Source organism: Stenotrophomonas sp. GL_111, from assembly GCF_057835245.1.
Window position 1 is genome coordinate 2000506 of the sequence record NZ_CM174421.1, and the last position, 461373, is coordinate 2461878.

At 66.4% G+C, this 461373-nt stretch carries 356 protein-coding genes (2 of these 356 cut by a window edge); 130 read left to right on the forward strand and 226 right to left on the reverse strand.

Annotated features, from left to right (window positions below; all coding sequences use genetic code 11):
* Together acnA and bamE are read right to left on the reverse strand one after the other, a co-directional pair.
* Window positions 1–658, reverse strand: partial view of an aconitate hydratase AcnA gene (acnA, locus tag AC3IPM_RS09195; protein ID WP_489303679.1) — the start only. 2096 nt of this gene lie to the left of the window's left edge; 658 of the gene's 2754 nt are visible here — the first part of the coding sequence; its start codon is at window positions 656–658; its stop codon lies off the left edge, out of view.
* A 269-nt stretch (window positions 659–927) separates the two neighbouring features.
* The gene (bamE, locus tag AC3IPM_RS09200) at window positions 928–1308 is read right to left on the reverse strand and encodes an outer membrane protein assembly factor BamE domain-containing protein (RefSeq protein ID WP_489303681.1); all 381 of its coding nucleotides are present in this window, start codon (window positions 1306–1308) and stop codon (window positions 928–930) included.
* A 196-nt stretch (window positions 1309–1504) separates the two neighbouring features.
* Between bamE and AC3IPM_RS09205 the strand changes: the two genes are divergently transcribed.
* The 4 genes from AC3IPM_RS09205 to AC3IPM_RS09220 all read left to right on the forward strand — a co-directional run bounded on the left by AC3IPM_RS09205 (window position 1505) and on the right by AC3IPM_RS09220 (window position 5547).
* The gene (locus AC3IPM_RS09205) at window positions 1505–1729 is read left to right on the forward strand and encodes an AbrB/MazE/SpoVT family DNA-binding domain-containing protein (protein ID WP_079221776.1); all 225 of its coding nucleotides are present in this window, start codon (window positions 1505–1507) and stop codon (window positions 1727–1729) included.
* A 7-nt stretch (window positions 1730–1736) separates the two neighbouring features.
* The gene (locus tag AC3IPM_RS09210) at window positions 1737–2135 is read left to right on the forward strand and encodes a type II toxin-antitoxin system VapC family toxin (protein ID WP_489303683.1); all 399 of its coding nucleotides are present in this window, start codon (window positions 1737–1739) and stop codon (window positions 2133–2135) included.
* A gap of 47 nt (window positions 2136–2182) precedes the next feature.
* Window positions 2183–4768 carry a bifunctional aconitate hydratase 2/2-methylisocitrate dehydratase gene (gene acnB / locus AC3IPM_RS09215; protein ID WP_489303685.1) on the forward strand — a complete coding sequence of 862 codons (2586 nt, stop codon included), beginning with the start codon at window positions 2183–2185 and terminating at the stop codon, window positions 4766–4768.
* Window positions 4769–4983: 215 nt separating this feature from the next.
* Window positions 4984–5547, forward strand: a complete 564-nt coding sequence (locus AC3IPM_RS09220) for a TonB family protein (RefSeq protein WP_489303687.1) — start codon at window positions 4984–4986, stop codon at window positions 5545–5547.
* Here AC3IPM_RS09220 and AC3IPM_RS09225 read toward each other — a convergent pair.
* The 67 genes from AC3IPM_RS09225 to AC3IPM_RS09555 form a co-directional block, all read right to left on the reverse strand.
* Window positions 5469–6539: a protein-glutamate methylesterase/protein-glutamine glutaminase gene (locus tag AC3IPM_RS09225; protein WP_489303689.1), complete on the reverse strand. Its 1071-nt coding sequence runs from the start codon at window positions 6537–6539 to the stop codon at window positions 5469–5471. The two genes, AC3IPM_RS09220 and AC3IPM_RS09225, sit on opposite strands and share 79 nt — an antisense overlap.
* Window positions 6536–7132 (reverse strand): chemoreceptor glutamine deamidase CheD, encoded by a 597-nt coding sequence (cheD, locus tag AC3IPM_RS09230; protein ID WP_489303691.1) that lies wholly within the window; start codon window positions 7130–7132, stop codon window positions 6536–6538. The genes AC3IPM_RS09225 and cheD overlap by 4 nt, the downstream gene beginning before the upstream one ends.
* Window positions 7129–7995, reverse strand: coding sequence for a CheR family methyltransferase (locus tag AC3IPM_RS09235; protein WP_489303693.1), 867 nt, complete (start codon window positions 7993–7995; stop codon window positions 7129–7131). The genes cheD and AC3IPM_RS09235 overlap by 4 nt, the downstream gene beginning before the upstream one ends.
* 53 nt (window positions 7996–8048) lie before the next feature.
* Complete coding sequence (locus AC3IPM_RS09240) at window positions 8049–10331, reverse strand: methyl-accepting chemotaxis protein (RefSeq protein WP_489303695.1); 2283 nt, start codon at window positions 10329–10331, stop codon at window positions 8049–8051.
* A gap of 193 nt (window positions 10332–10524) precedes the next feature.
* Window positions 10525–12900, reverse strand: a complete 2376-nt coding sequence (locus AC3IPM_RS09245; protein WP_489303697.1) for a methyl-accepting chemotaxis protein — start codon at window positions 12898–12900, stop codon at window positions 10525–10527.
* A gap of 96 nt (window positions 12901–12996) precedes the next feature.
* Entirely contained in the window at window positions 12997–13380 is a 384-nt protein-coding gene (locus tag AC3IPM_RS09250) for a hypothetical protein (RefSeq protein ID WP_489303699.1), read from the reverse strand.
* Between the two features lie 147 nt (window positions 13381–13527).
* Window positions 13528–14016 (reverse strand): chemotaxis protein CheW, encoded by a 489-nt coding sequence (locus tag AC3IPM_RS09255; protein ID WP_489303701.1) that lies wholly within the window; start codon window positions 14014–14016, stop codon window positions 13528–13530.
* A 624-nt stretch (window positions 14017–14640) separates the two neighbouring features.
* Complete coding sequence (locus tag AC3IPM_RS09260) at window positions 14641–15423, reverse strand: flagellar brake protein (RefSeq protein WP_489303703.1); 783 nt, start codon at window positions 15421–15423, stop codon at window positions 14641–14643.
* Window positions 15424–15596: 173 nt separating this feature from the next.
* Window positions 15597–17837 (reverse strand): methyl-accepting chemotaxis protein, encoded by a 2241-nt coding sequence (locus AC3IPM_RS09265; RefSeq protein ID WP_489303705.1) that lies wholly within the window; start codon window positions 17835–17837, stop codon window positions 15597–15599.
* A 558-nt stretch (window positions 17838–18395) separates the two neighbouring features.
* A complete protein-coding gene (locus tag AC3IPM_RS09270) occupies window positions 18396–20369 on the reverse strand; it encodes a chemotaxis protein CheA (protein ID WP_489303707.1) in 1974 nt (657 codons plus the stop codon).
* Window positions 20370–20434: 65 nt separating this feature from the next.
* Entirely contained in the window at window positions 20435–20800 is a 366-nt protein-coding gene (locus tag AC3IPM_RS09275) for a response regulator (protein ID WP_489303709.1), read from the reverse strand.
* Entirely contained in the window at window positions 20797–21105 is a 309-nt protein-coding gene (locus tag AC3IPM_RS09280) for an STAS domain-containing protein (protein ID WP_489303711.1), read from the reverse strand. Before AC3IPM_RS09280 ends, AC3IPM_RS09275 begins: the two co-directional genes overlap by 4 nt.
* A 70-nt stretch (window positions 21106–21175) precedes the next feature.
* Window positions 21176–22450 carry a chemotaxis protein CheW gene (locus tag AC3IPM_RS09285; protein ID WP_489303713.1) on the reverse strand — a complete coding sequence of 425 codons (1275 nt, stop codon included), beginning with the start codon at window positions 22448–22450 and terminating at the stop codon, window positions 21176–21178.
* Complete coding sequence (locus AC3IPM_RS09290) at window positions 22447–23229, reverse strand: ParA family protein (protein WP_489303715.1); 783 nt, start codon at window positions 23227–23229, stop codon at window positions 22447–22449. Before AC3IPM_RS09290 ends, AC3IPM_RS09285 begins: the two co-directional genes overlap by 4 nt.
* Before the next feature lie 4 nt (window positions 23230–23233).
* Window positions 23234–24229: a flagellar motor protein MotD gene (gene motD, locus AC3IPM_RS09295; RefSeq protein ID WP_489303717.1), complete on the reverse strand. Its 996-nt coding sequence runs from the start codon at window positions 24227–24229 to the stop codon at window positions 23234–23236.
* Between the two features lies 1 nt (window position 24230).
* Window positions 24231–24971 carry a flagellar motor protein gene (locus AC3IPM_RS09300; RefSeq protein ID WP_489303719.1) on the reverse strand — a complete coding sequence of 247 codons (741 nt, stop codon included), beginning with the start codon at window positions 24969–24971 and terminating at the stop codon, window positions 24231–24233.
* Between the two features lie 143 nt (window positions 24972–25114).
* Window positions 25115–26938, reverse strand: a complete 1824-nt coding sequence (locus AC3IPM_RS09305) for a chemotaxis protein CheA (protein ID WP_489303721.1) — start codon at window positions 26936–26938, stop codon at window positions 25115–25117.
* A gap of 4 nt (window positions 26939–26942) precedes the next feature.
* Complete coding sequence (locus AC3IPM_RS09310) at window positions 26943–27557, reverse strand: protein phosphatase CheZ (RefSeq protein ID WP_489303723.1); 615 nt, start codon at window positions 27555–27557, stop codon at window positions 26943–26945.
* Window positions 27557–27949, reverse strand: coding sequence for a chemotaxis response regulator CheY (gene cheY, locus AC3IPM_RS09315; protein ID WP_017357461.1), 393 nt, complete (start codon window positions 27947–27949; stop codon window positions 27557–27559). Before cheY ends, AC3IPM_RS09310 begins: the two co-directional genes overlap by 1 nt.
* Window positions 27950–27965: 16 nt before the next feature.
* Entirely contained in the window at window positions 27966–28712 is a 747-nt protein-coding gene (locus AC3IPM_RS09320; protein ID WP_489303725.1) for an RNA polymerase sigma factor FliA, read from the reverse strand.
* Window positions 28709–29596 (reverse strand): MinD/ParA family ATP-binding protein, encoded by an 888-nt coding sequence (locus AC3IPM_RS09325; RefSeq protein WP_489303727.1) that lies wholly within the window; start codon window positions 29594–29596, stop codon window positions 28709–28711. Before AC3IPM_RS09325 ends, AC3IPM_RS09320 begins: the two co-directional genes overlap by 4 nt.
* Window positions 29583–31259 carry an AAA family ATPase gene (locus AC3IPM_RS09330; protein ID WP_489303729.1) on the reverse strand — a complete coding sequence of 559 codons (1677 nt, stop codon included), beginning with the start codon at window positions 31257–31259 and terminating at the stop codon, window positions 29583–29585. The genes AC3IPM_RS09325 and AC3IPM_RS09330 overlap by 14 nt, the downstream gene beginning before the upstream one ends.
* Window positions 31260–31409: 150 nt before the next feature.
* The gene (flhA, locus tag AC3IPM_RS09335; RefSeq protein ID WP_489303731.1) at window positions 31410–33518 is read right to left on the reverse strand and encodes a flagellar biosynthesis protein FlhA; all 2109 of its coding nucleotides are present in this window, start codon (window positions 33516–33518) and stop codon (window positions 31410–31412) included.
* Window positions 33515–34645, reverse strand: coding sequence for a flagellar biosynthesis protein FlhB (gene flhB, locus AC3IPM_RS09340; RefSeq protein WP_489303733.1), 1131 nt, complete (start codon window positions 34643–34645; stop codon window positions 33515–33517). Before flhB ends, flhA begins: the two co-directional genes overlap by 4 nt.
* A 55-nt stretch (window positions 34646–34700) precedes the next feature.
* The gene (locus tag AC3IPM_RS09345) at window positions 34701–37151 is read right to left on the reverse strand and encodes an XVIPCD domain-containing protein (RefSeq protein ID WP_489303735.1); all 2451 of its coding nucleotides are present in this window, start codon (window positions 37149–37151) and stop codon (window positions 34701–34703) included.
* Between the two features lie 179 nt (window positions 37152–37330).
* Window positions 37331–37771 (reverse strand): hypothetical protein, encoded by a 441-nt coding sequence (locus tag AC3IPM_RS09350; RefSeq protein WP_489303737.1) that lies wholly within the window; start codon window positions 37769–37771, stop codon window positions 37331–37333.
* Window positions 37772–37785: 14 nt separating this feature from the next.
* On the reverse strand, window positions 37786–38112 hold the full coding sequence (locus tag AC3IPM_RS09355) for a hypothetical protein (RefSeq protein ID WP_489303739.1): 327 nt from the start codon (window positions 38110–38112) through the stop codon (window positions 37786–37788).
* Window positions 38113–38553, reverse strand: coding sequence for a hypothetical protein (locus tag AC3IPM_RS09360; protein ID WP_489303741.1), 441 nt, complete (start codon window positions 38551–38553; stop codon window positions 38113–38115).
* A gap of 271 nt (window positions 38554–38824) precedes the next feature.
* Window positions 38825–40963 (reverse strand): putative bifunctional diguanylate cyclase/phosphodiesterase, encoded by a 2139-nt coding sequence (locus tag AC3IPM_RS09365; RefSeq protein ID WP_489303743.1) that lies wholly within the window; start codon window positions 40961–40963, stop codon window positions 38825–38827.
* 187 nt (window positions 40964–41150) lie between these two features.
* Window positions 41151–41942: a flagellar biosynthetic protein FliR gene (gene fliR / locus AC3IPM_RS09370; RefSeq protein ID WP_489303745.1), complete on the reverse strand. Its 792-nt coding sequence runs from the start codon at window positions 41940–41942 to the stop codon at window positions 41151–41153.
* A gap of 13 nt (window positions 41943–41955) precedes the next feature.
* Window positions 41956–42225, reverse strand: a complete 270-nt coding sequence (locus tag AC3IPM_RS09375; RefSeq protein ID WP_259202533.1) for a flagellar biosynthetic protein FliQ — start codon at window positions 42223–42225, stop codon at window positions 41956–41958.
* Window position 42226: 1 nt separating this feature from the next.
* Window positions 42227–43012 (reverse strand): flagellar type III secretion system pore protein FliP, encoded by a 786-nt coding sequence (gene fliP, locus AC3IPM_RS09380; RefSeq protein WP_489303748.1) that lies wholly within the window; start codon window positions 43010–43012, stop codon window positions 42227–42229.
* Window positions 43013–43014: 2 nt separating this feature from the next.
* On the reverse strand, window positions 43015–43416 hold the full coding sequence (gene fliO / locus AC3IPM_RS09385; protein WP_489303750.1) for a flagellar biosynthetic protein FliO: 402 nt from the start codon (window positions 43414–43416) through the stop codon (window positions 43015–43017).
* Window positions 43413–43751 carry a flagellar motor switch protein FliN gene (fliN, locus tag AC3IPM_RS09390; protein ID WP_489303752.1) on the reverse strand — a complete coding sequence of 113 codons (339 nt, stop codon included), beginning with the start codon at window positions 43749–43751 and terminating at the stop codon, window positions 43413–43415. Before fliN ends, fliO begins: the two co-directional genes overlap by 4 nt.
* Complete coding sequence (gene fliM / locus AC3IPM_RS09395; RefSeq protein WP_489303754.1) at window positions 43748–44755, reverse strand: flagellar motor switch protein FliM; 1008 nt, start codon at window positions 44753–44755, stop codon at window positions 43748–43750. Before fliM ends, fliN begins: the two co-directional genes overlap by 4 nt.
* Before the next feature lie 9 nt (window positions 44756–44764).
* The gene (locus tag AC3IPM_RS09400) at window positions 44765–45283 is read right to left on the reverse strand and encodes a flagellar basal body-associated FliL family protein (protein WP_489304070.1); all 519 of its coding nucleotides are present in this window, start codon (window positions 45281–45283) and stop codon (window positions 44765–44767) included.
* 209 nt (window positions 45284–45492) lie between these two features.
* A complete protein-coding gene (locus tag AC3IPM_RS09405) occupies window positions 45493–46656 on the reverse strand; it encodes a flagellar hook-length control protein FliK (RefSeq protein ID WP_489304072.1) in 1164 nt (387 codons plus the stop codon).
* Entirely contained in the window at window positions 46656–47129 is a 474-nt protein-coding gene (gene fliJ / locus AC3IPM_RS09410; RefSeq protein ID WP_489303756.1) for a flagellar export protein FliJ, read from the reverse strand. The genes AC3IPM_RS09405 and fliJ overlap by 1 nt, the downstream gene beginning before the upstream one ends.
* Window positions 47130–47132: 3 nt before the next feature.
* Window positions 47133–48515 (reverse strand): FliI/YscN family ATPase, encoded by a 1383-nt coding sequence (locus tag AC3IPM_RS09415; RefSeq protein WP_489303758.1) that lies wholly within the window; start codon window positions 48513–48515, stop codon window positions 47133–47135.
* Window positions 48512–49147, reverse strand: a complete 636-nt coding sequence (locus tag AC3IPM_RS09420) for a FliH/SctL family protein (RefSeq protein ID WP_489303760.1) — start codon at window positions 49145–49147, stop codon at window positions 48512–48514. The genes AC3IPM_RS09415 and AC3IPM_RS09420 overlap by 4 nt, the downstream gene beginning before the upstream one ends.
* The gene (fliG, locus tag AC3IPM_RS09425) at window positions 49144–50130 is read right to left on the reverse strand and encodes a flagellar motor switch protein FliG (RefSeq protein WP_489304074.1); all 987 of its coding nucleotides are present in this window, start codon (window positions 50128–50130) and stop codon (window positions 49144–49146) included. The genes AC3IPM_RS09420 and fliG overlap by 4 nt, the downstream gene beginning before the upstream one ends.
* 13 nt (window positions 50131–50143) lie before the next feature.
* On the reverse strand, window positions 50144–51790 hold the full coding sequence (fliF, locus tag AC3IPM_RS09430) for a flagellar basal-body MS-ring/collar protein FliF (protein WP_489303762.1): 1647 nt from the start codon (window positions 51788–51790) through the stop codon (window positions 50144–50146).
* 12 nt (window positions 51791–51802) lie between these two features.
* A complete protein-coding gene (fliE, locus tag AC3IPM_RS09435; protein WP_489304075.1) occupies window positions 51803–52165 on the reverse strand; it encodes a flagellar hook-basal body complex protein FliE in 363 nt (120 codons plus the stop codon).
* Between the two features lie 542 nt (window positions 52166–52707).
* Window positions 52708–53130, reverse strand: coding sequence for a hypothetical protein (locus AC3IPM_RS09440; RefSeq protein WP_489303764.1), 423 nt, complete (start codon window positions 53128–53130; stop codon window positions 52708–52710).
* A gap of 159 nt (window positions 53131–53289) precedes the next feature.
* Window positions 53290–54786 carry a sigma-54 dependent transcriptional regulator gene (locus tag AC3IPM_RS09445; RefSeq protein WP_489303766.1) on the reverse strand — a complete coding sequence of 499 codons (1497 nt, stop codon included), beginning with the start codon at window positions 54784–54786 and terminating at the stop codon, window positions 53290–53292.
* Window positions 54783–55160 (reverse strand): response regulator, encoded by a 378-nt coding sequence (locus tag AC3IPM_RS09450; RefSeq protein WP_489303768.1) that lies wholly within the window; start codon window positions 55158–55160, stop codon window positions 54783–54785. Before AC3IPM_RS09450 ends, AC3IPM_RS09445 begins: the two co-directional genes overlap by 4 nt.
* A 14-nt stretch (window positions 55161–55174) precedes the next feature.
* On the reverse strand, window positions 55175–56584 hold the full coding sequence (gene rpoN / locus AC3IPM_RS09455) for an RNA polymerase factor sigma-54 (RefSeq protein WP_489303770.1): 1410 nt from the start codon (window positions 56582–56584) through the stop codon (window positions 55175–55177).
* Window positions 56585–56857: 273 nt separating this feature from the next.
* Window positions 56858–57490 (reverse strand): response regulator, encoded by a 633-nt coding sequence (locus tag AC3IPM_RS09460; protein ID WP_489303772.1) that lies wholly within the window; start codon window positions 57488–57490, stop codon window positions 56858–56860.
* A 105-nt stretch (window positions 57491–57595) separates the two neighbouring features.
* Complete coding sequence (locus AC3IPM_RS09465; protein ID WP_489303774.1) at window positions 57596–58177, reverse strand: PilZ domain-containing protein; 582 nt, start codon at window positions 58175–58177, stop codon at window positions 57596–57598.
* A complete protein-coding gene (locus AC3IPM_RS09470) occupies window positions 58174–58479 on the reverse strand; it encodes a hypothetical protein (RefSeq protein ID WP_489303776.1) in 306 nt (101 codons plus the stop codon). Before AC3IPM_RS09470 ends, AC3IPM_RS09465 begins: the two co-directional genes overlap by 4 nt.
* A complete protein-coding gene (gene fliS, locus AC3IPM_RS09475) occupies window positions 58479–58895 on the reverse strand; it encodes a flagellar export chaperone FliS (protein WP_489303778.1) in 417 nt (138 codons plus the stop codon). Before fliS ends, AC3IPM_RS09470 begins: the two co-directional genes overlap by 1 nt.
* Window positions 58896–59024: 129 nt before the next feature.
* Complete coding sequence (fliD, locus tag AC3IPM_RS09480; protein ID WP_489303780.1) at window positions 59025–60407, reverse strand: flagellar filament capping protein FliD; 1383 nt, start codon at window positions 60405–60407, stop codon at window positions 59025–59027.
* Between the two features lie 432 nt (window positions 60408–60839).
* Window positions 60840–62057 (reverse strand): flagellin, encoded by a 1218-nt coding sequence (locus AC3IPM_RS09485; protein WP_489303782.1) that lies wholly within the window; start codon window positions 62055–62057, stop codon window positions 60840–60842.
* An 81-nt stretch (window positions 62058–62138) separates the two neighbouring features.
* Window positions 62139–63335 (reverse strand): flagellin, encoded by a 1197-nt coding sequence (locus AC3IPM_RS09490; RefSeq protein ID WP_489303784.1) that lies wholly within the window; start codon window positions 63333–63335, stop codon window positions 62139–62141.
* 71 nt (window positions 63336–63406) lie between these two features.
* Window positions 63407–64579 (reverse strand): flagellin, encoded by a 1173-nt coding sequence (locus AC3IPM_RS09495; RefSeq protein WP_489303786.1) that lies wholly within the window; start codon window positions 64577–64579, stop codon window positions 63407–63409.
* A gap of 411 nt (window positions 64580–64990) precedes the next feature.
* A complete protein-coding gene (flgL, locus tag AC3IPM_RS09500) occupies window positions 64991–66193 on the reverse strand; it encodes a flagellar hook-associated protein FlgL (RefSeq protein WP_489303788.1) in 1203 nt (400 codons plus the stop codon).
* Window positions 66190–68070 carry a flagellar hook-associated protein FlgK gene (flgK, locus tag AC3IPM_RS09505; RefSeq protein WP_489303790.1) on the reverse strand — a complete coding sequence of 627 codons (1881 nt, stop codon included), beginning with the start codon at window positions 68068–68070 and terminating at the stop codon, window positions 66190–66192. The genes flgL and flgK overlap by 4 nt, the downstream gene beginning before the upstream one ends.
* Before the next feature lie 8 nt (window positions 68071–68078).
* Complete coding sequence (gene flgJ, locus AC3IPM_RS09510) at window positions 68079–69305, reverse strand: flagellar assembly peptidoglycan hydrolase FlgJ (protein ID WP_489303792.1); 1227 nt, start codon at window positions 69303–69305, stop codon at window positions 68079–68081.
* A 1-nt stretch (window position 69306) separates the two neighbouring features.
* Complete coding sequence (locus tag AC3IPM_RS09515) at window positions 69307–70422, reverse strand: flagellar basal body P-ring protein FlgI (RefSeq protein WP_489303794.1); 1116 nt, start codon at window positions 70420–70422, stop codon at window positions 69307–69309.
* Window positions 70423–70465: 43 nt separating this feature from the next.
* Complete coding sequence (flgH, locus tag AC3IPM_RS09520) at window positions 70466–71158, reverse strand: flagellar basal body L-ring protein FlgH (protein ID WP_489303796.1); 693 nt, start codon at window positions 71156–71158, stop codon at window positions 70466–70468.
* A gap of 22 nt (window positions 71159–71180) precedes the next feature.
* A complete protein-coding gene (flgG, locus tag AC3IPM_RS09525; RefSeq protein WP_489303798.1) occupies window positions 71181–71966 on the reverse strand; it encodes a flagellar basal-body rod protein FlgG in 786 nt (261 codons plus the stop codon).
* A gap of 106 nt (window positions 71967–72072) precedes the next feature.
* Window positions 72073–72825, reverse strand: a complete 753-nt coding sequence (locus tag AC3IPM_RS09530) for a flagellar basal body rod protein FlgF (protein WP_489303800.1) — start codon at window positions 72823–72825, stop codon at window positions 72073–72075.
* 32 nt (window positions 72826–72857) lie between these two features.
* Entirely contained in the window at window positions 72858–74081 is a 1224-nt protein-coding gene (flgE, locus tag AC3IPM_RS09535) for a flagellar hook protein FlgE (RefSeq protein ID WP_489303802.1), read from the reverse strand.
* 32 nt (window positions 74082–74113) lie between these two features.
* Window positions 74114–74800: a flagellar hook assembly protein FlgD gene (locus AC3IPM_RS09540; RefSeq protein WP_489303804.1), complete on the reverse strand. Its 687-nt coding sequence runs from the start codon at window positions 74798–74800 to the stop codon at window positions 74114–74116.
* A 26-nt stretch (window positions 74801–74826) separates the two neighbouring features.
* Window positions 74827–75234: a flagellar basal body rod protein FlgC gene (gene flgC, locus AC3IPM_RS09545; RefSeq protein ID WP_489303806.1), complete on the reverse strand. Its 408-nt coding sequence runs from the start codon at window positions 75232–75234 to the stop codon at window positions 74827–74829.
* Between the two features lie 3 nt (window positions 75235–75237).
* Entirely contained in the window at window positions 75238–75633 is a 396-nt protein-coding gene (gene flgB, locus AC3IPM_RS09550) for a flagellar basal body rod protein FlgB (protein ID WP_228886938.1), read from the reverse strand.
* A 304-nt stretch (window positions 75634–75937) separates the two neighbouring features.
* On the reverse strand, window positions 75938–76882 hold the full coding sequence (locus tag AC3IPM_RS09555) for a chemotaxis protein (RefSeq protein ID WP_489303808.1): 945 nt from the start codon (window positions 76880–76882) through the stop codon (window positions 75938–75940).
* Window positions 76883–76987: 105 nt separating this feature from the next.
* Here AC3IPM_RS09555 and flgA point away from each other — a divergent pair, with 105 nt between their 5' ends.
* From flgA to AC3IPM_RS09575, 4 genes are all read left to right on the forward strand, one after another.
* Window positions 76988–77638 (forward strand): flagellar basal body P-ring formation chaperone FlgA, encoded by a 651-nt coding sequence (flgA, locus tag AC3IPM_RS09560; protein WP_489303810.1) that lies wholly within the window; start codon window positions 76988–76990, stop codon window positions 77636–77638.
* A gap of 109 nt (window positions 77639–77747) precedes the next feature.
* Window positions 77748–78050, forward strand: a complete 303-nt coding sequence (gene flgM / locus AC3IPM_RS09565; RefSeq protein WP_489303812.1) for a flagellar biosynthesis anti-sigma factor FlgM — start codon at window positions 77748–77750, stop codon at window positions 78048–78050.
* A gap of 2 nt (window positions 78051–78052) precedes the next feature.
* Entirely contained in the window at window positions 78053–78385 is a 333-nt protein-coding gene (locus AC3IPM_RS09570) for a flagellar protein FlgN (RefSeq protein WP_489304077.1), read from the forward strand.
* Between the two features lie 88 nt (window positions 78386–78473).
* Window positions 78474–79703, forward strand: coding sequence for an ATP-binding protein (locus tag AC3IPM_RS09575; protein WP_489303814.1), 1230 nt, complete (start codon window positions 78474–78476; stop codon window positions 79701–79703).
* Here the strand turns inward: AC3IPM_RS09575 and AC3IPM_RS09580 are convergent, their stop codons facing one another.
* Both AC3IPM_RS09580 and AC3IPM_RS09585 read right to left on the reverse strand, forming a co-directional pair.
* On the reverse strand, window positions 79704–81461 hold the full coding sequence (locus AC3IPM_RS09580) for an EAL domain-containing protein (protein WP_489303816.1): 1758 nt from the start codon (window positions 81459–81461) through the stop codon (window positions 79704–79706).
* Window positions 81462–81466: 5 nt separating this feature from the next.
* Window positions 81467–83572, reverse strand: coding sequence for a sensor histidine kinase (locus tag AC3IPM_RS09585; RefSeq protein ID WP_489303818.1), 2106 nt, complete (start codon window positions 83570–83572; stop codon window positions 81467–81469).
* Window positions 83573–83734: 162 nt separating this feature from the next.
* On the opposite strand from AC3IPM_RS09585, the gene AC3IPM_RS09590 reads away from it, so the two are divergent.
* On the forward strand, window positions 83735–86542 hold the full coding sequence (locus tag AC3IPM_RS09590; RefSeq protein ID WP_489303820.1) for an EAL domain-containing protein: 2808 nt from the start codon (window positions 83735–83737) through the stop codon (window positions 86540–86542).
* Window positions 86543–86689: 147 nt separating this feature from the next.
* Here the strand turns inward: AC3IPM_RS09590 and AC3IPM_RS09595 are convergent, their stop codons facing one another.
* The 7 genes from AC3IPM_RS09595 to AC3IPM_RS09625 all read right to left on the reverse strand — a co-directional run bounded on the left by AC3IPM_RS09595 (window position 86690) and on the right by AC3IPM_RS09625 (window position 92301).
* A complete protein-coding gene (locus tag AC3IPM_RS09595; protein WP_489303822.1) occupies window positions 86690–87871 on the reverse strand; it encodes a winged helix-turn-helix domain-containing protein in 1182 nt (393 codons plus the stop codon).
* Window positions 87872–87940: 69 nt separating this feature from the next.
* Window positions 87941–88165: a hypothetical protein gene (locus tag AC3IPM_RS09600; protein WP_489303824.1), complete on the reverse strand. Its 225-nt coding sequence runs from the start codon at window positions 88163–88165 to the stop codon at window positions 87941–87943.
* 170 nt (window positions 88166–88335) lie between these two features.
* Window positions 88336–89526: a methyl-accepting chemotaxis protein gene (locus tag AC3IPM_RS09605; protein WP_489303826.1), complete on the reverse strand. Its 1191-nt coding sequence runs from the start codon at window positions 89524–89526 to the stop codon at window positions 88336–88338.
* A gap of 100 nt (window positions 89527–89626) precedes the next feature.
* A complete protein-coding gene (gene hflD, locus AC3IPM_RS09610; RefSeq protein ID WP_489303828.1) occupies window positions 89627–90241 on the reverse strand; it encodes a high frequency lysogenization protein HflD in 615 nt (204 codons plus the stop codon).
* On the reverse strand, window positions 90238–91377 hold the full coding sequence (mnmA, locus tag AC3IPM_RS09615) for a tRNA 2-thiouridine(34) synthase MnmA (protein ID WP_489303830.1): 1140 nt from the start codon (window positions 91375–91377) through the stop codon (window positions 90238–90240). Before mnmA ends, hflD begins: the two co-directional genes overlap by 4 nt.
* On the reverse strand, window positions 91374–91835 hold the full coding sequence (locus AC3IPM_RS09620) for an NUDIX hydrolase (protein ID WP_489303832.1): 462 nt from the start codon (window positions 91833–91835) through the stop codon (window positions 91374–91376). Before AC3IPM_RS09620 ends, mnmA begins: the two co-directional genes overlap by 4 nt.
* A gap of 1 nt (window position 91836) precedes the next feature.
* Window positions 91837–92301, reverse strand: coding sequence for a hypothetical protein (locus AC3IPM_RS09625; RefSeq protein ID WP_489303834.1), 465 nt, complete (start codon window positions 92299–92301; stop codon window positions 91837–91839).
* A gap of 93 nt (window positions 92302–92394) precedes the next feature.
* Between AC3IPM_RS09625 and clpS the strand changes: the two genes are divergently transcribed.
* A complete protein-coding gene (clpS, locus tag AC3IPM_RS09630; protein WP_489303836.1) occupies window positions 92395–92727 on the forward strand; it encodes an ATP-dependent Clp protease adapter ClpS in 333 nt (110 codons plus the stop codon).
* A gap of 35 nt (window positions 92728–92762) precedes the next feature.
* On the opposite strand, the gene AC3IPM_RS09635 is transcribed toward clpS, so the two are convergent.
* On the reverse strand, window positions 92763–93572 hold the full coding sequence (locus tag AC3IPM_RS09635) for an aminoglycoside phosphotransferase family protein (protein ID WP_489303838.1): 810 nt from the start codon (window positions 93570–93572) through the stop codon (window positions 92763–92765).
* Between the two features lie 129 nt (window positions 93573–93701).
* Between AC3IPM_RS09635 and clpA the strand changes: the two genes are divergently transcribed.
* Complete coding sequence (gene clpA / locus AC3IPM_RS09640; RefSeq protein WP_489303840.1) at window positions 93702–95984, forward strand: ATP-dependent Clp protease ATP-binding subunit ClpA; 2283 nt, start codon at window positions 93702–93704, stop codon at window positions 95982–95984.
* A gap of 83 nt (window positions 95985–96067) precedes the next feature.
* Here clpA and AC3IPM_RS09645 read toward each other — a convergent pair whose 3' ends face one another.
* From AC3IPM_RS09645 to AC3IPM_RS09665, 5 genes are all read right to left on the reverse strand, one after another.
* Entirely contained in the window at window positions 96068–96946 is an 879-nt protein-coding gene (locus AC3IPM_RS09645; protein ID WP_489303842.1) for a hypothetical protein, read from the reverse strand.
* Window positions 96947–97171: 225 nt separating this feature from the next.
* Window positions 97172–97543, reverse strand: coding sequence for a hypothetical protein (locus AC3IPM_RS09650; protein ID WP_489303844.1), 372 nt, complete (start codon window positions 97541–97543; stop codon window positions 97172–97174).
* Between the two features lie 216 nt (window positions 97544–97759).
* Window positions 97760–97978 carry a translation initiation factor IF-1 gene (infA, locus tag AC3IPM_RS09655; protein ID WP_005409596.1) on the reverse strand — a complete coding sequence of 73 codons (219 nt, stop codon included), beginning with the start codon at window positions 97976–97978 and terminating at the stop codon, window positions 97760–97762.
* 111 nt (window positions 97979–98089) lie between these two features.
* Entirely contained in the window at window positions 98090–98836 is a 747-nt protein-coding gene (aat, locus tag AC3IPM_RS09660) for a leucyl/phenylalanyl-tRNA--protein transferase (protein ID WP_489303846.1), read from the reverse strand.
* Complete coding sequence (locus tag AC3IPM_RS09665) at window positions 98833–99963, reverse strand: GNAT family N-acetyltransferase (RefSeq protein WP_489303848.1); 1131 nt, start codon at window positions 99961–99963, stop codon at window positions 98833–98835. The genes aat and AC3IPM_RS09665 overlap by 4 nt, the downstream gene beginning before the upstream one ends.
* Before the next feature lie 209 nt (window positions 99964–100172).
* Here AC3IPM_RS09665 and AC3IPM_RS09670 point away from each other — a divergent pair, with 209 nt between their 5' ends.
* Window positions 100173–101681, forward strand: a complete 1509-nt coding sequence (locus tag AC3IPM_RS09670) for an N-acetylmuramoyl-L-alanine amidase (protein ID WP_489303850.1) — start codon at window positions 100173–100175, stop codon at window positions 101679–101681.
* An 81-nt stretch (window positions 101682–101762) separates the two neighbouring features.
* On the opposite strand, the gene trxB is transcribed toward AC3IPM_RS09670, so the two are convergent.
* Complete coding sequence (trxB, locus tag AC3IPM_RS09675; RefSeq protein WP_489303852.1) at window positions 101763–102734, reverse strand: thioredoxin-disulfide reductase; 972 nt, start codon at window positions 102732–102734, stop codon at window positions 101763–101765.
* 255 nt (window positions 102735–102989) lie between these two features.
* Here trxB and AC3IPM_RS09680 point away from each other — a divergent pair, with 255 nt between their 5' ends.
* Together AC3IPM_RS09680 and AC3IPM_RS09685 are read left to right on the forward strand one after the other, a co-directional pair.
* Complete coding sequence (locus tag AC3IPM_RS09680) at window positions 102990–105356, forward strand: DNA translocase FtsK (protein ID WP_489303854.1); 2367 nt, start codon at window positions 102990–102992, stop codon at window positions 105354–105356.
* Between the two features lie 60 nt (window positions 105357–105416).
* Window positions 105417–107360: a DUF3857 domain-containing transglutaminase family protein gene (locus AC3IPM_RS09685; RefSeq protein ID WP_489304079.1), complete on the forward strand. Its 1944-nt coding sequence runs from the start codon at window positions 105417–105419 to the stop codon at window positions 107358–107360.
* A gap of 9 nt (window positions 107361–107369) precedes the next feature.
* Here the strand turns inward: AC3IPM_RS09685 and AC3IPM_RS09690 are convergent, their stop codons facing one another.
* Window positions 107370–109307, reverse strand: coding sequence for a DUF3857 domain-containing protein (locus AC3IPM_RS09690; protein WP_489303856.1), 1938 nt, complete (start codon window positions 109305–109307; stop codon window positions 107370–107372).
* 213 nt (window positions 109308–109520) lie between these two features.
* On the opposite strand from AC3IPM_RS09690, the gene lolA reads away from it, so the two are divergent.
* The 4 genes from lolA (at window position 109521) to AC3IPM_RS09710 (ending at window position 112356) form a co-directional block, all read left to right on the forward strand.
* Window positions 109521–110159 (forward strand): outer membrane lipoprotein periplasmic chaperone LolA, encoded by a 639-nt coding sequence (gene lolA, locus AC3IPM_RS09695; protein WP_489303858.1) that lies wholly within the window; start codon window positions 109521–109523, stop codon window positions 110157–110159.
* Window positions 110160–110249: 90 nt separating this feature from the next.
* On the forward strand, window positions 110250–111551 hold the full coding sequence (locus AC3IPM_RS09700) for a replication-associated recombination protein A (RefSeq protein ID WP_489303860.1): 1302 nt from the start codon (window positions 110250–110252) through the stop codon (window positions 111549–111551).
* On the forward strand, window positions 111551–111949 hold the full coding sequence (gene crcB, locus AC3IPM_RS09705; protein WP_489303862.1) for a fluoride efflux transporter CrcB: 399 nt from the start codon (window positions 111551–111553) through the stop codon (window positions 111947–111949). The genes AC3IPM_RS09700 and crcB overlap by 1 nt, the downstream gene beginning before the upstream one ends.
* 134 nt (window positions 111950–112083) lie before the next feature.
* Window positions 112084–112356 carry a hypothetical protein gene (locus tag AC3IPM_RS09710; RefSeq protein WP_489303864.1) on the forward strand — a complete coding sequence of 91 codons (273 nt, stop codon included), beginning with the start codon at window positions 112084–112086 and terminating at the stop codon, window positions 112354–112356.
* Here the strand turns inward: AC3IPM_RS09710 and AC3IPM_RS09715 are convergent.
* From AC3IPM_RS09715 to AC3IPM_RS09730, 4 genes are all read right to left on the reverse strand, one after another.
* On the reverse strand, window positions 112280–114661 hold the full coding sequence (locus tag AC3IPM_RS09715; protein WP_489303866.1) for an ATP-binding protein: 2382 nt from the start codon (window positions 114659–114661) through the stop codon (window positions 112280–112282). The two genes, AC3IPM_RS09710 and AC3IPM_RS09715, sit on opposite strands and share 77 nt — an antisense overlap.
* Window positions 114658–115284 (reverse strand): response regulator, encoded by a 627-nt coding sequence (locus tag AC3IPM_RS09720; protein ID WP_489303868.1) that lies wholly within the window; start codon window positions 115282–115284, stop codon window positions 114658–114660. Before AC3IPM_RS09720 ends, AC3IPM_RS09715 begins: the two co-directional genes overlap by 4 nt.
* A gap of 346 nt (window positions 115285–115630) precedes the next feature.
* A complete protein-coding gene (locus AC3IPM_RS09725) occupies window positions 115631–116512 on the reverse strand; it encodes a LysR family transcriptional regulator (RefSeq protein WP_489303870.1) in 882 nt (293 codons plus the stop codon).
* 62 nt (window positions 116513–116574) lie between these two features.
* Entirely contained in the window at window positions 116575–117555 is a 981-nt protein-coding gene (locus AC3IPM_RS09730) for a helix-turn-helix transcriptional regulator (RefSeq protein ID WP_489303871.1), read from the reverse strand.
* 116 nt (window positions 117556–117671) lie between these two features.
* Between AC3IPM_RS09730 and AC3IPM_RS09735 the strand changes: the two genes are divergently transcribed.
* The 4 genes from AC3IPM_RS09735 to AC3IPM_RS09750 all read left to right on the forward strand — a co-directional run bounded on the left by AC3IPM_RS09735 (window position 117672) and on the right by AC3IPM_RS09750 (window position 120873).
* On the forward strand, window positions 117672–118277 hold the full coding sequence (locus tag AC3IPM_RS09735; protein WP_489303873.1) for a glutathione S-transferase family protein: 606 nt from the start codon (window positions 117672–117674) through the stop codon (window positions 118275–118277).
* A 139-nt stretch (window positions 118278–118416) separates the two neighbouring features.
* On the forward strand, window positions 118417–119865 hold the full coding sequence (locus AC3IPM_RS09740) for an amidohydrolase family protein (protein ID WP_489303875.1): 1449 nt from the start codon (window positions 118417–118419) through the stop codon (window positions 119863–119865).
* 110 nt (window positions 119866–119975) lie between these two features.
* Window positions 119976–120347, forward strand: coding sequence for a DUF805 domain-containing protein (locus AC3IPM_RS09745; RefSeq protein WP_489303877.1), 372 nt, complete (start codon window positions 119976–119978; stop codon window positions 120345–120347).
* A 148-nt stretch (window positions 120348–120495) separates the two neighbouring features.
* Window positions 120496–120873 (forward strand): DUF805 domain-containing protein, encoded by a 378-nt coding sequence (locus AC3IPM_RS09750; protein ID WP_489303879.1) that lies wholly within the window; start codon window positions 120496–120498, stop codon window positions 120871–120873.
* A gap of 56 nt (window positions 120874–120929) precedes the next feature.
* Here AC3IPM_RS09750 and AC3IPM_RS09755 read toward each other — a convergent pair whose 3' ends face one another.
* Complete coding sequence (locus AC3IPM_RS09755; RefSeq protein WP_489303881.1) at window positions 120930–121541, reverse strand: NAD(P)H-dependent oxidoreductase; 612 nt, start codon at window positions 121539–121541, stop codon at window positions 120930–120932.
* Between the two features lie 74 nt (window positions 121542–121615).
* Between AC3IPM_RS09755 and AC3IPM_RS09760 the strand changes: the two genes are divergently transcribed.
* From AC3IPM_RS09760 to AC3IPM_RS09795, 8 genes are all read left to right on the forward strand, one after another.
* Window positions 121616–122224, forward strand: a complete 609-nt coding sequence (locus AC3IPM_RS09760) for a TetR/AcrR family transcriptional regulator (RefSeq protein WP_489303883.1) — start codon at window positions 121616–121618, stop codon at window positions 122222–122224.
* A gap of 173 nt (window positions 122225–122397) precedes the next feature.
* The gene (locus AC3IPM_RS09765) at window positions 122398–122577 is read left to right on the forward strand and encodes a hypothetical protein (protein WP_489303885.1); all 180 of its coding nucleotides are present in this window, start codon (window positions 122398–122400) and stop codon (window positions 122575–122577) included.
* Window positions 122578–122839: 262 nt separating this feature from the next.
* Window positions 122840–123820 (forward strand): alpha/beta hydrolase, encoded by a 981-nt coding sequence (locus AC3IPM_RS09770; protein WP_489304081.1) that lies wholly within the window; start codon window positions 122840–122842, stop codon window positions 123818–123820.
* Window positions 123821–123950: 130 nt separating this feature from the next.
* The gene (locus AC3IPM_RS09775) at window positions 123951–125333 is read left to right on the forward strand and encodes a YncE family protein (protein ID WP_489303887.1); all 1383 of its coding nucleotides are present in this window, start codon (window positions 123951–123953) and stop codon (window positions 125331–125333) included.
* A gap of 54 nt (window positions 125334–125387) precedes the next feature.
* Window positions 125388–126440: a heme/hemin ABC transporter substrate-binding protein gene (locus AC3IPM_RS09780; protein ID WP_489303889.1), complete on the forward strand. Its 1053-nt coding sequence runs from the start codon at window positions 125388–125390 to the stop codon at window positions 126438–126440.
* Between the two features lie 16 nt (window positions 126441–126456).
* A complete protein-coding gene (locus AC3IPM_RS09785; protein WP_489303891.1) occupies window positions 126457–127494 on the forward strand; it encodes a FecCD family ABC transporter permease in 1038 nt (345 codons plus the stop codon).
* Window positions 127491–128282 carry a heme ABC transporter ATP-binding protein gene (locus AC3IPM_RS09790; RefSeq protein ID WP_489303893.1) on the forward strand — a complete coding sequence of 264 codons (792 nt, stop codon included), beginning with the start codon at window positions 127491–127493 and terminating at the stop codon, window positions 128280–128282. The genes AC3IPM_RS09785 and AC3IPM_RS09790 overlap by 4 nt, the downstream gene beginning before the upstream one ends.
* Window positions 128283–128500: 218 nt before the next feature.
* A complete protein-coding gene (locus AC3IPM_RS09795; RefSeq protein WP_489303895.1) occupies window positions 128501–131725 on the forward strand; it encodes an autotransporter family protein in 3225 nt (1074 codons plus the stop codon).
* A 56-nt stretch (window positions 131726–131781) separates the two neighbouring features.
* Here the strand turns inward: AC3IPM_RS09795 and AC3IPM_RS09800 are convergent, their stop codons facing one another.
* Entirely contained in the window at window positions 131782–133986 is a 2205-nt protein-coding gene (locus AC3IPM_RS09800) for a TonB-dependent siderophore receptor (RefSeq protein ID WP_489303896.1), read from the reverse strand.
* A gap of 133 nt (window positions 133987–134119) precedes the next feature.
* Between AC3IPM_RS09800 and AC3IPM_RS09805 the strand changes: the two genes are divergently transcribed.
* The 4 genes from AC3IPM_RS09805 to AC3IPM_RS09820 all read left to right on the forward strand — a co-directional run bounded on the left by AC3IPM_RS09805 (window position 134120) and on the right by AC3IPM_RS09820 (window position 139266).
* Window positions 134120–134998, forward strand: a complete 879-nt coding sequence (locus AC3IPM_RS09805; protein WP_489303898.1) for a hypothetical protein — start codon at window positions 134120–134122, stop codon at window positions 134996–134998.
* Window positions 134999–135416: 418 nt separating this feature from the next.
* On the forward strand, window positions 135417–137459 hold the full coding sequence (gene fusA, locus AC3IPM_RS09810; RefSeq protein WP_489303900.1) for an elongation factor G: 2043 nt from the start codon (window positions 135417–135419) through the stop codon (window positions 137457–137459).
* Between the two features lie 118 nt (window positions 137460–137577).
* A complete protein-coding gene (locus AC3IPM_RS09815) occupies window positions 137578–138498 on the forward strand; it encodes a M14 family metallopeptidase (RefSeq protein WP_489303902.1) in 921 nt (306 codons plus the stop codon).
* Window positions 138499–138504: 6 nt separating this feature from the next.
* On the forward strand, window positions 138505–139266 hold the full coding sequence (locus AC3IPM_RS09820) for a helix-turn-helix domain-containing protein (RefSeq protein ID WP_489303904.1): 762 nt from the start codon (window positions 138505–138507) through the stop codon (window positions 139264–139266).
* A gap of 16 nt (window positions 139267–139282) precedes the next feature.
* Here AC3IPM_RS09820 and AC3IPM_RS09825 read toward each other — a convergent pair whose 3' ends face one another.
* Both AC3IPM_RS09825 and AC3IPM_RS09830 read right to left on the reverse strand, forming a co-directional pair.
* Complete coding sequence (locus AC3IPM_RS09825) at window positions 139283–140833, reverse strand: flavodoxin domain-containing protein (protein ID WP_489303906.1); 1551 nt, start codon at window positions 140831–140833, stop codon at window positions 139283–139285.
* Window positions 140830–141258, reverse strand: coding sequence for a PAS domain-containing protein (locus AC3IPM_RS09830; protein WP_489303908.1), 429 nt, complete (start codon window positions 141256–141258; stop codon window positions 140830–140832). The genes AC3IPM_RS09825 and AC3IPM_RS09830 overlap by 4 nt, the downstream gene beginning before the upstream one ends.
* A 241-nt stretch (window positions 141259–141499) precedes the next feature.
* On the opposite strand from AC3IPM_RS09830, the gene AC3IPM_RS09835 reads away from it, so the two are divergent.
* Both AC3IPM_RS09835 and AC3IPM_RS09840 read left to right on the forward strand, forming a co-directional pair.
* Window positions 141500–143647: a protein kinase domain-containing protein gene (locus AC3IPM_RS09835; RefSeq protein WP_489303910.1), complete on the forward strand. Its 2148-nt coding sequence runs from the start codon at window positions 141500–141502 to the stop codon at window positions 143645–143647.
* Entirely contained in the window at window positions 143644–144204 is a 561-nt protein-coding gene (locus tag AC3IPM_RS09840) for a hypothetical protein (protein ID WP_489303912.1), read from the forward strand. Before AC3IPM_RS09835 ends, AC3IPM_RS09840 begins: the two co-directional genes overlap by 4 nt.
* 17 nt (window positions 144205–144221) lie before the next feature.
* On the opposite strand, the gene AC3IPM_RS09845 is transcribed toward AC3IPM_RS09840, so the two are convergent.
* From AC3IPM_RS09845 to AC3IPM_RS09860, 4 genes are read right to left on the reverse strand one after another with little or no spacing between them, the layout of a single operon-like run.
* The gene (locus AC3IPM_RS09845; RefSeq protein WP_489303913.1) at window positions 144222–144806 is read right to left on the reverse strand and encodes a phage tail protein; all 585 of its coding nucleotides are present in this window, start codon (window positions 144804–144806) and stop codon (window positions 144222–144224) included.
* Entirely contained in the window at window positions 144803–147607 is a 2805-nt protein-coding gene (locus tag AC3IPM_RS09850; protein ID WP_489303915.1) for a hypothetical protein, read from the reverse strand. Before AC3IPM_RS09850 ends, AC3IPM_RS09845 begins: the two co-directional genes overlap by 4 nt.
* On the reverse strand, window positions 147588–147995 hold the full coding sequence (locus AC3IPM_RS09855; protein WP_489303917.1) for a hypothetical protein: 408 nt from the start codon (window positions 147993–147995) through the stop codon (window positions 147588–147590). The genes AC3IPM_RS09850 and AC3IPM_RS09855 overlap by 20 nt, the downstream gene beginning before the upstream one ends.
* 53 nt (window positions 147996–148048) lie before the next feature.
* The gene (locus tag AC3IPM_RS09860) at window positions 148049–148657 is read right to left on the reverse strand and encodes a hypothetical protein (protein WP_489303919.1); all 609 of its coding nucleotides are present in this window, start codon (window positions 148655–148657) and stop codon (window positions 148049–148051) included.
* Window positions 148658–148700: 43 nt separating this feature from the next.
* Here AC3IPM_RS09860 and AC3IPM_RS09865 point away from each other — a divergent pair, with 43 nt between their 5' ends.
* Window positions 148701–150443, forward strand: coding sequence for a sigma 54-interacting transcriptional regulator (locus AC3IPM_RS09865; RefSeq protein WP_489303921.1), 1743 nt, complete (start codon window positions 148701–148703; stop codon window positions 150441–150443).
* A 119-nt stretch (window positions 150444–150562) separates the two neighbouring features.
* Window positions 150563–151606 (forward strand): ComEC/Rec2 family competence protein, encoded by a 1044-nt coding sequence (locus tag AC3IPM_RS09870; RefSeq protein WP_489303923.1) that lies wholly within the window; start codon window positions 150563–150565, stop codon window positions 151604–151606.
* Window positions 151607–151663: 57 nt separating this feature from the next.
* Here AC3IPM_RS09870 and AC3IPM_RS09875 read toward each other — a convergent pair whose 3' ends face one another.
* Window positions 151664–152188, reverse strand: coding sequence for a hypothetical protein (locus AC3IPM_RS09875; protein WP_489303925.1), 525 nt, complete (start codon window positions 152186–152188; stop codon window positions 151664–151666).
* Window positions 152189–152364: 176 nt separating this feature from the next.
* Between AC3IPM_RS09875 and AC3IPM_RS09880 the strand changes: the two genes are divergently transcribed.
* Both AC3IPM_RS09880 and AC3IPM_RS09885 read left to right on the forward strand, forming a co-directional pair.
* A complete protein-coding gene (locus AC3IPM_RS09880; RefSeq protein WP_489303927.1) occupies window positions 152365–152745 on the forward strand; it encodes a hypothetical protein in 381 nt (126 codons plus the stop codon).
* Between the two features lie 522 nt (window positions 152746–153267).
* Window positions 153268–153441 carry a hypothetical protein gene (locus AC3IPM_RS09885; protein WP_489303929.1) on the forward strand — a complete coding sequence of 58 codons (174 nt, stop codon included), beginning with the start codon at window positions 153268–153270 and terminating at the stop codon, window positions 153439–153441.
* Between the two features lie 171 nt (window positions 153442–153612).
* On the opposite strand, the gene AC3IPM_RS09890 is transcribed toward AC3IPM_RS09885, so the two are convergent.
* Entirely contained in the window at window positions 153613–154548 is a 936-nt protein-coding gene (locus AC3IPM_RS09890; RefSeq protein ID WP_489303931.1) for a DNA-binding protein, read from the reverse strand.
* 104 nt (window positions 154549–154652) lie between these two features.
* Here AC3IPM_RS09890 and AC3IPM_RS09895 point away from each other — a divergent pair, with 104 nt between their 5' ends.
* The gene (locus AC3IPM_RS09895; protein ID WP_489303933.1) at window positions 154653–155732 is read left to right on the forward strand and encodes a site-specific integrase; all 1080 of its coding nucleotides are present in this window, start codon (window positions 154653–154655) and stop codon (window positions 155730–155732) included.
* A gap of 289 nt (window positions 155733–156021) precedes the next feature.
* Here the strand turns inward: AC3IPM_RS09895 and AC3IPM_RS09900 are convergent, their stop codons facing one another.
* The 3 genes from AC3IPM_RS09900 to AC3IPM_RS09910 all read right to left on the reverse strand — a co-directional run bounded on the left by AC3IPM_RS09900 (window position 156022) and on the right by AC3IPM_RS09910 (window position 160511).
* Window positions 156022–158616, reverse strand: coding sequence for an AAA family ATPase (locus AC3IPM_RS09900; protein WP_489303935.1), 2595 nt, complete (start codon window positions 158614–158616; stop codon window positions 156022–156024).
* 73 nt (window positions 158617–158689) lie between these two features.
* A complete protein-coding gene (locus AC3IPM_RS09905) occupies window positions 158690–159859 on the reverse strand; it encodes a helix-turn-helix domain-containing protein (protein WP_489304083.1) in 1170 nt (389 codons plus the stop codon).
* A gap of 10 nt (window positions 159860–159869) precedes the next feature.
* Window positions 159870–160511: a hypothetical protein gene (locus AC3IPM_RS09910; RefSeq protein WP_489303937.1), complete on the reverse strand. Its 642-nt coding sequence runs from the start codon at window positions 160509–160511 to the stop codon at window positions 159870–159872.
* 347 nt (window positions 160512–160858) lie between these two features.
* Here AC3IPM_RS09910 and AC3IPM_RS09915 point away from each other — a divergent pair, with 347 nt between their 5' ends.
* From AC3IPM_RS09915 to AC3IPM_RS09935, 5 genes are all read left to right on the forward strand, one after another.
* Window positions 160859–161248, forward strand: a complete 390-nt coding sequence (locus AC3IPM_RS09915; RefSeq protein WP_489303939.1) for a hypothetical protein — start codon at window positions 160859–160861, stop codon at window positions 161246–161248.
* Window positions 161245–161718, forward strand: coding sequence for a hypothetical protein (locus AC3IPM_RS09920; RefSeq protein ID WP_489303941.1), 474 nt, complete (start codon window positions 161245–161247; stop codon window positions 161716–161718). The genes AC3IPM_RS09915 and AC3IPM_RS09920 overlap by 4 nt, the downstream gene beginning before the upstream one ends.
* Window positions 161718–162467 (forward strand): hypothetical protein, encoded by a 750-nt coding sequence (locus AC3IPM_RS09925; protein ID WP_489303943.1) that lies wholly within the window; start codon window positions 161718–161720, stop codon window positions 162465–162467. Before AC3IPM_RS09920 ends, AC3IPM_RS09925 begins: the two co-directional genes overlap by 1 nt.
* Window positions 162468–162795: 328 nt before the next feature.
* Window positions 162796–163623 (forward strand): PD-(D/E)XK nuclease domain-containing protein, encoded by an 828-nt coding sequence (locus AC3IPM_RS09930; protein ID WP_489303945.1) that lies wholly within the window; start codon window positions 162796–162798, stop codon window positions 163621–163623.
* A 447-nt stretch (window positions 163624–164070) separates the two neighbouring features.
* A complete protein-coding gene (locus AC3IPM_RS09935) occupies window positions 164071–165435 on the forward strand; it encodes an AlbA family DNA-binding domain-containing protein (RefSeq protein WP_489303946.1) in 1365 nt (454 codons plus the stop codon).
* A 515-nt stretch (window positions 165436–165950) separates the two neighbouring features.
* Here AC3IPM_RS09935 and AC3IPM_RS09940 read toward each other — a convergent pair.
* The 6 genes from AC3IPM_RS09940 to AC3IPM_RS09965 form a co-directional block, all read right to left on the reverse strand.
* Window positions 165951–166805: a hypothetical protein gene (locus AC3IPM_RS09940; RefSeq protein ID WP_489303948.1), complete on the reverse strand. Its 855-nt coding sequence runs from the start codon at window positions 166803–166805 to the stop codon at window positions 165951–165953.
* A gap of 641 nt (window positions 166806–167446) precedes the next feature.
* Window positions 167447–167878: a hypothetical protein gene (locus tag AC3IPM_RS09945; protein WP_489303950.1), complete on the reverse strand. Its 432-nt coding sequence runs from the start codon at window positions 167876–167878 to the stop codon at window positions 167447–167449.
* Window positions 167875–168300, reverse strand: coding sequence for a hypothetical protein (locus AC3IPM_RS09950; RefSeq protein WP_236613614.1), 426 nt, complete (start codon window positions 168298–168300; stop codon window positions 167875–167877). Before AC3IPM_RS09950 ends, AC3IPM_RS09945 begins: the two co-directional genes overlap by 4 nt.
* Window positions 168297–168536, reverse strand: a complete 240-nt coding sequence (locus AC3IPM_RS09955; protein ID WP_489303952.1) for an RHS repeat-associated core domain-containing protein — start codon at window positions 168534–168536, stop codon at window positions 168297–168299. Before AC3IPM_RS09955 ends, AC3IPM_RS09950 begins: the two co-directional genes overlap by 4 nt.
* Before the next feature lie 267 nt (window positions 168537–168803).
* Window positions 168804–169643 (reverse strand): cadherin repeat domain-containing protein, encoded by an 840-nt coding sequence (locus AC3IPM_RS09960; protein WP_050570491.1) that lies wholly within the window; start codon window positions 169641–169643, stop codon window positions 168804–168806.
* 183 nt (window positions 169644–169826) lie between these two features.
* Entirely contained in the window at window positions 169827–170969 is a 1143-nt protein-coding gene (locus tag AC3IPM_RS09965) for a class I SAM-dependent methyltransferase (RefSeq protein WP_489303954.1), read from the reverse strand.
* 79 nt (window positions 170970–171048) lie between these two features.
* Here AC3IPM_RS09965 and AC3IPM_RS09970 point away from each other — a divergent pair, with 79 nt between their 5' ends.
* Entirely contained in the window at window positions 171049–171891 is an 843-nt protein-coding gene (locus tag AC3IPM_RS09970) for a thioesterase II family protein (protein ID WP_489304085.1), read from the forward strand.
* 196 nt (window positions 171892–172087) lie between these two features.
* On the opposite strand, the gene AC3IPM_RS09975 is transcribed toward AC3IPM_RS09970, so the two are convergent.
* From AC3IPM_RS09975 to AC3IPM_RS10070, 20 genes are all read right to left on the reverse strand, one after another.
* The gene (locus AC3IPM_RS09975) at window positions 172088–173437 is read right to left on the reverse strand and encodes a hypothetical protein (protein WP_489303956.1); all 1350 of its coding nucleotides are present in this window, start codon (window positions 173435–173437) and stop codon (window positions 172088–172090) included.
* Window positions 173437–175209 (reverse strand): cyclic peptide export ABC transporter, encoded by a 1773-nt coding sequence (locus AC3IPM_RS09980; RefSeq protein WP_489303958.1) that lies wholly within the window; start codon window positions 175207–175209, stop codon window positions 173437–173439. Before AC3IPM_RS09980 ends, AC3IPM_RS09975 begins: the two co-directional genes overlap by 1 nt.
* Window positions 175206–177656, reverse strand: a complete 2451-nt coding sequence (locus AC3IPM_RS09985) for a penicillin acylase family protein (protein WP_489303960.1) — start codon at window positions 177654–177656, stop codon at window positions 175206–175208. The genes AC3IPM_RS09980 and AC3IPM_RS09985 overlap by 4 nt, the downstream gene beginning before the upstream one ends.
* Window positions 177657–177729: 73 nt before the next feature.
* A complete protein-coding gene (locus AC3IPM_RS09990) occupies window positions 177730–178974 on the reverse strand; it encodes an LLM class flavin-dependent oxidoreductase (protein ID WP_172641759.1) in 1245 nt (414 codons plus the stop codon).
* 28 nt (window positions 178975–179002) lie between these two features.
* Window positions 179003–181834 (reverse strand): non-ribosomal peptide synthetase, encoded by a 2832-nt coding sequence (locus AC3IPM_RS09995; protein ID WP_489303963.1) that lies wholly within the window; start codon window positions 181832–181834, stop codon window positions 179003–179005.
* Between the two features lie 232 nt (window positions 181835–182066).
* Window positions 182067–182891 (reverse strand): SDR family oxidoreductase, encoded by an 825-nt coding sequence (locus tag AC3IPM_RS10000; protein ID WP_489303965.1) that lies wholly within the window; start codon window positions 182889–182891, stop codon window positions 182067–182069.
* Window positions 182888–183658, reverse strand: coding sequence for a thioesterase II family protein (locus AC3IPM_RS10005; RefSeq protein WP_489303967.1), 771 nt, complete (start codon window positions 183656–183658; stop codon window positions 182888–182890). The genes AC3IPM_RS10000 and AC3IPM_RS10005 overlap by 4 nt, the downstream gene beginning before the upstream one ends.
* A 17-nt stretch (window positions 183659–183675) precedes the next feature.
* A complete protein-coding gene (locus AC3IPM_RS10010) occupies window positions 183676–186114 on the reverse strand; it encodes an ABC transporter permease (protein ID WP_489303969.1) in 2439 nt (812 codons plus the stop codon).
* Complete coding sequence (locus AC3IPM_RS10015; protein ID WP_039815255.1) at window positions 186114–186836, reverse strand: ABC transporter ATP-binding protein; 723 nt, start codon at window positions 186834–186836, stop codon at window positions 186114–186116. The genes AC3IPM_RS10010 and AC3IPM_RS10015 overlap by 1 nt, the downstream gene beginning before the upstream one ends.
* Before the next feature lie 103 nt (window positions 186837–186939).
* Window positions 186940–188139, reverse strand: a complete 1200-nt coding sequence (locus tag AC3IPM_RS10020; RefSeq protein WP_489303971.1) for an HlyD family secretion protein — start codon at window positions 188137–188139, stop codon at window positions 186940–186942.
* Window positions 188140–188493: 354 nt separating this feature from the next.
* The gene (locus AC3IPM_RS10025) at window positions 188494–189495 is read right to left on the reverse strand and encodes a TauD/TfdA family dioxygenase (protein WP_489303973.1); all 1002 of its coding nucleotides are present in this window, start codon (window positions 189493–189495) and stop codon (window positions 188494–188496) included.
* A gap of 33 nt (window positions 189496–189528) precedes the next feature.
* Complete coding sequence (locus AC3IPM_RS10030) at window positions 189529–191634, reverse strand: SGNH/GDSL hydrolase family protein (RefSeq protein WP_489303975.1); 2106 nt, start codon at window positions 191632–191634, stop codon at window positions 189529–189531.
* Between the two features lie 12 nt (window positions 191635–191646).
* Window positions 191647–193455 carry a carbamoyltransferase family protein gene (locus tag AC3IPM_RS10035; protein ID WP_201765569.1) on the reverse strand — a complete coding sequence of 603 codons (1809 nt, stop codon included), beginning with the start codon at window positions 193453–193455 and terminating at the stop codon, window positions 191647–191649.
* Between the two features lie 15 nt (window positions 193456–193470).
* Window positions 193471–202980, reverse strand: a complete 9510-nt coding sequence (locus AC3IPM_RS10040) for an amino acid adenylation domain-containing protein (RefSeq protein ID WP_489303978.1) — start codon at window positions 202978–202980, stop codon at window positions 193471–193473.
* A gap of 1 nt (window position 202981) precedes the next feature.
* Window positions 202982–208345, reverse strand: a complete 5364-nt coding sequence (locus tag AC3IPM_RS10045) for an amino acid adenylation domain-containing protein (RefSeq protein WP_489303980.1) — start codon at window positions 208343–208345, stop codon at window positions 202982–202984.
* 85 nt (window positions 208346–208430) lie between these two features.
* Window positions 208431–216296 (reverse strand): amino acid adenylation domain-containing protein, encoded by a 7866-nt coding sequence (locus AC3IPM_RS10050; RefSeq protein WP_489304087.1) that lies wholly within the window; start codon window positions 216294–216296, stop codon window positions 208431–208433.
* On the reverse strand, window positions 216247–229239 hold the full coding sequence (locus AC3IPM_RS10055) for an amino acid adenylation domain-containing protein (RefSeq protein WP_489299710.1): 12993 nt from the start codon (window positions 229237–229239) through the stop codon (window positions 216247–216249). Before AC3IPM_RS10055 ends, AC3IPM_RS10050 begins: the two co-directional genes overlap by 50 nt.
* Window positions 229239–235865, reverse strand: coding sequence for an amino acid adenylation domain-containing protein (locus tag AC3IPM_RS10060; RefSeq protein WP_489299711.1), 6627 nt, complete (start codon window positions 235863–235865; stop codon window positions 229239–229241). Before AC3IPM_RS10060 ends, AC3IPM_RS10055 begins: the two co-directional genes overlap by 1 nt.
* Window positions 235865–245470, reverse strand: coding sequence for a non-ribosomal peptide synthetase (locus tag AC3IPM_RS10065; protein ID WP_489304089.1), 9606 nt, complete (start codon window positions 245468–245470; stop codon window positions 235865–235867). The genes AC3IPM_RS10060 and AC3IPM_RS10065 overlap by 1 nt, the downstream gene beginning before the upstream one ends.
* 195 nt (window positions 245471–245665) lie before the next feature.
* Window positions 245666–246574 carry a 4'-phosphopantetheinyl transferase family protein gene (locus tag AC3IPM_RS10070; protein WP_289883766.1) on the reverse strand — a complete coding sequence of 303 codons (909 nt, stop codon included), beginning with the start codon at window positions 246572–246574 and terminating at the stop codon, window positions 245666–245668.
* Between the two features lie 126 nt (window positions 246575–246700).
* Here AC3IPM_RS10070 and AC3IPM_RS10075 point away from each other — a divergent pair, with 126 nt between their 5' ends.
* Window positions 246701–248158, forward strand: a complete 1458-nt coding sequence (locus AC3IPM_RS10075) for a serine hydrolase domain-containing protein (RefSeq protein WP_489299712.1) — start codon at window positions 246701–246703, stop codon at window positions 248156–248158.
* 406 nt (window positions 248159–248564) lie between these two features.
* Here AC3IPM_RS10075 and AC3IPM_RS10080 read toward each other — a convergent pair whose 3' ends face one another.
* From AC3IPM_RS10080 to AC3IPM_RS10100, 5 genes are all read right to left on the reverse strand, one after another.
* Window positions 248565–248939 carry a hypothetical protein gene (locus tag AC3IPM_RS10080; protein ID WP_489299713.1) on the reverse strand — a complete coding sequence of 125 codons (375 nt, stop codon included), beginning with the start codon at window positions 248937–248939 and terminating at the stop codon, window positions 248565–248567.
* Between the two features lie 117 nt (window positions 248940–249056).
* Entirely contained in the window at window positions 249057–249611 is a 555-nt protein-coding gene (locus tag AC3IPM_RS10085) for a hypothetical protein (protein WP_489299714.1), read from the reverse strand.
* Between the two features lie 255 nt (window positions 249612–249866).
* Entirely contained in the window at window positions 249867–250235 is a 369-nt protein-coding gene (locus AC3IPM_RS10090; protein ID WP_489299715.1) for a nuclear transport factor 2 family protein, read from the reverse strand.
* Between the two features lie 165 nt (window positions 250236–250400).
* The gene (locus tag AC3IPM_RS10095) at window positions 250401–251255 is read right to left on the reverse strand and encodes an MBL fold metallo-hydrolase (protein WP_489299716.1); all 855 of its coding nucleotides are present in this window, start codon (window positions 251253–251255) and stop codon (window positions 250401–250403) included.
* A complete protein-coding gene (locus AC3IPM_RS10100) occupies window positions 251252–252073 on the reverse strand; it encodes an MBL fold metallo-hydrolase (protein ID WP_489299717.1) in 822 nt (273 codons plus the stop codon). Before AC3IPM_RS10100 ends, AC3IPM_RS10095 begins: the two co-directional genes overlap by 4 nt.
* A 131-nt stretch (window positions 252074–252204) precedes the next feature.
* Here AC3IPM_RS10100 and gcvA point away from each other — a divergent pair, with 131 nt between their 5' ends.
* On the forward strand, window positions 252205–253107 hold the full coding sequence (gene gcvA / locus AC3IPM_RS10105; protein ID WP_489299718.1) for a transcriptional regulator GcvA: 903 nt from the start codon (window positions 252205–252207) through the stop codon (window positions 253105–253107).
* A 27-nt stretch (window positions 253108–253134) separates the two neighbouring features.
* Here the strand turns inward: gcvA and AC3IPM_RS10110 are convergent, their stop codons facing one another.
* Window positions 253135–253737: a DUF998 domain-containing protein gene (locus tag AC3IPM_RS10110; protein WP_489299719.1), complete on the reverse strand. Its 603-nt coding sequence runs from the start codon at window positions 253735–253737 to the stop codon at window positions 253135–253137.
* Between the two features lie 174 nt (window positions 253738–253911).
* On the opposite strand from AC3IPM_RS10110, the gene AC3IPM_RS10115 reads away from it, so the two are divergent.
* Both AC3IPM_RS10115 and AC3IPM_RS10120 read left to right on the forward strand, forming a co-directional pair.
* Window positions 253912–254460, forward strand: a complete 549-nt coding sequence (locus AC3IPM_RS10115) for a hypothetical protein (protein ID WP_489299720.1) — start codon at window positions 253912–253914, stop codon at window positions 254458–254460.
* 64 nt (window positions 254461–254524) lie between these two features.
* Window positions 254525–255265, forward strand: a complete 741-nt coding sequence (locus AC3IPM_RS10120) for a hypothetical protein (protein WP_489299721.1) — start codon at window positions 254525–254527, stop codon at window positions 255263–255265.
* 318 nt (window positions 255266–255583) lie between these two features.
* Here the strand turns inward: AC3IPM_RS10120 and AC3IPM_RS10125 are convergent, their stop codons facing one another.
* The 9 genes from AC3IPM_RS10125 to AC3IPM_RS10165 all read right to left on the reverse strand — a co-directional run bounded on the left by AC3IPM_RS10125 (window position 255584) and on the right by AC3IPM_RS10165 (window position 267959).
* Complete coding sequence (locus AC3IPM_RS10125; protein WP_489299722.1) at window positions 255584–256702, reverse strand: serine hydrolase domain-containing protein; 1119 nt, start codon at window positions 256700–256702, stop codon at window positions 255584–255586.
* An 89-nt stretch (window positions 256703–256791) separates the two neighbouring features.
* Window positions 256792–258174 carry an aldehyde dehydrogenase family protein gene (locus tag AC3IPM_RS10130; protein ID WP_489299723.1) on the reverse strand — a complete coding sequence of 461 codons (1383 nt, stop codon included), beginning with the start codon at window positions 258172–258174 and terminating at the stop codon, window positions 256792–256794.
* 31 nt (window positions 258175–258205) lie between these two features.
* Entirely contained in the window at window positions 258206–259861 is a 1656-nt protein-coding gene (locus AC3IPM_RS10135) for an acetolactate synthase large subunit (protein ID WP_489299724.1), read from the reverse strand.
* A 132-nt stretch (window positions 259862–259993) separates the two neighbouring features.
* Window positions 259994–260275, reverse strand: a complete 282-nt coding sequence (locus AC3IPM_RS10140; protein WP_489299725.1) for a hypothetical protein — start codon at window positions 260273–260275, stop codon at window positions 259994–259996.
* A gap of 85 nt (window positions 260276–260360) precedes the next feature.
* A complete protein-coding gene (locus AC3IPM_RS10145; RefSeq protein WP_489299726.1) occupies window positions 260361–260672 on the reverse strand; it encodes a hypothetical protein in 312 nt (103 codons plus the stop codon).
* Window positions 260673–260776: 104 nt separating this feature from the next.
* Complete coding sequence (locus AC3IPM_RS10150) at window positions 260777–264457, reverse strand: hypothetical protein (RefSeq protein WP_489299727.1); 3681 nt, start codon at window positions 264455–264457, stop codon at window positions 260777–260779.
* Window positions 264458–264487: 30 nt separating this feature from the next.
* On the reverse strand, window positions 264488–265300 hold the full coding sequence (locus AC3IPM_RS10155) for a hypothetical protein (protein ID WP_489299728.1): 813 nt from the start codon (window positions 265298–265300) through the stop codon (window positions 264488–264490).
* Between the two features lie 111 nt (window positions 265301–265411).
* Entirely contained in the window at window positions 265412–265822 is a 411-nt protein-coding gene (locus AC3IPM_RS10160; RefSeq protein ID WP_489299729.1) for a hypothetical protein, read from the reverse strand.
* Window positions 265823–266267: 445 nt separating this feature from the next.
* Window positions 266268–267959, reverse strand: a complete 1692-nt coding sequence (locus AC3IPM_RS10165; protein ID WP_489299730.1) for a serine hydrolase domain-containing protein — start codon at window positions 267957–267959, stop codon at window positions 266268–266270.
* A gap of 97 nt (window positions 267960–268056) precedes the next feature.
* On the opposite strand from AC3IPM_RS10165, the gene AC3IPM_RS10170 reads away from it, so the two are divergent.
* The 11 genes from AC3IPM_RS10170 (at window position 268057) to AC3IPM_RS10220 (ending at window position 280075) form a co-directional block, all read left to right on the forward strand.
* Window positions 268057–269004 (forward strand): TIGR03571 family LLM class oxidoreductase, encoded by a 948-nt coding sequence (locus tag AC3IPM_RS10170; protein WP_489299731.1) that lies wholly within the window; start codon window positions 268057–268059, stop codon window positions 269002–269004.
* Between the two features lie 96 nt (window positions 269005–269100).
* On the forward strand, window positions 269101–269892 hold the full coding sequence (locus AC3IPM_RS10175) for a MipA/OmpV family protein (protein WP_489299732.1): 792 nt from the start codon (window positions 269101–269103) through the stop codon (window positions 269890–269892).
* A 25-nt stretch (window positions 269893–269917) separates the two neighbouring features.
* Window positions 269918–270607, forward strand: a complete 690-nt coding sequence (locus AC3IPM_RS10180) for a response regulator transcription factor (protein ID WP_489299733.1) — start codon at window positions 269918–269920, stop codon at window positions 270605–270607.
* Complete coding sequence (locus tag AC3IPM_RS10185) at window positions 270604–271965, forward strand: sensor histidine kinase (protein WP_489299734.1); 1362 nt, start codon at window positions 270604–270606, stop codon at window positions 271963–271965. Before AC3IPM_RS10180 ends, AC3IPM_RS10185 begins: the two co-directional genes overlap by 4 nt.
* Before the next feature lie 110 nt (window positions 271966–272075).
* Window positions 272076–273659: an SDR family NAD(P)-dependent oxidoreductase gene (locus AC3IPM_RS10190; protein WP_489299735.1), complete on the forward strand. Its 1584-nt coding sequence runs from the start codon at window positions 272076–272078 to the stop codon at window positions 273657–273659.
* Window positions 273660–273743: 84 nt separating this feature from the next.
* A complete protein-coding gene (locus AC3IPM_RS10195) occupies window positions 273744–274022 on the forward strand; it encodes a hypothetical protein (protein WP_489299736.1) in 279 nt (92 codons plus the stop codon).
* Window positions 274023–274127: 105 nt separating this feature from the next.
* Entirely contained in the window at window positions 274128–275276 is a 1149-nt protein-coding gene (locus AC3IPM_RS10200) for an SPFH domain-containing protein (RefSeq protein WP_489299737.1), read from the forward strand.
* A gap of 21 nt (window positions 275277–275297) precedes the next feature.
* Window positions 275298–276638: a TFIIB-type zinc ribbon-containing protein gene (locus AC3IPM_RS10205; protein WP_489299738.1), complete on the forward strand. Its 1341-nt coding sequence runs from the start codon at window positions 275298–275300 to the stop codon at window positions 276636–276638.
* A complete protein-coding gene (locus AC3IPM_RS10210) occupies window positions 276635–276886 on the forward strand; it encodes a hypothetical protein (RefSeq protein WP_489299739.1) in 252 nt (83 codons plus the stop codon). Before AC3IPM_RS10205 ends, AC3IPM_RS10210 begins: the two co-directional genes overlap by 4 nt.
* A gap of 53 nt (window positions 276887–276939) precedes the next feature.
* Window positions 276940–278106 (forward strand): M23 family metallopeptidase, encoded by a 1167-nt coding sequence (locus AC3IPM_RS10215; protein WP_489299740.1) that lies wholly within the window; start codon window positions 276940–276942, stop codon window positions 278104–278106.
* A 307-nt stretch (window positions 278107–278413) separates the two neighbouring features.
* A complete protein-coding gene (locus tag AC3IPM_RS10220; protein ID WP_489299741.1) occupies window positions 278414–280075 on the forward strand; it encodes a tyrosinase family protein in 1662 nt (553 codons plus the stop codon).
* A gap of 107 nt (window positions 280076–280182) precedes the next feature.
* Here the strand turns inward: AC3IPM_RS10220 and AC3IPM_RS10225 are convergent, their stop codons facing one another.
* The 3 genes from AC3IPM_RS10225 to AC3IPM_RS10235 all read right to left on the reverse strand — a co-directional run bounded on the left by AC3IPM_RS10225 (window position 280183) and on the right by AC3IPM_RS10235 (window position 282646).
* Window positions 280183–281505: a PQQ-dependent sugar dehydrogenase gene (locus tag AC3IPM_RS10225; protein ID WP_489299742.1), complete on the reverse strand. Its 1323-nt coding sequence runs from the start codon at window positions 281503–281505 to the stop codon at window positions 280183–280185.
* On the reverse strand, window positions 281502–281918 hold the full coding sequence (locus tag AC3IPM_RS10230; RefSeq protein ID WP_489299743.1) for a DUF2231 domain-containing protein: 417 nt from the start codon (window positions 281916–281918) through the stop codon (window positions 281502–281504). Before AC3IPM_RS10230 ends, AC3IPM_RS10225 begins: the two co-directional genes overlap by 4 nt.
* A gap of 95 nt (window positions 281919–282013) precedes the next feature.
* The gene (locus tag AC3IPM_RS10235; RefSeq protein WP_489299744.1) at window positions 282014–282646 is read right to left on the reverse strand and encodes a TetR/AcrR family transcriptional regulator; all 633 of its coding nucleotides are present in this window, start codon (window positions 282644–282646) and stop codon (window positions 282014–282016) included.
* Between the two features lie 316 nt (window positions 282647–282962).
* Here AC3IPM_RS10235 and AC3IPM_RS10240 point away from each other — a divergent pair, with 316 nt between their 5' ends.
* The 5 genes from AC3IPM_RS10240 (at window position 282963) to AC3IPM_RS10260 (ending at window position 290460) form a co-directional block, all read left to right on the forward strand.
* Window positions 282963–285110 carry a TonB-dependent receptor gene (locus tag AC3IPM_RS10240; protein WP_489304091.1) on the forward strand — a complete coding sequence of 716 codons (2148 nt, stop codon included), beginning with the start codon at window positions 282963–282965 and terminating at the stop codon, window positions 285108–285110.
* Between the two features lie 37 nt (window positions 285111–285147).
* Window positions 285148–286116, forward strand: a complete 969-nt coding sequence (pip, locus tag AC3IPM_RS10245) for a prolyl aminopeptidase (RefSeq protein ID WP_489299745.1) — start codon at window positions 285148–285150, stop codon at window positions 286114–286116.
* Between the two features lie 145 nt (window positions 286117–286261).
* Window positions 286262–286645 (forward strand): DUF2946 family protein, encoded by a 384-nt coding sequence (locus tag AC3IPM_RS10250; RefSeq protein WP_489304093.1) that lies wholly within the window; start codon window positions 286262–286264, stop codon window positions 286643–286645.
* Between the two features lie 179 nt (window positions 286646–286824).
* On the forward strand, window positions 286825–288921 hold the full coding sequence (locus AC3IPM_RS10255; RefSeq protein ID WP_489299746.1) for a TonB-dependent receptor: 2097 nt from the start codon (window positions 286825–286827) through the stop codon (window positions 288919–288921).
* Window positions 288922–288930: 9 nt separating this feature from the next.
* Window positions 288931–290460, forward strand: a complete 1530-nt coding sequence (locus AC3IPM_RS10260) for a PepSY domain-containing protein (RefSeq protein ID WP_489299747.1) — start codon at window positions 288931–288933, stop codon at window positions 290458–290460.
* 28 nt (window positions 290461–290488) lie between these two features.
* Here the strand turns inward: AC3IPM_RS10260 and AC3IPM_RS10265 are convergent, their stop codons facing one another.
* Complete coding sequence (locus AC3IPM_RS10265; protein WP_489299748.1) at window positions 290489–291892, reverse strand: XAC2610-related protein; 1404 nt, start codon at window positions 291890–291892, stop codon at window positions 290489–290491.
* Window positions 291889–293775, reverse strand: coding sequence for an XVIPCD domain-containing protein (locus AC3IPM_RS10270; protein ID WP_489299749.1), 1887 nt, complete (start codon window positions 293773–293775; stop codon window positions 291889–291891). Before AC3IPM_RS10270 ends, AC3IPM_RS10265 begins: the two co-directional genes overlap by 4 nt.
* A gap of 149 nt (window positions 293776–293924) precedes the next feature.
* Here AC3IPM_RS10270 and AC3IPM_RS10275 point away from each other — a divergent pair, with 149 nt between their 5' ends.
* Entirely contained in the window at window positions 293925–295121 is a 1197-nt protein-coding gene (locus AC3IPM_RS10275; protein ID WP_489299750.1) for an MFS transporter, read from the forward strand.
* Between the two features lie 6 nt (window positions 295122–295127).
* Here AC3IPM_RS10275 and AC3IPM_RS10280 read toward each other — a convergent pair whose 3' ends face one another.
* Entirely contained in the window at window positions 295128–295925 is a 798-nt protein-coding gene (locus tag AC3IPM_RS10280; RefSeq protein WP_489299751.1) for an AraC family transcriptional regulator, read from the reverse strand.
* 297 nt (window positions 295926–296222) lie between these two features.
* On the opposite strand from AC3IPM_RS10280, the gene AC3IPM_RS10285 reads away from it, so the two are divergent.
* Together AC3IPM_RS10285 and AC3IPM_RS10290 are read left to right on the forward strand one after the other, a co-directional pair.
* Window positions 296223–299600: a GH92 family glycosyl hydrolase gene (locus AC3IPM_RS10285; protein ID WP_489299752.1), complete on the forward strand. Its 3378-nt coding sequence runs from the start codon at window positions 296223–296225 to the stop codon at window positions 299598–299600.
* A gap of 14 nt (window positions 299601–299614) precedes the next feature.
* Entirely contained in the window at window positions 299615–300289 is a 675-nt protein-coding gene (locus AC3IPM_RS10290; RefSeq protein ID WP_489299753.1) for a basic secretory protein-like protein, read from the forward strand.
* Window positions 300290–300307: 18 nt separating this feature from the next.
* On the opposite strand, the gene AC3IPM_RS10295 is transcribed toward AC3IPM_RS10290, so the two are convergent.
* Together AC3IPM_RS10295 and AC3IPM_RS10300 are read right to left on the reverse strand one after the other, a co-directional pair.
* Window positions 300308–300736 carry a host attachment family protein gene (locus tag AC3IPM_RS10295; RefSeq protein ID WP_489299754.1) on the reverse strand — a complete coding sequence of 143 codons (429 nt, stop codon included), beginning with the start codon at window positions 300734–300736 and terminating at the stop codon, window positions 300308–300310.
* A 102-nt stretch (window positions 300737–300838) separates the two neighbouring features.
* The gene (locus AC3IPM_RS10300; RefSeq protein ID WP_489299755.1) at window positions 300839–303166 is read right to left on the reverse strand and encodes a GH92 family glycosyl hydrolase; all 2328 of its coding nucleotides are present in this window, start codon (window positions 303164–303166) and stop codon (window positions 300839–300841) included.
* 181 nt (window positions 303167–303347) lie between these two features.
* On the opposite strand from AC3IPM_RS10300, the gene AC3IPM_RS10305 reads away from it, so the two are divergent.
* The 4 genes from AC3IPM_RS10305 to AC3IPM_RS10320 are packed head-to-tail and all read left to right on the forward strand — an operon-like array spanning window position 303348 to window position 307719.
* Window positions 303348–304037 carry a DUF3348 domain-containing protein gene (locus AC3IPM_RS10305; protein WP_489299756.1) on the forward strand — a complete coding sequence of 230 codons (690 nt, stop codon included), beginning with the start codon at window positions 303348–303350 and terminating at the stop codon, window positions 304035–304037.
* Between the two features lie 10 nt (window positions 304038–304047).
* Window positions 304048–306483, forward strand: a complete 2436-nt coding sequence (locus tag AC3IPM_RS10310; RefSeq protein ID WP_489299757.1) for a DUF802 domain-containing protein — start codon at window positions 304048–304050, stop codon at window positions 306481–306483.
* Complete coding sequence (locus AC3IPM_RS10315; protein ID WP_489299758.1) at window positions 306480–307127, forward strand: OmpA family protein; 648 nt, start codon at window positions 306480–306482, stop codon at window positions 307125–307127. Before AC3IPM_RS10310 ends, AC3IPM_RS10315 begins: the two co-directional genes overlap by 4 nt.
* Window positions 307117–307719, forward strand: coding sequence for a DUF2894 domain-containing protein (locus tag AC3IPM_RS10320; RefSeq protein ID WP_489299759.1), 603 nt, complete (start codon window positions 307117–307119; stop codon window positions 307717–307719). The genes AC3IPM_RS10315 and AC3IPM_RS10320 overlap by 11 nt, the downstream gene beginning before the upstream one ends.
* A 22-nt stretch (window positions 307720–307741) precedes the next feature.
* On the opposite strand, the gene AC3IPM_RS10325 is transcribed toward AC3IPM_RS10320, so the two are convergent.
* Genes AC3IPM_RS10325 through AC3IPM_RS10350 form a run of 6 tightly spaced genes read right to left on the reverse strand, consistent with a single transcriptional unit; the run spans window position 307742 to window position 314747 of the window.
* Window positions 307742–308410, reverse strand: a complete 669-nt coding sequence (locus tag AC3IPM_RS10325; protein ID WP_489299760.1) for a hypothetical protein — start codon at window positions 308408–308410, stop codon at window positions 307742–307744.
* An 11-nt stretch (window positions 308411–308421) separates the two neighbouring features.
* The gene (locus AC3IPM_RS10330; RefSeq protein WP_489299761.1) at window positions 308422–310167 is read right to left on the reverse strand and encodes a putative porin; all 1746 of its coding nucleotides are present in this window, start codon (window positions 310165–310167) and stop codon (window positions 308422–308424) included.
* 36 nt (window positions 310168–310203) lie between these two features.
* Window positions 310204–310884, reverse strand: coding sequence for a TonB family protein (locus tag AC3IPM_RS10335; RefSeq protein WP_489299762.1), 681 nt, complete (start codon window positions 310882–310884; stop codon window positions 310204–310206).
* Window positions 310885–310889: 5 nt separating this feature from the next.
* Complete coding sequence (locus AC3IPM_RS10340) at window positions 310890–311300, reverse strand: ExbD/TolR family protein (protein ID WP_489299763.1); 411 nt, start codon at window positions 311298–311300, stop codon at window positions 310890–310892.
* Window positions 311301–311303: 3 nt separating this feature from the next.
* Window positions 311304–313085, reverse strand: coding sequence for a DUF2341 domain-containing protein (locus AC3IPM_RS10345; RefSeq protein ID WP_489299764.1), 1782 nt, complete (start codon window positions 313083–313085; stop codon window positions 311304–311306).
* Between the two features lie 33 nt (window positions 313086–313118).
* Window positions 313119–314747 carry a ShlB/FhaC/HecB family hemolysin secretion/activation protein gene (locus AC3IPM_RS10350; protein WP_489299765.1) on the reverse strand — a complete coding sequence of 543 codons (1629 nt, stop codon included), beginning with the start codon at window positions 314745–314747 and terminating at the stop codon, window positions 313119–313121.
* A 184-nt stretch (window positions 314748–314931) separates the two neighbouring features.
* On the opposite strand from AC3IPM_RS10350, the gene AC3IPM_RS10355 reads away from it, so the two are divergent.
* Entirely contained in the window at window positions 314932–315243 is a 312-nt protein-coding gene (locus tag AC3IPM_RS10355) for a hypothetical protein (protein ID WP_489299766.1), read from the forward strand.
* 5 nt (window positions 315244–315248) lie between these two features.
* Here the strand turns inward: AC3IPM_RS10355 and AC3IPM_RS10360 are convergent, their stop codons facing one another.
* Window positions 315249–315695 carry a hypothetical protein gene (locus tag AC3IPM_RS10360; RefSeq protein ID WP_489299767.1) on the reverse strand — a complete coding sequence of 149 codons (447 nt, stop codon included), beginning with the start codon at window positions 315693–315695 and terminating at the stop codon, window positions 315249–315251.
* A 114-nt stretch (window positions 315696–315809) separates the two neighbouring features.
* Between AC3IPM_RS10360 and gspH the strand changes: the two genes are divergently transcribed.
* The 3 genes from gspH to AC3IPM_RS10375 are packed head-to-tail and all read left to right on the forward strand — an operon-like array spanning window position 315810 to window position 317208.
* Window positions 315810–316256 (forward strand): type II secretion system minor pseudopilin GspH, encoded by a 447-nt coding sequence (gspH, locus tag AC3IPM_RS10365; protein ID WP_489299768.1) that lies wholly within the window; start codon window positions 315810–315812, stop codon window positions 316254–316256.
* Window positions 316253–316606: a type II secretion system minor pseudopilin GspI gene (gene gspI, locus AC3IPM_RS10370; RefSeq protein ID WP_489299769.1), complete on the forward strand. Its 354-nt coding sequence runs from the start codon at window positions 316253–316255 to the stop codon at window positions 316604–316606. Before gspH ends, gspI begins: the two co-directional genes overlap by 4 nt.
* A complete protein-coding gene (locus AC3IPM_RS10375) occupies window positions 316603–317208 on the forward strand; it encodes a PulJ/GspJ family protein (RefSeq protein ID WP_489299770.1) in 606 nt (201 codons plus the stop codon). The genes gspI and AC3IPM_RS10375 overlap by 4 nt, the downstream gene beginning before the upstream one ends.
* A gap of 186 nt (window positions 317209–317394) precedes the next feature.
* Here the strand turns inward: AC3IPM_RS10375 and AC3IPM_RS10380 are convergent, their stop codons facing one another.
* From AC3IPM_RS10380 to AC3IPM_RS10445, 14 genes are all read right to left on the reverse strand, one after another.
* On the reverse strand, window positions 317395–329826 hold the full coding sequence (locus AC3IPM_RS10380; RefSeq protein WP_489299771.1) for a filamentous hemagglutinin family protein: 12432 nt from the start codon (window positions 329824–329826) through the stop codon (window positions 317395–317397).
* Between the two features lie 165 nt (window positions 329827–329991).
* Window positions 329992–331164: a substrate-binding domain-containing protein gene (locus AC3IPM_RS10385; RefSeq protein ID WP_489299772.1), complete on the reverse strand. Its 1173-nt coding sequence runs from the start codon at window positions 331162–331164 to the stop codon at window positions 329992–329994.
* 193 nt (window positions 331165–331357) lie between these two features.
* Window positions 331358–332557 carry a type II secretion system inner membrane protein GspF gene (gspF, locus tag AC3IPM_RS10390; protein WP_489299773.1) on the reverse strand — a complete coding sequence of 400 codons (1200 nt, stop codon included), beginning with the start codon at window positions 332555–332557 and terminating at the stop codon, window positions 331358–331360.
* A gap of 10 nt (window positions 332558–332567) precedes the next feature.
* The gene (gspE, locus tag AC3IPM_RS10395; RefSeq protein ID WP_489299774.1) at window positions 332568–334001 is read right to left on the reverse strand and encodes a type II secretion system ATPase GspE; all 1434 of its coding nucleotides are present in this window, start codon (window positions 333999–334001) and stop codon (window positions 332568–332570) included.
* The gene (gspD, locus tag AC3IPM_RS10400; protein WP_489304094.1) at window positions 333998–336316 is read right to left on the reverse strand and encodes a type II secretion system secretin GspD; all 2319 of its coding nucleotides are present in this window, start codon (window positions 336314–336316) and stop codon (window positions 333998–334000) included. The genes gspE and gspD overlap by 4 nt, the downstream gene beginning before the upstream one ends.
* A 29-nt stretch (window positions 336317–336345) precedes the next feature.
* The gene (locus tag AC3IPM_RS10405; RefSeq protein ID WP_489299775.1) at window positions 336346–336852 is read right to left on the reverse strand and encodes a type II secretion system protein M; all 507 of its coding nucleotides are present in this window, start codon (window positions 336850–336852) and stop codon (window positions 336346–336348) included.
* Window positions 336849–338024, reverse strand: a complete 1176-nt coding sequence (gspL, locus tag AC3IPM_RS10410) for a type II secretion system protein GspL (RefSeq protein WP_489299776.1) — start codon at window positions 338022–338024, stop codon at window positions 336849–336851. Before gspL ends, AC3IPM_RS10405 begins: the two co-directional genes overlap by 4 nt.
* The gene (gspK, locus tag AC3IPM_RS10415; protein WP_489299777.1) at window positions 338021–338956 is read right to left on the reverse strand and encodes a type II secretion system minor pseudopilin GspK; all 936 of its coding nucleotides are present in this window, start codon (window positions 338954–338956) and stop codon (window positions 338021–338023) included. The genes gspL and gspK overlap by 4 nt, the downstream gene beginning before the upstream one ends.
* Window positions 338956–339396, reverse strand: a complete 441-nt coding sequence (gene gspG / locus AC3IPM_RS10420) for a type II secretion system major pseudopilin GspG (RefSeq protein WP_489299778.1) — start codon at window positions 339394–339396, stop codon at window positions 338956–338958. Before gspG ends, gspK begins: the two co-directional genes overlap by 1 nt.
* Window positions 339397–339455: 59 nt before the next feature.
* Window positions 339456–340043: a hypothetical protein gene (locus tag AC3IPM_RS10425; protein ID WP_489299779.1), complete on the reverse strand. Its 588-nt coding sequence runs from the start codon at window positions 340041–340043 to the stop codon at window positions 339456–339458.
* A gap of 126 nt (window positions 340044–340169) precedes the next feature.
* On the reverse strand, window positions 340170–340739 hold the full coding sequence (locus AC3IPM_RS10430) for a hypothetical protein (RefSeq protein WP_489299780.1): 570 nt from the start codon (window positions 340737–340739) through the stop codon (window positions 340170–340172).
* Window positions 340739–341716, reverse strand: a complete 978-nt coding sequence (locus AC3IPM_RS10435) for a FecR family protein (RefSeq protein WP_489299781.1) — start codon at window positions 341714–341716, stop codon at window positions 340739–340741. The genes AC3IPM_RS10430 and AC3IPM_RS10435 overlap by 1 nt, the downstream gene beginning before the upstream one ends.
* A gap of 70 nt (window positions 341717–341786) precedes the next feature.
* Window positions 341787–342311: an RNA polymerase sigma factor gene (locus AC3IPM_RS10440; protein ID WP_489304096.1), complete on the reverse strand. Its 525-nt coding sequence runs from the start codon at window positions 342309–342311 to the stop codon at window positions 341787–341789.
* A 27-nt stretch (window positions 342312–342338) separates the two neighbouring features.
* Entirely contained in the window at window positions 342339–342944 is a 606-nt protein-coding gene (locus AC3IPM_RS10445; protein WP_489299782.1) for an STN domain-containing protein, read from the reverse strand.
* 382 nt (window positions 342945–343326) lie between these two features.
* Between AC3IPM_RS10445 and AC3IPM_RS10450 the strand changes: the two genes are divergently transcribed.
* From AC3IPM_RS10450 to AC3IPM_RS10495, 10 genes are all read left to right on the forward strand, one after another.
* Window positions 343327–344427, forward strand: a complete 1101-nt coding sequence (locus AC3IPM_RS10450; protein ID WP_489299783.1) for an efflux RND transporter periplasmic adaptor subunit — start codon at window positions 343327–343329, stop codon at window positions 344425–344427.
* Window positions 344420–347527, forward strand: a complete 3108-nt coding sequence (locus tag AC3IPM_RS10455) for an efflux RND transporter permease subunit (RefSeq protein WP_489299784.1) — start codon at window positions 344420–344422, stop codon at window positions 347525–347527. Before AC3IPM_RS10450 ends, AC3IPM_RS10455 begins: the two co-directional genes overlap by 8 nt.
* Before the next feature lie 17 nt (window positions 347528–347544).
* Window positions 347545–348840 (forward strand): TolC family protein, encoded by a 1296-nt coding sequence (locus tag AC3IPM_RS10460; RefSeq protein WP_489299785.1) that lies wholly within the window; start codon window positions 347545–347547, stop codon window positions 348838–348840.
* A 262-nt stretch (window positions 348841–349102) separates the two neighbouring features.
* On the forward strand, window positions 349103–349402 hold the full coding sequence (locus tag AC3IPM_RS10465; RefSeq protein WP_489299786.1) for a hypothetical protein: 300 nt from the start codon (window positions 349103–349105) through the stop codon (window positions 349400–349402).
* A complete protein-coding gene (locus AC3IPM_RS10470) occupies window positions 349399–349671 on the forward strand; it encodes a hypothetical protein (protein WP_489299787.1) in 273 nt (90 codons plus the stop codon). Before AC3IPM_RS10465 ends, AC3IPM_RS10470 begins: the two co-directional genes overlap by 4 nt.
* A 30-nt stretch (window positions 349672–349701) precedes the next feature.
* Complete coding sequence (gene mgtA / locus AC3IPM_RS10475) at window positions 349702–352461, forward strand: magnesium-translocating P-type ATPase (protein ID WP_489299788.1); 2760 nt, start codon at window positions 349702–349704, stop codon at window positions 352459–352461.
* Window positions 352461–353198, forward strand: coding sequence for an MgtC/SapB family protein (locus AC3IPM_RS10480; protein ID WP_489299789.1), 738 nt, complete (start codon window positions 352461–352463; stop codon window positions 353196–353198). Before mgtA ends, AC3IPM_RS10480 begins: the two co-directional genes overlap by 1 nt.
* 85 nt (window positions 353199–353283) lie before the next feature.
* Window positions 353284–354342 (forward strand): sensor histidine kinase, encoded by a 1059-nt coding sequence (locus AC3IPM_RS10485; RefSeq protein WP_489299790.1) that lies wholly within the window; start codon window positions 353284–353286, stop codon window positions 354340–354342.
* Window positions 354335–354976 (forward strand): response regulator transcription factor, encoded by a 642-nt coding sequence (locus AC3IPM_RS10490; protein WP_489299791.1) that lies wholly within the window; start codon window positions 354335–354337, stop codon window positions 354974–354976. The genes AC3IPM_RS10485 and AC3IPM_RS10490 overlap by 8 nt, the downstream gene beginning before the upstream one ends.
* A gap of 130 nt (window positions 354977–355106) precedes the next feature.
* Window positions 355107–356660 (forward strand): thioredoxin family protein, encoded by a 1554-nt coding sequence (locus AC3IPM_RS10495; protein WP_489299792.1) that lies wholly within the window; start codon window positions 355107–355109, stop codon window positions 356658–356660.
* 42 nt (window positions 356661–356702) lie between these two features.
* Here the strand turns inward: AC3IPM_RS10495 and AC3IPM_RS10500 are convergent, their stop codons facing one another.
* From AC3IPM_RS10500 to AC3IPM_RS10530, 7 genes are read right to left on the reverse strand one after another with little or no spacing between them, the layout of a single operon-like run.
* Complete coding sequence (locus tag AC3IPM_RS10500) at window positions 356703–357464, reverse strand: 2,3-dihydro-2,3-dihydroxybenzoate dehydrogenase (protein ID WP_489299793.1); 762 nt, start codon at window positions 357462–357464, stop codon at window positions 356703–356705.
* Window positions 357461–361399: an amino acid adenylation domain-containing protein gene (locus AC3IPM_RS10505; RefSeq protein WP_489299794.1), complete on the reverse strand. Its 3939-nt coding sequence runs from the start codon at window positions 361397–361399 to the stop codon at window positions 357461–357463. The genes AC3IPM_RS10500 and AC3IPM_RS10505 overlap by 4 nt, the downstream gene beginning before the upstream one ends.
* Window positions 361396–361665, reverse strand: coding sequence for a phosphopantetheine-binding protein (locus AC3IPM_RS10510; protein ID WP_489299795.1), 270 nt, complete (start codon window positions 361663–361665; stop codon window positions 361396–361398). Before AC3IPM_RS10510 ends, AC3IPM_RS10505 begins: the two co-directional genes overlap by 4 nt.
* Window positions 361662–362297: an isochorismatase family protein gene (locus AC3IPM_RS10515; RefSeq protein ID WP_489299796.1), complete on the reverse strand. Its 636-nt coding sequence runs from the start codon at window positions 362295–362297 to the stop codon at window positions 361662–361664. The genes AC3IPM_RS10510 and AC3IPM_RS10515 overlap by 4 nt, the downstream gene beginning before the upstream one ends.
* Entirely contained in the window at window positions 362297–363949 is a 1653-nt protein-coding gene (locus AC3IPM_RS10520; protein ID WP_489299797.1) for a (2,3-dihydroxybenzoyl)adenylate synthase, read from the reverse strand. Before AC3IPM_RS10520 ends, AC3IPM_RS10515 begins: the two co-directional genes overlap by 1 nt.
* The gene (locus tag AC3IPM_RS10525; protein WP_489299798.1) at window positions 363949–365157 is read right to left on the reverse strand and encodes an isochorismate synthase; all 1209 of its coding nucleotides are present in this window, start codon (window positions 365155–365157) and stop codon (window positions 363949–363951) included. Before AC3IPM_RS10525 ends, AC3IPM_RS10520 begins: the two co-directional genes overlap by 1 nt.
* Entirely contained in the window at window positions 365154–366353 is a 1200-nt protein-coding gene (locus AC3IPM_RS10530; RefSeq protein WP_489299799.1) for an MFS transporter, read from the reverse strand. Before AC3IPM_RS10530 ends, AC3IPM_RS10525 begins: the two co-directional genes overlap by 4 nt.
* Before the next feature lie 251 nt (window positions 366354–366604).
* Between AC3IPM_RS10530 and atpC the strand changes: the two genes are divergently transcribed.
* From atpC to AC3IPM_RS10555, 5 genes are all read left to right on the forward strand, one after another.
* Window positions 366605–367060: an ATP synthase F1 subunit epsilon gene (atpC, locus tag AC3IPM_RS10535; protein WP_489299800.1), complete on the forward strand. Its 456-nt coding sequence runs from the start codon at window positions 366605–366607 to the stop codon at window positions 367058–367060.
* 352 nt (window positions 367061–367412) lie between these two features.
* Window positions 367413–369788, forward strand: a complete 2376-nt coding sequence (locus AC3IPM_RS10540; protein ID WP_489299801.1) for a ribonucleoside-diphosphate reductase subunit alpha — start codon at window positions 367413–367415, stop codon at window positions 369786–369788.
* A gap of 22 nt (window positions 369789–369810) precedes the next feature.
* A complete protein-coding gene (locus AC3IPM_RS10545; RefSeq protein WP_489299802.1) occupies window positions 369811–370851 on the forward strand; it encodes a ribonucleotide-diphosphate reductase subunit beta in 1041 nt (346 codons plus the stop codon).
* Between the two features lie 11 nt (window positions 370852–370862).
* Window positions 370863–371342 carry a flavodoxin gene (locus AC3IPM_RS10550; protein ID WP_489299803.1) on the forward strand — a complete coding sequence of 160 codons (480 nt, stop codon included), beginning with the start codon at window positions 370863–370865 and terminating at the stop codon, window positions 371340–371342.
* Entirely contained in the window at window positions 371314–371643 is a 330-nt protein-coding gene (locus AC3IPM_RS10555; protein WP_489299804.1) for a thioredoxin family protein, read from the forward strand. The genes AC3IPM_RS10550 and AC3IPM_RS10555 overlap by 29 nt, the downstream gene beginning before the upstream one ends.
* Window positions 371644–371650: 7 nt before the next feature.
* Here the strand turns inward: AC3IPM_RS10555 and AC3IPM_RS10560 are convergent, their stop codons facing one another.
* On the reverse strand, window positions 371651–371980 hold the full coding sequence (locus tag AC3IPM_RS10560; RefSeq protein WP_489304098.1) for a DUF3817 domain-containing protein: 330 nt from the start codon (window positions 371978–371980) through the stop codon (window positions 371651–371653).
* Window positions 371981–372122: 142 nt separating this feature from the next.
* On the reverse strand, window positions 372123–372884 hold the full coding sequence (locus AC3IPM_RS10565) for an SDR family NAD(P)-dependent oxidoreductase (protein WP_489299805.1): 762 nt from the start codon (window positions 372882–372884) through the stop codon (window positions 372123–372125).
* 100 nt (window positions 372885–372984) lie between these two features.
* On the opposite strand from AC3IPM_RS10565, the gene AC3IPM_RS10570 reads away from it, so the two are divergent.
* The 3 genes from AC3IPM_RS10570 to AC3IPM_RS10580 all read left to right on the forward strand — a co-directional run bounded on the left by AC3IPM_RS10570 (window position 372985) and on the right by AC3IPM_RS10580 (window position 376004).
* On the forward strand, window positions 372985–373893 hold the full coding sequence (locus tag AC3IPM_RS10570; protein ID WP_489299806.1) for a LysR family transcriptional regulator: 909 nt from the start codon (window positions 372985–372987) through the stop codon (window positions 373891–373893).
* A 171-nt stretch (window positions 373894–374064) separates the two neighbouring features.
* Window positions 374065–374844 carry a DeoR/GlpR family DNA-binding transcription regulator gene (locus tag AC3IPM_RS10575; protein WP_489299807.1) on the forward strand — a complete coding sequence of 260 codons (780 nt, stop codon included), beginning with the start codon at window positions 374065–374067 and terminating at the stop codon, window positions 374842–374844.
* Window positions 374841–376004, forward strand: coding sequence for an MFS transporter (locus tag AC3IPM_RS10580; protein WP_489299808.1), 1164 nt, complete (start codon window positions 374841–374843; stop codon window positions 376002–376004). Before AC3IPM_RS10575 ends, AC3IPM_RS10580 begins: the two co-directional genes overlap by 4 nt.
* 24 nt (window positions 376005–376028) lie before the next feature.
* On the opposite strand, the gene AC3IPM_RS10585 is transcribed toward AC3IPM_RS10580, so the two are convergent.
* Window positions 376029–376307 (reverse strand): EF-hand domain-containing protein, encoded by a 279-nt coding sequence (locus tag AC3IPM_RS10585; protein WP_489299809.1) that lies wholly within the window; start codon window positions 376305–376307, stop codon window positions 376029–376031.
* A 302-nt stretch (window positions 376308–376609) separates the two neighbouring features.
* Here AC3IPM_RS10585 and AC3IPM_RS10590 point away from each other — a divergent pair, with 302 nt between their 5' ends.
* Window positions 376610–378787 (forward strand): TonB-dependent receptor family protein, encoded by a 2178-nt coding sequence (locus AC3IPM_RS10590; protein ID WP_489299810.1) that lies wholly within the window; start codon window positions 376610–376612, stop codon window positions 378785–378787.
* Window positions 378788–378840: 53 nt separating this feature from the next.
* Window positions 378841–379668: an isocitrate lyase/PEP mutase family protein gene (locus AC3IPM_RS10595; protein WP_489299811.1), complete on the forward strand. Its 828-nt coding sequence runs from the start codon at window positions 378841–378843 to the stop codon at window positions 379666–379668.
* 19 nt (window positions 379669–379687) lie between these two features.
* Here AC3IPM_RS10595 and AC3IPM_RS10600 read toward each other — a convergent pair whose 3' ends face one another.
* Together AC3IPM_RS10600 and AC3IPM_RS10605 are read right to left on the reverse strand one after the other, a co-directional pair.
* Entirely contained in the window at window positions 379688–380008 is a 321-nt protein-coding gene (locus tag AC3IPM_RS10600) for an SMR family transporter (protein ID WP_489299812.1), read from the reverse strand.
* The gene (locus AC3IPM_RS10605) at window positions 380005–380376 is read right to left on the reverse strand and encodes an SMR family transporter (RefSeq protein WP_489299813.1); all 372 of its coding nucleotides are present in this window, start codon (window positions 380374–380376) and stop codon (window positions 380005–380007) included. The genes AC3IPM_RS10600 and AC3IPM_RS10605 overlap by 4 nt, the downstream gene beginning before the upstream one ends.
* Window positions 380377–380551: 175 nt before the next feature.
* Between AC3IPM_RS10605 and AC3IPM_RS10610 the strand changes: the two genes are divergently transcribed.
* Window positions 380552–381403: a LysR family transcriptional regulator gene (locus tag AC3IPM_RS10610; RefSeq protein WP_489299814.1), complete on the forward strand. Its 852-nt coding sequence runs from the start codon at window positions 380552–380554 to the stop codon at window positions 381401–381403.
* 12 nt (window positions 381404–381415) lie between these two features.
* Here the strand turns inward: AC3IPM_RS10610 and AC3IPM_RS10615 are convergent, their stop codons facing one another.
* Genes AC3IPM_RS10615 through AC3IPM_RS10635 form a run of 5 tightly spaced genes read right to left on the reverse strand, consistent with a single transcriptional unit; the run spans window position 381416 to window position 385269 of the window.
* Window positions 381416–382339, reverse strand: coding sequence for a M14 family metallopeptidase (locus AC3IPM_RS10615; RefSeq protein WP_489299815.1), 924 nt, complete (start codon window positions 382337–382339; stop codon window positions 381416–381418).
* A gap of 40 nt (window positions 382340–382379) precedes the next feature.
* Window positions 382380–382778 (reverse strand): (R)-mandelonitrile lyase, encoded by a 399-nt coding sequence (locus tag AC3IPM_RS10620; protein ID WP_489299816.1) that lies wholly within the window; start codon window positions 382776–382778, stop codon window positions 382380–382382.
* Entirely contained in the window at window positions 382775–383752 is a 978-nt protein-coding gene (locus tag AC3IPM_RS10625; protein WP_489304100.1) for a zinc-binding dehydrogenase, read from the reverse strand. The genes AC3IPM_RS10620 and AC3IPM_RS10625 overlap by 4 nt, the downstream gene beginning before the upstream one ends.
* A 20-nt stretch (window positions 383753–383772) precedes the next feature.
* Complete coding sequence (locus tag AC3IPM_RS10630) at window positions 383773–384450, reverse strand: type 1 glutamine amidotransferase domain-containing protein (RefSeq protein ID WP_489299817.1); 678 nt, start codon at window positions 384448–384450, stop codon at window positions 383773–383775.
* 45 nt (window positions 384451–384495) lie between these two features.
* A complete protein-coding gene (locus AC3IPM_RS10635; protein WP_489299818.1) occupies window positions 384496–385269 on the reverse strand; it encodes a hypothetical protein in 774 nt (257 codons plus the stop codon).
* 152 nt (window positions 385270–385421) lie between these two features.
* Between AC3IPM_RS10635 and AC3IPM_RS10640 the strand changes: the two genes are divergently transcribed.
* Window positions 385422–386771 (forward strand): Nramp family divalent metal transporter, encoded by a 1350-nt coding sequence (locus tag AC3IPM_RS10640; RefSeq protein ID WP_489304102.1) that lies wholly within the window; start codon window positions 385422–385424, stop codon window positions 386769–386771.
* Window positions 386772–386892: 121 nt separating this feature from the next.
* Window positions 386893–389505 (forward strand): TonB-dependent receptor plug domain-containing protein, encoded by a 2613-nt coding sequence (locus AC3IPM_RS10645; protein ID WP_489299819.1) that lies wholly within the window; start codon window positions 386893–386895, stop codon window positions 389503–389505.
* Between the two features lie 67 nt (window positions 389506–389572).
* On the opposite strand, the gene AC3IPM_RS10650 is transcribed toward AC3IPM_RS10645, so the two are convergent.
* From AC3IPM_RS10650 to AC3IPM_RS10675, 6 genes are all read right to left on the reverse strand, one after another.
* Window positions 389573–391060: a surface lipoprotein assembly modifier gene (locus AC3IPM_RS10650; protein ID WP_489299820.1), complete on the reverse strand. Its 1488-nt coding sequence runs from the start codon at window positions 391058–391060 to the stop codon at window positions 389573–389575.
* Window positions 391061–391162: 102 nt separating this feature from the next.
* Window positions 391163–391924: a Slam-dependent surface lipoprotein gene (locus AC3IPM_RS10655; protein ID WP_489299821.1), complete on the reverse strand. Its 762-nt coding sequence runs from the start codon at window positions 391922–391924 to the stop codon at window positions 391163–391165.
* A 105-nt stretch (window positions 391925–392029) separates the two neighbouring features.
* Window positions 392030–395125 carry a TonB-dependent receptor gene (locus AC3IPM_RS10660; protein WP_489304104.1) on the reverse strand — a complete coding sequence of 1032 codons (3096 nt, stop codon included), beginning with the start codon at window positions 395123–395125 and terminating at the stop codon, window positions 392030–392032.
* A 176-nt stretch (window positions 395126–395301) separates the two neighbouring features.
* Window positions 395302–396264 (reverse strand): FecR family protein, encoded by a 963-nt coding sequence (locus AC3IPM_RS10665; RefSeq protein ID WP_489299822.1) that lies wholly within the window; start codon window positions 396262–396264, stop codon window positions 395302–395304.
* An 88-nt stretch (window positions 396265–396352) separates the two neighbouring features.
* Window positions 396353–396847 (reverse strand): RNA polymerase sigma factor, encoded by a 495-nt coding sequence (locus AC3IPM_RS10670; RefSeq protein ID WP_489299823.1) that lies wholly within the window; start codon window positions 396845–396847, stop codon window positions 396353–396355.
* 120 nt (window positions 396848–396967) lie between these two features.
* A complete protein-coding gene (locus AC3IPM_RS10675; RefSeq protein ID WP_489299824.1) occupies window positions 396968–397366 on the reverse strand; it encodes a helix-turn-helix domain-containing protein in 399 nt (132 codons plus the stop codon).
* Between the two features lie 76 nt (window positions 397367–397442).
* Here AC3IPM_RS10675 and AC3IPM_RS10680 point away from each other — a divergent pair, with 76 nt between their 5' ends.
* Window positions 397443–398312 carry a class I SAM-dependent methyltransferase gene (locus AC3IPM_RS10680; RefSeq protein WP_489299825.1) on the forward strand — a complete coding sequence of 290 codons (870 nt, stop codon included), beginning with the start codon at window positions 397443–397445 and terminating at the stop codon, window positions 398310–398312.
* A gap of 176 nt (window positions 398313–398488) precedes the next feature.
* Here AC3IPM_RS10680 and AC3IPM_RS10685 read toward each other — a convergent pair whose 3' ends face one another.
* The 7 genes from AC3IPM_RS10685 to cyoA are packed head-to-tail and all read right to left on the reverse strand — an operon-like array spanning window position 398489 to window position 404986.
* Complete coding sequence (locus tag AC3IPM_RS10685) at window positions 398489–399991, reverse strand: MFS transporter (protein ID WP_489299826.1); 1503 nt, start codon at window positions 399989–399991, stop codon at window positions 398489–398491.
* A complete protein-coding gene (locus AC3IPM_RS10690) occupies window positions 399988–400557 on the reverse strand; it encodes an SCO family protein (RefSeq protein WP_489299827.1) in 570 nt (189 codons plus the stop codon). Before AC3IPM_RS10690 ends, AC3IPM_RS10685 begins: the two co-directional genes overlap by 4 nt.
* Complete coding sequence (locus tag AC3IPM_RS10695; protein WP_489299828.1) at window positions 400554–401066, reverse strand: copper chaperone PCu(A)C; 513 nt, start codon at window positions 401064–401066, stop codon at window positions 400554–400556. Before AC3IPM_RS10695 ends, AC3IPM_RS10690 begins: the two co-directional genes overlap by 4 nt.
* Window positions 401063–401404 carry a cytochrome o ubiquinol oxidase subunit IV gene (cyoD, locus tag AC3IPM_RS10700; protein ID WP_489299829.1) on the reverse strand — a complete coding sequence of 114 codons (342 nt, stop codon included), beginning with the start codon at window positions 401402–401404 and terminating at the stop codon, window positions 401063–401065. Before cyoD ends, AC3IPM_RS10695 begins: the two co-directional genes overlap by 4 nt.
* On the reverse strand, window positions 401401–402033 hold the full coding sequence (gene cyoC, locus AC3IPM_RS10705) for a cytochrome o ubiquinol oxidase subunit III (RefSeq protein WP_489299830.1): 633 nt from the start codon (window positions 402031–402033) through the stop codon (window positions 401401–401403). Before cyoC ends, cyoD begins: the two co-directional genes overlap by 4 nt.
* A complete protein-coding gene (gene cyoB / locus AC3IPM_RS10710; RefSeq protein WP_489299831.1) occupies window positions 402030–404009 on the reverse strand; it encodes a cytochrome o ubiquinol oxidase subunit I in 1980 nt (659 codons plus the stop codon). The genes cyoC and cyoB overlap by 4 nt, the downstream gene beginning before the upstream one ends.
* A 2-nt stretch (window positions 404010–404011) precedes the next feature.
* A complete protein-coding gene (cyoA, locus tag AC3IPM_RS10715; protein WP_489299832.1) occupies window positions 404012–404986 on the reverse strand; it encodes a ubiquinol oxidase subunit II in 975 nt (324 codons plus the stop codon).
* Window positions 404987–405175: 189 nt separating this feature from the next.
* Between cyoA and AC3IPM_RS10720 the strand changes: the two genes are divergently transcribed.
* Window positions 405176–406543, forward strand: coding sequence for an aminotransferase-like domain-containing protein (locus AC3IPM_RS10720; protein ID WP_489299833.1), 1368 nt, complete (start codon window positions 405176–405178; stop codon window positions 406541–406543).
* 502 nt (window positions 406544–407045) lie between these two features.
* Here AC3IPM_RS10720 and AC3IPM_RS10725 read toward each other — a convergent pair.
* Window positions 407046–408515 carry a serine hydrolase domain-containing protein gene (locus AC3IPM_RS10725; protein ID WP_489299834.1) on the reverse strand — a complete coding sequence of 490 codons (1470 nt, stop codon included), beginning with the start codon at window positions 408513–408515 and terminating at the stop codon, window positions 407046–407048.
* Window positions 408516–408641: 126 nt separating this feature from the next.
* Window positions 408642–408917, reverse strand: a complete 276-nt coding sequence (locus AC3IPM_RS10730; RefSeq protein WP_489299835.1) for a hypothetical protein — start codon at window positions 408915–408917, stop codon at window positions 408642–408644.
* A gap of 211 nt (window positions 408918–409128) precedes the next feature.
* On the opposite strand from AC3IPM_RS10730, the gene AC3IPM_RS10735 reads away from it, so the two are divergent.
* The 3 genes from AC3IPM_RS10735 to AC3IPM_RS10745 all read left to right on the forward strand — a co-directional run bounded on the left by AC3IPM_RS10735 (window position 409129) and on the right by AC3IPM_RS10745 (window position 412077).
* Window positions 409129–410916, forward strand: coding sequence for an FAD-binding oxidoreductase (locus tag AC3IPM_RS10735; protein ID WP_489299836.1), 1788 nt, complete (start codon window positions 409129–409131; stop codon window positions 410914–410916).
* Between the two features lie 57 nt (window positions 410917–410973).
* On the forward strand, window positions 410974–411369 hold the full coding sequence (locus AC3IPM_RS10740) for an OsmC family protein (protein WP_489299837.1): 396 nt from the start codon (window positions 410974–410976) through the stop codon (window positions 411367–411369).
* Between the two features lie 120 nt (window positions 411370–411489).
* Entirely contained in the window at window positions 411490–412077 is a 588-nt protein-coding gene (locus AC3IPM_RS10745; RefSeq protein WP_489299838.1) for a fasciclin domain-containing protein, read from the forward strand.
* Window positions 412078–412297: 220 nt separating this feature from the next.
* Here the strand turns inward: AC3IPM_RS10745 and AC3IPM_RS10750 are convergent, their stop codons facing one another.
* From AC3IPM_RS10750 to AC3IPM_RS10760, 3 genes are all read right to left on the reverse strand, one after another.
* Window positions 412298–413158 carry an outer membrane protein assembly factor BamE gene (locus tag AC3IPM_RS10750; RefSeq protein WP_489299839.1) on the reverse strand — a complete coding sequence of 287 codons (861 nt, stop codon included), beginning with the start codon at window positions 413156–413158 and terminating at the stop codon, window positions 412298–412300.
* A 73-nt stretch (window positions 413159–413231) separates the two neighbouring features.
* The gene (locus tag AC3IPM_RS10755) at window positions 413232–417725 is read right to left on the reverse strand and encodes a YadA-like family protein (protein ID WP_489299840.1); all 4494 of its coding nucleotides are present in this window, start codon (window positions 417723–417725) and stop codon (window positions 413232–413234) included.
* A 225-nt stretch (window positions 417726–417950) separates the two neighbouring features.
* A complete protein-coding gene (locus AC3IPM_RS10760) occupies window positions 417951–418943 on the reverse strand; it encodes an AraC family transcriptional regulator (protein WP_489299841.1) in 993 nt (330 codons plus the stop codon).
* A 780-nt stretch (window positions 418944–419723) separates the two neighbouring features.
* Between AC3IPM_RS10760 and AC3IPM_RS10765 the strand changes: the two genes are divergently transcribed.
* From AC3IPM_RS10765 to AC3IPM_RS10855, 19 genes are all read left to right on the forward strand, one after another.
* Window positions 419724–419933 (forward strand): Flp family type IVb pilin, encoded by a 210-nt coding sequence (locus AC3IPM_RS10765; protein ID WP_489299842.1) that lies wholly within the window; start codon window positions 419724–419726, stop codon window positions 419931–419933.
* Between the two features lie 129 nt (window positions 419934–420062).
* The gene (locus AC3IPM_RS10770; protein WP_489299843.1) at window positions 420063–420608 is read left to right on the forward strand and encodes an A24 family peptidase; all 546 of its coding nucleotides are present in this window, start codon (window positions 420063–420065) and stop codon (window positions 420606–420608) included.
* On the forward strand, window positions 420605–421087 hold the full coding sequence (locus AC3IPM_RS10775) for a pilus assembly protein (protein ID WP_489299844.1): 483 nt from the start codon (window positions 420605–420607) through the stop codon (window positions 421085–421087). The genes AC3IPM_RS10770 and AC3IPM_RS10775 overlap by 4 nt, the downstream gene beginning before the upstream one ends.
* A gap of 31 nt (window positions 421088–421118) precedes the next feature.
* A complete protein-coding gene (gene cpaB, locus AC3IPM_RS10780; RefSeq protein ID WP_489299845.1) occupies window positions 421119–422147 on the forward strand; it encodes a Flp pilus assembly protein CpaB in 1029 nt (342 codons plus the stop codon).
* 19 nt (window positions 422148–422166) lie between these two features.
* Window positions 422167–423552 carry a type II and III secretion system protein family protein gene (locus AC3IPM_RS10785; RefSeq protein ID WP_489299846.1) on the forward strand — a complete coding sequence of 462 codons (1386 nt, stop codon included), beginning with the start codon at window positions 422167–422169 and terminating at the stop codon, window positions 423550–423552.
* Between the two features lie 24 nt (window positions 423553–423576).
* Window positions 423577–424863 (forward strand): fimbrial protein, encoded by a 1287-nt coding sequence (locus AC3IPM_RS10790; protein WP_489299847.1) that lies wholly within the window; start codon window positions 423577–423579, stop codon window positions 424861–424863.
* Window positions 424848–426200, forward strand: coding sequence for a TadA family conjugal transfer-associated ATPase (locus AC3IPM_RS10795; RefSeq protein ID WP_489299848.1), 1353 nt, complete (start codon window positions 424848–424850; stop codon window positions 426198–426200). Before AC3IPM_RS10790 ends, AC3IPM_RS10795 begins: the two co-directional genes overlap by 16 nt.
* A gap of 2 nt (window positions 426201–426202) precedes the next feature.
* The gene (locus tag AC3IPM_RS10800; protein WP_489299849.1) at window positions 426203–427144 is read left to right on the forward strand and encodes a type II secretion system F family protein; all 942 of its coding nucleotides are present in this window, start codon (window positions 426203–426205) and stop codon (window positions 427142–427144) included.
* Entirely contained in the window at window positions 427141–428088 is a 948-nt protein-coding gene (locus tag AC3IPM_RS10805; RefSeq protein WP_489299850.1) for a type II secretion system F family protein, read from the forward strand. The genes AC3IPM_RS10800 and AC3IPM_RS10805 overlap by 4 nt, the downstream gene beginning before the upstream one ends.
* Window positions 428089–428093: 5 nt before the next feature.
* Window positions 428094–429041: a tetratricopeptide repeat protein gene (locus AC3IPM_RS10810; protein ID WP_489299851.1), complete on the forward strand. Its 948-nt coding sequence runs from the start codon at window positions 428094–428096 to the stop codon at window positions 429039–429041.
* Complete coding sequence (locus AC3IPM_RS10815) at window positions 429038–429514, forward strand: DUF3613 domain-containing protein (protein WP_489299852.1); 477 nt, start codon at window positions 429038–429040, stop codon at window positions 429512–429514. Before AC3IPM_RS10810 ends, AC3IPM_RS10815 begins: the two co-directional genes overlap by 4 nt.
* A gap of 19 nt (window positions 429515–429533) precedes the next feature.
* On the forward strand, window positions 429534–431699 hold the full coding sequence (locus AC3IPM_RS10820; protein WP_489299853.1) for a TadG family pilus assembly protein: 2166 nt from the start codon (window positions 429534–429536) through the stop codon (window positions 431697–431699).
* A 142-nt stretch (window positions 431700–431841) separates the two neighbouring features.
* Window positions 431842–432498 carry a DUF2968 domain-containing protein gene (locus tag AC3IPM_RS10825; RefSeq protein ID WP_489299854.1) on the forward strand — a complete coding sequence of 219 codons (657 nt, stop codon included), beginning with the start codon at window positions 431842–431844 and terminating at the stop codon, window positions 432496–432498.
* A 141-nt stretch (window positions 432499–432639) separates the two neighbouring features.
* Complete coding sequence (locus AC3IPM_RS10830; protein ID WP_489299855.1) at window positions 432640–434007, forward strand: serine hydrolase domain-containing protein; 1368 nt, start codon at window positions 432640–432642, stop codon at window positions 434005–434007.
* A 66-nt stretch (window positions 434008–434073) separates the two neighbouring features.
* A complete protein-coding gene (locus AC3IPM_RS10835; RefSeq protein WP_489299856.1) occupies window positions 434074–434595 on the forward strand; it encodes a sigma-70 family RNA polymerase sigma factor in 522 nt (173 codons plus the stop codon).
* The gene (locus tag AC3IPM_RS10840) at window positions 434592–435539 is read left to right on the forward strand and encodes a FecR domain-containing protein (RefSeq protein WP_489299857.1); all 948 of its coding nucleotides are present in this window, start codon (window positions 434592–434594) and stop codon (window positions 435537–435539) included. Before AC3IPM_RS10835 ends, AC3IPM_RS10840 begins: the two co-directional genes overlap by 4 nt.
* A gap of 105 nt (window positions 435540–435644) precedes the next feature.
* Window positions 435645–438614, forward strand: a complete 2970-nt coding sequence (locus AC3IPM_RS10845; RefSeq protein ID WP_489299858.1) for a TonB-dependent receptor — start codon at window positions 435645–435647, stop codon at window positions 438612–438614.
* Between the two features lie 179 nt (window positions 438615–438793).
* Complete coding sequence (locus tag AC3IPM_RS10850) at window positions 438794–439675, forward strand: pirin family protein (RefSeq protein ID WP_489299859.1); 882 nt, start codon at window positions 438794–438796, stop codon at window positions 439673–439675.
* Window positions 439665–440306, forward strand: a complete 642-nt coding sequence (locus tag AC3IPM_RS10855; RefSeq protein ID WP_489299860.1) for a hydrolase — start codon at window positions 439665–439667, stop codon at window positions 440304–440306. The genes AC3IPM_RS10850 and AC3IPM_RS10855 overlap by 11 nt, the downstream gene beginning before the upstream one ends.
* Window positions 440307–440371: 65 nt before the next feature.
* On the opposite strand, the gene AC3IPM_RS10860 is transcribed toward AC3IPM_RS10855, so the two are convergent.
* From AC3IPM_RS10860 to AC3IPM_RS10870, 3 genes are all read right to left on the reverse strand, one after another.
* Complete coding sequence (locus AC3IPM_RS10860; RefSeq protein WP_489299861.1) at window positions 440372–440842, reverse strand: hypothetical protein; 471 nt, start codon at window positions 440840–440842, stop codon at window positions 440372–440374.
* Between the two features lie 182 nt (window positions 440843–441024).
* On the reverse strand, window positions 441025–441480 hold the full coding sequence (locus AC3IPM_RS10865) for a GNAT family N-acetyltransferase (RefSeq protein ID WP_489299862.1): 456 nt from the start codon (window positions 441478–441480) through the stop codon (window positions 441025–441027).
* Window positions 441481–441639: 159 nt separating this feature from the next.
* A complete protein-coding gene (locus AC3IPM_RS10870; protein ID WP_489299863.1) occupies window positions 441640–444369 on the reverse strand; it encodes a TonB-dependent receptor in 2730 nt (909 codons plus the stop codon).
* A 205-nt stretch (window positions 444370–444574) separates the two neighbouring features.
* Here AC3IPM_RS10870 and AC3IPM_RS10875 point away from each other — a divergent pair, with 205 nt between their 5' ends.
* Complete coding sequence (locus AC3IPM_RS10875; RefSeq protein WP_489299864.1) at window positions 444575–444898, forward strand: putative quinol monooxygenase; 324 nt, start codon at window positions 444575–444577, stop codon at window positions 444896–444898.
* Window positions 444899–444962: 64 nt separating this feature from the next.
* Here the strand turns inward: AC3IPM_RS10875 and AC3IPM_RS10880 are convergent, their stop codons facing one another.
* The 5 genes from AC3IPM_RS10880 to AC3IPM_RS10900 all read right to left on the reverse strand — a co-directional run bounded on the left by AC3IPM_RS10880 (window position 444963) and on the right by AC3IPM_RS10900 (window position 448786).
* Window positions 444963–445730, reverse strand: coding sequence for a SapC family protein (locus AC3IPM_RS10880; RefSeq protein WP_489299865.1), 768 nt, complete (start codon window positions 445728–445730; stop codon window positions 444963–444965).
* 135 nt (window positions 445731–445865) lie between these two features.
* On the reverse strand, window positions 445866–446720 hold the full coding sequence (locus AC3IPM_RS10885) for a hypothetical protein (protein WP_489299866.1): 855 nt from the start codon (window positions 446718–446720) through the stop codon (window positions 445866–445868).
* A gap of 17 nt (window positions 446721–446737) precedes the next feature.
* On the reverse strand, window positions 446738–447550 hold the full coding sequence (locus AC3IPM_RS10890) for a CDP-diacylglycerol diphosphatase (RefSeq protein ID WP_489299867.1): 813 nt from the start codon (window positions 447548–447550) through the stop codon (window positions 446738–446740).
* Between the two features lie 5 nt (window positions 447551–447555).
* The gene (locus AC3IPM_RS10895; protein ID WP_489299868.1) at window positions 447556–448179 is read right to left on the reverse strand and encodes a decarboxylase; all 624 of its coding nucleotides are present in this window, start codon (window positions 448177–448179) and stop codon (window positions 447556–447558) included.
* Window positions 448180–448291: 112 nt separating this feature from the next.
* Complete coding sequence (locus AC3IPM_RS10900) at window positions 448292–448786, reverse strand: DUF1543 domain-containing protein (protein ID WP_489299869.1); 495 nt, start codon at window positions 448784–448786, stop codon at window positions 448292–448294.
* Between the two features lie 105 nt (window positions 448787–448891).
* Here AC3IPM_RS10900 and AC3IPM_RS10905 point away from each other — a divergent pair, with 105 nt between their 5' ends.
* Window positions 448892–449212: an I78 family peptidase inhibitor gene (locus tag AC3IPM_RS10905; RefSeq protein WP_489299870.1), complete on the forward strand. Its 321-nt coding sequence runs from the start codon at window positions 448892–448894 to the stop codon at window positions 449210–449212.
* 8 nt (window positions 449213–449220) lie between these two features.
* Here AC3IPM_RS10905 and dld read toward each other — a convergent pair whose 3' ends face one another.
* From dld to AC3IPM_RS10940, 7 genes are all read right to left on the reverse strand, one after another.
* Window positions 449221–450933: a D-lactate dehydrogenase gene (gene dld, locus AC3IPM_RS10910; protein ID WP_489299871.1), complete on the reverse strand. Its 1713-nt coding sequence runs from the start codon at window positions 450931–450933 to the stop codon at window positions 449221–449223.
* The gene (gene lldD, locus AC3IPM_RS10915) at window positions 450930–452081 is read right to left on the reverse strand and encodes an FMN-dependent L-lactate dehydrogenase LldD (protein WP_489299872.1); all 1152 of its coding nucleotides are present in this window, start codon (window positions 452079–452081) and stop codon (window positions 450930–450932) included. Before lldD ends, dld begins: the two co-directional genes overlap by 4 nt.
* A gap of 3 nt (window positions 452082–452084) precedes the next feature.
* Window positions 452085–452849: a transcriptional regulator LldR gene (gene lldR, locus AC3IPM_RS10920; RefSeq protein ID WP_489304106.1), complete on the reverse strand. Its 765-nt coding sequence runs from the start codon at window positions 452847–452849 to the stop codon at window positions 452085–452087.
* Window positions 452850–452916: 67 nt separating this feature from the next.
* A complete protein-coding gene (gene lldP, locus AC3IPM_RS10925) occupies window positions 452917–454575 on the reverse strand; it encodes an L-lactate permease (RefSeq protein ID WP_489299873.1) in 1659 nt (552 codons plus the stop codon).
* Between the two features lie 201 nt (window positions 454576–454776).
* Window positions 454777–455208 (reverse strand): VOC family protein, encoded by a 432-nt coding sequence (locus tag AC3IPM_RS10930; RefSeq protein WP_489299874.1) that lies wholly within the window; start codon window positions 455206–455208, stop codon window positions 454777–454779.
* Window positions 455205–455663, reverse strand: coding sequence for an MgtC/SapB family protein (locus AC3IPM_RS10935; RefSeq protein WP_489299875.1), 459 nt, complete (start codon window positions 455661–455663; stop codon window positions 455205–455207). The genes AC3IPM_RS10930 and AC3IPM_RS10935 overlap by 4 nt, the downstream gene beginning before the upstream one ends.
* Before the next feature lie 77 nt (window positions 455664–455740).
* Window positions 455741–456499, reverse strand: coding sequence for an SDR family NAD(P)-dependent oxidoreductase (locus tag AC3IPM_RS10940; RefSeq protein ID WP_489299876.1), 759 nt, complete (start codon window positions 456497–456499; stop codon window positions 455741–455743).
* Window positions 456500–456638: 139 nt separating this feature from the next.
* Here AC3IPM_RS10940 and AC3IPM_RS10945 point away from each other — a divergent pair, with 139 nt between their 5' ends.
* From AC3IPM_RS10945 to AC3IPM_RS10955, 3 genes are all read left to right on the forward strand, one after another.
* Window positions 456639–456971 carry a hypothetical protein gene (locus AC3IPM_RS10945; RefSeq protein WP_489299877.1) on the forward strand — a complete coding sequence of 111 codons (333 nt, stop codon included), beginning with the start codon at window positions 456639–456641 and terminating at the stop codon, window positions 456969–456971.
* 117 nt (window positions 456972–457088) lie between these two features.
* Complete coding sequence (locus AC3IPM_RS10950) at window positions 457089–458183, forward strand: alkene reductase (RefSeq protein WP_489299878.1); 1095 nt, start codon at window positions 457089–457091, stop codon at window positions 458181–458183.
* A gap of 55 nt (window positions 458184–458238) precedes the next feature.
* Window positions 458239–458625, forward strand: coding sequence for a GFA family protein (locus tag AC3IPM_RS10955; protein ID WP_489299879.1), 387 nt, complete (start codon window positions 458239–458241; stop codon window positions 458623–458625).
* 249 nt (window positions 458626–458874) lie between these two features.
* On the opposite strand, the gene AC3IPM_RS10960 is transcribed toward AC3IPM_RS10955, so the two are convergent.
* From AC3IPM_RS10960 to AC3IPM_RS10970, 3 genes are all read right to left on the reverse strand, one after another.
* Window positions 458875–460770: a CocE/NonD family hydrolase gene (locus AC3IPM_RS10960; RefSeq protein ID WP_489299880.1), complete on the reverse strand. Its 1896-nt coding sequence runs from the start codon at window positions 460768–460770 to the stop codon at window positions 458875–458877.
* Between the two features lie 104 nt (window positions 460771–460874).
* On the reverse strand, window positions 460875–461345 hold the full coding sequence (locus AC3IPM_RS10965; RefSeq protein ID WP_489299881.1) for a hypothetical protein: 471 nt from the start codon (window positions 461343–461345) through the stop codon (window positions 460875–460877).
* Window positions 461300–461373 carry the 3' end of an MFS transporter gene (locus AC3IPM_RS10970; RefSeq protein ID WP_489299882.1) on the reverse strand. The gene runs 1282 nt beyond the window's last position, so only the last 74 of its 1356 coding nucleotides appear in the window; its start codon lies beyond the right edge, outside the window; it ends in the stop codon at window positions 461300–461302. The genes AC3IPM_RS10965 and AC3IPM_RS10970 overlap by 46 nt, the downstream gene beginning before the upstream one ends.

The window sequence follows — 461373 nt, forward strand, 5'->3', positions numbered from 1 at the left end:
CGATGCCATTGATCATGGTGGTGTGGCTGTCGGTGCCGAACACGGTGTCCGGATAGGCCACGGCCGTACCATTCTTGTCAGCGGTCATCACCACCCGCGCCAGGTTCTCCAGGTTCACCTGGTGCACGATGCCGGTGTTGGGCGGCACCACCTTGAAGTTGTCGAAGGCCTTCTGGCCCCAGCGCAGGAAACCGTAGCGTTCCTGGTTGCGCTGGAATTCGATCTTGCCGTTGAGGTCCAGCGCATCCGGGGTGCCGAACACGTCGACCTGCACCGAGTGGTCGATCACCAGTTCGGAGGGGATCTGCGGGTTGATCTGTTCCGGGCGGCCGCCGAGTTTGACCACCGCATCGCGCATCGCGGCCAGGTCGACCACGCAGGGCACGCCGGTGAAGTCCTGCAGCACCACGCGGGCCGGCATGAAGGCGATCTCGATGTCCGGTTCGGCCTTCGGGTCCCACTTGGCCACCGCTTCGATGTGGTCCTTGCCGACCGTGATGCCGCCATCCTCATGCCGGAGCAGGTTCTCCAGCAGGATCTTCATCGAATAGGGCAGGTGGGAGATGTCGAACTGCTGTCCGAGCTTGGGCAGGCTGAAGTAGTCGTAGGCCTTGCCGCCGACGTCCAGCTGGCTGCGGGTGGAGAACGAATCGCTCATGCGGGGTGACTCCTCTTGCGGATGGCTTGCGTTGGCCCGCCCGAAGCAGGCCTGCTTGCGTTTGCCGGTGGCCCTGGGGCACCGGATCGGCTCAAGTATGCGCGATCCGGCGCCGCTCCAAGACCGGCCTGGCGCAGGACGCAAGGTTACACAGGCGTATGTAGCGTGGATGTCATCGCTGTGTTTCCGGGGGCCGGTACGCAAACGGGGCGCCCTGAGGCGCCCCGTGGTGGTGCATTGCGGCGGCGGCGGTGCGCGCCGCGCAGGGGTTACTTGCCGTTGGCGGCATCGATGAGCGGGTTGCCGGTCTTGGCACCGCCGCCACCGTTGCTCTTGGACTTGGCGGTGAGCACGCCGTTCTTGCCGAACTCGAACACGGTGGACTCGTTGATGTTCTTGCCGAAGCTCTTGATCTTGGTGAAGTCGTAGTACCAGACCTGGGTATCGCCCAGCTGTTCGCGGCGGTTCGGCGCGCCGAAGGCCTCGCTGACCTGCTGCTGGGTGGTCTTGCCGATCACCGCCGCATCCATCTGCTTCTGGGTGATCTCGGTGCCGGTGACATAGGCGCCGAACGGGTTGAAGGCGTGCGCGGCCGGTGCGGACAGGGCGAGCGGGGCGGCGAGAAGCAGGGCGAGGGCGTAGCGGCGCATCGGGAGAGTTCCTTTTCTGGTCGATGAGTCGGGAGGACGGCCATCGGGGCGTCCTGCTCCGGGCGACAGCGGTTGCCGCTCATTCAGTCTAGCCCGTGGGAGGGCGGGGCAGGGGCGCGGCCGGTCACAGAATCCGCGATTTGCCCGGCCGGGCGGAAGTACGTACAATTCATGCATACTTTTTGAGGCGTACCCCATGGAAGCCACCGTTGCTGAACGCGGGCAGATCACCCTGCCCAAGGCCGTCCGGGATGCGCTCGGCCTGACCAAGGGCACCCAGCTGAAGGTTGAGCTCGACGGCAGCCGCATCATCCTGCGCAAGAGCGTGGACGATGCGATCTCGCGCGCCCGCGGCAAGTTCGCGCTGGACGGTTTCGATTCGGCCGAGGCCGCGGTCCGCGCGGTCCGCGACGAGGAATGAGCGCGACATGATCGCCGTCGATTCCCCGGTCCTGATCGAACTGCTCAGCAACGGCCCCCAGGCCGACGCGGTAGAAGCCTGCCTGCGCCAAAGCCTGGTAGGGGGCCGCGTGGTGATCTGTGGGGTGACCCTGGCCGAAATCTGCGCCTCGTTGCGCGGCGGTGCCGAAGTGCAGGAAGCGCTGGAGGAAATGGGCATCCATTTCAGCCCGCTGGAAGCCAAGTCGGCACTGCGGGCCGGTGAGATGCACCGCCGTCATCGCCAGCGCGGCAACGACCGCCGCGGCCTGGATGATTTCATGGTCGGCTCGCACGCACTGCTGCAATGCGATGGGCTGATCACCTGGAACGACAAGTTTTACCGCGACTACTTCAAGGGCCTGAAGCTGATCGTGCCGCACGCCTGAGCCCACTCTTTAAACCGCATTCTTCAAAGAATTACCCGGGAGTTGTCATGTTGGAAGCCTACCGCCACCACGTAGCCGAGCGCGCCGCGCTTGGCATCCCGCCGCTGCCGCTGAGCGCCCAGCAGACGGCCGACGTCATCGAACTGCTGAAGAACCCGCCCGCCGGCGAAGCCGAGTTCCTGCTCGAGCTGCTGACCCATCGCGTGCCGGCCGGCGTGGATGACGCCGCCAAGGTCAAGGCCTCCTACCTGGCCGCGATCGCCTTCGGCAGCGAAACCAATGTGCTGATCAGCCGTGAGCGCGCCACCGAATTGCTGGGCACCATGCTCGGTGGTTACAACGTGGCCCCGCTGGTGCAGCTGCTGGACGACGCGGCCGTGGGCGCGATCGCCGCCGATGCGCTGAAGAAGACCCTGCTGGTGTTCGACGCCTTCCACGATGTGCAGGAAAAGGCCAAGGCCGGCAATGCCAACGCCCAGGGCGTGCTGCAGAGCTGGGCCGATGCCGAATGGTTCACCAGCCGTCCGGAAGTGCCGGAAAGCCTGACCATCACCGTGCTCAAGGTGACCGGCGAAACCAACACCGACGACCTGTCGCCGGCCCCGGACGCCACCACCCGCCCGGACATCCCGCTGCACGCCCTGGCGATGCTGAAGAACAAGCGTGATGGCATCGAGCCGGAAGAAGACGGCAAGCGCGGCCCGATCAAGTTCCTCGAATCGCTGAAGGACAAGGGCCATCTGGTCGCCTACGTTGGCGATGTGGTCGGTACCGGTTCCAGCCGCAAGTCGGCCACCAACTCGGTGCTGTGGTTCACCGGCGAAGACATTCCGTTCATTCCGAACAAGCGCTTCGGCGGCGTGTGCCTGGGTTCGAAGATCGCCCCGATCTTCTACAACACCATGGAAGACGCCGGCGCGCTGCCGATCGAACTCGACGTGACCCAGATGAACATGGGCGACGTGGTCGAGCTGCGTCCGTACGACGGCAAGGCCCTGAAGGACGGCGCGGTGATTGCCGAGTTCAAGGTGAAGTCCGACGTGCTGTTCGACGAAGTGCGTGCCGGTGGCCGCATTCCGCTGATCATCGGCCGTGGCCTGACCGCCAAGGCGCGCGAAGCGCTGGGCCTGGCCCCGACCGATCTGTTCCGCCTGCCGATGGACCCGCCGGACACCGGCAAGGGCTTCTCGCTGGCGCAGAAGATGGTCGGCCGCGCCTGTGGCCTGGCCGAAGGCCAGGGCATGCGCCCGGGCACCTACTGCGAACCGAAGATGACCTCGGTGGGCTCGCAGGACACCACCGGCCCGATGACCCGTGACGAGCTGAAGGACCTGGCCTGCCTGGGCTTCTCGGCCGACCTGGTGATGCAGTCGTTCTGCCACACCGCCGCGTACCCGAAGCCGGTGGACGTCAAGACCCACCACACCCTGCCGGAATTCATCTCCACCCGCGGCGGCATCTCGCTGCGCCCGGGCGACGGCGTGATCCACAGCTGGCTCAACCGCATGCTGCTGCCCGACACCGTCGGCACCGGCGGCGACTCGCACACCCGTTTCCCGGTGGGCATTTCGTTCCCGGCCGGTTCGGGCCTGGTCGCCTTCGCGGCCGCCACCGGCGTGATGCCGCTGGACATGCCCGAATCGGTGCTGGTCCGCTTCAAGGGCAAGATGCAGCCGGGCGTGACCCTGCGTGACCTGGTCAACGCGATCCCGCTGTATGCGATCAAGTCCGGTCTGCTGACCGTGGCCAAGGCGGGCAAGAAGAACATCTTCTCCGGTCGCATCCTGGAAATCGAAGGCTTGCCGGACCTCAAGGTCGAACAGGCTTTCGAGCTGTCCGATGCCTCGGCCGAGCGTTCGGCGGCCGGTTGCTCGGTGCACCTCAACAAGGAACCGATCATTGAGTACCTCACCAGCAACATCACGCTGCTGAAGTGGATGATCGCCGAGGGCTACCAGGACGCACGTTCGCTGGCACGCCGCATCGAGAAGATGGAAGCGTGGCTGGCCAACCCGGAACTGCTGGAAGGCGATGCCGATGCCGAGTACGCCGCGGTGATCGAGATCGACCTGGCCGACATCCACGAGCCGATCGTGGCGTGCCCGAACGACCCGGACGACGTCAAGACGCTGTCCGACGTGGCCGGTGCGGCCATCGATGAAGTGTTCATCGGTTCGTGCATGACCAACATCGGTCACTTCCGTGCGGCGGCCAAGCTGCTGGAAGGCAAGCGCGACATTCCGACCAAGCTGTGGGTCGCCCCGCCGACCAAGATGGATGCCTCCGAGCTGACCAAGGAAGGCCACTACGGCACCTTCGGCACCGCTGGCGCACGCATGGAAATGCCGGGCTGCTCGCTGTGCATGGGCAACCAGGCACAGGTGCGCGAGGGCGCGACGGTGTTCTCCACCTCGACCCGCAACTTCCCGAACCGTCTGGGCCGCAACTCCAACGTGTACCTGGGTTCGGCCGAACTGGCCGCGATCTGCTCGCGTCTGGGTCGCATCCCGACCAAGGAAGAGTACATGGCCGACATCGGCGTGCTCGATGCCAGCAGCAAGGAGATCTACCGTTACATGAACTTCGACCAGATCGAGGACTACCAGGACGTGGCCAAGACGGTCGCCGCCTGATGCGGTAGTGCCGGCCGCTGGCCGGCACCTCGTTGCAACAGGAAACCCCCGGTGAAAGCCGGGGGTTTTTGTTTGAGGGTAGTGCCACGCCATGCGTGGCAACGTTTGACGCAGATCGAACGTGGAGGGTTGCTGCCACGCATGGCGTGGCACTACCTGGTGGCAAATGTCGTTGTTGCATGTTCTGCTATTGCCGTACTGATCTGGATCGTCCCATGCATTTCACCGCTGTATCTTTCACACCCGACGGCGTTAGCCGTCGTTCGATTCGCCCGTTCGCGACGTTGCTGATGGCCATGGCGGGACTGTGCGCTGCTTTCGCTGCATCTGCCTACGAAGAGCCGCCGGCCGTGGGTATCAGTTCGATGGCGAACAATCCGCCGCGCTTCGCCGCGGCGGTGTACAAGACGGTGCCACCGGGCACCAAATCGCTGACGCTGGAAATCCACGTGGATGCGCAGGGCAAGTGGACGTCGGCGGCGATCATCCGCAGCAGCGGCTGGGCCGCCATCGATGCCGCCTACCTCAAGGTAAGCGAGCGCTGGGAGTATCGGGTGGCCGTGCGTGACGGCGAGCGCGTGGCCGGCATCGTGCGTCTGCCGGTGTCGTTCTGTCTGGTGACCTGCGATCCGGAGCCGGCGGCGACGCAGGAAGAACCGGCCGAACCCACGCCGGTTGCTGCGGCGAACGCCGCATCCGATTACCCCCGCGCCATCGCCATCAGCCGTTCGGCAATACGTTCCAGTGGCACCATTTCTTCGGTGGCGCCCAGCTTGTAGGCGGCGCCGGGCATGCCCCAGACCACGCTGGTGGCTTCATCCTGCACCAGGGTGGGGGCACCGGCGTTGCGCAGCTCAAGCAGGCCACGCGCGCCGTCATCGCCCATGCCGGTGAGGATGGCGCCGATGGCATTGCTGCCGGCGCATTCGGCGACCGAGCGGAACAGTACGTCCACGGCCGGTTTGTGCCGGTTCACGGCCGGACCATCGTCGACCCGGCAGCGCCAGCGCGCACCGTCGCGGATGATCCGCAGGTGCTTGCCGCCGGGTGGCAGGTAGGCGTGGCCGGGCAGCACGGCTTCGCCGTCGCTGGCCTCGCGCACGGACATGGCCGAGTGGCGGTCCAGGCGTTCGGCGAACGGGGTGCTGAAGCTGGCGGGCAAGTGCTGGGTCATCACCACGGCGGGGGCGTCGGCGGGCATGCCCTCGAGCACCACGCGCAGGGCTTCGGTGCCACCGGCCGAGGCGCCGATGGCGATCAGGCGGTCGGTGGTGCGGAACTGGATGGTGCGTGGCGTGGCACGCGGGGCCAGGGTGTCCAGGGTGACCCGCGGGGTGATCGGGCGAGCCAGGGTGCGCACGCGCGAGCGCGCGGCCATCTTGACCTTGCCGATGATTTCCTCGGCATAGCCCTGCAGGCCACGGGACACGTCGAATTTCGGCTTGGACACGAAATCCACCGCGCCCAGTGCCAGTGCCTGCAGGGTGGTGTCGGCACCGCGCTCGGTCAGCGAGGAGATCATCACCACCGGCAGCGGATGCAGGCGCATCAGGTTTTCCAGGAACGCCAGCCCGTCCATGCGCGGCATTTCCACGTCCAGGGTGATCACGTCCGGGGCCAGGCGCTTGATCTTCTCGCGTGCCAGCAGCGGGTCGGCGGCGGTGCCAACGACCTCGATGCCGGGGTCGCTGGCGAGGATCTCGCTGAGCATCTGCCGCACCACGGCGGAGTCGTCGACGATCAGCACGCGGCAAGGGCCGTTCTGGGTCATTCGAACAGCTCCACGCCACCGGTGACCGGGGCCTTGGACAGGCGCGCACGCACCGCCGATTCGGTGGCGGCCACTTCGGCTTCGTGGGCATGCGGCAGGCGCTGCACCACGACGCGGCCGGTGGTGGCGAAGAACCACACCTTGCGCGGATGGATGCCGCACAGGTCCTCGGCCAATACCGGAATGTGCTCGGCCTGCAGGTACTGGCGCACGAACTCGGCGTTGCGGGTGCCCACCGGGTTGCTGGTGAAGCCCTTGAGCACGTTGGCGCCACCGAAGACCTTGGCTTCCAGGCGCTTGCGGTGCGCGCCGCGCTTGAGCAGATCGTTGATCAGCAGTTCCATCGCATAGCTGCCGTAGCGCGCGGGCGCGCCATCGCCGACGTTGCCCTCGGGCAGCAGGAAGTGGTTCATGCCGCCGATCTTCAGCACCGGGTCGCGCAGGCAGGCGGCCACGCATGAGCCCAGCGTGGTTGTGAGCGCGGTGTCGTCGTCGACCACCAGGTACTGGGTCGGCAGCAGCTTGGCCGCGGTGACCTTGAAGCGGCTGTCGAAGTAACGCATGACATCGTCGTTGCGGACCGCCAGATTCATGCCGGGGCCCCCGGCGCACGTTTGTACAGGGTGCGCCCGCAGGGCTGGATCAGGTCGGCGGCGTGCAGGTAGTTTTCCGAATGGCCGGTGTAGAGCAGGCCATCGTCGCCCATGTGCTGGATCAGCCGCGAGAGGATGCCGCGCTGGGTGGGTTTGTCGAAATAGATCATCACGTTGCGGCAGAACAGGGCGTCGAAGGGGCCGCCGACGTCGTAGCGGTTGGCGAGCAGGTTGAGCGGGCGGAAGTCGATGAGGTCGCGCAGCGCGGGATTGACCCGGCACTGGCCGTCGTTGGGGCCGCTGCCACGCTGGAAATAGCGTTTCTTGATCGCCGGGTCCAGCCCGGCGACACGGTCGATGGCGTACACGCCACGGCTGGCGGTGGCCAGTACCTGGGTGTCGACGTCGGTGGCGAGGATGCGTACCGGGGGCTTGAGCGTGCCGAAGGTCTCGCAGGCGGTGATCGCCATCGAGTAGGGCTCTTCGCCGGTGGAGGCCGCGCACGACCACAGCTGCAGCGTGCCGTGGCCACCTCGCGTGCGCAGCTCCTCGGTGAGCTTCTCGAAGTGGTGCGGTTCGCGGAAGAACGCGGTGAGGTTGGTGGTCAGCGCATTGGTGAATGCCTGCCACTCCTCGCCGCCGTGCGCTTCAAGCTGGTCCAGGTAGTCCTGGAAGTTGCGCAGGCCCAGCGCGCGCAGCCGGCGCGACAGCCGGCCATAGACCATGTCGCGCTTGGCCGGGGCCAGCGAGATGCCGACACGCTGGTAGATCAGGTCGCAGACGCGGCGGAAATCACGGTCGGCGAACTCGAATTCGCGACCGTTCTGGGAGGTGGCAGCAGCAGGTGCAGAAGGCGTGGACACGGGCGCACTCGAAAGGGGAGGGAAGGCGGCGGCCGGTGGCCGCCGCGGCACGATCAGAACTCTTGCCAGTCGCCTTCATCGGCGACCGGTGCGCGCGCCACGCGCGGGGCCGGCTGGGCGCGCGCAGCGGGGCTGGCAGCCGCGCGCCGCGCCGGTGGCGCTGCACGGACGGCGGCAGGTGCGCCGATACGTGCGGTCACGGCGCTGACCGCTGCGGCCACGTGGTTGTCGAGGCGGAAGATGGCCACGGCATCGGCCAGCTGGGTGGCCTGTTCTTCCATCGCGCGGGCGGCGGCGGTGGCTTCTTCCACCAGCGCGGCATTCTGCTGGGTGGTTTCGTCCATCTGCACCACGGTCTGGTTGACCTGGTCGATGCCGGCCGACTGTTCCTGCGAGGCGGCCGAAATCTCGGCCATGATGTCGGTGACGCGCTGCACCGAGGCGACGATCTCGCCCATGGTCGCACCGGCCTTGCGCACCAGCGCGGAGCCGTCGCTGACGCTGGCCACGGATTCGTCGATGAGGCCCTTGATCTCCTTGGCCGCACCGGCCGAACGCTGGGCCAGGGTGCGCACTTCGGAGGCGACCACGGCAAAGCCGCGACCCTGCTCACCGGCACGCGCCGCTTCCACCGCGGCGTTGAGCGCCAGGATATTGGTCTGGAAGGCGATGCCGTCGATCACCGAAATGATCTCGGCGATGCGCTTGGAGCTGGCTTCGATCGCGCTCATGGTGGTGACCACCTGGCCGACCACGTCGCCGCCCTGGGTGGCAACGCCATGCGCACCGATGGCGAGCTGGTTGGCCTGGCGCGCATGCTCGGCGTTCTGGCGCACGGTGGAGGTGAGTTCCTCCATCGAGGCGGCGGTTTCTTCCAGGTTGGCGGCCTGCTGCTCGGTACGGCGCGAGAGGTCGCTGTTGCCGCTGGCGATCTCGCCGGCCGCCTGGTTGATGCTGCCGGCGGCGGTCTGGATCTGGCCGACGATCTGGGTCAGCTGGGCGACGGTGGCATTGGCATCGTCGCGCATGCGCGCAAACACGCCCTGGAAATCGCCCTGCATGCGCACGCTGAGGTCGCCTTCGGCAATGGCCGAGAGCAGCTGCGAGAGCTTGCCCAGGTTGTCGTCGCTGACCTGCATCATCGCGTTGAGGTTGGCGATCATCAGGCGGAAGTCGTGGTCGAAACGGGCGGTATCGCCGCGCTGGCTGAAGTCACCGGCGGCGGCGGCCGCGCCGAGACGCTTGATCTCGCTGTTGATGCTGGCCAGGTTGTGCTTGACCGTATCCACGGTGGCGGTGATGGCGGCCTTCTCGCCCGGGTAGCGGGCGATGTCGGCGGCCAGGTCGCCCACGGCGTAGCGCTGCACGACCTGCAGCACCGCGTCCATGGTCTGCACGTGTGCGCCGACCAGGGTGTTGGTTTCATGCACCATCAGGCCGTACTCGCCGGGGAAGGCCGACTCATCCATGCGGAAGCTGGTCTGGCCGGCGTCGTGCTGCTGGGCCATTTCGCGCTGGCCGCTGATCACGGCGTGCAGCTGCTGCTGCATGCGCGCCATGCTCTCGAGCAGGCGGCCGGGTTCGTCGTGCGCCTGCTCGCCAATGCGGCTGTCCAGTTTGCCGCGGGCGATGCTCTCGGCCACGCTGGTGGCCTGGCGCAGCGGCAGGGTGATGCGGTTGCCGATCAGCCAGCTCAGCGCCAGCACGATCAGCACCAGCGCACCGCCGCTGGCAGCCATGATCGCGGTGAACACCAGGGCCTGCTGCTGCACGTCGTCCATGTAGACGCCGCTGCTGATCACCCACTGCCACGGCTTGTACAGGCCCGCGTAGGACGATTTGTCATACAGGCCTTCGGCACCGGCCTTGGCCCACTTGTAGGAGACCACGCCGCCGCCCTGGCCGGCGACCTCGACCATGTCGTGGAACAACCGCACGCCGTCTTCGGAGCGGAAGTCCTTCATGTCCTTGCCGATCAGGTCCTTGCGGAACGGGTGCATCAGCACGCGGTAGCCGGTGTCGTAGACGCTGTAGTAATAGGCATCGTTGTCGGCGCGCATACGCTGCAGCGCCATCAGTGCCGCGTCTTTGGCCGCCGCTTCGCTCAGCTCGCCGCTCTTGGCCAGGCCGTGGTAGTGGTCGAGGATGCCGTAGGTCAGCTCGACCTGGATCTTGAGACTGTCCTTGCGGGTGTCGGTAAGGTCCAGGTACTGCATGCGCGCGGCGATCACGGCCAGCGCGATCACGCCGACGGCGATCAAGGCGGTGAGCAGGTTGAGCTTGCGCCTGACGGACAGGTTGGAGAAGTACTGGTTCCAGCGGCTGATCAGATTCATGGGCAGGGCGTCTTGGGTCGACAAACGTGTCGAGGCAATGCAGTTATCGGCCGCAGGCCGCCACGGTTGAGGTGCGGTGGCTGAGCGTATTCAGCTTTGGCCGGGGCAAGCGCGGCGCGCTACAACCAAAAGGCCCCGATGCGGGTGCATCGGGGCCTGGGGAAACATCCGTGACGCGCCAGTGCGCGGCGGCTTAGAACTCCTGCCAGTCGCCGTCAGCCAGCTCGGTGGCCATCGGGCGTGCCGGCGCGCGGCGGACCGGCGCGGCGGCAGCGGCCGGGCGTGCGGCACGCGGGGCCGGGGTGCTGGCGGCGGCGTAGGCAGTCTGCGCGACGACCGCATCATGCTCGTCGAGCTTGAAGATCGACACCGCATCGCTGAGGTGGCCGGCCTGTTCTTCCATGGAGCGCGCGGCGGCGGTGGCTTCTTCCACCAGCGCGGCATTCTGCTGGGTGGTTTCGTCCATCTGCACCACGGTCTGGTTGACCTGCTCGATGCCGGCCGACTGCTCCTGCGAGGCCGCGGAAATCTCGGCCATGATGTCGGTCACGCGCTGCACCGAGGCAACGATTTCGCCCATGGTGGCGCCAGCCTTGTGGACCAGGGCCGAGCCTTCGTTGACCTTGCCGACCGAGTCGTCGATCAGGCCCTTGATCTCCTTGGCGGCACCGGCCGAACGCTGGGCCAGGGTGCGCACTTCGGAGGCGACCACGGCGAAGCCGCGGCCCTGCTCACCGGCACGGGCTGCTTCCACGGCGGCGTTCAAGGCCAGGATGTTGGTCTGGAAGGCGATGCCGTCGATGACCGAGATGATTTCGGCGATCTTCTTGGACGAGGTCTGGATCGCGCTCATGGTGCTGACCACCTGGCCGACCACTTCACCGCCCTGCGAAGCGACGGTGTGCGCACCGATGGCCAGCTGGTTGGCCTGGCGTGCATGTTCGGCGTTCTGACGCACGGTGGAGGTGAGTTCCTCCATCGAGGCGGCGGTTTCTTCCAGGTTGGCGGCCTGCTGCTCGGTGCGGTGCGAGAGATCGCTGTTGCCGGTGGCGATTTCACTGGCGGCCGAGCTGATGGCCTGGCTGGAGTGCTTGATGCGGGTGACGATGCCGCTGAGCTGTTCGGCGGTGGCGTTGGCATCATCGCGCATCCGGGCGAACACGCCCTGGAAGTCGCCATGCATGCGTGCGCTCAGGTCGCCCTGAGACAGCGCGGCGAGCAGGTTGGAGATCTGTTCGATGCTGACCGCGTTGGCGTCGAGCAGGCCGTTGATCTGCTGGGCCAGCTGCAGGAAGAAGCCATCCTTGCCTTCGGCATCGATGCGGCCGGACAGGTCGCCGGCGGCGGCCTGGGCGATGACGCGGGCGACTTCGGCTTCGACCAGGGCTTCGGGAGTGCGGTCACGCCATTCCACGACATGGCCGACGGTCTGGCCGTCTTCGTTGGCGATGGAGGACACGACCTGGGCGAACTGGGCATCGCCGAACTGCATCGGGCGACGGCTGACGCCGTGCTGCTTGAGCTGGGCGAGGGTCTTCTGATCCATTTCGCCGCCGTGCTCGAGCACGCTGACCTTGCTGCCGATCAGCGAAGCGCTGGCGTCGAAGTCGGGCAGGTCCTTGCGGATCTCCGCTTCGTACTGGGTCAGGGTGTGCTGCAGGGCGCGGTTGCTGTAGACGATGTTGAGGCTGTCGTCGGTGAGGTAGACGCCGGTGGAGCTGTAGTCCAGCGCGGTGCGGATGCGCAGGTTCTCGCGGGCGATGGCCTGGTCGGTCTCGGTGCGCTCGCGCAGGTCGCGCTGCATGCGCTGCATCGCCTGCAGCAGGTCGCCCACTTCGTCCTTGCGGCTGAGGTCGATGTGGCCATCGAGCTTGCCGCCGGCCACGTCATTGGCCACTGAAACGGCGCCACGCACGCTGCCCACCAGCGAACGGGCAAACAGCCACACCAGCACCAGGCCGAGCGCGGCACCGCCGAGCAGGGCGATGACGGTCAGGGTGGCGGAGGCGGCATAGGTGGATTCGGCTTCGTCGCGCGAGGCGCGGGCGAGCCGGTTGTCTTCGGCGATCAGCGCTTCAAGAGCCGCGGAGGCCTGGAGATGCTTGGCGCGGGTTTCACCCACGAAGGTGTCCACGGCATCGTCGGGCAGGTCCAGTTCCAGCATTTCGCTGACCGAATCGTAGGACGCCAGCGAGGCGGCCCAATCCTTGGCGAAGGTGTCGAACAGCTTCTTCTGCTGGGGATTGTCGATCAGTTCGGGGTATTTCTTGACGGCCACGTCGATCTGGCCGCGCAGTTCGGCAGCACGCTTCTTGGCGTCGGCCTTGACGTCGTCGCTGGCGCGGATCAGGCCCTGATAGGCCGAGTTGCGATATTCGCCGACCATGCCGCGCAGTTCGCCGGCCAGGCGGATGCTTTCCATCCGGTGCCCGGCCAATTCGGTGGTGACGTTGTTCAATGAGTACAGGCCGCGATAGGCCACGATGCCCTGCAGCAGCATCACCAGCAGGATGACGCCGAAAGTCAGCATCAACTTGGGCATCAGTTTGAGGTTGTTGATCCAGGGCATGGGCAATGCAGTCTCCAGTGGCAAACGCGTCCGGGCGTCGTGCCCGGTTGCAGCGACCACGCCGGCCAATGCCGGCGTGGCAGGGCGTACGACGGATTACTTGATGTTGGCGAGCTTGAGGCCGGCCGGCGAGCTGACTTCGATTTCAGCGCGCGATGCGTCGCGGGCGATCTTGCCGATCACGCAGACGGTCTTGCCTTCCAGCGATTCGAGCGGGAAGCTGAACTTGCCGCGGTTGGCGCCGGCGATGCGGGCCGAGAAGGTGTGGCGCGGGAAGGCGCCGCCCATGTACAGGAAGGTGGGCTGGCCTTCGGAGCCTTCGGCGTAGCGGGCCTTTTCGACCTTGCCGCAGACCATGCCATCCTTGCCGACGGAGCGTGCTGCCATCTCCGGCGGAATCATGTCGGCCGACTGGGCGAAAGCGGACGAGGCAGAGGTGGCGAGCACGGCAACCGAGAACAACGCAAGCAGGGACTTCATCGGGGAATTTCTCCGGGGAGTTGGACAAGTTGGCCCGGCCTTGGGCAGCCCTGGACGGCCGGGTTCTGAACCAGCTATCGGCCGTGCTGAGCGGAACTGAAGAACTTTTTTCACATGGCCCACACGCGAGCGTGGGGTGGCATGGGGTCAGGCGGCGTCTTCGACGAGGTTGGGCTGGCCCATGTCGGCGCTGTCGAGGAGGGTTTCGATGTCGAGGAGGATCAGCATGCGATCGTCCTGGGTGCCGATGCCGGAGATGAAGCGGGTGTCGACGGCGGCGCCGAATTCGGGAGTGGGGCGGATCTGTTCGGCGCTGAGCGGGATGACGTCGGAAACGCTGTCGACGACGATGCCGACGACGCGGTCTTCGACGTTGAGGACGATCATGACGGTGAAGGCGTCGTAGGTGGCATTTTCCAGGCGCAGTTTGAGGCGCAGGTCGATGACGGGGACGATGGTGCCGCGCAGGTTGATGACGCCCTTGATGTAATCCGGTGCGTCGGGTACGCGGGTGACGGAGTCGTAGCCGCGGATTTCCTGGACTTTGAGGATGTCCACGCCGTAGTGCTCGGCGCCGAGGGTGAAGCTGAGGTACTCGCCACCGCTGCTGGCGGCGTTGGGATTGTGGTCGTTCATCGAGGGGATCCTGGGTCGGGCGTGGCGGTCGAAAAACCGGGCGTCACGCTGGATATCGGCCTGGATCGGGGCGACTTTAGTTGTTGAGCTGATGCTGGAGCTGGAGCTGGAGCTGGAGCCGGAGCAACTGCAACAGCCACAGCCACAGCCGGTGGGCGTTGCTTGGTCGCGGGCTGGGCTGGCGTGTGCGGGTTGCCGGGACACGCCGCAAGTACGTCCGTGTAGGCTCAGGCGGCGCATCCATGCGCCTCATGGTCCCAACAACCCGCACACGCCAGCCCCTCGACCGGTGGCTGGTGCCCATGGAAAGGCGAAGGCTAAAGCTAAGCCAGAGCCAGAGCCGGAGCCGGAGCACAATGCGTCGCCTGCCTGGGTTTTGTGGGTAGTGCCGAGCCATGCTCGGCACCTCAACCCCACCGCTGCGGGCTGTTGCTCTCAACAAGGCGCCGGGAATCTGTCAGCGGGTCGGTGTGGTTGGGTAGAGGGGGCCCTGAGGCGCATGGATGCGCCGACGGAGCTTACATGGACGTACTTGCAGCGTGCCCCGTCTACCCAGCCACACCGACCCAGCCCCGCAGCACCCAACCGCCGCTTTTGACGTAAAAAGTCAGCCCAAAATCGAAATCAACTTTCCCCATTCTTGCGAGCGCTGCGCTGGCGGTCGATGCGGAAGATGTAGCGCTGGATCGCGCTGTCCGCGCCGCGCGGCAGGGTGTCGAAGCGCAGGCCGACGCGCTTCATTTCCACTCCGTTGGGCAGCTTCTGCGCGCGCATGTTGCAGGCCACCAGCGACAGCGTGATCGGGCTGTTGTCGGGCAGCTCCAGCCGGCACAGGTCGTAGCGCTTCTGCAGGCCAAAGACGTTGCAGTCCACTGGCACCGTCACGGCCAGGCCGCCGCCGCTGATGTCCACCACGCGCAGCGAAAGCGGTTCGCGGCGGTCTTCGTTGATCGGCAGGATCAGCTGCGGGGAGTCGGTGATCGGGGTTTCCAGGCGGTACAGCTCGCGCCGCTGCAGGTGCACCATCTCGGCCGGGAAGGGGGCGCGGAAGCCGATGTGGCCCTCGTTGCGCACCCGTTCCAGCCCATCCAGGCGGAAGCGCACCATCACCCGTTCCAGCTGCCCGAAACAGAGCAGGTGGTCGGCCTGTTCGGCGGCACGGTTGGAGGTTTCCGCGGGGCTGCCGTCGAGCAGCAGCACGTCCTCGTCTTCGTCCAGCTCCAGGATGGCGGTGGGGAAAGACTGGTCGCGCCCATCGATATGCGCGTTGATCAACGAACGCTGGTCGATCAGCGCCTGCAGCAACTGCCGGATCTGGCGGGGGTTGCGGACCAGGAACCGGTCGTCCGTGCCGTCGTCATGCGCGGCGTGGGTTCCGTCGTGTTCGGGAAGGCTGCCTTCGGACATGGAATCTGCTGGGTTGGGCGGGTGCCGGCATCACAGGACGCCGGGGCTCTGTCCGTTTATCGGCACTCCATCACAATTATGTAGGGTGAATGCAGGAATTGCATCGCCGCTGAAACGACGACACCCCGCCGAAGCGGGGTGTCGTGGATCAAGCGTGGCTCGGCGGGGACGGCTTAGAACTCCTGCCAGTCGCCATCGTGGGCCATGGCCGGCTCACGTGCCGGCAGGCGCCGGGCCGGGGTGGGGGCCGCCGGGCGGCGTGCCGCTGCCGGAGCGGTGTGCCGCACCGGGGCAGCAGCAGCGACCACGACCGGGGCGGCCTGTCCGTCCAGCTTGAAGATCGACACCGCATCGGTGAGATCGCCGGCCTGTTCTTCCATGGAGCGTGCGGCGGCGGTGGCTTCTTCCACCAGCGCGGCATTCTGCTGGGTGGTTTCATCCATCTGCACCACGGTCTGGTTGACCTGCTCGATGCCGGCCGACTGCTCCTGCGAGGCCGCGGAAATTTCGGCCATGATGTCGGTAACGCGCTGCACCGAGGCGACGATCTCGCCCATGGTGGCGCCGGCCTGGTTGACCAGCTGCGAGCCTTCGGCGACCTTGCCGACGGATTCATCGATCAGGCCCTTGATCTCCTTGGCGGCACTGGCCGAACGCTGGGCCAGGGTGCGCACTTCGGAGGCGACCACGGCGAAGCCGCGGCCCTGCTCGCCGGCACGCGCCGCTTCCACGGCCGCGTTCAAGGCCAGGATGTTGGTCTGGAAGGCGATGCCGTCGATGACGGTGATGATGTCGGCGATGCGGCGCGAGGATTCGTCGATCTCGTGCATGGTGCTGACCACGCGGCCCACCACGTCGCCACCCTGCGAGGCCACCGATGCCGCACCGATCGCCAGCTGGTTGGCCTGGCGGGCGTGCTCGGCGTTCTGGCGCACGGTGGAGGTGAGTTCCTCCATCGAGGCGGCGGTCTCTTCCAGGTTGGCGGCCTGCTGCTCGGTACGGCGCGAGAGATCGTTGTTGCCCGAGGCGATTTCACCGGCCGCGGTGCTGATGCTGCTGGAGGCCTGCTGGATGCGGCCGACGATCTGGGTCAGCTGGGCGACGGTGCTGTTGGCATCGTCACGCATGCTGGCGAACACGCCGTGGAACTGGCCGTGCATGCGGGCGGTGAGGTCACCGTTGGCGATGGACTGCAGCAGGTGCGAGAGCTGGGACAGGTTGCCGTCGGCGACCTGCATCATGGTGTTGAGGTGCTCGATCATCGTGCGGAAATCGTGATCGAAGCGCTGCGCATCGCCACGCTGGCTGAAATCACCGGCCGCGGCGGCCTGGGCCAGCGACTGGATCTGGGTGTTGATCGCCAGCAGGCTGGCCTTGGCCGCATCCATCGACTCGTGCAGGATCGCGCGGCTGCCGGGCAGGCGGCGCGCGTTCTGCGACAGGTCGCCGGCGGCGTACTGGTTGAGCACCGTGATGGCGTCCTTGATCGCGTCCAGGTGGTCGAACACCACCGTGTTGGTGCCCACGGCCAGCTCGCCGTACACGCCCGGGAAGTCCACCGGCATGCGGTGGGAGATGTCGGGGCCGGCGTGCATCGCGGCCATCTGACGGGTCTCCTCGGAGTAGCGGCGCAGCATGCTGGTCATTTCACCGGTGGCGGCCAGCATCTGGCCGGCTTCATCGGCACTGGTGGCGCGGATGTTGACGCTGAGGTCGCCGCGGGCCACCGACTTGATCGCATGCACGGCCTGGCCGAGCGGACGGGTGATGACGCGCGAGATCACCACGGCCAGCGCGGCGGCCACCAGCGACAGCAGCACCATGCAGGCCACGATGGCGATCACACTGGTGCGATGGGTGGCGTTGGCGGCCTCGATCTTGCTGTCCATCAGGCTGTTGCTGAAGGCGCCCAGCTCCTTGAGGTGGTCGAACAGCTGGCGTCGTGCCGGGCGCGACTTCTCGTCGGAGATCTGGCGCGCCAGGGCGCCGTCACCGGCGGCAACGGCGGCGCGCAGCTCCTTGTTGGCACCGAAGTAGGCCTCAAGATCGGCGGCTACCTTGGCGTACAGGGCGCGCTCGCGATCACCGGCCGGCAGCGCCGCGTAGGCGCTCAGTTCGTCGCGGACCAGCTTGGCGGTGTTGTCCATGCGGGTGTGGTAGTCGGCGACCTTTTCGGGCTGGTCGAACATGCTCACCTGCGCCATTTCGTAGGTGCGGAATTCGCCGAGCTGCGAGCGCACCTCGCCCAGGTGCTGGACCGAGGGAATATCGTTGCTGGCCATCGCGCCCAGTTCGGCATTGGCGCCATTGAGGCGGACCAGGGCGAACGCGCCCAGCACGACGGTCATCAGGGTGGTGAGGGTGAAGCCAACTGCCAGCTTGCGGGCGATGGGCAGATCGTGGAACCACTTCATGGTTGGAACTCCGGGCAGGGCGGTGGCGCGCAGCCGTGGGGTGCTGGGCGAAGGAGATCGGATCGGAAGGCGAGGAGCAGGCGCGCGATGTTGGCGTCATCGCTATTGCGGATAACGGCGCTGTCCGGGTGCAACTTGAGTGTTCGAGTTCACATTTTTTCAGCGGATCGGCCGAACCGCCGCCGCGCCGTGTTGGTTGCATAAGCAAGCAACGCCGGGGCTTTCGCTTTATGCGAGCAGAAAGCGATTCAATACGCGCGCGTATCGGCGGCGTCGGACATCACATTTCTGAGCGCCAGGCGCGAAACAGCAGCGGCGGTAGTGCCGGCCGCTGGCCGGCTTCACGGAACAAAGAGCAGCAAAGCAGGTAATGCCGGCCGCTGGCCGGCTCCACGGAAAATGAGCAGCCGGCCAGCGGCCGGCACTACCTACACCGCAGACCAGGAAGCCCCCGCTAGTAGCGGGGGCGCGCCGACAGGCGCGGGGTGTTGGAAGGTTGTGAGGTGGCGCCCAAGCTTTGCTGAGCAAACCTTGGGGATATTTCGCGATTGCGAAATATCAAGCCGCCAGCGGCAGCCGCAGCGAGCGCACCAGGCCGCCGATATCCACGATCAGCGACACGCGCCCATCGCCCAGGATGGTGGCGCCGGACACACCGCTGATGCGCCGGTAGTTGTTCTCGATGTTCTTGACCACCACCTGCTGCTGGCCAACCAGTTCGTCCACTTCCAGTGCGATCTTCTGGCCATCGCCTTCGACCACCACCACCAGTGAATCGTCCTTGGTGCGCCCACCGAAGCCGTAGTACTCGCTGAGCGAGAGGATCGGCAGGTACTCGCCACGGACGCGCAGCACGCGGCCTTCGCCGGCCATGGTGCGTACGTCCTCGGGCTGCGGCTGCAATGCTTCCAGCACATAGGCCAGCGGCAGGATCACGGTTTCACCGGCGACAGAGACGGTCATGCCGTCGAGGATGGCCAGGGTCAGCGGCAGCCGGATCAGCACACGGGTGCCATTGCCGGCCTTGCTTTCCAGCTGTACTTCGCCACCCAGCGCCTGGATGTTGCGGCGGACCACGTCCATGCCCACGCCACGCCCGGACAGGTCGGTGACGGCATCGGCGGTGGAGAAGCCGGGCTGGAAGATCAGGTCCCAGACCTGCGCGTCGGTGGGGTTGTCGGGCACGCTCAGGCCACGCTCGAGCGCCTTGGACAGGATCTTGTCGCGGTTCAGGCCGCGGCCGTCATCGCTGACTTCGATCACGATGTGGCCGCCCTGATGGGACGCCGCCAGGGTGATCGTGCCGGTTTCGTCCTTGCCGGCATCGCGACGGATGTCGGGCATTTCCAGGCCGTGGTCGATCGAGTTGCGCACCAGGTGCACGAGCGGATCGGCGATTTTTTCGATCAGGCCCTTGTCCAGCTCGGTGCCTTCGCCAATCGTGCGCAGGCGGACCTGCTTGCCCAGGCGCGAGGAGAGGTCGCGGACCAGGCGTGGGAAGCGGCGGAACACTGCGTCCACCGGCAGCATGCGCACGCCGATGACGGCTTCCTGCAGGTCACGGGTATTGCGTTCGAGCAGGTCCAGGCCGGCAAACAGCTGCTCGGCGTGGACCGGGTCCAGTGCATGCGAGACCTGCTTGAGCATGGCCTGGGTGATGACCAGTTCGCCGACCAGGTTGATCAGCGCATCGACCTTCTCCACCGCCACGCGGATCGAGGTTTCCGCTTCATGTGCGGCGGCAGCGGCCGGTGCGGCGGCGGGCGCTGCGGCAACGGCCACCGGTGCCGGGGTGGCCGGGGCGTTGGTCGCCAGGCTCGGCGGTGCGGCCGGACGGATGTCCAGTTCGCAGTCGTCCACGACCCAGGCGAAGGTGTCTTCGATCTTGCTGCGCGGCACCTTGCCAACCAGGCCAAGGTCCCACGCCAGGTGGGCCTCGAGCGGATCGAGCTGGTCGAAACCGGGCAGGCGTTCCAGCCGTGCGGCGACCTGCAGCGAGCCCAGGTGTTCGAGCTCGCGGATGATGCGCAGCGGGTCGTTGCCGCTCATGAACAGCGACGGCGAGGGCACGAAGCCGATCTGCCACGCTTCGGGGATGTCATCGGCCTTGGCCGCGACCGGGGCAGCAGTGGCGCTGGCGGCCTGGCCGGACAGCACCGCTTCCAGGCGTGCCTTGATACTGGCTACCGCCTGCGGATCGGCCGGCTGGCCGTGTTCGGCTTCGCGCAGCAGGGCGCGCAGCACGTCCACCGAGGACAGCATGGCGTCCACGGCGGTGGCTTCCAGTGCGCGCTTGCCGGCGCGCAGTTCGTCCAGCAGCGTTTCCAGCACGTGGGTGAGCGCGGCGATCGCATCGAAGCCGAAGGTACCCGCGCCGCCCTTGATGGAGTGCGCGGCGCGGAACACCGAGTTGATGATCTCAGGATCCTGCTGGCCCGATTCGAGCGCCAACAGGCCCGCTTCCATTGCGTCCAGCCCCTCGCGGCTTTCTTCAAAGAACGTGGCGTGGAAACGTTGCAGATCCATGCTCATGGTGCGTCGGGTCCGGTTGCGGGAGGGGAAGGGGTGAAACGGAAAACGGGGAAGCGGTGTTGGGCTCAGCCCAGCACTTTCTGCACGGTGGCGACCAGCTGTTCGGGGTTGAACGGCTTGACCAGCCAGCCGGTGGCACCGGCGGCCTTGCCTTCGGACTTCTTGTCGGCGGCCGATTCGGTGGTCAGCATCAGCATCGGCACGAACTTGTAGTCGGCCAGCTGGCGCAGCTCACGAATCAGCGAGATGCCATCCATGTTGGGCATGTTGACGTCGGTGACCACCGCGTTGAACCGCTGGCCCTTGGCGCGACCGAGCGCGACCGCGCCGTCTTCGGCTTCTTCGACGGTGAAGCCGGCCGAGGTGAGGGCGAAAGAGACCATCTGGCGCATCGACGCCGAATCGTCCACCACCAAGATACGTGCGCTCATGCAGCGTTCTCCACAGATTTCAGGTTGTCATGGGTTGCGTCCAGGCCCAGGGCCTGGGTGACACCGAGCAGGCGCGCGGCATCACGGAAGGTGGCAGTGCAACCGTCGAATCCGGTCGGGTGGCCTGCCTTGCGGCGGGCGTCGACGAATGCGCACAGGACCTGCATTGCTGCGGTATGGATACGGCTTACTTCGCTGGCATCCAGCGTCAGTTCGCCGGCCTGGTCCACAAGGGGGGCCAGGCGGGTTTTGAGCTCGGTGCTGGTCTCGATACCGAGATCAGTCCCCAGGGCCACAGTGCTCATCGTTGCTCCGGACAAACGGTTCCATGGTCTATAACGGCCTGAACCGGGGAAGCTTTAGGGAAAGGAGCGGTCAGCTCAGCAGCTGGGTGGCATCGAGCAGGATCATCGGCTGCGCGGTGACGCGCGCCACGCCGCGGAACAGGTCGTTGGAGATCTGGCAGATGCGCGCGGTGTCGGGCGGTTCAATCTGCGAATCGGTGAGGTTGGCGACATCCTCCACCGCCGAGACACGCAGGCCCATGGTTTCGCCTTCCTCTTCGAGCACCACGATGCGGGTGTTGGCGTCTTCCTGGGCCGGGCCGGCGCCCAGGTGGACGCCCAGGTCCATGACCGGGACCACCTGGCCACGCAGGTTCATGATGCCCAGCATTGCCGGGGCGGTGCCGCGCAACGGCAGCAGGGGCACCGGCAACACCACTTCCTGCACCTTCAGCAGTTCCAGCGCATAGGCCTGGGCGCCACAGCGCAGGCGCAGCCAGCGCGAGGTGCGCTCGCTGGCACGACGGTTCTCGCGCGGGCTGGAGGCCGGGTTGCGGGCCTGGGCCTGCAGCTCCTGCCAACTGCCCGGGCGGCTGTGGGCCGAAGGCGCGGTGAAGGTGGGAATAGGCAGCGCGGCTGGCGCGGCGCGCGTCATTGGTGCAGGTGCAGGCGCAGGCGCAGGCGCGGGTGCGGGAGCTGGGGCGGGTGGCGCTGGCGGTGTTGCGACCGTTGCGGCGACCGGTGCGGCGACCGGCGCAGGCGCGCTGTCGTGCAGCACCTCTTCGGGCAGGTCGCCCCAGTCGGGTCGCGCATCGCTGGCGGCGGCCATGATCGGACCCAGCGCGGGGTCGTTCATCAGTTCGTCGAGCAGGTCCAGGTTCCCGGGGGAGCCGGGCGACGTCGGCGTTTCGTGCGCGGCGGCCACGGTCTCGACCGGCGGCCCCAACGCGGGGTCGTTCATGAGTTCGTCGAGCAGATCCAACATGCCCGGCGAGCCGGGCGACGTCGGGGTGTCGTGCACGGCGGCCGCAGGCTCCACCGGCGGACCCAATGGGGGGTCGTTCATCAGTTCGTCGAGCAGGTCGAGCATGCCCGGTGAACCGGCGGCGGTCGGGGTATCGAAGGCGGGCGCGGCGTCGGGCGCGTGCTCGGGCGCCAGCGCGTCGACGTCAGCGGGGGTGTCGAGCACGCTGAATTCGGCGCGGATGGCCTGTGCGACTTCTTCGGCGTCGGCTTCAAGGGGTTCGGCAGGTACGGCGGTCGGCACGGGCGCTGCATCGGCCACGGTGGGTGCCGCAGTCACTGCCGGCACGGCGTCGCCGAGCAACTGCTCCAGGTAGTCGTCCAGGACGCCGGCGGTATTCATGCCGCGCGCTCCATCTGCAGCGCGTCATCGGCCAGGATCCATTCCAATGCGCGCCGGTAGGCGGCCAGGCCGCGGCCGGGGTAATCCTCGGACTGCGGCGGCACGGTCAGGCTGGCGGCGTTGCAGATGCGCGTATCGACCGGAATCGCGTCTTCCCAGACGCGCAGGCCGTGCTTGTCCTGCATCTGCTTGACGGTTTCGTTGCCGGCACGGGTGCGGCGGTCGAACAGGGTCGGCAGGATCGACATCGGCAGGGTGCGACGGCGCGAACGCTCGACCATCTCGCCGGTGCGCACCATGCCGTCCAGCCCGTGCAGGGCCAGCGGCTCGGCCTGGGTGGGAATGATCAGGCGGTCGGCCGCGGCCAGCGCGTTGATCATCAGCAGGCCCAGCGTGGGCGCGCAGTCGAGCAGGATGTAGTCGTGCTGGCCCTGGTGCCGGGCCAGTGCGTTCTGCAGGGCCAGGCCCAGGCCCGGCTGGTTGGCGCTGCGCCGTTCCAGGGTGGCCAGTGCCGCCTGCGCGCAGACGTAGTCCAGGCCGGGGATGTCACTGTGGTGGCTGAGCGTGGACAGCTCGGCCGGGGGCGCGGCGAACAGTTCCAGCACGCCCGGCGGCGGCGGATCCAGCGGCACGCCGAAGGCGCGGGTCAGCGACGAATGCGGATCCAGGTCGATCAGCAGTACGCGATGGCCGAGCGTGGCCAGGCCGCGGCCGAGCGCGAGCGAGGTGGTGGTCTTGCCGACGCCACCTTTCTGATTGGCGATTGCCCAGATACGCATCGGTTCACTCCTTCATTGCAGGGGGAACGGCGGCGCCAACACGGCTGCCGGCCGGCACCGGTGGCAGACGCACCGGTGTGATGGGGGAAGCAGCAGGGGCGGCGGTCTTGCCCGTTCCTGCGGCGGCGGTCTCGGCGGTCAACTGCGTGCCGATCGGGTCCACGCCCTGCGCGGTATCGGCCAGGATGATCACCATGACGCGGCGGTTGCGGTTGCGGCCTTCGGCACTGGCGTTGTCTTCGCGCGGGCGGAACTGGCCGTAGCCCACCATCGCCAGCCGCGACGGCTGCAGGCCCTGGTCGGCGAACAGGTGCACCACGCTGGCCGCACGGGCGGCGGAGAGTTCCCAGTTGGACGGGAACAGCGCGGTGGCAATCGGGATGTTGTCGGTGTGGCCTTCCACGCGCACGCCGTTGGGGGCGTCGTGCAGGACCTGGGCCAGCTTGGCCAGGGTGTCGCGCGCGTGGATGTCCAGCGAGGCCGAACCGGTGGGGAACAGGATGTCGCTGTTGATCTCCACTTCGATCCACAGCTCGGTGCGGCGCACGGTGATCATGCCGCGCTCGATCAGCGGGGCGAGCGTGGCGGTGAGGCGGTCGGCAATCGTGTTGAGCTGGCGCTCGGCACGTTGCAGCTGTTCCTGGTTGCGCACCGACACCGGCATGCGCATCTGCGAGGCCATCGCCGGCAGCAGGGTGGGATCGTTGGAGGGCGCCGGCGCGGACGGGCCGACCCGGTTGCCGGCCTTGATCACCGAGGGGCTGTCCCAGCCGCCCCCCTGGACCTGCTGGTTGCCCACCTGCACCGGATTGATGGTGCGCGGGGCGCCACCGAAGGCGGTGGTCAACGCGTCGGCCATGACCCGGTACTTGCCCTCGTTGAGCGAGGAGATGGCATACATGACCACGAAGAAGGCAAGAAGCAGCGTCATGAGGTCGGCATAGGGGATCGCCCAGGCCTCATGGTTGGCATGCTCTTCGTGATGCTTGCGACGGGCCATGTCAGTGCAGGAACCCGGACAGATTGGTTTCGATGTTGCGCGGGTTCTCACCCTGGGCGATGGAGATCAGCCCTTCGATGATCATTTCGCGGTCGCGGCTGTTGTGGTGGATCACGCTTTTGAGCTTGGCCGAGACCGGCAGGAACAGCAGGTTGGCCGAGGCGATGCCATAGATGGTGGCGGTGAACGCCGCGGCGATGCCGTGGCCGAGCTTGCTCGGGTCGGCCAGGTTCTTCATCACCGCGATCAGGCCCAGCACCGCGCCGATGATGCCCAGCGTGGGCGCGTAGATGCCCATGCCCTCGAACACCTTGGAGGCGGCCAGGTCCTGGTGTTCCTGGCTGCTCAGCTCGATTTCCATCATGTGCCGGATGGTTTCCGGCTCCACGCCGTCCACCAGCAGCTGCAGGCCCTTGCGCAGGAACGGATCGTGCTGCGCATCGACCTGTGCTTCCAGGCCGAGCAGGCCCTGGCGACGGGCGATGTTGCTCCACTCCACGATCTTCTGGATCAGCTCGCGGCGGTCGCTGCTCGGCGGCAGGATGACCCAGCGCACGATTTTGAAGGCGTGTTTGAACACCGCCGGCGAGGTGTGCAGCAGGATCGAGGCGATGGTGCCGACGATGACGATCACGAAAGCCGCCGGCGACCACAGCGATGCCAGACCGGCGCCCTTGAGGATGCTGCCGCCGACCAGTGAGGCCAGGGCGAGGAAAAGTCCAATGAGGCTGAGTCTGTCCATGGGTCCGTTATCGGCTTGTGTGAATGGGACTTGAGACGCCGACGGGGTCAGGTGCTACGGCGGTCACACTTTGTTGGGGCAGCCGGGCATGGCCCGGCTCTACCTTTTCTCAGCCGGGCATGGCCCGGCGCTACCTTTCTCAGTCAACGCAGGCCGTCGACGTCGAGGATCAGTGACATGCGGCCGTCGCCGATCAGGGTTGCGCCGGCGTAACCGCGCAGCCCGCGCAGGGCCTTGGGGAGCGGCTTGATCACCACTTCCTCGCGCCCGCGTACCTGGTCCACCACCAGCCCGAAGCGTGCCTCGCCGGCCTGCAGCACCACGATGGTGAGCAGCGGCGATGCGGCCGGTTCCACCGCCAGCCAGTGGCGCAGGTCGACCAGCGGCAGGGTGTGAGATTTGCGGTCGAGCACAGCACGGCCGTCGAACCAGCCCAGCGAGGTGTTGGGGGCATGCAGCACCTCCATCACGCGGGCCAGGGGCAGGGCGTAGACGTCCTCACCGGCCTGCACCAGCAGGGTCGGCAGGATCGCCAGCGTCAGCGGGACGCGGATCATGAAGCGGCTGCCACGGCCCAGCTCGGACTGGATCTGGATCTGCCCGCTGAGCTCGCGGATGCGCGACTGCACCACGTCCATGCCGACGCCGCGGCCGGAGATGTCGGTCACTTCCTGCTTGGTCGAAAAACCGGGCAGGAACACCAGGTGCAGGCATTCCTCGCTGGTCAGGCGGGCGGCGGCTTCCGGGTCGATCAGGCCCTTCTCGCGCGCTTTCTGGCGCAGGCGCTCCGGGTCGATGCCGGCGCCGTCGTCCTGCACCTCGATACTGACGTAGTCACCTTCCTGCTGGGCCGACAGGCGGACATGGCCGTTGCGCGGCTTGCCCTGGGCTTCGCGCAGCTCGGGGGTTTCCACGCCATGGTCGATCGCGTTGCGCACCAGGTGCACCAGCGGATCGGCCAGGGCCTCGACCAGGTTGCGGTCCAGCTCGGTTTCGGCGCCGACCAGCTCCAGCTCCACTTCCTTCTTCAGGTTGCGGGCAACGTCGCGGGCTACCTTGGGGAAGCGCGAGAACACCTTGCCGACCGGCTGCATGCGGGTGCGCATCACCGCCGACTGCAGGCGCGCGGTGGCGATGTCCAGGGTGGACACCGCACGGTCGAGCTCTTCGTCATGCAGGCGCGCACGCAGGGTCTTGAGCCGATTGCGTGACAGCACCAGTTCGCCGATCAGATTGACGATCGCATCCAGCCGCTTGGTATCCACGCGCACGGTGTGTTCGGCCTCGGCCACCGGCTTGTTCGCGGCCGGTTTGCCTGCAGGCGGTGCAGCGATGGCGGCGCGCGGGGCAGCGGCGGGCGCGGCGGCCACCGCTTTGGCGCCGGGGACCGCGCCGCCGTGCAGCTGGTCCAGCAGGGCTTCGAATTCGTCTTCGCCGATCAGGCCGTCGTCGGCTTTTTTTTCAGCGGCCACCGCGGTCGGTGCGGCGCCGCCGTGCAGCTGGTCGAGCAGGGCTTCGAACTCGTCATCGGTGATCAGCTCGCCGCTGAGGGGGGCAGCCACGGCGGCGGCCGGGGCCGGGGTAGCCGGGCCGTTGACGTCGAACTGGGCGATCAGCTCCGGCGGTGCGTAGCCAGGCTCGGTACCGGCCGACACCGAATCGAGCATCGACTGCAGGTAGTCCAGCGACTGCTGGGCGGCATCGAAGTGATGCGCCTGCAGGGTGGCCTTGCCCGAGCGCGCCATGCCGAGGGTTTCCTCGGCGGCATGGCACAGTTCGACCATGGCCTGGATGCCGAGGAAGCCGGCACCGCCCTTGAGCGTGTGGAAGCCGCGGAACACCGCATTGAGCTGGTCGCTGTCCTGGGGCGACTGCTCCAGCGACACCAGCTGTTCGCCGAGGCGATCCAGGATCTCCTGGGCCTCGAGGATGAAGTCGGCAGCAATATCGTCTGGAACAGCACTCATAGGATTACAGCCCCAGATCCGAAAGCAGGTCGTCGGCGTCCACCTGCGACACCTGATGGCGGTCCAGCCCGGACACGGCCGGGCCGGCCAGGCCGTTGTCGCGCTTGTGCGCGGTGTCATCCTGCGGCGGCAGGCCGAGCGCACCAAAACCTTCGTGGACCCGGCGCACGATGCCGACCACACGGCGGATGATCTGCCCGGTCAGGTCCTGGTAGCTCTGGGTCAGGGCGATTTCGGTGAGGTTGTGGCGGATCCGGTCCAGCTGCTGGTCCTGGTCGGGGGTGAGCCCGTTGGCGCGCAGCTGTTCGGTCAGCGCCCGGCATTCCTCGGCCAGGTCCAGGGTGCGGTGGGTGGCCTGTTCGGTCATCGCCACCACGTGGTCCAGACGCGCGCAGGCATCGTCCAGCTCGCCGGCTTCACTGGGCAGGCTGGGCAGTTCGCCCAGCGCCTGGCCCAGCTCGCGGGCAAGCCGGTTCAGCCCGGCCATCATCGGCTGGGTACGCAGTGCGGCCAGCGCGTCGATCTCCTGGCGCCAGCCGGCCTCGTCACCGCTTTCCAGCGCGGCCAGGGCGTCCTGCAGGCGCTGCACCAGCGCGGATTTGTCGCTGAGGGTTTCCATCAGGCGCTCGCCGCCAGACGTTCGAAGATCTTGCCGAGCTTTTCTTCCAGGGTCTGCGCGGTGAACGGCTTGATGATGTAGCCGTTGACGCCGGACTGGGCTGCTTCGATGATCTGTTCGCGCTTGGCTTCAGCGGTAACCATCAACACCGGCAGGGTCTTGAGCTTGGCATCGGCGCGGATCGCCTTGAGCAGGTCGATACCGGTCATCACCGGCATGTTCCAGTCGGTGACCACGAAATCGAACGGCTGGCTCTGCAACAGCGCCAGCGCGGCATGCCCGTCCTCGGCTTCGGCCGTATTGGTGAAGCCCAGATCGCCCAGCAGGTTCTTGACGATACGACGCATGGTCGAAAAATCGTCGACGATCAGGATACGCATGTTCTTGTTCAAAGCACTTTCCTCGGTCTTAATTGTTTTCGAGGCCGGCGTCGGCCGCCTCGAAGATCTTCAGTCGGCCACGCAGGCGCAATACCGCCTGGCCATGGATCTGGCAGACGCGCGACTCGCTGACACCGAGTACCGCGCCGATCTCCTTCAGATTCAGTTCCTGCTCGTAGTACAGCGACAGCACCAGCTGTTCGCGCTCCGGCAACAGCCCGATCGCGTTGCCCAGCTCGCGGCCGAATTCGCCGCGCTCCAGCACCTGCTGCGGGGTCGGGCCACCCTGGGCGACGGTATCCAGTTCGCCCTGGTCTTCAATCCGTGATTCCAGGCTGAGTACCTGGCCGCGTGCGGCGTCTTCCATCAGGCGCAGGTAGTCGGGCAGGGGCATCTCCATCGCCGCGGCCACTTCGGTGGCGCTGGCGGCGCGGCCGGTGCTCTGCTCCAGCCGACGGATGGTGGAGGCAGCGTCGCGGGCACGCCGGTGTACCGAGCGCGGCACCCAGTCGCCACGGCGGATCTCGTCGATCATCGAACCGCGGATGCGGATCGAGGCATAGGTTTCAAACGAGGCGCCCTGGTCGGCGTCGTAGCTGCGCGAGGCCTCGATCAGGCCCATCATGCCGGCCTGGATCAGGTCATCGACCTCGACACTGGCCGGCAGGCGCGCGGCCAGGTGGTGGGCGATGCGCCGGACCAGGTCGGAGTGCTGGGCAATGCACTCGTTGGCGGCGGTGCGTTGCACCTCTTTGTATTGTGCGGCGCCTTTCATGCGGTCACCCCGCGTTGCTTGAGGATGCGTTCCAGGAAGAATTCAACGCCACCGCGCGGCTCGGTCGGGGCCTGCCAGCGGGCGGTACGGCGGGCGATCTCGATGATCGCCTGTGCGGCCGGGCTGGACGGGTAGGCCTTCACCACCGGCTGCTGGCGTTGCACCGACAGGCGCAGCCAGTCGTCCTGCGGCACGCAGCCCAGGTAGTTCAGCGAGACATCGGCGAGGAACTTCTCGCAGACCCGGCTCAGCTTCTCGTACAGCACGCGGCCCTCGTTGGGGTCGCGCACCATGTTGGCCACCACCTGGATGCGGTCCACCCCGCGCTCGCGCGAGAGCACCTTGATCAGGGCGTAGGCATCGGTGATCGAGGCCGGCTCGTCGCAGACCACCACCACGGTGTCCTGGGCGGCCTGGCAGAAGGTCAGCACGCCGTCATTGATGCCCGCCGCGGTGTCCACCACCATGATGTCCAGCTCGCGCTCCAGTTCGGAGAACACGTTGACCAGGCCCACGTGCTCGGCCGGGGCCAGCTCGGCCATGTGGCGGCGACCGGACGCGGCCGGCACCACCAGCACGCCACCGGGGCCTTCGATGATGACCTCCTCCAGCGTGCAGCGCCCGGCGACCAGGTCGGCCAGGGTCACCTTGGGCTGCAGGCCCAGGATCACATCGATGTTGGCCAGGCCCAGGTCGGCATCCAGCAGCAGGGTGCGTTTGCCCATGTCGGCGAGCGCCACGGCCAGATTGGCCGAAACGTTGGTTTTGCCCACGCCGCCCTTGCCGCCGGTGACGGCGATGGTGCGGACCGGGCCCAGCGGCTGGCTACGGGTAGCCGACAGCGGGAAGGTCTTGGTCAGCTTGGCGTACTCACGCGACGGCATGGTTCAACTCCGGGTTGCAGGGCATATCGGCCGCGCGGCGCAAATCTTCAAGGCGAAGTACAAGATTGGCCGCACTGGCCCGGTGCAGGTCTTCAGGAACGTCCTGGCCATCGGTGACCCAGGTGATCGGCAGGCGGTGGTCCACGGCCACCGACAGTGCGCTGCCGAAGCGGCCGGTTTCATCCAGCTTGCTCAGCACCACACCCTGCGGGTTGGCGGCGCTGAAGCGGCGGACCACCTCGTCCATGTCGCCGAAACTGGTGTTGGCCGGCAGCACCAGCAGGGTGCGGATCTGCTCGGCGGCGCGCAGCCACTGCAGCTGGGCGGCCAGGGCACGGTCGCGCGGGCCCAGCCCGGCGGTGTCGATCAGCACCAGCTTGTAGTCCTTCAGACGTTCCAGCAGCTGGTTCAGGTCGCTGCCGCTGCTGGCCTCGTGCACCGCGATGCCGAGCTGGCGGCCGAAGCCGTACAGCTGCTCGCGGGCGCCGATGCGGCCGGTATCGGTGGTGACCAGGGCGACATCGCGGGCGGCGTGCTTCTCGGCGAAGCGCGAGGCCAGCTTTGCAATCGTGGTGGTCTTGCCGGCACCGGTCGGGCCGACCAGGGCGATGACACCACCCGCCTCGAGCGGGTCGACCGGGGCGATGGGCAGCTTCTTGGACAGCAGCCCCAGCATCAGCCCGCGGCCGCGGTGGGCTTCGGTGTCCAGCGGAATCTGCATGGCCACGTCGCGGCTGATGCCGGCGTCGAAGCCGTATTCGTCCATCAGGTCCAGCGCGGCGGCGCGCACCGGCGAACCGCGCAGGCGCTCGTCGGTGAAGCGGTGCATCTCGCGCTCGATGACCTGGCGCATGCCGGCCACTTCGTGACGCAGCTGGCGGATCTCTTCGTCATCGCGCGGCACCACCACCAGTTCGGGGGCGATGGCCGGCTGGGCAACGACGGGGAGGGCGGGTGGGGTGGTGGCGACCGGTTCGGCGGCCATGACCGGTGCAGCTTCCTGCGGGGCGGCGGCCTCGGTGATGGTCACCGGCAGCGGCGGCATCGCCACGCTGGCGGCCGGCGGTGCATGCATCTGGAAGTGCGGCACGTCATCGGCCAGCCCGTCCAGCGGCGGGTCGATGATGAAGCGGGCGCGGTTGATCGGCGCGGCGTTGGCGGCCGGGGCAGCTGCAGCGGCCTGCTCGACATTGAACGGGGCGAAGATCTGTTCCGGCAGCGACGTTTCGTTGACGCTGGGGCTGACGCCGGCGCGGGCCAGGGTCGCGGCAAAGCCGCTGCTGCCCGGCGGCGGCACGATTTCATTGGCCGAATCCAGCGTGCGCCCGGTGGCACCGACGGCGGCGCGGGCCAGCGCGGCCACGGCCGAAGTGGTGGCCGCGACCGGTTCCGGTGCGGCGACCGGTACCTTGCGCCGGGTCACGGCGGCGATCACTGCATCGGCGGCATTGCGCGGGCGCGGTGCCGGCGGCGGGGCGACGTCCTTGCGCGCCGCTTCCAGTGCGCGCTGCACGGCGCCTTCGTCGTAGTTGGCCGCCGCCACGATTTCGACGCCTTCCTCGATCCGGCGGTTGGACAGAATCACCGCGTCCGGACCGTGTTCCTTGCGCACCAGGTTCATGGCCGAGCGCATATCGGAGGCGACGAAACGTTTGATTTTCATGCTGTGGTACCGGGACTGGGGCGGCGGAGTAGTGGAAGGGAAGCGCTGGTTGTCGGTGGTCTGCACGGTCCGGGTTTCCCTTTATTTCCTGCTGCGGTGATATCGAATGGGGGTGTCTGTTTTCTGGCGCGTTGCTGTCGGCGTTCCGACTCAGCTGATCGTGCCGACCAGCTTCAGTCGTTTGTCCTCAGGCACCTCGCTGTAGGCCAGCACCGACAGCGAGGGGACGCTGTGGCGCACCAGCCGTGCCAGCGCGGCACGCACGGGGCCTGGTACCAGCACGACCGCCGGCTCGTTCTTCGCTTCCTGCTTGCCGACACATTCGGCCAGGCTTTGATGCAGTCGCTCAGCGAGTCCGGGTTCCAGCGCGGCGCCGTTGCCCTGTGTGGACTCCTGCAAGACGCGTTCCAGTTGTGGGTTGAGCGTGAAAACCGGCAGCTCCGCCGACATGCCGGCGATCTCCTGCACGATGAAGCGGCCCAGCGCATTGCGCACGGCGGCGGTCAGGGCGGCGGGGTCCTGGCTGACCGGTGCGTTTTCCACCAGCGATTCGACGATCTTGCGCAGCTGGCGGATCGGAATGCGCTCGATCAGCAGGTTCTGCAGTACCCGCACCACCGCCGACAACGGCAGCGACTTGGGGGTGAGGTCTTCCACCAGCTTCGGCGCACTCTTGGCCAGGTTGGCCAGCAGCTGCTGCACTTCCTCGTGGCCGAGCAGTTCCGGTGCGTGCTCGCGGATCAGGTGGGAGAGATGGGTGGCGACCACCGTGGCCGGGTCGACCACGGTGTAGCCCATGGATTCGGCATGGGCACGCTGGTGTGGCTGGATCCAGGTGGCATCCAGGCCGAACGCGGGGTCCTTGCCGGCAATGCCTTCCAGGGTGCCCAGCGCGCTGCCCGGGTCCAGCGCCAGTTCGCGGTCGGGGTGGATCTCAGCGGTGGCCACCGGCACGCCGTGGATCAGCAGGCGGTAGGCGGTAGCCGGCAGTTCGAGGTTGTCGCGGATGTGCACCGAGGGAATCAGGAAACCGATGTCGTGGGTGAGCTTGCGGCGCACGCCCTTGATGCGCGCCATCAACTCGCCGCCTTGAGTCTTGTCCACCAGCGGAATCAGCCGGTAGCCGACCTCCAGGCCCAGCGGATCGACCGGGCGCAGTTCGTCCCAAGTCAGCTCGGCGCTCGGGGCCGCGGCGGCACCGGGCAGGCCCAGGCCCTCGCTGCGGCCAGGCGTGCTGGTTTCGGCGGCACGGGCGGCCACCACGCTTTTCTTCCACAGTTTGTAGGCGATGAAGCCCAGGATCGCCGCCAGCGTCAAGAAGGCGACGTTCGGCATGCCCGGCACCATGCCGACCACGCCCAGGATCGCCGCGGCGATGGTCAGCGCACGGTGCTGGCCGAACACCTGGCCCATCATGGCCTGGGCCATGTCCTGGGAACGCGAGGCGCGGGTGACCAGCATCGCCACCGCCGAGGACACCAGCAGCGCCGGCAGCTGCGCCACCAGACCGTCACCGATGGAGAGCAGGGTATAGGTCGCCGCGGCGTCGCCGAACGGCATGCCGTGCTGGAGCACGCCCACGGCCAGGCCGCCGAGCAGGTTGATGAACAGGATCAGGATGCCGGCGATGGCGTCGCCGCGGATGAACTTGCTGGCGCCGTCCATCGCACCGTAGAAGTCGGCTTCCTCGCGGACTTCCTCACGCCGGGCCTTGGCCTCTTCACGCGTCAGCAAACCGGCGTTGAGGTCGGCATCGATCGCCATCTGCTTGCCGGGCATGGCATCCAGGATGAAGCGGGCGGTCACTTCCGACACGCGCCCGGCACCCTTGGTGATCACCACGAAATTGATGATGGTCAGGATCGCGAACACCACGATACCGACCGCATAGTTGCCGCCGATCACAAACTCGCCGAACGCGGCGATGACCTTGCCGGCCGCGTCGTGGCCGTTCTGGCCGTTGAGCAGGATCACGCGGGTGGAGGCCACGTTCAGCGCCAGCCGCAGCATGGTGGTGATCAGCAGCACGATCGGGAAGATGGTGAAGTCCAGCGGGCGCTTCACGTAGACCACCGCCAGCAGCACCATCAGCGAGATGGCGATGTTGAAGGTGAACAGCGCATCGAGCACCGGTGCGGCCAGGGGCACCACCACCATGGCCAGCAGCGCCAGCACGATCAGCGGGGCGCCAATGCCATGCCGGATCATGTCCAGCGCCTTGCGCACGTTCATGCCACTGCCTGCGGGTTGGGCGCTCATGCGCGGCCTCCCTTGCCGAATTCATCCACATCGATGCTCGGTGCAGCGGGCATGGGGCCGCCGCGCCAGGTGCGCAGCTGGTAGACGTAGGACAGGACCTGGGCAACAGCCGAATACAGTCTCACGGGAATTTCCTTGCCAAGTTGACCTTCCCGATACAAGGCGCGTGCCAAAGGCGGGGCAGACACGATCGCGACCTTGTTGCCGTCGGCGACGTCACGGATGCGCAGGGCGGTTTCATCCACGCCCAGGGCAACCACGGTGGGGGCGTTCATCTTTCCGCCTTCGTACTTCAGAGCGACCGCGTAATGGGTCGGGTTGACCACGACGACGTCGGCGGTGGGCACCGCCTCCATCATCCGGCGGTTGGACATCTGCTGCTGCAGCTGGCGGATGCGGCCCTTCACCTCGGGGCTGCCCTCGCTTTCCTTCATTTCCCGGCGCAGCTCTTCACGGGTCATCTTCAGCTTGCGCATCCAGTTCCAGCGCTGGTACGGGGCATCGATGGCGGCCAGCAGCAGCATCGCCCCGCCGGTAGCCAGCATCAGCTTCAGGGTGAAGCCCAGCCCATGCACCATGGCCATTTCCAGTGGCTGGTTGATCAGGTCGCGCAGCGGCCGGATGCCGTGCCAGACCACCAGCCCGGCGGCGGTGCCGACGAAGGCGATGCGCAGCAGCGACTTGGTGAACTCGGCAATGGCCTCGGGGCCATACAGGCGCTTCATCCCGGCCATCGGGCTGAGCCGTTTGAAATCGGGCATCAGCGACTTGTTGGACCAGCGCAGCCCGCCCATCGCCACCGGTGACAGGAAACTGGCGAGCAGGCACACCAGCACCAGCGGCCACATCGCCACCAGCAGCTGCAGCAGGATCTCGCCGAAATGGCCGAACAGGGCCTGCGGATGCATGCGCAGGCTGGGCTCGGGGCTGAGCGCCTGCTTCATCCAGGCCTGGGCGCTGCGTACCATGCCGCCGGAGAAGGCCATCATCGCCAGCACGGCCGCGCCGAACACCGCCGCCGTCGCCAGCTCACGCGAACGCGGGATGTTGCCCTGTTCACGGGCATCGCGCAGGCGTTTTTCGGTGGGTTGTTCGGTTTTTTCGCCGGCTTGTTCGTTTTCGGACATCGGGGGCAGGGCACGGGGGTGTGGTTACCCGGTGTCGTGCAAGAACCGTTCCGTCTTATTCGCCGCCCATCATCGGTACCTGCATTTCCTGCTGTACGCGCTCGTCCTCGCGCTGCTGCTCGGCCTGGACCGCCCGTTGGCGCAGTTGCTGTTCGTGGTCTACACCTTCGAGCTGCTGCAGGGCATCGTCCACCGGCGTCTGAACCGCGGCCTCGGTCGGCATGGCTGCGCGGCGTTGGGCCGGGTCCGCGGGATCGCCCTGGATCAGGAACAGACGCTGGCCGGCCGGCGCGTCGGCCGTTGCCTCACTGAGCAGGACATGGTCGACCCGCTGCATATCGTGCTGCTTGGCCAACACCAGCAGACTGGCGCTGATGCGTTCGCTGGTCGCATCGAAGCTGCGCCCGTGCTGGGCGTCCAGCGTGCTGACGCCTTGGCGGATCTGCCGGTAGAGCGCCTGGTCGGCGGCGGGGAGGTCATCGAGTGCGCTGCGGGCAGGTGCCGGGGCCGGAGCCGGAGCCGGAGCGTCGGTGTGCGTGGCCACCCGCTGCGGCGCGGAGGTTTCAGTGACTGCGGCCACCCGGATAATGCCGTCGACGCGCTGCAGGTGCAGAATCGGGCTGTCCACATCCCAGCGGCCGTCCGGCCCGGGTTGCAGTGCCAGTGCGGTAGTGGCTCCCTCCAGGTGATGGGCCTCGCGCGTCCTGGCGACGGCCTCAAGTGCAGCCTCGAGGCGTTCCGGTCGGGGCGCCACGCCGTGTGCCGCATAGGTGCTGGCCAGATCCAGGCGATCCTGTTCCTGCGCCGAGCGCGCTACGGGCAGGGGCGGGTCGGTTATCCGTGCGACGTGCTCGGCCAGGGCCGGCTCGAGCAGGGAATGGGTGGCCTGGAGTTCACGCGCGGTGCCGGCATCGGCTGGCCTGCCGTCGGAGTGCCATTGCCCATGGGAGTCCAGGCGGTACTGACGGCCGTCGGAGGCGACCATGGCCCTCGGGTCGAGCGCGGCCTGTATCGCCTCGGGGACGGGGCCATGGCGTTGCCACTGCTGCGCCGCATGCACGGCCTCGTAGCGCGCGGCAATCGCGGCGCTGCCGTGCGCCACATTTGATTCCAGGATGCGCTGGGCGTGCTGGTCGAGTTCGGCGGTGCGCTGCGTGCTGGCCAGCTCGCGTTCGTAGTAGGGAATTCCTTTCTCCATCACACCGGCGGCAACCAGACGTGACCATTGGCTATTGTGTGGATCCTGTTGCCAGTCGGCCGGGCGCAGGCTGGGGCGATCCGAATCAGCGGCTGGGATGCGATAGGGATCCAGGGGCCGCAGCACCTGTGCCATCGCCAGGGCCGCTGCGGTGCTGCTGGCCAGATAGTTGAGCTCTGACGCTTTCTCCGGCAGCGCGGAGAAGCGTTGCGGGCGAGGATCAGAGGCGGTGCCGTTGGCATCGGAACCGGAGCCGCCACTACCGGACAGATCGGCGGGCTCCTCACGGATCCACTGCTGGCCATTGAACGCCCACTCGACCTGCGCGCGGTCCGTTTGATTGAAGATTTGCCGCATATCCCAACGTTCGGCCAACTGATCACCGACCGTTCCCCCGACAACGGCCCCGTAGGCAATGAAGGCCGACACCCCCGGCCCGGTCGCGCTGCCCGCTGCAGCCCCGGCTGCCGCGCCACCCGACCAGCCCCCCAGGCCACGACCTGCGTAGTGGCTCAGTTCGGACTGGGCTGCATCGGGGTTGCTCTGGCCGTACAGGAGCCCAACCCGGTTCGCGGTGTGGGTGGCATCGACGAGGCTGGCGGCTGCGCCGGCGAGAGCGGCCGCGCGTAGGGCGGGGTTGGGGTGGCTATGGGGCGGCGGGACTGGGTGCGTGTTGCTCAGGCGCTCCAATCGAGCCAGCCCGGCCTCTATCTGCTCGCTGGGTCGTCCTGCCAGCATCCCCAAAGGACGAGTGGTTCCAACCAGCTCCTGTGGGTTCTGCTTCAACCGAACGTTCATGCTTCTAAAGTAGAGTCGGCTGTCAAGCATCAGGCGATGCTCTTCATCGAGCAGGGGTACCCCCGCATAGTTGGTGACGACGCCGATGTCGGAGGCATGCAGGTAAGAGCGGGCCGAGATGATCTCAAATACTGCCTGGGTGCCTTGCTGGGCTTGAACCCTCAACAATACGCCACGAGAAACTCCATCAATGGATTGGATGTTCTCGTTACGCAGCGCGCCAGGGAGTTCTACTGCTGAGAACGTTCGAGTCGGGTCCGCACCGCTGCTTAGCGAGAACGCATTGCCGCGGGTAAGTGCGATGAAACGGCCAGAAAGATCGGCCCAGGGGCCGTCATCAGCGTGGTAGAGCCATTGGGTGGCAGGCCCCCTATAACCATTTGAGATCAGTTGAGAGAGTGTGATCTCATGTGCTTCTGCAACTGCATTGAGGAATTCGCGTGATTCGAGCAGCCTTGCAGCATCACTATTGTTGATGATGCGCAACCCGATGGCCGATTGATCGAGCATTGTCGCGGCATCATTCGCAGATAGGCCGCCCGTCAACCTCCCGCTGTAGAGAAGTGTTACCTCTCCGGGACTTTCTGCATCTACCAATGCTGCCAACGCTCGAAGAGCCTGTGGCGTTCGGTACGCAGCAGGGTTGTCCTGCAGCAGGCTGATCGCCTCATCATGGGTGAGTGGTCTGCTCAGAGGATGAGCCCAGGATCGAAATCAAGGTTGACTTGGTAGGTCGTATTTGCAGCAAAGATGCCACCGTCCTTGTAGGCATGCAGAGCCTCTTGCAGGTCGGCGATGATCTCCGCCTGGTGGACTTTCAACGGGGGAGGAAGGCCAAAACTTCCGTTGACATTCACCAGCCGCCAATGCGACCAACCCGGCTCACCTCGTGCCCCCCCTGCATCAAGAAGGTCAAGGCGAATCGCTAGTTGGGATCCTTTCCAATAGAACGTCCAGATCGTCTGATGTACAAACTCTTCACGCCCATTCCGAATATTTCTTAGATAAATATCCCGCTCGCGATCAATAGTCCAATCTCGTGCACGGGTGCCACGAAAGATCTCATCGATCTCCTTCAGTCCGAAGGACTCGACATCTTTGACTGGAATTCGCTCGTTGACAAATGGCATGGGATGTTCCGTGACTACTTGATGAGGGGCACGAGCCGGACATGCCAGCAACTTTGCTCAATTAAGGCCTCGAGAGCCAGGAAGTCTTCGGAGGTGAGAAAGGCCGCTGCCTCGCTCTTGTTGATGATACGAAATCCGTCGACTGCTTGGTCGAGCGCCACGGCCACCTGGTTGCTGCTGAGACCAGAGGCGGTGGGTCCGCTGTAGAACAGCGTGATGCGTCCAGGACTATCCGCATCCACCTGTGCCGCGAGCATACGCAGTGCATCGGGTGTCCGGTAGGCCTGTGGATCCTGCAACAGCCGGTCAATGGCCTGCTCGGCGCTTAATGGTGCTACCACTTAGAGCGCACCGGGAATAACATCCAACGTAACCGTGAAGTCGGTGGTTGTCGCGTGGATACCCCCATCCTTGTAGGCGGTAAGTGCATCCTTCAAATCATCGATGATCTCGCGTTGGTGCGTCATGAGTGCACTCGGTAGGCCGTAGCTACCATTCACATCCACAAGCTTCCAATGGGCCCAGCCTGGTCCGCCTCTTTGTTCGCTGCCATCGACAAAGTCGAGTCGAAGAGTGAGCGGCGCTCCCTTCCACGAGAAGGTCCAGATGGTCTGGTTGCGAAACTCTTCCCGGCCTGTGTCGACCTTCCGCAGATAGATGTCCTGATCGCGATCTATACACCATTGGCGGGATCTTGTGCCTCCTGGCCACCTGGCATCAATCTCCGAAATTCTGCAGGTTTCGCGATCCTCTTCGGAAATACGTTCGTTGATGAATGGCATGGCGCTCTTCAGTGTTGGAGTGTTCTGGCGGCTACGCCATGAGTTTGGCACAACCATAGTCCGCGACATCCAGAAGCGATATGTGCGCGCGGATGTACGGCATGGTTGGAAAGACACTTCTGCGTTGAATGGCTTGGGCGGGTAGCAGGCGTCTTTCGCTGTATGGGCCGACTGTAGCAACACGTCATGGTGGCCCGGACGGATTGAAATCACATTCTTCTGCTTGTGCGCCAATTGCGTCACGCAATAGCGCCGCGGGTACTCGTCCTACTCAACCCGCCCGCGATCCATCCTCGGACTTGAACCCGTCCGCCACCTCCACCCGTGGCCGCTTGTGGTCGTGCAGCTGCATGAACCGCTGCGGGTCCACCGGACGGCCGAGCAGGTAGCCCTGCAGGTAATCACAGCCCAGCCGCTCCAGGTACGCGCGCTGGCCGGCGGTTTCCACGCCTTCGGCGACGATGTCCATGTCCAGTGCGTGGCCGAGGGCGACGATGGCCGAGACGATCACCACGTCTTCGGAGCTGTTTTCCAGGTCGCGGACGAAGGCATGGTCGATCTTGATCTCGGTGGCGGGCAGGCGCTTGAGGTAGAGCAGGCTTGAATAGCCGGTGCCGAAGTCGTCGATGGAGATGCCGACGCCCAGGCTGGCCATTGCCTGCAGCAGCTTGAGGCTGGCATCGGTGTCGCGCATGACCGTGCTTTCGGTGATTTCCAGCACCAGCCGGCGCGGTTCGAGGCGATGGGTGCGCAGCGCGTCGCGCACTTCCTGCAGCAGGTGCGGGGCGCTGAACTGGATGGGCGACAGGTTCACCGAGACCGTCCAGCTGTCGTGGCCGGCATCCTGCCACAGGCGCAGCTGGCGGCAGGCTTCATTGAGTGCCCAGTGGCCGATGTCGTTGATGACGCCGCTGCGTTCGGCCAGGCGGATGAACCGGTCCGGTGGAATCAGGCCCTGTTGCGGGTGGCGCCAGCGGATCAACGCTTCGGCACCGCTGACGCCCTGGCCCGCAACACGGATCTTGGGTTGGTAGTGCATGAACAGCTGGTCGGTGCCGATGGCGCGGCGCAGGTCGGCCAGCAGCTGGAACTGCTGCTCGGCACTGTCGTTCATCCAGTCGGCGAACACCGCGTAGGCATTGCGCCCGGATTCCTTGGCCTGGTACATCGCCGCGTCGGCGAAGGCCATCAGCTGGCGTTCGCTGGCGGCGTGATCGGGGCAGATTGCGATGCCGATGCTGGCGGTGACCTGTAGATCGTGATCGGGCAGCAGCGGCCCGCCGCCGACGGAGTGGATGATGCGGCTGGCCAGGGTGGCGACATCCTCATCGTTGTCGATGCGTACCACCAGCACGAACTCATCACCGCCCAGCCGCGCCAGTACATCGGCCGGGCGCAGCAGCTGCCGGGTACGCTCGGCCACGGCGACCAGCAGGGCATCGCCGGTCTGGTGACCGTAGGCATCGTTGACCTGTTTGAAACCATCCAGGTCCATGAACATCACCGCGAAGCGATTGCCGCGCAGTTCGGCTTCGGCCAGGGCCTGCTCGATCCGTTGCTGCAGCAGCAAGCGGTTGGGCAGGCGGGTCAGCGGATCGTGCAGGGCCGCCTGGGTGAGTTCGGCCTGGGCATCATCCAGCGAGGTGCGCAGGTGCTGGTTGCGCAACCGCAGCAGTTGCGCCTGCATGCGCTGGTCCAGCCACGACACGATCAGCACCACGGCGAGGATCGAGATCGTCAGGATCAATACGACGATGGCCAGCCACTGGGTCTGCAACCCATCGCCCGCGGCGGCGCCGCAGATGCTGTCGGCCGGGAAGCGGGCGGCAGCCATACCGGTGTAGTGCATGCCGACAATGGCCAGGCCGAGCAGGATGGCCGGCAATACGCGATGGCGCAGGCGGCGCTCGCTGTGGCGCAGCCGGAAGGCCAGATACAGCGCGGTCCACGAGGCGGCCACCGCGATCACCAGCGACAGGGTAAGCCAGCCGGGCTGGTAGTCGATGCCCGGCTGCATGCGCAGCGCCGCCATGCCCAGGTAGTGCATCGAGGCGATGCCGATGCCCATCAGCAATGCACCCAGTGCCAACCGCGAATGCGGCAGGGTGGGGCGTGACACCAGCCACAAGGCGAACACCGAGGACGCGATCGCCGCCAGCAGCGAAATCGCGGTCCAGGCCAGGTCGTACCCCAGCGGAATCGGCAGGCGGAAGGCGAGCATGCCGATGAAGTGCATGGACCAGATGCCCAGGCCCATCGCGAACCCCCCGCCCCACAGCCACAACGTGCTGAGCCGCGCGCTGGCGGCGGTGGTGACTTTGTTGGCCATGTCCAGCGCGGTGAACGAGGCCAGCATGGCGACCAGCAGCGAAACCACGACCAACGACGGTGTGTAGCTGCCGATGAGCATCAATGACTCTCCATGTTCAGCACATCTGCGATACGTCTGGAAGACATCTCTACACGTGCCTGGCCGACGGCATGCCACCACCCGGGGCGGTTTAGCCGATGCGGCCTGCCCAGCCTACCGCCAGCCCCGGGGGGTCTGGCAAGAGGCAATGTGATGATTTTTGTGCTGCGTCGTGAAGCGGGCGTGATCAGTGGGTGACGCCGTCCGCGGCCTGGAAGGCGGCGTCGAACAGGCGTTGCACCGGCGGGCCCATTTCACCAGCCAGTACGGTGAGCAGGAACAGGCCCAGCAGCAACGCTACCGGCAACCCGAGCTGGATCGGATTCAGTGCCGGCGCCGCGCGCGCGAGCACGCCGAAGGCGAGGTTGATCGCCAGCATCGCCACGGTCAGCGGCAGCGCGAGGCTGAGTGCACCGCGGAACACCTGCAGGGCGAAGGTCGGCGCGGCACTGAGGAAGGCGTCAATGTTGGGCAGCTCGCTGCCGATCGGGACCGCCTTGTAGCTGTCCATCAACAGTGAGATCAGCGCGAGATGGCCATTGGAAGTGAAGAACAGCAGGCCGAACAGCAGGTAGAACCACTGCCCGATCACGCCCGAGCTGCCGCCACGCAGCGGGTCGCTCATCTGCGCGAAAGCCAGGCCAGTGCCCTGTGCGACCAGTTCGCCAGCCATCGCGCCGGCTTCGAACACCAGCCGCAGCAGGAAGCCGATCGACACGCCGATGGCCAGCTCGCGGGCGATGCTCAGTACGGTGACCGCGTCGAACCCGGTCCAGGCCGGGACCGGTGGCAACATCGGCGACAGCGCCACGGCCAGCGCACCGGCCAGTACCACGCGGACCCGCGAGGGCACGGCACGGGTACCGATCAGCGGCATGGCCATGATCATCGCGCCGATGCGCAGCATGGTCCACAGGATGGTGCCGATCATGCCGAAGGCCTGCAGGCCGTCGGCTGCCATCTGGGTAGCGGAATCCATCAGTACGCCTCCGCTACCCGATCAGGTGCGGAATTCGCTGGAACAGCAGCGTGGTGTATTCGACCAGGTGGCCGATCAGCAGGCTGCCAAGCGCGAACAACACCGCCGTGAGCGCGGCGGCCTTGGCAACGAAGGCGATGGTGGGTTCGTTGAGCTGGGTGGCTGCCTGCACCACGCCGACCACCACGCCGACGATCAGCACGGTGAGCAGCAGCGGGCCGGCCACCCACAACACCACGATCAGGCCGCCGCGCAGTTCGGTCAAGGCGAGTTCGGGGGTCATGTCACTGCACCGCGTTGAAGCTGGCGGCAAGCGTGCCCACCACCAGTACCCAGCCATCGACCAGCACGAACAGCAGGATCTTGAACGGTGCCGAGACCAGCATCGGCGAGAGCATCATCATGCCCATCGACATCAGTACGCTGGCCACGACCAGGTCGATGATCACGAACGGGATGAAGATCAGGAAGCCGATCTCGAAGGCGGTCTTCAGTTCACTGGTGACGAACGACGCAACCAGCACCGGGAACGGGATGGCATCGGGGCTGGCATAGGTGCCGTGGCCGGCCATACCGGCGAAGGTCATCAGGTCGGTTTCGCGGATCTGCGCCAGCATGAAGGCACGCAATGGCTGGGTGGTCAGTGTCCAGGCGGTCTGGAAATCGATCTCGCCGTTGAGGTACGGCGCCATGCCGCTGCCCCACGCTTTCTGCCAGACCGGCAGCATCACCATCGCGGTAAGGAACAGGGCCAGGCCGAGCAGCACCTGGTTGGACGGCGTCTGCCCGGTGCCCAGTGCCTGACGCAGCAGGCCCAGCACGATGATGATGCGGGTGAAGGCGGTGAGCACCAGCAGCATCGACGGGATCAGGGTGATCGCGGTCATCAGCAGCAGGGTCTGCAGCGGCAGGCTGACCGGCTGGCCGCCGATCTTGCCGACATTCACGTCCGGCAGGGTGGGGCTGCCGGGCAAGCCCGGGGCGGCCATCGCCAGCGCCGGCAGGGCGCACAGCAGCAGGGTCAACAACAGGGGCAGGTAACGGGTCCAGGACGCTCTAGGGCCACGCATGATCAGGTTTCCTTGCGCAGCCGCTGTTGTAGCAGCTGGGCGAAATTCGGCAGGTGTTTGAAGTCCGGCAGCTTGGCCGGCGCAGGGGTGGGCAGCGGTTCGGGCAGGCGGTGCAGGGTGTTGATGCCGCCGGCGGTGACGCCCAGCAGCAGCTGCTCGCCGTTGACCTCGATCACCACCACGCGTTCCTTGGCGCCCACGTTGAGGCTGGCCACCAGGCGCATGCCTTCGGCCGGGCGGAAGCCGCTGCCAGGCATGCGCTTGAGCAGCCAGCCCAGCCCGACGATCAGCGCCAGGACCGCCAGCAGCGCCAGCACCGCACCGAACATGCTCGGTGCGGCGGCGGCATGCTGGCCTACCTTGACGGTGCCGGCGCCGGCGGCGATGAGAGCCGATGCGATCAACGCAGTCTCCGGATCCGTTCGCTCGGGCTGACCACATCGGTCAGGCGCACGCCGAAGCGGTCATTGATCACCACCACTTCGCCGTGGGCGATCAGGGTGCCGTTGACGAACACGTCCAGCGATTCGCCGGCGCCGCGTTCCAGTTCCACCACCGAGCCCTGGTTGAGCTGCAGCAGGTTGCGGATCGGCAGACGTGCGCGGCCGACTTCCAGCGACAGCGTCACCGGCACGTCCAGGATCACGTCCAGGTTCAGCTCGTCGCCGACGGCGGTGTTCTCGGACTGCAGCTGGGTGAACTGCGCCGGTGCCGGTTCGTTGGTTTCGATATCGTTCATTGCGGGTCTTCCTGCAGTACGGGAGCACGCGGGCGGGTGCCCGGGGGATGGGTGGCGGTGATCTTCACCGCGTTGAAACCGTTGGCGACGCCGAACTCACCGGTGAATACCGGAACGTTCTCCACGCACACCGGCACCTGCTTGGGCAGCTCGATCGGCAGCACATCGCCGATTTTCAGCTTGGTCAGCTCGCGCAGGCTCATGCGCTTGGTGGCCAGCACGCTGGACAGGGTGACTTCGGCGATGTTGAGCTGTTCGCGCAGCATCACGCCCCAGCTGGCATCGCGGTCGTTGCGGTCGCTCTGGATGCCGGCGTCGAGCAGCTCGCGGATCGGTTCGAGCATCGAGTAGGGCAGGGTGACGTGGATGTCGCCGCCGCCGCCGTCGAGTTCGACATGCAGCCTGCACACCACAACGTACTCGCGCGGGGTGACGATGTTGGCGAAGTGCGGGTTGATCTCGGAGTTGATGTACTCCAGTTCCACGTCCATCACCGGCGCCCAGGCTTCCTGCAGGTCGGCGAAGGTCTGCTTGAGCAGCAGGTGGATCACCCGCATTTCGGTAGCGGTGAACTCGCGGCCTTCGATGCGCGTCGGGTAGCGCCCGTCACCGCCGAAGAAGTTGTCCACGATGGCGAACACCAGGGTCGGCTCGAACACGATCAGGCCGGTGCCGCGCAGCGGCTTGAAGCGGATCAGGTTGAGGTTGGTGGGCACGTAGAGCGAGTGCATGTAGTCGTTGAACTTGATCAGCTCGATGCCACGCACGGACAGCTCGGCCGAACGCCGGATCAGGTTGAACAGGCCGATCCGCCACAGGCGGGCGAAACGCTCATTGACCATTTCCAGGGTCGGCATGCGTCCGCGGATGATGCGGTCCTGGCTGGCGAAGTCATAGTTGCGCGCCTCGCCGGGCGGGGTGGCGTCATCCTCGGTTTCGACCGCACCCGAATCCACGCCATGCAACAGCGCATCGATCTCGTCCTGGGAAAGCAGGTCATTCATGGTTGGCCCTTACTGGGTGACGAAACTGGTGAAAAGCAGTTCGTCGGCGCCCTTGTTGCCGGTTTCGGCCTTGAGCAGCTTCTGCACTTCGGCCAGCGAGTCGGCCTGCAGGCGTTCCTTGCCGGCGCGGTCGGCGATCTGTGCCGGTTCCACCTGCGAGAACAGCATCAGCAGCTTGGCGCGGATGGCCGGGGCATGCAGCTTGATGGCTTCCAGAGCGGCCGGGTCACGGGTCATCAGCTGCACTTCGACCTGCAGGTAGCGCGGGCCGTCGAAGCTGCTGTTGAGGTTGACCACGAACGGCGGCTCCAACCCGAAGTACTGCGCCGGGGCCGGGACGGCCTTGGTCGCGGTGGACGGCTTGGCCGGTTTGTCGTCGTGCGAGGACTGGGTGAAATACCACACACCGCCACCGGCGGCGCCGGCGGCCAGCACGGCGACCAGGGCGGTGATCAACAACGGACTACGCGGCTTGGCGGCCTTGTCCTTGTCGGCGGATTTCTTGGTTTTGTCGGCGGCTGCGGCCACAGGGGGAAGCTCCATTGGATTGCTTCCTGCCTACATGCAAAGCGTGTGCCTGAATGGCCGCGGCGGCGGTTGCCGGAAAATTGACGGGGTCGAAGCGAAGCGCAGCCACGCATGGCGTGGCTCTACCCGCCAGCCGTCCAGGTAGTGCCACGCCATGCGTGGCAAGCGACCCACAACCCGGGTAGTGCCATGCCATGCATGGCAATCACTTAGGCGTAAGCGTCAACCAGGCCGCGTTGGCGCATCAACTGGGCGGGCGACAGGGTGACGTCGACCAGCGCCGGTTCGCCGTCGTCGCCACCGCGCGCCGCTTGGCCGCCGTTGGCGTTGCCGTCCTGGGCGGTGTGCTGCTGGCCCACATCCGCATTGCCAAGCTGGAAGCCCTGCTCGTTGAGCATTTCACGCAGGCGCGGAATGCTGCTCTCCAGCGCATGCCGCACCTCGGCATGGGCGCTGCTGAAGCTGGCATGGACCTTGTCGCCGTCCATCTGCAGACGCACTTCAATCTGGCCCAGGTCGTGCGGGGTGACCTTGATCACCGCGTGGCCGATCTTCTGGTCGGCCAGCCAGCCGATGCGGGCGCCGATGGCGTCATCGAAATCCTCGCCGCCCACATGCGGGGGGACGGTCGGGCTACCGGTGAGCGCGCTGGTAGCAACACCACTCTTGAGCTCGGCCACCGCATGCAGGGCGTGCAGCAGCGGGGTGGCCGGGGCGTCGCCGCCGTCGTCGTTTGCGGCCGATATGGCCTCGGTGACGGTCTTCAGCAACAGGCTGTCATCGCTGGTCTCGGCGATGTCCTGCGGCAGGGCGATCGGGCCCGGTGCGGCGGCGCCATCGGTGGCCGGCGCGGAGCCTGCCGTGCCAGGCAAGGCGGGCGCGGCGACCGGCGTGGCAGTCGCGGCGGCACCCAGCAGAGGGTCGGTGGCGACCGGCGTAGCGGTGGCCGGCAGCGTCGGGGTGGCGACGGCGGCCTGCGGGTCGAGCCCGCTCAGCGCCAGCCCGGCCAGGCCCAGTGGCGGCCATGGGGCGGCGTCGGTGGGATCGGCCGGTTCGCTGCTGTCGGCTTTGCTGGTCGGGGCGGTGGCTGGCGTGCTGCTTTCGGTACTGGTGTCGCTGCCATCGGCCGGGCTGGTCGGCGCGGCGGACTTGTCGCCCGGCGCATTCTGGCCTGCATCGGGATGGGGCGCGGTGTTGGCCGATGCCGGGGTCTTCGCCGACGGCTTGCGGCTGGGTTCGGCGGTGCTGCCGGCGTCGGCCTTGAGCAGGGCGTCAAAGTCCCGGCGGCTGCCGGAGGCACTGTCAGCGCGTGGGGTGCTGCTGCCGGCGTTGGCCGGGGTCGGCGCGGTGCTGCCGAGCAGGGCGGGGGGCATCACGGGTTGCCTCCGTTGTCGTTGTCTTCCTGGCGGGCCTGGCGGCTGCGGCGCGCGCCAAGGTCATCCATCTCGCGCTGGTCGCGGCGGTCGGTGACGACCTTCTCCTGCGCGCGGTAGCTGGCCGCCAGCTGTTCCAGCACCTGTTTGTCGCGGCTGGCTAGCAGCAGCCGTGCGCGTTCGGCGTCGACCTTTTCGCGGTTGTGGTCCACGGTCTGGCGCTGTTGCGCCACCGCGCTGTCGAGGCGGTCCAGGAAGGCACGCCGGTTCAGCAGCTGGGCCGGGCTGGTGGCCGCCATCTGTGCGTTCGCCATCTGCTCGTTGGAATACTCCTCGGCGTAGCGGCGCAGTTCGTCCAGCCGCGACAGGTGGGTATCCAGTGCACGCTGGCGCTCGGCCAGGTCACGGGCAACCTCATCCTCGTGGTCCTGGGCGCGCTTGAGCAGGGGATCGAATCGCTTGGACTGCATCATGGCTTAAACCTCTGGTTCCACCAGCCGCTTGAGTGCGGCCTGGCTGTGCGGCAGGTCGGCGGCCTTGCCGACGTCCTGGCCGAGGAATTCAACAATGTCCGACCAGCGCTCCAGCGCCTCGTCGGTGGCCGGATCGTTGCCACGCTGGTAGGCGCCGATCGCGATCAGGTCGCGGTTGCTGGAGTACGCCGATACCAGCCGCTTGAGCTTGCGGATGCGCAGCCGCCACGGTTCATCGGCGATTTCCGTGACCACGCGGCTGACCGAGGACTCTACGTCGATGGCCGGGTACAGGCCGCTGTCGGCGACCCGGCGCGAGAGCAGGATGTGGCCGTCCAGGATGGCGCGTGCGGCATCGGCGATCGGGTCCTGCGGATCGTCGCCTTCGGTGAGCACGGTGTAGAAGGCGGTGATCGAACCGCGGCCCTTGGCGCCGTTGCCGGCGCGTTCGACCAGTGCCGGCAGCTTGGCGAACACCGACGGTGGGTAGCCGCGGGTAGTGGGCGGTTCGCCGACGGACAAGCCGATCTCACGCTGGGCCTGGGCGAAACGGGTCAGCGAGTCCATCAGCAGCAACACGTTCAGGCCCTGGTCGCGGAACCATTCGGCAATCGCGGTGGCGCGGTAGGCGCCGTGCAGGCGCGCCAGCGGCGGGCGGTCGGCCGGGCTGGCTACGACCACCGCGCGGCGCAGGCCTTCCTCGCCCAGCGTGCTTTCGACGAAGTCGCGCACTTCTCGGCCACGTTCGCCGATCAGCCCAACCACGATCACATCGGCCGCGGTGTAGCGGGTCATCATGCCGAGCAGGGTGGATTTGCCCACGCCGGAGCCGGCGAACAGGCCGACACGCTGGCCACGGCCGATCGGCAGCAGCGCGTTGATCGCGCGCACACCGACGTCCAGCGGCTGGGTGATCGGCTCACGCGCGAGCGGGTTGATCGACACACCGGCCATGCCGACGGTGCCTTCGGCACGGATCGGGCCCTTGCCATCCAGCGGAATGCCGTCGCTGTCGATGACCCGACCGAGCAGGCCTTCGCCGACTTCCACACCGCCGCGGCCCAGCGCAGGCACCACGCGCGCATTGGGCAGCAGGCCATGCAGTTCGGCGCTGGGCATCAGGTAGGTGCGTTCACCGGCGAAGCCGACCACTTCGGCATCGACCCAGCCGCCGTCGGCCACTTCCACCTTGCAGCTGGCACCCATCGGCGATTCGCAGCCAACCGCTTCCAGAGTCAGGCCGACCGCGCGGCGCAGGACGCCTTCGCGGATCAGGCCACGGCCATGCGCACCGTCGGGCTGGATGCCGTCCAGGCGCGCGGCCAGGCGCAGGTTGCGCGCGGCGGCCCAGTCGGCGGCGGGTGGGGTATGGGTATCGGTGTTCATGCGCCGGCTCCGGACTTGCGCAGCACCGCATCCAGCGCGCCACGCAGGCGGGCTTCCAGGGTACCGTCGATACGCACGGTCTCGGCGTGCACGCGCAGGTCGCCGCGGCTCAGGCTGAGATCGGGGCTCAGGCGCTGGTTCGGCGACAGCTGCAGCAACGGGGCCAGGGCGGCGATGTCATCGGGATGCAGGCGCACCTCGACCTCGCGGTTGGCACCGCCGACCGCATCCACGGCCTCGCCGACCAGCTGTGCGAGCAGGGCCGGGTCGGCCTCGTAGGCACGCCCGACCAGGGTGCCGGCGATGCGCACGGCCAGTTCGCCGAGCGCGGCCACCACTTCGTTCTCCAGCCGCACCAGCGGCCGGCTGAAGTTGTCCAGGATGCCTTCGATCTGCGCGATCAGGCGGCGCACTTCGGCCTGGCCCTGTGCATGGCCCTCGGCATGGCCGTGCTCGAAGCCTTCCTTCTCCGCGTCGTCCTGGATCTGCTGGATCTCTTCCAGGGTGGGCGGCTGCAGCACCGGTTCGGGTTCATGCTCCGGATCGGGTTCGGTGAGCTCGAAGGTGTCGTCCAACGGTGCTTCGGGCACCGCCAGCAGGTCCGGGGCAAGCCAGCGCACGGCGTTGTTCACAGCATGGCCTCCGCGTTGCCGCCGATGGTGACGGTGCCTTCATCGGCCATGCGCTTGACGATCGCCAGGATCTCGCGCTGCGCCACTTCCACATCCGACAGGCGCACCGGGCCACGGGCCTCCATGTCTTCGAGCAGGATCTCGGCGGCACGCTGGGACATGTTGCGGGTGATCTTGTCGCGCACCTTGATGTCGGCACCGCGCAGGGCCAGGCCCAGACGCTCGCCACTGACTTCACGCAGCACCAGCTGCAGCTCGCGGTCGTCGAGGTCGACCAGATCGTCGAACACGAACATCAGGTCCTGGATGCGGCCGCTGAGCGGCGCATCGATGCGCGCGATCTCGCCCAGGATGGCCTGGTCCTGGCCGCTGTCCATGAAGTTGAGGATGTTGGCCGCGCACTGCACGCCGCCGATGTTGGACGACTTCAGGTTCTGGTTGCCTGCGAACTGGCGCTCCATGATTTCATTGAGCTCGTTCAGCGCGTTCGGCGGGATGCCGTCCAGGGTGGCGATGCGCAGCAGCACGTCCACGCGGGTGCGCTCGGGCAGCAGCTTGAGCGCTTCGGCGGCCTGGTCGGTTTCCAGGTGGGCCATCACAATGGCGATGATCTGCGGATGCTCGTTGCGGACCAGGTCGGCCACCGCACGCGGGTCCATCCACTTCAGTGCGTCCAGGCCGGTGGTGTTGCGGCCGAGCAGGATGCGATCGATCAGGCTGCCGGCTTTCTCGCTGCCCAGTGCCTGCACCAGCATGTTGCGGATGTAGTCGTCCGAGCCCACGCCGAGCGAAGTCTTGGAGCCCAGTTCGCTGCTGAACTGGTCCATGACCCGTTCGACCTGGTCGCGGGTGATGTCGGTCATGGTGGCCATGGCGATGCCGATCTTCTGCACTTCCTTGGGTTCCATGTGACGCAGCACTTCGGCCGCGTCCAGTTCGCCCAACGAAAGCAGCAGCACGGCGGCGCGTTGTACGCCGGTCAGTGGCGGGGCGGCATCAATCATTGGCCACCCAGCCCTTGACCACCTGGGCCACGCGCTTGGAGTCGGTCTTTACAGCTTCACGCGCCATGCGCAGTCGTTCCTCGTAGGAGTCCACCGGCAACGCCAGCGTTTCGTGTCCGGCCGCATGCAGGCGCTCGCTGCCCAAGGCGGGCAGGCCTTCGCCATCGTCCACCAGCTGTACATCGGCGCTGTGCGGTTCCAGTGCATCGTCGGTGTTCTTCTTGTTCTGGCCGGTGATCGAGCGCAGCGCCGGGCGCAGCACGCCGAACACCAGCGCCAGCACCACGATCGCACCGAGCAGCAGGCGCAGCCCGTCCTGGACCTGCGGCAGTTCCCACCACTTGGGGCCTTCCACCGGGGTCACTTCACGCACGAACGGGGCATTCATCACCGACACCGTGTCACCACGTTCGGCACTGAAGCCAACGGCCTGCTTGACCAATGCTTCGACGCGGGTCAGTTCGGCTGCCGACAGCGGCTGTTCGGTGGTCTTGCCGTTGGCGCCGGGGCGCGGCACGTTGTCCACCAGTACCGCCACAGACACCCGCTTGATCCGGCCGGCCGGCTGGCGGGTGTGCTGCAGGGTGCGGTCCAGCTCGTAGTTGCGGGTGGCGTTCTTGGAGGTCTCGGTCGGCGCGGCGGCCACCGGCGGCGGTGCGGCGGCGGGGCCGGGCGGGGTATTGCTGGTGGCACCGGGCACGCCCTGCGGGCCGGGGGTGCTGCTGCTGTTCTCGCTCATCTGCTCGCTGCGCAGCTTCTGGGGCTCGCCGTTGTACAGCTCGCGGGCTTCTTCGATCACCGAGAAGTCCATGTCCACGCTGACTTCCGGATTGACGCGGCCGGGGCCGGTCATCGGCTCGAGCAGTTCGCGGATGCGCTGGTTGAACGAGGTTTCCTGGCGGCGCACCTGCTCGAACTGCGCGGCATTCATCGCCGCATCGCTGTTCGGGTCGGACACGCTGAGCATGCGCCCGCTCTGGTCGACCACGGTGACACGCTCGGGGGTGAGGTCAGGAATGCTGGCGGCGACCATGTGCACGATCGCATCGACCTGGCCGCGCTCGAGCTGCTGGCCACCACGCAGTTCCAGCACGACCGAGGCGCTGGCAACATCACGCTGGCGGGTGAACGCGCTGGGCTTGGGAATGGCCAGGTGCACGCGCGAATCGCGGACCGGGCGCAGGGTGTTGATGGTGCGCGACAGTTCGGTTTCCAGCGAGTGCTGGTAGCGGGCGTTTTCGACGAACTGGCTGACGCCGAAGCCGGGGTCGCGCTCCATCAGTTCAAAGCCGAGCCGGCCGCTGTCGGTGAGGCCCGAGCCAGCCAGCTTCAGGCGGGCGTCGTGCAGGTTCTTCTCGGGTACGACGATGCCGCCGGTGGCCGGGTCCAGTTCGAAGGGAATCTGGGCGGTGCGCAGCAGATCGGTGGCCTCGGCCGTGGCCTTCTGGTCCAGCCCGGTGTACAGCGGCACCATGCCGGGCTTCTGCGACCAGAAGAACACGAACAGGCCTGCCGCCACGGCCACGGCGATCATCGCCATCAGTCCGAGCCGACGGGTGATCTGCAGGCTTTGCAGCCGGTCGAACCACTGGCCCGCCTTTTCGGCGTTCAGGGATTCCTTGGTAAGCGACAGGGCCATGCGTTTCTATCCTTACAGCGGCATGTTCATCACGTCCTGATAAGCCTGGACGAGACGGTTACGGACTTCCACGGTGGCGCGGAAGGCGATCTGGGACTGCTGCGAGGCGACCATCACTTTGGCAAGGTCGGCACCGGGCTCACCCAGTTCGAACGCCTTGGCCAACGCGCCGGATTTCTGCTGCGCTTCGTTGACGCCGGCGATGGCGCCGCGCAGGGTTTCGGTGAAGCTCGGGCCCTGGACGTCCTGGGGGGTAACCAGGCCCTGGATGGCATTGCTGCGCGGCAGCTCGGTCAGCGGGCTGGCAGCAGGTTGCCCCATCTGGGTCTGGAAGGAGCGGATCTGGGAAAGGACGGAGGTGACGGAGTGCGACATCTGGAACGTTCCGAAGCTGGGATGGGGTTTCAGGTGAATACGTTGCAAGTGGCGTGCCGAAACCGCTGCATGGTTCAGTTTTGTGGGGATGCGGGCTGGCGGCGGCGTTGTCGCGCGGTAGTGCCCGGTTGCCGACGCGGGTGTCGGATAGCCGACGCCGGAAAACCGGCGATGGCGCTGTTTTTCCTTGTAAGGCCTCGCGGTGCAGGTGACTGGCGCGCGGGCCCTGATGCCCATGCGCGCGAATGTCCCCCAACGCGCGCCTCAGTTCCTGAAGAAGACGGCAGTACCTTGAGGACCTCCATTGTCAGATCAGGCCCGTCCAGCCGCCTGCCCGCGGCTGTTGCCCTTGGCGTGAGACGCCCCCCTGAAAATGGGAGAACAACCCAAAAAAGAACCAGGCAGCACCCGGACTTTCAGATCAACCGGCCAGTTCAGCCTGGTCGCGTTCGATGCCGTACTTGCGTTCGGATGCAGTGGCGCGCGCGCAGGTAGCCATCCTCGTGTAGCCACGCTTTGGAGGCCGCATTTCGCTCTGGCAGCTAGGGCTTCAGCGTCCAACGGCCGCTGTTCTGGCGGTGGGCCGGGGCGATCGGGCCGGACTGCTGCGTGAAGACGAACATCCCTTCACCATTGCTCAGGCAGGTGAGCAGCAGGGTGTATGCGGCGGTACCGCCCGGGAAATCTTCACGCATCTGGATTTCTCCGATATGCGGGGCGTGGCGCCGGTAATGGTAGGTGCCCTGTACGCTGACCGGGGTGCCGAGGATGTCCAGCACGTACTGGCTGGCAGCGAAGTTCACCTGCACCATGCGCCCGGCGTTGGGGTTGTCCGGTCGATAGAGCGGGTCGCTGACGTTGGTGAACTGACGTGCATCGAGTGTGTCCGGCAAGGTGCAGGCCGGAGTTGCCAGGGCGGTGGCTGGAAGCAGGGCCAGGCTGAGCAGAACAGAGGGCAGGTTCATCGGACCACCTCGAACAGGACGGGCCTTTGATGCTAGTCAGCGGGTGGCGCGTGTCTGTAGGAAATGTTGCAATCGGGCTACAGGCCGTTGCCTTGAATGCCCCAACGAAAAAGCCCGGGACATGCCCGGGCTTCAGCGTTGGCACCCTATGGGTAGCGCTCAGCCGGCCAGCTCGGCCTGGTCACGCTCGATGCCGTACTTGCGCAGCTTTTCCACCAGCGTGGTGCGGCGCAGGCCGAGCAGTTGGGCGGCGTGGGCCACCACGCCCTGGGTGCGCTCGAGGGCCTCGTTGATCAGGTTGAGCTCGATGTTGGCCATGTGGTTGCGCAGGTCCAGGCCGGCGTCGGGCAGGGCGGCGGTGCGGGTGACCGGGCCGATGCCGTTTTCCAGCGGGGCGCTGCCGGCCGGGGCCGGGGTGTGGAACGAGAAACTGCGCAGGTCCAGACGTTCGTCGCTGCTCGGCGGTGGCACGACCGGCGCCACGGCGGCAGCTACGGTGAAGTCGCCGCGGTAACGGGCCGGCAGGTCCTGCACGCGCACATTGCCCGAGGGATGCAGCACGGCCAGGCGCTCGACCAGGTTGGTCAGCTCGCGCACGTTGCCCGGCCATTCGTAGCTGGCCAACGCCTGCAGGGCTTCGGCAGTGAAACGCACTTCGCCGCGACCGGTACGGGCCAGCTGGCCGGCGATGGTGGTGACCAGTGCCGGCAGATCTTCGCTGCGCTCACGCAGTGCCGGAACATCGATCGGGAACACGTTGAGGCGATAGAACAGATCCTCGCGGAACTTGCCATCGGCGATGCGCGATTCGAGGTCGCGATGGGTGGCAGCGATCACCCGCACATTGCAGCGGATGGTCTGGTTGCCGCCCACGCGCTCGAAGCTGCGCTCCTGCAGCACGCGCAGCAGCTTGACCTGCATCGGCAGACTCATGTCGCCGATTTCATCGAGCAGCAGAGTGCCGCCTTCGGCCATTTCGAAACGGCCCTTGCGGGCACTCAGCGCGCCGGTGAAGGCGCCTTTTTCGTGACCAAACAGTTCGCTCTCGAGCAGTTCAGCCGGGATCGCGCCGCAGTTGATCGCCACGAACGGCCCATCGCGACGCGGCGAGCGCTGGTGAATCGAACGCGACACGACTTCCTTGCCGGTACCCGATTCGCCCAGCACCAGCACGGTGGTATCGAACGCGGCCACCTGGTCGATCATCAGGCGCAGCGCGCTGACGGCGGCGCCGTCACCGGTGGGGCCCTGTTCCTGCACGGCACCGGCCTGGTGCTCGGCATCGAGCCGCTTGAGGCTGGCCCGGCGCAGCAGCGCTTCCATCTGCGCATGGCGCAGCGGTGCTTCCAGCGGCCAGACATTGGCTTCGTGCAGGCCATGTTGCTGGGCGAAGCGGGTGGCATCACCGTCGATCAGCATCACCGGCGGCGGCAGGGCGCCCTGGCCGGCCCAGGCGAACAGCGCATCGCTGCGCGCGCCGGGTTCCAGGCTGCCGATGATCACGGCCATCCAGTCGGTGGGGCGGTGGCGGGTGGTGTCGATGTCGGCCGCGTCGGAGACCCAGCGCGGGTTGAAGTCCATGAATTCGAGCAGGGCAACAGTGCGCTCGGCACGCACGGCGTCGTTGTCCAGCACCAGAATGCGCGACTCACTCATGATCCATTCCCCTTCAGGCCTTCCAGGATCGGCATGACTTCCTGGATGTACGACAGCTTGCTGACGAAGTTGTCGGCACCGGCACGCAGGGCGTGCTCGCGGTGCTCGGCGTCATCGAAGTGGCTGGCGATGACGATGTACGGCGCGTCGTCCTGCGACTTGATCAGGCGGGTGGCCTGCAGGCCGCCCATCTCCGGCATGGCCAGGTCCATCAGCACCACGCGCGGGCGCAGCGACTCGGAGCGTTCAATCGCTTCCAGGCCATTGGCGGCGCTGCCGATCACGTCCAGCCAGTCCACCTTGCGGAAGTGGCGCATGGCGGCGTTGATGAAGCCTTCGTGGTCGTCGACCAGCAGGACGGTGAGCTTGTTCATGCGTTCCATTTCCTTCAGCCCACCCGGGCCAATAGCGGGGTGCGGGCATTGTGCCTGCGGCGCTCGCGCGCCGGGGCGATATCGAGTTGTTCACGGTACTTGGCAACGGTGCGGCGGGCGATGTTGACGCCCTGGCGCGAGAGCAGGCCGGCAATGGCTTCATCGGCCAGCGGACGGCCGGCCGGTTCGGCATCGATCAGGCGGCGGACCATGGCCTTGACCGCCTGGCCGGAGACGCTGGCGCCTTCCAGTCGCACCGCGAAGAAGTGCTTGAGTTCCAGCGTGCCGCGCGGGGTCTGCAGGTACTTGCCGGTGGTGATGCGCGAGACGGTGGACTCGTGCATGCCGATCGCATCGGCCACTTCCTTCAGGGTCAGCGGTGCCATCGCCTCTTCGCCGCGGGTCAGGAACCCGGCCTGGCGTTCGATGATGACGCGGGTGGTACGCAGCAGGGTGTCATAGCGCATCGACAGCCCACGGGTCAGCCAGCGGGCTTCCTGCAACATGTCGCGCAGGGGCTGGCCAGCTTCGCCTGCCTCGCCAACGGCCTGTTCGTAGCTGGGGTTGATGCTGAGCCGGCGGCTGGTGGCCGGGTTCAACGCGACCTTCCACTGGCCATCGGCGTGCCAGGCGATCACGTCCGGAATCACCGCGGCGTTGTGCTCGGGCAGCAGGCTGTCGCCCGGGCGCGGCTGCAGCGACAGGATCAGCCGCACCGCTTCATGGATGTCGGCCACTTCAGCGTCCAGCTGCCGGGCCAGCGCGAGGTAGTCGTGCGCGGCCAGGCTGGCCAGGCCTTCATCCAGCACGCGCTGGGCCAGGTGCCGTGCCGGCACGCGGCCGGGCAGGGCGCGCAGCTGCACGCTCAGGCATTCGTGCAGGTCCTGGGCGGCCAGGCCGGCCGGGTCACCGTGCAGGATCTGCTGGCGCACCGCTTCCACCCCGGCCGCATCCACGTCGCAGCGGGCGCTGGCCAGCAGCTGCAGCTGCGCCAGCGGCGCTTCCAGGTAACCGGCTTCGTCGCAATGCTCCAGCCAGAAGCTGGCCACGGCCAGCTCGCGCGCATCCAGGTCCAGCGACAGGCGCTGCAGGGCACGCAGCTGCGGGTCGCTGGATTCGTCGGCGGCGATGCGCTGCAGGCGATCGTCGTCGCCGTCGTGCCAGCTGGCCCCGGCCACATCCCACAGGTTGGATTCGGGCAGCTCATCGAAGGCGGCCACTTCCAGCGTGGTGGTGGCGTCGCTGGTGTCGGCGGCGACCGGCTCGGGCGCTTCCTCGATTTCCAGCAGCGGGTTGGTCTCCAGCGCGCGGCGGATTTCCAGCTCCAGCTGCATGCCGTCCAGCTGCAGCAGCCGGATCGACTGCAGCAGTTGTGGCGTGAGGTGCAGTTGCTGACCCAGCTGGGTCGACATCGTCGGTTTCATGCGTGTTCCCCGTCGCGCCGACTCCCCGGCGCGGTATGGAACACATCTTGCTTGTGTTCCCGCGTGGGCGGAATCAGGGGGTTCCTGAGTCGGGTCGTCAAATACCTGACAGTGAGTAGGGGTTTCCCCTACACCAATTCGGTTATTTGACGCCTTGCGCCGCTGGGATCTTGTATTTCCGTGGCCGAGGCGGCGTGATGCTGTTCAAATTCCTGACAGTGCCGCCTTGAGGGTGGCCGGGGTGTCGGGGAATCGGCGCGAAGGCGCGCGCGGTTACTCCAGCTCGTGCTGGTGGCGGGCGGCCAGCAGCAACAGATCATTGGCGCGACGGCAGCCCAGCGATTCCATCATGCGTGCGCGGTGGGTCTCCACGGTCTTGACGCTGATGCCCAGGTCCGCCGCGATTTCCTTGTTGCTTTCGCCCTTGCCGATCTGGCGCAGGATCTCGCGCTGGCGCGGCGACAGGGCGGCAATGCCGACCGGCTTTTCCCTGCCCAGCATCGGCGCCAGCATCTTGGCCGAGATCTGCGGGCTCAGGAACACCTGGCCGGCATGGGCGGCACGCAGCGCCAGCTCCAGCTCCTGCGGGGCGGCATCCTTGACCACGAAGCCGACCGCACCGCGGTCCAGGGCATCGCGCACGTGCACGGCATCGTCGTGCATGGTCATCATCACCACGCGGGTGCCGGGTGCACGCAGCAGGATGTCGCTCAGCGCTTCCAGGCCGGTACGGCCAGGCAGCGAGAGGTCCATCAGGATCACGTCAGGGCTGTGCTGGATGGCCAGTTGCAGCGACTGTTCGGCATTGCTGGCCTCGGCCACGACGTCCACGTCGGCAAAGCCCTGGAGCAGCCGGCTGAGGCCGGCGCGGACCAGGGTGTGATCGTCAACGATGAGAACGCGCACAGGCAGAGTGTGAACAGGCAGCGGGGAGGTCGTCACCTTAACGGAGTGGCGGGCTACCGCCAAGCCGAATGCGTCACAGTCGGGGGCGTATGGAGCCCAATCCGCTCAGCGCAGGCGCCGCGCGTCGGCGATCTGGCGCCGGTGCAGGCGGAATAGATGCCGCTCCAGCGCCATTTCCAGCGCATCGCTCATCGGCTCGAAGCGCAGCCACAGGAACACACTGCCGGCACCGCTGGCCGCTTCGGCCAGTACCGCCACGGGCAGGTCGATATGGTCGGGCAGCCAGTCGCAGGGCTGCAGCCGGATCACGCCCAGGCTGCCGGCGCTGGCACCGCTGCGGGTGCCCAGCTCGAGCCGGATGCCGCGCCGCGACCAGCGCAGCGGGCGCAGGTCCAGGTCCTGGGTGCTCTGCCGGACCAGTCGGCCCAGCAACACCATGGTCAGGTCCAGCTTGGCCTCCAGCCGTTGCAGCTGGGCGGTGGCTTCGCCGCGCTCGTCATGGCCGTCGTCGCCGCGCGAATCCTCCACCAGGGCCACGCTGCGCAGCAGGGTCTCGGCGCTGCCGGGGCGGATCACCGCGCTGCCGAGGCGGAATTCGGCCGGCAACGCGACCTCGCAGCTCAGCGTTTCATCGAACAGCTCGCTCTCGGCCGGGTGATGGATGTCGCTGGTGCGCCGTTCGGTCATGTCAGGGATTCTGCAGTGAGGTAGGCACGGGCGGCGCGGCCGGCGACAACGCCCTGGCGCAGATGCTGGGCGGCGTCGTCGCGCTGGCTCATCATCATCACCATGATGCGCTGCTGGCGGCCTTCCAGCGCGCTCAACCCAGGCACATCGGTGAGCGCCTCGGGCTGTGCCAGCCACGCCTGCTGATGGTCATGCAGCGCGTCCAGGCAGTGCGCGGCATGGTCATGGTCTTCGGCCAGCAACGCGCGTTCGAGCGCGTCGAGGTCGGCATTGAGGGTGTCCAGCGACAGGGCCGCCTCCATCACAAGGCTGCCGCGGTCGGCTGGCGCTGCTCGCGTGGAATCGCGTTCCAGGCGGCGTCGATCTCGCCCAGCAGATCCAGCGACTCCTGCAATGCGGCCGGGTCGTTGTGCAGGTTGGCTTCGGTCAGCCGGTGCATCACGTAGTCGTACAGCGAGGACAGATTGCCGGCGATCTCACCGCCGGCCTCATGGTCCAGCGAGCCGTTGAGGTGGCCCACGATCGCGCAGACTTCGCCGATCGCCTTGCCCTTGCGTGCCTGGTCGCCGCGTTCCAGGCAGGCCTGGGCCAGCCGTACGCGTTCCAGTGCACCCGACAGCAGCAGCGCCACCAGCTTGTGCGGGTCGGCGTCGGTGATCGCGCTCTGCACGCCAACCTGTCGGTACTGCTCGGTGAATTGACGGTTCGAACCGTACATCAATCATGTCTCCTTCATGCGGGGCCGCGTGCCTCGCGGTCTGCGGCACCGGGGTGGAGCCTGCGTGGGTCCTGCGTCGATACCGATATCGGCCGTGGGCGCCCTCAACTTGAGTGCGCCACAGCGGTATTACTTGGCGAGCTGGTTGAGCTGGGAGGTGAGCGAGGAGGTCACCTGGCTCATCTTGCCCATCAACGCATCCAGGGCGAGGAACTGCTTCTTGTAGCGCGCCTCGACACCGGTCATGCGCACGTCCAGCGCCTTGCGACGCTTGTCGATGTCGGTCAGGGTGGTGTCGATGCTCTTGGTGCGCGATACGAACGCGCCTTCCTTGCCAACGGTGGTGCTGACATAGCCGTCGATCAGGTTGAACAGCTTGGCGGCCTGGCCGTCATCGCCGGTGATGGCGGTGCGCACCGCACCGGCCTGGTTGACCAGTGCCGCTTCGAACTTGGTGGCATCCAGTACCAGGCTGCCGTCCGCATTGGGATAGGCGCGGGTCTGCAGGCCCAGGGTCTTGGGGTCCAGGCCGGCCGCGGCCAGGTCCTTGAGCACGCCACCCATCACCGCGCGCAGCTGGCTGGAGGCGCCACGCATCTGTGCATCGCCGGTGAGCGAGGACGGTTCCTTGGTCTTGATGTCGTACTTGGTGGCCGTGTTGATCGCCGCGATCGCGCCGTTGTAGGCGGTCACGAATTCCTGCATGACCTTGCGCGCGGCGGCCACGTCGGTACTGATGGTGACGGTGCTTTCGCCGGGCTTCTTGAGGTTGAGGGTCAGGCCGGGGACCACGTCGGTGACGGTATTCTCGCTGCTGACCACTGCGACGCCATCGATGGTCAGCTTGGCATCGGCCGCCGCGGTGCGCTCGCTCATGCTGGCGGCCAGTGCGGTCAGGTCGGCATTGCCGGTGCCAGCGCGCAGCTTGATCGCGTTGGCGGTGCCGGACTTTTCCTGCGACAGCGACAGGAACTGGTCATCGCCGGAAGCAATCAAGGTGGTCTGCACGCCCAGGCTGCGCCCGGCTTTGTCGATCTTGGTGCGGATCGAAGACAGGGTGTCATCGGCCTCGACCTGGATCTCCAGCGACTTCATCTTGTCGCCCACACCCACATCCAGCGTCAGCGTTCCGACGCCGAAGGTCTTGGTCTTGGGCACAGCGGTGTCGGCGATCCACTTGTTGGCCGCGGCCAGCTGGGTCACGTTGACTTTGTGGCTGCCGGTGGCCGCCAGATTGGTGCTGGTCGCGGTCAGGAAGTCTTCGGTGCCGGTCTTGGTGACGCTGACCAGGCGCGCGTCGAACGCGGTGGACGCCTTGAGCCCCTTCAGCGAGGTGCTGAGCAGGTCGAACGCGGACTTGACCGTGCCCACCGCCGAGAGCTGCATCTTGGCCTTGGACTGCTGCAGGTTCAGTGCGTTGTCCGCCGGCTTGCGGTCAGCCGCCACCAGGTTGTTCACGATGGCGGAAATGTCCAGTCCAGAACCGATGCCGCCGTAACCGAAGTCAGCCACGTTGTTTCTCCTGTCTGTATGCCGCTGCGGCGATGCCGCGCGGTCATGCTGTCAACGAAATTAGCGGCCGGAGCCGCCAGGTCTTTAGAACCACGTTGATGCAGGAGTTGTGCCAGAAGCACCTGGCGGGTGGCGCATCGTGAAAATGGCACGCGCTTTGCAGGTGTTCCAGGGCAGGGCCGCGGTAAGAGGCCGGGCCGGTGGTCTGTAAAAAACCCTCCTCCAATGCAGAGGAGGGGTCAGGCTTACTGAAAAGCGGGGGGAGACGAAGCCACCCGGGGAGTTCAGTCAAAAAGACAGCGCTGATAACAGTAATACCGCAGGGGCGGGCCATGGCCACGGTGCCGACCATGGACATGGCCCGTTCCTGCGCAGCGGATGATGCGGGGTTGCTTTCGCCGCCGGCCGAAGCCGGCGGCGAAGGCGCGTGGATCAGCGCAGCAGGCTGAGCACGTTCTGCGGCACCTGGTTGGCCTGGGCCAGCATGGCCGTACCGGCCTGCTGCAGGATCTGGGTGCGGGTCAGCTCTGCGGTTTCCTTGGCGAAATCGGTGTCCTTGATGCGGCTACGCGACGCGGACAGGTTTTCCGAGGAGGTCTGCAGGTTGGCAACGACCGAGGTGAAGCGGTTCTGGATCGCACCCAGGTCAGCACGGGTGTTGTTGATGGCGCTCAGGGCCTTGTCAACCACTTCCATCGCCTGCTGTGCACCCTTGACGGTGGACACGTCGATCTTGTCGGCGAACGACTTGGCCACTGCCGTGGTGCTGGCGGCGACGTCGGCCGGGCCGGTGGCGCCGGTCCAGGTGCCGGTTTCCAGGGCGATGCCCAGGAAAGCGCCATTCTTGTCGACGCTGTCCTTGACCGAGGACAGGTTGATCTTGCCGCCGCCGGCCGCATCGGCCTCGGCGAGCACGCCGGTTTCACCGAGCTTGGCGTTGATCGCGCTGACCAGGGCCTTGGTGGCCGCATCCTGGGTCTTGGTGCCGTCGGCACCGCCCTGGGCGGCAACGTCGACGGTGTCGATGGCCACGGCAGCACCGGAGGCGTTGGTGATGGTCATGCCCGCGATCTTCACCGCGGTGGCACCGTCAGCCGGTGCGGCAGCGACGAAGCTGATGCTGTCGAAGCTGGCGCCGCCCAGGGCGTTGGCCTTGGCGTCCACGACCTTGTCGATGGCGATGGCCTGACCGGCATTGGCGCCGACCTGGAACAGCTGGCTGGAGAACGAACCGTCCAGCAGCTTGGTGCCGTTGAAGTCGGACTGCTTGGCAACGCGGTCGATTTCGCTGACCAGCTGGGTCACTTCGGCCTGCAGCGCCTTGCGGTCGCTGGCGGAGTTGGTGGCGTTGGAGGCCTGCACCGACAGCTCGCGGACGCGCTGCAGGTTGTTGCCGATTTCGGTCAGCGAACCTTCGGCGACCTGGGCCAGCGAAATGCCGTCGTTGGCATTGCGGATGGCGACGTCGGTGCCGCGGATCTGGGTACCAAAGCGCTCGGAGATGGCCAGACCGGCCGCATCGTCCTTGGCGCTGTTGATGCGCGAACCCGAGGACAGGCGCTGGATGGTGGTGGCCAGGGAGCTGCCGCTGGTGCTCAGATTGCGCTGGGCATTCAACGACATGGTGTTGGTGTTGATGACTTGTGCCATGGGAGTTCCTTCAGGCTTGGGTGGTGCGTGAGACGGTGGAGACGGCGCCGGTCAGGCCGGCGCCGTCGGATGCGGCGGCGATCAGCGCAGCAGGCTGAGCACGTTCTGCGGCACCTGGTTGGCCTGGGCCAGCATGGCCGTACCGGCCTGCTGCAGGATCTGGGTGCGGGTCAGCTCTGCGGTTTCCTTGGCGAAATCCGTGTCCTTGATGCGGCTACGCGACGCGGACAGGTTCTCCGAGGAGGTCTGCAGGTTGGCAACGACCGAGGTGAAGCGGTTCTGGATGGCACCCAGGTCAGCACGGGTGTTGTTGATGGCGCTCAGGGCCTTGTCAACCACTTCCATCGCCTGCTGTGCACCCTTGACGGTGGACACGTCGATCTTGTCGGCGAACTGCTTGGCCGGGACGGCCGGTGCGGTGGAGGCATCGGTGTAGGTGGCGCCGGTAGCGGCGACAGTGAAGCCCTTGTAGGCGCCGGTCTTGTCGATGCTGTCCTTGACCGAGGTCAGGGTCAGGCCGGTGCCGGCAGCGTCGACTTCAGCAAAGACGCCGGTTTCGCCGATCTTGGCATTGATGTGCGAGGCCAGCGCAGTGGCGGCGGCGGTACCGGTGGCGGCAACGCTGCCCGCGCTCTTGACGGTCAGGTCGGCAAAATCAACCTTGGCGCCCTTGCTGTCGGTGATGCTCAGGCCGGTCAGGGCGATGTCGGCGGTGGCGCTGCCGGCAGCGGCGATGGCAACCGCACCGGTGGCGAACTGGGCGCCGCCCAGGGCGTTGGCCTTGGCGTCCACGACCTTGTCGATGGCGATGGCCTGACCGGCATTGGCGCCGACCTGGAACAGCTGGCTGGTGAAGCTGCCGTCCAGCAGCTTGGTGCCGTTGAAATCGGACTGCTTGGCAACGCGGTCGATTTCGCTGACCAGCTGGGTCACTTCGGCCTGCAGCGCCTTGCGGTCACTGGCGGAGTTGGTGGCGTTGGAGGCCTGCACCGACAGCTCGCGGACGCGCTGCAGGTTGTTGCCGATTTCGGTCAGCGAGCCTTCGGCGACCTGGGCCAGCGAAATGCCGTCATTGGCATTGCGGATGGCGACGTCGGTACCGCGGATCTGGGTACCAAAGCGCTCGGAGATGGCCAGACCGGCCGCATCGTCCTTGGCGCTGTTGATGCGCGAACCCGAGGACAGGCGCTGGATGGTGGTGGCCAGGGAGCTGCCGCTGGTGCTCAGGTTGCGCTGAGCATTCAACGACATCGTGTTGGTGTTGATGACTTGTGCCATGAGGAGAGGTCCTTGAGCAGTGCACGTACGATGGGTTAGACGCCCCTGACGTGCTTCAGGGGCGGCTCATGTCAGCGCTGCAACAGGCTGAGCACGTTCTGTGGAACCTGGTTGGCCTGGGCCAGCATGGCGGTGCCGGCCTGTTGCAGGATCTGGGTGCGGGTCAGTTCGGCCGTTTCCTTGGCGAAGTCGGTGTCGCGGATGCGGCTGCGCGATGCCGACAGGTTTTCCGAGGAGGTCTGCAGGTTGGCGACGACGGAGGTGAAGCGGTTCTGGATGGCGCCGAGGTCGGCACGCACGCTGTTGACCGATTCCAGCGCCTTGTCGACAATTTCCAGTGCCTTCTGTGCGCCGACGTAGGACGACACGTCGAGGTCCTGGACGAAGCCGGGCGTTGCGGTGGCAGCGACGGACGTCGGGGCGGCGGCGGTGGAGTTGACCAGGCCCAGGGCGGTGCCGCCGGTGATGACCAGGTCCTGGTCGGCCTTGACCGTGGTCATCTTCAACGCATAGGTGTCGGGGGTACCGGTGGTGGTGATCACTTCGGCATACACGCCGGCTTCGCCGATGCGGGAATTGATCTGGGCGGCGGCCGAGGCGGCCAGTTCGCTGGTGGTCTTGCCGCTGATGGTGCCGATGGTGGTGCCATTGATGGTCAGGCCGGTGATGTCGGTCTGCGCGGTGATGGCGGTGACAGCGGTGCCGGTGGCGGCTGGGGCGAACTTGGCGTTGCCCAGCGAGCTGGCCTTGGCATCGACGACGTTGTTGATGGCGATGGCCTGGCCGGCATTGGCGCCGACCTGGAACAGCTGGCTGGTGAAGCTGCCGTCGAGCAGTTTGGTGCCGTTGAAGTCGGACTGCTTGGCGACGCGGTCGATTTCGCTGACCAGCTGGGTCACTTCGGCCTGCAGCGCCTTGCGGTCGCTGGCGGAGTTGGTGGCGTTGGACGCCTGCACGGCCAGTTCGCGGACGCGCTGCAGGTTGTTGCCGATTTCGCTGAGGGAACCTTCGGCGACCTGGGCCAGCGAAATGCCGTCATTGGCATTGCGGATGGCGACGTCGGTGCCGCGGATCTGGGTGCCGAAGCGCTCGGAAATTGCCAAGCCGGCGGCGTCGTCTTTTGCGCTGTTGATGCGCAGGCCCGACGACAGGCGCTGGATGGTGGTAGCGAGCGAGCTGCCGCTGGTGCTCAGGTTGCGCTGAGCGTTAAGCGACATCGTATTGGTGTTGATTACCTGTGCCATGGGTCGTCTCCCTTATTGGAATCCCGGTGGTGAATGAAACGAAGCGCCGCCGATTTTTTTGTTTGGCTGTGTGCTTCGCTGTTGCCAAATGAATAACGGCGCTTTGTCAACAACCTTTAGGCAGAAATGTCGCCGGGGTTGTCTGAACCGCTGTCCGGGGCCATGGCGTGGCTGCCGGACATAAGGGTTAACGGCCGGCGGAGCGGGAATTCAAGGGTTTTTTTGCGAATGCCCGGTGCAGGGGCGGCGCCTGCCCGCCACCAACGGGGCCCAACGCTCGCCTCACACCCAGAACGAAGCCGCGGCTGTTGATCCGGGCGTGAGACACCCCTCCAAGGGGAGAAGAACAAAAAAAAGGCCGCGATGCTGTGCGCATCGCGGCCCTGGGGCGAACCAGGACGTCGGTTCAGCTCATCGAATCATGTTGAACAACGACATCGACTGCATCTGCGAGAACAGGGTCTGCGCGGCCTGCAGGGCGGTCTTTTCGAGCTGGTACTGGCTGATCGCGTCGGCGTAGTCGAGGTCGCGCATCTGCGAGAGAGTGCCCTTGAGCGTGACCGCGTTGGCTTCACGCATGTCCGAGGCATTGTCCAGCGCCTTGAGCTGGGCACCGCCGGCGGCGCGGGAGTCGATCATGCGCTCGGAGGCGCGGGCGACGTCGCGCAGGCCACTTTGCAGGAGGTTCTGCTGGGCGGCGGCCTTGGCGGGAGTACCGGTGTCCATCGACAGCGAGCCGATCAGGCTGTCCAGGGTGCTGAAGATGTCGCGGCTGGTCGAGGCGGTGACCTCGAAGCGATCCCCGGCGGCGGGCTTGCCTTCGATGTGCAGGCGCACGCCGTTGACCACCACGTCATCGCCCGGCTTCATGCTGCCGGTGGAGACCACCGTACCGCCGGCATCGAGCACTTCGTACTGGTCCGCGGCGGTGAAGCGCAGGCTGAAGGCCTGGCCGTTCCAGCTGTCGGTGCCGTCGCGGGTTACGTTGGTGAGCACGCCGGTGCCGGTGTTACCGGTGGCGGCGCCACCGTCGACCTGGCCGTCGCCGGTGACGATGCGCAGGAAGATCTCGCTGCCGGGCAGGGCATCGCGCACGTAGGTATCCGGGCCGACTTCGACCTCGCGCTGGGTCTGGTCGCCGTTGTAGACCACCTTGCCGTCGACCTGGCTGAACGGCGGGCTGCCGTCGGCGGTGCCGCCGAACAGGTAGCGGCCGGTGCCATCGGTGCTGTTGGCGAGCGCCAGCAGATTGCCGCGGATCGCTTCGATTTCCGTGACCATGGACTTCTTGTCGGCCGGGGCCAGCGCCGGGTTGTTGGCGTAGATGGTCAGTTCGGTGATGCGGCCCATCATGTCGCCGACCTGGGCCAGCGCGTTTTCCTGCTGGCCGAGGCGGTTCTGCACGTTGCCGGCATTGAGCTGCATGCGCTCCAGCGCGGCCAGGGTCCGGTCCAGGCCGACCGCGCTGCCGGAGGCGACCGGGTCGTCCTTGGCGGTCACCAGTTTGCGGCCGGTGGCGATCTGCTGTTCCAGGTGGCTCATCTTGGCCTGCTTGGCCATCATCAGCGACACCGACTGGTTGAACATCATCCCGGTGGAAATGCGGTTGTTCATCGCGAGACGGCCCCCAGGATGGTCTGGAACATGTTGTCGGCGGTGGAAATCAGCTGCGAGGCGGCCTGGTAGGCCTGTTGCAGGCGCAGCATGTCCGAGGCTTCCTCGTCCAGGTTGACGCCGGAGACGCCATCGCGCGCGGCCTGGGCCTGGTCGGTGATGACCTGCTGGGCCTGCAGCGAATAGTCGGCGGCGCGGGCGGCGGCGCCGACCTGGGTGGTCAGCCCACCGAGCGCACCGGTGAGGGTCACGGTGCCGGCGTTGAAGGCCTTGGCATTTTCGACCTTGGCCAGCAGCAGGGCGTTGCTGTTGTCCGAGGAGCCGGCCGGGGTGGGGCCGATGCTGAACGTGTCGCCGGTCTTGGGCGCACCGTCGAGCACGAAGCTCCAGCCGTTGGCGCTGATGGTCTGGCCGGCGGTGTAGGTGAACGGACCGGTACCGTCGATGGTGTACTGGGTACCGCTGGTGAACACGATGGCGGCCGGATTGCGCAGGTTGGCATTGGCGTGGTCGGTGACCTTGACCCCGGTGAGCTTGCCGGTGCCGGTGTTGCTCAGCCCGGCGCTGCCCTTGATCGGGGCGGCAGCAGCGATGCGCGAGGTATCGGTGATGGCCACCGACATGTTGCCGGCGACACCGGCCGTGGGCTGCAGCAGCATGCGGTCGTTGGCGGCCGGGGTGCCGCTCATGACCAGTTCGACGCCGTTGATCTTCAGCGGGTCGGTGGCGCTGCCGGTGCCGGTCATGGGGATCGACGCACCGGTGTCGGCGCGGCTGGCCTGCCACTGGGTGCCATCGAACTTCAGCACGATGTTCTGCCCATCCAGCTTGGACAGATCGCCAAAGCTGGCGGCCATCGTCGCGCTACCGGTGTTGTTGGCGTTGCTGGTGATGCGCGGGTTGCCGATGTTGAAGAAATCACCGCCCAGGTTGCCGTACAGGTCCGCACCCTGGTGATGCACGTCGTTGAAGCTGCTGGCCAGGCCGATCGCCAGCTTGCCAAGTTCGGCCTGGGTGGGCGTGAGCACGGTGTCGCGGAATTCCAGCAGGCCACCGATCTGCCCGCCGATGGTCTTCGGCTCGATGGTGATCTTCTGGCCCTGGCTTTCCAGCGCCAACTGCAGGCGCTCGGGCATGTACGGGTCGGTGACGGTGGTGACCTTGGAGGCGGTGGTACCCACCACCAGTGCCTGGCCGCCAGCGGTGTAGACGTTCATGATGCCGCCGTCCTGCATCACCGCGTTGCCGCCGGTGTAGCCGACCAGGTTGGCGATCAGCTGGTCGCGGCGGTCGAGCAGGTCCGGCGCGGCGTTGGCGGCGTTGCCACCGATCACACCGTTGAGCTGGGCGATTTCCTTGGCCAGCCGGTTGATCTCGCTGGCACCGGCGATCAGGCCGTTGTTGACCTCGCCGTTGAGGTTGTCGAGCTGGGCATTGAGCTGCTGGAAGCGTCCGACCAGGCTCTTGCCGCTGTCGAGCATGCTCTGCCGGTCGGCCGTGCCCGAGGCGTTGGAGGACAGCCCGCTGACCGAGTCGAAGAAGTTCGACCAGACCCCGGCCACGTTGGTCGCGGTATCGGAAAACATCGCATCGACGCGGTCGGCCATGGTGGACAGCTGCTTGAGCCGGGCCAGTTCGCCACTGCCATCGAGCAGGCGCGAGATCGCCAGCTGGTCGGCGACGCGGCGGATATCGGTGATCCGGGTGCCGTTGCCCACATCGCCATACCCGTAGTTCTGCGGGTTGGCGGTGGCGAAGTCGACCTTCTGCCGGCTGTAGCCGGGCGTGTTGATGTTGGCGACGTTATGGCTGGTGGTCGCCAGTGCGCGCTGGAAGGCGAGCAGGGCGCTGGTGCCGGTGGAAAGTACGCTGGACATGGGTTACCTCAACGACGGATGACACCCAGCCCGGTCGGGCTGGCGGTGCTGGCAAAGGTGCGGCCCAGGCGCTGGCTGGCATCGCCCACGGCGGCAACGGCGCGCTCGATGGTCGGGCCGCCGGCGATCGCGGCGATCTTGGCCGCGTAGGCCGGGTCGGTGGCATAGCCGGCCTTCTGCAGGCCCTGGGCGAAGCTGCGGACATCGCCGCCGGCCTGCAGCGCGTTCTGGTAGCGCGGGCTGTTCTTGAGCAGCTTGACGTAGTCGGCGAAGCTGTCGGCGACCGAGCCATAGGCACGGAAGCTGGCGGTTTCGTTGCGGCGCACGCCATCGACATATTCATGGGTGCCGGTGGTGGCGCGCTCGCCGCTCCAGCCACTGGCCTTGATTCCGAACAGGTTGTGCGAGCTGCCACCGCCATTGCGCTGGATCAGCTTGCGGCCCCAACCGGTTTCCAGCGCGGCCTGGGCGACCAGCGCCTTGGCATCCACGCCGAGTTCGCGCGCGGCCTGCTGGGCATGACCCCAGATGCTGGCGACGAAGCCTTCCGGGGTGTGCGCGCCGAGCTGCGCGGCCGCGGTGCTGCCGGCCAGCGTGTCCACCGCGCCGGGGGCGCGGCTGCCGTTGCCGTTGAGGTCGCGCCAGCGGTCATCGGACATCGCCGCCCAGTTCTCCTGGGTGGGTTCCTGCACGCCAGCGGCGGCGCTGTACGGATCACTGCGGCCGATCGCCTCGTGCATCTGGCTGCTTTCGCGGCCGGCGATCAGGTCCAGCGCACGCTCCATCGGCTGCAGCACCGCCGAAGGCTCACCGCCATTGAGCTGCTGCAACAGGTCCACTTCGCGTGGCGCCGTCGCCGGGGCGTTGGCCGCGGGCAGCGGCATCGCGGCAGCGGCGGGTGCGTTGAGCCGGTACGCGCGCAGCGCCGCCGCCGGATTCAACGTGGTATCGGTCGGCTTGGTCGCCTCGCCCTCGGCCGCGCCGAGCTGGCGGGCGATCATCGTCGACAGCCCCAGGCCACGGCCACGGGTCATGGTTTCGGCGATCTTCTTGTCGTACATCTCGCGGAACATGGTGTTTTCGGCGGGGAACAGCGAATCGCCGAAACTGGCATCGCGCATGCTTTTGACCAGCATCTGCGCGAACTGGCCTTCCAGCTGGCGCGCGACCTTGTCGATCTTGGCCGGGCTGTTGGGCTGGGCCGGGTTGAGCTCCAGTGCGGGTTGAATGCGCATGTCAGATCACCTCGAGTTCGGCGCTCAGCGCGCCGGCCTGCTTGAGGGCTTCCAGGATGGCGATCAGGTCGCCGGGGGCGGCGCCGACCGCGTTGACCGCGTGCACGATTTCGTCCAGCGTGGTGCCGCCGGTGAACTTGAACATGCGGCTGCCATCGTTGGTGGCGGTGATGGTGGACTGCGGGCTGGCCACCGTCTGGCCGTTGCTGAAGGGGCCGGGCTGGCTGACGTTGGTGTTCTCGTTGATGGTCACAGTCAGCGAGCCATGCGAAATCGCTGCGGCGCCCACGCGCACCTGCGAGCCGATCACCACGGTGCCGGTACGGGCATTGACCACCACCTTGGCCGGCGCGCTGCCGGGGGTGAGTTCCAGGTTCTCGATACGGGCCAGCAGGCCGATCCGCGCGCCCGGGTCGGCCGGCGACTGCACCGACACGGTGACGCCATCGACGGCGCGCGCGGCGCCTTCGCCGAAGGCGCTGTTCAAGGCCGTGACCATGCGCGAGACGGTGGTGAAGTCGTTCTTGTGCAGGTTCAAGGTGATGTCACCGCCGGCGCTGAACACGTCGGGCAGGGCACGCTCGACCGTGGCACCGTTGGGAATGCGGCCCACGCTGGGCACATTGACCGAGACGCGCGAACCGTCCTTGCCCTGCACGCCGAAGCCACCGACCACCAGATTGCCCTGGGCGATCGCATACACCTGGCCGTCGGCGCCCCGCAGCGGCGCCATCAGCAGCGAGCCACCACGCAGCGACACCGCGTTGCCGATCGAAGACACGGTGATGTCGATCGGTTGGCCGGGCTTGGCGAACGGCGGCAGCTCGGCATGGATCGCCACGGCGGCCACGTTCTTCAACTGCGGGTTGACGTTGGCCGGCACGTTGACGCCGAGTTCGCCGAGCAGGTTTTTCAGGCTCTGCACGGTGAAGGGCGCCTGGCTGGTGCGGTCGCCGCTGCCATCCAGGCCCACCACCAGGCCGTAGCCGACCAGCGCATTGCTGCGCACGCCGCCGACCTGGGCCAGGTCCTTGATGCGTTCGGCAGAGGCGGGGGCTACGACCACCAGCATCGCCAGCGCGCCAACCAGGGCGCGCATCACGTAGAGCGACGCCATGCGTCGCTGCCCCAACAGAGAGAAGAAAGAAGTCATGTCAGGCTCAGAACGGCGTCAACGCCGAGTTGAAGAAGCGGCTCAGCCAGCCCATCGCATTGGACTGGGCCACCGGGCCGCGGCCGCCGTACACGATGCGGGCATCGGCGACACGGCTGGACGGAATGGTGTTGTCGGGGAAGATGTCCGCGGCGCGCACGATGCCCTGCACCTGCACCAGCTCATCACCCTGGTTCAAACGCAGGTTCTTGGCGCCCTGGATCACCAGGTTGCCGTTGGGCAGGCGCTGGATCACCGTGACCGTCACGCTGCCGAGCAGGCGGTTGCTCTGCGCGGTGGTGCCCTTGCCGGCGAAATCGCGCGATCCCTTGGCGCTGGCACTGAGGATGTCCCTGCCGCCCAGCGTCACCGGTGCGCCGAAGATGGTCGGGGTGCCGATGCTCAGGTCCGATTCCTTGGCGGTGGTGGTGTTGGCGGTGGTCTGCGCGGTGGTGTTCTCGGTCAGGGTGATGGTCAGCAGGTCGCCGACATCCCGCGCGCGACGGTCCGAGTACAGCTGCAGGCCGGGACCAGCGGCGTAGATCGCGCCGGCGGTGGCTTCGGCCACCGGTGCCACCACCGGGACGACCGGCGCCATCGCCGGGTAGGGCCGGACATCGCCGGCAATCACGCAGCCGCCGAGCAGGGCGGTCACGGCGCTGGCAAGCAGCAGGCGAAGGGTAGGGCGCAGGGGCGACATGGCAGTTTTCCGGTGGGGCCGATCAGACGTTCTGGTTGAGGTAACCGAGCATCGCGTCGGTGGTGGAGATCGCCTTGGCGTTCATTTCGTAGGCGCGCTGGGTCTCGATCATCGACACCAGTTCTTCGACCACGTTGACGTTGCTGCCTTCCAGCGCGCCCTGCACCACGGTGCCCAGGCCATTCAGGCCGGGGGTGCCGTTCTGTGCCGGGCCGGAGGCGGTGGTTTCCAGGAACAGGTTTTCACCGCGGGCCTGCAGGCCGGCCGGATTGACGAAGTCGGTCAGGGTCAGCGAGCCGATCTCCACCGAGGCGGCGTCGTCGGCCATCTTCACGCTGATGGTGCCGTCGGTACCCACGGTGAGCGACTGCGCGCCTTCCGGAATCTGGATGCCCGGCTGCACCGGGTAGCCGCTGTTGGTGACCAGTTCGCCCTGCTGGTTGCGCTGGAACGAACCATCGCGGGTATAGGCCGAGGAGCCATCGGGCATCTGCACTTCAAAGAAGCCGCGGCCGTTGACCATCACATCCAACGCGCGGCCGGTCTGCTGCTGGCTGCCCTGTTCGAAATTCTTGGAGGTGGCCACCACGCGCACGCCGGTACCGATCTGCAGGCCGGTGGGCAGCTGGGTCTGCGCCGAAGACGCGCCGCCAGGCTGGCGGACCTGCTGGTACAGCAGGTCTTCGAAGCTGGCGCGGTCCTGCTTGAAGCCGGTGGTGTTGGTGTTGGCGAGGTTGTTGGAAACCACCGACATGCGCGTCTGCTGCGCATCCAGTCCGGTCTTGGCGATCCACAATGCCTGGTTCATGGCGATGTTCCTGTATTGGTACGGGTTGCCCCATGGGGGCCGTCACTAGGGCAATGCATGGCGCGTGCCAGAACCGCGCCGGATTTACGTCGTTGCGGTGCGCGCATCAGCCGCCCAGGCGCAGCAGGCTGTTGGCACTGCGCGCGTTCTCGTCGCCGTGCTTGATCACCTTCACCTGCATTTCGTACTGGCGCTGCAGCTGGATCATCTGCACCAGCGCACCGGCGGCGTCGACGTTGCTGCCTTCCAGCTGGCCGCTTTCCAGCGACTTGCCCTGGGCCTGCGCGAACGGCTGCTGCGGGTCGGTGTTGCGCATCAACCCGTCCAGGCCGCGTTCGAGCTTGTCATCGGCGGCCTGCACTACGCGGATCCGGCCGATGTTGGCCATGGTCTGCGGACCTTCGCCGAGCGGGATGATCGAGATCGTGCCGTCGTTGCCGATATCCATCGCCTGGTGCGGCGGAATGGCGATCGGCGCGCCGTTCTCATCCAGCACCGGATGGCCGCCGGCGGTCACCAGCTGGCCATTCGGGGTGATCGACAGCGCCGCACCCCGGGTATAGGCCTCACCGCCGCCCGCCGGGGCCTGCACCGCCAGCCAGTTGCCCGACTGCAGCGACAGGTCCAGCGGGTTGCCGGTGATCTGCTGTGCGCCCATGCGCCTGTTGAAACCGGCGTCGACGTGCAGGGCGTCCACGCGCGAGGCGTAGCCGCTGCCCTTGACCGGGAAGGCCTCGGTGTTGGCGAGGGCCTCCTTGAAGCCAGGGGTATCGGTGTTGGCCAGGTTGTGCGAGAGCGTGCCCTGTGCCTGCAGCGAGGCACGTGCACCGGTCATCGCCACGTAGAGCGCCTTGTCCATCGTTGTAATCCCGTGATGCGGTCAGTGGCTCATCAACGGATGTTGATGATGGTCTGGGTGATCTGGTCCTGCGTGGAGACCATCTGCGCGTTGGCCTGGAAGTTGCGCTGGGCGGTGATCATGTTGACCAGCTGCTCGGTCAGGTCGACCGTGGAGGCTTCCAGCGAACCGGCCTGGATCTTGCCCAGGTTGGAGCTGTCCGGAGCGCCGGTACGCGGCGTGCCGGAGTTGAAGGTTTCCACCCACAGGTTGTTGCCCTTGGCTTCCAGGCCCTGCGGATTGTTGAAGGTGGTCAGCGCCACCTGGCCCAGCGCCTTGTCGTCGCCGTTGGAGTAGCGCGCGTAGACCACGCCTTCTTCGGACACGGTGATTTCGTTGAGCTTGCCCGCCGCATAGCCGTCCTGCTGGGTGTTGCGCAGCGCGAACTTCTCGCCGTACTGGGTGGACCCGGTGACATCCAGGGTCAGCGCCAGCTGGCCGGCGCCGGTGCTCGGGGTGAACGGGGTCAGGGTGATCTTGCCGTTGGCGGGCGCAGTGAGCGCGCCGGCGTTGTCGAACGTCAACGTGGTCGGCGCACCGGCAGCCTGGCCGTCGACATAGTTGTAGACCTGCCACTGGTTGGCGGTGGCGGTCTTGACAAAGTACGAGGTCTGCACATGGCCTACGCCCAGCGAGTCGTACACGGTGACGCCACCGGTGGAATGGTTGTAGCTGTTGGAATCCTTCGGGTCGAACGTGGTGACCGTGGGCACCTTGGCGTTGGCCGGCAGGGTGAAGCTGACATTGACGCCGCTGGTCTGCTTGGGCGGGCTGTCGGTGGTCAGCAGCTGCAGGTCGACCATGCGGCCGCTGTCGAAGTTGGTGCCGTCCGCGTTCGGTGCGAACACCTGCAGGCGTGCACCCTGCGGGTTGGTCACAAAGCCGGCCTGGTCGGTCTGGAAGTTGCCGGCACGCGAATACACGCGGGCACCGTTCATGGACATGGTGAAGAAGCCTTCACCGGAAATGGCCATGTCCAGGCTGCGCCCGGTCTGTTCATTGTTGCCCTGCGAGAACTGCTGGGCCACGTTGGTCAGGCGCACGCCGGAGCCGATCGCATTCTTGGACAGGCCATAGCTGGTGGCCGAGAACAGGTCGGCGAACTCGGCGCGCGATTCCTTGAAGCCGGTGGTGTTGACGTTGGCGATGTTGTTCGCGGTGACGTTCAGATCGGCATTGGCAGCGTTGATGCCGGACAACGAGACATTGAAGCCCATGGGAGTTCTCCTGGTATGCGGGTGGGGTTGGCTCAGCTGATGCGGAGCACGTAGTCGATCGGGGCCGTGCCCAGGCCCTTGAGATTCAGGTACAGACCGTCCGAGCCGACGGTGACGCTCTCCACCGGGGCCTGCACGTAGGTGTTGACCTTGGTCTTGGTGCCGGCGGCATCGACGTGGTTGGCGGCGATGGTGTAGCTGCCCGCCTCCATGCGCTTGCCGCTGGCATCCTTGCCGTCCCACTCGAAGGTCACTTCACCGGCGGCCTTGGCCTCGACGCTGATCGAGTTCACCTTGACCCCGTTGGCATCGGTGATGTCCACGGTGACGAAACCCGCACCCGGTGCGGCAACCATGCCGCTGGTCTTGCCTTCGGCTTCCAGCGACCACTTGGGCGAGGGCACCAGTACCTTGTGGCCCACCAGTGCCGCGCCGCGCAGGATCTGGTCGCTGGACATCGCGCTCTGGAAGCCCTTGACCGTGTTGTTGAGGTCGGTGATGCCCTGGACCTGCGAGAACTGCGCCATCTGCGCCACCATCTGGGTGTTGTCCATCGGCTTGAGCGGATCCTGGTGCTGCAGCTGCTCGGTCATCAGGCGCAGGAAATCGGCCTGGTCCAGCGTGCTTTTCTTCTTGTTCTTGTCGCTGTTGGGCGCGTTCAGGCCCAGCGCGGAATAGATGTCGCTGTTGTTCTGGCCAACGCCGCTGGTGCTGCTCATGACGGTATGTCCTGCAAAGGGGAGGGTCAGCGACCCATGGTCAAGGTGGCCAGCGCCAGTTCCTTGGCGGTACTCAGCATTTCCACGCCGGCCTGGTAATTGCGCGAGGTCGAGATCAGGTTGACCATCTGCGCCACCGGGTCCACGTCGGGCTGGTAGATGTAGCCGTCGGCATCGGCAAGTGGATGGCCAGGCTCATAGCGCTTGATCGGCGCCGCCTCGCTCTTGCTGATTTCCTTGACCTGCACCGTGGTGATGTTCGGGTCGGTGCGGCTAGTCACCGACTGGAACACCGGCTCCAGCGGCTTGTAGACCGCCTCGGCGCTGCCGGCGACGGTGTCGGCGTTGGACAGGTTCGAGGCAATGGTGCTCATGCGCACCGACTGCGCCTGCAGTGCCGAACCGGCGATATCGAAAATAGGCAGGTTGCTCATGGCTTATTGCCCCGTGATCGCGGTGAGCATCGAGCGCACCTTGGATTCAACGAAACTCAGCGACGCGCGGTACTCCAGCGCGGCGCGGCCGTAGGCGGCACGCTCGGCATCCGGGTCCACCGTATTGCCGTCGATGCTCGGCTGCACACCTTCCTTGGTGACCTGGAAGGGATTGAGCCCGCCGCCGATGGCGTAGTGCTGCTCGTTGGTGGTCTTCATCAGACCATTGCTGTCCAGCCCCTGGGCGTTGCGCAGGGCGGCATCGAAGTCCAGGTCCTGGGCCTTGTAGCCGGGGGTGTCGGCATTGCTCAGGTTGCTGGCAATCAGCTTCATCCGCTGCTCGCGCAACGGCATGGCCTGGGCATGGACCCCCAGATAGTCGGAAATCAGATTGGGCATGACGCACTCCCACGGGACGATGTGGGGAGTGGTGCAAGGCGCGTGCCAGAAGGGGGAGGGCAGTCGCCGCCACGGGCGGCAGCCACGCATGGCGTGGCTCTACCTGTTCTTCAGGTCACAAGGCGCCGACCCGCTGTCAGCGGGTCGGGGTGGGTGGGGTTGCGGGGCCCTGAGCGCCATGGATGGCGCGACGGAGCCTACAGGGACGTACTTGCGGCGTGCCCCGCAATCCCACCCACCCCGGCCCAGCCGGCAGCAGACCCACCGCCGCCGTTGATCTTGATCTTGGTCCTGATCCTGGGCCTCAAGCCGCAGCAGCCACCTTGCGCAACCGGTCCAGCAGGAAGTCGGCCAGCTCGTGCGGCGAATACTTGGCCACGAAGGCATTGGCGCCCACGCGCTCCACCATCGCGTTATTGAAAACGCCCGACAGCGAGGTGTGCAGCAGCACGTACAGCCCGGCCAGGCCCGGATGGCGCCGGATTTCCGTCGTCAGCGTATAGCCGTCCATTGCCGGCATCTCGATGTCTGAAATCACCATCGCATAGCGCTCGGCCGGGTTCTCGCCGGCTGCGTGGATCTGCAGCAGGTGGTCCAGCGCCTGCTTGCCGTCCGAGAGCAGGGTCGCCCCGACCCCCAACTGGTCCAGCACGCTGCGGATCTGCTGGCGTGCCACCCGCGAATCATCCACCACCAATACCTGCAGCTGCGGGCCATCGGCCGGCAGCGCCAGCGACGGGTCCAGCACCGCCTCGCCGCGGATCTGGGCGATATCGGCCAGCACGCTTTCCACGTCGATCACCTGGATCAGCTCGCCCTGGAACCGCGTCACCGCCGTCAGATAGCTCGACTCCGCACCCAGTTCCGGCGGCGGATGGATGTCCTCCACCGCGATGTTGACGATCCGTTCCACCCCGCTGACCAGGAAACCCTGGATCGAACGGTTGAACTCGGTCACCACCAGGTAGCCCGGTGCCTTGTCCGCGTCCGGCTCGCGTTCGGGGTGTCCGATCGCCAGCCCCAGGTCCAGCACCGGCACCGAGCGGCCACGGACATCGGCCACACCGGCGAACTGGCTGGGCAGCCCGGGTACCTGGAACAGGTCCGGACGGCGCAGGACTTCCTGCACCTTGAACACGTTGACGCCAAAAAGCTGACGTCCGCCGAGCCGGAACAGCAGCAGGGCCAGACGATTGTGGCCGGCCAGGCGCGTACGCTGGTCGATGCGGTTGAGCAGGTCATGTGACATGGGGGTGGTATCGGCGCTACCGCGCCCGACTTGAGCCCGGCCGTGCACCGGCTCCGGCACGCCGCTTGCAGGACGCTGCGCATGTGCCTTGCCCGTGGAGCCACCATGCGTACCTTCCTTCTTGTTGTGTTGGCCCTGGCCGCCTGGCCTGCGCTGGCCGCTGGCGGCTGGCAGCCCGTGGACAGCATCCGCAACGCCGCCTTGTCGACCCTGCCCAGCGGCAGCGAAGGCGACACCACCCTGGACTCGGCCCTGCGCCTGCCGGCCTGTAGCCAGGCCCTGCGTGCGCAGCCCACCGGCACCAGTACCGTGGAAGTCAGCTGCCCCGATGCCGGGGGTTGGCGCCTGTTCGTGCCGGTCAAGATCCGCCGCAACCAGACCGTGCTGATCCTCAATCGCGGCATTGCCGCTGGAGAAGTGATCGCCGTGGCCGATATCACTACTGCACAGCGTGATGTCGCCCGCATCGCCGGGGCGGCACTGGCCGATCCAGCGGCTGCGGTCGGCCGCGTCGCCCGACGCACGCTGGCGGCCGGCAGCCTGCTGGCCGCCAATGATCTGGTCGCCCAGCGGTTGATCCGCCGCGGTGACAGCGTCGCCCTGGTCTCGCGCCGGGGCGGGGTGGAAGTCCGGGTCGCCGGCAAGGCGCTGGCCGATGCGGGTGAAAATGAACGGGTTTCGGTGGAGAATCTGTCGTCCCGCAAGGTCGTACAGGGTACCGTGGCCGCCAGTGGCGACGTTTTTGTGACGCGTTGAACACAATGCTGAATCGACGACGGAATCCGGATAAAAAACTGCAAAACCCCCTAAAGATGGCGGCCCCGATGCCGTTATCCCTTGTGAACCGCACTCCCAGGACAACCCCATGAGCCAGAAAATCGACGGCAACCTGCAGGCCAACGCCCATCTGCGCAGCGTCGCTGCCGGCAGCAAGCCCAGTGTCAGCGCCGATTCCCCGGCGCGCCCGGTCGAAGCCGTCGACAGCCTGCGCCTCACCGGCGAGGCCACCACGCTGCAGGCCATGCAGCGCGAACTGAGCACCGCCCCGGCCATTGATGCCCAGCGCGTCCAGGCCGTGCGCGAGTCGCTGCAGAACGGTACCTACAAGATCAACCCCGATGCCATTGCCTCGCGCATGCTCGAGCTGGACCAGCAGCTGCAGGGATGAAGCTGGCGATGAGCGAGCCATTGCAGCGCCTCAGCGATGCCTTGGACGTCGAGCGCCAGGCGTTGGTCGAACATGATGTGCAGGCCCTGATCCGCGCCACCGGTGCCAAACTCGATGCCCTGCGGGCACTCGAGGCGGCGCTGCCGGTGGGCCAGGCCGAGCGCCTGCAGGAGCTGGCCGAGCGCAACCGCGCCAACGGCGTGCTGCTGTCGCGCCGGCGCCGCGAGGTCAACTGGGCGCTGCGCCAGCTCGGCCGGAGCGAAGAGTCCTCGGCGTACGACGCCAAGGGCCAGGCGCACACCCTGCACACGCGGCGGCCGCTGGCCGTCGCCTGATCTCTCCGCGGTGGCCGGCGCCTGGCGCGCTGGGCTGCCGTCTTTTTGGGTGGACGCGTATATTGGGCGCCTGTTTCGACTGCCCGATGTGACCGTGACCGCCACTTCTCCTCTTGTCACCGCGCCGCTGCCCTCACCGGCGGTCCTGCTTGCCCTGTTCGAGCGGATCAACGAAGGCGTGCTGCTGTTCCGCGAAGATGGCAGCGTCTCGCTGGCCAACGCCGCGGTCAGTGAAATGCTCGGCCAATCCGAGCGTGACGCCGGCCAGGGCCCGGCCCAATGGCTGCGCCAACTGCTGCCGCCGGATGCGCTGGAACACGCGCGCCTGCACGGCCACTGGAACGGCAGCCTGCCGGTGGGCGAGCGCATGGTCATCGCGCATGTCTACCAGCATGACGATGCCGGTCAGCGGCATTACCTGGCCCTGTTCCGCCGCATTGAAGGCCAGGAAGACTATGAGCGCGAGTTGCAGCAGCGTCACGCCGAGCTTCGCCAGGCCTACCTGCGCCTCAACGGTACCCAGGAGAAGCTGCTGCAGTCGGAGAAGATGGCCTCCATCGGCCAGCTTGCTGCCGGTGTGGCGCACGAGATCAACAACCCGATCGGTTACGTGCACTCCAACCTGGGCAGCCTGCAGGAATACCTGCGCAGCCTGTTCACCGTGATCGAGGCCTACGAGCGTGCGTTGCGTGCGCCGGACCCGAAGGCGCTGATCCCGGAAATCGACGACATCCGCAACCGCTTCGATATCGACTTCATCAGCCGCGACCTGCCGCAGCTGATGGCCGAATCGCGCGAGGGCATCGAGCGGGTGACCCGGATCGTGCGCGACCTGAAGGACTTCTCCTATTCCGGCCGGGACGAGTCCTGGAAGCTGGTCGACCTGCATGCGGGTCTGGAATCGACCATCAACATCATCTGGAACGAGCTCAAGTACAAGGTGACCCTGCACCGTGAGTTCGGCCAGCTGCCGCTGGTGGAGTGCCTGCCGTCCGAGCTCAACCAGGTCTACATGAACCTGCTGCTCAACGCAGGCCATGCCATCGCCGAGCGCGGCACCATCACGGTCAGCACCGGGGTGGACGGGGACCATGTCTGGGTGGAGTTCGAAGACACCGGTGGCGGTATCTCGCCGGAGCTGCGCCAGCGCATCTTCGACCCGTTCTTCACCACCAAGCCGGTGGGCAGCGGCACCGGGCTGGGGCTGTCGATTTCCTACAGCATCATCAACAAGCACCACGGCCGCATCGACCTGGACAGCACCCCGGGCGTGGGCTCGAAGTTCCGCCTGGTGCTGCCGATCAAACAGCCGCGCTGATCACTCCTCGTCCGGGGCCGCGATCGCCGCCGGTGGCGCGGTATTCGCCCGGCGCTGCTCCTCGTGCGTGCGGAACGCCTGGTGGATGTGCTTGCGCAGCTCGTCGTCGTTCCACGGCTTGGTCAGGAACCGGTAGATCGCGCCGCGGTTGATCGCGTCCGTCACCGTGTTCAGATCGGTGTAGCCGGACAGCACCAGGCGGATCGTGTCGGGGTAGAGCATCTTCACCCGGCCCAGGAATTCGGTGCCGCTCATGTCGCTCATGCGCTGGTCGGACAGGATCACCTGCACGTCGTTGATCGCCAGCAGGTCGAAGGCATCGCGGACGTTGCCCGCGGCGAGAATGCGGTAGCCGTCGCGGCGGAACAGGCGCACCAGCGAGCGCAGCACATTCTCCTCATCGTCGAGCAGCAGCAGGGTGCGGTCCGGGCGGGTTTCGGCGAAGGCTTCAGGGCGCAGGTAGCGGCGGCGCAGGGTCATGCCGGCGGCATCGGCGGACATCGGCTCGCCGAACAGATAGCCCTGGAACACATCGCAGTCATTGCGGCGCAGGAAGCCGAGCTGGGCCTGCGACTCCACGCCGTTGGCAATCACCGTCATGCCCAGCTGGTGGCCCATGGCGATGATCGCGCGCGCGATGGCCGCCTCGCGGTTGCCAGCCGGGGCGCTCTTGATGAAGCTGCGGTCGATCTTCAGCTTGTCCACCGGGTAGCGCACCAGCGCACTCAGGCTGGAGTCGCCGGTGCCGAAGTTGTCCAGGCTCAGGCTGATGCCTTCGTTGCGCAGGTTGACCAGGGTTTCGTGGACGAAATTGACGTTGTTGGTCAGCGCGCTTTCGTTGATCTCCAGGGTCAGCATGTGCGCCGGCACCCCGGCGGCCTGCATCAGCGACATCACTTCGGCGAAGAAGTTCGGGCGCAGCAGCTGCAGGGTGGAGACATTCACCGCGATGGTGAAATCATCAAACCCCTGGTCGCGCCACAGCCGCGCCTGCTTCAGCGCCCCCTCCAGCACCCAGGTGCCGATCTGCACGATGATGCCCAGCCGCTCGGCGGTGCGCATGAAGCGCTCGGGCACCAGCATGCCCAAGGTCGGCGATTGCCAGCGCAGCAGCGCTTCCATGCCCACCACGTGGCCATCGCGGGCGCTGACCAGCGGCTGGTAGCGCAGCTTGAGTTCGCCATTGGGAATGGCATCCACGATCTGCCGCGCGATGATGCTCTCGCTGTGCGCGCTGGACGGCGTGTCCACCGCATGGATGCGCACCGCATTGCCGCCTTCGCGCGCGGCCTGGTGCAGCGCATCCTCGGCATGGTCGAGCAGCCGCGAGGTGCCTGTGGCGTGCTCCGGGCACAGGCTCACGCCCAGCTTGCCGGTCATGAACAGCGTGTACGGCAGCACCGACAGCGGCAGCTCGAGCTGCTGGCGGATCTCCTCGGCCAGGTCTTCGGGCAGCGGCACGTCAGCGCCGCGTGGGACCGCGATCAGGAACTCATCGCTGCCATGCCGCCACAGCTTGCCGCGCCCGCGCAGGTGGTGCTGCAGGCGCTGGGCCACCAGCACCAGCGCCTGGTCACCGACTTCGGCGCTCATGTTCTCGTTGACCGAGGCGAAGTGGTCGATGTCCACATGCATCAGCATCAGCGGGGTGCCGCCGGAAGCGGCTTCGGTCACCATCGCCTGCAGTTCGGGATTGCCCGCGCCCAGGCGCGGCGGCGCATCCTCGATACTGACCAGGGGCAGGGAAGGGTTCCACATAAGGCTTAGTGTTCCAGGGTATCGGTGGTGGTCGAATCGCTGCTGCGGTAAGGCAGGTACAGGTCGACCAGGGTGCCGGCGCCATGCGCCGATTCAATTCTCAAAGTGCCGCCCACGCTCTGCGCGCGTTCGCGCATCACGATCAGGCCCAGCCCGCGCGGGCCATCCGGGTCGAAGCCTTCGCCATCGTCGCGCACCTGCAGGTGCAGCCCGTGGTCGCCTACGTCGTGCAGTTGCAGGCTGACCTGGCTGGCGCGGGCATGCCGCAGCACATTGGTCAGGCTCTCCTGCGCGATCCGGAAGCAGGCCTGCTCGATGTCGCCCTGCGGGCGCCGCGGCAGCGGCTGGATATCGGGCACCAGCTCGATCGCCGCCGAGCGGAACAGCACGCTGGCCTGCCAACGCAGTGCGGCCTCCAGCCCCAACGCGTCCAGCTGCGGCGGGCGCAGCAGGGTGGAAATATCGCGCAGCTTGCCCACCGTGGCATCGGCGAGCTGGATGATCTGCGCCAGGTCTTCTTCACGGCGCTCGGCGTCGGCCTCGTCCTGCGCGGCATAGGCGGACAGCTTCATCGCGGTGATCGCCTGGCCGATATCGTCGTGCAGGTCGCGCGAGATCGCCCGGCGCTCGTCCTCCTGCAGCGAGAACAGCCGCCCGGCCATCGCCTGCAGCTCACGGTTGCTGGTTTCCAGCGCCTCGCGGATACGCTCGGGCTCGCTGAGGTCGCGCACGATCAGCAGCTTGCAGTTGCGCCCGCCGTAGCGCACATCGCCCACCGCCAGCCCGGCCTGGAAGCGCTCGCCATCCAGCCGGCGCATGCAGATCACTTCACCTGCGCCGGTAGCGGGCAGCGGGAGCGGGGCGAACAGTTGGGCGCGCACGCGACCCAGGTCCTGGCTCGCCACCAGTTCGGCCAGCGGCTCGCCGAGCAGGGTGTGCTGGCCATAGCCGAACTGCGCCGATGCGCAGGCATTGGCGTACAGCACGTGCTCATCGGACAGGATCACCACGCCATCGGGCAGCACCCGCACCAGCTCGCGGAACTGCTCCTCGCGCTCGCGCAGCAACCGCCGCGATTGCTCGCGCTCGGTCACGTCCTGCAGGGTGCCCAGCACGCGCGGGCGGCCGGCATCGTCGTGGCCACTCTCGGCGCGCAGGTGCACCATCAAGGCGCGCCCGTCCATCGCCAGCAGCGGCAGCAGCACGTCGATCTGCACCCGCTCGCCGGCCACATCCTGCAGCAGCTGCTCGGTAAGCGCGGCGGTGGCCGGATCGGCCGGAATCAGCAGTTCCTCGAAGCGGTGCCAGCGGCGTGCTTCCGGCGGGCGCCGGCCGAGCAGGTGGTAGACCTGGTTGGAGTAGCGGCCCAGCCCGGTGCCCGGGTCCACTTCCCAGGCGCCGATCCGGGCCATTTCATGCGCTTCCTCAACCCGCGCCAGCGCCACGTCACGGCGGCGCAGGGCCTGGTCCTCGCTGGTACGGTCGATGGCAATCAGCAGCCGCGCCTCGTGGCCGTCGTAGTCGATGGCGCTGCTGCGCATCTCCATCCGCCGATGGCTGCCGTCCTTGAGCACCAGGTCGGCGGTGATCACGCACAGCTGCTCGGGCTGCTCGCGGATCTGTTCGAGCTTGGCTGCCAGTGTCTGGGCATCGCCGCTGGGCCACAGCGCGGTGATCGGCATCGCCATGAATTCGTCGCGGTTCCAGCCGAACAGGCTGCTCGCGGCCGGATTGACGTCCAGGATCGCCAGCGAGTGCAGGTCGTAGACCAGGATCGGCCCCGGATTACCCTGGAACATCTGCCGGTGGCGGCTGTCCGAACGTTCCAGCTGCGCATGGGTCTGCAGCACATGCTGGGCCAGCGGGCGCAGCAGCAGGTAGATCAGTGCGGCACTGGCGATGACGAAGAAGGCGCCCTTGGCGGTCTGCCAGTGCGCGGCCGACTGCATGTCGTCGGTCAGCAGCTGTACCGCCGCGTCGCTGCACAGGATCCACACCAGCGCCAGCACCAGGTAGGCCAGCACCACCCGCCAGCGGTCGCGGCGCAGGCCTTGGGCGAGCGGACGGTCGGGGGTGGGCAGGGACGGCGGGCCGGACGGGTCGACAGGCATGGGGCGGGGCAGGGACCGGAATCAGGGCGGGCGATATGCATCTTAGTGGCTGCGGTGTGCTTTGGGGGTGGGCAGCGGTCCGCGCGCGGCTCAATTATCGGCAGGAGTGGCCGCTAACGTTTTCGTTCCCGGTTGTCGGGTGCGTTATCGGAGTCTTACCGCGTGGACCAAGGGATTATCGCGAGTCTGCTGCAGCACCCATTGGCGTCGGCCCTGGTCATCCTCGACCGTGCCGGGCGCCCGCTGGCGGCCAACCCGGCGGCGCGCGAGCATGGGCTGCCGGCAACCGTGGCGGCCTATGGCGAGCTGCTGGAGGACCTGCGCCTGCTGGCGGCCGACGGCGGTCTGGTGGCGTGCCAGCTGCCCGGCGGGCCGCGTGGCCGCTTCGATGGCTGGATGCGCGCCGTGCACGATCCGGAAGGCAACCTGCTGGCCTTCACCCTGAGTGTGCCCGAGCCGGTGGCCAACTATGCCGGCAGCCGCTGGGAGCTGGCCCTGGACCATGCCGGCCACGGCCTGTGGGACTGGGACCTGCCCAGCGATGCGGTGACCCGTTCGCGGCGTTGGGACGGCGTGCCGGGTGCAGCGGGGCCGAGTACTGCCGAGGAGCGCACCGCCGGCGACGCCGGTGCGGCCTTGCTGGCACCCATCCACGGCGATGACCAGGCCAGCGTAAGAGCGGCCCTGGATGCACATCTGCGCGGTGAAGGCGAGGTCTACACGGCGCAGTACCGCGTCCGTCATCCCGATGGCGACTGGCGCTGGGTGCTGGATCGCGGCCGGGTGGTGGCACGCACCGCCGATGGCCAGCCGCTGCGCATGGTCGGCACCCACACCGACATCCAGGCCCAGAAAGAGCTGGAAGCACAGCTGCGCGAGCAGCAGGTGCATCTGCGTGAAGCGCAGCGGATCGCCAGCATGGGCAGCTGGTCGTGGGACCCGGACAGCCGCCAGTTCTGGTGGTCGGCGGAGTTCCGGGCGCTGCTTGGCGTCGGCGATGACCCCCTGATCGGCCGCCGTCGCTGGTTGCGCCAGCTCGGGCCGCGCTCGCGCAGCCTGCTGCGCCATGCCTGGCGGCGCATGCTGCGCGATGGCAAGACAGCCACGCTGGAGCTGGAGCTGCCGCGTGAAGGCGAGGGCGTGCTGCACCTGCGGCTGTGGATGCAGCCCCTGGCCGGCCCGGACGGGCGCATCCAGCGCTTGCTCGGCCAGGTCCAGAACATCACCGAACAACACCAGACCGACGCACTGATCCGCTGGCGCACCGAACTGCTCAACCGGGTCTCCGCGCTCGGCCGGATCGGCGGCTGCGAGATCGAAGTGGCCACCCGCCATATGCAGTGGACCGAGGAGTGTTACCGCATCCACGGCCTGCGCAAGGAGCCGATCACCCTGGACCAGGCGCTGGCGCTGTACACCCAGGATTCGCGCGATGCCTTCGAGGCGGCGCTGGCCCGGATCGCCGAGGGTGGCCTGCCCGAACAGCTCGACCTGTGCTTCTACCGGCAGTCCGGGCTGCGCATCTGGGTGCAGGTGCTGGTCGAACTGGACCACCGCGATGGCCTGCCCACCCGCTTCGTGGTGCTGTTCCGTGACATCACCCGCGAACGCGAGGCCAATGAACGCATCGAGCTGCTGGCCCACTACGACCTGCTGACCGGCCTGCCCAACCGCATGCTGTTGCGCGAACAGACCGCCGAGGCGATCGAGGAAGCGCGCGACCGCGGAAGTTCGCTGGCGATGCTGTTCATCGACCTGGATGGCTTCAAGACCATCAATGACACCTTCGGTCACGCCACCGGCGATGCGCTGCTCAAGGCCGCCGCCTCACGCCTGCACCAGAACCTGCGCAACGCCGACCTGTTCGGACGCTTCAGTGGCGATGAGTTCATCGTGGTGCTGCGTGACCTGGCCGATCCGGAAGACGCCGGTCACGTCGCCCGCAAACTGATCGCCTCGCTGGCCGAGCCGCTGCACCGGGGCGAGACCACCTTGAAAGTCGGTGCCAGCGTCGGCATCGCGATGCTCGATGAGGGCCGTAACGATTTCGAATCGCTGCTGCGTGCCGCCGATGCCGCGATGTATGCGGCCAAGGAAGCCGGGCGCAACACCTACCAGTACTACAGCCAGGACGCGCTGCTGCGGATCCAGCGCAAGCTCGAGATCGAGCATGCGCTGCTCGGTGCCATCGAGCGCGAAGAGTTCAGCCTGGCCTACCAGCCGTTGCTGCATGCCGACCACGGCCAGCCGCCGGCGATTGAAGCCTTGCTGCGCTGGCACCGTCCCGGCATCGGCTATTGCAGCCCGGCCGAGTTCATCCCGATCGCGGAAAAATGCGGGGAAATCGTCCGTATCGGCGACTGGGTATTGAACGAAGCCTGTCGCCAGGCGGCGGTCTGGGAGAAGGCCGGCCTGCAGTTCGACCGCGTCGCGGTCAATGTCTCGGCGGTCCAGTTGCGTGATCGCGGTTTTGCCGAGCGCGTGATCGAAATCTGCAACGCGCATGACTGGCCGCCGCAGCGGCTGGAGCTGGAACTGACCGAGTCGGCGTTGATCCGTGATACCGACGTGCTGCGCCATTGCTTCGACGTGCTCGAACGCCACGGTGTGCCGCTGGCGGTGGACGACTTCGGCACCGGTTTCTCCAACCTGCATTACCTCAACCGCTTCCCGGTCGGACGCCTGAAGATCGACCGCAGCTTCGTGCAGGGCATGCTGCACGACGCCGGCACCGCCGAAGTCACCCAGGCCATCGTGCACCTGGGCCATGCGCTGGGCATGAAGGTGGTCGCCGAGGGCGTGGAAACCGAGCAGGAAGAAGCCATGCTGCGCCGGCAGGGCTGCGACGAGATCCAGGGCTATCTGTATTCGCGCCCGCTGACCCCGCGCGACCTGGCGCAATGGCTGAAAGCCGGCGGTGCCCAGATGGCCCCGCGCCAGGCCCTCACCGCCGTCTCCCACGCCGTGTAACACCAAGACAGCGCGCCGCCACCGCGCATGGCCGGGGGTAGTGCCGAGCCATGCTCGGCAACCGCGCGCAGCGCGGCACAAGTCCCGAAGCCATTCCCAAACGGCCCACGCTGCATTACCGACGTTGAGCCCGGCCGGCGCCGGCAATCATGACCGTTGCCGGGTCTTGCGGCGCTTGCCTGCGATGACCCGATCATCCAGCACCGTGCAGTTGTTGAATGCGGCAAAGCGCTGCAGTTCCTCGCGCAATGCTGGAAGGAACGCATCCCGGTCCACGGTCGCGTCCTCCCAGTGAAAACTGAGCACCTCAAGCCGCTGTTCCGCGCGGTGGGCCTTGCAGTCCATCCGCCCAACCAGGGTGTCGCCGAACAGCACCGGCAGGCAGAAGTAGCCGAACACCCGCTTGGAGGCCGCCACGTAGCACTCGATCCGGTAGTCGAACCCGAACAGCGCACTCAGGCGATCGCGGTGGATCACCAGGTTGTCGAACGGGGAGAGGATTCTCACGCCGGGCGTGATCCGATCCAACTGCTCCAGCGCGGCGACGTCGACGTATCCGCTCACCCTTTCGCCAGCGTCCAGCACGGCCACCGCACCGGCTTCAACCTGTGCCTCCACCACCTCGCGCATGGCATCGCGCAGGGCGCTGCCCGGCTGCAGGTGCAGCAGCTGTTTCGAGGTAAACACGCCATGCGCGCGCAGGGTGGTCTGGAACAGGTGCGCGGCATGCTCGCGGAGCGTCGGAACGCGCAGGTCGATATCATCAGGCAGGCAGCGTGAGGTGAGGTCGTAGGTTTTCTCCATGCCATTGCGCTCGCAGACCATCAGATCGCCGCGCATGAACAGCGTTTCGAAGGCCTGTCGCCCCGGCCCCTGGTTCCACCAGGCGCCTTTTTCCCTGCTGCCCTGATCCAGATGACGCATCCGCATGGGGCCATCGGCCGTGATCCGGGCCAGGATCTCCTTCATCAGGCGCTTGTCGCCATTGCGGAAATAGCGGCTTTCGCCCTTGCGGATGGACACCATCCGCGGCAGCGCGAAACGGTAGTCGCGCATCGGCAGATAGGACGCGGCGTGGTGCCAGTATTCGAAGATCTTCCGTTCGCCGATCAGCGCGTTCAGATGCGCCGGGTCGTAGCTCGGGACGCGGTTCCAGAGTACGTGGTGATGGGCGCGTTCCACCACGGACAGGGTGTCGATCTGTACATAGCCCAGATGGCAGATCGCACGGTGGGTGGCCGCCTGACCGTCACCAAACGGCTGCTGCGTTGCCAACCCCTGCGTGTGCAACGCCAGATGCCGCAGTTGTGAATTCAGTGCAGGACGCATGCAGGACACATCGGGAAGGGCCGAAGGGATCGCTGGATGGTAGCGATCCGGACCCGCGCCCGAAAGGCGTCAGGGAGGGGTGGTTGCCGCCAGTGCGTCGCCACTCAGGCCCAGGTCCCACGCCAGGCCGGCCAGCGCAGGATCGGCGTGGGTGGCCGCCGCAATGGCCGAAGCCTCCGCGCGCTGCAGCATCCGCACCAGCTCGGCCTGGCCCAGCTGTTCCAGCTGCGCGAGCAACGCGCGGCCCTGCAGTGGCGCCGTCCCGCCCGCCACGGGCGAGGTCGCCTCAGCCATCATCGACGCCAAGGCGTCGGGCGCGCTCACGGGGGAGGGGGCAACAGCAGAGGGGGCGGTGTTCAACAGCATCAGGTCATCTTCTGCAGCAAAGGCGGAAAGCGCAAGCACAACGGCCCCGGGATCACCGGGGCCGTGGGCGGTGCCGGAACCGGCACGCGACATCTGGATCAGAACAGTTCGACCGCGCCGGCGGCCATGCTCTGCTGGGCCACGGCCTTGTGCGGCGGACGTTCCCATTCGCTGCGCATTTCGCGCAGGCGGCTGCCGGTACGCTGCAGGGCGGTGGCGATTTCTTCGTCGAACACGCCGCCATTGCGATGCAGCAGTTCCTGCAGGGCCACCGCTTCGCGGTTGATCGCAGTCAGGCGGTCCAGGTGGGTATGTACGCCGCCCAGGGCCTGGGTGGCGATGTCCTCGAACTGCAGGGCACGCACCGCTTCGGCCACGGAGCTGTCGATGGCGCGGCCACACTCGGAAATCTCGCGCATGCCATCGCCAAGCGAGGCATTGATCTGGGCCACGTTGTCCAGCATCTGCGCCGCTTCGTGGCGGGCTTCGCGGGAGCGGTCCATATCGCGGGAGGCCATGTGCGAGACCGTCTCGCGGACCTTGGCGATGGCATCCTTGGAGCTGTGCGCCAGCTTGCGGATCTGCTCGTTGAAGGTGGTCGAGCGCTCGGACAGGTTGCGCACCTCATCGGCCACCACCGCAAAGCCACGACCGGCTTCACCGGCACGCGCAGCTTCGATGGCGGCGTTCAGGGCAAGCAGGTTGGTCTGGTCGGCAATCGACTTGACGTCTTCCAGCAGCGCGAAGATGCCATCCAGGTGCTGCGCCATCTGGTCGATGTGCTGCACGGTATTGCTGCTTTGGCCGCTGACCTGCTCCAGCGCCTCCACCAGCTGCTCCATGCGATGGCTGGCATGCTGGGCGAAGCGGGCCACGTCGACACCGGCGCCACCGTCTTCACCGGCACGGTCGACGATCCGGGCCAGGGCCTGGCTCTGTTGGCGCGACTTGCGGTTCATGGCGTCGAAGCTGCCACCCAGGCCACCGACCGCATGGCGGATCAGGTCGCGGGCACGTTCGACTTCGCCGCGCGAGCCATCGACTTCGTTGGCCACGAACGAACGCAGTTCGGTGAGCAGTTGGTCCTGCTCCCGCAGCATGCGGGCATGTTCAGGCGAGCGCTGGGTCTGCGCGCGGGCAGTCCACCAGGCAAAGCCCAGCCAACTGAGCGTCATCGTGGTCAGGATCGCCCAACGCAGGGCGGCTGGCCACTCGAAGCCGATGGCGAACGGAAGCAGGAGGGTCAAGGCCAGGGGGGCGGCCAGACGGATGAAGATGCGTGAGTACATGGACGTTCTCGGGAAGTGCACGGTTGAGGTATCGGCCGTACCCCCATTTGCTTTAGTGCTGCACTGCACATTGGCGCAAAAACCGTGACCCCCTCCCGGATCAGCGCAGCTGCCGGTCCACCGCTTCGATCATCGCCTTGCGTGAGATCAGGAAGTCCCAGTACTGGCCGCCGGTCTGGCGCCACAGCACCGCCGAGCGCACCGCGGCCAGCAGCAGTGCCCGGATTTCGGCCACCACCCCGGCCTGGGCCAGGTAGTGCGGGTTGCCCTGGACCATCACCCGCGGCTTGAGGTGGCTGATGGTGTCGGCATACAGCCCGCCCAGCGCGGCCAGCACGTCCGGGTGGGCGCTGTCGCCCAGCTCGGTGGCCTGGCGCTGGGCCTGTTCGATGCCCTGGCTGACCTTCTCGACCACGCCATGCTCACGCACGAAGCGGCGCTCCAGCTGCAGCACCGCCAGTGCCAGCCGCGGCAATGCCTCGTCCTGGCCCTGGTTGCGGAAATAGTTGTGCAGCAGGCGCAGCCCCGGGGCCACGTTGCTGGCGCTGCCGAAGATGGCCTGCGGGCTGTCCGCATCGATGCGGAACACGCTGTCGATCGCGGTGCGCACTACCGACGCTTCGGAATGGCCGGTTTCGGCGATGCGGCGCACCTGCTGCAGGGCCTGGGCGATGCCGGCCAGAGCAAGAACGCGGTCGTCGACGGAAAAACTCATGCAGCAGATACCTCAAAGGGGGAAGGGACGGTCCGCAGCCGCTGTTCCAGCGGCGCATCGGTGGCGGCGATCACCGCGCCGCCCAGGCAGACCTCATCGTCATACAACACCAGCGATTGACCCGGAGTGACGGCGCGCTGCGGCTGGGCGAAACGGACCAGCAGGCTGCCATCCTCCTGGACCTCCACCTCGCAGGCCTCGTCGGGCTGGCGGTAGCGGGTCTGCGCGGTGCACTGGAAGCGGCGCGATGGTGGCGCCCCGGCAATCCAGTGCGCGGTTTCCGAGTGCAACCGGGTCGAGAGCAGCCAGGGGCTGTCACGGTCCTGGTCGACGTAGAGCACATTGCTGGCCACGTCCTTGCCCACCACATACCACGGCGCGGCCGGGCGGCCACGCACGCCGCCGATGTTCAGGCCCTCGCGCTGGCCCAGGGTGAAGAAGAACACGCCGGGATGTTCGGCGATCAGGGCGCCGTCGGGGTCACGGATCTGGCCGGTTTTGGCCGGCAGGTAACGGCCCAGGAACTCGCGGAAGTCGCGCTCGCCGATGAAGCAGATGCCAGTGGAGTCTTTCTTGGCATGGGTCGGCAGCCGCGCGTCGCGGGCGATCCGGCGCAGGTCGTTCTTCTGCAGGTCGCCGATCGGGAACAGGGTGGCGGCCAGCTGGGCCTGGCCCAACTGGTGCAGGAAATAGCTCTGGTCCTTGCTGCGGTCGGCGCCGCGCAGCAGCGCCCAGCGCCCGCCCACCTGGGCTACGCGGGCGTAATGACCGGTGGCGATACGCTCGGCGCCCAGTTCGCGCGCTGCATCCAGGAAGTGCTTGAACTTCACTTCGCGGTTGCACAGCACGTCCGGGTTCGGGGTACGGCCGGCCGCGTACTCGGCCAGGAAGTGCTCGAACACCCCCTGCCAGTACTCGCCGGAAAAATCGCGGAAATGGAACGGAATGCCAAGCAGGCCGCAGACCGCCACCGCATCGCGGCGGTCGTCTTCGGCGCGGCAGTCGCCGCTGCCGTCATCGGCCCAGTTCTGCATGAACAGCCCGGCCACCGGCTCGCCCTGCTGGACCAGCCGCCAGGCGGCGACCGAGGAGTCCACGCCGCCGGACACGCCGACCATGATCCGCGGGGTACTCATACGGTCTCCCTCACGATCGACAGCGGATGGCGTTGGCCGGCGAGGTAATCGGCGACCACCTCCCAGACCAGCGGGCTGCGCAGGCGCGATGGATCGGCCTGCAGTTCGGCCGGGCTCAGCCACAGCGCGCGCTCGATGCCGGCATCCAGCGCGCGGTGGGGGTCATGGGCGACCGGTTCGGCGGCGTAGGCGAAGCGCAGGAAGGCGGTGCCATCGGGGGCGGTCCACTGGTAGGTGCCGATGAAGGCGCTCAGGCGCACCGTCCAGCCGGTTTCTTCCAGGGTTTCACGTACCGCGGCGGCGGCCAGCGACTCCTCCGGCTCCAGATGGCCGGCCGGCTGGTTGAGCACGCTGCGCCCGTCGATGGACTCCTCCACCAGCAACAGGCGCCCGTCCTTCACCACCACAGTGGCAACGGTGACGTGGGGCGCCCAGCGGGAGTCCTGCACTGCACTCACTTCAGTACTCGTCGGTCTTGGTCAGTTCGTTTTCCATGTCATCGGCGGTGCGCATGGCCGCATCGATGGCATCGCTGAGCACGTCGGAGCTGGCGTTGGCATCGATCTTGACCACGAACATGGCCAGCTGATCCTGCTTCACCCAGGCACCCAGCTTGGCGTCCTGGGAATCTTCCAGCAGGCGGTTGGCCACCGCCGCGGGGAACTGCTTGCCCGGCGAGGTGTAGCCCGGCGACCAGATCTCGCGGATCTTGTGGCTGCCGTATTCTTCAACCGAGGAGCGCACGAAGACCAGCTGGCTGCGGTCATCGCCCGCATCGAAAACCAGCTTGTAGTCGCCGTCTTCGTCGATTTCGTAGGGGTAGCCCAGCTTGTCCAGCACACGGCCGACAGCCTTGTCGGGCGTCGCGGCCTGGGCCCCGAACACGGTAGCGGTCAGCAACAACGCGGTGACGATCCTTTTCATGAAATCCCTGTGAAAGTGTGGGTGGATGTGTGGATTGTGAAGGGCGGTGGGGGGCGACGTCCAATCCGGCGAGCTCGGCCCTATAATGGGCGGATGCCTCGCGAGCCCTCCCTAGAACCCCACCACGACCACGGCGTCCTGCTTGAGCCGGCCCGTCCGGAGGTGGTGCCGCCGCCGTTCTACCAGGTCATGCTGTTGAACGACGACTACACCCCGATGGATTTCGTGGTGACCGTGCTGCAGCACTTCTTTGCCATGGACCTGGACAAGGCCACCCAGGTGATGCTGCATGTCCATACCCGTGGCCGTGGCGTCTGCGGGGTGTTCACCCGTGAAGTGGCCGAGTCCAAGGTGGCCCAGGTCAACGAATTCTCGCGCATGAACCAGCATCCGCTGCTGTGCACGATGGAAAAGGCCGGCCCCTGAGGGGTAGCGCCACGCCATGCGTGGCTGCCTCGGCTTCACTCCAACCGCGCCAACGCCATGGCTGCCACCTGCAGATCCACGGTCGCGTCGTCGCCATCGGCCAGGAACCACACGGCCGACAGCCCCGCGCTGGCCGCGATCCAGCGTAGCAGTCGACTGCGCTCCAGCCCGCCCAGCGCGGCCACCTGTTCCAGCCGCGCCGCGAAGATGGCCTCGCGGGTCGCCACATGGATGCCCGGCCCGCACAGGTCCGGGTTGGTGAACAGCACCGTGTAATCGAAGGCGCGGTCGCCGAACAGGCGTTTGGGGTCGATCGCCAGCCAGCCGCGCGCGCCGAAATCCAGCACGTTGTCGTGGTGCAGGTCGCCATGCAGCGGGCGCTGTTCGATCTGCCCGGCCAGCACTGCCAGCGCCAGTGATCTGCACTGTTCCAGCAATGGCGACAGCGCGACCGGTGGCGCCAGCAGGTCGGCGAACCAGTCGTCCAGCCTGACCAGCCCTTCAGGCGCCGGGCCACGCGGCCGGTGCAGCCGCTGTAGGACGTCGCACAACCGTGCAGTGGCCGCAGGATCCTCGCCGCGGATCGACATCGGGCGCAGCGAATCCCCCGGCACCGCACGCTCGATCAGCACGGCGGTGTCTTCGTGGGCCAGCAGCCGGGCCGCGCCGTCGCCGCCCCACCAGCGCAGCAGGCGGTGGCCGTTCTGCTCTTCGGTCTCCGTGCTCATCTTCAACATTGCCGGGGAGCCGTCGGGGAGGCGGACCGGCCACAGCCGGGCATGCGGGGTGGTGATGACATCGCCATCACGTTCAAGCTGCCATTTCGTGAGCTGTAGTTCGGGCATGATGGAGTCGCTGGGAATCTGGACGCGGGAATCGGAGTGCTAACGCCGTCTGAACGCACCGATCCGCTAGGGTGATGGAAATTGCGCAGCAAGGCCGCATATTGTCCCTAACTGCCGCCGGAGTAGAACATGTTCAGTAAAGACCTCGAACACACCATCGGTCAGTGCTACAAGCGCGCCCGTGAGGCCCGACATGAGTTCATGACGGTGGAACACCTGCTGCTGGCACTGCTCGACAACCCGTCCGCCCAAGCCGTCCTGAAGGCCTGTGGTGCGGACGCCGAACGCCTGCGCCAGGAGCTGGAGCAGGCCATCGAGGCGTCCGTCTCGCGCCTGGCCGAAGACGATGGGCGCGACACCCAGCCCACCCTGGGTTTCCAGCGCGTGCTGCAGCGGGCCGTTTACCACGTGCAGTCCTCGGGCAAGAAGGAGGTCACCGGCGCCAATGTGCTGGTGGCCATCTTCGGCGAAAAGGACTCCCACGCTGTCTATTACCTCAACCAGCAGGACGTGACCCGGCTGGATATCGTCAATTACCTCTCCCACGGCATCGCCAAGCTGGGCGAGGAGGGCGAGGTGCCGCCGGCCGCCGATGGCGAAGGGCGGGCCGAAGGGGCCGAGGGCGAGGGCAAGGGTGACGCCCTGGCCGAGTTCGCCAGCAACCTCAACGACGCCGCCCGCGCCGGGCGCATCGACCCGCTGGTGGGCCGCCGCGACGAAATCGAGCGCACCATCCAGGTGCTGTGCCGCCGCCGCAAGAACAACCCGCTCTACGTGGGCGAGGCCGGCGTGGGCAAGACCGCCATCGCTGAAGGCCTGGCCAAGCGCATCGTCGAAGGCTCGGTGCCGGACGTGCTGGCCGATGCGGTGATCTATTCGCTGGACCTGGGCGCGCTGGTTGCTGGCACCAAGTACCGCGGTGATTTCGAGAAGCGCCTCAAAGGCGTGCTGACCGCGCTGAAGAAGATGCCCAACGCGGTGCTGTTCATCGATGAGATCCACACCATCATCGGCGCCGGTTCGGCCTCGGGTGGCACCATGGACGCCTCCAACCTGATCAAGCCGGCACTGGCCTCGGGTGAGCTGCGCTGCATCGGCTCCACCACGTTCCAGGAGTACCGCGGCATCTTCGAGAAGGACCGTGCTCTGGCGCGGCGCTTCCAGAAGATCGACATCGTCGAGCCGACCGTGGGCGAAACCTACGAAATCCTGCAGGGCCTCAAGCCCCGTTATGAAGCGCACCACGGCGTGACCTACGCCGATGACGCGCTGCAGGCGGCGGTGGACCTGTCGGTCAAGCACATCGGCGACCGTCTGTTGCCGGACAAGGCGATCGACGTGATCGACGAGGCCGGTGCCCGCCAGCGTCTACTGCCGGAAGGCGAGCGCAAGGAATTGATCGACATCGAGGAGATCGAGACCATCGTGGCCAAGATGGCGCGCATTCCGGCCAAGCAGGTCAGCGCCACCGACAAGGATGTGCTGCAGCACCTGGAGCGCAACCTGAAGATGGTGATCTTCGGCCAGGATCCGGCGATTGAAACCCTGGCCTCGGCGATCAAGCTGGCCCGCTCGGGCCTGGCCAATCCGGAAAAGCCGATCGGCAACTTCCTGTTCGCCGGCCCCACCGGTGTCGGCAAGACCGAGGTGACCAAGCAGCTTGCGCTGCAACTGGGCATCGAGCTGGTCCGCTTCGACATGAGCGAGTACATGGAGCCGCATTCGATCAGCCGTCTGATCGGTGCGCCCCCGGGCTATGTCGGCTTCGACCAGGGCGGCCTGCTCACCGAGAAGATCGTCAAGACCCCGCACTGCGTGCTGTTGCTGGACGAGGTGGAAAAGGCCCACCCGGACATCTTCAACATCCTGCTGCAGGTCATGGACCGCGGCGTGCTCACCGACACCAACGGGCGCGAAGCCAACTTCAAGAACGTGGTGCTGGTGATGACCACCAATGCCGGCGCGGCCCAGGCCTCGCGACGTTCGATCGGCTTCACCCGCCAGGACCATGCCACCGATGCGATGGAGATCCTGCGCAAGAGCTTCACGCCGGAATTCCGCAACCGCCTCGATGCGGTGGTGCAGTTCCAGCCGCTGGGCTTCGAGCACATCCTGCGCGTGGTCGACAAGTTCCTGATCGAGCTGGAAATGCTGTTGCAGGAGAAGCACGTCAGCCTGTCGGCCACCCCGACCGCGCGCGACTGGCTGGCCCGCCACGGCTTCGACCCGCTGATGGGCGCCCGCCCGATGGCGCGGGTGATCCAGGACAAGGTCAAGCGTCCGCTGGCCGACGAACTGCTGTTCGGCAAACTGGTCAACGGCGGCCGGGTCAACATCGACGTCCGCGACGACGAGTTGTTCGTGGAAACCCAGGCCGAGCCGGAGCGCCGCCTGCCGGCTACGGTGGAGTAAACAGCGTTCACGGCCGATGGCCGTGACAGCCACCCGCCCGGCTCACGACCATGGGTTGTGGGCCGGGTGCGTTGGGCGTCGGCTCATTCCAGAGCCGGCGAAACAAACTGCAACTGACAGAAGCCTGCAGAGGGCGCGAACGTCGATTCCCAGTCGTCGCCAGGTGCCAGTTGGTCGAGCGCGGCAATGGCGGTAGCGGGCATGTCGCAGCTGGGCCAGAGCCAGGTCAGCAGGGCGCGCTGCGCGCCATCGGCGTCGCTCAGAAAGATCCCGGCCTGGGCGAGTGGGAGGGGTACGCCGGCTGCGCGGAGCGTGTTGCGGTCATGGTCATCGTTGAACAGATGGCGATCGGCCCCGAACCGAACGGCGATGTGATAGGGGACTTCGGTTGGATCGATCACGGCAGCGACGCCCGAAAGCATGGCGCGCATCAGTGCGGCGGCCGAGTTTTCGGGTGCGGGCGTAGTCGATGGCGCTTGTCGTGCCACTTCGGGGGACGACAGCAGGATGAAGGGAGGTGCAATGTCTGCGCGCCACCGTGTGGTGCCATCTCGATGCATGGTCGGCAGCTCCACCCTCCAATGCAATCGACCTTCTGAATCCTGGCTGCGCTCGGCGCCATCGCTTGCCCAGGCGCTGGTCAGTGCGGTCATCTCCCCGGATAGTTCCAGGCTCATATACGCGTCTGGACGCTCCCGCATTTCAAGGTAGGCCATGCGTTCGGCAGCGTTGGGCAGGTCGTGCCCATCACCTGCAATCCAGCGCGGCAGATGGGCAGCCCTGTTGGGCCCGGCGACAGACCCGTACATCAGGTCGTCGTACGCGTGTGGTGGTTGCGAAAGAGGTAGCAGGTCCATCACTGCCTGTACACGTTCAATAGCCGGCTGCCTCGCAACGGCTGGGAACACGCTGATGAGCAGCATGCCAGCCAAGAGCGTTGGGCCGTGCCAGCGATGACGCATTCCTTGTCCTGATCTGGCTGGGAATGTGCAATGGCGGTCGGGTGTCATCGAATTTGGCATTGGAACCGGACATCAGGGCGGGTTGGCAGCGTAAAAGGGTCCGCGGGCCCTGAACATGCAAGAGATTGCGTTTTCATTGCTGATGCAACCCAGCCATGGGTCGTGATTCGATTGAAGTCATGAAAAAGCCCCGCAAGGGGCTTTTTCATGCCACCCCGGGATCACTCAGCGGCGCGCCTTGGCGCGCGTGGCGAACTCCTGCGGGCTGATCGATTCCACTTCGCTGATCGCACACTTCTGCGATTTGGTGCGCAGGCTGCTGGCCCCGCCACCACACAGCTCGCCTTCGCGGCCAGGGGTGAGGAAGGCCAGTTTCGGCGACATCGCCGCGCTGCTGCAGCTGCTTTCGAAGCGCACGACATAGTGCTTGTCGGCATTGCGCAGCAGCACGTCCTGGTTGGCGTTGGCGCGCACGATCTGCTGGTCCGCGGAGAGCGTGATGCACTCGGCCGCAGCGGCGGGAGTGGTTTCGGCAGCGTGGGCGGCGGTGGTGAAGCCGGCGACAGCCAGCAGGCTCAGCAGGGACAGGGTCTTCATGGCGGGGGCCGTTTCACGATCCGGATTGGATCGACGACCAGATTGACCGCTGCCTGGCCAGTGCGAATCTGCAGCAAGGCAGGCTGACCGACGTCAGGGTGCACACGGTCAGGGTGCCGGCTGGCAGGGGGTGGGGGCTGAATTGCGCCCACGCAAAAAGGCCAGCTCCTGGCTGGCCTTCTGGCGGGGCTTCTGTTGGGAAGCCGCCCGAACCGCTTATTTCATGCGGTACGTGATACGACCCTTGGTCAGGTCGTAGGGCGTCATTTCGACCTTGACGCGGTCGCCCGTCAGGATGCGGATGTAGTTCTTGCGCATGCGGCCGGAGATGTGGGCGATGATTTCATGCCCATTTTCCAGTCGGACGCGGAAAGTGGTGTTCGGCAGCGTCTCGCTGACGGTGCCTTCGAACTCGATGGAGTCGTCTTTCGACATGTAGTCCTGTGCAGTTCTGCAATCGGCCTGGCTGGCCATAAGAGCGGGCATTTTACGCGCGTTCGCCGCTTCATGCAAAGTTTGCGTTAAGCGCCCGGGTTTACTGGGCATTCACCCCTGAAAGCCGGCCAATGCACCCGCGCCCAACACCCCAAACCGTTCCGTCCAGCGCCCGGCCGGTGCATCCCGTCGTACCTGCTCGCGCACCAGGGCCAGGAACCGGTCCCGATCCCAATGTTCAGCCCCCATGCGCAGCAGGTGGTCGTTCTCCACCTGGGCATCGATCAGCGGCCAGCCCCACTGCGCCAGCCGGTGCGCCAACGCGGCCAGTGCCACCTTGGAGCCGCCACTGGCCGCACTGAACATGCTTTCGCCGAAGAACATCTGCCCGATCGCCACCCCGTAGATGCCGCCGACCAGCTGCTCGCCGTCGAAGACCTCCACCGAGTGCGCGTGACCCAGCTGGTGCAGCTGCACATAGGCATCGCGCATTCCGCGGGTGATCCAGGTGCCATCCTGGCCCGGGCGCGGGATGGCGGCGCAGGCGTCGATCACCGCGTCGAAACAGGTATCGGCGCGTACCGTCCAGGCACTCCCGCGCAGCTCGCGGCGGAAGCGTGCGGACAGGTGCAGCCCATCGGTACGGAACACCATGCGCGGGTCCGGCGACCACCACAGCAAGGGTTGACCTTCGGAGAACCACGGAAAGATGCCGCCGGCGTAGGCATTGAGCAGCCGCACCGGGTGCAGGTCGCCGCCGACGGCCAGCAGTCCGTCCGGATCGCGCAGCGCGGTTTCGGCGGGCGGGAAGGGGGCGTCCGGGCGGTCATCGAGACGCCAGGGCAGGCGGTTCTTCATGCCGGGTCTGCCGCCTTGAAGGGGCTGTGCGCCTGCAGCGACTGTGCATAGCGCGCCACGTCATCACGTTCGTGCGCGCACCAGCTGGCCAGCGCGCCGGCGAAGGCGGGCTCGGCCACCCAGTGGCGGCTGCGCACGGTATGCGGCAGGAAGCCGCGCGCGAGCTTGTGCTCACCCTGCGCTCCGGGCTCGAAGCGGGTCAGCCCCTCGCGCAGGCAGTACTCGATGCCCTGGTAGTAGCAGGTCTCGAAATGCAGGCCGGGCAGGGTGGCGCCGCCCCAATAGCGGCCGTACAGCGTGTCCGCACCGCGCAGGCACAGCGCGCCGGCAACGGGCGCACCCTCGTGCATCGCCAGGAAGATCACCAGCTGGCGCGGCATCGTGGCAGCAAGGTGGCGCAGGAAGGGCAGCGTCAATGCCGGGGCGTTGCCGTACTCGGCGAAGGTCTGCAGGTAGAAACCATGCATCGCCAGCAGATCCTCCGGCGTGGCCTCATCGCCATGCACGATGCGATACGTGACGCCGCTGCGGGTCAGTTTGGCGCGCTCCTGGCGGATGTTCTTGCGGTGCTTGTGGTCCATCGCCGCGAGGAAATCGCCGAAGGACTGCCACGTGCCGGGGTTGTGCCACTGGAACTGGATATCCTCGCGCAGCATCCAGTCGGCCCCGAAGACGCTGTCTTCGTCGGCGCGATGGAAGTTGATGTGCGCCGAGGACCAGCCCATCCGTTCGACCTCCGACCTCAGGGCGGCCAGCAGCGCGGCGCGGTCGGCGTCGTTACGGGCCAGCAGGCGCGGCCCGGTCACGGGCGAGTACGGCGCCGCGCCGAGCCATTTGGGGAAATAGTCCAGCCCGTGCCGCGCGTAGGCATCGGCCCAGGCGTGGTCGAACACGAACTCGCCATGCGAGTTGTCCTTCAGATAGCCCGGTGCCGCCGCGATCAGCGTCTCCCCGTCCCAGAGGGTGAAGTGCCGCGGACGCCAGCCCCATTCGGGGCGCAGGCAGCCGTGCTCTTCCAGCCCGGCCAGGAAGGCGTGGCTGACGAAGGGGTTGTGGCTGTTGTGCAGGGCGTCCCAGGTGGTGGCCGGGACGTCGGACAGGCGGTGGAGGAAGCGTGGATCGGGCATGGGGACAGGATAGGGCAGGGCAATGGTTGGCGGGGGTTTTGGCGGTGGATCAATGTCTTTTGGCTGAGTGATTGAAAGGTTGTTCGGGTGGTGGCGACAAGTGTGTGATGGCGCAATGCCTGATGGAGGGGTGAGCGGCAAGGTGTCCATGCGCACTCATTCGAGGAAGGGGTGCGTTCCGACCATCTATCAACGTTGAAGGAATCATCATGAAAACGACCAGTCCATGGCGACCGGCTGCACTCGCGTTGTTCGTCGTGTGCGGCAGTGCTGCCGGTGCTGCCGGTGCTGCCGGTGCAGCGTCAGCGCAGCATGTATCTGCAAGAGTTGCCATGGAGACCGATGCGGGTCTCGATGCTCTGCTGACCCGTGAGGCGCAGCGACTTCTGGATGCAGGTCGAATCAAACAGTCCCGGGCGGCCAACGTGACGGTGACGGCCTGGCTGGACATTCCAGGCAATCGGTTGTTCATCGATTTTGGGCGGGGATTCCGGCCCAATGAAGATGATGGCTCTACAGAAGAAGTTGAGCAGTACATCGGCAACACGCTGGGGGTATATGCAGATCGCGCCGGTCTTCAGGAGGTGCAGGTGCAGATTCTGTATGAGGGGCGGCCGTTCGAATACTACTTTCCTGAGCCTCATGCTGCGAAAGCGGTGGAGGGATCAAATCGCGCTATCCCCGGGGTCGTACTCGTGTCTGCGGGGCATGGACTGGTTCGTGTCCATCCCGGTGGAGAGTGGGAATTTCAGCGGCCGATGTTTCATGGTCTGCGAGAGGGCCTGATAACGCCCGGGTATGCGGATGAGCTCCAGCGATTTCTCCAGGACAGAAGTCTGGCGACCGTGTTTCGCGCGCGGAGCGCAAGTTTGGAGCCTCATCCCGAATCGATGCGGGCATGGGGGCAGATGTCGGCGCGCTACCATCTCAGCGCGTTGCTGCCAGGGCGTGCAGATATCTGGAACCACTTTGCGGAAAGCAATGACAGGGATCGCGAGGTAAAAGACGACATTCGGGCGCGCCCGTACTATGCGAATCACCTTGACGCTGAGGGCATGATCAGCATCCATACCAACGCAGAGGACACTCAGGTTGCACGTGGCACCAGAGTCTATTTCCATCCGAGGAAGCCTGGCGACCGCGCGCTTGCGGAGATGGCGCTGTGCTACATGAAGGAGGTGATCACGGCTCAGGCGGGATATGAGGACTTCCCCGTTTCAACGTCGCCTTCAACGCATCCGCATGGTGAAAATGGCTTTGCCGCCATGCCGTCAGTCGTAGTGGAGGTCGCATTTCACACGAACGCGACAGATGCCATCGCGCTGCAGGACGCGACCTTTCGAGAGGCGTCGATGAAGGGGCTGGAGAAAGGCTATCGCCTCCATCGAGAAGGGCGGGGCTGCAAACCGCTCAAGGGCGAGCCTATCGAGGGTGTCACCATGTCCCAAGGCACCACCCGCGAGATCGAAGTGCCCTTCGAAGGCTATCCCCAATACCCCTTGCGCGTCATCACCCGCAATGTGGGCTGTCCGCCGGGTTGGACCTGCCGTGATAACGAGGTCATCCTGGAGGCGGCCCAGGAGGCGCCCTTCCAGATTGCGCTGACCTGCAACAACAGCGGCTCGGCACCATTGCTCTGGGAAACGTCGTTGATCGATGACGATGGGGTGAAGTCCGAGCCGGTTCGGCACGTGCAGCAGTGTGTTCGCGCGTCCTGACGGTTGGCGTCCTGCCTGGGTGGCATGAAAAAGGCCGGCGCCAGGCGCCGGCCTTCGGAATGATCATCCGGGCAACAGGCCTCAGCCCAGGTCGCCCTTCGCATCCAGGTAACGCTCCGCGTCCAGTGCGGCCATGCAGCCGAAGCCGGCCGAGGTGATCGCCTGCCGGTAATGCTGGTCGGCCACGTCGCCGGCGGCGAACACGCCTTCCACCGAGGTCTGGGTGGCGTTGCCGCCGAGGCCCGAGCGGATGTCCAGGTAGCCGTTGTTCATGGTCAGCTGGCCATCGAACAGGCTGGTGTTGGGGTGGTGGCCGATTGCCACGAAGAAGCCGTGGGCCTCGATGTCGCGGGTGCTGCCGTCCTGGGTGGACTTCACCCGCACGCCGGTCACGCCGGCGTCGTTGCCCAGCACTTCGTCGATCTGGTGGTGCCAGACGGTCTCGATCTTGCCGGCGGCAACCTTGGCGAACAGCTTGTCCTGCATGATCTTTTCCGCCTTGAGGGTGTCGCGGCGGTGGACCAGGTAGACCTTGCGGGCGATGTTGGACAGGTACAGCGCCTCTTCCACAGCGGTGTTGCCGCCGCCGACCACGACCACGTCCTGGTCACGGTAGAAGAAGCCGTCGCAGGTGGCGCAGGCCGACACACCGCGGCCCTTGAAGGCCTCTTCCGACGGGATGCCCAGGTACTTGGCGGTCGCGCCGGTGGCGATGATCAGCGCGTCACAGGTGTACTCGGCGCTGTCGCCGATCAGCTTGAACGGGCGCTGGGACAGGTCGGCGGTGTGGATATGGTCGAAGATCACCTCGGTCTCGAAGCGCTCGGCGTGGGCCTGCATGCGCGCCATCAGGTCCGGGCCCATCAGGCCATGCGCGTCCCCCGGCCAGTTGTCCACTTCAGTGGTGGTCATCAGCTGGCCACCCTGCTGCAGCCCGGTGATGACTACCGGCTTGAGGTTGGCACGCGCGGCATAGACGGCGGCGGTCCAGCCAGCGGGGCCGGAGCCGAGGATGACGAGCTTCTGGTGGCGGGAGGGCGTGGAATTGCTCATGTAGACTCGCGTTGAGGTAATGGGGCGGGGCGCGGGCGGTGATTGCACGGCGTCCAAGCGAACCCATAGAGTGGCGGCAGGGGCGGGGCGATTCAAGGCGACCGGTAGAGCGGCGCAGCCCAGAGGGCGGATTGCCCGGCGCCGCGCCGGGGTTTTGACGGTGGCAGCTGAATTGTCCAGCCGCAGGAACTGAAAAGCGCGGCTCAGTCGTTTATTATCAAGCACTAACAGTGCATTCCCAAGGTCTGGTCTAAGGTGGCGAAACAGGTCCCGGAACGATCCAAGTCTCCCGACAGCAAGGCGTCGTCGCGCAAGCCGGCGGCCGCGCCTGCGCCTGCCGACAATCCAGGCCGGCAACGGCTGTGGCGCGACCTGGGGTTGATCGCGATAGCGCCGGCGCTGCTGTATCTGGTCGCCAGTCTGTTCACTTATTCGGCAACGGACCCGGGCTGGTCGCATACCGGCAGCGTGGTCGCACCGATCCACAACATGGGCGGGCGGGTCGGCGCGTGGGTGGCCGATGTGCTGCTGCAGCTGTTCGGCTACATGGCCTTCCTGTTGCCGGTCGTGCTGGGCGCGCTGGCCTGGATTGCCATGTTCGGGCTCAAGCGTGAAAGCAAGGGCGAGCACGATCTGGACCCGGCGCTGCGGCTGGTCGGGCTGGTCGGCTTCCTGATCGCCGGCACCGGCTTCCTGCACGTGCGCCTGTTCACCGGCGACGTCGGCCATGCCGGCGGCATTCTGGGTCGGCTGGTCGGCAACTCGCTCAGTGCCGGTTTCGGCGCGCTGGGCGCCAACATGTTCGTGCTGGTCCTGCTGCTGGCCTCGATCACCCTGGCGACCGGCATCTCCTGGTTCGTGGTGATGGAGAAGATCGGGCGCTGGGTGCTGGCCTTGCCGCCGCTGCTCAACAAGAAGAAGGAGCAGGCCACCGAGTGGCAGCAGACCCGCGCGCTGCGCGAGGAGCGCCAGGAAGTGCGCAAGGTCGACGCCGAGGTGCGCGCCAAGCGCGAGCCGGTCAAGATCGAGCCGCGCCCCGAGCCGGTGCTGGAGAAGAGCGACCGCGCCAAGCGCGAGACCCAGATTCCGATGTTCCGCGGCGTCAATGGCGATGGCTCGGACGTGCCGCCGCTGGCGCTGCTGGACGATCCCAAGCCGCAGCCCAAGGGCTACGACGAGGAGACCCTGGAAACGCTGTCGCGCCAGATCGAGTTCAAGCTCAAGGACTTCCGTATCGACGCGCAGGTGGTGGGCGCCTATCCGGGCCCGGTGATCACCCGCTTCGAGATCGAGCCGGCGCCGGGCATCAAGGTCAGCCAGATCAGCTCGCTGGACAAGGACATCGCCCGCGGCCTGTCGGTCAAGTCGGTGCGCGTGGTCGATGTGATTCCGGGCAAGTCGGTGGTGGGTCTGGAGATCCCCAACGTCACCCGCGAGATGATCTACCTGTCCGAACTGCTGCGCTCCAAGGAGTACGACAAGTCGGCCAGCGTGCTGACCCTGGCGCTGGGCAAGGACATCGCCGGGCGGCCGACCGTGGCCGATCTGGCGCGCATGCCGCACCTGCTGGTGGCCGGTACCACCGGCTCGGGCAAGTCGGTGGCGGTCAATGCGATGGTGCTCAGCCTGCTGTACAAGGCCTCGCCGAAAGACCTGCGGATGCTGATGATCGACCCGAAGATGCTCGAACTGAGTGTCTACCAGGGCATTCCGCACCTGTTGGCGCCGGTGGTGACCGACATGAAGGAGGCCGCCAACGGCCTGCGCTGGTGCGTGGCCGAGATGGAGCGCCGCTACAAGCTGATGAGCGCGGTGGGCGTGCGCAACCTGGCCGGCTTCAACAAGAAGGTCAAGGATGCCGAGGACGCCGGGCAGCCGATGATGGACCCGCTGTTCAAACCGAACCCGGAGCTGGGCGAAGCCCCGCGGCCGCTGGAGACGCTGCCGTTCATCGTGATCTTCATCGACGAATTCGCCGACATGATGATGATCGTCGGCAAGAAGGTTGAAGAGCTGATCGCGCGCCTTGCACAGAAGGCGCGTGCGGCCGGCATCCATCTGATCCTGGCCACCCAGCGCCCGTCGGTGGATGTGATCACCGGCCTGATCAAGGCCAACATCCCGACCCGTATCGGCTTCCAGGTCAGTTCCAAGATCGATTCGCGCACCATCCTGGACCAGTCCGGTGCGGAAACCCTACTGGGCCATGGCGACATGCTGTACCTGCCGCCGGGCACCGCGCTGCCGGACCGCGTGCATGGCGCCTTCGTCTCCGATGAGGAAGTGCATCGCGTGGTCGAGCACCTCAAGGCCAGTGGCCCGACCGACTACATCACCGGCGTGCTGGACGAAGTGCAGATGATGGGCGATGGCGTGGTGGTGGGGGCCGGTGGCCTGCCCGAAACCAGCAGCAGCGGCGACGAGTCCGATCCGCTCTACGACGAGGCCCTGCGCATCGTCACCGAGACCCGGCGTGCCTCGATCTCCGGCGTGCAGCGCCGGCTCAAGATCGGCTACAACCGTGCCGCGCGCCTGATCGAAGCGATGGAAGCGGCCGGGGTGGTCAGCCCGCCCGAACACAATGGCGACCGCAGCGTGCTGGCGCCGCCGCCCCCCAAGTAAGCCCGCGCACGCCGTCCAGGCGTGCTGCAAAAGGAAGCTGCAATGAAGCCGATGGTCTGGATGATGGTGGGCGGATTGGCATGGCTGCCAGCGCTGGCGCACGCGGATGCTGCGCCAGCCCCAGCGCCGCCATCGGCGGTGGCGCCCGCCGCCACGCCTGCCGAAGCGGGCAGCGATACGCAGGCCAGCAACAACTACAGCTTCGTGCGCTACCGCGCCGACTACGTGGTGCGCCCGGATGCGGGCAATGTGCAGACCGAAGAATACGAGATCCTGCTCAAGACCAAGTCCGCGGTCGAGCAGTTCAGCCAGGTGCGGCTGAGCTACAGCGAGAAGATGGAAACCCTGAAGGTGCTGGCGGCCTATACGCTCACCGCCGATGGCCAGCGCCGCGATGTGCCGGCCGACCGCATCTATACCCAGGAAAGCTATTCCAGCGCGGCGGCGGCGATGTATGCCGACCGCAAGGTGAGGGTGGTGGTGTTTCCCAACCTGGCCCCGGGCACGCGGCTGGTCTACCAGACCCGGCGCACCCAGAACACGCCGTATTTCCCCGGCTATTTCGGGCTGTGGGAAACCTTCAGCGTGTTCAACCAGTACGACGACGCGCAGGTGACCCTCAGCGCACCGGCGAACCTGCCGATGCAGGTCCAGCAGCGTGGCGTGCAGGGTAGCGAGAAGCCTGTCGTGCGCGGCGGCCAGGCACAGTGGGCATGGCGCTACCGGCGCAGCGATCCGCTGCAGGTGCAGAACTGGTCGGCGGCGGCCTGGGAGTTCAGTCCGTCCATCATGGCCAGCACCTATCGCGACTGGCCGCAATTGGCCCGTGCCTACCAGCTCAAGGGCGGCGAGGCGGCCAAGGTCACCCCGGGCATCCAGGCGCTGGCCGACCAGCTCACTGCCGGCATCACCGACCGCCGCGAGCAGGCGGCGGTACTGTACCGCTGGGTGGCGCAGAACATCCGCTATGTCGCGGTGTACCTGGGCAACGGCGGGCTGGAGCCGAACCCGGCGCAGAGCATCTTGGACAACCACTACGGCGACTGCAAGGACCACGTGGTGATCCTGGAGGCGCTGCTGGCCGCGCGCGGCATCGGCAGCACCGCGGTGCTGATCGGCGCTGGGGGTGGCCCGACGTTGCCGGCGATTCCGATGCTGGGGCGCTTCAACCATGCCATCACCTACATCCCCGAGTTCGACCTGTACCTGGACTCGACCACGTCCTATGCCCGCTTCGGCCAGCTGCCCGACGGTGACCTCGGCGCGCCGGTGCTGCACACCCGCCAGGCGACGCTGGCGCGCACGCCGGACAACGATGCAACGCGCAATGGCAGCGGGCTGGAGGTCGATTTCCAGTTCGATCCTTCCGGCAATCTCAGCGGCCAGACCCGCCAGCAACCGCGCGAAGTCAGCGAGATCGGCATGCGGGGGTCGTTCGCAAGGCTCAATGCGCAGAACCGCACCCGGGTGGAGGAGTCGATCATGGCGTCGTCCGGTTTCGACGGCAGCGGGTCGTTGACCCTGCTCGGCGATCCGCAGGACCTGACCCGGCCGTTCAACTACCGCTACGACTTCCACGCCAGCGACTACGTGGACTTCGGTGTGGTCGGCGGCATGATTCTGCCCGACGCCCCGGGCGGCGAGTCGTTCCGTGACATCTACGCCACCACCTCGGCGCCGGACAACGCCACCCCGTTCTACTGCAACGACAGCCTGCGCGAGGAAACCTATCGGCTGGTGTTCCCGGCCAAGGTGCCGATCGTCGCGATCCCGCGCAGCCAGCAGTTCAACAATGCGGCCGGTGAGTACCAGCTGGACTGGAGCCGGCAGGGCCAGACCATCATCGCCCGCCATCGCCTGCACCAGCGCGCGGCACGCGGTGATCAGGCGCTGTGCCAGCCCGCCGACTACGCCGCGTTCCGCGAGCTGTACCAGCAGGTGCGGCGCGGTTTCCGCGGACAGGTGCTGTACGGCGACTGGAAGACCGTGCAGGCCAATCCGTAAGGGCCCAGGTCAGGGCGCGCCGTCGGTTGCCTCGAGAATGGCCAATCCCGAGAAGCCGTGGTGGACCTGCCGATACAGCTCGCGGTAGCCGGCATAGTCCTGCGGCTGGCAGAACGCCTGATCACCGCGTGCCGCGGCCTGCCGCAGGCGATGGGTTGCCATCAGTTTCTGGCCGTCTTTGCGCCAGGTCAGCGAGTAGCTGCCTGCTGGATTCTCGAAATCCACGTCAGCCGGCAATCGACGCGCAACGATGCCATCCGGCAGGGTCAGCGCATACACCTCGGTGCGATCGGTGGCCGTGCAGTGAAAAGGTACGCGCATTTCCGAATCCGGATTCGTACTCAGGATGTGCCGGAAGGATTCCAGGCCGGGGAGGGGCGGTGCGCCCAGCACCAGGTTGCCGCTGAAGTCGGCATGGTGCTTTGCCTCCACCGTGGCCGTGACGCCGAAGGGCTGGCCGAGGTCGGCGGGATCGCCTGAAAAAGCGAATCGCGCATGCCCATCCAGTCCCGCGCTGGCCATGATGCTGCGCGCCACCTGCTCTTCATTCTGCGGGGTGATCTGTGCGGCGTGATGGCGGAAGGTGATCTCCATTTCATGGCCCATCGTGTAGTCCAGGCGGGCCGTGAAGCTGCCGCTGCGGTCGAACACGGCATCCATGTGTACCTTGCCGCCGGCGCGCACCGCATCCGGGACAGGCGTCCGTGAGATCGTGCCATCGCCCGTATGCACGGCCGGCAGCCCGAGCACGGCTGCGGGCAGTTGTCCGAATCGGGCGCGGCTATCGGTGGGATCCAGGTACGTGTCGAATTCGGCGACATACACCACCGCATGATTGAACTGGGCCAGTTGCGGGACGCTCATCAACTCCGGCCCGCCACCGGCGCTGACCAGAGCAGGGGTGCTGTGAATGCCCTTGGCGGCGAGCAGTGCCTGCAGCAATGCGACCTGGTCCTTGCAGTCGCCATAGCCGTGCTCGATCACGGTGGCGGCCGGATTGGGTTCCAGTGCGCCATTGCCCAGGTAGACCGCGACATAGCGGATCTCGCCAGCCACCCATTGATGGAGGGCGGCAGCCTGCTCACGACGGTCGTGGATGCCGGCCGTCAGCCTGTCGGCCGTGGCCTGGATGGCTGGGGTGACGGCGGCTGCCGGTGCGGCTTTTGCGTGATACGCCGTGCCTACGTCCGCCCACTGTTTGAAGGTGCTGGCCATGATGCTGGGGCTGAATCGCCAGGTCGGCGCGCTGTGGGCCTGGAGAGGCTGAGCGGGGCGGTATGGCAGCCTCCATTGCCAGTTCGCCTTGCCCTGCGACCGCACGGGGGTGTCGCTGCCTTGCAGGTCCGTGCTCTTGACCTGAAGGGCCAGGCCTGCTGGCGCGGTCAGTGTCACTACCGCGTCGGCAATCTCAACGAACGGGCTGAAGATCTCCGCCACCTCGGCGTGGCCCTTGAAGTAGGGGGTGATCTGGTCGCGTCGATAGCGATAGACCACCTTCGCTCCGGGGCTGAGGCCGGAAAACACGATCAACTTGACCTTGTGGTCGGCGAAGACAGGCGCATCGGCAGTGGCCGGGCTCAGTTGGGTGTAAATCCGCTCCGTCGGCACATCGATGCGCGTGCCCTGTGGGTCGATCGCGTAGGCCTCCAGCACCTCCAGTCGCTGCATCTTCTCGCTGAAAGGCAGGTATACGGTACCGAACTCTTCCACGCCCTGCCGGGTATGCAGGACGATCTCCTGGGAGATGATGTGGGTGCTGCTGGCATCGGCGTGGATCTGGTGATCGGCACGATAGCGGGCGACGGTAATGTTGGTGGTTGCCGGTGCAGGAGCGGGTTCATCGTGGGAGACAGTAGTGACGCCCGCTGCTGGCGATGCGGTCGATGCGACGGCAGAAGTGGTGATCGTGGCAAGACCGGCAGCTGCCAGCAACAGCGTCTTCTTCATGCGTGTTCATCCATGTGATGTCGAACATCCATCATCCCCAACGGAGTGGAGGCAGCCAGAGCGGTTTGCGCGGCTGTGTGTCGCATCGGGAGCGGTGGTCACGGGCGTTAAGGGGCGGTTTCGTCTGGCCGGCGATGAACGGGCGGATTCGCCCCATTCAGCTTATGATGCCCACACTGTTTCCCATCCATCTCCCATCGCCCGGATACCCACATGCACACTCCTTTCCGCCGCTATCTGGTTGCCGCCACCCTGGTCATCGCCAGCGTCGGTTCGGCCTCTGCCTGGGCTGGCGCCCGCGACGAACTCAATCGTTTCACCCAGGGCTTGAAGGGCCTGGACGGTCAGTTCAGCCAGCAGGTGTTCGACAGCAAGGGCAAGGTCAAGGAGAACACCAGTGGCCGCGTCGCGCTGTCCGCGCCGCGCCTGTTCCGCTGGGAATACATCAAGCCGCATGAGCAGCTGATCGTGGCCGACGGCAAGAAGGTCTGGGTCTACGAGCCGGACCTGGAGCAGGCCACGGTGCGTCCGCAGGGTGCGCAGGAGCAGAACAGCCCGCTGACGGCGCTGATCAACCCGGCGCTGCTGGACAAGCAGTACGACGTCAGCGAAGAAGCCGCCGCCCGCGACGGTCTGCAGTGGCTGTCGCTGTCGCCCAAGCGTGAAACCGACACCGCCTTCCAGTACGCCGCATTGGGCTTCAATGCCCAGGGCTTGGCGCGGATGGAAGTGGTGGATGCGGTCGGCCAGCGCACGGTGATCAATTTCACCGGCTGGAAGCGCAACCCGGGCTTCGCCGCCGGCACCTTCAGCTTCGCACCGCCCAAGGGCACCGACGTCATCGGCGAGTAAGCGGGCGCGCGCCCGCGATAGAATGGGCGCGTGGCCAGAAACCGAACGACATTCAATGGGCCCGATCTGCTGACCGTGGATCGGGACAACATGCGCCCGCTCGCCGAGCGGATGCGCCCGCAGACGCTGGACGAGATGGTGGGCCAGAAGCGCCTGCTCGCACCGGGCAGCGCGCTGCGTCGGGCGGTCGAATCCGGGCACGTGCATTCGATGATCCTGTGGGGGCCGCCGGGCTGCGGCAAGACCACGCTGTCGCTGTTGCTGGCGCACTATGCCGATGCGGAGTTCCGCGCCATCTCGGCGGTCCTGTCGGGCCTGCCGGAGGTGCGCCAGGTGCTGGCCGAGGCCGCACAGCGGTTCGCCGAAGGACGGCGCACGGTGCTGTTCGTTGATGAGGTGCACCGCTTCAACAAGGCGCAGCAGGATGCGTTCCTGCCGCATATCGAGCGCGGCACCATCGTGTTCGTCGGCGCGACCACCGAGAACCCTTCGTTCGAACTGAACTCGGCACTGCTGTCGCGCTGCCGCGTGCACGTGCTTGAGTCGGTGTCGCCGGCCGATATCGTGGAGGCGCTGGAGCGCGCGCTGCAGGACCGCGAGCGCGGCCTGGGCGCGGAGGAGCTGCAGGTCACTCCGGAAGCCTTGCTCGAAATCGCCACGGCCGCCGACGGTGACGTGCGCCGCGGCCTGACCCTTTTGGAAATCGCGGCCGAACTGGCCAGCGGTGACGGTGGCCGGATCAGCCCGGAAATGCTGATGCAGGTACTGGCCGACCGCACCCGTCGTTTCGACAAGGGCGGCGAGCAGTTCTACGACCAGATCTCGGCGTTGCACAAGTCGGTGCGCAGCTCCAATCCGGATGCGGCGTTGTACTGGCTCACGCGCATGCTCGATGGGGGCTGCGACCCGTCCTATCTGGCGCGTCGACTGACCCGCATGGCGATCGAGGATATCGGCCTGGCCGATCCGCGCGCCCAGTCGATGGCACTGGAAGCCTGGGACATCTACGAGCGCCTGGGCAGCCCGGAGGGCGAGTTGGCCTTTGCCCAGCTGGTGCTGTACCTGGCCAGTACCGCCAAGTCGAATGCCGGCTATGCGGCCTTCAACCTGGCCAAGCAGGAAGTCCGCGAGACCGGCACCCAGGAGGTGCCGCTGCACCTGCGCAACGCGCCGACCAAGCTGATGAAGGAGCTGGGCTACGGCAAGACCTACCAGTACGACCATGATGCCGACGGTGGCATCGCGCTGGATCAGACCGGCTTCCCGGATGCGATGGGTGAGCGGGTGTATTACCAGCCGGTCGAGCGCGGGCTGGAGATCAAACTGAAGGACAAGCTCGACCGCCTGCGCGCTGCGCGTGCGCAGGCCCGCGCCGCCAAGGGCGCGGACTGATGGGCGGCGTGGGCGTGTGGTGGCAGCAGCTGGGCCTGGTGATGGCCGGTGGCGCATTGGGCGCGGCACTGCGTTTCATGCTCGGCGATGCGCTGCTGCGCCAGTTCGGCCACGGGTTTCCCTGGGGCACGTTGACCGCGAACCTGGTCGGCGCCTTCGCGGCCGGCTACCTGATGATGTGGCTGCAGAGCCGCGGCAGCCAGGCGCCGTACTGGCGTGCCTTCCTGATCGTGGGCCTGCTGGGTGGGTTGACCACGTTTTCGGCATTGATGATGGAAACGCTGGTGTTCGCCCGCACCGGGCGCGGGGTGATGGTGCCGCTCTACCTCGGTGTGACCCTGGTGGGCGGAATGCTGCTGGTCTGGGCGGGTGCACGTCTGGCCGAGCACTGGCGCTAGCAACACCTGGGGGTGCGCATCGCTTGCCCGGGTGTGGCCAAAACGTTGCGGTTGCCACGACAGGTGCTGAAAACGCTGGATTAAAGTGATGTCTCACGATATCGTGCGCGCCCCCGTTCGCATCCTCGTCCGTCATGCGCGATGAACAAGACCCCGGCACTCTGGAACTGACGCTGCCGCGCAAGCGCGGCCGTCCGCCCACGTTCGGCTACGCGATGACCGATGCGCAGCGTGCTGCGCGCTACCGTGCGCGCCGCGCCGGGCAGGCCGATGACGCCGACGTGCGCAGCTGCAGCGACATGGTGCTGCTGGACAAGATCCGCGGCGCGATCAGTGGCAAGGATCCGGAGTTGACCGGGTTCCTGGTGCATGTGCTGTGGCAGCGCTACCCGCTGCAGCTGAAGTAAGCGCCGCCAGCGCAGGCGCCAGGTAGCCGAGCAGCCGTTCGGCTTCGCTCCAGTCCGGCAGGCCTTCCAGTTCCAGTTCGTGCAGATCGCTGGCGATCTCCGCCAGGGCAGGCTGCCCCAGCATGCGCAGGACGCCGGCCAGCCGATGCGCGTGATAGGTCAGCGCGGTACGTTGCTGGCGCTCCAGCGCCTGCGTCAGGGCCTGCAGCTCGTCCTCCAGTGCGCGCAGGAAGTGCGACCACAGTGGGTCATCGGCGGGCACGGCGGTGGCGGCTGGCGGTGGCGCGGCAGTGACCGGTGGGCGCTCGGACAGCTCCAGTGCGACCAGCAATGCGTCGGTATCCAGTGGTTTGCACAGCACCGCGTCCATGCCACTGGTGCGGCAGCGCTGCTGGTGGGCGGTCGAGTGTGCAGCGGAAATGGCCACCAGTCGTGCCGGCGGTCGCGACAGCTGCTGCTCCATGGCGCGCAGTGCTTCGGCCAGCGCATAGCCACTCATGTCCGACAACCCGCAGTCAAGCAGGACGATCGCGCAGGGGGCCGCGCGTTGCAGGCGCAAGGCGCTGGTGGCATCGCAACAGGCGGTGACGCTGGCCCCCAGTGCTTTCAGCTGGCGTGTGGCGAAAGCACGGTTGAGCGCATGGTCCTCGACCAGCAGCAGGGTGTGCCCGGACAACGGCAGTCCGGACGGGCCGTCGCCATCGCTGTGGCGCCGCACCGGCAGGGTGACCTCGAACGCGCTGCCCTGACCGGGTTCACTGCACAGGCGGATGTGACCGCCCAGGGCCTGGGCCACGTCGTGGCAGATCGACAGGCCCAGGCCGGCGCCGCCGAGCTGCCGGGAGTGCTGGTCGTGCGCCTGCGAGAACGGCTTGAAGACATCGGCCTGCTGCTCGGCGGCAATGCCGATGCCCGTGTCCGCCACGACCAGGCGCAGTTGGGTGCCGTCGTTGACGGGCAGCAGCGCCAGGCGCACTTCGATCCTGCCGTGCGCGGTGAACTTCAGTGCATTGCCGAGCAGGTTGGTCAGGATCTGGCGCAGAGCATCACCATCCAGCCACAGCGGCGGCCACGGCAGCGGCGCCACCTGCAGGGCGAGCTGCAGGCCTTTTGCTTCAGCGGTCGGGCGGATCACGCTGAGGCAGTCGGCGGCCAGCTGATGGATATCGTGCCAGGCCGGGGTGGGCTGGAACTGGCCGGCGGCCAGTCGTGAATAGTCCAGCGCATGGCCGAGCAGCTGGCGCAGGCCGGCACCCGCCGCACGTGCGGCGTTGACCAGTTGACGCTGGCCCTGGTCCAGCCCGGACTGGCTGAGCAGATCCACCGAGGCCACCAGGGCCTGTGCGGCGTTGCGCACCTCATGGCTCATCAGGCCGATGAAGCGGGCCTGGCGGCGTTCGTTGCGCTGGGCATGGCGTTGGGCGCGCAGCAGCCAACCGGTGATGGCCAGCAGCGACAGCAGGCCCAGCCCGGTGGCGAGCAGCTCCCAACGGAAGTGGCGCGACAGTGCGCCCAGCGTGGGGGCGCCGAAATAGTTGACCTGCGCCCATTGCTGCAGCAGCTGCGCGTGCTGGGTCGGGGTGATCGCGTCCATCGCCTGCTGGATCTGCGCCAGCAGTGCGCGGTCCTCTTCGCGCGTGACCAGGTGCATCTGGCCGGGCAGGTCGCCGGGTGCATTGTGCAGGGCCAGGCTGTCGGCGTAGTCGCGACGCACCATCGGGCGCATCACCACGTCCAGGCCGATCGCCACGTCGGCGATTCCGGTTTCCACCGCCGACAGTGCGCCATGCAGGTCCGGCATGCCGATCACCTGCAGGTGCGGGTAGTGCGCCTGCAGCCAGCTGTTGTAGCGGCCGCCCTGGATGACGGCCACGCGGCGATGCCCGGCGCTGCCGAACGGAGGCGGGGTGTCAGGACCAAGGCGGCTGGCCATCAAGGTCTGGCCCCGGTAGTACGCCGACGAAGCGGTGAGGTTGGTGCACGGGGCGTCGTCCAGCGGGCCGAGCAGCAGCATGATGTCGGCACGTCCCTCGCACAGTGCGCGCAGCGCCTCGTGGGTGCTCGGGTGCTGCTGCTCGCGCAGGCGCAGGCCGGTGCTTTCGCTGACCAAACGTGCATAGCCGTTGATCAGGCTGGCATGGCGCGAGGTCACCGGGGTTGCCGACAGCACCCGGTGCTGGGCCGGATCCACCGCTACCTGCACGGTGCGTGGGGTGCTGAAGGGCGGTTGCGCCGCACACGGCAGTGCGCTGCCCAGCAGCAGCAACGTGCCCAGGCCCAAGGAGTACCACCTGGGCGGACTCATAACGCGGCCAGTTGATGACGCAATGTGTAGAGGTCGCGATCGGTGCGCAGCCCCAGCTTGCGGTAGGCCGCATGCTTCTGGGTGCTGATGGTCTTGATGCTGCGATGGCGACGGCTGGCGATCTCGCTGACCGACAAGCCGGACAGGCAGAGCTGCAGTACCTCGCGTTCGTTCGGCGAGAGACGGCGCTCGTCGGGATCCTGGCGATACTCCGCCGGCAGGTGCAGGTGGCCTTCGGCGACCCGGCCCACCGCCAGAGCCAGCTCATCCAGACGTTCGCTCTTGGCCACCAGACCACGCGCCCCGGCATCGGTGACCGCCGAACTCATGATCCGGTTGATGTGTGCGGAAAACACCAGCAGCCGCACGCGAGGGAAGCGACCATGCAGCAACTGCAACAGTTCCAGCCCCTGCAGGTCATCGCTGGACAAGGTGTAGTCGATCACCGCCACATCCACCGGCTGCGCGGACAAGGTGGCAATCAGGGCATCGCTGTGGGCATGGCTGCCCACCACCTGGAAACGCGGGTCGGCGGAGAGGTGGACGAGGGTGCCGTGCCGGACAACATCATGGTCGTCGAGCAGGGCGATCTTCAGGACAAAGGGGATGGCCTGTCCGTTCATATGATCTGAGTGCTGTTGGACAATGGAGACCCGCCGTGGAGGGGATAGGTACATTCTCCCTGCATCGGTGTGCGGCATGATCGATTCAGCGCGAGTTTAGGATGATTCCTATGACCAGTACGCGAGCGCCGTCACTTTCCGGGCAGATCGTTGGGTGCGTTGGCGTAGCGCGCGCGGAAGTTGTGGCTGATCACGACGTGGCGACGCGGCGAATGGCGTTTTATCCCTATCCCCACGTCGCGACCTGCTCCACTGGGATTCGGATGCCGGACGGTGATCGTGATCGTCGTGGGTGATCGTTATTCGCAATTCAATTGATCGTGCGTGAGTAGGGCCGACGTCGGATTCATCGTTGCTCGCGATCCAGCAGGCGCCGGAATCGCGCGGCCAGCTCCAGCACCATCGGTTCGGCAGTGGCACGGTGCAGCATCGCAATCTCGAAGCTGTCCACGGGGCGCAGGCCATGGCGGTGGGTGAGGGCGCGATGGTCGCGGGTCACGGCACGTGCGGGCAGCAGGCTGATGCCCATGCCATCGGCGACCGCGCCCTGGATGCCGCTCAGGCTGGAGCTGGTGAAGCTGATCCGCCAGCGTCGGCCAAGCCCTTCGACCGCGGCAATCAGGTCGTCGCGGTACAACCCGCGCGGCGGGAACGTGACCAGCGGCACCGGGTCCTGTTGGATGCACGGGCTGTGCGCACTGTCGACCCAACGCATGGTTTCCGGCCAGCAGGCGACGGCTTCGCGGCTGTTGCGGCGCTGTTTGACCAGCACCAGGTCCAGCTCGCCGTGGTCGTAGCCGCTGGCCAGGTCGCGGCTGAGTCCGCTGGTGACTTCCAGCTTCACCTGCGGGAAGCGCCGGTTGAAGGTGCCCAGCAACTGGGTGGTGCGTGCGCTGACGAAATCCTCCGGTACGCCCAGGCGCACCGTGACCGCGACAGTCGCGCCGGCCAGCGCCTCGAACATCTGGTCGTTCAAGGCGAGCATCTGCCGGGCATGCCCGAGCAGCGTCTGCCCGGCATCGGTGGGGTGGACGTCGCGGTTGCCGCGTACCAGCAGCGGGTGCCCGGCCATGTCCTCCAGACGGCGGATCTTCTGGCTGATCGTGGACTGGGTGGAGTGCAGCCGGGCGGCGGCCGTGGTGAAGCTGCCGCAATCGGCGACCATCACGATCGCGCGCAGCAGGTCCAGGTCGAACAGGCTTCGAGTGGGTTTTGCACTGGCAGCCATCGGGGTATCCAGCTTGTGAATGGATGTGGTTCTAGCACGCGGGCCGGGCCACGGCCATAGGCTCAGTCGGTGTTGGAAGTCGTGGCGCGGCCCAGGCTGCGCGTCACCCGCGTGCCGGCCTCCTGCAATCGTTCGATCAAGGCGGGCGGCCCCAGCACCTCGAACTCCATCTCCATGGCCAACAGCCAGTACACCACCGAGCCCAGTGGGTTGGCGGCGCAGCACAGCAGGCAGCGCTGCGCATCCAGCGCCTCGAGCGTGCCGGCCGAGGCGGGAATGCGTGCCTGCATCTGTGCCAGGGGCGCATGCAGGATCACCCGTGCCTGTCCGGCATGCGGCTCCGGCGACAGCCGCTGCGCCACCCACTGGCGCAGGTCGCCATTGCCGGGCGTGGGGCGGGGACGGAAGTGCGCGCCCAGGTGTGCGTCGCCGGTGATGCGGTCGATGCGGAAGGTGCGCCAATCGGCACGGGTGGTGTCCCAGGCCGCCAGATACCAGCGCCGATCGGTGTGCACCACGCCCTGCGGCTCGACCTGGCGGCTGCTGGCGACACCGTCGCGGTCGGCGTAGTTGAAGCGCAGTTGCAGCTGGTCGCGGCAGGCGCAGGCCAGCGTGCTGAGCAGGCCGGCATCCACCACCGGACCGACCTGGTCCAGCGGCAGGATCGCCGAGCGCAGTGCATCCAACCGACGCCGCAGGCGCGGTGGCATCACCTGTTCCAGTTTGACCAGGGCGGTGATCGCGGTCTGCTCGATGCCGCTGACCGTGCCGGTCACCGCCGTGCGCAATGCCACGGCGGCGGCCATCGCCTCCTCGTCATCCAGCAACAGTGGCGGGAGCGCGCGCCCGGCGCGGAATGCATAGCCGCCGGCGACGCCGCTGCTGGCCTGGATCGGGTAGCCCAGGGCGCGCAGGCGGTCGATGTCGCGGCGCAGCGTGCGTGGGTGCACCTCCATGCGCGCGGCCAGCTCCGGGCCGGCCCAGTGCGGGCGCGACTGCAGCAGTGAGAGCAGGGACAGCAGGCGGGCGGAGGAGGTCAGCATGGCAGGCAGGGTGGCAATGATTGCGGACAGGTACTGTCCGCAATGGTGACTAGGCTGTGTCCACGGTGCAAGGCCGGGTTGGCCGCACCTTTCCGCCCATCCACAAGGAGTTTCCCATGTCCCTGGTTTTCTACTGGCACCCGATGTCCAGCGCCTCTCCGGTAGCCGCTGCCCTGGCCGAACTGGCCGTGCCGCACGAAGCGGTGCGGATCGATATCCGCAGCGGCGAGCAGCGCAGCCCCGAGTACCTGGCGATCAACCCGAACGGCAAGGTGCCGTGCCTGGTGGTGGACGGCACGCCGATGTTCGAGGGGCTGGCAATCCTGCAGTGGCTGGGTGCCCAGTACGGGGTGGCGCAGGGGTTGTGGCCGCAGGACGGCACGCCCGAACGGCTGCAGGCACTGTCCTGGACCACCTGGGCCTACGTGACCTACAACCCGCTCTTGATCCAGCTGTGGACCGCAAGCCAGGACGGCGCGCTGCGCAGTGCCGAGCATGCCACCGCCGCGCTGGACGGGCTTCGCCACCTGCAGGATCTGCTTGAAGCGCGCCTGGCCGCCCAGGACTGGATGGTGGGCCAGGATTACTCGCTGGTGGATCTGGTGCTGGGCTCGGTGCTGGGCTACGGCACCTTCTTCGGGGCCACCCTGGACGGGCATCCGCACGTGCAGGCATGGCTGGCACGGGTCAAGGTGCGGCCGTCGATGCAGGGCGACGGCTGAGCCATTCCGGTGATGCCACTTCGCCGTGATCCGACGGAGTGGTATTTGGATTGCACATGTCCCGCATGTGGAAATTTAACTGGTGGATGCCGGGTGCCGGTTCTATGGTGCTCGCATCCTTCATTTCGCCAGATGCCCGATGACCGTCTCCCGTAGCGCTGTGCTTCCGTTGTTGCTGATGCTGTCGGTACCTGCTTTCAGTGCCGAACGCGCCGACCTGCTGATCCAGCACGCCACGGTGATCGACGTCGAGCACGCGCGCAGCCTGCCCAACCTGACGGTGGTGGTGCGCGGCGATGACATCGTGGCCGTCGGCGAAGACAAGGCAATGGCCAAGGCCTGGCAGGCGACGCGTAGCATCGACGCCACGGGGCGCTTCCTGATTCCGGGCTTGTGGGACATGCATGTGCATTTCGGCGGCGGTCCGGCACTGATCGAAGAGAACAAGGCACTGCTGCCGCTGTACATCGCCCATGGCATCACCACCATCCGCGATGCCTCCGGCGATCTGCCCGAGCAGGTACTGCAGTGGCGCGAACAGATCCGCGACGGCCAGCTCGCCGGGCCGCAGCTGTTCACCTCCGGCGCCAAGATCGAAGGCATCAAGCCTGTCTGGAAGGGCACCCTCGAGGTGGGCAGCCAGGCCGACCTCGATGCGGCCTTCGTGCGGTTGAAGCGCGATCAGGTCGACTTCGTCAAGATCACCGACAGCACCCTGACCCCGGAACTGTTCCTGGCCGCGGTCAGTGAGGCGCGCGCCAACGGCCTGCGCGCTTCGGGACATATTCCGATGGCGCTGACCGTGCAGCAGGCGGTCGACGCGGGGATCAGCTCGATCGAGCACCTGGATTACGCCTACAAGGCTGGCGTCAAGGATGAAGCGGCGATCGCTGCCGACTTCGCGGCCAAGCGCATCGATCGCGCCGAAGCCAACCGTCGCCTCGACGCCGGCTTCGATCGTGATACGGCAATGACGGCCTACCGTGGCTTCGCCGCCAAGGGGGTTTCGGTGACGCCGACCCTCAACGGTGGCCGCATCCTGGATTTCCTCGACCAGGACAATCACGCCAATGACCCGTACCTGACCTATATCGGACCGAAGCTGCAGGCCACCTACCAGTGGCGCGTGGAGCGTGCGGCCAAGGCCAGCCCGGAGCAGATTGCCGCCCGTCACCGTGAGTACCACCAGGTGGCCGCGGTGCTGCCGATGTTGCAGCAGGCCGGGGTGACGATCATGGCCGGCACCGACGCGGGCTTTCTCAATTCGTTCAACTACCCGGGCATTGGCTTGCATGACGAGCTGAGCCTGTTCGTCAAGGAAGGATTGACGCCCGCACAGGCGCTGTCGGCCGCTACCCGCGCCGGCCCGGCCTGGTTTGGCACGTTGGACCGCTATGGCGGCATCAGTGCGGGCAAGGCCGCCGACCTGGTGCTGCTTGAGCACAATCCGCTGGAGGACATCAACGCCACCCGCGCGATTCATACGGTGGTGCTGCGTGGCCATGTGTACGACCGCAAAGCGCTGGATGCACTGTTGGTGCAGACCCGGGCCAAGGTGGCGGCATGGAAGGCCGAAGGCGAGGGCTGAGCACACCACGCCAGCGGCGGCTGGCATTGCAATAGATTGCATGGTGGTGCACTGGCGGGGGCGCCAAGATGGTGCCTTCTTCCTGCGTGCCCCAAGGATCCGTGCTGCCGATGCGTTCCATGCTGCTGGCGTTCCACCGCTACGCCGAATTTTCCGGGCGCTCCAGTCGCCGTGAGTACTGGATGTTCCAGTTGTTGCTGGTGCTGTGCGTTCTGGTGCTGCAGGGCTTCATCGCACTGGCACGGGTGATGGCCAATGCGACCTTGGTGGCGGTGGCCGAACTGCTGGTCGGGCTGTTGATCGTGGGCACGCTGCTGCCCGGTCTTTCGGTCACGGTGCGGCGACTGCACGATTTCGATCGGTCCGGCTGGTATGTGCTGGTGGCGTTGATCCCGTTCCTGGGGCCGCCAATGCTGTTGCTGTCGATGCTGGCGCGGGGCGATGCACAGCCGAACCGATTCGGGGCTGTGCCACAGGCGTGAGCGCCGCCGCAGATCGTGCGTTTTGCAACAAGTTGTAGGGCCTTGCCCGTGCATCACTTCCTATCATGCGCGCCCCTCTGCGGAAGGCGGCACGCAACGACATGTGCAGCCGACGCGGAGCTTCTTTCATTCAAGGCTGCTGCACACCATGAGTTTCATCACTACCGCCATGCTTCCCCTCAATCGCTATGCGCAGTTCTCCGGGCGCTCCAGCCGTCGCGAGTACTGGACATTTACGCTCTGCGTGTTCGCCTGCAATCTGGTGGCCTACACCATCTTCAGTATCGGCCTTGCGATGGATATCGGGATTCTGGCTGGGATTGGCGGCATTGTGTACTTGGCGATCAGCTTGGCGTCATTGATTCCCAGCCTCGCCGTCACCGTACGTCGCCTGCACGACACCGACCGGTCGGGCTGGGCCATGCTGATCAGCATCGTGCCATTTGGTGCCATTTTCCTGCTGATCTGGCTGCTCACGGCCGGTGCACCGGCCGCCAATCGCTTCGGCCCGCCGCCGAGCGTCTGATCCCGTTCGCCTGATCCAGTACAGCGCCCCGCAATGCGGGGCGTTGTGCGTTTGGATCAGACGGAGGCGACTTCATTCGTGCGCGTGAGGTGCAGCGAGCGACCGATCTGCGCGGCCTGATCCAGCAAGGGTGCGGCCTGGCCGGATTCCACATCCATCAGCACGGTGGAGGACAGCACCGGCGCGCCGCAGTAGTCGAAGATGCCGGTGTCGATCTGGGTTTTCATGGCATCCGTGTAGTGACGTCGCTGCCAGGTGCGTTCGTCGGCCCCGCCCAGTGCAACCAGATGCACCTTCAGGTGCTGCAGCTTCTTGGCGACCTTGCCGTCTGCGCCCTGGGCATACGCCCAGCCATTGCTGAAGACGCGATCGATCCAGCCTTTGAGCTGCGCCGGCATCGACCACCAGTACACCGGGAACACCAGCACCAGGGTGTCGGCGCGGTCCAGCCGTGCCTGCTCGGCGAGCACGTCGGCGGGGACGGCGGCGTTGCCTTTGTAGGCGCTGACGTCGCCCGCGTTGTAGCGCGGGTCGAAGCCTTCCGCGGCGAGGTCGGCGAGCTCGACGCTGTCGCCGCTGGCCGCGCCTGCGTGGTGGGCGATCTGGTGGGCGATGGCGTGGGTGAGTGAGGCGGAGTCGGGGTGGGTGTGAACGATGAGGGTGTGCATGGGGTGTCCAGGGTGGGGAGGGCGTGTATACTTTTAGTAAGTTACGATTCGTAAGTTACCTTTGGTATATAGCCATGTCAAGCGATCCGGATGGATTTCAGGCGCCCGCGCCCCGACGTCGGATGAGCCGCGAGGAGCGCTTGCGGCAACTGCTGGAGCACGCCTGGCGCCTGGTCCGCGAGGAGGGCACCGAGGCGCTGTCGTTGGGGCGCCTTGCTGAACTGGCTGGTGTCACCAAGCCGGTGGTGTATGACCATTTCGGCACGCGCGCTGGCTTGCTGGCGGCGCTGTATCGGGACTTCGATGCGCGTCAGAGCGTGGTGATGGATGCGGCGCTGGCCGCGAGTGGCCCGACGCTGCAGGACAAGGCGCAGGTGATTGCCGCGTCCTATGTGGCGTGCGTGCTCACTCAAGGTCGCGAAATTCCCGGCGTGATCGCCGCGCTGGCCGGGTCGCCGGAACTGGCCAAGGTGAAGCGCGAGTACGAGGCGGTGTTCCTGGAACAGTGCCGCGGCCTGCTCGCGCCGTTCGCAGCAGGCGGGACGCTTCCGGTTGCGGGGTTGTGGGGCATGCTCGGCGCTGCGGAGGGGCTCTCGTATGCGGCGGCGACTGGCGATATCACTGCCGACCAGGCGCAGGCAGAGTTGTCGGCCTCGATCATCGCGATGGTGAAGCGTGGTTGAACGTGGCGCGAAAATGACGGTCGCGTGGCGTGTTGTCGCGATGTTCTGAATTGTTTAGTGACATGCGCAGCGCGTCCACGCGCAGCCCTGCAGAACGCACGGGCGGGTAACACCGCGGCGCCTACGGTGGATTCACCGGCATCATCATGTTGCCGCTCACCGGAGATGCACAGATGGGTACCAACCAGAACCCGCAGCAGAACCAACCAGGCCAGAAGCAGCAGGATCAGAAGCAGCAGGGCCAGCAGGAGCCGCAGCGCGATCCGCAGCGGCAGGGGCAGCAGCAACAGCAGGATCCGGACCAGAAGCGTGAGCGCACTGGCCAGCAGGGCGGGCAGGACGAAGAAGAGTAAGCCTGCAGCACCCGCGTGATTGATTGATCGAATCAGGGCAATGGCCCGGCCGATGGTCGGGCCATTGCGGTGTGTCGGCGCAGCGATACCGACACATTGTGATGTCAGTGATACCCATTCGCATTTAGGCTACACTGGGCCGATAGCGATGACCCCTCGCCGTCGCCCGCGAAGGGCCGGTCGGGCCGGGCATCGCGCCTTGTCCCGAGTCGTGAGCCGCCCATCCGTGTTGACCTGTCTGTTCGCCTCGTTTTCCCCCTGGTTGCGCACTGTGGGTGTCGCCGCCGCATTGGGTGCCGTCGTGGTCGCACCGGCCGCCGCGCAACAGCGCAATCCGCAGCAGAAGGTTGGCCAGACCGTGCTCGACGAGCCGGCGCAAAGCTATCGCTTCGAGCATTTCGTGATCGACAGCCCCGACCACATGCGGCGCTGGCGCATCAACCTGGGCGTGCCGACCAAGGCCGCCCGTGCACCGGTACCGGTGCTGTACATGCTCGACGGCAATGCCGCAGCGATGGTGCTCGACCAGGCCCTGCTCAGCGACCTGGCCGCGCACGCCGCGCCGGTGCTGGTGATGATCGGTTACGACAACGACCTGCGCATCGATTCGCCGGCACGCACGCGTGACTACACCGCGTGGATCGACACCGCCGACGATGAGAACGGCACGCCGCAATCCAGTGGGGGAGGTGCGTTCGCGTTCATGGATCTGATCGAGCGCCGGATCAAGCCGGAAGTGCAGCGCCGGGCTCGCGTGGACCTGCAGCAGCAGTCGCTGTGGGGGCATTCGCTGGGCGGGCTGTTCGTGCTCAGCACGCTGTATACGCGCCCGGCCGCATTCCAGCATTACGTGTCGGCCAGTCCGTCGCTGTGGTGGAGCCAGGGCGCGCCGCAGCGCGACATGGAGCAGCAGTTCAGCGCCAACAACCAGGGCCAACCGGCGCGGGTGACGCTGATGCTGGGCGGCGATGAGCGCGTCGGCAATCGGGGCGCGCGGGACATGAACAATCCGCGGGTGGTCGCACACCTGCGCCGGATCGGTGGTGCCACCCCGGATGCGGCCTTCCAGCTCAGCGAGCGCCTGGCCAAGGTGCCCGGCCTGAAGGTCGACTACCGCGAGTTCCCCGCGCTCGGCCACGGCCCGATGCTGCCGGCCTCCCTGAAAGCCACGCTGAGCGCGTTGTACGGCATCGCCGACCGCAGCGCGCAGCCGTCCGCACCGACCGCCGGCACCGACGACTGAGGTCCGCGGCCCATACCCCACCCAGGCAGCCCGTGGCCCTGCGCCACCGTCGCAGTGCATCGCGGCCACGCCAAGGCAACCACTGTGACAACGCGCCCGATGGCGCGCCCCCTACAGAAGGAGTCTGCTCATGTATTCCCTGAAAAAACTGCCGCGTCTGGCCACCCTTGCCCTGGCGCTGTCGATGGCCACCAGCGGTGCGTTCGCGCAGCCGGTGTTCGATGCGCCGGCCAATGGCTTCCGCGGTGAAGTGATCAGCCGTGGCGAAAACGTGGTGCCGGGCAGCAAGGCCGAGGTGATCGGCCGCCAGTTCGTGCCGGGCCAGCAGGTGACCCTGTTGCGCGGTGAGACCGCGCTCAACGACACGCCGTACGTGGTTGATGCCGATGGCAACTTCAAGGCCAACATCAGCATCCCGGCCGACGCCGTGCCGGGCCAGCACCCGGTGGTGGTGCGTGCCAGCCAGCCGGCCGCCGCGGCGGTGTTGTCACTGCGGGTGTCGCCGAACATTCCGCTGAGCGGCCAGCAGGCCTTCGCGCAGGTCTCGGCCAAGCTGGTCCAGGGTTTGTACCAGTCGGCCTACAGCGCCAAGAGTGATGCGGTGTTCGTGACCGCCGCGGTTGGCCGCCCACCGGTCAAGCAGTCCGAGCTGCTCAAGCTGGACCCGAAGACGCTCAAGGTCACCGCCCGGGTCACCCCGGCCGCCGTGCCGGGCAGCAAGGACGGTGCGGTGTTCGCGGTGTACGGCGTGGGCGTGGACGATGCCAATGGCAATATCTGGGTGACCAATACCCGCCAGGACACCGTGGCGGTGTATCGCCAGAAGGATCTGTCGCTGGTGCGCCAGTTCGACATCGGCACCGTGCCGCATGCGCGCGACGTGGTGGTGGACAGCCGTGCGGGCAAGGTGTTCGCCTCGGCGGCCGGCGAAGACCATCTGTCGGTGTTCGATGCCAAGACCCTGCAGCCGCTGGCGCCGATCAGCCTGGCCTCGGGCGTGGACGACAAAGAGTTCACCCCGATGAGCCTGGTGCTGGATGAAGCCAGCGGCAAGCTGTTCACCGTCAGCATCGGCACCCCCGAAGCGGCCGTGATCGATACCGCCAGCGGCAAGGTGGAGAAGGTCATCGACCTGGGCAACGCGATCAGCGCCTCGGGTGTGGCCTTCGATGCGGCGCAGAAGCGCCTGTACGTGGCGTCGCAGGGCACTGACAACCTGCTGATCGTGGATGTGGCCAGCGGCAAAGTGCTGCACGACGTGGCCGTCGGCGCCGGGGCGCTGAATGTTGCCTTCGATCCGGTCGCCAAGCTGGCCTACGTGACCAGCCGTGGTGCTGGCACCGTGACCGTGGTGAACGGGGACGGCAAGATCGTTGCCAATCTGGATGGCGGCACGTTCCCCAACCACGTGCGTGCCGATGGCAAGGGCAGCGTGTTTGCGGTGAACAAATCGCGCAATGCCGAAGACCCGAAGGGCGATCGCATCACCCGCATCGCACCCACCCGTCGTTGATGTCCTGAGCGCGCGCGGGGCAGGGGCCCTGCGCGCGCATGACCGGAGAATTCCATGTTGAACACCTTGCAGGCACGCCAGGGCGTGCTGGCCCTGGCCTTGATCGCAGCGCTGAGCGCCTGTGGTGGCAAACCTGCCGAAAGTGCGTCCAGTGCAGGCTCGCCTGCTGAGGCCGCAACGCCGGCTGCCTCTGCCGTTGCGGCGTTGCCGAGCGGTTGGCAGCACCTGGTCGGCACCGATGTGCCGTCAATGCACGACCTGAAGCCCGTACTTCCGGTGACGGTGACCTCGGACGATGGCGCCCCGGTGACCATCGATGACACCGCGAAGATCGTGGCCGGTGGCGATGATGTGATCGCCGTGATCGAGGCATTGGGCATGGGCGCGCAGGTGTACGCAGCACCGCTGCGCTCGGCCACGGAAGCCGGCCGCAATGCGCCGAAGCAGTTCCTGTTCAATCGCACCACCGGCGTGGAGGGCGTGCTGAGTCTGGAAGGTTCGTTGTTCATCGGCAACAGCCTGCGTCGCCATACCGAACTGGCCAGGAAGCTGCGCGGCGCCGGTGAACCGGCCGTGGTCATCGATGACCTGCAGCCGGCCCCGGACAAGGTACGCAAGGTAGCGGCCGCACTCGGCGTAGCCGAAGCGGGCAACACGTTGGCGGCCCAGGTACAGGCGCAGCTGGATGCCGCAGCCAAGGTGGCGGCGGGTGCGACGCATCATCCTCGCGTGATTCATCTTTCCGCCACCGGTGCCGGTGGCGCACCGACTGTGGCCGGGGCCGACAGCGCATCGGGCAAGCTGATCGCACTGGCCGGGGGTATCAACATCGGTACCGAGGCCGGCGTTGCCAACTACTCGGCGCTGAGCAATGAAGGCGTGGTCGCTGCGGCACCGGAGGTGATTGTGGTGACCGAGCATGACCTGGAACTGTTCGGCGGCGAAGCCGGGCTGTGGAAGGCCTACCCGACCTTGAAGCAGACCCCGGCCGGTGCAGCCAACCGGGTCTGGGTGATGCCGGATGTACAGCTGAAGTCGGCCAGTGTCGGCTCCGGTGCCGGTGCGCTGGCGTTGGCCAATGCGCTGGCGGCAGTGCCATCGCCGTGAGCAGGGATTGACGATGATGCGCGGAGCGCGCCGGCGAGGCGGTGGCATGGTGCTGGCGGTGATGGGGCTGGCGTTGCTGGGGGCGGTCCTGGCCTCGTTCGCGGTGGGTCCGCTGCGGTTGCCGCCGCAGGAAGTGCTGCAGGCGGTGGCGGTCAAGCTGGGGTTGCTGGACCCCTCGCACGTCAGCACGCGTGACCTGGCGGTGGTATGGAACCTGCGCATTCCGCGCGCCCTGCTCGGCGCGCTGGTGGGCGCGTCGCTGGCCATGGCCGGGGCCAGCCTGCAGGGACTGTTCGGCAACCCGCTGGCCGACCCGGGCATCGTGGGCGTTACCCAGGGCGCCGCGCTGGGCGCGGTGTCGGCCATCGTGCTGGGCGCCGGCAGCGTCGGCGGCTGGACCTTGCCGTTGGCGGCATTCGCCGGTGGCGCCGCCGCGATCAGTTTGACCTACGTATTGGCTCGACCGGGCCGCAACAGCGGCACCGCGACCCTGCTGCTGGTGGGCATCGCGATGGCCGCGTTCTGTTCGGCGGCGATCGGCTTTTTGACCTACATCGCCAGCGAAAGCGAGCTGCAATCGCTGGTGTTCTGGCAGATGGGTTCGCTGGCGCAGGCCGACTGGGCCGATGTGGCGGCGGCGCTGCCGGTGTTCGTGATCGGCACCTTCGCGCTGCTGCGCCTGGCCACGCCGTTGGACATGCTGGCGTTGGGTGAGCGCCAGGCCCAGCACCTGGGCTTGGATGTGAAGCGCACCCGGCTGAAGTTGATCGCGTTCAGTGCATTGCTGGTCGGGGCTGCGGTCGCGTTCGCCGGTTCGATTGGTTTCGTTGGCCTGGTGGTGCCGCACGTGGTGCGCATGCTGGTTGGCCCAGGCCATCGCTGGCTGCTACCGGTATCGGCGGTAACCGGCGCGTTGCTGATCGTGGTGGCCGACACCGCGGCGCGCACCTTGGATCCGCCGGCGGAGATTCCGTTGGGCCTGTTCTCGGCGGCGCTGGGCGCGCCGTTCTTCCTGTGGCTGGTGCTGCACCAGCGGCGGAGCGGGGCGATATGAGTACGCCCTTTCTGCAGTTGGATGCGGTGGGCCTGCGCTTCGGCGAACGGCAGATTCTGCATGGCATCAGCCTGGGCTTCGAGGCGGGAACGCTGACCGCCTTGGTCGGCCCCAATGGCGCCGGAAAATCCACGTTGCTGGCCGTGGCCAGTGGCGACGTGCCGGCCGATAGTGGGCGGGTGACCCTGCACGACCGCCCGATCGCGCACTGGAAGGCGATGGCCCTCGCGCGCGAGCGTTCGGTGATGCCGCAGGACCATGCCGTGCGCTTCGCCTTCACGGTGGATGACGTGGTGGCGATGGGGCGTTTGCCACACCCGGCCGACATGGCGCGCGACACGGCGCTGATTGAACGCGCGCTCGGCCAGGCCGAGATGCACGCGCTGCGCCAGCGCGAGGTACAGACCTTGTCCGGCGGTGAAGCCGCACGCGCCACCTTCGCGCGGGTGCTGACCCAGGACACGCCCTTGCTGCTGCTGGATGAGCCCACCGCGGCACTCGACCTGCGCCATCAGGAGCGCACTCTGCGCGCGGTGCGCACCTTGGCCGATGAGGGGGCATGCGTGATCGTGGTGCTGCACGACCTGAACCTGGCCGCGGGGTATGCCGACCGCATCGTGCTGCTGGAGAAGGGCCGGGTGGCAGCGGACGGGACGCCTTCGCAGGTACTTACCCGTGAGCATATCGAGCGCGTGTACCAGCAGCCGGTGCTGGTGCTGCGGCATCCGCAGCGGGATGTGCCGCTGGTGGTGGTGGCGGATCCGACACCCGGGCCAGGCGCTCCCTAGCGCTCTGCTGCCAGATGCGTCAATGCACCTGCAGGGCCACCGGTGACGGTGGCCCTTTGTTGTGGGGGGAAAGGAAGACGCCAACGCACTTTGCAACTGCTTGCATGGTGGGGCGGCAGGGCGACATCGACACTCCGGGGTGCCACGTCCGCGCTTCATCGCGCAAGCGTGTTCCCCCAAGGGCCCGACCGGGCCCGATCGTTCCAGGAGATGTTCGAATGCGTGCTTTGCTTCCCCGCCGACGGTTCCTCGCGCTTGCCGTTGGCGCTGTTCTGATCACACCGTTGCCGCTTGCCGCACAGCAGGTGGTGGCCGATGGCGACGACCTCACCCCGTCTGCCGGCGACTATCACACCACCGATCCGGTGCTACCCGGAGATACCTCGGGCTACGCATTCCATGCGTTGAATGGCGGCACCATCGTGGCCGGTGGTGAAGTCAATCTACGCACGGAAGGTGATCGCGCTGCCGCCGCCCATGCAGAAGGTAGCGGCAGCCGCATCACGCTCACGGGTGGCAGCGTGCTGACCAGCGGGTTCGGCGCGGCGGGGCTGTCGGTTGCCGACAGCGGCAGCATCCTGGCCAGTGGTATGCGGATCGAGACGCTAGGCCGCCAGGCAAACGGGGTGGACGTTTCCGCAGGGCACGTGGATCTTGAGGACGTGCAGGTGGTGACGTCCGGCGCGTTGTCACACGGATTGTCGGTACGCCAGGGCGAACTGAACATGCGCGGTGGCAGCGTCGAGGTGAACGGAACGCAATCCAACGGCTTCATGGTCACCGATGGCACGTTGCACGCAGAGAACGTGCGGGTACAGATGAATGCCGCGGGCTCGGCGGCCTGGATCACCGGCAACAGCAGTGTCACCCTGCGCGCCGTCGATATCATCGGCAACGCTCCCGGTGCTGGCGGGGTACTTGTCGCGCTTGGCAGCGACGCGCTGCTGGAAGATGTGAACATCGATCTGATCGATCCCTTGTCCGGGCCAGGCCTCAGCGTCGGCGGCGACGTGCAGATGCTGCGTGGCCGGATCCATGTAGCCGGGGCGAATGCGACGGCAATCGACTTTGGTCAGTCCGGTGGGCGTCTGCGTGTCGATGGTACGGACATCTCGGGCCATCGTGGCATCCATATGATGCAGGGCGCCGAGCTGGAGCTGTACAACGCAACCGTCGCTTCGACCAAGGAAGCGCTCAACATCAATTCCGGTGGCTCCAGCGTGCGGGTCGATGGTTCCCGTCTGACCGCCAGCGACGGCGTGGGCATCCTGATGTTCGGCGACTCGCAGCTGGATGTTGTGGGTTCCACCATCACCGCCCACGGCACCACCCACCAGGCGCTGAGCGTTCTGGGCGGGACCGCGCGGGTGGAGAACAGCCTCCTGCGTACGACCGGCCTCAACGGGCATGGGCTGTATGTCGAAGGTCTCAACGGCGGGCGGCCACAGGCGGACGCCCGTAGCGTGGACATCCTCACCGAGGGCGATGGCGCGATTGGTGCGATAAGTCGACTGGGTGGCAGCATGCATCTGGCCGACAGCGTGGTGCGCACCACCGGCCAGAAATCCCATGGCGTGCTCGCTGGCGGTGCCGGTGAGATGAGCCTGCGCAATACCCATGTGCGCACCGAAGGCGAGGGCGCGTGGGCGGCGGTGATCAATGACCGCGGCCGGATGCTGATCGACGGCGGTTCGCTGGTCAGCGCCGCGCACGGCGGCCTGTGGTTGCGCAGCAGCCGCGACAGTGCCGTAACCCTGGCCAACGGTGCGGTGCTGTCCGGGGGCAATGGCATTGCCTTGGCGTTGGATGCGGCGGTGGCCGGGCGCTTCGATCTGCGCGTCGAAGCGGGATCGCTGCTGCACGGCGATATCGTGACCACGCCGGAAGACGTGGAGGCCGGTCTGGTACCGCAGGCCGAACTGCACGTGGCACTGAGCGGGGGCGCGCAATGGCTCGGCAGCAGCGCCTTGGCGCAGTCGGTGCAGTTGGACGGCGGCAGCCAGTGGCAGCTCAGTGGTGATGCACGGATGGATGCGTTGGACGTACGCGACAGTGCCGTGTGGCTGTCGTCGGCGGATGCAACGGCCTTCAACACCTTGAAGGTGGACGGTGACCTGTATGCGGACAATGGGCTGTTCGTGTTCCATGGGCGGCTTGGCGACGACGCGTCGCCGATCGACCGGCTGCACGTGGCGGGAGACAGCAGCGGCAACGCACAGGTGCAGGTGGACAATCTTGGCGGCTTGGGCGCGCCCACGGTGGAGGGGCTGCAGCTGATCCAGGTCGATGGCGCGTCGCACGCGCTGTTCACCCTGGCCGGGCGTGCGGTGGGCGGCTCACATGAGTACTTCCTGCATCAGGGCAGCGTCTCCGATCCGGGAGATGGCCAGTGGTATCTGCGCTCAAGCTGGTTCGACCTGTGCCAGGAACGCCCGACCGCACCGGGTTGTTTCGATCCGGATCCTGAGCACGGCGGTGGCGGCGATCCGATCCTGCCGCCGGTTACCCCGCGGCCGGTACTGCGCCCGGAAACGGGGGCCTATCTGGCCAACCAGTCGGCAGCAGCGAGGATGTTCGAGCATTCGCTGCACGAGCGCGCAGGCCATCCGGGCTTTGCCCAGGGCCGTGGTGCGTGGGTGCGCACCGCGCGGCAGCAGGCGGATTTCAATGCGGTGGCCGGGCAGTTGTCGGTGAACGGCGATACGTCGCTGGTGCAGGTGGGCAGCGATCTGTTGCGGTGGGGCCAGGACAGCGGCGCCCGTCTGGGGGTGATGCTGGGCAGTGGCCGTAGCACCAGTACCGTGGTGTCCGAACTGACCGGTTACTCGGCCAAGGGCCGCGTGCGCGGCAATGCCGTGGGGGTGTACGCCACTTGGCTGCAGCACCCGGGCCAGTCCATCGGCGCGTATGTGGATGCCTCGGCACAACACGCCCGCTACGACAACACGGTGGAGGGCATCGGGCTGGCCCGTGAGCGCCATGACGCACGCAGCAGGGCAGTGTCGCTGGAAGCCGGGTACGGTTTCAGCCTGTTCGAACGCGGCGATGCACGCCTGCAGTTGCAGCCACAGCTGCAGCTGCGCTACCTGGACTACACGGCCGATCGCCATGTGGAATCCAACGGCACGCGCATCGACCAGCACGATGCCGGTGGTTTCAGTGGACGGCTGGGGTTGCGCGTGTCCGGCCACGGTACGGCGGCGCGGAATACGGTGCAACCCTACCTGGCGGTGAACTGGCTGCGTGGCAGCGACAGCAATGCGCTGGCCTTCAACGGCGAAACGTTGAAGGCGCAGATTCCTCGTGACCGCTATGAGACCCAGCTGGGGGCCGAGCTGCAGTTCGGGCAACGCTGGAGCGCGTGGGGCGGCATCAAGCTGCAGCACGGCAATGGCGGCTACCGCGATCTCGGCGCGCAGCTGGGTATGCGCATGGGCTGGTAAACCGGCGCTGCGTCAGTGACAGGGAAGGGCCAGCGGAGACGCTGGCCCTTTCGCGTTCACCAGCCGAACCGGGCGTTGGCCATCACCGTGCGGCCACTGCCGTAGTAGCACGAGGACGGGCCGGTGCAGGTTGACACGAAGCGCTTGTCGGCCAGGTTGCTGGCATTGAGCGAGAGTTGCACGTGGGTGCTGCCGATCCGGCCAAGGTCGTAGCGGATGGCGGCGTCGAACAGGGTGTAGGACGGAATCTGATAGAGGTTGGCGCTGTCGCCATAGCTCTTGCCGTTGTAACGCGCGCCGGCTGCCAGGCTGAGTCCGGACAGGGCACCGCCCTGGAAGGTGTAGTCGGCCCAGAACGAGGCGCTGTAGTCGGGCACCATCACCAGTTCCTTGCCCAGGTACTGATCGCTGCGGGTCATCTCCGAGTCCATCCAGCTGGCGGCGCCGATCAGGCTGAAACCGGTCAGCGGGGTGATCCGGCCTTCCAGCTCGACGCCGCGGATGCGGCCTTCGCCGTCCTGGATCGAGCACTGACTGTTGCCGGTGTTGCCGCAGGTGTTGTGGGTCGGGTCCGGATCCTGGGTGACGATGTTCTGCTGGCGCAGCTCATACGCCGACAACGTGACCAGCCCATCGACGTGGGCCGGCTGATACTTCACGCCCGCCTCCCATTGCTTGCCGGTAACCGGCGCGAACGTGCTGCGGTTGAAGTTGAGCAGCACACTGGAGGTGGACGGCTGGAACGACTCGGCATAGCTCAGGTACGGGCTGAAACCGCTGTCGAACACGTACAGCACGCCGGCATTGCCGCTGAAGGCTTCGCTCTTGATCACGCTGCGCGGCTGGGTGACGGTGGCACCGGTGACCGGGTTGCGGGTTGCGCTGGAGGAATCATCCTTGGTCCAGTCGTAGCGGCCGCCCACGGTCAGCCGCCACTGGCCGAGCGCGAGCTGGTCCTGCAGGTAGATGCCGCTTTGGCGGTTGGTGCCGGAGGTGGGGCTGAGCGAGGTCACGCGCGGCACGTAGCCGCTGTAGACCGGGTTGAAGATGTTGATCGGTGCCGGGTTGCTCATCGCCCCACGCACGCCTTCCCATTCGGCCTTCTGCCAGTCCCAGCCGAACAGCACGGTGTGCTCGACCACGCCGGTGGCGAAGCGCGCCTGCAGGCGGGTGTCCAGCGTGTCGCCGTCGGAATCGCCGGTGCCGTAGGTGGCACGACGGGCCTGGGTACGGCCATCGGCATTGAGTGCACCGCTGGTGACCACGCCGCGGTACAGCGAATCGACGTGGGTACGACGCGCGCTCTGGCTCAGCGTGAGGTGGTCGTTGAACTGGTGTTCGAACAGCCAGCCGGCGTTCCACAAGGTGCGGTTGAAGGTGTTCCAGTCCGGCTCGCCGATGAGCGTGGTGTTCTTCATGTGGCCATAGCGGGTGGCCTTGAGCGTGCCGTCCATGGGCAGGAACTGGTAGGTCGAGCCACCCTCATCTTTCTGGTACATGCCCAGCAGGGTCAGACGGGTGCGCTCGGCGATCTGCCAGGTGTAGCTGGGCGCGAGGAACCAGTGCTGCTGCTCGGTGTACTTGATCTGGGTGTCGCCATCGCGGTACAGACCCACCAGCCGCACCAGGTGTGCGTTGTCATCACTGCCGGCGCCGACATCGAACGCTGCGCTGTACTGACCATTGGCATCGATGCCCAGACGCAGCTGCTGTTGCTGGTCCGGGGTGGGGGTCTTGCTGACCTGGTTGACCATGCCGCCGGGAGCGACCTGGCCATACATCACCGCAGACGGCCCCTTGAGCACTTCGACCCGCTCCAGGTTCCAGCTGTCGAACATGCTGCGATTCCACTGGCTGCCCTGCGGGGCGCGCATGCCATCCAGGGTGACGTTGTTGGACCAGCTGCCGGCATCGAAGCCACGGATGCGGAAGTCATCCACGCGGTTGTCAATGCCCGAGCTTTCCAGGCTGACACCGGCCACGTAGCGCATCGCGTCGTTGAGCGACTGCACGCCACGTGCATCCAGTTCGGCGCGTTCGATCACCGACACCGACTGCGTGGTTTCGGCGATCGCGGTATTGGTCTTGGTGGCGCCGCTGGTGCTGTTGGCGGCGCGATAGGCATTGACGCGTACGGCGTCCAGGTTGGTGGCGGACTGGGCCGCGGCGTTCCAGACCAGGCTGCTGGCAGCCAATACGCAGGCCAGGGACAGCGAGGTGCGGCGCGGGCCGCGTGCAAGGGGGGAGGGCGAAGCGGGCATGTCGGTCACGGCTCGTTGGGGCGGAATGCCTGGCCAGTGGCGATCGGCTGATGCGCGGGCGGCAATGCCGCAGGCGTCGATCCCGCTCCAGGCAACCGGGATCTGCACGATATTTTAACGATTTCGCTCAGTGATGCAATTGCAACCCATTCGCATTGGTGTGACTGCGGCAATCCGTCGCAACCTCGCTTCGCCCGGCACGTATGATGCGAACCCCGCGCGAGGGTGCACCCGCGCACTGCTGTCTCAAAGGAAGGAACCGATGCTGTCTCCCCTGCGTTGTGCCATCGCTGGCCTGCTGCTCACTACGCTGGCACCTGCCAACGCCGCAGAAACACCGACCGTGTCGCTGCGCGAACAGGTGGAGCAGGCCGATGCCTACGAGGTGACCCATGCGCCGGGCAAGGCGGCCGCAACGAGTCGGGTGCGGGTGCAGCAGTTCGCCAACGGCGACCAGCTCACGACCTGGGACGACGGCGGCGTGCTGTTGCTGTGCGAGAAAGTGGGCTTCATCAAGGTGCCGGCGGACAAACCCGAAGTGGCGTCGCTCTCGCAGGAACAGCGCAAGATGCTGCTGTTCACTTCGATGATGGGCAGCATCGGCGCGGTCGCGATGGTGATGGAAGCAGCGGGTGACACCCTGGCGGTGCCCGCCGATGGCAGCGCGGCGCAGCGCATGGTGGAGTCGCACTGGGCCTATGGGGTGGAGCGCAGCGAGATCACCAGCCAGCGGCTGCCCGACGGCGCGCTGCGCGTGCGGTCGCTCAAGACTGAAAACGTGACAACGACGCCGGCCTCGTCGCCTGATGACACCTTCAGCACCGATGAGGACCGTGCCGCTCGCCTGGCTGAGCTCACCGCAGTGGGCAGTTGGACCGACATATGGATTGGCGCCGCGCCGAAACCAGCGCAGCTCGACGCTGGCTTTTCGTTGAAGGGCTGGGTCTCCACGGACGATGCCCGGCCGGCCACGGTAGGCGGGGCGCGTGCGACGGCCGGTTGTGCCGACTGAGCGTGCAGTGGGGTGGCAGTGTTCCACTGGCACGCAATTGTCTCTGCCATGACAACCAGTGTTCCACCAATATCTACTAAATTCGCTTGATGTCACCGCCGCCAGGTCTACAATGGCGCCATTCCAACCGGGACACCCCGATGCGTTCGCAGCCGCTCCTGACGTTTTTTACCCTGACCCGCGCAAGCGCGGTACGGGTGCGTCTGCCTATCGGAGCTTCCTGCTGCTGACCCGTTGACGGTCATCGCTGGACCCCAAGCAGAGCGCCCACCAGGGCGCTCTTTTCGTTTCAACCGTTGCAGATATTCCCCAAGGAGAACGTGCCATGCACCAGATCGCCGAGCCCCAAACCTGGCCGCACGCCCGTTAGCCAACGGCGGCGTGCGGCTCCTCGATGTTGGCGACGAGAGCAATCACCATGAACACCACGACCCAAACCCTTTCCCACTGGCGCAACCTGGGCATCATCGCCCACATCGACGCCGGCAAGACCACCCTCACCGAACGCCTGCTGTGGAAGACCGGCGAGATCCGCCGTGTCGGCGAAGTGCATGACGGCGCGGCCACCACCGACTTCTCGGCGATCGAGCGCGAGCGCGGCATCACCATCGGTGCGGCCGCCGTGCAGGCGCATTGGTCGCCGCGCGGTGGCGAAGACCATCGGCTGACCTTGATCGACACCCCTGGCCACATCGATTTCGCGATCGAAGTGGAACGCTCGCTGCGCGTGCTGGATGGCGCGGTGGCGGTGTTCTCGGCGGTGGATGGCGTGCAGCCGCAGTCCGAAACCGTGTGGCACCAGGCGCGTCGCCATGGCGTGCCGCTGATCGCCTTCGTCAATAAGATGGACCGCATCGGTGCTTCCTTCGAGCGCGTGCTGGCGCAACTGCAGGACAAGCTGCAGGCGCGGCCGTGGGCGCTGGGCTGGCCACTGGGCGAGGAAGCCCGGTTCCACGGTTGGGTTGATTTCATCGATGCCCAGATCGTGGAATGGGACGACGCCGGCAATGCACTGCGCAGCGACTGGACGGCCGAACAGGCTGCGCAGTGGCAGCCGCAGCGCCAGGCGCTGATCGAAGCGGTGGCCGACCATGACGACGCGCTGGCACAGGCGTGGCTGGAGGGCAGCAGCATCGACGCAGCGCTGCTGCGTGGCGCGCTGCGTCGGGCCACGCTGGCCGGTGCGGGCGTACCGGTGCTGGCCGGTGCGGCGTTCAAGAGCAAGGGCATCGACACGTTGCTGGATGCGATCGTGGACTTCCTGCCCTCGCCATTGGACCGCCCGCCGGTAGTGGCAACGCAGGGTGAAACGCCGGTGTTGCTGCCGCCGGACCCGGCCGGCCCGTTGGCGGTGCTGCTGTTCAAGATCACCCACCAGAGCCATGGGGCGCTGAGTTTCGTGCGGCTGTATTCGGGCCGTTTGAAAGTGGGTGACAGCGTGGCCAGCTCACAGCATGCGCAGGGCCGACGGATCGGCCGGTTGGTGCGCGTGCAGGCCGACCAGACCCACGACATCAAGGAAGCCGTGGCCGGTGACATCGTCGCCGTGATCGGCTGGAAGGATGCGGTGAGCGGTGAAACGCTCAGTGCGCCGTCCGCGCCCTTGCTGCTCGATGCGATCCAGGCGCAGCACGCGGTGCTGGCCTGGCGGCTGACAGCAGACAAGGCGGCCGACCTGATCCGCATGGCCCAGGGCTTGGCCAGCCTGGCCCAGGAAGATCCCTCGTTCCACGTCGAAACCGATGCGGGTACCGGGGAGACCCTGATCTGGGGCATGGGCGAGTTGCATCTGGAGGTGATGGTGGAGCGCCTGCGCAGCGAGTGGAATGTGCCGGTACGCACCGGTTCGCCACGCGTGGCCTACCAGGAAACGCCGGCTGCGGCGGTGGAGGGTGTGGAAGGCAAGGTGGCCAAGCAGACCGGTGGCCAGGGCCAGTTCGCGCGGGTGCTGATTGACGTGGCACCCACCGGTGACGATGCGATCCGCTTCATCGATCGCACTGTGGGCGGGGTCATCCCCAAAGCCTTCGTGGCGGCGGTGGAGAAAGGTGTGCGCGCGGCGTTGCAGGAAGGTCCGCGCGGGCATCCGGTGGTTGGTATCGAGGTGACCCTGAGCGACGGCCAGACGCACGCCAAGGATTCCTCGGAGCTGGCCTTCCATCGGGCCGGTAGCGAGGCGGTCAAAGCGGCACTGGCCAAGGCCGGTACGCGGCTGCTGGAGCCGGTGATGGAACTGGCGATCCACGCGCCGTCGGCCAACGTCGGCGACGTGATCGGTGACCTCAACCGGCGCAATGGCCGGGTGGCGTCCATCGAGGACCACGGTGCGCAGGTGGAAGTGCTGGGCTACGCACCACTGGCCCGGTTGTCGGGCTACACCACCGCGCTGCGCTCGCTGACCCAGGGGCGCGCGTCCAGTGACATGCGCTTCAATGGGTATGAGGAAGTGCAGGCGGCTTGATTAGTTGCATGTTGTAGCAAGGGCAGGGGCCGGGAAACCGGCCCCTGCTTGTTTTCAAATGCATCGCCTTCAGCGGATGTGTACCATCTTCACCCCCATTCCTGTTTCCGGAACCGACATGGCCAGCACCCACTTCTATCCGATCGGTACCCCCGGCCAGCCCTGGGGCGATGCCGAGCGCGCGCAGTGGCGTGCCCGCCAGCAGCGTCAGCGCAGCTATCACGACGACGTGGTGGCCGTGCTGGACGGATTGAGCGAGCGCTTCGAGGTGGTCCAGTACGGCCAGCTCGACTACGCGCCGGATCATTACCCGCTGTTCGCCGCCGTCAACCGCGACTGGGATCCGACGCTGCCGACGGCGCTGATCACCGGTGGCGTGCACGGCTATGAAACCAGTGGCGTGCACGGTGCGCTGCAGTTCCTGGAGCAGCATGCGCAGGACTATGCCGGGCGGATCAACCTGTTGGTGGCGCCGTGCGTGAGTCCGTGGGGCTATGAACGCATCCAGCGCTGGAACCCGAACGCCGTGGATACCAACCGTGCGTTTCGTGCTGATGGCCTGGCCGAAGAAGCCGCCGCGCTGATGCGCTGGGTCGCCGGGCGTGGCGACGCCTTGTTGATGCACATGGACCTGCACGAGACCACTGACAGCGACGTGCAGGAGTTCGATCCGGCACGCACCGCCCGCGATGGCGGTGAACTGGTGCCCGAGACGATTCCCGACGGCTTCTACGTGTTCGGCAACAGCGAGAATCCGGCGCTGGCATTCCAGCAGGCCATCATTGATGCAGTGGCCAAGGTCACCCATATCGCCCCAGCCGATGCCGACGGCAAGCTGGTGGGCGAGCCGATCCAGTCGCCGGGCGTGGTGATCGGTCCGTCGCGGCCGATCGGCGCCTGCGCCGGCTTTACCGATGCACGGTTCGCGACCACCACCGAGGTCTATCCGGACAGCCCGCGAACCTCGCCGGCGGAGTGCAACCAGGCCCAGGTGACGGCGGTGTGCGCTGGGCTGGACTACGCGTTGGCGTATCGCTGAATCGCAATGGCTTCGTCACCGCCGTCCATGCGCAACCCCGCCGCCGCCGATGATGGCGATGCACTGCATTTCTGCAGCACCTGTGCGTTTTCCGATGCCTGCACCTCGCAGGGCTACGACAAGACCGCCCTGGCCGAGCTGCATGTACTGGTGGACCATGTCGGGCCCTACCGCGCCGGGGAGTACCTGTTCCGGGTGGGCGATCCGTTCGATTCGATCGCTGCGGTGCGCGCCGGCATGGTCAAGACCTTCATCGAGGACAGCCAGGGTAATGAGCAGGTGCTGGGCTTCAGCCTGCCCGGCGAGGTGATCGGGCTCAACGCCATCCACGGCGCGCGCTATCCGTGCAATGCCGTGGCGCTGGACACGGTGCATCTGTGCCGGTTCTCGTTTCCGAAGATGAGCCTGCTGGCCACGCGCATGCCCGGGCTGCAGGCCAAGCTGTTCAGCCTGCTCAGCGCGGAGATCGGCAAGGTGGCGCTGCTTGCGGCCAACCATCGCACCGAGGCGCGCATGGCCGCGTTCCTGCTGGATCTGTCCGAACGTTATGCGCGGCGTGGCTTTTCACCCGTGCGCTTCAACCTGACCATGGCCCGGGTGGAGATTGCCAACTACCTGCGGATGGCACCGGAAACCGCCAGCCGGGTGCTGCGGCGGCTCATCGATGATGGCGTGATCGCAGTCAATCAGCGGGAGATCCAGCTGCTGCAGCCGGCCCAGCTGGCCGCCCTGGCCGCAGCCAGCGAGAGTGGGGAACCGGCGGCCTGAGCCGTGCCGGTACTCATCAGTACAGCTCGCAGTGCAGCCGCCCCTGCTCGTGCAGCCTGTCCCAGGCGGAGATTGTGGTTTCCGCCGCAGGTGCGACGTTGTTGATCGCCTGCCGCACCGCGCCTTCAAGATGCTGCTTGTTGCCGCAGAGGTAGACATGCGCGCCGCGCGCCAGCAACCCGGCAACCTGGTCGGCATGCGCGGCGATGGCGTGCTGGACGTAGACCTTGGAGGCACCATCGCGCGAGAACGCGGTGTGCAGGCTGCCCAGCTGCCGCTGTTGGTGCCAGGCTTCAAGCTGCGGTTGGTAGAGGAAGTCCTGCGCGCGGTGCTTTTCGCCAAAGAACAGGCAGGTCTCACGCGTGTTTCGTGCCGCTTGGGTTTCCTGCAGCAGGCCCATCAGCGGTGCGATGCCGGTACCGGTGCCGACCAGCAGTAGCGGGCAGTCCGGGTCCTCCGGCAGGTGAAAGCCCGGATTGGAACGGCAGTAGACGCGGACATGGCCAGCAGCGTCACCGTCACGCAATAGCGTGCCGGTCGCAGAACCCTGCCGCTCGCGGCCACGCAGGTGGTAGCGAACCTCGCGGATGCACAGGGCCGCCTGCGCGCTGCCCGCAGGGGAGGCGATGGAATAGGCGCGAGGCAGGCACGGCGAGAGTAGTGCTTCAAGTTGGGCCAGCGGCACGCTGCCTGGGCTGGCGTGATCCTGCAGGATGTCCAGCAGGTCGGTGCCGTGCAGGTAGGCCTCCAGTGCCGTGCGCTGGCTCATCTTGAGCAGGCCTTTGAGATGCTCACTGCCGCCCAGCCGGGCCAGTTCGCGCAGCACGCCCTTGCCGAGCAGGCGCAGTTCCTTGCCGCGCAGCACGCCGGCCGCTTCGGGCTGGCCGTACCAGCATGCCAACGCGTCCAGCAGCGCCGGATCCGGGCTGGGCATCACGTGCAGGGTGTCGCCGGCGCGGTAGTTGATGCCGCTGCCGGCCAGATTGAGCTGCACCTCCCAGGCGGCCGGGTCGCTGCGGTTCAAGCGGCGGCGTTCGACGATGGGGGCGGCGAAGGCGTTGTCCTCCCCATAGGCGGTGACCTGCAGGTGCAGATCGCGGCCGGCATCGGCGCGACCGCCCAGCACCTCGCCCAGTACCGGCGCCCAGCGCTCGAAGAAGTGCGCATAGCCACCATCAGCGTCGACCCGGTTCATGATTGGCACGGCCTGACGCTCGGCGAGCAGGGCATCGAGTGCCTTGCTGAAGCCGCAGAAGCGCGGGTAGCCGGTGTCGCCCAGCCCGAACACTGCATAGCGCAGGCCGGGCAGGGCGGGAGACTGGCGCAGCGCTTCGGCAAAGCGCTCGCCATTGGCCGGTGGCTCGCCATCACCGAACGAGCTGGACAGCGCCAGCAGCACGTCGCCGGCGCCCAGCGAGGCGATATCGATCTCGTTGAAGGGCAGCACCCGGGCGGCATGTGCCTGCAGGGCCGGCAATGCGCCCAGGCGATGGGCCAGGGCGCGGGCGTTGCCGGATTCAGAGCCGTAGCCGACCAGCACGCGTTGGATGGGAGCGGCAGCGTTCACGCGGCGGCGTAGGCGTCGTCGAACTTCTCCTTGCTGAACTCCACGGCGTCGAAGTTGCCCATCAGGTCGTTCACCACGCGGCGGATGCTGATGTAGGCCGTGATGCTGCCGTCGGCATCGAACAGCGGCTGCACCGTGGTATCTACCACATACAGCACACCGCCCTTGCCCAGGTTGGGCACGATGCCGGTCCAGGTCTTGCCGGCCTTGATGGTGTCCCACATGTCCTTGTAAACCGCCTTGGGCACGTCCGGGTGACGCACGATGCTGTGCGGCTGGCCGATCAGTTCCTCGCGCTGGAATCCGGTAAGGGCGCAGAACAGGTCGTTGGCATAGGTGATGTTGCCCTGCAGGTCGGTGGTGGAGATCACCATGACGTTCTGGACGGCAGTCAGCAGTTGGGCGGTGTCAGGGCTGTAGTGCATGGTTTTTCCTTGCAGCGATGGGGGTGGGCCGGGACCGGCGCACCGTGACGACGTGTCCAGGACAGGATCGGCGCAGCACGCGGGCAGGGCCTTGATATCGGTCAAGGTCGTGGCGGAGGTCGCTGCGACATTGCGTCGCATCCGGTCATGCCAGGGGGTGAAATCTCCCCAGCTTCTTCACGCCTGTGAACCGGTGGAAAGTGACTGATCCTTGCTCCCTCTCAATTGATCAGGAGCGGAGATGGAAACCGTAGTGGAGTTGCCTCCCACCGGGGAAGGCCAGCAGTTCAGCCACTATCGCATCGGGGGCACGCTGGGCGAGGGCGGATTCGGGCGCGTGCACGTGGCCTGGGATGAGCGGCTGGCGCGCGAAGTGGCGATCAAATTCGCGGCGCGCAACGATGGCGGCCAGCGGGGGCTGCGCTACGAGGCCCAACGACTGGCCGCGCAGGCGCACCCTGCATTTGTGGCGGTGTATGCGCTGGAGGAACATGCGGGCCAGCTCGCGATGGTGATGGAGCGCATCCGCGGCAGTACCTTGGCGCAGGCGTTGGGCAAAGCCGGTGCGCTGCCTGCCGAGCGGGTGCTGCGGCTGGGCACGGAGGCGGCCGAAGCACTGGCCGCCGCGCATCAACACGGCTGGGTGCATGGTGACCTGAAGCCCTCCAATGTGATGCTCACCGAATGTGGGGGCGTGCGTATCCTGGATTTCGGCGCGGCTGCGGCCATCGATCCAGAGCAGACCGTCTCGACGGTGTCGGCGCAGAGCGCGGCGGGGACGCTGGCCTATCTTGCCCCCGAACGGCTGCTCGGTGCGCGCGCCGGGGCCTCCGGTGACATCTATGCGCTGGGGCTGGTGCTGTACGAGGCGCTCAAGGGCGTCCGCGATGTGGAGGCCGACGCGGCCTGGGGCGGTCTGCACCGGCGCTTGTATGGCAGTACCGCAGGGCGACGGCTGCCGGCTGGCGCGGATGCGGCGCTGACCGGCTTGATCGAGCGCATGACACGCCGGCACGCACGGGACCGCCCCGGCTCGATGTCCGAGGTGCACCGGACGTTGCTGAAGGCGCAGGAACAACGGCGCGAGCGCCTGCGCAAACATGCCGATCGCCGCGCGGTGCTGGGTCTGATCGCGCTGTTCGGTGTGTTTGCCGCGTTCGTGCACGACCGCGAGATGCGCCGCGCGGCACCGCTCGCAGTCGTCGAGGCGGCTGCCAGCACCCTCGCGCCGGTGGCCCGCGCCGAGCGTCTGCTGGGTGATTTCGACCAGCCTGGCAGCGTGGCCGAAGCGGTGGTGCTGCTGGAGGGTACGCTGGCGGCCGACCCACACGATGCGGGTGCGGCGGCGCTGCTGGTGATCGCCTACTGCCTGCGCTACGCCGGGGATGAGCGCGATGAAGTCTGGTTGAAGCGCGCGCGCCAGGCCGCCGTGCAGGCCGAGCGCGAAGAGCCGCAACTGGCCATCGTGCAGGCGGCGCGGGGCTGGGTGGAGGAGTATCTGAACAACAAGGCCGATGCCGAGCGCCACTATCTGCGGGCGCGGGTGTTGGACCCGGGTGATCGCCATGCATTGCTGGGTTTGGCACGGCTGTACGCCCACTCCGACCGTGCCGAGCAGGCGCAGCAGGTATTGGCCGAGGCCATGCGACGGCATCCGCAGGAGCGCTGGTTTGTGGATACGCGCGGCGCACTGCTTTACCAACAGGGTGACCTGGGCGGTGCCGAGCAGGCGTTCCGGCACAGCATCGCGCTCAAGCCCAACGGCGTGCAGGCCTACGTCAGCCTCAGCGGCGTATTGCTGCGCGCGAACCGCATCGATGAAGCGCTACAGGTGTTGCAGCAGGGGCTGCGCCACGGCAGCAATGGCCGCCTGTATGGCAACCTGGGCAATCTGTTGTACATGCGTGGCGATTACGCGGAGGCGGCCACCGCGTTCGAGCGCGCATTGTCCGATGCGAAAGGCAGCCCCAACGACTATCTGAAATGGGCCAACCTGGGCGACACCCTGCGCTGGCTGCCGGGCCGCGAGGCACAGGCCCGCGCGGCGCACCAGCGTGCCTTGCAGATGGTGGAGACGCTGCTGCAGCGCAGCCCGGACAGCGTCACGCTGGGCAGTCGCAGCGCGCTGTACGCCGCACGGCTGGGGCAATCGACGCTGGCACGGCAGCGCATCGCCGCGGCGCTCGGGCGTGGCAGCAACAGTGCCGACCTGCAGTTTCGTGCTGCCCTGGTGGCCGAACTCGGCGGCGCGCGCGAGACGGCGTTGACCCACCTGCAGGACGCTATCGCACGCGGCTACCCGCTGCATATGATCGCCAGTGAGCCAGACCTTCTGGCTCTGCGCCGGGACCGGCGCTATCACCGCATGCTTACAGGGAAGACAGAATGAGTGTGAACATCACCCCGCCCGCGGCGGATGCCGCGATCATCCGGGTCAGTTTCGATATCGAGCAGGTCAGCTCGGACCTGTTGTGGCAGGCTGCCGAAGTGAAGACGCATCGCGATCTCTATTCGCCGGTCGGCCGCTATGCCGGTGCCGTGCATTTCCGTGAAGGCGATACGGTCAGCGTGGAGGTCACCGCGTACGGCAGGCCTGACACGCTGATCTCCACCAACATTCTGGATGCCATGTTGTACACGGTGCCGCACACGTCGGGAGAGCGCTTCTCGGCACCGTCGCCGTTTTCGAGCGTGCGCGCCACCACGCCGATCGAACAGTGGCAGTCGGCGCAGATCGAGCACGATCACACGCATGGCGTGAGCGCATCGGTGCAGCGCTCGCTGACTCCGTTGACCGTCGTGCAGGACGACGGCCGCTGGAAGCTGTCACTGATTTTGACGGTGGTGATCGAGCGCAAGACCAAGGCCGGCCCCGTGCAGGAAATCCGGGTGTTCTCGTTCGACCCGGAAGCCGAGGTGGGGTCGGGCACCGAGCCGCCGGCCTGACACCATGGCCGCCGTCATTACATGAAGCGGATGATGTAGTAGGCGGCCATGTTGCGTGGGCGTGTTTCATACGCGCTCACGCGCCCGGTGACAGGGTCGCTGGTCTGCTGGGTTGTCGGGGGCAGATTCTGGGCCATCGCAGCGTTGCCGGATACGGCGCTGCCGGTGGCTTCGCTGTAGTCATGCTGGTGCGCCTGCAGGGCATCCCACTGCAACGAGCCGACACCGGCATAGCCGGGGCTGCCATCGGGGTGCCGGCGCTGGTCCAGGTCCGGATCCACGCCCGCGCCAGCGTCGACACCGCGGACGAAGGTGCCGCGCAGATCGGGCAGGTTGAAGAGGCCGCGACCGAAGTCGCCGCCATACAGGATGCCCAGCACGGCGTAGAGCTGCGGGTAGTTGACGATGAGCAGCTCGCGACCGTCGCAGACCATCCAGCCCATCGCCTCCAGCAGGGCACGCACCTGGTTGCCATCGCTGCCCGCAGGAACGGTGGGGGCAGCGGGGCTGCCGGTGGGCCATGCGGGGTTGGGTTGATCGGAAACCTGGTTGACGTCACCGAGGTACAGGCAGACGCTGCCGATGGGCTGGGATGTGTTCATGGTTCCTCCGCAAAGTGGGGCAGGGCGTCGCCGTCCTGCAGGACGCTGATATCGGTGGGCACCATCTGCTGCCAGGCCTCCCGGGTAGGCGCCAGCGTGGGCGTGGCAGACACTGTCTTGAGGTCGTCCACCAGGTCCAGGTAACGCAGTGTTGGCGGCGCGCTCGCTGGCTCGGCGTCCAGCGTGGCCTCGAAGCTGGGCACCAGTGCATCGTCGCCAAGCCACATCATTCCGGTTGCCAGGAAGTAGAGCAGGGCATTCTCGTGGCCCGGCGCCACCGGCAGCAGGACCCGTGCGTGCGCGGCCTGCAGGAACGGGGTCAAGCCGGGATCGTCCGGGTCGAGTGCGGGCGCCGCCTCCGGATCGTCGATCAGGGTATAGGTCAGCTCCGGCCATTCCAGCGCCTGGTCCAGCCACAGCTGCAGCGCAGGCGCCAGGCGGGCATCGAGCGCATCGGCCCCGGTGCGCCGCTGGCACAGGGCAAACAGCCCGCGCAGCCCGGCGCGTTGTAGTTCAAGGCGAACGGTGCGCTGCTGCGCCTGGCCATCGGGATGACGCCGCGGTGACGCACCGGCGGCATCGAGATAGCGGAGCAGGTCGCGTCGATACGCCTCCATCAGGCGATTGTAGAGGCGTGATTTCCACGCCGCGAGCAGGCCCGGCGCGCAGGTCAGGCGTACATCGATGTTCAATCCGTAGATGGGCAGAGGCGTGGCTGCTGGCGTTGGATCGTCCAGCGCACCGGCAGGCGCGACCAGTACGATGCCGATCGGCAGCGCGCCGGTCTGGCCGCCCAGGGTGACGTCGACCTTGGCCGCGTCGATATCACCGTGCACCGTGAAGTCGGCCGTGCCGATGTTGCCGCGCACGCTCCAGCCGGGGCTGGCACTGGCCAGCGCGATGCTGGCCGAGACCGCCTGATAGCCCGGCGGCAGTGGCAGCTGCTGGCTCAGCAGTGGCGTGCCGGTCTCGAACACCGCGCAGGCGTGTGCCTCGGGCGCGGGCGGAAGTTCGCTGAGGTCCACGCCATAGCGCGCCGACAGCGCGGCGTAGTAGCAGGGATTGTCCGGGTCCAGCGACAGGTCATCGAACTGGCGCAGACCCAGTTGCGCGGGCGCCAGCGGCTGCGCCAGGTCGACCCCGTACTGATCACGACGTGCGCGCACCAGCCGCTCGCCCGGCCGCGGAACGCGATACTCAAGCATCAGCCGATGACCGACGGAGACCACCCAACAGCGGTAGCGGGCGTTGAGCCAGCGGTAGACCCCGCGTTGGTTGTCCGCACGGCCGCGACGATCGAAGCACTGCGACACTTCATTGCGGCGGGTGTGCCGGTGACGCTGCAGCCGCTGCTCCCCCAGCTGCGTGGTGACGCGCTGTGCAGCGCGCTGGACGATCCGACGCGCCAGCGTGCCGCTGTCGGTGCGGGTATCGCGGGTCGGGTTGGTATCCACCGGCATCAGTGTGTAGCTGCCGTCCTGCTGGCACTGGGCAGGGGGGCCATAGGTGGTGGAATAGTCCAGCTTGAACTGCTCACGCAGCGCGTTGTGTACTTCCGACTCGAGCGTGCTGCCGACACCGTTGCGCTCCTCGAGGTAGGAGTTGGCCTGGTCCGCCTGATCCGTGCGCTCGCTCTGCGCATCGACGCGCTCATGCCGGGCGCGGACCTTGCGCTCATCGGCCATCACACTCTCGATATGGCTGACTTCACCCAGTATGTAGCCCAGCAGGCGGCGCTTGACGAGCTGAAGTTCGCCGATGGCATAGGGCTGAATCGATATCGCCGACGGATCCACCACCTCGACCGGGCCGGCCGCAGGAAGTGGGAATACAGGGGTGGGCAACAGCAACGTGGCGGCCAGGCCATCACGCAACCGTTCTGGCGGCCAGCGATTTTCCAGACCCGGCGCGGTATCCCCTGCAAGGCGGCGCAACAGTGTCGCGGCCTGGATCGCGCGGGTGAGCGCGTCGCGTTGGCGGCGGTCGTAGCCGAGCACGCAGTTCAACGCGAACACGTTCTGCCACGCCCGATCAAGGGTCTGGGCAAACGCTGCCGAGGCCATGATCTCCGTGATGATCGGCCACGGCTGGCCCCACACCCGCACGATCAGGTCGATCAGACCCTCACGGCTCGGCAAAGGCATCGTCGCGGCGACCAGTGTGAAACGCTCCAGTGCGACGAACTCGGCGCCGAGTGCGGCCACGGTGGGCGCGTATTGGCCGGTGTACGGCGCATCGTCCTGCACGAACAGCACCGCCTGTTCCAGCATGTGGCTACGGGCGCTGTCGCCGCTGGGCAGCAGCGCGGCCAACTGGCAGTAGAGGCGCGGATCGTCTGTGGCACAGGCCGCGATGTAGGCGATGAAGTTGTCTTCCAATGCCCGTGTCGATGCGCCAGGCCATGCCCGCAGCTGGATGTAGGGGAACAGGTCGCCGGCTTCTTCGACCAGGGCCTGTTCCACTTCGCCTGCGACCTGCTCCGGTGGTGGCGCCGGGGGGGCCGCTTCGCCGAGAACCTGCGGCGACGCGCTTCCACCGGGATAGCGAAGCTGGTCCAACACCAAGGCTGCGCGGGTGACATCAAAGTGCAGTTGGCCGGCGACGCGCTGGTTGGGCGAGGTTTCGGTGCGGGCGTCGAACACCAGCGTCGGATCGCCCGATGCCAGGTGCTTGCGTGCGATCAACTGCCCCTGCCAGAACACATCCACGTCGCAGGCCAGGGCATCAGCGGCGAAGACCCAGCCGATGCGTACGGGGCCCTGTTCGAACACCCCGGGGGTGTCAGGGCTGGGAATGTCCATGCGCGGCCCCCTCGAACGGCCCTGCAATCCGTGCCGTTTCGGTATAGCCGCCGGGATAGCCGGTGTCCACCAGCCATAGCTCAATGGCACCGTCGGGGGTGGTGCGCCGCTCGATCTGGCCCCAGAGAATCCGGCTGCTGGGATATTCATCCCAAAGCGAGAACCTCAGTCGCGGGGCATCGCTGCTCAGGATCCTGCGGGCGATGAGGTTGCCGGGCTGCAGGGTATAAAGGGCCCGATCGATCAACATCAGGGCCACGTCGAACGCACCCTCCACCGGGTCACTCCAATAGATCTCGATACTGGCGTCGGGCGAGGGTGCCCAGATGTTGCTGGGCAGGGGCGGTGATGCCGCGGGCAGATCAGACGTCGAGGCTGCAGTGGTCATGATGAGGCTCCTTGGTAAGGAGCGGGACGGGCCGGAGCCCGTCCCGCGGCGGATCAGGCCTTGGCCAGCGAGTAACCCGTCCACATCGAGCCGGTGACGATCAGCGAATCGCCTTCCAGCACTTCGGCCTGGGTCAGGCTGATCTCTTCCTGGACCAGGCGCTGGCCCTTGTAGGTGAACTGCGAGACCACCGCGACGTACATGCTCGTACGCACGTCCTCCATGAACAGCCCGCCCGGCCAGATGATCTGCGGCTCATAGATGGCATCGTGGCCGCGCAGGATGGAGGCTTCCACGCCGATGCTGAAGTTGTTGACCACCCGCACTTCGTTGAGCACCAGGTCGGTGAAGCTCTGGTTGATCACCGCGCCGTTGGAGCGACGGTCCTGCGAGGCGACGCTGTCGATGGTGAACGCGGCGGAGGTCTCGGCGAAGGTGGCCGGTTTGGCCGAGGTGTCCATGTTGTCGGGGCGCTTGGGATCGTTGGAGTAACGCACCTGCAGGCCGAAATCAGCCGGAATCTGGATGACCGAGTTACCACCCGGCGGCGGTGCGGCGATCTGCCAGGCAATCGTGGCCAGGGTGGGGTTGCTCACCGGCTTCTGGAACACGGCCAGTCGAACGGTTTCGCCGGTTTCGTTGATCAGAGTGATGGTCGACATGAAGGACTTCCTTGAGGTTGATGGTTGATGGATGAGACGCGACGTGCGCCTCACCCACCCCGTACTCACAATCCGTGCCAAGTCCGCAGAGCCTGCCGCAGCAGGGGCTGGCGCGCAATCGGGAAGATTCCGACCGGGGGCTGACACGTCGGCTGACATGTCCGGCATGTCAATACACAGTGCCTATCGGCTTCGGGTACGATCCGGTAACAGCCAGGGAAGGGGGCAGGGACCGGTGTCGCGACGCACAGCTGACAGGGAGGCCACGTTGTCCGCGCCGATCGAGGCGATGGCGGCACAGGCCGACGCAACGCTCGGATTCACGGTGCTCTGGCACCCGCGTCGCCGCCGCATTGGCGAGCAGGCAGCGCTGATCTTTGAACGGGGCGTGGCGGTGTTGAACCGGAATACGCCGGACTTCTTCGCTGCCGGCAGTGACATCGGCGAGGCGCTGGAGCATCAGGGCGTTTCGCGGCAATCGCTGCGCTTCCACGCGCGCGATGACGGCGGTGTGCTGTTGAGCCTGCCCGCATCGACCATGCGTTGCGAAATCGATGGCGTGCTGCTTGGCGACGACGTGCGCGAAACACCGATTGCATTCGACCCGGCTCGGCTTCGCCGCGGGGTGGTGCTTCGGTTGGGCGGCAGTGTGCTGCTGTGCCTGGGCCATATCGGCGTGGGGGGCGCAGGGCAGGGGGAAAGTGCCTTGGTCGGGGTGAGTGCGGCAATGCGGCGGGTACGCGCTGCGATCGCCCAGGTCGCGGCGACCGACATGCCAACCTTGATCCTGGGTGAAACCGGCACCGGCAAGGAGCTGGTCGCGCAGGCGATCCACGCCGCCAGTGCGCGCTCGCACCGGATGCTGGTGAGCGTGAACATGGCCACCTTGAATGAGTCGCTCGCAGCGGCGGATCTGTTCGGCGCGAACAAGGGCGCCTACACCGGTGCACAGGTGGCACGCGAAGGCTATTTCGCAGAGGCCAACGGCGGCACGCTGTTCCTGGATGAGATTGGTGATACGCCCGCCACGGTGCAACCGATGCTGTTGCGGGCGCTGGAAACCGGTGAATACCGTGCACTGGGAAGTGCGCGCAGCGAGCGCGCCGACGTGCGCCTGGTGGCGGCCACCGACCGCGACCTGTCCACGCCCGGCTTCAACCAGCCGCTGCTGCGCCGCCTGGAGGCGTTCGTGATTGCGATGCCCTCGTTGCGTGAGCGCCGCGAGGACATCGGCGTGCTGATCGTGCAGCTGCTGCAGCGCTGGCAGGGGGGCGAAGCGGCGCCGGTGGAATTGCCAGGATCGGTGATCCAGGCGCTGTGCCTGTACGACTGGCCGGGCAACGTACGCCAGTTGGCCCATGTGCTGCGGCGACTCACCTTGGCGGCGCAGGTGCAGGAATGGCCGGACATGCAGACCTTGCTGCCGACAACCCTGCCTGCGCGTCCCGCGGCGGTGGAGGCAGGGCAGGGAACGTCTGCCGCACCTGCGGTGCGCTATCGGTCACCGTCGCGGGTGGGCGAGGGCGATGTGATTGCCGCGCTCGAGGCGCATCAATGGTGCGTGCGCAAGGCCGCCGAGCATCTTTCCGTGTCGCGTGCGTCCTTCTACGTCCTGCTGGAGGCATCGCCGACGATACGCCGCGCAGATGATATTCCGCTGGATGAAATCAGCCGCGCGGTGGCGCAGGCACCTGACGACCCAAATCATTGGGCCTCGCAACTGCGCACGCCGCGCGAATCGCTGCGCCGACGCGTGCGCCAGCTGGGCCTGGCCAGGCGCATCTAGTCCAGGTATTGCGCAGGGCGAAGCGGTGGGCACAAGGCACGCCGATCACTTGGCATGGAACGTGCGTTTACCCCTCGTGACAGCCATCCGGCCTGTCTCAACCTAACGAGGGTTACCCAATGACACGCATCGACTTCGTCGGTCGCGGGCTGCTGTTGTCCGCGATTCTCACGCTGGCAGCCTGCAGCACCCGCACCATCAAACCCACACCGCCACTGTTGATTGGTGCACCCGTCGTCAACGTGGTGGATCCTGGCAAGCTGATCGTGCATACCCTGCCGATCGGCGCGGGAAACTGCCAGATTGCCCAGTGCCCTTCGGGTAACCGCCTGGTGGTGATGGACTGCGGCTCCAAAGGCGCCGGCACCCAGGACTGGGACCGCAGCAAGGTGAGGAAGTACGTCGACACGCTCATCGACAGCAAGAGCGAGATCACGGTAAGCGTCAGTCATCCGGATGAGGATCACTACAACTACATTGCTTCCGTGTTTGCCGGCATGCCGGTGAAGCAGCTGTACCTGGGGGGTGCCTGGGGCCAGTACAACAGCACCTTCCAGGACTGGGTCCACGCGCAGATGGTCAATAGCACGATGCAGGTCACTCTGTACCCGAGCTTCTATGCCTCCACCCATCCCGAGCCAGGCCTGAGCTGCTGGGAGCCGCAGCAGGGCGGAAGCAGCATGCAGGTGGCCAGCTATATCCTCGGCGTCAACGCGGGCACGACGAAGAACGATGGAAGCATGGTCGTGGCGATGCGCTATGGAAAATTCGCCACGACCTTTACCGGCGACATGACCCAGGAGACCGAGAATAAACTGCAGCTACCCTCACAGCTCGGCAGCTTCAAGGCCAATCTGCTGACCGGCGCACACCACGGCGCCTCCAGCCAGGGCAGCAATTCAGCGACCTGGGCCCATGCCACCAGCCCTGATTTCGTGGTCTTCAGTGCCGGACTTCGCTACAGCCATCCGCGCTGCGAATCGGTGGACCGCTACACCACCGTGGGTGCAGCTCTGCCCGAGCATGACTATTACTGCGGGGTTACCGGAGCAGGCGAAACCCGTAGGACCAAGAACAACATCCTGGTGACCGATTCCAATGGATTGATCGTGATCGAAGCCGACGCCCAAGGCGCCATGAAGGTGCTCCCCGTGGTGTTCTGAACCACGCAGCGGCAAGCTGAAGGAGGCGACTGCTCACGGGCAGTCGCCTCTGTGCTGCTACTGGATATCGCCGTACGAGCAGCCCACGATCACCCAGCCCGGCGAGTAGCTCAGGTCTACCAGGACGCGGGCATTGCGGTCTTCGCCCAGCGCCTTGCGGTAGTCCATGCCTTTCCAACCGTAGGTCTCTTCCATGGCGGCCTGGTCCGGGCGCGGTGACATCCCGCCGATGCGATCCACGATCGCCTTGCCACGGCTCAGCTCCTGCCCCTGCGGCACCTTGAAGGCCAGGTGCATCTCGGTGGTGCTGGACATGTTCACCAGGTCGGATGTTTCGCCCCAGGCGGATATCGGCTTTTCGCTCTTCCACAGGCTGAGTGCCGAATCGCCAGCGGCGTCGGTGTGGGCGAAATCAGATACTTCCTCGGCGTTGATCCTTGCAACGAAATCCGCGACCTGGGCGGCGCTCAGCTTGCATTCCAGCAGGCGAGACAGGGTGGATGCGGTGCTGTCCTGCGCCGATGCGGCGACGGGGAAGAGCAGGGCGAGCAGGGCACAGGCAACGACGGTTCGGGTGGACATGGTGCCTCGATGATTTGGGGTGAACAGGGAAGGGCGCGCAGCCGCTGTTGTGAGCGCAGTCTACGCCGGTAGACGCATGGCAAATAGACCCGAGATACCTTGGTGTCCGGCGAGGTGATGGACATGGACGGGCGCTCTGCGATCATGGCCGCACCTTCGTCTGCGCATGAGCTGGCATGGACAACGCGATCATCTACGTCTGTGGAATTCACAGCCTGTCCATGGCGATCTTCCACATGGCTTTCTGGAGGCTGTTCCGTTGGCGCGAGGAACTCGCGAAGCTCGGGCCGGCGACCCGGGCAATTACCCAGATACTCAACCTTCGCCTGATTCAGGTCTTTCTGGGGGTAGCTGCCGCTTGCTTTGTGTTGCCGCAACAACTGCTGGGCACGGTGCTTGGCCAGTCCTTGTTGGGTTTCATGGCGCTGTTCTGGTTGGCGCGGCTGGTGGAGCAGATTGTCTTTCTGCGCATTCGGCATTGGATGGTGCATCTGCTAAGCGCGATGTTTGCACTTGGCGCCATTGGCTTTCTTGCCGCCTTGCTGCTGGCCCTTTGAAAGTGCATGCCGTCTGCCGATCACCGGCATACCTCCTTAAACAGACGTGCGAAGTTGCCGCCCAGGATCTTCTCGATGCGTCAGCAGGCCGATGTAGCACCCCAGTCGGGCCGCCCTGCGTTTTAACATAATATACATTATGCGAAATGGCGTATCCGTCGATTCGTTGGGTCCGCATGGCGATGGTTCGGCCTTTGGATTGGCCCCAACAGCTGTTCGTCAGCAGACAATTCTGCCCCGTTGAGGCAGAGATTCTGGTTCGCAAGGCAGACATTCTTGGGCCGCCGCAAGCCGCCGCAGAAATTTCTGGGTGCTAGTTGTCTGGTTGAACAAAGTTCCGCCCTTGGATCGCCTGGGTGCGCCGGGTTCAAATGCAGCCATCTCGCCCGCAGAGTGCAGCCATCCAGCCCTCAGTCTGCGTTAGATCTGGGGCTTCTACGGTTAAATTTCCTGCAAATTCTCTCGATCTGGGGACTAAAATTGTAGTGCCACATCGTCTTGGTCTTCCTAGTGGGCAATGCAATGAATTCCCTGTCTACCTTGCAACAGATGATCATCGTCGCCGGCGTCTTTGTAGCGCTTGTTGTTTCCATTACCGTGGCGGCAGTTCGGCTAGCCAACCGCCAAAATGCAGCAGAAGCCCGAGACCTGGCTGGAGGAAAGTGCCCTTGTTGTGGCAAATCTCTTGATGGCTGATGTTTCAAGTAGCGAGCCTCTAGCCTTCAAAACGTCTGACGCTCGCAGGTATTGATGGTAAGCCCGGGAACGTTCCCAGAGGCAGCTACTAGAGCGAACGTGCCCTCAAAAGTGCCGTCAATAGTGTTCCTAATTAATGGCCTTGGCTGAGATCTACGCAAGCCCGCGTTCCTAGTTTGTGGCCTTGGATGAGCTCTTCTTAGCTCGCTGCTTGGGACTTGTCTTCCGCGGACCGGAAGTCACCTGGCTTCGTCTAAGGGCAGCCTCTATATCGGCCGGCAAGTTCTGGAGCTTGGCCAGTTGCTCTTCTAGCGCTGCAGATCGGCCACGCTGATTGTCCACCATCTGTAGTGCTGCCGCAGTAGCTGAGTGTGCCTTTTCGAGGCTACCCCGCATCTCTGCTTCAATCGATGCATGTCTTTTCAAGGCGCTGGCTAGCTGCGCCTGCAACACCTTGCTCTCTTGTCTAGCGCGATCAAGATCACCCAATGCGCGGTTTTCGACAGATCTGACGTGCGCAGCCAGACTCTCGCGCTCAGATCTCGCTGATTTCTCAGTCTCTTGGAGCCTGTCGTAGAGCGCCTGGCGTGAGTCCTCCACTTGCTCAATCCGCTGAATAGCGGCGGTTCGTTGCTCGGCCAGTTCCGCAGCCTGCAGCTGAAGCTGATCGACCAATCGCTGCAATTCGGTGGCCCGGGCGCATGCGAGGCGTTCCGCAGCAACTGCCGCCTCTGACCTCGCAAGGATAGCGCTCATCTCACCTGCAAGCGCCTTGGACCGGATAAGAAGCTCCTCTTGCTTGAGTGCAAGGTCCTCGCGCACCTCGGAGAACTCAGCAAGGACCGCCTCACGCGCATGTTCTAGCGCTAGCGCCCACCATTGCCCGGCAAGCTTGCCCACCACAGCCGGAGCGTCTTTCACGCCTGGACTCTCAGGGTGCAACCGACTTCCGAGGCTTTGCCACCAGGTCTCCAGCAAGCGGGTTACCGTGTTCGGGGATCCCGTACCTAGGTGCGCCCGAACGCGCTCCACCGTCGGGCGCTCGCCCTTTGCGACAAGCGCGTCAGCGGCGCTGTGCACGTCCAGTTCCGTGATTCCGCGAGCCATTGAGCTATCTCCTGTGCGGGCGCCCTGCCCCGTTGATTCCGTACTGGTGATAAGTGATGATTATCGCTAGTACAGTCCCTATTTCATATCGTACATTATGTACTATGAAGAAAAATTCCACCTTTCCGGCTGCGGCTCCGAATACCTCGAGCCTGGTATTGCCCGAGCAACTCGCTCAAAAGGCTGCCGACGCTGTCCGCGAGCTGCTCGCCGAAGCCGCAGCCGCGAACACTACTCGCAGCTATGCGACCGCTTTGCGCTACTGGGCTGGATGGCACCAAGCGCGTTTCGGCATTGAGCTGGCTCTGCCGGCCAGTGAGGCAGCCGTAATCCAGTTCCTGGTCGACCACATCCAGCGCAAAGGCAAATCAGGTCTGGTTTCGGAGCTGCCGTCAGGCATTGACCAGGCTCTTGTTGCTGCGGGTCTTAAGGCCAAGATTGGTCCTTTGAAGCTCTCGACGGTCACCCAACGGGTCGCGGTTCTGTCCACGGCGCATCGGCTCAAGCGTCTCGACAACCCTTGCGAGCTGCCCAGTGTGCGCATGCTGTTGAGCCGGGGACGCCGGGCAGCGGTAAAGCGAGGCGAGCGCCCGACTAAAAAGACTGCGATCACGCGAACCGAACTCGAGGCTATGTTGGCAACTTGCGACAGCAGCCTTGAGGGTATCCGTGACCGCGCCCTCCTCTGCTTTGGGTTTGCCAGTGGCGGCCGCCGGCGCAGCGAGATCGCCGCTGCTGACACGCGGGATCTGCGGAGGACTGGCGACAGCGGCTACATCTATCGGCTGGAGTTCTCAAAGACACAGCAGGCGGGAGTCACGGTGGATTCGACGCCGGACAAGCCAATCCTTGGACGCAGCGCCGAGGCGCTCGCCACGTGGCTGAAGGCCGCGCGAATCGATGAGGGGGCAATCTTCCGGCGGATCTGGAAGGGACGGGTCGGCCCTGCCCTATTCCCCGGCTCAGTGGCTACCATCGTGAAGCGCCGGGCTAGGTTGGCGGGCTTGGACGGGGACTTTGGGGCGCACAGCTTGCGCTCCGGCTTCGTGACCGAGGCAGGCAAGCAAGGTGTGTCGCTACCGGCTGTGATGGCGATGACCGAACACCGGTCGGTGGCGAGCGTGATCGGGTACTTCCAAGCCGGAGCAGCGGAAGACAACCCAGCTGCTCGCCTATTGAAGTGATGACGGCTTTAGGCCATCAGCAAGCACTGACAACAGGCTTGGCCGATGGCTCAGGATCGGCTGGATCTTTCCAATGTCCGCCAGAGCGCAGTGACCCCAATACTTGGGCTCCGGCCCATAAGGTCCTGCTGCGCGCCGACGAAGGAATGAACTAAGCTCTTTTCAGCTTTTAGGGGAACGGGGTCGCTATGAGCTCATGAATCATGTTCGCAGCGGGCCACCTGCAGCCTTTTAAGGCTGCGCGATTCCTCCGAGAGCGAAGCTCTTTGGAATGGGAGGAATAGCCAACCTATCTGGGAAAAGAAGTGCTGAGCTTGCCCAATGAGTTGACCATCCGCTGGACGGTGGCAATCTCAAAATCCTCACCGTCTCCGTCGTGAGTGCCTTTGTTCAAGTAGCGCCACGGTAGTTGCAATAGCTCGGTGAGAGCTTCTTGCCGCTTAGCCCATGCCTCCCCAGGGAGGCGCGCTTGTTCAATACCAGTGGCGACGGCCTTAGACAAGCCGTCCACCAGATTCCTGAGCTCAGGCTCGCCAGTAGGGCCGCGTAGGAGAAGATTGAGCTGGCCTAGGTCAGCGTCCCGATTGGTCAAAGACTTCCACGTCTTGGCCGTGAGGTTCTCCAATGCTTGCCGGCTTGATGCCAGAGCCTGGCGCTCGTCGTTATTTTCCAAGCGTTCGATAGCTCGTCGCAGATAGTGCCGATCTGTGCCCCCGAACACACGGGGTTGATGATCACCGTCATGATGCTTGAGTATGTAAAGCGCTGAGGCGCCTTGGTCCAACCTCTGTTGGACCTGATTGATGAACTCGTTGCCATGACAGGTAATGACCATCTGCTTCTCACGCAGACGCGCATCGCCGAAAAGCGTGTCGCGGATGCCTTCGCGGTGGTCGTGATCGATAGCATTCACCGCGTCATCGAAGACCAGCAGCGGCAAGTTCAGCTTGATGTTCTTGGCCAACAAGATGGCCAAGCCCAAGCAGCGCAAATGTCCTTCACTCAAGACAGCCAAGGCATCGTGGTTCTTTTCAGGTGTGCCAGCGAAAGAGACCATGATTCGCTCGCCGCCGCGTTGTGGAAGCATCAGGTCTGCCAAGATGTCGTTCGCGTGGTCTTGAGGGTTGAAGCTGTTGTAAAGCTCCTTGGTGGTATCGCTCAAGTCCGCAAGCAAGCCAGCTGGCAACCCATCGCGATACGCCCTTATTGCAGTTAGGTAGTGCTCATAGCTCACCTGGATACGCACCTCGAGCTCTAGGGCCTTGGCTTCTGCTTCCACTTCCGCAATCAGTTCAGCGTTGGCCTCAGCGAACCCGTCAATCTTGGCTTGCTCTTCCACAACGTGCGCATCATGAAGCCGCCTGCGGGTGCGCAGTTCCTCAACCTGCTCTCTCATTTCTTCTAGCTGCTCAACTTCCACTTGAAGGAGCGCTCTTTGGTTCTGCCGGTGACGGATACCTACATCACGATCTTCCAGTTCCCGGATGTTTCGCAACACTGCCCGCCAGGTGGCTGGCGTCATCAGTGCAGTGGTCCAGACAGGCACCTCTTCTCCCTGCTCAATCCATTGCACCAGGTCCGCCATATCGTCACCGGTGAATGGCCTGAATCTATGGGCAGTTTTCAGTTGGTCGCGAAGCCACTTTGAGACCCGCGTGCACTTTCCAGCAAGGTCTCGCTGCTCTTGTTGGAGTTGAGCCAAGTCGCGCAACAGCTCAATGCCAGTTACTGCCTTCTCAAAGGGGTTGCGGGTGACATTGTCCAGCGGTGTTTCGCACGCGGGGCATGCGGCGTGCTCACCTTGGAGGGCGTGCACTGCTCGATAGAGCTCGAGGAAGGACACCTGCTCCGCTCTGCCCGCCAGATTGGCTGCACTCTGAGTGCGGTTTTTTAGATGCGACCGCAGAGACCTTCTGAGCATGGCCACGCCACTGGCGTCAGCTTCAGACAATGCGGGCAACTGCTCTTGTAATGCAGCATGGATTTGTTGCAAGCGCCCATCTTGCCCATGGAGTCCCAACCGTTCTAGAAGTAGAGCCCACGTCAATCCAGCCTCGAAACCATGCGCCAGCGCTTCTTGCTCCTCATTGAGCACTTGAAGCGCAGCACCGTTTCCCTTGATCTTCTGCCTTGCCGTCTCCAAAGCTGCATTTTTGAGAGCCAGCTCGCCGGCCTTGGGCGTCGCCAGGCGAAGCCTGCTGTCGAGGTCACCGGTGAAGTTCCCCACAAAGCTGTTGAAGCCATCCAAGCCGAACAACGCAGCAATAAGCGCGCTCGCCTGTGCGGGTGGCCGTGCGGCTAGGCGTGCGAAGCCTTCAATGCGGTTCTTTTCGATGATGGTGAAGCGCAGTAGCTCTGGATTGGGTTCCACGAGCACGCCATCGTCTGCGCCTGCAGACCACAGCCGCGGAGCGACGTGCTCACCAGCATGAAAGTTGTTGAAGTAGCCGTCCAAGTCCTCAATGCGCTTGGCGGTGGCCTCCTCGACATAGCCCAGCAGGGCGAACTCGATGGCTTCGCACAAGCTGCTTTTGCCACTGCCATTGGGCCCCAGGAACAAGACAATGTTCTTGGATAAGTCGAACTGCTCTTCCCGTCGGAAGCCCCGGAAGGGGCCAACTGAGAGCTTCTTCAGTCGCGTCCAAGGAAGCGGCGCTGCCGCCCCGTTTGCAGGGGTCTCTTCGATGACATCCGTGGTGCCTGCGAGATCTCGCCGAATGATTGGCGTGAGCGTGGTTGCACGCTGCCCGCCGTTGTTTACGGTGGGAATGATGGTGTCCAGGTTCGCATGCACAATCTTGGCAATGCGCCTGGCGTCTTCACTTGCTTGAGCGTCTCGCAGCCACTGCAAGAAACGTCCATATTCCTCATGCACAGCTGCCATCGACCAATGCCCCCTAGTGAATCCAAATACAAGCACGCGCTACGAGGGACCTGCCCAAGTCGCACCCCTGATGCTAGCCCTTGACCAAACGCAAGTTAGCCCTTCCCGCAGCGGGCTCAGCCATTCTCGGCGCACCACCCTTCAATGCATTGAGCATCAGCCCAAACGTAAGCTCGTTAATCTCGTCAGAAAAGATCGCTAGCTGTTGGGCAACGTCCGCTTTCGACAAGCCTTCTTCGCGAAGTGCACCGAATACCTTTTCAAGCACTAATGACTTCTCGTGCGGCACGCCGTCAGGCTCCGACTTGCGGTAGCCCGCTTGCGCCAGCTGGATGCAAAGCGTGCGATAGGTCCAGTCAGTTGTCAGGCCAAGGGCATGCATCCGGTAGTTCAGCGCTGCCACGGACACTGCCCAGTGCTTCTTGTGCCGGATGAGACTCGATAGCGTCGGGGCACGCGGCGCCATGGCAAGCACGCTCGCCCGCGGCATGAGGAAAGCGGACGCGAAGGCATTTGCCTCGCGCTCCAGGTCGGGACCATGGGGCTGGGCATGTTGGTGCAGCACCAAGTGGCCCAGCTCATGCGCGGCATCAAACCGGCAGTGTTCGGCTGACTTGAACGTATTGAGGAACACGTAGGGCCGGCCGCCACTCCACATCGAAAAGGCATCCACTTCCCTAGCATCGATTGCAAGGGAATAAACCCGGATGCCCTTGGATTCCAGCAGGGCAATCATGTTCTTGACCGGCAACTCGCCGATACCCCAATGAGCGCGCAGCATTTCTGCCGCCGTCTCCGGGGTCTGGGAAGAAGACGATGTCGGATAGGCTTCTGGCTCTTGAGCGTGCTTGTGCACGCTAACGGGGCGACTGTCCCCGCCCTCGCGCCCCAAATCTGGAACGTCCGGGTCTGGCAGGTCGAACCGCGCCTCAATCCATTCGTTCAACAGCAGGGCAACAGCGCCCGCACCAAGCGCGGTGTCGCGCTGGCTGGCGGTCATCTTCGAAAGCGAACGGAAGCTCGCCACATCAGGGTGAGGAACTTCCGGGTCCACCCCAAAGAAAAAGGCTTCGGGGAACCGAAGCGCTTCTGAAAGTTTTCTAAGCGTATTGGCCTCTGGTTCTTGGGAGCCCGTCTCGTAGTTGGAGACGGATTTTTCTGTTACCCCAATTTTTTCGGCCAACTCACGCTTCTTCATCCCTCGCCGTTTGCGGGCGAGGGTAAGCCGTAGAGCATTAAACATAGCAGCCTCGTCACGCTTTTCGGCGGATCTCAATGTCGATGTCAGGACCACCCGGCTGGAGGATTTCCACCAGGTCATCGTCAAACGAAATGCTACCGAGCACGATGCGTTCCGACCATGACGTGATCTTGCCGTCATTACCGATTTCAGCCGGCAATGACAGTTCAAAGCGGATCTCACCCTTCGACGTATCCGTGTGGTGCATCAATATCCACGTCTGGTTGCCCTCGGCGTCGTCCTTGATTTCTTGCATGAACTCTTCGAAGAGCACCATCTGACGATTCGCCTCGATGGCCTCAACGGTGTTGCGGCCCTTCTTCGAACGGTTCGACGGATGGGCATACGGGTTGCCCGTCCCCTCGTCGCCCGAGGCCACCGCGATAGCCAGGTTCAACGGCTCGTTCACGGTCACCGGGAAGCTGCCGACATCCTGTCGGATCCAGTCCAGCGGCCTCAGCTGGTCCCTCAGGGCGGCAACTACCTCGCCCCACATGACCAAACCCGGGAAGTTACGGGGGTGGTTCAAGGTCAACCGGGTGCGCTGCAGGTGCCCCTGATAGATGGCTTCGCGGAGCGCCCCCTCGGTAACCCCCAACTGTTCCAGGCGGCTGGCGATTTCTTCTGGAGCGTCGTAAAGGATGTTCAGGAGCATCGGCGGCCTGCCTCAGCGGGGGACTTCCGATAATCCTCCCTCATTTGAGGTGGGAAAACAAGAAGTTTGCGCTGCGCGCTGATCAGCACCCTGCCATGCTCCTCCAGCAACTCACGCATTCACCCGCCAAGTAGGCCCAATTCTGGCCAGTACGGCATCGCCAGTTGCATCACAAGCATATGATATTAAACGCTTTTACACCTTTGGCCTATCCAATCTCAAGCCACACCAATCTCAAGCCACACGAACTGCCTTGTGCGCACAACGCGTCCCTCTCTCTTGAGCCAAGTGTTCTTGCCTCGGTTCACCACCGGTAGACTTGTCCCGTAGTGCCACAGGGGGATTGCATGGGGATCGTCGCTGAGTTCGCTCGTTACAAGGCCACGCTGGTTAACCACTTCTGGGCCGTTTCTGCCCTTACGGATACCGAACTGGTCGCCAGCCTTTGGGAGCACCGCATCAAGGTCGTGGACGGCCAATGGGTCTACCAGGACCACTTATCCCGGGGGAGGGGCAACGGCAGCAAGCTCATGGGCGAGCACTTGGCCGAGGCCGTGGCCGAAGGCCGGCCCGTGCGCATCGTCAAGGCCACCACCGACAACGTGCCTCTGATCGAGGGCGGCGGACACGGCTCGAAGGCCAACAACACCTTCAAGGCGCGGCCTGAGTGGGTGGGCAAAGTGACAGCGTTCGATGGGGACAACTTCACCATCGTTTTCGACAAGGTATGCCCATGAATGTAGAGCCTCACACAGCGCTGAAACTTCTCAGGGCGTTCTCCCGAATCGAGTTTGCCCTCAAGGAAATTCCGGAGTTCGTTAATGGTGCCGTCGGGGAGACGCCGGCCGCGCAATGGTCAGCGTTCTACGTCCATGTGCGCCGGCACATTCAGAATCAACTGTCACAGGAAAACAAGGACCTTCTGTTGGGTACCGGCCCCAATGACCCGCCCCCGATGAAAATGCAGGTCTGCGCACAGCGCCGTATCGAGTTCGTGGATGCCCCATTGGGTGACGGGCCTGAGGGCGATCGTTTGATGGATGCTGCTCTCCGGGTGCGCAACAACCTCGTGCATGGCGGCAAGGAGCATGCTCGGCAACAGCGATACCCAAGCCATGACGATAAGCTGGCACGCGCCGCCATCGATGTCATGTTTTTGGCCATGGCATCGCATCCCGAAGTGTCCCAGCTCGCCTTTTACGACTGATGGCGGCGCTCGACCTGTCCCAACCTGCTACGTGGGCTGGCGAGCTGCGCGAGGTCCTCAATGCGTTGCGCCCGGTGTTCCGTTCGTGGGAGTTGGACCTACCAGACCGCGCCGCGCCCGCGTTCGATGCAGCTATTCGCACGCTTGGCGAAGCTCTCATGCCGCATGCCCTACGTGGTTACCACTTCACCCGCTTGACCGAAGAAGAAGCGGTGCACATTCGCGAAAACGGGCTGGAGGTGCTGAGCTCCGGGTTGCTGAAAAGACGCATTGCGGCCCAAGTCACGCGAGGCAAGCTTGCCGAAGAGCACGCGCAGCGTTTGCTTGCGAACAATCAGGTGCGCGATAACAACCGGTCCGGCAAGGCGTGGTTCTGCTTTTACCCGGCGCACGAAGTCCGAGAGTACGGCGTTCGCTCCCTGCTCGGACACTGGGGCGGTGAAGCACTCTACAACTTCAACGCCGAAGACCCGGAGCTCGGCCCTGTTCTTAAATCCATGGGAAGCCCTGCACTCGTTGAAGCGGTAGTGCCCGTGGCGTTCCTTTCCACGACGAATGGCCTGGCGATAGCCGTAGCACGACTTGACCTGATTCACCAAGGCATCAGGTCAAGTGAGTATCCGGACAAGTTTGAGGACTACTCCACACAAACCTTGGAAGCCTCCCTGGTGCGTCGCGTTGTGCTCCATCCTGGCAGCGAGTTCCTTGAGCTCACCCAGTGCCAGCAATGGTATGAGCCGTTGACCTAGGACCAAGGCGGATCATCAGCCCCACAGCCTGGCCGCCATCGAAGTCGTGCCAGTGTCGGCAACGATAAGGTGATCGAGCACCCGGCAGTCGATGCGAGGGTGGATCTTGACTACGGCCAGACCGCGTTCCGGGACCGTCTCGTGAGCCGTTGCCATGACGCGCCGATGGAGCACGTCTTCTCTTTCGATCCGGTACGCCTTGTCGGATAGCCTCTGCTAGGCGCGCAAGATAGTTACCGCAGTTCAAGACTTTAGGCCCAGCCGACCCCCGATAATCTTCCGAATCTTTGCTACGCTCAGCACCAACTTTAGGGTGGACGGTGTTGGCATGGGAAGAGAGGATTGGTTGCTGGCTGAGAGCATAGCGAAAGAGCTTGAACGTGCCGAGGCGGCACTTGACGAGGTTGACAATCTACAAAGGGTCGGTGCCGCCAATAATGATGATCCGGAGGATGATCGCTACCAGACTGCTGAGCAAACGATGGCCTACTATATTGACCGCGCGTACCGCTCAATTGCAGCCCTTTCTGAACGTCTGGGAATTACTACCATCGCCAAGGAGGTCGTTGCAGCGCGGGCAGACAAGGACTTCCTTTCGGGGACCGATCGTTCTAACGAGGGCGACATTCATAGCGCGGCGCTCTCAAAGGCCCAAAGTTGCTTTGATCCGCTCAAGGCGTTGACCTCCGCACGTGCCGTCACGGCCCAGGACGTACTCCGAACAATCCTACAAAGCTCGGGTAAGATCGCCGCTGCTCGCGGCACTCCCCCAAAGAATGAGGCGGACGTTCGGAATGCTGTGCTTGAAGTTTGTGAGTTCGCTTTCAATGACGCGATGCGTGAGACGCCCGTTGCCAAGCGGCTGACGGGATATCGAATTGACCTGACGGTGCGATCACTTCGCTCGGCTGTCGAGTTCAAATTCATCGACAAAAAGTCCGAAATGAGGACGGCTATTGAAGGTGTCTATGCAGATATGAAAGGCTATCGGCATCCAGACTGGGATAGCTTCTACAGCGTCTTCTACATGACATCGCCATTCTATACTCAGGCAGAAGTGGACGAGGAGTTCCGCTACGTCGATGCTGATAAAAGCTGGGAGCCAATCGTAGTCCAAGGCCCGGGGGGGCGAAAGCCAAGGGTGGCGAAAGCTTGATCTTCGCGCCTAGTAGCCACGGATCGGAGGTTGGCAACGGTACATGGCGGTGTGGTTCTTCCGCCTCACCTGGCGTGGTGTAGATTCCGCCGGTTGTGCTGACGGCAGCGACACCGTTTTCAGCCAGGAACAGACATCCGAAAACACGGGGGGGGGGCACACAAGGCGGGCGGATGTCGGGACTTGGCTACTCCGGCCAGCTGCTGCGAGGTCAACTGTAGTGGCTGTGGGTGGCTCGACAAAGTCTGCTCCGAGCTGAAGCCGCCCTCCCCTACCCCCGGTAAACCCGGCTAATCCCCCGCATTGTCGACATCTGGTCTTGGTCTGGAACACACGTTGGCCATGGCTCTGAAGCCTTGCTTTGAGGCTTCTGATATATGCTCAGGTCATTAAGTGCACGGGAATAGATCCCGCGTCGTCGCGACGACGGGCAACCTGAGGACTGTTATGGCGTCGATGCAACAACAACGATTGGCCGACCTGCTGCTGGGCCCGCGCGAAGATCTCGATTGCGAGATCAAGAACTGGCTCGACCTCGTTAATTCGACCGATGCCAAGGCCACGTTTGCCAAGGCTGTGCTGGCGCTCGCCAACCACGGTGGTGGCTTTTTAGTCTTCGGGCTAGCTCAAACCACGACCGGTTTCACCGAAGCCCCAAATCGCCCTGCCAAGCTGGACAGCTACGATCAGGACCTGATCAACGGCATCGTTGCGAACTACTGTGACCCCGCGCTGCACTGCAGCGTTCATTTCGTCACCGCTCCGGATGGTGCCCTGCATCCAATCGTGACTGTCCCGGGAGGCCATCGCATGCCCGTGCGGGCCAAGCGGGCCAGCCCCGACAACAAAACGGTACAGAACAACGCGATCTACATACGCCGGCCAGGGCCCCGCAGCGAGACACCACAGACATCCCAGGACTGGGACACGCTACTAGCACGGTGCCAAAATAATCGCCGCGACGAGCTGTTCGACCAGATCCGCGGCTTGATCGCCGGCGCCGTGCCGTCGGCGCCGCCGGCACCCGAGCCCGACCGCTTGGGCGAGTGGATAGAGCGCTGCCGCGCTCGGTGGTCGCAGCTAGTTGACTCGGTGCCCGCCGACACCGGTCCGCGCATGCCGCACGGGCGCTACAGCACCGGCTACGAGATCATCGGCGACAGCAAACCAGTCACGCTCGGCCAACTTCCAGACGTGTTGCGCACCAGCCTCGTCCGCCATACCGGGTGGCCCCCGTTTTGGCTTCCCACCCGACCAGGGATTGCGCCCTACGCGATGGACGGCGCCATCGAATGCTGGATCGGAGGCGATACGGAGAATCCGCCCGAGCAACGCGACGTCGCGCACGCCGACTTCTGGCGCATCGACCCCTCTGGCTTAGCATATCTCATACGTGGGTACCAGGAAGATGCTCTTGGCGATCGACAAGGCCGCACGAACTTTCCGCCGTCCGCCGCCTTCGATCTAGTCATTCCCGTGTGGCGCGTTGGTGAAGCACTGCTTCACGCGGAACGGCTTGCCGCCAATCTGTTCAACGGGCCGACAACAATCAAGTTCACCGTGACCTACGAGGGCCTGGCGGGCCGGACCCTCGTGGCACTGGACGGGAGCCGCTTGCTCTTTGAAGGCCGGACCGCTCATCAGGACCAGATAACGCTGACTACGCACGTTGATGCGCAGTCCATCGGGTCCAACCTGCCCGAGATTGTGCAGCCGTTGTTGGAACCTCTCTACTCCCTGTTCGACTTCTTCGTACTGCCTGCCAGCCTGGTGACTGAAGAACTGGCGCGCATGCGCTCGGGGCGCAGCTGATGCGCCTTCACCAGCGCGCCGTGTGATTTGCAAGAGACCTGATCCCAGAGCCCTGCCGAGGAGCAGCAGGCGTGGCAGTACTTTGCATGGGGGTAGCATCAATTGAATGCATTTGAGCCTTTCATTGTCCGTACCTGCGAGGCACCCTCCAGAGAGCAGCCGCGTGTTCGCGGCTAGGACCCGAGCCCGGGTCAGCCGTTCGCGCCCTTCGAGATCTGTGACCCTTTCGGAGTACGGAAAGCGATCATCCGGTGTTCTACAAACAGTGGACGTCCGCTTCAGATCGAGGGTTGCCCTTCTCCACCCCCGATAAATCTTCCTTATCGCGCCAAGCAACGCTGCAGTGGCTACTGCAGCCAATGAGCTCTCGGAAACAGGCGCTGGCTGCCATGCAGGAGCCACCAGTGCAGGATCGATGACTGCTGATGCTCGCCGGCGATGTGCTCGAGGACGAGTGCTGCAGCCGACGATGGCGGCCGAGAAGATCGGCGCTACACGCAGGATGGATGCGAGTCCTACTGTACGGTCTTTGCAGGAGACGATGCCAGCTCGGCCTCCTGTACGGAGGCTTCCAGCAGGGCCACGTAGGTATCAAGGCGCACGCGGAGGCCGATCGTTACCCAGGCAAGCAGATAGAGGAGAACCATTGCAAAGATGAGCACCGCGCCCGCCCAGCCGACATCGAAGACGCCAGCCCAGTTTCCTTGCTTCCAGGCCCGATACTGTACATAGAACGCAATCAGCAGCGGAAATGGCCCAAGCCGCTGCAACCCACCGTATACGAGCCCCATGCGATCAATCATGCCCGTTCGCAGAGTACTGACGTACCTGAGGCGTTGCTCGCGTTCACTTCGTGGGAATTTGCGGATTTCATCAATCACGGATTGCCATTGGGAGAATTCGCCATCCATCTCCTTGGCATGCGAAAGCCTCGGTTGGATGTATTGGCGAAACTGCCTTCGTGCGGAAAGTGCCCAGCCTAGGATGAAGCCGCCTATCTCAATGAACAAGCAGATCAGAACCAAGGGCAGCACCATGCCAACGGGAATCCACTGCTCCGGCATCAGGCCACCCAAGAGGCCAATGGCAGCCGCTGCCATGCCCACCCGGAACGACCACCTTTCCAACCGGCCCGCCTTAGGGTAGATGCTCTGATCGATCAGTCCCTGCACACGCTCGTAAAGCCAGTGGAAAGTCAGTTCCTGCTGGTTGATGTTTGCCGGCGTATTGAATCCGCCCCCTGCCTGCATGTCCATTGCGTCCCCTGCCCCGCCGGCGATGATGCCGGCGGCATCATCGTAGCCGAGGTGTGCGCCGGATGGCGCTTTGCCGGCAAGCGGCCGGCACTTCCCTTGGTTTGCTGACTCCAATGGATTGGCTCATCACCACCTGGCGCTATTGAGCCCCGACGACGCCAACCGAACTCAACCTTCACGGCTACCACGGCACCCGCCACGCTGGTCCTGTAAGCGATCCAGACCTACCGCGTCGAACCCTATGTGTTGGCGGCCGATGTATACGCTGGTTCTCCGCACGTCGGGCGAGGCGGCTAGGTCTAGCACCCTTGTTTCGTGGTAACCGGCACTGCGTAGGGGCAGCCTACGCTGCATGTGGATGGCGTGTTGCAGCCGGAGCTCAGCGTCCTCCTCAGTGAGGACGCCCATCACTATCGCGCTGCGCTGGACGTGGCGGCAGCCCCGGGATGAACGTGCGCCCCGAACTACAGGCAGAACTTGATGCGCTGGCCGAGATGCTAGCCCACTGGCTGGCGCAGGTGCGCCATCCGGTACAGTTCTGGCCGCAGTTTGAACGGCTGGCTGCGGAGATCCTGGACCAATGCGCAGACACGGAGAGGCGCCACGCGCGTGCGTGCATGCATCCAGGCGATGCTCAAACGCCATGCGCTGGAGCTCCTGCCCTGGCACGAACGTGACGACTGACAGAAGCTCTATCCCCTTGCCTGTCCACCAGCAGCTTGTCTGATCAGTTGGGTTGCCTAGGAGCGGTCGCACTAATGAGTGTGCGAGTCCACCCGCCGCATCTGCGACACGGCGATGGCCACATCGCGGCAGGCACCCAGGCGGATCACCCTGCCGCCCTTGGATGCATCGTTGCTGATCACGCCCGTCACCTCGACCAGCTGCCCATCAAGCTCGCCGGCACGTTCCAGCAGCGCGTCGTACAGGGAAAGCGAGAGGCACCGTGGCGTCTGCCAGCGCTCATGGTCGACCTTGGTTGCCCATAGGTTCCGGTCTTCGTGCGGCAGGGAAACCCAGCCGCGCAGGGTGATGGTCTTCCCCTCGAATGTCTGCGGTGCCGCAGCGACCTGAAAGAACAGGGGATCGGCAACGGCTTCGCGCTGCAGCGACGATGCTGGCGAGCAGGCCACAAGGCCCAACGAACAACACAGTGCCGTCAGTTTGAACAGCGGGTTCATGCTCATGGTCTGGCCTCCGGTTTCATGAGCTCGGGCTGGGTCTGTTGCCTGTCCAGGCTTCTCTGCTGCAGGCGGATTTTCCGCGAGGTCATCCGCCCATTGAGCATCCGGAACTGCAGGCGACCGCCGACAATTTCAGTAACCCCGACGCGTCCGGTACTGACCACGCCGTTGGGAAGCCCCTGCTTGAGGGGCGCCGCGTCTGCAGGGCTGACAACACCATCGGTCCTACCGTCGATATGACCATGGATGACGGCCTCGGCGCCCTTGGGTACGGCAGCGGATGCGGAGTCGGTTGTTGCGGTGCTCGCCGTGGTTGCGTTGGCAGCCAGTTCCACCTTGTGGTCTCCACCTTCGGTCGCCACCACGAAGCCGATCTTTTCGACGCTGCCACCCTCCTTGACCGCCACCACGCCCTTCTGGCTCACCATCGTGCTGCCGACTGACGTCGAGGCCTGTGAGGTCTGCCCTGTCGATCGGCCTGGATGCAGTTGCTCTTGCTGGATCCAGGGCAGGCACTTCGGCCATCCGGGTCGAAGAAGCGGTACGGATTGCTGTTGGCATACCGGTAACGATTGAAAGCACTGAGCGGATTCTCACGTGCCGTTACCGGATCGGCGCTGATGAACACGCCCAGGGCTGGGTCATAGTAGCGCTGGCCCATCTACACCAGGCCGGTATCTGCATCGGTGAGATGCCCGGAGTAGCCTGGCGTCGACGCAGCCGGGGCGATTCACCCGTGCCGCCTCAATGTCAGCAGATGCGCCATGATCGCGTCGATGCCGCTGGTGAAAAAAGCACGGGTATGGTGAGGGTGCAGCGTTTGATATGGCGCCAATAGCCCCGGATTGCGCTTCGCTCCATCCGGGCTATGGGTGACTGAATGCCAGGTTGCCTGGTCGGGTGCACCGATTCTCTCGCCGCGCGCCCCCTACTTCACAAACACCGTCGTCCGCCCCACTCCTGCATTTCCGTGCTTCCCATCCCATGCATGCACTTCGATTTCATGGATGCCAGGCTCTTTCGGGACCATGACGCCTCTGTACTGCCCCGTCTTAGCATCGAAAGTCATCTCTTTGGGCGGCCGGGGAGCACCATTCACCGTGACCTGATAGCTGACCGTCGTTTCATCGGCGCGCCACGGCCCGTTCTCCGTCAGAGCGCAGCCACACATCATGGTCACTGCCGCGTCCACCGGCACCATGCTATTGCGATCCGCCCAACGGAACGCGCTCGGCGAAACCAGGTCCACGACCAGCCCGGGCAGTTCCAGCACCCAGCCGTCCCCTTGGGTGAGGTCGTGCCCCGGGAGAATCCACTGTGTGCTGGTCACCGTCGTCGCGGCCTGCGGCTGACTCAGCGGACCGGTTACCGTAGCGGTCACGCGGCGCGCTCGGTCTGTGGCCAAAGACGCGCGGAATACAGCGGAATCTTCCGTCGAGATGACCTTTCCGTCGCCGGTGCCAGCCAGGATTCTCTGGGTATCGCCCGTGGTGCCCTGCGTCAGCCCTTGGGCAAGAACCTCGCCGGTGTCGGCATCCGTGAGGACGACCCGCACCGAATCGGCGTAGCCGCCAATGAACTTGGCGCCACGCGCAAGTACCCGCACATTCACCCTCGTGTGCAGTTGACTGTCTGGATTGACCCGGGAAACGGGGTTAGTGATCTGTTCGTTGACGGGGGGCGCTGCAGTCGCAGGCAACGTAGCCAGGGGCAGTGCGCCGAAGATGGCAGTGAACACGAACAAACGTCGCATCGTGAGGGCCTTCATCCATGGAGATGGTGCACTCTAGGAACGCATCATGGCTGCGGTCAAGTGCATCCCCCCAATCCCGGGAAACTGAGTGCGAAGCCATCGCAGTGCCGGCGCCACGGCGCGCAGCGCGTACGATGCCGGTGGCGTGCGGTCCACGCAGAGGTGGCGAGCGGGCGTCGCGGCAAGCGGCCGCGCGTTTCAACGCAGAAGGCTGACATTGTCGGTATCGCAGCGCCTGAGATCATCCCGATCCGCCTGACTGACTGCGCCGCGGCGCAGCCACTCGGGAACGCGCGCCATTCCTCCGCTGTTGCCTGCAATCATCGTGAATGCCGTGGGCTTCAGCAGCAGTTCGATCACGGCCAGTCGGTCGAGCCGGCCGAGCTCCCGGTAGCTGTCCTGCAGGTCTGCGCGTGCGAACAGGTCATCGAGCTGGACGGCGAGGTCGCGGTATTCCGCGCCGATTGTCCCGTCGATGTCGACGAGAACGCTCCGGCCCACCAGGTTCAGGCTTGCCACCGCCGCATGCGCGTAGCCGGCATCCAGCATCATGTGTAGCCCCCTTGCGAGACGGTAGGCCTCTACGATGGGATGCATGTAGGCATCGGCATTGATGGACCTGTGGCTGATCTCATTGCCGGCTTGGCCTGAGACGCTCCCGTATTGATGTGAGCCGAGGTCCAGGCTGAGTGCATCCATGAGGGTAGCGCCGCGATCGAGGTCTGAACGGTCCTCGCCCCAAAGCCGCTGGAGCAACTCGCGCCCAAGGAAACGTGTGTATTCACCGAGCGCGTGGTACAGCCATATCATCGCAATACCCGTGTCGGCAAGGTGCGCATGCAGCCTGCCCAGCCCCTTGAGGGGATCTTCCAGGTGATGCATCACTCCACTGGAGATGATCACATCGAACTCCATTCCAAGATCAAGCTCCAGCAGGTTGCATTGGCGGAACTCGATATTCGCGATGCCATTTTCCTTGGCCATCGCTTTCGCCGCGTCCAGCGATGCAGAGGTCATGTCAACGCCGATCACGTGGGCTTGCGGGAACATACGCGCAACGCCATTGGCACGCTGGCCTGTTCCGCAGCCCGCGTCCAGGATCCGTTTGCCTGCGAAGTCCTCGTCTGGAAACAGTACGCTCAGCATGTTGCCGTTGTCCCGGATCAAGCCCTTTCCGACGATGGGACTTGGATACGGGAACTTCTCATACATCTGCTTCACTTCAAGTGTGGAGCGGCCGTGCGTTGTGATGGCGCGAAGCCGACCCCGCGTAGCGGCGTCATCCACAACAGCTTCGTCCATGATCTGTGGTGTGCGTACGAAAGTGTGTTCGTCCTGCATATGCGGTGTCCTTGATTTTGGTCGGTCGAGCAACAGGCGGCGGCGAGGCATGGCGCGCAGGGTTTCCGCGGCGGGTATGATGCGGAGAGGAACAGCATGGATTGCGGGACTGGCTGGACAGTCCGTCGCGCACCACCCACAGGTACTGCAGGAGCCCACCCCGTTGAGCGCAAGCCGCTGGTTCATTCGACCCGTCCCACGCCCCCTTGCCGAGGTGAGACTCATCTGCCTGCCGTATGCCGGCGGGTCGGCAGCGATCTACATGCCGTGGGCATCCAGCCTGCCGGACAGCGTGGAGCTTGTCTGCGCACAGCCTCCAGGACGGTCTTCCCGCATGGGCGAAGCCGCACACGCCACCATGGATGCCATGGTGGCGGATTTCGCCACGGCGTTCGCCGGTCTGCGCGACAAGCCCTATGTGTTGTTCGGTCACAGCCTGGGAAGTCGGGTGGCCTATGCATTCGCACGTCAGTGCGCCGTTCTGGGAGTGCCTGGGCCGGTGCATCTGATCGCATCCGGCAGCCGTGCGCCGCACGTTCAGTCGACGCGAACGAGCATCCACGACCTGCCCAAGGATGAGTTTGTGGCAAAGCTGCGCGAGCTGGATGGCACGCCCGAGGAGATCCTGGAGAACGCAGAACTGCTGGACCTTTTGATTCCACTCCTTCGTGCGGATTTCAGGATCGCGGACATGTACCGTGCGGCCGTGCGTCCACTGGAATGCCCGCTGACGGTCCTCGCGGGTGTTGATGACCATGAAGTGGCGGCAGTGGACGTCGATGCCTGGGCCGAACTCACCACCGCAGGGTGTGACGTCCACTGGCTTCCTGGTGGCCACTTCTTCATCAACGAGCATCGCGCCGCCGTGCTTGCCAGGGTCAACCAGGTCATCGGGCGCGCAACAGGGTCGCTGATGGCGTAGATGCCGCGCTGACCTGCAACGTTGTACCCATGCACCAGCGACCGGCTGCAGGCCGTCCTTCAATGGCAGGGTGACGCAGCGCATATCGTGAGCGTTCCGTGGTGGATGCCCGGCGTCTGGGGTGCGGGCGACGTTTCGTGACGCCCGCCTCCGGCCCCACCTCTGCAACGCGACAGTGATCTGTCTTCCAGGTGGGTCAATATGCTGCCTCGAACACAATTCGCTCCTGTGCGCCGCGGGCAGAGTTGATGACACCGTCATAGTTTCCATCGACAGGCATCATCCTGATCCAGGAGCCGCCGAAGCGTTCCCCGAACTGGAACACGCCCCAGACGAAGTCGAATACCTGGCGCGAGCCGGGAGCATGCCCGTAGAAGCGCACGGACTCGCAGTACTCCTGGGCGATCCAGAGCTCCGGGCGTTCCAGCGTCCCGAGTTTGGCCGCCCAGTCCTCGGCGGTCATGAAGCGCCCGACGTAGACGTCGATGCCCTGCATTCCATCGCATTGTTTGACAACGTAGTCGTCCTTCCTTGTCAGCAATTCGACCATCAGTGCGGGACGGTACAGCGGACCACCCATTAGGAAGGTCCGCGGCACGTACCGCGTGACCAGCGCGGCATCGGCCGCGGGCAGCGCACCAACCTGCACTGCGTGATGTAGCAGTGCCATGGCACGTTTATCGGACAGCACCATATTGGTCGGAAAGTCCGGGCATGCCAGCCTTCCAGCAAGCATGCTGCGCAGCAGTTCCACCGGCGCAGGTGGCTCGCCACTCAGGTCGCCAAATGTGACCAGGTGGATTCTGTCTCCGTCATGGAACGTGCCCTGGGAGGTGACTTCCAGCTCATCGAATGTTGCAAAGAACCGAATGCTGGCATCCACCCCCGATTCCGCAACGGCCTCGCCGATGCAGTGATGCAGGAATTCACCGTACATGTCAGGGTCGAAGCCCTTCCGCACCTTGACGAGGATGATGCGCGGCGCCGCGTCCTGTATACGCGCGGCAGACTCGATCAGGAAACGGAAGAAGGTGACAGGTGTGTTGCGGCAGTTCACGCTGTGCTGGTCGAAGAATCCGCGATATCCCGGGTGGTTCCGGAAGGTTTCGTCCATCCACTGGATCTGCCAGCCACCAATGGACGTGCCTACATTGACCTCCACCAGCTTGAGGCCGCTCGCGGTCAGGACCGCATCCGTGCGGAAGCAGATGTCGGAAAGGTTCAACTTGCCAAGGAACAGCGAGCAGCGCACGGTGTCTATGCCCATCGCTGCAGCCATGCGTGCTGGATCATCGTTGAATATTCCGCGGATAGCGGCGTATGTGATCCGCAGAATGTTCCCGTTCATTTCCTCCATGTTGGCCACGAACGCTGGCGACACGAAGAATGGCCAGGAATTGATCGGGTACTGGTATGTCCGCATGAACTCGGTGGTTGCAAGCTCGCGGAACGGGATCGCGTCGGAGATACGATGGGTGTCGATGTAGCGCTCGAACTCCCTGTTCAGCAGTGAAGCGGCGCATCCATTGTTTTCAATCAGGTCCATCATCGGTCATCGCTCGTGGTGGCGGTGGGCAGTCGTTTGCCGTGGAGAGCCTGAACGTCGGGCGCGTGCAGATCCGATCCGGCTGGTGCCAGAAGGCCGTCGCGCGTGGAGGCCGCGTCGATCACCTCTCGAAGGCGACCACTCTCCATGTAGACGATACGATCGGCTTCGCCGAAGAAGCGATCATCATGACTGATGACGATGACGGCCTTTCCGCGCGCCTTGAGGTCGTGGATGATCCTTCGGTAGAAAATCTCCTTGAACGAGGGATCCTGATCGGCGGCCCACTCGTCGAACAGATACAGCGGCTTGTCCTCGATCAATGCGGCCAGCAATGCCAGGCGCTTGCGTTGCCCGTCCGACAATGCGCGGGTGGAGAACCTGCGGCCGACGATGGACAACTTGCCCTCCAGCTTGAGCAGGCTCATGTACTCACGAATCTTCTCGTCCTCGTCCAGGCGGGGATCACTGAGCAGGCGGTCGAACAGGTGGTAGTCGGAGTAGATCGAGCACACCTGGTTGCGATAGGCCCCGATCGTGGCGTCGTCCAGCGTCTGGTCGCCGAACAGCATCTGGCCGTTACTGGCGCGGTAGTGCAGGCTGATGAGCTTGCTCAGGGTCGATTTTCCGGAGCCGTTTCCGCCAACGATGAACGTCACCTCGCCTCGTCGGATGTCGAGGTCGATGGGCCCGACATGGAACCCGGGGTCATCGCCATTGCCTGAATGGGAGTACTCGAGGCCGCGCAGCGTCAGCATGGCCCAATCATCCGGCGCAGCGGCGGCAGCCTCCGGATAGGTCTCCGACGGAATCGAGGCAAGCAGCGTATTGACCTTCTTCAAGGAGATACGCGCCATGAAGACGGCCGGCACTGTATTGATCACCAGCGCGATGGGCGTGGTGATGTAGAGCATCGCCATGATCACGCCCGTCAGCGTGGCCGCTGTCAGGGCGTGATAGTTCACGAAGACGTACGCGATGACCCCGATCACCAGGAAGCTGATCATGTCGCCATAGTTGGCGGCGAGCCGTACGATGGTGTTGCCCGTCTTGTCCGCCCGCATGACGGCGTACTCATTGTCCATCAGCACGTCGGCGAAATAGCGCTGCTGTTTGACGCGGTCCAGCTTGAGTTCCTTGGCACCGTTGATCAGCCCCTGGATCGCGTCTTGCAGGGGGTCGATGCGCTCGCGGGATCGCTGGAAGTAGCGATTGGCAAGGAACATGGGGATCTGGTAAGTAATGGCGCCGAATGCGATGGCCTGCAGCACGAGCATGAAGACCGGAAAGTCCAGGTAGCTCATGAATCCGAGCATGCCGATGATGGTCACTGCGCTGATCAGCAGGTCGGGCAGCACCCGCGCACCGAACACGATGCGTCCCACGTCGGTGGTGATGGCGGCGATCAGACGGGCAGACCCCATGCGCTCGAGGTCCGCGATGGGCGCCTGGCTGATGCGCTCGTACAGGGTGCGACGCAGCTCCGTGGTGACTTCCATGGCGACGCGGAGGAGCGTGATCTGCGAGAAGGAGCGCAGGAACAGCACACAGGCGCAGAGTACGAAGAACACCATGGCCAGCTTGTGCTGGTGCACTTCCACACCCAGGAAGACGTGGGTGTCTGCACCGCTTGCGGCCCCCTCGGCGCCGCCAATGCCCACCTGCACCAGCGGGATGAGCAGTGAGTAGCAGACCCCGGACAGCGCGCCGAACAGGATGGACAGGAATATCCTGTTCGGGGCGCGGTGGATGAACAGCTCAAACAGTTTCACGGTCGGCCCTCGCTGTTGCTGCCTGCGACAAGCAGGGTCTGGCGTATTGCCGACGACACGGCGTCCGGTTGTTTCAGCGTGTACAACTGCGCCGCCGCGAAGGGCTCGAGCATGTCATCGAAGTGTGGGCTCATTGGGTTGCCGGACTGCCCGGTCGAGTTCATATAGGCATGCTGTCCGCCCCCCTGCCCCATCACCATGACCTGGCGGAACACGGCGCCGAAGTTCTGTTCGAAGCCCTTCATGGGCCGGTAGATGCCGGCCGCGACGTTGACAGAGTTCTCCGAGCCGGGGCTGGGCAGGCGCCGTGCGAACACGCGGTCCAGTAGGTTCACGTCGCCGAACGGCACGTGGTTGAATCGGGCACGATGCAGGCGCCCCCATTCCCATCGCGCGTCGTCGCTCTCGTACTTGTCAAGCTCGCGCAGTGCATCGTCGAAGGCGAGCTGCATGGTGCGAGCACAACTGCTGGTGCCGTCTGCAGCGCGCTCGCACCATGCCGGATCTGGCGACTGGAGAAGCTGGCGGATCTGCAGCGGCGTCACGCCGGCCACATAGCCTCGCAGTGCATGCGTCTGGTCAGTGGCCCCCTGGCCGCTGCCGAGGTGATCCAGCAACAGGCGGCTACGCAGATTTTTGAGCCAGAAGTTGAAGATCGCCGGCGAGCGCTGGTCGGCCCCCATGCGCCCGTCCCAGTGCTTCAGCTCCTTCATGAGGCGGGTGGAGGCGAGTTCCGGCGAAACATGGCTGACGAGGTAATCACGCAGTGCCACCGCCTCTCGGTCCAGTGTGTCGGCCTGCATCAGGCGAGTCTGCTCCACGTCCAGCGTGCCGTTGCGCGACAGCGCCTCCTTGATCATGACCGTGATCCGCTCTGCACGTGCAGGCGGGGCCCAGTCGCGTGAGATGAAATGGGGGTAGCTGTCTGCCGCCACGCGGTTGTTTGCACTGACGATGATGCCACCGGCAGGATTGAACGACCGCGGCATGTCACTGAACGGCACGTAGCCGTTCCAACCAGAGGACGAGTCCACGCCCGGCGCCGGCATGCTGCCGTCGCCGCTCCCCCGTACCGGGATGCGCCCTGCGGCGACGTAGCCGATGTTACCGGCATCGTCGGCGTAGACGACATTGATGGCCGGCGTGACCACATGGCTGAGCGCGGCGTTGAATTCCGTCCAGTTTCGCGCGTACGCCAGGCGGAAGATGCCCTCATAGGAGGTGTCACCATCGTCCAGGCCCGACCATCGCAGGCTAACAGGCTGGTCGAACAGGCCCGCGGCATCGCTGACGACGGGGCCGAAACGGGTGCTGCGGATCTGCACGCGTGCGGGCTCGCGCGGCGCGCGAAGGGACGACGGGAAGTCGGCACGCACCGGGATTTCCTCCTGGCGCACCGTCATGTCCAGCCATTGCCCATCAAGGCGGTAGGCGTTAGGTCGCTCAGGATGCGTTTCCAGTACGTAGAGGTCCTGGGTATCGGCCATCATGTTCGTCCCCCCCCACGCGACGTGACGGTTGCGGCCGAACACGATGACCGGCAGGCCGACGACCGACATGCCCGACACCGAGAAGCCGGGAGCCGACAGCTCAGCCACATACCACGCCGAAGGCATCTGCAACGCCATGTGGGGATCGTTGGCCAGCAGGGGCGCACCATCCCGGGTCAAGGATCCTGACACCGCCCAGGCATTGCTGCCGACATGCGGGCCGCCGTGCCCAAGCGTCTGTTCCAGGTGCAGCCCCAGGCCCGACAACGCCTGCATCGGCTGGTGAAGCCCCAGCGTGGTGGGTGCGTCATCGGGGTAGGTCCGCTCCAGCAGTGCCCATTGCCGCTCCGGAAGATACTTCCGGGCGAGGTACCGGTCGGCCTCCGCGCGCATACCGTTGGACTGGTTGAGGCTGAAGACCTTGAACCACGCCAGCGAGTCGACGGGCGTCCACGGCTCGGGTGTGATGCCCAGCATCAGGAACTCCGGGGGAAGCGTCGCGCCTTCAGCCAGCCGGGCATTGATGCCGTCGGCATAGGCCTGCAGCGACCGCTGGGCCTCTGGCGCAAGTGCCGGCCAGGCGCGCTGTGCCGCACCACGCACATCGAGCGTGCGCATCCATGTGTCACTCTGCAACGCCTGCTGTCCCAGCACCTCGGCAAGTCGTCCCTGCGGGATGCGCCTGGCCATCTCCAACTGCCATAGACGGTCCTGGGCGTGCAGGTAGCCCATGGCGAAGTACGCGTCCATGTCAGTTGTCGCGCGCACGTAGGGAACCCCGTGTGCGTCGCGGCTGATCTGCACATCGCCGGCCAGCCCGTGCGCCACATGGTGGGTTCCGCTCTGCGGGAGGCTCTGACGCAGGTGGACGTAGCCGAGCCAGATGCCGATGGCAATGGGCAGGCAGACCCACAGTACCAGGCGCCACAGTAGTGGGTGGCGGGTCAGGATGCGCATGCATTCCCCTCCATGCTCGATCCGCATCGCGGCGCGTCGCCGTGCAGCTTAGGATCTGGACGAAGGCTGCCGATCACAGCGCCGCCACCGCAGTCTTCAGCTGGTTCAGATGCGGAAGATTCTCAAGCACCACACGCGGATCGATGCCGAAATCGACCAGGCATGCGATCTCGTCCACGCCGATCGACCGCAGTCTGGCGGCGAACTCCAACGCGCTGTCCGGCGTACCCAGCAGTGCACTGGTTGCGTGGTAGCGGTGGAATGCATGCTCCAGCAGCGTCTCCATATCGCCGCTGCCAATACTCTTGGGATCGATGCCAACCTGGGAAGCAAGGTTGCTCAGCAGGTCGATGGACTGCGACAAATAGCGCTTGAAAGGTTCCTTTGCGACCTGCAGGACCTGTGCCTGATTGGAGGAGATGAACGTGTGGATCATCACGGTGACCTGCCCCGGCGTCGTGTATCCGGCCTCCGCCCTCGCCTTGCGGTAGATCTTGATCTTCTCTCCCAGCGCGTCCGGCGTCTGTCCAGTGAGGTGGGATAGCACGTTCGCCCCGATCCTGCCCGCCGATTCAAACGTCTGCGGACTGGTGGCGGCGGTTATCCAGATCGGAAGTTCCGGCTGGATGGGACGCGGCAGGCAGCTCACGGCGATGTCGTCGCCGGCACCGTTGCGCCGTGTGATGGTGCCACCGCTCCACAAGGTACGGATCTGCTCGATGCCGTCATACATGAACTGGTGTCGCGTGGGATAGACATCCGGGGCCAGCACGAAGTCGTTGGGCTGCCAGCCGGACGCAAACGCGACACCAGCGCGGCCATCGGACAAGTTGTCCACGACCGCCCATTCCTCTGCAACGCGCAGTGGGTCGTTCAGTGGCAGCACCACACTGCCGGCACGCAGCGCGACGTTGCGGGTCACGGCAGCCAGCGCGGAGGCCATCAGCGCCGGATTGGGATAGAGGCCACCAAACCGGGCAAAGTGTCGCTCAGGCGTCCACACGGCCTCGAACCCGTGCTCGTCTGCAAACCGCGCACCATCGAGCAGCAGCCTGTACTTGTCGCGATCACTGCTGCCCTCATCGCTGGAGAAGTAGAACAAGCTCATCGACGTGGGACGCTCGCCACCCGCACCGCCGCGCCTGTGGTCGGATCCGGCGAGCAGCGCCTGCTCGATATGGTCGCGCCGCTGCTTCAGCTCCAGCAGCAGGGATCTGTCCTTCGGCGGGCTCCTGACTTCGATGTGCAATGCACCGTCCTCGATCTTCAGGATGATGTCCTGCTCTGCGCAGCGTTTGATGATGTCGTCGACGCTCATGGCACTGTGTCCTTGCGAGGATGGCGGTTCAGGATGCGTGGGCCGGGACTGCATTGCCCCGGACGGGCCGGCTGGCCGCCAGGTAAGTGGAGAGTCCGGCGATGGTCTGATGCATGTACAGATCACGAAGATTGAGCGCTGGCAGCCCCCGCTCGCGCGCCTTGGACGCCATGCGGATTGCCACCAGGGAGTTGCCACCAAGATCGAAGAAGTTGTCGTGGCTGGTCACCGGAGTGGAAAAAAGCTCCTGCCAGATGTCCACCAGTACCCCGGTCATTGCGTCCACTGGAGCACCACCAGCGATACCCGTACCGTCACCGTCACTGACACCTTCCACGATGCGCGTCGCCGTGTGTTCTGATGCCTGCTCGCCCCGCCCGCGTGTACCGCGCCCTGCCGATGCGACGACGCGCGCGGCCATCGCGACCGCGTCGGCCTTGCCATTGATGGTCAGCGGCACCGACGGTATTGCGGCGATGGCTGCAGGCAGCATGTGGTCCGGCAGACTGGCCTGTGCCAGGTCCCACACCTTCTCGAGTGTGGCGCCGGCGAGCACGACGTATGCATCAATGCGGGCAGAAGCCTCGTCCGCAGCATCCCGCTGCACGAACACCACGGCGGCATCCGCAACGCCAGTACAGCCCATGAGTACCGAACGGATCTCGTCCAGTTCGATACGGAAGCCTCGCAACTTGATCTGGTTGTCCAGCCGTCCCAGGTGGATCAGCTCGCCATTCGGGAGCAGTCGACCACGGTCACCGCTGCGATACAGCAGCCCTGGACCGAACGGGTTGGCCACAAAGCGTTCGGCGGTCAGCTCAGGCCGTGCGTGGTAACCCAGCGCCACACCGGCACCCGCCACGTGGATCTCACCGTCGACGCCGGGCGGAAGCAGCGCCAGATCGGGGGACAGCACGTAGGCCTGCCAGCCTGGAATGGGCCTGCCAACCGAGCGCGATCCTTCAAGCGCATCCAGGCGGCGAACCGTCCTTGCCGTGACATGGACGGTGGTCTCGGTGATGCCGAACATGTTGACAAGTCGGCACTGATGTTCCGGGTGGCGGTCGAACCACGGTAGCAGGCGCCGTGCATCCAGCGCCTCCCCGCCGAAGATGACCAGCCTCAGATGCGGTCCTATGGGAAGCTCTGCCTCACGTGTCATCAGCTGGTTGAATGCCGACGGTGTCTGGCTGAGTACCGTGATTCCACGCGCGTTGATCTGCTGGATGAACGCTGCTGGATCACGTGACGCCTCGTGTCCGATGACATGGACGCAGGCGCCGGTGAGCAGCGCACCCCAGATCTCCCACACCGAGAAATCGAATGAGAACGAGTGGAAAAAGCTCCACACATCATGAGGCGCCAGAGCGAAGTCGTCGCGCACCGCACTGATGAGCGCATGAACGCTGCGATGGGTCACGCGCACACCTTTGGGGCGCCCCGTGGATCCTGACGTGTAGATCATGTACGCCGCCGCGTCAGGTGTCAGATCGTCTCGCGGCAGCACAGCGATGCCAGTACCAGGCTCAAGCAGTGCGGCAAGCGTCGCGACCGGGCACGCGACGGCATCCATCACCCCCTCATCCTGCACGACGAGCAGGCACAGGTCCGCATCGGCGCAGGTCTGGATGATGCGGTCAGCGGGATACTTCGGATCGATCGGTACGTAGGTGCCTCCGAGAGCCATGACCGCGATGGCAGCGACGATCATATGGCGTGAACGGTCCACGCACAGGCCGACATGATCACCCTGCCGTACACCACGTCGCGCCAGCTGCGACGCGACGAGCGCCACGCTGTCCTGCAGTTCCGCGTAGGTCATCGTGGCAGCATCATCGCTGATGGCTACCGCACCAGGCTGGCGGACAGCCCAGTACGCGATGCCGGCTTCGATCCGCACCGGCGGCACTACCGGCATGGCGTTGCCGGCAGCAAGCGCGACCACGTGCCGGTGCTGCGCGTCATCGAGCAGCGCAAGGGCATCAAGGGGTGTGCCTGGGGCGCTCATCAGTTGTCTGGCGACGGTGGCAACGCACTCCAGAAAGCAATGTGCGTCAGCGTCGCCCAGCATCACGCGGTCGTACCTCAACCCGACCCGCGTCTGTCGTGTGCAGGTGGCGATCTCCACCAGCGCGGGGTACGGTGGCTGCAGGAATGGAAGGTAGTCCAGCGCCTCGGTGTCCATGATGTCGAGCGCCTGGGCGTCCTGCACAACGATGCCAAGCCAGTCAGTGCTGTCAATGCTGGGTTGCGTGCTCGGCCAGGAAACGGTCCGGGACAGCAAGGCCTTGCAGTGGCGTCCATCAGCGCTGATGGTTCGTCGCGTCCAGCCACAGCGCCGCGCGTCGCTGGACGTGTCCACATCGGCAAAGACCCGAACGCTTGCCGCGGCCTGCCGGGTGAATGCGAGGATCACGCGGGTCAGTGCCATTGCAACAACCTCCGCCGGCGCCGAAAGCGTTACAGGTCCCTGGTAGCCGAGGCCGGTGTCGTTTCCGTTGCGGCCTGCGTACCAACGGGCCACGGGTGCGACACAGGATGTTTCATCGGTGCCGAATTCCACAGCGATGCCGGTTGCTACGCCTGCGCCGTGCACTGCGGAACCTCCGGCAGTCGCTGGTAGTGTTGCCTCGCGGAGTGCGGAGCCGCTGAGATGGTGCGCGAGTCGGATCAGCGCCTGCAGGCTGGCCGTGTCCCTGCAGGCGGTGATGAAGAGGTCCCAGCTCCCGCTGGTGTAGATGAACTGCACCACGCGTATCGTGCCCGCGAGCGACGGGGAAAGTCGACGTGACAGCTCCCGCGCTGCCAGCCCTTGTGCCGTGTTCTCCGCATGCGGCAGCGTCTCGGAGAAGAACACCACTGACGCAGCCTCCCAGCCCCTACCCTGTTCTGCTCGGATGAGCGCGGCCGCCCGCTTCCGGGCATGCAGGGGGCAGCACGTGGGCGGCAACCTGACGCGCAGAGCGTGAGCGTGGCCGGGGTCGTGCCTTGGAGCGTCAGGCAGACCTGGCGGATGAATCGTCGCGGCGGAGAGTTGCATGGAAGGCATGAGTGTGTCCTGGCAGCTGCCGTGGTGTAGGTGCGGGTGGCGCTCAGCGCGCCGTGAATCCACCATCGACCGTCACGATGCTTCCGGTCACCCGTTGCGCTGCGTCGGACGCAAGCCAGACAGCGGCCTCGGCGACATCCGCTGGCTCGACCAGCTCGTTCATTGGCTGGGCCTGGGTGAATACGTGCTCATAGCTGTCCACGTCCACATCGAGCGAGCGGGCGATCTCGGACAACATCCTGCCCTCCACATCCGGGCAGTCACGTACCGATCCCGGACAGATGGCGTTGACCCTGACCTTCAATGGGCCGTAATCAAGCGCTGCGGCGCGGGTCAACCCGATGATGCCGTGCTTGGCAGCCACGTAAGCCGAAAAATTCCGATATCCGACGCTGCCGGCAGTGGATGCGATATTGATGATGCTCCCGCTGCGCTGCGATGTCATGGCCTTGCCGAGCGCTTTGGTCATTCTCCAGGCACCACTGAGATCGATGTCGATCATCAGGTTCCACTCATCCTCTTCGATGTCGTGCACGATCTTCCCCGAGGGCGCTGCAATGCCTGCGTTGTTCAACAGGATGTCCACCCGGCCGAAGCGTTGCAGGGCGGCGTCCCTGAGGCGGTGGAGCGCGGCCATGTCGCGGACGTCTGCGGCGATGGCCAGCACCGCGGCACCGTTGCGCCGGCAGAGCTCAGCCGTTGTCTGCAGTTGATTGGAGCTGCCAAGGGGGTATGGCACTCCGTCGATCTGTGCGTCGACATCCGTCAACACCAAATCGGCACCTTCGCGAGCAAACACGCGTGCGCATTCCCGCCCCAGCCCGCGGGCCGCACCGGTCACGACGGCGACTTTTCCGGCGAGCCTCATCGAGCGTCGGCCACAGCAGGTACCGCACCACGCAAGTGCGCGAAGCGGCTGATGAGCTGCAGCAGCGGCGCCGGATCGTCTACGAAGTACATGTGGCCACCTGGCAGCGTGTGGTGCGTGCAGTCCGCGCTGGTGGCGCCTCTCCAGCCGCTGATCTGATCGGCGTTGACGAGTGTGTCATCCGCGCCCCGCACCGTGATCAGTGGCACGGAGAGGCCCGCGCTGTCACGGGGGAGGTAGTCCTCGTGCATGCGGACATCCGCGCGCAACACCGGCAGCAGCAACTCGCGCATCATCGGGTCGTCGAGCGCTGCGTGACGATATCCGGAGAAACGGGACACGCTGGCGATGAACCCGTCATCGTCATGCTGATCGGACGCGCGTTCGCTACGTGGGCTCCAGGGAGCTGGCGACCCGCTGGCCACCACACCCAGCAGCGGATAGTGCGTGGATGCCTCGAGGCGACGTGCCAGTTCGAATGCCAGTACTGCGCCGAGGCTGTGTCCGAAGATCAGCGCGGGCGCGTCGGCGTCATCGTCGAGCAGCGTGGCGGCCAGTTCGTCCGCCGCGGCATGGACGTCCCCGTAGAGCGGCTCGAGGAAGCGCTTCTCACGCCCGGGTAGCTGAAGTGCCAGCGGCTCCAGGCCATCTTCGACCCCCTTCCATGCATTGAAGAAGGAGGCGCCGGCACCGGCGAAAGGGACGCAGATCAGGCGGGTAGCTAGCATGGATTCATCCTTGTTCCATTTCCAGGATTGCGACAACACGGTCAGTTCCGAGCGGTTTATTCCGAACGCAACGCAGCCACCGGCCAGCGATTGATGATGGTGCGCAGCGTGAGGTAGCACGCCGCGGCCACCGAGGCGACGATGACGATGTAGCCGGTGATGCCTGCCGCCCAGGACAGCGGAAGCTCATAGCCGGCATAACGTGCCAGCAAGCGGTCGGCAGCAATCAGGATCGCCAGGCTCGCGATCGTCCCGTAGACACACAGGACCAGGTTCTCCAGGTAAACCATCTGTGCGATGCGGGCCGGGGCGGCACCGATGGCCATGCGCACACCCAGTTCGTAGCGGCGCAGCAGGATGCCGTAATTCAGGACGCCGTAGATGCCGACGCTGGCCAACAGCACGGTCAACACGCCAAGGCCGATGGCCACCCACACGATGAAGAGGTCTTTCAGGACCAGCCCGTGGTAGATGTCGTCCACCCGCTCGTACTCGTACAGATTGTATTGGCTGTTGACCGCTCCCAGGACGTCGAGGAACTCCTGACGGTCCAGAGTGCTGCCTTCGTTGAGCTCCACGATGAAGCGCAGGCCGCTGTAGCGGGTTGCGTAGAGCCGCGGGGTGGCCGGCGTACGCGGGATGCTCACGTCACGCACCACGCCGATGATCTGGTTGGGCTTGAACTCGCCCTCGCCATCACTCTGCCAATACACGTACCGGCCGACGACGTCGCCGTCGGGCGCAATGCGTGTGGCCATTTCTTGGTTGACCAGCACTTTGGGGGCACTGCTGTTCACATCGTCGCGGCTGAAATTACTGCCGCTGACAAGCTCTTCACCCATCACGGCCAGGTAAGCATCGTCCACGAGGTTGGTGGCTACCGACACCGTCTGGGTGCCGGCTGCATCCAGCTTGACGGAACTGGTCCAGCGGTTGCTCATCATCGGCACGAACAGCGCGTTGCTTACCTGCTTGACCTTTGGAAGTTGCTTCAGCCGGGTAGTGAGGTCTTCGATGTTGCGGATGCGCTCATCGCGGTTCGGCTGAAGTGCGCCGGTGCTCAAATTGGCAAACACCCGGTTGTGGATGCTGAAGCCAGGATCGCGGGTGACGGTCTCGTAAGACAGGCGAACGACGCTGGCGATGGCGATGAGCAGGAACGCTGCCAGGGCGATCTGACTGATCACCAGCGCATCACGCGCGCCGGCCGACACCTGCAGGCCGGAACCCTTGCCGCTTGACTTGAGTTGGGAGGCCAACCGCCTGTAATCCAGCAGGTGCGTCACCAATGCCGAAAACGCCAGGGCCAGCACCAGAACGAGGAGGATCGCCACGACCACGGTGAACGGTGAAATGGCCAATTCTGCAATGCGCGGAAGCTGTCCTGCGATCGCGTCCTTCATTGCCCAAGTGACAACACTCGCAAGCAGCAACGCCAGCACGGTGGAGGTGCCGACCAGCAGTACATGCTCGGCCAATACATGCCTGAAGATATGGGTCTTGCGTGCACCGAGCGTTGCGCGGATGGCGAGTTCGCGGAGTTGCTCGGCCGCGCGTGACAGGAGCAGGTTGAAGACATTGATGCACGCGATGACGGCCAGTGCCAGGCTGCTGGCGAGGAACAGCAGCGCTGACACCCGTCCGTCCTGTACCAGGTAGGGCTTCAGTCCTTCCAGCGATACACGGTAGGAAGCGTTGGTGAGGAAGGCCGACCCCCGTGTCTCGGCGTTGAAACGATCGCTGACGAGACTGTTGATGGACTGTTCGGTCACCGCCCCGCGCTGATCCGGCGCCAGCAGGCCCAGCAGCTTGATCTGGTCGGTGAAGGCCGACCAGTTGCCGCGGATCTCGGGCGGCCAGGTGTTGAACTCCCAGGGCAGCCAGACGTGCGTCCTCAGCCCGGCCTGGAACAGCTCCGGTTCGACGAAGCGTGCGGCCGTGACGCCGACGATGCGGTAGGAGACGTCATTGATGACCACCTTGTCCTCGAGGATGTTCTCCCTCCCGCCAAAGTGCGTCTGCCAGGTGTCGTGGCTGATGACAGCCACAGGCTCGTGCGAGCCGATACCGTTGCTCGACGAGAACCCGCCGCCCTTGGCGAAGCCCGCGCCCAGCATCGGGAAATAGGCCGGCGTGGCATTGGTGACGCGCAGCTTTGGCCTTGCGGGGATATTGGTGACGATTTCCTCGCCGTAATTCAGGATCGCAAGGTCTTCCAGTCCGGTGTCGGCCTTGTTCCTCTCCAGAAGCTCGGCAATGGGGTAAGCCACGTTGTCCGCGAACTTCACTTCGCTATTCTCGTAGACGTTGCCAACGCCGACCACCAGGCGATCCTGGGCCGGATACGGCAGCGCCTTGAGCAGGAGGATCTGGTTGAGGTTCACCATGCACAGCAGGATGCCGAGCGTGACCGCCAGGGTCAGCACGGTGCTGAGCACGAAGAGCGGCCGCTTGCGCAGGCTTCTCCATGCCTCGGCGAGCTCCTTGAGCAGCATCAGGCGGCCTCGCCCTGCGGCTGTCCGACGGTGCGCGTGTGGCTGGACTGGATCTTCCCGTCCAGCAGACTGATCCGCGTTCTGGCGAAGTCGGCGTAGCGCGGATCGTGGGTCACCATGCAGATGGTCGTGCCGGCCTGGTTCAGTTCACCCAGCAGCGTCATGATCGCGTCGCCGTTGGCGGAATCCAGGTTGCCGGTCGGCTCGTCGACGAGCAGCACCGCAGGGTTGGCCACCAGTGCGCGGGCGATGGCGATGCGCTGCTGCTGGCCACCAGAAAGCTGGTTTGGCTTGTGACCGGCGCGGTGGTTCATGGCCACCTTTTCCAGACACTCGCTGACGCGTGCCTGTACCTGCTCCGCACTGTGACGGGTGCGCGAGTAGCGCAGCGGAAGCGCGACGTTCTCAGCAACGCTGAGGCCATCGATGAGATTGAACTGCTGGAACACGAATCCGATCTTCTCGCAGCGTACCTGCGCGCCCTCGGACAGGCCCATCCCACTGACGTCGATTCCGTCCAGGAAGTAGCTGCCGGAGGTCGGGGTATCCAGCAGGCCGAGAATGGACAGCAGCGTGGACTTTCCGCAGCCCGAGGGCCCGGAGATGGAGACATAGTCGCCTTGGAGCACCTGCAGACTCAATTCCGACAGCGCGTACGTGTCCACTTCGTCGGTGGAAAACACTTTACTGAGATTCTCGACGCGGATCTTTGCATTGTTCATGACATATCCCGGGCGTAGTGAGATGGTCGTGCAATCTGTGGCCGGGCGACTGCACCCACCTACCATGCCGATGCGGCATGTGGCAGCGCGACACCCTGCGTGGTCAGTCAGCGATGGCCAATACGTCTTCCGACGCGAACTTCGACACATCGGACAGGACGATACTGGAGCCCTTGGGCACCCCCGTCCGGATCTGGATCAGCTTGCCCGATTCCTGCCCGAACTCCACCGGAGTACGGCGCGCAGCCCCTTTTTTGCCGTCCAGCACGAAGATGCTGGTGCTGGCATTGGGGAGGACATTGGCAGGACGCTCGACGAACAAGGCATCGGGGAAGGAGCCTACACTGACCGTGGAATCTACATTGAGACCCGGCCGTGCGTTGGGGGGCAGTGGCTGGTTTGGCTCAAGCTCGATCAGGACACTGCCGTCGACAACACCGGGATTGATCTGCAGCACCTTGGCGGGAACCCGTGTTCCGCCCACCGAGATGGTCGCAGGCTGCCCGATCTGCACCGCATCGCTCTTGGACTGAGGGATCTTGACCAGCGCATTGAGATCCCTGTCGCCGCTGATCAGCGCCAACTCCTTGCCGGTATCGATGCTCTGCCCCAACTCCACATACAGCAACTGCAGCCGTCCTTCCTTGCCGGCACGGACAGTCAGCCTGTTCTGCTGTTCCATGACTTTGTCGTAGGCGACCTGGCGCTCCTGCACCAGCCGCTCGCGAATCTCGATCTGCGCGCGGTTGATTTTCTGCAGTGTGGCGTAGCGCTGCTTCTCGATGACCAGGCTGTTGCGCAACTGCTTGGCGTTGAGGGAGATTTCCGCATATTCGATCGAGCTGATGATGCGCGCCTTGGCAAGGGAAGCCAAGGCCTGCTCACGCATCTGCGCCAACTCCAGGTCCGACTGCACCTTCATGATCGCCGCTTCGGCCTCCTGCAACTCACGTTGCTGGGTGAGCACAATCTCCTGCACTGCGATCTTCTCCGCTTCAAGCTTGTGCCGCGCAAGATCCAGATCCTGGTCGATCTGTGGATTGGACATGCGCAGGATGATGCTGTCCGGCTCCACCATGGCGCCCGGCTTGAGCACTACCTCCTCCACCGTTGCCTTGCTATCACTGGTAAGGAGGCGCGCACTGCTGGACTTGAGTTCGCCATAGCCATCAACGGAGACGTCGAACTTGCCGCTCTTGACGACGCCTACGACCAGCGCATCACGCTTTATGGCAGCAGAGGATGACTGGGCGCGCAACGCGAAGCCGGCAATCACGACGACAACAGCTGCAGATAGCAGCATTACTTTCCTCGAAGCAAACCACCTGCTTCGACCGCGCACCCTCTCCGACTTTGCGATATCCATTTCTTCGTCCGTGGCTGTACGTCATTCATACCTGCGTGCACTGGCGTGCAGGGGCTGCGGCTGAACGGCGATGGCTCCTGCCCTCAGCATCCGTTGCGTTCTGCGACGACAAGCCTTGCCGTCGCGGAAGATTCCTATCTTTCTCCAGCCTATGGCAGAGGCTGCGCTGTGTAAAGCGGCGATGCGACATTCACTGCGTGACATGAATGGAGGGGAATGTGGTGCGGATCACACTGTGCAGGCGCATCGAATAATGCACAGTGTGAACACACACTCACCGATACCGCCGCGTCATCCATCGATGGCGATGACGCTGTTCTCCCGTTGCCGCGTTGTAACCGTAACGTGGCCCAACTGGTCGCGGTGCACTGGATCGGCCTGGGCCAGGTAGATCCGACGCTCACCCTTGAACGGCTTCCTTGCATGCGCGGTGATCAGATTATCCACGACCAGCAGATCACCGGTCTGCCAGTTCACTGGCACCGCCTCTGCAAGATAGGCACGCTGCAGCATGCGGATCACCTCCGGCTCGATCGGACTACCGTCACCGTAATAGGTGTTGTGCGGCAGGCCATCGTCCCCGAACATGTCCCGCAGTGAGGCGCGCAGGTCCTCATCAAGTGTCTCGATATTGAAGAACGTAGCGTGATTGAACCAGGCCACCTCGCCGGTGACTGGATGTGTGAGGATCGGATCGCGGATCTGCCATGTCTTCAGCGATTCCTCACCCACCCATTCAAACTGGATGTCCTGGCCGCGGCAGTAGCTTTCCACGTCATCGCGCGAGCGGGTGTTGAATGCTTCCTGCCAAGGAATGCCAATCCCCGCCGTGTAGTTCCTGACATACATCCAGCGACGCTCTTCGAAGCGAAGGCGCACCGAAGGATCGATACGTTCCAGCACCTTCCTGCAGTCCACGATCGGCGTGGCACCGCCTTCGCTGCCAGGATGCACGCAGTAGAAGAACAGCCTGGTCGGGAGCTCCTGCTTATAGGAATTCTCGTTGTGCGGGAAAATGTCCATCTCCGACCTGTAGTTGGTCGATGTATAGACGTTGCCGTGCACATGATTGCGCGGAGAGCTCTCCTCATCGTTGCGATAAGGAGCACTGGACAGCGATCGTACCAGCGCGTCCAGTTCCTCCCCGGATATGGGTGCGAAGCCGCGATAGAGCACTGCGCCGGCACGGACCAGCCTCGGCTCCAGCTCGGCGCCGTGGGCGGCGAGGTAAGCCGACAGCGCATCGCCCCGTGTTGGGGCCATGACGGTGAATGGTAAGGGGTCCTGGGTCATGCGGCGCTCCGGGTGCGTGCGGAAAAGGCGGCGTCAAGCAATGGCATGCACGGCCTGCTGAGATGGCGCGCAGTGCCGCGCCTCGAATGCGTAGATGTGGCCGAACACCGGGTGGACTTCTGCACCCGCGCTGCGCCTGATGGCATGACCAATCCGCGACAATTCCTGTGCGCCATCCAGCCTGGGCGTGGGCCAGGTGATCGAGATGTCATTGACACCCGGCTTCAGAATTCCAGCATGAAGCGTGATTTCGTGGGTCTGCCATTCGCCCGACAGTGCGATGCGGTGGCACGCAACCTGGTTGACCAGTACCTCGGCATGCCCATCGCTGGCCCCATCCGCAGACTTCAGCGTGATGCGGACGGCATGATCTCCCTCTCCGCCGGAGATGAAACAGAATGCGCTGGATGGACCATAGCCCTTGTAGTAGTCGTTGTGCTGATTCACGCCGCCCTCGATGAACTGCTGGTCCGAGAATGACGTGCTGTGATAGTAAGGGTCCAACAGGTCTACCCGGCCCAGTGCGCTGACGCAGTGGGCGCCAATTCGCAAGGCCGCCACCCGCGGCGCCAGATCAACACCAAGATCCTTGTGGCACTGGATGAAGGCATCGACCAGCAGCCGGTCCAGACATTTGAACTCCATGGAGAACAGGTAGCGCTTGATCTGTGGCGAGACGCTTTCGATCAGTTCCGTGGCCCGCGCGTTCATCCAGGTGGGAAGTCGCTCGTTCTGGATTTCGACGATGATGTCCATCAGCTCGAGGATCGCGGGTGATTTTTCCGCGGCGCGACGGCAGTAGTGCAGGACCACGTCGTAAGACTGTCCCCAGTGTGCATTGTGGATGGCGGCCAGCAGGTGGGCGTCGGCCTCATCCGCATCGGTCGGCCATGGCGCGTGTTCCAACAGCGCCTCCAGCGACGGCTGCGTGCCGTTCTGACCTGCCAGCAGTTGCCGCGCAACCGCCGCCATGGCCAACCGGATGCCATGGCTTGTCAGGTGGCAGTAGTCAAGGAACAGTTCGCGGCCGGATACCAGCGTCCCGGTCGCCAGGTGGAATACCTGCTGAAGATCAACCGTCTGGTGCCCCAGTGCCGCCGCCTTCTCGACGATGGTGCGGTGGATCAGCGCCGTGATCCGTGGGGAATAGCTGCGGTTGAAATCGATGATCGACGCGTCGCGTGCCATCTCCAAGAACTGACGTTGCTCCTCCACCATGCCCAACCCACGGCAGCATGCAGCCAGCAGATGGGCGGTGGTCGCACAATCGCCGCCGTCCAAGGCCAGCATGGCTTCGGCGTGCTGTCGGGCCGCGTCGTAGTCGTTGACGGAGAGGCACTCTTCAGCCTGGTCTTGCAGCGCCAGCCACGCCTGGTTGACACCTGCACCCTCCAGCCAGTGCGCTTGGACTTTCGGATCGCGCCAGTCCTGGAGATTGAACTCCGGCAGCACCCAGCATACCGGCACCCCGCGTTGTGCATACAGGCCGGCGATGTCATCCATCAGTGCGGTGATCTCGCCCACGAGTTCCTGCTCCACCTGCCTGCGCAGGCCGGCGATCCCGCCATCGCGTAGGCTGGCCGCCAAGGCATAGGTATGCTCTCTGCCTACGTATGCACGATTGCCGGCCCAGTTGTTGCCAGCGAAGATCACCGCCTGTTGCGGGTGCAACTGCTCGGCCTGGCGTGCCGTGCGGCGCAGCGTTGCCATCGACGCATTGGTACGCGCAAGGTCGATGACCTCGGGCGCCTGGCGGCCTGCCTGCTTGCCCAGCACTTCTGCCAACACCTGGGCGGGTGTGTAACCCGGGTCATAGAACATGCCGCGTGCAACGGACTCCCCCAGGAACACGATGCGCTGCCGTGCGCCCTTCGCTTCGATGCGCTGCTGCTGTGCCCAGTAGGCCCAATCGCCAGTGTTGTCGGTATCGCGGTGGAATGACGTGCCCTCCGCGTCCAGTTTCCAGATGCCGATGGTGCCGGCGGGCTCCTCGGCCGCTGCGGGTGTTTCCGCGCTGGGTGTGGAGCCGCCAACGAGGTTTGCGAACGTCAGCAGGCGGGTGAATTCGCCCCCTTGGTTGCGGTACACCTGAGCGGCGATTTCATCGGACAGTTGCTTCATCGGATCGTTGATTGACATCGCGGGGAGCTCTCAGAGGAAGGTGTAGACGGCGTGGCCGATGGCGCGGGATTCGCGGCGCGGCGGGGTGACGGGCGTATTGCCGACACCTACCCGCCACATCTCGGGAATATCGGATTGGCGGATCACGAAGTCCTCCAGGATCAGGAAATCGATGCGCGCCCGCACGAAGCAGATGATGGCGTCCAGCGGCGAGCACACCACCGGCTCACCGCGCACGTTGAATGATGTATTGAGCAGGATCGGGCAGTCGGTCAACGCCTCGAAAGCACTCAGCAGCGCATGGAAGCGGGGATTCACGTCCTGCTCCACCGTCTGTACCCGCGCGGAGTTGTCAACGTGGGTGATGGCAGGCAGGTCGAGCAGCGACTCGACATCACACGTCTGCAGCATGAACGGCGACGGCGACGTCAGAGCGAAATGCTCCCGCGCAGACTCGGCCTTCACCGCTGGCGCGAAGGGGCGGAACGCCTCGCGCATCTTCACCAGTGCATTGATCTTTTCTCGCATCTCGCCGTCCCGGGGATCGGCCAGGATGGATCGTGCACCGAGCGCGCGCGGACCGAACTCCATGCGGCCCTGGTACCAACCGATCACCTTGCCGTCTGCCAACTGGCCTGCAGTGAAGTCGATCAGGCCCGCGTCCCGCCCCCGGAAATCCTCGAACTTGACGCCGGTACTGGTCAGCAGGCGATGGACATCATCGGGGAGATGTCGGGGGCCGAGATAGGCGTGTGGCATGTCGCGCTGGCGCGGTCGCTCCCCGAACATGCGTACCCAGGCCACGGCCGCGGCGCCGAGCGAAGAGCCGGCGTCGCCTGCTGCCGGCTGCACGAACAGGTTCTCGAAAGGGCCGTCGCGCAGGATCTTGCCATTGGCCACGCAGTTGAGCGCCACACCTCCCGCCATGCACAGGTTACGGCTCGGTACCCGTGAATGAAGGTAGCGGACCTTGTCCAACAGGATATCTTCGAGCACCACCTGCAAGCTGCGTGCGATATCCATGTGCTCCTGGGCGAGCTCCGACTCCGGGATTCGCGGCGCGATGCCCAGCAGGTCCGCCAGCGCGTCCGAGTACATCCGGCTTGTACGCAGGAAGTCGAAGTAGCGCATGTCCAGGTGGTACTGGCCGTTCTCGCCGTTGCGCACCAGTTGCCGCAGCCGGTCAGCGTAGATGTCGCGGCCATAGGGAGCCAGTCCCATTACCTTGTACTCGCCACTGTTCACTTTGAACCCGAGGAAGGCAGTGATGGCGCTGTAGAAAAGTCCCAGCGAATCCGGGAAAACCACCTCCTCGAATATTGCCAGCTCGCCGCCCCTGCCCTGCGAGTAGCTGGTAGTGGCCCACTCGCCCACTCCGTCCACCGTCAGCACGGCGGCATCGTCGAATCCGGAAAAGTAATAGGCGCTCGCAGCGTGCGAAAGATGGTGGTCGACAATTTCGATATGCCCCTTGTAACCCAGCGTCTCACGCACTGTGAGCTCGGGCCCTTCGGCGCAGAGATGGTCGACGACTGCCGCCCGCCGTACAGGATCGGCGTGCTCGATGCTTCCCATCCAGATCTGGCGGGACAGCTTCTTCTCCGGCTCTTCGTAGTAGGCGATGCAGTCCACCTCGTCCAGCCCTACGCCTGCTTCGGCCAGGCAATAGCGCAGGCTCCGCCGCGGGAAGGATTTGTCGTTCTTTACACGGCTGAAGCGCTCCTCCTGTACCGCCGCGACCAACATGCCGTCTTTGAGGATGCAGCAAGCCGAATCGTGGTACCCGAATGACATACCGACGACGACCTTGGATTTTTCCTTTTCCATGAACCTGCCCATTACGTTGTCCTTGTATCAGTTGGTTTCAGAGCCGGCCGCTTCGGCCACGCACGATGTGGAGCTGTTGACGATGTTCAGGAGCTGGCCGCGGATGCAGCCTGCGAGCTCCTGCATGTCGTCTTCAGAGAAATGACGCGTATCGAACTCGATGTTCATGGAAAGCTGTCCACCATAGACGCCGCCCTGGAAGCCCATGGCCGCGGTCACCGGAAGGCGTGCGTTGGCCGACGGGCCGATGTCCTCCTGCCGAAACTGGAGGATACCGGCGTCGGCGACCATGCTGTTGAACTGACCGAGGTAGTTGAACAGCACCTGGAACGGCGCATCGACGCCAGGGCCATGCAGTTCCGGCGCGCGCTCGAGGAACCGCAGCACGCCGTATCCAAGGCCACGGGTGGGCACCGCCGCAAGCTGGTTGCGAACCGTGGAAAGGTCGTGGATGGGATCACGCGGTTGGAACGTCAACAGGAATGGATAGGACTGGGTGAACCAACCAACGGTCTGCGACAGGTCCAGGCCTGCCTCGTCGCTATGGCGACCGTGGCTCTCCAGCAGGATCCGGAAGCCTCCCCTGCCGCGCCACGCGGCCAGACCGCGGTACAGCGCAGTAAGCAGCACCGCGTTCACATCGGACCCAGCATGACCGCCGCCACGTGAGAGCAGTGCCGAGGTCGACGCGGCATCGAGTTGTACGGCACGGTGGCGTCGGTGGCCGATGTCCGCCTGTGGAACGTCAGGTGCGAGCACGGGCGCCAGCGGCATGGTGTCGAGCTGCGCGGCCCAGTAGCCAAGTTCTCCTCGGAACCGCCCGTTCCTTGCGCATTCTGCCAGGTGGTGTCCCCATGCCTGGTAGGAATCGCTGGCCGGTGCAAGCCGGACCGGCTCGCCGCGCAGACGTTGCTGCACCGCCTCGCCGACGTCGGCGACGAGTAGATGCCATGACACGACATCAAGGACGGCGTGGTGGCCAAGCATGAGAAGCCGGTCAACGTCCGCCGCACGAATGAGCACGAGGCGTAGGAGCGCGCCGTCGGCGAGCCGAAGTGTCTGCTGATGGTGGGTGCAGATGCGCTTGACGGCGGCCGCGATGTCCTGCTCGTCGTCAGCCACGCGCTCTTCAGCGGTCGCCAGGGTAAAGACCGACGTCGTTGGCTCCAGATACACTGCGGAAGGCGGTGACGCATCCAGATGGAACGCCAACCTGAGTGCATCGTGGCGGGCGACGAGCGCCGCGTGCACTTGGCGCAGCATGGCCAGGTCCAGGCCAGGTGGCAATCCGAACAGCGACCCGCCATTGAAGTGATCGAAGACCTCCAGTCCCGCTCCACGCTGTTCGACGATCACTTCGTGATGGATGGGCAACAAGGGTTGCGTTCCGGTCACGGATGCGTGCGCGGTCGCCACTGCCGATGCATCGCACACCGCGGCGAGCGCACGCGGCGTCGGATACTGTGCAAGCTGTCTGATGGTAAAGCGGATGCCGGACTTTGCGGCCTTGGCGACCAGGCGGATCGCCAGAATCGAATCGCCACCCAGCGTATAGAAATTCTCATCCGGCTGCAGGTGTTCGCGCCCCAGTACGGACGCGAACAGGGCCAGCAGCGCATCCTGGACCCGCGAAGCGGATGCCTTGCAGATCACAGTCGCGCCAGTGCAGATGGTGGCAAGCTGGCGTGGGGACGGATGCAGCGTGAGCTGCCTGATGGTGAACACAAGGCCTTCTTTCGACGCCTTGGCAACCAATCGGATGGCCAGGATGGAGTCGCCGCCGAGCGCGTGGAAGTCGTCCTCCGGTTCGACGCGCTCACGGCCCAGCACAGAGGCAAATAGCGTGCAGAGAAGCTGCTCGGCCGGTGAGGCGATGGCCGTATCCGGAGGGGCCGACGCGGCATGCATCGGTGCCGCCATATTCCGCAGTGCATCGCGATCGACCTTCCCGTTCGCCGTCATGGGCCAGCGGGTGACCACGGCGAACAGCTGGGGCTGCATGAACGTCGGCAACTGCTGCTGCAGCCATGCGCCCAAGGTGGCGGCATTGGCGGCGGCATCCAGCGGAGGCAGCACGCGTGCGCAGGCGATCAGACGGTGGCGCCCGTCCGCTTCGCGCGTTGCGATTACCAGAGCGTCATCGATCAGAGCGTGACGTTGCAGCACATTGGCGATCTCGTCGAGTTCGATGCGGTAGCCGTTGACCTTGACCTGATCGTCAAGCCTGCCCAGATACTCGAACGTGCCGTCGAGGCGTTGGCGGACCTCGTCACCGCTGCGATACAGACGCCCTGCCCGGCCACCGAGCGGATCGGCACTGAACCGCGCCGCGGTGAGCGTCGGGTTGCCCACATAGCCGCGCACGACGCCACGGCCGCCGATATACAGCTCTCCGGCCACGCCCATCGGACAGGGCATGCCGCCCGCATCGAGCACCACGCCATGAACGTTCGGCAGGCAGAAGCCGATATGTGGGGTGTCGCCGACGATCGGGGCCATACAGGCGTTGACCGCGGTCTCGGTGGGGCCATACGCGTTGAAGTGCGGTCGCCCATTGGCCGCATGTGCAGCCAGGCGCGACCAGAGTGCGGGCGGGATGGGCTCCCCGCCCACGACCAGCTGCGGCAATACGTCGGCCAGTTCCTGTTCCAACCATGCGGACACCAGCGTGGGCGTGCAATCGATGACCGTCACGCCGTATTCCTGTTGGCGGGCGCGCATGCTTGCAGCATCCACCTTCTCCTCATCCGTGAGAATCAACAGGTGCCCTCCCTGCAGGAGGTGGGACAGCCCCTGTACGGAGGCATCGAACGAGAACGATGCCACGCCAGCCCAGCACCCCTGCCCGTCAAAGCCGTGCGCGCGCATGCCCAGCATGAGATTGTGCAGATTGCCGACCTCCACCATCACTCCCTTGGGGGTGCCTGTGGAGCCGGACGTGTAGATGATGTATGCCAGGTCGGAGCCGGTGCAGGGCGCTGCGTGGACTGCGGTGGCGGGGTAGGCAGCGAGCGTCTCCGCGAGGTCCAGGCGGTGCAGCATGACCCCCGTCGTGCTGGGCACGTCCGCCGTCGCGTCACACAGCAGATGACGAAGGCCGCTGTCGTGGATGATGAACTGCTTGCGACTGGCGGGGTAATCCGGGTCGATCGGCACATACGCGGCGCCCGTCTTGAAGATGCCCAGGATTGCCGCGATCAGCAGCGTGCCGCGCCGGGCCATGATGCCGACCGCCTGACCAGGCCCGACACCGTGCTCGAGCAACAGGTGGCCGATGCCGTTGGCCAGCGCATCGAGTGCCGCGAAGCTCAGGGTGACCTCGCCGCAACTGACGGCCGGACTGTCCGGCGTGGTGCCCACCGCAAGATCGTACCGCTGCAGCAACGAAGGCGGCTGCGCATCAGTCACCGTCGACAAGGGGGGCAGCTGGATGGGCGGCGCGATCTGCGCCACGCTGCGTCCGTCAACCAGTTCGCCGAGCACGGCCGACAGATAGGACAGCATCTGTTCGATGTGAGCCTGGGCATGGAGGTCACTGCGGTAGCTGCAGTTGAACATCATCATTTCGTACACCCCGACGATGAGCGAGATGTCGAAGCTGTTGGTGCCATGCCCTTCTGAGGTTTCCACGGTCAAGGCATTGGAAGCACCTTGGGGCGCATGCGCATGTTCGTTGATCGGATAGTTCTTGAAGTCGATCAACGTCTCGAACAGTGCGGCGTCGCCGGCAGTGCCCGCACAACGCTTGATCTCGCTGTAAGCGACGAAGCCAAGGGCATTGAGGTGCTGGAAGCTGCGCTGCAGCGCATCGAGCTGTGGTGCTGCCTCACCCGGCTCCAGCCGCACGCGGACGGGAATGGTGTTGATGAACTGGCCGACGATCTGGTCCACATGCTCCACGGCCTCCGGACGTCCGGAGACAACGGCACCAAACATGACATCGCTGGTTCCACAGTAGGCCTTCAACACCAGAGCCCAGGCGAACTGCACGACGGTGTTGAGAGTGACGCCGCGGTCTCTGGCGAATGCCCGCAGGCGCGACGTGGTCTGTGCGTCGACCACTTCCTGCAGCAACGCGTGCCGCGCGACGTCCGCCGGCTCCGCACGCGGAAGCTTGAGGACGGTCGGCGATGCTGTGTCCAGGTGGATCCGCCAGTGCTCGATCGCCTGGCCAGCATCCTGCCGCATCAGCCACTCTACGTAGCGGCCGTAGTCCGGACCTGCTGAAGGTGCCGAGGTCTCACCCTGGGAAAGCCGTTTGATGGTATCGAGCAGCTGATTGAATACCAGCGCCGCCGACCACCCATCCATGATGCTGTGATGGCAGGTGAACAGCAGTTGGTGGGATTCGCTGCCCATCCGTACCAGGGTCATCCTGTACAGCACCGGCTCGCTTCCATCGAAGCCTGCGCGCAGATCCTCGTCTCGCACTTCGTCGAAACGCGCCTGCTGCATATGGGAATCCAGGCCGCCCAGTTCGATCACCGTGACATCGGCGGCATCGCCGGTACGGACCAGTTGGTGCTGGAGCTCACTCTCGCCCACGAACCGTGTCCGCAGGACCGCGTGTGACGCCACCACCACCTGCCAGGCGGTGCGGAACGTCTGCAGATCCAAGGCGCCGCGCAGCAATGGATACAACTGCACGACGTAGGCAGAGCGATCCAGCCAGTTCGCGGCGAGCATTCCGCGCTGGGCCGGCGTGGATGGATACAGGTCGTCAATGTCTTCTTCAGCCTGCAAAGCATCCAGCGTGACGGCATCAATCGACGCCAGCGGGAAGTCACTCGGTGTCCTGATGCGCCGTTGCTGGGCACCGCAGTGCGCAAGCACCGCACGCGCGCCTGCGGCGATGTCGTCCAGCAGGGCCTTGGCAGTGCCTGCGCCGTACTCGAGTTCGCTGTAGTCAAGGGTCAGGCGCATGCGGCCGCCGAGAACGAACGCGCCGATCGACAGGCGATGCGTCCGGCGCCCGCCGGGTGCGCTCTCGCGCCCTGCAGATTCATTGGCCAGCCCGAACGATGATGCCCCATCGCCACCCGCGTCCAGTTGCCCCAGGTAGTTGAAGATGACGTGCTCCGCCCCCTCCCCCTGCTGCAGGACGGGATCACGGCATAGGTACTTCAGTACGCCGAACCCGATGCCGCCTGCAGGAATGGTACGCAGGTTGTCCTTGATCGTCCGTATCGTGGCGCCAACATCCTGAGTGTTGCCGGCCAGTAGATGCGGATGCAGGCTTGTGAACCACCCCAATGTCTCGGTGAGATCAAGGCCACCTTCAATCTCTTCACGCCCATGGCCCTCCAGCGCAACCGTGAATGCGTCCGATGCGACGTACGGTGCCAACCCGAGGTAGACCGCCACAAGCAGCAGCTCCAGCGTACGGGTGGCATAAGGGCTATTGGCATGCGTGAGCAGCGCCGAGGTCTCTTCAGCGGACAGCTCGATCAGTGACTTCTGCGTGGTCTGCATCGTGGGTGGCACGGTCGGCACGTGCTCGCGGTAACTGAATGCTGCACCGGCCACCTGCCCGTGCCAGTAAGGGCGCTCGTGCACGAACGCTGACTCGGACGCGGAGCGGGAAAGCAACTGGCTCCAGTATTGGTAAGACGTGCCCGCGACGCCCAGCGCAATGTTGCCACCATCGACGCATTGCTTCCATGCGCGCTCGAAGTCCTCCAGCAGCACGCGCCAGGACACGCCATCGACCACCATGTGATGGGCGATGATGAGGACACGCGAGGTCCGTTTTCCGCGGAACAGCACCGCCTTGAACACCGGTCCCCTGTCAAGTCGCAGGCCTCCCTGATGGTCACCGGCCCGCTCGGCAATGAAGCGGCGCCGTGCCTCCACCTCGTCCGGCAGCGATTCCACCGACACACAGTCGGCGACCTGCGCCGCATCAAATTCCAGCACGCGCGCGTGCCAGGTGCGTTCCTCTCGCTCGAACCGGGTGCGCAAGCCATCATGCCGGCGTAGCAACGCCTCCACGATCGCAGCCAGGTGCGACGGCTCCAGCATCTGCGGCGCTTCCAGCAACAGGCTCTGGTTGTAGTGGTCCACCGTGTCGGGCTGGCCGTCCACGAACCATTGTTGGATCGGTGTCAACGCGAACGGCGCAGCGCTGATGGCAGTTCCGACCGCTTGTGCCGCCGTGGTGGACACGACCGTGGCGAGTGCTGCAACAGTCTGATGCTCGAAAATCTGCTGGGTCGTCATGCGCAGACCGCCCCTCCTTGCGCGTGAGACCATCTGGATCGCGAGGATCGAGTCTCCGCCGAGGGAGAAGAAGTTGTCATCGAGACCCACGCGTTCGCGGTTGAGCAGCGCACCGAACAGGGAGCACAGTGCCTGCTGGACGGGCGTCTGCGGTGCGCGGTAGCTCATCGCTGGCTTCAGGCTGACCGGCAATGCCGCAAGCGCGCGCCGGTCGATCTTGCCGTTGGCCGTGGTGGGCAGGTGCGGGATGAGGCGGAACGCGGCCGGAATGCTGGCCACGGGCATGCGCGCCTGGCACCAGTCGCGCAACGGACCCTGCAGCTGCGCCTCCTGGGCCGGGTCCACATCCGCGACAAGAAACGCAACCAACGCAGGGCCGGCCAGCTGCGCGGACAGCACCACGGCGGCCTCGTGCACCCCGGAGAATCCACACAGGCACGCCTCGATCCCGGCCAGCTCGATACGATGGCCCCGCAGTTTGATCTGTTCATCATTGCGCCCGCGGAACTCCAAGTCCCCGCCATCATTGCAGCGCACCAGGTCGCCAGTACGATAGAAGCGCTGGGTAAAGCCGGACACTTCACGCTGCACGAACTGCCGCTCCTGTAGCGCCGGCCGGTTCACGTATCCTTGCGCCACACCGGCGCCCCCGATGAGCAGTTCGCCCGCCGCCCCATGCGCGACCAGCCGCTGGCCATCAAGCAGCAGCAGATGGGTGTTCTGGATCGGGCGACCAATCGGGACGGCGGCGCCTGCACCGCGCAGGTCGTCGGCGGAGCGTACGGAGTATACGCAGCAGCCGACGACAGTCTCGGTGGGGCCATACTCGTTGACGAAGACGGAGCCGGGCGCAAGCCGTTCCAGCAGCGGGGCCAGGGTTTTGCAGAGAAGCTGCTCACCACCGATGACGAGTTGCATCGGCACTTGTCCATGACGCGTTTCGCCCTGCTCTTCCCAGTAGCGGGCGAGTAGGTCGAGGTGGGCCGGCGTGAGTTTGAACAGTCTGCGCACGCGGTCGCCCAGCATCAAATCACCCAGGCTGCGGGCAAGGTCTTCGTGCCGCGATGCCGCGAGGCGCAGCGTGCGGCCACTGATCAAGGGCGTGAACAGTGTGGTAATGGTCGCATCAAAGGTCAGCGGCGAGCTGACCACGCCTTCCTCGAAGCCCTCTCCGGCATAGGTGTGGAGGCAGTGCCCGAGGTAGTTGCACAGACCGGCGCGGGTGATCGCCACGCCTTTGGGTTGCCCTGTGGAGCCCGACGTATACAGAATGTAGGCCAGTTCATCCGGTGCGGCGGCGACGGGCGGCAGAACCGCGCTGCCAGTGGATACTGCATCGTTAGCAGGCTCATCCGCGTAGTACGCCGCCACGCCTGTGGCACGGGTGAAATCAGGCAGCGTGGACAGGGTGACAAGCATCGCCAGGCCACTGTCCTCGATGATGTGATCGATGCTTCCCTGCGCCGCCGATGGGTCGATGGGAACGTAGCAGGCGCCGATCCTTAGCGTGGCGAGGACCGCAACCACCATCGGGATACACGTAGGCAGGGCGACGCCAACGCGATCCTGTCGCTTGACGCCGCGCGCCATCAACTGGAGCGCCATGCGCTCAATGCTCGCGTCCAGCTCGGCGTAACGGAGTGTCGACACGCCATCCACGAGTGCGATCGCATCCGGAGTCTGCCGGGCGACCTGTTCGACACGTTGATCCGGCAGCAGCGCGTGGTCCAGGGCGACGCACTCTCCTGACAGGCCCTGCTCCAGGACCGCCGCCTCGGCAATCGTCAGCGTATCAAGGGCCGACAATGGGCGCTCTGACCCGCCCGGCAACGACGCAAGGAGGGTCTGGAAGTGCGTACACAGGCGATCGATGCTGCCGGCGTTGAACAGCACGCTGTCGTAGATCCACTCCAGGTGCAGCCCCTGCGCATCGACACCGACGTGCAGCGTCAAGTCGTACTTGGCCTGGGCCACTCCCGTGGACAAAGGCTCCACGGCGAGGACTCCGCCGCTGTCGGCCGTCCTGGCCGTGTTGTCCAGTGACAGCATGATCTGGAAGAGCGGACTGTGCGAGCTGCTGCGCGGGACATCCAGCCGCTCGATCAACAGGTCGAATGGCACGTCCTGCCGTGCCTGCGCCCCGAGGTTGACCTCGCGGACCTGCTGGAAATATGCACCCACCGTCTGTGATTCATCACACGACACGCGCAGTGCAAGCGTGTTGACGAAGTATCCGATCAGCTCATCAAGCTGGGCACTGCCACGGTTGGCAACGGGAGTCCCGATCACGACGTCCGGCTCCGCACCTTGACGCGACAGAACCAGCGCAAGCGCGCCGTGCAGCAACATGAACAACGTGATGTCCAACGTGCTGGCGAGGCTCTCCAACTGCGCAAGCGTGGTGGCCGGCACGTGTCCGGCCACCCGCTCGCCACGGTGCTGTCCATGCCGTGGGCGCGGGTGATCCAAGGGAAGTGCATGCTCGGCAGGGGCACCGGCCAATGCCTGCGCCCAGTAACCGAGCTGCTCTTCGAGGCGCTCCTGGTTCTCCCGCTGGCGCTGCCAGAGGGCGTAGTCGATGTACTGGATGGAGAGCGGCAGCAGCCCATGGGGCACGCCTTGTGTGCGCTCCCGGTAGAACGCGATGAACTCCTTCAGCAGGATGTCCATGGACCAGCCGTCGAACACGATATGGTGCAGATTGAAGTACAGCACACCCTGGTCAGGCGCCAGGGACATCCAGGCGGCACGCAGCAGCGGCGGCTGCGCCAGCTTGAATGGCGTGGCGGCGTCCTCGGCGATGATGCGGCTTACCGCTGCATCCCGATCCGGCATGGCCATGCAGGTGAGATCGTGGCGCGCGATTACCACCTGCAGGCCGTCGTGCAGCGATTGGTGGATCTGCTCTTCGTCTTGGTGGAAACTGCTGCGCAGCACTGCATGCCGGGCCATCACCGCATCGAGTGCCGCCTGTGCGGCATCGACGGAGAACGGCCCGCTCACGCGGTAGGCGGCGGGGATGCTGTAGTCCGTCGTCCCGGGGTGCAGCGTTTCAGTGACCCACAGGCGTTGTTGCTGCAGTGACAGGGGCAACCGCCCCTCCCTGTGCAGACCGGGCTTGATGACATCCCGGCCGTCCTCGTGGCGCACGCCTTCCAGCTCGGAGAGCAGCGCGATGAGCTCCTCCCGCGAGGCCAGGATGCGCTGGCGCAGATCGTCGCTGACAGCACCACGGTTGGCTCGCAGCTTCAGCTTTCCGTTGCTCAGGAACAGGACGACGCCCGCCTCCCCAGCTTCGTTCAACAGTTCCATTGTCATGTCAGACATCCTCTTCGACGACATCTTCGTCGAGTGACTCTTCAGCCCGGGCAACCGCCAGGAAGCGCTCGATGATGCGTGCCTGCGCAGCGACACTGCGATAGGTGAACAAGGTTCCAATCGGCACGGCGACTTCGCACTCTGCGCGTATCCTGCCCTGCAGTCGTGCCAGCAACAGGGAGTTGCCACCGATGGAGAAGAAATCCTCGTTGCAACCGAATGCGGCATGCGGCAACAGTCCTTGCCAGACGCGGTGGAGCATGCGCTCCACCGTGGTCTCCGGCGGCGACTGCTGCGCCGGACCCGATGCCGTATCCGGAAGCGGCAAGCCCGCTCGATCCAACTTGCCGTTCGCCGTCAGCGGAAGCTCGGGCAGGAACACGATCGCCGCCGGCAGCATGTAGGACGGCAGGTGCGAGGCCAGCGCCAGCTTCAGTGCAGCTGCGTCAATACCGCTGCCGGGCTTCACCACGGCATACAGCACAAGATCCTGGCCCGCACCGCTGACGAGCTCCCGGGAGATCACCGCAGCGTCGGCCACACCTGCGCAGCCACGCGCAGCGGCCTCGATTTCGGCAGGCTCGATGCGTACACCGCGGATCTTGACCTGATCGTCGTTGCGACCCAGAAATTCAAGCACTCCATCGTCAAGCCACCGCGCCACATCGCCGGAGCGATACATCCGTGCGCCGGACCTGTGGCTGAATGGATCCGGCAGGAACCGTTCCGATGTCAGTACAGGCTGGCCGTGGTAGCCCCGGGCAACGCCTGCTCCGCCAATGTAAAGTTCGCCTGCCACACCTACAGGCACCGGCTCACCCAGGGCGTCCAGGACTTGGACCGTGGCGTTGGCGATCGGCCTGCCGATGGGCACCGCCTCGGCAGGCCCGCTCCAGTGGGTGGCATCGAAGAAGGTGCAGCCCACGACCGTCTCGGTAGGGCCATATTCGTTGATGATGCGCGAGGTCGGGGACACCTGGCGCCAGCGCTTCACCGTCGCACCGGACAGGGACTCACCACCCACAACGAACAGATGTTCCGGGCAGCTTCCCTCCGCCAGGGTCTCGCCGAGTACGGACAGATGCGCTGGCGTGATCTTGACCAAGTATGGCGCGCGTGCCGACAGCAGGTGGCGTTCGAGCTCCACCACCTCCGCTCCCGACGGCAGCAGCGTCAGCGCGCCGCCGACCAGAAGCGGAACGAACAAGCTGGTGATCGTCGCATCGAAGACCAGCGGCGTCGACACGATGGAGTCCATTGCGCGATCGTTGGCGTAATACCGGACGGCCCAGTGAAGATAGTTGGCAAGGCCGCCATGCTCCACCACCACGCCCTTGGGTGTCCCTGTGGAGCCGGAGGTGTAGATGACATAAGCGGCCGAAGCGAGCGACAAGCCGGGAACGGTCGGCTCGGTATCGGGCAGCCCACGGACTTCCGCGGCGATCTGGTCCAACGCAAGGAACGGACACGCCACGCCCTGAAGAAGCGGCGCCAGCGTCGAGTGCGTCAGGACGAGGACAGGCTGGCTGTCGTCCAGTTGCATCCGCAGGCGTCCCGCCGGAGCGGCCGGATCCAAGGGGACGTAGGCACCGCCGGCCTTGAGGATTGCCAGCAGGGCGACCACCATTTCCGGCCCGCGCTCGACGCAGATGGCGACACGGCACTCCGGTGCTACGCCCTCGGCGAGCAGTCGGTGCGCAAGCTGGTTCGCAAGCCTGTCGAGCGCTCCGTAACTCAACTGCGCATCGCCGGCGATCACCGCGGGGACATCGGGAGTGGCACGTGCCCGCTCGGCTACAAGGTGGTGGAACGGCCGCAGCGCCTCGTCGGTGTGGCAGGCGGGGTTGAAGGCGTGCAACACGCGGTGCCGTTGCGTGGCTGAGAGGATGTCCAATTGCCGCATCGGGCTGTTGCCGGCAGCCTCGATGTCCTGTGCAAGCGCCACCAGCGCGGCGAAAACATCGTGCAGGTGTGCGTCCAGCCGCTCGATGCTGGTACGGTCGAAGATACTGCGGTCGTACGTCCAACTGATCGACGCGCCGTCAGGCGTCCAACGGCTGTGGATCTCCATGTCGAACTTGACGCCGGTTCCCTCGAACGGATAGGTCCGCACGTGGGCACCTGGAAGTTCCAGCAGGGCCCGCTCGTCGCCGCGCTTGAGGCCGTAGTCCGAGTCGGCTGTCAGCATGACCTGGAACAGCGGCGTGTGCCGGGGCGTACGCGGGACCTGCAGGCGATCAACCAGCAGTTCGAATGGCGTGTCCTGGTTGGACTGGGCATCCAGATGCACCTGTCTGACCTCGGCAAGATAGTCCGCCACCGTCGCGTGCTCCACCCCCAGGCGCAGCACGAGTGTATTGATGAAGAATCCGATCATGTGCTCAGTCTGCGCCTGATGGCGATTGGCCACCGGCGTGCCGATCAGGACGTCGCTGCCGTGGCTGTGCCGGGCCAACACCAGGGCCAGCGCTGCATGGGTGAGCATGAACGGGGTCAGCTGGAAGTGCCTGGCCAGCTGCTCCAGCATGGCAGCGTCCGCACGCTCGATGCGGCTGCTGATGCTGCTGCCCACGTACGCCTTCGCCTCCGGCCGTAGTCGATCCAGGCGCAGCCCATGCACCGCCGGTACATCGGCCAGGTGCCCCAGCCAGTACTGCAGTTGGCGGTCGAACGCCTCGCTGTCCATCCACTGTCGCTGCCACTGTGCGTAGTCCGCGTACTGGATCGGGAGCGCAGCCGGCGCGGCGGCACCCTCCGCAAGATGCCGGTACGCCACGACGAACTCATTGACCAGCAGGTCCTGCGACCAACCATCACAGGCGATGTGGTGCACATTGAACAGTAGCACGCCCTGTGCATGACCACCGGCATCAGTGCCGGTATCAAAGTAGGTTGCGCGCACCATCAAGTCCGCTGCCAGGTCAAACGGGCGGGTAAGCTCGGCCTGGATCAGCGTGGCGAGGCGTTGCTCGCGATCTGCATATGGCAGCGCGGACAGATCATGGCGAAACACATGGAACTGCACCCCGTCCAGCACGCGTTGCACAACACCCGCGTCGTCGGTGTCGTACACACTGCGAAGCACTTCGTGGCGCTGGATCACGAGTCCCATTGCATGTTCGGCCAGACCGAGGTCGAAGTCGCCCGTGAGCTGGAACAGCGCCGGCATGTTGTATTCCGGACTTCCGCCGTTGAGCTGGTCGATGAACCAGACCCTCTCCTGCGCAAATGACAACGCCATCCGGCCATCAGATGGGCCCTTGGCAATGAGCGGCCGCTTCGCCAGGCCACGTGCCTCCAGCACCAGGGCGTAGTCGGCAACCGTGGTGTGCTCGAAGATGTCACGGATTTGCATTTCAACCGAGCACAGCTCGGACAACCGCGACGTCGCACGCATGGCTTTGATGGAATTGCCGCCAAGATCGAAGAAATCATCAGTCAAGCCGATGCGCTCGCACTCGAGCATCTCGGTCCATGCCGCTGCAACGCGTCGCTGCGACTCTGACTCAAGCGCAAAGTGAACCGCTGGAAGGTTCCGGCGGTCGAGGCCTCCACTAGCTTTCAGGCACTCCGGCCCCACCAGCGACCACGCATGCGGCACCCAGGCCTGACCGAGGGTGGCGGCGATTCTGCGCTCGGCTGAACGTTGTCGCTCCCGCAGCGTCCGTGCGTCCAGCGCGTCATCGGCCAGCAGATGAACGACGTGGCGCGGAGCGGCAGTGCCTCCCTGTGTCATCCACAGAGGTTGGCCACCCAGGATGTCCTGGACGATGGCGGCAGCCTGCCTGGACTCGTCCGCGGGCCCATCGCCGATGCGGGCCGATTGCGTGAGCAGGCCATCGAAGACAAGGTCCGCCACGTCGTCCACGGCGCCGCCTGCGACTTGTCGCAAGCCGGCGACGAATGCGTCGGCAAGCATCTGGATGGTGCCGTCAAGGAACAGGTGGTCGGCATACTTCCAGCTCAGCATGAGCCCCGTCGCATCCTGGAGGGCAACGAGCTCGAGGTCATACTTGATGAGCGGAGGCTGTGGCAGCGCGGATAGCGTGACATCACCGAGGAGAGGCGAGGTGTCCAACGCGTTCTGCAGGTTGAACACTGTCTGGAACAGCGGGGAGTGTCCCATTGACTGTTCGATCTTCAATGACGAGATGAGGTGCCCCAGCGGCAGCGCCTGCATGGAAAGTGCTTCAAGCGTTCGCTGGCGTGATTGCTTCAGGTAGGTGGCCAGGGGCGCGCGCTCGGGGCAGCGGGTGCGCAGCGGCAGCACGTTCACAAACAGACCGACGATGCCGTGGGTGCTCTCACGGTCGCGGCCCGAGACGGGAGTCCCGATGACCACGTCGTCGCGGTCTGCCCAGCGTCCGATCATCAAGGCAAGAATGGCCTGCATCAGCATGAACAGCGTCATGTTGTGCTGCGTGGCCAGCGCGCTCAGTGGTGCCAACGCGCCGGCGTCCAAGCGACGCTCGATGGTGGTGCCAGACGCAACGAAGACCCTTGGGCGGGTCAGATCCGTGGGAAGCAGTGGTTCACGCGGCGCGTCTGCGAGGGTCTGTTCCCAGTACGCCTGCTCATGTGCGAAACGCCCTTCCTCCAGTGCCCGGCGTTGGCTGTAGGCGTAATCGCCGTAGTTGAGTTTCAGCGGCGGAAGCCGAGGTGCGACCTGTGATCGCAGTGCCTCGTAGACGGTACAGATCTCCGACACCAGCAGGTCCTGCGACCAACCGTCGGAAGCGATGTGGTGGATGGTGATCGACAGGACGTGACGTCCAGAAGCACACACGAAACACGATACCCGCAGTGGCAGATCGTGCTCGAGATCGAACTGCTTTTCGCGCTCTGCAGCCAGGCGGGCGGAGAGATCCTTTTCCTGAGCCGCATCATTGAGCCACGTCAGATCGAAGATCTTCAGATGGAACCGCGCCGGGTCGACAACCCGCTGCACGACCCTACCCGCCTCGTCTGCCAAGTGCAGGGTGCGCAGAATTGCATGGCGCTCGACGATGATGTCAAGGGTACGACGCAGCAGGTCAGGGTCCAGCGTGCCCCGCAGATCGAACGTGTTGGTGATGTTGTACTGCCCCTGCCCGCTGATGGTATGGCCAAGCCAGACCTGCTGCTGCTGCAGTGACAATGGCCGGTCGCCCTGCCCGGGGGCGGATTCAAGCGGCCAACCACTGTCGTCTGCGGCGGCCTGTGCGGCGAGATACGCGATGATGTCGCTCTTGTGAGCGGTGATGTCAGCGCGGATGTCGTCCGACACTGCGCCGCCAGCAGCCGTGTAGGCGAGCTTTCCGTCCTTGAGGTACAGCGCGACCTGCGCCTGCAGGGCCCGCTCGATGATGCCTTCCACCTTCTTCATGAATGCTCCGACAGAACGACCCCCACGATGGGTGGGCCAGGTACTTGCAGAAACGCCAACGCAAGGGGGGTGATGATCGACTACCTCAGAACTCCCCCTCCTCCACCGTGTGCGTCGCCCGCAGGGCGTCGCGCATGGACGAGGTGCGTTCCGAAATGGACAGACCATCGATCCGCGCGGCGATGTGGGCCACGGTCGGATGTGTGAAGAACTCGGACAGGGAAAAAACACGGTCCGGCACGTTGAACCGGGCACGGATTCTCGCCACGAGCCGGGTGGCGATGAGGGAGTCTCCGCCCAACTCGAAGAAACTTGCATGCGGGTCAATGGACGGAATGCCGAGGACGTCCTGCCAAAGCGCTGTTACCACCTGTTCCGTGGACGGGGGTGTGCCGGCGTCCGATCCGGGTCCGCTTGCGGCCTCGCCTTCGCTGCGGTCAACGGTGGACCCTACCCAGCGGGCGAAGCGCGCATCTAGGTCCGAGGTGGAGTTGATCAGGCATGGCTGCTCGCAATGTCCCATGACGGTGGCGAACGCGCGCAGGCCCTCGTCGGGCTGCATGGCATGAGCCGCTCCAGGTGCCGTTCCTGCACTGAAATTCCAGCCATCCCAGGCCACACTGATCCAGTGCTCATCGCCTTCGTTGCGCTTCCGCTGGACGAATGCGTCCGCATATGTGTTGGCTGCCGCATACGCGGTGAAGCCGAGACCACCCAGTTCGATGGCGAGGGATGACATGACGAGGCAGAAGTCCACCTCGCGCCCCTGCAGGATCGCCGCAAGGTTCATCAGGCCAGTGGCCTTCGGTGCGAAGTGCGCCGCGCATGCGGCCTCATCGGTCTGGGCCAGTGGAAGCACCGCTTGCTCGACAACACCCGCTGCATGGATGACGCCGGCGACAGGGCCGAATGCCTGCTCTGCCGAGCCGAACGCGGCAGCGAATGCGTGATGATCACCGACGTCTGCACGCAGCGTGCGGATGTTGTCGCCCATCGTCCCATCCGGTAATGACGATGGGCCCCGGCGGCCAATCAGGGTGACGCGGGCACCGAACTGCTCTGCCAGCCATGCCGCAATGGTCGTCCCGATCCGGCCGGTTCCGCCGGTGATCAGGTAATGCCCTCCCTGCCGCAGGCGCATCGGCGACGGTACCGGCACCGCGTCGCTGAGAGGACGGAAGTGTTTCAGCCAGCGCGTGTTTCCACGGAGTGCGCGTTCAGGCGCAGCGTCGGCGCAGGTCATCTCCCGCCACAGGCGGGTGGCCATGCGCTGACGCTGGCAGGCATCGACCAGCAACGAAGTATCGATATCAATGAGGCGTGCGCTGATCTGCGGTAGTTCCTGCGCCACCACGCGGCAAAAACCGCGCAGCGTAGCCAGTGCGGGGCGCATGAGTTCCGTGCCTGTGACGCGCAGTGCGCGGTCGGTGACGATGGTCAGCTGCACGGCCAGACGGGGATGGCGGTCGTTTATCTCCTGCACCAGGCGCAGCAGTGGATAGAAGACCCGCTGCTGGTCCATCTGGAAACGTTCCTGATCATCTGCACCCGCTTCTGCACGCAGGGGCCACAGGCAGGCGACCTTCACCGAGTGCAGTCCCGCGAGGTTCCGCAGCACGTGCTCGATGTGGGCATCGTCCTTGACAACATCGCTGCCCTGCCCGTCGGTGATCAGAACTCCCCCGTGCCCGCCGATGCGGCGCGAGAGCGCCTCCGCGATGCCCATGTCATCGCCGAGCACAACCCAGTCGCCTGTACGTGCCGCGGCTGCGGACTCATCCCCTTGCGCCTGGGCAAGGTTGGGTACCAACTGCCATTGCGGCACGTAGAACCAGTCGCGGGCGTCGTGCGAGCGGGCGCCGTCTGATGCGGCAGGTGTAAGCGGGGGCCTGGCCGCCAGCCAGTGACGTGCCCGATCAAACTGATAGGTGGGAAGCGCCACGCGACGTGGTTGCTCTGCCGCGCCGCAGGCCGACCATGCAACCGCGAGGCCCGCCGCCCACATCCGCCCGATGGCACTCTGCCAGTGACATGCATCGGATGTCGTCTCCTGTGCATGCCGCAGGCACGACAGCACGGCGACTTCCGGAGCGTCTGCGTGACGACGCACGAGATTGCCCAGGCCCTGCCCCGGGCCGGCTTCGATGAAGACCGGAACACTGCCCGCAGCAGCAATATCGCTGCACAGGGTGCGCACGCCCTTTTCAAACAGCACTGGCTCCAGCATGTGCGCTACCCAGTAGCCGGGATCGCACGTCTGCTCGGCCGTAATGAATTCGCCGGTGAGGTTGGACACATACGGACGTTGCGGCGGCCGCAAGGTGATCGTGGACAGCACCGCGCGAAGTTGCTCTGCCGCAGCATCCATCATCGGAGAATGGAACGCATGCGAGGTCTGCAGGCGTCTATGCGTGATGCCGTCCGCGTCCAGAACGGCTTCAACCGCGGAAACCGCATCGTGTGAGCCCGATAGAACGTGGCTCCGTGCGCCATTGATGGCGGCCACGACCACGGCCCCGGATGCAATCAGACTGCGTGTGACGTCCGGCGCCGCGGCTACGGCAAGCATGGCCCCCGGCGCACACGCATCCATGAGTGTGGAGCGTTCGCACACCAGGCGCACGGCATCCTCCAGCGTGAACACGCCGGCGACGCAAGCTGCCACGTACTCGCCGAGGCTGTGGCCGAGCATGGCCTGCGGAAGAACGCCCGTGCTCATCAATTCGGCGGCGACGGCGTAGCACACGGAGAATACCAGGGGCTGCGCCACGCGCGTCGCCCGCAGGGTCTCGTCATCCGCAGCCAGCATGGCGCGTAGATCAATGCCGGCATGCTGCCTGACCAGTGCCCGGCACGCCTCGAACGCCTGCGTGAAATGCGGTGCCGCATCAAGCAGGCCCTGCGCCATGCCCATGTACTGCGCACCCTGCCCCGGAAAGAGGAACACCGCCGCGGCCGCACCACTCGTGTGGTGACGTGCCCCTCCCTGCGAAAGACGCTGCAACGCGGCGGTGGCCTCTTGCAGATCGGCGGCCACCACCCAGGCACGCCAGGGATGGGCCTGGCGCCCTTCCTGCAGGGTATAGGCGATATCGGCCAGGGACTGCGCGGGCCCGCTCGCGAGGTGCGCATGCAGGGCCAGGATGCCCGCTTCCAGCGCCGACTCCGTGCGTGCCGAGACCGGGAGCAGCCGCGGTCGTGCCGTGATCTCGGGGCGAGCAGGCAACGATGGTGCCTGCTCGATGATGACATGGACGTTGGTGCCACCAATCCCAAAAGCGCTGATGCCTGCGCGTCGCGTTCCTCCCGCTGGCGTGGCCCAGCCTTGGGCACGCTCCGTGAACCGGAATGGTGTGTTTTCCATGTCCATGGAGGGATTGGGCGCTGCATAGTGCAGGCACGGCGGAAACTCGGCGTGGCGCACGACCTGTACCGCCTTGATCAGGCCTGCGACACCGGCGGCGGCATCCAGGTGCCCGATATTCGGCTTCAGCGTGCCCAGCACGCAACTGCCCGCGCCCGCGCTCTCGAACACCCTGCGCAACGCCCGGTACTCGACGGGATCGCCCAATGGCGTCCCGGTGCCATGCGTCTCCACGTACGCGATTTCATCCGCGTGCAGACCCGCATCGTCCAGCGCCGCCTGGATGACCGCGACCTGCCCGTGCACACTGGGCGCGGTGTAGCCTGCCTTGTGGGCGCCGTCATTGTTCAATGCGCTGCCAACGATCACCGAAAGTATCGGGTCGCCGTCGCGCAGGGCGTCTTCAAGGCGCTTGAGCAGCACAAGTCCTGCGCCATTGCCGCCCCGCGTGCCCTGCGCCCGCGCGTCGAACGCCCTGCAGTGGCCGTCCGGGGACTCGATGCCTCCTTCCTGGTAGAGATAGCCGGCGGGGCCGAACTCGGAGATGCCTGCGCCGCCTGCCAGCGCCATCGTGCACTCGCCCCTACGCAGGCTTGCGACGGCCTGGTGGACGGCTACCAGCGAGGTTGAACACGCGGTGGCGATATTGACGGCAGGTCCGGTCAGGTCGAGCTTGTAGGCGATGCGGGTGGCCAGGTAGTGATTGCTGTTGGCATGCATCACCGCTAAACCGAGATCTCGCACAATACCCATGTTGGACAACAGGTTGTTGGCCAGATAAGCGCTCTCGCCACAGCCGACGAACACCCCGCAGTGCCTGGCGCGTGCGCCGTCGCCATGCCCTGCCGTTTCAAGCGCCTCCACCGCCAGCTCGAGGAGCACGCGCTGCTGGGGGTCGAGGATCTCCGCTTCGCGGGGCGTCATGCGAAAGTAGGCGGAATCGAAACTCTGTACATCCTCAAGCAGCGCCGCCGACGGCACGAACGCCGGATGCGCGGCCACGCCCGCTGGGATGCCATTGGCGAGCAGCTCGGCATGGTTGAACACAGCCATGGCCTCGTGCCCTGCCCGCAGATTTGCCCAGAGGGCGTCAGGATCCGCTGCGTCCGGAAAGCGCCCCGCCATGGCGATCACCGCAATGCTTTCACGAATATCCGCGTCGTGACGTGGTGCGCGCAGTGACGCGGTGGGCTCTGCCGCGGGCACACTGTCAGCGGGTTCCAGGTGCCCGGCCAGTGCCGCAATCGAGGGATGCTCGAAGAAGGCGGTGATGTGCAGCGCATGGCCCAGCCGGGACTGGATTTCCGCACGCAGCTTCACGAACAGCAGCGAGTTGGCACCGGCGTCGAGGAAGTTGTCATGGACGCCGATCACATCCTGCCCGACGACGTCCTTCCAGATTACAACAAGTGCGGCTTCGAGACGCGTGCGCGCCATGCCTGCTCCGGGCATCACGTCACGGCTGCGTTGCAATTGCGGAAGCGCGGCCTTGTCCACCTTGCCGTTGATAGTCAGCGGAAGCTCGTCTACCCGCTCAATCAGCGACGGCACCATGTACTCCGGCAAGACTGCTGACAGACCCGCGCGCAGTGAATGCCGCACGTCAGGCACAGTGTCATCAGCGTCGTGCAGCTGCACGAAGGCAACCATCTTGAGCGCGGCGCCATCCCCCTGTACTACCACGGCGGCCTCGCGCACCTGTGGCAGGTTGCGCAGCGCCGACTCGACCTCGCCGGTCTCGATGCGGTACCCCCTGATCTTCACCTGGTCATCCACGCGACGGATGAACTCGAAGCCGCCATCGTCGCGCAGGCGCACCAGATCACCACTACGGTACACGCGGGCATTGGACTGCACATCGTTGCAGTGGATGAACCGCTCGGCGGTTACCTCCGGCAGGTTGAGATAGCCTTCGGCCAACCCGGCGCCGGCGATGTGCAGTTCCCCCACGGTTCCCGGCGGCACCAGGCGCCCATTGCTGAGGGCATACATACCGACGTTGCAGATGGGGAAGCCAATCGGCACCGGGCCGGCGGCGGGAAGCTCGCCACTGCCCTCGTCGATGGTGAAGGTCGAGCAGCCCACGACTGTTTCGGTCGGACCATATTCATTGATGTAGGTCGCGCCGGGGAGCCAGCGTGAGCGCCACAGACCGACGACGGCGTAGTCCAGTTGTTCGCCGCCGATGACCAGGACATGGGGCGCCGTCGACATGGTGCGCTGCGCGCAGGCATGGCCCAGGGCAGACAGGTGCGATGGCGTGATCTTGAAAAGCCAGGCATGCGTGTCGTCAAAGAGGTGTTCCTCCAGGCCCTTGAATACCGAATCGAGGTCTGCGTCGAGCAGCTTTATGCGCTGGCCCGTCAGCAGCGGCACGAGCAGCGAGGTGATGGTGGCGTCGAAGCCGATCGACGAACTGACGATGGCACCGCGCATGTTCGGACGCAGATAGCTCAGCGCATGTGCCAGGTAGTTCCCCAACGCGGCATGACTGATGACGGCCCCTTTGGGACGCCCCGTCGATCCAGATGTGTAGAGCACGTAGGCCGCGCGGGAAGCGTCGTGCGGCACGTCAGCGGGAGTGTCCTGCGGTGCGGCGTGCTGCGATGACAACGAAGGCACCTGATCCACCGCCACCACCTGCACGCCGGCGGTCCAACCGCGATGCAGGTCAGGGCTGCGGCAGAGAACGAAGCCGGTGGCCGCATCCTCAAGGATGTGGCACACCCGTTCGTATGGATACGCCGGGTCGACCGGCACATAGGCCGCCCCCGCTTTGTGCACGGCAAGGATGGCGGCGATGAGGTCGACGCCGGGCTGGAGAAACAGCCCGACCCTTTCACCCGGCTGCAGACCACCGCGGAGGAGGTGGCGGCACAGCGCTTCGGCGCGGGCGGCGACCTCGGCATAGCTGTACTCGCGCCCACCGTGCTCGACGGCGATGGCCGTGGGCATGCGCGCGACAATGTCCTGGAAGCGGGCATGCAGCGGCCTGGTGTCCACTGCAACCTGTGGGCCGTTGCCTTCGCAGTGGATGTGGTCAAGGTCATCGGCAGCCAGAAACGGCACTACACCCAGGTGCGCGCCTCCATCCGCGGCGAGCGCTGCCAGGACGACTTCGAAGCCACGCTGCAGGCGCGTGATGGTGGCCGTGTTGAACAGGGCGGCCGCATGCACCCAGCGCAGATGCAGGCCATCGGTGCCGTCGAACGCCGTGATCTCCAGGTCGTACTTGGCGCCGAGCGTGCCGGTGGGGAGCAGCTCGCAGCGCAGGCCGTCCAGTTCCACCCCTTCGCCACCACCCGCCTGGAAATCCAGCATGATCTGGAATAGCGGAGCGTGGCTGGTGGACCGCACGGGAACCAGCTCCTGGACGATGCGTTCGAACGGAACGTCCTGGTGTTCGAACGCATCCAGCAGGACGCGACGAGTGGCATCCAGGAACCCGGAGACGGTTGCCGTCGGCTTGACGTGATTGCGCAGGATCAGCGGGTTGACGAAGAACCCGACCATGTCCTCCATGCCGGGACGAGTGCGGCCCGAAGAGGATGTGCCGATAACAATGTCGGTCTCATTGCTCCAGCGAGACAGCAGGAGCGCCAACGCCGCCTGCAACACGCAGAACAGCGTGCTGCCGTGCTGGGCTGCCAACCGTCGCGCGGAGGCCGCGATGTCTGCTGGAATGGCATGCGTGCATTCACGCCCCTCGTATGATTGGATGCGTGGGCGCGGATGATCGAGCGCAAGCGCATGCACTACCGGGCAATCGTGCAATTGCCCGCGCCAGTATTCAAGATGTGCCTGTTCCTGGTCTAGATGCTCCGGTGAGCCCAGCCATCTGGCGTATGCGGCGGATGTCATCCGCAGCGATGGAAGGTCGCTGGAGCGGGTGCTGCCGGCGTTGTAGAGTGCCTGCAACTCCTTGATCAGCACCGCACACGACCATCCGTCGGCGGCGATGTGGTGCATGCACACCACCAGTACGTGTGCCTGGGGACCCTCGAGGATGAGGTCGGCCCGGATCAGCAGGTCGCATGAGAGATCGAATGGCCTGGCCACGAGGACGGCCGCCAGTCGCATGACCTCCACGTCCAGATCAGTACCCGCCGGTGCACTGTGTGAGTGCAGGCGCAGCTCGTCCGTATGCAGGCGCGCTTCGATATCACCATCGCGTTCAGCAATCGTGGTACGCAGCGCCTGGTGGCGGCGCGTGATGCGTGCCAGCGCCTGCTCAAGGCGTGACGCGTCCAGCTCGCCTTTCAATCGCACGACAATCGGGACGTTGTACATCGCCCCTGCCTTGGAAAGTGTCTGCGCGAACCACAGCCTGCGCATGTTCGGCGTGAGCATCGCCGCGTCGGCGTCCTGCGCAGACAGCTCCGTCACCAGACCATCGCGGTGGAGCCGAATCAGTGCTGCGACGTCCTCCGTGATGCAACCGGCGGCCGCACGGGTCTTGAGCTTTCCTTCATCAAGATAGATCTCCACGCCCATCGAGGAGAGCCGGCACAGCAGGTCCTTCGCTGATTCCATGTTGTTACCACTCCATTTCTTCACGAACCACGGTTCCTGTGGTTCCGCCAGCATTCTTGCCAACGGCCTGCTCCTGCATGCAATCGATGTAACGCGCAAGATGCACAAGGCTCTGTTGCTCGAACACATCCTTCAACTGCACAGCATCCGGCCAGCGCGTGTTGATCTCAAGGATCATACGTGTTGCAAGCAGTGAATGACCACCCAGTCGGAAGAAATTATCGTCGGCGCCGATTGGCTCTTCACGGTCGAGCAGGTGCTGCCACACTGTGGCGAGCACCGTTTCAGTTGCGGTGGACGGTGCGCGATACGCTGCTGCTTTGGCCATTGCCAGCAACGGCAGTGCTGCACGATCGACCTTGCCGTTGTGCGTGAGCGGCAGCTGCGTCAACACGCCCAGTGCCGATGGCCGCATGTATTCCGCCAGAGTGCGTGCCATCGATTGCTGCAGTGCCGCGAGGAATGTTGCCTGTTCATCGATGTGCACGTCGCTGACAACAAATGCGACCACGCGGCGTCCATCACCGTCGCCCTGGACCAGCGCCACCGCATCACTCACACGCGGATCTTCACGCAGCCGTGCCTCGATCTCGCCCAGTTCGATGCGGTAGCCACGCAGCTTGACCTGCTCGTCGCGTCGCCCCAGGTATTCAAGCTCGCCGTCACGGGCGCAGCGCACCAGGTCGCCGCTGTGATACAGCCGCTCGCTGCGGCCATCGTGCATGCAGTGCATGCGGAAACGCGCGTCGGTCTGCTCGGGCAGGTTCTGATAGCCCTCGGTGACGCCATCGCCGCCGATGCACAGCTCACCCACTGCGCCCAGCGGTACCGGCTGGTCCAGTGCGTTGAGGATGTGCAGCCGGGTGTTCTGGATGGGGCGGCCGATTGCCACGGCATGTCCCCCGCGCTGCAGATCTGCCGGAGTGCGCACCGTGTACACCGAGCAGCCGACGACGGTTTCAGTCGGGCCGTATTCATTCACGTAGTCGGCCAATGGCAGGCGCTCGCGCTGCCAACGTGCCACCGTCGCCTTGGTCAACTGCTCGCCGCCGATCACCAGACAGTGCCGGCGCTGCGCGGCGGCCGCGCTGCCTGCATGGGTTGCAAACAGTCCATCCAGGTGGGCCGGGGTCAGCTTGAACAGCCAGTCGCGCCCGTCCTCGAACAGGTAGTGCGCCAGTGCGCTGAACAACGCGCCGGCCTCGGTCGGCAGCACCACCAGGCACCGCCCTGCAAGCAAGGGCACGAACAGGGTCGTTACCGTGGCATCAAAGCTCAACGGCGTGCCCATCACCGCACCATGGTGGCCCGGCTGCAGGTAGCCACGCGCATGCTCAAGGTAGTTCACTACGCCGCGATGCGGCACCCGCACGCCCTTGGGCTGGCCGGTCGAACCGGAGGTATAGATCAGGTAGGCCAATTGCTCCGGGTGCGCATCCTCCACCAGTGGAGCGGTTTCGGGCCAGGGCGACAGCGCGTCCTGGTCATCCAGGCACAGCGTCCATGCCGCCAGCGCACGTCCGCGTCCAGCCAGGGCATCGACGGTGAGCACCTGGCTCACCGCGCTGTCGCTGCACATGTAGGCCAGGCGGGCATCGGGATGCTCCGGCTCCAGCGGCAGATAGGCCGCGCCGGCCTTGAGGATGGCCAGCACGCCTACCACCTGCTCCAGCGAGCGCGCCACATGCAGGCCCACCACGCTGCCCGGGCCCGCCCCTTGTGCGCGCAGCGCATGCGCGGCCCGGCTGGACCATGCGTCAAGTGCTGCATAACTCAGCTCGCGCGTGCCGTCGGTCAGGGCCAGTGCCTGTGGCGTGCGCTGGACCTGTTGCTGGAACAACGCATGCACACACTGCGCGCGTGGATAGTCGCGGGCGGTGGCGTTCCAGGCATCCCAGCGGGCATGTTCCTGCGCATGCATCATGGGCAGTGCGAATACAGGCGTGGCCGGTGCATCCAGTACGGCTTGCAGCAGTGTCGTGTAGTGGTCGGCGATCTGCGCGATGGTGGCCGCATCGAACAGGGCCGTGGCGTACTGCCAGCTCAGCCGCAGCGCTCCCTCGTGCTCCCAGGCCGTCAGCTCCAGATCGTACTTGCTGGTCTGTGCGGCGTGGGCGATTCCCTCGATGCGCAGCCCCGGCAGCTCCAGCCGCCGCTGCGGCGTGTTCTGCAGGGTGAACAGCACCTGGAACAGCGGACTGTGGCCCAGGCTGCGTTCTACCTGCAGGCGCTCCACCACCTTGTCGAATGGCACCGCCTGTGCGCTGTAGGCTTCGATCACCGTGCCGCGCGTGGCGCGCAGCAGGGCATCGAACGGCATCGCCGGCGCGAGCTGCGTCCGCAGTGCAAGGTTGTTGACGAAACACCCGACCAGCGGCTCCACCTCGCGGTGCAGACGGCCTGCCACCGGTGTCCCGATCACCACGTCGTACTGGTCGCTGTAGCGCGCAACCAGCAGTGCCAGCACCGCCTCGAGCAGCATGAAGGGTGTGACATCCTGGGCATGGCAGAAACTTCGGACCCGCGTCATCAGGGCTGCCGGCAGTTCACTGCGCAGGTTGGCGCCCTGCCCCGGCATGCGTGCCGGGCGTGGACGGTCCCCGGGCAACGTACTCAGGTCCGGCGCACCGGCCAGCTGCGTGCCCCACCATGCCAGGCCGTCGGCCAGCGCCGGAGCCTGCTCCTGCTGCCACAGGGCGTAGTCGGCGTACTGGATCGACAAGGGCGGCAACTGCGCGGGCTGGCCCTGGCTGATCATCGTGTACAGCCGGGAGAACTCATCGACCAGCACATCCATCGACCAGCCGTCGGCCGCGATGTGGTGCAGGGTCAGGACCAGCACATGCACATCGTCCGCCAACGCCACCAGCGTCGCCCGTAGCACGGGGTCTGCGGAAAGGTCTGCGTCGATATCGACCGCTTCGCGCAGTTGCTCGTCAAGCCGCTTCTGCTGCTCCCGTGGATCACAGGTGCGCAGATCCCTGTACCCGCTCAGCGCGAACGCAGCCTGCGCCTGCACATGTTGCAGCACGCGTCCGTCCTGATCCTCGACGTACGTTGTACGCAGCACGTCATGGCGCTGGATGATCGTCGTCAGCGCGGCCACCACTGCGTCCATGTCGAGCCGACCATGGAGCTTCACGGGCAACACGATCTGGTACTCGCGACTTCCCCCTGACAGTCGGTCGATGAACCACAGCCGCTGCTGTGCATAGGACAGTGGCGAATCCGCTCCCGGTGCACGACGCTGGATGGGGGCCTCCATGGGATGCGCCCGCGCGATCTGCTCGTCCGCTCGTGCTGCCAGTGCTGCCAAGGTCTGGGACTGGAACGCATCGGCGATGCCGAGTGCGATTGAACAGCGCTGGTTGAGCGCAAGTATCATACGTGTTGCAAGCAGTGAATGACCACCCAGTCGGAAGAAATTATCGTCGGTGCCGATTGGCTCTTCACGGTCGAGCAGGTGCTGCCACACTGTGGCGAGCACCGTTTCAGTTGCGGTGGACGGTGCGCGATACGCTGCTGCTTTGGCCATTGCCAGCAACGGCAGTGCTGCACGATCGACCTTGCCGTTGTGCGTGAGCGGCAGCTGCGTCAACACGCCCAGTGCCGATGGCCGCATGTATTCCGCCAGAGTGCGTGCCATCGATTGCTGCAGTGCCGCGAGGAATGTTGCCTGTTCATCGATGTGCACGTCGCTGACAACAAATGCGACCACGCGGCGTCCATCACCGTCGCCCTGGACCAGCGCCACCGCATCACTCACACGCGGATCTTCACGCAGCCGTGCCTCGATCTCGCCCAGTTCGATGCGGTAGCCACGCAGCTTGACCTGCTCGTCGCGTCGCCCCAGGTATTCAAGCTCGCCGTCACGGGCGCAGCGCACCAGGTCGCCGCTGTGATACAGCCGCTCGCTGCGGCCATCGTGCATGCAGTGCATGCGGAAACGCGCGTCGGTCTGCTCGGGCAGGTTCTGATAGCCCTCGGTGACGCCATCGCCGCCGATGCACAGCTCACCCACTGCGCCCAGCGGTACCGGCTGGTCCAGTGCGTTGAGGATGTGCAGCCGGGTGTTCTGGATGGGGCGGCCGATTGCCACGGCATGTCCCCCGCGCTGCAGATCTGCCGGAGTGCGCACCGTGTACACCGAGCAGCCGACGACGGTTTCAGTCGGGCCGTATTCATTCACGTAGTCGGCCAATGGCAGGCGCTCGCGCTGCCAACGTGCCACCGTCGCCTTGGTCAACTGCTCGCCGCCGATCACCAGACAGTGCCGGCGCTGCGCGGCGGCCGCGCTGCCTGCATGGGTTGCAAACAGTCCATCCAGGTGGGCCGGGGTCAGCTTGAACAGCCAGTCGCGCCCGTCCTCGAACAGGTAGTGCGCCAGTGCGCTGAACAACGCGCCGGCCTCGGTCGGCAGCACCACCAGGCACCGCCCTGCAAGCAAGGGCACGAACAGGGTCGTTACCGTGGCATCAAAGCTCAACGGCGTGCCCATCACCGCACCATGGTGGCCCGGCTGCAGGTAGCCACGCGCATGCTCAAGGTAGTTCACTACGCCGCGATGCGGCACCCGCACGCCCTTGGGCTGGCCGGTCGAACCGGAGGTATAGATCAGGTAGGCCAATTGCTCCGGGTGCGCATCCTCCACCAGTGGAGCGGTTTCGGGCCAGGGCGACAGCGCGTCCTGGTCATCCAGGCACAGCGTCCATGCCGCCAGCGCACGTCCGCGTCCAGCCAGGGCATCGACGGTGAGCACCTGGCTCACCGCGCTGTCGCTGCACATGTAGGCCAGGCGGGCATCGGGATGCTCCGGCTCCAGCGGCAGATAGGCCGCGCCGGCCTTGAGGATGGCCAGCACGCCTACCACCTGCTCCAGCGAGCGCGCCACATGCAGGCCCACCACGCTGCCCGGGCCCGCCCCTTGTGCGCGCAGCGCATGCGCGGCCCGGCTGGACCATGCGTCAAGTGCTGCATAACTCAGCTCGCGCGTGCCGTCGGTCAGGGCCAGTGCCTGTGGCGTGCGCTGGACCTGTTGCTGGAACAACGCATGCACACACTGCGCGCGTGGATAGTCGCGGGCGGTGGCGTTCCAGGCATCCCAGCGGGCATGTTCCTGCGCATGCATCATGGGCAGTGCGAATACAGGCGTGGCCGGTGCATCCAGTACGGCTTGCAGCAGTGTCGTGTAGTGGTCGGCGATCTGCGCGATGGTGGCCGCATCGAACAGGGCCGTGGCGTACTGCCAGCTCAGCCGCAGCGCTCCCTCGTGCTCCCAGGCCGTCAGCTCCAGATCGTACTTGCTGGTCTGTGCGGCGTGGGCGATTCCCTCGATGCGCAGCCCCGGCAGCTCCAGCCGCCGCTGCGGCGTGTTCTGCAGGGTGAACAGCACCTGGAACAGCGGACTGTGGCCCAGGCTGCGTTCTACCTGCAGGCGCTCCACCACCTTGTCGAATGGCACCGCCTGTGCGCTGTAGGCTTCGATCACCGTGCCGCGCGTGGCGCGCAGCAGGGCATCGAACGGCATCGCCGGCGCGAGCTGCGTCCGCAGTGCAAGGTTGTTGACGAAACACCCGACCAGCGGCTCCACCTCGCGGTGCAGACGGCCTGCCACCGGTGTCCCGATCACCACGTCGTGCTGGTCGCTGTAGCGCGCAACCAGCAGTGCCAGCACCGCCTCGAGCAGCATGAAGGGTGTGACATCCTGGGCATGGCAGAAACTTCGGACCCGCGTCATCAGGGCTGCCGGCAGTTCACTGCGCAGGTTGGCGCCCTGCCCCGGCATGCGTGCCGGGCGTGGACGGTCCCCGGGCAACGTACTCAGGTCCGGCGCACCGGCCAGCTGCGTGCCCCACCATGCCAGGCCGTCGGCCAGCGCCGGAGCCTGCTCCTGCTGCCACAGGGCGTAGTCGGCGTACTGGATCGACAAGGGCGGCAACTGCGCGGGCTGGCCCTGGCTGATCATCGTGTACAGCCGGGAGAACTCATCGACCAGCACATCCATCGACCAGCCGTCGGCCGCGATGTGGTGCAGGGTCAGGACCAGCACATGCACATCGTCCGCCAACGCCACCAGCGTCGCCCGTAGCACGGGGTCTGCGGAAAGGTCATACGCACGCGCCGCTTCGGCCGTGATCAGTTCCGGAAGGTCCTGTTCCTGCTGCTGCAAGGACGTGGCTGACCAGTCCATGACCCGCAGGCGCGTACCGGTAGCCCTGTGGATCTGCTGCCACGCGCCATCGGCGTCCACGTGATAGGTGGTCCGCAGGATCTCGTGCCGTTGCTGCACCAGATCGAGTGCGGTCGCGATCGCATCGACCCGCAAGCGACCCTGCAGACGCAGCGCCGTGCTTATCCCGTACTGCCCGTCACCATCGCCTCCGGTGGAGACGAACCACAGCCGCTGTTGCGCCGCAGACAGCGGGATGCGCGCCGGACGGTGAGCGACCAGCAGGGCCGGCGTAGATGCGCGTGGACTGGAGGACACCAGGACAGCCTGCGCACGGATGGTGGTGTGTTGGAAGATCTCCCGCAACGAGAGCTCGACATCAAATGCACTGCGGATGCCGGACAGCAGGCGTGTCGCCAACAGTGAATGTCCACCCGCCTCGAAATAGTTCGCGGTGGTACTGACGTCGTCTCGTCCGAGCAGTTCCCCCCAGATCACCTGCAGGCGCGCTTCGACCTCGTTGTCGGGGCTCGTGTGCTGGTGACGATGGACGTCCCCAGCCTGCGGTGCCGGCAGCGCGTTGCGGTCGATCTTGCCGTTTGGCGTCATCGGCAGGCGATCGAGCAGCATGAAGGCCGAGGGCATCATGTAGCCGGTCAACTCACGGGACAGCGCCGTCCTGCAGTCCAACAGCCAGGCGTCTTGGTCCTGCGGCGGCGCATGCGCCACCATGTAGGCCGCCAGGAACGGCTCGCCGGTCGCGGGGGCATGCAGTGTGACCGCCGCCTCGCGCACGTCGGCCAGTGCAACCAGCTGGGCCTCGATCTCACCCAGTTCCACGCGATGGCCACGGATCTTCACCTGTGCATCGCAGCGACCGACGTACAGCAGCTCGCCACTGTCCAGCCAGCGCACAAGATCGCCTGTGCGATACACGCGCTCACCATCGGGCAACGCCACAAAGCGCTCGGCGGTGAGATCATCGCGGCCGAGATACCCGCGGCTCACGCCGTCGCCGCCGATCAGCAGTTCCCCCTGCACGCCGATGGCCACCGGCCGCAGGGCCTCGTCCACCACGTGGAAGCGGGTATTGGCCACCGGCCGCCCAATGGTGACGGCGCGGCCGCTGCCCAGCGCCGCGCACGAGGACCAGATGGTCGTCTCGGTGGGCCCGTACAGATTCACCAGTCGTGCCCGGGTATGCCGTTGCAGCCGCGCCACCAGCGGCGCAGGACAGGCCTCGCCGCCCACCATCAACACCTGCAGGCCCGCCAGCGCCTGGCAGAAATCAGGTAGCTCCATGTACATGCGCAGCAGCGAGGGCGTGCACTGCAGGTGCGTCACCTGGTGCCCGGTCAGCAGCGCGGCGAAGGAATATCCGGGTTCGGCATGACGCTGGTGGTCACCGAGCACCACGGTGAAGCCCTGTGCCAGCGGGCACAACAGCTCCAGGATGGAGATGTCGAACGAACACGCAGTGACCGCCAACCATACGCCCTGCTTCCGGGCCGGCCCCAGGTCAAGGTCAAGGTCAAGGTCCTGGCGCATGGCCGCGTGGAAGTTGGCCAGTTGGCGGTGTTCCACCATCACGCCCTTGGGACGGCCGGTGGAGCCGGAGGTATAGATCACATAGGCCAGATCGTCGCCCTGTGGCGGCACAACGGCCAGCTCGGTATCCGTGGCAGGCACATCCTCCACCCGCACGACATCCACGGTGGACGACAACGCGGACACCTGTGCGGCCAGGCTCCCTTCGGTGAGCACCAACTGCAGCCCGCTGTCCTCCACCACATAGGCCAGGCGTGCAGCCGGGTAACCCGGATCCAGCGGTACATAGGCCGCACCGGCACGATGGACGGCCAGCAGCGCCACCGGCAGGTCCACGCTGCGCGGCAGATAGACCCCGACCAGACTGCCCGGACCAATGCCGCGCGCACGCAGGTGCTGGGCCAGTCCATCGGCACGCGCCAGCAGCGTCTGGTAGTCCAGGCGCGTGCGGCCATCCTCCACTGCCGTGTGCTCCGGTGTGCGCCGCGCCTGGGCGGCAATGCGCCAGGGCAACGCCATCGCCTCCACGGGCAGAGTGGTCGCATTCCACTGGGCCAGCTGGTCCTGGTCTGCCGCGGTCAGCGTGGACAAGGTCGACAACGGTTGCTGGTCATCGGCCACGACCGCCTGCACCAGTGCATGCAGCCCCGCCGCCAGCCGCGCGATCGTCGCCGCGTTGAACAGCGCAGTGGCATAACCCCACTGCAGTTCCAGTACGTCCTCATGCACCTGCGCCGTCAACTCGAGATCGAAGCGCACGCTGTGGCTGTTGGACAGCAACGGCTCCACCTGCAACCCGTCCAGCTGCAGGTGCTGCCGGGCGTAGTTCTGGAACGCAAGGAAGACCTGGATCAGCGGCGCATGGCTCAGGTTGCGCTCCACCTGCAGCGTCTCCACCAGCAGTTCGAACGGCACATCCTGATGGGCGAAGACGTCGGCCGCCTGGGCCTTGTGCGTCTCCAGCAGGCTGGCGAACGTGCTTTCCCACGCCAGCCCATGGCGGAATACCAGCGTATTGGCGAAGAAGCCAACAAGTGCGTCGGTGCCGGGCTGGTTGCGCCCTGCTGCGGGAACGCCCAGCACGATGTCACGCTGCCCGGAATGCTTGCCCAGCAAGACCGCCAGCAATGCCTTGACCACCACGAACAGCGTGCAGCCATGGCGCTGCGCCAGCTGCATCAGCCCTGCATGCAGCGCGCCGTCAATCCGCTGCAGGTGCACGGCGCCATGGTGATCCGGCTGCGGCGGCCGCGGCCGGTCCAGCGGCAGGCCATGTACCACGGGCACGCCGCTCAACGCCTCGCGCCAATAATCCAGCTGACGCCCCAGTACCGCTTCGCCCAGTGCCCCCTGCTGCCAGGCCGCGAAGTCACCATACTGGAACGGCAATGCCGGCAGCGCTGCGGCCTGACCACGGCGCAGCGCATCGTAGAACTGCATGAACTCACGCGTCAGGATCGTCATCGACGTCCCGTCGGTGGCCAGGTGGTGGATGGTCAACAGCACCGCATGGGACGCCGGGCCAAGCATCACCAGGCGTGCCGCCAGCGGCGCCTCGCTGGCCAGCGCGAAGTCGCGGCGTGCCTCTTCCTCCATCAATGCCTGCAGCGCCTGCTCCCGTGCCGCCGGCGCCAATGTCGACAGATCATGCTGCTCCAGCGTCACCGGCATGCACGGATGGACAACCTGGCGGGCGCCCTGCGCATCCTCGATGAACGTGCTGCGCAGGATCTGATGGCGCTCCACCAACGCGTCGAGCGCGCCAGACAGTGCCTGATGGTCGAGCATTCCCTCCAGCCGCAATGCCGCGCGCAGGTTGTACTGCGACGTCTTGCCCTCCAGCTGCGCCAGGAAGTGCAGACGGCGCTGCGTATGCGACAGCGGATATTCCGCCTGGCCCAGCGGTGTGATCGGCACGTCACCTGCAGTGTCATCTGCTTCGGCGCACTGTTGCAGATAGTCGGCCTGCTCGGCCACGGTCTGGTGCAGGAACACATCCACCAGCCGCAGTCGCGACTGCAGTTGTGCGTTGATGTCCATGACCAGGCGCGTCGCCAGCAGCGAATGCCCGCCCATGGTGAAGAAGTTCTGGTTGACGCCGAGGTCGCTGCGTTGCAACGCCCGCTCCCAGGCAGCCAACAACGTGGTTTCCAGCGGCGTACGTGGGGCCAGCGCCGGTTCGTCGTGAGCTATCTGCGGTGCCGGCAGCGCGTTGCGGTCGATCTTGCCGTTTGGCGTCATCGGCAGGCGATCGAGCAGCATGAAGGCCGAGGGCATCATGTAGCCGGTCAACTCACGGGACAGCGCCGTCCTGCAGTCCAACAGCCAGGCGTCTTGGTCCTGCGGCGGCGCATGCGCCACCATGTAGGCCGCCAGGAACGGCTCGCCGGTCGCGGGGGCATGCAGTGTGACCGCCGCCTCGCGCACGTCGGCCAGTGCAACCAGCTGGGCCTCGATCTCACCCAGTTCCACGCGATGGCCACGGATCTTCACCTGTGCATCGCAGCGACCGACGTACAGCAGCTCGCCACTGTCCAGCCAGCGCACAAGATCGCCTGTGCGATACACGCGCTCACCATCGGGCAACGCCACAAAGCGCTCGGCGGTGAGATCATCGCGGCCGAGATACCCGCGGCTCACGCCGTCGCCGCCGATCAGCAGTTCCCCCTGCACGCCGATGGCCACCGGCCGCAGGGCCTCGTCCACCACGTGGAAGCGGGTATTGGCCACCGGCCGCCCAATGGTGACGGCGCGGCCGCTGCCCAGCGCCGCGCACGAGGACCAGATGGTCGTCTCGGTGGGCCCGTACAGATTCACCAGTCGTGCCCGGGTATGCCGTTGCAGCCGCGCCACCAGCGGCGCAGGACAGGCCTCGCCGCCCACCATCAACACCTGCAGGCCCGCCAGCGCCTGGCAGAAATCAGGTAGCTCCATGTACATGCGCAGCAGCGAGGGCGTGCACTGCAGGTGCGTCACCTGGTGCCCGGTCAGCAGCGCGGCGAAGGAATATCCGGGTTCGGCATGACGCTGGTGGTCACCGAGCACCACGGTGAAGCCCTGTGCCAGCGGGCACAACAGCTCCAGGATGGAGATGTCGAACGAACACGCAGTGACCGCCAACCATACGCCCTGCTTCCGGGCCGGCCCCAGGTCAAGGTCAAGGTCAAGGTCAAGGTCCTGGCGCATGGCCGCGTGGAAGTTGGCCAGTTGGCGGTGTTCCACCATCACGCCCTTGGGACGGCCGGTGGAGCCGGAGGTATAGATCACATAGGCCAGATCGTCGCCCTGTGGCGGCACAACGGCCAGCTCGGTATCCGTGGCAGGCACATCCTCCACCCGCACGACATCCACGGTGGACGACAACGCGGACACCTGTGCGGCCAGGCTCCCTTCGGTGAGCACCAACTGCAGCCCGCTGTCCTCCACCACATAGGCCAGGCGTGCAGCCGGGTAACCCGGATCCAGCGGTACATAGGCCGCACCGGCACGATGGACGGCCAGCAGCGCCACCGGCAGGCCCACGCTGCGCGGCAGATAGACCCCGACCAGACTGCCCGGACCAATGCCACGCGCACGCAGGTGCTGGGCCAGTCCATCGGCACGCGCCAGCAGCGTCTGGTAGTCCAGGCGCGTGCGGCCATCCTCCACTGCCGTGTGCTCCGGTGTGCGCCGCGCCTGGGCGGCAATGCGCCAGGGCAACGCCATCGCCTCCACGGGCAGAGTGGTCGCATTCCACTGGGCCAGCTGGTCCTGGTCTGCTGCGGTCAGCGTGGACAAGGTCGACAACGGTTGCTGGTCATCGGCCACGACCGCCTGCACCAGTGCATGCAGCCCCGCCGCCAGCCGCGCAATCGTCGCCGCGTTGAACAGCGCAGTGGCATAACCCCACTGCAGTTCCAGCACGTCCTCATGCACCTGCGCCGTCAACTCGAGATCGAAGCGCACGCTGTGGCTGTTGGACAGCAACGGCTCCACCTGCAACCCGTCCAGCTGCAGGTGCTGCCGGGCGTAGTTCTGGAACGCAAGGAAGACCTGGATCAGCGGCGCATGGCTCAGGTTGCGCTCCACCTGCAGCGTCTCCACCAGCAGTTCGAACGGCACATCCTGATGGGCGAAGACGTCGGCCGCCTGGGCCTTGTGCGTCTCCAGCAGGCTGGCGAACGTGCTTTCCCACGCCAGCCCATGGCGGAATACCAGCGTATTGGCGAAGAAGCCAACAAGTGCGTCGGTGCCGGGCTGGTTGCGCCCTGCTGCGGGAACGCCCAGCAGGATGTCACGCTGCCCGGAATGCTTGCCCAGCAAGACCGCCAGCAATGCCTTGACCACCACGAACAGCGTGCAGCCATGGCGCTGCGCCAGCTGCATCAGCCCTGCATGCAGCGCGCCGTCAATCCGCTGCAGGTGCACGGCGCCATGGTGATCCGGCTGCGGCGGCCGCGGCCGGTCCAGCGGCAGGCCATGTACCACGGGCACGCCGCTCAACGCCTCGCGCCAATAATCCAGCTGGCGCCCCAGTACCGCTTCGCCCAGTGCCCCCTGCTGCCAGGCCGCGAAGTCACCATACTGGAACGGCAATGCCGGCAGCGCTGCGGCCTGACCACGGCGCAGCGCATCGTAGAACTGCATGAACTCACGCGTCAGGATCGTCATCGACGTCCCGTCGGTGGCCAGGTGGTGGATGGTCAACAGCACCGCATGGGACGCCGGGCCAAGCATCACCAGGCGTGCCGCCAGCGGCGCCTCGCTGGCCAGCGCGAAGTCGCGGCGTGCCTCTTCCTCCATCAATGCCTGCAGCGCCTGCTCCCGTGCCGCCGGCGCCAATGTCGACAGATCATGCTGCTCCAGCGTCACCGGCATGCACGGATGGACAACCTGGCGGGCGCCCTGCGCATCCTCGATGAACGTGCTGCGCAGGATCTGATGGCGCTCCACCAACGCGTCGAGCGCGCCAGACAGTGCCTGATGGTCGAGCATTCCCTCCAGCCGTAATGCCGCGCGCAGGTTGTACTGCGACGTCTTGCCCTCCAGCTGCGCCAGGAAGTGCAGACGGCGCTGCGTATGCGACAGCGGATATTCCGCCTGGCCCAGCGGTGCGATGCGGGAGGCCTGTCCGGGTTGCGCGGACAACCATGCCACAAGTTCCTCGCGGTTCGCCCGAACCAGGTCCCGCAGTGGGGCAGTGAACTGTCCGGCACGTGCCTTGAAGGCCAGCTTGCCGGCGTCGAGATAGAGGATGACGCCAGCGTCGCGCGCGGACCTGATGATCTGTTCGGGCGGCATCAGATCAGCCCCGACTCGATGGCGGCATCGTCGCCCAGCACGGCCATGTCATCGTCGTCATGCTGTTGCAGCGCCCGTTCGACAATGGCGGCGACCGAGCGGACCGTGGCGGCTGCGAAGAAGTCGTTGAACTGGAATGCGTCCCCGGAGAGCTGGTACTTCTCGCGGATGGCAGTGATGGCGCGCACCGCCACGATCGAATTGCCCCCTAATGCAAAGAAATTGTCGGTGACACCGAATTCTTCGGTGCCAAGCAATCCGCTCCACACGGCTGTGATGTCGACCTCCAGCGGCGTCATGGCCGGCACTCGTTCGTGCCGTACCGCAACGACGCCCGGATCGGGCAATCTGCGCCGGTCCACCTTGCCGTTGGCAGTCAACGGAATGGCATCCAGCGCGACGAATGCCTCAGGGACCATATAGCCAGGTAATACATGCCGAAGGCCGGCGTCGAGTCGACGTGCAAGCATGCCTTCCTCTGGCGACGCTCCCGTGAGCGCATCGTCCGCCGTGGGCACCACATACGCCACCAGCCGACGGGCGTCCCGCTCACCCACTGCAACCACTACAGCCTCGGCGATTCCGTCCAACCGGACGAGCTGGCTTTCGATTTCACCCAGTTCGATACGGTAGCCGTTGATCTTCACCTGGCTGTCCATGCGACCGAGGAACTCAAGGTTGCCATCGCCCATCCAACGCGCAAGATCTCCGGTGCGATAGAGGCGGTGTCCTGCGTCGTCGGTGATGAAGCTGGCGGCTGTCAACTCGACGTTGTCGTGATAGCCCATGGCCACGCCAATGCCGCCGATGTACAGGTCGCCACGTACCCACGCCGGGCACGGCTGCAGTGCAGCATCAAGCACATGCAGGCTTTGATTCTCCATGGCGGCGCCGTACGGCACGCTGCGCCAATCCGGGTCGATCGCATCAATCTGATAGCCAACCGACCAGATCGATGCCTCCGTGGCTCCGCCCAGACTGTGGATGACGGCATCAGGCAACACCGTGCGGATCAGGGGCGGAAGATCCAGCGGAATCCAGTCCCCGCTCATCATCACCACCCGCAGGGGAAGCCCGGCCCCCTTGCGAGCGGCCTCATCGAACAGCAGCTTCGCCAATGCCGGCACGCTGTTCCAGATGGTCACCCCGTGCCCTGCCAGCAGGGTCATCCACGCCTGCGGATCACGTGTGTGATGCGCCGCCGGAATCACCAGCGCGGCACCGGCGGCAAGCGTCCCGAAGATATCGTAGACCGACAGGTCGAAATTGAGCTCGGAAATGCCAAAGACACGGTCGTGGGGGCCCACGTTGAAGCGTGCATTGATGTCCAGGACGGTATTGACCGCGCCCGCATGGTCAATCATCACGCCCTTGGGCTGACCCGTCGAACCCGACGTGAAAATGGTATAGGCCAGATCGCCTGGGACCTGCAGAACCGCTGTAGTCCTACCCGCGTACGCGACCAGGAGTGCTTCCGGATGCAGGAGGACCGGCTCCACGTGCAGCCCCTGGCCGAGGCTGGTCTGCTGTCCATGCTGGACAAGCACGATACTTGCACGGGTCTGCGAGATCAGGTGCCCTACCCGTTCGGAGGGTAGATCCGCATCGATCGGCAAGTACGCGGCGCCTGCCTTGAGTACCGCGATCACAGCGACCACCTGCTCCCAGCCCTTGTGCATCAGCACTGCGACATGGTCTCCAACGCCTACGCCATGCGCGGTCAGGGTCGCCGCGAGCAGGTTGCTTTCCCGGTCGAGGCGGTCATACGTGAGCACCACATCGTCAGCGATGACAGCGGGTGCATCGGCGCATGCGCGCACGTTGTCGATGAACAGCTCATGCAGCAGGCGGGGCGGCCTAGCCACGCTGGTCGCATTGCTTGCGTCCATGATGGCCCGCTGCTGCGCCGGCAACAGGCAAAGGCCCTTGTCCATGCGCACCTGTCCATGGAGCGCAACGGCGTCCACCCTCTCCACGTAGGCAGTGAACATGGCATCGATGACGCCGGGCAGGAACAACGCGTCGACTGTATTCCAGGTCACCGCAATACTGTCGGCTTCATCGTAGACCTGGCAGTCGAGGTAGACCTGGGAGGTCTGCGTGGCGCCGATGGTGGTAGCACTGCTGTCGAGTAGCCCTGCCGCGCTGGCCTGGCGCTCCTCGTCGCTGCGCGAGCCTACCAGGCCGGTGAATACCACCGGCATCAACGCCGCGCCCGCGTTGCCGCTGCGGGAGATCAGCTGGCGCAGCACGTCCACGCCGCTGAAGGTGCGGTGATCGATGTCATCCAGCAGGCGAGCCTGCACCGAGCGTGCCCGATCGGTGAAGGTCGACCCCGGCGGGACCTGCATCTGCAACAGGTTGGAGGACGTGAAGTCACCAATGAGCCTGTTCACGTCCTCGTGAAGCGGCATGCGATTGAACAGGGTGACATTCACCGTGAAATCTTCACGCCCTCCCCAGAACGACAGCACATCTGCGAACGCCGTCATCAGCAGGCAGATCGGTGTGACCTGCAACTCGGTGGCGCAGGACTGCAGCCGGGCCCAGACCCGCCCGCTGAATCGATGGCTTCGGCGTAAAAACCTCGGCGTGGCCAGTCGTGACGGGTCCATTGCCAACGGCAGCTCGGGCGCGGGCGGCAACGTTGGCAGCCGCGCCATCCAATACTGTTGCGCGCGTGCGAACGCATCGCCCTTGCGATGCTCCGCCTCGGCCAGGACATAGTCACGGAAAGTGAGCCCAAGCGGCGGCAGGATGAAGCCAGGATCAGCGTAAAGACGCATGACCTCATCAACGAGAATCGCCCGGCTGCGCGCGTCGAGGATGATCGCGTCGGTGCAGACATGCAGCTTGCCGACGCCACCGGGCAACACCGTCACCCGCACTTCAAAGATCGGCCAGGAGTGCACCGAGCGCACCTGGGTGCCCATGTCCTTGCGCACCACCTCAAGGTGGTCTACAAGGGCGTCACCTGAGCGTGCGGAGTAGTCGTGGACCGCGATGTCGTACGCAGGCACGGCCGGCAGAACGCGCTGCTCGCCTGCTTCGCTGATCACGGCACGCAGCATGTCGTGGCGATCAATGACCGCGCGCAGCGCCATTTCCATCCTGTGGTGGTCGTACGCAGGGATATCGTGTTCGACGTATCCCTGGGTGGCGACATTGCCCAGCTCGAATGCTCCGCTGCGGCCGAGCCAATACGCCTGCTGGATCGGGGTCAGCGGGAACGGATCGTGGCGGTTTGCCGGATCGGCGGCCAACTGCGGCAGCACGGCATCCTCCGTGGGCATGGCCTGCCTGGTGATGATGCACCGCGCGCAGCCGGCGATCGTCGGGGCATCGAAGAAGTCCCGCAGGCTCAGCTGCACTGACAGCCGCCTCGCAACGGCGGAAATGATCTGCAGCGAGCGGAAAGAGTTGCCACCAAGGGCAAAGAAGTTGTCTTCGACGCCGATGGCCGCAACACCAAGCACGTCGGCCCAGATGCTGGCCAGCTCATGCTCAAGGGCCGTACGGGGCAGGATCCGCTTGCCGACCATCACAGGGGTGGCAAGCCGCAACGCCGACAGGGCCTTCCGATCGATCTTCCCGCCCGCTGTGCGTGGCAGCTCCTCGCGCTGCTGCAGGAGGGCCGGCACCATGTACGACGGCAGCATGGCCGATACATGGGCATGGATCCGACCCGTGATTACCTCCCACTCCGGCGCACCTTCCGCGAGCACGACAACTGCCGCCACCAGATCCTGGCCCTGCCCATCCTTGGCCAGAACCGCCGCAGCAACACGCACGCCTGCAACGCTTCCGATGGCTGACTCGATCTCCTCGGGAGCGATACGCTGGCCATGCAGCTTGAACTGATTGTCGCGTCGCCCGATGTAGCGCAGTGAACCGTCGGGACGCAGCATAGCCATGTCACCGGTGCGGTATACCCGGCGGCCATCGCCGGCCTCGATGAAAGTCTGCTGGGTGAGCTCCGCGCGTCCAAGATAGCCGAGCGCCAGCGCATCACTCTCCACGAGCAGCTCACCGGCTTCGAACACCGCAGCCGCCCTGCCATCCTCGCGCACCAACTGCAGACGCATGCCCGGCATGACGCCACCGATATACCTGCATTCAGCAAGGGCGTCCTGCGCGGCTGCGACATTAATGGACACCACGGTGGCTTCGCTGCTCCCATACAGGTTTGCCACCGTGCAATGCGACGGCGCAAGGCGCCCGGCGAGTTGCAGGACCATGTCGTCGGGAGACTCGCCACCAAACACCACCACACGCAGGCTTTCCGGCAGCCGGGCATCGCGTGCCGCGAACAGAAGTCCGAACACACTTGGTGTGGAATGGTAAATCGTCACACCCCGCTCGAGCGCAGCCGTCACCGCCTGCGGCCCATGCGACTTCAGGTCTACAAGCAACAGTCGCGCACCAGTGGTGAGCGCAGCGAACATGTCCAGGACGGCAGCGTCGTGGCTGAACGAGGCAAGTTGCAGCACGCTGTCGGATGCGTCCATCTGAAGAGAACGGGTATAGCAGTCGACATGACGGGCCAGATGCACGTGGGACTGCACCACTCCCTTTGGGCTTCCGGTAGACCCCGACGTATACAACACATACGCCTCGTCCTGCGCGGCTCGATGCGCGCAACGCCCCGAGTCCCCCGCGCTTTCGACATCCACTGCGGAGCCGACATCGATGAGGGAAGGAGGATCGAGGGCACCCGCGACGTCTGCGGTGCGGGCATTGTGGAGCACGCATCCGAGATCGGCATCGGCAGCAATGTAGGACAGGCGTGGCGGTGGATAGCTCGCATCCAACGGCACATAGGTGCGCCCTGCCTTTATGCAGGCCCATATCGCGACCACCATGTCATGGCCGTGTCCAAGACACAGGCCGACGCGGCCCTCGGGTGCCGTCGCCAACTTGTTGGCCACCTTGTCGCTTGCACAGTCCAACTGCGCATACGTCATCACTGCATCGCCACTCACCACCGCGGGAGCGTCCGGACGTTCGGCAACCTGCCGCAGGAGTCTGGACAGCACCGGCGTCGCGTCGGCCGACACAGCGCGTTGATCGAGCGTCCCGGCGGCGGCCTCGCCGAAGGGCGCATGGAGGTCAATCGCGCGTTCCGGATGGGTAACCACAACGTCAAGCAGTCGTGCGAACCCATCCGCCAACGTTGAAAGCGTCAACGCATCAAACAGAGCGGACCGCGCCACCCAGGACACTGACAGGCCGTCATCGTCCTCTGTCACATACAGGTTCAGCTCATGCTTGGCCGAGTCCACCTGCGCAGCATCATCCGCGCGGATGGTGCAGCCCGGCAGCTCCGCCACGGCCTTGGCAGTGTTCTGAAGGACGAACCAGATCTGGAAGACAGGATGATGCGCGGCGCTGCGCGGCGGATTGAGCGCGTCCACCACAAGCTCGAATGGCAGATACTGGTATTCGTGTGCGGCAAGGAGGGCGTCCCTCGACCTGCGCAGGTGGGTATCGAACGACTCGCCATCCACAAACTGGTTGCGCAGCACCACCGTATTGATGAACAGCCCGATGAGGGGCTCCAGGGCAGTGTCGGTACGGCCCGCCATCGGCGTACCCATGACGATGTCCCGCTCCCCACTGGCACGATGCAGCAACAGGGCAAACGCGCTCTGCAGCAGCATGAAGAGCGTGACGCCACGTTCTATGCAGAAGTCCTGCAGCCTGGCCAGGGTGTGCGCGTCGACACGCTGTACACGCCGCAGCGCGTCCACGTCCTGGACAGGCGGGCGCGGCCGGTCCATCGGCAGCGAATGCACATCCGGAATTCCCGAAAGCGTCGTCGTCCAGTGTTCCATTGCGCGCGCATGCGCCGGGCCCTGCAGAAGCCTGCGCTGCCAGGAGGCGTAGTCCATGTACTGCAGGGACTGGCGCTGCGCAGGCTCCTGAGCGCACGTCGCCTCCTGCGCAAGGAAACGCTTGAGCTCGTCGATGAACACCGCCAACGACCAGCCATCGCAGGCAATATGGTGGAAGCTGAAGACCAGTGCATGCGACTGCGGCCCAAGCCGGACGACAAGCATGCGTACCATGAGGTCGCGCTCAAGTTCGAACGGCGCGTGTGCGTCCTCGCGCACCAGTGCCGCGAGTGCTTCCTCGCGCTCCTGCTGCCCGAGCATCGAAAGATCGATGTTGCGGCATGGAACATCGAATGTACCGTGGACGAACTGGAAGAAGCTGCCATCAAGCTCCACGATGTTGGTTCTCAGGACCTGGTGGTGATCGATGATCTGGTTTACCGCCCGCCGCAGCGCAGGTTCATCGAGATCTCCGTCGGCACGGAATACCCCCTGGATGTTGTACTGCTCGCTGCCCTCGCCCAGGCGGTCGATCAGCAGCAGCTGCTGCTGGGCATGGGACAGCGGTGCGTCATCCTCCGACGCACGCTGCGTCACGGGTGGCAGTGCCGCGCCGGTCGGCTCCAGCGTGGCCAGGCAGGCGATGATCGCGTCCTTGTTCGCAACGATCTCGTCGCGCAGTAGAGCGGGAACACCACGTCCAGCGGGCGTCCTGTATGAGAGCCCTCCATTCTTCAGGAACAGCACGACATCCTGCTCCAAGGCCTTCTCGATGATTGCGTGGGGGGACATCAGAAAGTTCCTTCTTCCAGGTCGGCGCTCGTAGCGAGCAGTGATCGTGCCTTGGTGAGCAGTCGGCCGTAACTGCGCCTTGCATCGATGACGCGTGCGGCTGCCGCGATGGTCGGGTTCTCGAAGAACTCCTTGACACTCATCGAAGCATCCTCGATATCAAATGCACGGGTAACGCGACTAGCGAGGCGCGTAACCAGCAATGAGTGGCCACCGAGCTCGAAGAAGTCGTCGTCGACCCCGATCTCGCTGGTGGCCAGCAGATCCCTCCAGATCTCCAGCAGCACAGCCTCGGTTTCCGTCTCGGGCGCCCGTGCCTGGCGGGTGAACCGCCACCCAGGCTCGGTTGACGTGCGTGCCTGGAGGGCCGCCCGGTCGATCTTCCCATTCGGCGTCAGCGGCATCGCCTCGACGTGGATCAACCTGCCGGGAACAATGAAGGACGGCAGCCGCTCCACCAGCATGCTGCGGATCTCATGGAACAGCGTGTCGGCAGCCTGTGCATCCGGCACCGGTGCGGCGAAGGCGATGCAGGTCGCCAACGACGTCGTGCCTGCCGCATCCTCGTGGACGAGAGTCAGTGCATGCTTGACCTGGGAATGGCTGGACACGAGCGCATCGATCTCGGCCGTCTCGACCCGATACCCACGGATCTTGACCTGGTGATCCGCCCGGCCGATGTAGTGGAAGGTGCCTTGTCCATCCATGCGCACGAGATCACCGGTGCGATAGGTCCTGCCAGCCCCTGCCAGCACGTCGTCGATGAAGGACTGCCTGTTGAGATCGTCCCTGTTGATGTAGCCATCACTGACACCGATGCCGCCGATGTACAGTTCACCGACGACGCCACGTGGCTGCAGCTGTCGCTGGTCATTGAGCACAAAGCCCATGCAGTTCGGGATCGGGCGGCCGATCGGCACCGTGACTGCATGGGCCGCTGCGACGTCACGCTCGTACAGGCCAGCAACCGCGATATCCGTGCACTCGCTGGGGCCATACATGTTGAGTAGTTGCGCGTGACACTGGGGACTGCGCAGCCAAGGACGCAGATCGTTCATCCTGATGGCCTCGCCTCCCAGCGCCAGCAGGCGCAATGACACGAGACGCGGCCAGTATTCCGTCTGTTCCACCAACTGCGCCGCAGCGCTTGGTGCGCAGTTGATGATGCTGACCCGGGCTGCTTCGACCAACGCGCAGATCGCCGCAGGGTCGAACACGTCGTCCGGTACCACCACGGCCGCACCTGCCAGCAACGGAGTGAACACGTTCTTCTGCGTCATGTCGAAGCCGATGGACCCGATCAGCAGGCAGCGGTCGTTCGGCGTGAATGCGTAGTCGGTGAGGTACCAGAGCGTGAGGTTGAGGAAGCTCTCCTGGCGGACCTTCACGCCCTTGGGCTGGCCAGTGGAGCCGGAGGTATAGACAATGTAGGCGTGTCGCCGTCCATCCAACTGTCGTATCGACCGGAGCGTACACTCGTCCGCCTGCTGGTGGGCACACGCCTCCCCCAGAACGTGGTCGATCCTGCGCACGGGAAGCGACGCCGGGGCAGTGCCGATCTGCTGCGCGGTGGTGTCATCGCACAACACGATCGCGGCCGCCGCGTCGCTGAGGATGAAGGCCACCCGCTGGGACGGGTACCCTGGATCAATCGGCAGATACGTAGCACCGGACTTCATGACGGCCAGCAAGGCAACGACAAGCTCGATGCCACGTCCCATGTAGACAGCGACCGGCCCCCCGTTCACGTACCCATTGCGGATCAGCCAGGATGCCAGGCTGGAAGCCAGCGCATCGAGCTCGGCATACGTGGTCCGCCTGCTGCCATGGATGACGGCCACGGCTTCGGGCTGCTGCTGTGCCATCTGCTCGAACCGCTCGCAGATCAGGCCGCCCTGTCCGACGGCCGCCGGCAATGTCCGCGGCGGGGAAAGCAGCTGTTGCCGTTCTTCGTCCCGCACGATTGGATGCGCGTGGATACCGAGCAGCGGACGCGAGAGCACGGACTCGATCAGGCAGCAGAACGACTCCGCGATCCGTTCAATGGTCCCCTGTCGAAACAGCGTGGAATCGAACAGCCATTGGCACACCAGCCCGTTGCGGTCACCCGTGATGGCCAGCTCGAGATCAAACTTGACGGGACGCGGCCCATCCTCATCCAGTACCCGCACGGCAAGATCGGGTATGCACAACGCCTCCAGCTTTGCCTCGGGACTCTGTCCATAGGAGAACAGCAACTGCACCAATGGGGAGTTTGCTGCATTCCTGGCCGCCTCCGTCGCCTCCACCAGCATGTCGAACGGGACGTGCTGGTGCTCGAAGCAGTCGAGGAATGCTGCCCGGCTCTCCTGCAGGACCGTGGCGAATGGAACGTTGCGCTCGCAGTTGGTGCGGAGCACCACCGTATTGGTAAAGAATCCGATGAGTCCCGCGAGATCCGCGTGGTGACGGTTGGCCACAGGCGTACCAATCATTACGTCGCGGTGCTCGCTCCAGCGTGATACCAGCACTGCGTAGGCAGCCTGCAACACGACGAACAGCGTGGTGTCGTGTGCCGCAGCCAGATCGGCGAGGCCCGCAGCGAGCCGCCCGGGGATCCGGCTGGACCATGAGCGCCCCTGCACCGATGCGGCAGCGCCGCGTGCCGAATCCAGCGGAAGACTGTGGCAGGCAGGTGCGCCCTGCAGTTGCGTGCGCCAGAACTGAAGCCCCGCCTCGAGCGCGCCGGCCGCTGCCTGAGCCCGCTGCCTCACGGCGTGCTGGCCATACTGCAGGGGCAACTCCGGCAGTGGATCCGGGGCGCCCACGAGCATCGCGGCATAGAGCGCGCCGAACTCGGCGATGAGGCAGTCGATTGACCACCCGTCGGCTGCGATATGGTGCAGTGTCAGCAACAGGATGCTTTGATCGTCGGCAAGGGTGAGCAATCGCCCTCTGATCATCAGTGCATCGGACAGATCGAATGGCGTGTCCTGCTCCTGCTGGCGCAGTGTCTGCAGCCAGCCACCGGCGGCATCGCCGGGAACGCGATCCTGCTCCAGGCGGAACGGAAGGTCGTGGCGCACGGACTGCACGGGCCTTCCATCATTGCCTCCGTGGAACGTGGTGCGCAGGCTTTCATGGCGCGCCACGATCCGCTGCAGGGCGGCTTCGATCAGCGCAGGATCGATGCGTCCCTTCAGCTCAAGCACCACCGGCATGTTGTAGTGCGCGCTGCCCTGTTCCAGTCGATCGATGAACCAGAGGCGCTGCTGTTCGAATGACAGCGGCTGAAGCTCGCCCTGCCCGTCCATAAGTGCGACTGGTTGCCTGTATGGCATCTCCTGTTGCGGTACGCGCGGTTGCTGGTCTACGAACGCTGCCAGTGTGGCAATGGTCGGATGATCGAAGAACTGTCGATAGCCCACCACGATCCCAAAGCGTGCGCGCAGCGCTGAAATCACGTCGGAGATCAGCAGCGAGTGGCCGCCCAGCTCGAAGAAGCCGCGATCCGGGTCGTCGGCCTGCGGACCAAGCAGTTCCACCCAGAGGTCGCCGATGATCGTCTCTGTCGCGGTCAGCGCACGGCGCGGGACCATGGTGGACGTCCCGTCACCGATACGCTGCAGCGCCTTGTGGTCGACTTTTCCGCTCTGGTTGAGCGGCAGTGCTTCCACAATGATGAACTGCGTGGGCACCATGAAACCTGGCAGGGTCGCCGACAGGTGCCGCCGCGCCGCATCCACCACGGCGGTTCCGTCCTCGCCGGTTTCCAACGCAAGATACGACACCAGCACGCGATCACCGCCCGCGGCCTCGCGCGTACCCACGGCGACCTCGCGCACCCCCGGGCACACCGCCAGCCGCACCTCGACCTCACCGCATTCGATCCGATGGCCGCGGATCTTCACCTGATCGTCCAGCCGGCCCTCGAAGGCCAGCTCTCCCCCATGCAATCGACGGACACGATCACCCGTGCGGTAGACCGCAACGCGGCGCCCGTCTGCCAGTTGCAGATCCACGAACGCAGCGCGGGTCTGCTCCGGTTTGTTGAGATAGCCCTTTGCAAGCGCAACGCCCGCAATACACAGTTCGCCAACGGCCCCTTCTGGAAGCAGTTGAAGATCCCGGTCGACGACGTACAGCGCCAGCCCGGACATGGCACGGCCGATGGTGACCTGGCCCGAGAGTGGACTGATGCCACCGATGGAGGCGCAGACCGTGGCCTCACTGGGGCCGTAGGCATTGATGAATCGGCAGTGCCCCGCCCAACGTTGGGCTTCGTCCAGAGCGATGGGCTCCCCTGCGGAGATCACGTGGGTCAGCGTCGGCCAATGTCCTGGAGACAGGCGACGCAGGACCGTCGGCGGCAGCGTCGCATGGGTGACCCGATGGTGGAGCGCCCACGCAGTGAGCGCCTGTGCATCGGCGACAACATCGTCCGGAACGAGCACCAGCTCCGCGCCGGCAGCCAGTGTGGTGCTCCACTCGGACACGGCGGCATCGAAGCTGGGTGACGCGAACTGCAGCACGCGGGCGTCGGCGTCGATGCCGAACGCCTCCGCCTGCGATAGCGCCAGGTTGACGAGGCCGCGATGACCGACGAGCACGCCTTTGGGCTGTCCCGTGGAGCCAGAGGTATGGATGACATACGCATCGTTGTCGGCGGAGACCACGACCTCTTCCAGCGTCAGCACGTCGGACGCCAGTTGCAGCAGCGTCGCCTCGACGTGCTCGGCGTCGAGGTCGATGACCTGGCATGCCTCTGGCAGCGTACCAGGGCCGAAGGACTGGGCCGCTGTGGAGAGCATGCAGAAGGGTGCCGCATCCTCCAGCAGGTACGCGATCCGTGCAGGAGGATACGCGGGATTGATCGACACATACGCGGCACCGGCCTTCAGCACCGCCAGGGTCGCGATGATCTGCATCGGACCACGCGGCAGGCACAGTGCGACACGTCCGCCCGGGCGCACGCCATGTTGGACCAGCAAGCGGGCCAGGCGGTTGCTGTCTTGGTCAAGCACACGATAGGACAATGCCTGCTCGCCCCAGCGCAGTGCGATGCTGTCGGGACGATGGCGTGCCTGTGCCGAGATCAGCGAATGCACGCCGTCCACCTCAGGCAACTGCACGCCCCTGGCGTGTGGGACGTCCTCGCCTGAAAAAAGGCAGGCCAGTGAAAGGTCGCGATCAGGCATATCCACCAATTGCTCCAGCACCGTCGCGAAAGCACCGGCGAACGCATGCAGTCCATCCGCGTCGAGCACTCCCGGCGCGGCGAGCCAACGGAACGACCAGCCATCCACGCCGGGCGACACCAGACACTCCAATTCGTACTTTGCAAGGGGTGTCGCGTCCGCCAGACGCTGCAGTCGCAAGGCGCCGGAGTCGACCGTGTCAGGTACGTCATCCTGGAAGGCGAACAGCACCTGAAACACGGGGTGGCGGCCCGGCTCCCGGGAGACCTGTACCGCCTCCACCACGGCGTCGAATGGAACGTCCTGGTGGTCAAGTGCGCGAGCGGCTTCGCGCTGGAATCGCGCGAGATAGGCACTGAAGCTCTCGCCTTGCGCGAATCGGTGCGGGTACGCCAGCATGTTGACGAACATGCCTACGCTGCCTTCGAATTCGGTGCTGGTGCGGCCGCGCGCCGGACTGCCGATCACGATCGCGTCGCTGTAGGTCCACTTGCAGAGCGTCAGCGCAAGTGCGCTCTGGACAAGGCTGAACCCGGTTGCCGAAGCAGCCCGCGCGCATGCGTGCAGACGATCCACCAACAGTCGGGACAGCGTGGTGGTGACGAGGGCCGATGCGCGGCCCGCATCGTTGACGTGCGGTGATGCCAGCGCGTGGGTCGGTGGCATTCCGTACAGCCGTTCCTTCCAATATTCCAGTTGCCCCGACCATGCACCGCTGGCGGACATGTCGCGCTGCCATGCCGTGAAGTCGGCAAACTGGCAGGACGGCGCATCGATCACGGCGACGTGGCCCGCGGCGAGCGCGGCATGGTCGGTCAGGAATTCCTGCAATGCGATGCCCACAGATGCACCATCGGCAGCGATATGGTGAACGGTAATGAGCAGGGTGGCGTGCTCGTCACCCAAGGTGATCAACCGTGCGCGGAATGGAATGTCCCGGCCAAGATCGAAGGTGCTGCCTGCCAACGCTTCGTGTTCCGCCCTCACGGCCTCCGAGCATGCCTCGGGTGCCCAGTGGCGCCCGTCTACCTCTTCAAGCGACCACTCCGCTGCAGGACGTACCTCCTGCATCAGGCCATGTGGACCGTCATGAAAAACGGTCCGCAGTGCATGATGCCTCTCCAGCAGGCGCGAAAGCGCTGAACGGAGTACGTCGCTGCGCACGTCGCCGTGCAGCGCGTAGGCAACTGTCATGTTATAGGCCGCGTTGTCAGGCTCCTGTTGGCTGAGCAACCACAACTGGCGCTGCACCGGGCCCGCGTGAGCCGGCGCACGGGTCGTTGAGCGTAGGCGCAGCTCGACGGGTTGCCATGCAGGCAGGCCATCCACCCGCGACGCGAGCGCAGAGAGCCGAGGGTAGTTGAACAGGTCTGCCGTCTCCACGCGACGGCCAGTGGCCGTGCGCAGGCGCGCAACCATCCGCACGGCCAGTACCGAATCACCGCCAAGCGTGAAGAAGTCACTGTGTCCACCGAGACTGTCGGACTGCAGGCCAAGGAGCTCCGCCCAGTGCGCAGCGATCACGCGCTCGTTTTCGTCACGCAGTTCGACCGGCTGTTCCTCGCCATCCAGGTCCACCGACGGTAGCCGCGCCACATCGAGCTTGCCGTTGGTGTTGACGGGCAACGCCGGCAGCACAGTGAGCGCGGACGGCACCATGTAGGCAGGCAACTCCTGCATCGCATGCGCACGTGCGGCACCGAGCACCGATGTTGCATCATGTGCAGCGTGCACGCAGATGTACGCCAGCAGGAACGCCGGACGATCCGCCAGCGCGGGCCGGCAGATTACGGCCGCATCGCTTACCCCGTGAACGGCGAGGAGCACGGAGCGAATCTCCCCCAGCTCGATGCGGTATCCGCGCAGCTTGATCTGATCGTCGTTGCGCCCCTGGTAGCGAAAGCTTCCTCCCCCCATCTGCCTGACCAGATCGCCGGTGCGGTACACGCGCTCCTCCGGCAGCCCCTGCGGAGCAATGAACTGCCGTGCTGTCAGCTCCTCGCGATCGACATACCCTGCTGCCAGGCCTGCCCCGGCGATGACCAGCTCACCGGCCACGCCCTCGGGGACGAGGCGTTGCCAGCGGTTCAAAACGTAGTGTCGATATCCGGGCAACTGGTCGCCGATCGCCACCCGCATGACATCGGAGTCAGCGTGCTCGACCCTCCTGACCAGGGAGTACACCGTCGCCTCGGTAGGGCCGTAGCCATTCCACAACACAACACCGCAGGAGAGCAGATCCTGCGCGAGGTCATGGGACAGTGGTTCGCCGGCGCTGATGACGATCTGTGCAGGGTGCGGAGACCATCCCGCGCTGCGCAGCTGCTTCAGGCGCGACGGCGTACTCTGCAGCAGTGAAAGATCGGCCGAGTTGGCCAGATCGGCAAGCGCAAAGGGATCGGCCATCTGCTCCGCCGACGGAATCACGCACGTGTTCGCCGATCCCAGGCAGCCGAGCCACTCGACGATTGATATGTCGAATCCCACGCTGGACATGAACAGCCAACGCCCCCCTCCCCCTGCACCCAGCCGGGAGAGCAGGCCGCCCAGTAGATTGCATGCAGCCCGCGCATGCACCAGGACGCCTTTCGGCCGACCCGTGGAGCCGGACGTGTACAGCACATACAGGGCATCATCCGCATCGACCGGGCTGTCAATGGGCGGCAAGCCACGCGCACTGCCAGCCTCCAGCGCCTGCAGCGTGACGCATCGGAGATGCGCCCCTGGTGCGGCGACCGTGCCTTCTTTGATCAGCAGCGTCGCCCCGCAGTCATCGAGAATGTGGCGCGTCCGTGCAGGAGGACTCTGTGCGTCGATCGGCACATAGACCGCACGCAACCGCACCAGCGCCATGAGCACGATCACCAACTGTGGGGAATGCTGCAGCAACACGGCCACACGATCACCATCGCGAACCTCGTGGTCGTGCCACAGCGCTGCCGCCATAGCGTTGGCTCGCTTATCGAGGTCAGCGTAAGCGATGCGTGACTGTCCGGACTCAAGTGCGATGCGCGCAGGATGTCCGGCCACGGCGCGGCCAACGTCGTCGATCAGGCTGAATGGATGAAAAGATGATTGCGTACACGCCTGCGCCTGCGCCAGAAGCGTCGTGCGCTCCAGAGGTGTGACGCATTCCAGGTCGAGCATGCGCCGATCCGGTGCGCCATGCAGTTGCTCAAGCATATGCGCCAGACGTTCCGGAAACATCCCGGCCTGTCCGGGAGAAAAACATCCAAGGTTGAAGTCGAGCAGAACGACGCTGTCTCCCGCCGCCCCAGCGTCCCAGAACGTCACGAGCAATGGGTGGGGCTCGTGGTCATGGGAGCAGTAGACAAGCTGTGCAGGTACCCCGCCGAAGGCAAGGTCATCGCCGGCTGGAACGTAGCTGTACGCAAAATCGAATGGTTGTGCGGCGTCCCGTCGATACGCCGGCTTCTGCAGAATGCTGGCCAGCGGATAGCGGCGATGCCTGAGCAGCTCGCGCTGCCCGCGCGCAATGTCGGCCAGCAATGGGGCGATGCCGGCCTGCACGTCTGCCTCGACAACCAGCGGCAGCATCTGCGTGAACAGCCCGATCTTGGCGCGCTCGCTTGCGCCCTGTCGTCCGTGCTGCGGAATGCCGACGACAAGCCGTTCGACGCTGTAGCACTGGGTGAAGCATGCACACACCAGCGCAAGCAGTACGGCGTGAACATCACTGTCCCACCGATCCGCCAATGCGTCGAGATTGGCGTACATCCCAGGCGTCAGCGACATCTGTACCCGAACGCTGCCGCCTGCATCGCCAACGGCACGCATATCGTTGGCGAACACTGAATCACAGAAGCGCATTGCCTGGCCCGACCAGTAAGCGTCGTCACGCGCGCACTGCGCACTGCCCGCGTAGTTGGCGTCGCGCGCCGCGATATCGGCGATGCGTGGCTCAATCGCGCAGGCACCATCCCACATGGCGTCTTCGTCGTAGTAGCGCGCAAGCGTATGCGCCCAGTTCACGAAGCCCATGCCGTCCACGGCAAGGTGGTGGGCCATGCCGACATACCAGTAAAGACGATCAGACAGCTTGAGCAGCGCCGCGCGATGAAGCTGGGCATCCTCGATGGGAATGGTCGCGGTAAAAAGGGCATGCACCCATTGCTGGGCCGCGGACACGGGGTCAGCGTCTGCGGAAAGATCGACGTAAACCAGCTCACTATCGACCGCATCAGGATCGATCAGTGACTGCAGCGCTCCTCCCGTCGCGTCGGCAACCCGGACCCTGATCCGGAACGCTTCATGACTGCGCATCAGCCTGGCATGTGCGCGGCGAAGGCGCTCTACTTCAGGGTGATCGAGCCGGATGTAACCACCGACGTTGTAAAGCGGATTCCCCTCTTCCCTGCACTGGTGAAGATAAATTCCGGACTGCGCGGATGACAACGGATACCACATCTGCACTGATAGCTCCCTGCTTAGCAAGAAGGCGCTAGTCCATCAGCGCCGCTGGTCCAATGAGACTGCCGTACGGTAAAAGTATAAGAATGCGCCGCGCGATCTGGCGGCGATGCATCGTGACGCGATGAGCCACATAGAGGTGTAGCGTTGGGCGTCGAATAAAGCACACCGTAATGACGAACGCAAGCGCACTCAATTCGCACTGATCTTCACATGTTCCTGAATAGCGATGGCCGTCAACAGCAACGACGGTTCGATGAATGCGAACTGCGCGGAGAGTTCGCGACCGCTGCAAAGCGAGGGCGCCAACGTCGATTCGATCCTGAGCGTGACGCGCGCGGACGCGGCATTCACCGCCACGATCCGTACGCTGTCGAAGCCAAAATAATCACCGACGGATGCGTAAGCCGCCTTGAAGAAACTCTCTTTGATGGAGAACGCGAGGGTAATCGCCGTCAGCCAGGGAAGATCGCTGCGTCGCAGCATGCTGATCTCATCGGCATCCACCGCCTGTGTCGCCAGATCATCGGCGGTATGGGGGTCGACGATACTTTCGAGATCGATGCCGACGCCGGCGACTCCGCCGGCGTGACCCGCAATCGCTGCTACATGATGGGATGCGTGCGTGATGCTTCCCCTGATTGATTCAGGCCACAGGGGCTGCCGGTGTTGCCCAATGGCAAGCATACCCGCGGTGTGAACACCCATCGACGCCATCGCCCGGCACGCCGCCCACCGCCCCGCGAAGAACTCGCACTGGCGATGAGGAACGCTGGCACGGATGCATGCTGGCCAATCGCTATTTCCAACGTGTTCAGCAGAAAATCCTGCCGGCTCGAATTCGGCAATGACGAGGCACGCACCGTTGAATGCATCCAGTGCCGGGCTGAACCGCTCCGCAGAGTGGATGAATGCGCGTGCGGGATGGTCTACGTCGATCGGCTGTCGCGGCCCCGGAAAGCCGGCTTGCAGGTCGTCAACTGCACCGTCGTAGGCTCTCACTGGAACGACGCGCCCTGTGTGATCCGATGACATCGCTTCCTCCATGAATGCGTTGGGGTATAGAACCACGACGATGGTGCGTGTGGCAATCTTCGTCACGCACGCAGGATGGTGCAGATGCACGTGACCTCAGCCGCAGTGCCTCGTACCATGTGGTCTTTATCGGCGAGCACTCTGGATGATGCCGGGCAAAGACAAGGTCGTCGTCGCACAAGGGAAAGGAATGTGATCTACATCACGCGCTGCATCGTTGCCTTTACCGTTTGTCTTTTTTCTCTCACAGTAGCGGCGGAGGATGCGAAGATGTCGCCACTTGACCTGCTTCTGGAGCAGAACAGAGACCGCTACGGAATCGTCGGCCAAGCGCTTATCGTGTCGCACGATGGACAGGTCGTATACTGCGGCGTTGATGGCATTGCAGATCTCGCCTCTGGAGCTGCGGTATCCGGGAAGCATGTATTTCCGGTCTACTCGCTCAGCAAACTGCTGGTGAGCGCGTTGACCATGCAGTTGGTTGAACAGCGCAAGGTCGATGTGCTTTTACCGGCGAGCCGCTACATCCCGTCGCTTCCGCCGGCTTGGCGCAACATCACCGTCGAGCAGTTCCTCGATCATACCTCTGGCGTGCCCGAATACTTCACGACCGAGGAAGGCCGAGTCGTTCTGCCGCCCGGAGGGTTCCCAGCCGATGCGGACAAGCTGTTCGCTTCACTTGCAGATGTCCCGTTGCAGTTTCCTGCCGGCACGCGCACGGCCTACACGCAGACCAACTACGTGGTGCTGGCCGCACTGCTGTCGGTGCACTACAAGATGCCCTACGCGCGCATCGCGGAACAACGCGTCTTCACACGCCTTGGCATGCGTGACAGCTTCCTGGGCAGGCCAAACAAGGGAGCGCGTAACGTCGTCACCAGCTACATCGGGCATGATGGGCATATTGAGCGCGAACAAGACGTGGTATGGCCGGACTACGCATACGGCCATGCGGGCCTGCATCTAACGCTGGACGACCTGCATCGCTTCGCACAAGCCATGGTGTCCGGGGAGCTGGTCCAGAGGCGCACACTGGACCGGATGTGGCAACCGGCCCCGCATCCGGATGGGACGCCCGGCTGGTTCTCCGGCGGATGGGAATCGGGCGACATTGATGGATACCGCGTCGTCGGACATGATGGCGGTGCTCACGTGCGCCTGCGGATCCTGTTCCGGGGCGTGCCCGGCACCGACACATGGATTTTTGCTTACCTCACCAACGGCAGCGTTCGTAACGTATGGTCACGCGTCTTGGTGGACAGCGCCATGGCGACAGTTGCGCCGCGCAGGTTCCCGACCGCAACGCTTTCCGAGGGTCTGATCGCACGCGCAACACTGCAACCTTTCCCGCGGGCGGCTGATTGGGCCGAGGACGTGCGCACGCACAGCAGTCTTGAGGGCGATGCGCTCCTGCGTACGGTCAAGCGGACTGCGGAGAGCGTTCGCGAGAATATGGGCATTGTCCCGGCCATCCGGATCTCAACGCTCAACACAGTGCTGTTCCCCGATTCTGCCGAAACCTGGCAGGATCTGTCCCAGGCATGTGCCAGCGCCGGGAGTGCGCCTGACGCTGGTGAGGCCTGCAGAAAGTCGTATGAGATTGAGCGCACGGTTCGGCCCGCGACGCCAGTGAAGACCGAAACGCCCTGACGTTGCACCTTGGCTTTCGTATGCTGCAGCGAACCAGGCTCCTCGGTTGCAGGGCACGCGAAGAGCGCCGGATCGAAGATCCGGCCCACCTCGGGCCGGGTAGCGCTTGGATGAGCATGTGCGCGGCCAGGAACGGTTTAACGCCCTACCCCTGATAACGAACCGTAATCGTTGGTTCGGCGTCCTTGTGGGATTGGCGTGAACTCATCTTGATGAAGACGGTTCCGCATGGGGGCTCCCCTCCCCCGAATCGACGGGGACTGACGCATGCACTCTCTAACGGCTCCGATTTCCGCTGCACCGCTCATAGGCTCGCGACCATGAGTTGAAGACTTGAGCTCATGACCTCCTGAGAACGGAGGGAACCCATTTTACATTTGACCACATGAGCTTTCTGCGGAGTACGCTAGAGCTTCTTGATGGATTCCACGTAGATCACCTGTTCCGAGCAGCCAAACCCTTCGATCTTTCGATCCTTGATGTCGAACCACATCATTTCGTCGATTCGGGGCCGGAATTGAAGTGAGCCGATGATCACCACCCGTTTCGTGTCCCAGCGCCGGCTGTTCTTCAGTACGCTGGCCGGAAGTGCCAGGTCATAGCACTTGCCGTCATCCAATGTGACGTAGCCCAAGCCATGGCCGCCGGAAAAGATCTCCATCACTTCCTTGACCTCCACCAGCGTTTGACCTGCATCGCCGACGGACTTTGCGGCAGTGCTCTGGCAGCCTGCGGTTGCACCGGCGAGCATTGCCGCGATCAGCAGCTTTTGGACGAACATGTGCCCCCCTTTGCGGGTGAATCTGATAAGTCAACCGTAAAGCGTGCAGCTATGTTGCGGAGGATGCCGTGCAGGAGACGACTACGATCAAGCGCAACGATAGAGCGACTGAGGACTTCATGGCCCAAAACCGACGGCCATCGCGACAATCCGCTTTTCTCGCGAATAGAAGCATATGCTTGATCCGTTATCCGAGTAGCCACAGACGCGCTCGATCTGTAGTTGGCCAAGTTTCGCTTGCGAGCTGTGGGTCTGGCCGTAGCTCCCTGCGGCCGCCCTGCCCTTGGATTCTGGATCTCCGATTGCTACCCCTTTGAGCTCCAGACCCTTCAGGCTCTCGGTCTCCTTAAGCGAATGTTGCCCAATGGCGACCGACGAAACACGGATCTCGTCGATAGTACGGAACTTAGGTGCGATGTCAGGATCAGATGTGATCACCACCTCCAATTGGGTGGATCGGTCCCAGTATCTACGACGGATCAGCCCCGCGTCGTCAATGCTTTTTTCGCCTTCGCCATAGCGATGCAAGATGTCGAACTCGTCATACACACGAGGTAGGTACGCACCGTCATGGAAGACCTTTGATACAAGGTCTGCCTTGGACCCGGCTGCCTGAGTGGTGGCTACAGCTAGCAATCCAAATGCCAATAGTGTCCACCGGGTCGTGTTCATGAGCTTAATTAGCCTTTAGAAGAAGGGGATCACTACTGGACGTTGGTAGTTCAGCCGCTGATGCGGCATTCTCCGAGTCCAGACCACAGCGTCGCGTGCTTGGTTGACGACGCTGCACCGGCCACACTGCTCAGCCTGTAGATGTTGGAGAGATAGACGTACGCTTGCTCAACCCAACTAACCTTCGCAGGCAAGCCATTTCCCGTCGCGTCGTAGGTGCAGATATCGATGAATGAGGCGCCTCCAGCAGCGGGCTCAGGCCGATGGTAGCGCGACAACGGAACCTCCCAGTACTTGCCAGCCGGTCGCCGTTTTCACCCACAAGCGGCAGTACCTGAAGTGGCCTGAGAACGCTGTGCCGTCGAATGATCCCGCCAGCTCTGCTGTGACCGAGGTGACCGCTGCCTGCTCGCGCACGCTGATCTCTACAGCTCGCCATTCGGCCAATGTCAGCTTCTGCCGTCCGGAACGATGCAGCGCCAGGTCATCCTGCTTACGGAACACGTCGCCCGAAGGACCTACAAAGACCAGGTCATCTGCGATCAGGGAATCCAGGGCCGCCACGTCACTGGTGAGCATCGCGACACGGAGTGCTTCCTCGTGCTGCTGGATTTCAGTTTCCATACGAACTCCGTGAAAGTGGATGGCTTCAGTGCTTCGCCGCGTCCGGCGACACTGTATGGATCACTTGCCCTGCGCATCCAGGAACTCGATTGCGCCGTAGCATTGTCGATACGGCGTGCAGTGATGCGGTCGCTGTCTGGCGTTTCCACGCGCGACTCAGAGATTTCATGGGCGCCCTTCCGACCACTGCAGCCACGTGCCCGGTTCCATTATCTGCAAAGGGACATCCCGCTCGCGTGCCGCCTGGCGAACCCTGCCAAGCGGATCGTCCACTTCGACATACTTGTCCATTCCGCTGATGCCATAGTGAATCGGCACCAGTAACCGAACACCGAGGATAACCGCAGCGGCAACCGCCTGCTCGGGCGTGAGCACGCCTGGCTGCCCGCTTACCGGTTCGCGCCACCCGAAGCGCGCGCCATTGATCGGGAGAAACGCCGCATCGAACGGCCCGAACTGGCGGGCGATGCGCCACCAGTTGCCATGCCACTGGGTATCCCCGCCATGGAAGATCCGCCGCCCGCCCGCAGAGATGACCCACGATACCTGCGTGTCCCCGTAGCCATCCGATGCAGGAACCGCCGTGGCCGTGAAGTCGCCCAACAGCTGCGGCTCCCACAACACACTGGGGCGGGCACGCGCGCCCTGCGGCCACGGCGAGGGCTGCAGGCCTGCGGGATACGCCAACACGCCTCCGTTCTTCAGGGCGGCTGCCACTGCGGTTCCATCGAAGTGGTCCGAATGCGTATGGGTGACCAGTACGTGGGTTTCGCCAACGGCGTCGTTCACCGGCACCAGCCGGTCGGGCAATGCCCTGCCCCATGCCTCCTGGTTGACAAGCGGATCAATGAACAGCGTGCTGTCGGGCAGCTGCAGGCGCACCCCTGCCCATGCCAGTCGCTGGGCGCGCAACGTAGGCGTCGCTGCCACAGCCGCCAGCGCCTCGAAGGGAAGCAGTGTCGCCGCTGCTGCGCCCGCGCAGCCTATAAGGAAGCGCCTGCGGTGATTCAGGTCATTCATGCGGCTTTCTCCCTTGCTGCCAGCGCAGCGTCCAACGCGAAGATCGATTGGGTATCGATCACGTCGAGATTGTGCCCATGCCATTCCCGTTCGAAAGCGGTAGGTACCACGCCTGGTGCAATGCATTCTTCCAGCTGGATGTTCGATATCAGCATTGCCACGTCCTCGGGCGCAGCGCGCAACCGAATACCCACTACCCGATCTTGAATCTGTCGCAGGTAGTGAAGCGCGTTATCGAGTACCGAAGCGTCGAACACACCCATGTGGCCACCCACCACCCTGCTCCGCCCGAACTGCTGGATGCGCCCGATAGCGGCCTGCTGCAGCGCCGGGTCTGCTCGGGAGAGGTAAACAATGTTGCCCACGATGTTGTCGCCCACGCAGACAAGATCGGCGCTGGGCACATCCACGCTGAAGTGGTCCATGGTCTTGCCGGGATTGTGCAGGATACGCAGTTGGTGGCGACCCCAGCGCAGCGACATGTTGTCGAACACGATGTCGGGGTTCCTGTAGCGCGCAGCCACGGGCCGGTTCTGGGAAAGAAACGCCTGTCGGTGGTGCCGGTGCGCCATGAGCAGCGCCTCCGGAAACAGCGATATGCCGGCAATGTGGTCGCTCATGAAGTGGGTAGCGGCGATCAAGTGCACCGTCTTCCCCATCTGCCCACACAGGACTTCCTTCAGCCATGCGGCATCGTTCCCGCTACCCAGCGCGTCGACCAGCAGCGCCCGCTCGCCGTCCATGAAAGCGGTGGCAACCGATTGGACCTCATCGCCAACAAACATCACTACATCTCGAGCCAGTTCCTGGATTTGCATTACGGGCACCCCGTTTGGCAGGACGGGCATCGTGGCCAACCCGGTGAGGCGCGGCAAACGAGTTGTTTTGCGCGTCGCGTTAGAAAATGTAATGCGATACGCTGTGGGCAACTTGGCTCTCCCTGACGCCCGTGAAAGCCCGACCTTCCGCACCGCTCAACGCCCTGCGTACGTTTGAAGCTGCGGCTCGCCATCTGAGCTTCAATGCGGCCGCCAGTGAGCTGTTCGTCACCCCGGCAGCGGTCAGCCACCAGGTGAAGCACCTGGAGGCGCACCTGGGCGTAAGCCTGTTCCAGCGCAACCATCGTTCGGTGGCGCTGACGCCGGAGGGCGCAGCCCTGGCAGCCACCGTGGGCGACTTGCTGGGCCAGCTGGACGTGGCATTGGACCGCGCCAGGAGGCGCGCGCCGACCGAGCTGCGGGTGACCACCATGGAGTCGTTCGCGGCCAAGTGGCTGGTGCCCCGACTACATCGATTCCAGCAGGCCTTTCCGGATGTGCGCGTGCGGATCGATACCAGCGACGAACACGCTGACTTCCTGCGCGAGGGCTTCGACGTGGGCATTCGCTATGGGCCGGGCAACTACCCGGGCGTAAGCGCCGAACGGTTGATGGAGGCGCGGGTGTTCCCGGTATGCTCACCTGCGCTGTTGGCAGATACCCAGCGGCGATTGGAACGCCCTGACGATTTACGCCACTACACGTTGCTGCACGACGAGGGCGCGACAGGACGAGCCGGCGTCCCCGCATGGTCGAATTGGTTGGCAGCGGCAGGCGCCACGGAAGTGAACGCAGCTTCCGGCCCGGTTTTCGCCAGCATCTATCTGGCCCAGGAGGCTGCAGTTGCTGGCCACGGCGTAGCGCTGGGCTTGGCCCCCCTCGTGGAGGAAGACCTTCGGTTGGGCCGGCTGGTCAAGCCGTTCAAGGTAGACCTGGAGAACGCGTATGCGTTCTGGTTGATCCGGCGACAATCCCTATTGCAGCGCGCTGATGTAGAAGCCTTCTGTCATTGGTTGCAAGAGGGCCAGCGGTAGGCTGCGGTATCCTGAAGCACGTGCCCATCACTGCCCGGGATGCGTCCGCAGCTGGCTTGAACCCTTGCGAAGAAGGTACAGCGCAACCAGGAATGGCCAAAGCGAGTTAATGGAGGAAAACAGGCGCTGGGTGAATCCCCTGAAGCCATGCGGGTCCACTCCCACCAGGTTCAACCATAGGTAGACGACTCCCGCGATGCTGACAACAGCGGTCACGGCGTAGCCCCTTCGGCTGGCAGACCAGGCACTCAATTCGATATGTGCCATGGCCGGTGCAATGAGGTTTGCGATGCCGATGGCGTAGAAGCCGTGCATCGGATGGCCCATGGGCCAGAACCCGTTGGTCAGCATGGATACGCCAAAGATCATCCAGCAGGCGGCACCAATGGCGAGCCGGCGACCGGACTCCCGCCATAGCGCAATGGAAAACGCCACGAACCCCAGGCCGGACCCGATGGCGGCGATCCTGATGCACAGGCTCGCGAAACCTCCCGCCTGCAGCAGTTCGCTGGCGTGCTGTGAAAGCGGGCTGTAATCCGGTGCGAACACTGCGCCGACGGTGGTCCAGAACAGGAACCACGGAAGGGGTACCAGACCCGCGGCGAGAAGAAGTCGGTTGTGGCGTAGCACGTACAGTGATCTTTATTGGGGCATGTGAAATCAGGTTGTGCGTGGCGTCTTATTCCGTCAATAGGCGGAAAGTCACTCACAACCGGAAACGAAGCGATCCGTAGCCTCGTGATAGGCTCGCGCCGAACGACGTCCGCACTCTCTCCCAACCGCGCTCCCCATGGGACCGACGCCATGAAAGATCCAGGAACGCCAGCCGCTTTACCGAAGCATGCAGTGATGCTCTGCTTGTGTTTTGCAGCCACCTTCGCCACCGCACCGGCGAAGGCCCAATCTCTCGCGAGCGAGAGCGATAACTGGGTGCCTGTCAGTCTCAAGGACCTGAGGGAGGATGCCTGGCGACGCTCCTCGCCCAATGCCTTTGCACATGTCCGGTTGGACATGAATGGTGATGGCGTCAAGGACGAGGCCATGCTGGTGGTGGATCGCGTACGGCATCGGTCGGCCCTGAAGGTGTGCCTGGCGCCGAACGCCCCGGGCGTATCGGCCGATTGCCACATTCTTGCCGAGGACGATGACGAGGGTGGGTACGAAGCAATGGGCCTGGAAGTGCGCGCGCCGGGCTGTCATCGCTATAACGCGCTCACCGAGGGTTCCGATACCGGCGGCCAGGTATGTAGCAAGGCCGAGACACTGGACTACTTCCGGTTTGGCAGCGCTGGGTCTTTCTTCCTGTACGACAAGAACATCCGCCACTTCAGCCGCTACTGGGATTCGGACTGAAGTGGCCTACCCCAGGCCGCGCCGGTTACAGTGAGCGTCGTCCTACTTGTCCGCGACAGCATCGATGACCCGCTTCCTCCATGCGTTGGTCGGCCTACTGGGTCTGTGCCTGCCGGCAGCGGCCCATGCCGCGCCCGCTTCCTTTACGAACTATGGCGATTTCTACCGGTCACTCGACGGCGCCCTCTTCCAGGATTCCGGAACGACGTTGGCCATGCCGTGCACGGAATCGCCACGTCACTGCATCTGGGTCACCTCGATGCGCCAGGCGCTGCGCCGCTACGACCAACCGTTGTGGACCACGCCTGGCGACCTGGCAATGGCGCCTCCGAACGGTTCCCCCGATGTTGCCTTTGATGGCCAAGCCTTGGTTGTGGGGGCGCGGCGCTGGCCACTGGGCCGCGCTGTGAGCCTCGCGCCACCGGAATGGCGCAGCGACACGGCGATCGACCCGGAGAACCTGACGGCCGTAACGGCCTGGCAGCGCGGCACGTCGGTGTGCCTGGACATGCACTATTCCAGCAGTGGCACCAGCGTGCGCTACACGGTGGTGCTCTTGTTGCATCGTGAGCGCCTCTACACCCTGCCCCGACTGTTTGCCACCTGTGCAGCAGTGCAGATAGCGCCTCACAATGGCTTCAGCTATCCGAGCAACACCTACCTCGGAGCTGAGCAGGAAACCTATCCGACCGGCCTGCAGGTGGACTATCTGCTGTCGCATGGCAAGACACGCATCGCGCGCTATGTACTGCGCTTTTCGGAGCAGAGCAATCCCTACAATTTTACGGCAACGCGCGTCGAATAGATGCTGCTCCCCGCATCACTTCAAGGGCGCTGACGGCAGCGAGGCATCCGGCTTTCCTGGCGAGACCGCATCGGCAGTTGCGTAGGCGCGAGCTTTCACACGGAAGGGCGCGATGCATCCGGTGAGGCCGATGCAGATGGAGAGGGAAAGTGCTATCAACGCTAGTGTTTTCATCGAGGGCGCCATGCTGTGGGGGTTTCGTTTCCATGCGCCCCAAACGTCCGGCGCTGGTCATTGTAAACCCAGTGCTAGCCATCGCTGCGAACATGATCGGGCTCATGCCCTACCCCATCATCACCACGGTCCAGGTGAGGCCCATCAACCCGCGGTATCTTCCCGCGCGGCGATTCTCTCGACCAGCGTATCGATCGCCGTCTCCATGGCGCGCGCCGTCTGGTCGCCGCTCTGGTTGGTGATGACGAATATGCCGAGGTCGTACTTCGGAATGATGTAGATGTAGCACTGCGCGCGCGGCACGCCGCCGTGATGCGCGTAGTAGATGCCTTTCAAGGCGTCACCGCCGACGATGTTCCAGAAGTAGCCGATGCTGAACTCGGAATCGAACTCGACCAGACTCCGGTGTGATTCCGTCACGACGGGGCCACCCGCCAGTTGGAACTTCAGGTACTCCACCATGTCCGGGGCTGTCGCTTTCACGTTCCCGGATGCCCCCCAGGGCAATTGCGGCATCGGCGTGGTCGGTACCGGGTTGTCGCTGTGATAGCCGACCGCAAGCCGCGGTGCCGCGGCGTCGCTCAGCCTGATCCTGACCCCTGTCATCGCCGCAGAATCGCCGAGGAATCCACGCAACAGCGACGCGTAGTCGCGCTTGTAGACCACCTCCAGAATATGCGCCGCCAGTTCCGTCCCGGCACTGGAGTAGGCGTATTCCTTTCCGGGCGCCCGCCCAATCTCGACAGCGTGCAGGTCCTTGAAGAAATCAGCCTTGCCGTAGTCTGCGTACACAGCATTGAGCTCGCGCGGCGTACCATGATCGGTGAAGTCTGCGAGTACCGTATTGACGCGCTCCGGCAACATGTTCGGCAGGCCACTCGTATGCGACAGCAGGTGGCGGATGCGAATGGGCTCACCCTTGTACTGCAGGTTCGGATACGCCTCCTGCAGATACATCCGGACATCGTCGTCCAGCCCCAACTTTCGCTCCAGGACGGCATTGGCCATCAAGGTTCCGGTCAGGGTCTTGCTCAACGAACCGATTTCGTAGAGGGTCGCATCGGTCGGCGGGCCTGGTTTCCCGGTTTCCATGTCGCCGCGGTGACGGATGAATTCCTTGCCCCGGTATACGACCCCGATCGAGGTCGAGTGGAGCAGCGGTTGCTCGATCAGCGTTGCAGCGATCTCATCGATCTCGGCGCCCAGATCCTTCGTCGGTGCAGGCTCGCTCGCACACCCTGTAGCCAAAAGTGCGGCGGACATCAGCAAGCAATCAAACCACCGCCTGTTTCGAACAATCATTGTCGGTTCTTTTCGTCTCGTGAGCTCGGCTGAGCACGGGCACGCCGCACTCAGGTCCTGCGCATGAGGATCATCTTCTCCTGCGACATATCGCGCATCGTATACGGAATGCCACCGGTGCCGTAGCCCGATTCGCGGCGGCCTGCGAAGGGCATCCAATCGGTGCGGAATGCAGTGGGGTCGTTGATCATCACCGCCGATGCATCCAGCCGGTCGGCAGCACGCATGGCGATGTCGATGTCCTGCGCGAAGATGCTGGCCTGGAACGCGGTCGGCAGGGAATTCGCGCGCGCGATCGCCTCGTCGAGTTCGGCATAGCGATACACCGCCACCACCGGCCCGAAGACTTCCTGCGTGGTCACCCGGGCGTCGCTGGCCGGATTCAGCAGCACAGTGGGTTGCAGCGTGGTCTCGGAAAGGCGCTTGCCGCCAGTGGCAAGCTGCGCACCGCCGCGCACCGCTTCGTCAATCCATTCGGCGACGCGGTCAGCCTCTCGCGGCTGGATAAGCGGGCCCACCTCGGTGTCCTGCAAGGCCGGGTCACCGGTGCGCAGCCGTTCGACCCGGGCAATGAGGGCCTGGGTGAAGTCCTCGGCGATGTCGTTGTGCACGAAGATGCGCTGCGTGGAGACGCACACCTGGCCTGCGTGGTAATAGCCGCCCTTGACGATTGGCTCGATGATCCTGGCCAGGTCGGCGCTGCGGTCGACAATCGCGGGCGCAACACCGCCATGCTCCAGCGCCGAGCGTGCGCCGTGTGCAAGCTTGGCATGCAGCGACCACCCCACCCTGGCCGAGCCGATGAAACTCAGGAAGGCAATGCGCTTGTCGGTGGCGAGCGCCTCGGCCAGGTCATTGCCTTCCGGGACGAAACTCTGGCACCACGGCTCGGGCAATCCCGCTTCATGCAGCATTGCCACGAAATCCAGGCAGGACAGTGGCGTTGCCGAGGCGGGTTTGATGATGACCGGGCAACCGACCGCGATGGCCGGTGCAACCTGGTGGACGATCAGGTTCAGGGGGTGATTGAACGCCGATATCGCCGCCACGATGCCGATGGGCTCGCGGGTGGTGAACGCCCAGCGCCCGTCGGCCGCTGCCGACAGCCCCATCGGGATTTCGCGGCCGGCAAAGTTGCGCAGCTCATCTGCAGCGTTGTGGACGCCATCAATGGCGCGCGTGGTCTCGATGATGGCATCCGGCAGCGGTTTGCCGCCCTCGCGCGCAATCTGCAGGGCAAGGTGGTCGCGCTTGGCGTCCATCAGGGCGGCGAGCCTGCGCAGGATCGCGATGCGCTCGTGCGGCTTGAGCCAGCCGTCGCGGTCCTTGAATACCCGCTCGGCAGCGATGAGTTTGCGCTCGAGCGCGGCGGCGTTGTCGAATCCGATCTCTGTGATGGGTGCGCGGTCAAAGGCCTGTACGACGGTCAACATCTGGAACTCCTTGCCAAGGGTGGCGGGGCAGTTACGCGCAGCCCACATCCGGCGTGCGATTGCGCAGTTCATCCACCAGCACGCGGGTATTTTCGGAATAGTCGATGGGCACGTCCAGCACGTGGACGCCGCCGCCGGCGAAAGCGGCCCCGATCATGGGCACCAGCTCGTCCACGGCCGTCACCCGGCCCCCCTTCGCACCATAGGCCTCGGCGTACTTGACGAAATCGGGGTTGCCAAAGCGCATGCCGAAATCCTCGAAGCCATCGACGGCCTGCTTCCAGCGGATCATGCCGTAGGCACTATCGTTGAGGATCAGCACGACCAGGTTGAGCCCCAGCCGCACGGCGGTTTCCATCTCCTGGGAATTCATCATGAAACCACCGTCGCCGCACACGGCCATCACACGTCGCTGCGGGTACAGCATCGCCGCCATCATGGCGGACGGCAGGCCGGCGCCCATGGTCGCCAAGGCATTGTCGAGCAGCAGTGTGTTGGCGACGTGCGTGCGGTAGTTGCGGGCAAACCAGATCTTGTACATGCCGTTGTCGAGGCAGACGATGCCGTCGTCCGGCATGGACTGACGCACGTCATGCACCAGCCGCTGCGGGGTGACCGGGAAACGGGCCTCCTCCGCACGATTGTTGAGACGGTCCAGGATCTTCTGGCGCAACTCGATCATGCCTTCGTTGGCGGACACGTGGCCTTCCAGCCGCTCGGCCAGGGCGTCCACCGAAGCGCCAATGTCGCCCAGGACTTCGATATCCGGGTGGTAGACCTGCTCGACCGTGGCGGACTGGAAGCTGACATGGATCACCTTGGGCCCACCGCTGCTCTGCATCAGGAAGGGAGGCTTTTCGATCGTGTCATGGCCGATGGCGATGATCAGATCGGCGCGGGCGACGGCCTCATGCACATAGTCGCCTTCCGAGAGTGCGGCCGTCCCCATGTAGAGGTTGGAGCCACCGGTGACGGCGCCCTTGCCCATCTGCGTGTTGAAGAACGGCAGGCGCGTGCGCGCTACGAATGCGGAAAGCGCCTCGGCGAGCCACGGCCGGCTGGCGGCCGCACCGATCATCACCAGCGGCCACTTCGCCGCGAGGATGGCTGCTGCTGCCCGGTCGAGCGCGGCAGGCGCGGCGATGGGGCGCTCCAGCGGGTGGACCGGAATGACGGGGACATCCTCCACCTCCTCACCCGCCACGTCCTCCGGCAGCTCCAGGTGCACTGGCCCGGGGCGTTCTTCCATTGCCACGCGGAAGGCGTCGCGTACCGTTGCAGGAATCGAGGCCGGGCTGACGATCTGGCGGGTCATCTTGGTGAGTGGCTTCATCGAGGCCACGATATCCACGATCTGGAAGCGTGCCTGTTTGGCGCTCATCACCGCCTTCTGGCCGGTGATGAGAATCATCGGCCACGCGCCAAGGTGGGCATAGGCCGCGCCGGTCGAGAAATTCAGTGCGCCCGGGCCGAGCGTGGCCAGGCACACGCCGGGCCGGCCAGTGAGCCGGCCGTGGGTGGCGGCCATGAAGGCGGCAGCCTGCTCGTGACGCGTGAGGACCAGCGTAATGCGCGACTTCCGGAGTGACTCCAGGAAGTCCAGGTTCTCCTCCCCCGGCACGCCAAAAATCCGGTCTACGCCTTCGTTCTCCAGCGCCTTGACCAGTAGATCCGAGCCCTTCTGCATAGCTTCGACCCTTGCGATGACGACAGGGTGACTATACGCCGGGTCAGCGGCCTCGGCCTGCCGGGCCAATCAGGCCGACTGTCCGGCGCACCATCTTAGCGGGAGATACGGCAACCCCGCCCGCTTCTGAACCTACTGCTTCCGACACGAATTGAGGGTGTCCCCGATGCCATCAAAGATCTGGGAGGCAGACACGATCCATGGCTTGGAGACGATGCAGTACACAATCGCCCCTGTGGCGGGGTCGAAGTTGAAGCTCACGATGACGGTGCCAACAACAGGCACCTTCGTCGTTGCCCTGCCCTGGTTTGCATCCGCCGGCTCGTAGACGGTGCCATGCTGTTCGAGGCTCTTCTTCTTGACGCAATTGAAGATGGCTTCGGTAACGCCGTTGAACGTTCTGCAGTCGCTCATCACACACTCCCTGGGTTTGGCGTTGGGGAGGCGCGCCTTCGCGCGAAGGCACGCCGTGAATGGCACCGCGCCTGCCGATTCCAGGTCAGGTGCAGCTCGCAACAGTGATCACGTTGCACGGCTGATTGGTCTGAACATAGGCCTTGCACGACTGCTTCAGGCGAGCCCTGAGCTTGGTTGCGGCCTGATTCTTCGCAGCCGTGCAGCCCGGGTGTGTGAGTGGGCCCTTCCCCGTGTTCGCATACCCCTTCTCCGCCGCCGTGCACATGTCTGCCGGAGCAGCCTGTTTCACGGTTGCCCGGCCCTCGTAACACTGCACAGCCTTCACCTCCGGCTCGGCCTTCGCCGTCGAAATGGCCGCCAGCAGCAGCGCTGCAAACAGAATGGTCGTTTTCATTGGGATGCCTTTCCATGCGTTGAAGTTGATGGTCCGGTGACATCGCTTCGCGTGCCGACCGACGTTCATGGATCAGTGAGGGCCACCGTCGCGCGGCCCACGCCTCATTCCTCCTTACTTGGACTGGATTGCGTTGACGGCGGGTTGGCGGCGCCCATCTGCTCCGTGCTGATGCCCGCGCGGGGCTCGCCATGCAACGCCCCGGGCGACATCCATGCCTGCAGCGATGTCAGGCCGGCGAGTGCATCCGGCGCACCGAGCCGGATGTCGAAGCGATGCTGGCCTGGCCCCAGCCCATAGAGCGAGCGCGAGGCAATCGCGATGCGCTTGCCGCTGGTATCGATACCGCTGATGATCAATCGACGCATCGTGCGATCGGCGACCGGCATATCGATGCTCACCGCGGCAACGCCGGGAGGTTGTCCGTTTGCGGCCCGGGCGTCTGCAAGACCCAGCGCCATGCGAGGCACCTGCGGGGACCTACGGCCGCTCCCGGCCGGGCTTGCACCCTCCAATCTGCGGGTGTTGAACACCCAGAAACCGCCGTTCCAGGGCCAGCGGCCGATGGTCTGGGCACCGGACGCGGGATCGGACCCGTGCAGCTTGTTCGGAATCGAATTGTCGGGGTCTACCGTGATCTGGAGGTCGTAGGCAATGCCGGCGTCACTGCCGCCAAGGTCTGCGGTGTCCCACAGCACGTCGACATCCGCTAGGCCGCGCGGGGCCAGGGTAATCGGCTTGGAGCGCGCGAACTCGACAAACGCTTCTTCGCCTGCAGACCTGGTATCACCACCGGTCAGTCTGTCAGCGTTCGCGTCGCGTGCCCGATAGGCGAAGGCGACGACGACTTTCTGTGCGGATGTATCGAGTGAGTAGTTGTGCACCGGCACCACGAGTCTGACCTTGGTGCCCTCCTCCACGCCGCCCAGCAGCGGTGCGTACTCGCCGGTCACGTCATCCGGCACGGCCTCGGTGACCTTCAGTCCGCGCAGCCGGAAGTACTCGTCCTCCGGCGCCAGCGTCCAGGTGCCTTGCATCGCGTCGTAGCGCATGCGCCAAGGCAGGTTCAGGGCCGGATCGGGCCGCCCGCCATACGTGCTCTTCCACCACCGGGCGCCACCGGAGGAGCGCAGAAAATCGGTGCCGTGCGCTACCTTGAGCCCGCCGTTCCCAGTGACATAGATCAGCGTCTGGTAGTGATAAGCCTTGGATGCGATGCCTGGTACATCGGGCTGGTCGAGCGTGATCCCGCGCGAGTTGCGCATCGTGCGCTGTGCGACGACGCTGCTTTCCCAGCTCGAGGCATCGGACAGGCTGACGGTGCCCTCGTAGTTGGCGCTGCCACTGAACATGCGCACGTCCGCTGACGCGCGAAAGCCGGTAGTGATATCCAGGCTCCTGTTGAGCGTGTAGGAATAGGATTTCTCGCTGCTGGATCCCGACTCCTTGGTATACTCGAGGCTGAAGGTCTGGGCATTGCCATCGAAGGCGCGCGCGATCGGGCTGTTGAGCGGCTTGCCTTCGACCTCGATGGGTTTGCCGGCAGCATCCTGAAAGCTGAACGCGCCGATATCCGTGGCGAACAGGCCCTGCGCCGGGATCTCGGGATAGCTGGTGGCGTTGTAGTTCTGATGCGATGGGCTGTACCAGTCATAGTTCAGGCCCCCACCGCTGTATTCCATCAGCTGCCCGGGGATGACGATGTCGTAGAACGGAAAGCGGCCTGAGCGCTCCTTGTTCACGCCGTAGACGGGATAGCGCCAGATGTCCACCAGACGCATGTTGAATACCAGGTGGTCGTCCTGCGTCGTGGTTGCTGCCTTCTGTGTCGTGATTGATTGATAGGCGCTGTTGAGGTTGCGCTCCATGCTGTTGGTCTCGAACGAGATTGCGGTCCTCACCGACAGCGAAGTTTCGAAGTTGGCGATGTTCATGAATCCGCCGCCGACGGTACTGCCAACGGTCTGCGTGAGGCCGCCGCCGAAGCGGGCCGAGCTGGCGTTGGTGGAGGTTTCGGTCAGCGTGCTGTCCGCGCTGTCACGCAGGGTGACGCTGAAGGCAGATGGCCCGACACCGGCCAACAGGTTGACGATCTCGTAGGGCGGATCGGCATCCGGCGCAGGCAGTGCATCAACGTGCCGTGGCGGCATGGCCACGACATACTGCGGGTCGATCATGTCCTGGATGGTGATGTGGGCAGGATTGCCGAGATACAGGGACTCTCCGCCACGATCGTAGGCAACCAGTGGCACGCCAAACACAAGCCCGCTGGCCTCATAGTTCGGCATGCGGTGGCGGTAAACCGGCTCTAGCGCCAGGGTCTCGTTGTTGACGCGGGCGACCACGATCTCAGGCACCGTCCGTCCTGGCTGTTCGCTGCGCTCGGGCAATGCCACCGCCATCTGGTGGCGCGGATCGATACCGTCATTCTTGAATCCGATGAAGTTCCCCGCCGCAACAGAGGGGCCCAGCGCCGTGATTGCCACCGGCGATCTGTCCGACGAGAACTGTGCCACCGGGCCCGCCAGGAGCGTTGGTGGATCACCATCGCGGACCTGCAGCACGCGGCCCATGATCTTCGCGTCCGGGGAAACATAGGCGATGGCCAGTTGCCGGCGAAAGAACGGATCGCGCGTAGGCGAAGCGGCTCTGGGGTCGAACTGGAACAGCCCGGTGGCGATGTCGGCGTAGGTGTCCCTTGCCAATGGGCCAATCACGGTCTTCGCCTTGGGCAGGCCGATCTGCTCCAGCTTTGCAGGGTCGAAGTACGCCACTGCGAGCTGATCGGTGTCGGCATCCTTCGCAACCCGATAGCTCATGATGAACTGTTCGTGGCCACGGCCAACGAAATCCGCCGACGCCAGCGCAAGCGACGTTGCTCTGCCGGTGGGAATCTCATACGCAAAGGAGGCGCCGACGCGTTGCAGCGTGTGCGTGCTGCCATCGCTGGCATAGCGATAGGCCGCCAGGCGCACGCGGCCGGCGCCCGTGCCAGCCGCAGCATCTGCAGCACTGATGATCTGCAGCGTACCGTCGTTCATATAGTCGCCAATCGTCACCGCCACGTCACCCGTGGGCGCTTCATCGGCCGGGCCGACATAGGAGGCGGCGACTTTCAGCTCGCCTTCCGCACCTTCCTTGGGGACCCAGATGATGACGTCGATCTGCAGGCGATGTTGCAGGTTGGCGTAAGCGGCAACGATCGCCTGATGCGGCTGCTCGTCCTGGCTGGGGCGGCGCAGCAGCTCCCCGACCGCAAGATCGAAGTTGCGACCGAGAGTGTTGATGGAGGGGTTGGGGAAAGACAGCGTTGCACGGCTCCCGTTGTTTATCTTCAGGGGGCTCGTATACACGGTGATGCCGAAATTGGTCATGCACACCGCCTGCTCGAAATCCGGCGTGGACACACGACCATGGCCGAGGCGTCGCCGCTGCGACTGCTGACAGGAATCTCCCGGCTGCAGCTTCTGCGCCGATACGGTCCATTGTTTGAGCTGGGCGTCAGCCGCGGCGTAGTCGAACAGATCGCTGTAGAGGGAGGAGTTCTGGCTGGCCAGAAGCCCGAGCGTGCTCACCGGGAACAGCGTCAACTTCTTGGGGTTGTCGACTGGATCGATGTCGCCAGGGCGCACGTCGTCTGAGGCTGCCCTGTTCGTGCGCGTAGCCTCATCCGCTGCCGCACTGCCGGCCGTTGCGGCGGCGGCCAGGCACATCGCGGTGATGGCGCTGATCACGGCATGACGAGCGTTGCCGCCGCGTCTGTTGCCGTAGAGTCCCCTGGTCATGCTGCTCTCCCTGCACCTGGTGGGCTGGCATCAGTGCTTTCGGCACATCAGGGCGGTGTAGTACGGCGCCTGGACGGCGCTGTCCGTGGGCTGCGCGATGACAGGCTCGGTCTTGCCATCGACAATGCTGAAATCCCCCTTGGACGCATAGCCGCTGGCGCAGCACCCGCTGGCACCGGCAATTTCGTGACCACCGAACGGGATCTTGCCTTGGACACCGTGGGCGTGGCGGCGGACTTCGCTCGGCTCCAGCGGTTTTCCGCCAAACTGGTAGTACGGCGTGCCGTTGTCGGGAAGCGCGACGATGTAACGTCCCGCCACCGAGTTCTCCGCTTCCCATGTCGTGGGGCAAAGGGTCTGCGCCATGAAGGTCATCAGGCCGGAGGGAATCGTCGACCCATCAGGGTTGGAGGTCTTGATGCAGAGCCCATACTGCACGTAGGGCAGATCGCCACTTGCCGCCTCGGAGGCGCCGGAGACGGCGTAATCACCGGAGTCCCCCAGGCTCTTGTTGCAACAGCCACCGACCAGGACGAAGTTCTTCGACGGCAGGGAGACTTTCCCGCTGATGCGCTCGTGCAGGTGTTTTGGCGCATTTTTGCCGTCCAGTGCATCTCCCGCGAAGCCCCCTATTCCACCCCCGAGAGGTGCAGGCACCACGAAGCGCCCTTTGGCCCCGTCCACCGAGGTCCAGCCTTCGGGACAACTGCCCGCGAAGTAGGCCTGCGAGAAGAAAGGCATGGCGTCGGCCGCGATGGCGATCTGCGGCACCAGTGAGGAAAGGAAGAATCCGGCAAGGAACGGCCCCAGGAGGGGGCCATGAAACCGACGCGTGGTCGCCATGTCGCACCTGTGAAGTGAGATCGAGCCAAAGACGGCCTGAGCCAGGTGCGTGCCGGATCATGGCGATCCGAGGCGCACGTGGGATTCGAGATATGCGGACCTGACTGCGGGTCAATCGACCTTGCAGGCCAGCAGTTGAACGAAGGGAAGCGCCGACGTTGTTTCGTCGGTTTCCAGGTCGGCAGAATGTTCCCCCTTCCGCGTCGACTGGCTGTTGCAACAACTACTTGCGCCTGAAATCGAGTGCTCGTTGAGGTTGGCCGAGACCTTCGCCTTGTGCTTGTGCTTGCGATCTTCGCGGTCGGCCAGCGCTTTGCCGGAGGTGGATCCAATTGCCCCTGGATCATTGGCCACCAGCAGCATTCTGCCGTTCGCGTTGACGAGCCGACTGCTGCCCGCTGGGCAAGCAGTTCCCGACATGAAGAAGATCATGTTCTTCGGCAGCTCCGCCAAGGCTGTGCCTTCAAAGCCCAGCAATGCGACCATGCCGACGGTCAATATCCCAAAGGTTCGCGTGCGCATCCCCTGCCCCCTGGCATCTGGACGTTCGTATGAGCCTGAAAATCATCCCCGGCCAAACAAGCCCCTTGCCCTGCAAAATAACGGACCTTGCATCCGCTCCTGCAGTTGGATCGGAGTATGGGCCGAAGTTTCCAGATTTTCGTGCTCGGCGTCGCAAATGCTGAAAGTGAAGGCGCTACCATTCTATTGGCCGGTTAACGCGGTTAACGCAGTAGATTCTGGCATTTGGCTTCAGCGAACGCCTTCTGAACCGGGCGCGCAAATACAGCAAAGGCTTCTGACAACAACGCCATTATTGAGAAGCGGTTTCTCATTGCTCTTTGGCAGCAAGAATCGAGTACTGGGGGCAGTCGCATTCCGCGCGCGGGCAGTCCCCACTGGGGGCATCCCTGGTTCCAGCGAAGGGTTCAGCCCTGTGTGGGTCGCCTACGGCCGGTGTTTGTCGCTACCGCCCGTCCGCCGCAACCAGCCGCTCCGCATGCAGCCGGCGCAGGCGTCGGTTGCTGATCGTCAGTCCTTCGACCTCGCCCGAGACCTTCCGCGTGAAGGTGACCGTGCCGCGCGAACCGAGAAAACGGTCGCCACCGACGGCGTCCAATGCGACGTCGTACTGGCGTGGCCAGCTGAGCATCACCTTGCCGTCAACGATGCGCACCGTGTAGGTCATGTCGGTTTCGCCGCTGCGGTACTGTCCGGCGAATGCTGCCAGTGCGGTGGCGGTTGGCAGCGGCGCTACTACGCGGGTGAACGCTCGATAGGTAGGCCAGAAATCCTTGATGCGCAGCTCGGGTTGCGCACCCGCTGGGGCGCCTGCCGCGGGCGGAATGAAACGCCATTCGTGCGCCGCCTCGCCTGGACGGAAGGCACCCCCGCCGATCGGCACGAAAGCCACGGGTGAGCCGGCCTGGCGCAGCGCGCCGTCCTTCCACTCCATGCGCACCACCTCATCCGTCAACGGGCTCCAGTAGACCCCCGCCAATGCCGACTGCTCGGCTTCCGGCATGCTCACGGCGGGCATCAGGGCTGGCGCGGCCATCTGATCGCCCAGGTACACATCGGCGACCCTGCGCACGAGGTCGCCCGGCATGATCGTGGCACCATTGCACAACGCGACGATTGCCAGCCGCTGGTCCGGGAACAAAATGGCCTCGGTGCGGTAGCCGCTGTCGATACCGTCATGGCCCACCGCGCGCAGGCCGCGGTACCCGGCCAACCGCAGGCCGCCGCCGTACTGGATTGCGGTGCCATCATTGAGCATGCCGGACGTCTGCATCCAGGTGTTCAATGCAGGCGTGCCGACGCGCGCATTGACCAGGTTCTGTTCCCACTTCAGCAGGTCGCCAACCGTGGAGTACACGCCGGTCGAGCCGTAGTAGCTGATATTGGGAACACTGATACGCCAGCCACCCCCTTGGCGAGCGCTATAAGCAGATGCGCGCCGCGGAACGATCTCGGCGTGGTCGCCGCGATAGTGGGTGTCGGCCATGCCCAGCGGTTTGAAGATCCGCTCGTCGGCGAAAGCCTGCAGGGATTTTCCGGACACACGCTGCACGATCGTCGCCAGCAGGGTGTAGCCGGTATTGCCGTAAAGCACTTCCGTGCCCGGTTCAAAATTCGTGCCGCGTTGACGGGCGAGCACCTGCAGCATGTCGGCCTGGGTGGACAGGTCCTCGCTGCGCCAGCCGGCCAGATTCAGCAGCTGGCCCTGCTCGCGCAGGCCGTTGGTGTGGTGAACCAGTTGCGCGATGGTGATCGTCTTGCCGTAGTCCGAAATTTCCGGCACATATTTGCGGATGTCGTCGTCGAGGGACAGCTTGCCCTCCTGCGCCAACAGTCCAATCGAGAAAGCAGTGAACTGTTTGGTGATGGAGGCAATATAGAAGACCGAGTCCGGGCTGATCGGAACGCCGTACTCCAGGTTCGACATACCGTAGCCGCGTGCGTAGTCAAGGGCGCCGTCGCGGGAGATGCCTACCGAGCAGCCCGGTGTTGTGGTGCCGGTCCAGGGCGCAAAGAGTGCATCCACCTGCTGGTGCCGATCGGCAGGCGGCGCATCCGCAGCGTGCGCCCGGGAAGGCTGCACGGCCGAGGTTGCGGCGAGGGTCATCAACAACAGGACGGAACGCGTTGCGTACATGGACGACCTTCGCCTTGAGGCACAGTAGTATTCCCCACGCTAGCATCCCGGGATCGGGGTTCAATACCGCCAGAAGTCACCTGCCAGGGAGTTCTCCATGCCTGAAGCGTTCGCATCGGTGTTTCGTGATCAGCACCTGTCCATCGGCCTGTCATTGCCACTGCTGCCGGTGGGCCAGACCGTGGTCGATGTCGACGCGCAGCTGGCGCTGGCTCGCCTCGCCGATACCTTGGGCTATCGGGCCCTGTGGGTTCGCGATGTGCCGCTCAACAGCGCCGACTACCCCGACCCGGTGGGACACCTGGACCCCTGGGTGTTCCTGGGGGCACTGGCCGCACAGACGCGGCAGATTGCACTGGTGAGTGGCGCCATCGTGCTGACCCTGCGCCACCCGTTGCATATCGCCAAGGCGGCGGTGTCAGTGGCCAGCCTCTCCCATGGCCGCTTCGTGCTGGGGCTCGGCTCTGGCGATCGGCCGGCCGAATATGTGGCATTCGGCCAGGAGTCGGATCAGCGCCGTGACCTTTTCAGACGTCATTGGGAGACCGTGGCAGCGGCCGTGGGCCTGCCCTCACAGGTAGTTCCCGACGCGGCCACGGATGCATCGCCAGACTTCACGTTGCTGCCGGCGTTGTCGCAGCCATTGCCACTGCTGGCGGTGGGATCGGGCGGCCAGAGCGTGGACTGGATTGCCCGGCACGCACGCGGCTGGATGACCTACCACCGCGAGCCGCAGGAGCAGCGCAGCCGGCACCAGCTGTGGCGCACGGCGGTTGATCGGGGGGCACCGGATGCCTTCCGCAGCTTCGGCGTTTCCATGCGACTGGACCTGGCGGACGATCCACACCTGCCAGCCACCCCGATCGCGCTGGGCTACCGGGTCGGGCAGCGCGGCCTGATCGACGTCCTGCAGCAGATGCGCGCCAGTGGAACGCATCACGTCGCGCTGAGCCTGCAGGTCTCCGAACGCCCCATCCGAGAGGTGCTCGAGGAAATTGCCGCCGACGTACTGCCCGCATTCCATCTCGACCCGCCGACGTCGTGAACGACGACGTGCGGTGCGATACCCGCCCCTGGTAAGTCGCCTGCAAGGAAGCGGCCCCGACAATCGTGGCCCCGACCCCACCCAGGCTGTTGTGACATGAAGCGTGCGTTGATCCTGTTTGCGTTGATCCCCACGGCAGCATTGGCCTGGCAGGCACCGGGCAGCAAGGAGGCAGCGCCGAGCGATGACCGATGGTCGCTTGGTGTGGCCACCGCCATTATCGACAGCCCGTATGCGGGCGAAGGCACGCGGATACTGCCGCTGCCGCTGATCGGCTATGAGGGCGAGCGCTGGTTCTTCCGCGAAACCACGGCGGGGGTTCATGTGTTGGACAAGGGCGGCTTCCAGCTGAATGCCCTCATCGCGGGCCGGTTCAATGGCTTTGACATCCATGATCTTGGCGCCGCCGCACTGGCCTCCAACGGCCTGGATGCCCGGCTGCTGCAGGACCGCAAGCACGGCATCGATGCCGGGCTGGGCGTCTCGTGGAGCAATGGCCCGGGCGTGCTGCGCCTGCAGGCAGTGGCCGATGTGAGCGGCGCCAGCGGCGGCCAGGAGGTCAGTGCCGAGTACCTGCATCAGTTCCAGGCGGGTCGCTGGACCCTGGCACCGGGGGTGGGCGTTCGCTGGAAGTCCAGCGATCTCACGCGGTATTACTACGGCATCCTCGACAAGGAAGTCGCCCGTGGGGTGGCCCGCTATGCACCCGGCGCGGCGATCGTCCCCGCCGTCAGCTTCTCGGCCATCCGCCCGCTCGGCGAGCGCTGGAAGCTGTATGCCGGGTTTGAATACTCCATCCTGCCCCGCAAAATCACCGATAGTCCGCTGCTCGAGAAGGACGTGGATGGCGAGGGCGCCCTGATCATCGGGTTGAACTACAGTTTCTGACGCGGTTCTGTATCAGGATACCCACATGCAGGCACAGCCCAATCGCGTCGCCTTTGTCGAGGATCATCCACGGCTGGCCGCGCTCGTTTCGCGCGGGCTTGCGGCGGAGGGTTTCGCGGTGGACGTGTACGCCGATGTGGCGGCGGCGTGGCGCGGGTTGCGTGAGCGCAGCTACGCGGTGGCCATCATTGATCGCGGCCTGCCGGATGGCGATGGCCTGGCGTTGATCCGGCGCCTGCGCGCCGCCCATCACTCCCTGCCCTGTCTGGTCCTGACCGCCCAGGATGCGCTGCGTGACCGGGTGGATGGCCTGGATGCAGGCGCGGATGACTATCTGACCAAGCCCTTCGCCCTGGAAGAGCTTGCCGCCCGCATCCGCGCCCTGATGCGGCGGCCATCGGCATTCCAGCCGCAACGTCTGGCGCTGGGTGACATCAACGTGCAGCCCGACGAGGGGCGGCTCTGCCGCGCGGAAGAGAACGTGAGCATTTCGCCGGCGGAAGTGCAGATTCTGCTGTGCCTGATCCGCGCTGAGGGCAGCACCGTCCGGCGTCGCCTGCTGGAGGATGCCGCCTGGGGAATTGCAACGCCCGTTACGCCCAACGCACTGGACGTGGCCGTCCATCGACTTCGCAGGAAGCTGGCCGCCATCGGCTCCACGCTCCGCCTGGCCAACATCCGTGGCTTTGGGTTTTCACTCCAGGAATGCGCATGACGCGTCGCGCCCCCAGCCTCATCACCCGCTTGGTGCTGGTTGCCAGCATCGGCATGGTCGGTGCGGTCGTGCTGCCGCTGGGCACCCTGGTCTACCTGGTCTGGGTGCAAACCGGCGAGGCCGCGGTTCAGGCCGACCTGCAGGCCCGCCTGGATGCAATCGAGCAGGGCCTGGTACTGACGCCCGGCAGCGCCGTCAGCCTTGAACAACCCGCTCCGCTGGCGATGAGCTACGACGCATTGCCCAAGGACGCCGCGTTCCGGATAGTGGACGCGAATGGCGGCCTGCTCGCGCACAGCCCGCCGGGGCCTGCACTACAGGCGCTGTCAACGCAGCCTGGCAGCACGGCGCAGCTGCAGCCGACCGCGCAGGGTGCGGCCGTTTCACTTCATGTTGCGCGCCGGACCCTGCATCGGGAGGGCCGGGCACTGTCGCTGGAGGTCGCTGTCAGCGACCGCTTGATCATGGGGCTGCGCGCACGCGCAGGTGAGTTGTACCTGCAGGCGGCCATTGCGACAACGGCGCTTTCCGTTCTGGTGTTCACCGCGCTGGTCTACGTCACCGTTCGCCGCATGGTCCGCCCCATCACGCGGGCATCGAGCGAGGTTGCCCGCATCGGGCCGCGCAATCTCTCCGGCCGTGTCACGCTGGGGGCGATTCCCCGGGAGGTGGCGCCGTTGGCCGGTGCACTGAACGCCGCGCTGGACCGCCTTGAACACGGCTATCAGGTCCAGCGCGAATTTCTCGGCTCCGTCGCGCATGAACTCAAAACACCGCTCTCGCTGCTGCAGGCGGAGCTGCAGCTCAGCCCCATCGCGAACAAGGCGGTGCTGCTGCAGGATGTCCAGCTGATGGCCCGGCAGGTCAACCAATTGCTGCATCTGGCCGAAGTCAGCGAGCTGCACAACTACACCCTCGCGCCGGTGTCCGTGGCAGAGGTGGCCCGGGAGGTGATGGACGCGCTGCGACGCCTGGCCGAGGCGAACGCGGTACAGCTGCGTTGCGTAGAACTGGCGGCGACGGACGTCATCGTTGCCGCCGATCGGGGCGCGCTGTACGTGCTGATACGCAACCTCCTGGAGAACGCGGTGCGCTACAGCCCCTCCGGCGGTACGGTGCTCCTGGAGATCGATGAATACCGCCTCTCCGTGCAGGATGAGGGCCCGGGCATCCCGGACGCGCAACGTGAAAACGTCTTCGAGCGCTTCTGGCGCGCCGACCGGCAGGGCGCGACCGGGTCCGGGCTGGGCCTGGCCATCTGCCGCGAAATCTGCACCGCCCATGGCTGGAGCATCCATCTCAGATCGATGCGGGCGGGCCGCGGCTGCCGGTTTGTCGTGGTTCTGTCGGCAAGCTGAAGATCGAACATTGGCGTCGGAGACCCCCGATCAGGGACAATGGCGGCCGCACGGACGCCGGTGGACCTCCCGGCCTGCCCCCGTCCTCCCGCCGCTTTTCCGGATCTGAATTGAACACCATTGCCCCGCCCCTGCCCGACGACGACCTGCCCCTGACCGATCGCCTGCGCACCGCGCTGGACCTGCTGGAGGCGATCGAAGCCGACCGCGGCCTGCTCGATGCGCTGCCCGAGGCCGACCGCGTCCGCCTGCACCAGGTAGTGGCCAAGGTCTACCACCCCGAGCCCAAGGCACGCCGGGCAATGCTCAAACAGCAGGCCAAGCAGCGCCACCAGGAGAAGGTGCGCAAGTCCGAGGCGTTGCTGGAGCAGACCGGCATCCGTGCCCTGCGCCGCAAGCCGGTGTTCAGCACCCCGAACTACTTTCCGCCGCATGCGGCCGGCCTGCACGATGCCCACAACGGCGAAGGCGCCGCCGCTGCCGAGCCGGTGCACTCCCCGGAGCTGCGCCACTGCTATGTGTGCAAGCAGAAGTTCACCGAGCTGCATCATTTCTACGACCAGATGTGCCCGGCCTGTGCCGCCATCAATTTCATCAAGCGCACCGAAACCGCCGATCTGCGCGGGCGGGTGGCGCTGCTGACCGGTGGCCGGGTCAAGATCGGCTACCAGGCCGGCCTGAAGCTGCTGCGCGCCGGTGCCGAACTGATCGTGACCACGCGCTTCCCGCGCGATTCGGCAGCCCGCTATGCCGAGGAACCGGACTTCGCCGAATGGGGCCATCGCCTGCAGGTCTATGGCCTGGACCTGCGCCACACACCCAGCGTGGAAGCCTTCTGCAGCGAGCTGCTGGCTACGCGTACGCGGCTGGACTTCATCATCAACAACGCCTGCCAGACCGTGCGTCGTCCGCCGCAGTTCTACGCCCACATGATGGCCGGCGAAACCGCGCCGTTGCACGACGTGCCGGACACGCTGCGCAAGCTGATCGGCGATTACGAGGGCCTGCGCAGTGCCGAACTGCTGGGCGCAGCGTCCAGCGATACGCTGCCGGTGGTGCAGGCGCGCGACTTCAACGGTGCCAACGGGCTGACCCGCGCCGCCGAGCTGTCGCAGGTACCGTTGCTGTCGGATGAGCTGGTTGGCCAGCACCACCTGTTCCCCGACGGACGGCTGGACCAGGACCTGCAGCAGATCGATCTGCGTGGCCGCAATTCCTGGCGCATGCAGATGGACGAAGTGCCCTCGGTGGAACTGCTGGAAACCCAGCTGGTGAACGCCATCGCGCCCTTCATCCTCAATGCGCGCCTGAAGCCGCTGATGCTGCGCACCCCTGGGCGCGACAAGCACATCGTCAACGTGTCGGCGATGGAGGGGCAGTTCTACCGCAACTTCAAGACCACCCGCCACCCGCATACCAACATGGCCAAGGCCGCGTTGAACATGATGACGCGCACCTCCGCAGCGGATTACCAGAACGACGGCATCCATATGAACAGCGTCGACACCGGCTGGGTGACCGACGAGGATCCGGCGGATATCGCGGCCAAGAAGGTCCAGGAAGAGCGTTTCCATCCGCCGCTGGATATCGTGGATGGCGCCGCCCGCATCGTGGATCCGATCATCCACGGAATCAACAGTGGCGAACACGTCTGGGGCCAGTTCCTGAAGGATTACGCGCCCACCGATTGGTGAGTGCGTGTATCGGATCTCTCCGCACGAAACCTTAACCACCCGACCTTATGCTGGCCGGGAATTGATTTTCGTAAAGGAGAGGTTATGAAGAAGCTGTCCACCCTCATCGTCGCGGCGTGCCTGCTTGGCACGAGCCCGCTGGCATTTGCCGAGATCGTCAACCTGACCAACAGTGCCGACGGAGCAAATCGAGAGGCCGGTATCGCTGCGGTCAAACAGAAGCTGCGCGACGCCTGTATCGAACGCAAGGGAACGCCGCACATGGATTCATTCGAGGTCGAGTTCGAAAAGACCAGCGAGAATCCGAAGGTCCCCAAGCCGTATTACGTGGACGGGAAACTCCAGTGCGACCTGCCGGGCTGATCTGACAGGGGTCTGGGCGGGGCCCTTCCCGACTGGGCGGCTGCTGATATAGTCGGCCAGTCACGATGGGCACGGTGCCCGTCCACGCATCACAGGGAGTTCGTCATGGGTCTGGTACAGGCAGTGAAAGGTGCAGTCGGCGGTGTTCTGGCCGACCAGTGGAAGGATTTCTTCACCGTGCCGGTCGGGCTGCCCTCGACGGCCGCCCTGTTCGCTGCGGTTCCGCGCGGCACCAACGCCGGGCGTGGCTCCAACACCAGCGCCTCGTCGAACATCATCACCAACGGCTCGAAGATCGTCGTTCCGGAAGGCTACGGGCTGCTGCTGTTCCAGGATGGCGCGATCACCGGGTTTGTCGCCGAAGCCGGCGGCTACGAATGGCGTTCGGATGACCCGAATTCGCAGTCGATCTTTGCCGGCGACGGGCTGGTTGGGCCGCTGATCCGGCAGAGCTGGGAACGCTTCAAGTTCGGCGGCCAGCCGGGCGCGCAGCAGGCGGCCTATTTCGTTTCCCTGAAGGAGTTGCCGGACAATCGCTTCGGCACCCAGTCCGAGATCTACTGGGACGACGGCTTCTTGGGCACCCAGGTTGGTGCGGTTACGCGCGGCTCGTACACGCTGAAGATCGTCGACCCGATCCTGTTCGTGAAAAATTTCGTGCCTGCCAGCTATCTCCAGCCGGGCCAGGTATTCGACTTCACCGACCTCGACAACGCCGCGGCCAGCCAGTTGTTCAATGAGGTGGTGGGCTCGCTCGCACCGGCTTTCAGCCTGTATACGAACGACCCGGGCAAGGGCAACCGCATCACCAAGCTGCAGCAGGACTCGCTTGGCTTCGCCAAGAGCCTGTCCGATGCCGTGGAGCAGGCCTACCAGTGGAAGTCCGACCGTGGCCTGGCCATCGTCAAGACCGCGATCGTGTCGATCGAGTACGACGCCAACACGCGTGAACTGCTCAAAACCGTGCAGCGCGCCGACGCGCTGGCCGGTGCCCGCGGCAACTCCAACCTGCAGGCCAGCGTGGCCCAGGGCATCCAGTCGGCCGGCGAGAACGGCGGTGCGGCGGGCCTGGTGGGCGTGGGCATGGCTTCGGGCATGTTCGGCGTCGGCGGGATGCAGCAGCCGGTGGCGCCTGCGGCGCCGGCCGCGGACGATCCGGTGGCCAAGCTGAAGAAGGCCAAGGAAATGCTGGACCTGGGCCTGATCACCCAGGGCGACTACGACGCGCTCAAGGCCAAGGCGCTGGGGCTGTAAGACACAGGACACGCCGCGACCATGTCCGACCCCAGAACCACCCCGCCGCCCCTGCCCTCCACGCCGCCGCCTGTTCCGGCGGCGCCGTTGACCGGACCGGGCTCGCCGCAGAATGTCCCGCCGTTGCCGGGCAGTTTTCCGCTCGACCCGGAAACACTGCCCGAGCCGATCCGTGACGAGCTGCTGGCGCCTGACCCTGTCGCCCTGGATACGGCCGCCGCCGAGCTCAAGGACGGCCTCAACCGCTGCCCGAAATGCGGCGCCACCGATATCCGGCTCAAGCTCGGCACCGATGTGCTGGTCTGCCAATACTGTCGTCACGAATGGCACGGTGCCCGGGTCGAGGAGGAATTTGGCCTCGGTGAGGCCATCGACCAGCTGCGCGGTACCGTCATCGCCTCCGGCGCGCGCGACATCGAGGCCGACACCGCCAGCCTGATGAGCTTCAAGTGCACGGGTTGCGGTGCCGAAGTCACCATCAATACCGAGAGCACCATGACCGCACGCTGCCACTGGTGCCGCCATGTGTTCGGCGTCAACGAACAGGTACCCAACGGTGCGGTGCCCGATGCGGTACTGCCGTTCCACATCAAGAAGGACGATGCGGTGGCGCGCATCCGTCAGTTCGTGGACAAGCGCCGTCTGTTCGCGCTGAAGGCCTTCAAGCAGCAGTTCACGCCGGAAAACGTGGTCGGCGTCTACCTGCCCTACATGATCGTGGACAGCAATGTCAGCGCGAGTGTGGCGGGCAAGGGCGAGATCAAGACCCGCGAGTACACCACCGGCAGCGGTGACAAGAAGAAGACCTACTACGACGCCGATGTGTACCAGGTGGAAAGACAGGTGGATTTCACCGTGGACGACCTGCCGCTGGAATCGTCGTCCGAGCGCGGCAACCTCGACGCACGCGCCAACACCAACAACATCATCAACACGATCCTGCCGTTCGACACCAAGAACGCGCTGAAGTGGAACGCCTCCTACCTGGCAGGCTTCACCTCGGAGAAGCGCAACGTCGATGTCGAGCAGCTACGCCCACGGCTGGAAGACCAGCTGCTGTCCATCGCCCGCGCCGAGGTGGAAGGCTCGGTGCGTCGCTTCGGCCGCGGCGTGCGCTGGGAGCAGGAACAGCTGGACGTGCACGGCAGCCGCTGGGTGTCGATGTATCTACCGGTATGGCTGTACTCCTACCACCAGCCCGGCCGCAACGGCGGCATGCTGCACTACATCGCGGTGAACGGCCGCACCGGTGAAACCATGGGCAGCGTGCCGGTGCAGCAGTGGAAACTGCTGCTGGCCGCGCTCACTGCTGGCACCGTCATCGAAGCCCTCGTACTCTTCTTCCTGGTAGCTGCCTCATGAGCGATGACAGTGGACTGTGGTTGTTGGCCGCCGGTCCGGCCGGCGCGACCGCGCTGTACTGGGCCCTGTACCGGTATTACCGCAATACCGACAAGTCGCACGCGTTCGAGCGTGAAACGGCGGTCGAAGCCAAGCCGGTGACTGGCTCGGATACAAAGGTGGGCACGGTTACCGGGACGCAGGAAACGCGGATTCGCGGGGATAACGTGGGGGCTTACCGGAAGCGGGTGCAGCGCAGCAGCAGCTGAGCCTGGGGCAGCGCTCGGGCGATCACCCCATCGGCAGGATCATGAGATTTCCAATGCTGCGCAGCTTCGCCTTTGCCACCCTGATCGCCCTCGCCGCCTTCCCGCCCAACGTCCGCGCCGAGGCTGCAACGGCACCGGTCGAGGCGCGGGTTCCGTTCGCACCCAGTGGCTTCGTCGGTAGCGACGGTCTCGTGCACCTGGCCTACGAGCTGCATGTCACCAACTTCTATGGCGACACCGGCCCCTTGGTCCCTACGCACCTGCAGGTCTTCGCGAACGAGACGATGACGCCGCTGCTCAATCTCGACAAGGCGGCGCTGGGTGCGATTGCCCGTCCCTCGCCGAAGGCGGATGAGGTCCTCTCCATTCTTCCGGGGAAGCGGACGGTCTTCTTCGTGTGGATCACCCTGCCCGCAGGCACAGCACTGCCGCGTACGCTGCGCCACCACATTGTTTTCGACACCGACAAACAGACCGTTGCCGTGCTGGACGGTGCCGACGTCGCGATCAACCAACAGGCCCCGCCCGAACTGGGGCCGCCGCTGCGGGGTGGCCGTTGGTTGGCCCATGAGGGGCCCGGCGCGGCCCAGTCCCACCACTGGGGCAGCCTGGTCGCGGTGAACGGCGCACTGACCATTCCGCAGCGTTTCGCGCTTGATCTGGTCGGCGTCAATGACGCTGGGCATGCCCTGCGCCCGGGCGTGCGTGATCTGAGCAAAACGCGCCATGCCGCCTGGGTGGGATATGGCTGGGAGGTGCTCGCCGTGGACGACGGCATCGTGCGGGCTGCCCGCGATGGTGAGCAGGAGCACGCGCCGTTGAGCCCGCAGCCGGAGCCTGCGGCACTGACCGCCGATGGGCTGTTTGGCAATTACGTGGTGCTGGAGCTTTCGCCCGGGGTATTTGCCAGCTATGCGCATCTGAAGCGCGGCAGCGTGCGGGTGAAACCTGGCGAGCGCGTCCGTCGTGGCCAGCGGCTGGCGCAGCTGGGTCAGTCGGGAAACTCGGCCGCGCCCCACCTGCATTTTCAGCTCTCGAACAAAGCGACATTTGAAGGCTCGGAAGGCATTCCGTACGTGTTCGATACGTTTGATTTTCTCGGCGCTGAAACCGAGGCGCAGCTGTTCGGCCAAGGTGCGCCCTGGCGTGCAACACCCGTGGAGAAACGCCGCTTGCAGCTGCCCTTGAATGACGGGGTGATTCAATTTCCGCAGCCGTAGCGTTACTGGTGTGGATGGAAAGTGAAGGTCACGAAGGCGAAAGTCACTCTGGCGCCTGGCGCGCAACTTATGTGCCACACCTCTCATAATCAAGAATATCTTTTCCTGGTGGATGCAGTTTCACTGCATTTAGTGGCGAAGACTATGCATATACTACGCCCGCCTTACCGGCTCGCCCGCCGCCTTGTTGCGCGCGACCCGGTATGCGCGGGGCCAGCAGGCCTCGCCGGGAATGGCCCGGGGCAGCGGCCATCCCGCGCAGTGATTCGTAACCCATGCGGTTTTTTCGATCACCAGGGGGAATATGATGCGTTATTCACGTCGCGATTTTCTTGCTACCGCCGCCAGTGTTTCAGTCGCCTCGCTGGCCTCCAGTAGTGCATTTGCAGGCGGCCTTGGCAGCAGCGGCACCGCCGCCGCCGCGCGTTACCACCGCTACAACGTCAATACGCCGGAAGGCCAACGCATGCTCGCCAGCTATGCGCGCGGCGTGCAGGCAATGCTGGCCTTGCCGGCCGACCATCCACACAACTGGTTCCGCAACGCCTTCGTGCATCTGATGGATTGCCCGCATGGCAACTGGTGGTTCTATGTCTGGCACCGTGGCTATGTCGGCTATTTCGAGCAGACCATCCGCAAGCTGAGCGGTGATGCGCAGTTCGCCATGCCCTACTGGGACTGGACCACCCAGCCGCGCATCCCGGCAGACATGTTCAACGGCGTGCTCACCCCGACCGACCGCGCGTTTGCGCCCTATACCGGCAACCTTGCGCTGTTCACCAACTTCGTCAAGCCGGCGATGACCAAGTACTGGAACACGCTCAATCCTGCACAGCGCAAGCAGCTTGCCCTGCGCGGCTACGACACCTTTGATGCGTTGTGGAACGATGTCACCGGCTACAACGCCAAGGAGAAGACCGGTATCTCCGGCAATGCGGCCTACGCGATCACCTGCGGCGCGCGTTATCTGTGGCGCGAGAACCCCGGCTTCGACGCAAAGACCGCCTCGGCAGTGTCGCCCGATACCATTCGTGCCGGCCTGGCGCCGGTGGACTTCTACAACGAAGACGTCAGCCGCAGCTTCACCAGTTCGCGCACCGTGTCGCACGTGGTGTCGCCGGATGGGAACACCAAGTTCTCGGTGCTGGAGGGCTTCCCGCACAACAAGGTGCACAACTGCATCGGCGGCGTGGGCGCGATCGATCCCGGCCCCTACGGCAACATGACCAACTTCCTGTCGCCGCTGGACCCGATCTTCTATCTCCACCACTCCAACATGGACCGGCTGTGGGACGTCTGGACCCGCAAGCAGCAGGCCCGCGGCCTGCCGATCCTGCCTACCTCACCCGCCGATCGCCGTACCTTCCTGGAAGACCCGTTCCTGTTCTATGTCGATGGCGACGGCCGGTACGTCGGCCCGCGACGGGCAGGAGACTATGTGAGCACCGAGGCCTTCAACTACGACTACGTGGGCGGCTTCAGCCGTGCCGACGAGGCAGCCGCGGAAGCGCAGACGCTGCAGGCGGCCGGACCGGCCCAATTGATCCGTGGCAAGCGCAGCGGCGGTGCGTTCTCCGTTGCCGTGCCGAAGGCATCGGTGCAGAAGCACCTGGCGGCCACGCTGGCGCCCACATTGATCGCCGAGGTCACGCTGGAGCGGCCGCGCGGCCTGCAGAACACGCGCGAGTTCGACGTGTTGATCAATGCGCCGGCCGGAGTCGATGCGGTGGAGGCCGACAGCCCCTACTACGCCGGCACGGTGTCGTTCTTTGGCCCGGCTATGAGCGGGATGGACCATTCGCACGCCACCACCTTCGCCGTGCCCCTGCCGCAGCGTTTGAATGCGCTCAAGGCCGGGGCGGAAGCCGCCAGTGGCAGCACCACGCTGGAGATCCGGCTGGTGGCGTCGAGCGGTCAGGCCAAGGAGGCCTTCCCGGTGCTGGACGCGGCCATCCTGGTGGTCCCGTAATGCTGTGAGGCTGAAGCGCCGGTCAATCACTCCGGCGCGCGATACAGAAAGGGCCACCTTGCGGTGGCCCTTTCCTTTGGGCAATAGCGCATGCGCCGGGGACGTGGCTAGCGGGCGCCTGCCCCCGCTGCCCCCGCTGCATCCGGCGTCACCCGCCAGATCGTATTGCCCAGGTCGTCGGCGACGATCAAGGCCCCGCGCGGATCCAGCGTGACGCCCACCGGGCGGCCGCGGGTCAGGCCGTCCTTACCGTGGAAACCGGCCACGAAATCAACCGGGTCGCCCGCCGGGCGGCCGTTGCTGAAGGGCACGAACACCACCTTGTAGCCCACCGGGGGATCGCGGTTCCAGCTGCCGTGTTCGCCAACGAAGACGCCATCGGCAAACGCGGTGCCCATCGCCGTGGAGGAGAACGCCACGCCGAGCGCGGCGACATGCGAGCCCAGCGCGTAATCGGGCACCAGGGCCGAGGCGACCTTCTCGGGGTTCTGCGGCATCACCCGCCGATCCACGTGCTTGCCCCAGTAGCTGTAGGGCCAGCCGTAGAAGCCGCCTTCGCGCACCGAGGTGAGATAATCGGGCACCAGGTTCGGGCCGATCTCATCGCGTTCGTTGACCACGGCCCACAGGGCGCCGCTGCCGGGCTGGATGGTCAGTGCGGTGGGATTGCGCAGGCCGGTGGCGTACACCTTGTGCGCGCCGCTGGCGGCGTCCACCTGCCAGACCTGGGCACGATCGATCTCCACGGCCATGCCGCGCTCGGTGATGTTGCTGTTGGAGCCGATCGCCACGTACAGATAGTGACCGTCCGCACTGGCGGTCAGCGCCTTGGTCCAGTGATGGTTGATGGCCGATGGCAGCAACGTGACGACGGCCGGTGCCCCGCTCGCCTTGGTCTGGCCCTCGCGGTAGTCGAAGCGCACCAGCGCATCCTGGTTGGCCACGTACAGGGCATTGCCGATCAGGGCGAGTCCGTAGGGGGCATTGAGCTTGTCGGCGAACACGGTGCGCAGTTCGTAAACGCCGTCGCCGTCGGCATCACGCAGCAGGGTCAGGCGGTTGCCGCCCTTGACCGCCGTGTTGCCCTTGGCCTTGATCTTGCCCGCGATCACATCCTTGGGCTTGAGGTTGGGGGCGCTGCCGCCGCGCCCCTCCGCCACCAGGATGTCGCCGTTGGGCAGCACCAGGGTCTGTCGCGGGATGGCCAGATCGGTGGCGATCGCGGCGATGCGGTAGCCCTTCGGCACGGTCGGCAGCGTGCCTTCCCAGGCGGCCGGCTTGGCGATGGTCATGTCCGGCATCAAGCCACGGTTGGGCTTGGGCAACGCCGGCGTATTGCCGAACTGGTGCATCTCGGGCGCCTTGCTGCAGGCCGCCAAGGCTGCCGCCAGCACGGTAACGGTAATGAGGGTGATGTGTTGGCGCTTCATCGTGCACCTCCTGCAAGCAGGCTGGAGAATCCCACCCAGGTGGCCAGCAGCGCGAGGGCGCTGACAATGATCGAGTACATCAACGCGGCCGGCATGATCGCCCAGGCATCGCGCGCATGATGCAGCGCGTTGAAGAAGCCGACCAGCCAGGTGGCGGCGAGCAGCAGCAGATAGATCGGCCTGCGGTGGCCGCGCAACAGCCCGACGATGCCGCACACCAGCGCCAGACTGGTCATCACCATCGCGCCGATCAACAGCCAGGCGGCGAAGTTGGCCCACTGGATTTCGTAACTGCTCCAGTATGCGTAGTCGGCCAGCAGGGCGCCAAGGAACAATGGCAGCACGCCGCCGAGTACGGCGGCATGGAAGGGATGGATGGCCCATGGCCGGGTGCGTACGGCGGTCGAGTCCATTACGGTCTCCTGGTGGACGGATGCAAGAATCCACATCGTGCCACTCCGGGGTGCTGCAGGGTGTGACGCCCGCCCAGGCTGCCTGCGCAGCCTTGTCAGGCGGTAGCGCGCTCTTCTTCCAGCACCTTCAACGTGCCAATGACCAGCGCGTGCATGCCCTGTTGGAACTCTGCAATCACTTCGGCATCTTCGGCGGCCCGCTCGGCCGCCGTCCGCGCATCGGCCTCGCCTGCCACCACCGAATACACCGTATCGGCACCGGCGATGCAGTAGAACGCAAGGGTGGCAAGCAGCCAACGCGCCCGATCCAGCGGCAAGGCATGCACCCGTGCAATGTGCTGTTGATGCGCGGCGATCTTGTCGAGCATGGCCTGGCTGGCCGCCGAGCGACGCAGCAGATAGGGCGGCAGACCGGGGTTTGCCTTGACCAGTGCGCACAACGCCTCGATGAAGGTCATCAGATAGCGCTGCAGGCCCTGGTCGGCAGCGGTATCTGCGAGGGGGATCTGCCAGCGCTGGAAGATCGCTTCGGCAACCAGGCGCTTGAGTGCATCCAGGCTGGGCACATGCTTGTACAGCGCCATGGTGCTGACGCCCAGCGCGTTGGCCATCCCCACCAGCGTGAGGTTCGGCAAGCCGATCCGGATGCCGGCCTCGACGATCCGTTCCTGGGTGATGCGCGGTGGGCGGCCGCGTGCAGGCGTCTGGGAGGTGGAAGTAATGACCATGTGCGACTCGATGATGACGGCGCGGGCACCATCTTGCCAGCGTTTCAATCATTAGTTTATGCTAACAAACTAATGTCGTCAGCCCGCGTTGCAACCCACCGCGCTGCACGGCACATCCCCCGCCAGGTGTCCACCCAGCCAACAACCCCGTGATCGGCACATCGGCCCGCGCCTGTCCTGCAGCGCCGGGGTGACGGCGATCGCGCCTTTGATTGAACTGGATCCTGGAATGTCCCCGCGCGCCCTGATTGACTGCACCTCCCGCCCTGCCCCGACCTGTGCGCGTCCCGCTGCGCCACGTCGCCCGACTACTCCGATGGCGCTGCTGCTGGGGCTGACCGCCACCATGGTGCTGCCCGCGCCTGCTGCTTTGGCGCAGGCGGTCAAGGCGGCGGTCGAGACCGCCGGCGGCAGTGTCGCCACGTTGCCCTCGGTGATCGTGCAGGAGCAGCGCTCTGCCGCCGCGCAGGCGTTTGCCGGGGGCCAGGTGGCGGCCGATGGCCGGGTCGGCCTGCTGGGCAACAAGGACGTCATGGATACCCCGTTCAGTACCGTCAGCTACACCGATACGTTCATCGAGAACCGCCAGGCCCGGGACATCACCGAGGTGATCGCCGCTACCGATCCCACGGTGTTCAGCAATGGCGTCACCGGTGCCTGGAGCGAGAATTACGCCATCCGTGGCTTCGCCTCCAACACCAGCGATACCACCATCGGCGGCCTGTTCGGCATGGCGCCGTACTACCGCACCTCGCCGGAGATGTTCGCGCGGGTTGAAGTGCTGAAGGGGCCGTCCGCGCTGCTCAACGGCATGCCCCCGGGCGGCTCGGTGGGCGGCAGCATCAACCTGGTGCCCAAACGTGCCGGCGAGCTGCCGCTGCTGCGCATGACCGCCAACTATGCCTCCGACGCACAGTTCGGCGGGCATCTGGACGTCGGCCGCCGCCTCGGTGCCGACCAGCAGTTCGGCATTCGTTTCAACGCCGCCTACCGCGATGGCGATGGGCCGGTACGCAGGCAGCAGAAGAAGGTGCAGCTCGGTGCGCTCGCGCTGGATTGGCGCGGCGAACGGGCCCGCCTGTCGGCCGATCTGTACAGCGCCGATGACCGCATCGATGGTCCCGCCCGCGGTGTTGGCCTGGCCCCGGGCGTGGCGATTCCGCGACCACCGCGTCCCGACGTTCTGATCAATCCCGACTGGGCCTACGTGCAGACCCGCGACAAGGGCGCCATCGTACGCGGCGAGATCGACCTCCATGACCGCGTGCTGGCCTACGCCGCCTTCGGTACCAGCAAGACCGACTACCAGTACAACGGTTCGATCAGCGCGCAGATCCTGAACCCCGCCGGTGATTTCAAGACCGTCATTGGTCAGCTGGCCTTCGACATCAAGAAGCAGTCGGCCGATGTCGGGCTGCAGGGCCGCATGCAGACCGGCCGCGTGGGCCACCAGTGGGCCGCCAACGCCACCCACTACGCCCACACCCAGAACGACTTTGGCCGCCGCAGCGTGCCAGGGGCTGACTGGACCACCAACCTCTACCGCCCGACGTGGGGCCCTGCCGCCCCCTTCCTCGCCCCCCACATCTCGCACACCGAGGTGCGCCTGGACAGCGTTGGCGTGGCCGATACGTTGTCCTTCGCCGCCGAACGCGTGCAGTTGACCCTGGGTGTGCGCCGGCAGCAGGTGGTCAGCGAAACCTACAACGTCGCCAGCGGCGCGCGCACCTCGCGCTACGATGAGAGCGCCACCACCCCGGCGGCCGCGTTGCTGGTCAAGATCAACCGGACGCTGTCTGTCTACGGCAATTACATCGAGGGGTTGAGCCAGGGCGCGACCGCCCCGATGACCGCGGCCAACGCGGGCGATGTGTTCGCCCCCTACAAGACCCGGCAGAAGGAACTGGGCCTCAAGCTGGATCTCGGCGGCTTCGCGCACAGCGTCAGCGTGTACCAAATCACCCGCCCCAGCAGCTATATCGATCCGGTGACCAACGTATTTTCCTTCGGCGGTGAGCAGCGCAATCGCGGTGTGGAATGGGGCTTCTTCGGCGCGCCGCGGGACGGCCTGCGGCTGATGGGAGGCGTGGCCTATGTGGACCCCAAGCTGACCCGCACCACCGGCGGTCTCAATCAGGGACGCAGCGCCACCGGGGTGGCCAAACAGCAGGCCAAACTGGGCGTGGAATGGGACCTGCCCGTTGTGCAGGGGCTGACCTTGACCGGCGGCGCCACGGCGATGTCGCGGCAGTACATCAGCGCCGACAACACGCTGTCGGTATCAGGGCGGACCGTGTTCGATCTCGGCGCGCGCTATGCCACTCAGCTCGGCGGGCGTCCACTGGCGTTGCGCGCGAGCGTCAACAACGTCGCCAACAAGGCGTACTGGGGCATGCCGCTGCTGTCCAGCCTGGCGGTTGGTGCGCCGCGCACCGTGCTGGTCTCGGCCACGATGGAATTTTGAGCGTATGCTGGCACGCTCGACTGTTGAGGCCGTCTCCATGCGTACGTTGTACCCACCGATCGAACCCTACCGCCTGCACCAGCTGGCGGTCGACGACCTGCACACCCTCTGCGTGGAGGAGTGCGGCAACCCGGACGGTATCCCGGTGGTGTTCCTGCATGGCGGCCCCGGCGCTGGCGTATCGACCACGCATCGTCGCTTCTTCGATCCGGCACGTTACCGCATCGTGTTGATCGACCAGCGCGGCAGCGGCCGCTCGACCCCGTTTGGCGAGCTGCGTGACAACACCACGCAGCATCTTGTCGCCGACATCGAAGCGGTGCGCACACGGCTTGGCATCGATCGCTGGCTGGTGTTCGGCGGCTCGTGGGGCTCCACGCTGTCGCTGGCCTATGCACAGGCGCATCCCGACCGCGCCACCGGCGTGATCGTGCGCGGCGTGTACCTGGGCCGTGCCGAGGAGAACCGCTGGTTCGCCGAGGTGGACGGCGGTGCACGCTGGGTGTTCCCCGAGCGCTGGGCACGCTACGAGGCCTTCATTCCCGAGGCCGAACGCGGCGACATGCTGGAGGCGTACTGGCGTCGACTGGACGGACCGGACGAAGCAGTCCGTATCGCTGCAGCACAGGCCTGGCTCGGCTGGGAGGACAACGCGGCGACGCTGGTACACGATGTCAACGCGCAATCCGATGCCGATCCGCTGGATACCCTGGCCAAGGCGCGGATCGAAGCGCACTACTTCCGCCATAACGCGTTCCTGGTGCATGGGCAGCTGCTGCGCGACATCGACCGCATCCGCCACCTGCCCGGGGTGATCGTGCAGGGCCGCTACGACATGATCTGCCCGGCCCGCAGCGCCTGGGATCTGGCCAGCGCCTGGCCGGAGGCCGCGCTGGAGATGGTGGTGGCCGGCCACAGCGCCAACGAGCCGGCCACCACCGATGCGCTGGTGCGTGCCACGGATGCGTTTGCGGATCGTGTCGACGGCCAGTTCCAGGCGTCCTGATCCGTCGCACGGTGCTGCGACAAAGCGTCGCAGCACCGCGCTGAGGTGCGCCCATCGGCCCCGGGGCGTCGCAGCTTCCCTTAGAATCTGGCCGGTGCGCCCCGCCCTCTTCCACCGCTGGCTCCACACCTGTGCCTGTGTTGCGATGCTGCTGGTGATCGCTGCGCCGCTGGTCAGCCGTTGGCTGGCCTATTCGTCGGTGCCGGAAGTGCACGCGCACCACACGGTATTGCAGGCCCCCGCCGCCGCGATGGCGCACGGGATGGACCCTGCCATGCACCATCCGATGGACCACCCGATGCCAGCGGCGGGCAAGCCCACCGACCCGCATGCCGATCACGAAATGGGCGTGGATTGCGAGTACTGCCTGATCGCCGCGCGCCTGCTCAGCCTGCTGGTCGCGGTGCTGTTGCTGCTGTGTGCGTGGCCGGCCGTGTTCCATGCAATCTGCGGGTGGATCGCGCAGCGGTGCACGCCACTGCGGGGCTCGCTGGGCGCACGCGGCCCACCGGTGGCCTTCGCCGCCTGATCGCCTCTGCACACGGGCCGTTCGGCCCGGTCTGCACGCGTGTCTGGAATTGATCGCCCTCTGTCGTCCCGGCCACTGCGCCGGGCCTTGCGCCTGCCTGGAGTGCGGCGCGCCCGCATCGGTTCACGGTGCAGGGCGCGGCGCGTTCCTGCGCGCCACCTGTCTGGCTGGACCCCTTCATGAACCTTTTTTCCACCCTGCCGCTGTTCGCCGTCACCCTCTCCGCCACCGCACAACCTACCGCCACCACATTGGATACAGTGCGCGTGGTCGACACCCGCCCCGGCATGCTGACCGATACCGCTGGTGCCGGATCGCTGTTGGGGCTGAGCGTGCTCGACACCCCGGCCAGCCTGACCGTGATTTCACGTGAGCAGCTGCAGCAGCGTGGCGACGCCAATGTGACCGAGGCGATCACCCGCGCCGGTGCCATCAGTGCCCTGCCGCATCCGGGCAATGGCCTGAGCGCGCTGTCCAGCCGCGGTTTCACCGACGGTGCCTCGGTGATGCGCCTGTACGACGGCTTGCGCCAGTACGGCGGCGTCGGCATCACCTTCCCGTTCGATACCTGGTCGATCGAACGCATCGAGGTGCTGCGCGGGCCCGCATCGGTCATCCATGGCGATGGCGCGATCGGAGGCGTGGTCAACATCGTGCCGAAGCGGCCCACGCGGGGCGCGATCGAGAACGAAATACAGCTCACCGTGGGCAGCGAGGACACCGCGCGGGTCGGGTTCGGCAGCGGCGGTGCGTTGTCGCCGCAGTTGGCCTACCGGGTGGATGTGAGTGGCAACTACAGCCGCGGCTGGGTTGACCGCGGCTACAACGGCGACGCCACGTTCAACGGTGCGCTGCTGTGGCAGGCACGCCCGGACCTGCAGTTCACCCTCACCCATGCAGAAGGCTACCAGCGGCCGATGCGCTACTTCGGCACCCCGCTCGTCGAAGGCCGCCCGCTGGACGCGTTGCGCGAGCGCAACTACAACGTCGCCGACAGCGTGATCCGCTTCCGCGACCGCTGGAGCCAGCTCGACGCGATATGGACGCCCACGGCGGCGGTGGAGTGGCGTACCCGCCTGTACCAGGTGGACAGCCAGCGCGACTGGCGCAATGCCGAGCGTTACGTCTACAACCCGGGCAGCGGCCTGATCGACCGCTCGGACAATACCGAGATCACCCACAACCAGGACCAGACCGGGCTGACCTCCAGCCTGCGTCTGCGCGGTGCACTGGGGCGTTTCGAGAATGCCTTCGCGGTGGGCCTGGATGCCAACCGGGCGCAGTTCAAACACACCAACAACACCTACAGCGGCAGCTCCGGCCCGGTCGATCCCTTCAATCCCGTGCCTGGCAGGTTCAACAGCGATGCACCGAACCTGCCGCGCTACCGCAACCGTGCCGACCAGGCCGCACTGTTTCTGGAAGATCGCATCGCCTTCACCGAGCGCTGGTCGGTGCTGGCCGGCGTGCGCCATGACCGCGCCCGCATCGAGCGCAGCGACCTGATCAGCGGACAGCAGACGCTGTCCCGAACCTACTCCAACACCGGCTGGCGCACCGGCACCGTGTTCGCGCTGCAGCCGGCGTTGACGCTGTATGCCCAGTACGCGCAGGCGGCCGACCCGATCAGTGGCTTGCTGATGATCAGCCCCGCCAACGGCGCCTTTGAATTGGCCAAGGGCAAACAGATCGAGGTGGGCATGAAGCAGGCGTTCGACGGTGGCGACTGGACGCTGTCGGCGTACCGGATCCGCAAGACCGGGCTGCTCAGCCGCGATCCACTCGACCCCGCGCGTCGGGTCCAGGTCGGCGCGCAGACCTCGCGCGGCATCGAGGCCGCGCTGAACTGGGCGTTCGCACCGGGCTGGTCGCTGGATGCCAATGCCACGGTGCTGAAGGCCGAGTTCGAGGACTTCATCGAGGCCAGCGGCACGCCGGCGGTAGCGGTCTCGCGCGATGGCAACGTGCCGCCCAACGTGGCCGAACGCCTGGCCAATGCGTGGGTGAGCTGGCAGTTCCTGCCCGACTGGACCCTGGCCAGTGGCTTGCGCCACGTCGGCAGGCGCTACGCCAACAACGCCAACACGCTGGCGCTGCCGGGCTACACCAGCACCGACCTGGCCCTGACCTGGCAGGCACGGCCCACCACCCGCGTCACCGCGCGGGTGTTCAACGTGTTCGACAAGGCCTACTACAGCACCGCCTACTACACCGACACGCAGTGGTTCCTGGGTGCGGACCGGCGGGTGGAATTCAGCCTCGACCACCGCTTCTGAGGACGCGCCATGTCCGTGCGTACCAAGGCCAAGCGATGGACCTACCTGCTGCACCGATGGCTGGGCATTGGGGGCTGCCTGTTGATGCTGCTCTGGTTTGTGAGCGGCATGGTCATGCTGTTCATCGGTTACCCGAAACTGACCCCGTGGGAGCGCCTGGCAGCGCTCCCCGCGCTGGCCGATGGCACCGCATGGCAAGGGCTGCAGGCCCTGCCGCCGGTGCTGCAGGCAGCGCCCGAAACAGTGGCCCTGACCACGCTGCGCGGCCAGCCTGCCTATGTGGTGCGCGCCGGCCCGAACGTGGGTGCATGGTCGGCATGGACGGGATTGCCGCTGCCTGCCCCGTCCGCGGCGATGGCGGCCGATGCGGCCGGGCGCTTCGCGCATGGCCCGGTGACCGCTGCGCCGCGGCAGGTCGACGAAGACCGTTGGACCCATGCGCGCAGCCTCAATGCGCATCGCCCGTTGTATCGGGTGGCGGTGGGCGGTGCCGAACCGGGGAGCCTGTACGTGTCCTCGCGAACCGGCGAAGTGGTGCTGGACGCGCCGCGCCTGCAGCAGCGCTGGAACTACGTGGGTGCGTGGCTGCATTGGCTGTACATGCTGCGCAGCCAGCCCGTCGATCCGGTCTGGACCTGGACGGTGATTGCCCTGTCCGGGCTGTGTACGCTGGCGGCGATCAGCGGCGTGCTGGTCGGCATCTGGCGCTGGCGGTTCCGTGGGCGCTACCGTGCCGGTGCGAAGACGCCCTACAGCGAGCCCTGGATGCGTTGGCATCACCTGATCGGCCTGGGCTTCAGCGCGATCGTGTGCAGCTGGATCTTCAGTGGCCTGATGTCGATGAACCCCGCGGGCGTGTTCTCCAGCAGCGGGCAGGCCGTCGATATCGCGCGCTACCAGGGCGCGCCTCCAGCGCTGGACAGCCCGCTGGCGATGCCCGGCCCGGTACTGGCCGCCGTGAATCAGGGTGGCTTCGCGGCGGTGGAGCTGCAGTGGCGGCGAATCGACGGTGCGTTGCTGGCGTTGGCGTGGAATGCACGCGGTGACAGCCGCGTGGTGCGCATCGAAGGTGGGCAGTTGATCGTGGCCCCCACCCTTCCCGTCGCAATGCTCGAACAGGCCGGTGCAACGCTGGTGGCCGCACCGCAGGTCGCCCATCGGGTGCTGCATGCCGCGGATGCCTACTACTACCAGCGCGAGCCGGAAGCGATGAACGGCGCGTCGCCGCGGCGATTGCCGGCCCTGCAACTGGATTTCGCCGACGCCGAGGCCACGCGCGTCTACATCGACCAGGCCAGCGGTGATCCGGTGCTCATCCTGGGGCAGCGCGAACGCGTGGGCCGCTGGCTGTTCTACTTCCTGCACAGCTGGGACCTGCCCGCCATGCTGGCTTCGGCCACGCTGCGCCGGGTGCTGCTGATCCTGCTCAGTCTCGGCGGCGCGGCCCTGTGCATGACGGCCTGCGTGATCGGTTGGCGGCGACTGCGGAGCAAGCTGCACCCGCGAAAACATGTGCAGCGCAAGGGAGGCGGTGGCTAGCCCTGCCTGCCCTGCGCAGCGCGTGCGGTCAGGGTGCTTCCTGGTCGGCCCGGGTCCGGGTGGTGCGATACACCATCCGGCCGTTGCGTAGCGTGCCACGGGTGATTTCCTGGTAGCGGCCATCGCCCGTCATCGCGGAGGATTCGCTGCCGATCAACTCCAGCGCCTTGCCCGCGTAGCGGTAGGTTTCCGACGAGTATCCGCAGCAGCCGTCACGCGACGCGTTGCTGACGGTCCTGCTGGCGGCATCGATGGACAGCTGGGACATCCCCGACAGCGCGGCATCGAACACGAAACGTTGGTGGGCCGGATCGAACAGGAACACGTTCTCGGTACTGTTCGGGCCTGCGCCACCGGACATGCCCGGGATCAGCAGGTCGGGGAAGCCGTCGAAGTTGGCATCCACCAGCTGCAGTACGTCCGCACTGCCCTGGATGCGGTCGGCGCTGAAATCGCGCAGGATCTGCCGCCGCGTGCCGGTGTCGGCATCCAGTATCTCGACAGCCACCGGCACGCCGCCTTCGGTATCGGCACTGGCATCGGCATCGTCTGCATCACGTTCGATGGCCAGACGGAACCGCAGGGTGTCGGTCTCGGCGTGCTGCACGATCCACTTCGCCGGGGTGAGTTCGTCGCGGCTGAGCCACGTGGTGGTGGCGGCACCGTCCTGATCGATCTGGTCAACCTGGAACCATTCCGAATCGCGACTCAGTACCGCTACGTAGCTGCCCGCACGCAGTCGCCCGGTTGCCCAGCCGCTGGCAGGCTGCGCGTACATCGGCACGGTGGTCGCGATGTAGAGCACGTCCTGGTAGTCGCGCGGGGTCTGCAGCGTGAAACCGTCGGTCGCGTGGACAATTTCGTAATAGTTCACGGTGCTGCCATAGGCGGCCGGCGCGCACACGCCTGCCACCGCGCAGGCGCCGATCTCATCACCGGTGGGTTTGCGCTGCGGTGGGATCTGTTCGCTGCGCAGCAGGCGTTTACGGTCCTGCCAACGCAACGAGAACGCTGTGGCGGTCCAGTCCAGTGCCACTTCGCGGTCGTTCGCGCCGATGTTGGTGCGGCAGAACGGCTCGGCGTCGGAGCGCTCGTTCCAGCCTGGAAACGCGTACGCCGGGCACAGCAGGTTGTCGCTGTTGATGTCGTACCGATAGGCGGGGTCGGTGACGAAGACCAGTTTGTTCAGCGCCGCATCCGCCGCACGCGACACGAACGCGTAGCGCACCCGTGCCGCCGCAGGAACGGCATGCACGTAGCGATCGAGGATGGACTCGCCCGGACCCGGCGCGGCCGATGTGGTTGCACGGTAGGCCTCCGGGTCGAGGCGATACACGCCCGGCTCAAGCAGGCGCTGCGCGGTCTCAGTGGCCGAGGCAGTGCCGACGAAAGCGCCCGCCGCCGCGGCAAGCAGGACCAGGCGGAAGATCACGGCGTGACCCGATGCGCCCGGATCTGTTCCTGTTCCTGCGCGCGCTCCTGCACCTGTGCCTGATCCTGTGCGGGTGCCGCAGGGGACTGCTGGGCTACGTCCTGCAGGGCACGCAGGTGGTCAGCGAAGGGCGTGGCGACGGCGTGGGCGGTTTCAGTCCGCGCGAGCTGCCGTTCCGCCGAGTGGGGTTCACCCTGCACCGCAAAGGCATAGCGACCGTCATCGCTCAACACCGCCTGGTCGATGCGCTGCAGGCCTTCGCGGCGTGCGCAGACCAGCAGGCCCATGCCGAGGCGTTCGCTCATCGCATCAGGCGCGCGGCCCATGCTTTCATCCAGCCGGCCGACCGCGCCCTGGCTCTGCAGCCACAAGCGATGATCCGGGTTGGCGGCATGCCGGGGGTCTTCCGGCAGCAACGGCGACGGTGGCGGCAGGTTACGCAGGCGCGGGCTGTCCACGCTGGCCGCGATCGGCTCGAAGCCCTGACGCGGATCGCCGTCGGCGGCGTTGGCCACATGGAACAGGCGCTGCGCCATGCCGTACGCGGATTGGCCCTGCATCCGCGCCAGCGAGGTGGCAAACGCATCCACATCCTGCTGCGGCTGGCCTTGGCCATTCTCGGCCAGCAGGTGCCAGCGGGTATCCATCAACGGGTTGTCGTGCACCATTGCCTGGGTCTGCTGCATCAGCGTGCGCATCTGCGCCTCGCTGAAGCTCAGCGTCAGGTTGTCGCCCGCCTGCACCGGCCCCGGTCGCTGCGCATCACCGGTCAAGGCGGTATTGAGCAGGCCGGCCACCTGTTCACCGTGCTCCTGGTTGCGCAGGTCGAACTGGAACTGGTAGCGGCGCGCCTCGATGTTCTCCTGGCCGTCGGCAGCGTGGATGCTGAGCCGGGTCATCGGCACGTTGCCGCTGTACTCCAGCCGCCGTGCATCAACATGGCTGCCGTCGTCGAAACGGGTGCGCACCACCTCCCCCGCATTGCGGGCGCCGGCCAGGTCCACGCCGACCGCCTCGCCCACGCCCAGCTTGAGCCGCGTCTGCGAACTCATGCCCAACCGTTCCACCGTCGCCACCGCATCCACGCCAGGCGTCTGCGCGGCGATTTCGCCGGTGCCGACGAAGTGCGCATACGCGGCCTGCCCGTCGGGCTGGCCCAGGTCGAAGGTGGCGGTGCGCACCGTGGATTGGCCTAGCGCGTCCTGGCGGCCGAGCATCGCATTGACCGCACCGGCCGATACGCCGATGCCGTTGAACGCGGACACCGCCGCGTTCGGGCCCATCGTCACCCGCACGTGGTCGCGGTCCACGCGGTCCACGCGATAGCTGGCGCCGGCGGCGTCGGTGAGCTGGGTCTGGCTGGCGATCTGGCGGAAGCTGCCTTCCAGCGCGGTGCCAGTGAAGGACTGCGCATCCATCGTCACCCGGCCCCCGGGCGGAATGCTGGTGGGATCGAACGGATTGACCTTCATCGCATCGCTGGCATCGCCGCCGGCGGGCAGGCTGACCTCATAGCGGCCACGCACCCCCGCGCTGGACGCGACCTCCAGCGATGCACCCCGTGCTGAACCGCCGCCACGTTCGACGCGCGCACCGGTCAGTGCTTCCATCTCCACACGATAGTTCACCAGGCCATCGGCGCTGCTGTTGGCAAAGGTCACCGAGCGCGCCTGGAACTGGGTGGCGGCACCGGCCTTGGCGACATCCTGTTCGCTGGCGCCCTTGACCGAGCCGTCGCCGGGATTCCAGGTGATCGCGCGGCCTCCCGCACCCACACGGTATTCGCTGTTGGCACTGCCGTAGTCCGGATTGAACGCGACTTCGGCGGCACTGCGCTGCCGCGCGAGGGTGGCGGCGACGTCCTTGCTGTCCTGGGCACTCATGCGGTGTCCTCCTTGCTTCAACCCCTCCATTGTAAACGCGGATGCGGACGCTGCCCTGTCCAAAACGCGACGATGTCTGCCTCTATCGCGGCAGACGGCAATGCCGCAGCCACCTAGGCTTGCCCACACCTGCTGCAATCACGTTCGACATGACTTCCAACACCCCCTCCCCCGCACCCGCCGCGCACGGCTTTGCGATCCGCATTGTCGGTGCCGCTGCCTTCGCGCACCTGCTCAACGACATGATCCAGGCCGTGTTGCCCGCGGTATATCCGATGCTCAAGACCCAGTTCGCACTGAGCTTCGGCCAGATCGGCATCATCGGGCTGGTCTACCAGGTCACCGCCTCGCTGCTGCAGCCCTGGATCGGCATGTACACCGACAAGCACCCGCTGCCCTACCTGTTGCCGTCGGGCATGCTGGCCACCTTCGCCGGCATCGGGCTGATGGCCCTCGCCGGCAGTTACGAAATGCTGCTGGTGGCGGCCGCGGTGGTGGGCATCGGCTCGGCCACCTTCCACCCGGAAGCGTCGCGGGTGGCACGGATGGCCTCGGGCGGCCGCTTCGGCACGGCGCAGTCGACCTTCCAGGTGGGCGGCAACACCGGCTCGGCGATTGGCCCGTTGCTGGCAGCGGCGGTAGTGGTGCCGTACGGGCAGCGTGCGATTGCCTGGTTCATGCTGGCCGCCGCGCTGGCGATCGGCGTGCTGTTGCGCCTCACCGGCTGGACCGTGCGGCATGGTCAGGCCACGATGACCCGGCTGGCACGCAGCCCCGGCACCGGCCTGAGTCGCGGCAAGGTGGTACAGGCCGTGGCGGTGATCGCCGTGCTGATGTTCGCCAAGTTCGTCTACATCGCCTCGTTCACCAACTACTTCACCTTCTACCTGATCCAGCGCTTCGGGCTGAGCGTGCAGCAGAGCCAGCTGTACCTCTTCATCTTCCTGGCCTCGGTGGCACTGGGCACCTTCATCGGCGGCCCGGTGGGCGACCGCATCGGGCGCAAGGCGGTGATCTGGATTTCGTTCCTGGGCGTGGCACCGTTCGCGCTGCTGCTGCCCTACGCCAACCTGGCCGGTACCGCGGCGCTGGCGGTAGCGGTGGGGCTGGTGATGTCCTCGGCGTTTGCCGCGCTGGTGGTCTACGCGCAGGAAGCCGTGCCCGGGCGGGTTGGCATGGTGTCGGGGCTGATGTTCGGCCTGATGTTCGGCATCGGCGGCATCGGTGCCGCAGGCCTGGGCCAGCTGGCCGATGTGCACGGCATCGTGTGGGTGTACCACTTCACGTCCTACCTGCCGCTGCTGGGGCTGGCCACCGCGTTCCTGCCCCGCACCCGCGCGCACTGAGGCCACTCAGCTGAAGAACTGGCTGGGCAACTGGCCGAAGCGCTTCTTGAACATCGCGGTGAAAGCACTGGGGCTGGCATAGCCCAGCGACAGCGCTACGTCGATGACCTTCTGCCCGTGCGCCAGCTGCTCCAGTGCACGCAACAGGCGTGCCTGCTGCCGCCACTGGCCGAAGGTCATGCCCAGCTCGCGTGCGCACAGGCGCTGGATCGTCTTGACGTCCACGCCCAGCCGTTCCCCCCAGTCCTGCAGGGTAGCGTCGTCCTCCGGCGCCACTTCCAGCCGCCGTCCGATCGCCCGCAGGCGCGGGTCGCGCGGTTGCGGCAGGTGCAGTGGCAGAACCGGCAGGGTCTGCAGTTCATCCAGGATGAGCTGCATCAGCCGTCCATCGCGCGAGTCGGCGCGATACGGTTGCGCGATGTCCACCGCGGCGCGGATCAGCGCGGCCAGCAACGGGGTCACCGACACGGTGGACGCATTCGCCGGCGGTTGGGCGATCGCCTGCGGCAGGATGTACAGGCTGCGCATGCCCACCACGCCGATGCAGCTGACCCGATGGCCCATGCCGGCCGGAATCCAGATCGCGCGCGTGCTGGGCACCACCCAGCGACCGGTGCCGGCCTGCACCACCAATACGCCCGATTCGGCATACACCAGCTGATGCCGGTCCGGATGGTGGTGCAGCGCGATCACGGTACCGGCGGGATAGTCGCGCGCGCGGCACAGCACCGGAATGTCCGGACCCACCGGCAGCCGACGGCCTTCTCCGGCCGCGAGCGCGATGTCCTTTCTTCGATAAAGCACGGGTAGATCCTGCCAAACAACCAATCGCCCCCGACTGTAGCGGCCTGTACGGCCGCCCTCAAGGCATCCCTGCAAAGAAAATCCGCGGCCTTCGCACCGACCACTTTGGATCGTTCCAAAGGAAAGATGTCTGTGCGCTGCGATTTGCGTTTCCACCGCACTTAGATCGAACTAAATGGCACTTGCCAGCGTTGTTCGAGGTAAGGCAGGATCGAGCGATCCATCGACCGGCCCGCGGCCGGCTCCCCACGATGGGAGCCCACCCGTTCCGCTCGACTTTCCAGGGAGATCACCACCATGCCGTTGTCCCGTTTCCCCCGCCGCGCTTCCGTGGCGCTTTCACCGCTGGCCCTTGCGCTTGGGCTGGTTCTGAACGCGCAGGCCGCGCCCCTGGTGACGTCCTTCGAGCCCGGCGAGCCGACGCCGGCGGGCAGTACAGACGGGGCACTGCAGCTGCGCATCGGAGCCGGCCCGGTGGCGCCGTACACCGCCAAGCCGAAGGTGGGTTACAGCGGCACGCATGCCCTGCACTACGCGGGAAACGGTGGTGCAGCGCGGCAAAAACTGTTCGATACGCAGGTTGAGATCGGCGCCGATACCACCTTGTCGTGGCTGGTGCTGCCGGAAATCGTCGAGGGCGATACCGTGGCCTCGACCTATGTCTCGCTGGACCTGGTGCTGGACGACGGCAGCCGTGTCTCGGCCAGCGGCGCCCGCGACCTGCATGGCATGGCCCTGGGTGCCGTGGCACAGGGGGACTCCAAGACCCTGTACCCGCAGCAGTGGGCGCACAAGTCGGTGCGGCTTGGCGATGTGCCCGCCCTGCGCGGCCGCCGCATCGTGGCGGTGGAACTGGAGGTAGCCAGTGCCGCAGGAAAGCCGGTATCGGGCTGGATCGATGACGTGCGCCTGGAGGACACCGCACGCACCGCCCCGCAACGCGCCTCGGACTGGGTGCTGACCACGCGCGGCAGTCAGGCCAATGGCACCTTCTCGCGCGGCAACAACTTCCCGGCCACCGCGGTGCCGCATGGCTTCAACTTCTGGACGCCGGTGACCGATGCCGGGTCGCTGACCTGGCTGTACCGCTGGAACGAACAGAACGACGCGGCCAACCGCCCGCAGCTGCAGGCGCTGGCATTGAGCCACCAGCCCAGCCCGTGGATGGGCGACCGCCAGACCTTCCAGGTGATGCCCTCCTCCTCGCGTGGCGTGCCTGAAGCCGACCGCGGCAAGCGCGCGTTGAGCTTCTCGCATGCCAATGAAACCGCGCGCCCGTACCGTTACGCGGTGAGGTTCGACAACGGCATCGCCGCGGCAATCGCCCCCACCGACCATGCCGCCGTGTTCCGCTTCGACTTCCCGGCCGGCGGCGATGCCAACCTGCTGTTCGACAACGTCGATGGCCGTGCCGGGCTGACCCTGGATGCGGCCACGCAGACGCTGTCCGGCTACACCGATACACGCAGCGGCCTGTCCACCGGCGCCACGCGCATGTTCGTGTATGCCAGCTTCGACCGCCCGTGGCGCAGTAGCGGGCGCGTGCGTACCGGCCGCCCCACCGGCTACATCAAGTTTGATCCAGGCAGCGACCGTCGCGTGCAGATGCGCGTCGCCACCTCGTTGATCTCGCTGGAACAGGCCAAGCACAACCTGGCGCTGGAAATCGCCGCCAGCGACGACCTCGACAGCGTGGCCGCGCGCGCCCAGGACGCCTGGGATGCGCGGCTGACGCCATTCGATATCGGCGATGCCAGCGATGACCAGAAAACCACGCTGTATTCCAGCCTGTATCGGCTGTACCTGTACCCGAATTCCGGCCATGAGAATGCCGGCACTGCCGCCGCACCGGACTGGCGCTATGCCAGCCAGGCCAGCGCCTCGGACGAGAACGCCGATGGCAGCGCGGTGCGCAGCTTCGCCCCGGTGCGCGATGGCAAGGTGTACGTCAACAATGGGTTCTGGGATACGTTCCGCACCACCTGGCCGGCCTACGCGCTGTTCACCAAGGACGATGCCGGTGCGCTGGTGCAGGGCTTCCTGGAGCAGTACCGCGCCGGTGGCTGGGTGGCGCGCTGGTCCTCGCCGGGCTTCGCCGACCTGATGGTGGGCACCAGTTCGGACGTGGCCTTCGCCGATGCGTGGCTGAAGGGTATCGACGGCTTCGATCCGGACGAGGCCTACGCAGCGGCGTTGAAGAACGCCACCGTGGTGCCGCCGGACCGCCATGTCGGCCGCAAGGGCATGGCCCGCTCCACCTTCCGCGGCTACGCCTCGGCCGACACCCATGAAGGGCTGTCGTGGACGATGGAAGGCGCGCTCAACGATTTCGGCATCGCCAACATGGCCCAGGCGCTGGCCAAGCGTGCCGACAGCCCAGCCGCGCGTGAGCGCTACACCACCGAGGCCGAGTACTTCCGCCACCGCGCCGGCACCTATGCCACGCTGTTCGATCCGGCCGCCGGGTTCTTCCAGGGGCGCCAGGCCGACGGCCGCTGGCGGCTGGATGCCAAGCAGTACGACCCGCGCGTGTGGGGCCACGATTACACCGAATCCAACGGCTGGACCTTCGCCTTCACCGCCGCGCACGACGGCCAGGGCCTGGCCGCGCTGTATGGTGGCCGCGAGGCACTGGCGGCCAAGCTCGACACCTTCTTCAGCACGCCGGAAACCGCCGAGGCCGCACTGGCCGGTTCCTACGGCGGCATCATCCATGAGATGACCGAGGCGCGTGATGTGCGCATGGGCATGTACGCGCACAGCAACCAGCCGGCCCACCACATTCCGTGGATGTACCTGTATGCCGGGCAGCCGTGGAAGACCCAGCAGCATGTGCGCGAGATCCTGTCGCGGCTGTATGTCGGCAGCGAGATCGGCCAGGGCTACCCGGGTGATGAGGACAATGGCGAGACCTCGGCGTGGTACGTGTTCGCCGCGCTGGGCCTGTACCCGTTGCGGATGGGCGCGCCGGAGTATGTGATCGGGTCACCGCTGTTCCGGCACGCGCGCGTGCAGTTGCAGGGCGGCGCGGTGTTGACGGTGAACGCGCCGGACAACTCCGAGCGCAACATCTACGTGCAGTCGCTGAAGGTCAACGGCAAGCCGTGGAGCAAGACCTGGCTGCCGCACGACGTGGTCGCCGCCGGCGCCACGCTGGACTTCGTGATGGGCCCGACGCCGTCGCGTTGGGGCACGGCACCCGGCGATGCGCCGCGTTCGTTGACTGCCGCTGGCGAGCGCCCCGCGCCGCTGTGCGATCTGCTGGCGGGCGCACGTGCACGACTGGAGGGCGGCGCCGAACTTGCCGTGCTGGTGGATGACGATGCCGGTACCGGCACCCTGCTGGGCAAGGGTGCCAGCCTGCTGCTGGACCACGTGGCCGACGGTACGCCGACGATGTACACGCTGACCAGCGGCACCGCCGGTGCAGGCGACGCCGCCTGGACGCTGGAGGCACGCACCGCCGGCGGCAGCTGGAAGAGCGTCGACCAGCGCCGCGGCGAGCGTTTCCGCTGGGCCCAGCAGACCCGCCCGTTCAAGATCGCCCACCCCGGCCGCTACGCCGAGTACCGCCTGCGCATCGCCGCCCCGGGCCGCCTGCCGCTGGCCGAAATCGAATTGCTCGCTGCCCCTGCCAACAAGGACGCCACATGCCCCTCGCCCGCCGCCTCCTGACGACCAGCGCGGTCATGGCTGCCCTCGCCTGCGCCCCCGCGCAGGCATTCGAGGCTGCCGAAACCCGCTCAGGCGTCACGCTGCGTTACGAAGATCCCAGTGACGCACTCAGCGCGGCCACCCGCGGCCGCATCATCGAGACATTCTTCTCCGCGTATCTGCGCCAACGCGCCGATTTCCATCCGGCGGCACCGGCGCAGGTGCGCATCGTCATCGATCCGGCGTACGACGGCGTGGCCTTCGTGGGCGAGAAGGAAGCCGCCGCCACCATCACCATCAATCCCGGCTGGCTGGCCAAGCATCCCGACGATATCGACCTGGTCACCCATGAAGCCATGCACATCGTGCAGGGCTACCCCGAATACGCCAACGAACGGGTGCCGTCGTGGCTGGTGGAGGGCATTGCCGACTACGTGCGTGACCGCTACGGGCTGGCCAACGCGGAGGCAGGATGGGCGTTGCCGCAACAAGTGAAACAGGGCCAGAACTTCGATACGGGCTATCGGGTCACCGGCGCGTTCCTGCGCTGGAGCGAACAGCAGCATCCGGGTCTGGTCGCCGCGCTCGATGCAGCGCTGCGCCAAGTGCGCTACACGCCCGAGCTGTGGAAGCAGCGCACCGGCCGCACGCTGCCGGCAACGTGGGAACGCTACGTGGCCGACAGCGGCGGCGTGGTGCCGGCAGGCTGAACCTCGCGGGGCCTGCCCTCAGGTGTCGAGGGCAACCGCCAGCGCCCGCTGGATATCCTCCAGCGGTGCATTGGTCAGGTCCTTGGCCAGGTCGCGCAGCAGCCGCGACTGGACCTCCTTGTGCAGCTGCGGCCGGATGCGGCCGAGCGTCTGCGGGTCGGCGATCAGAATCAGGTGTGCGTAGCGGTTGTTGAGCGCGTCTTCGTTCAACTGGGTTGCCAACTGCTTGGCGAACGTGGCTTCGTTGAGCTGGGCGATGCTCATGTCCTGCGGCATCGAGCCCGACGGGCCCTGACCGGAGATGCCCTGCGCGCTCAGGTCCTGCACCTGCAGTTGGTCCTGCTGCTTGAGCAGCATCGCGCGCCCGCTACCGATCGTGGTGAACACACGGGCCGAGCCGCCATCGGCCACAACGACCAGGGTGCCTTCGGGGATCTGCTGATGCATCGGGTACTCCTTTGGGGAAACGGCCGTCAGTGCAGCCGGTTTCCACCCTAGGCAATGCGATGTAAGCGCAGTGCATACGGATGTATGCACTGCGTCAGTGCCTCAGCGCGACATCGAATACGGCGCCTGCGCGCCCGGCCCCGGCCACGCCGTGTTCGGTTCGGCCTGCAGGGTGAAGTGCAGTTCGCCCCCGGCCAGGATCTCGGCATGGCGCAGGAAGGTGCGGTTCAAGGGCTTGCCGTTGAGGGTCACCGCGCCGATGTAGTCGTGGCCCTTCTGCATGCCCACGGTGGTGATGCGGAAGGTCTTGCCATTGGGCAGGTTGAGCGTGGCGGCGGGCAGGAACGGCCGGCCGATGATGTACTCCGCGCTGCCCGGTGCCACCGGATAGAAGCCCAGCGCGGTGAACACATACCAGGCTGACATCTGGCCGAGGTCGTCATTGCCGGCCAGGCCGTCGGGACGGTCGGCGTACTGGCTGTCCATGATCTGCTTGAGCCGTGCCTGGGTCCGCCAGGGCTGGCCGGCATAGGCGTACAGGTAGGCCACGTGATGGCTGGGTTCATTGCCGTGTGCGTACCAGCCGATCAGCCCGGTGATGTCTTCCATGTGCTCGAAGATCGACGGATCCACTTTGGCCTCGAACACCTGGTCCAGGCGCGCCAGCAGTTTGTCGCTGCCGCCGTGCACGCCGGCCAGGCCGGCCACGTCATGCGGCACATACCAGGAGTACTGCCAGGCATTGCCCTCGGTGTAGTCGGTGCCGTAGCCGCTGGCGCTGGGGTCGAACGGCGTGCGGAAGCTGCCATCGCGCTTGCGCGCCCGCATGAAGCCGGTGTCGGCGTCGTAGGCGTTACGCCAGTTGCCGGCGCGCTTGTCGAAAGCCGCCTGCACATCGGTGCGGCCCATCGCCTGCGCCATGCGCGCGATGGTCCAGTCGTCGAAGGCATATTCGAGGGTCTTGCTGGCGGCCTCGCCTTCTTCATCGATCGGCACCCAGCCCAACTCGCGGTACTGCGCGATGCCGTCGTAGGGGCCGTAGTTGGCGGTGGCCACCATTGCATCCAGCGCCTTGTTGGCATCGAAGCCGCGGATGCCCTTGAGGTAGGCATCAGCAATCACCGGCACCGCGTGGTAGCCGATCATGCACCAGGTTTCCTGGCCATGGAACGCCCATACCGGCAGCATCCCGTAGGGGCTGTGCTGCTGGTGGGCGAGCAGGGAATTGACGATGTCGCTGTTGTGCTTTTCCGGCTGTACCAGGGTGAGCAGCGGATGCAGTGCACGGTAGGTGTCCCACAATGAGAACGTGGAATAGTTGGTGAAGCCTTCGGCACGGTGCACGGCATTGTCCGAGCCGCGATATTGGCCATCCACATCCATATGCAGGGTCGGCCCGAGCAGGCTGTGATAGAGCGCGGTATAGGCGCTGCGCCGATCCTGCTCGGGCGCCTGGATGTCCAGCACCGACAGGGCCTGCTGCCACTGCTGGCGGGCATCGGCACGGACCTTGTCGAAATCGAATCCGGGCACTTCCGCGTCCAGATTGGCGATCGCGCCGGCCTCGCTCACCGAGGAGATGGCGACCTTCACCACCAGCGGCGCGTCGAGTGTGCCGAAATCAAAACTGCCCACCAACTGGCGACCTTCGATCTGGGCACGCTGCTGCGGACTGTTGTGGCCCGGCGGCGGGAAGCCCTTGTAGGCGATGTCGGTTTCCGTGTTGTGGAAGGCATGGCCGGTCAGCGGGCGCGAGAAACGCATCGCGAAGTACAACTGGCGTCCCGGTGCCCAGCCGCGGGTTTCGCGGAAGCCGGTGATGGTGCCGTCCGGTTGCGCGCGCAGCCGCGACCACAGAATCTTGCCCGGGTAGTCATACAGGCTGGTGCGCAGGTCCAGCAGCACCTTGGCCGGCGTGCCGGCCGGGAAGCTGTAGCGGTGCACGCCGACCCGGGCGCTGGTGGTGAGCTCGGCGCGTACCTTGTAGTCGTCCAGGGTCACGGCGTAGTAGCCGGGCTCGGCGCGCTCGTTGTCATGTTTGAAGCGTGAGGCGTAGCCGCTGCGCGGTTTTTCGGGGTCGCCGCGTTCCAGCCCGGGCTCACCGGTGAAGGGCATGAGCAGCACGTCGCCCAGGTCGGAGTGGCCGCTGCCGGAGAAATGGGTATGGGAGAAGCCGACGATGCTGCTGTCGTCGTAGCGGTAACCGGCGGCCCAGCCGTAGGCCTTCTCACGCGGCTGGATACGGGTATCCGGGCTGAGCTGGACCATCCCGAACGGCACCGTGGCACCGGGATAGGTGTGCCCCTCGCCGCCGGTGCCGATGAACGGGTCGACCGCCGTGAAGGCGCGCTCGCCCAGGCTGGGGGTGGCGGCCAGCGCCGTGCCCGTCACCAACATTGCCCCGACTGCCAGGGCCACCCAACCCGTCATGTTCCGCTTCGGCATGTTCGTCTTTTAGATCGATTCAAGTTCGTTCGATCCTAGCACCGGTCCTGCGCGGACTGCATGCTGCGGTGCGGGTGGCGCAAACAGCCTGCCCCGGCCCTGCCCAACCACGTTCAGACAGCCAAACGGTCATTCCGGTGTAAAATTCATCGTTTTAACCGGAACAATGGCGAAACCGCGTCACCGCCCGCCGCTTGCCGGCCCGTCCTTGATCCGCCTGCTGGCGGGGTTTGCCGAGGACACCGCGCCGATCAACAGCCCCGACCTGTCGGACCGGCTCAGCCAATGGCTGGACTGGACACGGGCGGTGGCGTTGTCGCGGGCGCTCGAGGGCCGCCTGCCGTCACCGCCGGAGGGGGTGCGCGGCTTCGATGCCGCGGTGGAAGCCGAGTGTGCACAACTGCGGGCACGTCTGGCCGAGGCCATCGCGCAACCACCGGCGCCGCTGCGGGCTGGAACGGCAGCCGATGATTTCGCGCCGCACCGGCAACGCTGCCTGAGCCTGCAACGCTCGATCCAGGCCAATACCGGCCAGCTGCGTGGACGCCTGCGCGACATGCTCAGCCATACCGCAGGCGATGGCCCACGGTTGGCCGAGGTGGATGCGGTGCTGGAGCAGACCCTGAGCCCGCGCGAGCAGGCCCTGCTGGCCAAGGTGCCGGCGCTGCTGGCCACCCATTTCGAACGGCTGTGCGCCCCCGCGCCGGCCGAGGCAGCGGCCGATAGCGCCGCGCCAACGGCAGCCAGCGATGGCCTGCCCCGCTTCCAGCGCGACATGCAGGCCACCCTGCTGGCCGAGCTGGATGTTCGTTTTCAACCGATCGACGGCCTGCTTGCAGCGCTGCGCTCGCACTAACCGGATGGTCATGTTCAGAACCGCTCTCTCCCTCGTTGTATTCCTCGCCGGCCTGCTGGCAGCGTGCTGGATCGGTATCGGTTACATCGGCTCCAATGCCATCGGCGCAGCCGTGGCCCTGGTGATCGCGGCCTGTTACGTGGCCGGTGCGGTGGAACTGCTGCACTACCGGCGGGCCACCGCCGCGCTGACGCGCGCGCTCGATCAGGTCGCCTTGGCAGGCACGGACCTGTCGGCGTGGCTGCAACAGGTGCCCGGCGCGCTGCGCAATGCGGTCCGCCTGCGCGTGGACGGCGAGCGGATCGCCCTGCCCGGCCCGGTGCTCACCCCCTACCTGGTGGGCCTGCTGGTGTTGCTGGGCATGCTCGGCACCCTGCTCGGCATGATGGCCACCCTGCGCGGCACCGGCCTGGCGCTGGAAAGCGCGACGGACCTGCAGGCGATCCGCGGCTCGCTCGGCGCGCCGGTGGAAGGCCTCGCGGTGGCGTTCGGCACCTCGATTGCGGGTGTGGCCACCTCGGCGATGCTGGGCCTGCTGTCGGCACTGTGCCGGCGCGAACGGTTGCAGGTGGTGCAGCAGCTGGATGCCGCGATCGCCACCGATCTGCATGTGCATTCGCAGTCCTGGCAGCGCACCGAGGCCTTCCGTCTGCTGCAGGCGCAGGCCGGGCTGATGCCGGCACTGGTGGAGCGCCTGCAGGCGATGACCAACGCCATTGAACAGCACAGCAGTGACACCCAGCAGCGCCTGCTGGAAAGCCAGCAGGTCTTCCATGCCAAGGCCGACGCCGAACACGCGCGGCTTGCCGCATCGGTGGAGCAGGCCTTGAAGGACAGCGCCAGCGAAAGCGCACGCGCCGTCGGCAGCGCGCTGCAGCCGGTGATGGAAACCACCCTGGCCGCGATCAGCCGTGAGACCACCGCCCTGCAGGGCAGCGTCAGCGAGGCCGTGCAGCGCCAGTTGCAGGGCCTGGAGACGGGCTTCGCAGCCAGCCGCAGCGCGACTACCGAAACCTGGAACGCTGCCCTGGCATCCCAGCGCGAGAGTCATGCCGCACTGGGCGAGATGCTGCGCGGCACGCTGACCGAGGTGGTGCAGCAGCATGACCAGCAAGGGCGCGGCTTGGCCGATGCGCTGGGCAGCCGTTTCGATGCGAGCATGCAGCGCGCCCTCGAGGCACAGCAGACCCAGCAGCAGGACAACGCCCGCCTGACCGACGACCTGCGCGCGGCATTGGCCGGGTTCGCCCAGCAGCACGGACAGCAGTCCGGCGACCTGCTCGCCGCGGTATCGACCCGACTGGATGCCAGCGCCGAGCGCTCAACGCAGGCGCAGAACGCGCTGATCGAAGCCGTCGCCGCGCGACTGGAGACCACCAGCACGCACTGGGCTGCTGCACAGCAGGCCCAACAGCAGGCGCTGCAGCAGTTCGGCGAGCGCCACGACCAACGCGCCACCGATCTGCTTGAGGCCCTCGGCGCGCGCATGGCGCACAGTACCGATGCGGCGGCGGATGCCTGGTCGCAGGCGCTGTCGCGGCAGACCGCGCTCAATGATGGTTTGACCGAGCGCAGCCGGCAGGCCTGGGCAGCGGCCACGGCGGGCTTCGATGCGCAGGCGCAGCAACTGGTGGCGGCCATGCAGCAGTCGCAGGACGCCCTGCAGGACGCGCTGGAAGCACGCGATACGCAGCGTCTGGCGCTATGGAGCGACAGCTTCACTGCGCTGACCACCACGCTCGGCCAGCAGATGACCCGCACCGGCGCCGAGGTGAGCGAGCGTCAGCAGCAGATCTGCGATGCGTTGGCGCGCACCGCGCAGGAGATCAGCGCGCAGACCCAGGCGCATGCCAGCGACACCATCGCCGAAATCGCACGACTGGTGCAGGTCGCCTCGGAGGCGCCGAAGGCCGCCGCCGACGTGGTCGCCGAGCTGCGTCAGAAGCTGTCCGACAGCATGGTCCGCGACACCGCCATGCTGGACGAGCGCAGCCGCCTGCTGGCCACGCTGGAGACCCTGCTGGATGCGGTCAACCACGCCTCCACCGAGCAGCGCACGGCGGTGGATGCACTGGTAACCACCTCGGCCGATCTGCTGGAGCGGGTGGGTACGCGCTTCACCGATCACCTGGCTGCGGAAACCGGCAAGCTCGGCGATGTCGCCGCGCAGGTCACCGGCAGCGCAGTGGAAGTGGCCAGCCTGGCCGATGCGTTCGGCTCGGCGATGCAGCAGTTCGGCAGTGCCAGCACCGGGTTGGGCGAACGCCTGGAGACGGTGGCGACCGCGCTGGACGCCTCGTTGTCGCGCAGTGACGAACAGCTGGCCTATTACGTGGCGCAGGCACGCGAGGTGGTGGATCTCAGCGTGCTCTCGCAGCAGCAGATCATCGAGGAACTGCAGCAGCTGGCCGGCCGTCGTCGCGCTGCCGGGACCGCCAAGGCATGAGCGACGAGATCGAGCTGGAGACCGAATCCGGCGCGCCGGTCTGGGCCGCCTTCGGCGACCTGATGTCGGTGCTGCTGGGCGCGTTCGTGCTGATCCTGGTGGGCGTGGTCGCGTTGCAGCTGGAGCTGTCCAACCGGCTCGATCACGAAGTGCAGCAGCGCCAGGCCGAGGCCCAGCGCCGCAAGACCCTCGAGCAGGCGCTGGCGGTACCGCTGGCAGCCGGCCGGGTGACCATCGTCGATGGCCGCATCGGCATCCGCGGCAGCGTGCTGTTCGCCCTGAACTCGGACCAGCTGCAGCCCGAAGGCCGTGAGCTGCTCAAGAGCCTGGCCGGACCGCTGTCGGAGTACCTGGCCTCGCGCGAGGAGATCCTGATGGTCAGCGGCTTCACCGACGACCGCCAGGTGCGCGAAGGCAACCGGCAGTTCGCCGACAACTGGGCGCTGTCGGCCGAGCGCGCGCTCACCGTCACCCGTGCCCTGATCGCCGAGGGCGTGCCGGCTTCGGCGGTGTTCGCCGCGGCGTTTGGTGCCGAGCAGCCGGTGGACTCCAACGAGGGCGAAGAAGGCCGCGCGCGCAACCGCCGCGTGGAGATGGCCCCGATGCCGCGCCCCAAGGTGGCCAAGGCGCCGGATGCGCACTGAACCGAGCAGCCCGCAGGCCATGCTGACGGCGTGGCGCGAACAGCGGCAGGACCGCCACGACCCGCTGCGTTTCGCACAGATGGAAGCGCTGCAGCGACGCCTGATGCTGCAGCACGGCCCCGCGCGACAGCGGCTGGAGGCCACGCTCTCGGGCTGGATCGCCGCCTATGCCGAAAGCCTGCAACAAGCGCCCGCCGCAGCATCGCCGACGCTACCGGCACAAGGCGCACTGGGCGCGGTGCTGGCAGTGCTGGCACGTACACCGGATGACACCTCGCCGGCCCGCGCCTATCCCGAACTACCCGCGCTGCAGGAGTTCCGTGAGCGCTGGTCCGTGCTGCGCAGCCAGCGCCAGCTGCGGCAGACGCTTGCACAGGCCCCCAGCGATGGTGGCCCGCTCAATTCCAGCGTGCTGGTGCACCGCACCCTGGGCTGGATCGGCGAGGTGTCGCCGGGGTATCTGCAGCATCTGCTGGGCTATGTGGACAACCTGGCGTGGCTGGAGCAGCTGCCACTGCCCGCTGCCCCGGGCAGCAAACCGGTGGCCCGCAGCCCTCGCCCACGCCGACCCCGCGTGACCAAGGCGGACTGAAGCGTCCCGGCCCAGTGGCGGCTCAGTCCGCCTTGGAGGCTGCATCTGCCCCCTGCCCGGCCGACGGCAGCGGATGGGCATTGACCCGATTTTCGTACAGCCGGTCACCCTGCGCCTGGGCCAAGGCTTCAAAGCGCGCCCGCGACTGCGCCGCGAACGGTTGCCGCCGGCGAAGCGCACCGCCCACCCCCAGCTCTTCGTAGGCCGCCAGCACCTCCTGGCCAATCGAGTACAGCGCCGCGTTGCGCTGCACGCACTGCTGCAGCTGGCCGCGCATCTCGCCTTCGCTGGCCGCGATACCCTGTTGCTGTTTCTCGGCCGCCGCGACCTGTTGGCGCAGCTGCTGCACGGCCTGCTGCTGTCCCTGCAGGCGCTGCTCGGTGTCGGCCAGCTGCCCGCGCAGGCTGCGCAGTTGTGGATCACCCGCCTGCTGGCGGGCCTGCAGCTGCTTCAGCTCGGCACGCAGCCGGGTCACTTCGGCAGGGTCTGCCGCCGGTACCGGTACAGGCGCCTGCGCCACACGCAGCCGCGCCAGTTCGGCCTGCGCCTGCTGCAACTGGGTATGAGTGGCCTGCAGCTGGGTGCGCAGGCGTTGTTCCATGGTATTGCCACTCTGTGCTGCAGCGCTGCCGGCCAGCGTGGACAGCACCAGGCACAGCAGCACGGCAGGCGTAACGGGCGTGACGGTCATGCGCGCGATCCTCAGAAGCCGGTGTTGAATTCGAGCTGGAACACGTCGATCGACAGCGGCGGACCGAACACTTCCTTGGCCGCCATCCACTTGCCGCTGACCCAGCTGCGATGGTCCAGCGCGTACGCACCACCCACGTAGTACCCCTTGGCATTGGTGCCACCGAGGTGGAAGTTGGAATCGTTGTAGGCGTCGGGCAAGGCATCCGGCTCGATCCGCTTGTAGCCGAGCAGCGCCTGCCACTGGCCCTTTTCGGTCAATACCGGGCTGCCGAAGGTGGCCTGCAGCATGTAGGCGGTATCGCCGCTGCGGAAGGCGGTGATGCCGGTGCCGCCGCCCGCGCCGAAGTTGTTGACGATGCCGTTGCTGGCGCGCTGGAACATGGCCTGTTTGTCGTAGGCCAGGTTGCGGATGTAGTCCGCTTCCAGGCGCAGCCCGATGTCACTGCTGAGCGCGGTGTCCCAGCGCAGGTTGAGGTCGGCCAGGCGGAACGCCGAGGCCAGCCCGACGTACTGCGGGGTCGGTGTGTTGGCCGGGTCCAGCGGATTCAGGCTGACGTTGCGCAGCAGCATCAGGGTGTTGCCCTTCTGCATGAAGGCCGGGCGTGCCCAGTCGGTATCGCAGGCGACGGCGCCGGCATACAGCGCGCACGGTGAGGACAGCTTGCCGCTGGTGTTCTTGTAGTCGTAGTACGCCAGCGCTGCGCGCAGGCTGTTGTCGCTGTTGAACTGCCAGTTCACGCCCACCTGCGCACCACTGAGCCACTTGTTCTCGTTCGGCGTCTTGACCTGGCTCTGGCTGGGGCTGCTGTCGGAGGTGTACTCCAGCGGTATCACCGCCAGCGTGCCGAACAGCGACAGGCCTTCGTTGAAGTCGTAGTCGAACTTCGCCGCGACGCCATCGATGCTCAGGTCGTTGGAGAACAGCGTGTCGCTGGACCAGAACGGATTGTTGAAGCGGCCGCCGGTGAGCGTCAGCCAGTCGGTCGGCGCATACGACAGCCAGGCCTGGTCGAGCCAGACGTCCTTCTTGGTCAAGCCACCGCCAAGTTGCTCGGTGGTGGACACCGGCCCGTTGTTGCTGCCGCTGGCCAGGCGGATGCCGGCCTCGGTACGCTCACTGATCTTTGCCAGTACGCCCAGGCGGGCACGGATGCGCCACAGGTTGCGGCGGTCCTGGCGGGTGTTGAGCAGCGGCGGCAGCGCCAGGTTGGTATTGGCGTTGGTGTCGTAACCGTTGCCGGCATTGATCGCGGCCCAGTTGATTTCGATGTTGCTGTTGTTGTCGCTGTAGAAGCGCGACTCACTGCGCACGCGCATGTCGCCAGTGACGGTGAGGCGCTGGGTCCAGTCGGGCACCTGGTCCGGTGCCGCCCAGCCTTCGCGCTTGGCCTGCGCCAGCACCTCGCCGCGCACCTCGTCACGAATGCCATCGCGCACGCTCTGCGACACATAGGGCACGCGCACATCGCCGGGCATCAATGCAACCCCGCCGGTGCTGGCCGCCGTCGCGTCGCTGACGACCGGTGCCGCCGCGGCCGCCTCGGCACGGGCCTGCAGCAACAGGGCTTCACCATCGTCGGGCTTGAGTGCACCGCTGGCGATCAGGCCCTTGATCAGCTTGACCATGGTGCTCTCGGCCGGCTGTGCCTGCAGAGGGGCGGCCAGGCCCAGCCCGATCGCCACGGCGAAGGCCAGCACGGCGTGGGGGCGTCGGCCCTTCCGGGGCACGGTGCGGACAGCGGTGCGGTTGTTCATCGTTGCTCTCATCACGAATGGGAAGAAGAAGTACGTTCAGGCGCCGGGACGGCGACCCTGGATCAGCACACGTGCGGGGAAGTCCAGGCTGGCCGGTGGGCGCTGGTCGAGACGGCCGAGCTGGCGCAGGGCGTCGAGCACGGCTGCATCGGCCTCGGCATTGCCGCTGCCACGCACCAGTTCGACACGCTCCAGGCGCCCGTCCGGCTGCAGCCACACATCCACCTGCAGCTGGAATGCCAAGCGGCGCAGGCGCGCGTCCCGCGCGACCGCCTGCTGCAGCACATAGCCCAGGTAGCGGCCGTAGCTGGCGTTGCCGCCGCCGCGACCACTGCCGATGCTGCCGCCGCCGCTGCCGGACTGGATGCCGAAGCTGTCGGTGCCGGCCTGCCCGGCCGCATCCATGCTGACCGGGTCGCTGACGTCGGGCGTGGGGCTGGGTGCCTCGGCGGGCACCGGTTCGGCGACCGGCTCGGGCTCGCTGACGGTCTGTTCCGGTGGTGGTTCCGGCGGCGGTTCGGCCGGCGGTGGCGGTGGCGGCGGGAGCGGCGGTGGCAAGGCCAGCATCGGCGGCGTCTCCACCGGGCGGCGGGTGCTCGCCGGGTCCTTGAACAGCGCCCACCATGCCAGCCATGCCAGCACGGCCAGGCCCAGCAGCGCGGCGAGCACGATCAGCCACGCGGGCCAGCCGCGTTGACGCTTCCGCGGGTGCGGCATCGGCGTCATCCCTGCGGCTTTCCGGTGACCAGCCCGACCTGGGCCAGCTCCAGCTTGCGCAACAGGTCCAGCACTTCCACCACGCGTGCGTACTGCACCTGGGCATCACCGCGCACGATCACCGGGAAATCCGGCGTGGTGGCGCGCTGCGTGCGCAGGCGGTCTTCCAGTTCCGGCAGGCTCACCGGATACGCGTCCAGGAACACCTGACCGTTGTTGTCGATGGTGATGGCCTTGGTTTCCGGCTTCTCCAGCGGCACCGCGCTGCTGGCCTTGGGCAGGTCCACCTGGATGCCGGGGATGCTGGCGTTGCTGGTCAGGATGAAGATCACCAGCACCACCAGCAGCACGTCGACGAAGGGGGTGACGTTGATCCCCTTCTCGCGCTTCTTGACGCCGAACGATGCGCGGGCCATGGCTCAGGCCTGCGCCGCGTCGGCCAGCGCGTCCTGTTCTTCGGCCAGGCGCGCGGCGAACTCATCGATGAACACGCTCATGTCCGCACCGATCGCATCGGCACGCGCGCCCAGGTAGTTGTAGCCGAACAACGCCGGGATCGCCACGCCCAGGCCGGCGGCGGTACACAGCAGCGCGGCGGCCATGCCCGGCGCCACCGAATTGATGTCCACCGCACCGGCCATGGCGGCCACCACGAACACCAGCATGATGCCGATGACGGTACCGAACAGGCCGACGTATGGCGCCCCTTCGATGGTGGTGGACAGCCAGTTCATGCGGTTGGCCATGCGCTCCTGCTCGCGCACCATCACCGCATCCATCGAGGCACGGATCGCGGCGATGGTGGCGGCCGAGAGGTAGCCACGATGATCATCGCGTTGGTGGCGCTGGCGCATCTCGTCGATGGCCACGCGGTAGATGCGCCACAACGAGGCATCGCGGACATCAGCCTCGAGCTTGCCCTGCCCTTCCATCTCCGACAGCGTGCGCAGCGGCGCACCGGCGAGCTGGCCGAAGGCGGCATTGAAGGCGGCATTGGCGCGGCTGGTACGGCCGAAGTAGCGGCCCTTGGCCAGCATGATTGCCCACGACACCAGCATCATCAGCCCCAACAAGGCCACCACCACCCAGGCATCGAGCGGCATTGCCTTGAGGATGAAGGCGAAGTGGCTCTGCCCGGCCGACTGCTCGTCGGCGCCATAGCTGACCATGCGCGAATCGGCGCCCTGCAGCTGCGCATCGGCCTGCAGCAGCGCCGCCGGGCGGGCTACGCGCGACAGCCGCACCTCATCGATGGCGCCCTCGAACGGCGACAGCGTGCTGGTGCTGCCAGCCGCCACCGCACCGATCACCGCGGCGCTGTTGAAGGCCGGCAAGGCACCGGCCAGCTGGGCCACCGCACGGCCATTGAGGTACAGCTGCAGCTGGCCCGCACTGGCGGTCAGTGCGACATGCGCCCACTGCCCTTCCGGGATGGGTTGTGCGAGTGCACTGCGCTGACCGTTGAGCTCAACGAACGGCACGCGGTTGTCCAGCCCGACCAGCAGTTCGTTGCCGCCTTCCGTGCGGCTGTACAGCACCTGGCCCGGGGCGGCGCCGGTCGGCTTGATCCATGCCGAGAAAGTGAAGTCCTTGCCCGCCTCCTGCGCCAGCGAGGCACTGGCCGGCAACGCCAGCGGTGCCGCACCAAGCTGCACACCGCGGCCGATCACACTGCCTTCGGCCGACGGCAGCACGGCACTGGCACTGTTGCCGTAGGCGGTGCTGTCGCGCGCGGCGCTGTTGGCCTCGGCGAAGTGGTAGACCAGCGTGTAGTCCGGGTCGAACACCTGCTGGCCGTTGTGGCTGGCCGGTGCCTTGGCATTGCCGTAGTACATCCAGATCGTCTGCGGTGTGCCTGCCGCCACGCTGGGCACATCCACCCAGACCAGGGCGATGCCGAGCAGCGGGTCGAACTGTTCGATCTGGTGCGCCAGCACGGTGCGGCCGTCACTGCCGATGAAGCGCAGGTCATTGCCGCTCTCGTTGACACCGTCAAAGCTGAAGTTGCCGGTATGCAGGCGCAGCAGCACGGGGGTACGGCCGGGATCACCGGCCAGCGCACCGCCCTGGGGGCCGGCATCCAGCGTGATCGGCTTGCGGTACTGCCACTCGGCCTGCCACCAGTTGGCATCGGCGGCCGCCGCGGGCAGCGCCGAGAGCGCCAGGGCCAGCAGCAGGAATCGGGAAAGGAAACGGGCCATGCAAGAGTTCTCCGGTGGACGCGCGCGATCGGGTCAGTAGCTGGTGCTGAGGTTGAAATGCAGGTGCGGGTCGTCCTTGGACGTGGTCGGCCCATCGCTGTAGGGGTAGGCGTAGTCCAGGCGCAGCTGCAGGTGCTCGCCGAGGCGCACCGACGTGCCGATGCCCACGGAAGCCAGGTTGTACTTGTCGCGCTGCTCGGGCAGCGGTTTGCGCAGGCGCAGGTAGGCGGCATCGGCGAAGGCATACAGGCGGGCGTCCAGCCCGCCCCAGCCCTGCCACGCCGGCGTGCGCCATTCGAGGTTGGCCAGGCCGCCGTAGTCGCCGATCGCCTCGGCCGACAGGTAGCCACGCACGGTATACATGCCGCCGGCGGCGAACTGCTCGGCCGACACCAGCGGGGTGTCGGTCAGTTGCAGCGAACCGCGTGCGTACCACTGCCAGTTGTTGGCGAAGGTATGCGTGTTGGAAAGCTCGCCCTTCAAGGCGACGAAACTGGCATCGGACTTGTAGCGCTTCTGGTCGAATTCAGCGACTTGGCTGCCGTAGCCGAACAGACGCCGGGTGCCGACCACCAGTTGGGTACTGAAACTGAGCTGGTCGCTTTCGCCCTGGCGCACGCCGGTCATCGCCAGGGTCACCGGTGCGTATTTGAGCGGCGTGAGCAGCGCATCGCTGCCCATCTGCACGTTCTCTTTGGTGTCCTTGAAGTCCACGCCCAGGCTGAGCTGGCGCCACCAACCGGCGCTGCTGGGCACGCTGTAGTTCACCTTCAGTCCAAGCGAGTGACCATTGCCGATCACGTTGGTGCTGCTGCCCGCGCCCTGTGCACCGCTGGCCAGCACCTGGCTGTCGGAGGTGTAGCCACTGAACTCCAGGCTCCACGGCGACTGCCCGAACGGGGCCACGTAGGAACCGGACAGCACCTTGGCCTGGTCGGTGTCCTGCGGGGCGACATACACGCTCAGGCTGGCGCTGTGCCCGCGCTGCCACAGGTTGTCGTGGCCGATCGAGGCGCTCAGGCGTAGGTCTTCGGTATCCACACTGTGGTCGTTGTTGAGCGCGGCGCTGGCCCGCCACGGCGACTGGTCCTGCACCTGCAGGTCCACGTCCATGGTGCCGGGCAGCGCACCTTCGCGGACCAGCGGCATCACCTGGCGGCGCCCGCCACGATTGAGTGCGGCCAGCTCGGTCTGTGCCTTGCCGAAATCCGGCACCGTGCCTTCGGCCAGTGCCGGAACCTGCTCGCGGATGCGCTGCGGCGAGTCGTAGCGGGAACCCACCACGCGCAGCCGGCCGATCGGCGTCTGGGTGACCTTCAACAGGACCACGCCGCCACTGACCTGCTGCTCCGGCAGTTCCACGTAAACCGACTGGTAGCCCGCCGCCTGGTAGGCGGCATTGACCGCATCGCGGGCCTTCTCGACATCGGCCATGCTCCGCCCGGGCCCGAGAAACGGGGTGACCGCGTGTTCGATCTGGCGCGCATCGAGCAGGCTGTTGCCCCGCACCACGTACTCGTTGATGGTCAGGCTGCCCGCCGCTTCCTGCACGCCCGGCGCGGTCTGTGCGAACGCCGGGCCGGACAGGCCTGCGGCGAGCGCCAGCAGCAACGGTGCGAGCCGGGGTTGGCGATGATCAATGCAGCGTCGGCGGTGGATCATGTGGAGGCAATTCCCTGCGGGTCGTCAAGCGGAGGTGCACAGCGTGTCGATCTCTAGTGACAGGACGCAGCCGACGCGGCAAAGCCGCCAACAGTTTTGTGACACCACTGTCATATGCGCCGTCAGTGGCGGCTTCGTCGCACCGTGCCCGTCTTTGCAGAACACGCACAGGAAACCCGCGCGCATGTCTCATCCGATCCGGCTGTTGTGGATGCTGGTCCCGATGCTGTCCGCAGCGGCAGGCGCACAACCCGCTGCGCCTGCGCCGGGCAGCTGCATCGAGGTGCACGTCAATGGCGAGCGCGTGCCAGCCTATGATTGTCTGCAGCGCAAGCTGACCCCCACGACCACGCCCGCACCGGCAAAACTGCCCCCCGGTGACACGCTGATGCGCACGCCCGGCAATGCCCTGCTGCAGTACAACCACGAAGGCACCCGGCAACGCATGGGCAGCGCGTTCGGGCAGTCGGTCGTGCCGCAGCGCCCTGCGCGCTGAGGCGCTCAGCGTGCGCGCGGCGTGGCCATCCATTGCAGCCCATCCAGATCCGGTTCGGGCAGGCTGGGGACGGCGAGCGTGCGGCGACTTCCGGCAACGTCGAGTACGACCTGGCGTGCATCCAACGACACCAGCCGGGTCGACGGGCCCAGCCGTTCCCCTGCGGTATAGGCCTGTGCGGTGGCGCCGTTGACCGACAACAACGCCAGCGACCGGGCGCCGCCACTGAGCACACCGGCCACCTGCACGTCGGTCTGCACGCTGCCTGGCGACATCAGCGCGACCAGCGCGGTGTTGGGCGCCAGCGTCGGCACCGCCAGCGGTGCCGCGGCCGTGACCGGCAGGGTCGGCACGCCGCGCAGGGTCCAGCCGGCATACCCCACCGCCACCGCCAGCAATGCCGCTGACGCGGGCAGATTCCAACGCTGCTGCCATCCCCTACGTCCGTGCATGCCTGCGCTCCGTGGCCGGTTCCAACCGATGACGCTAGCAGCCGTCGCTGACGCTTTTGTTTCATCCAGCGCGCCTAGCCTGTGCAGACGGCGACCGGGAACGAGGTGATCAGCATGCACGGCAAGCGCAGTCACGGATTCAGCCTGATCGAACTGATGGTGGTGCTGGTGATCATCGGCATCTGCTCGGCCACGCTGGGCATCGGCATGGGGCGCCTGTTCGACCCGGCGCGGCAACTGCAGCAGGACGCCGAACAACTGGCGCAGCGGCTGGCCACCGCGCAGCACGAGGCCCGTATCGACGGGCGCAGCATCCGCTGGCAGGCCGATGCGCAGGGCTACCGCTTCCTGCGCCAGCAACAGGGACGCTGGGTGGTCAGCCAGGATGAAGCACTGCGCCCGCAGCGCTGGCAGCTGCAGCCGCTGCAGGTACAGCCGCACTCCGCACTGCTGCTCAGCCCGGAATGGTTTGGTGGCCGCTGGCAGCTGCGTCTGTCCGCACAGGGCCGCCAGGTGCAGCTGGGTGATGATGGCAGTGGCCGGATCGAGGTGCAGCGATGAAGCGGTCGGCTGGATTCACCCTGATCGAAGTTCTGGTCGCATTGGCCATCGTGGCCGTGGCCTTGGCCGCGGTGATGCGTGCCACCGCGGTGGCCACCGATGACCAGGCGCAACTGCGCGATCGCCGGCTGGCCTGGTTGTGCGCACAGGACCGCTGGGCCGAACTGCGCCTGCAGGCCCAGCCGGCCGGCGATGCGCGCTGGCAGTGCCAGCAGGGCCGCTGGCGGTTCATCGGCGTGCAGCAGCGCGGCACCAATGCGGAGGGTCAGCCTGAGATGGCGTTGACCCTGTTTGCCGAACACGATCCGCGTCGTCGGCTGCTGCACCTTGTGCAACCGTGGTCGCCATGAACCGTCATGCCCGCGGCTTCACCCTGGTGGAAGTGCTGGTGGCGCTGGCCGTGATGGCCATCCTGGGCCTGGTGTGCTGGCGCGCGATCGACAGCGTGACCGCGGCCGACCGCCGCCTGCGCGCCGCCGATGCCGAACTGGCTGGTGTGTTGAAGGTGCTCGACCAGTTCCAGCGCGACGTTGAACGCCGTGCCGAGCGTGACGTGATGCAAGGGCCATTGCTGGCCGACGATCAGCCGCAGCGGTTGCTGCCGCTGTCGATGACCAGCGAACGGCGTCCGGATGGGCGCTTTGGTCTGGACATCACCCGCCGCGCTGCCGAGGTCGATGGGCAATGGCAGCGTGTGCAGTGGCAGCAGCGTGGCAGCGGGTTGTGGCGTTCCAGCGCCGTGCCCGCCGACCATTACCCGCTGCCTGCGCCGCCCCAACAGGGGGTGCAGGTGCTGGCCGATGTGCGCCGCTTCGAGGTGCGGGCGTGGCGCCCGGGGAGCGGCTGGCAGCGCCTGCCATCACTAGCCGAAGGCCGGCCGGCGCAGGGCCTGGAGTTGATCGTGGAAACCGCCGATGGCCAGCGTTTCCGGCGGGTGGTGTTGCTGCAGTAGGTTCTGCCCTGCGGTGCCGGCGACACTCCTTGTCGCCGGGGTTGGAACGCGCTGGATGGTGGCCTCCTGCCGCCATCGAATTGCCAGGGGGCGCGCTGTGCGGGGGACTCTCCATGCCACCCCGCGGTTCCCTGGCTGGGACCGGCGCGCTTCCCAACGCGGCGGCCCGATCTGCAGATGTCGCCATTACTGTGTGCGCGGTGCCTTGTCCGGTGCCCGCGCTTCGGCATCGCCCGGGCTGGAGAACTGGAACGCGCTGTCCGGGTCGTAGCGGCTGGTTGGCGCCTGTGCCGGCGGCGGCGGGTCCACGCTGCCACTGCGGTTGCCGAAGCCCAGCACCTGCACGCTGATCACCGAGGGCATGCCCCGGCGCGCCGCGTCCTGGGTCTGGCGTGCGGTTTCCTGCGCCGCCTGGGTGGCACTGTTGGCCGCCGCGCTCGCCGACGCCAAGGCGCTGACATTCACCGTCGCAAGCACCGGCAGGCCCTTGCTGTCACCCTGCACCTGGATGTTGGCGGCGTTGAGCACCTGCAGTGCGGCCAGGTTGATGTTGCCCGAGACGCGGATACCCGCTTCACCGGCGTCGATGGTGCCCAGCGGTGCGATCAGGTCCACGTCGCCCGGCGGCACTTCCGCAATGGGGTTGAGCGTGGCGATACCGGCGCCGCTGGACGGCGTGACCGGTGCCAGGCGCACGTTGCCCCAGGCGTCGTACTCACGGCGTGGCGCGGTGTACACCAGCGTGGTGCGGGCGCCGCGACCGGCATTGATATCGCCCTGTTCGGACCAGGCGAGGACGTCGCCACCGAAGGTGGTCATCACCCGCGACAGGCCCAGCAGCACGCTGTCCTGGCTGAACAGGCGGATATCGCCCTGCCCCTGCGTGACCAGGCCCGCCGAGGCCGGCGGCACCACGCCCTGTACGCCAACGACAATCTGCCCGCCCGGTGCCAGCAGCTCGATGTTGCCGCCGGCCTGGCTGCGCACACCGGCACCGCCGTACATGACGATGTCGCCGGGACGTGCGGTCACCGCGCCGTCCGCCGCCTTGTCGGCGAACAGCGTGGCGATGGCGTCGCGGCCGCGCAGGTAGGAACCGGTACGCGGGCCGTCGGGATCGGTGTACTCACGGCCAGCGGCGCGCAGCTCGGCGAAGTAGACCTCGCGCAGGAAGATGCGCTGCTGCACGTCCGGCAGCGCATCGAAGTAGGCCAGCGCAGCGGTGTCATCGCCGGTGAAGCCGAAGCGGTCGGCCAGCCACTGCTTGAGCTCGGTGTCGTAGACCTTGGCGGCCTTGCCCGGCTGGTCGGCCAGCGGCTGCTGCAGATCGGCCAGCTGCGCGGCACCGAAGTAGCGCGCGCGCAGTGCATCGAAGTCCACATGCTGGTTGCCGGCGGTCAAGGCGATGCTGGCGCCCGCGCGCTCATCGCCCTGCAGTACCGGGCCGAGGCTGGTCACGCTGGCGCGGTCTTCCAGGCGCAGCTGGCGCCCGGCACTGACCTCGACGTTGCCCGGTCCCGCCACGCGCACGTTGGTGTGCACCATGTCGCGGCCGGCCTCGATGCGGCTTACGTCGGTGCCGGTGCCGTGCAGCGCGACCACGTCGCTGGCCAGGATGTCGCGGCCAGCGCGCATGTCCACCGGGGCACCGGCTTCCAGCCAGTCGGTGACGCTGCGTAGCTGCGGAGTGATGTTCTGCAGACTGCGCTGACCGCCCGTGCTGACATTGACGATGTCGCCGTGTACCGCATAGAAGCGGCTGGGCGAACCCGTTCCGAGACGCGGGTTGCGCAGGCGCGGGGTGTTGGCGCCGAAGGCGAACAGCGGCTGGCCGGTAAACAGGCCGCCCCACCGCATACCGTCGACGGCGATGTTGCCGAACGGCAGCTGGGAGCTTCGTTCGGCAGCGAAGGCCGGGTCGAACGGGGATGGGAGACGGGCATCGGCGCCGGAGGTACTCAGGACCGTACTACTCTCACCACCCCAGATGGAACCCTGCGCCAGCACCTGCAGCCAGCCATCGGCTGCAGGTGCGGTCTGCATCACGTTGATTTTTTCATCGAAGCTGCTGGCCAGTTTCACGTTGCCGTTGGCGGCTACCACGCTCAGCCGCGAGGGCTGCATCCAGTACACCAGCGCGTCCCCCGTGCGGGTGTTCCCAGGCGTTTCGATCGCGGCATTCCAACCGGCAAGCGTGCCGGCCCCGGTCATGCCCGGGGTCAGGTCGCCGCCGGCTGAGAACAATTCGATGGCGGTATTGGGGGTCCACAACGAGAACCAGCTGGTGCCTGCCATCAGGCTGCCGTTCTGGTGGGCCACCTGATTCAGATACGGCGTGCGTACCCGCCCGGCATCGCCGGTGCCGCCCAACACCACGTCGCCGCGTGCCTGCAGGCTGGCGGTTGCATCGCCGAGCACCAGCATCGGGCCGGCCATCGCGATGCCGCCATCGGCGCTGAACGGGTCCGTCGCCCGGATCGCAGTGGCCGCGCTGCCGTACCCACTGGTGTTGTACCAGATGCCACCAATCTGGCTGCTGCTGAGCTGAATCTGCCCACGCAGATTCACCAGCGTGCCGTTGAGATCCAGATCCTGGGTCGGGCCGGCGATCTTGGCATTGCTGGCGCGCAGATTGGGATTGAAGGCACCGCCACTGCGCAACTGCAGGTCGCCCCCACCTGTCTGCACCAGGCCATCGGCGGTCACGCGCCCGGTCGCGCCGACGGCAGCGATCAAGGCCGTGCTGTGCGTGACCAGGTCACTTTCCTGCAGCGCAGACCCCATCGCATCGACCACGCCCATGTGCCGGCCCGCGTCGATGCTGACGTTGCCGCCGCCCAGGGCGCCCAGGCCGGTGAAGCCCACCAGCCGCGGCGAGGAAATGGCACTGACATCGTCGGTGTAGAGATAGCTGCCGAAATTGATCCACCAGCTGGTCGGCACCGGCGCCACCCCCACGGTGGAGCCGGTGCCCTGCCGCCACAACCAGCTGCCGACCGCAGCGTTCGGATAGCCGGCCGCATCACGCGAACCACGCGCACCCGGCCCACCACTGGCCGCTGTCTGCGCCCAGGCATCCCCGGTGACATCGCGCCCGGCGGCCACCCGCAGGTTGCCGCCGTGGTCGGGGTACCAGGCCTGCCATGCTGCCAGCGCCGGATCATACTGACCGTTGCCCTGGCCCGGGCCGAGCAGGCTGTCGCGCTTGGGCATCATTGCACTGGTTCGATTGAATCCCGCATCCAGGCCGTTGCCCAGCTGGGTCTGTACGCCCGCGGTATACACGCCGAAGCTGGAGCTCATGCGCACATCGCGCCCGGCCAGCAGCTGCAGATCGCCACTGCCGGTACGCAGCACGCTATGTGCCGGCGTGCCAAAGCGCTTGCCATACACCGTCACTTCGGTTTCGCTGCCGCCGCCGTAGCAGTAGCCGGCGGTGGCGCAGAACGCTTCCAGCGTCATGCCCCAGTAGTCGGCCAGGTCCTGCGCCGGTTTGCCGACGTAGGTCAAATCGCCCCACATCTCCAGCGAGCCCTTTTCATCGACCAGACGCGGTGCGGCCATGCAACTGGTGCCGTCGGCGCACATCTCGTCCTCGGTCATCTCCCAGTAGTCGGCCAGCTCCTTGACCGGTTTACCGGCATAGCTGGTGTCACCCCAGTACATGATCGAACCGGCCTCGCTCATGACGCGGTCACCGACGAATTCCACCTTGCGGTCGACCGTGGCGATCGCGCCATAGTGGCTGTCAGCCAGGATCAGGTCGCCACGCCCGACGACATTGCGCGTCTGCCGATCCGCCGCATCCAGGTCGGCACCGGCCACGGCGCTGACGTCCCACGACGTGGTGCCTTCGGGCAACATCGGGGCCAGTGCCCAGTTGCGTCCCTGGCGGCCTTGCGCATCGACCGGGCGCAGGTTGATGGGGGCGTCATTGGCCAGTTCCAGCTTGGTCATCGACGGAATCAACGCGCCACGTGCCAGGTTCAGCGCGGTGGAGAGACGCATTTTGGCCGGCAGCGCAACACCCGCCGGCCACTGGTGCGGCGCTACGTCCACGCCGCGCCCGAGGCGGAATCCTGCCCCGATCCGAGCGCCGGCCGTCAAGGTCACTGCATTCTCAAGCAAGGTTCCGGCCGCCAGCACCTGGCCGCCGGCCGTGGTCACCTGGGCCGACAGCACACTGCCGGCGGGAAGCAGCAGATTGGAGGCGAGCGTCATCTCGATCGGCACCGTGGTGCCGGCCGGCAGGCTCAGCTGCCCCACCGGGATGGCGTAGTTGAGCGTGGCACCGGCCGGGAACTCGGTCCCGGCCTGCACCTGCACGCCGTCGTTGGGAATCACGATATCGCCGCCGAACGGATTGAAGCCATCGCCGTTGTAGCGGCCTTCAACCAGCGTCCAGCCGGCATCGTCCGGTGATAGCGGCGGCGGGGCGAAACCATCGTTGATGCTGCCATGGATGCTCAGGTTGCCGGCTGCGCGCAATACCCACGCGCCGGACTCACCGAAGCCGCGCCGCGCCGGGTCGGCGCGGTTGGATTGCGGCCCGTAGCGGTAGCCGGACAGGTCGATGTCGCCGACCACGGCGAGGTTGCCGTCCGGATTGGCGGCACTGACCTTGCCCACGACTTCCACGCCGGGCCGCAACCGCGCCCCGGCGATGGCCAGCAGCCGTTGCCCCAGCGCGGCGTTGCCCAGCGCGGCGTTCATGTAGGTGCTGCTGTCGGCATCGATGCCGTCCATCCAGGCCTGGGTGACCAGCTGCGGCCGGTGCCCGGTGACATCGGGGACGCTGGCCAGCGGCGCGTCGTCGTAGCGACGGAACGCGTTGACGAAGGTGCTGGCGACACCGTCCAGGCGGATCGGCGCGGTCGTGATCAGTGCCGCATCATCGGCGCCGCGGCGTGGCACGTTGAGCGTGACCGTGCCACGGGCACGCCCATCGTTGCGCCCAGGCGCGGTGCCCACGGCGATGTCGGTTCCGCTGCGCAGATCGATGCGTGCCTCCGGACCCAGCACCACTTCACCGTCGGCAGCGGTCAGTTCAACGGTGGCGCGGTTCGGTGCATCGATGATGCGGCCATAGCTGTCCACGCGCAGCTGGCGGCCGTGCGCATCCAGCGTGCCGGCAATGCCGAGGGTGTCGCGCGCGGCCAGGCGGATGCTGCCCACCTGTTCGCCGCTGGCGTCGATGCGGCCGTTCACCTGCAGACTGCCGCCATCGACACTGATGTCCACACGCCGCGCCTGCACCTCGTCACCGATCTGCAGGTCGCCCTGTTTCAGTTGGAACTGGCGAAGGCCGCTGACACCGTCGCGGTTGAGGCGCAGGTTGAGGCCACTGAAATCGGTCAGCTGTTGCGCGCGCACGATCAACTCGCCGCCGTCGTACGGCACCACGCTGCCCGACGCGGCATAGCGGCCGGTGGCGTGGCCGAGCAGTGTGCCCGCCAGGTCCACCCGACCTGCATGCTCACCCAGTGCGATCACGCTGAGCCGGCCACCGCGGTTGTTCTGCGCGGACAGATCCACGCGCGCCAGGGCGTCCATGCGGATATCGCCGGCGATGGAGCGCAGTTCGGCATCGCCGCCCCAGCTGTATTTGTCGACATCAAACAGGCTGACCTTGCGCCCGGACAGGTCGATCCAGCTGTTGGCGCCAAGCACCACATCGTGTTCGGCCTGCGCCTTGAAGCTGCCCGAGGCCAGCGCGATATGTCCGTCCAGCGCGATGCGATCGGCCTGCAGCGACAGTTCCGCGCCGAGCGCGTCATTGCTGCCAGCGCCCTGCCCGCGCACCGCCAATGCGCCGCCAGCAACCACCTCCAGCTGCGCACCGGCAGAGCCGGTCAACAGCGGCGCGGACAGGTTCAGATTTCCGCCCTGATACCGCCACCCCTGCCCGGTCACATAATCACCTTGTGACTGGTGCACCTGCAGAGTGCCGCTTTCGGCGAAGCGAATCTCACGGTCCGCGCGCAGTTCCACGTCCGCAAAGCCCAGCACCTGGCGCGTGGCCTGGCTGTGCGAGCCCGGTCGTGCATACGGTGCGGCGCCCAATGTGACCTGCTCGGCCTGGAGCTGCAGGCTGCCCGCACCCAGGCGGTCACGCAGCGCGGCGGCAGGCACGGGTGCGCCGGTGCTGCCCGGCTCTCGACCGCCCACCGGTGGATTGCCGGACCAGATCAGCTCTTTCGCGAGAATCCGCGCCACGTCGGTCGCGGTGCCGTAACCATGGATCGCCGATGCCCCCAGGACCAGCTGCTGCAGCCCCGCCTTGCCGGTCGCGCCACTGCGCGTGTCCAGCTCGATGCTGCCAAATACGTTGATGGCATCGTTGGCGGTCAGGCTGAGGGTCTGCAGCGCCGGGGTTCCAAGCGCGGTGTTGCCATTGAGCAGGTTGGAGAGCACCTGCTGGTTCATGCGCAGCCCCGGCGGCAGCGCGCCTTGGGCGGCGGCTGCATCGATCGCTGCTGCGCTGCCCAGGTTGATCGAGGCGGTCGCCAGGCCCAGATGGCGTGCGCCGTAGGCGGCCTGGTCGGACAGGACGAAGCTGCCGTTGGTGGCAACGCCCAGGCTGCCGCCGCTGAGCAGCTGGGCCTGGCCGTTGCAGCTGGAAAGACAACTGCCCACCTGGAGGCTGGCGCTGCCGGTGGGTGCATCGCTGGCGAGCAGATTGACCCAGCCATTGGACAGCGCCAGCACCGCCGAGCCCGAGGCCCGATAGTAGATGCCGGACGTGCTGTCGTAGGCGGGTGCACCCATGCCGAGCGTGCTCAGCGTGGCCCCTTGCTCCACGATCACGCCACGGCCCCCATCGGCCGCGGTCAGCAGAATTTCCGGCGCCCGCAGCTGCACACCGTCACGGATCACCACGGCATTGCTGCTGGCGGTGATCGCCAGCGCCGGTGCGGCGTAGGTTTCCACGCGCGCCCTGCCACCGATCACCAGCCGACCCGGCTGCAGGGCGTTGATCGCATCGGCCTGCAACACGATGCCCTGCGCCAGCACGGGTGCCTGTGCACCGGCAACCACTTCCAGCCCCTGGCTGAGATCGGACAACAGCGACGCCGTGCCAGCGCGTCCCTGGCTGCCACTGGCCGCACTGAAATTGGCGTGGCCCAGCATGCGCAATGCCGGGCTGCTGCCGCGACCGGCGTTGTCGAGGAAGCGCAGTTGCAGGCTCATCGCGTCGGCGCTGGTGAACCCCACCGGGAGCCCAAGCCGACTGGCATCGTTGCGCACGAAGCTGTCGTAGCTGGTCTCGTTGTAGCTGGAGTGCCGCCGCACCTGCGCCGCCGGTGTCAGCAGCACCGGGTTGGGCAGCCCAGTAGCGGACGCCCCGAAGGCCGAGCCCTGCTGCGCACTGGCCAGCCACGAGCCGGTGCCGGTCGCCAGGGGCGCGCCGAGGGCGGTGGTCGCCGCCGGGCCGATCTCGATGCGGAACGCGCCGGGCTGCAGTGCGTAGCTGGCCGGCAGCAGGGTGTAGGTTCCGGCAGCCAACCCGGGCACGCCTGCGCCAAGGGTGATCTGGCGGCCGATCTGGGGCACGGCCGTGCCCTGTTCGAGCCCCACCGGTGCCTGTGCCAGCTGCGCACCGGGCAGGATGGCGAACACTTCGCTGCCCGCCGTGCTGAAACCATAGGTGGGGTTGGCATCGACCATGGCCGTGGTCAGGATGTCCACCGAACCACCGCGGCCTGCCACGAACGCCGCACCGTCGAGCTGACCGCCACCGGACAGGTCCAGCAGCGCCCCGGGTGCCACGTCCAGCGAGGATCCGGTGAAGTTGATGCCACGGTTGTCGCCGATCGGATTGCCACCGGCCGGCAGCGGTTCCACCGCATCACCGTTGAAGGCATAGCGCAGTCCGTCCACGGTGCCGCCGTAAGGCAGTCGCAACCCATTGGCGCTCACCGAGGTGATGCTGCCCGGCTGCAGGCGGACGTGTGCGCCCTCGCCCTTGCTGGAGGCCGGCTTTCCGCTGAAGTTGATCTCGCCCAGGGGCGCGCGCACCACGCCGCCCTGTTCGATCTGCGCCCCCACCAGGGTCAGCCGCCCGAACACGCTGGCCGGCATCCCCGGCGCGACGGCGGCGGCCGCGTGGATGCGCAACAGGCTGGTGGTGTCTTCCAGCAGATCCAATGCGCTGGTCACGCGCGCGGCCCCCACGCCCACGCCAAGCCGCGCGACGGCGTGCGTGGCCGGGTAGATCTGTGCCGCGGTCAGTTCCAGCGCATGTGGCGCCAGCAACTGCGACATAGGCGCGAACAAAGCGCGCAGCAGCCGGATATCGCCCTGGCTGCGCAGGTCGACCTGGTCGAAGCTGCCCAGGTAGGTACCGTCACGGATATCGATCAGCTGGGCATCCACCCGCAGGGCATGGCCGTCGTCGCGTGCCGATGGCGCCGCGTTCGGGTACCGGTTGGTTTCGCCCGGCAACAGCTGCCAGCGTGTCTGCGCCAGGCGCACGTAGGGCGCCTGCAGGTTCACCTGGCGCTGCGCGGCCGCACCGGCCGTGATGCCGAGTCCGTTCAGCCCAGCGGTGTCGGCGCCATACAGGCGCAGGCTCTGCGGCAGGCGCAGGCTCAGGGTGTCGTCGATACGCAGGTCGGCGAACAGGGACAGGTGGTCGAAGCCGCCCGCGGCGATCTGCGCACTACTGAGCTCGGCATGGCCGAACTGCAGCGTGGTCGGCAGCGCGGTGCTGCTGTTTTCGTTGCGCAGGGTCAGTGCACGCGCGCTCAACAACTGCGCATCCAGCGGCTGGTTGCCGCGGTACACCGCGCCACCGAACGCCACGCCCAGCGTGCCGCCATTGGCGCCGGCACCACCGGCGGCCGCGCGCAGGTCGCCCTGCAGGTACAGGCCGTCAGCGGAGCGGATCGCGATGGTACCGCCGTCGCTGGCGACCTGCTGGCGCCCCTTGCCCTGCACATCGAGGGCGGCGACCGCACCGGAGGCGTCCAGACGCGCCCCCTGCTCGACCACCACGAACGCATCGGGTGGACGGTTGACGATGCCGTCCTTGTCCTCCCAGTCCAGCGCCCCACCGATCTCGATACGGCCACCCGCATCGACTCGGCCATAGCGCCCGCCGGCGGCATCGATGGCACTGTAGGCCGCACCGGAGACGTCGAGTACGCCTTCGCTGCCGATCCGGTACTGGCGCTGGTGCGCGTTGCCCTGGTAGTAGTCGGTAGCGTTACGCACGTCGTCCAGCACGATGCGGCCGGAGGCGGCACGCAGCGTGCCGTCCACGCGGATATCGCCACCGGCCAGCAACTGGATCTGCTGGCCCGGATCCACGCTCACCGTGGCACCACGACCCACGCTGATCGCGCCGCCGCTGAAGCCGCGCTGCGAGCGCAGCGTCAACGAGGCACCCTCGCGGACCTGCAGCTGTGCGTCAGTGGGTGACTCGGCGTACAACGGCGGGGTCCAGCGCTGCAGCGCCTCGCGGCCATCGGCACTTTGCGCAGCACCTTCGGCGAAGCGCAGGCGCGGACGCTGCACGTTCAATGCAGTGCCCTGCGCAACGTCCACGCCCTGCATGCCGTTGATGTCATAGCGGGCAAAGCCCAACGCGAACAGGCTGGCGTCCAACTGCAACGCTTCGGCCACCACATCGGTGCCGTCACCGATCTGGATCCGGCCGCCATGGCCCAGCTCAAGCTGGCCACCCTTGCCGGCGGCGACGCCGCTGAGCGTGCCCTGCAACTGCAGCCGTCCGCCGATATCGCCGGCCTTGTCGCTGCTGGCGATCAAGCCGATGTCGCCACCGTTGCCCGCATGTGTCCTGCCCTTGCTGTCGATCCGGCCACCGCCGTCGACCACGATGCGGCTGGCCGCACCCACGCGCACATCGCCATTGGTTTCAAACCGGGCTCGCCCGCCGTCCAGATAGGCCTGGCCGGTGGTGTCTTCGGGTGTCAGCCGCTGGTTGACCCAGCGCCCGGCCAGGTCGAGGGTGGCGCCGTCGCCGAGATTCACCCCGGCCTTGCCCTGCAGCAATAGTGCCTGCAAGGTGCTGCCCGCGCCCTCGCCAACGAACAGGTTGCCCGCCTCCACGCTGCCGGCACGAATCGTGACCGCACCGTCGATGCCCACCTGCGCCGCGGTCAGCCGCAGCGTGCCGCCATCGGCCAGGCGCAGCGCGCCGTGCACATCGATGGTGTTGCTGCTGCCCAGATCGATGCGTCCCCATTGCTGGGCGCTCAGGGTTTGTGCGTCCAGCAGGACAGTGCCCGTGCGCGCGTTCGCCGCCGGTTGCAGGCTCCAGTCGATGCCGCTCGCGGCATGCTCGCCAATCTCCACTCGGCTGTTGAACAGCGCATTGCGGCCACCGTTGGCATAGTCGCCCAGGTACAGCTGCGCGTTGCGTGCCACCGCAGTCTGCAACTGCGCGTAGCCATCGGCGCCGGCCACGGCGGCCTGGGTCTGGCGGGCACCGTTATAGACACCGGTCTCGACCTGCCCCTCCAGGATCGCCGTGGGCGCGGAGATGCGCAGGCTGCCGGCATCACGGCCGACCGTGTAGCCGTTTTCGACTCTGGTCGGCGCGGCGATCAGCGGGTTGCGGAAGGCTTCCTTGACGCCCCAGCGCGCATGGTCGACTTCATGGCCGTTGTAGACGCCACTGAACACCGCTCCGACCGGGGCGTTGTCCAGGGTGTAGAGCTGGCCATCGCGGCCGCGCAGCCAGGTCTGGTGGATGACCCCGGACTGCACATCGACGCTGCCACCGGCCAGGTTCAAGCGCGCGCCGGCCTGGGTGATGACTTCCGCGCCGCCCAGGGTGATGCTGCCGCCCTGCGCGGCCCACTCGCCGATCGAATGGCCTTGCGTGTCCAGGTAACCGCCCACCTCCAGCAGGCCGCCGGCGGCGTACCAGCGGTCGGCGGCATTGCCACCGGTGCCGGCCGGCACCAACAGCAGCTGGCGGCGGTCGACCCACATCGCGGTGCTGTTGAGCAGCCCGCTGTCGCGGTTGTCCGGGTTGTCGCGCAGTTCGTTGCCCTGCACGTTGATCTGCACAGTGTTGCTTTCCATCGCCACCTTTACCCCGGTGGCACCAGCAACGTCCAGGTGTGCGCCGTCGCGGGCCAGGGTGCGGCTGGCCGCACTGACTGCGATCTGCCCGCCCGTGGCCAGGGTCAGCGAGCCGCCCTTGAAGTCCACGTCGCCGCCGCTGACGATTTCGATGCGTGACTGGTCACGCCGGTCCTGCATGCGCGACAGGTTGTCGAACGCGCCCCGATGGGTCTGGCTGGTAGTGGTGGCCACCAGCGCATCGCGCTGGCCGTCCAATGCGGTGGTCTTGCCGTCGTCCTGGATCAGCACGGCGGTGGTGGATGCGTCGCCGAGAATGACCTGACCCTGACGGTCATTAACTGAATTGAGCAGATGGACGCTGCCGCGCTGGTTGAGGGTGGTGGTGGCCACCGCCACGCCGTCCTGGCGCACCTGGCGCCCGGCCAACGTGATGTCGCCTTCGCTGGCCTGGATCAAGCCGCTGTTGCGCACCTGACCGGCGCTGCTGCCGGCCACGATGCGCGGGGCAATTTCATTGCCGCGCGTACTTGAGGCCTGGTTTTCGCTGGTGCCCATGCCGCGCCGGATCACGAAACTGTCGCCGGCCGCCAGCAGGGTCTGGCCCTTGGTGGTGCTGATGTCACCGGCGTTGTCCACACTGCGGCCGGCCAGCAGCACGTAACCGCCGCCGCGCAGCGCGCTGTCCGGCGCATGCGTCTGCAGGCGGGCGCCGCGTTCGACCACGATCGCGCCGAAGGCCGCGGTCAGCGCGTCGGTGTTCTCATCGGCGCTGTACACCCCGCGATCGATGAACTGGCTGTCGCTGATGTGCGCTGCCGCCGCGACCAGGTTGCGGACATTGATCTGGCTGCCGCCACCAAACACCACGCCATTGCGGTTCATCACCATCACCGTGCCCGCGCCCTGCAGCTGGCCGAGGATCTGGCTCGGTCGCGCCTGCGCGTCATTGACCCGGTTGAGCACCGCCCACGTAGCCTGCTGGCCGAAGTTGAGCGTGGTATTGGCACCGATATTGAAGGTTTCCCAGTTCAGGATCGCCTGGTCGGCAGTCTGCTCGACACTCACCACCACGCGCCCATCGGCGCCCCGGGTCTGCACCGCCTCGCGTGCGTTGCGCCATCCACGGGTAAGCGGGTTGTTGTCGACCTTCAGCCCGCCGTCGGCCAGACCATCGGCCACCGGTACCGTCCCCATCTGCCAGCCTTGACGGGCCTGCAGTTGCAGGCGCTGCTGCAGCGCGATCGCCTGCGCGGCGCTGCCCAGGTTGTCGATGCTCTGCTGCAACTTGGCGTTGGCCGCCTGGCGCTGCGCATCCGGCGCATTCACCAGGTTGACCGGCATCCCATTGGGCAGCCGCCCGGTCTGCGCCGCATTGCCCTGTGCTGCCCCTTTGTTGGCGAACCATGCCGGACTGAAGGCCTGCTGTGCCTGCGCCATCGGTACCCCCATGGTGCTGAGCGCCAGTGCGACGGCCAGCGCCATCGGATGGTTGCCAGGCCGGCGTGAGGCCGCGTCGGCGGTCGCAGGGGTGCGCAGATGGGGGGCTAGCGGGTGCGACATCATGACCTCGGCAATGGCGGCGGTACCCAGGTGCTGGGCAGCCTGGCGGGACGGCTATCGGTAAGACGGTGTGCGCGGCGCAAACACGACACTCACACCGCAACCCTTCAAAACAAAGACGCCGGCAACTCGTGCCGGCGTCGGGAACTACGTTGAAGCGATGGATCAGCCGCGGCCGATACCGGTGCAGACGCCGGACTTGTTGATGGCACCATCACCGCTGGGCAGCACGAAGCGGGCGCGGATCGCGTCCTTCCAGGCCTGGTTGAGCGGGACGAAGCCATGCGCACGGATCGCGGTGTCATTACCACCGGTGTAGTGCGTGTTGAGGAACGGACGGATGGCGTTGACCACCGCGGCCACCTTGTAGCACTGGCCGAAGATCAGGTTGGTGTACCCGGCGATCGGATAACCGGCCGACGGGTTGCCGAACACCGGCACCCAGTTGGCCGGATCGGCCGCGGCGGCACCGGTCGGCGGCGCGACGGTGTCCAGGGTGGCGGTCACGCTGACTTCATCCGGCGAGTAACCCTTGACCTTGGCCACCTTGGTGGCATCGGTCAGGCTCGGGATCACGTCCGGACCCACGTAACCCACGCGGCCGTCCTGGGCATTGACGTGGTTGTACAGCGGGGTGCCGCCGGTGGCCGGCGCCGGCACGAAGTTGGACGGCGCGGTGTTGCCCACGAACAGGTTCTTGAAGGTCGACTGCACCGAGAACGCCGGTGCGCCACCCGCATTCAACTTCAGCGTGGTACCAGCAACGTCGCTGGCCAGGCACGCGGTCGCCAGGAAGCGGCTCAGCAGCTCGCTGGTGCCACTGCTTTCAGCGCGGTAGACCACTTCGATCGGGCCCGAACGGGTGCTGTCAACCTGGCTCCAGTCGGTCAGCTTGCCCGAGAACACGCCGCAGATCTGGGTCACGTCGAGGTTCAGCGCGGCACCGGCCTTGTTGAACGGGATGGTGACCGAGGTGGCCACCGACGGCAGCTGCAGCAGCGGGCCGACGTAGGTCGCCGGCACGGACGGGCTGTTGTAGGTCGCGTTGTAGGTGCTCAGTTCGGTGCCGCTGAGAACCGAGTCACTGCCGGCGAAATGCACGGTGCCGGTGGTGCCGAACGGCCCGGGGGTGTTGGTCAGGAACGCGCTCTTGCCGGTGCCCGAGCCGGTCACGGCGTAGCTGAAGCTGGACGGCAGGATGCTGTCCGGCTGGCCCTTGTAGAGGTCGGCCGGCAGCGACGCGCCGCCACCCTGCACCAGCGACTGCGCCGAGGCCGCACCGGCGGTCGCGAACAGCGCCACGGCGACCAGCGCCGCCATCGAATTGCTCTTGAACATGATCATCTCCTGTTGGGTTCTACTGCGAAGGTGAAACCGACGAGGGAGGTGCACACATGAGTCGTCTGTTGGCCTCCCAGCCCGTACTGCGACGACGAGGGTCATGCTGGTGTGCGGGCATGACCGGGACTTGAAAAAAACTCTGGAACACCGCTGAACACTGTGGAGGATGGTGTGGAACATCCACCCTGCATCACTGCACCAGCTGGTTCATCTCCATGATCGGCATCAGCACCGCGAGCACGATGGTCAGCACCACCGCGCCCATCACCAGGATCATCACCGGCTCCAGCAACGCGGTGAGGGTCATCGCGCGGCGTTCGATATCGCGCGAGATGGTCTGCGCGGCACGCTCCAGCATCGGCGCCAGCGCGCCGGTCTTCTCGCCACTGGCGACCAGGTGCACCAGGATCGGCGGGAACGCCTTCTGCACCTTCAACGCGGCGCCCAACGAGGCACCTTCGCGCACACGGCTGGCCACATCGTCGGCGCAGCGTGCCAACCAGGTATTGCCCAATGTCTGCCGCGCCGCATCGAGGGCGCGCAGCAGCGGCACGCCGGCATCGAGCAGGATGGCCAGGGTGGAGGCGTAGCGTGCACTGTTCACCCCGAGCACGAAGCGGCCCAGCATCGGCAGCTTCAGCACCCGCGCATGCCAGCCCAGGCGGAATGACGGCGTGCGCAATGCCCAGCGCCAGCCCAGCCCGGCGGCGAACAGGGCGGCCAGCCCGGCCACGCCCCACTGCCGCACCGCCGCGCTGGCCGCCAGCATCATCCGCGTGATCCAGGGCAAGGTCTGCCGCGCCTGCACGAAGGCGGTGACCACCTGCGGCACCACGTAGCTGAGCAGGAAAATCACGATGGCGATCGATACCACGCTGATCGCAGCCGGATAGATGAAGGCGGTGGCGACCTTGGCCTGCAGCGCATTGCGCTCTTCGATGTAGTCGGCCAGGCGCTCCATCACCCGGGCGAGGTCGCCGGAATCCTCACCGGCCCCGACCAGCGCCCGGTAGATCGGCGGGAAGTCACGTGGCCGCGCGCTCAAAGCCTGCAGCAGGCGCTGGCCGCTGCGAACATCGGCGCGTACCGCATGCACCGCTGCGGCCACGTGCGGTCGTTCGCACTGTTCGATCACCGCTCCCAGCGCCGCTTCCAGCGGCAGGCGCGCGGCCAGCAGGCTGGACAGCTGCCGGGTCAGCCACGCCAGTTCGGCACTGGATACGCGCCGGCTGCGCCAGTCGCTGCGTGCGCTGCGCTGCTCATCCAGGCGCAACGTGGTCAGCCCGCGCTGGTGCAACTGGCCGCGCGCGGCGCGGCCATGCTCGGCCTCCACTTCGCCGCGTTCGATGCGGCCTTGCCCATCGGCGGCCTGGTACTGGAAGCGTGCCATCGCCCTGCCCTCAGTCGTCGCCGGTGACGCGCAGGATTTCTTCCTCGCAGCTGCTGCCGTCCTCGACCCAGCGCATGCCGTCCTCGCGCAGGCTGCGCATGCCGGCCGCACGGGCGGCCTCTCGCAGCGCCGGCTCGCCGGCACCGGCATGGATCAAGGCGCGCACCGGCTCATCCACCACGAACAGCTCATGGATGCCGGTGCGGCCGCGGTAACCGGTATGCCCGCAGGCCGCGCAGCCGACCGCGCGCCAGCGCACCCTTCCCTGCGCGTCCTCCTGCGGCTGTTTGCATGCCACGCACAGCCGCCGCACGAGGCGTTGGGCGAGCACGCCGCGCAACGAAGACGCCAGCAGGAAGGGTTCCACGCCCATGTCGGCCAGGCGTGTCACTGCCGAGATCGCATCGTTGGTGTGCAATGAGGCCAGCACGCCATGCCCGGTCAACGAGGACTGCACCGCAATCTGCGCCGTCTCCAGGTCACGGATCTCGCCGATCATGATCGTGTCCGGATCCTGGCGCAGGATCGCGCGCAGGGCGGTGGCGAAGCTCATGCCGATGCGTGCGTTGACCTGGATCTGGCCGATGCCGGCGAAGTCGTACTCGATCGGGTCTTCCACGGTGAGAATGTTGCTGCGGTCGCTGTCCAGCTGGCCCAGCGCGGCGTACAGCGAGGTGGTCTTGCCGCTGCCGGTGGGGCCGGTGACCAGCACAATGCCGTGTGGCTGGCGGATCAACCCGCTGAAGGTCTCCAACGTGTCGGCGGCCATGCCAAGACGCTGCAGCTGCAGGCGGCCGGCATCCTTTTCCAGCAGGCGCAGCACCGCGCGTTCACCATGCCCGGTGGGCACGGTGGAGACGCGGATGTCCAGCGGTCGCCCGCCTACACGCAGCGCGATGCGCCCGTCCTGCGGCAGGCGTTTCTCGGCGATATCCAGCTGGGCCATGATCTTGATCCGCGACACCAGCGCGGCGTGCAGGGCACGGCGCGGCTGCACCATGTCGCGCAGCGTGCCGTCCACCCGGTAGCGCACCACCGAATGGCTCTCGAACGGTTCGATGTGCAGGTCGCTGGCGCCATCGCGCGCAGCCTGCGCCAGCAGCGCGTTGATCATGCGGATCACCGGCGCATCATCTTCGGCATCCAGCAGGTCGGTGATTTCCGGCATGTCCTGCATCAGCCGGTCCAGGTCCACCTCGCTTTCGGCCGCGCCCACCACGCGCGCGGCATCGCCGCCGTCACGATAGTGCGCGGCCAGGCGTGCCTGCCACGGGGCCTCGTCTTCGATGCGCAGCGGCAGCGGGCCGAAGCGACGGCGCAGCTCGGCGACTACCCAGGATGCGGTCCCCGGAGTGGTGTACAGGCAGGCCGCACCGTCCTCACTGGCCAGCAGCACGTTGTGCGTGCGCGCCCAGGCGAACGGCAGGGTCGGCAGCACGGTCACGGGGTGATCACCCACTCCGGCGTGTAGCCCAGCCTGCGCAGCTGCTGCAGTGCTGGATCCAGCCGCGCCGGTTCACGCGGCACGCGCACGCGCAGTTGCTGGCGGCCACTGCCGTTGTCTTCGGCAAACGCCGGCAGCTGTAGTGCGCGCAGCTGCGCGACCGCCTGCGCAGCCGCGGCCGGCTCCAGTCCGGTGGCCAGTTGCAGCAGCGCCGGGCCATCACCGGCCGGTGCCAGCACCGTGTTGGCTGCGCTGCGCCCGTCCAGCCCCATGGTGGCGCCCTGTCCCAGCACCGGCAGGTCGGCCGGCGGCAACTGCGGTGCGTCCATCGCGGGCAACGCCCAGCTGCCGGCCGGCTGCGCACCGGCCTGCACCTGGCGCATCAGGTCATAGCGGTCGCGGGTCAGGCGTTGCCCGGCCAGGGGATCGCGCACCACGTGCGGGCGCAGGAACACCATCAGGTTGGTCTTGGCGCGGTTGCGGGTATCGCTGCGGAACAATGCACCCAGCACCGGAATCCTGCCCAGCCCGGGCACCGCATCACGGCCATGACTGACGCTGTCTTCCAGCAGCCCGCCCAGCACCATGATCTGCCCATCGTCGAGCAGCACGCTGGTATCCAGTGCCCGCTTGTTGGTCACAATGCCGGTGCTGGCATTGGACCGCTGCGGGTCGATGCTGCTCACTTCCTGGTAGATATCCAGCTTGACCGTGCCGCCTTCGGAGATCTGCGGGCGCACTTTCAGCTTCAGGCCAATGTCCTCGCGCTCGATGGTCTGGAACGGGTTGTTGCTGCCGCCACCGCCGTCGGTGACGTAGCGCCCGCTGACGAACGGCACGGTCTGCCCGACCATGATGCTGGCCATTTCGTTGTCGAGCGTCATCAGGTTGGGCGTGGACAGCACGTTGGCGCCGCCGCGGCTCTGCAGCGCGTTGGCCAGGGCTTTCAGGTTGAGGATCTGGCCGACCCCGGGCAGGTTAATGGTGCCGTCGATCACGCCCAGCTGCAGGCCTTTGCCGGGGAACACATCCAGGCTCGTGCGGGCGGTGGTGTTGAGCCCGCTGCCATCGAACTTGGTGCCGCCGAACGTGCGTCCGTTGCCGAGCATCCACTGCACGCCCAGCTCATCGGCATCGGTCTGGGTGACTTCCACGATCAGGCTTTCCACCAGCACCTGCGCGCGGCGCTGGTCGAGCTGGTCGATCACCCGGCGCAGGTTGCGGTAGACCGGTTCGGGTGCCTGGATCAGCAGCGTATTGGTGGTGGGATCGGCCTGCACCGAAATGCCGTTGGCACTGAAGCCCACCGGCGCGTTGGCCGCGTCGGCATTGGCCGAGGCGCTTTCGCCCAGGCGCGCCGAGGCCAGTGCCGGGGTGCCGTTGGTCGACGGCGAGGCACCGGGCAACGCCGGGGGCATTCCCCCTTCCTGGCGCGCAGCCGGCACCGACGCGCCCGGCGCGGCGGCGGGCGCGTCACTGTGCCCGGCCACCACGCCACGCAGCACCGCTGCCAGCTGGTTGGCCTGCGCGTTGCGCAGGTTGACCACGTGCAGATTGCCGGATTCATCCTGGGCCTGGTCCAGACGCTCCACGAGCGAGCGCGCCAGCCGCGTGCGCGCCGGGCTGCTGGAGCGCAGCAGCACGCTGTTGCTGCGCGGGTCGGCCATCACCGTCACCTTCTGCCCGGCCTCGCTGCCCTGCGCTTCCAGCAACGGCGCCACCATCGCCGCCACGTCCACCGCAATGCCCTGGCGCAGCTTGACCACGTCGGTGTCCATGCCGGCCGGCGTATCGATGCTGGCGATCACCTGCGCGATCCGTTCCAGGTTGTCGGCGTAGTCGGTGATCACCACCGTGTTGTTGCCCGGATAGGCGGCAATCGGGTTGTCGGCGGCAATCATCGGCCGCAGCACGGTGACCATCGCGGCGGCGTTTTCGTAACGCAGTGCAAAACTGCGGGTGACCATCTCGCCGCCCCCCTGCCGGCCCGTGGCGGTGCTGCCCAGCAGCTTGGCGTCGGCCTGCGGCACCACCCGGCTGATCCCGCCGGCATCGACCACCGCGAAGCCCCGCATGCGCAGCGCGCCGAGCAGCAGCTGGTAGGCCTGGGCCTGGCTGACCGGACCGTCGGAGACCACGGTCATCTTGCCGGTCACCCGCGGGTCGACCAGGAACTGGCGGCCGGTGAAGCGCGCAGCCATGCGCAGCACGCCGCCGATGTCGGTGTCGACCAGGTTCAACTGCACCTGGTCATCGGCCGGCACCGCGGCCGCCAGCGGCGCGCCCGGTACCAGACTCAGCAGCACCGACAACAACGCGGCGGCGGCGACACTGCGCCGCGCCTTCACCGTCCACCTCCGGCGGCCACACGTACCACGACCCTGCCTGACACCTGCGCCACCGCCATGTTCGGATCCCCTACCCGTTCCAGTTCGATCGTTTCAACCTGCACCGCCGGATCGGCCAGTGCAGGCGCGAGGGCGGTCCATAGCGCATCCGCTGCGACGGCCTGCACCTGCAGCCGCCAGCCGTGCGGGCTGTCCGCGAGCACGGCCTGTGTCCCGGTGATGCCGGCCTGCCGCAGGCGCTGCTGAAGCTGCGCCGGTGCAGCCGGCGACGGCGGCGCGGTGCGCGCCAGCAGTGTGTCCAGCTGCGTGGCCTGCGCCTGCAGCGGCGGTACACGGGCGCGCCCGGCCTCGCTGCCCGCCAAGGCTGGCGCCAACAGCCATTGCCAGCAGGCGAACGCGGTCAGCGCGCCGAGCATGAACAGCAGCAGCCCGCGGTCGCGCGCGCCCAGCGCTTGCCAGCGTCGGCGCAGTTCAGCGGCGGTAACGCCCCGCGTGCGCGTCATGGTCCGGCGCTGCCGGGGTGGCCGGAGACGCGCAGCCGTCCCTGCGCCAGCGCCACCTGCAGGCCTTGTGCGGCTGCCGCCTGCTGCCAGCTGGCGAACCGTTCCGGATCTTCCAACTGCGCCAGCAAAGCCGGGTCCAGCTGCAACTGCAGCTGGCCCGGGCGGTAGTCCATCCGCAGTACCTGGCCCTGCAGCTCGGGCAACGCCGCCTGCAGGCGCTGGCTCCATTGCTGCACCTCGGGCACGCGCGGCGGCTGCACCTGCGCTTCGGCCTGCAGTGCGCGTTGCGCCTGCGCCACCGGGGCCACCACCTCGCCAATGGCCGGGAAGCGCTGCTTCACCTGCGCCTGCATCTGCGCCTGCGTGCGGTTGGCCTGCTGTTGCCAGCGCTGCCCATCCCACCAGGTGGCCAGCACGGCCACCATCACCGCCGCGGCGAGCAGGATCGGCACCACGCCGCGGCGCGGCGCGGACACGGCATCGGGCAGTGGCAGTGACCACGCCGGCAATTCGCCCTGCAGGCGGGTCGCGCTGTCCAATGCTTCGGCCGGCACCGCCGCAGGCCACGTCGCGGGCACCGCGCCGATCCAGTGCACCGCCTCGATACCCTGCCGGGCCAGCCGCGCGGGCAACGCCTCCAGCACGGCACCGCGTCGGTCGCCCTGCCACAGCACATGGCCGTGGCCACGCGCGGTGCGCAGCAGCAGGTGGTCGCCCGCACACGCCAGGGTGGCGTGGCCGGCCTGCAACGGCAGCAGCAACGGGGTGGGATACACCCCGTGCAGACGCAGCCCGGCGGCATGGAAAGCCGCCGCAATGCGGTTGCCGTCAGCCTGCGCCAGCCACGCCACCGGCACCTGGCCGAGCGGGTCCACCGCCCCGTGGCCAATCACCACTTCGCGCGCGTCCTCCAGGACCAGCAGCTCCACTTCATTGTGTACGGCGGCTTGCAGCTGGCGGCCGCGCAGCGGTGGCAGCGCCAGCTCCAGCAGAATCACATCGACCGGATCCAATGCGGCGTGGACGCTGGCACCGGGCCACCGGGCCGCCATCGCGCGCAGCGTATCGTGGCCCTGTTGCCACTGGCCGCGCTGTCGGCAGGACCAGGCCAGCGGCATGGTGTCGGACAACACCTCAAGCGGCGGCAACTGCACACGCAGTTCGGTCTTCATGCGCCGATCCTGGTCCAGATCCGCTGCACGCGGACCAGATCATCACGCTGCTCGCGCCAGATCAGCGCACGCACCGGCACGGCGGCGCCATCGGCATCCACCTGGCCCTGGACCAGGAACCACTCACTGCCGATACCCACGTTGAGCACGCTGGTCTGGGCAATCGACAGCCGCAACCGGTTGCCGAGATCGCCGCGGTTGATGATCCACTGGCCCTGTGCACGCGCTTCCAGCAACGCCCCGACCTGTGCCGGATCGGCGTCGGCAACGACCGCGCCCAGCACCTGCGCATCGGCGGTGTTGGCATTGAGCCAAGTCGGTAGCGGCAGCAGCGTGGTGCGGCGGTCGAGTCCGGCCACGGCAGTGGCGGGCAGCCCGGCCAGCCGCGCCAGGTCCAACACGTCGAGCGGCAATGGGCCGGCCGCTCCGGCGGCGGTCAGCCGCTGCAGAAGAGAGGATTCCAGGCGCTGGCAGACCACCGCGGCCGCCTGCTGCCGGCACAGCCGTTGCCATGCCGCCTGTTGGGCCGGATCAACATGGCCGTCGAGGATCAGATTGCGAAGATTGAAGCGGCCCTGCGCATCCACCACCTGAAGCTGCACAGGCAGCGGCGCGTGCACCTGGACCGCCTGCGACCAGGCGCCGCCGCCGCGTACCCACGGGTCCTGCGCGGCAGCCAGCAGCTGCTGTTCGACCTGGCGCAGCCCGACGTCGGTGGCGATGCGCGTTTGCGCCCGCAGCTGCTCGGCGCGCAGCAGCCGCAACGTACTGGCTTGGCGGGTCAACAGCGCGGTGGCGATCACCGCCACGATGGCCACCACCAGCATCGCCACGATCACCGCCATGCCCCGTGCACGCGCCGCACCGATGGCCCGGCCATGGCGGTTGCGCGGGGGTACGCCGGCTTCACACACCGTCCCTGGCGCGTGCATCACAGCTGCCAGTTGCCGATGTCCGCATTGACCCCTTCGCCACCGGCCTGGCCGTCGGCGCCGAACGAATACACATCCACCTCGCCATGCTTGCCCGGTTGCAGATACTGGTAGGGCTTGCCCCAAGGGTCGTTGGGCAGGCGCTCCAGGTAGGGACTGACCGGCAGGCCGCCGGCGCTGCCGGCCGGCGGCGTCACCAGCGCCTGCAGGCCCTGTTCGGTGGCCGGGTAGCGGCCGTTGTCCAGCCGGTACAGCTTCAACGCCTGCATCAACGCACCGAGGTCCTGGCGCGCCGCCACCACCCGCGCCTGGTCGGGACGGTCCATCAGTCGCGGCACGATCAATGCGGCCAGGATACCGATGATCACCACCACCACCATGATCTCGATCAGGCTGAAACCCCGTGCCTGGTGACGGGGCGAACGCGGCAGGCGGGACATGGTGCGGCCCTCGTGGAGTGCAGTGGGAAGGTGTCTGGCCATCGTCGCGGGGGCGTATGTCAGAACGATAAAAAAAGGTGTGGAGAACGCGGCCGACTGTCATCTGCACGCGGCGGCGTGAGCGGCGGCGGGCGGTGCATCGGTGGCGGACTGGGCGCCACCAGTGGCAGGCGGCGGCACAAGGCGCGCAGGCCGTGCTGCACGCGACGCTGTGCTAGCACCCGCAGCAGCTGCTCGCACTCGGCCAGCGACCAGCTGCCCTGGCTGCGCGCCACGAACGCACGGTGTGCGATGTTCTGACTGAGCTCATCCAGCACCCGCTGCGGGTGCGTCCAGCCCTGCAGGTGCACCAGCAGCAGCGCCCGCACCTGGGCGCGGGCATCGTGCTCGGTGCCGGCCAGGCAGTCGCTGCGCAGCAACCCGCGCCAGCGTTTCAACAGCGGGTCGAGCTGGCGGCGCAGGTCGTGCAGCGGATGCGCGCCCAGGTCCAGGCCGGACCAGCGGGCCGCGTCGAACCAGGCATCGCTGGGCACGATCCACACCCAGGGCCGGCCATAGCGCAGCACGCCAACCGGCTGCTGCCGCGCCTGCTCCAGCGACTGGCTCAGGTGACGGTCCAACTCCAGCATGGTGACTGGCGGTTGCATGGCCATGCACGTCCCTCTGCGGTGGCACGTGCACATGGCACGCTTGTCCCCTTAGACGGAGCGCAGATGCCGATCACGACAACCGGATGCGTCGAAGCGTGCGCGCGCGTGCGGAATCACCCGACGTCACCGCACTGCCATCTGCATGACATCGGCCTGCGACAAGGGCGCCGCATCGCCGCCGCAGGCCAGCCGCAACGCCATCACGGCCTCGTACTGCAGAAACTGCAGCAGTGCCGTCAACGCATCGGGTTGGTCCAGCAGTGGCAGCAGCTGCGCGCGCAACTGCGCCGCATCCAGGGCGCGGCCACGGCCCTCCAATGGGGCAGCGAACCACGCCAGCAGCCGGTTGTAGCGCAGCTGTTCAACCCAGGCACCCACGTCCGGCAATCGATAGATCGCCTGCAGGATCAGCAGCCGCTGCCCGGGCGCCGTGGCGTCCGCTTCCGTGCTCACCAGGAACTGCTGGTGCAGGCCGCGCAGCGCCGCCAACGGGTGTCCCTGCGGATCGAACTGCAGCAGGTCGGCCATCTGCGTCCATTGCGCATCGGACAAGATGCACACCCAGGGCGCGCCATAGCGGTGCACCATCAACGGGCGCCGTTGGGTGGTTTCCAGCAGGCCGGACAGATTGCGGCGCAGTTCCAGCACACTTACCGGCTCCGGGCGCAGCCCGTCCGCCGCCGCTGCGGCCATCAACGCAGCACCGCAAGCTGGCCGGGATAGCGGTCCAGGCGCAGTGGCAGGATGCGTTGCAGCTGGGTCAGCACCGCATCGGGATCATCGATGCGGAAACGGCCACTGACCGGCTCGCGTTCCAGTTGGGGATTGAGCAGCAGCAGCCGGCCCGGGCGGTAGCGGTTGATCTCGGCCACCACCTGCGACAGCGGCGCATTGCGGAACACCAGCATGCCCTCGGTCCAGGCGCTGACGTCCACCGCGTCGGCCACCACGCCGCTGATGCGCTCGTCGTAGCTGCTCATCTGCCCGGCCTGCAGCTGCAGCCGGCCTTGCGGGTGTTCGATGCGCACGCTGCCGTGCAGGCAGGCCACCCGTACCTGCTGATCGAGGTTGCGCACATCCAGGCGCGCCTCGCCGGCGTCGGCAACGATGCAGCCGATGCCGGCAAACAGGGCCAGCGGCCGCCCGGTCGACAGATTGAACACCGCCTGGCCCTGGATCAGCTCAAGCAGGGTGCGGGCGGCGCTGTCATCGCGGCGGCGCAGTGCGGTGCGGGTATCCAGCTGCACCTGCAGGTTGTCGGCCGGACTCACCTCCAGCCGCTCGCCGGTGCCGGTGTGGTAGTCGGCCGCCAGGGTCTGCACGGACGGCCACAGGTCCAGCGGTGGCCGCACCGCCGCCACCACCGCCAGGGCCGCCGGCGCGGCCACGGCCGCACCGAGGAATGCGCGCCGGCTCCACAGCCGCTGCCGGTCGGCGGCGGTGCGTTGCAGCGGCGGCGTGTCCAGCGTACGCCCGGCGTCAGCCACCTGTTGCCACTGCCGGTGCGCCCGCGCGAACGCCTCGCGGTGCTGCTCGCTCTGCGCGCACCACTGGCGAAACTGTTCGGCGTCGCTGGCCGTGGCACGGCCGGAGGTCAGCCGCACCAGCCACTCGCGGGCCTGGCGTTCGCTGGCTTCAAGCGCCCGCTGGGAGGGTTCACTGGAGGTCATCGGGTCTCGGCGGCCCGCCCACGAAAGGTGGGCTGCGGGGCGCGCTCACAGTCTAGACGGATCACACCGCTCAGAACCGCACAGCCCCGCCGCTGCGCGCGGCCAGGTACTCCTGGGCACCCTTGAGCTCACGCTGCACCAGCCGCAGCGAAACCCCCAGCCGTTCGGCGACATCGCGCTGCTGCAGTCCTTCCACGCGGATGGCGAGCAGGATCCGGCGGCGGCGCTCGGGCATGCGCTGCAGCAACGCCACCATCTCGGCCAGCTCGCACTGCTGCTGCGCCACCTGGGCCGGTCCCGGGGCCGGGTCGGCCAGCTCGATCAGGTTGTCGATCTCGTCCAGGCTGAGCAGGCGGTGGTCGGCACGCTGGCGATCGACCACGGTGTTCATCGCCATGCGCAGCAGGTAGGCCGCCGGGTTCTGCACTGGCTCCAGGCGCTCGGCACGCGCGCTCAGCCGCATCCAGGTGTCCTGCAGCGCATCGTCGGCCATCGACTCCGAGCCCAGCCGACGCACCAGCCGCCGCTTCAGCTCGGTATAGCCCTCCAGCAGAAAGTCCTTCAGTTCGATCGCGCTGATCGTGCTGTTGCTCATGTCCTGGTCCTTGAACGGCATGCGGAATCAGGGCTGCCCGCAGTCCTGCTGCGGGCGGCCGGAAGTAGGTTGGATCTGCAGCACCAGCGGTTCGCTGCGGCCGGCGGCTTCCGGCAGCGACAACGCCGCCAGTACCTGCAGCAGGCGCGCATCGCGCCGCGTATCGCCACTGGACTGCTGCAACTGCACCGCCTGTACCTGGCCGTGCGCATCCACGTTGAACTGCAACCGTGCGGCGTAGTCGCCGGGCGCGATCGCGGCATCGTCACAGAACAGCGTGCGCAACCGCGCCTGCAACTGGCCCTGCAGGTGTGCCGACGGCGGTGCGGCTGCCGCCGCGCCCGGGTGCAGCACGGCCCGCTGCGGGCCGGACACTTCCGCACTCACGCCGGTGCCCTCCAGCAGCCGCTGCAGGGCCTGCCACGGCGGCATCCGGCCGAATGCCGGCGCACTGCGGCGACCGCGTGCCAGCTCGGCCTGGTACATCACCGACCAGCCACTGTCGACGCTGAACTGTTCCAGCGCCTGTTCCAGCGGTTGTGCCGGCAGTGCGAACGCGTGCTCCTGCGCGGCCGGTTGTGCACCCGCAGGCAGGGTCGCCAGCAATGCCACTGCCCACAGCGCAATGCGCATGACCGCACGGTGTCCATCCAGCCCCCTGACGTAGAACACGTGATCCTCGACCGCTGCCTCTGACCCGGCGCGCGACCGGGCGCGCCCGTTCGGCGGGCCACGGCGAGGAGGCCACGCACGTCGTCGGCGTTCGACTGTCGAAGGTAGGCCGCGTTTGTTGCGTAGCGATGACGCCCGCCACGCCGGGCTGTCCGCCGTGCCCCTATACCCGGGGATACCCCGGCTTTCCCACGCGCCTCTAGGCCGTGCCCGGTGGGGTTCGGATAATCCGCGGACTGGCTTTGCCGCCCCCCTCCTTCTGCTGCTGCAGCGCTGCTGCGGCATGTGCCGCATTGCGCGTCGCATCCGCCCTGCCCTGTCTGCGGCCCTGCCGAGATTGCCCATGTCCCGCTGGATCCGCCTCGCCTCCGCCCTGCTGTTGTGCACCGGCCAGACCGCCTGTCACGACACCCCCGTCCCCACCCCGGCCGTAACGGCGTCCGATGGCGCCATCGCCCTGGCCGCCGATGCACCCTTGCGCCAGCGCCTGCGCATCGAGACCCTGCAACCGCGTCCAATCCGCCGGCCGCTGCAGGCACCGGGCGTGATCGAGGCCATTCCCGAACAGCAGGTGCAGATCCTCACCCCGTTGCCGGGACGGCTGCTGCGCATCGACCGCACGCTCGGCGCCACGGTCAAACGCGGCGACCCGCTGCTGTTGCTGGACTCGGCCGAGCTGGCCAGCGCCCGTAGCGAGGCCGCCAAGGCACATTCCGCGGCGGCCCAGGCACGGCGCGCGCAACAGCGCAGCCAGCGCTTGTTCGACGCCGAGATCGGCGCGCGGCGTGACCTGGAGGAAGCCCAGCAGGCGCTGGAGGATGCCACCAGCGACGCACGCGCCGCCGACGCGCTGCTGCGCCAACTGGGCATCGTCGACGTGCGCGGCACCGGGCGCGAGTACGTGCTGCGCGCACCGATCGACGGCCGCGTGATCGATCTGCAGGCCGCCCTGGGCGGCTACTGGAACGATATCAATGCGCCGTTGATGACGGTGGCCGATCTGTCGCGCGTGCGGCTCACCGCCCAGGTGCCGGAGCGCCAGCTGGGCCAAGTATTCGTCGGCCAACCGGTGCGGATCACCCTCAGCGCCCTGCCCGGCGAAGTGCTGCACGGCGAGGTGGCGCAGATCGGCGATGTGCTCGATGCGCAGACCCGGGCCACGCCGGTCCGTGTGCTGATGGACAATCGCGATGGCCGGCTGCGCCCGGGCATGTACGCACAGGTACAGCTGGACGGACGCCCGGAACCTGCGCTGACCGTACCCACCGGCGCCTTGCTGCAGGACGGCCTGGCTACACGGGTGTATGTGGAACGCGCGGACCAGCGCTTCGTCCCGCGCACCGTGCAGGTCGGCGCCGCGCTGGGCGAGCGCGTGGAGATCGTGTCCGGGTTGCAGGCCGACGAACGCGTGGTGGTCGAGAACGGAGCGCTGCTCCATGATTGATCGTCTCGTCAGTGCCTGTTTCCATCGCTGCGGCGTGATCTGGCTGGTGTTCGCGCTGGCCGCGCTGTACGGCCTGTACAGCTGGAAACAGCTGCCGCTGGAGGCCTATCCGGACATCGCCGACACCACCTCGCAGATCGTCACCCAGGTGCCCGGCCTGGCCGCCGAAGAGATGGAACAGCAGGTCACCGTGCCACTCGAACGGGCCCTGCTCGGTACCCCGGGCATGCATGTGCTGCGTTCGCGCAGCCTGTTCGGCCTGTCGCTGATCACCGTGGTGTTCGACGATGGCGTGGATGGCTACTGGTCGCGGCAGCGCCTGCAGGAACGGCTCAATGACGTTGCCCTGCCGCACGCTGCGGCCCCGGGACTGGACCCGTACACCTCGCCCACCGGCGAGATCTACCGTTACACCCTGCACAGCGACACGCGTGACCTGCGCGCACTGTCCGAACTGCAGACCTGGACGGTGATTCCGCGCCTGCAGAAAGTGGCCGGCGTGGCCGATGTCACCAACTTCGGCGGCCTCACCACCCAGTTCCAGTTGGAGCTGGACCCGGTGCGGCTGGCCGCCTACGGACTCAGCCTGGACGAGGTGATCGCGGCGATCAATGCCAACAACCACAGTGGCGGTGGCAGCGTCATCGACCGTGGCGAGATCTCCTACGTGGTCCGCGGGGTCGGCCTGCTGCAGTCGCTGGATGACATCGGCAACGTTGCGGTGAAAAGTGCCGATGGCACACCGGTACTTGTGAAGGACCTGGGCCAGCTCAGTCTGGGCCATCTCGAGCGGCGTGGCGTGCTCGGCAAGGATGACACTCCCGACACGGTGTCGGGCATCGTGCTGCTGCTCAAGGAAACCAATCCCTCGGTGGCGCTGGCCGGCATCCATGCCGCGGTGGCCGATCTCAACCAGCACCTGCTGCCCGGCGATGTGAAACTGGTGCCGTACCTGGACCGCAGCACCCTCATCGCGCAGACCAGCCACACCGTCGGCAAAACGCTGCTGGAAGGTCTGCTGGTGGTCAGCCTGGTGCTGCTGCTGTTCCTGGGCAGCCCACGTGCCGCCCTGATCGTAGCCGCCACCATTCCGCTGGCGCTGCTGATGGCCTTCATCTTCATGCACCACGCCCACGTGCCGGCCAACCTGCTGTCGCTGGGGGCCATCGACTTCGGCATCCTGGTCGACGGCGCCGTGGTGGTGGTGGAGAACATCCTGCGCCGCCGCGAAGCCCGCCAGGACCTGCCGTTGACCCCGCGCGACGCGATCGGCGCGACGCTGCAGGTGGCGCGCCCGATCTTCTTCGGCATGAGTGTCATCGCCGCGGCCTACCTGCCGCTGCTGGCCTTCGAACGCATCGAGTACAAGCTGTTCTCGCCCATGGCCTTCGCCATTGGCGCGGCGCTGGTAGGCGCGCTGGCCGTGGCGCTGATGCTGACCCCGGCGCTGGCCTGGCTGGCGTTCCGGCGTCCCCGCAAGGTGTTCCACAATCCGCTGTTGGAACGCCTCGGTAGCGGCTATGCGCGCGTGCTCGAACGCGGCACCGGCGCGGTGCGCTGGATGTGGCTGACCGTGGCCGGTGCGCTGCTGGTGCTGGCGGCATTGGCGGGCACGCTCGGCCGCGACTTCCTGCCCTACCTGGATGAAGGTTCGATCTGGCTGCAGGTGCAGATGCCACCGGGCATCACCCTGGACAAGGCCCGCGAGATGGCCGATGAACTGCGCCGGGTCACCCGCGAGTTCCCGGAGGTGTCCTACATGGTCACCCAGACCGGCCGCAACGATGACGGCACCGACTACTGGACGCCCTCGCACATCGAAGCCAGCGTGGGGCTGCATCCCTACCGCGACTGGGCCTCGGGCATCAGCAAGCAGGAACTGATCCGGCGCATGGCCGCCCGCTATGCGCAGATGCCGGGCTATCAGGTCGGTTTCATGCAGCCGATGATCGATGGCGTGCAGGACAAACTGTCCGGCGCGCACAGCGACCTGGTGGTGAAGATCTTCGGCCCGGACCTGGACGAAGACCGGCGCATTGCCGCCGACGTGGTGCGCACGCTGAAAGGCCTGCGCGGTGCCGCCGACGTGGCGGTGGACGTGGAGCCACCGCTGCCCAACCTGCGTATCGTGCTCGACCGGGCCGCTGCCGCCCGGCATGGGGTCAGTGCCGAACAGGTCGCCCAGCTGGTGTCCACCGGTGTTGGCGGTGCCGCCATCGGGCAGATCTACCTGGGCGAGCGCAGCTATGACATGACCGTACGCTTCGCCGAGAGCCACCGCGCCGATCCGCAGGCCATTGCCAACCTGCCGCTGACCGCGGCCGATGGTTCGCGGCTGGTGCTCGCCGATGTGGCGAAGATCGATACCGCCAGTGGGGAGAGCGTGATCGTGCGCGAGTCCGGCGAGCGTCACGTGATCGTGCGGCTCAATACCCGCGACCGCGATCTCGCCGGCTTCCTCGCCGAAGCGCGCCAGGCCCTGCAGCGCGAGGTCAGCTTCGATCCGCGCGCCTACCGCATCGAATGGGGCGGGCAGTTCGAAAACCTTCAGCGCGCCGAAGCACGGCTGATGCTGATCCTGCCGATGACGCTGGCCATCATGCTGCTGTTGCTGTTCGCCGAGTTCGGCAACCTGCGCCAGCCGCTGCTGGTGCTGGGCGTGGTGCCACTGGCGATGATCGGCGGCCTGGCCGGGCTGCACCTGCGCGGGATGACCTTGAATGTGTCCAGTGCGGTGGGCTTCATCGCCCTGTTCGGCGTGGCGGTGCTGGGTGCGGTGTTGATGGTGGCGCAGATCAACCGCCTGCGCCGTGATGAAGGCCGGCCGCTGCGCGAGGCCGTGCTGGAAGGTGCGGCGAGTCGCATGCGGCCGGTGTTGATGACCGCCACCGTGGCCGCGCTGGGGCTGACCCCGGCAATGCTCGCACACGGCCTGGGCAGCGATGTGCAGCGCCCCCTGGCCACCGTGGTGGTGTTCGGCCTGGTCACCGCCACCGCGCTGACCCTGCTGTTGTTGCCGCCGCTCTACCACTGGATTGAATCACGCGCCGAAGCCCGCGCCCGACGTCGCCAGGCCGATCGCCTGCCGCCCGTTTCCTGACCTGCCCCTGGACCGCCATGACCCTGAATCTTCTTCGTAGCAGGTGCCTGTACCTGCCGCTGCTGCTGGCCGCCACCAGTGTCCACGCCACCCCGCTGGGCTTCGATGGCTATCTGCAGGCAGTGGATCAACACAGCCTCGCCCTCGCCGCACAGCGCCAGCAGGTGATCGGCGCCGAGGCCGGCATCGGCATCGCCGGGCTGCGCCCCGATCCGGAACTCAGCTGGGAGGGCACCCGCGAACAGATCCGCGGGGATGCGCCGCGGCCGTGGCAACACGGTCCGACCCTGGGCTGGACCGTGGAAACCGGCGGCAAGCGCCGCGCCCGCATCGGCGAAGCGAACAGCGCACTGGCGCTGGCCGTGGTCGGTAGCGACGCCGAGCGCCACACGCAGTACCGCGAGGCGGCCCATGCCTTTGCCGAGGCCTGCCGGACCGGTGACAGCCGCCACGTGCGCCAGCACAGCCTGCAGGCCCTGCAACGGATCACCGACGCCACGGCAGAGCGCCATCGCGCCGGCGATATCGGTGGCGTGGACCTGCTGCGTGCACGACTGGAGCGCGACCAATACCGGCTTGAACTGCGCCAGGCCGATACCGATGCCGACACCGCACGGCTGGCCCTGGCGGTGCCCTTGGGACGCCCGCTGGGCGAGGTGTTCGGCGAGACCACGCTGGACTGCGCGGTCACCGCACCGGCCATCGCCGAGGATGTCGGCGCGCTGCTGCCGGATGCGCTACAGGTACACGACCAGGTCCGCGTTGCCGCGGCCGAGGTCACCCACGCCGATGCCACCCTCGCATTGACCCGTGCCAACCGCTGGGTCGACCCGACGGTATCGGTAGGCGTGACCACCACGCGCGGCTACCCGGGTGCGATGGACGCCGACGGGCAGCTGGCCGACGCGCTGCCGCGTTCGCGCGAACTGACCGTAGCGCTGAGCGTGCCGCTGCCGATATCGCGGCGCAACCGTGGCGATCTGGTCCAGGCAAGCGCCGCGCAGACCCAGGCCGTGCTCGGCCTGCGCCAGGCCGAGCTGGTCGCCGCCACCGACGTCCGCAGCCTCCACCAGCGCTACCTCGCCGCCCGCGACACGTTGGCCAGCTATCAAGAAGGTCTGCTGGACGATGCACGGCAGAGTGTCGAACGCATGCGGTTGTCTTACCAACAGGGTGCCTCCTCGCTGCTGGAGCTGCTCGATGCACAGCGCAGCACCGACGAGATCCAGCTGGCCTACCTGCAGGCCCGCGCCGACCTCGCCCTGGCGTCAGCAGAGCTGCAGTTGGCGTTGGGCCAGCGCCCTGCCTGGTGAGGCCTGCCTATACCAACGTATATCCGCGCGAACCCAAGGTCATCTAGGCCTGCCGCGCCCATCGGCGGACAATCTGCGCACCGGTTCAGCACGCTGCACCGCCCCTCACCCCACCGGAGTTCGCCATGGATCCCGACCCTGCCGGGCGCATCGCGCCGCTGCACCTCTTCTTCTGTTGTTACCCCCCGGCGCCCGGCCGGCGGCCCGCGCGCTACTGAGTGCCGGGAAGCCACGTGGGCGTTGTCTGCCCGGAGGCTTTCCGATGAACCACAAGATTCTCTACATCACCCTGCGTCGTCTGATCGGCGAGCGCGATATCGTGGCGCTGCGCAGCCTGCTGCTGCAGCACGGCGCCCCGCTGTTTGCCCGTGCGCTGGCGCTTGGCTCGCCGCGGGTGATCGCCGATGCGCTGTCGCTGCTGCCCCTGCACGAGCGCATCACCGTCCTGCGCCACCTGCCGCAACCGTTGCGCGAGGCCATGAAGCCGCTGTGCGTGGGCGGCAGCCAGCGCCTGTACCTGCAGCCGTGGTCGCGCCCGGTGGTGCTGGAGCAGCGCGCATGAGCGCCGCCGCCCGTGCCTATTGCCGGCTGAGCCTGACCCTGCGCGACAGCACCTCCACCGTCGTCGACCGCTGGCTGCAGGCCACCCTGCACGGGCGGCTGCAACTGCGCTTCCTGCGCCGGTCGCCCGACAACCGCTGTGTCATCGGCATCAACAGCGACAGCACCCACCGCCGCGTGCTCGCCGCCATGGTGGGCACCCTGGATGCCCATCCCGATGTGCAGGCGCTGCGCTGGGAAATGGTGCCGATCCGCCCCGCCGCGCACTGAGCGCCTTCTTTCTGTTTCGAGGACTTCCCCATGAACCTGCTCAACGCCTGGTTCGACGCCTTCCTGCGCAGCCGCCGCGCCGGCAACCTGTTCCGCCGCCGTGCCATGCCGGAAGCCGGCTTCGGCCGCGGTGGCAACGACGCCGTGCCCAGCAGCCTGAGCAGCGAGCTGGTGGCGCTGGCCCAAAGCAGCCCGGCGGAGGCGATCCACACGCTGGATTCGCATGCCGATGGCCTCAGCCTGCACGAAGCCACCGAGCGCCTGGCGCGGGTCGGCCCCAATGAGGTCGATCACGAAAAGCCGCTGCCGTGGTGGCGTCACCTGTGGCAGTGCTACCGCAACCCGTTCAACCTGCTGCTCACCGTGCTGGCAGTGGTGTCCTACCTCACCGAAGACATCAAGGCGACGCTGGTGATCGGCACCATGGTGCTGCTCTCCACCCTGATCCGCTTCATCCAGGAAGGCCGCTCCAACCGCGCCGCTGAGCGGCTCAAGGCACTGGTCGGCAACACCGCCCGGGTGCTGCGCCGGGCCACCGGTACCGAAGCGGCGGAGCTGGCCGACCAGTACTTCGGCGCGCACCTGCACAGCCGCAGCCCGGCCCAGCAGCGCGAACTGTCGATCCGGGAACTGGTGCCCGGCGACCACATCGTGCTGTCGGCCGGCGACATGATTCCGGCCGACTGCCGCGTGCTCACCGCCAAGGACCTGTTCGTGGCGCAGGCGGCGATGACCGGCGAATCGCTGCCGGTGGAGAAGTTCGCCGAGGCCGCACGCAGCCACAGCGCGCTGCTGGAGCAGCCCAACCTGCTGTTCATGGGCACCAACGTGGTCTCCGGCACCGCCACGGCACTGGTGCTGGCCACCGGCAACAGTACCTACTTCGGCACCATCGCCCAGCGCAGCACCGCCAGCGACCGTACCCCCACCGCCTTCCAGGCCGGGGTCAACAGCGTCAGCTGGCTGCTGATCCGCTTCGCGCTGGTGATGGTGCCGTTCGTGCTGCTGGTCAACGGCGTAACCAAGGGCGACTGGACCGAGGCGTTCCTGTTCGCGCTGTCGGTGGCGGTCGGGCTCACCCCGGAAATGCTGCCGATGATCGTCACCTCCACCCTGGCCAAGGGCGCGGTGCTGCTGTCGCGGCGCAAGGTGATCGTCAAGCGCCTGGACGCGATCCAGAACTTCGGCGCCATGGACGTGCTGTGCACCGACAAGACCGGCACCCTGACCCAGGACAAGATCGCGCTGGAACGCCACACCGATGTGTTCGGCCACGATTCGGAGGACGTACTCAAGTTCGCCTACCTCAACAGCCACTTCCAGACCGGGCTGAGCAACCTGCTCGACCGCGCCGTGCTGGAACACGTGGAACTGCAGAGCCAGCTGCGGCTGTCGCAGGACTACCGCAAGGTGGATGAGATTCCGTTCGACTTCGAACGCCGCCGGATGTCGGTGGTGGTGTCCGAGCGCGAGGATCACCACGAACTGATCTGCAAGGGCGCCGTGGAGGAGATGCTGGCGGTGTGCAGCACCGTGCGCGAAGGTGGCCGCGACATGCCGCTGGATGCGCAGCGCCTGGCCCGCGTGCGCCAGACCACCGAGGAGCTCAACGAGGAAGGGCTGCGCGTGGTCGCCGTGGCCATGAAGGAAACCGCCGCCAGCCAGACCGTGTACTCCCAGGCCGACGAGCACGGCCTGACCCTGGTCGGCTACGTGGCGTTCCTGGACCCGCCCAAGGAATCGGCCGCGCAGGCGTTGCAGGCGCTGGCCGCGCACGGGGTGGAAGTCAAAGTGTTCACCGGCGACAACGAACTGGTCACCGCACGGGTCTGCGCCCAGGTGGGGCTGCAGGCCGATGCGATCCTGACCGGGCCGCAGATCGAGCGCATGGATGATGCTGCCGTGGCCCAGGCACTGGCCAGCCACCGCGTGTTTGCCCGGCTGACCCCGTTGCACAAGGAGCGGCTGGTGCGGGCGCTGCGGGCGCAGGGCAAGGTGGTCGGCTTCCTCGGCGACGGCATCAACGATGCCCCGGCGCTGCGTGCGGCCGATATCGGCATCAGCGTGGACAGCGCGGTGGATATCGCCAAGGAAGCGGCCGACATCATCCTGCTCGAGAAGAACCTGATGGTGCTCGAGGAAGGCGTGATCCAGGGCAGGCGCACCTTCAGCAACATGCTCAAGTACATCCGCATGACCGCCAGCTCCAACTTCGGCAACGTCTTCTCGGTACTGGTGGCCTCGGCGTTCCTGCCGTTCCTGCCGATGCTGCCGCTGCAGCTGCTGGTGCAGAACCTGCTGTACGACATTTCGCAGATCGCCATCCCGTTCGACAACGTCGATGAGGAGCTGGTGCGCAAGCCGCTGAAGTGGAACCCGGCCGATATCGGGCGCTTCATGGTGTTCTTCGGGCCGATCAGTTCGATCTTCGACCTGAGCTGCTTCGCCCTGATGTGGTACGTGTTCGATGCGCGCACCCCGGCCGACCAGGGCCTGTTCCAGTCCGGCTGGTTCGTGGTCGGGCTGCTCACCCAGACCTTGATCGTGCACATGATCCGCACCCCCAAGCTGCCCTTCGTGCAGAGCATCGCCGCACCGCCGCTGCTGCTGATGACCGGCCTGATCATGGCCATCGGCGTGGCCCTGCCGATGAGCCCGCTGGCCGGCTACTTCAAGCTGCAGGCGCTGCCCACCGGCTACTGGCCGTTCCTGGTCGCCATCCTGTTCGGCTACGCAGTGCTCACCACGGCGCTGAAGAAGGTCTACATCCGTCGCTATGGGTGGCAGTAATGGACTTCAACCCGCATCTGCCGGCGTTCAATGCCGGTGCCACTGTCAGCACCCTGATCAGCCTGTCGGTGGCGTTCGTGCTCGGCGCTGTCATCGGCCTGGAGCGACAACTGCGCCAACGTACCGCCGGGCTGCGCACCAACACCTTGGTGGCCGTCGGTGCGGCGGTCTTCGTGGACCTGGCCGTGCGCTTCCACGACCTGTATGGCGGCCCGCCCTCGCCGCTGCACGTGGTCGCCTATGTGATCTCCGGCGTCGGCTTCCTCGGTGCCGGCGTGATCATGAAGGACGGCGCGCAGGTGTCCGGCCTGAACACCGCCGCCACGCTGTGGGGCTCGGCCGCGGTGGGTGCCTGTGCCGGCATCAAGCTGCTGCCCGAAGCACTGCTGGCGGCGCTGTTCGTGCTGGCCGCCAACACCCTGCTGCGCCCGGTGGTGAACCGCATCCAGCGCCAGCCGCTGCAGGAGGCGCTCAGCGAGGCGACCTATGCCGTCACCGTGGTCTGCGAACGCGAGCAGCAGGCAGCGGTACTGGACCAGTTGCTATTGCTGCTGGAACAGGCGCACTACCCGGTACGCGCGGTGGACCCGCGTCCGTTCGGTGAGCACGACGTGGAAATCGAGGCCGTGCTGTATGCGACGGCGGTGGATGCCGACGAACTCGATGCCGTGCTGGCCACGTTGTCCGGCCAACCGGGCGTGTTGCAGGGGTTCTGGAATGCCACCATGGAAGACTGAGCGGCAGTGCCCGCGGAGGGCGGTGCTATCCTTCGGGCAGCCTGCCACCGGCCGGCTCCACCCCGCCCACCAGGGAGCCACCCCGATGCCTGCACTGCCCTCACGCCGCACTTGGGGCCTGATCGTGCTGGGGCTGGTGATGGCGGCGATCTTCGCCGCCGATACCGTCACCGACTACGCCGTGGCCGCGGCCTGCTTCTACGCGGCGGTGATCCTGGCCGCCTCGCGCCTGTTGCCGCGGCGTGGCCTGATCGTGCTGGCGGCGATCTGCATCGGGCTGACCGGGCTGAGCTTCTTCCTGACCCGCTTCGGCACCTACCGCATCGGCCTGGTCAACTCGGCGATCGGCATGCTGGTCATCAGCATCACCACCTACCTGGCCTTGAAGATGGAAGCGGCCAAGCTCGCCGTGCAGGAGGCGCAGGCGCGTCTGTTGCGGGTGGCGCGGGCCTCCACCGTGGGCGAGCTCACCACCTCGATCGCTCATGAAGTCAACCAGCCGCTGGCGGCGATCGCCAGCAGCGCCGAAGCCAGCAAGCGCTGGCTGGCGCAGGACCCGCCGAACGTGGACAAGGCGCGCCAGACCCTCGCGCGCATCCTCGACGATGCGCATCGGGCCAGCGATGTGATCGCGCGCATCCGCGGGCTCACCCGCGGCGCCGCGCCGGCCCGCCAGGGCTTCGACCTCAACCATGCCGTGGAGGAAATGCTGGCGCTGTCGCGCAGCGAACTGGACCAGCACGGCATCGTGGTGGCGCGGTTGTTCGATGACGAGCTGCCGCCAGTGTTCGCCGACCGCGTGCAGGTCCAGCAGGTGATCGGCAACCTGATCCTCAACGCGGTCGATGCGATGGCCGACGTGCCGGCCGGCGGCCGCCGCCTGTCGATCGCCACCGCCCGCGACGGCAGCGACCGGGTCACGCTCAGTGTGCGTGACCGTGGCGTGGGCCTGCCGTTGGAGGCCCCAGAACGCGTGTTCGATGCGTTCTGGACCACCAAATCACTCGGCCTGGGCCTGGGCCTGAGCCTGAGCCGTTCGATCATCGAAGCCAACGACGGCCGTATCCGCGCCGAGCGCCCAGCCGGTGGCGGTGCCTGCTTCGTGTTCGAGCTGCCCACCTCACCGGACCGTGACCATGCGTAAGCCCGCTGCCGCCCCGCCCGAACCGGCTCCCATCGTGTACGTGGTCGACGACGACCATTCCGTGCGTGCCGCGCTGGAAGACCTGCTGGCCTCGATGGGCCTGCAGGTGCGGGCCTTCGCCTCGACCCAGGCCTTCCTGGAACATCCGCGCGAGGATGCGCCGGCCTGCCTGGTGCTGGACGTGCGCATGCCCGGCCAGAGTGGGCTGGACTTTCATCGGCAGATGGCCAGCCATGACCTGTATCTGCCGGTGGTGTTCATCACCGGCCACGGCGATATCGCCATGGGGGTCACCGCGATGAAGGACGGCGCCATCGAGTTCTTGACCAAGCCGTTCCGTGACCAGGAACTGCTCGACGCCATCCACCAGGGCATCGAACGCGACCGTCTGCGCCGCCGTGAGGGCGATGTGGTCGATACCCTGCGCCAGCGCTGGGCCACGCTCAGCACCGGCGAGCGTGCCGTGGTCGGCGGCGTGGTCCGCGGCCGCCTCAACAAGCAGATCGCCGCCGATCTGGGGGTGAGCGAGATCACCGTGAAGGTGCGTCGCGCCCATGTGATGCGCAAGATGCAGGCACGCACCCTGGTGGATCTGGTGCGCATGTACGACCGGCTGGCCCCCGAGGCCGGTTGACGGCGGCATATCACCGCCCGGCCTGCACTCATGCGCAATCGGCATCAGTACCGCCCACCCACCGCCAACGCCGCTTTCTAGAATGGCGGACGGTCCAGCGTGGGCCGCCCTTCTGCCGTGGATGCCTGCGATGCGCCCTGTTTCCTCCCTTGGCCTGATGGCGGCGCTTGCGCTGCTGGCCGCCTGCAGCCCGACTCCGCCGCCGCCGGCCACCGCCCCGGCGCCCGCCGCGGTGGTGGCCGATGAGATCGCCTGGCGGCATGGCGACGTCGAAGACGCGTTCGCCGACGCGCAGCAGAGCGGCAAGCCGGTGCTGCTGTACTGGGGCGCGGTGTGGTGCCCGCCCTGCAACAAGCTCAAGGCGACCCTGTTCCGTGACCCGGCCTTCATCGCCCTCACCCGCCAGTTCGTGCCGGTCTACCTGGACGGTGACCAGGAGGGCGCGCAGGCGCTGGGTGAACAGTTCGGCGTGCGCGGCTATCCCACCCTGATCGTGCTGGATGCGCAGCGCCACGAAATCACCCGGCTGGCCGGTGGCAACGACAGCGCCGAACTGACCACCGCGTTGAGTCGCGTCGCCACCCGGCGCACGGCCGTGGCCGATGTGCTGCAGACCGCGCTGTTGTCGCCCAAACAGGTCTCCGCCGAAGACTGGTCGGTGTTGGGCGACTATGGCTGGGAAGTGGACGCCAACCGCCTGTCCGGCCCGCGCGACAGCGCCACGGTGCTGCAGCAGTTGGCCGCCAATGCACCGGTGCCGGCGCTGCAGCGCCGCTTCGCCTTGCTGGCACTGGGCGCGCGCGGTGACGTAGACGCTGCGCCCAATCCGGCCGAACGCGAGCATGCCCACCAGCTGCTGCTCGCGGTACTGGCCGCGCCCGCGGAAGTGCGCGCCAACCGCGACCTGCTCGGCTACCAGGGCCCTTCATTGATCGCGCGGGCCACCGGCGGTGGCGATGAGGCACGCCAGCTCGGTGCGCAGCTGCTGGCCGCACTGGAAGGTGCCGATGCCGCACAGGACAATGCCGCCGATGCGCGCCTGTCCACCACGCTGACCGAGCTGGCGCTGTTCAAGCAGCAGCACCCGGGCGCGCCCGTTCCACCGACGCTGCGCGACAAGGCCCACGAACGCGTGGCGGCCGCCGATGCGGCCGCCAAGACCGCGCACGAACGCCAGGCCACGATCAGCAGCGCGGTCTACCTGCTGCGCGAGGTCGGCGACAACGCGGCCGCCGAGAAGGTGCTGCTGGCCGAGCTCGACCGCAGCCAGACCCCGTACTACTACATGCCCGACCTGGCCGAACTGGCCGAGGCGCGCGGCGACAAGGACGCGGCGCTGGACTGGCTGCACAAGGCCTACCAGGGCGCGCAGGGACCGGCGACGCGCGTGCAGTGGGGCGTGCTGTATGTGGAAGGCCTGGTGCGGCTGCGCCCCGACGATGCCGCCGGCATCGAGCAGGCCACTGCCGAGGTCATCGCCGAACTGGATGCGCAACCGGCCGGCTACCACCAGCGCACCCGCCAGCGCTTCGAGCGCCTGGCCGCTACGTTGACGACGTGGAGCCAGAAACATGAAGGCAAGGACACGTTGGGCCGGTTGCAGGCACGCATGGGCAACAGCTGCGCGCAGGCCGCGCCCGGCGCCGATGCCAACGCCGCCTGCATCCGCTGGCTGAAGGGCTGACGCCCCGGGTAGAGCGACGCCATGCGTCGCTGCACCCCCACCTCAACCGCGCAACGTCGCCCCACCGTCCACGTACAGATCGCTCATCGCGATATGCCCGGCCTGGTCGGACAGCAGGAACATCACCGCTTCGGCGATGTCCTGCGGGGTGGCCAGCTTGCGCAGCGGAATGCCCGCCTTGTAGGTCTGCGGATTGCCCTCGATCACCCGCTGGGCCCCGTCCGCGTCGGCCCACATGCCGGTCTGCATCGGCGTCAAGGTGGAGCCCGGCGCCACGATATTGCAGCGGATGCCGTGCGGGGCCAGCTCCAGGCCCAGGCAGCGGGTGAACATGGTGGCGGCAGCCTTGGAGGCCGCATACGCGGCCATGCCATGCCGCGGTACGCCCGCCGCGTTGGAACTGACCGTGACCAGCGCGCCGCGTTGACGGGGCTGCATCACCCGCGCCAGGGCCCGGCCGACATGGAACACCCCATCGGTGTTGACGGCGAACACACGTCGCCATTCCGCATCGTCGATCGCGCTGACCTCGCCCACCTGCAGCACCCCGGCTACATTGATACCGAAGCCGGTCGGTCCGAGCGTGGTTTCCGCCCAGGCCACCGCGGCATCCACCGCGGCGGCATCGCTGACGTCCACGGCGCGTACATGCAGGTTCGGGTGGGCGGGCAGCACCGGGGCCGCGCGATCGGTGGCGAGTACCACGCTGCCACTGTCCAACAGCAGCTGCACCAGCGCCGCACCAATGCCACCGGCCGCGCCGGTCACCAGCGCCACGGTGGTGTCGAATCCACTCAGTTTCATTGCATGTGCTCCTGTTGCGGAACGTCCCAGGCCTGCAACCGCGCTGACAGCCACGGGGCGATGCATGCCACCGCATCGCGTCCGGTCAGCTCGGCATGCAGGAACGGCAGTTCCATCGGTTCCACGCGCGTGGCATGTGCCTGCCACAGCGCCGATTGCAGCTGTGGGCGAAGGGCATGGTCGCGCCCGGCGCGGACATGGACCAGCGCACCGTCATAGCATGCGTGGTGGTGTTCGCGAATCAAGCGGTTGGTGCCGGTCACCGCGCGCACCACGCCATCGAGCACGATGTCCGGCAGGTTGCCCAGCGCACTGTCGCCGCGGCGCAGGAAGGCCAGGATGCGTTCGCGGCTGTCCAGCTCTGGGTGCGCCTCGGGGTCGTGCCCGGCAATCGCCAGCAGCGCCCGCAAGGCAGCGACAGGATCCGGGTCGGGCTCGGCCCGCCAGACCTCGCTGGGATACGCGTCGAGCAGCACCAGCAGCCCGACGTCGCGCCCCAACGCCTGCAGGTGCACGGCCATGGCCTGGGCCAGGATGCCGCCCACCGACCAGCCCAGCAGGTGCACCGGTCCATGCGGCTGCTGTGCCACCACCCGGTCCACGTAGGTGGCGGCCATCGCGGCGATGCTGGCGGGCAGCGGCTGCGTGGGATCCAACGCGGGCGACTGCAGGCCATGCACGTCGCGCGCGGGCTGCAGTGCGCGGGCCAGATCGCGGTAGTTCCAGGCGATGCCGCCAGCCGGATGCACCACGAACAGCGGTGCCCTGCCCGTTTCGCCTTCGCGCAGTGCGATCAACGGCGCCAGGCCATGGTCGGTGGCGCGGCGCGGCGCATCCAGCCGTGCCGCCAGCCCGGCCACCGTGGGCGTGGCGAATACCGCGCCCAGCCCCGGATCGTGCTGCCAGTGCTGCTGGATCGCCAACAGCAGGTGCACCGCGCTCAGCGAGTCACCGCCCAGGCTGAAGAAGTCCGCATCGGCGGCTACCGGCGCGCTGAGCCCCAGCACCTGGGCGAACAGCGCGGCCAGGGTCCGCTCGCTGTCGGTCGCCGCCACGCTACCACCACCGTCATCGCGGAGTGGCGGCGGCAATGCCGCACGGTCCAGTTTGCCGTTCGCGGTGACCGGCCAGTGCGTGACCACCACCACGGCGGCCGGCACCATGTAGTCCGGCAGGCTCGCCAGCAACTGGCGACGCAGCTGTTCGGTGTCCAGCACGTCGGCATCCGGCACCTCGGCCGACACATACGCCACCAGTCGGCGCTCGCCTGGCCGGTCTTCGCGCAACAACACTTCGGCGCGGGCGACAGCGGGCTGACCGCGCAACGCCGCCTCGATGTCCCCCAGCTCGATACGCAGCCCGCGCAGCTTCACCTGGTGGTCGCTGCGCCCGAGGTAATCCACCGCGCCATCGGCGCGCCAGCGCGCCACGTCCCCGGTGCGGTACAGCCGCCCGCCGGCCACATGTGGATCGGCGATGAATCTCTCGGCGGTCAGGTCGTCGCGGCCGAGATAGCCACGTGCCAATTGCACGCCGCCCAGGTACAGCTCGCCGGGCACGCCCACCGGCAGCGGACGCAACTGCGCATCCAGCACATACAGGCGGGTGTTCCAGACCGGGTAGCCGATCGGCACCGGGTCGGTGCGGTCATTGCGGCTGGCCGGCCACCAGCTGACATCCACCGCCGCTTCGGTCGGGCCATACAGGTTGTGCAGCGGCGCATCGAGCGTGGCATGGAAGCGGTCGCGCACGGTGGCCTCCAGCGCTTCGCCGCTGGTGAATACATGGCGCAGGCGCAACCCCTTTGCCGCCGGAACGGCCAGGAAAGCATCCAGCATCGAGGGCACGAAATGCAGCGTGGTGACGGCGTGTTCGCGGATGATCCGCGCCAGCGCCAGCGGATCACGGTGGGCGTCCGGTGGGGCGACTACCAAGGTGGCCGCACTGATCAGCGGCAGGAAGAATTCCCAGACCGACACATCGAAGGTGGCCGGGGTCTTCTGCAGGATGCGCGCGTCGGCACCGATGGCGTAGTGCGCGCGCATCCACAGCAGCCGGTTGACGATGGCACGGTGCTCCACCAGCACGCCCTTGGGCTCGCCGGTGGAGCCGGAGGTATAGATCACATAGGCCGCATCGCCCGGCTGTACGCTCGGCGCCAGTGTTTCGTCGCTGCTGCACGCCCAATCTGCCGGCGCCAGCAGCTGCTGGCCGGGGAAGCGCGCCGCGTCCGCGGCATCGGCCAGTACACAGGCCGGCTGCGCCGAGCGCAGGATGCGCCCCAGCCGTTCGTCGGGGTGGGCAAGATCGACCGGCAGGTACGCCGCACCCGCGCGCAGCACCGCCACCAGTGCCACCAACAGCTCCAGCGAGCGCGGCAGCGCCACCACCACCCGGGACTCGCGGCCGACGCCAGCGCGTTGCAGCTGCAACGCCAGCGCCCGGCTGCGCTGTTCCAGCTGCGCGTAAGTCATGCGCGCGTCACCGAATTCCAGCGCCGTTGCGCCGGGTGCACCTTGCATCGTGGCCAGCAACAGATCCACCAGGCTCACATCGGGCAGCGCATGCGCCGTCGCATTGACGGTATGCAGCAGGTGCTGTGCCTCGGCCGGCGTGGCCAAGGGGATGTCGCCGATGCGGCCGCCCTGCGCCTGCACCTCCAGCCCGGTGCTGACGAAGTGCAGCAGGCGGGTCGCATGCGCGGCAATGCCGTCAGCGTCGTACAGCGCCGGGTTGGCCTCGATCTCCAGCTCCAGCAGTGTTTGCCCGTCCCCGCGGAAGCCGATGCTCACATCGTCGACCGGCCCGGTACACAGCACCTCCAGCCGCGCCTGCACCCCGAGCAACGGCAGCGGCCGGTAGAACGGCTGCACATTGACCAGCGGCCCATGCAGCCGGCGCTGCGCACCGACCAGGCCGAGATCGCGGCGCAGCTGCTCGCCGCGGTAGCGGCCATGGCGGCGGCCCCGCACCAGGGCGCGCGCGGTCGTGCGCACGACCGTATCGATGCTGTCCTCGCTGGCGGCCACCCGCAGCGGCAACACGTTCATCACCATCGCCGGTACCCGCGCCGAAGCGCTGCCCAGCCGGCCCATGAACGGCACGCCCAGCACCACTTCGTCCAACGTGCTGATGCGTCGGCAGTATTCGGCGGCCAGCGCGGTCAACAGGTCCGGCCATGGCTGGCCGATCCGCTGCGCGGCCTGCTGGATGGCCTCACGCAATGCCGGTGTCAGTGGTTGCACCCACCGCACCGCATCGTCGGAGGCGGCGGCAAAGCCACCGCCCAATCCTTCCGCCGCCGGGGTGGCCTGCAGGTAGTCCTGCCAGTACGCGGCATCGGTGCTGCGGCGTTCACTGGCGCGGTACTGCTGGTCTTCCTCCAGCACCGGCAGCAACGGCGCCAGCGGCGCGGCATTGCCCTCCGGCGTGGCATACAGCGTACTGACGCGTTCGCTGAACAACGCCATGCCATAACCGTCGGTGGCCAGGTGATGCACGCGCAGGTACCAGACATGGCGCTGCGGGCCGAGCACGAACAGGCATTGCTGGGCCACGCGGTCGCGGCTGGGATCGACGGCGTGCAGCCGTTCGGCACGCATCGCCTCGCGCGCGGCGGCGTCCGGATCGGGGTGTCGCTGCAGGTCGACCACCTGCAGCTGCGGGCAGTGCGCCGGATCAACCCATTGCTGCGGCACGCCGTCGGCATCCACCGTGAAGCGCAGCGCCAGTGCGTGGGATTCCCCCGCCGCGCGGTTGGCCGCGCGCACGAAGGCGTCCACGTCCAGCGTGCCGTCGATCCACAGCGCATGCGCGGTATTGAATGCCGGCTGCGTCGGCGCCAGCCGCTGCGCGTACCACTGCCCGGCCTGCGCTTCGCTCAGCGCACGCGGCGCGGCGACATCCCCGGCACACGCCGCAGCCTGGGCACTCATGCGTCGCTGCTGACCTGGGCCTGCAACCGCTGCACTACGCCCCACCACGCGCCGAGCGTGGCGTGCTCGGCCAGGTGGCCGAACTCCAGCGGGATGCCGGTATTGCCCCAGCCCAGCACCAGCCCCAGCACCCGCATCGAATCCAGGCCGAGGTCGATCAGGTTGTCGTCGTCGGCCACCGCACCCGGTGCCTCGCCGAGCATCTCGGCCACATCGGCGCGCATGCGCGCCAGGGTCAGCGGGGCGGTGTTGGCCTGCGCACTCATTTCAAGGTCTCCAACAGGTGGTCGGTGGTCATCGGCACACCGCAGGTGCGCGCGATCCAGTGCAGCGCCAGGTCATGGTCGGCGCGTGAGAAGTCGGCAACGGCATCGGCGGCGATGAACGCTTCGATATCGCGCTGGAACGCCTCGGCTACCGTGGCGGTGCAGCCGATATGTGCATACACCCCGGTCACCAGCAGCTGATCGCGCCCGCGTGCGCGCATCATGGTTTCCAGATTGCTGCGCTGGAAGGCGCTGTAGCGGTGCTTGACCAGCACATGGTCGCCCTCGGCCGGTGCCAGTGCCGCGATGATCGCTTCGTGCTCGGCACTGGCACTCATGCCCGGGCCCCACAGGTCGGCCTGCAGGCCGCGGTCGCGACGGTCCTGGTTGCCGCGCTGGGCGGTGTAAAACACCGGAATGCCACGGGCGCGGCAATGCGCCAGCAGCCGCGCGATGTTGGCCACCGCCGGTGCCAGCGGTGCGGTGTCGGCGCCGAATGCGGCCAGGAAGTAGCGCTGCATGTCGTGCACCAGCAGCGCCAGCCGCTCGCTGCGGGGCTGCCAGGCGCCGCGCGGGGTGGGCAGCTCGGCCTGGGTCGGCAAGGGGTATTCGGCAATCTTCGGCAGCGCCATCAGCGCGGTCCTCCGTTGAGTTCAAGGTAGCGTTCGCGCAGCTGTGCGCGCAGTTCGCGGCGGCTGATCTTGCCCACCGCCGTGGTGCCGAAGGCATCAACGAAGACCACCTGGTCGGGCACCTTGAACGCGGCCAGGCCGCGCCCACGCACCCAGGCCTTGAGGCTGGCCGCCGTGGGCGTCTCGCCACGTGCGATCACGAAGGCGCAGCTGCGCTCGCCCAGGTAGGCATCGGGCATGGACACCACCGCCGCGTCGAACACGTGGGCATGCGCCAACAGATGGTCCTCGATTTCCTCGGCCGAGATCTTCTCGCCGGCGCGGTTGATGTGGTCACCCGCGCGCCCCTGCACCACCAGGTAGCCACCGGGCAGCTGCTGCACCATGTCGCCGGTGCGGTAGTAGCCATCCTCGGTGAACGCGCGCGCATTGGCGGCCGGATCGTTGTGGTAGGCACGGATCGTGTACGGGCCGCGGGTCAGCAGGTGCCCGGTCGCACCGGCCGCCACCGGATGGCCGTGGTCATCCACCACCAGCACCTCATCATCAGGTGAGATCGGGCGGCCCTGGCTGGTGATCACCAGGTCCACCGGATCGTGCAGGCGGGTGTAGTTGACCAGCCCCTCGGCCATGCCGAACACCTGCTGCAGCTGGCAACCGAGGCCATCGATGACCCGTCGCGCGGCTTCAGGCACCAGCTTGGCCCCGCCTACCTGCACCACCTGCAGGCTGGACAGGTCATGCGCGGTGGTCGCCGCGGCCTGCGCCCACAGCAGCGCCAGCGGTGGCACCAGGCCAACACAGGTGACCCGCTCGCGCGCGATCAGCGCGAACGCTGTGTCCGGGCCCGCGCCGGGGCTGAGCACTACCCGCGCACCGGCGTACAACGCGCCGAAGAAACCCGGCGAGCTCATCGGGAAATTGTGCGCGGCCGGCAGTGCCACCAGATAGACGCTGTCGCGGCCGATGCCGCAGATCTCATTGCTGGCACGGAACGAATAGATGTAGTCGTCGTGCGTACGCGGAATCAGTTTGGACAGCCCGGTGCTGCCGCCGGACAGCTGCAGGAATGCCACCGACTGCGGGTCGGGGTCGGCCGGCAGGCTCGCCGGATCACCGTCCAGCGCATCCACGGCGGCAAACTCGGCCGCCTCGCCGACGATCAGCACATGGACCAGGCCGGGCAGCTGCGCCTGCAGGTCGCGCGCCAGCGTGCGGTAGTCGAAGCCCTCGTACTGCGCGGCGGCCAGGTAGGCGCTGGCTTCGGCGGTACGCGCCACATGGGCCACTTCGGTCAGCCGGTGTGCCGGCAAGGCAAACACCGGCACCAGCCCGGCGCGGAACAAGCCGCACACCACGCTGACGAAGGCCGCCACGTTGCCGAGCTGCACCACCACGCGGTCGCCCGGGCGCAGCCCCTGTGCCAACAGGCCGGCGCCGATGCGGCCGGCTTCCGCCCATAACTGGGCGTAGCTCAGGCGGACGTCGCCGCCGACCACCGCTACATCATCCGCGTAGCGGGTAGCCCGCTCGCGCAGGAAACCCGGGAAGGTCTCACCACGCCAATAGCCCGCTGCGCGGTAGCGCGCGACCAGCGCCGGCGGCCAGGTCTGGCGCAGCGTCACGCGCGGGGATGCCACTGCAGATTCCATTACGACCCTCCATTGGGTTCGACCGGCGCGGCGTCATCGACGCCCAGCGCGGTCAACATGGCCCTGAACTTGGCCGCGGTTTCGGCCACTTCCAGCGCCGGTTGCGAATCGGCCACGATCCCCGCACCGGCATAGACGCGGGCCTGGCGGCCCTGCACGCGCGCGCAGCGGATCGCCACGTACCAGTCGCCATCACCGTGCGCATCGGCCCAGCCCACCGCGCCGGCATAGAACCCGCGCGGTACCGGCTCCAGCGCACGGATGGTGTCCAGCGCCAACTGTCGCGGCGTGCCACAGACTGCCGGGGTGGGATGCAGCGCGGCCACCAGCTGCGCCACCGGCGTGGCCGGATCCTTCAGCGTTGCGTCGATCTTCGTACCCAGGTGCCACATGCTGCTGGTGGCATGCAACGACGGCCGTGCGGCCGCGTCGATGTGCGTGCACCATGGCGCCAGGCCTTCCACGATCGCCTCGACCACATGGCGGTGTTCGTCATGGTCCTTGGCCGAGCCCAGCAGCGCCTGCGCCGCCTGTGCATCGGCCACCGGGTCCACGCAACGCCGCGCCGAACCGGCCAAGGGATGCGAGAGCACGCGGCTGCCACGCCGTGATACCAGCAGTTCCGGCGTTGCCCCGACCAGCCATGCCGGTGTGTCGATGTCTTCACCAACCTCGGCCGGCAACGGCACCAGATACGTCGCCACGCTGGGGTCCTGCCCCAATCGCGCCGCCAGGGCCTGCAGTGCAATCGGTTGCTCACTGTCCAGGCGCAGGCTGCGTGCCAACACCACTTTGTGCAGCGTGGCGGCGGCCGGCTGCAACTGGCGCAGCGCCTGCGCCACCGCATCGGCATAGGCCACCGCCGTGGGCTCGGCGAACACCTGGCCGCTGAACCTTGCAGCGGCGACCACGCTGGACGGCACCGCAGGTGCGTGCAGCGAGCGCGGCTGATACAGCGCATCCAGGCCGTCCGGATCAAACGGCAACGCGCCAACCAGCAGCGCCGGCCCTTCGCGTTCACTGGCGAAGAAACCGGCAACCCGCTCGGCCAGCGAGGCGGTCCCGCCGCGCACCAACCGGGCCCGACAGCCCTGTGCATGCAGCGTGTGCTGCGGGGCGCGCAGCACGAACTGCAGCGCGTCATCCGCCTGGACCATCGTGGTCATCAGCGTCTCGTCCGACAGCGACGGATGCAGCGCCTCGCTCATGCCGCACCCCGCGCACGATGCAGCACCGCCGCCAACGACAGCAGCGCCAGCAGCACCCCCACCAGCAGGTACGGTGCACTCGGCGCGCTGCGATACAGCAGCGTGCCCAGCATCGGCCCGATCACCATGCCCAGCCCCTGCACCGCAGCCACGGTACCGGCGGCCGCGCCCTGCTCGTCTGCCTGCACCGAATCGGCGGCCAGCGCCTGGAACGACGGAAACACGAAGCCCATGCCGAACGCGGCCAACGCATAGGTCAGCAGCAGTTGCCAGGGGGCCTGCACCAACGCGACCGAGGCGAACCCGATCGCGGACACCAGCGCCCCGATCGCGATCCAGCGCCGCGGCGGCACGCCCTTGAGCTTCATCACCAGCACCTGCGCGAGGATCAACCCGACCCCGACTGCGGTCAGCGCCAACCCGGCCACACGCGCGCCATCGGCGGGCGACAAGCGCAGCCGGTCGATCGCAAAGAAACCCACCGTGACCTGGGCGATGGTCACCGAGATCATCGCCGCGAACACCGCCAGAATCGGCAGCCGCAGCCGCGGGTCGGTCCAGGCCATGCGCGGCCGCGGCCCGCGTTGGCTGGGCGCGGCCGGCGTGGTCGCGGGCAGGCGCCAGGCGATCACCAACAGCGCCAGCAGCGGCAGCACCGCAGCCACATACAAGGTCAGCGAGAGGTCATGGAAGGCGATCCAGCCCGCTGCCGCCGGGCCCAGCACCATGCCCATCGCGTTGGCGGTGCCCAGCTTGGCCATCGCCCCGGCACGCTGGCCCGGCGCGGCTTCGTCGGCCACCATCGCCGCTGCCGTAGGCGGTACGGCCGCATAGAACAGGCCCACCAGGGCGCGCGTGCCCACCAGCGCCACCACCGACACCCACAGCGTCGGCGGTGAGCGCAGCGCGGTATCGACGAACATCGCCATCACCGCATAGATCACCACATAGGCCGCCAGTGCGATCAACAGCACCCGCTTGCGCCCGATGCGATCGCTCAACCGGCCCCAGCCACGCGCCGAGAGCATCCACAACACCCCGGCCGCCGTGACCGACAGTCCCGCATGCCACTCGGACAGACCGAGCAGGCGCACCACCGGGCCGATCACTGCCACGAACGCCATCATCGCCATCGTGCCGACCAAGGCGGCGAATACCAGCGCCGGCAAACCGGATACCACCGAACGTGCTTGCATGACCACCACTGCCAATCAGATAGGAACACGCACGGCCTTGTGCACCGTGCGGCGATTGATCGGCTTCGACGACTCGAGGATCGACGTGGCTATCACCGCAAATGATAACACCTCGCATTTGCATTTTCCGTGCGGCGCCCGCCAGCGTTCATCTGCATGGCGTGTTGGCATGCGGATGGCGTGCGCGCCTCAACGCCTGCCATACATCGCCCCGACTAAGCTGGAGTCCCTCCCCTTTTCGGGACCCCGTCATGCCCTCGGCGCCCCCCGCCGCCAGCGCCCTCGCCATCGCTGATGCCCCAGGTTTCCCCCTGCAGGTGATCAGCCTGTCGGCCGAGCTGTGGAATGGCGACGTGCGCGAAATCGGCCTGCCCGGGAGTGAGGGCCGGTTCGGGGTCATGCTCGGGCATACCCCGCTGCTGGCCACGCTGCGCGAAGGCATGCTCTCGATCTACCCGCTGGCCAAGGAACCGCCGCTGCACATCTATGTCTCCGGCGGCTATGTCGAAGTGCAGCCCGGCAAGGTGATCGTCATGGCCGACCTCGCCCTGCGCAGCGCGGATATGGATCAGGCCCGCGCCCGCGCCGCGCAACAGACCGCGACCTCGCCGATGGCGCGTGAATTCACCGATCCGGATTACGCCCGGCTGCATGCCGAGCTGATGCACCAGCACCACCTGCTGCTCAAGCCACCGCACTGGAAGTAAGCGCCTTTTCGCCCGGCCCGGCGCACGCGCGCCGCGCCCTCACGCGTGCGGCGTTTGGTCACGCTCGGCACCGCCTCAACCCAACATATGATGTTGACGATGAGGCAGACCCACACTATGTTGTGTTCATCGGCTCCCCGCTTCCGCCAGGCCCGGTTCCTCGTCGCGCCCCTGCATGCCCTTCCGGCTGCACCGCGCGACCACCCGAACGGCCCCTGGAAGCCAGCCCGTGGTCCCCGCTCCGCAGCGACCACCACGCCCTGCCACCGCAGGCGCCCGCCTCCATGACGCCCACCCGGCCGCCGCGATGCCCGCATCGCGTCACGACACCCGCGCCCTGCATGGACTCCCGATGAGCAACGAAGACACCGCCGTCAACGACACCCCCTCCGCCCTGGAACCGAATGCCGGCGCCAGCACCGACGGCCCGTGGGTCAGCAAGGAGGGCGGCAACCGACGCATGCCGTTCGACCAGGCCCGGCTACTGCGCTCGATCCAGGCCGTGCATGCCGAATTCCCGCAGCTGGACCTGGCCGACTACCAGCGCAGTGCACTGGCGCTGATCCATCGGCGCGAACAGCTCAGTGCCGACGAGCTGGTCGACCTGCTGATCCGCGAAGCCGAGTCGCGCATCGATCTGGTCGCACCGGACTGGGAGCAGTTCGCCGCACGCCTGTACCTGCGCCGGCTGTACAAGCGCGCCAGCAAGAACCGCTTCTACGACGCCAGCCTCAAATACGGCTCCTACGTGGGGCTGCAGGAAAGCCTGGCCGACCGCAACGTGTATTCGATCGACATCCTCAAGGCCTATTCCAAGGAAGAACTGGAGGAAGCCGGCAGCATGATCGAGCCCGAACGCGACACGCTGTTCGCCTACAACGGCCTGTACCTGCTGGCCACGCGCTACTTGGCCACCGACCAATCGCGCGCGGTCTATGAATTGCCGCAGGAGCGCTGGCTCACCATCGCGCTGTACCTGATGCAGCACGAGCATGAAAGTGGCGACCGCACCCGCGCCCGGCGCATGCGCCTGGTCCGCGAGGCGTACTGGGCGCTGTCCCACCTGTACATGACCGTGGCCACCCCGACCCTGGCCAACGCCGGCAAGGTCGGCGGCCAGCTGTCCTCATGTTTCATCGATACCGTGGACGACAGCCTGCAGGGCATCTACGACTCCAATACCGATGTGGCGCGCGTGTCCAAGCACGGCGGCGGCGTGGGCGCCTACCTGGGCTACGTGCGCTCGGCCGGCGCCGCCATCCGTGGCGTGGCCAACTCCTCTGGCGGCGTGGTGCCGTGGATCAAGCAGCTCAACAACACCGCCGTGAGCGTGGACCAGCTCGGCCAGCGCAAGGGCGCCATCGCGGTGTACCTGGACATCTGGCACCGCGACATCGAAAACTTCCTCGACCTGCGCCTGAACAATGGCGACCAGCGCCTGCGCGCGCACGACGTGTTCACCTCGGTGTGCCTGCCCGACCTGTTCATGGAAGCGGTGGAACGGCGCGGCGACTGGTATCTGTTCGATCCCTACGAAGTGAAGCGGATCAAGGGCTGGTACCTGCAGGATTTCCATGACGAGCAGCGCGGCCAGGGCAGCTTCCGTGACCGCTATGCCGAGGTGGTGGCCGATGAGCGGATCAGCCGCCGCACGATCAAGGCCATCGACCTGTTCAAGCGGATCATGGTCAGCCAGCTGGAAACCGGCAACCCCTTCATGTTCTACCGCGATGAAGTGAACCGGAAGAACCCCAACAAGCATGCCGGCACCGTGTACTCCAGCAACCTGTGCACCGAAATCCTGCAGAACATGAGCCCCACCCGCCTGATCCAGGAAATGATCAGCGGCGACCAGATCGTCACCACCCGCCAGGCCGGCGACTTCGTGGTGTGCAACCTGTCTTCGATCAACCTCGGCCGCGCGGTCACCGCCGCGCCGGACCTGTTGTCCGCCGACGTGCTGGAACGGCTGGTGCCGATCCAGGTGCGCATGCTCGACAACGTCATCGATCTCAACCAGCTGCCGGTGCCGCAGGCCACCATCACCAACCGCAAGTACCGCGCGATCGGGCTGGGCACGTTTGGCTGGCACCACCTGCTGGCGCAGCAGCAGATCCACTGGGACGCGACCCAGGCCGAGGACTACGCCGACACCCTGTACGAGCGCATCAACTACCTGGCCATCCAGGCCAGCATGCGCCTGGCCGAAGAGAAGGGCCGCTACAGCGCCTTCCTCGGCAGCGACTGGCACACCGGCGAGTACTTCCGTGCGCGCGGCTACGACAGCCCGGCCTGGCAGGAACTGGCCGCCCAGGTCGGCGTGCACGGCCTGCGCAACGGCTGGCTGCTGGCGGTGGCACCGAACATGAGCACCGCGCAGATCGCCGGCTCCAGTGCCTCGATCGACCCGGTCTACGCCGCGTTCTACTACGAGGAAAAGAAGGACTTCCGCCGCCCGGTTGCCGCGCCCGGGCTGTCGCTGGAGACCTACCCGTATTACGAAAAGGGCGCCTACCGACTGGACCAGTTCGCCAGCATCCGCCAGAACGCGCGCCGCCAACGCCACGTCGACCAGTCGATCAGCTTCAACCTGTACGTGCCCAGCACCATCCGCGCCAGCACCCTGCTCGCGCTGCACATGAGCGCCTGGCGCGAAGGCCTGAAAACCACCTACTACGTGCGCTCCAACGACATCGACATCACCGAATGCGAATGGTGCGGCAGCTGACGGCCGCAACAAGGACACCCCCATGGCAACCCCGCTCGAACGCATCAAAATCCTCGAACCGCGCCACCCCAACCGCTCCACCGGCATCATCAACGGCCGCACCAGCGGCATCCTGAACTGGAACGACATCCCCTACCCCTCGTTCTATCGGGCGTACAAGGAGCTGTCGACCAACTTCTGGATCCCCGATGAGGTCGACATGAAGGGCGACGCCCGCCAGTACGGCGAGCTCAACGCGCGCGAGAAGAACGCCTACGACTCGATCATCGGCCTGCTGGCCACGCTGGATTCGCCGCAGACGCGCTACATCTACAACGTCGCCGAATACATCACCGACCCCGCCGCGCATGCCAACGCGGCGATCATCGGCCAGCAGGAGGTGATCCACAACGAAAGCTACAGCTACGTGCTGGCCTCCATCGCCGGGCTGGCCGACCAGAACCGCGTGTTCGAGATCGCCCGCACCCACCCCACCATCCTGGCGCGCAACCAGCCGATCATGCAGTCCTACGACGACTTCATGCGCGAGAAGACCGCCGAGACGCTGATCCGTTCGCTGATCCAGTCCTCGATCCTGGAGGGCATCAATTTCTATTCCGGCTTTGCGTTCTTCTACAACCTGGTCCGGCAGAACCGCATGACCGGCACCGGCAAGATCATCAGCTTCATCAACCGCGACGAACTGGCCCATACCAAGTTCATCAGCGAACTGATCCGCGCCATCGTCGGCGAGAACCAGCAGCTGCAGGGCGACCAGCTCACCGCCTACGTGCATGACGCCTTCGAGCACGCCATTGCGCTGGAGACGCGCTGGACCGGCGAAGTGCTCGATGGCATCGACGGCATCGACGTTGATGAAATGATCCGCTACGTGAAGTACCGCGCCAACAAGATGGCCGGCATGCTCGGCATCGAGAAGCTCTACAGCGACACCAACGTCAATGTGATGCCATGGATCAAGGCCTACGCCGACAACTTCACCGAAACCAAGACCGACTTCTTCGAGATGCGCAACGCCAGCTACAAGAAGACCAATTCGGACAACGGTTTCGACGACCTGTAAGGCCAACCCGCATGCAGATCCTGATCGCCGTCGCCTCGCTCAGTGGCAACACCCGTGAAGTGGCGCGGCAGATCGCCGCACACTGCACGCGGCGCGGCCATACGGTGGATTGGATCGAGGTGGAGTGCGCGGCCCACCTGCAGCACCTGCAACCGGCCGCGCTGTACCTGCTCGGCTCCTGGAGCGACAACGCCGGGCGTACCCCCGGCGACATGAAGGACTTCGTGGCCCTGCTGCGTGATCGTATCGGCCTGCCGGAACCGCCACGGGTTGCGGTGTTCGGCACCGGCGAAACCCAGTGGGGGCTGGAGTATTACTGTGGCGCGGCACACCGGCTGGCGCGTTTCTTCCATTCCCCCCATCCCGTGCTGGAGATCGAGCAGATGCCGCATGGCAGCGACGACCGCCGCACCATCCAGCACTGGACCGACCAGCTGCTCACCCAGATCGAGACCCTGCCCGATGCTGACCCTGCACGCCACTACGCCTGACGACTACCACGCTGCCCTGCGCACCCACGCCACCGTGCTGGTGGACTTCCACAAGGACGACTGCCCCGCTTGCCGGATGCTGGACATGTCGCTGGCCAGCTTCGCCGACGCGGCCCAGGCCGAAGGCGTGGTGCTGCTCAAGGTCAAGCTGGAAACCATCGGCGAGGTGTTCTTCCGCAGTCTGGGCTTGCGCCAGACGCCCACCCTGAGCGTGGTCCGTGACGGTCACGAAGTGGCGCGGCTGGCCGGTTACCAGTCGCCGCGCCAGATCAGCGCGGCGCTGGCGGCGGCAACCGCGTAGGTCCGCCTCAGTTGCCCGACGTGGCGCTGGCCAGCGCGCGATCGGCGCGGTCGGCAAGCAACCCACGCCGACGGAACCACATCTCCAGCGGCAGCGTCACCAGCGGCGGCACCGCAGCGGCGATGGCCAGCAGTGCAGCCCACCACGGCCAGCGCAGGCGCACGGCGGCCAGCACCGTCACCACGCCGTAGGCGATGAACGCAAAGCCGTGCAGGCGACCGAAGATCGTCACCCCCATCGTGGTGGTTTCGGTGACGTACTTGAGGAACATGCCGACCAGCAGGCCGGCCCAGGTCAGTGCTTCGATGAAGGCCACGGCGGCGAACACGCGGCCCATCGGACTGATCGGGGGAAGGGATTTCAAAACGGCGTCGCCTTGGCAGTGAACGGGGCCGTCATGATAGCCCGCCCCGCGCGAATGCTAACCGTTCGCATGTTGCAGACCGCGCCTGCGGCAGGCCGAGGCGCGGCACGTTGCCTCAGACGAACATGCCGCCCGACGCTTCCACCCGCTGCGCATTGACCCACTGGGTGTGCGGCGACAGCAGCGCCACCACCACCGGGCCGATGTCATCGGGCTTGCCGGCCCGGCCCAACGCCGTGTTGCCCGCGACCATCGCATTGATCTGCGCGTTGTCACGCACGCGGCCACCGCCGAAGTCGGTTTCAATCGCGCCCGGCGCCAGCGTGTTGGCACTGATTCCGCGCGCGCCCAGCTCCTTGGCCAGGTAGCGGCTGAACACCTCGATGCCGCCCTTCATCATCGCGTACGCCGCACTGCCCGGCAGGGCGAAGCGCGACAGCCCGCTGGACACGTTGAGAATACGGCCACCATCGGCGATCAGCGACAGCAACGCCTGGGTGAGGAAGAACGGCCCCTTCAGGTGCACCGCCACCGCCAGATCGAACTGCGCTTCGGTGGTGTCGGCAATCGGCGCATACAGGCCTTCGCCGGCGTTGTTGAACAGGCCCTGCAGGCCGTCCACGCCCCAGTCCTGCAACTGCGCGCGCACCGCCGTGGCAAACGCGGCGAACCCGCGGCTGTCGGCCATGTCCAGCGGCAGTGCCGCCGCCCGCTGGCCGAGCGCCTGGATCTGCGCGACCACCGCCTGCGCGGCGTCGGCCTGGCTGCGGTAGGTGAAGATCACATCGGCGCCATCGGCAGCCAGCGCCAGTGCGGCATTGCGGCCCAGGCCGCGGCTGCCACCGGTCACCAGAACCACACGGTTCGACTTGCTCATGTCCATCTCCTGCGTTGGGGTAGTGGCCAGACTATTGATATTGCAGAACCACATAAACCGCGCGATCCTGATTTGACTGTCCATACAGAGTGACCAATCGATGGATCGCCTCGATCAGCTGCGCAGCTTCCTGCGGGTCGCCGAACTGGGCTCGTTCACCGGTGCGGCTGACAGCCTTGGCCTGCCCAAGGCCAGCGTCTCACTGGCGGTGCAGCGGCTGGAGGCCGAGGTCGGCGTGCAGCTGCTGCACCGGACCACGCGCCGGGTCCAGCTCAGTGCCGACGGGGCGCAGTTCCAGCAGCGCGCGCGTGACCTGCTCGACGACATGGAAGAGCTGCAGGGCATGTTCCGCCGCGACACCGGCCAGCTCAAGGGCCGCCTGCGGGTGGACATGTCCAGCGGGCTCGCACGGCAGCTGGTGATTCCGCACCTGCCCGGGTTCCTGGCCCGCCACCCCGGGCTGGAGATCGAACTGAGCGGCACCGACCGCCGCGTCGACCTGGTCCGCGAGGGTTTCGACTGCGTGGTGCGGGTGGGCACGCTGGATGACAGCAGCCTGGTCGCGCGCCCGCTCGGGGTGATGCATATCGTGAACTGCGCCAGCCCGGCCTACCTGGCCGCGCGCGGCACCCCACGGCAGTTGCAGGACCTGGACCAGCATGCGCTGGTGCATTACGTCGGCACGCTGGGCCAGCGCTCGCCGGGCTTTGAGTATTTCGATGGCCAGCGCTACCGCAGCCGGCCGATGGGCGGTGCGGTCACGGTCAACAGCGGTGAGGGCTATACCGCGGCAGCGCTGGCCGGGCTGGGCATCATCCAGGTGCCGCGGCTGGGTGCCCAGCAGGCCTTGGCCAGCGGCGCGCTGGTCGAAATCCTGACGGCACTTCCGGCCGAGCCGATGCCGATCACCCTGCTCTATGCGCAGCGCCGCCACCTGCCAAGGCGGGTGGCCGCCTTCATGGACTGGCTGGCGGCGCTGGTGGCGCCGGTGTTGCAGCGCGACGGCTGACGTGCGCACGACCAGGCGCCCGAACATGCGTCTTTGCGCACGTTAATGCATTATTCAATGCATGGTTTGCTATGATTCGGGCCTGATGTACGCGCAACACCCGCCATTCGTGCAGCTTCATGCACGCCACCGGCGGCGGCGCGATCAACCCACTCCCTTGCGAGACCTGCCATGACCGCCCAGGACGCCCTGCCCGGCGAACGCCAACAGACCATCCTGCGCCTGCTGCGCGAACAGGGCCGCGTGTTCTCCGCGCAGCTGGCCACGCAGATGCAGGTGTCCGAGGACTCGATCCGCCGCGACCTGCGCGAACTGGCCAACCAGGGCCTGTGCCGCAAGGTGTATGGCGGCGCGTTGCCGGCCACGCCGAACTTCCCGCCGTTGGCCGCGCGCCATGAACAGCAGCGCGATCGCAAGCTAGCCCTGGCCCGGGTTGCCGCCGCCCAGGTGCTGCCCGGCGAGATGGTGCTGCTCGACGCCGGTTCGACCAACAGCGCGATCGCCGCCTGCCTGGCCCAGCATCAGGGCATTCGCGTGGTGACCAATGGGCCGGATATCGCACTGGCACTGATCGTGCGTACGGGCATCGAAGTCACCCTGATCGGCGGCCGGGTGGACCCGCGGGTCGGCGCCACGCTGGGCGCGCAGGCCCTGGAGGCGATTGCCGCGCTGCGGGTGGATGTGGGCTTCATCGGTACCTGCGCAGTCGATGCCGAAGCCGGTATCTGGGCGGTGGATGGAGAGGAGGCCGCACTCAAGCGTGCGCTGCTCGCGGCCAGCAGCCGCTGCATCGTGGTGGTCACCAGCGACAAGCTCGGCGCACAGGCGGCACATCGCATCGGCGCGGTCGAGCAGATCGACCTGTTGGTGCTCGAAGCCGATGCACCGCAGGCGCAGGTTGAGGCGTTCGGTCGGCGCGGTGTTGAAATCCTGCGCGCGGCCCACGCATGACCCCTGCCCCGATGTCGCCGCGGGCAATGCCTGCCACGCTGCGTGCGCGTACCGAACAGAACGCCACCCGCGCCGCGTTCTTCCTGCCCGGTTTCGCCACCGCTGCATGGGCGCCCCTGGTGCCGTTCGCCAAGGCCCGCACCGCGCTCGATGAGGGCACGTTGGGGCTGGTGCTGCTGTGCCTGGGCGCCGGATCGCTGCTGGCGATGCCGCTCGCCGGCATGCTCGCCGCGCGCCACGGCTGTCGCGCGGTGATGGTGCTGACCTTGCTGATGGTGATCGCCAGCCTGCCGCTGCTCGCCCTTGCGCCGTCGCCGTGGACGCTGGGCGCGGCCCTGTTCGTGTTCGGGGCCGGCGTCGGCGCGTGCGACTGCGTGATGAACCTGCAGGCGATCATGGTCGAGCGCGACAGCGGCCGGCCGATGATGTCCGGCTTCCACGCGTTCTACAGCATCGGCGGTGCGGTCGGCGCCGCGGCGATGACCGGCCTGCTCACCCTGCACCTGCCGCCCTGGCTGGTGTGCCTGTTGGTATCAGCGGTGATGGCCGCGCTGCTGGCGCTGTCGCTGCCGTACTGGCGCGACGACAAGGCCCCCTCCGATGCGCCGATGTTCGCCATGCCGCACGGCATCGTGCTGGCCATCGGCGTGCTGTGCTTCGTCGCCTTCCTCGCCGAAGGTTCGGTGCTGGACTGGAGTGCGGTGTTCCTGCACGACGTGCAGCAGGTGGATCCCTCGCGTGCGGGCCTGGGGTATCTGGCCTTCGCCGTTGCCATGACCGTGACCCGGCTGGTCGGTGACGGCGTGGTGGCACGGCTTGGCCGCCATCGCGCGATCGTGCTCGGCGGCCTGGTCGCCGCGCTCGGTTTTGCCATCGCCACGTTCTCCCCCGGCCTGGGCATGGCCCTGCCCGGCTATGCACTGATCGGGGTCGGCTGCGCCAATATCGTGCCGGCGCTGTTCTCGATGGCCGGTAACCAGAAGGCAATGCCGGAAAGCCTGGCCATTCCGGCCATCACCACGCTGGGCTATGCCGGCGTGCTGGCCGGCCCGGCGCTGATCGGCTTCGTGGCGCATGCCAGCAGCCTGGTCATCGCCTTCTGCCTGGTAGCCGCCGCACTGGTGCTGGTGGCGCTGGCCTCACGCTGGGTGCGCGCCTGAGCCCCCGGCGTTCACCGGCGGGCGTTACTTCGCGCCCGCCGCGTGCGCGGCATGCTCGCACTTGGCGTATTCGTCGCGGCTGATCTTCTGATCCTTGTCGGCATCGCACTTGCGCAGCCGCGCCGCCACCGCATCGGGGTACACGTCCACTTCGTGCAGGGTGACGATGCCGTCCTTGTCCTTGTCCAGTTCATTGAACGCAGGCAGCGGCGACATCGGGGCCGCCTTGGGCGCGGTGCCGGCGAAGGCTGCCGTGGTCAGTGCCAGCGACAGCAGTACCGAATGGAATGCAATGCGGGTCATCGAAGGAATCTCCAGGCAGGGCCCCGGACCATCCGGGGCCTGCGCAAGCCTGGACCCGACCGGGCGTTGCCGGGCGTGAACATGCACGCGCCGATTGCCACGGCGGTTTAACACCCCGACCCACCCACACGGCAGCACGCGCAACGGCCGTACCGCGGCGGCCGCCTGGATAGCTGAACAGCCCTGACAATGCGGCTGATTCCCATTTACGGTAGGATCCGCCGGCTTTTCCCCAGCGGCCCCTGCGCGCCTTTGCCGTGCGCCCCGGCCCTGCCCCCGCCCTGTCCGGATCCGTCGTGCCCATGAACTGCGTAGCTCCTTCTCCGCGTGCCTCCCGGCTCGCCGCCGCCCTGTTGGTCGCACTGGCCAGCCTGCCCGCCACCGTCCTGGCCCAGAGCGCCACCCCGGCCGCGACCGAGCTGGATACGGTCAAGGTCACCGGCAACTGGCTGGACAACCCCACCGAAGCCAAGCTGCTGGACCATCCCGGCGCGCGCAGCATTGTGGAATCCCAGCGCATCGCCGAAAGCGGTTCGACCAGTGTGCGTGATGTGCTGCGCCAGATCCCCGGTGTGCAGGTGCAGGAAAGCAACGGCACCGGCGGCAGCGATGTCTCGCTCAATGTCGGCGTGCGCGGGTTGACCTCGCGGCTGTCGCCGCGCTCGTACGTGCTGATGGACGGCGTGCCGATGTCCTACGCCCCGTACGGCCAGCCGCAGTTGTCGCTGGCCCCGGTGGCACTGGGCAACCTGGAGTCGGTGGACGTGGTGCGCGGCGCCGGCTCGGTGCGCTACGGGCCGCAGAACGTCGGCGGCATCATCAACTTCGTGACCCGGGCGATTCCGCGCGACTTCGCCGGTACTTTGGGTTTCAGCTCGGAAATGTACGGGCGCGGCGGCAACGTCAAGACCGTGCCCAGTCTGTTCCTCGGCGGCACCACCGACGGCGGCCTGGGCCTGGCCCTGCTGTACTCGGGCACCCACGGCGAAGGCTGGCGCGCGAGCAACGACAAGACCGACATCGACGACGTACTGCTCAAGGCCGCCTATTCGCTGGGCAACGCCGGTGACCTGGCGCTGTCGCTGCACCACTTCGAGGGCAGCGGACGCATGCCCGGCGGCCTGACCACCGCCGAATACGCCGCCGACCCGTTCCAGTCCACCCGCCCCTACGATGTGTTCAACGGCCGCCGCAGCGATGGGTCGCTGAAGTACACCTGGACCGACGGGCGCAACAACCTCGAGGTACTGGGCTACTACGTGGACTCCTTCCGTGGCAGCTACATCGAGCAGGACGGCAGCGGCGCCAGCAATGGCCAGCGCCGGCTCACCGCCGCCCCGCGCGGCTATCACTACCTGGGCGTGGAACCGCGTTACTCGCGGTTGTTCAGCACCGGCACGGTGGTGCAGGAAGTCAGCGTGGGCTACCGCTACCTGAAGGAAGCCAGCAGTGAAGTGGCCTCGCGCACCGGCTACTACCGCCCCGGCGCGGCCGTGGCCGGTTTCGACCTGCCCCTGCTGCCGTACCAGACCAGCGGCGGCGGCACGACCGCCAATGCGTTCTACATCGACGACCGCATCGACATCGGCAAGTGGACCTTCACCCCGGGCGTGCGCGTGGAAGACATCCGCACCTTCAACGCCATCACCAACCTGGCCACCAACGGCACCGTCACCAGCACGCTGCGGCCACAGATCACCTCGCGTGAGACGCTGCCCACGCTGTCGGTGCTGTATCGCGTGAATGACACCTGGTCGCTGTTCGCCAACGGCGGCAAGTCGTTCGGCCCGCAGCAGTACAGCCAGCTGGCCTCCACCACCGAAGGCCTGCACCCGGAATCGGCCACCACCTACGAGCTGGGCACCCACTTCAACAGCTCGGCGCTGAGTGGCGAGTTCACCGTATTCAACGTCGACTTCGACAAGGAACTGCAGCTGGCGCGCTCGATCGTCGGCGAAGGCATGTGGACCGACCTGGGCGCCACCCGCCACCGCGGCGTCGAATCGGCGCTGCGTTACGAGATGGGCCAGCTCAGCGAGGCACTGGCCGGCCTGCAGCTGTCGATGACCTACACCTGGACCGAGGCCACCGCCCGCGCGGGTGTCTTCGCCGGCCGCGACCTGCCGTTGTATTCGCGCCAGGTGGGTTCCTTCGGTGCGCGCTATGCGATTGAGCGCTGGACCTTCAACGCCGATGTCTTCGCCCAGTCCGGGCAACGCTCACCGGGCACGCCCAGCCCGGGCGCCAGCTACGTGACCACCGAGGATGCCACTGGCCGCCTCGGTGACATCCCGGGCTACGCCACCGTGGCGGTGCGCGCCGGCTATGACTTCGGCCCCGAGCTGCATGACCTGAAGCTGGCGATCGGGGTCAAGAACCTGCTCGACCGCCGCTACTACACGCGCTCCACCGACAACAACGGCGGCAAGTTCGTCGGCCAGCCGCGCACGCTGTACCTGCAGGGCACGCTGGCGTTCTAAGCCCATGGGCGACGCAGGGCTTACCATCGGAGCCTACCGACGGGAGCCCTGCGATGTCCGCCCTGCGATTTGATCCCCAACCGCGCCGCGCCGCCTTCCGCGCCCTGCACACACAGGGCTGCTTCGTGTTGCCCAATCCGTGGGATGTGGGCAGCGCCCGTTATCTGCACAGCTTGGGCTTTGCGGCGCTGGCCAGCACCAGCTCCGGCGTGGCTTGGAGCCAGGGCATGGCCGATGGCCAGTTGTCGCTGGACGCCACCCTTGCCCATCTGCACGATCTTGCGGCGGCAACCCCGCTACCAGTGAACGCCGATTTCGGTGACGGCTTCGGCAGTACCCCCGCCGAGATTGAACACGCCGTCACCCAAGCCATCGCCACCGGCGTAGCGGCAATCTCCATTGAAGATGCCAGCAACGATCCGTCGCAGCCGCTGCGATCACGCGATGAGGCGGTGACCCGCCTGCGTGCGGCACGCACCGCGATCGACCGCAGCGGCGCCGACGTGCTGCTGGTGGGCCGCGCCGAGAATTTCTTCGTCGGCCGCCCGGATCTGGACGATGCCATCGCCCGTCTGCGCGCCTACGCCGATGCCGGTGCGGACTGCCTGTATGCGCCGGGCATCACCAGCCGCGAACAGATCGAGGCGGTGGTGGCTGCGGTCGCCCCGAAACCGGTGAACCTGCTGGTCGGCAGCGCGCTGCCGTTCACCCTGGCCGACATCGCCGCGATGGGCGTGCGCCGGGTCAGCGTCGGCGGTGCGATGGCCCGCAGCGCGTGGGGCGGAATGATGCGCGCCTCGCAGCAGTTGGCCGAACACGGGCGCTTTGATGGCTTCGCCGATGCCGCCTCCGGTTCGGCGTTGAACCGGTTGTTCGGCTGAAGGAGCGCCTGCCTCCGGATCAGTGGCTGGACAGCACCATCACCGCACCGGTCACCAGCGCGATGCCGACCCAGCCGATCGGGCGCAGCCGGTTGCCGAACAGCACCCGGCCGCAGAGCGCGGTGCCGATCACGCCGATGGCGCCCCACAGGGCATAGGCGGTGGCCAGGTCCATGTACTTCACCGCCTGGCCCAGCAGGGCGAAAGCACCCCACACCAGCACGATCGCCGTGACGCCCCAGCCCGGCTTACGGAAGCCGTCGGACTTGGCCACCATCATGTTGGCGGCGATATCGATCAGCGCCGAACAGGTCACGAAAGCAAAGGCGGTCATGTTCATGCCGGATGCGCCTCGCCCAGGGTGACGCAGACAATGCCTGCCGCCGCCAATGCCAGGCCGATAAGCTGCTGGGTGGACAGCGTTTCCTTGAACACCAGCAAGCCCACCAGGGTCAGCAACGTCAGGCCCAGCCCTTCCCACACCGCATACGCCACGCCCACGGCGATGCCGCGCACCGACAGCGCCAGGAAGTAGTAGGACACTGCCAGCGCGGCGGCCATCACCGCATAGCCCATGTAGCCGCCGTGGCGGGCGGCATCGGCCATGAACGAGGTGCCGACCACCTCGGCGACGATCGCCACGGTCAGGCAGGCCCAGGCGATCAGGCCGCCACGGGCACGGGGAAGGGGTTGCACCGGTGTGTGCATGGAAAACTCCTGGTTCAAGCGCAGCGGCGCATATAGGCCTGCGGTGGGTACCGACCGCTGGTCGGTACGCGGTGCGAAGCACCGGGCAAACCCTCGACACCGCAGCGATGCCCCCATTATCATCGTTTTTTCCATCACACCAAAGATGGATACCATCGAAATAGGCGATACATCGATGCGCTACGGTCCCGAATCCCTGCATGCCTTCGTCGAAGCCGCCGCACTGGGCTCGTTCTCCGCCGCGGCGCGCCGGCTGAAGAAAACCCAGTCCACCATCAGCACCGCCATCGCCACGCTGGAGGCCGACCTCGGCCTGACCCTGTTCGACCGCAGCGGCCGCTACCCGGTGTTGACCGAGGACGGCCGCAAGGTGCTCGGCCATGTGCAGGAGATCCTGGCGTCCGCCGAGCGGCTGGAACAACTCAGCATCCGCCTGGCCGACAACGTCGAGCCACGCCTGAGCCTGGTGTTCTCCGATATCTACCAGCTCAACCCGGACCACCACCTGCTGCAGCGCTTCGAGCAGCGCTTCCCGGACATCGAACTGGAATGGCTTGATGCCGAGGGCAGCGACGTGCTCGATGTGGTCCAACGCGGCCGCGCGCACCTGGGCCTGCTGCCGCACCAGGCGCACTACCCTTCCGAGCTGGTCGTGCGCGCTTTGCCGCTGCGCGCCGAAATGGCGGTGTTCGTTGCCCGCCAGCACCCGTTGGCGCAACACGCAGGGCTGGACGAGGCGCATCTGGCCAGCCACCGCCAGCTCTGCCTGAGCGGTGACGCGCTCGGCCAGGGCAAGGCGCGCGGCCGCACCTGGTCGGCCTCCGATTACCTGATGGTGTTGGAGATGGCCGAAGACGGGTTCGGCTGGGCCGAATTACCGCGCGAGCTGGTCGCGCGGTATGGCCGTGGCCGGCTGGTGGAACTGGCCCTGCCCGGCTGGCCGCGGCTGGTGTCCACCGATGCGGTGTGGCTCAAGGGCACACCGCTCGGACCGGCCGCGTTGTGGCTGCTGGATCAGTTCGCGTAGCGTGGCGCGCGCTTAGCGATGCGCCAGCGCGTAATCGATCGCCGCGCAGATCGCCGCCACCTGCGCATCGTTGCACTGCTGCGGGGTGGCGCGCGGGCTGTCCGGGTAGACCTCGGTGGTGGTGGTGAACGTGGCGCCGGTGATGCTGGCGCACAGGCCGAGCTTCTTCAGCGGGTATTCGATCACCCCCGGTGCCACCACCGGCGAGCCGATGATTTCATTCTTGTCATCGGCAGGCGCGATGTGGGTCACCTGCTCCACCGCCGCATTGACGGCCTGCTGGAACGCCGGCTGCGGGTTTTCGCTGTCGTCCACCAGGTAGAAGCCATCGGGAATCAGGCCGGGCTCGAACGGCTTGCCATCGCGCGCGGCCAGGGCCGGGCGGAATTCGCTTTCGTCGGTATCGGTGGTTTCGTGCAGGTCGATATGCATCGCGAACGTGCCACGCAGCGGGGCCACCAGCGCCATCAAGGCGGCCGATTCGGCGGCCGGGCTGTGGTCCACGAACGAACGGTTGGGGTCGATCGCATCGGCATTCCAGCGCTGGATCCGCTCGTAGCCCCACGGGCTCACGCACGGGGCCACCAGCACGTTGGCACGGCCGGCGTAATCCCCGGCACGCGTGGCCAGGAACTGCAGCGCACCTTCCACGCCACTGGTTTCATAGCCGTGCACGCCACCGGTCACCAGCATGGTGGGCAGCGCCGGGTTCCAGTCGCGGCTGCGCACGGCGAACAGCGGATAGGTATCCGGCGCATAGTCGAGCGTGCCGTACTGGGCGACATCGAAATCGGCGCGCAGGCGTTCCAGCACCGGCAGCACATCGTCGGCGTAACGCCGCTGCGGCAGCTGGCGCGCCCGCCACTGCGCCTTCTCGCTGGCGCCCCAGGCCTGGCCGGGGGTACCGATGGGATAGAAGGCGGCGGTGTCGTTCATGGCGTACTCGTACTCACAGCGGTTCGGAGTGCGCATTTTATCACCCGCGATACTGCGCTTCGCTCACCGGCTCCAGCCAGGTCACCGGCGAGCCGTCCAGCGCTTCGGCGATGGCGATGTGGGTCATCGCCACGTCCGCGCGTGCGCCATGCCAGTGTTTCACGTCCGGCGGAATCCACACGATATCGCCCGGCCGGATCTCCTGCGCCGGCTTGCCCCATTCCTGCACGTGGCCGATGCCGGCGGTGACGATCAGGGTCTGGCCCAGCGGATGGGTATGCCAGACGGTGCGTGCGCCCGGCTCGAAGCTGACCGTGGCACCGCCGAGCCGTGCCGGCGCATCGGTCTGGAACGGTGCATCGATGCGCACGCGGCCGGTGAAGTAGTCCGGGGAACCGGCTACCGAGGGGCGCTCGCCGGCGGCAGTGATGCGGATCATGGCCGCAGCAACACTTTGCCGTTGCGCCCCGGCACGGCGCTGGCGGCCACCGCCTCGGCCACCTGATCGAAGCCGAACACCGCGTCCACCGGCAGGCTCAGCCCGCCGCGCGCGGCCAACTGCAACAGCTCGCCGACCAGCCGGCGCTTGTCTTCCGGCGCCATCGCCTGGCTCACCTTGCTGCCCCAGAAGCCCTTGACCGTGGCCTGCTTGAAGATGACATCGCCGGAACTGAGCTGCATCGGTTCACCAGTCATCGAACCGAACGACACCAGCGTGCCGCCATCGCCGAGCAGGGTCATCAGCTCATTGCTGGCGCGGCCGCCAACCGAATCCACCGCGGCGGCAATCGGCTGATCGCCGACCTGCGCCTGCACCTGTGCCATCCAGTCCGACTGTGCGGTGGAGACGGTGTGCTCGATGCCCAGCGCGGCCATCTCGGCCACCCCGGCGTCGCGCCGCACCAGATTCACGCAGTGCACGCCGCGCGCCTTGGCCAGCATCGCCAGGGCCTTGCCGACCGCGCCGTTGGCGGCGTTCTGCAGGATCCACTGGCCCGCACGCACCTGCAGGAACTCCAGCAGCATCAGCGCACTGAGCGGCATCGCGATCAGTTGCGCCGCCGTGTTGTCATCAATGGCGTCGGGCATCGGAATCACCATCTGCGCCGGGGCGATGAAGAACTCCGCCCAGGTGCCGTGCACCGAGGCCGCGCTGACCCGCTGGCCCAGCTGCAGCCCCTGCACGCCCTCGCCCAGCGCATCGATCACGCCGGTGCCTTCGCTGCCGCCCACCGCCGGCAGCGTGGGCTTGTAGCCGTACTGGCCGCGCACCGTCCACAGATCGTGATTGTGGATGGGCGCGAGCACCGTGCGGATCCGCACCTCGCCCGGCCGCGGTTGTGGCTGCGCTACGTCACCGCCGCGCAGCACGGCGGCGGGATCGCCGAAACGTGCGTGTACCGCGGCGCGCATCATTGCCTTCGCGGGCGCACTCATGCCAGCTGGCCAAGCAGTGCCTTGGCCACCGCCTCGGAGCTGGCCGGGTTCTGCCCGGTCACCAGCCGCCCGGCACTGACCGCATAGGGTTGCCAGTCGGCCGCCTTGCTGTAGTGGCCACCCAGGCGGATGAGCTCGCGCTCGACCAGGAACGGCACGATCTTGGTCAACTGCACCGCGTCCTCTTCGCTGTCACTGAAACCGGTGACCGCGCGACCCTTGACCAGCGGTTCGCCATCGGCGCCGCGCACATGGCGCAGCACGCCCGGGGCATGGCAGACCAGCCCGGTCGGCTTGTCGGCGGCGATGAAGGCCTCGATCAATGCGATCGAATCACGGTCTTCGGCCAGGTCCCACAGCGGGCCGTGGCCACCGGGATAGAACACCGCGTCGAAATCGGTGGCGCGCACGTCGGCAAGCTTGCCGGTATGCGCCAGCGCCTGCTGCGCGTCCTTGTCACCGGCAAAGCGCGCGGTGGAGGCGGTCTGTGCATCGGGTTCGTCACTTTTCGGGTCCAGCGGCGGTTGCCCGCCCTTGGGCGACACCAGGGTGATCTGCGCACCCGCGTCCTTGAACACGTAATAGGGGCTGGTGAATTCCTCCAGCCAGAAACCGGTACGGCGACCGGTGTCGCCCAGCTGATCGTGCGAGGTCAAAACCATCAGGATGTTCATGGGGGATCTCCTGGGGGGAAACAAAGACAGGGTGAAACGCCGCGCTCAGCGGCGATGGCGATGCGCGGCCGCAATGGCCGGCAACGGTTGGCGCCAGGCCCGCGCGCGCAGCAACAGGGTCTGCAGGACCAGCAGCGCGGCCACGGCGATGGCCAGCACCGCGATGCTGTCCGCGCCCGGCAGGCGCCAGCTGGATTGCTTCACATATACACCGACCAGTGCCCACACCACCGCCGCCGGATAGGCGAAGTGGCCGCGCAGGCGCTGGTTCACCGACCACACCAGCAGCGTGGCCAGGGCGAGCAGCACCACGCTCCAGCCGAACATGTCCGTGCTCGGCAGCCACTGGTAGGCCACGATCACCTGGGCGGTATTGAGGAACGCGGCCATCGACAACCAACCGGCATGCAGTGCCAGCGGATACGCCGCCCACGCCCGCTGCCCGCCAGTGGCGTTGGCCGGCGCAGCGCGCACGGCGGCTACCAGCAGGCAGAGCAGTGCGGCCCAGATGATCGCCAGCGCCGGCAGGAACCACTGGTTCGAAAACACCGGCATCCACGCCGCCGTGAGCACGAAACCAGTGGCGGCCCAGCCGCGGACCCCGACCAGGTCCGGCTTGCGCCGACGTAGCTGCCACAACCCGAAGGCGACATCCCAGAGGAAGATCAGGCCCCAGATCGCGAACGCGTAGCCGGCGGCGACCAGCAGGGTGGGATAGCGGTCTGAGACCGCGCCATTGGTCGGGCCGAACATGCCGGACTGCGAAAACCAAGACACTACCGGCATCGCCAGTGCGGCCAACAACACAATCCAGCGCATGCATCACCTGCTTCACGAAAGAGCGCAGACGATACGCGGTTGGCGGTTAAGGCGGTGGCATGGCAGTGCGCGCGTGGCCGGATTCTGCAGTCGAATGGCCTGACATTGCATCCACTTACTAACATAGCCTCTGCTATATTGCGGCCGTGGACATTGAACGCCAACCCCCTGCCAGCCCCGCCTGGCCCTCTGCAACCGGGCACCGCCCCAGTCTGGGCGAGATGAATGCCAGCGTCGCGGTGCCCAGTGGCGGCCACTGGTGGTTCCGGCTGCTGGCCTTCCTTGGCCCGGGCTACATGGTCTCGGTGGGCTACATGGACCCGGGCAACTGGGCCACCGACATCGCCGGTGGCGCGCAGTTCGGCTACCTGCTGCTGTCGGTGATTCTGCTCTCCAACCTGATGGCCATCGTGCTGCAGGGGCTGTCGGCGCGGCTGGGCATCGCCACCGGCCGCGACCTCGCGCAGGCCTGTCGCGATCACTACTCGCGCCCGGTCAACCTGGGCCTGTGGCTGCTGTGCGAGATCGCGATCATCGCCTGCGACCTGGCCGAGGTGATCGGCACGGCGATCGCACTGAAACTGCTGTTCGGCATTCCGCTATTGGCCGGCGCAGTGATCACCGCGGTGGACGTGGTGCTGGTGCTGTTCCTGATGCACCGCGGCTTCCGCGCGTTGGAAGCGTTCGTGATCGCGCTGCTGCTGGTGATCTTCGGCTGCTTCGCGGTGCAGATCGCACTGGCCGCGCCGCCGCTGCAGGCAGTGCTGGGTGGCTTCATCCCGCGTGCCGAGGTGGTCACCAACCCGCATGCGCTGTACCTGGCGATCGGCATCATCGGCGCCACCGTGATGCCGCACAACCTGTACCTGCATTCGTCCATCGTGCAGACCCGCGCCTACCCGCGCACCGATGCCGGCCGCCGCAGCGCGCTGCGCTGGGCAGTCACCGACAGCACCATCGCGCTGATGCTGGCGTTGTTCATCAATGCCTCGATCCTGATCCTGGCCGCGGCGGTGTTCCATGCGCATGGCCGCACCGACGTGCAGGAGATCGAACAGGCCTACGAGCTGTTGGCGCCGATGCTCGGCGTCGGCCTGGCCTCCACCCTGTTCGCGGTGGCGCTGCTCGCCTCGGGCATCAATTCCACGGTCACCGCCACCTTGGCCGGGCAGATCGTGATGGAGGGCTTTCTGCGCCTGCGCATCGCGCCGTGGGCACGCCGCCTGATCACCCGGGGCATCGCGATCGTGCCGGTGCTGATCGTCACCGCCATCTACGGCGAACAAGGCACCGCGCGGCTGCTGGTGCTCAGCCAGGTGCTGCTGTCGATGCAGTTGCCGTTCGCGGTGGTCCCGCTGGTGCGCTTCGTGTCGGACAAGGCCAAGATGGGTGCGCTGGTCGCGCCGCGCTGGTTGATCGCGCTGTCGTGGGTGATCGCCGCGATCATCCTGGTGCTCAACGTGAAGCTGTTGGTGGATACGTTCGCCGGCTGGGGCGGCTAAGGCGAAATTCCTCGCAAAATTGCCTATTCAGTTCCATTCGTTATGAATGGATGAAGGAAGGCCATTGGGCACGCTGCGACGGCCATGGACTACTGGCCCGCCCACCTGATGTGACTGCCCCATGCTGCGCTTTACTGTTTTGACCAGCGCCATCGCGCTGGTGATTGCCGCACCCGCCTTCGCCGACACGGCACCGTCCGCCGACAGCACCACCCTGCAGACCGTGGTGGTGACCGGCTCGAACATCAAACGCACCGATACCGCCGGCCCCAACCCGGTGCAGGTGGTCACACGCGAGCAGATCGAGCAGACCGGCAAGTCGACCCTGACCGATGTGCTGCGCTCGCTGTCGGCCAATGCCGGCAACAGTTACGACGAGCAGTACACCGGCAGCTTCGCCGCCGGCTCGGCCTCGATCGGCCTGCGCGGGCTCAGCCCGAAGAACACGCTGGTGCTGGTCAACGGCTATCGCGTGGCCAACTTCGGCTTCGCCCTGAACACCCAGGACACCTTTGTCGACCTCAACGCACTGCCGATCAGCGCGGTGGAACGCATCGAAGTGCTCAAGGACGGCGCCTCGGCGGTGTATGGCTCGGATGCGATCGCCGGGGTGATCAACATCATCCTGCGGCGCAACTTCGAGGGGCTGGAGGTCGGCGGTGCCTTCGGCACTGCCACCCAGGGCGGGCTGGACGAGAAGAAGGCCAACCTGCTGTGGGGCGTGGGCAACCTGGAAACCGACGGCTGGAACGTGCTGTTCGGGCTGGACCTGCTCAAGCGCGACCGCCTGGATGCCGACGAACGCCGCTACACCCGCAGCGGCGATTTCCGTGACCGGGCCGGTGGGCGCCTGGCCGGCTGGTCCACGGCCGGCGGCAACTGGCTGGCCAACCCGCGCCAGCCGACCCCCTTCGCGCCCTGCCCGAGCGGCAGCGAGCTGCGGCCCTACAACGATTTCGGCAGCGCCCTGCCCGGCAACGCGTGCGCGTTCAACGCGCAGCCGTTCAAGACCCTGCAGCCCGGTGCGGAGCGCCTGCAGGCGTCGTTGAGTGCAACCCGCCGCTTCGGCGATGCGCTGGAGCTGTTTGCCGATGTGCTGTACAGCCACAACCAGGCCGACCAGATCTTCAGTGCACCGCTTACCGTCGGCCCCGGCCTGCGCGCCTATAACCCGGCCACCGGCACCCTGGTCGACATTCCGGCGGTACTGCCGGTGGGCCACCCCAACAACACCACCGGCGCACCGCTGCCGTTCGAGTACAGCTTCTCCGACATCGGCCCGCGCCTGAAGGACAACACCCAGGTGTTCTACCGGGTGCTGGCCGGTGCGCGCGGCAAGACCGCACGCTGGGATTGGGAACTGGCCGCGGAGACCTCGCAGAGCGAGCAGCGCGAGTACGTGGACAACTTCATCAACCGCTATGCGTTCGAGCAGATCCTGCGCGATGGCAGCTACAACTTCGTCAACCCGTCCAGCACTCCGGGCGCGCTGGAAGCGCTGCGGCTGCAGACCAAGCGACCGGGCTGGTATCAGTTGGATGCGGCCAGCATCAAGGCCTCCACATCGTTCCTGGACCTGCCGGCCGGACCGGTCGGCTTTGCCTGGGGTGCCGAAGTCCGCCGGGAGTCGCTGGATGCACGCACCAGTGCACAGGTGTTGTCGGGTACCGAGCTGCGCCCGGCGATCAACATCGTGGACGGTGAGCGCCAGGTCAGTGCCGCCTATGCCGAGTTCAGCGTGCCGCTGCATCGCACCCTGGAGCTGCAACTGGCCGGGCGCGGTGATCACTACGACGACTTCGGCAATGCGCTCTCGCCCAAAGTGGCGCTGCGCTGGCAGCCGCTGGATTCACTGCTGCTGCGCGGCTCGTTCTCGCGCGGGTTCCGTGCGCCGTCGCTGCCGGAAATCGCGCAGGGCCAGACCATCAGCTACGGCTCGGTGGTGGACCCGTTCGATCCGTTGACGCCGGGCGGCAGCCGCGGCGTGACCAACCTGCGCACCGGCAACCCGGACCTGGAAGCGGAGCGGTCGAAGAACGTCAACATCGGCGCGGTGTGGGCACCCGATGCCGACACCAGCATCGGCGTGGATGTGTACCGGATCGAACAGGACAACCTGATCAAGCCGGACAACGCCCAGTTCATCGTCAACAATCCGGGCCTGTTCCCGGGCCGCGTGCAACGCGATGCGCAGGGCCGCATCCAGATCATCACCAACCAGTACGCCAACCAGGGCGAGCTGACTACCTCGGGCATCGACCTGGATGTGAGCCGCACCTTCCGCACCGACGGCTGGGGCGCGCTGACACTGGCCGGCAGCTGGAGCCATCTGCTCAGCTTCAAACAGCCGCTGGTGGCCGGACAGGCCGCCTACGAAGGGGCCGGCAACAATCAGTTGGGTGCGTTGCCGCGCACCCGCGGCACCACCTCGTTGAACTGGGCGCTGGGCGACTGGCAGAGCACGCTGAGCCTGCAGTACGTGGCCGGCTACGATCAGCGGGTGGCCACTTCGACCAGCAATCCCGGCCTGAACGACCGCATCAAGGCCTACCACCAGCTGGATTTGTACGTGGCCTACAGCGGCCTGCCGAAGACGACGTTGTCGCTGTCGGTGCAGAACCTGACCGACAAGGACCCGCCGTTCGATCCGGCCGGGGGTTCCAATGGATTCGACATCACCCAGTACAACCTGCGCGGCACGTTCGTGTCGCTGGGCGCGAAGTACCGCTTCTGAGGGAATGACACGTGCGGTGGGGGCGTTCCCCACCCCCACCGCACTCGCCCCCGTCAGAACAGCCGTTTCAGAACGGCCGCTCCAGTTTCAGGCTGACCTGGCTGCGGTCGTAGCCGTACAGCCAGCCCACGCTGCTGTCGACCTGGTTGTAACGCAGCGTCACACTCGGCACCAGGCCGGCCAGGGCGAAGCGCTCGGCCTTGAGCACCGCGATCCAGCTTTGTTCGTCATCGCGCCGGGTGGCTTCCAGCAAGGGGCTGTAGGCGTCGTAGTCTCGATGGCGCAAGACGGTAAACACCGTCGCACTGACGCCCTGCCATTGGCGCACCGCGCCCAGCCGCACGCCGTACTGGCGATAGGCGTTGGTCGGTTCGCGCGCGTTGCTGTCCAGTACGTCCAGCCCACCGAACAGCGTCCAGCGCGGGCCCAGGCCCTGGAACCAGGTGGCGTAAAGCGCGCGACTGCTGCCGTCGTACTGGTTGGCGTAGGCAATGCGGCGATAGCGCGGCAGTTTCCAGTCCGCCTCCAGCTTCAGCAACTGGCGCGGCGATACCGTCCAGCTCCATTCGCCATGCGCGCCCCACGCACCGAACAAGGCGCGGTTGCCCAGTGCCTGGTAGTCGAATGACGGCGCCAGCGCGATCGTGTGACGCCCACTGCGCCAGCTGTAGCCTGCCTGTGCGTTGAGGTTGGCTTCGTTGTATTCGGCATGGTCACGAAAGGCCTGGCCGTAGGCCAGCCCACGCAGGTACAGGCCATGGTGGCCGCGCAGCGCCCAGCGTCGCTCGAGGCTCGCATCGTAGTCCAGGCCCTGCGCACGGATCGCGGCGGGCAACTGGCGTTCGATGAAACAGGTGCCATTGCCGTCGGCAAACAGGCAGGTGCGGCTGGCCGAGGTGCGGTTGATGTTGTCACTCCAGGTCGGGCCCAGCGCGAGGCTGCCCTTCCACGCGGCGCGGTTGTGCAGCGCCTGGCGATAGGTCTGCACGCTGCGACGCACGCCTTCGGTGCGTTCATCGCCGGCATCGATACCGGCCTCGATCGCGGCAAACAGGGTCTCCGCCTCGCGATCCTGCTGGTCTTCAAACAACACCCGCGCCAGCTCCAGCCGCGCCGGCAGGAAATCCGGTTGTATCTCCAGCAAGGCGCGATAGGACGCCGCGGCCTCCGCATAGTGGCCGGCAACCCGGGCCAGGCCGCCCTGGGCGTAATGCACCAGCAGCGGATCGCGGTCGTCGAGGGTCAGGTATTCGGTCAGGAAATGCTGTGCGGCGGCCCATTGCTGGTGCTGCAACGACAGGTACAAGGCCTGGCCGACATCGTTGGCGGTGTGCTCCACCGTATAGGTCTGGCCATCGACGGTGATGGTCGGGCGCGTGCCCTCGCCGCCTTCGGCCAGCAGTTGTTGCTCGCGCGCATGGCGGCGCAGCTGTACATCCTGCTCCAGCACCCGGCGCAGGTCATCGCGTTCCTGGGCGCGCAATGGCGCGACCATGCCCCATCCCAACACCAGCACACAGCCCGCCAACAGGCGGGTGGAAAAAGTAAAACGCATCCGGAGTTCCAGCAGGAGGGGTGTGGCAAGGACTGGCGATTGGCGGCTTGTCCTTGCCCGATCCATCAATGACGACGCCGGTGGCTTACACCGGAGCGGTCATCAGTTCTTGTTGCCACCAAAGGCGGTGTCGTACTGGCTGTTGCCGGCGAAGGTGGCGATACCGGCCAGCGACGCGGCATTGGCGCCGAAGAACTGGCCCTGGGTAGTACCGGTGGCGCCGTTGGCGGTGGCGGTACCGGCAAAACCGGCGGTGCTGGCATTGATCAGCGCCGACACGCCCAGGTTCAGGCCATTGCCGCTCAGGCCGCCAATCAGGGTGCCGGTGCCGAAGTTGGCGCTGAACGCACCGGTCAGCAGGTTGGCGCCGCTGAACTTGTTGAGGCCCGCCACGGTGTAGGTGGCCGTGCCCGAGGGCAGCGTGGTGCCGGTGCGGTCACCGACGAAATAGACCTGGCGGTTGCTGAAGTTGCTGGCCCCATCCTTGGACCATTCACCGAACCACACATCGCCCGAACCGACCTTGACGAAGCTGAAGTAGCCCATGCCGCTATGGCTGCCCGGCGCACCGGTGATCGGCACGTTCAAGGTCTGCACGACGGTGCTGCCGATGGTGGTCTTGCCCGAATAGGCGCTGAGCCCGGCGAAGTCGACCTTGAGCCCGCCCGACACGGTGGACACGCCGATACCGGCCTTGTCGCGGCTGTGCGGACCGGCCTGGACCTGGGAAGCACCCACGGCGATGTTGAAGTCCGGGCTGGTGGACGGGCTGTTGGCGCCGACGATGTCGGCGGCCTGGGCGTTGCCGGCGAGCACGGCGAGGCTGGCCACGGCCAGCAGGGAGAGGGAGATGCGGATGTTCATGACATTACCTTTGAAATGGATTCGTTGAGTGATGCACACAGTTCCGGCATAGCGGTGGATCAAGGGCTCATGGCAGGGCCTCCGGCAGGAAGTGAGGGATGGACTTCAGAACCGCGCGGTGAACCCCAGCTTCCAGGTGCGTCCCGGCGCGGCCATCGCCGAGCGCGTGGCCGGGTCCACGTAGTAGCGGTTGGTGAGGTTGCTGCCGACCAGGTCGAGCGTGGCGTTGGCGCTGAGCTTCCACGATGCATAGGCGTCCACCGTGGTGATGGTTCCCCAGGTGAACGGCACGTTGATCCAGAGCAGGCCCGGGCGTTCTTCCTTCTGGGCGCGATAGGCGTCCAGGTCGGGATTGTCATGGCGACGGTAGTGCACCACCCGGCTGCCCAGTTCCAGCCGCCGGTCGAACAACCGTGCGCCGAGCGAAGCGGTGATCGACAACCGCGGCACCGCCTGGGTGATCAGGTAACCGCCGAGGAAGCCGTCCTGCACGCAGTTCGGCACCTGGCCCTGGTTGCGGTCCAGCATCACCGCGGTGCTCTCATCGCACACCTCGTTGTCCAATGTGCGGGTGATGCCCAGGTCGGAGAAGAAGCGGCCGCTGTCGAAGCGGCCCTGGAACTCCAGGCCGCGGATGGTCTGCTTGTCCAGGTTGTTGAACAGGAACAGGTTGTCGCGCTCGATCACATCGCGGGTCTTGTGCACGAAGTAGCCGAGCTTGACGTCGGCCGTGGTGCCGCCCTGGAGCAGCGGTGCGAGGTTGTGCACGTACGCCACTTCCAGGTTGTAGGCGTGCTCGGGCTTGAGCGGATACAGCGGGTTGAAGCTACCCGAGAAGGCGATGGTGCTCTCGAACATGCTCGGGAAGCGCTTGGCTTCGGCGTAACGGACATACAGCCGGTTGAATGGACTGAAATGCACAGTGGCTGACAGCGTCGGCAACCAGGCGTGATCGCGGTGGCGTGGGTTGCTGCCCTCCACCCGAGTGCCGGTGCTGGCGCTGTTGATCGCGCACACCGTGCTGGCATCGGCGAACAACGGCAGCACCCCGGGCATACCGGCGATGTCGCCGTTGAGGCAGGGGTTGCCGGCGCGCGAATAGTTGCCCGATGCGTCCGGCAGCCACGGCGTGGTCTTGTCGACCGCGCGCGGAGTGCCGATCTGGGCGCGCAGGGCCTGCACCTGGCTGTCCACCAGGAAGCCCAGGCCGATGCTTTCGAAGAACGCGCGGCCGGCTTCGACCGCATCGATCTGCGGCTGCAGCTCGGCCAGCGTGACCGGCTCGTTGACCCGGTAGCGCGCTTCCCAGGCGCCCACGGTGGTGGTCTGCAGCTGCGGATGCTGGTCCAGGAAATCATCGAAGGCCCAGTAGCTGCTGTAGCGCATGCCGGCGTTGAGGGTCAGGAAATCAACCGGGCGCCACTCCACGTTGAAATAGCCTTCGCGCTCCTGCCGGCGGCCTGCGCGCGGGTACATCCGCCAGCCGTCGGAGACGCCGAAGTAGGCATCGTCCGACCGCAGCGTTTCGTGCTGCACGTTGCCGCCGAGGGTCAGATCCAGGCGGTCGGTGAGGCGGAAGCGGTTGCTCAGCGTGGCGCCGTTGCGGGTGTTGCGCGCATTGGCCAGCGCGGTGTTCTTCAGGATCGGGCTCCAGCCCGGATCGATGCGGGGGTCGCCCTGGGCAAAGTTGGGGAAGCCGCCGGCGCTGTAGGTGTCGCTCACCGTTTCGGTGCGCCACAGGTTGGCGTACAGGTCCACCCAGCGGCTGTCGGCCGGCTGCCACTTGTATTCCAGGTTCCACGAGGTGGCATCCACGCGACTGAGCGGCCACTGCACCGCGCCGCTGCTGCTGTCGATCCGCGACGGCATCACCTCGCCATAGTGCGAGAGCGTGTCGCGCCAGGTCAGCCGCAGCAGCTGTTCGTCGCTGATATGCCAGGTGCCCTTGAGCAGCCAGGATTCCTGCTGGCTGGAGGTATTGGGCACTTCATCGCCCGGCTTGAACGCCAGCGCCAGGGTGCGGATGTAGTCCTCGGCCAGCGTGCGGTCGCCGGCCTGCTGGTAGTAGCCCGCGCCGTGGGTACCGGAGAAATAGTTGCCGCGCTCGCGGTATGCATAGGCAGCCATCACGTCGAAGCGGTCGCTGCGCCCGGCCAGGGCCAGCCGGTAGGCGTAGTCCTCACCGGCGAAGACATTGGCCTCGCGGCCGCGCGATTTCAGGTTCACGCGCAGCGTCTTGTCGGTGTAGGGCGAGGCCGGTGAGGTTTGCGGGAAGCCGTCCACCGTGCGGTAGTCCTCGCCGGTATGCAGGCGCGGCACGCGCGGGTCGACCGCGTTGCTGCTGCCTTCCAGCTTGAACTCACCGCCGAAGCGCTCGCCTTCGCCGAGCACGTCGTCGGCATCCAGGGTCTTGATCACCATCGCCCCACCGATGCCGGTGTGCACATCGCGGACCAGCCCCGGGCCCTTGATCACCTGGATGCCACCGATCAGGTTGGGGTCGATGTAGTTGCGGTTACCCACGCCGTTGTAGCCGCGCCACACGGTGAGCGCCTGCTCGGTGCCATCGATGGTGACCGGCACCCGGCCGGGCCCCTGGATGCCGCGGATGTTGATGTCCAGTGCGCCGCTGTTGCGCGCATCGCCACTGAACACGCCGACCAGGTCCTTGACCAGATCGGCCGGGTTGGAGCCTTTGTAGCGCTCCACCCGCTCGCGCCCGGCATACACGGTGGAGCGGTCCAGTTCGAACACCTCGTCGTAGCCACGCAGGTCGCGGGCGACACCGCCGGCATCGATCGCCGAGGCGCCAACGCGCAGCGTATCGGTCACCACCACATCGGGCGCGGTGCTGGCCGCCGCTTCAACCGTAAAGGTGCCGGGCGACACCTGCCGCGCGCTCAAGCCGGTGCCGCGCAGCAGCTGGTGCAGTGCAGCCTCGGGCTCGAAGCGGCCAGTGACGGCCGAGGAGCGATGGCTGCCCAGCGCGCTGCGGAACACCACCTGCACCCCGGCCTCGCGGCCGAACTGGCGTACCGCCTCGGCCAGTGGCCGGGCCGGGATATCGAAGGACCGGGCCGTGGCCGCCGGTGTCTGGGCATGTGCGTCGGGCACCGCGGCCAGGGCGAGCAGCGCGGTGGCGATACTGCTGGCCAGCAGCGCGGTGAACAGCCGGCGCTGCCGGGAAGCCGAAACGGACAACATCTAGCGTGACTCCTCAAGGGAAACGTGGCCGTGGCTGCATCGGGCAGCGGCGGCGTGCGTGGCTTGAGGAGAAAACGGGGTTTCGCTCTGGCTATGTCAATAAAGACAAACGGAAGGGCAATCTGCCCACACCAATGTCAAACCCGCTGCATCGGCCGTGGGCGCGCCTGGTTTCACCACAGCAACAGGGCACCACCGGGCAGGCGCTGCAGCTGCAGGCCGCCCTGTTCGGCAATCGCGGCGATGGCCTGCTCGGGTTGGTCGATCTGCACGATCGCCGACACCGGCGTACGTGACGGCGCTCGCCCGGCCACCCAGACCGACGCGCCGTGGTAACGGGCGACGGCGGCAACGGCCTCGGCCGCCGGTACCGCATCGAGAATCAGCTCGCCGCGTCGCCACGGCGCGATGGACGCAACGTCCAGCGCCTCCGGTGCGCCCATCGGCACCCCCTCCGCCGCCAGTGTGAGCGTCTGCCCGGCGTGCAGGCGTTGCGCTGCACCGGCCGCACGCACTTCCACCTCACCGCTGCTCACTGCGGTACGCACCGTGGCGCCCTCCAGGCCGACTGAAAACGCGGTGCCGATATCTTCCACTTCGGCGTGGCCCGCCGTGACCACGAAGGCTGCCGGTTGGTGCACCACATCGAACCACGCCCGTCCCTGCAGCACCCGCACCTGGCGCCGTCCGGGCACGAAGTCCACGGCCAGCGTGGTGTCGGCGTCCATCACCACGGTACTGCCATCGGGCAGCTGCGCCGTGCGCGGAAGAGGGCCGGTCTGCAGGTCGCTGCGCAGTTCCAGCAGCAGTCCCGGGCCCAGGCCCACCGCCAGTGCCAGCACTGCCGCGGCGGCCAGCAAGCGCCGTTGCCAACGCTGTCGGCGTGGCACGGCACGCGCCATCGGCGAAGGTTCGAGGATGCCGGGCAGCGCCGCCAGCACGGCCGGGCCGGCCGCATCGACGCGGTGCCACAGCACGCGCTGCTGCTCGAACGCCGCCGCGTGGCGCGGGTCGGCGTTCAGCCATGCCTGCAGCCGGCGCTGTGCGGCGCCATCGAAATCCGCGGCATCCTGGGCCAGCCACCATTCCAGGGCCTGGCGGCGCTGGCGTGGCGAGGGAGGTGGAGTGTCGGTCATGGCATCAGCCTGCTCTGCCGCCACGTGGCAGCTACGGGTATACAGACAAACCAGAAGGCGATCTGCCCACGGCACGCGCGCGCTGTGTTCATCCGCCGTGCTGCCGCTGGATCAGCAATGCCGCGCGCAGCACGTGCTTGCCGACCAGGCTCTTGGAGATGCCCATGCGCACCGCGATCTCACGCTCGGACAGGCCCAGGTAGCGGTTGAGCACGAACGCCCGGCGCACCGCCTCGGGCAGCGCAAGAATGGTCTGGGTGATTTCGCGCAGCTGCGCCTGGGCCAGCGCGATGCGTTCGCCATCCACGCCCTCGCCCTCCGTGGCCAGTGCGACCTCGGCCAGCACGTGGCGCTCGCGGCTGTCGGCCTGGCGGCGGTTGAGCGCGTGGTGGTAGGCCATCCGGTACAGATAGCCGCGGGTGTCCTCGATCGGCGGATCGCCCGGCACCGCGCTCGCCTTCAGATACAGGTTCTGCAGGGTGTCTTCAGTGGTCGGGAGATCCAGGTACCGGCCAAGGAACCGGAACAAGGCAGGTCGCTCTCGAATCAGCAGTTCGACCAGGGCAACAGCATTGGGGGACATGCACAGACCAGCGCGGAACCGGGAATGATGGGCGTGATGGCGACGGTCCGAGCGCGCCAGTGTAATGCTGAATGCAGATGCGGTCGACCATGCCCGGTCACCGCGTGCCACGTTGCAGCCTCACCTGCCCGCGGGTGAGGCCAGCCGCAGCAGGGCGCGGAACCGGCTGCACTGCAGGTGGCTGTCCGCCCGGCAGGCCGCCGCGTGCCGCAGGCCATCGGGCATCGTCACCATGCGCGCGATGCTGGCATCCAGCGCGTCGGCATGCGCCAGCAGCCGCGCGCGGTCGATGTGGGTGCCGCCGTCGGCCTGCAGCATCGCGACGATATCGTCCAGCGACAGGCCTGCCGCGCGGCCCAGGGTGATCAACGCCAGCCGCTCCAGCACGCTGTCGGCGAATATCCGGCGCAGGCCGTGGCGGCCGATCGATGCGATCAACCCGCGCTGCTCGTAGTAGCGCAGCGCCGATGCGGCCAGCCCGGAGCGGCGGGCCACCTCGGCGATATCCAGTTCGCGCATCCGCTTGACCTCAAGTCCACTTGAAGTGGCAGAGTGCAGACTGACGCCTTTGCTGGCAAGCTTGGAACTGACCGCCATGACCACCCCCTCCGCTGACAACCAGGCCCAGGCCGACCTGTGGAACGGCCCCTCCGGACAGGTCTGGGTGGAGGCGCAACGGATCCTGGACGGCATGTTCGCGCCGCTGGCCGAGCGCCTGGCCACCGCAGTGCCGATCGACGCGCCGCTGCAGGTGCTCGATGTCGGCTGCGGCACCGGTGCGGTCAGCCTGGCGCTGGCTGCGCGGCTGGGCGCGACCGGCCATTGCACCGGCGTGGATATTTCGGCGCCGATGATCGCAATGGCGCGCGAGCGCGGGGCAGCACTGGCCGACCGCATCGACTTCACGGTGGCCGACGCGCAGCAGCACGCCTTTCCGGCCGGGTCCTTCGACAGGATCGTGTCACGCTTCGGGGTGATGTTCTTCGCCGATCCGGTGCAGGCGTTCCGCAACCTGCATCAGGCCACGCGCGGTGGTGGCAGCGTGCAGCTGCTGGCCTGGCGCAGCGCTGCGGAGAATCCGTTCATGACCGCCGCCGAACGCGCCGCGGAAGGCTTGCTCGAGCTGCCGGTCCGCGCCCCTGACGCGCCGGGTCAGTTTGCGTTTGCCGATGCGGATCGGGTGCGGAGCCTTCTGCAGGACAGCGGCTGGCGCGATATCAGCCTTACCCCCATCGATGTGGCGTGCCACATCGCGCGGGACGATCTCCCGACCTACGCGGCATTGCTGGGCCCGGTGGGCAGCGCGCTGCGCAACAGCACGCTGGATGCGACGACCCGGGCCCGGGTAAGTGAAGCGGTGCTGGCAGACTTTGCCCCGTTCGTCCACGGCAACACCGTGCGCTACACCGCAGCCTGCTGGGAGATCACAGCCCACATGTCTTCGTTCCAACATGCCGCGCGGTGAGGCATCTGCGCGGCTGCGCCGCGATAGCCACGCATGGCGTGGCTCTACCTATGGATCGTGGATACATTGCATGGGGCCTGGGGCACCAATGGATCGTGGATGTATCGCGCAGGGTGTGAGGCATTGGTAGAGCCATGCCATGCATGGCTGCTCTCCGCTCAGGCGCCATGAACGCGTCAACGGCGAACCAACACCAACGTCGAGCACATCGCCAGCAGCGCGATCCCGGCGGCCGTCACGAATGCATATGCCGCGCCGTTTGCATACGCCTGCCGCGCCAACAACGCCACCGCGCTGCCCAGGCCGCCGCCGTCGGCCGACAACTCGCCCACCACCACCCGTTCCATCAGCGCCGGTGACACCACCTGCCCTGCCGCGGCGAAGGCCGCATCGGCGGCACTGCGTACATGGCTGGACAGCACCGCACCCAGCGTCGCAAAACCGATCAGGATGCCGGAGAAGCGCGCGGTGGTGCTGATGCCCGAGGCCATGCCCGCGCGATCCGCCGGGATGACACTCATGATCGCCTTCTGGGTTTCCCCATTGAGCAGCCCGCCGCCACTGCCCAGCACCGCCATCGCCAGCAGCAGGCCCAACGGGCTGTGCTGCCACAGTGCCAGCGCGATGCCGAGGTTGCCCAGCACCGCCACGCCCAACCCCAGCGCCAGGATGCGCCCGGAATGCCAGCGCGTGCCCAGCCGCCGCCCAAGAAAGGGCAACAGCAGCATCGCCATCGCGAACGGCAGCATATGCAGGCCTGCCTGCAGCACGCTGTCGCCGCGTGCGTTCTGCAGCAGCAAGGGCAGCAGCGAGGCCATCACCTGGATGGCCGCCGCGTACGCGAACATCGCGATCACCGCGCCGACCAGCGCGGGAATGCGGAACAGCCGCAGGTCCAGCATCGGCTGCGCGCGGCGCTGCTCCACCGCGACGAAGGCCGCAGCCGATACCGCGCCTGCGAGCAGCGCCGGCCATACCTGGCTGCTGCTCCACCCGGCCACCGGCCCGCGGATCAGTGCCCAGGTCCAGCCCAGCATGCTGCCGGCGAACAGCAACACGCCCGCCACATCGATGCGTCGGCGCACCGGGTCGCGCGACTCCGGCACCCAACGGCCGCTCAGTACCGCCAACAGCAGGCACAACGGAAGATTGATGTGGAAGGCCCAGCGCCAGCCCAGCCACGTGGCGATGGCCGCACCGATCAACGGTGCCAGCACCATGGTCAGGCCCATGATCGCGCCCCAGATCGCCCACGCCCGCGCGCGTTGTGCCGCGCCTTGATGCGCATGGCCGATCAGCGACAGCGCCGGGGCCAGCATCAAGGCGGCCGCGACGCCCTGCCCGGCGCGCGCCAGGTACAGCAGGCTGGCGCTGGCCGCCACGCCGCACGCCACCGAGGTGAGCGCAAACAACAGCAGGCCCAACCGGTACAGCCGACGACGACCGATGCGGTCGGCCAAGGTGCCGGCCGGCAACAGCAGCGAGGCGAAGCACAGCACGTAGGCGCTGACCACCCATTCGATATCGGCGAACGACGCCGACAGGTCACGTGCGATGGTCGGCAGCACCACGCCGACCACATTGGTATCCAGCACGGTCAACGCGCAGCCCGCCGACGCCAGCAGCAGCACCGCATCGCTACGCGGCGTGGCGCCCGTCCCGGCCGACGCGCCGCTCACCCGCCGCGCGCCGTCAACCGGGTGCGCAGCTTGGCTTCCATGTCCGCATCGCTGAGCGCATAGGCCAGCACCTCCTGCAGCTTGCCGTCGGCCCCGAGCAGGAACCAGGACGCGGTGTGCTCGAAGGTGGCGGTGTCGCCGTCGCCGACCCGGCGATAGCTCACCCCCAGGCTCTCGGCCACCGCGCGCGTGCCGGCCTCGTCGCCGCTCAGGCCGATGAAGGCCGGATCGAACGCGGCCAGATACTCGCGCAGGTGCGCCGGGGTATCGCGGGCCGGATCGACGGTCACGAAGACCACCTGCAGGTCGTTGGCCAACGGCCCGAGCCGCTGCTTGATCTGCACCGCCTTGACCAGGCTCAGCGGGCACACTTCCGGGCAATGGGTGAAGCCGAAGAACAGCAGCACTGGCTGGCCGCGCAGGCTGCTGATCGACAGGCTGCGACCATCGCTGCTGCGCAGCGCCACCGACTCCAGCGCGGCCTGGCCCATCACCGGTGCCTGGCCGCTGCTGCAGCCTGCCAACAACGCCAGCGCCAGCGCGGCCGTGAGCGCAGCGCGCTTCATCGCCCCGCTCCATGCCGGAGCATGCCGTCACGCACCACGAAATCCACCTGCTGCTCGCCCGCCTGGGCAAACACCAGGCGGACCCGCACATGCTGGCCGGCCTGCAACGGGCGCTTGGGCAGCATCAGCATCAGGTGGTAGCCACCGGGCTGCAGCGCCGTGGTCTTTCCGCCCGGCAGCACCAGGCCCTGCTCCAGGTGCTGCATGCGCATCACCTCGCCGTCCATGCGCATCGCATGGATCTGCACCTGGCCAAAGCCGACCGCACTGGCCGCCACCAGGCGGTCGTCGGCCCCACCGTTGTGCAGCTCCACGTAGCCTGCGGCCACCGTGGCCGCCGCAGGCGGCAGCCGGATCCAGGCCTCGCTGGCCACCAGCGTGTCGACCGCGACGCTGGTCGGAGCCGGGGCCGCCAGTGCAGCTCCGGCCGCGCCAACGCCCAGCGCGGCGGAAAGCACCAGGCCCAACGCGGTGCTGCCGAGGCCGCCAGAACGCACGACCGACTTCATAGCTGCATCGGCATCATGTTGAGGGTCGCGTTGTGCATCACCCACAACGAACCAGCCACCACGATCGCGATCAGGAACGCCGTGCACAGGAAGATGCCGGTGTTTTCACGCTGGCTGCGCCCCGCCCCGATGTGCAGGAACAGCACCAGCTGGGCCACCAGCTGCACCACGCACAGCACCACGATGGCGGTCAGCCGCAGCGGCTGCGGCACCACATCGCTCATCACCACGCCGAACGATGCGCCGGTGAGGACCAGGCACAGCAGCAGGCCGACGATGTAGCCCTTCAAGGTGGCGTGGCCGCCCTCGTGGGCGGTATCAGAAGCACTCGGGCTCATACGAACTCCCGCAGGTAGACGAAGGTGAACACACAGATCCAGATCAGGTCCAGGAAGTGCCAGAACAGGCTCAGGCAGGCCAGGCGGCGGCGCACGATGCCATCCAGGCCGAACTTCAGCACCTGGTGGATCATGATGGCCAACCACAGCAGGCCGAAGGTGACGTGCAGGCCGTGGGTGGCCACCAGCGTGAAGTACGCCGACAGATAGGCGCTCACATCCGGGGTGGCCCCTTCATGGATCAGCTCGGCGAACTCATACAGCTCCATGCCGATGAACACCGCGCCGAGCACGCCGGTCATCGCCAGCCAGCCCACCACCTGGTTGCGTCGCCCGGCCTGCATGCCGAGCATGGCCAGGCCGAAGGTGAAGCTGCTCAGCAGCAGCACCACCGTCTCGGACAGCACGAAGCCCAGCTTGAACAGCTCCTTGCCGCTGGGACCATCGGCGGTGCCGTTGAGCAGCACCCCGAAGGTGGCAAACAGCACGGCGAAGATCAGGCAGTCGCCCATCAGGTACATCCAGAACCCGACCACGGTCTTGTTGCCGTCGTCGTGGTGCTCATGTGCCGAATGTGCCGTGTCGTGCTGACCGTGCACGGCGGCATGGGTCAAGGTATCGCCACTCATGCGCGGGCTCCTTCCATCTGCGCGAAGTGCGCGTCTTCGATGCGCTTCACCTCGGCGGCGGGTACGTAGTAATCCACATCACGGTCATAGGAGCGCAGCACGAAGGTCGCGATCACACCGACCAGACCAATCGCCGCGGCGATCCACATATGCCAGACCAGGGCGAAGCACAGCAGCAGGCTGAACACCGAGATCACCACGCCGGCCGCCGTATTGCGCGGCATATGGATGTCCTCGTAGCCGTCCTGGCGCTGCCAGGCGCGACCGTGGCTCTTGTCGTCCCAATGCTGTTCCAGCGAGGTGATGGTGGGCAGCTTGGCGAAGTTGTAGAACGGCGGCGGCGAGGACGTGGCCCATTCCAGGCTGCGGGCATTCCACGGGTCGCCGGTGAGGTCCATGTTGGCCTTGCGGTCGCGCACGCTGACGTAGAACTGGATGAACATCGCCGCGATACCGGCCGCGATCACCAGCGCACCGATGGCCGCCACGATCAGCCACGGCTGGTAGCCTTCCACGGCGTAATGGTTCATGCGCCGGGTCATGCCCTTGAAGCCGAGCACGTACAGCGGCATGAAGGCCAGGTAGAAGCCGACCAGCCAGCACCAGAACGAAATCTTGCCCCAGCGCTCGTTGAGGGTGAAGCCGAACGCCTTCGGGAACCAGAAGGTGATGCCGGCCAGGCAACCGAACACCACGCCGCCGATGATCACGTTATGGAAGTGCGCGATCAGGAACAGGCTGTTGTGCAGCACGAAGTCCGCGCCCGGAATCGCCAGCATCACGCCGGTCATGCCACCCAGGGCGAAGGTGACCATGAAGCCGATCGTCCACATCGTCGAGGAGTGGTAGCGGATGCGGCCGCGGTACATGGTGAACAGCCAGTTGAACAGCTTCACCCCGGTCGGGATGGAGATGATCGAGGTCATGATGCCGAAGAAGGCATTCACGTTGGCGCCCGAGCCCATGGTGAAGAAGTGGTGCAGCCACACGAAGAACGACAGCACGCCGATCGACGAGGTCGCATACACCATCGAGCGGTAGCCGAACAACGGCTTGCCGGAGAACGTGGCGATGATCTCGGAGAACGCGCCGAAGCACGGCAGGATCAGCACGTAGACTTCCGGGTGGCCCCAGATCCAGATCAGGTTGACGTACATCATGGCGTTGCCGCCGGCATCATTGGTGAAGAAATGCATGCCGAAGTAGCGGTCCATGGTCAGCAGCGCCAGGGTCGCGGTCAGCACCGGGAAGATCGCCACGATCAGGATGTTGGTGATCAGCGCGGTCCAGGTGAACACCGGCATCTTCATCAGGTCCATGCCCGGCGCACGCATCTTGAGGATGGTGACGATGAAGTTCAGGCCGGTCAGCGTGGTGCCGATACCGGAGACCTGCAATGACCAGATGTAGTAGTCCACGCCCACGGTCGGGCTGTACTCGATCCCGGACAGCGGCGGATAGGCCACCCAGCCGGTCGCGGCGAAATCGCCGACAAACATCGACAGCATCACCAGCACCGCGCCCACGGCCGACAGCCAGAAGCTCAGCGAGTTGACGAACGGGAACGCCACATCGCGCGCGCCGACCTGCAGCGGCACCACGATGTTCATCAGGCCCACGATCAGCGGTGTGGCCACGAAGAAGATCATGATCACACCGTGCGCGGTGAAGATCTGGTCGTAGTGCTCCGGCGGCAGGTAACCGGCCGAATCATTGGCGGCGATGGCCTGCTGGGCGCGCATCATCAGCGCATCGGCAAAGCCGCGCACCAGCATGACCAGCGCCAGCAGGATGTACATCACGCCGATTTTCTTGTGGTCCACCGAGGTGATCCACTCGGTCCAGATATAGCCCCACTTCTTGTAGTAGGTGATGGCCGCGATGATGGCCACGCCCAGCAGCAGCGAGCCCACCAGCGCCGACATGATGATCGGGTCGTGGTAGGGAATCGCTTCCAGGTTCAACTTTCCAAGCACTGTCAATTCTCCGCGGTACGGCTGGCAGGCGCGGCCAGGCTCACGAGTTGGGTTTTCGCCCCGGGTTCTTCGCCCGGCAGGCAGATTTCGTCTTCGGGCATGCCGTGGTGGCGCGCGACCACGCTGGCGAACAGGCCGGCGTCGACGCTGCTGAAGCGCTGCATCGGCGCACCATGGGTAGGCACTTCGAGCTGGCCAAGACGCGCGGTGCCGAGATGCTCGCCGGTCCCGCGGGCCTGCAGCAGCCACTGCTGGAAGTCGGCGTCGGTGACCACGCGCGCATCGAACTTCATGTCCGAGAAGCCCGAGCCGCTGTACGCCGAGGACATCCCGGCGTAGGTGCCCGGGGTATGGCCGATCAGGTGCAGGCGGGTCTGCATGCCGGCCATGGTGTAGACCATGCTGCCCAGCTGCGGCACGAAGAAGGCATTCATCATCGACTCGGAGGTCAGCTTGAACGCCACCGGCGTATCCACCGGCATCACCAGTTCATTGACCGTGGCCACGTTGTGGTCGGGGTAGATGAACAACCACTTCCAGTTCAGCGCCACCACTTCCACGCGCAGCGGCGCCTTGTCCGAGGCGATCGGCTTGTAGGGGTCCAGCGCGTGCGTGCTCTTCCAGATCAGCACGGCCAGCACCACGATGATCAGGCACGGAATGGTCCACACCACCACTTCGATGGCGGTGGAATGCGACCAGTCCGGGGCATACGTGGCCTTGGTGTTGGACTCGCGGTAGCGCCACGCGAAATACAGCGTGAGCAGAATCACCGGGATCACCACCAGCAGCATCAGCCCGGTGCAGACCAGGATCAGCTGCATTTCCTGCTCGGCGATGCTGCCCATGGGATTGAACAGCTCCAGGTTTTTGCACCCGGTGAGCAGTGGCAGCGGTGCGGCCAGGCCGAGCCAGCGGCCGGCGGAGGCCCGGCCCGGCGGCGTGGCCGGATGAGCGTGTGTTGTTGCTGAGATCATGCGTTACGGCCCTTCCAACGCGGTGCCGGGCCGGGCGGCCCGGATCATGAAAGTGGCGGACACCCCCCTGCATGACCGATATGCATGGGGGGTGACCGCCGCAGCCGCGTACGTTAGGCAACGACATGATCCATACATGATGCGACACACTGTCGCAGGCCCGCGCACGTCGGGCGCTAAGATGCGCCGATGCAGTGGAACACTCTCATCGCCGACGGCCACGGGCCGGTTTACCTGCGCATCGTGCAGGCGCTGGAACGCGCGGTCTGGTCAGGCGCGCTGCGCCCCGGCCAGCGCCTGCCCGCACAGCGCGCCTTGGCCGCCGAGCTCGGCGTCGACCTGACCACGATCACCCGCGCCTTCAACGAGGCACGCAAGCGCGGCCTGATCGATGCACGCGGCCCGCTCGGTTCCTTCGTCGCCCCGCCCCAGGTGGAACTGGCCCAGCGGGTGGACCTGAGCATGAACCTGCCGCCCAGCCCCGGCGGTGGCGAAGTTGCCGAGCTGCTGCGCCGTGGCCTGTCCTCGGTGCTCAGCCGCAGCGATGCGGCCAACCTGATGACCTACCACGTCGGGGGTGGCAGCAGTGCCGATCACCGCGCCGCCCAGCAGTGGCTCAAACCGATCCTGGGCAACGTGGACAGCGCGCGGCTGGTGGTCACCGAAGGCGCGCAGGCCGCGCTGTCGGCGTTGCTGCTGGCCATGACCGGGGCCGGCGATACCATTCTGTGCGACGCGCTGGTGTACCCGGGCCTGCTGCATGCCGCGCGCGTGCTGCAGCGCCGGCTGCAGGTGGTGCAGGCCGACGCGCACGGCATGTGTCCGGGCGACCTGCGTCGCCAGGCGCGTCGCACCGGCGCACGCGTGGTCTACCTCAACCCGACCGCCTGCAACCCCACCGCGCACACCTTGCCGCTGGCCCGGCGCCAGGCGCTGGCCGAGGTGCTGCACAGCCAGCAGCTGCAGGTGATCGAGGACGACCCGTACTGGCTGCTGCTCGACGATGCGCCCGCGCCACTGGCCCTGCTCGCCCCGGCCCGCACCTGCTACATCTCCACCTTGTCCAAGTGCCTCAGCCCCGGCCTGCACACCGGGTTCGTCTGCCTGCCCGACGGCATGGACCGCCAGCCACTGTTGGAGGCGCTGCGCGCGGTCAACCTGATGGCACCGCCGCTGATGAACGCGCTGGTCACGCAACTGATCCTGGATGGCTCGGCCACGGCCCTGCTCGGACTGGTGCGGGAAGAAGCCGCTGAGCGCCGTTATCTGGCCCGCTCCGCGCTGTCACCCCGGTTCCTGCAGCACTGCGCCGGCGTGCACGCCTGGTGCCGCCTGCCCACCCATTGGACCGACGCCAGCCTGACCCATGCCGCGCGCGTGCAGGGCCTGGGCATCGCCCCGTCCTCGGCGTTCACCCCGGAGGGAGTACGGGTCAACGACGCGGTGCGGATCTCACTGGGGGCGGCGGCGAACCGGCAGGAACTGCACCGGGCGCTGCGCCAGCTGGATCAGCTGATGCACCTGCCGGCCGGGCAGGAAAGTGGCTGGACTGTGTGAAATCGCGCGGGTCCAGCTGGTCGCGTACCGCGGCCACCACCGCCAGGTAACGGCGGCGCTGGAGCCAATAGCTCAGCGCGAACAGCGGCAGCACCAGCAGCAGCGGGGCTGCGGCCGGCCGTAGCGCGATGACCGGGAAGATGCCCAGCCCGATGCACAGCGTGCTCCAGCTGCAGCGCCCCACGACGCGTACCTCGCGCCGTCCCGGATGTACCTCGATCAGGCCGCGCATCACCGGAAAGAAGCGCCGCGCAAAGCTCAGGCCGAAACTCTCACGGAATGCGATGTGGCCATCCGGCAGCGTGCGGAACAGCAGCTGATACCACTGTGGGGAGGCCAACCTCCATTCCAGGTCGTTCGGAAGCACGCGGATGTGCGCCGCATCGAGCACGCCGATGCGGTGGTTGAACACGACGAGCCCGCGACTGAAGTAGGCCGGAACCCAGGCCAGCAGCAACACTACCTCCAGCAACAACAGTGTGATCAGGGCAATCGCCATCGGTCATCCTTCCGTGATGTCCGGGGTCGGCCCACGTCGTTTCGCAGGATAGCGGTTGGTGCCCCGGACCAGCACAAAGCCGGTCACCTCACCGGTGCGGTCACGTTCGATCTCCAACGCCATGTCCTGGGCGGTCATGAAGAAACGCTGCGCCGATTCGGCGAACACTTCCATGCGCTGCCCGCCGAACAGGTCACTCTGGAAATACAGCTGGTCGCCTTCGGCGATCAGGTGCGCGGGCTTCTCCACCAGAACGTAATCACCGGCAACCGCACGATTACGTGCCCCGTCGGCCGGTAGCGCCACCTTCTCGACCGTGCCGAACTCGGGCCAGCCATACACGGCGGCAACGCTGACCAGCAGCTCTTCGATCAGGGCCGCGCCGTTGTCGCTGTTGGTCAACACCGCGATGCCCTGCCCGGTATGCGTGTAGCCATAGAACTGGGCGCGGAAACCCTGGGTGCCGCCGCTGTGGCTGAAGCTGCTGCCCTCGCCCAACGTCTCCACATACAGCCCCAACCCATACTCCCCCAGACCGCGGGTGAGCATCGTGGTGGTCATGGCGGGCGACAGCACCTTGCCCGGCTTGTCGTTCCGGGCGTTCTGGATCTCGATCACCAGCTGGGCCAGGTCGGTCGGGGTGGTCCACAAGCCGGCGGCAGCGGACTCGGGATGAACCTGCCAACGGGCCGGGTCGGGGTGGCCGTCGGCATCGTGCGCGCTGGCCGCCTGTGCCTGCCAGGCGGCAGGCAAGGGATAGGCGAAGCTGCTGTGCTGCATCCCCAGCAGATCCAGCACCAAGGTCTGCATCAGTACCGGAAACGGCTCTGCACCGGCCTCGGTCATCATCTGCTGGACCACGCTGTAGCCGCCGCCGGAGTAAACCCATGCGCTACCCGGCAGCGCCTCCACACGCACCGCCGGCGAATTGGCCGGTGGCGCGCCGTCGAGGATCTGCAGCAACGTGGGCAGGGGCTGGCCCGGCGCATAGCCGTAGAAGCCATGCACATTCATGCCGGCACTGTGGTTGAGCAGCATGCGCAGGCTGACCGGGCGCTGCCGGGTGAAGGCGTTGTCCGGAATCTTCCAGGCCGTGAGCTGGCGGTTGGCCGGGGCATCCAGCGAGAGGCGGCCCTGCTCGACCAGCCGCAGCGCGCCCATCGCACTGAGCGACTTGCTCACCGAGGCCGCCTGGAACAGCGAGGTGGTGGTGGCCGGCTGCCCGGTGCTGGCATCCAGCACGCCGTAGGCCCGTGCCCATTCCACCCGCCCGTGGTTGATCAGCGCGATGCTGACCGCCGGAACCTGGTGGAAGGCCATGCGCTCGGCCAGCGTTCTCTTCTGGCCTGGCGCGCCCTTGACCACGACCGGGGTGGACAGGCCCTGCTCGACCCGGGCGATGCGCGCCTCGCGTTCGGCCTGCTCATCCGGAACGCCAGCCGATGCCCACACCGGCCCACAGGCAGAAGACACCAGCAGCACTGCGCTACGCCAAGGACAGGTCCGCAACCACGCGTTTCGGGGAAGTTTCGTCATGGCAACCGTATACATCAGGCTCTTCATACCGGCATGTGCCGGTTGCCATGGCGCCCCGCGACGTCACTGGCCTGCAGTGGCCGCCTTCGCACGTTTCCAGGCCGCTTCAAACTCGGCGGCGGTGATGCCGTCGTCCGAATCCAGGTCCAGCCAGGACAGCGGCTGGTCGGCCAGCATGAAGCGCTCATCGCTCTGGCCGCTGCGATCGGCCCAGACCACCACGCTGCCGTAGATCTCCACCTGCCGGACGATCGCATCGCCGATCGCCTCAATCAGGACGTTGCCCTGGCCGAGCTCGGATTCAGCCCAATGTTTGAAGTGTTTCTTGGTTGTACTCATGACGCGGTCCAGATCTGAAAGCAGGCAAGGCGGGGAATATACAGGGATCCCGGCGTGAATCGCCCGTACTCACCACCCCGCACCAGCGGTCACGCTACCGCCGCCATTCGTCCCTGCAACCCCGACAATCACCCCCAACCCAATGACGGCGTGGGCTGACGGGCAGACACTCGGTTGCATCCATTGCCAACCCTGCCAAGGAGCCTTCCCGATGAAACGCCGTGACTGCCTCAAAGCCACCCTCGCCCTGCCCCTGCTGCCGCTGGCCCTGAAGGCCGGCGCGGCCACCGGCGGTGGGCTGGGCCGGATCCGTCCTGGTACGCCAGGGTGGCCAGCTGCGACCCAATGGGAACAGCTCTCCCACGCCGTCGGCGGCCGCCTGTCCGTACCGCAGTCGCCCTTCCTGGCCGACCCGGCGAGCAGGGCCGAGGCACTGGCCCAGATCCGCAACCCGTTCTACATCGGCGACCAGCCCGCCCTGACCCAGACCAGCGGCTACTTCGGGGCGTGGCGCTCGCAACCCAGTGCCCAGGTGGTCGCGGCCGCCAACAGCGCCGACGTGGTCGCTGCGGTCAACTTCGCGCGTGAACACCGGCTGCGACTGGTGGTCAAGGGGGGCGGCCACAGCTATCACGGCACGTCGTGTGCGCCGGACTCACTGTTGGTCTGGACCCGGGCGATGAACCAGGTGCAGCTGCATGACGCGTTCGTGCCGCAGCAAGCCCGGCCGGGCACCCCGGCGCAACCGGCGGTCAGTCTCGGTGCCGGGGCGATGTGGATCGACGCGTACCATGCGGTCACCACGCAGGGCGGGCGCTACGTGCAGGGCGGCGGCTGCACCTCGGTGGGCGTGACCGGGCTGGTCACCGGCGGTGGCTTCGGCAGCTTTTCCAAAGCCTTCGGCAGCGCCGCCTCGCAGCTGCTGGAAGCCGAACTGGTCACAGCCGACGGGCAGCTGCGCGTGGTCAACGCCGACAACGACCCGGAACTGTTCTGGGCGTTGAAAGGCGGTTGCGCGGGCAGTTTCGGCGTTGTTACGCGGATCACCCTGCGTACCCATGCGCTGCCGGAGACCTTCGGCGGGGTCACGCTGACGGTTCAAGCCGCCAACGATGCGGCATGGCAGACGCTGGTGGCGGAAGTGCTGCGCTTCTATCGCGACGCGCTGTGCAACCCGCACTGGGGCGAGCAGATCAGCTTCCGCGGCGAGCGCACCCTGCGCGTGTCGATGGTGTTCCAGGGCCTCAGCCGCGACGCCGCCGCCGCGACCTGGGCGCCGTTCATGGCCTGGCTGCAGGCGCGCCTGGACTACACCGTGCGCGAACCGCTGCAGGCGTTGGCACTGCCGGCGCGGCATATGTGGGACGCCGACTTCTTCCGTGAGCACGCACCGCAGTTCATCGCCGAAGACACCCGCGCGGGTGCGCCTGCCACGCACATGCTGTGGAAGGGCGACCAGAGCCAGGTGGGCTGGTACCTGCATGGCTACGCCTCGGCCTGGATGCCGGCATCGCTGCTCGATGACAGCCAACGCGACCGCGCTGCGGCAGCGCTGTGTGCGGCGGTTGCGCATATGGACGTGGAGCTGCATTGCAACAAGGGCCTGTTCGGCGCACCGGCGGCGGCGATCGCCGCCAGCCGCGACACGGCTACCCACCCGGCGCTGCTGGATGCCTTCGCGCTGGCGCTGATCGGCAATGCCGGTGGCCCGGTCTATCCCGGCAGTGGCGGCGAGATCGATGCGACGCAGGCGCGGCGGGGAGCGTTGCGGGTACAGCGGGCGTACCAGGCGCTGTCGACGCTGGTGCCGGATGCGCCGACCTATGTTTCCGAATGTGATTACTTCCAGAAGAACTGGCAGCAGGCATTCTGGGGGCCGCACTATCCCCGCCTGCTCGCCGCCAAGCGTCGCTACGATCCCCAGGGTCTGTTCGTGATCCATCACGGTGTCGGCAGCGAGGCGTGGCGCGATGATGGATTTGAACGACAACCGGGCTGACCGAGGCCGCCATGCGATGCTGTGCACCTCCCTCCCGCACCGCACAGGCATCCGCTCATGGCACAGGTCCAGATTGTTTCCGACGGCCCCAACTACCGTCATCAGATCCACAGCGGCGCACACGCCCTGGTCACCGACGAACCGGCCACCTTGGGCGGCCAGGGTGCGGGCATGGCCCCGTTCGATCTGTACCTGGCCTCGCTGTCGGCCTGCACCGCGATCACCCTGCGCATGTACGCCGAGAAGAAGGGCTGGTCGCTGGAGGAATTCCGTGCGGAACTGTCGTCATCGCGCGATGCCAACGGCAAGCTGCAGGTCCACCGCGTGCTGCACGCCAGCGGCGCACTCACCGACGCGCAGTGGGCACGCCTGCTCGAGGTGGTGGAGAAGACCCCGGTGACCCTGGTGATGCGTGAAGGCGCCACCATCACCAGTGAGCGTGGCGCGGGCTGACGGCCTGACCCTCACGCGGCAGTAACGAAACCAACAATCTGCGCGGCGTGTGCATCCGTCGCGCCACTTCACGCGTAGATCCCGATGCGTCATATCGACGCCTCTTATGGGAAGACGTACATGAAGACCTCGCTTGCTGGACTGGTCCTGCTTTCCTGCCTGGCCGCCGGCGCGGCACCGCTGGCGTTTGCACAAGCGCCGATGGCCGCGAAGGACCACATGATGGCCGCCAATCCGATGGTCGGCGGCGCGGCGATGTATGCCAACAAGGACATCATCGACAACGCCGTCAATTCCAAGGACCACACCACCCTGGTCGCTGCCGTGAAGGCCGCCGGGCTGGTCGATACGCTCAAGGGCCCGGGCCCGTTCACCGTGTTCGCCCCGACCAATGCCGCCTTCGCCGCACTGCCCAAGGGCACGGTGGATAGCCTGCTCAAGCCGGACATGAAAGCCGACCTGACCAAGGTGCTGACCTACCATGTGGTCCCCGGCGCGGTCAGCAGCACCGACCTGCTGGCCAAGATCAAGCAGGGTGGCGGCAAGGCCACACTGACCACCGTGCAGGGTGAAACCCTGGTGGCACGCCAGGCCGGCAAGGGCATCACCCTGACCGACCGCAAGGGCAACACCGCCCACGTCACGATTGCCGATGTGCGCCAGAGCAACGGCGTCATCCACGTCATCGACAAGGTCCTGATGCCGTAATCCTTCTACTGGCCACCGGCGCACCGTGCGCCGGTGGTTCAGTGCGTGCTCAAACAAGATGACCCGGCTCGCCGCCCCAGTGCGATGACGGGGGAGACATCAGGCCGAAGGCCGCGAGCCGGGTCAAACACTGCCCTGCCGACGCGGGAGAGACGCGCCGACAAGGACTTGAAGGGGGAGAAACCCGGCCGCCAGGCGGCGACCGGGGCAAGACGAGGACTCAGCGCGATTGCGCGCTGCCGGAAATCTCCACGCGGCGATTGGGGGCCAGGCAGGCAATCAAGGTCTGCCGCCCGGTCTGATCGCATTGCACCAGCGGGTCGGCTTTGCCGCGCCCTTCGGCCACGATCGCCGCGGCCGGAACCCCGCCTTGCACCAGGGCATCGCGCACCGCGTGCGCACGTTGCTGCGACAGCCGCTGGTTGTAGGCGTCACTGCCGATCCGGTCGGTATACCCACGTACCTGGATGGTCTGTACCTGGCTGGCACTGCGCACCTGCTGCAGCAATCCCTCGATGCTGTGCCGCCCGGCCTCGGTCAGCGTTGCGCTGTCAAAGCCGAACATCGCATCGGCCGACAGCCGCAGCGGTTCGCTGGGCATCGGTGCCGGGGGTGGCGGCGGGGGTGCCGGCGGCGCGGACGGCTGCATCAGCGCCGCACACGCCTGCGGCTTCCAGTAGCCGGCCTGGGCGATGCCCTTGCCGTCGAACTGCACCTGGAACTGGCAGGTGAAGTAGTCGCCCCCGGGGGTGCTGCGGAAGTTGAACAGGTAGTTCCATTCGTGCACGCCCCACATGCCCTCGCCGAAATGCGGCGTGCCCAGCAGCGTGTACAGCTGGCGCTTGCTCATCCCGCGTGCGAATAGGCGCAGGTTGTCGACATTGACGAACAGGCCTTCCTTCAGCGTGGCCCGTTTCGGGTCGGGAAATTCGACCCCGGCAGGCTCGCTGCCGGCACCGGCTTCAGGCATTGCGGGCTTGGACTTGCCGCCGCTGGCACAGGCACTGAACAGCAGCACCGCCAGGCCCAGAGACAACGAACGCAGCAGCGGTGCAGCCGTGTGCGGAATGGATGTGGACATGGATTCCCCCTTGGGCGCCGAAGCGCACTGGAACCCCCGGCGCGGCCTGTGGCGCGCGCCGGGAATGATCATCTCACCACTGGATGCCGGCACCGACGGCCACGCCGCCTTCGCCGCGGCTGTTGGTCGAGCCGCTGAACTTGTAGATCCAGCGCCCGCCTTCGGAGACACCGGAGATACCAACCGCCACGCCCGACTCGCCGTTGTAGCTGCCTGCGGCCACCGAGGCCATGCTGCGCCCGGCTTCATACGGCTGCGGCAGCGCGGCCACCGCCATCGCCGACGCCACACCGGCCGAGGCGCGGTTGTCGGTCTTCTGCAGGTTGCGGTCGAACGAATCCATGCGCTCGTCGGTATAGGCCTTCGACCAGTCCAGGGTCTGGGCCATGCCCGAACGCAGCTGGTCGACATTGACCGCATCCGTGCCGGCGGTACCGGCGGCCACGTTGTGCACGGTGGTGGGCCCGGTGCTGGTGCTGCCCAGGGTGACGCTGTTGAGGTTGGTGGTGCCGTTCACGTTGGTGTCGTAGCGGATGGTGCCCTGCTGCGATGCCTGCAGCTGGCGCAGATTGACCGCATCGGTCGCCGCGCTGCCATCACCGACGTTGGTGATCTGGCGTTCGGCCCCGGCACTGCCCACCGACACCGTGTTGTCACGGTTGGCCACCGAACCTGCACCCAGTGCCACCGCGTTGTTGGCCTGCGCACTGGAGCCGTTGCCCACGGCGGTGCTGTTGGCACCGGCGGCGCTGGAGCCGGCGCCACCGGCGGCGGAGTTGGCACCGGTCGCGGCAGGTGCAGCCAGGTTGTTGCTGTTGTTCACCTGGAACATGCCCGAGGTGCCGTTGTTGATGTTGTTGATCTGGGTGTCGGTGTAGGCCTTGGACTGGTCGATGGCGTAGGTCACGCCGTTCTGCAGCTGGCCCACGTTGACCGCGTCGTAGCGCGCCGAGCCATCGGCCACATGGGTGACCTTGCGCTCGCCGCCGGTGCTGCCCACCGCCACTTCGCCCACCGAGTTGCTGGCCCCGGCCGCGCCGTAGGCACCGGTGTAGCCAGCCTGCGCGCCGGTGCTGGCCACCGAGCCGCTGCCCAGCGCCACGCTGTTGTCGGCACTGGCGGTGGCGCCATCGCCGATCGCGGTGCTGCCGCTGCCGCTGGCACTGGCCAGCGGGCCCACCGCGATGCTGTTGGCACCGGTCGCACTGGCCGGGCCCTTGGTCGAATTGACCTGCACGAACGGGCTGCCCGCCCCCGGCTGGATCTGGTCGATGCGGGTGTTGAGGTTGAGCAGCGAGTTGTCCACCGCGGCAAAGGCCACGGTGACGTTGCTGTAGTCGTTGCTCAGCACGCTGCCGTCGGTGGCGATGGAGGAGATGCTGAAGGTCGGCGCCGTCCAGATATTGGTGGTCGGGTCGAAGTTGGTGGTGCCACCGAAGTAGCCCACCAGCGCGTTGTTGGTCTGGAACAGCTGGTTGCCGGTGACCGCATCGCGGCTGCCGGCAAGCAGGCTGCCGTCGGCCAGGTTGGTCAGGGCCACCGCCACGCCGCCCCCGGTGCCACCCAGGGTGACCTTGTTGGTGGCGTTGCCAGTGGCGTCGGCGTCGTACTTCACCGCCAGCTTGTCCACCGCATCGGTCTGGTCGGCCACGTTGGCCAGCGACTGGCTGACCGCATCGAACGCCGTGCCCACATCGTTGTAATCCCCCGCAGTGACCTGGCCGGTGCTGGACACCGAGTTGATCGTGTAGGTCGGCGCGCTGATCACGCCGTTGGCATCCAGCGTGGCGCCGCCGCCCAGGTGGGTCGCCACTGCCTGGCTGGCGTTGAACAGCTGTGCGCCGTTGATGGCCTCGCTGCTGACCGCGCTGACACTGCCCGCGGCCAGGTTGCGCAGCGTGGTGGTACCGCCGCCGTTGCCGAGCGTGGCGCTGGCGTAGTTGATGCTGCCGTCCGGGTTTTCGTCGTAGCGCAGCGCACCGGCCTCCGAGGCCAGCATCTGGCCCATGTTGACCGCATCGGTGGTGGCCGTACCGGCGGCCACGTTCACCACCTGGCGCTCACTGCCGGCCGCACCCACCGACACCGTTCCGGCACGATCAGCCACCGCACCGGCGCCTACCGCGATGGCATTGGCGGCCGTGGCGCTGGCACCGGTACCCACCGCGATGCTGTCCGCCCCGGTGGCGGCGGCATCGAGCCCGGTCGAATTGATCTTCAGGTACTTGCTGCCGACCCCGTTGCGGATGTCGGTGATCTGCGTATTGAGGTTGACCAGCGAACCGTCCACCGCCGAGAACGCGTCGGTGGCGTTGTCGTACACGCCCTGGGCGACCGCACCGCCGGTGGAGATGGTGCTGATCTGGAAGCTCGGCGCCGTCCACACACCGGTGGCCGGGTCGAACGCGGTCAGCCCGCCGAAGTAGTCGGTGATGGCCTGGTTGGTGGAGAACAGCTGCGCACCGTTGATCGCTTCGGTGCTGGTGGCGCCGATCGCACCCTTGGCCAGGTTGCCGATGGTGGTGGTGCCGGTACCGCCGCCCAAGGTGATGCGGCGGTAGTTGGCACCACCGGCGCCATCGTCGTCGTAGACCACCGCGAAGCCGTCCAGCGCGTCGATCTGGTTGATCGCGCCTTGCAGCTGGCCCACATTGACCGCGTCGGTGGCGGCGCTACCGGCGGCCACGTTCGTGATCTGGCGTTCACCGCCGGTGAAGCCGACCGACACTTCACCGGCCGATACCTGCGGTGCGGTCAACCCATAGGCGCTGTAGCTGGCCTGGGCCCCCCGGTTGGCGACCGTGCGGTAGCCCACCGCGACGCTGTTGGCCTGGTTGGAGGTGGCTTCGGCACCGATCAGCACCTGCCCGTTGGCGGTGCCCTTGGCGCTGTCGCCGACCACCACCGAGTGGCCCATGCGTGCGGCGTAGTCGGCGGTCGGCACGCCCGTCGGATCGGTGGGATCGTTCTGCCCCGCCCCCGGGAACGCCAGATTGGCATCCTGCTTGGGCAGTTCATGGCGCGCGTTGGCACCGATCACCACTTCCTTGGAGCCATTGGCATAGGCGCCATCGCCGACCAGCACCTGGTAGTCCTGCGCGGCATTGACCGCCCAGCAGTCGATGCTGGCCACCAGCAGGTCCACGCACTTGTTCGACCAGCCGGGGGCCTGGCCCGGCAGCAACAGGCCAAGCAGGCCGTTCGGGTCGCCGTTGTTGATGTTGTAGATGTAGCTGTCCGAGGTGACCCCGCCGAGCAGGGTCAGGTGCGAACTGCCACCGGTGGTGGCGCCGCCCAGGCCATTGAGCAGCGTGCCGACCGGGGTCAGGTTGACCACCGGCAGGCCCAGCACATTGGTCACCGAATAGGTCTGCATCACGTTGGCGCTGCTGACCGCCAGGTTGCCGTTGCGCACGTAGCCATCGCCGCCCAGCAGGCCCTGCGCGGTCGGCCCGACCAGGGTCGACAGCGAGCCGACCAGGCCGCCGGTGCCGATGATCAACCCGGCATTCGGATCAGCCGGGGCCGGCCCTTTCGGGCTGCCCGGCGGCAGCGACGTCGGCGCCGGGAAGATGCCGCCGACCACGCCACCCACCACATTGCCCACCGTGCTGCCGACGCCGTTGACCACGTTGCCGACGGTGGTCCCTACGCCGTTGAGCACATTGCCCACCGTGCTGCCAACACCGCCAAGCAGATCACCGATGCCGCCCAGCAGGCCGCTGGCGGCCGCCTTGGGCGAAGCCGTCAACGAACTGGTCTGCGCGACTGCCACATTGCCATCGACCAGCTTGGGATTGCGATCGGCCGCATCGACCAGATGGCCGAGTGCATCCACCTTGACGCCACCGGCCACGCCGGTCGCCAGGGTGGCCTTGACCGCGTCATCGACGCCGCCCGTCACCGTTTCATGGCCGCCGATCGCGGCAGTGGCATCCACCTTCGCGCTGGCATCGACTTTCGCCGCCAGCGCATCGGCCACGTCCGCCTTGAGCGCAGCATCGACCTTGGCCTGCACGGCCGCCGGTGCAGCAGCCCCCTTGCCCACCGCCACCGTCGCATCGACGGCGGTGTTGACCGACGGCGCCTTGCTGCCGCCAACACCAAGGCCAAGCGTGGCCGTTGCAGCCACCGGCACCGCGATCTGCTGTGGCGCGGCCGCGGCCTGCACCTTGGCGCCGACCTGCACGCTCAACAGCGGCGCAGCCGTCGCCGGGCGCGTGCCCAGCCCGAGATTGAGATTGACGTTGGCATCGGCACTCAGTGCCGGCGAGCCGCCCGTCGTGCGCACCACAGCGGCCAACGCCGTTTCAGCGTCGATTTTGGCCGGCAGCGGCGCGTACTTGGCGGTCAACGCTTCCAGGTCGGTCAGGGTCTGGTTTTCCCCTGCCATGGCTGTTCCGCTGCACAGCGCCAGCGCCAGGCCCATCGACAGTACCGACAGCGGCACACGCAGGTGCACCACGACCGGACCGGCAGCCAGACTGCCACGCGCAGTGGCGATTTCAGAGACCACCACCAGGGCATTCAGCCGGTGGCTCCAGACCAGTCGAAAGATACGGTTCATCAGGTATTCCCCCGTGTACGTACGATGTGGACTACATCCGCCATGCCTGTTGGCACTTGGATGTCATTACAGTCGTCGCGTCACGCGTGGGGCACTTCATTCCGGCAGCGCATGCGTGCGTTCCGGCAAGACAACGGGGAAAACCGGCAGGCACATGGGCAATTCCGGCAGATTGCCGGAAACGTGCATGGGCGGTGGGGGCAGCAGCGCCGTGGGCGCGGTGGATCAGGCCGGGCTGCCGATCTGGGCCGGCGCGCGCATCAGGGTGTCGCGCGGCAGTTCGCCGAAGACACGACGGTAATTGTCGGCAAAACGGGACAGGTCCCACAGCCCGCAGCTGAGCGCCACGGCCTTGACCGACTTGCGGCTGGAATCGGCCATCGACAGCCCGCGGCAGGCCGCGCACAGCCGCAGCATCGACAGATAGCGGTTCGGCGAGGTGCCAAACAGATCTTCGAACGCATAGCGCAGTGCCCGCTCGCTGACCCCGGCGGCATCACAGATTTCGTGCATGTAGATATAACGACGCAGATTGAGCCGCATGAAATTCTCGGCACGCTGCGCGATCAGATAATGGGTGCGCCGTGCCCGGCTTTGCCCCGGCCGGTCCTGCTGGCCACTGCTGAGCAGGGCCTGGATATGTTCATGCAGCAGCAGTTCCACCGCATCGTCGGCCAACCCCGCGCCCGCCTCGCCCTGCAGCTGGGCATGCAGTTGTACGTAGCGTTGCAGCAACCGCGACGTCCCTGCCCCGCCATCCGGACTGAACAGCGACAACGCCTGGCCCGAGGGCAGCGTATTGCGCAGGCTCAGCTGGGTCAGTTTGCGCTGTACGCGCTGCATCGGCGCCAGCAGCAGGCTGATCTGCGTACCGGCACTGAGGGTGAATTCGCTGATCCCTTCGGGCAGCACCGTCACCGCCATGCCCGCCGTCAGCGGAATACCGTGGCACCAGCTGCTGCCTTCGTCGGTGGCGTGGATGAAACCAAGCAGGCACCAGTCCTGCGGCAGCATGAAACGCCCGCGGAAATGGAACCCGCAGACCGCCGCGCAGAACAGCGCCTCATCGTGCACGCGGGACTGGATTGCCGCCCGCGGGCCATTGCCATCGAGCAGGACCATTTCCAGGTCGCAGACCCGCAGCACACCGCTCAGCGTGGCCAGGTCGTAGGACCTGAGCGCGCTGTCGCCAATGCCATCCACTACACCATCAACCATGATAGTGACGCCCCCTTTGGCCTGGACGTCCGCCCCGATGCCAGCACCGCGCGGACCCACACTCCTGCGTTGCGCAATTCAAACCAGATTCAATCCTGCACACGCGCCGCCAAGCACGGTGCCGGTAAACAATGTGATTAACGTCATGCTTTTCGCCCGGGCACCGCCGGATAATCGAATGCACGTTTTCGGCCAGTATGCCCTAACTCGGCCGGCGATAAATACGCCAATCACGACATCTGGCACGTTCGCTGCAGATGTGAAGAACATACGGGAAAACAGGGCCATTCAGCGTCAAAAAGTCGTCATCACAAGAGCTTCACCGCAACAACACGCCCCGTTCACTTTATAAACATTAAATGGAGTCCATAAACAGTTAAGCATTCATTTGCGGCGATCCCTAAAGCTTCGGCCGGGAATGCCGATTTTGCGCATAAGATTCGCTTGCACACGCTCAGTATTCTGCAATGACATTCCAGTGGATCCGTGGCGGAACCGGAATGTCCAACAGGGGGACGCAATGACCAGGCTCGTTGTTTCGAGATCGCTCCGGTTCCGGAGCGCACAGGCGCCGTCTGCACGGCCGCGCCTGCATATCCTGCTTGCCGCGTTCTGCCCGTATTAGGTTCCGCCGGATCGGTCCGGCTGGCGCCGCGGCTGCAGTGTGGCCGCACCCTGCGCAGGGATGACGCAGGCCGTTGGAAGGCCCCGGTGGAACCGGAACCGGCCTCCTGCTCGCAGGTAGTTCAATTGATTGACCGGAACAGGGAGTAGACCGTCATGAATGCCTCCATTCGCAAGTTCATCGCAGAAGAAGATGGTGTCACCGCGCTCGAATACGGGCTGCTGGCTGCGGTAATCGCCGGGGTGCTGGTGGTTGCCGGCCGCGCAGGCCTGGAAGACATGTTCGAAACGCTGTTCACCAAGCTCAAGGACCTGGTCAGCACCACCATCGACGGCTCCGGCGGCACACCCGCACCCGGCGGCTGATTCAGGCCCTCGCAGGCACCACATCGCCATAGGCCGTTGTCGTACCGCAGGCCGGGGGGCCTGCGGACTCGGCAGCGTGCGGCCTGGCAACCGGAACACGTCGTCGTTCGGCCAAGGAGGAGTCGTCGGATGTCGCTGCTGCCACTGCTGGCATTGTTGTTGAGCGTGCGGATCGCCATCAGCGATCTCTACGCCCGGCGCGTGCCCAATCGCTGGCTGGCGGTTACCGCCGTACTCGGGCTTTGCGCGTTGCTGGGCGAACAGCTGTTCGGCGGCGATGCCACGCTGCTGCCGCATCTGGCCGGTCTGGGGGTCGGCCTGGCGGCACTGCTGCCGTTCTATCTGCTGGGCTGGATGGGCGCCGGCGATGTGAAGTACTTCGCCGTGCTCGGGCTGCTGCTGGGCTGGCAGGCGCTGCTACCGCTGTGGCTGATCAGCAGCCTGCTGGCCGGTGCGCATGTGCTGGGCCTGATGCTGGCACGGCAGGTGGTTGCGCGCATGCCGCTGCGGCTGCAGTTTCTGCGCGAGCGCGCGCAGCAGCATTGGCAGGCCCGCCCGGCCGTGCAGCAGATGCACGGCGCGCGCCAGGGCCGGCTCGGCATTCCATATGCCGCCTATCTGTCCTTCGCCACCGTGCTGCTGGTGGTCTGGAACCTGCATGGAGCCCACCCATGAACCGTCCTCTGCAACCACGGGGCCGTCGCCCACACGGCGTGGTCACCATCGAATTCGCCTTCATGCTGATCCTCGGCCTGGTACCGCTGCTGCTGCTGACCTACACCGGGGTGATGATCATGGCCGTGCAGCAGACCCTGTCGCTGGCCTCGGCCGAAGGCGCGCGCGCTTCGTTGCGCTATGCCACCCCGGCCGCACGCCGCACCGCCGCCTGCGAAGCCTCGCGCCGCTCCATGCAATGGCTGCTCACCTATGCCGGGCAGACCCCGAACTGCAGCAACGCCGCCGCTGCCCCGATCGTGGTGTCCGCACCGGCCCCGTGCAGCGGCCAGCCCACCGCGCAGTGCATCCAGGTGTCGGTCAGCTACGACTACCGCAATCATCCGTTCCTGCCCGGCACCGGCGCCGCCTACGGCTGGGTGATCACCGAACCGATCCGCAGCTCGGCCGTGGCCCAGCTCGACCTGGGTACCCCGTGATGGCCCACCCCTATTTCCTGGAGCACGTTGCATGCTCAAGCTGACCCGCATTGCCGCCGTGGCCCTGATCGCGCTGGCGCTGCTGCTGGCCCTGGTCGCCTTCGTGATCAGCCGGCGCGCGCCGCAGCAGGTCAGCGCGCCGAATCCGCAGGTCGCGGGGCAACCGAAGAGCTGGCCGGTGGTTGAAGCCGCCACCACGCTGCCGGCTGGCCGCCCGATCAGTGCCGGCGACCTGCGGATCGGCGCGGCGCCGCAGGCACCGAGTGGTGGCTATGCCAACATCGCCGAGGTGGCTGGCGCGGTCCCCATGCACGACATCGCGGTCGGTACCGCGCTTCAGCGCGGGGTGATGGCACAAGGCTATTCACTGCGGCTCAATCCCGGCGAACGTGCGTTGGCGGTACCGGTCGATGAACTCGTGGCCGCCGGCAACCGCATCCTCCCCGGCGACTACGTCGATGTGTTCCTCAACCTGCGCGCACCGCCGGGCATGAACAACGATGGCCAGGCACAGACGCGCCTGCTGTTGTCGCGGCTGCGCGTGCTCAGCTACGGCGCTGCCGACAACGCACCGGTGGCTGCTGCCCCGGCGGCCGACGGCACCAGCGCCGCCGGCAACGACAGCCGCGCCCAGGACATCACCCAGGGCAGTTCCAGCAGCTCGAGCAGCAGCAACGGCACCACCGTGCCCGCACGCAGCGCGGTGTTGGCGGTGCCGGTGGCCGATGCCAACCACCTGCTGCTCGGCGCACAACAGGGCAAGTTGTTCCTGGCGCTGCGCAACCCGGCCGATGTCGGCCAGCCCGACCTGGCCCTGTTCGCGCAACCCGATGGCGTGCTCAGCCCGCGCCGCGAGCTCAGCCCGGAACAGCGCCTGGCCTTGGCCTCACCCGAGAATGATGCCTACGCCGGCCTCGACAGCGATGCCCTGGCCGGCCGCGGCAACACCCCCCGCGCACCGGCCGCCGCGCCACGCCAGGCCACGCGCCGGGCGCCGCCGCTGGACCGCGGCGTCGAGATCATCCGCGGTGATGTTTCCTCCCACAGCGGCTCCCGCTGAGCCCATGCCGAGACCCTCCATGTCGCCACGCTCCGCCCTCCCGCATCGCCCTTCCCGCCACTGGCTGCCGCGGCTGGTCCTGTTGGCTGTGCTCGGTGCCAGCCCGGCGCTGACCCTGGCCAATGCCGACCTGGTCCTGCAGACCCGTGAGCAACGCCCGTGGACGCTGCCGGCCGATCTGGAACGGGTGGCGATCGCCGACCCCGGCGTGGCCGACCTGGTGATGCTGCGCGGTCCGCGCCAGGCGCTGCTGGTCGGCAAGGCCCCGGGTACCACCACCCTGTTGTTGTGGCGTCGCCAGCAGAGCGAGCCGCAGCGGATGCAGATCGAGGTGCGCAGCGCCGTGCAGGGTGCCTTGGCCCAGAACGAGGACATCCAGCTCACGCTGCAGGATCAGCAGGGCCTGCTGCAAGGCAGTACGCCCAGCCTGCTCGATCACGAACAGAGCCGCAAAGCCGCGGCGATGGCGGTCGGCAAGGAGGGGCAACTTGCCGATGTCTCCACCATCAGCAGCGGTGGCGTGGTCCAGGTGGAAGTCAAAGTGGTGGAGTTCAACAAGTCGGTGCTGCGCCAGATCGGCATGAGCTTCGCCAACAAGAATTTCAACCGCAACAATGGGTTCTTCTACGGCATCGCCCGTCCCGGGACCACCCTGCCCGGCGTAGCCCCGGTAACCGATTCGGGCACCGGCACGGGGACCGGCACCGACAACATCGTGGTCACCAACCCGCTGTCGTCGGCCTTCAGCCTGGTGTTCAAATCGCTCACCCACGGCTGGGACGCCAACATCGACCTGCTGCAGAGCAACGGCATGGCGCGCGTGCTCGCTGAGCCGACCCTGGTGGCGCTGTCCGGGCAGAGCGCCAGCTTCCTTGCCGGTGGCGAGCTGCCGATTCTGGAACCGCAGGGCCTGGGCACCACCACCGTCACCTTCAAACCGTTCGGTATCGGCCTGACCGTGACCCCCACCGTGCTCGGCCCCAACCGCATCGCGCTGAAGGTCGCCCCGGAAGCCAGCGATCTCAACTATTCCTCCGGCATCGCCTACAACGGCGTGCAGATTCCCTCGATCACCACCCGCCGCGCCGACACCACCGTGGAGCTGGGCGATGGCGAGACCTTCGTGATCGGCGGGCTGGTCAGCAACACGGTCAGCTCCAACGTGGACAAAGTGCCGCTGCTCGGCGACCTGCCCATCATCGGGTCGTTCTTCCGCAGCCTGAACTACAAGCGCGAGGAAAAGGAGCTGGTCATCATCGTCACCCCGCGGCTGGTGCAACCGCTGGCCAAGGGCACCACCGTGCCGTTGCCCGGCGAGCGCGAGGCCAAGCCCAACCTGCCGGTGTGGGGTGCGTGGCTGCTCAGCCCGGCCTCATCCGACCAGCTCCCCGGCTTCTCGCGCTGAGCCCATGCCAGGACCCCACTGCCCATGTCCGCCGCCACCGTCCAGTTGCTGCAACCGATGGCACTGCCCATGACCCTGGTGCTGTTCGCGCCCGATCGCGCCCTGCTCGCGCCGCTGATCGCCAAATTGCCGGTGGGTACGCAGCTCCAGTGGGAAGACAGCGCCGCCAGTGCCAGCGCCCTGGATGCCCACCGCCGCACGGGTAGCTGCATCGTGCTGCTCGACTTCCGTCGTGACCAGGCCGGCGCATCCACGGAACTGGCCCGGCACCTGCAGCGCGCCCATCCCGAGCTGCCGCTGGTGGCCGTCGGCAGCACCGCCAGTGACCAGGTCGATGGTGTGGTCGCGGCCGTCCGCAGCGGCCTGCGCGACATCCTCGACCTGGACGCCAGCACCCCCGACATCGATGCGGTGCTGCGTCGCGCCGCCGGCACCCCGGCCATGCGCAGCGTCGCCGCCGAGGCCAGCCACAAGGCGCGGTTGGTGCTGGTCCTGGGCGTGCGCGCCGGCGTGGGCAGCAGCACCCTGGCCGCGCACGTCGGCGTACTGGCCCAGCAGCTCAGCCACCCCATCGCCGCCACCGCGGTGGAATCCGATTCAGGCCAGCAGGCCAACACCCTGCTGCTGCTCGATCTGGGCCAACCGGCCGGCGACGTTGCGCTGTACCTCAACCTGGACAGCCAATTCCACTACGACGACGCGCTGCGCAACGCCACCCGTATCGATGCCACCCTCGCCCGCACCGCGATGACCCGCCATTCCGGCGGGCTGACCCTGCTGGGCCAGCCGGCCGGCAGCGATGGCGGCCCGATCGCCGACCCGGCGGTGCTGGTACAGCGCCTGCGCGGGGTGTTCGAAAGCGTGCTGTGCGACCTCGGCGGTGCGCCGATCCGGCAGATTCCGCGCTCGCTGCTCAACAGCGCCGATGAAATCTGGCTGGTCGCCGACCAGGCCATCGGCAGCCTGGTCTCGCTCGACCAGGTGCTCAAGCAACTGGAATCGCTGGGCGCGCGCGATGCACGGCTGCAGCTGGTGATCAACCGCCACGATGAAGCCGGCGGGCTCAGCCCGGCCCAGATCGCCCAGCGTTTCGCGCTGCCGCTGCTGGCCACCCTGCCCGACTGCAACCGCCTGCGCGCCAGTGCCAACCACGGCCACCTGCTGCTGCAGGATGCCCCGCGCGACCCGTACCTGCGTGCCCTGACGCCCCTGCTGGCGCGACTGGACCCGGCCCTGTCCGGCCTCCAACCGCGTAGCTGGCGGGAAAAACTCGTCCTCCGCCTGAGTGGTCTCCCATGGAAGACAAAGTGACGCCGTTCGCTCCTCCCGCCGCACGCGCCGATGCGGTCGGCACGGTCGATGCCGCGCATCCACCATTCGCGCAGTCCGACGAGTACCAGAAAGTACTCGTCGCCGCGCATGAGCACCTGCTCAACAGCATCGAAGACGAGCGCATCGACATCGATGCGTGGGCACCGGATACGGTGTCCCGTTACGTGCATACCCAGACCGCGATCTTCGTGCAGGAATGGCGTATCCCGGTCAACGAATCGGAGATGGAAGTGGTGGCCGGCGCACTGGTCAAGGAGCTGACCGGGTTCGGCCCGCTCGATGACCTGCTGCACGACCCCAGCATCGAAGACATCCTGATCAACGGCTACAAGGACATCCACGTCTCGCAGGGCGGCCGGCTGGTGCGGGCTACCCAGCGCTTCAGCGATGACAGCCACCTGCTGCGCATCCTGCGCCGGATCCTCGCGCCGCTGGGCCGGCGCCTGGATGAATCCAACCCGATGGTCGACGCGCGCCTGCCCAACGGCGGCCGCCTCAACGCGATCATCTCGCCGCTGGCCGTGGACGGCCCGATGGTGTCGATCCGCAAGTTCCGCAAGGATCCGTTCACCCCGGACGAACTGCTGCGGATGGGTACCTTCGACCCGCCCATGCAGGCACTGCTGCATGCCATGGTGCTGGGCCGCTGCAACATCCTGGTGTCCGGCGGTACCAGTTCGGGCAAGACCTCCCTGCTCAACGCGCTGGCCAGCTACGTGCCGGCCGACGAGCGCGTGATCACGGTGGAAGACACCGCCGAACTCTCGCTCAACCATCCGCACGTGGTGCGCCTGGAAAGCCGCATCGGCGGTGCCGACGGCCAGGGCGCGGTGAGCATCCGCGACCTGGTCCGCAACAGCCTGCGCATGCGCCCTGACCGGATCGTGGTCGGCGAAGTCCGCGGCGCCGAAGTGCTGGAAATGCTGCAGGCGATGAACACCGGCCATGACGGTTCGATGGCCACCATCCACGCCAACTCGCCGCGCGATTGCCTGTACCGCATCGAGATGCTGGCGGGGTTCGCCGGCTTCCAGGGCAGCGAAGACAGCTTGCGTCGGCAGATCGCCAGCGCCATCGATTTCATCGTGCAGATCTCGCGCCTGGGCAGTGGTCGCCGCGTGCTGGTATCCATCACGGAAATCACCGGGGTCAGCGACAACCTGATCAGCACCCAGGAAATGTTCCGCCACGAAATCCAGATCGATGCCGACGGCAAGGAACGCGACCGCTGGATCGGGCTCGGCTTCCATCCGCATTCGCACAAGCTCGAGCCGTTCCGGCGCCAGCTGCGCGAAGCCCTGGACGGAGGCTACTGAGCATGCCCACCGTGCTGCTCCTGTGCAGTGGGGTGCTGGTGCTGGTGGCCGTTGCCATCGAGCTGTGGTGGGGGGCGGGCCGCCGCGAACGCCAGCGCGTTTCGCTGCAGCACACCGAGCAGCGCCTGGCCGCCGCGCCATCACCGCAGCAGTTGGCGGGCATCCCGCCACGCACCACCCCACCGCCGATCCCGGCTGCCGGGCCACGCGTGCAGCCCTGGGATGCGGTGCTGCAACGCGCCGGCCTGCGCCCCGGTTTGTACCTGCCGGTGCTGTGGCTGCTGGGCGGGCTGCTGCTGGCATGGCTGGCCGCGGCGCGTATCGGCACCGGCTGGATGTGGCCGATCACCCTGGGGATCTACGCCCTGGTGCTGGGGGTCTGGATCTCACGGCGGATCATCGGCATGCAACGCAAGCTGCTGCGGCAGCTGCCGGACTTCCTCGACAACCTGGTGCGGCTGACCGGGCTGGGCAACAGCCTGCAGATGGCGTTCCAGACCGCCGCCCAGCAGGTGCCCATGCCCCTGCGTTCGCTGCTCGACGACACACTGTCCGGCACGCGCAGCGGGCTGGACCTGGACCGCGCGCTCAGCCAGGCCGCGCAGCCCTACAAACTGGATGTGCTGGACGTGCTCGCCGTGGTGCTGGGCGTGAGCATCCGTATCGGCGGCCGCTCCGACCAGATCCTGCAACGCATGAGCGATTTCATGCGCGATCTCGAAGCCGCGCGCCAGGAGCTGATGGCCACCACCTCGGAAACCCGCATGTCGGCCTGGGTGCTGGGCCTGCTGCCCCCGCTGTGCGGGCTGCTGATGGCCATTGCCAGCCCGGATTTCTTCCAGCCGGTGCTGCATGCGCCGCTCGGCCACAAGATTCTGGGTATCGCCCTGGCGTTGGAACTGGTGGGTGCGTTCGCGCTGTATCGACTGGCGCGCTCGCTATGAGCGCCAACGCCCTGTGGGTCACTGCGCTGCTCGTGCTGGCCATCGGCCTGGCCCTGCTCGGGGTGGCCTGGCTGCTGCTCAGCCATCATCAGCAGCGCACCGCAGCCACCCTGCAGACCGCGCTGCGCGCGCACGACGGCAGCCCGCGCGACACGCCGGCCAGCGCCGCCACCGAACCGGGCCCGCGCGGCATGGCGTGGCTGGTCGCGCTGGGCGAACGCTTCAACGGCGGCCGCATCGAAGCCGCCCTGCTCGCTCCGGAAGACCGCCTGCTGCTCGACCAGGCCGGCTGGAACACGCGCACCGGCACCGCCACTTTCCTTGGCCTGCGCCTGCTGCTGGCGCTGGTCTGCCTGGTGCTGGCGCTGACCTTGTTCAAGGCCAGCGGCTTCAGCCGCGTCATGCTGGCGCTGGCCGCGATCGCCTTTGGCATCCTGCTGCCCAAGTTCGCGCTGCGCAGCTGGGCCAAACGCCTGCGCCAACGCGCCAGCGCCGAACTACCGCTGCTGATCGACCTGCTGCGGCTGCTGCAGGGCGTGGGCTTCAGCATGGACCAGAGCCTGCAGACGCTGGGCGACAAACTACGCGGCGCGATTCCGGTGCTGGGCAACGAAATCCAGCAGGCCAACATCGCCTACATGCACGGCCGCAGCCGCGCGCAGTCGTTGCGCCGGCTGGGCGAATCGTTCGATGACGAGGACCTGCGCAGCCTGGTGCAGCTGATGCTGCAGGTTCACGAACACGGCGGTGCGGTGCAGGAGCCGCTGCGTCAGTTCAGCATGCGTCTGCGCGAGCAGCGCCGTTCCTCGCTCAAGGAAAAGGTCGGCAAGCTCTCCGTCAAGATGACGGTGGTGATGATGCTGACCCTGTTGCCGGCACTGATGCTGGTGTTGTCCGGCCCGGCGATCATCGCCTTGGCCGATGCCATGACCAAACTGGGTTGATGACCATGCCGAATCCTTCGTTGCGCTGCGGGCTGCTGCTGATCGCCGTCGCCCTGTGCGCGGCCTGCACGACCATGAAAAACGGTTACCGCACCGACCCGGTCAGCCTGGCCCCGCCGGAGAAGCCGGCGCAGGACGACAAGGGCATGTACCTGGAACTGATCGTCCAGATGCAGCGGCAAGGGGCGTACTACGCCTCGCTGGCGCATGTGGAGGCGTATCGCCAGCGCTACGGCGATGTGCCCACCCTGCGCCTGCTGCAGGCCGACGCCCTGCGCGAAACCGGCCAGGTGGCCGCCGCGCAGGCGCTCTACACCGCGCTCAGCAGCGGCCCACAGGCGGCCGCGGCCTGGCACGGGCGGGGCCTGATCGCCGCACGCGGCAACGATGCCGCCCAGGCCGAACAGGCGCTGGCGCGCGCGGTGCAGCTGCAGCCGCTCAATACCGATTTCCTCGGCGACCTGGGCTTCGCCCGACTGCGCGCCGGCCACCTCGATCAGGCCCGCGAACCATTGGCCAAGGCCGCCGAACTGGCCCCGGGCAACGTCAAGGCCAACGCCAACCTCGCGGTCTGGGCGCTGTTGCGCAACGACACCGCGATGGCCGAGCGGATCATGCAGAGCGCGGCACTGCCCGCCCCGGCCCGCGAAGAGATCCAGCGCCTGGCCCAGCAGCTGCGCCAGCCCGCACCACCGCCGACACCGGCCCCTACACCCACACCGGCACCCACTGCAGCGGCGACGGCAGCATCCCTGCCCAGCGCGTCGGTGCCCACGACGCCCGCCCCGGAGCACCCCGCTCCCGTCAACGTGCGCGACAACCGCAGCGTCGACCGTGCACGCGTACCGGTCGCGGTGGAATCCGCGCGCGCCCCGCGCGGCGATGCCCGTCTTGCGCCGTCAATGCTGGAACGCTTCGGTGGACCCGACCACGCCAATGAGAGCACCCCATGATTCCCTCCGCCCGCCTTGCCGTGCTGTCCACCACCGTCCTGCTCGCACTGGCGGCCGCCTGCGGCGCAGCGCAGGCCCAGCAGCGCCCGTTGACCGGGCAGATGCTCGGCGAGACCGCGCCCGCCCCCGCCCCTGCCCGGATCGAGCCCAATGCCGCCCTGCCGGCGCGTGATCCGGTCGCACCGGTCACCGCCGTTCAAGACAACCCCCGCGCGGCGCCCTATGTCCCACCGCCGGCCTACGAAACACCGCGACCGGCGTCGGCGAAACCGCAGATCGGCGATACCACCCGTGCCCTGCTCCAGCTCCAGGCCAGCGGCACCCAGGCCGGCCCGCGTCTGCCGATCCTCGGCGACCAGGCCTCGGCCAGCTACGCGCGTTACCTCGAGAGCTTCACCCATCCCATTCCCGAATACCTGCAGCACAGCGTGCGCAAGGACGTCAGTGGCAGCGGGTCCGGCAGCGGAGACTGAACCCATGAACACGTCACGGATGCCACGCCCCCTCCAGCCATCGGTGCACACGCGCCAGCGCGGTGGCATGTCGGTGACGATGATGCTGGTGATGATCGGCCTGTTGACCATGCTCGGCCTGGTGGAGATCGGTTACCTGTACTGGGCCAAGCGCGATGTACAGAAGATCGCTGACCTGTCCGCACTGGCCGGCGCGCAGCGGCTGGACTTGTGCACCGCCAACCGCACCGACAACAGCGCCGCCCGCCAGAACGCAGTCACCGCCAACCAGTTCCCCGGCACCGTGGCCATCCAGTGTGGCGACTGGAACCCTGTCAATACCAGCGCCGACCATTTCCTGGTCGACGCCGCCAAGCCAGTCAACGCGGTCAAGGTCACCGCGCAACGTTCGGTGTTGCCGTTCTTCGGCCAGAACCAGAGCCTGCCCACGGTCCGCGCACAAGCCGTGGCCACGCGCGCGCCGCCGCTGGCGGTATTCAGCGTCGGCTCGCAGCTGCTGCGGGTCAACGGCAATACCCCCCTGGGCAGCGTGCTGCGGCTGGTCGGCGTGGACCTGGACCAGACCACCCTGCTCGGTTACGACGGCCTGGCCCAGGCCAAGATCACCCCCGGTGGTCTGCTGCAGGCCCTCGGCATTCCCGTGGATGCCAACATCGGCATCGCCGAGTTCAACGCCCTGCTGGCGGGCCGGACGATCTCGCTCGGCCAGCTGCTCGACGCCACCGCCAACGTGCTCACCCAGAACGGCGTCGCCAACGTCGACCTGACCGCCCTGAAGAACGCACTCGCCGCCAAGGTGGACCTCAACAAGCTCAACCTGCAGCTGGGCAGCAGCGACACCACCGGCGGCATCTTCGCGCGCGTGGTCGCGCCCGACGGCCCCGCCGCGGCCGCGCTGCAGGCCGACGTCAATGCGCTGGACCTGATCACCACGAGCATCAGCATCGCCAACAGCGGCAACGGCGTGGCGGTCAACAACCTCAACGTGCTGGGGCTGGTGCAGGCGCGTGCGGCCATCATCGAGCCGCCCTCGATCGCCATTGGCGGTGTCGGCGCGCGTGCCTACAACGCGCAGGTGCGGGTGAACCTGGACATCGACAGCAACAACCTGCTGCTCGGCCTGGGCAAGGTGCTTTCAGCGCTCGGTATCCGCCTGCACCTGCCGATCTACGCCGATGTCACCAACGCGATGGGCACGCTCACCTCGCTGCAGTGCGCCGCACAGCCACATACCGCCACCATCCAGGTGGAATCCTCGGTGCTGCGCGCCTGCGTGGGCAAAGTGGCCGACAGCGGCAAGTTCTCCACCCGCAACGTCTGCGATGCCAGCCTGCAGAACGAACAACTGCTGACCCTGCTCGGCGCCCCGCTGATCAACGACCAGATCAAGCTCAACGCGCTCACCCATTCCGAAGCGGTCACGCTGGCCCCGGGCGAAACCCGCTCGACCTGGATCAACGGCGCGCAGATCGGCACGGCGGTGAACGACCTGGTCAGCCAGTTGCTGCGTGTGCTCAGTGGCGTGCTCAATCCCGCCTCCAAAGGCATGGGCACCAGCGACACCGCCAACCAGCTGGCTGACAAGTTCCTCAAGGCGGCCAACCCGGGCAACGGCCTGTACGACGTCGACAAAACCATCGCCCTGCTGCGCAACGGCTCCACTGCGCAGGGCATCGAGCCGTTCGGCGACTGGCAGGTCCACAACGGCGTGCCCTTTGCCTGCGGGCTGCTGGGGCTGGTGACCTGCTACAAGGACGGCTCGGCCTGGGACGGCTACCGCACCGTGGTGACCGGCCAGGGCCTGGGGGTGCTGGATGGCCTGCTTGGCACCGTGCTGGGCGGGTTGGTGATCAACCGCTGCAGTGGCCTGGTCAGCACGCTGCTGGCCTACAACAGCTGCGTCAAGGGCAACCTGGCGTCCTACATGCAGACCGCTCCGGCCGGCGTGCTCGACAACCACCAGGGCAGCGGCAGCGTGCTGGACCCGAGCACCAACAGCGTGGCCTGCAGCGGGCTGCTGTGCGTGCTGCTGCGACCGGTGCTGGAAGGGCTGCTCAAGCCCCTGCTCAATGGCGTCGGCACCCTGCTCACGCAGACCCTGGCGCTGGTGCTGGGCTTGGAACTGGGCCGCACCGATGTCCACCTGCAGGCCGTGCAATGCACCCCCGCGCAGCTGGTCTATTGAGCGTGGCGGTGCATGCTAGACTGCGGCGGGGACTGGATTTCACAGACGAACTTTCACCGATGCGCCATTCGTGGACGGCCTGATGATGCGAGAGAGAAAAGCGGTTGTTTCCGCCAGCCGGCGTGTGCTTGCCGGCAGCCTGATGTTGTTGACGCTGGGCGTGGTGCCGCAGGCACTGGCCGCGCGCGCGCCGAAGGGCGAGACCGCGCCCGCACCGCGCACCGCACCGGTGGTGCGCAACACCGTGGATGAGCTGCGCCAGCTGATGGATTCGCAGCAGCTCACCGAACTGCGTACCACCTACAACGGCAGCTACGGTGCCAGCCTGCTGTTCAACACCAGCACGCTGAACTACTACGCCGCGCTGTTCCACGACAAGGACTTCTGGCGCGTGATCAAGACCGATTCGGTCGAGAACGCCGAGAAGGTCTACCGTACCTTCGTGCAGCAGACCGAAGAACTGGCCCAGGTGTACATCGACACCACGCGCCTGGAAGCCGGCAAGCGCTATACCGAGAATCTGGTTGCGTTCAACGAACAGCGGCTGCGCAGCCTGCAGCAGGAAGCCGAGCTGCAGCGCCAGCAGTCATTGCAGGTCAGCAGTTCGATCCAGCAGGCCAAGCAGCAGGCCGTCTCGTTGAGCACCGACCTGCGCAGCACGCACAGCCAGCTCGATGCGCTCAACCAGCGCATCCAGGTGCTGCAGGCCCAGCAGGGCAACCCGGAAACCGCGTTGCCCGCGCCGGAAACGGCTGCATCGCCGCCGCCGGCACCGGCTGGCGAACCCGGCAACCCGTAAGCGCAACGCGGCGCTGGGCTTCGGCCAGCACCACATGGCATTCCTTCAACGTCCGCGGCGCACGCTGCGGACGTTGTCGTTGGTGTCCGTAGTACCCTGCAGTCCTGCGGCATGCCCGCACCACGGACACAGGAAAGCGCCATGGCCCATGATCAGGACGACACCCGCCGCGCCGCCGAAGTCACGCTCCCGCGCACGCGACGCACTGCTGCAATGCTCGCCGGCCTGACCTTGGCCGGGGCCCTGCACACCGCCAGCGCCACCTCGCCGCCGCTCGATGCGCAGGCCTCCGACCCGCGCACGCTGGGCTGGATGCAGGGCTTCCCGCCGCCCGAGGCCAAACGCATCCGCTACACCGACAGCGATTACTTCAGTTTCCCCAAGCTGCGCTGGACGGCCTGCCACTTCCGCGAGTTGATGCCGACCGTGGGCGTCAGCCGCGGTGCCGGTGCAGCCACACCGTTGCCGCAGCAGCTCGACAGCGGCATCGACGCGCTCACCTTTACCCCGTTGAACGGCACCGCGCCGATGACCTGGGCACAATCGCTGCAGGCCAACTACACCGATGGCATCGTGGTGCTGCACGACGGCGTGGTGGTGTATGAGCGCTACGCCGGCTGCCTGGATGCACAGGGCCAGCACGGCGCGATGTCGGTGACCAAATCCATCACCGGCCTGCTCGGCGAGATGCTGGTCGCCGAAGGTGTGATCAAGGAGGACGAAACCGTCGGCGCGATCATTCCCGAACTGGCCAACAGCGCGTTCGGCGATGCCACGGTCCGGCAGGTACTGGAGATGACCACCGCGCTGCGCTACAGCGAGGACTACGCCGATCCCAACGCCGAGGTCTGGCAGTATTCCGCCGCGGGCAGCACGCTGCCGCCACCGGCCGGCTACCAGGGCCCGCGCAGCTATTTCGAATACCTGCAGACCGTGCAGAAGCAGGGCCGCCATGGCGCGGCGTTCGGCTACAAGACCATCAACACCGATGCACTGGGCTGGATCATCGCCCGGCGCACCGGCAAGCCCGTGTCCACGCTGTTGTCCGAGCGCATCTGGCAGCACCTGGGTGCCGAACAGGATGCCTATTACACCGTTGACTCCACCGGCACGCCGTTCGCCGGTGGCGGCTTCAATGCCGGGCTGCGCGACCTGGCGCGCTTCGGCGAACTGCTGCGCAACGACGGCCGCATCGATGGTGAACAGCGGATACCGGCGGCGGCCATCGCGCGGATCCGCGCCGGCGGTGACAAGCGCGCCTTCGCCAAGGCCGGCTATGGCCTGCTGCCTGGCTGGAGCTATCGCGGCATGTGGTGGAACACCCACAACGCGCACGGTGCCTACATGGCGCGCGGTGTGCACGGCCAGGCGTTGTACATCGACCCGGCCGCCAAGCTGGTGATCGCGCGCTTCGGCTCGCATCCCACGGCCGGCAACAGCGCCAACGACCCCACTACGTTGCCCGCGTTCGAGGCGCTGGCGCAGTACCTGATCTCGCGCTCGCCCTGACCGCCACCACCGCGCCTTCACGTATGTATAATGCGACCCATTCGCATTTGTACGGAGTGTCGGCGCATGTCCTCGGCCCCCTCGGCGCGCCAGCGCCTGGACGGCTTCTACCGTGAGCACCATGGCTGGCTGCTGTCCTGGCTGCGCCAACGCCTGCGCAGCCCCGACACCGCCGCCGATCTCACCCAGGACACCTTCCTGCGCCTGCTGGCCAAGCGCGTGGACCCGGCCCAACTGAGGTTGCCGCGCGCCTACCTGAGCACCATCGCGCACGCGCTGATGGTCAACCACTGGCGCCGCGCCGACCTCGAACGTGCCTACCTGGACGCCCTGGCGCTGCAGCCCGAGCCGGTGCACCCCTCCGCCGAGGAACGCGCGCAGGCACTGGAACTGCTGCACGCGGTCGAACGCATGCTGCGCCACCTGGCCGAACGCCCGCGCCGGGCGTTCCTGCTGGCGCGTCTGTCCGGGCTGGGCTACGCCGAAATCGGCGAGCGCCTGGGCGTGTCCGAACGCATGGTCAAGAAATACATGGCCCAGGCCATGCTGCACTGCCTGCAGTTGCAGCAGGACCCGGCCGCGGCATGAGCCCGGCCGAACAACACGCCTGCCTGCAGCAGGCCGCGCACTGGTTTGCCGAGCTGCACGGCGAGGCCCCCGACCCGCTGCGTCAGCGCCAATGGCAGCACTGGCTGCACGCGCACCCGCAGCACCGCGTGGCCTGGCAGCAGGTGCAACAGGTGTGGGACCGCTTCGCCACGCTTTCCCCGGCCGCCACCGAGCAGGCGCTCACCGGGCTGCGCCCCGCACGCCGGCGCGCCCTGCGCCAGATCGGCGGTGTCCTTGGCGTGGCCGGGCTGTCCCTGCTCGGCCTGCAGCAGCTGCCGATGCAGCACTGGCAGGCCGCGCAGCGCACCGCCTTCGCCCGCACCGGGCGCTGGACCCTGCCCGATGGCGGCACGCTCTGGCTCAATGGCGACAGCGCCGCCGACATCGACTACACCGCCGATCAGCGCTGCATCGTGCTGCACCGGGGCGAGCTGCTGCTGCAGACCGCCGCCGATCGTCAGTCCCCGTCACGGCCCATGCAGGTACGCACGCCACTGGGCGAGCTGCAGGCGCTGGGCACCCGCTTTTCGGTGTGTCTGAACGGCGCGGCGGCGCGCGTCAATGTCTACCAGGGCCAGGTCGTGCTGCGCCCCAGCGCAGCGCCCGCGGTGATGGTCGAGGCCGGCAGCCAGCGTCGCTTCCATGGCGACACGGTGGAACCGGCCAGCAGCGCCGATCCGTTGCGGGGCACCTGGCTGGGTGGGCAACTGCTGGCCGATGCCGAACCGTTGCAGCGGGTCGTCACCGAACTGGCCCGCTACCGGCGCGGTCATCTCGGCTGCGATCCGCGCGTGGCCGATCTGCAGCTGGTGGCGGCGCTGCCGCTGGATGACAGCGATCGCGCGCTGCAGCTGATCGCGGCGGTGCTGCCGGTGCGGGTCGAACGGATCCTGCCGTGGTGGGTGACGCTGGTACCGGCCTGAGCCTGACGTCACGGTATCGATCGCGGCGGTTCCCTTTTTTCGATCTCGATGGGCATTCCCCATGAGCCCCCAGTGCGGGCGCCCTTTCCCATCCAGGTGTTGTCGATGTCCCGTCCTTCCGTTCGCCCCTCCCTGCCCCGTGCCTCGCACCTGCGCCTGGCCATCCAGGCCGCGCTGTGCCTGTCGCCCCTGTTGCTGCCGTTGCGCGTGGCCGCGCAGGACGCCGCCAGCGCCCAGCAGCTGCAGCACTTCGATCTGCCGGCCGGTCCGTTGTCGCCGCTGCTGACCCGTTACGCCAGCCAGACCGGGGTCAGCGTCGCCGCCGATGCCGCGTTGACCCGCAACCGCCAGAGCGCCGGTCTGCGTGGCGATTACACGCCTGCCCAGGCCCTGCAGCAGCTGCTCGCCGGTACTGGCCTGGGCGTGCACTACGACGCCCGCGGCGGCGCCATCCTGCGCGCCGCCTCGGCCGCCGGGGCCGTCAGCATGGGGCCGCTGCGCGTGCCCGGCGACAGCACCCACGCCGCCACCGATGCTTTCACCGCGGCCGACCAGGTGTTCCGTGATGCCGGCTCCAGCGTGCACATCGACCGTCCGACGCTGGAGCGCTTCCGCGGCCAGTCCACCAGCGACATCCTCGCCGGCACCGTCGGCGTACACACCGCCGACGGGCGCAACGGCGGCGCCATCGACGTCAACATCCGCGGCCTGCAGGGCCAGGGACGGGTGCCAGTAATCATCGACGGTGGCCAGCAATCCATCGACGTCTACCGTGGCTATGCCGGCGTGCAGCAGCGCAGCTACCTGGACCCGGACCTGATCAGCAGCGTCACCATCGGCAAGGGCCCCAGCCTGGCCGCCAATGCCGCCAGCGCGATCGGCGGCGTGGTCAGCATGGAAACCCTCAAGCCCGATGACATCCTGCGCGAGGGCCACGACTGGGGCTTCCGTTTGCGCGGTGGCCTGGCCAACAACAGCATCGACCGCGGCCACGCGTTCAAGCAGATCGCGCGCGGCAGCGAGCACCGCAACGCCCTCACCTCTCCCAACGACTGGTCCGGCAGCCTGGCCTTCGCGCTGCGCGGCGAGCGCTACGACCTGGTCGCCGCGTATGCGCGACGCAAGCAGGGCAACTATTTCTCCGGTGAGGACAAGGCCTACCGCTACGACAACCAGAACCTGTCCAGCGGCGGCACCGGCATGACCAGTCAGTCGGTCTCGGACCTGTTCCATGGCGGCGATGAAGTGCTCAACACGCACACCGACAACGAATCGCTGCTGCTCAAGGCGACCTGGCGGCCCAATGACGACCACGCCGTGGAGGCAACCTACCGCTACTACGACTCCAGCTTCGGCGAAATCATGCCCTCGGCAATTGGCCGCGTGGGCGAGTCCAATGAGTGGGTCACCTACGTCGACAAAGCCAACACCATGTACCAGTTCGAGCCCGGCAAGATGCGCATCAACGCCGTCTCACTGCGCCACCGCTACCAGCCGCAGGACCAGTCGCTGATCGACCTCAAGAGCACGCTGTGGTTCACCCAGGCCAACAGCCGCATGTTCAACGCCAACCTGGTCAACACACCGCTGTTCAAGGAATACCCCGGCGACGGCATGCCCGACACCCTGGGCGAAAGCTATGGCCCGGGCCTGCGCTCGGACGTGGAAAGCGCGCGCTGGGGCCTGGACGTGGCCAACACCTCGCGCCAGTTCACCGCTGCCGGCGAACTGGTCTGGCGCTATGGCGCGTCGTTCCAGCATGAGGACACCGCGCCGGATTCACCGGTGCTCGCGGTGGACTACACCAGGAACCGCTACCTGCGCAGTGGCGTGCGCAAGGAAGCCAGTGCGGTGGCCTCGCTGGAATGGAAGCCCACCGACTGGCTCTCACTCACCGCAGGCGGCCGCTATATCGACTACAGCAGCCGTGACCGCAACCGGATCGCCTCGGTCGCCGCCTCACGCGATCAGCCCTACACCTTCGCGCGGCTGAGCAAGGACGGCACCCTGTTGCCGGGTTGGTACAAGGAATGGTTCCCCAATGCCAACGGCCAGTACGATTACGCCTCGCTGCGGGCCACTCCGTATGGCGACAAGACACTGGGCGAGGCGTATGACTTCAACGGCTTCCAGCCCGACCCGCGCGGCAAGATGGGCTTCTACACCAAGCAGATTCCAACCGCCTGGAACTACGCCGAGCCCTTCCAGCGCAGCGGCCAGGGTTTCACTCCCTATGCCAGTGCCAGCTTCTTCCTCGATCCGGACAGCTTCTTCTACATCAAGTACGCCGAAGGCTACAAAATGCCGGGGCTGTTCGAGTCCACCGTGGGCAATTCCACCTCGATGCCCACGCGCGACCTGAAGCCGGAAAAGAACCGCGCCTGGGACATCGGCTACAGCATGCTCAAGCGTGATCTGTGGCGCGACGGCGACCGGTTCGCGTTCAAGCTGGCCTACTTCAAGAACGACGTGGAAAACCAGATCACCCGCGTGTTCGATTCCAAAAACTGGGGCTTCAACGTGGTCAACGTCGACCGCTACCTGGTGTCCGGCTATGAGCTGCAATCGGGCTATGACACCGGCATCGTCTACGTGGATCTGTCGGCCAGCTACTACCAGCGCGCCCGCACCTGCGATGCGGCCACCGCCGCCGCCCTGCGCAATGATCCGTACGCCAAGTGGTCCAAGCTGGAGAACACCCCGGACTGCGTCAATGGTGGCTTCGGCACCTCATTCGTCAATGCCCAGAACCCGCCGAAGTACGCGATCTACACCACGCTCGGCGTGCGCCTGTTCGAGCGCCGCCTGGATGCCGGCGTGCGCCGGATCTACAACAGCGGCCCCACCCACGAACTGGACAAGCCGTGGAACACCACCGGCTCCACCGGCCTGCAGACCATCTACCTGCCCACGGCCATCTACGACGTCTACGCCAGCTACCGTTTCAACGACCAGGCCGAACTGGAACTGGTGGTCAACAACGTGCGTGATACCTACTACCTGGACCCGCTGGCGATGAGCCTGATGCCGGGCCCCGGGCGCACCGCCCGCCTCAACGTCACCCTGCGCTTCTAAGCCCCGCGCCCCGGGTATGACACCCGGCCGGGGCCGTCCCAGCGACAGCCCCGGCCTGCCTGCATCGTTCACCCGGTAGGACGCTCAGGCCACATTCCGCCGACTACCGCAGGATTCGGCGCAGATCTATCGTGATTGCCAACAGAAACAGCCCCGGCATACCCGGGATGGAGTTGGCAATGAAGAAGGTCCTCGGCGTCTACAGCGCCCCCCGTCCGCACTGGGTCGGTGATGGTTTCCCGGCCCGCTCGATGTTCTCCTACAACACCCACGGCCAGCACCTGAGCCCGTTCCTGCTGCTGGATTACGCCGGCCCGTACGCGTTCGCTCCGACCGACCAGCGCCGGGGCGTCGGCCAGCATCCGCACCGGGGGTTCGAAACCGTCACGATCGTCTACGAAGGCGAGCTCGAACACCTCGATTCCACCGGCGCCGGTGGCCGCATCGGCCCGGGCGATGTGCAGTGGATGACCGCCGGTGCCGGCATCCTGCATGAGGAATACCATGCGCCCGCCTTCAGCCGCAGCGGCGGCACGCTGGACATGGTGCAGCTGTGGGTCAACCTGCCCGCACGCGACAAGATGACCGCGCCGGGCTACCAGACCCTGCTCGACCAGGACATCCCGAACGTGGCACTGCCCGGCGATGCCGGCCATGTGCGGGTGATCGCCGGCGCCTACCGCGGCCACCCCGGCCCGGCCCGCACGTTCACCCCGATGGATGTGTGGGATGTGCGGCTGCGCCAGGGCCATGGCACCACGTTCGAGGTGGCCGACGGCCGTACGTTGGCGCTGGTGGTGCTCAAGGGCGTGGTCCGCATCAACGGCCAGCAGGAGGCCCGCGAGGCGCAGCTGGTGATGCTGGACCGGCAGGGCGGCGATGTGCAGCTCGATGCCGACACCGACGCCACGGTGCTGCTGCTCAGTGGCGACCCGATCGACGAACCGATTGTCGGCTACGGGCCGTTCGTGATGAACAGCCAGGCCGAGATCACCCAGGCCATGAACGATTTCAACAGCGGCCAGTTCGGCCGCATCCAGGAGACTTCCGATGTCCAGTGAACCCGTCCGCGACCCGAACACCGATCACCTGCTGACCCCGCAGAACGCCGCCTTCGTGATCATCGACTACCAGCCCGTGCAGGTGAACTCCATCGCCTCGATGGACCGCCAGCTGCTGGTCAACAACATCGTCGGCGCCGCCAAGGCTGCAGTGGCCTACGGCCTGCCGATCGTGCACTCCACGGTCAACGTCAAGACCGGCCTCAACAAACCGCCGATCCCGCAGCTGCGCAAGGTGCTGGGCGACTATCCCACCTACGACCGCACCACCATCAACGCCTGGGAGGATGTGGAGTTCCGCGAGGCGGTGAAAGCCACCGGCCGCAGGAAGCTGATCATGACCGCGCTGTGGACCGAGGCCTGCCTGACCTTCCCGGCGCTGGACGCGCTCAAGGAAGGCTATGAGGTCTACGTGGTGGTGGATGCCGTCGGCGGCACCTCGCTGGCCGCGCACGAGGCCGCGCTACGCCGCATCGAGCAGGCCGGTGCACAGCTGATCAGCGTGCCCCAGCTGTTCTGCGAACTGCAGCGCGACTGGAACCGCAGCGAGACGGTGCCGGCGTTCATCGACCTCTTCATCCAGACCGGTGGCACCGCAGGCATTCAGTTCTCCTACGACCGCACCGAGTAAGCGCAGCGTGCAGGCGTCGCGCGTCGGCGCCTGCATCGCACTGGCCCTGCCCCGTACCGGCAGGGTCAACGGCAGGCATCGAAGACGCTGTCATCCATCCGCCGGCTCAGGGCCAGACTGCGCTTCAGGCCGGCCTTCCGATAGGCACGTTCACGCTGGTGCCGGGCACGTTCGCAGGCGCGCGGCTGATGGTGCAAGGAGATCACCGCGCCCGGTGGGGCACGCGCCCGCACCGCGGACGTAGTGCCGCGATGCTCCGTCGCGCGGGGGGATCGTTGCCGTTGTCGCTGCCGAAGCGGCGGTGCCCGTTGCGCCTCCAGCGCCCGTTTGCGCGCCTGCAGTTCGCGGCGTATCGCCTCGATCCGTGCCGCGTGCCGGTGTTCCACCGGGACCACGTCCACCTCCCAGACCTGCTCGGCCTGGCCCTCGGCACAGGCATGCCGCTGAAAGGTGGCCACGCCATCGACCCTGCACTTGTGGATCTGTTGTACCTGCGGCGCGGCCGCAGCCGCAGCGGTGGGCAGCGCCAGCAGCAACCCGACGCAGAGGCACATCGACAAGCGGAAGCATCGCAACAACATCGGCCATCTCCCGGAACTGCCGTCAGCGTCGCGCGTGGCGTGAACGGCAACCGTGACGGGTTGGGCGTTCCCTCAGCGACACGCCTTTTGCCTACCGTCACCTGCGGGGAATGCACACCCGCAGTGGCACTGAGCGATCAACCGGCCAGCGGAAGCTCCAGCACTTCGTCGCCCAGCGCATCGATCTCACCGGTCGGCTGCCAGCCCAGGTGTCGATAGAAACCATACGAGCGCACTGCAGGATCCGCCGCACAACCGAGGAACAGCCGCGGGAAGCCCCAGCCACGAAAATCCTCGATCATCCGCGCCAGCAACACCTTGCCGATGCCCTTGCCTTCCCATTCCGGCAGCATCGCCAGCACGATGATCTCACCGCTGTCGCGATCGCCGAAGCAGTACCCGATGATGCGCCCCTCGACCTGCGCCACATGGCCCGGCGAGCTGCCGTCGGCGACGCCGGCCGCCCAGCTCTCCACGGTGATGCCCAGCGCCGCCAGCGCTTCGGCCGAGAACGCGTTTTCGCGGGTGCGCCCGCGCAGGTCGATGCAGGCGGCCGCATCAGCGGGTACGGCGTGGCGGTAGGCAACAGGCATCCAGCAGTGTCCTTCAGGCAGTGATCCGATCCCGACCATGCCACGCCATGGAGGACCGCGATAGCCCGGGCGCACGCACCACAGCGTGCAACCCCGCCCCGGCACCAACGCAACAGGCCCGGCAATGCCGGGCCTGTCAGGGTTTTCATCCGTTTCCGGTCACAGGAAGCGGTAGTCGAACTCCAGCCACAACTGGCGGCCGTAGGGGTCGTAATTGCCCACCGGGTAGTACGGCCAGCCACCGCCGTTCATGTCGGCCGGCGGGCGGCTGTCACGCAGGTTGTTGACGATCAGGCCCAGGCTGGCGTTGTCGTTGAGGCGACGGTACAGGCTGGCGTTGTAGGTCATGTACGGGGCGATGCGGCCGCTGCCGTCGGTCTTGGGCAGGGAACCGTAGCGAATGCCGTACAGGGTGGCGGTCCAGTCGTTGATCGCCCAGGTCACGCTGCCGTTGACCTTGCTGCGCCACTGGTAGGAATCCAGCGAGTTGCGCTGGTCCTGCACCTCGTCTTCGGCGAACTGACGGTACTCGTGGTCGATCACCAGCGAGTACGCCAGCCGGCCGGAGAAGCGCCCGTAGCGACCCGCATCCCAGCGGACGTTGGCCTTGAGGTCCACGCCGCGCACCGATTCGGACGCGGCGTTGATCGGGTTGATCAGCACCCGCACCACCTGGTTGGGCTGCACCGCGGCATCGGCCGGGTTGCGGATCACCCGGCGCAACGCGTCCTGGCATTGCGCCGAGTTGATGTCGCGCGCGTCACCGCCGAGGGTCTGGCCAAGCCGGCAATCGGCTTCGTCACGCAGGATCCGCGAGGAATCGAGGTTGGTCACTTCCTGCTCGATGCGGATGTCGTAGTAGTCGGCGGTGAAATCGAAATTCGCCGACGGCGACCAGACGAAACCGGCACCGTAGGACTTGGCGGTTTCCGGCTGCAGTTGCGGATTGGCGCCGCTGGTGTAGTCGATCGACAAACCGCTGTAATCGCAGTCGTCGTATTCCTGGCCGGCACTGCGGCAGCGCCAGTAGTCGGTCATGCCGGGGTTGTAGCCGCGGGTCTCGCTGGCGAACACGTAATTCATGTCCGGCGCGCGGAAGCTGGTGGCGGCACTGGCACGCAACAGCAGCGAATCGAACGGCCGGAACTCCAGTCCGCTGCTCCAGGTGGCCTTGCCGATATGGTCGCCCGCCGCGCGGTACTGGTCGTAGCGGCCGGCCACCGTGGCGGTCAGGCGCTCCAGCAGCGGCAGTTGCAGTTCCACGCCGGCGGCATAGCGGTCACGCTCGCCACCGGCCGGAATGCCGGCGCTGGTGTTCCAGAACTCGCCGGTGCCCAGGCGCGGGTCGGGACGGTTGCGGTAGCCCTGGCTGCCCGCTTCCAGCACTGCGGCCACCCCGGCACGTCCACCGGGCAGGTCGAACAACTGGCCATTGACGGTGACGCTGGCGGTCTGCAGCCAGGCCGCGTTGCGGCTTTCCTGCGCATCCGACAGTGCGCTGTACTCGTTCTCGCTCAGCGGTTTGTACAGCCGCGTCGGGTCCGGCGCATAGACGTCCACGCCGTTGCGCGTGCCCAGCTTCGGCCCGAGCAGGTAATCGTTGATGCCGGCCAGCAGCACCGGCCGGCGCGTGCGGTTCTCATAGCGCGAGCGGCTGTAGGCGGCCTCGTAATCCCAGTCCGAGTCCCCCAGGCTGCCGCGGGCACCGACATTGAACGACCACGACTGTTCCAGGAAGCGGTTGGCATTGCGCTGCACGCCGCCGATTTCCTCGGGGGCGAAGCGCCGGTACCAGCTTTCCAGCTGCGCGGTGTTCTGGTTGTAGAAATAGTTGCGCGAGGAAGTCCAGGTCGGCGCACGGGTGTTGTTGTAGATCCGTGCCGTGCCGATGGCCGCATCGGCGAACAGCTCCTGGCGATCGTTCAAACGCCAGGTCAACGCGGTGTACGCATCGATGTTGCGCTTCTCGGTCTGCACCGACCAGAACGTGGCAGCAGCCTCGTTGCTGCCGCAGTACCAGCCCTGGCGAGGGTTCTGTGCGCGGAACACGCTGCCGCCATACAGCCCGCTGCTGGCATCGCACCCGGCCGCGCCGGGGTCGATGTTGCGGCCGGTGGCCGCATTGCGCCGGTACGCCACGGCAGTGGCCAGCGGGGTGACGCCGCGCGGGTCGTCGGTGAGCGAATCCATGAAGTCACGCTGCGAGCCGTAGATGGCTTTGCGGTTGGCGATCTCCAACCCGAAGATCGCGTCCCAGTTGTCACCCGAACTGCCACCCACCACCTGCAGGCGCTGGTTGTCGCCGCCGCCCTGCTCGGTGGTGCCGGCGCGCACGTTGATGCCCACGCCTTCGTAGTGCTTCTTCAGGATGATGTTGACCACCCCGGCGATCGCATCCGAGCCGTACACCGCCGAGGCGCCGCCGGTCAGGATTTCGATGCGGTCGATCAACGCGCTCGGGATGTTGGCCAGGTTGACCACGTTGACCGAGCCTTCGTAGGCCAGCGGATAGTCGGACTGGCGGCGGCCGTTGACCAGCACCAGCGTGCGGTTCGGCCCCAGACCACGCAGGTTGATGGTGTTGGCGGCCGGGGTGAAGGTGTTGCCGAAATCCTCGCCCTGCACGTTGCCGGTGTTTTCGGTCAGCGCGCTGAGCGCTTCGAACGCGCTGCGGTAGCCCTGCGCCTCGATCTGTTCCTGGGTGATCACCGTAACCGGCGACGGCCCTTCGACGCTGGCGCGCGGAATGCGCGAGCCGGTGATCTTGACCGTCTCCAACTCGGTGGGCGCGGCGCCCTCGGCGGCCGAAACCAGCGGACTGACACCCAGCAGGGGCAACAGGGACACAACCAGGGGCCGCAGGCGCAGCGGACGACGAAGCAGAGACATGCAGGTTCCAGAGTGGGAGGAAGCGCGCCGGCGCGACCGCTGAAGGGGCGGGATCCGGGGCGGCTGCCAGTTTGCTGAATAGGCACTTTCGGGTGAAATGACCACCGGGGATATGCATAGTGGGTTTTCGCCTAAGCCCGGGCTCCATTGGCCTGCGCGCACCGGCATCCACGTACAATCCGCGCACCTTTCCATGGAGCACGTCATGTCGTCCCCCCTTGAATCGCCGCTGGTCTTCTACGTCAAGTTGCAGGTCAAGCCCGAGCGTGTGCAGGACTGGCTGGACGCGGTGCACGCCCTGATCGACCGCATGTCCGACGAACCGGCCTTCCTCTCCTGCGATCTGCACCGCGATGCGCACGACCCCACGCTGTTCACCCTGTACGAACGCTGGGACGAAGCCTCGGTGGAAGACTTCCTGGCCCATCAGTCCCACGACTACCGCGCGGCCTACGACGCGGCGCTTCCCGAGCTGCTGCAGCGGCCACGCGAGCCGCAGGTGCTGGAGCTGCTGCAGAGCTGGGGGTAACCCCCCACACATGAAAACGGCGGCCCTGCGGCCGCCGTTTCATTACATCCCTGCGCCGCGCCGATCAGGCCGCGGCAGTGGTCTGCAGGCTCTGGCGCTGGACCAGCGCGTTGAAGCGTGCCAGCGAGCTCAGGTGGTGGTGCACCAGCGCCAGCCAACCATTGCGGTGCCAGGCCACGACGATGTCGTCGGGCAGCTTGGAGAACTTCTCCACGTCGACCACGTTGAAGCCGTTGACCGACATCTGCTCGCCGCTGTTCAGGGTCACATCGATGCTGCGCTCGACCAGCAGGTCCTGTTCGATCAGGGCGGCGCTGAACAGCTTGGTCTGCTCGTGCTCGCGGGTGAAATCACCGCAGAAGCGCATCGCGTTGTCGACCAGTTCGGTGGCCTTGCCGTCGACGAACAGCGGCTCGCCTTCTTCGCTGGTGCCCGGGTTGACGTGTTCGCTCGCGGCGGCGTCAAGGGCCAGCAGGAAGTTGCCTTCGTCGGCCTGCATGAACACGAACGGATAGCGGCGCACGTAGGCCGGTGCGTAGGTGTCTTCAGCCCAGGCGCCGGCGTTGACGAACAGGTTGTTGCGGGCCAGGCCCACGGCCACGATCGGTGCCGCATCCTTGCCGGTGAACAGGATCGGGAAGTGCTGGGCAGCCAGGCCGAACTCGCCGACCACGGCCGGGATGGCATTGGTCTCGGCGGCGAACGCCACCGAACCCGGCAGCAGGCGCCAGTTGGCGTGCTTGTCCGATTGCAGCGGCAGCGGGTCGCGGTAGAACAACGGACCGGAGGACGGGGTCTGTGCGGCCGGCGGAGTAGTCGTTTCAGCAGTCATGGAATAGGTCTGGTACGACGCGCCGGACAGCCCGGGCGCGAAAGCGGGCACTTCATTGATCGTTCATTATAGCGTGGCTCCATGACGATTTCCGCCTCAGGCCGTCCGAAACGGGACAATCCCGCCAGCTGGCCGCTACAGCTCGGTGAATTCGGCGCAGTCCGGCAGCGGCGTGTCGGGCTGGTATTGGCCGCCCTGCAGCTGCAGGCGGCGCTGGAAGGTGCAGACGCGGTCGGTTTCGGTGCGCAGGTCCTTTTTCTTCAGCGGCCGCTGCGCCAGCGAGTCGCGCTGCCGTGACACCCCCGCCGGGTAGCGGGTGGCGGTGGTGCGGTACAGCAGCACCGGTGCGCCCTGCCCGGCCGGATTCAGCGTCAGCGTGGCCGCGAAGGTGTATTCGTCATGGCAGGCCCCGGCGCGCTGGACGACATCCTCCTCGCCGAAGCAGGCGCGGATCAGCGAATAGCCGTCCCCCGGCAGGGTCAGCAGCGCGTCGATCTGGATGCCGTCGTCCTGGTGTTCGATCCGGCTCAGGGCCAGGGTCGAAGCACCGGCACCGCCCCCGGAGTAGCCGGTCGTCCACGCGCGCAGCGCCCCGACCAGCACATTCTCCAACGCGACCTGGGCCGGGTCGTGCGGCACGGGTACACCCACACCGGGCGGCATGCGCACGATGAACGGCCACGGCTGGACGCTGCTGTCCTCCCCGGCCTCGGCCGGCAGCGGAATGAAACGGTAGCGCGGCGTGGCTTCCCCATCGACCTGGTGCGCCACCTCCAGCGTGTCGGTGTCCTCCTCGCCACGCAGCGTACGCACGCACCACTGTCCATCGGCGGTGCAGTAGCGCGACGATGTATGCGCTGCATCGGTATCGGCGGACGCTGACGCAGCCGTGTCGGTCTGCTCCAGCAAGGGCTCCAGACGATTGCCGGCACGATCATGCACCGCGTCATCGGCAGCGTGCGCGCTGGCACTCCCCGCGAGTACGAGCAACGCGAGCGCGATATTGCTCAGCGCACGCCATCCAGCGGGCCGGCCGCGCCGGTCAGCGCCGCGCACGCATGGTCCTGCAGCTCCTCGCCGCTGGCCTCGTTGCCGGCGGCCGGGTCGACCCGCGTTGCCAGCAGCACGAAGCCTGGTTCGCCGTCAGCGGTCCGGCTGCCGGCCACCACCAGCGACCAGTTGCCGACATCGCCCGGCCCGGCCAGGCCCTCGGCGAGCAGGCGCACCGGGTTCGCGGTCAACTGATCACCCGGCAGTGCCATGGCCTGGTAGACGTGGCCATGCAACTGCTCCGGCAGCACCTGCCAGCGTGGGCCGATACCGGCGCGCAGGCGTTGCAGCTGCGCCAGAACATCGGCGCGCAGGCAATCCACGTGGATGTGCAGCTGGTGCTGCGAACGCCCATGCGGTGAGTTCAGCGCCAGGCTCGCCAGGTCACGCGGCAGCGGTTGCCCGAGCGCGCGCTCGGTGCGGGCCCGCGCCAGCCAGGCCGCCGCGAAGTAGTTCGGCGCATCGACACGCAGCAGGTCCGGGCTTTCGATACCGCGCACCCGGTCCAACGGCATCAGCAGAAACTGGTAGGCCCCATGCGAGTCCTTGACCAGCACATCGCGGCGGTGTCGAGCCGGCTCCACCTGCAGGCAATCGCCGCGCGGGGTGCCGGGGCCAACACAATCGCGCTGGATGATGCCCCACAGCGCATCCGGATTGGGCGTCGGCTTGGCCGCCGGGCGCGGGGTGGCGCAGGCCACCAGCAGCAGCGGGAACGACACTGCGCACAGCAGCCGCCGGAACGCGGGCACGGAGGTAAACAAAGACATGGTGGTCAATAGGTGCTGAACGGAACCTCGATCAGCACCGGCGCCCCGCCGCCCGCAGGTTGCAGGGTGTAGCGGTCCAGCGCGCCGTTCTCATCGGCGAACGGCAACGAGGTGAACTGCAGGCGGTAGCTCGCGCTGCCGACCTTGACCAGCCCATTGGCATCGACACTGGCCGTCGCCGGCAGCAGCAGCCCGCCGAGGTCGCTGTAGGCGCTGGGGTCATCGCTGTAGCTGTAATCGACCAGCTCGCCCTCGCGCTTCATCGCATACACATGCGGTTCGCCATGCTGGCGGCTGTACTCTTCGCTGCCCATCAGATCGGCGATCCATACCCCGGGCAGCCGGTAACGGGTTTCCAGGGTGATCGCATCCAGGCGGTCACTGTCCACCACCAGGCAGCACACCGCACGCTTACTCTCACGGTCGTAGACCGCAAAGCGCGCGTCCTTGGCCACCGCCTGCGGGAACGCCGCGAAGGGCAGATCACGCAACATCGGGTCGGCACCATTGGCCGAGTGCAGGTTGCGCCAGCCGCCGAGCGCCGGTGCGTCGGCCGCCAGGACCGTGCCGCTGGCCAGCAGTGTTCCCAGCAAGGCAACCCGCAGGCCCGTGATCTTCCCGTTGCGCATCATGTTCATCCGTTGGTGGCGTCGGCCATCTTCACGCCGTCGTGACACTATGCGCCAGGGCGTGCGACCGGGCAATCCCGCCAGAGGGAAACCGTGCCGTCCCCTCGCCCGCTCACCCGATCACGATGTAGTCGCTGACCAGGGCGATGCCGGTGTGCGCGGCGCGCTGCAGCTGCACGTAGCGCCCGCCGACCTGGTCGATGGCGATGCAGTCGTCCACCTCCAGCAGCGCGTCGGTGTGCGGCTTGGCCCAGTCCGGATCGCGCATCTCCTTGGCCTTGGCTTTGGCTGCCTCGGCATCGGCGGCCACCAGCAACCGGTAGTCGTGCACCTCGCCCAGTTCGCCGGGCGCATAGCCGCCCAGGTTGACGAAGAACAGCCGCGGCTCGCCGGCGGCAGCGGCGACATCGGTAAACACCACCTTGTAGTCGTCCACGCCGTCCACCGCCAGCCAGCCATCCACGTGCAGGCCCTTGGCCTCGCCGAACCAGTCCTGGCGCAACTGCGGATAGGCCTGCTCGACCTGCTCGACATTGGCGAAGGCCACGTCGTGGACCTCGATCCGGGCGCGCGCATGGCGTCCCCCCAGCATGAACACGTGCAGCACCGGCAACTCCCGCAAGGCAGAAACAGCGGCCAGTGTAGCGGCGCTCGCACGCGGCGTCGGCGGCGGCAGTGGTATCGTCAGCGCCTGATTCCGCAGGAGCGACCCATGAATTTCCTTTCGCGTGCCGTCAAGCCGACCGTCCTGGTCCCGTCGCTGGCGATCCTCACCAGCCTGTCGCTGGCCGCCTGTGTCACCACGCCGGGGCCGGAGGTCAAGGGTCCGGGCCTGTGCAAGGCCGACGGTCTGGACTGGGCCGTGGGCCAGCCCGCCGATGAGGCCAACATGCGCAAGCTGTCCGCGCAGAGTGGCGCCGGCCTGGTCAATCCGATCGGCCCGAACACCATCACCACCCGCGACCTGCGTCCGGACCGGCTGCGTGTGTTCATCGACAAGGACAACGTGATCACCGCCGTCCGCTGCGAGTAACCGAAGGGTTACCCGCAGTCGCAGCCGCTCCAGGCCCGCGTCTTCGCGGTCTGGCCGATGCCCGGGTTGAACGTGTTGGTCGGGTCCAGTTCGCGATAGAACGCGGCCAGCGGCGGCTTGGCCGGATACAGATGGCCGACGTTGTGCTCGGCCGGGTATTCGGCGCCGCGCGCATCCAGCAATGTCCACATCGCATGCTCGATCGCCAACGGGTCTTCGCCCTTGCGCACGATGTAATCCTGATGGAACACGTGGCAGAAAAAGTGCCCGTAGTAGAGCTTGCCGGCCAGCTTGGCATCCAGCGCGGCCGGCAGCTGCTCCACCCACTGGCGATCATCGCGGCGCAACGCCACATCCAGCGCCACGATGTCCTGCACCGCATCGCGATGCACCTCGCGGTAGCGCACCGCCGCGCCGGCCACCGCGAAACGATGCAGGAAGGCCTTGCGCCCCTCCTCGGCCGTGCAGTGGAAGAAGTCGCCATCCGGCCCGGGGAAACGCGTGCGCAGGAAGCGCTCGGTTTCGGCGGCGTCCACCTGCGACACCTTCAGCAGCAGGTGATGCTCGTAACGGTCACGGAACTGCCTCATGCGCGGCGGCAGATGCCCGGGCAGCAAGCGCATCACCGACTGGATCAACCGATCGGTCACGCCGCGCAAACCCAGCGACTCGAACCAGCCATCAATGCGACTCTTCAGCGCGAAGGCCGCCGGCACCCGCGCGGTGCCGAAGCGGTCGATCAGCAGGAAGGTGTCCTTGCCGTAGCGCTCGCCAATGTCGAAGGCGTCGCGGTGCAGGTATTCGCCGGAGATCGGCAGGCGCTTGAAAGCGGTCAACAGTTCGCGACGGATCGCGGTGAGTTCGTCCATCGCATTGCTGCCGATGTAGAACACCTCGGCCGCTTCACGCGCAAACGTATCCAGCCGCACCGCGAACACCGCCAGCTTGCCCGCCGAACCGGAAGCTTCGTAATGGCGCGCAGGATCGGCATTGAAGCGCGCCGGGGTGGTCGCATCCACCTGCCGCACCTGTTCGGCATAGCGTGGATCGGCCGCGGCACGCCCGCTGCCGTTGTCGACCGCGGCGGCCGTGTAGTCGCCAGCCTGCAGGCGCTGCAGGATCTGCTCGGGGGTATCGCCCAGCGCGATGCCCAGATGGTTGATCAGCCGCAACACCCCCTGCGCATCCACCTGGGCGAATAGTGCCATCTCGGTATAGGTCGGGCCGCGCCGCACCAGTGCGCCGCCGGAGTTGTTGCACACACCCCCCAGCACCGACGCGCCGATGCACGAGGAGCCGATCACCGAGTGCGGCTCACGGTCCAGCGGCGCCAGCACCTGCTCCAGGCGGTCCAGTGTCGCGCCCGGCAGGCACACCACCTGGTGGCCGTCGTTCAACAGCTGGATGCCGGTCAGCCGCAGCGTGCTGACGATCACCACCGGGCGGTCGTAATCACTGCCATCCGGGGTGGACCCGCCGGTCAGGCCGGTATTGGCAGCCTGCATGATCACGATGGCGTCGGCCGCCACGATCGCCTGCAGCACCTCCCATTGCTCCAGCAGCGTACCCGGGCGCACCACCGCCAGCACCGCGCCATCGCCGAAGCGGTAGCCCTTGCGGAAGCGCCGGGTCGGCTTGTCGCCACTGAGTACATGGCGCGTGCCGACGATACCCTGCAGTTGCGCCAGCAGCGCCGCCGGATCCGCCTTCACTGCGCTCACGAAACGTTCCGGGCGACGGCCACCAGCAGGTCGCGGTTGATCGCGGCGATGTTCTTCGCACCGGTCAGCGTCATCGCCACCCGCATCTCTTTGGCGATCAGGTCCAGCAGGTTGGCCACGCCCGCCCCGCCCTGTGCCGCCAGCGCATACACGAAGGCGCGGCCGAGCAGGACGGTATCGGCGCCCAGTGCCAGCATGCGCACCACATCCAGCCCGTTGCGGATGCCCGAATCGGCCAGGATCTTCAGCTCGCCCTTGACCGCATCGGCAATCGCCGGCAGTGCCCGCGCGGTGGACATCACCCCGTCCAGTTGGCGGCCGCCGTGGTTGGACACCACGATGCCGTCGGCACCGAAGCGGACCGCGTCGCGTGCGTCGTCCGGATCCAGGATGCCCTTGATCAGCATCGGGCCGGTCCAGAACTCACGGATCCACTCCAGATCCTTCCACGAGATCGACGGGTCGAAGTTGCTGCCCAGCCAGCCGATGTAGTCGGCCAGCCCGGTCGGGCTGCCGCGGTAGGCCGAAATGTTGCCCAGGTCATGCGGTCGCCCGCACAGGCCGACGTCCCAGGCCCAGCGCGGGTGGGTCACCGCCTGCAGCATGCGCCGCAGTGGTGCATTCGGCCCGCTCATGCCCGAATGCGCGTCGCGGTAGCGCGCGCCCGGGGTCGGCATGTCCACGGTGAACACCAGCGTGCTCACCCCGGCCGCCTTGGCCCGCTCCAGCGCGTTGCGCATGAAACCACGGTCTTTCAGGACATACAGCTGGAACCACATCGGCCGCTGGATGGCCGACGCCACCTCTTCGATCGGGCATACCGACACCGTGGACAGCGTGAACGGAATGCCGTGGTCGGCTGCCGCCTTGGCCGCCTGCACTTCGCCGCGGCGGGCGTACATGCCACTCAGCCCGACCGGCCCCAGCGCCACCGGCATCGCCAGCCGCTCGCCGAACAGTTCGGTTTCCAGGCTCAGCTCGCCCATGTCGCGCAGCACGCGCTGGCGCAGCGCGATATCGGCCAGGTCGGCGACATTGCGTTTGAGGGTGTGCTCGGCATACGCGCCGCCATCGATGTAGTGGAACAGGAACGGCGGCAGCCGGCGCTGCGCGGCCGCACGGTAATCGGTGGAGGCGGAGATGATCATGGGTTACCCGTGGGCAGAAGGAAGCCGCGAGGCGCGGGTGCGCCGGGCTTCGTTGTCGTCGAGCGTGCGCAGCGAGGTGTGCACGAATTCCAGGTGCGCATGCGCCGCGGCGCGTGCGCGTTCCGGATCGCCGGACAGCACCCCGTCCATCATCTCTCGGTGCTGCACCGAGAGCGGCTCGAAGGTGCGCGGCGAGGTGTAGAGCTTCTCGCGGCTCTGCGAAATATTGGTCTGCAGCAGTTCGAACAAGCCGCGCATCACCTGTAGCAGCACCAGGTTGTGCGAGGCCTCGGCAATGGCAAGGTGGAAAGCGGCATCGGCACGTGCCTCGCCGGCCGGGTCGTGCCTGCCGTGCGCATCCATCATGGTATCGAAGGCCTCACGGATCTTCGCGCGGTCGGCATCGGTGGCGCGCAGCGCGGCGTGCCAGGCGGTGGCGCCTTCCAGCGCGTGGCGGATCTCCAGCACGTCGAAACGGTATTCCGGGTCGCCCTGGAACAGCGGCAGATACGGCGCCAACGGCTCGTCGATGGTCTGCCGCGCCCGCGCCGCCGGTTCGCTCACGTAGGTGCCGCCGCCCACCCGCGCGATCAGCAGGCCCTGGCTGGACAGCTGTGCGATGGCCTCGCGCAGCGCCGTGCGCGACACCCCCAGCTGCACCGCCAGCGGCCGCTCGGCCGGCAGGCGGTCGCCCGGTTGCAGGTTCTGCGCGTGGATCAGGCCGCGCAGCTGCGCGGCCACCTTGTCGGACAGGCGTTCGTTCTTCATGCCGCCATTGTCGCCCGCGTCGCGGGGGATCGGGTCAACGGCGTGGGCAGTCCAGGCGCGCATGGGCTCAGGGAATCATCCAGGTCAGCCAGTAGGCCTGCAGCGTGGTGATGATGCCCACCATCACGGTGAAGATCAGGCTGTGCTTGACCGTGAACCGGAACAGGTCCGACTCCTTGCCGGCCAGGCCCACCGCCGCGCAGGCAATGGCGATCGACTGCGGTGAGATCATCTTGCCGGTCACCCCGCCAGTGGTATTGGCCGCCACCAGCAGCACTTCGGACACCCCGATCTGCTGCGCGGTGGTGGCCTGCAGCGCCGAGAACAGCGCATTGGACGACGTATCCGATCCGGTCAGGAACACCCCCAGCCAGCCCAGGAACGGCGAGAAGAAGGTGAACGCCTTGCCGGTATGGGCCAGCGCCAGCGCCAGCGTCGCCGACAGGCCGGAGTAGTTGGCGATGAAGGCGAAGGCCAGCACCATGCCGATCGAATAGATCGGCACCTTCAGCTCGTTGGCGGTTTCGACGAAGGTGCGCAGTGCCGCGGCCGGGCGCATCTTCAGCAGCACGATGGCCAGCACCGCGCCGAGCATGATCGCGGTGCCGGTGGCCGAGACCGCATCGAATTTGTAGACCGCCTCGTAGGCAGTGGGCGCGGCCACGATGGGCGGCATCTTCTGCACCAGCTGGTCCAGCGACGGCACCGGCAGCTTCAGCACCCAGTGCTCCAGCGCACCGCCCGCGGCGAACAGGGCCTTGAACGGCTTGATGCTCCACACCGTCACCATCGCGGTCAGGATCAGGAACGGCGACCACGCCTTGAGGATCTGCGCGGCACTGTGGCGCGGTGCCGCCTGCGCCTGGGCTGCCGCCTCGGCGCTGGTGGCGGTATCGAAACGGAAGATCCGCACCGGCTTCCAGCGCCGCAGGAACAGCGTCAGGCACACCAGCGAGGCCAGTGACGCGGTGATGTCCGGCAGTTCCGGGCCGATGAAATTGGAGGTCAGGTACTGCGCGATCGCAAACGAGCCACCGGCGACCAGTACCGCCGGCCAGGTTTCCTTGACCCCGCGCCAGCCATCCATGATCGCCATGATCCAGAACAGCACGATGATGGTCAGGAACGGCAGCTGGCGCCCGGCCATCTGGCCGATCTCGAACGGGTCCAGCCCGGTCACCTGCCCGGCCACGATGATCGGAATGCCCATCGCCCCGAACGCCACCGGCGCGGTATTGACGATCAGGCACAGCCCGGCCGCATACAGCGGCTTGAAGCCCAGCCCGACCAGCAGCGCGGCGGTGATCGCCACCGGCGCACCGAACCCGGCCGCGCCTTCCAGAAACGCCCCGAAGGCAAAGCCCACCATCAGCATCTGCAGGCGCTGGTCTTCAGTCACCGACAGGATCGAGGCACGGATGATGTCGAACTGGCCGGTCTTGACCGACACCTTGTACAGGAACACCGCGCCCAGGATGATCCAGGCGATCGGCCACAGGCCGTACACGAACCCGTAGGCACCGGCGGCGAACGCCTGTTGCACCGGCATCCGGTAGAACAGCAGCGCCACTGCCAGCGCGATGGCCACCGTCAGCGTGCCCGCCAACCAGCCCTTCATGCGCAGCACCGCCAGGGCGATGAAGAAGAACGCGATCGGCAGCAGCGCGATCAGGCTGGACACCCACAGGTTGCCAGCGGGGTCATACAGTTGTTGCCAGGGCTGCATCGACGGATCTCATCAAGGACGGACAGAGGCCGCGCAACCAGGCCGCGCGTGCCGAAGGGCTCAGCGGGAACGCCCGACATTATTGGTATGACCAACAATGAACAACTGCGCCCCGGAGTGTCCGCATTGAAGCGTCAAATGCGCGACAGGCCTATTAGACCATAGGTCTAGACGCGTTAATTGGTAGTACCATTTTGCCGATCACCCGCAGTCGCTGGACCGGCCCTTGAGCTCCACCGCATTGCCATCCGGGTCGTGCAGGTACAGCGACAGCCCATCGCCTTCGGCACCGAAGTTGCGCTCGGCCGGCCCGTCCACCGCCACCTGGTGCATCTGCAGGTGTTCGCGCAGCATCGCCTCATCGAAGGGTTCGATGCGCAGGCACAGGTGATCCACGTTGCGCCCTTGCGCGCCGGCCGCCGGCCCACCGCGTGCACCGAGTTTTCCCTCCACACTGATCAGATCGATCATCGAGGCGCCGGCATGCAGGTGCACCATGCCCAGTGATGGTCGCTCGCGCGCTACCGTACAGCCCAGTACCTCGCAGTAGAAACGCACCGCACGTGGCAGGTCCTGCACCCGCAGCACCACGTGGTCGATACGTTGAATCTCGAACGGACGTTGTGCGCTCATGAGGGCTCCAGTTTCTTCGCTATGCGGCTGAATACCGCCAGCACGATCACACACAGCACGCTGACCCCGACCGCGATCACGTACTCGCCGATACCCACCGCAATCCCGATGGCCGCGGCCATGATCAACGAACTCGCCGTGGTCAATCCGCTGACCTGGTCCTCGCGCGAGCCGCGCAGAATGGTGCCGGCCGCGACAAAGCCGACGCAGGCCACCACCGCTTCGATCAGACGCACCGGATCGACCTGCAGCAGGTCGCGATAGCGCTCCTGCTGGAAGTGCTCGGCGATACTGTCGCCGAGCCCGACGATCAACGCGGCCGCGCCGGCAATCAACATGTGCGTGCGCAATCCCGCCGCGTGCCGGCCCATCTCGCGTTCGATCCCGAGCACACCGCCGAACAGCATCGCCGCGGCGATGCGCAGCAGGATCGATAGATCTTGTTCCAGTCCCATCATGGTCTCCTCGCCGATGCACGCAGATTTGCGTGGGTGGCGTGGCAACACCGTGAAGGGGTGTGAACCTGGCGTGCTTACTGCGCCAGGTAACCACCATCGATGGCGTAGTAGGTGCCGGTCGCAAACGAGGCATCGTCGCTGGCCAGCCACGCCACCAGCGCTGCCACTTCATCGGCTTGGCCAAGCCGGCCCAACGCATGTTTGTCTTCCAGCGCCTTGCGCACCGCCGGGTCCATCTTGTCCAGCAACGGCGTGGCAATGAAGCCCGGGCCCACCGCGTTGACCCGGATCTTGTCCGGCGCATGTTCCCACGCCGCCGTCTGGGTCAGCCCGACCACGCCATGCTTGGCCGCCACATAGGCCGCCGAATTGCCAAAGCCGACCTGGCCCAGGATCGAGGCCATGTTGATGATGCTGCCGCCCTTGCCGGCCGCGCGCATCGCCTGGATCTGCGCACGCTGGCACAGGAACACACTGTTGAGATTGACGTCGATCACCCGCTTCCAGCCGTCCACCGGGTAATCGCCACTGCGCGCCGACGGCCCGCCGATACCGGCGTTGTTCACCGCGATATCCAGCCCGCCCAGTTCCTGCACGGTGCGCTGCACCGCCGCTTCCACGGCCTGCTCATCGGTGACATCCAGCGCGATACCGATCGCCTTCACGCCCTTGCCGCGCAGCGCCTCGGCGGTCTTCTCCACCGCCTCGGCCTTCAGGTCCCACACCGCTACCGCCGCACCGGACGCAGCCAGCAGCTCGGCCGTCGCCAGCCCGATCCCTGAAACACCGCCGGTCACGATCGCCACCTTGCCCTTGAGCTGATAATCAATCATCGCGTTGTACCTCTGGTTGGAAAGTGTGCAGGCAGTGCCTGTCTTTCCAACACGGTACGCTTCAGGATGTTACGGCGTGTGCATCCCTGCGCCGACACAACGAATCTTCCCATCCCTGCAACAACCAGAAGAGACCCCGATGCGCGTGATCAGTGTTCCGTTGTCCGAGGCGGCCATGCAGAGACTGGATCTGGACCAGTGTGCTGAAGGCGACCTGCATGAAATTGCGCTGACCGATGCAGATACGGACTACCTGTTCAACAGCGGACTCATCGACGCGCTCAACACCGCCCTCGGCACGCTCATCGACCGCTACGAGGACGCCGCATTGCAGACCGATGCCCAGCTGCAGACGGCGCTGGCCATCCTTCGGCAGACCTGCCCTCCTGCCGCCTCACCGCTGGCCCGACGGCTGGAAGCCGCCATCGAACTGGCCATCAACCGGCGTACCGGCGTGTTCTTCTACCTGTAAGCGCCGCAACAAACCTTCCCATCGCTGCAACGCACCTGCGCCTATGCTGGCGGTCATACGTCCACATCTGTTCTGTCTGCGCTGCACGCTGCAGCGCCCTCCCCCAAAGGTATGTACATGACTGCTTCCAGTGACGGCCCGTTGTTCACCCCCACCCGTCTCGGCGCCATTCCCGTCGCCAACCGCATCGCGATGGCACCGCTCACCCGCAACCGCGCCATCGAAGGCCGCGTGCCCAGCCCGCTGGCCATCGAGTATTACCGCCAGCGCGCCAGTGCCGGATTGATCATTGCCGAGGCCACCCAGATCAGCCCGCTGGGCCAGGGTTACCTGGACACCCCGGGCATCTACAGCCAGGCCCAGATCGACGCCTGGCGCAAGATCACCGACGCCGTACACGCCGATGGCGGGCGCATCGTGCTGCAGTTGTGGCATGTCGGCCGCATCTCCCACACCAGCCTGTTGCCCGACGGTGAAGTGCCAGTGGCACCCAGTGCCATCTCAGCCAAGGCCAAGACCTTCATCAAGAGCGGTTTCGACGATGTCTCCGCCCCGCGTGCACTGCGCCTCGACGAAATTCCCGGCGTGATCCAGGACTACCGCCAGGCGGCACGCAATGCCATCACCGCCGGCTTCGACGGCGTGGAAGTGCACGCCGCCAACGGTTACCTGATCGACCAGTTCCTGCGCGATGGCAGCAACCACCGCACCGACGAATACGGCGGCAGCATCGAAAACCGCACCCGCCTGCTCGACGAAGTCGTGAGCGCGATCGCCGCCGAGATCGGCCCCGAGCGCACCGGTGTGCGTCTCTCGCCGGTGACCCCGGCCAACGATGCCCTCGACACCCAGCCGCAGCCCTTGTTTGAACGCGCCGTCGAACGCCTCGACGCCATCGGCCCGCTCGCCTTCATCCACGTCATCGAAGGCGCCACCGGCGGCCCGCGCGACAACCTCCCCTTCGACTACGCCGCCCTGCGCGCCAAGTTCCGCGGCGCCTGGATCGCCAACAACGGCTACGACAAAACCAGCGCCGCTGCCGCAGTGGCATCCGGCTATGCCGACATGGTCGCCTTCGGCCGCGCCTTCATCGCCAACCCCGACCTGGTCGAACGCCTGCGCCTGGACGTCACCCTGTCCGCGTTCAACCCCAAGACCCTCTACGGTGGTGGCGCCGACGGCTACGTCGACTACCCCAGCGTCTCCGGCTGACCCACCCCGGCGTGGCCGTTAGACTGGCGGCCACGTCCCCTAGGAGTTCCAAGGAATGGAAGCAACAACCTGGACCGGTGGCTGCCTGTGCGGCCAGATCCGCTTCGAAGCACAAGGCCAACCACTCAACCCCCACACCTGCGCCTGCGACGACTGCCGCCGCCACAGCGGCAGCCTCACCGTCGCCTGGGTCGAATTCCCCGCCGCCCAGCTACGCTGGACCGGCCCCGCCGGCACGCCCGTACGCTACCGCTCCTCCGCCCACTCCACCCGCGCCTTCTGCCCCCGCTGCGGCAGCTCATTGGGCGCCATCGACGATGCACCCATCGTCGCCCTGCTCACCGGCGTTTTCGACACCCCGCACGCCCCTGCATTGGCCCCCATCTGCCAATCCTTCGCCGACGCCCAACCCGCCTGGCTGCGCGTGCGGTTGCCGACGTAAGGGTGCACGCCCAAGCAACCGCAGCCACGCATGGCGTGGCTCTACCGTCGGTTCATTCGGTGAGCGTCTTTTGCTCTGCATACCGCTGACCAATAAACTTTACGGAGGGCGCCGTGCAACCCAATCCAGGACCGTCCACAACATGGATGTTGTGGACGAGCCCCCATGGATGGGTTCACGGCGTGTCCTGGATTGGGTTGCACGGCGCCCTCCATGCCGATGACAAGGAGACGCCAGCCTTTGAGGCGATCAATAAACTGGCAGCGAAATGAAACTTGCCTGCTGCGGCGCGTGCCACACCTGCTGCGTCGCCTTCTGGTAATCGCCCGGCTTGGCCAGATAGATGTTCGGCACGAACGACTGCGGATTGCGGTCGTACAGCGGGAACAGACTCGACTGCACCTGCACCATCACCCGATGGCCCCGCTGGAACACATGGTTTGCCGTCGGCAGCCCGAACTTGTAATCCAGCACCTGATTGGCCGCAATCGCCTTCGGCGCACTGAAACTCTCCCGGTAGCGCCCCCGGAAAATCGCCATCGACACCGCCAGCTCATACCCGCCCATCTCCGGCGTGGACGGCATCTGATCCGGATACACATCGATCAGCTTCACCACCCAGTCCGCATCGCTCCCCGTCGTGGCCGCGGCCAGGTTCACCTGCGGCGCCCCGCCAATCCGCAACGGCTCCGTCAGCGGCTCACTCACGAACGTCAGCACGTCGGTGCGACCATCCACAAACCGCTGATCCTTCACCAGCCAGCTCGTCCACATATCCCGGTCCGCGAAGCGCACCGGACGCGGCACGAACGGCACCGGCTTGGCCGGATCGGACACATACGCCTCATACGTCGCCTCTCCCGCCTGCGGCGCCTCGAACGACAGCTTGCCGCCCGCGCGCAGATACAGCGGCTTGCTCTGCGCTGCCGTCCGCGGCCACTGCTGCAGCCGGTCCCAATGATTTTCACCCGTGTTGTAGATCAACACCGGCGGCGTCTCCGCCTTGCCCGCCCCGTCCACCAGATACTGGTCGAAGAACGGCTTGAGCACATCACGACGGAACTGCAGCGCCGTATCGCCCTCGAATTTCAACGCGCCCAAGGTGCTGCCGTCATAGTTCACCTGGCTGTGCCGCCACGGCCCCATCACCAGATAGTTCAGCGCATTGCCCGTATCACGCGGTTCCATCGCCGCATAGCTGTGCACCGCGCCCCACATGTCCTCCTGGTCCCACAGCCCCTGCAACCACATCGTGGGCACCTTCAATGGCGTCTTGGCCATGCGCGCATCCAGTGCCTGCTCCTGCCAGAACGCATCGTAGGCCGGGTGCTCCACCAGCTTGTGCCACCACGGCAACTGCTCCAGCCCGTTGGCCTTGGCATAGTCACCCGCCGAGCCCGCGCGCAGGAACGTCGTGTAGTCGTCATAGCCCACGCTGGGGATCGCCGGGCCCTTGCCGCGCTTGGCCAACTGCCCGGTGAAGTAACCGAAATTGACCTGGCGGAACGCACCGTAGTTGAGCCAGTCATCGCCCATCCAGCCATCGATCATCGGGCTCTGCGGCGCGGCCACCTTCAAGGCCGGATGCGGGTCGGTCAGCGCCATCACCACCGTGAAGCCCTCATACGACGACCCCAGCATGCCCACCTTGCCGTTGCTCTCCGGCACATGCTTGACCAGCCAGTCGATCGTGTCCCACGCATCGGTGGCATGGTCCACCTTGGTGGTGTTCAACGGCCCACGCAACGGCCGCGTCATCACGTAATCGCCTTCCGAACCGTACTTGCCGCGGATGTCCTGGAACACCCGGATGTAACCACCGTCCACGAACACCTCATCACCCTGCGGCAGGATGTCGCGCATATGCGGCGAGTCGATCCGCTTGGCGCGGTTGGCCGCATCGTAGGGTGTACGGGTCAGCAGGATCGGGGCGTTCTTCGCGCCTTTGGGCACCACGATCACCGTGTACAACTTGGTGCCATCGCGCATCGGCACCATCACCACACGCTTGTCGTAATCGTAGTCCGCGCTCGGCGTCACGAACGGCTTGGCCGGAATGTCCGGTGTCATCGGCGAGGTCTGTGCCGACACACTGGCAGCAACCATGAGACTCAACAGCACGACAGGTACGACACGAACACGCATGGGCTCTCTCCCGGCAGGTAGTGGCGACGAACCTTGGCAGCCTACCCCCGCCCCGCCTGGCACGGTAGATGCCAAAGGTGGGGCGGGCGTTGCCTGGACCGCATTCAGCCGCCAACCGACGTTTCGTGCAAAGCCTGCCAACGCAGTGTCCCGTCCGTGTCCGCCTGCAGTATCGCCAGCGCCTCGCGCCGGGTGGTGGCGCCCTGCGCATCGGTGTGGTCTTCACGGTAGCGCACCGCGCAGGCATCGCCTGGCAGGGCAATGAACGCCAGCGCGTCGATCGTGATGCGCAGCCCCTTGCGGCCGCCATGCGCCGCGCCGAAAAAGCCCGTCAACGCCAGCATGTCCAGCCGCCGCCCGGCAATGCCGACCATGCTGAAATCCGCGTTGAAACGCGCCAGCAACGTCGCCAGCGCAGCGACCGGAAGGCGTGCATTGAACCAGTCTTCGATCAACACATGCAGCACCCGTACTTCTTCAAAGGCCGCCTGTTCGAAGGCAGCGCGGGAGAGTTCTTTCGTTTCGCTCATCAGCAGGTCACTCGCAGGGAAAGGGAGGCCGCCGGCAGCCGCCACACCAGCAGCATCGGCAACAGGCTCATGC

Coding starts and splice junctions, on each gene's coding strand:
- bamE (WP_489303681.1), bottom strand. CDS start 1,308: ATGCGCCGCTACGCCCTCGCCCTGCTTCTCGCCGCCCCGCTCGCCCTG.
- AC3IPM_RS09205 (WP_079221776.1), top strand. CDS start 1,505: ATGGAAGCCACCGTTGCTGAACGCGGGCAGATCACCCTGCCCAAGGCC.
- AC3IPM_RS09210 (WP_489303683.1), top strand. CDS start 1,737: ATGATCGCCGTCGATTCCCCGGTCCTGATCGAACTGCTCAGCAACGGC.
- acnB (WP_489303685.1), top strand. CDS start 2,183: ATGTTGGAAGCCTACCGCCACCACGTAGCCGAGCGCGCCGCGCTTGGC.
- AC3IPM_RS09220 (WP_489303687.1), top strand. CDS start 4,984: ATGCATTTCACCGCTGTATCTTTCACACCCGACGGCGTTAGCCGTCGT.
- AC3IPM_RS09225 (WP_489303689.1), bottom strand. CDS start 6,539: ATGACCCAGAACGGCCCTTGCCGCGTGCTGATCGTCGACGACTCCGCC.
- cheD (WP_489303691.1), bottom strand. CDS start 7,132: ATGAATCTGGCGGTCCGCAACGACGATGTCATGCGTTACTTCGACAGC.
- AC3IPM_RS09240 (WP_489303695.1), bottom strand. CDS start 10,331: ATGAATCTGATCAGCCGCTGGAACCAGTACTTCTCCAACCTGTCCGTC.
- AC3IPM_RS09245 (WP_489303697.1), bottom strand. CDS start 12,900: ATGCCCTGGATCAACAACCTCAAACTGATGCCCAAGTTGATGCTGACT.
- AC3IPM_RS09250 (WP_489303699.1), bottom strand. CDS start 13,380: ATGAAGTCCCTGCTTGCGTTGTTCTCGGTTGCCGTGCTCGCCACCTCT.
- AC3IPM_RS09255 (WP_489303701.1), bottom strand. CDS start 14,016: ATGAACGACCACAATCCCAACGCCGCCAGCAGCGGTGGCGAGTACCTC.
- AC3IPM_RS09260 (WP_489303703.1), bottom strand. CDS start 15,423: ATGTCCGAAGGCAGCCTTCCCGAACACGACGGAACCCACGCCGCGCAT.
- AC3IPM_RS09265 (WP_489303705.1), bottom strand. CDS start 17,837: ATGAAGTGGTTCCACGATCTGCCCATCGCCCGCAAGCTGGCAGTTGGC.
- AC3IPM_RS09270 (WP_489303707.1), bottom strand. CDS start 20,369: ATGAGCATGGATCTGCAACGTTTCCACGCCACGTTCTTTGAAGAAAGC.
- AC3IPM_RS09275 (WP_489303709.1), bottom strand. CDS start 20,800: ATGAGCGCACGTATCTTGGTGGTGGACGATTCGGCGTCGATGCGCCAG.
- AC3IPM_RS09280 (WP_489303711.1), bottom strand. CDS start 21,105: ATGAGCACTGTGGCCCTGGGGACTGATCTCGGTATCGAGACCAGCACC.
- AC3IPM_RS09285 (WP_489303713.1), bottom strand. CDS start 22,450: ATGAATACCGCCGGCGTCCTGGACGACTACCTGGAGCAGTTGCTCGGC.
- AC3IPM_RS09290 (WP_489303715.1), bottom strand. CDS start 23,229: ATGCGTATCTGGGCAATCGCCAATCAGAAAGGTGGCGTCGGCAAGACC.
- motD (WP_489303717.1), bottom strand. CDS start 24,229: ATGGCCCGTCGCAAGCATCACGAAGAGCATGCCAACCATGAGGCCTGG.
- AC3IPM_RS09300 (WP_489303719.1), bottom strand. CDS start 24,971: ATGGACAGACTCAGCCTCATTGGACTTTTCCTCGCCCTGGCCTCACTG.
- AC3IPM_RS09305 (WP_489303721.1), bottom strand. CDS start 26,938: ATGAGTGCTGTTCCAGACGATATTGCTGCCGACTTCATCCTCGAGGCC.
- AC3IPM_RS09310 (WP_489303723.1), bottom strand. CDS start 27,557: ATGGAAACCCTCAGCGACAAATCCGCGCTGGTGCAGCGCCTGCAGGAC.
- AC3IPM_RS09320 (WP_489303725.1), bottom strand. CDS start 28,712: ATGAAAGGCGCCGCACAATACAAAGAGGTGCAACGCACCGCCGCCAAC.
- AC3IPM_RS09325 (WP_489303727.1), bottom strand. CDS start 29,596: ATGCCGTCGCGTGAGTACGCCAAGCTGACCAAGACCTTCCCGCTGTCG.
- AC3IPM_RS09330 (WP_489303729.1), bottom strand. CDS start 31,259: ATGAAAATCAAACGTTTCGTCGCCTCCGATATGCGCTCGGCCATGAAC.
- flhA (WP_489303731.1), bottom strand. CDS start 33,518: ATGAGCGCCCAACCCGCAGGCAGTGGCATGAACGTGCGCAAGGCGCTG.
- flhB (WP_489303733.1), bottom strand. CDS start 34,645: ATGTCCGAAAACGAACAAGCCGGCGAAAAAACCGAACAACCCACCGAA.
- AC3IPM_RS09345 (WP_489303735.1), bottom strand. CDS start 37,151: ATGCTCGATCAATCGGCCATCGGGTTGCGCATCATCAACAATAGTGAT.
- AC3IPM_RS09350 (WP_489303737.1), bottom strand. CDS start 37,771: ATGCCATTTGTCAACGAGCGAATTCCAGTCAAAGATGTCGAGTCCTTC.
- AC3IPM_RS09360 (WP_489303741.1), bottom strand. CDS start 38,553: ATGCCATTCATCAACGAACGTATTTCCGAAGAGGATCGCGAAACCTGC.
- AC3IPM_RS09365 (WP_489303743.1), bottom strand. CDS start 40,963: ATGCTCATCGGCAGCTACACACCGTCGTTGGTCGTGGTTTCGCTGCTG.
- fliR (WP_489303745.1), bottom strand. CDS start 41,942: ATGGATTCCGCTACCCAGATGGCAGCCGACGGCCTGCAGGCCTTCGGC.
- AC3IPM_RS09375 (WP_259202533.1), bottom strand. CDS start 42,225: ATGACCCCCGAACTCGCCTTGACCGAACTGCGCGGCGGCCTGATCGTG.
- fliP (WP_489303748.1), bottom strand. CDS start 43,012: ATGCGTGGCCCTAGAGCGTCCTGGACCCGTTACCTGCCCCTGTTGTTG.
- fliN (WP_489303752.1), bottom strand. CDS start 43,751: ATGAACGATATCGAAACCAACGAACCGGCACCGGCGCAGTTCACCCAG.
- fliM (WP_489303754.1), bottom strand. CDS start 44,755: ATGAATGACCTGCTTTCCCAGGACGAGATCGATGCGCTGTTGCATGGC.
- AC3IPM_RS09405 (WP_489304072.1), bottom strand. CDS start 46,656: ATGCCCCCCGCCCTGCTCGGCAGCACCGCGCCGACCCCGGCCAACGCC.
- fliJ (WP_489303756.1), bottom strand. CDS start 47,129: ATGATGCAGTCCAAGCGATTCGATCCCCTGCTCAAGCGCGCCCAGGAC.
- AC3IPM_RS09415 (WP_489303758.1), bottom strand. CDS start 48,515: ATGAACACCGATACCCATACCCCACCCGCCGCCGACTGGGCCGCCGCG.
- fliF (WP_489303762.1), bottom strand. CDS start 51,790: ATGGCCCTGTCGCTTACCAAGGAATCCCTGAACGCCGAAAAGGCGGGC.
- fliE (WP_489304075.1), bottom strand. CDS start 52,165: ATGTCGCACTCCGTCACCTCCGTCCTTTCCCAGATCCGCTCCTTCCAG.
- AC3IPM_RS09440 (WP_489303764.1), bottom strand. CDS start 53,130: ATGAACCTGCCCTCTGTTCTGCTCAGCCTGGCCCTGCTTCCAGCCACC.
- AC3IPM_RS09445 (WP_489303766.1), bottom strand. CDS start 54,786: ATGAGTGAGTCGCGCATTCTGGTGCTGGACAACGACGCCGTGCGTGCC.
- AC3IPM_RS09450 (WP_489303768.1), bottom strand. CDS start 55,160: ATGAACAAGCTCACCGTCCTGCTGGTCGACGACCACGAAGGCTTCATC.
- rpoN (WP_489303770.1), bottom strand. CDS start 56,584: ATGAAACCGACGATGTCGACCCAGCTGGGTCAGCAACTGCACCTCACG.
- AC3IPM_RS09465 (WP_489303774.1), bottom strand. CDS start 58,177: ATGACCGAACGGCGCACCAGCGACATCCATCACCCGGCCGAGAGCGAG.
- AC3IPM_RS09470 (WP_489303776.1), bottom strand. CDS start 58,479: ATGGAGGCGGCCCTGTCGCTGGACACCCTCAATGCCGACCTCGACGCG.
- fliS (WP_489303778.1), bottom strand. CDS start 58,895: ATGTACGGTTCGAACCGTCAATTCACCGAGCAGTACCGACAGGTTGGC.
- AC3IPM_RS09485 (WP_489303782.1), bottom strand. CDS start 62,057: ATGGCACAAGTCATCAACACCAACACCATGTCGTTGAATGCCCAGCGC.
- AC3IPM_RS09490 (WP_489303784.1), bottom strand. CDS start 63,335: ATGGCACAAGTCATCAACACCAACACGATGTCGTTGAATGCTCAGCGC.
- AC3IPM_RS09495 (WP_489303786.1), bottom strand. CDS start 64,579: ATGGCACAGGTAATCAACACCAATACGATGTCGCTTAACGCTCAGCGC.
- flgL (WP_489303788.1), bottom strand. CDS start 66,193: ATGAACAACCGCATTTCCACCGGGATGATGTTCAACCAGTCGGTGTCG.
- flgK (WP_489303790.1), bottom strand. CDS start 68,070: ATGTCCAGCGTACTTTCCACCGGCACCAGCGCCCTGCTCGCCTTCCAG.
- flgJ (WP_489303792.1), bottom strand. CDS start 69,305: ATGCGCATTCAACCCGCACTGGAGCTCAACCCGGCCCAGCCCAACAGC.
- AC3IPM_RS09515 (WP_489303794.1), bottom strand. CDS start 70,422: ATGGCGTCGCTCTACGTGATGCGCGCCCTGGTTGGCGCGCTGGCGATG.
- flgH (WP_489303796.1), bottom strand. CDS start 71,158: ATGTCGCCCCTGCGCCCTACCCTTCGCCTGCTGCTTGCCAGCGCCGTG.
- flgG (WP_489303798.1), bottom strand. CDS start 71,966: ATGAACCAGGCATTGTGGATCGCCAAGACCGGACTGGATGCGCAGCAG.
- AC3IPM_RS09530 (WP_489303800.1), bottom strand. CDS start 72,825: ATGGACAAGGCGCTCTACGTGGCGATGACCGGTGCACGTGCCTCGCTG.
- flgE (WP_489303802.1), bottom strand. CDS start 74,081: ATGGGCTTCAATGTCTCGTTGTCCGGCATCAACGCTGCCAATGCCGAT.
- AC3IPM_RS09540 (WP_489303804.1), bottom strand. CDS start 74,800: ATGAGCAGCACCAGCGGCGTTGGCCAGAACAACAGCGACATCTATTCC.
- flgC (WP_489303806.1), bottom strand. CDS start 75,234: ATGAGCAACCTGCCTATTTTCGATATCGCCGGTTCGGCACTGCAGGCG.
- flgB (WP_228886938.1), bottom strand. CDS start 75,633: ATGCCCAATCTGATTTCCGACTATCTGGGGGTCCATGCCCAGGCCATG.
- AC3IPM_RS09555 (WP_489303808.1), bottom strand. CDS start 76,882: ATGTCACATGACCTGCTCAACCGCATCGACCAGCGTACGCGCCTGGCC.
- flgA (WP_489303810.1), top strand. CDS start 76,988: ATGCGTACCTTCCTTCTTGTTGTGTTGGCCCTGGCCGCCTGGCCTGCG.
- flgM (WP_489303812.1), top strand. CDS start 77,748: ATGAGCCAGAAAATCGACGGCAACCTGCAGGCCAACGCCCATCTGCGC.
- AC3IPM_RS09580 (WP_489303816.1), bottom strand. CDS start 81,461: ATGTGGAACCCTTCCCTGCCCCTGGTCAGTATCGAGGATGCGCCGCCG.
- AC3IPM_RS09585 (WP_489303818.1), bottom strand. CDS start 83,572: ATGCCTGTCGACCCGTCCGGCCCGCCGTCCCTGCCCACCCCCGACCGT.
- AC3IPM_RS09595 (WP_489303822.1), bottom strand. CDS start 87,871: ATGCGTCCTGCACTGAATTCACAACTGCGGCATCTGGCGTTGCACACG.
- AC3IPM_RS09600 (WP_489303824.1), bottom strand. CDS start 88,165: ATGGCTGAGGCGACCTCGCCCGTGGCGGGCGGGACGGCGCCACTGCAG.
- AC3IPM_RS09605 (WP_489303826.1), bottom strand. CDS start 89,526: ATGTACTCACGCATCTTCATCCGTCTGGCCGCCCCCCTGGCCTTGACC.
- hflD (WP_489303828.1), bottom strand. CDS start 90,241: ATGAGTTTTTCCGTCGACGACCGCGTTCTTGCTCTGGCCGGCATCGCC.
- mnmA (WP_489303830.1), bottom strand. CDS start 91,377: ATGAGTACCCCGCGGATCATGGTCGGCGTGTCCGGCGGCGTGGACTCC.
- AC3IPM_RS09625 (WP_489303834.1), bottom strand. CDS start 92,301: ATGAAAAGGATCGTCACCGCGTTGTTGCTGACCGCTACCGTGTTCGGG.
- clpS (WP_489303836.1), top strand. CDS start 92,395: ATGCCTCGCGAGCCCTCCCTAGAACCCCACCACGACCACGGCGTCCTG.
- AC3IPM_RS09635 (WP_489303838.1), bottom strand. CDS start 93,572: ATGCCCGAACTACAGCTCACGAAATGGCAGCTTGAACGTGATGGCGAT.
- clpA (WP_489303840.1), top strand. CDS start 93,702: ATGTTCAGTAAAGACCTCGAACACACCATCGGTCAGTGCTACAAGCGC.
- AC3IPM_RS09645 (WP_489303842.1), bottom strand. CDS start 96,946: ATGCGTCATCGCTGGCACGGCCCAACGCTCTTGGCTGGCATGCTGCTC.
- AC3IPM_RS09650 (WP_489303844.1), bottom strand. CDS start 97,543: ATGAAGACCCTGTCCCTGCTGAGCCTGCTGGCTGTCGCCGGCTTCACC.
- infA (WP_005409596.1), bottom strand. CDS start 97,978: ATGTCGAAAGACGACTCCATCGAGTTCGAAGGCACCGTCAGCGAGACG.
- aat (WP_489303846.1), bottom strand. CDS start 98,836: ATGAAGAACCGCCTGCCCTGGCGTCTCGATGACCGCCCGGACGCCCCC.
- AC3IPM_RS09665 (WP_489303848.1), bottom strand. CDS start 99,963: ATGCCCGATCCACGCTTCCTCCACCGCCTGTCCGACGTCCCGGCCACC.
- AC3IPM_RS09670 (WP_489303850.1), top strand. CDS start 100,173: ATGAAAACGACCAGTCCATGGCGACCGGCTGCACTCGCGTTGTTCGTC.
- trxB (WP_489303852.1), bottom strand. CDS start 102,734: ATGAGCAATTCCACGCCCTCCCGCCACCAGAAGCTCGTCATCCTCGGC.
- AC3IPM_RS09685 (WP_489304079.1), top strand. CDS start 105,417: ATGATGGTGGGCGGATTGGCATGGCTGCCAGCGCTGGCGCACGCGGAT.
- AC3IPM_RS09690 (WP_489303856.1), bottom strand. CDS start 109,307: ATGAAGAAGACGCTGTTGCTGGCAGCTGCCGGTCTTGCCACGATCACC.
- lolA (WP_489303858.1), top strand. CDS start 109,521: ATGCACACTCCTTTCCGCCGCTATCTGGTTGCCGCCACCCTGGTCATC.
- AC3IPM_RS09700 (WP_489303860.1), top strand. CDS start 110,250: ATGCGCCCGCTCGCCGAGCGGATGCGCCCGCAGACGCTGGACGAGATG.
- crcB (WP_489303862.1), top strand. CDS start 111,551: ATGGGCGGCGTGGGCGTGTGGTGGCAGCAGCTGGGCCTGGTGATGGCC.
- AC3IPM_RS09710 (WP_489303864.1), top strand. CDS start 112,084: ATGCGCGATGAACAAGACCCCGGCACTCTGGAACTGACGCTGCCGCGC.
- AC3IPM_RS09715 (WP_489303866.1), bottom strand. CDS start 114,661: ATGAGTCCGCCCAGGTGGTACTCCTTGGGCCTGGGCACGTTGCTGCTG.
- AC3IPM_RS09720 (WP_489303868.1), bottom strand. CDS start 115,284: ATGAACGGACAGGCCATCCCCTTTGTCCTGAAGATCGCCCTGCTCGAC.
- AC3IPM_RS09725 (WP_489303870.1), bottom strand. CDS start 116,512: ATGGCTGCCAGTGCAAAACCCACTCGAAGCCTGTTCGACCTGGACCTG.
- AC3IPM_RS09730 (WP_489303871.1), bottom strand. CDS start 117,555: ATGCTGACCTCCTCCGCCCGCCTGCTGTCCCTGCTCTCACTGCTGCAG.
- AC3IPM_RS09735 (WP_489303873.1), top strand. CDS start 117,672: ATGTCCCTGGTTTTCTACTGGCACCCGATGTCCAGCGCCTCTCCGGTA.
- AC3IPM_RS09740 (WP_489303875.1), top strand. CDS start 118,417: ATGACCGTCTCCCGTAGCGCTGTGCTTCCGTTGTTGCTGATGCTGTCG.
- AC3IPM_RS09745 (WP_489303877.1), top strand. CDS start 119,976: ATGCGTTCCATGCTGCTGGCGTTCCACCGCTACGCCGAATTTTCCGGG.
- AC3IPM_RS09750 (WP_489303879.1), top strand. CDS start 120,496: ATGAGTTTCATCACTACCGCCATGCTTCCCCTCAATCGCTATGCGCAG.
- AC3IPM_RS09755 (WP_489303881.1), bottom strand. CDS start 121,541: ATGCACACCCTCATCGTTCACACCCACCCCGACTCCGCCTCACTCACC.
- AC3IPM_RS09760 (WP_489303883.1), top strand. CDS start 121,616: ATGTCAAGCGATCCGGATGGATTTCAGGCGCCCGCGCCCCGACGTCGG.
- AC3IPM_RS09765 (WP_489303885.1), top strand. CDS start 122,398: ATGGGTACCAACCAGAACCCGCAGCAGAACCAACCAGGCCAGAAGCAG.
- AC3IPM_RS09775 (WP_489303887.1), top strand. CDS start 123,951: ATGTATTCCCTGAAAAAACTGCCGCGTCTGGCCACCCTTGCCCTGGCG.
- AC3IPM_RS09780 (WP_489303889.1), top strand. CDS start 125,388: ATGTTGAACACCTTGCAGGCACGCCAGGGCGTGCTGGCCCTGGCCTTG.
- AC3IPM_RS09785 (WP_489303891.1), top strand. CDS start 126,457: ATGCGCGGAGCGCGCCGGCGAGGCGGTGGCATGGTGCTGGCGGTGATG.
- AC3IPM_RS09790 (WP_489303893.1), top strand. CDS start 127,491: ATGAGTACGCCCTTTCTGCAGTTGGATGCGGTGGGCCTGCGCTTCGGC.
- AC3IPM_RS09795 (WP_489303895.1), top strand. CDS start 128,501: ATGCGTGCTTTGCTTCCCCGCCGACGGTTCCTCGCGCTTGCCGTTGGC.
- AC3IPM_RS09800 (WP_489303896.1), bottom strand. CDS start 133,986: ATGCCCGCTTCGCCCTCCCCCCTTGCACGCGGCCCGCGCCGCACCTCG.
- AC3IPM_RS09805 (WP_489303898.1), top strand. CDS start 134,120: ATGCAATTGCAACCCATTCGCATTGGTGTGACTGCGGCAATCCGTCGC.
- fusA (WP_489303900.1), top strand. CDS start 135,417: ATGAACACCACGACCCAAACCCTTTCCCACTGGCGCAACCTGGGCATC.
- AC3IPM_RS09815 (WP_489303902.1), top strand. CDS start 137,578: ATGGCCAGCACCCACTTCTATCCGATCGGTACCCCCGGCCAGCCCTGG.
- AC3IPM_RS09820 (WP_489303904.1), top strand. CDS start 138,505: ATGGCTTCGTCACCGCCGTCCATGCGCAACCCCGCCGCCGCCGATGAT.
- AC3IPM_RS09830 (WP_489303908.1), bottom strand. CDS start 141,258: ATGCACTACAGCCCTGACACCGCCCAACTGCTGACTGCCGTCCAGAAC.
- AC3IPM_RS09835 (WP_489303910.1), top strand. CDS start 141,500: ATGGAAACCGTAGTGGAGTTGCCTCCCACCGGGGAAGGCCAGCAGTTC.
- AC3IPM_RS09840 (WP_489303912.1), top strand. CDS start 143,644: ATGAGTGTGAACATCACCCCGCCCGCGGCGGATGCCGCGATCATCCGG.
- AC3IPM_RS09845 (WP_489303913.1), bottom strand. CDS start 144,806: ATGAACACATCCCAGCCCATCGGCAGCGTCTGCCTGTACCTCGGTGAC.
- AC3IPM_RS09850 (WP_489303915.1), bottom strand. CDS start 147,607: ATGGACATTCCCAGCCCTGACACCCCCGGGGTGTTCGAACAGGGCCCC.
- AC3IPM_RS09855 (WP_489303917.1), bottom strand. CDS start 147,995: ATGACCACTGCAGCCTCGACGTCTGATCTGCCCGCGGCATCACCGCCC.
- AC3IPM_RS09860 (WP_489303919.1), bottom strand. CDS start 148,657: ATGTCGACCATCACTCTGATCAACGAAACCGGCGAAACCGTTCGACTG.
- AC3IPM_RS09870 (WP_489303923.1), top strand. CDS start 150,563: ATGACACGCATCGACTTCGTCGGTCGCGGGCTGCTGTTGTCCGCGATT.
- AC3IPM_RS09875 (WP_489303925.1), bottom strand. CDS start 152,188: ATGTCCACCCGAACCGTCGTTGCCTGTGCCCTGCTCGCCCTGCTCTTC.
- AC3IPM_RS09880 (WP_489303927.1), top strand. CDS start 152,365: ATGGACAACGCGATCATCTACGTCTGTGGAATTCACAGCCTGTCCATG.
- AC3IPM_RS09885 (WP_489303929.1), top strand. CDS start 153,268: ATGAATTCCCTGTCTACCTTGCAACAGATGATCATCGTCGCCGGCGTC.
- AC3IPM_RS09890 (WP_489303931.1), bottom strand. CDS start 154,548: ATGGCTCGCGGAATCACGGAACTGGACGTGCACAGCGCCGCTGACGCG.
- AC3IPM_RS09895 (WP_489303933.1), top strand. CDS start 154,653: ATGAAGAAAAATTCCACCTTTCCGGCTGCGGCTCCGAATACCTCGAGC.
- AC3IPM_RS09900 (WP_489303935.1), bottom strand. CDS start 158,616: ATGGCAGCTGTGCATGAGGAATATGGACGTTTCTTGCAGTGGCTGCGA.
- AC3IPM_RS09905 (WP_489304083.1), bottom strand. CDS start 159,859: ATGTTTAATGCTCTACGGCTTACCCTCGCCCGCAAACGGCGAGGGATG.
- AC3IPM_RS09910 (WP_489303937.1), bottom strand. CDS start 160,511: ATGCTCCTGAACATCCTTTACGACGCTCCAGAAGAAATCGCCAGCCGC.
- AC3IPM_RS09915 (WP_489303939.1), top strand. CDS start 160,859: ATGGGGATCGTCGCTGAGTTCGCTCGTTACAAGGCCACGCTGGTTAAC.
- AC3IPM_RS09920 (WP_489303941.1), top strand. CDS start 161,245: ATGAATGTAGAGCCTCACACAGCGCTGAAACTTCTCAGGGCGTTCTCC.
- AC3IPM_RS09925 (WP_489303943.1), top strand. CDS start 161,718: ATGGCGGCGCTCGACCTGTCCCAACCTGCTACGTGGGCTGGCGAGCTG.
- AC3IPM_RS09930 (WP_489303945.1), top strand. CDS start 162,796: ATGGGAAGAGAGGATTGGTTGCTGGCTGAGAGCATAGCGAAAGAGCTT.
- AC3IPM_RS09935 (WP_489303946.1), top strand. CDS start 164,071: ATGGCGTCGATGCAACAACAACGATTGGCCGACCTGCTGCTGGGCCCG.
- AC3IPM_RS09945 (WP_489303950.1), bottom strand. CDS start 167,878: ATGAGCATGAACCCGCTGTTCAAACTGACGGCACTGTGTTGTTCGTTG.
- AC3IPM_RS09955 (WP_489303952.1), bottom strand. CDS start 168,536: ATGGGCCAGCGCTACTATGACCCAGCCCTGGGCGTGTTCATCAGCGCC.
- AC3IPM_RS09960 (WP_050570491.1), bottom strand. CDS start 169,643: ATGAAGGCCCTCACGATGCGACGTTTGTTCGTGTTCACTGCCATCTTC.
- AC3IPM_RS09965 (WP_489303954.1), bottom strand. CDS start 170,969: ATGCAGGACGAACACACTTTCGTACGCACACCACAGATCATGGACGAA.
- AC3IPM_RS09970 (WP_489304085.1), top strand. CDS start 171,049: ATGCGGAGAGGAACAGCATGGATTGCGGGACTGGCTGGACAGTCCGTC.
- AC3IPM_RS09975 (WP_489303956.1), bottom strand. CDS start 173,437: ATGGACCTGATTGAAAACAATGGATGCGCCGCTTCACTGCTGAACAGG.
- AC3IPM_RS09985 (WP_489303960.1), bottom strand. CDS start 177,656: ATGCGCATCCTGACCCGCCACCCACTACTGTGGCGCCTGGTACTGTGG.
- AC3IPM_RS09990 (WP_172641759.1), bottom strand. CDS start 178,974: ATGAGCGTCGACGACATCATCAAACGCTGCGCAGAGCAGGACATCATC.
- AC3IPM_RS10000 (WP_489303965.1), bottom strand. CDS start 182,891: ATGAGGCTCGCCGGAAAAGTCGCCGTCGTGACCGGTGCGGCCCGCGGG.
- AC3IPM_RS10010 (WP_489303969.1), bottom strand. CDS start 186,114: ATGCTGCTCAAGGAGCTCGCCGAGGCATGGAGAAGCCTGCGCAAGCGG.
- AC3IPM_RS10015 (WP_039815255.1), bottom strand. CDS start 186,836: ATGAACAATGCAAAGATCCGCGTCGAGAATCTCAGTAAAGTGTTTTCC.
- AC3IPM_RS10020 (WP_489303971.1), bottom strand. CDS start 188,139: ATGCTGCTATCTGCAGCTGTTGTCGTCGTGATTGCCGGCTTCGCGTTG.
- AC3IPM_RS10025 (WP_489303973.1), bottom strand. CDS start 189,495: ATGACCCAGGACCCCTTACCATTCACCGTCATGGCCCCAACACGGGGC.
- AC3IPM_RS10030 (WP_489303975.1), bottom strand. CDS start 191,634: ATGTCAATCAACGATCCGATGAAGCAACTGTCCGATGAAATCGCCGCT.
- AC3IPM_RS10035 (WP_201765569.1), bottom strand. CDS start 193,455: ATGGGCAGGTTCATGGAAAAGGAAAAATCCAAGGTCGTCGTCGGTATG.
- AC3IPM_RS10040 (WP_489303978.1), bottom strand. CDS start 202,980: ATGACAATGGAACTGTTGAACGAAGCTGGGGAGGCGGGCGTCGTCCTG.
- AC3IPM_RS10045 (WP_489303980.1), bottom strand. CDS start 208,345: ATGAAGAAGGTGGAAGGCATCATCGAGCGGGCCCTGCAGGCGCAGGTC.
- AC3IPM_RS10050 (WP_489304087.1), bottom strand. CDS start 216,296: ATGCTGGCGGAACCACAGGAACCGTGGTTCGTGAAGAAATGGAGTGGT.
- AC3IPM_RS10055 (WP_489299710.1), bottom strand. CDS start 229,239: ATGCCGCCCGAACAGATCATCAGGTCCGCGCGCGACGCTGGCGTCATC.
- AC3IPM_RS10060 (WP_489299711.1), bottom strand. CDS start 235,865: ATGTCCCCCCACGCAATCATCGAGAAGGCCTTGGAGCAGGATGTCGTG.
- AC3IPM_RS10065 (WP_489304089.1), bottom strand. CDS start 245,470: ATGTGGTATCCGTTGTCATCCGCGCAGTCCGGAATTTATCTTCACCAG.
- AC3IPM_RS10080 (WP_489299713.1), bottom strand. CDS start 248,939: ATGTTCGTCCAAAAGCTGCTGATCGCGGCAATGCTCGCCGGTGCAACC.
- AC3IPM_RS10085 (WP_489299714.1), bottom strand. CDS start 249,611: ATGAACACGACCCGGTGGACACTATTGGCATTTGGATTGCTAGCTGTA.
- AC3IPM_RS10090 (WP_489299715.1), bottom strand. CDS start 250,235: ATGGAAACTGAAATCCAGCAGCACGAGGAAGCACTCCGTGTCGCGATG.
- AC3IPM_RS10095 (WP_489299716.1), bottom strand. CDS start 251,255: ATGAATGACCTGAATCACCGCAGGCGCTTCCTTATAGGCTGCGCGGGC.
- AC3IPM_RS10100 (WP_489299717.1), bottom strand. CDS start 252,073: ATGCAAATCCAGGAACTGGCTCGAGATGTAGTGATGTTTGTTGGCGAT.
- AC3IPM_RS10115 (WP_489299720.1), top strand. CDS start 253,912: ATGAAAGATCCAGGAACGCCAGCCGCTTTACCGAAGCATGCAGTGATG.
- AC3IPM_RS10120 (WP_489299721.1), top strand. CDS start 254,525: ATGACCCGCTTCCTCCATGCGTTGGTCGGCCTACTGGGTCTGTGCCTG.
- AC3IPM_RS10125 (WP_489299722.1), bottom strand. CDS start 256,702: ATGTCCGCCGCACTTTTGGCTACAGGGTGTGCGAGCGAGCCTGCACCG.
- AC3IPM_RS10130 (WP_489299723.1), bottom strand. CDS start 258,174: ATGTTGACCGTCGTACAGGCCTTTGACCGCGCACCCATCACAGAGATC.
- AC3IPM_RS10135 (WP_489299724.1), bottom strand. CDS start 259,861: ATGCAGAAGGGCTCGGATCTACTGGTCAAGGCGCTGGAGAACGAAGGC.
- AC3IPM_RS10140 (WP_489299725.1), bottom strand. CDS start 260,275: ATGAGCGACTGCAGAACGTTCAACGGCGTTACCGAAGCCATCTTCAAT.
- AC3IPM_RS10145 (WP_489299726.1), bottom strand. CDS start 260,672: ATGAAAACGACCATTCTGTTTGCAGCGCTGCTGCTGGCGGCCATTTCG.
- AC3IPM_RS10150 (WP_489299727.1), bottom strand. CDS start 264,457: ATGACCAGGGGACTCTACGGCAACAGACGCGGCGGCAACGCTCGTCAT.
- AC3IPM_RS10155 (WP_489299728.1), bottom strand. CDS start 265,300: ATGGCGACCACGCGTCGGTTTCATGGCCCCCTCCTGGGGCCGTTCCTT.
- AC3IPM_RS10160 (WP_489299729.1), bottom strand. CDS start 265,822: ATGCGCACGCGAACCTTTGGGATATTGACCGTCGGCATGGTCGCATTG.
- AC3IPM_RS10165 (WP_489299730.1), bottom strand. CDS start 267,959: ATGTACGCAACGCGTTCCGTCCTGTTGTTGATGACCCTCGCCGCAACC.
- AC3IPM_RS10170 (WP_489299731.1), top strand. CDS start 268,057: ATGCCTGAAGCGTTCGCATCGGTGTTTCGTGATCAGCACCTGTCCATC.
- AC3IPM_RS10175 (WP_489299732.1), top strand. CDS start 269,101: ATGAAGCGTGCGTTGATCCTGTTTGCGTTGATCCCCACGGCAGCATTG.
- AC3IPM_RS10180 (WP_489299733.1), top strand. CDS start 269,918: ATGCAGGCACAGCCCAATCGCGTCGCCTTTGTCGAGGATCATCCACGG.
- AC3IPM_RS10185 (WP_489299734.1), top strand. CDS start 270,604: ATGACGCGTCGCGCCCCCAGCCTCATCACCCGCTTGGTGCTGGTTGCC.
- AC3IPM_RS10195 (WP_489299736.1), top strand. CDS start 273,744: ATGAAGAAGCTGTCCACCCTCATCGTCGCGGCGTGCCTGCTTGGCACG.
- AC3IPM_RS10200 (WP_489299737.1), top strand. CDS start 274,128: ATGGGTCTGGTACAGGCAGTGAAAGGTGCAGTCGGCGGTGTTCTGGCC.
- AC3IPM_RS10205 (WP_489299738.1), top strand. CDS start 275,298: ATGTCCGACCCCAGAACCACCCCGCCGCCCCTGCCCTCCACGCCGCCG.
- AC3IPM_RS10210 (WP_489299739.1), top strand. CDS start 276,635: ATGAGCGATGACAGTGGACTGTGGTTGTTGGCCGCCGGTCCGGCCGGC.
- AC3IPM_RS10215 (WP_489299740.1), top strand. CDS start 276,940: ATGCTGCGCAGCTTCGCCTTTGCCACCCTGATCGCCCTCGCCGCCTTC.
- AC3IPM_RS10220 (WP_489299741.1), top strand. CDS start 278,414: ATGCGTTATTCACGTCGCGATTTTCTTGCTACCGCCGCCAGTGTTTCA.
- AC3IPM_RS10225 (WP_489299742.1), bottom strand. CDS start 281,505: ATGAAGCGCCAACACATCACCCTCATTACCGTTACCGTGCTGGCGGCA.
- AC3IPM_RS10230 (WP_489299743.1), bottom strand. CDS start 281,918: ATGGACTCGACCGCCGTACGCACCCGGCCATGGGCCATCCATCCCTTC.
- AC3IPM_RS10235 (WP_489299744.1), bottom strand. CDS start 282,646: ATGGTCATTACTTCCACCTCCCAGACGCCTGCACGCGGCCGCCCACCG.
- AC3IPM_RS10240 (WP_489304091.1), top strand. CDS start 282,963: ATGGCGCTGCTGCTGGGGCTGACCGCCACCATGGTGCTGCCCGCGCCT.
- pip (WP_489299745.1), top strand. CDS start 285,148: ATGCGTACGTTGTACCCACCGATCGAACCCTACCGCCTGCACCAGCTG.
- AC3IPM_RS10250 (WP_489304093.1), top strand. CDS start 286,262: ATGCTGCTGGTGATCGCTGCGCCGCTGGTCAGCCGTTGGCTGGCCTAT.
- AC3IPM_RS10255 (WP_489299746.1), top strand. CDS start 286,825: ATGAACCTTTTTTCCACCCTGCCGCTGTTCGCCGTCACCCTCTCCGCC.
- AC3IPM_RS10260 (WP_489299747.1), top strand. CDS start 288,931: ATGTCCGTGCGTACCAAGGCCAAGCGATGGACCTACCTGCTGCACCGA.
- AC3IPM_RS10270 (WP_489299749.1), bottom strand. CDS start 293,775: ATGAGTGCCCAGGACAGCAAGGACGTCGCCGCCACCCTCGCGCGGCAG.
- AC3IPM_RS10275 (WP_489299750.1), top strand. CDS start 293,925: ATGACTTCCAACACCCCCTCCCCCGCACCCGCCGCGCACGGCTTTGCG.
- AC3IPM_RS10285 (WP_489299752.1), top strand. CDS start 296,223: ATGCCGTTGTCCCGTTTCCCCCGCCGCGCTTCCGTGGCGCTTTCACCG.
- AC3IPM_RS10290 (WP_489299753.1), top strand. CDS start 299,615: ATGGCTGCCCTCGCCTGCGCCCCCGCGCAGGCATTCGAGGCTGCCGAA.
- AC3IPM_RS10295 (WP_489299754.1), bottom strand. CDS start 300,736: ATGCATCAGCAGATCCCCGAAGGCACCCTGGTCGTTGTGGCCGATGGC.
- AC3IPM_RS10300 (WP_489299755.1), bottom strand. CDS start 303,166: ATGACGGGTTGGGTGGCCCTGGCAGTCGGGGCAATGTTGGTGACGGGC.
- AC3IPM_RS10305 (WP_489299756.1), top strand. CDS start 303,348: ATGGCGAAACCGCGTCACCGCCCGCCGCTTGCCGGCCCGTCCTTGATC.
- AC3IPM_RS10310 (WP_489299757.1), top strand. CDS start 304,048: ATGTTCAGAACCGCTCTCTCCCTCGTTGTATTCCTCGCCGGCCTGCTG.
- AC3IPM_RS10315 (WP_489299758.1), top strand. CDS start 306,480: ATGAGCGACGAGATCGAGCTGGAGACCGAATCCGGCGCGCCGGTCTGG.
- AC3IPM_RS10320 (WP_489299759.1), top strand. CDS start 307,117: ATGCGCACTGAACCGAGCAGCCCGCAGGCCATGCTGACGGCGTGGCGC.
- AC3IPM_RS10325 (WP_489299760.1), bottom strand. CDS start 308,410: ATGACCGTCACGCCCGTTACGCCTGCCGTGCTGCTGTGCCTGGTGCTG.
- AC3IPM_RS10330 (WP_489299761.1), bottom strand. CDS start 310,167: ATGAACAACCGCACCGCTGTCCGCACCGTGCCCCGGAAGGGCCGACGC.
- AC3IPM_RS10335 (WP_489299762.1), bottom strand. CDS start 310,884: ATGCCGCACCCGCGGAAGCGTCAACGCGGCTGGCCCGCGTGGCTGATC.
- AC3IPM_RS10340 (WP_489299763.1), bottom strand. CDS start 311,300: ATGGCCCGCGCATCGTTCGGCGTCAAGAAGCGCGAGAAGGGGATCAAC.
- AC3IPM_RS10345 (WP_489299764.1), bottom strand. CDS start 313,085: ATGGCCCGTTTCCTTTCCCGATTCCTGCTGCTGGCCCTGGCGCTCTCG.
- AC3IPM_RS10350 (WP_489299765.1), bottom strand. CDS start 314,747: ATGATCCACCGCCGACGCTGCATTGATCATCGCCAACCCCGGCTCGCA.
- AC3IPM_RS10355 (WP_489299766.1), top strand. CDS start 314,932: ATGTCTCATCCGATCCGGCTGTTGTGGATGCTGGTCCCGATGCTGTCC.
- AC3IPM_RS10360 (WP_489299767.1), bottom strand. CDS start 315,695: ATGCACGGACGTAGGGGATGGCAGCAGCGTTGGAATCTGCCCGCGTCA.
- gspH (WP_489299768.1), top strand. CDS start 315,810: ATGCACGGCAAGCGCAGTCACGGATTCAGCCTGATCGAACTGATGGTG.
- gspI (WP_489299769.1), top strand. CDS start 316,253: ATGAAGCGGTCGGCTGGATTCACCCTGATCGAAGTTCTGGTCGCATTG.
- AC3IPM_RS10375 (WP_489299770.1), top strand. CDS start 316,603: ATGAACCGTCATGCCCGCGGCTTCACCCTGGTGGAAGTGCTGGTGGCG.
- AC3IPM_RS10380 (WP_489299771.1), bottom strand. CDS start 329,826: ATGTCGCACCCGCTAGCCCCCCATCTGCGCACCCCTGCGACCGCCGAC.
- AC3IPM_RS10385 (WP_489299772.1), bottom strand. CDS start 331,164: ATGTTCAAGAGCAATTCGATGGCGGCGCTGGTCGCCGTGGCGCTGTTC.
- gspF (WP_489299773.1), bottom strand. CDS start 332,557: ATGGCACGCTTCCAGTACCAGGCCGCCGATGGGCAAGGCCGCATCGAA.
- AC3IPM_RS10405 (WP_489299775.1), bottom strand. CDS start 336,852: ATGACGCGCACGCGGGGCGTTACCGCCGCTGAACTGCGCCGACGCTGG.
- gspL (WP_489299776.1), bottom strand. CDS start 338,024: ATGAAGACCGAACTGCGTGTGCAGTTGCCGCCGCTTGAGGTGTTGTCC.
- gspK (WP_489299777.1), bottom strand. CDS start 338,956: ATGCACGCGCCAGGGACGGTGTGTGAAGCCGGCGTACCCCCGCGCAAC.
- gspG (WP_489299778.1), bottom strand. CDS start 339,396: ATGTCCCGCCTGCCGCGTTCGCCCCGTCACCAGGCACGGGGTTTCAGC.
- AC3IPM_RS10425 (WP_489299779.1), bottom strand. CDS start 340,043: ATGCAACCGCCAGTCACCATGCTGGAGTTGGACCGTCACCTGAGCCAG.
- AC3IPM_RS10430 (WP_489299780.1), bottom strand. CDS start 340,739: ATGGCCGCAGCGGCGGCGGACGGGCTGCGCCCGGAGCCGGTAAGTGTG.
- AC3IPM_RS10435 (WP_489299781.1), bottom strand. CDS start 341,716: ATGACCTCCAGTGAACCCTCCCAGCGGGCGCTTGAAGCCAGCGAACGC.
- AC3IPM_RS10440 (WP_489304096.1), bottom strand. CDS start 342,311: ATGAGCAACAGCACGATCAGCGCGATCGAACTGAAGGACTTTCTGCTG.
- AC3IPM_RS10445 (WP_489299782.1), bottom strand. CDS start 342,944: ATGCGCATTGCGCTGTGGGCAGTGGCATTGCTGGCGACCCTGCCTGCG.
- AC3IPM_RS10450 (WP_489299783.1), top strand. CDS start 343,327: ATGTCCCGCTGGATCCGCCTCGCCTCCGCCCTGCTGTTGTGCACCGGC.
- AC3IPM_RS10455 (WP_489299784.1), top strand. CDS start 344,420: ATGATTGATCGTCTCGTCAGTGCCTGTTTCCATCGCTGCGGCGTGATC.
- AC3IPM_RS10460 (WP_489299785.1), top strand. CDS start 347,545: ATGACCCTGAATCTTCTTCGTAGCAGGTGCCTGTACCTGCCGCTGCTG.
- AC3IPM_RS10465 (WP_489299786.1), top strand. CDS start 349,103: ATGAACCACAAGATTCTCTACATCACCCTGCGTCGTCTGATCGGCGAG.
- AC3IPM_RS10470 (WP_489299787.1), top strand. CDS start 349,399: ATGAGCGCCGCCGCCCGTGCCTATTGCCGGCTGAGCCTGACCCTGCGC.
- mgtA (WP_489299788.1), top strand. CDS start 349,702: ATGAACCTGCTCAACGCCTGGTTCGACGCCTTCCTGCGCAGCCGCCGC.
- AC3IPM_RS10480 (WP_489299789.1), top strand. CDS start 352,461: ATGGACTTCAACCCGCATCTGCCGGCGTTCAATGCCGGTGCCACTGTC.
- AC3IPM_RS10485 (WP_489299790.1), top strand. CDS start 353,284: ATGCCTGCACTGCCCTCACGCCGCACTTGGGGCCTGATCGTGCTGGGG.
- AC3IPM_RS10490 (WP_489299791.1), top strand. CDS start 354,335: ATGCGTAAGCCCGCTGCCGCCCCGCCCGAACCGGCTCCCATCGTGTAC.
- AC3IPM_RS10495 (WP_489299792.1), top strand. CDS start 355,107: ATGCGCCCTGTTTCCTCCCTTGGCCTGATGGCGGCGCTTGCGCTGCTG.
- AC3IPM_RS10500 (WP_489299793.1), bottom strand. CDS start 357,464: ATGAAACTGAGTGGATTCGACACCACCGTGGCGCTGGTGACCGGCGCG.
- AC3IPM_RS10505 (WP_489299794.1), bottom strand. CDS start 361,399: ATGAGTGCCCAGGCTGCGGCGTGTGCCGGGGATGTCGCCGCGCCGCGT.
- AC3IPM_RS10510 (WP_489299795.1), bottom strand. CDS start 361,665: ATGAGTGCGCAGGCCAACACCGCCCCGCTGACCCTGGCGCGCATGCGC.
- AC3IPM_RS10515 (WP_489299796.1), bottom strand. CDS start 362,297: ATGGCGCTGCCGAAGATTGCCGAATACCCCTTGCCGACCCAGGCCGAG.
- AC3IPM_RS10520 (WP_489299797.1), bottom strand. CDS start 363,949: ATGGAATCTGCAGTGGCATCCCCGCGCGTGACGCTGCGCCAGACCTGG.
- AC3IPM_RS10525 (WP_489299798.1), bottom strand. CDS start 365,157: ATGAGCGAGGCGCTGCATCCGTCGCTGTCGGACGAGACGCTGATGACC.
- AC3IPM_RS10530 (WP_489299799.1), bottom strand. CDS start 366,353: ATGCAAGCACGTTCGGTGGTATCCGGTTTGCCGGCGCTGGTATTCGCC.
- atpC (WP_489299800.1), top strand. CDS start 366,605: ATGCCCTCGGCGCCCCCCGCCGCCAGCGCCCTCGCCATCGCTGATGCC.
- AC3IPM_RS10540 (WP_489299801.1), top strand. CDS start 367,413: ATGAGCAACGAAGACACCGCCGTCAACGACACCCCCTCCGCCCTGGAA.
- AC3IPM_RS10545 (WP_489299802.1), top strand. CDS start 369,811: ATGGCAACCCCGCTCGAACGCATCAAAATCCTCGAACCGCGCCACCCC.
- AC3IPM_RS10550 (WP_489299803.1), top strand. CDS start 370,863: ATGCAGATCCTGATCGCCGTCGCCTCGCTCAGTGGCAACACCCGTGAA.
- AC3IPM_RS10555 (WP_489299804.1), top strand. CDS start 371,314: ATGCTGACCCTGCACGCCACTACGCCTGACGACTACCACGCTGCCCTG.
- AC3IPM_RS10560 (WP_489304098.1), bottom strand. CDS start 371,980: ATGGGCCGCGTGTTCGCCGCCGTGGCCTTCATCGAAGCACTGACCTGG.
- AC3IPM_RS10565 (WP_489299805.1), bottom strand. CDS start 372,884: ATGAGCAAGTCGAACCGTGTGGTTCTGGTGACCGGTGGCAGCCGCGGC.
- AC3IPM_RS10570 (WP_489299806.1), top strand. CDS start 372,985: ATGGATCGCCTCGATCAGCTGCGCAGCTTCCTGCGGGTCGCCGAACTG.
- AC3IPM_RS10575 (WP_489299807.1), top strand. CDS start 374,065: ATGACCGCCCAGGACGCCCTGCCCGGCGAACGCCAACAGACCATCCTG.
- AC3IPM_RS10580 (WP_489299808.1), top strand. CDS start 374,841: ATGACCCCTGCCCCGATGTCGCCGCGGGCAATGCCTGCCACGCTGCGT.
- AC3IPM_RS10585 (WP_489299809.1), bottom strand. CDS start 376,307: ATGACCCGCATTGCATTCCATTCGGTACTGCTGTCGCTGGCACTGACC.
- AC3IPM_RS10590 (WP_489299810.1), top strand. CDS start 376,610: ATGAACTGCGTAGCTCCTTCTCCGCGTGCCTCCCGGCTCGCCGCCGCC.
- AC3IPM_RS10595 (WP_489299811.1), top strand. CDS start 378,841: ATGTCCGCCCTGCGATTTGATCCCCAACCGCGCCGCGCCGCCTTCCGC.
- AC3IPM_RS10600 (WP_489299812.1), bottom strand. CDS start 380,008: ATGAACATGACCGCCTTTGCTTTCGTGACCTGTTCGGCGCTGATCGAT.
- AC3IPM_RS10605 (WP_489299813.1), bottom strand. CDS start 380,376: ATGCACACACCGGTGCAACCCCTTCCCCGTGCCCGTGGCGGCCTGATC.
- AC3IPM_RS10610 (WP_489299814.1), top strand. CDS start 380,552: ATGCGCTACGGTCCCGAATCCCTGCATGCCTTCGTCGAAGCCGCCGCA.
- AC3IPM_RS10615 (WP_489299815.1), bottom strand. CDS start 382,339: ATGAACGACACCGCCGCCTTCTATCCCATCGGTACCCCCGGCCAGGCC.
- AC3IPM_RS10620 (WP_489299816.1), bottom strand. CDS start 382,778: ATGATCCGCATCACTGCCGCCGGCGAGCGCCCCTCGGTAGCCGGTTCC.
- AC3IPM_RS10625 (WP_489304100.1), bottom strand. CDS start 383,752: ATGCGCGCCGCGGTACACGCACGTTTCGGCGATCCCGCCGCCGTGCTG.
- AC3IPM_RS10630 (WP_489299817.1), bottom strand. CDS start 384,450: ATGAACATCCTGATGGTTTTGACCTCGCACGATCAGCTGGGCGACACC.
- AC3IPM_RS10635 (WP_489299818.1), bottom strand. CDS start 385,269: ATGCGCTGGATTGTGTTGTTGGCCGCACTGGCGATGCCGGTAGTGTCT.
- AC3IPM_RS10645 (WP_489299819.1), top strand. CDS start 386,893: ATGCTGCGCTTTACTGTTTTGACCAGCGCCATCGCGCTGGTGATTGCC.
- AC3IPM_RS10650 (WP_489299820.1), bottom strand. CDS start 391,060: ATGCGTTTTACTTTTTCCACCCGCCTGTTGGCGGGCTGTGTGCTGGTG.
- AC3IPM_RS10655 (WP_489299821.1), bottom strand. CDS start 391,924: ATGAACATCCGCATCTCCCTCTCCCTGCTGGCCGTGGCCAGCCTCGCC.
- AC3IPM_RS10665 (WP_489299822.1), bottom strand. CDS start 396,264: ATGACCGACACTCCACCTCCCTCGCCACGCCAGCGCCGCCAGGCCCTG.
- AC3IPM_RS10670 (WP_489299823.1), bottom strand. CDS start 396,847: ATGTCCCCCAATGCTGTTGCCCTGGTCGAACTGCTGATTCGAGAGCGA.
- AC3IPM_RS10675 (WP_489299824.1), bottom strand. CDS start 397,366: ATGCGCGAACTGGATATCGCCGAGGTGGCCCGCCGCTCCGGGCTGGCC.
- AC3IPM_RS10680 (WP_489299825.1), top strand. CDS start 397,443: ATGACCACCCCCTCCGCTGACAACCAGGCCCAGGCCGACCTGTGGAAC.
- AC3IPM_RS10690 (WP_489299827.1), bottom strand. CDS start 400,557: ATGAAGCGCGCTGCGCTCACGGCCGCGCTGGCGCTGGCGTTGTTGGCA.
- AC3IPM_RS10695 (WP_489299828.1), bottom strand. CDS start 401,066: ATGAAGTCGGTCGTGCGTTCTGGCGGCCTCGGCAGCACCGCGTTGGGC.
- cyoD (WP_489299829.1), bottom strand. CDS start 401,404: ATGAGCCCGAGTGCTTCTGATACCGCCCACGAGGGCGGCCACGCCACC.
- cyoC (WP_489299830.1), bottom strand. CDS start 402,033: ATGAGTGGCGATACCTTGACCCATGCCGCCGTGCACGGTCAGCACGAC.
- cyoA (WP_489299832.1), bottom strand. CDS start 404,986: ATGATCTCAGCAACAACACACGCTCATCCGGCCACGCCGCCGGGCCGG.
- AC3IPM_RS10720 (WP_489299833.1), top strand. CDS start 405,176: ATGCAGTGGAACACTCTCATCGCCGACGGCCACGGGCCGGTTTACCTG.
- AC3IPM_RS10730 (WP_489299835.1), bottom strand. CDS start 408,917: ATGAGTACAACCAAGAAACACTTCAAACATTGGGCTGAATCCGAGCTC.
- AC3IPM_RS10735 (WP_489299836.1), top strand. CDS start 409,129: ATGAAACGCCGTGACTGCCTCAAAGCCACCCTCGCCCTGCCCCTGCTG.
- AC3IPM_RS10740 (WP_489299837.1), top strand. CDS start 410,974: ATGGCACAGGTCCAGATTGTTTCCGACGGCCCCAACTACCGTCATCAG.
- AC3IPM_RS10745 (WP_489299838.1), top strand. CDS start 411,490: ATGAAGACCTCGCTTGCTGGACTGGTCCTGCTTTCCTGCCTGGCCGCC.
- AC3IPM_RS10750 (WP_489299839.1), bottom strand. CDS start 413,158: ATGTCCACATCCATTCCGCACACGGCTGCACCGCTGCTGCGTTCGTTG.
- AC3IPM_RS10755 (WP_489299840.1), bottom strand. CDS start 417,725: ATGAACCGTATCTTTCGACTGGTCTGGAGCCACCGGCTGAATGCCCTG.
- AC3IPM_RS10760 (WP_489299841.1), bottom strand. CDS start 418,943: ATGGTTGATGGTGTAGTGGATGGCATTGGCGACAGCGCGCTCAGGTCC.
- AC3IPM_RS10765 (WP_489299842.1), top strand. CDS start 419,724: ATGAATGCCTCCATTCGCAAGTTCATCGCAGAAGAAGATGGTGTCACC.
- AC3IPM_RS10770 (WP_489299843.1), top strand. CDS start 420,063: ATGTCGCTGCTGCCACTGCTGGCATTGTTGTTGAGCGTGCGGATCGCC.
- AC3IPM_RS10775 (WP_489299844.1), top strand. CDS start 420,605: ATGAACCGTCCTCTGCAACCACGGGGCCGTCGCCCACACGGCGTGGTC.
- cpaB (WP_489299845.1), top strand. CDS start 421,119: ATGCTCAAGCTGACCCGCATTGCCGCCGTGGCCCTGATCGCGCTGGCG.
- AC3IPM_RS10785 (WP_489299846.1), top strand. CDS start 422,167: ATGTCGCCACGCTCCGCCCTCCCGCATCGCCCTTCCCGCCACTGGCTG.
- AC3IPM_RS10790 (WP_489299847.1), top strand. CDS start 423,577: ATGTCCGCCGCCACCGTCCAGTTGCTGCAACCGATGGCACTGCCCATG.
- AC3IPM_RS10795 (WP_489299848.1), top strand. CDS start 424,848: ATGGAAGACAAAGTGACGCCGTTCGCTCCTCCCGCCGCACGCGCCGAT.
- AC3IPM_RS10800 (WP_489299849.1), top strand. CDS start 426,203: ATGCCCACCGTGCTGCTCCTGTGCAGTGGGGTGCTGGTGCTGGTGGCC.
- AC3IPM_RS10805 (WP_489299850.1), top strand. CDS start 427,141: ATGAGCGCCAACGCCCTGTGGGTCACTGCGCTGCTCGTGCTGGCCATC.
- AC3IPM_RS10810 (WP_489299851.1), top strand. CDS start 428,094: ATGCCGAATCCTTCGTTGCGCTGCGGGCTGCTGCTGATCGCCGTCGCC.
- AC3IPM_RS10815 (WP_489299852.1), top strand. CDS start 429,038: ATGATTCCCTCCGCCCGCCTTGCCGTGCTGTCCACCACCGTCCTGCTC.
- AC3IPM_RS10820 (WP_489299853.1), top strand. CDS start 429,534: ATGCCACGCCCCCTCCAGCCATCGGTGCACACGCGCCAGCGCGGTGGC.
- AC3IPM_RS10825 (WP_489299854.1), top strand. CDS start 431,842: ATGTTGTTGACGCTGGGCGTGGTGCCGCAGGCACTGGCCGCGCGCGCG.
- AC3IPM_RS10830 (WP_489299855.1), top strand. CDS start 432,640: ATGGCCCATGATCAGGACGACACCCGCCGCGCCGCCGAAGTCACGCTC.
- AC3IPM_RS10835 (WP_489299856.1), top strand. CDS start 434,074: ATGTCCTCGGCCCCCTCGGCGCGCCAGCGCCTGGACGGCTTCTACCGT.
- AC3IPM_RS10840 (WP_489299857.1), top strand. CDS start 434,592: ATGAGCCCGGCCGAACAACACGCCTGCCTGCAGCAGGCCGCGCACTGG.
- AC3IPM_RS10845 (WP_489299858.1), top strand. CDS start 435,645: ATGTCCCGTCCTTCCGTTCGCCCCTCCCTGCCCCGTGCCTCGCACCTG.
- AC3IPM_RS10850 (WP_489299859.1), top strand. CDS start 438,794: ATGAAGAAGGTCCTCGGCGTCTACAGCGCCCCCCGTCCGCACTGGGTC.
- AC3IPM_RS10855 (WP_489299860.1), top strand. CDS start 439,665: ATGTCCAGTGAACCCGTCCGCGACCCGAACACCGATCACCTGCTGACC.
- AC3IPM_RS10865 (WP_489299862.1), bottom strand. CDS start 441,480: ATGCCTGTTGCCTACCGCCACGCCGTACCCGCTGATGCGGCCGCCTGC.
- AC3IPM_RS10870 (WP_489299863.1), bottom strand. CDS start 444,369: ATGTCTCTGCTTCGTCGTCCGCTGCGCCTGCGGCCCCTGGTTGTGTCC.
- AC3IPM_RS10875 (WP_489299864.1), top strand. CDS start 444,575: ATGTCGTCCCCCCTTGAATCGCCGCTGGTCTTCTACGTCAAGTTGCAG.
- AC3IPM_RS10880 (WP_489299865.1), bottom strand. CDS start 445,730: ATGACTGCTGAAACGACTACTCCGCCGGCCGCACAGACCCCGTCCTCC.
- AC3IPM_RS10890 (WP_489299867.1), bottom strand. CDS start 447,550: ATGTCTTTGTTTACCTCCGTGCCCGCGTTCCGGCGGCTGCTGTGCGCA.
- AC3IPM_RS10895 (WP_489299868.1), bottom strand. CDS start 448,179: ATGCGCAACGGGAAGATCACGGGCCTGCGGGTTGCCTTGCTGGGAACA.
- AC3IPM_RS10905 (WP_489299870.1), top strand. CDS start 448,892: ATGAATTTCCTTTCGCGTGCCGTCAAGCCGACCGTCCTGGTCCCGTCG.
- lldD (WP_489299872.1), bottom strand. CDS start 452,081: ATGATCATCTCCGCCTCCACCGATTACCGTGCGGCCGCGCAGCGCCGG.
- lldR (WP_489304106.1), bottom strand. CDS start 452,849: ATGAAGAACGAACGCCTGTCCGACAAGGTGGCCGCGCAGCTGCGCGGC.
- lldP (WP_489299873.1), bottom strand. CDS start 454,575: ATGCAGCCCTGGCAACAACTGTATGACCCCGCTGGCAACCTGTGGGTG.
- AC3IPM_RS10930 (WP_489299874.1), bottom strand. CDS start 455,208: ATGAGCGCACAACGTCCGTTCGAGATTCAACGTATCGACCACGTGGTG.
- AC3IPM_RS10935 (WP_489299875.1), bottom strand. CDS start 455,663: ATGGGACTGGAACAAGATCTATCGATCCTGCTGCGCATCGCCGCGGCG.
- AC3IPM_RS10940 (WP_489299876.1), bottom strand. CDS start 456,499: ATGATTGATTATCAGCTCAAGGGCAAGGTGGCGATCGTGACCGGCGGT.
- AC3IPM_RS10945 (WP_489299877.1), top strand. CDS start 456,639: ATGCGCGTGATCAGTGTTCCGTTGTCCGAGGCGGCCATGCAGAGACTG.
- AC3IPM_RS10950 (WP_489299878.1), top strand. CDS start 457,089: ATGACTGCTTCCAGTGACGGCCCGTTGTTCACCCCCACCCGTCTCGGC.
- AC3IPM_RS10955 (WP_489299879.1), top strand. CDS start 458,239: ATGGAAGCAACAACCTGGACCGGTGGCTGCCTGTGCGGCCAGATCCGC.
- AC3IPM_RS10960 (WP_489299880.1), bottom strand. CDS start 460,770: ATGCGTGTTCGTGTCGTACCTGTCGTGCTGTTGAGTCTCATGGTTGCT.